Origin of the sequence: Clostridium zhoujianii, assembly GCF_051590805.1 — a bacterium.
In the GTDB taxonomy this organism is placed as follows: domain Bacteria; phylum Bacillota; class Clostridia; order Clostridiales; family Clostridiaceae; genus Clostridium.
On record NZ_JBPUTF010000001.1, the window covers coordinates 1,999,280 to 2,460,652 of the forward strand.

Consider the following 461,373-nt stretch of genomic DNA (forward strand, 5'->3'; position numbering starts at 1 on the left):
GTAGATGAACAAACTAAGAATAAAACAGAATTATTAGATGATTTAAGAAAGTAGTACATAAAACATATATTTTGGCCCATAATTTTAAGAGGCAGCCTTTTACTGGCCGCCTCTTTAGAAGTTTATTCTTGTGTGGTTTTTACTACTTCATCTTATACTGTTTTATATAGGATATATTTTATACTGCGCCTTCCTCATCATGAGATGCAGTCTCTTCTTTATTTACCTTTTCCATTTTAGAAATAGAAACTTCATAAGCTACTTTTTTAATTACTTCCGTATCAGATACCTTCTTTTGGTATTCTCTACTTTGTAATCTACCCCATACCCTTATATTATCCCCTACACTTAAAGTTTGGCAAAATCTAGAGTTTCTTCCCCATGCAATAGTTGGAATATAATCTGATTTATTGTAAGCTCTGTTAACAGCTAATAATACATCTGCGATCTCTCTTCCAAAAGGAGTTGTTCTATATACTGGCTCCTTACATATGAATCCATCTAAATATATTTCATTTGGATTCTTACTTCTTTCAATACATGGTTCAATGTTTCTTGCAAAAACAGTCAATATTAATTTATTTGACCCATCCATAAACTTATTATAAGACCTTAGTTGACCATCAACTATTATATCTTTACCAATAGCTAGATCTAACTCACTTAATAATCTTTCTGACACAGTAATATTTAAAAAATCAACTGAATCACTTAATCTCATAACCTCTAAATTGAAGCTATAAAATCCTTCACCATACATTTCATGACTAAACTCTAATTCCGATGCTACCTTACCTTCAAGGTATATCTTGTTATTTAACATTAAATTATCCATTGTAACCCCTCTCTCCCTTAGTAATAATTTAATTAAAATAAAGAAGTCCCCACAAGTACACATTTCCATTATAATACATTAAATGCTCCATTTTCAATATAAATTAGAATTATTTTCTATGTTGTACACCATTTGGGTCTATATACCCTTCTTCTTGGTAAATTAATTCACTAACTGTCACAAATTTATACCCTTCATCTGTCAGTTCCTTAAGTAACCTCTCTAAATTTTTTGGAGTATATTTTGCATTATTATGAAAAAGTAAAATTGATCCTGGTTTAATGTTCTTCTTTATTCTATTGTACTCTATTTCTTCTCCTTGCTGTTTCCAGTCCACAGAATCAACATCCCATTGAATAGGTACATATCCTTCACTCTTTACTGTTCTATATGATTGCTTATTATAATCTCCACTAGGAAACCTGAACAGCCTTGGCTTTTTGCCTGTGTACTTTTCAATAGTTTCATCAGTCTTTCTAAGCTCTTCTTTTATTCTTTCTTCTCCTATGCTGCTAAAACTAGGGTGTTTATAGCTATGGTTTCCTATTTCATTCCCCCTTTCATCAATAGCTTTTAGTTTTGTAACATTATCTTCACTATAGTTTACCCACCCCCCCATAATAAAGAATGTTCCCTTAACATTATATTTGTTCAGAGTATCTAATATGCTGTAGATGTAATCATTTTCCGCCCAATTTATATCAAAAGTTAAGGCTGATACCTTTTCCTCCTTATCAACTGAAAATATTGGTACTTCCACAACTTCACTCATAGTTAGAACACTATTGTTCTCTCTAAAAATAAATGATCCTCCCATAAGGCTTAATAGCAACCCTATAGATAAAAATTTTCTAATCCTGTTCCACCTCACATCCTTAGACTCCCATCATTACTATCTATAAATTTATATTCACTTATACTTTTTTTATGATATAATAATCATATACTTTCACCGGAGATGGAGGTTTAAGAATGTTTGAAAATACAGCAGAATTAGCTGAAAATAAACTTTTGGTATTGTATATTCTAAAGGCTTTAAAAAGGCCTATATCAAATACACAGCTAACAGAGATTGTTCTTGAAAATAATTTAATTAATTATTTCACACTTCAACAGTACATAAGTGAGCTTGAGATAGCAGAATTTATATATTACGAAGAAGTAGAGGAAAAAAGACTTTTAACAATGACAAAAAAAGGAGAAAATGTTCTTTCCTTCTTTAAGGATAGAATTTCTCCTTCTAAAATTTCTATTCTTGATAGCTACATAAAAGAAAAAATTGAGCTTATCAAAAAGGAACTAACTATTCAAAGTGATTACACTATTGGTGCAAATGATAGTTTTTTAGTAGATCTTAAAGCTCTTGAAGATGGATCACCTTTAATGGACTTGAAAATATCTGTTCCTACAAAGAAACAAGCAATATCCCTTTGTAGTAAATGGCAGGAAAATCCTTCAGATATTTATAATAAAATAGTTAGTTTATTGTTTAATGATAATCCTCAATAATGATCATGGCATTAGGCTCCTTGCCTACTGCTATGGTCTTTATTTTTTGTTCTTTCAAATTTAATCCTTTAATTTTTCCACTTAAATAATCACCAATAAAAATAGTATCTTTATATTTTACTACTCCCCTTGGCATTCCACCTAAAAACATTCTTTTTAATTCTTTCATAGATTTAATATCTACTATACTAATTGAACCCTCAGTAAAATTAGTAATGTATAATCTCCCCTCTTCTTCCCACATATCTACTGGTGTTAATCCTACCTTTATCCGACTTATTGTTTTATAGTTTTCTGTTGAAATAACATTAATATATCCTTCAACTTCATAACCTAAGTAGCTCTCACAGATGTACAGCATTTTATTATCTTTAGAAAGTAAAATCTTTGTTGGGTACTCTGGTGCCTTTATTTTCTCTATTACTTTATTACTTATAGAATCCACAATTGAAACAGAATGTCCTTCCATGTTACTAACATAGACTCTTTTTGCTTTCTCATCAATAGCTACGCTATGTGGAAATTCTTCTAAAGAAATTTCAAAAATTATTTTTTCATTAATCATATCCATTATTAGTAATGAATTTGACTCACCACAGGCAATATATCCTTTATCATCATAAATTTTAATGTCATTAGGATGTGCGCCTACGTACAAATTCTTAGTTTCTTTATAATTAGAAAGACTAACTACAGATATACTATTACTATAGTTATTAGTAGTAATAATGTTACCCTTGTAAAAATATATCCCATGAGGTCCAACAGGCTTTTCTCCTAAATCTAAAGGTAAATGTTTAACTGAGTAATCATCTAAGGAAACCTTACTTATAGTATCTCCAGCTGTGTTACATACAATTATTGACTTCATTATAACAACCCTCCTTTAGGAAAACCTTACTGTACTTATAGTGTATGTACAATATGAGTTAATGGGACAACTTTCGTCATAATCTTTTCCTTTATTTATATCCCTATTCAATATATAATGTATATGATAATCTGACATCTTTAGAGGAGGTATAATTATGAATAATTATAAAACAAAGGGGACATGCTCTACTGAAATTAACTTTGAAATAGAGAATGATGTAATAAAGAAAGTTGACTTTGTAAGAGGTTGCTCTGGAAATCTACAAGCTATCTCAAGCTTGGTTGCTGGTATGAAGGTTGATGACGCAATTGGTAAACTTGAAGGAATTGATTGCAAAAGTAAGGGAACATCATGCCCAGACCAACTTGCTAAGGCTCTAAAAGAATGGAAAGCTAATAACTAAAAGTGTACATAACTTTTAAACAGTATAAATAACTATAACTATTATGTAATTTTTAAAAGGACACTCATATATCTTTTCAGGTTTCCTAGTTCTTTCCCTATAAAACCTTCCAAGATATATGAGTATCCTTTTTTATTTAACAGATCTACTTATTAATTCTCTTATTTTTTTTCTCATATCTCCAATCATATATAATGAGCCACTTATTAATACTAAATCATCTTCCTCTGCTTCTAGTAAGACCCTCTCTAATGCTTCATCATAACTTTCCAAGGCTATACAATTATTATTGTAGATTTCTACTTCTTTCTTTAAATCTTCACATAATTCAGCTCTATCACTATGTGGTGTAAGGGCATATACCCTCTTTGCCATTGGCGTAATTACTTTTATCATATCCTTTACCTGTTTATCTGCTAGTATTCCTAATAATAAATAAATATTTTTATACTTAAAATACCTTTCTACATTTTCTTTTAACATCTTAATTCCTTGAATATTATGGGCTCCATCAATAACTATCATAGGATTCCTATCCATAATTTCAAGCCTTCCAATCCACTTAACTTTATATATTGAATCTGCAATTTCTTCGTTTTTTATTTCTAACCCTTCTATATCACATATTAACTCATAAGCTCTCAAAGCTACTAATAAATTTGTGATTTGATGTTCTCCCAATAATGGAAGTTTTATATTATATACTCCACTCTCTCTTTCTATTTCTACTAGTTGATATATCTTACCTTCATCAACTACTCCTAAGAACCTACCTTTTGATTTATCTATAACATCTAGTTTACTGCTCATTTCTTTAGCTTTTTTTTCTATAACCTTAAAAGCTTCTTCTTCCTGAGGATAAATAACAACTGGTATATTACTTTTTATTATACCTGCTTTTTCACTTGCTATTTCCCCCAAGGTATTCCCAAGAATGTTAGTATGGTCAAAACTAATAGATGTTATAACACTTAAAATTGGTCTTATAACATTTGTAGAATCTAGTCTCCCTCCAAGACCAACCTCTATTACCCCATAATCAACATTTTCTTCATAAAAATATAAAAACATCAAACAAGTAATAACTTCGAACTCAGTTGGATGACTATAACCTTCTGCTATAACTTTATCTACAGCATCTTTCAACTTATCCATTAATATTCCAAGTTTATCTTTAGGTATATTAAGTCCATTTATCTGAATTCTCTCCTCAAATTCTTCAAGAAAAGGTGATGTATACATTCCTACCTTAAAACCTTTTCCCCTAAGTAAAGATGTAATTATTGCAGTAGTAGAGCCTTTTCCATTTGTTCCAGCAACATGTATTAGCTTTATTTTTTCTTGTGGATTATCTAATATTTCTAATATCCTATACGTTCTTTCAAGTCCATAGTTAGATCCAAAATTCCCAACTTTATGTATATATTCCATTGCTTCTTCATATCTCATATAATCATCCTATCTTTCTGTAAAATCTATACTAATTATAAGACAAAGAAGAAATAGAAACAAGTAATAGTGGAATATGCAAAAGAGCTTTCATATAGATGAAAGCTCTTTTTACATACTAAGATTATATAGTCCCATATTTATTATTTTTGACTATCTTAACTTCTAAATACTACTTCTTCTCTAGAGAACATTACCTTAGCAGCAAGAACTGATAGTCCTACATATCCTATTTGCCAAGCTAATACTATTAATATATGTTGTGTATCAAATATTCCAACCATAAATTCCTTCATTAAACAAACTGAATTTGCTATTGGTAAGTGGAAAAATAATGCATTCATATTCTTAACATCTAAAAACATCGGTACGAATGATAATAACATTGTTGGCATTAAAATACCTGATAAATAGGTATTAGCTTCTTTAGTACTTCTTGCAAATATACTAATACACATTTGTATAGCGCAAATAGCAACTATTAAAAACATACATATTATCATGATCAATACAATTGCCTTACCTGTTAAGGATATAGTTAACTCTTGTCCACCTGATAAGTCCGCCACATATCCCTTAAATGCTATCCATAAGGAAATCATACTTGCTATTAAGGTTATGGTTCCTATTATACATAAACTCGTAATTTTACCCCATAATAATGAATTTCTATTTCCTGATGTAGATAAAAGTGGCTCAAAGGTATTTTTCTCCTTTTCACCTGCTCCCATTTCAGCAGCTAGCCCCATTGTTGGTGATAATAATAATAGTACAACCATACTTGGAAGCATCCCTAATACATATGTGCCAATAGAGTTAATCTCACCATCTTTACTAACTCCTGATTTTATATCTAGGTTAAATGGTGTAAGTATATCTTTATTTATTCCTTCTTTAGCTAACCTTCCTTCAACTATCTGCTTACTATATAAATCATAAATTTCTTTTACAATACTTGATGCCGCAGTAGATTTATTTGATTCATCATCAATTAATATCTCAATATTCTTAACTTCACCATTTAATAAAGCTGTATCAAAACCTTCTGGAATATTGACTATTAATTGAATATCTCCGCTCTTAAGTGCTTCCTTTGGATCATCTAACTCATCAATTTTAATAGCTTCTTGTCCTTTTAATAATCCTGCTATTGAGGATTCCTTGTCTCCTTCAATTACTACCCTAATTTCTTTTTTTGCATCATCTACTGAGCTTTTCATTGAAATTGACATTATCTTAAACATAACTGGATAAATAAGAATAGGTAATAATATTGTAAAAGCTAAGGTTTTCCTATCTCTAATTATATCCGTTAATTCTTTCTTAATTACAGTAAAAAAACTATTCAATATTTCCACCTCCAATTAATGAAACAAATACATCTTCTAAATCATCATTGTTATACTTCTTCTTAAGTTCCTGGATTGTACCTTCCTCTATTAGCTTACCCTTATGAATTATAACAACTCTATCACAAAGTTTTTCTACCTCTGTCATTGAATGACTTGAAAATAGTATAGTTTTATTATCGGTCTTACATTTTCTAATAAATTCATGTATTACTCTCGTTGCACCTACGTCAAGACCTGTACTTGGCTCGTCCAATAACATTACAGAAGGATTATGAACAATAGAACGAGAAATTGAAACCTTCTGCTTCATTCCTCTTGAAAACTTCCCGACTCTTTTATTTATATATTCAACCATTCCAAAATCAGCAGCTAATTCATCAATTCTTCTATTTGCTTCATCATCTGTCATACCAAATAAATTAGCAAAATACCTAATATTTTCTCTTCCTGTAAGCCTATCATAAAGACCTACATCTCCACCAAACAATATTCCTATTTCCCCTCTAACCTTATCTGGCTCTTTTGCTGCATCATAATCATTTACCTTAACTTCACCTTCTGATATCTTTAGCATAGTTGATATCATTCTTAGTGTTGTAGTTTTTCCTGCTCCATTTTCTCCAAGTAAACCAACAATTTCTCCTTGATTAACTTTAAATGAAATATTATCAACAACAGTTGTATCCTTAAATTTCTTTGTTAAGTTCTTTACTTCTAGCAAATCTACCCCTCCTAAATAAAACCATATCTGTTTTATTAAAATACAATTTAAATATTTACATAATAAAATTATCTTACTACATGAAATTTTCACTGTCAAATTAATCCAAAATCACTTTCATAAATAAAAGGACTAGCGTCTCAAAATACTAGCCCTTATTTTGCATATTAATTATTTAACTTCTGTATCCACTAAGTAAGCTGCTACTGCAGATCCAGTAACATTAGTCATAGTTCTCATCATATCTATTATAACATCTATACCAAGAACTATTGCTAACCCCTCAATAGGTAAACCTAATGTGGTTAGTATAAGTGTAGTGGACATAGTTGCTGCACCTGGAACTCCTGCTATGCCTACAGATCCTATTATTATTGTTATTATTAATAATATATAATGACTCATGGTTAGTTCAATTCCAAAAACATTTGCTACAAATACAGCAACCATAGCTGGATAAACTCCACCACAACCATTCATCCCTATAGTTGATCCTAAAGAAGCTACAAAACTTGCTATACTGCTTGATACGCCAGCATTTTCTTCTAATGTTTCAATAGTAACAGGTAGTGTACCAAAGCTACTTTGGGTTGTAAAAGCAACAACTTGAGCTGGATATATAGCTTTAAAGAATTTAAAAGGATTCTTCCTCTTTATAAATACTATTAATCCGCTATGAACTACAAGTATTTGGAATACTAAGGCTGCATATACAGCTATAATAAACTTTGCAAGCGGCATAAATGTACTTATACCATTTTTTGCTGCTACAGATGACATTAATGCAAATACCCCATAAGGTGTAAGCTTTAATATAAGCTTAGTAATTCTAATAAATATAGTGCTAAGAGAATTAATTAAATCCTTAAAAGGTTTAACCTTTTCCTTATTTCTTTTTTCTTCTATTATAATAGCGAAGGCTATAAATAATGAGAATATTATTACAGGTATTATCTTTCCATCAGCCATAGCTTTTATAGGGTTATATGGTAACATGTCATTAAAAACTTCTGCAAAACCTGGTACATCTTTTTGTACAAATTCTGCTGCACCCTCAAAGGATATTCCCTCTCCCACCTTGAAAATGTTCCCAAATACAATTCCTACAATACCTGCTATACCAGTTGTTCCAAGTAATATAGTTAATGCTTTAAGTCCCATTGTTTTTAGCTTATTTGTATCTTCTAACTTTGAAATACTACTTATTAATGATACCATTACTAGTGGTATTACTACCATCCTAACTAATGCTATATATGCTTTTCCAATTGGTTCAGCTATAAGTGCGCTTTCCTTAAAAATAAATCCAAAACTTATCCCGAGTCCTAATGCTACTAATGTTCTAACTGGAAAGCTAACCCTCTTCTTCTTTAAAAAATAAAGACCTCCTAAGGCTATTAATCCTACAATAATAGCTATCACTAATTCAATATTAACCTTCATTCTTATTCCTCCACCTTATCATCTGTACCTATATATTTCCCTAATTTCTCAGGAAATATTTAATTCCTAGTAATTTACTACGAATAGAAGTATAATAGATTTTATTATCCTTGTCAAATCAATATGTATATTGAAAATCTTTTCAAATTCCTTACTTCCACATAATAATTTTTTCATAAATAATAGACCTAGAAACTAATCTAAGCCTATTATTTATTCCTATATCTACTTAAGAGCCTTTATTCTACTTTCAACAGCTTCAAGCATTTCAACATACTTTTCTCTCTTAGCTTTCTCAGCATCAACTACTGCTGCTGGAGCTTTTGCTACGAAGCCTTGATTACCTAACTTCTTATCTATTCTTTCTATTTCACTATTAAGTTTTTTAACTTCTTTATTTAATCTTTCTAATTCTTTCTCCTTATCAACTAGATCAAGTAGGGGCATGAATAATTCTCCGCCCTTAACTACTAGGGATACAGCATTTTCAGGAACTTCTTTAGTGTCATTTATAAACTCAACTTCTGAAGCTGATGCTAGTTTTTCCATATATGCAGCACCTGCTTTAAATGCAGCCTTTGCCTCTTCTCCAATATAGCAAATAACCTTTGCTTTTCTTGAAGGTGGAACATTCATTTCAGCTCTTACATTTCTTAAGCCCTTAATTGCTTCAATTACATATGCCATATCATTTTCAGCTTCTTCATCTACTAAATTTTCTTTAAATTCAGGCCATGCTGACGTTGTAATTGTTTCTTCATCAGTTAAATGAGTGAAGATTTCTTCTGTTATAAATGGCATTACAGGATGTAATAATTTTAATCCAGTAACTAATACAGTATTTAAAACATTATAAACAATTCCCTTTGCCTTCTCATCTTCACCATAGAATACTGGCTTAACTAATTCTATATACCAATCGCAGAATTCTGTCCACATGAAATCATAAACCTTTTGAAGAGCAATACCTAACTCAAACTTATCCATGTTTTCTGTAACTTCTTTAACTAGAGTATTCATCTTTGAAAGAATCCACTTATCTGCTAACGAGTATTCTGTACAATCAACATACTTATTCATTACTTCCTTATCAAGGTTCATCATAACAAATCTTGATGCGTTCCAAATCTTATTAGCAAAGTTTCTTGCCGATTCAACTCTTTCTGGGAAATACCTTATATCATTTCCTGGAGCATTACCAGTTACAAGCATAAATCTTAAAGCATCAGCTCCATAGGTATCTATTACCTCTAATGGATCTACACCATTTCCTAGAGATTTACTCATTTTCTTACCTTCTGAATCTCTTATAATACCATGAATTAATACTGTATCAAAAGGAGTTTCATCCATATTATGAAGTCCTGAGAATATCATTCTAGCTACCCAGAAGAATATGATGTCATATCCAGTAACTAAAGTACTTGTTGGATAGAAGTATTCTAAATCATCTGTTTTATTTGGCCACCCTAAAGTTGAGAAAGGCCATAATGCAGATGAGAACCAAGTATCAAGAACATCATTTTCTTGTTGTAAATTCTCTGAAGAACACTTAGGACAATTACATGGTGTTTCTTCTGCAACTATTATTTCATTACATTCATTACAGTACCAAACTGGGATTCTATGTCCCCACCATAATTGTCTCGAAATACACCAATCTTGAATATTTTCCATCCAGTTGAAATATGTCTTTTCAAATCTTTCTGGAACAAACTTAGTCTTCTTATTCTTAACAACTTCTATAGCTGGTTTTGCTAATGATTCCATTTTAACATACCATTGATTTGAAATTATAGGTTCTACAGTAGTGTTACATCTATCATGTGTACCTACGTTGTGGGTATGAGGTTTAACTTTAACAAGTAATCCTTGTTCCTCTAAATCCTTAACCATAGCTTTTCTAGCTTCATATCTATCTAAACCTTGGTACTTACCGCCTAGTTCATTTATTATACCCTTATCATCCATTACTCTGATTTGCTTTAATCCATGTCTCATACCAACTTGGTAATCATTCGGATCATGAGCAGGTGTTATTTTAACTGCACCAGTTCCAAATTCTATGTCAACATAATCATCTGCTATTATTGGAATCTCTCTATCACATAATGGTAATATTAAATTCTTTCCTATTAAATGCTTAAATCTTTCATCATTTGGATTAACAGCAACTGCAGTATCTCCAAGTAATGTCTCTGGTCTAGTTGTTGCAATTTCTAAAGCTCCTGATCCATCAGCTAATGGATAGTTTATATGCCAGAAGAATCCATCTTGTTCTTCATATTCTATCTCCGCATCTGATAATGCCGTTTGACACTTAGGACACCAGTTAGTAATTCTATTACCTCTATATATTAACCCTTCATTATAAAGCTTAACAAACACATGCTTTACTGCCTTATCTAAGTTGTCATCCATTGTAAATGCTTCTCTAGTAAAATCAGCTGAAACACCCATTTTCTTTAATTGAACTCTTATTTTTTCTCTATACTCGTCAGTCCACTTCCAAACTTCATCTAAGAAAGCTTCTCTTCCCATTTCTTTTTTATCTAGACCCTTTTGAGCTAATTCATTTGCGACCTTAACCTCTGTTGCAATTGAAGCGTGGTCTTCTCCTGGTAACCATAGTGTACAGAAACCTTGCATTCTCTTAAATCTAATAAGCATATCTTGAAGTGTATTATCAAGTGCATGACCTAAATGAAGCTTACCAGTTATATTTGGTGGTGGCATAACTATTGAATAGGGCTTTTTACTCTTATCTACAACTGGAGTAAAATACTTATTCTCTTCCCATGTATGATAAATTCTATCCTCAAATTCTTTAGGATTATAGGTAGTTGATAGTTCTTTGTTTTCTAACATTCTATTTCCTCCTCTATGTTGATCATTAATTTTATACAATAAAAAAGAGCCTTCAGTCCAAAAAGGACGAAGACTCGCGGTACCACCTTTATTCCCACCTTAGCATATAACGCCTATGGGCTCTTAATTAAATAACGGTTTAGATAACCGTCTTTAGCTACTACTACTTCGCTAAAGAAGCTCAAAAGCTACCTTCAAAACCTTACATATAAGGGCTTACACCTATTCCCTCTCTCTAAAATACTTGGGGTCTTTACTCCTCTTTCTCACTGCCATTAAAATATTAATTTCTTTCATAATATATTATTATTCTTTTTTTGTCAATGTGCCTAATTGTTTTTTTATAAATGAACTATGAGCATACTTCTATCTATTTAACCTCAACTATTAATCCTTCTAATTTACCTAACTCCTCACTAGCTCCTATTGCAACAATTATATCATTAGGACTGATTAAATCATCTGCCGAAGGAGTTAGATTTATTTCATTTTCCTTCTTAATAGCCATTATGTTAATTCCATATTTACTTCTTAATTTTATATCTCTTAATGGTTTATTAGCCCACTCTTCTAAAACCTTTATCTCCATTATGCTATATTCTGGTGATAACTCTATATAGTCAAGAATGCTTGCCGATACTAAATTATGTGCTACCCTAACTCCCATATCCTTTTCAGGTAACACTACCCTATCTGCACCTATTTTAGTAAGTACCTTTGCATGTATCTCACTATTCCCCTTTGCTACTATGTACTTAACCCCAAACTCCTTTATTAATAAAGTTGCCATTATACTTGATTGAATATTAGCTCCAATAGTAACTACTCCTACATCAAAGTTTCTTAATCCCAATGTTCTTAAAGCATTTTCATCTGTAGCATCCATCTGAACTGCATGAGTTACACTATCTGCTATTTCTTGAACTAAATCCTCATCTTTATCTATAGCTAAAACATCATTTCCTAGGGAATATAATGTTTTTGCAACTGACGTCCCAAACCTACCTAGACCTATTACTACAAACTGTTTCTTTTTCATATATTTTCCTCCTACCCAATTAGTACCTTACCTTCAGGATATTTATAACAAGATTTTTTTCTTCTATTAGCTAGTGCAAGGACTACGGTAAGTGGTCCTACTCTGCCTAAGTACATTGTTATAATAACTATTATTTTACCTACTACACTTAATCTTTGAGTTACACCTGTAGTCAATCCAACTGTTCCAAATGCAGATGTAGATTCATATAAAAGAGAGATAAATGATTCATCTGGCTCTGTTATTGAAAGGACCATAGTTACAAACATAACTAATGACATTCCTATAAATAATACTGAAAAAGCTTTATATACAAGTTCCTTAGAAAATCTTCTTCCAAAAATCTCTGTGTCTTCTCTTCCCTTAATAACTGAAATAACAGTAAATATTATTATTCCAAGAGTTGTTGTCTTAAGTCCCCCTGCTGTTGATCCTGGTGATCCACCAATAAACATAAGTAGAATGGTTACAAACTTACCAGCCATAGTCATTCCATCTGTTGAAATACTATTTACCCCAGCTGTTCTAGGACTTGTTGATGCTACTATTGAATTTACTACCTTATCTTTAAGATTCATTGGTGCTAAAGTTTCCGGATTATTATATTCAAGTAATAATATAAATACTGCTCCTCCAACTATTAATATTGCTGTTATTAATAATACAACCTTCGAATGAAGAGATAATTTCTTTTTTCCCTTATAGTTGTATATTTCAAGTAATACGGTAAATCCTAATCCTCCAATAGCAATTAAAGCACTAACAGTTAGTAATATCACTGCATTATTATAATAACCCGTATAACTTGTAAAATTTCCAAATAGATCAAATCCTGCATTACAAAAACTAGATACAGAATGGAATATACTATAAAACAAACCTTTTTTAAATCCAAACTCAGGAATTAATTGAGTTGATAACAGTAATGCACCACCAATTTGTATTGCAAATGTAAATCCCATAACATACTTGACCATTTTTACAAGACCTTGAATACTAAATGTATTCATTGCCTCTTGCATAATCAATCTATTTTTTAATGTTATCTTTTTACCAAATAAAATAGCTATAAAAGTTGCAAAGGACATAAATCCTAAGCCCCCTATTTCTATAAGTAACATTATAATAACTTGCCCAAATAAACTCCAATGAGTACCTGTATCTAATGTGACTAATCCAGTAACGCAGGTAGCAGAGGTAGCTGTAAATAATGAATCTAGGAAATTAGTACTTTCCCCACTACTAGATGATATAGGTAAACTTAGTATAAATCCTCCAATAAAAATCAATATAACAAATCCTATTGCTAATATTTGAACTTCATTTAATTTAATCTTTCTTCTACTCCATTGCTTTTGCATACTTCCCCCTAAGGATATAATAAACCCCAACTTCATATTAAGTTGGAGCCCTATTATTTTTAAATTTTAGATTTTTTATATCTTAAAGACCTATTTATTACTCCCATTATATTAACATAACTTATAATGAATATGGTAATAAGCATTTGAACAATTTGTAAACTTTCTTTTAATTATACCATAGAAAAAAAAGCTGGCTTAACCAACTTTTTTTATTTATATATTCATAATTAATCTATAGGGGTTTTAATTAGTTTATTTCCATTCATAGATACAATTCCTTTTGAGTAACCTTGGACAAATTCCCCCTCATAATTAATTCTTTTATCTGAGATGAGCTCTACCACCTTATTATCTTTTTTGTAATTTACATATACTTTACCAGAATAATCTACTTGAATATCCTCCTTCTCTACTGGTTCTGAGAGCTTTAACTCATTCCATTTTCTCTCAGACTCCGATAAAACACAATATAATATTCTTTTAACCTTCCCTTCTACTATTTCTCCAAAATATACATTATCATTTATATCTGAGCCTAATATTGCTGCTTTTTTAGTATTGGGAATCAATATATTGCCCGAACTATCTAATATAGTTATTTTAGAGTCTAATTCCATAACTAATTTACTACTAGTTGCTGGTACTACCATATCCCCAATATTCTTATTGCTTCTCACCTTCTCTATCTGATTCATAATATTAGAATAATACAAATCTGACTTACCACTGCTTTTCTTTACTTTTATATAAAGACTATGAGTTATATTGGAAAATACTGCACTATCTATTTTATCCCATTTATTTTCTAACTTAATTCTTACATCCTTCATATCAAAATCAGATAATTCTCGTACCTCACCTTTTTTAGCACTAAATGATATAGGTTCAAAATAATATCCATTCTTCTCCTTTATTTTCTGTACTATAAGTATACTATCTTCATTACTAAGCCACTTATAAAATACTACTTCTCCCATGCTTTCAACTTCTTTCTCTATGTCCTCAGTACTATCTAATACCTTTATCTTATTATTATCTAAATAGGCAATATATCTCCCAGTTGATGATACCTTAATCCCATCTATACTTTCTCTTATACTGACTTCTAACTTTCCTTCCTTACTTCCTCGGTCTGTAACTTCTTTTACATTTAACTCTTTATCTGGCTTTAAATATATCTTTTCTATGTATAGAAATACTACCTGTTGCAATACTACTGCTATAGTAGTCCAAATCAATATTTTTTTATACTTCCTCATAAATAAATCCTCACTAATACTCATTTAATTTCTTAACTGTTCATTTATATCTATTACTCAACATAAAAGGCTGTAGCAACTGTTCTCTCTCCATCCCAAGCATTTGGAGAATTAATAACTTCTCCTTCATAATACAATGTTGATGAGTAGCCTCCATCCAGTGCTCTTGCATTAATTGCACCTCTCTCCATCATAATTTCTTGAACATCATATAAACTAGCTCCTGGCATTGATACCTTTCTACCATCTATAACCAAAAATATTATTGTACCATCTGCTTTTTGTCCCATTGCAGTTCTTGGATTAAGTCCATCTTCTAATGGATTACTTATTTTCCTAACTCCATCAATAATAATGTTAGGTCTTCGAAAGCACATAGCTTCTTGTATATTATACTTACTCTTAAGTTCCTTGAGACTATGATCACCTACAACTAATTTTCCATCTTTCGATATTCCCACAACATTCTCAATAGTATTTTCATCATAACCACCTTTAGGATATATGACCTCTCCACCAGCTACTACAAATCCACCTGGTTCTGCTCCAGTACCTGCATATAATGTTCCCTCAGCGGAATTGTCAACAAATGATCCTCCATTTATTGCTACGATAGCATTATTTTCTTCTGCCATCTCGCTTGTCCTCTGGCCCCTTTTACCTAAATATTTAGTCATTGCTACCTTAACAGCAAAGGGATTTTTTATTTCAATTATATGAGCATCATATCTAGGCTTATTTATAGTAAATTCCTTTATCTCATCGCTCCCCCTATACTTTACATTTATCATATCCAAATCCTGACTAATTTCCTCATCAACAACTTTTCCATCAATTCCTTGAAATCTATTTAAGACTTCCTCTGAAAATAAATCTGTTAATAAATATCTATGCCTTGTGCCAAGAAGTGTTGAAATAAAAACCTTTCTTGTGTTTTTGTATGGTCCATAAAAAAATAAAACTGGTGTTGTTATTAGTAAAAATACAAATATATATAATATTCCTTTAATAACTTCTAACTTTTTCTTCTTTTTACGATTCCCTTGTTTCATAAATCCCTCCATTTTAAATTTACAATATTTAACTATGTAATATATTATAACCACTTATTCCCAACTTAATAGTTACATAAGTATTACTTTTATTTTACAAATATATTTATCCATTTTGCACAATATAAAAAGAGCAATATCAAATAAAATTGATATTGCTCTTTCTTCTAAGTTAATCCTATTAGATTTTGAAATCTGTAGGGTCATAAACCTTAGCCTTAGGCTCTCCAAAGACAGCTTTAACACTTTCTTTTTGAGGATTATGATTTACTCCCTTTTTCTTGTGGTTGTTTTTACCCATTAGAATCACCTCAAATATAGGTTGTTCCAATTTCTTAGTTTTATACTTAAATACTATTCCAATGTTACTAATTCCTCATCAGTTACGCTAGCTTCCTTATGTGCAGGCATTTCTATTACATGCTCATCTCTCTTCTTAAATGCAACTGAAAGCATTAACTTTATCCTATTAAGCTGATTTACTTCAGATGAACCTGGATCATAGTCTACTGCAACTATATTTGATTCAGGATATTTTTCTTTAAGTGGTTTTAGCATTCCTTTTCCTGTCACATGATTTGGTAGACAAGCAAAAGGTTGCATACAAATAATATTACTTGCCCCACTTTCAATAAGTTCTATCATTTCAGCTGTTAGGAACCACCCTTCTCCTGTCTGATTTCCAAGAGAAAGTATCTCTGATGCTAAATCTCCAAGTTCCTTTATATGCTTAGGAGCATGGAATCTTTTTGATTTATCTAGGGCAGACTTCATAGTCTTTCTATAAGTCTCCATCCACACTATTACCCACATATAAATATTTCTACTCATCTTACTTCCTGCAAGATACTTGTACTTAAAGTCTTCATCATAGGCTGTGTAGAAGAAGAAGTCCATAAGGTCTGGCATTACAGCCTCTGCACCTTCTGATTCTATAATCTTAACTACATCATTATTAGCTGTTGGATGGAATTTAACAAGAATTTCTCCCACTAAGCCAACTTTAGGCTTAACAATGTCTAAAAGCTCTAAGGTGTCAAATTCTTCAACAATAGCTTTTATATTTCTATTAAATTCACTCTTACTGCCATTTCTAGCATTAATTTTAGCTCTCTCGTTCCATTTTTCATATAAAGCATCTGCTGAACCCTTTATCTTCTCATAAGGTCTCGTTGCATAAAGGACTCTCATAAATAGGTCTCCATATATTAATGCCATAAGAGCTTTCTTAATAAGGTTTAAGGTAATTTTAAATCCTGGCTGCTTTTCTAAACCAACTGCATTAAGTGATAATATTGGTACTTGTCCAAAACCTGCTTCCTTTAATGCCTTCTTTAAGAACCCCACATAATTTGTTGCTCTACATCCACCTCCAGTTTGAGTTATTATTACAGATGTATTATTTGCATCGTATTTCCCAGACTTTAAAGCATGTATTAGTTGTCCTACAACTATTATAGATGGATAACAAGCATCATTATTTACATACTTTAGGCCTTCTTCTACCGCCTCAGTATCTGTTGATGGTAAAACCTCAAAATTATATCCACAAGATCTAACAGCCTCTTCAATTATGTCAAAATGTATAGGTGACATTTGAGGTGCTAATATTGTATGTTTCTTTTTCATTTCCTTTGTAAAAACTGGATTTTTATATTCAATAACTTCCTCAACTGGCACATAACCATTTCTTTCTCTCTCTTCCATAGCAGCTTTTAATGATCTTATTCTTATTTTAGCTGCTCCTAGATTATTACCTTCATCAATTTTTAAACAAGTGTAGATTTTCCCCTTAGCTGCTAATATTTCTGCAACTTGATCTGTTGTTACAGCATCAAGTCCACAACCAAACGAATTAAGTTGTATTAATTCTAAGGATTCTTCTTTAGCTACAAATGCTGCTGCTCTATATAATCTTGAATGATACATCCATTGATCTACCACCCTAAGAGGACTATCTAAATTACCCAAATGTGATATACAATCCTCTGTTAAAACTGCCATATCAAAGGAATTTATTATATCTGGAATACCATGATTTATTTCTGGATCAATATGATAAGGTCTACCAGCTAATACTATTCCTTTCTTTCCTGTTCTCTTTAAATAATCTAAGGTTTCTTGTCCTTTATCTCTTAAGTCTTTATCAAAGTTTTCTCTCTCTTCAAAGGCTGCTGCTACTGCTTTTTTTGCTTCATCTTTAGATACATTAAAGTCTCTAAATTCTTCAACTATTCTTTTAACTAAAACCTCTTGATTTTCTAAAGATAAGAATGGTTCTAAAAACTTAATATTTCTCTCCTTGACAACATCCATATTATTCTTAATAACTTCTGGATATGAAGTTACCATTGGACAATTATAATGATTATTTGCATCCTTAAATTCAATTCTTTCATAAGAGATACATGGATAGAATATAGTATCTATTCCTCTATTAATTAATGAGGTTATATGTCCATGAACAATTTTGGCTGGATAACAAGCTGACTCTGAGGGAATTGTTTCTATTCCTAATTCATACAAAGCCTTACTTGAAACTGGTGAAAGCTCTACTCTAAACCCAAGGCTCGTAAGTAATGTAAACCAAAATGGATAGTTTTCATACATATTTAGTACCCTTGGAATTCCTATTGAGCCTCTCTTAGCTTCTTCCTTTTTTAACGGAATATACTTAAAGGTTCTCTTAAATTTATATTTATAAAGATTAGGTACTTCCGCATTAGTTTTCTCTATTCCAAGTCCTCTTTCACATCTATTTCCCGAAATAAATTCCTCATCTGTTGAGAACTTATTTATTGTTAATAGACAGTTATTCCCGCAACGTCCACACCTAGTAAAATCAGAAACCATTTCAAAGCTATCTATTTTCTCTTTACTTAATAAGTTTGAAGTACTTCCTTCTTCATATCTTTCCTTGGAAATAATAGCTGATCCAAAGGCTCCCATAAGTCCTGCAATATCAGGTCTTACAACTTCCCTTCCAGATATAAGTTCAAAACATCTAAGTACTGCTTCATTATAGAAGGTTCCTCCTTGAACAATAATCTTATCACCCATTTCCTTTTCATCTCTAATTTTTATAACCTTAAATAGAGCATTTTTTATTACTGAATAAGAAAGACCTGCTGAAATATCTGATACATCTGCACCCTCTTTTTGGGCTTGCTTTACTCTTGAATTCATAAATACAGTACATCTTGAACCAAGGTCTACTGGTGCCTTAGCCTTTAATGCTTCTTTGGCAAAATCCTTAACCTCCATATTTAAAGACTTACCAAAGCTTTCAATAAATGATCCGCATCCAGATGAACAAGCTTCATTTAAAAGAATAGAATCAATTACCCCATTCTTTATTCTTAAGCACTTCATATCTTGTCCACCAATATCTAAAATAAAGTCTACTCCTGGTAAGAAATAATCTGCTGCTTTATAGTGTGCTATAGTTTCTATTTCTCCAATATCAACATGTAGTGCTGCTTTAATTAATGCCTCTCCATATCCTGTTACTGTTGAATTAGCTATTTCTACTGATTCTGGTAGTTTTGAATATAGATCCTTAAGAATTTCTATAACTTTCTTTAATGGATTTCCTCCATTACTACCATAAAAATCATATATTATATCCCCATTTTCAGTAATCAATACAACCTTAGTAGTAGTTGATCCTGCATCTATTCCAAGGAATGCTTTCCCACTATAATCTGCTAAATCCTTTCTCTTTGCTTGTGCTTTATTATGTCTTTCTTTAAACTTACTATAGTCCTCATCTGTCTTAAATAAAGGCTCTAATCTGTCTACTCCTTCATCCTTAATTTCAATTATCTTTTCAACATTTCTTACCAATTTTTCTAACTCTAATACTTTACCATCTCTTCCAAGTAAAGCAGCTCCTAATGCAACGAATAACTGAGGATTTTTAGGAAATATCACTTGATCTTTTTTTAGATTAAGAGTTTGTATAAATCTCTCTCTTAACTCCGATAGAAAATATAATGGTCCCCCTAAAAATGCAACATTACCTTTAATAGGTTTACCACAAGCTAGTCCACTAATAGTTTGATTTACAACTGCTTGTAATATTGATGCTGCTATATCTTCTGCTTTTGCTCCTTCATTTATTAATGGTTGTACATCAGTTTTTGCAAAAACTCCACATCTTGATGCAATTGGATAAATAACTTTATGTTTCTTAGCTAAATTATTTAATCCTGCAGCATCTGTATTTAATAAAGTAGCCATTTGATCAATAAATGCTCCTGTCCCACCTGCACAAGTACCATTCATTCTTTGCTCGATACCACCTTTAAAGTAAGTAATCTTAGCATCTTCCCCTCCAAGCTCTATAGCTACATCTGTTTCTGGCACAATCTCCTCAACAGTTTTAGTGCATGCAATAACCTCTTGGACAAATTCTATATCAAGCCACTTGGAAACAGAAAGACCACCAGATCCTGTAACAGTTACAGTGACTCTAGCGTCCCCTATACTCTCGTAGCTTTCTTTTATTAACCCTATAATTGTACTTCTTATATCTGAAAAATGTCTTCTATACTCGCTATATACTATATTTTTACTAGAATCAACCATTACAACTTTCACTGTAGTTGATCCAACATCTAGCCCCATACTATATTTTTTCATCTTTCTTACACCTACCTAGCCAAAATTTTCCCCATATATATTATAACCCTTGTTTCCTAATTTTCAAGTTATAGACAATAAACTTAAGAAGGATTTAAAGTTTATTAAATCCTTCTTTTATTAAACTAATTCATAATATGTAAATATTTCTACTCCTATATTATATATTTATACTTATTTACTCATATTATTCTTTAATTGTCAATTATAGTTATTACTGGATAATAACTTGCAACCTCATTTTAAAATTGCCTCCTATATGACTTTTCTTTCATTATGTAATTTTAAGGAATAATTGTAAAATTAAATGTATATATTATAAAAGCCGTGTCAATAATCTTAAAGACCTTATATTATTAATTTAGGGAGGCTATAATGAATTTTTTTAATGAAGGAAATAAACTATATAATTCTCAGGATTATGAAAAAGCAATAGATTGTTATACAAAAGCTGTGGAAAATAGAGAAAATGAAGCTTGCTCATATTACAATTCTGGTGTTTGCTTTATTAAGTTAAAGGATTATAACAAAGCCATTTCTATGTTACACAAAGCTCTTGAATTACAAAAGGATAGTAAATATTATTTTAACCTTGGTTATTGTTACGCTATGAAGGAAGATACTAATAAAGCCCTTATTAATTTTAATATTGCATGGGCTCTTAATAATGATGATAGTGATTGTGAAAAAGCTATTAATCTCATAACATCAAAAATAGTAAAAAAATAAAGACTCCATTATTTGGGAGTCTTTATTTTTTCTGACTAATACTTACTTAAATCTATATATGGTTCTTAAAACTCTCCTGCCACACTTTTTTTCCTATGCTCATCCTCAAAATTGGCATTATCAAAATAGTCTCCAGCAATATAGAAGGTTGGATCTACATTAATCCACCTACCTTCATCTTCTAAATAAACTTCATTCCATGCATGACTTACATACTCATTTCCATTAAATGCATCCCCAACTACTATTCTAGTTTTAATTCCAATTTCCTTAGCCATAGCAGTATATAGACAAGCATAATCGAAACATATCCCTGTTCTCGTTTTAAATGCCGATATAGCTCCACTTTCATATCCAGTTTCACTATTCATTACCTTTTCAGCCTTATCATCATCATACTTTATATTACTTCCTACCCACTTATAAATACTTTCTGCCTTCTCCCTATCACTATTCCCTCTCTTAGTTATTTCAATAGCTTTATTTTTTATCTCTTCGTTGGACTTAACACCTTCATCTAAGGTTACCCCATTATAGTAGACTACTTTACTACTTGATACATTTTCTAGTAGTCCATTTGATATATTCTTAACCTTTTTGCTATCTACAATTTGTTCCATTTTATCATAAGGTTTTATTCCATCAAAAATATTTATTCTATTGTTACTTCCAGCTAAACTATTATAAAGTACTAACGGAATAGATACTAGTATTATAACTACTAATCCTCTAATAACGCCAAAAACAACTGAGAAAATCAGCAAGAAAGGTCTATTTCTATTAAGCTTATTTATAGCATTATTAAAAGAAAAACTATGTAAAAATCTAAATATAATATGGATAATATATTTTACCAATACAAAGATTAATACTAATCCCCCTATGTGTACCAACCCATTATCCTTAATGCTATTTTCAAATACCCTTCTTAGTATATTAGTAATCATTAGATCAATTTCTTCATAGTATCCAAGCATTATAAAGAATGTTATTATTGTTGAACATCCTGAAATAATCGGCTCTATTGCTTCCCCAAGATCCTCTGTGTACATAACCCGTCTAACAGACCCTATTACTGAAATAATTATTATAGCAAGACAAATTATCTGCTGAATATTTAAGTTCATAGGCACTTCTCCTTTAATCTACATCTTCCACATTTACTACTTTTTTAACTACATCCTTTGCTAAGGAATAATCATATCCTTTTCCTATAAGGAATCTACATAGCTTATTCCATAACTTATACTTATCATCTTCCCTTTTTGAAAGTTGAGAATACTTCTTTCTTGCTAATTCCATTGCAACCTGCATTTCATCTTCTTTATCTATATTTTCTAAAGCTGATGCTATTGCCTCTTCTTCTACTCCCTTTCTCATAAGGGCATATTTTATTTTTTGACTACCTTGGCTTCTCATCCTATCCTTAACATACATTTTAGTATAGCTTTCATCATTAATAAAATTATACTCTTTAAGGAATTCTAAGGTAGGCTTTATTGAATCCATATCATATCCCTTTTCTATAAGCTTGTCAGTTATCTCTTTTTCAGTCTTGTAGCTTCTTTCTATTATTCTAAGGGCTGTATTCTTACACTTTGATAGATTTTCTTCTTTAGCTACTTCCTTTAACTTGACTTCATCAATCTCCATGTTTGTTTTTAATCCCTTTTTATATACAAGCTCTGCATTTACTGCAAAGGCATATACTTCATCTATATATACATTAACTCTATCCTTATTCCTCTTTTGTACTTCAATCTTTGTTATTTTTCCCATTACTTTTTACTCCTTTGGAGATGTTAAAATATGAATAGTAGGATTCTTTAAAACTTCTTGTGCTACTTCATAGATTTTATCCTTATTTAGATTATTTAAACCTTCCATATCTTTAACAAATTCAAATATATCCTCACCTTCAAGTTCTTGATGAAGAACATAATTACAAAGTTCTGCCGAATCTTCGAGAGTTGATATCACTGCTGTCTTATGAACCTTCTTCATAATTGTTAAATCCTTATCCCCAAATACTACTTTTCTCTCTATAATATTTTGAAGAGTTTCGTCTATAGCACTAATTGTTTCATCTATATCATCTTCTGAAACTGCTGTGTAAATATATAGTGTCTTTATATTCTTTGTCATATCTAAATGAGTGTATATATCATAAGCTAAGCCCCTATTCTCCCTAACCTCCCTAAATAATAGGGAATTAGAACTTTCACCTAATCTATGATTTAAAATTCTAAGTGGTAATTCATCATCCTTATTTAAATCATAGAAAGTGTACATATATACTATTGTACTTTGCTCCATATCATTTTTATAATTTGTTACCTTTATAGGGCAATTCTTTTCTTGAACTAATACATTTCCTTCTACATCTTCTCCAGTCCAATTAGAAAATTCATTCTCTACAACCTTTAATGCCTTATCATGATCCATAGATGAAACTATTGTAACCAAGCTATTTTTAGGAGTATAGTACTTTCTATAAAAATTTATAATATCTTCTCTACTAAATCCCTTAACTTTATCTTCTAATCCTGTTACATCATATCTCAAAGGGCTACTTTTAAAAGCAACTTCGTTAACCTTTTTAAAGCTCAAATCCTCAACATCATCTTTACTTGTCCTAATTTCAGCTAGTATTACTCCTCTTTCTCGTTCTATTTCCTCTTCTGAGAATACTGAGGATGTAATCATATCTCCAAGTAAAATTGCTGCATTTTCTATTTCTTCACTTAGGCAATTTATTGTATAAACAGTAGCATTATAATCAGTATAAGCATTATACTCTCCACCAAGTGCTTCTAGCTCATCATTAAGTTCCTCATTATTTCTTTTCTTTGTTCCCTTAAAAAGCATATGTTCTATAAAATGGCTTATTCCTTTTTGCTCTAAACTTTCATTTATAGCACCAACCTTAATCCCTACATTTATAGCAGCAATTTGGGTGTCTTTTTTTATTGTTAATACCTCTAATCCATTATCTAAAAAATGTTTTTTTACATCAAAATTAAGCTTTAGCATTTAAATTCTCCTTTTTTATATATAGCAACTTTAAATATAATCTTTTTTATAGTTTATTACAAGCTGTATAGCTTCTAAATAGCTCCTTAAACCTTAATCTCTAATAATTTTAAAGGAAGACAGCTACCTTAATTGGAACTTACTATATAATTCTATTATTCTATTTTATATCCTTCTACTTTTATATATAATAGATATTATAATTATAACAAAAATAGGAGATGAGCATATGAAAAAAAATATTCTTATTGTAGAAGATGAAATTAGAATTAGATTTCTACTAAGAGATTATTTCTTAAAAGAGGATTTTAATATTCTTGAAGCCGAAAATGGCCAAGATGCTTTAGAGCTTTTTAAAAATAATAAAATAGATCTTATCATACTTGATATAATGATGCCTGTTATGGATGGACTTACAATGCTTGAAAAAATCAGGGAGGTTTCTACTGTTCCTGTTATTCTTCTTACTGCAAAGGGTCAAGAAGAAGATAAACTGCAAGGCTATGACTATGGAGCAGATGACTATATGACTAAACCCTTTAGCCCTAAGGTTCTAGTTGCTAAAGTTAAAGCTCTTCTTAAAAGAACTAGAAAAGAAGTTGATTCTAGCTCCCAAGATTACAATGGATTAATAATAAATAAATTATCTCGTGAAGTTAAGCTTAATGATGAAATATTATCTCTATCTCCAAAGGAGTATGAGCTCCTTGTATACTTAACTACTAATGAGGGTATTGCCCTAAGTAGAGATAATATTTTAGACAATGTTTGGGGACTTGATTATTACGGTGATATTAGAACTGTAGATACTAATGTTAAAAGGCTTAGAGAAAAACTAGGTGATAAGTCCAACTATATCGTAACTGTTAGAGGTAGTGGATATAAATTTGAGGTGAAATAATGAAACATAACCTATCAAAAAGATTATTTACAATAACTCTTAGCTTATTATTAGGCCTTATAGCTTCTACATTTATATTTCAGGTTTTTTTCTTTGAATCTTTCTATGAGAAAAAGAAAATGGCTAATCTTATTAAGGAGATTAATCGTTTTAGAAATATGTACTCTTACGAGCTTGAAGATAATATAGGAATTGGTACTGCTCTCCAAAGTTTCGAGACTTCTACCAATTCAAAAATAGGTATCTTTTCACCAGATGGAGTACTAAAAGTACTGCCAGACAAGAATGCTAAAGATTCTTATGATTCTCTTATTCTTCAAGAGTTTTTTAATCAGCTTATAAGCGAGAAAGAATTACTCTATAAGGTTATTACTACAGGTACTACACAAAGTACAATTTTCTATGATAAAGATAATGGTGATAAAAAAATAGGAGTTATATCTCCTATGTCTTTAAATAGTAAAAATGACTCAATAGTTCTTTCTTTCTCTTCAATACAACCAATTGAAGAGGCTTCTGATGTTATAAGTGAATTTTATGCCTACATCTTTATAGGTTTTATATTTATATCGATATTACTTTCTTCTATATATTCTAACCTTATATCTAAGCCTTTAATAAATATAGATAAGGTTGCAAAGAAAATGTCCAAAATGGACTTTACAGAAAAATGTTTAGTTGATAGAGAAGATGAAATAGGTAGTCTTGCTACTACTCTTAACTTCTTATCTTCCAATCTTGCTAATGCATTAACTGATCTTCAAGAAAAAAATAAAAAACTTGAAGAAGATATTGAAAAAGAAAGAAATCTTGAAGTTATGAGAAAGGACTTTATTGCTTCTGTAAGTCATGAATTAAAAACTCCTATAGGTATAATTGAGGGCTATGCTGAAGGAATAAAAGATGGAATTGTATCTGGTGATGATACCCTAAGATATCTTGAAACTATAATTGATGAATCTCAGAAAATGAGCGTTTTAGTTTCTAATATGCTTGAACTTTCTAAGCTAGAATCTGGTGTACTAAAACCAAAACCAGAAGTATTCAATATTAATAGACTAATAAAAAAAGTTGTTAATAAGCATTCAATAGATGCAAATGAAGAAAATCTAAACTTATATTTTAATGAATGTACTAATTACTCTTATGTAAATGCCGATGTATTCCAAATGGAACAAGTACTGACTAACCTTATTACTAATGCTATAAAATATACACCAGAAGGAAATGATATAATTGTATCCATATCTGAAGATAATAATCGTTATAAAATTTCAATTATTAACTTTGGTGTTCAGTTAGACTTAGGTGAGATAGATAAGCTATTTAATAAATTCTACCGAGTAGACAAGGCTAGAAAAAGAAGTACTAATAGTACTGGTTTAGGATTATCAATTGTTAAAAACATTCTTGACCTACATAATTTTGAATACTCTTTTAATAATATTGAAAATGGTGTTGAGTTTAGTTACTACTTACCTATAGAAATATTAAGTGATGATGAAAACTATATAGATTGATTTTAAGTATCCTATAAAATTAACTAAGACTCCCATATTCCTTTTAATCTCTACTATCTCAATGAATTGTAGAGCTTTAAGAAATATGAGAGTCTTTCTTTTTATATTTCCTTCTTAAGTATTATCTTATCCTTACACTGGATTCCATTTTCAAATATTTCTTCTTCATAATTATCTACAAAGAAATCTTTTATTATAGAGTCCATCCTATACCCTAACAGCTGATATAACTTTAGCTGAGCTATAGATGAATTTCCAGTTCCTATAATAATGCTTTTACCACCTAATTCTAAAATCTTTTTCTCTGCCTCATAAATAAGCTTAGATCCAATACCATTTCTTTGGTACTCCTCAGCTACTGCAACATTCTTTATCTCATAAGCTTTATCTTCAATTTTATTAAGTGCAACTACTCCAATTACACTATTATTATTTTTAGCAACAAATAGGTAAGACTCACTAATATACTTATTTATTGCTGTTTCTTCTGGATCTGCAAGTTTTAATAAATCTATTGGATATTTTTCCTTTATTTCTTCTATCTCAATACTACTTTTTATACTCATCTACTAAATATAGCCTCCATCTACTCGTAACACTTGGCCTGTCATATAACTTGATTCATTACTACATAAGAATACTGCTGTCTTTCCTATTTCTTCTGGTGTCCCAAATCTACCCATAGGTATTTCATCCTCAAGACCATTCCTATCCTCTTCTGTTAGAAATGAATTCATTTGAGTATCTATTACCCCTGGTGCAATAGCATTTACTCTAATACCTGATGGTGCCATTTCTTTTGCAAGAGCCTTTGTAAATAGATTTAATCCTCCCTTTGATGTGGAATATAATACTTCACAGGATGCTCCTACTTCGCCCCACATTGAAGATATATTAACTATTGATCCTCCACTTCCAATCATATGAGGAAGTGCATGTCTTGTTATATACATAGTACCCAAAAGATTAGTATTTAGAAGGTCCTCTATCTCTTCCTTTGTTGCATCTAAAAATAATCCAATTGTGCTTCTAGCTGCATTATTTACTAAAATATCCACCTTTCCAAAATACTCTATAGTTTTTTTAACTATCTCTTCTGCACCTTCAAATGTTGATACATCCATCTTTACTCCATAAGCTACACTTCCAATATCATTAAGTAAATCCAATGTTTCCTTTGCTCCATCATCATCCTTAGAATAATTTATAACTACATTTGCTCCTTCTTTTCCAAGCTCTAAGGCAATTGCCCTTCCAATTCCCCTTGAGCCACCTGTAACTATTGCAACTTTTCCTAATAACTTACTCATTTCATTCATCCTTTATCTCTATTTTAATGTTTCTATAAATAATCTTAATGCATTTTTATAATAAATCTTTTCTATCTCCCTCTCTGTAAATCCTGCTTTTTTTAGTTCTAAAGCTAACTTACCCATTTCTGAAGCATCCTTTATCTCAACCTCATTACCAATACCATCAAAGTCACTTCCTAAAGAAATGACATCAATTCCACCAACATTTTTTATATGTTTAATGTGTTGTACCATATCTTCTATAGCTGTAATAGGCTTATTTCCTATAAAGTCTGAACAGAAATTAATTCCCATTATTCCACCCTTATCTGCTAACTTTTTTATCATATCATCAGTTAGATTTCTTGGATGTTCTTGTATAGTTCTACTATTTGAATGGGTTACTATAAACGGTTTTTCACAATAATCCACTAAATCATAAAAACCCTTATCTGAAAGATGAGAGCCATCTGGTATTATACCAATTCTCTCCATTTCTTTAACCATATCTAATCCTAATTGTGTTAATCCATTTTCCTTATATAAATACTGATAATTTGGATAACCTAGAGTATTTTTATAATTCCACGTTAAAGTTATAAATCTAATCCCCTTATCATATACCTTCTTTATATTTTCAATATTTCCCTCTAACACTTCTCCCTCTTCAATTGAAAGAAATGCTCCTACCTTTCCTGCCTCCTCTACTATTCTTAAATTTTCTACACTTGTAACTAGCTCTATACTATTTTTATTTTTAAGTAATTCATTAATAAAAGTATTATACATAGCTTCAAACTCTAAGAATGGATTTTTAACTGACCCAACATCTATGAAAAAAGCGAAAACCTGTGCTAAGGCTTCCCCCTCTCTCAGTTTTTCTATATCAATCTTAAAATTGTTTTTATTAAGTTCACCTTTCTCATAAAGAATTCTTCCAGCTGTATCACAATGTAAGTCTATATATTTCATATCCTTCACCTCTATTACTATTATAACTAATCCTCAACATATTTTAAATATTCTTCAATTCTCTCTGGACCTCCAATAATATTCCTTTTAATATATAAGCTATTATCATCCCTAACTGCAATACTCCACTTTACCAAGGCTATAAGTCCACTATTTATTTCTATTGAGCTAATAGAATAAGGAAGAACACAACAACCATCATTAAAATAAAGCCCCTCCCCTGAACTTGGAAATCTACTTCTATGAGTATGACCACATATCAAAAGTTTTTTATTCTCCTTTGCCCATTCCTCAAGTTTAATATCTATAATTCCACCTTTTTTATAATTATTAGCTGGGCTTGTTGGTGATTTAAAGCCTGCAATCCCTTCCATAAAACGCCATACGTGTCTTACAAGAAATTTACTAATACTAGCAAATTCATAGTTCATAACATCAAGCTGATGTCCATGGGTTACCATTATCTCCTTTCCCATAGGTAGATACCTTAATACTAGTCCTTCCTTAAACTTAATATTATCAATTAAATAAATAAGGTCCTCCCCAAAGTTAACACCTATTTTTCTTAACTTTTTCTTCTGTTTCTCTAGGAATTCCCTACTACTCTTCTTGCCATCATGATTTCCATATATAAGATAAAGTCTCTTATCCTTATTAAACTTATTTAAACTTTTAAAAATGTCTTTATAACTATAAGCTATATCCCTATAACATTTATTTTTCCAAAGTTCATCTCCATCTCCTGCCTCAATCAAGGTATACTTCTCTTTAAAATAATAATTTAAAGCTGCCACATAGATACTTTTATTCCCAATTAGAGAATCAGCATAACTACCATCACCTCTATGTATATCACTTATAATAACTATTTTTGATCCCCTATCAAAGGGTATTCTATCACTTGTTTCATATAGATTTAATAGCGCCTTTTTCCCCATAAAACCCTCTCATATATTCCTACTTACTATAGCATTATATGAACTACTGTAAAAAGTACGCACTCTATATTAAAGAATAGTTTAATTATCTACAGCCTCAAACTTTCTATGCAGAAAAAGCATAGGTTCCATATATGATCCTATGCTTTCTATTATTTTCTTTTAAAGTAATCTTGATATTTTCACAATATCATATAAATCAATTATTCCATCTTTATTTATATCTATTTTACTATTATAATTTGTATCCTTCTCCACAGAATTATATAAATCAGAAACTGTTGATAAATCCAAAATACTAAATGCACCATCTCCATTAACATCTTCATCTGCAAGAAAAGAATATTTTAATTCTCTCCCCTCTAAACCAGCATAACTTAATTTACTGCTGTAATTATCATATTCTTCCTTTGTTAATGCCCCCTTTATTACTACATTCTCCAACCAAAATGCCATAATAGATGCTCTTTCAACTTTATCTATTGAATTTGGAATTACTATTTTTTTCAGACTATCCGATTCAATTGAATAGGATTTTATCTCTTTTACCCCTTCTGGTATTTCATACTCATCATAAATAATTCTAGTTGGTACATTAATCAGTTTTTTCCCATCCTCACTTAATAATGCTCCATTATTCTCACTAAAATAATTATTGTCTTTATCTACTATTATCTCCTTCATATTTCTACAGTTATAGAAAACTCTTTCACCTATCTCTTTAAGATTTTTAGGAATGTTTATAGAAGCTACTTCGCTATACATAAAGGCCTCATCTTCTATATATTCTATTGAATTTGGTAGTGTTATACCAGATATTTCAGTATCAAGGAAGGTTTTATTCCTAATAACTTTAACTCCCTCTGGTATATTAATATGTGTAATATCTGAAAAACTAAATGCTTCTCTACCTATTTCTGTTATAGTATTAGGTAAAATAATCTCTACACATCTACTGGTTGAAAATGCTTCATCCCCAATAAACTTCACCCCACTTGGTATAGTATACTGAGTATTTTTAGTATTATCTAAATATGAAATTAATTTAGTCTTATCCATATCAAACAGAACTTTATTCTCCAATACAAACTTCTTACTATTATTTATTATATTTACCAAACCATAGGTCCCCAGAAAAGGATTATTTCCTATACTATCAACCGTACTTGGAATATTTATATCCCTTAATGAACCACACCAATTAAATGTACCATTTCCTATAGTTTTTAACCCCTCTGCTAAGGATATATTCGTTATTTTAGTTCCCTTGAAAGCTCTATCTCCAATTTCAACCAAAGTCTTTGGTAACTTTATTTCATTAATTTTAAAGGAATCACTAAATGCTTCATTTCCTATTTTATTAATTCCATCAACCATATTTATCTTTTCAATATAACTTGAATAAAAGGCATTCGGGCCTATTTCTTTTACTTCTGGTGGTACATCATAGGATTTTTCTTTCTTACCCCCTGGATAATATATTAACTTCTCTAAATTATTGTTAAATAAAACCCCATTATAGGCATAAAAATAATTATTAGGGCCTCTTACTGTAAATTTTTCAATTAAGCTACTGTCTTTAAAAGCAGCCTCTCCTATCCTTTCAACATTTGGACTAACTTCAAAGCTTTGTATTTGTGTTTTCGTGAATGCTTCATAGCCTATTTCATTTATTGAATCAGGTAAATTTATCTCCTTAATATATGATCTTTTAAATGCTTTAGGCCCTATTATCAAAGTTCCATCTGGAATACTATATTTATCTCCTTTAGTCATTGGATATCTAATAAGTTCTGTTACTTCCTTATTGAATAATACCCCATCAATACTTGAATATACTGGATTATCCTTATCTACAAATATATCAGTAAAACCTGCTTCTGTTAAAGCTTCACCTTCTATACTTAATATACTCTTAGGTAAAGTTAAATTATCTCCAAAGCCACCCTCCTTAAATGCATCATCCTTAATATTTCTGACCTTTATACCCTCAATTTCTTCTGGAATCTTTATGTTCTCCACCTCAGCAGTTCCTGAATTCTTATAGCTATATTTATAATCAATAATTGAACTTGATAGCTTATCAAACACAAAGCCATCTTTAGTTATAACTATATTATTTTTGCTATTCTCCTCTGCTAAAGCCTTATAACCTGGCATAGATACAATTCCAATTGCTACTAATAATAAACAGCTTGTCCCCTTCATCACCCTTTTTAGATTATTTCTCACACCTCTCACCCCTTTTAATACAAATATACCATATTTTGTATTATTGAGGAATATAAAAGATAGTTCTTGCTATAAGAAACTTCTGACATTCTTTAAATTCATTTGACAAATGTTTAAATTATATTATTCTTTCCCCAATGTTCTAAAACCCCTTGGTACTTGGAACCCTTTTTTAAAACAAATGGCTTTATCCCTACATTAAAAACTATCTTATGAATAAACTTTTGAAAAGCATAGGTATGACCTGATTTTATATCTTGATAAAATTTTTCGGATTTTTCTTGGAAATCTCTTTCTATATTATCCCCAAATTTAATCCTACTTGAAAAAGGTAATTTATGTGTTATACTTCCACTAATATATGCTCCAGAATACAAAAAAATATTTTTGAGTATCTTGGCCGCTGTAGATGCACCATAGTTTTCTCCTGTAATAACACCCATTGCATATTTTCTATATAAGAGTTGTTCTATAATCAAATGTCCTCTATCTACAAAAACTTTTAACTGTCCTGATATATTGCTAGCATATGTTGGTGACCCAACAATTACCCCATCTGCCTCCGAAATAATTCGGGATAAACCTTCTGCATCATCATCAATAAAACATTTTCCATTTTTAAAGCAATTGCAACATCCTTTACAAAAGGATATTTCTAACTCTTGCAAATGAAAGTATTCAATTTCCACATCCTCTTTTTCTTCTAAGTAATTTTTAACAATTTCTAGAATTTCTCCTGTTGAACCATTTTCCCTTGGGCTACCATTAATCATTACAATTCGCATATTTTTATACTCCTCACATAAGTTTGTATTTGCATTATCAACATAATCGAATTATACTTAAAATAACATTTTTTGTATATTACGTACTTTTATGTAAGGTACTATCAAAAAGGAGAGTTACTATGAAAACTGAAGATTGTATATTAAATGAAATGGGTTATGAAAAATTTGAATCTTTTCTAAGAATGATAGATGGCAAGTGGAAGTTGCGAATTGTTTTTCTTTTAGCCTTGCATCAAGTCTTGCGTTATGGTGAATTAAAAAAGTTATTGCATCCCATTACTCATAAAATGTTAGCAGCACAATTAAAAGAGTTAGAACAGGATGCTTTAGTAATTAGAACTGAATATCCACAAATTCCACCTAAAGTAGAATACTCTCTTAGTGAAATGGGGCGTGACTTACGTCCAGTAGTGGAAAAAATCTGTGATTGGATTAATATATATAATATTTAGTCACATAAGTCCATTAATATAATAATGTGGTTTCATCAATCCATTTTAGCTCCTTATTATACTCCCTAATATCACTAACTAATTTAAACAATGATAAATCTTTCTCCTTGCTTTCTAACATAACATCAAAATCAATATTAACTTCTTTTGCTTTTTCTAAAAAATCCATAAATTCATTAACATTAATAAAGTCTGCATGTTTTCTATCCTTTTCACCTTCCCTTGGTGAAGAAAAATGTATCTTTGGTGGTAATTCTTCTTTATTCCATGTATTAAAGACTTCCTCCAAAAAATCCTCAATTTTTTCACTATCATTATTACAATTATGATGATGAACATCTAATACCATTGGAACATCTAATATTTTGCATAAACCTAATGTTTCTTTTGCAGTATAAGTCTTATCATCATTTTCTAATATTAATCTTAATTGAATTTCCTCAGGTAGCTTATGAAAATTATCAATAAACCTCTGTATTCCAGCCTCCTTACCACCAGTTGCTCCACCTATATGAATTACCATTTTTCCTATTTCATATCCTATGTCATGAAATAGCTCTTCTTGATGTTTTAAATTAATTATTGTGTTTTCAAAAACCCTAGGATTTATACTATTTATTACATTAAATTGATCTGGATGAGTATCTACCCTCATATTTGATTCTTTTATCATCTTCCCTATATACTCAAAATCTTTTTTAAATATTTCTCTATGCCCAAAATATTCAACCTCAGGATGGGTTGCTAAAGGAATAAGGGCTGATGTTATCCTATAAAAATGTATATTGTTCTCTATATTATATTTAATCAAGTCTTCCAATGCCTTTATATTAGATGCAGTTACGGTTTTCAACTTCTCTAATTTCTTTGCCTCTGTATTAATTTTACTATAATTTGTGTAGGTTATTGTACTTGAGCTTGTCACTTTTTTACCTAACTTATTAGAAATAGCAACATATCCAAATCTTATTATCATCATTATCTCCAATCTAATACCATTTACTAAATTTTTATAAATATTATAAGCAAATTTATATATATTTATACATCTATAGAAAATAAGAGTTATATCAAAACTACTTTTGATATAACTCTTTTAAAATAGTAGCCTCTATTCTATTCTTATTTGTCCCATCATTCCATCTTCTTCATGCTCTAATATATGACAATGATACATATAATCACCTATACTCTTAAATTTCATTATAAGCTTTACCTCTTCTCCTTTATTAAGAAATATAGTGTCCTTCCAACCCATCTCTCCAGGTAAAGGCTCTCTACCATTTCTTGATAACACTTGGAATTGCGTTCCGTGTATATGGAATGGATGTCCCATGGCATGCATCCTAGATCCTTGATTTACAACTTCCCAAATCTCTGTTTCTCCCTTTTTACCAAATTCATTTATTTTATTCATATCGAACTTTTCACCATTAATTGATACCATACCTCCCATTCCTCTAAGTTCAAATCTTCTTACCTTACTTCCATCTTCTTCAGACATTCTATCGACTGTTGCTAAGTTCATTGGTATTTCTGTTCCACTTTTAATTTTTTCCACAACATCAAAGGTCATTATATCCTTACCATTATTCTTTAATTCTATTTGTGTTCCAACCTCATACTTAGAAAAGTCAACTATTATCTCTGCTCTTTCTCCTGGTGATAAAAATATACTATCATGTTCAACAGGCCTTTCTAAGAAACCTCCATCTGATGCTATTTGGAAAAATTCATCTCCATTACTTAGTTTTAGATCAAAATTGCTCCCATTTGAACCATTAACTATCCTAAGCCTAACTTTCTCTGTTTTAACATCGAAGGCTGGATTTATTGAACCATTAATAATAATTGTATCACCTGCACCCTCATCCATATGACCTTGACTATATACAAAGTCTCCATTATCATCAAAACTTCTATCCTGAATAACTAAGGGTACATCATTGATTCCATAATCTTTTGGTATATTTAAACTTTTTGATACCTCATCCTCAATATAAAATAAACCTGCTAGTCCCTTATAAACTTGTGTAGCTGTACTTCCTTTAAAATGTGGATGATACCATAATGTTGATGCTGGCTGATTTATTGTAAAGCTTGGCTCCCATGTAGTGCCTGGTTGTATTCCTTGATGTGGACCTCCATCAGCCTTACCCTCTACCTCTAATCCATGCCAATGAACTGTAGTTGCTTCTTTTAATTTATTATTGACATGAATATTCACTTTTTCTCCTTTATTTACTCTTATTACAGGCCCAAGAAAACTCCCATTGTAACCCATAGTTCTTGTTTTTTTACTTTCTATAAAGGAGGTTTTTCCTTCTTGTGGCTCTAATGTAAAATCTGCAATATTGGGATCTGGATTTTTATCTTCCAAAAGGGCTGGTATTGGAAGCTTATTTTTTAATTTTTCCACATAATTATTTTTACTATTATTAACCTTGCTCTCTTCTTCTTTATAACTATTTATTGAATTTACCCATAAAAAATATGCTACTATCGTCACTGCTATGGTGGTTAATCCAATGGCACTTCCAAGTATTATCCCTTTATCCTTTGTGTTTTTCATCTTCTTACTCCTTTTAATCTTTATTTAAATACACTACTAATCATTATTACCCAATATATATTTTAAATATATTAGTGTCAATAGATATTAATGAAATCCTTATAAATTCAAACCAATATTACCACTTAATTTATTTAAATAAAAAATGTTGCAAAATGATAAATAATCATCTTACAACATCCTATCCTAAATTTAACTATAACTTTATTTCTTTTCTTCTTTTAATATACCACAAAAAATTTCTACAATATTAGGATCAAATTGAAACCCAGAACATCTTTGTAATTCCTCTATTGCTTCAGATTTTGTTTTAACAATATTGTAAACTCTATTACTTGTCATTGCATCATAAGAGTCTACTACAGATACAATTCGTGCAATTAATGGAATCTCCTCCCCTGATATTCCAAGGGGGTAACCTTTACCATCCCATCTTTCGTGATGTGTTAATATGCCTCTAGCAACATGGCTAATCTCAGGAATAGTCATAGCTAATCTATATCCTTTTTCTGAGTGGGTTTTCATTATTTCATATTCATCATCTGTTAATTTAGATGGTTTTAAAAGTATATTCTCTGGTATTGCAATTTTACCAATATCATGTAGTCTTGCAACTAAAATTAATTCATTAATAGTATCCTGCTTTAGATTTAGACATTCTGCAATTTTTATACAATAATCTAATATACGTTCAGTATGCTCTGCTGTCTCCACGTTTTTACATTGTAAGCTTTCTTGTAAAGTTGATAAAATTGAACTTCTAATGCTTTTGCCAGCCACTATTTTTTTCCTATAAAGTTTATCTTCTGCTTCCCTTAAGGCTATATCAATAGATGACTCATCATTCTTAATAAAAGAGCTTCCCATAGACATACTTAATGGCACTCTTTCATCAATACTATTAGTTAGAGCCAAGTCAATATTATTCATTAATTCTTCACAATTATCATCAGAGCATTTAGGAATTAAAATAATAAACTCATCTCCACCCCATCTAAAAATTAGTTCATTATTTTTACAAGCATTTTTTATTGTATTAGCTGTCCTTTTAATTAAATCGTCACCTGCAATATGTCCAAAAGTGTCATTAACAAGCTTTAATCCATTTATATCCCCCATAATTATTCCAATTGGAAAGTTCTTATTTTTAACTAACTGATCTATTTTTTCATCAAAAGAAGCTCTATTATATAAACCTGTTAAAACATCAGTATAACTTAAATACTTTAGTCTTCTTTCTTTTTCCTTTCTCGTAGTAATATCCCTAGCTACTCCAACTAGTCCCCAAACTTCATTATTCCTATTTAGAATAGGAGTTTTAATGGTTTCAAAAGTCTCAACTATACCTTCACTATTTTTCCACTCTTCCTCAATAAAAAGTGGCTTTTTATTCCTTAATACCATAGAATCATTTTTAATACATGTTTCAATAAAATCTCTATTTAAAGGAAGATCAAGATCACTTTTCCCAATAACTTCAGCTACTCCAAGTGAATTATAAAATTCTAGACATTGCTTATTTGCTCCTCTATATATCCCTGCCTTATCCTTATAAAATATAATTTCAGGCACATTATCAATAACTGTTTGTAATATATTTGTTGGATTTTCTATATCTAGATTATTTAAATAATCTTCATCTAAGAGCAGTCCTATCTCTATCTCTTCATTATTAATGGTTTCTTTAATAATCTTGTGATTATATTTTCTCCCATTATAAATAAATGTACTATTATTTTCTTTAGAAATTAATAGCTCCCTCTCCTTATCAATTACTATGATATTATTAGCTAAAATATTTAAATTTGATACTTCTGCTTTTAATTTAATAGAAAAATAGTCGTTAATATAGATAATTTTATTCCTAGTTCCTATCCATGCAGGAAATGGAACTATATTAATAAACTTACTTATTAAATCAATCATAACTATCACCCTTCTTTTAGCGTATATAATATTATTATACTAAATTTTGTTTCTATTTAAATAAGGGAAATTATTTCCAAAGAAAAGAACATGTAGGCACATACCCCACATGTTCTCACTCCAATTATCTCATTATTCCTTAATCAATATATCTAATGTATGAGCGCTTGCTCCTAACAAATCTGTTCTTTCACAAGTAGAAAAATGATAATCAATAAAAAGTTTAAAGGTTTCTTCATCCATATTATGCAAAATAGGACGCATATAGTTAGCAGGTCCATCTGCTGCTATTAATTTTATCCTTTGTAGCCCTGCTTCCTCATTTAACTTATTAATATCTTCAATTCTTACATAATCGTATAGATCTTCTGGTTCCGATATAACATGAAAATCCTCACTAACTTTACCATTATCAATAGATGCACGAATATTATTTTCCTTAAATCCATATGTTAATATGCTATATTCATTCATACAATATGCGACTAGGATAATCCCTCCAATTTTCGTTACTCTTTTTGCTTCTTTTAGAGCTTTTACTTTATCCTCATTTTTATATAAATGATACATTGGTCCAAATACCAAAGTCATGTCAAAAGTATTTTCTGCAAACCTTGATAAATCTAATGCTGTTCCTTGATATGCTTTTACTGTACTTCCCTTTGATTTCAAAACACCTAGATTATGTTTAACAAGTTCAATAGCAGTAACATCATAGCCTTCATTTGCTAATTCTACTGAGTATCTCCCCGTCCCTGCTCCAACATCTAATATTTTCGCATTCTCATTATTTTTTAGATACTCATGAATATACTTCATGGATGTAATATATTCAACTTGTCCATGCCTTCTCGTTAATCTTTTATCCTCACAAAATTTATTGTAGTATTTCTCTAATTCCATTGTCATCTTTTTATGTCCCTCACCTACTATTATATTTAAAAATATTATACTATATATTACAATTAAAGAAATTAATTTTCTTTCTAAATAACTTCCAAAATTTTTTTAATAATCTCCTCTATAGATCTATTAGTTGTATCTACCTTTATAGTATTCATTTTCTTGTATAACTCAAATCTTTCCAAACTTCTTTTTATATTCTCCTTATCCCTTAATCCTAGCTCCACATCCTTATTTATTCTCCTTATAAGCTCCTCTTCTGAAGAGATTAAAGTTATTTTATATACATCTACATCATTAATATTCAATCTACTTAATATATTCTGCATTATTTCATCTGTATGTATAACCCAATTAAAAATAATATACTTGGAACTAGAATTAGCTATAAAATTATTTAGTATATGCCCTATATTATCTAAAACCATTTCTTTATTTTCATCGTTAACATTAAAGGGATTCATCATCCAACAATTATCACCATCTAACCAAAAAGAATTTTCTAATTCTTTATATAATCTTTTACTTATAGTTGTCTTACCAACACCCATTACCCCATTAATAATTATCAATTTCTTATCCATATAATTCTCCTAAATAAACCCTTTTATTTTGCTACTCAAACAACTTCAATATGTCTTCATCAGTTAATCTCTTAAGTCCATTTCCATCCATGTCTTTCCCGTCCATTAAGCTACTAATAAGCTCTTTTTTCTCCTCTTGAAGTAATACTATCTTCTCTTCAATGGTATCTTTAGCTAGAAGCTTGATTACCTCAACCATATTTTTCTGACCAAATCTATGAGCTCTATCTGTAGCTTGATCTTCAATTGCTGGATTCCACCATGGATCAAAGTGAATTACAATACTTGCTGATGTTAAGTTTAGTCCTACTCCACCAGCCTTTAATGATATTAAAAATACCTTAATATCATCTGAATTATTAAATTTATTAACTAAGTTTATTCTTTCCTTAGCTGAAACACTTCCATCTAAATATAGATAATTTATCTTTTCTTTATCAAAATCCTTCCCTATTTTCTTTAAAACAGAGGTAAATTGTGAAAATAGTAAAATTTTCTTCCCTGATTCAATAGCATCTAAAACTAATTCATTAACAACCTTAAGCTTACCACTTCCCCCTGTATACTCTGGTATCAAAAGTGATGGATCTAGACATAATTCTCTTAACTTTGTTAAGTATGGAAATATTGTTACTCTATCCTTACTATTTTCTATTTTAAATTTAAGTTCCTTAACATAGGATTTATAAATTTGCTTTTGCTTAGCCGGCATTTCTACTAAGTATTTCTTTTCTATCTTACTTGGAAGCTTTTCTAAAACCTCAGTCTTCAATCGTCTTAATATAAATGGAGATACCATAGATTTTAACTCATCCACATTATCTCTTAGAACAAACTTTGCCCTAAACTTTTCCTTTGTAAATAAGAAACCTGGCATAACGAAATCAAATATTGACCATAATTCCATTAAGTTATTTTCCAATGGAGTACCTGTTAATGCAATATTACATCCAGACTTTATCTTCTTTACTGATAAGGTAGATTGTGCTTTAGGATTTTTTATATTTTGTGCCTCATCTATTATGCAATAATCAAAGGTTATATCTTTGTATTTCTCCTCATCATTTTTCAAGGTTCCATAGGTAGTTAGCAGTACATCATAATCCTTGTAACTATTTATTACTTTTTCCCTATCCCTCTTACTTCCATGTATTAATCCTACTTTTAAGCTATCTGAAAATTTGCTAAATTCATCTTTCCAATTGTATATAACAGCTGTTGGCGTAACAATTAAAATTTTACTTTTTCTCTTTGATAATATAAATGATATTATCTGAATAGTCTTACCTAGTCCCATATCATCAGCTAATATTCCACCAAAACCTAATTCTGTTATCTCATTTAACCAATTAAAACCTGTCACTTGATAATTTCTTAAGGTAGCATTTAAAGTTTTAGGAATTCTTCTTTTATTAAATTCCCTATTTAACAACTTTTCTACTATCCCTTGAAGTCCTTCTCCACCTCTTATAAATGATAGATTTCCACCTCTTAACTTAGCCTCTAGATAAAGACTTTTATTTTTATCTATATCTATCTCATAACCTAAGCCCCCCTCTTGACTTAGGTCATCTATAAGACCTAAAAATTGCACCATACCTGGATCCTCTAAATCTAAATAGGTGTTTTTATTTTTATAAAATCTTTCTCCATTTCTCATTGCATTAATAGCACTATTTATTTCTGCTATGCTAAAATCACTAATAGCATATTTAAGTTTATAATAATGCTGTAATTCTTCGACATTTGAAGTTATTGCTGTGGAATTCACTAGCTTAATCCCTTTAAAATCTATAGACAGTTCAACTTCACCCATCTTATTTAATGCTGCTAACCCATAGTTTAGTAGCTTATAAAGCCCTTCATCATCCCCTATAAATATAAACTCATTTTCTTTTTTTATGAACTTAAATCTTTCAAGCTCCATATCTATTAACTCTTCTTTTTTATAATCCCTCAGAAAACTCTTATCCCCTCTATTCTTAATTAAATCTATTATATATCCACAATAGTTTAATCTTACCTTACAACAAATAACTCCATTATCCTTATAAAAATAGAAATTAGGTCTCATAAGCTTTGATGCAAACTTCTTAGTACCCTCATCTAAAGTAATATTGTTTGTAATAGCTTTAAGACTTGTTAATAGGTCATTTAGAGTATCTTCACTCTTTGAATATCTTATTTCATTGTTTTTTAAAAGCTTTTTATATAGTGGTAAATATGAAATTAGCTGTTTTTTTCTTGGAATATATATATTTCTATCATAAAATAGCACGTCCCCCATATTATTTAATAACACAGGAAACTTCTTATGAGATTTTAGTATAAATTCTTCCTTATCAGCTTTAACTGTAAAAGCAACTGGAATATTTGATTTTTTAATATTTAATTGATAATTTATTCCTTCATGATTAAATATAACCTTCTTATTTTCATCTACAACTTTTAGAAATTCTCTTAATTCATTTTGATTTAAGTTTAAATATTTACCGCGGACTTTAGATTTGTTTAAAATTATATAGTCTATTACCTTCTTGTCCCACTCCATAAATTCGTCATTTATAGGATTGTAAGAAAATAATGAATTAAAAACTACTTCCTTATTCTGAGTAATTTTATCTATAAAATCCATAAGATTTATAATTAAATTAGTAACTCCACTACCAATTTTAAATTCACATTGATATGAAAGTATCCCACTATTTTTCCTTGATTTAATAATTAAGTCTAAGGCTAAATATCTTTTGCTTTTTACTTCCGATTTAGGCTTTTCTTCTTTTGGTGTAGCCTTTTTATTTTCAATCTTATTTTTTGCTATATTATAAAAAGCGTATGAAGTTGCAACTATATGCTTACAGACATAATTTCTTATATGCCTCCTATTTTCCTCAAAGGTCGCGCAAGTACATCTAGTATCAACTACATTACTGCTCTTTCTCTCTATCTTTATATGAGTATTATAGGTCTTACTTTTATTATTACTTAACACTCTTCCGTATATATGATGTATATCCTCAATATTTTTACTTTTTAAATCCTTAACTAAGGCTTTTCTAATTAACTCTTTTCCCTGCTCTCTTGTAAAGGAGGAGCTTATTTTTAATATATTTTCTTTTATAACTTTTAAATTCAAAGACTTCACCTCCACTCTCTTTGTATTTTATCATAAACTTAAAACATATAATTTATAAACTTTTATTTCCTTATAATATAGACTATAAAAAATAAATCGGATTATATACCTTATAATATAGTTTTTTATAACTTTTCCATTGACACTTAATACTATATAATGTATAATAATAATAATAATATATTAATGGAGATGATTTTATGGATAAAATACAATATGTCTGTTCAAAATGTAATCATACTGAATTTGAAAGTGATCAATTCCAAGCAACAGGTGGAAACTTTGCAAAAATCTTTGATATTCAAAATAAGAAGTTCATTACTATTAGTTGTAAAAAATGTGGCTATACTGAACTATACAAAGCACAAACTTCAGATGGAATGAACATTTTAGACTTCTTACTTGGCTAATATACATTATCTATTAAACTATAACTATTATTTAAACTAGAAAAGGACTCTCATATATATTTTTACTCTACTTTCTCTTTGAGACGTAGCTTTCTATTAAATATGAGAATCCTTATTCTTATTTTATTCACTCTCCTTACAAATATCTACCCATTTAAGTCCATTAGAATATTCATAAATCACATCTATTGTAAGCTTTATAGCTGAATTACTACTACCACAGGCTGGATAGACTGTATCATAGACCTTTAATGACTCATCTAAATATACTTTTACATTACTGTTAGATATTCCAAAGGGACAAACACCTCCAACTGCATGACCAGTATACTCCAATACTTCATCTGGGGTTAGCATTTTCGCTTTTAAACCAAATTCCTCTTTAAACTTCTTATTATCAATCCTTTTATCTCCTGCTACAACCACAAGGATACAACCTTCTTCTTTAGCCTTAAAAGACAATGTTTTAGCTATACAACCTGGTATAACCCCTAGTGCTTGAGCTGCCAAATCCACTGTAGCACTTGATTCTTCAAGAACAATTATATCTTTATCCTTATTAAACTCTTTAAAATATTCTCTTACTCTTTCAATTGACATATTATCACTCTTTTCTTATATTTCTATTTAATAACTTCCCCATCATATCTCCATGTTAAACCATAGTCATTATTGATGTTATAATATTTAATATTTTTCCCCTTTTCACATACTCTCCCCCTTTAGTATAAATAAAAATGGCAGACTCAAAAACTTGAGTCTGCCATTTTTTAGTCTAGTATAATGGATGCTTCTCACAAAGTGCTTCAACCTTAGCTCTTAATTCTGATAAGTCTCCATCTCTATTCTTTATTGCCTCATCAATGATTTCTGCAATAACCTTCATATCTTCTTCTTCAAATCCTCTTGTTGTAACAGATGGTGTACCAATTCTGATACCTGAAGTTACAAATGGACTTCTTGTTTCGTTAGGAACTGTATTCTTATTTACTGTGATTCCAATAGAATCAAGTAAGTTTTCAGCTTCCTTACCTGTTATATCCTTGTTATTTAGATCTAAAAGGATTAAGTGGTTATCTGTACCATCAGATACTAACTTAAATCCTCTCTTTACAAGTTCTTCTCCAAGAACCTTACAATTATTAACTACTGAAGTCATATATGTTGTAAAGCTTGGGTCTAATGCTTCTTTAAAGCAAACTGCCTTAGCTGCAATTATATGCATTAAAGGACCGCCTTGAATTCCTGGGAATATGTTCTTATCTAATTCCTTAGCATACTTTTCTCTACAAAGTATTAATCCACCTCTTGGACCTCTTAAAGTCTTATGAGTAGTTGATGTAACGAAATCTGCATATGGAACTGGTGATGGATGTACCCCTGCTGCAACAAGACCTGCAATATGAGCCATATCTACCATGAAGTATGCTCCAACTTCATCAGCAATTTCTCTAAACTTTTTAAAATCTATAACTCTAGAATATGCACTAGCACCAGCTACTATTAACTTTGGCTTACATTCCAATGCAATTCTTCTTACTTCATCATAATTAATTCTTTCAGTTTCCTTATCAACTCCATATGATACGAAATTAAATAACTTTCCTGAAAAATTAACTGGTGAACCATGAGTTAAATGACCACCATGGCTTAAATCCATACCTAAAACAGTATCTCCTGGATTTAATATTGTAAAGTAAACAGCCATATTAGCCTGTGAACCTGAGTGAGGTTGAACATTTGCATGTTCTGCACCAAATAACTCTTTTACTCTATCTCTTGCTATATCTTCAATTTCATCTACTACATAGCAGCCACCATAGTATCTTTTATTAGGATAACCTTCAGCATACTTATTTGTTAAGTATGAACCCATAGCTTCCATTACTGCTTGGCTTGCAAAGTTTTCTGATGCAATTAGCTCAATTCCTGTTTGTTGTCTTTTTAATTCTTTTTCCATCAAAGCGTAGACTTGTTCATCTGCCTTTGAAATATTTTCAAAATTCATATTATCACCCCAAATTATCTTTTTTATAAATTATACGGTTAATTCTTACAATTATCAACTGATTTTTGTACATTCTTTATTTTTTCATTGTTTAAATTTAAAATTTAGTTAATTTTATACCTAAAAATATATTAAATTATATTTATATTTATCCCTCCTAATTTATATACTATATTTCAATTCCATATGCTATAATACAATCGTAATTTCATATTTGGGAGTGATTTTTATGGATATGAACAAACTCCTTCATGTAGCTACCTTTGCAGGGAAAATAATGCTTGAAAGTGGCGGTGAAACTTATAGGGTTGAAGAAACAATTTGTAGGATTTGTTCCTCCTTTGGAATAAACCTTGCTGATAGCTTTGTTACTCCAACAGGAATAATGGTTTCAATTTGCCATGATAATCAAACCTTTTCTTTGATTAAAAGAGTTACTTCAAGAAGTGTTGATTTAAATAAAGTAGATAAAATAAATGATTTATCAAGAAAACTACAAACAGAACATATTGATATAGATGAATTTAATGAAATGCTTAATAAAGTTAATGAGGGTGAGCGTTATTCTTTTCCCATTACATTAACCTTTTCAGCTTTAGGAGCTGGAACCTTTTCCATGCTTTTTGGTGGAGACTTTAAAGATTTAATTGCTGCTACTATTATAGGATTAATTATAAAAATAATAGCTATTAAATTTCAAAAGTTATCAATCAATGAATTTTTTATAAATTGTATAGGTGGGGCTGTTGCAGCTGTATTAGCTCTAGTATTGTTTAATCTAGGTATTGCTAGCAACATAGATAAAACTATTATAGGGTCAATAATGCTTCTAGTACCTGGTTTAGCTATTACTAATGCTATTAGAGATACAATAGCTGGTGATTTTCTTGCAGGTCTCACAAAAGCTGCTGAAGCTTTTTTAATAGCTGTCTCTATTGCTGTAGGTACAGGTGCTGTGTTAAGCTTCTGGATTAATACCCTTGGAGGTGCAATGATATGATTCTAGAAACTTTTGTATCAGTTATTGCCTCCTTTGGATTTGGTATTATATTTAATATAAAAGGTAGCAAACTACTATTTGCATCTTTAGGTGGTGGCTTAAGTTGGTTTGTATATGCTTTATTCTTAAACCTTAACTACTCAACTACAGCTTCACTATTTATATCCTCAATTTGTTTTAGTATATACTCTGAAATATTTGCAAGGATATTAAAAACCCCAGTAACAACCTTAGTTATTTGTTGCCTAATCCCCTTAGTACCTGGTGCAGGAATGTACTATACTATGTATGAGGCCATTACAGGTAATGTTTCTGGTTCTTTAGAACTTGGGTTAAATACAATAGCTAGTGCCGGAACATTAGCTCTTGGGATAATTTTTGTATCAACTATAACTCGTCAGCTAAACAATTTAAAAGCTAAAAAAATTAATAAAATACATAATGAAAAGTAGTGCTACATAAAAGCACTACTTTTCAGTTTACCTATTAACTAACTAATTCATTGATATAATTTCCTATACACAAATAAAAGTGTCACCCCAAAAGAGTGACACCCAAAGTTAAATAATAGTGTTTCCAATGCACTATTTCTTAACTATAATTATATCTTTCCACACTTTAAAATTTTTATACCTACTTTTCAAATTTATATTTTAATTAATATATAGCTTCCATTACTAGATTCAGCTTCTAAAAGTATTAATCCTTTATCCTCACTTAATTCTCTTAGTCCTAAGGATATAGCATCCATATCTAAATATTTCATACTTTCAATAAATTTATTTCTATCACCTTTGTTTTTACAAATCATTTTACTTATGTAACTTGTAAATTTACTTCCATTAGCTAGCATAAACATTGGTATAGGTATTGTAAAATTTCTTTCTTTTGATCTTACTACAACCTTCATTTTGCCTCCTACTCTACTAATACTCTAATCATATCTCCCTTATCTGAATCAACATTAAATATTTCTCCTAAATGTTCCTTTTCAAATGCTGTTGTTATTTTCTCTGATAGAGCTTCAATATTAATTCCTTCTAATTCAGAATATTTTATTGGTAATTTTCCATTGGATTTTAGTATTGATCTAATTACCTTAACTGGTAAATTAACCTTAACTTTATATCCCGATACAGACTCTACAAAAGCTTTAACTATTCTCCTATCATAAATTTCCCCTCTTTGAATAACCTTATCCCCTTCATAAATAGCCTCCATCAAACCATTCCCTCCCTTTTCCACTGAGATAGTCCTACCCTATTATAATTATATTAATAACTTTTTTGATTATAATTAGAATTTAATTTCTTATGCTAAATTATTGCAACCTCTTATAGCTTCTAAACATACAATAAAATAAAGTGATTCTAAGGGGTAGCTTAATGAAATTTTTATTTAATATATCTAATAAACTTACTCGGGCAAGTGGTAACTATGCTGATGAGGCCCTTTCCTTTGTTAATTCAAAAAGCTTTTCTAGTAATACTCCCTATTTTATTTGGGTGGACCTTTCGAAATTTAAGGTTAATATTTTTAGTGGAAGTGAAAAAAACTGGTCCCTAATACACAGCTATGTTTGCACTATAGGTAAACCATCTACTCCAACACCTAAAGGCAATTTTACTATTGGTATAAAAGGTCTATATTTTGGAGTTGCTAAGGGATATAAATGTTGGTACTATACACAGTTTAAAGGTAACTACTTATTTCACTCAATTATTTATAATCTAGATGGATCTATTAGAGATGGTAGATTAGGTATGGCTCTCTCTGATGGCTGTGTAAGACTAGCAAAAATTAATGCCAAATGGATATTTGATAATATTCCTGAAGGGACAAAGGTTTTTATTAGTTAAAAAAATCGTCAAGAGGAGCTTGCCTGAGGAAAATCTTGCAGGCGCATATATTTCTTTTTTACTCTCCTTGAATAACCTTGATAACATAATTATTTACAAAAGGTATCCATATTTTAATAAGGATTATAAATTCCTAGAGAGTAAAAAATCCTATTCATATATGCTTAAATACTAGATCTCATTTTTGAGATAAATATTAAAACATATATGAATAGGATTTATCTATATCTTAAATAACATCCACTTATATGTTGATCTTTCATATTTTATTTCAAATATCCTCTCTACCCCTCCTATAATACTACTACAAGTGAATTTCTCCATTATATTTCCTGCAAGCTTCTCTGTATCTCTCTTCATTATCTTATCTATCTTTATAACTTGAAATCTCTCCTCATCATCCTTTATCCTAAATCTAACAGGATTAATTTCCCCTTTCTCACCAAACCAAGCTACCACTTCAATAGTCTTTGCTACAACCCTCACCTAAAAAACCTCCTATAAAATACTTCCCATAAAAGGATAATCAACCTCACCATTCCCCCCAGTTAATGGTTTTACCCCTGAATTTATAAAAGTAGATCTTACAATAGAGTAATCTCCAAATCTTTCTCTTATAGAGTCTATAGCCCTATCAAGACTTCTATTTTTTTCAGTATCATATTTTTCAAAAAGTGATGATTGATAGAAGTCGTTATCACTTAACTCAGATAACCTTATTCCCAACTGTCTTATAGTCTCTCCCTTCCAACAGTCATCAAAGGCCCTCTTTAGCTCATCAAATATTACTTTAGTACAATCTGTTGGTACTATAAGCTTTCTTTGATGAGAGTAACTTATAAACTCCTTATTTTTAATAGAAACTGAAACAACCCCACATAAGTTACCAGTACTTCTAAGTCTAGAACTTGTATTCTCAGCTAAAGACAATAATATTTTCATAGCATCCTCTCTGGTATCTACATCATAAGAGATAGTTGTAGCATTTCCTAACCCCTTAATCTCAAGATAATTTTTATCCCTAACCTCTGACTCATCTATTCCATTTGCATAATTATAAATAACCTTACCAAAACTCTTAAAAACAGTAAGTAGAATTGATAAATCATACTTTGCTAGATCTCCAATAGTATAAATATTTATCTTATGAAGTTTTGGTGCTGTAGCTCTTCCTACCATAAACAAATCTTCTACAGGAAGTGGCCACATCTTCTTTTTTATTTCCCCTGGGAAAAGTGTATGGATATTATCTGGCTTTTTAAAATCCGATGCCATCTTAGCTAAAAGCTTATTATTAGATATTCCTATATTAACTGTGAATCCTAGCTCTTTCTTAATTCTCTCCTTAATCTCTATTGCTTTCTCGTAATACTTATCTTTCATATGACTTACATCTAAAAAGCATTCATCTACTGAATATCTTTGAACCTTTGGAGAATATTCTTTAAGGATATTAACTAAGGCTTCACTACACTCCATAAACAACCTATAGTCTGGTGGGCATATAATTAAATCTGGACATTTCCCTAAGGACTGATATATTGGTTCTCCAGTATTTATTTTGAATTTCTTAGCAGGTATTGATTTTGCAAGAACTATACCATGCCTTTTAGTAATATCTCCTCCAACTATAGAGGGTACTTCTCTTAAATCTAGAGTCTCACCCTTTTGCAATTTCCTTACAGCTATCCAGGATAGATAGGCTGAATTAACATCAACATGAAATATTATCCTATCCATAACCTAGCATTCCTCCCTATAATTATTCTACAACTTATTATACAGAACATACGTTCCCTTGTAAAGCAAAAAAATAAAAGCAGCATAACTACTTTTACTTTTTTAAAATTTCACAATTAACTTCACCATAAAACTTATCAAATTCAATGTCTACATGCAGCTTTTTACTATTTCCTGATCTAAAAGGTAACCCTTCCAAAATAGTATCACTACTACTTCCAATAACATTATTATTCTCATCCTTAAAAGTAACTATAATACTTCCCTTTTCATTATTTATATCTAATTTGATTATGTAATTATTATCTTTCCCAACCTTTAAGCTCCTTATTATTTTTCCATTTAGATTACTAGCTTCTTTTATTTCAATTTTCTCTAATTTATATTTAATACTAGCAACTCCGCTAAAAGGATATTTACCACCTGTAAGTACACCATAATTCCCAATTGAATAAAATGTCTTTGTCATAATCCATAGTATAAATCCTACAGCTACTCCACCCATTGCAAATCCAATAATTGTTCCCATAGTTTCACCTCCACAAATTATATTACTTTCCCTATTTATTTTTTTATAAAAATATTGTATAATGTTTATTAATTAAGATTAGTTATTATTTATATCAGCAAAGGAGAACTTTAAAATGAAAAAATTATTTAATCTATCATTTTTTTATGTGATTTTAGGACTAGCACTTGGAGTATTTCATAGAGAATTCACTAAGCTAAACAACTTTACAGGAGAGACTACTCTTGGAACAGCACATACTCATACCTTAGTTTTAGGATTTATATTTTTATTAGTTGTGTTATTACTTGATAAAAGCTTTAATATTTCAACAAATAAAAGTTTTAATAAATGGTTAATTACTTATAATGTAGGCTTATTAGCATTAATATCTACAATAGTTGCTCGTGGAGTATTACAAGTCCTTTCAACAGATTTTGCTGGTCTAAGCCATATAGCTGGATTAGGACATGCTATTCTTGGAGTATCACTTGTATGGTTTATGATTATCTTGAAAAAAGAAGCATTTAAGTAAAGTTATATTAATCATACTGATATATTAGTAATACTACATCTAATATATCAGTATGATTTTTTATTTTATCTCAAATCCTTCATAAATTACATTATCAAAGTACTCCATACCTTTATCATACTCTTCCTTATTTTTTGCTGCCCATCCTAAAAGAATAATTCCCTTACCTTTTTCATCTGTTACAAATTCCTTTGGCATTCCATTTATTTCATAAGCTATAAATGCTGGCTTACTTTTAAAGTTTAGTAAAAGATTCTTAAGTACAAACTTCTTATACCAGGCAATGTCTTCATCTTTAAAGGTGCCAGAAAGCTGTCCTCTTACTACTTCTGGTGCATTCTCTCTAAACCAAGATAAAACAAAAGGATTAAATGATTGTATTGCATATTCCCCTTTGTAATTCTTAAGCTCCTTATAGAGAACCTCCTCTAATTTACCTACTTCCCCCTGATTTTTAACCTCTATAAGAATAGGAACTTCGCCCTTTACTAGCTCTAATACTTGGCCAAATAGAGGGATATTATCCTCTGAGTTTCCAAGCTTTAGTTCCTTCAGCTCATCATATGTGCAATCCCCTATATTCTTATCTAGTCCTGTAACTCTTTTTAAATTATCATCATGAAATACAACTATCTTTTCATCCTTAGTTAAATGAACGTCTAATTCTATTGCATTCTTTTTATCTACTGCATTCTTAAAGGCACTCATTGAATTCTCCACTTTATTTTCATCATGAAGACCTCTGTGTGCAATTTTATACTTTTTAAGCCAACTTATATCCTCATGAACCTGTTGACCTCTTCTTGCATAATTTACTCCTAAAAATCCCAATATAAAGATAAGTCCTAAAATAATCAAGGTTAGTATCAATTTAAACTTCATCCTCATCCTCCTATGGTATATATTGTAATTTCAGTATAACCTCTTCTTTAATGAGATACAAATAAAAAAGTCCTAGCCATTATAAATTCATACAGATTAAAAAAGCCTAATGGATTTGTTCCCACTAGACTCTTCTTCTAATTTCTCATAATAATATAAGCTACATAAGCAATATAAAGAAGTATAAGTAATATACCTTCCCCTCTTGTTAGCTTCTTTTCTTCCTTCTTATTAAAGAATATCAATAAACCTATAAATAATGTTATTCCTATAAAGAATAGAAAATCTACAGCTAATGGTCTCCCAACTGGAATTGGCATTATAGTAGCTGATGCTCCAAGTATTAATAATATATTGAATATATTTGATCCTAATACATTTCCTAGAGCTATTTCCTTCTCTCCCTTTAAGGCTGCAACAATTGATGTTACAAGTTCAGGTAATGATGTACCTATAGCTACAATTGTTAATCCTACAAGTTTTTCACTCATTCCTAGAGAATAAGCAATACTAGTAGCAGAATCAACTACAAGCTTTCCACCTATAACAATTCCAAGTACACCAACTATAATCAATATAGTTTTCTTTAAAATACTACCTTCCTCTTCTTGATACTCATCTTTAATACTTTCCTTTTTGCTTGCACTAACTAATATCACTACATAAGCAACACATAAAGCTAACAAAATAATTCCATCAACTCTTGATAATCCATTATTATCACTTGTCATAAGACCAAAGGTTAATAGAAATACTAAAACTGCTACGCCCGTATTTATTATAAAATCTCTTTTTATAGTTGATTTTTTAAATATAAGGGGCATTACAACAGTAGTTCCACCAAGTACTACTAGTGAATTGAATATGTTTGATCCAAGGACATTTCCAATAGTAATTCCATTGTTTCCTTCAATTGAAGATATTAAACTTACTGCAAGTTCCGGTGCACTAGTTCCAAGGGATACAATAGTAAGTCCAACTATAACAGCTGGTATTCCAATTTTCCTAGCAATGGCAGCCGCTCCATCTACAAATATATCTGCTCCCTTAATAAGTAGAACAAATCCTACAATTAGTATAATGTATTCCATCTTTAGTTCCTCTTCTTTCTTTTGTAAAAATTACGCAATGAAAATTATAATCTAAAACTTCTTATCCTACAACTAAATCCTTTTTCGCCGCATTAACTAAAGCAATAATAAGGATGTATGCAATAGCTTGTAAAACTACAAGTATTACTAGCATTGCATTAATAACTTCTGAATATACATTATAAATAAAAGGTTGTATACATTGGGCTAAAACAAATGTTCCAAATAAGAAATTCCATCTATATCTACAATTGTCCATTAAGTAGTTAAGGTCTCTACTCTTTGCCATATTATATATTCCTCTACATATATGATAAACAATATACATCCTTCCTATTCCTAAAAACAAGTCTATTCCAATAGCTAAAAAACTATACATAGTTAGTGATTCATTTGTAAATGGATATAAAACTCCTCTAATTCCATTTGCAAAAACAAGAAAAGACCAGAGCCTTGCTAATTTACTTGCTTTTTCAAAAGAAATATCTTCTTTAGCTAAACTACTACATCCTATATATATAAGGAAAAATCCTATAAAGTCTGGAAAAATATTTACCATAGATAAATTGAAATCAAAAACTAGAAAAATAATGCCCCAGAATATCTTTTTAAAGTCACTTCTCATTATTTATCCTCCTTAATTCAAGTAAATCCTCTACCTCTTTATAAGTTACCTTATAGTTTTTATATCCACTAAATCCACCTGGTCCAAACCCCTCTTGACCAAAGACTTCCACCTCTTGCTCACTATCTTCTGGATCTCTTGCAATCACACTTAATTTAGATTCATAACTTTCATAAAAAGGAATTTTCACTTTTGGTTTTATTGATATAGAAAACTTATCTTTTGATTTTAGCTTAACAGGAAAATTAACTTCTTCAATATTCTCTCCATTAATGAATATTTCAAAATATTTAAGTAGTCCTTCTTTATGAATACCATCGAGTCTTACTAACTCAATATCATCCTCAGCAGTATAAAGAGCCTCATAATAATCTTTTTTTGTTGTTACACTTTCAAATTCATATAAATTATATGGTCTTTCAGTATACCCTGGTCTATTCTCACTATATATTAAATTTCCTATTTCACATTCTCCCTCTTTACCATTTTTAGTTCTATACTTAATCTTAGTTATAGATTTACCTGTATTTTCTCTTAATTTATCTGATAAACCTTTTCCTTCTAATAATCCATCTTTATTTCTTAAATTATATAGTCTTATCTTGTAAATATTATATCTTGCAGATCCATCATCAAATCTAGTATCCTTATTTGAATCTTCTGAAGACATAAACATGAAAGGCATGGACATATCTTCTTCAATATATTCTGTATCATCTATATCTGGAAAGATAAAAGTCTCTATTTTATCTTTCTCATCTTGATCCATGAGGTATGTTAACTCAAAATCACTTCCCTCTTTGTATACATATGTAAATACCGGACCCTCTATTTTCTTTGAATAGTAAAAAATAATATTACCTATAAAAACTGAAGTTAGTATAACTACAATTATCCCTATTTTTCTCTTACTCATCTCCATAATACCCCTCCCTACCAACATTTTAACATATTATTCATAATTAATATTACTTAAAAAGAAAGAAACCTGCTACTTACAAGTTTCTCTCCTATCTCAAACTATTTATTTTATAAATGTATTCATAGTTTTTATTAATTCTTTAATAGCTTCTTGCTCATCAGCCTCACTTCCAATATCCAAACAATTGCAAGCATAATTCTCTAACATAAGTGCCCCTACTCTATTAATAGCAGATCTTATTGCTGATATCTGTACCAATATATCCTTACAACATACATCCTTTTCTACCATTCCTTGTATTCCTTTTACTTGACCTTCAATTCTCTTTAATCTATTTAATATATCCTTATTTCTTTTTTCTTTAGATTCATCCATTATTACTCCTCCTTATATACCCATAGGGGTATATATAGTTTACCCTAAAATATGAAAATATAAAAGGGAGTAGCTAATTATTCGCTACTCCCTACTATAATCTTAATGGCTAGGTTAAGTTTTTCTACAACTTTAGCTAGTGTATAGATAATTAGTTTTTTCTTTGGACTAAGCCACTTACCCTCTCTGCTGCTTCTATAATATTCTTTCTTTCACCAAAGCAACTTAATCTAAAATATCCTTCTCCATTATCTCCAAATCCTACTCCTGGTGTTCCAACTATATTTGCATTCTCCAACAAGTAATCAAAAAATTCCCAAGACGACATATTATTAGGACACTTAAGCCATATATATGGTGAGTTTACTCCACCTGTAAATTTAATATCTGATTTCTTTAAGGCATCCCCAACTATCTTAGCATTATCCATATAGTAATCTATTATCTCTTTAGTCTTTATTCTACCTTCCTTTGAAAATACTCCTGCTGCTGCCTTTTGTATAATATATGGTACTCCATTAAACTTAGTGGTTTGTCTCCTAAGCCATAATTTATTAAGTGAGACTCCCTCACATTCTAATTGCATAGGTATTACTGTATAGCCACATCTCATTCCAGTAAATCCAGCTGTTTTAGAAAATGAACAAAATTCTATAGCACATTCCTTTGCTCCATCAATTTCATATATACTATGAGGTATATTATCTTCTGTAATAAATGCCTCATATGCAGCATCAAATAGAATTATTGCCCCTGTTTCTTTAGCAAATTGAACCCACTTTTCAAGTTCTTCTCTATTATAAGCAGCTCCAGTAGGGTTATTAGGTGAGCATAAATATATAATATCCCCCTTAATATTAAAGTCTGGCATTGATAAAAATCCATTTTCATCTGTACAATTAGAATAAATGATTTTTCTACCATCCATAATATTTGTATCTACATATACTGGATACACTGGATCTTGTATAACTACTGTGTTCTCCTTTGAAAATATATCTAGTATATTTCCTAAATCACTTTTAGCTCCATCACTTATAAAGATTTCATGAGTATCTAACTCTACTCCAAACTCCTTATAATAGTTTCCAATTTCATTCTTTAAAAATTGATACCCTTGCTCTGGTCCATAACCTTTAAAGCTTTCTTTACTCCCCATATCAACTACACCTTGCTCTAATGACTCAAGAACAGGATTACTTAATGGAAGTACTACATCACCAATTCCTAGTGATATAACCTTTTTATCAGGATTTTTCTCCTTATATTCCTTCACCTTATGAGCTATAGTTGAAAATAAGTAACTATCCTTAAGTTCTAAATAGTTTGCGTTTATCTTTGCCATCTTAATCCCCCTTTGATGCTTTAATAAGTCCTAGGAAAAGCGGATGTGGTCTATTTGGCCTTGATAAAAACTCTGGGTGATATTGTACCCCAACAAAGAATTTATGTTCATTTATTTCAACAGCCTCCACTAATCTACCATCTGGAGATATTCCACTTAAAACTAACCCCTTATTAATATATTCATCCCTATATTTATTATTAAATTCAAACCTATGCCTATGTCTTTCTTCGATCAAATCCTCTTTATAAAGCTCATACAATATACTATGTTTATCTACCCTACAAGGATATAGTCCTAGGCGCATTGTTCCACCTTTATCTTCTAATCCTATTTGATCCATCATTATATCTATTACTGGATTATCCGAATCTTCATCAAATTCCCTTGAATTTGCATTTTTTAAACCTAATACATTACGTCCATATTCAATAACTGCTACTTGCATACCTAAGCATATTCCTAAGAATGGAAGATTATTTTCTCTTGCATATCTTACTGCTTCAATTTTACCTTCTACTCCTCTATTTCCAAAGCCTCCAGGTACTACAATCCCCTTACATTCTTTTAGTACTTCCTTTACATTTTCCTTTGTTATACCTTCACTATCTATCCATTGAACATCAATATTTACTCCATTTTCATATCCTGCATGCCTTAAACTCTCTGCAACTGATATGTATGCATCATGAAGCTTTACATACTTTCCTATAATACCTATTTTTATTTCTTTATCCACAGTTTTAATTTTTTCTACCATATTAGACCATTCACTAATATTACATTCAGTATTTTTAATTCCAAGTTCTCTACAAACAATCTCTGAGAAATTGCTTTCTTCTAGCATTAATGGTGCTTCATACAACATTGGTACTGTAGTGTTTTCAATAACGCAATCTTCTTTAACATTACAGAAAAGAGCTATTTTATTCTTTATTCCATCATCTAACTTAACATCACATCTACAAATTATTATATTAGGAGCTATTCCTAATCCCTGTAATTCCTTAACGCTATGCTGAGTTGGCTTTGACTTTAATTCCTCTGAACCCTTAATATATGGAACTAAGGTTACGTGAATGAATAAACAATTTTCTCTTCCAACTTCTAAGGATACTTGCCTTATTCCCTCTAAAAAAGGTAAAGACTCAATATCTCCAACAGTACCACCAATTTCTGTGATTATTACATCTGCATCTGTTATCTTAGCTACAGAATAAACCTGATTCTTTATTTCATTTGTTATATGTGGAATAACCTGAATTGTTTGTCCAAGATATTCTCCTCTTCTTTCTTTGTTTAAAACATTCCAATATACTTTTCCTGTTGTTATATTAGAAAACTTATTTAAGCTTTCATCTATAAATCTTTCATAATGACCAAGGTCTAAATCTGTTTCTGCACCATCATCTGTAACAAAAACTTCTCCATGTTGATATGGACTCATTGTTCCTGGGTCTATATTAATATAAGGGTCAAACTTTTGAGCCGCAACCTTTAATCCCCTACTTTTTAATAATCTTCCAAGAGATGCTGCTGTAATTCCCTTTCCTAAACCAGATACTACTCCTCCAGTTACAAATATATATTTTTTATTCACTTTAAAGCCTTCCTTCGTATACAAATTCTGCAGGACCTGTCATATAAACTACTCCACTAGATAAGTATTTTATTTTCAAATCTCCACCAAGTAACTTAACTGTTATTTCTTCATTTTCTTTGCAGAAATTATTTAATACTGAGGCTACAGTTGCAGCACATGCTCCTGTTCCACAAGCAAAGGTTTCTCCACTACCTCTTTCCCACACTCTCATCTTTATTGTTCTTTCATCTATTACTTCTATAAATTCAGTATTTATTCTTTCTGGAAACATACTATGATTTTCAAAGTCTTTTCCAATCTCTTCTATTTTTAAATCATCTATTTCCTTCATAAAAACTATACAATGAGGATTTCCCATAGAAACACAAGTAATATTATATTCTTCTTCTCCAACTTTAACCTTTTCATTCACTAGAATATTTTTATCTGTTAATGCTGGAATGGCCTTAGAATTTATTACTGCCTTCCCCATATTAACAGCTATTTCAGATACTTTATTATCTTCTACTGTTAATTTAAGCTCCTTTATTCCAGCTAAGGTTTCAAGAGTTATTTCCTTTTTATCAGTAATTCCTTTTTCATATACATACTTTCCTATACACCTTGTAGCATTTCCACACATCTTTCCCTCTGACCCATCAGCATTAAACATCCTCATTCTAAAATCAGCTACCTTAGATGGAAGGATTAATACTATTCCATCTCCCCCAACTCCAAAATGCCTATCACTTAATTTTATAGATAACTTTTCTGGATCTTCTATTTCTTTCTCAAGACAATTAAAATATATATAGTCATTACCTAGACCTTCCATCTTCGTAAATTCCATAGCTACACCTCATAATACTTAATTATTTTATCAGCTAACTCTCTTCTACTTACTCTCTCATCCATAGCACTTTTTTCAATATATTTGTGAGCTGTTTCTTCAGTCATATTATTGTGTTGTATAAGAAGACATTTAGCCTTATCTATCTTCTTTATATCTTCAACCTTCTTCAAAAGACTATTTTGTTCTTTCTTTAGTACACTGAATCTTTTTAATGATGTAAAAACAAATTTAACTCCTTGATTAAATATAGATTTTGTAAAAGGCTTAGATATAACAAATATCCCATGTTCCTCTACCTTTTCCCCGATCATATCTGCATTTTCTGCCTTTACAACAAGTATTACTCCACTACTACCACTTTGGGATATTTTAATTCCTAGTTCACTTCCAAATTCATCCTTTAGTGGAGTATCTATTATAATAATATTATATTCATCTAATATTAATCTTCTCCTGGCCGCTGCCCCATTGCCTTCAGTGTCAATATGAACATACCCCATACTTTTTAGATTTTCAGTGTATACCTTATTTCCTTTTTCTGAACTACATACTATAAGTATCTTATCCATATAACACCTCCTAAAATCTAAAATTTTAAAGCCTATTGAAGTAATTATTTATCTCCCACTCTGTTATATCATCCTCTGACTTACATTTATCATCATAGGAATTCCACTCACTTATCTTATCTTTTAGGAATTTATTGTATACAAATTCACCTAAAATATCTTTTACAAAGCTACTATTTCTTAGTACTTCTATTGATTCTAATAAATTCTTAGGTAACTTATCTAATTCTCCTTCTTGTTCTACTTCATAAAGGTTACCATCCACAGCTTTTCTAAGATTTTTACCTTCCTTAATTCCTTCCATTCCAGCATATATTAAAAGTGCAAAGGCTAAATAGGGATTACAGGTACAATCTGCACTTCTTAATTCCATTCTGTTATATTCCCCAGTTGATGCTGGTATTCTTATAAGTTGAGATCTATTTTTATGAGACCAAGTTACATATCTTGGTGCTTCAAAAGATCCAAACCTTTTATAAGAATTTACAGTTGGATTTAAAACTGCTGTAATTTCCTTTACTCTATCTAAAATTCCTGCAATAAAGCTTTCTGCTTCCTGAGAGTGCGTATCCCCTGTACGGAATAAATTCTTATCCTCTTTTGCTAATGATATATTTATATGAAGTCCTGAACCACTCTTATCCTTTAGAGGTTTTGGCATAAAGCTTGCATGTAAGCCATTTAAACTTGCTATAGTCTTAACTACAGTTTTAAAAGTTATAAAATTATCTGCTGAAGCTAATGGATTATCATACATAAAGTCTATTTCATTTTGTCCAGGCCCTGATTCATGATGGGAGCTTTCTGGCGTTAATCCCATCTCTTCTAAGGTCAAACAAATCTCTCTTCTAATATTTTCTCCCTTATCAAAGGGTGCAACATCAAAATATCCTGCTACATCATGTGGTATTAAGGTAGGTTCTGCTTCATCATCAGTCTTAAATAAATAGAATTCACACTCTGGTCCAATTTTAGATGTATACCCCATACTCCATAACTTATCTACTGCTGTTTTTAATATATTTCTTGAATCTCCTTCAAATATATTTCCATCTGGAGTTTTTATATAACAAAAGAATCTTGCAACTCTTCCAGCTTGAGGTCTCCATGGAAGAATAGTTAATGTTGATGGATCTGGAAATAAAAATAAATCTGAGTCTTCTATATTTAAAAATCCTCTAATAGAAGATGCATCAAAACCTATCCCATGAGTAAAGGCTTTTTCTAACTGAGAGGACATAATTGAAATATTTTTTAATTCCCCGAATATATCACAAAACTGTAGTCTAATAAATTTTATATCATTATCTTCTACAAAACTTAAAATTTCCAAAACTGTTTGATCCATTTGAATACCTCCCCGATCTACTTTTTTAATGTTCTTTTTATATCATTATTCACGGTATCTTCTATAATATCCAAGAATTTATATCTAACTTAATTATACCTCCTATTTTTCTTATATACTGATAATTTCATTTTTGAATAATAAAAAAAAGGCATACTAAATTCCTGCACAAATACAAAAATTTAGAACGCCTTTGTTCTTAATATTATTTTATAAGTAGCTTGTACTTTTGTCAATATCCGTCATTAAATTTATTTCTATTTATTTCAAATTCTTCAAAAAAAGTTATTGCATTTTCTTCTTGCTGAGCATATAATAATTTCAAACAGCAAAGGCGCTGTAGGATATTTTTCCTACAGGGCCTTTTTTTATTTTAAGGGGGCACATGTTATGAGTAAATTAGTAATTCCAAAAAACTATAAATCCAAATTAGATCTATTTGATACCCAAATAGCAATACAGCTAATCAAGAAAAGCTTTGAAAAGGGTCTTTCAGAATCAATTAATTTAAAGAGAGTATCTGCTCCACTTTTTGTAGATCCTACTACTGGGCTAAACGACGATTTAAATGGATATGAACGTCCAGTAAGCTTTGATGTATTGGAAACAAAAAAGGAAGCTCAAGTGGTTCATTCTTTAGCCAAATGGAAAAGGATGGCTTTATACAAGTATGGTTTTCCAGAATATACAGGACTTTATACAGATATGAATGCTATTCGTAGAGATGAAGAAATGGATAATTTACATTCAATCTATATAGATCAATGGGACTGGGAAAAGGTTATAAGTAAAAAAAGTCGTAATATTACCTATTTAAAAGAAACTGTAAAATTAATAGTTAGTTCAATATGTGATACTCTTGATGACCTAAAAGAGGAATATCCACAAATAACAACCACATTATCACCTATTGTTACTTTCGTTACAACTACTGAACTTATGAACTACTATCCTAATCTTTCACCAAAAGAAAGAGAAAGGGAATTTGTTAAGAAGCATAAAACTTGTTTCATTATGGAAATAGGTGATCTACTACCATGTGGTGAAAAACATGATGGACGTGCTCCTGACTATGATGATTGGAGTCTAAATGGAGATATAGTATTTTGGAATGATATTCTTAACTGTGCTTTTGAAGTGTCTTCTATGGGAATTAGAGTAGATAAAGATTCATTATCTTCTCAGCTTACTAAAAGTAATTGTGAGGATAGAGCTAAACTTCTATTCCACAAAATGATCTTAGATGAGACTCTTCCTTTAACTATGGGAGGGGGAATAGGACAATCTAGATTATCCATGTTACTTTTAGGTAAGGCCCATATAGGTGAAGTTCAGTCTTCTCTTTGGGATGATGAAACTCTAAAAAAATCTAAAGAAAACAATATAGAATTACTTTAATTTTAAGGGGGCATACAAAATGAATAATAACAACATACCAGAGCTTTTTGGTAGTATGGTATTTAATGATAATACCATGAAGGAAAGATTACCTAAATCAACCTATAAAGAATTAAAAAAAGCAATTGATAATAATACAACTTTAGATATAAATATTGCAAATATTGTAGCTAACTCAATGAAGGATTGGGCATTAGAAAAAGGAGTTACTCACTTCACTCATTGGTTCCAACCTATGACAGGCATAACTGCTGAAAAGCATGATGCTTTCATATCTCCTACTAATGATGGAAATATCATTATGGAGTTTTCAGGCAAGGAATTAATAAAGGGTGAGCCAGATGCATCAAGCTTTCCAAATGGTGGCATAAGAGCTACTTTTGAGGCTAGAGGATATACTGCTTGGGATCCAACTTCATACGCTTTTATAAAGGATAATACTTTATGTATTCCTACAATATTTATTTCATATAGTGGTGAAGTTTTAGATAAAAAAACGCCACTAATTCGTTCAATGGAAGCATTAAATGTACAAGCTATGAGAATTCTTAGATTATTTGGAAACACTGTTGCAAAGAAAGTTGTAACTACAGTTGGTCCAGAACAAGAATATTTCCTAGTTGATAAAGAATTTTATGATAAAAGATTAGATCTTATCCTTACTGGAAGAACTCTTCTTGGAGCAATGCCTCCAAAGGGACAAGAACTTGAAGATCACTACTTTGGGAATATTAAACCAAGAGTAGCTGCTTACATGGCAGAACTAGATGAGGAGCTTTGGAAGCTTGGTATTTTAGCAAAGACAAAGCATAATGAAGTGGCCCCTGGCCAACATGAATTGGCACCAATTTTTGAAACAACAAATATTTCAACTGACCATAACCAACTTACTATGGAACTTATGAAAAATATAGCTACAAAACATGGTTTAGTATGTTTATTACACGAGAAACCATTTGAAGGTATTAATGGTTCTGGAAAACACAATAACTGGTCATTATCTACAGATCTTGGTGAAAACTTATTAGAACCTGGAGATTCTCCTGAAAAAAATGCTCAATTTATAACATTCTTATGTGCAGTAATTAAAGCTGTTGATGACTATCAAGATTTATTGAGAGTATCTGTAGCTAATGCTGGTAATGATCATCGTCTTGGGGGACATGAGGCACCACCTGCAATAGTTTCTATATTCCTTGGTGAATACTTAACTGAAATACTTGAATCTATCGAATATAGTTCTGACTATACTGCTAAGGATACAGTTCAAATGACAGTCGGTATTGATATACTACCTACATTCCCTAAGGATAATACTGATAGAAATAGGACTTCCCCCTTCGCATTCACTGGAAATAAGTTTGAATTTAGAATGCTTGGCTCCACTTTTTCTGTATCTGGACCAAATATAATTTTAAATACAATAGTAGCAGAAACCTTATCTCAATTTGCTGATTACCTTGAAGATAAAGATGATTTCACTAGATCACTAAATGAACTTATAAAGACAACTCTCCATAATCATAAAAGAATTTTATTTAACGGAAATAATTACTCTGAAGAATGGGTAAAGGAAGCTGAAGATAGAGGGTTATTAAATCTTCCTACCACTGTTGATGCCATGCCTTACTTTATAAAAGATAAAAATTTAGAACTTTTCGAGAAGCATAGTATTTTTACTAAAACAGAAATGCTATCAAGATATGAAATACTTTTAGAGAATTATTCTAAAGTTATAAATATAGAAGCCTTAACTATGATGGATATGATAAGAAAGGATGTATTGCCAAGTGCTATATCCTTTATGAAGGATTTAACTGACTCTATTACAGGTAAAAAATCTGTTGGTCTAAGTAATATTTGTGATATGGAAAAGGGGACTTTAACTCAAATTTCTGTATATGCAAATAATTTATATGATCAAACTGAAAAGCTAAATAGTTTACTAAGAAGAGTGGATGAATTTGTTGATCCTTATTCAACTGCTAATTTCTATAAGACTCTTGTACTTCCTGCAATGGAAGAGGCTAGGTTCAATGCTGATTCTATCGAATCATTAGTTGGTAAAACTCATTGGCATCTTCCAACTTATGTAGATTTACTTTATAGAGTTTAATCTATAGAAAAAAAGCTAGAATCTATTTTTATAGTAGAGAGGTAAAATGAGAATCCCTTTTGGGATTCTCATTATAAACTTAACTTGTAATTAGACTCATCAGGTCTTCTGTACTAATTTTCGCAATATATCCACCATCAGTATATTCACCATCAACAACCTTACTTATAAGTTCTTTCTTTTCCTCTTGAAGTTCAACAACCTTCTCTTCAATAGTTCCTTTAGCAATAAGCTTAATTACTTCAACAACCTTTTTTTGACCTATTCTATGGGCTCTATCACTTGCTTGATCTTCTATTGCTGGATTCCACCAAGGATCAAAATGAATTACCACATTTGCACTTGTTAAATTTAAGCCACTTCCACCAGCCTTAAGAGAAATTAAAAATATCTTTTTATCTTCTCCCTCATTAAATTTATTAACTAAATTAATTCTTTCACTTGCCTTAGTTGAACCATCTAAATAATAATATCCTATTCCTGCTTTATCTAAATAATTTGCCATAATCTTTAATAGTGAGGTAAATTGAGAGAATAGTAATACCTTATCCCCTGATTCTATATATCCTTCTAAAATTTCTAGGGCAACATCTACCTTTCCACTACCTCCATTATAGTCTTCAACTACAATTGATGGCTCCAAGCATATTTGTCTTAACTTTGTTAATGCAGCTAATACTGCAATCCTACTATCTCTTGGATCCATATTTGCAAAATCATTCTTTGCCTCATCTGCAATAATCTTATAAACCTTCTTTTGATTTTGAACTAAATCTACATAGAACTTCTTTTCTATTTTATCAGGTAATTCCTTCATAACATCCTTTTTAAGTCTTCGTAATATGAAAGGTCTTATTAAAGATTTTAATAATTCTATATTACTTCCGGATATAAATTTATTTTGAAAGACCTTTCTACTATATAAATATCCTGGCATTACAAAATCAAATATAGACCATAATTCCATTAGTGAATTCTCTATAGGAGTTCCTGAAAGAGCAAACTTTACTCCTGCATTAACCTCTTTTACAGTCTCAGTGTTCTGAGCTAAAGGATTCTTAATATTTTGTCCTTCATCTATTATGCAATAATCAAATTTCATACCTTTGTATAACTCAATATCATTTCTTAATGTTCCATAGGTAGTAAGAATAACATCATAATTCCTGGACTTTTCTATTAGTTCTAGTCTTTCTTTTTTAGCTCCATGAATAATTGCTACCTTTAGTGATGGTGCAAACTTCTTAAACTCATTCTCCCAATTATATATAAGAGAAGTTGGAGTAACTATTAAAGTACTTTTATTTTCCTCTGAAAGTATAAAGGCTATTGTTTGCAAAGTTTTTCCTAGTCCCATTTCATCTGCTAATACTCCCCCAAAGCCTAGATAACTTAAAGTCTTAAGCCACTTAAAGCCAGTTATTTGATATTCCCTAAGGGTTCCCTTAAGTTCTTCTGGCAAGGTATAGTCTTGACTAGCTAGCTCATGCAACTTATTGGTAATATCTTTTAAAACTTCCTCTCCGCTATAAGGTAATAGTCTACTATTATCTAAAGCTTCCTGTAAATAAAAAGCTTTATTCTTAGGTACATTTAAATTTGTACCTAAATCATTATCCTCACCTGATATTCCTTCTATAAGAGTAAATAACTCCTTAAACTCATCTTGCTCTAAATCCAAGAAACTTTCATCTTTAAGCTTAAAGAACCTCTTATTCTCCTTTATTGCTAACAGAAGTTTATTTGTTTCCTCTTCTCCAACACCTTCTACATGGAAATTTACTTCAAGAAATCCTCTATCCTTCTCCTTTATTGCTGCTTTTATTGAAGGAGTCTTTCTTATATTGTAATTTTTAAAACTCTCTGAGTAATATAACTCCCCAAAGGACTGTAATATTTCTGCACCCCTTACTAAAAAGTAATACATATCATCATCATTCCCATTAAATATAAAACATTTACTACTTTTATAAAATTGGAATTTTTCTAATTCATTGATTAGCTCCTCTTCTTTTTCTATATCTCTTATAATATGCTTATGGCTGTTATTATACCTAAATAAATTAATTTCCTCTTGTCCATATATAATTTTTACATCACAAAATATAAGCCCATTCATTTTATCAAAATAAATATTAAAAATAGGCTTCTCTTTAACTATTTTCTTCTGTAGTGATTCTTCAACCTGAAACTTTTTACTAGCAACCTGAAGTTCTGGCATAACATAGTTAAATACTTTTGTGGAATCTTCCTTATTAAAAGATATCCTCTTACTTTCCTCTAAATATGAATAGATAGTATTAAGACTCTTCTGCTGCCTCTTTGAAATTACATATAAATCTCCTTCATATAAATAAACATCACCTACATCAGTAACCCTTACTGGTAACTTCTCAAAGGACTCTAAATAAACTCCATTGTCATCCTCCCCTAGTAAAAGACTAATAGGAACATCCCCCTCTATAACTTCACTTTTAAATTCATCATTATCTATCTTAAAGTTAATAGTTCTTCCAACAAGGCTTTTTAGTAAACTTGCAAAGGATGTATTTACTATTCTAATTACCTTCCCACTAACAAGTGTATTTCTTGCATATGATCCCTCATTAACTCTATATCCTATATTTATGTACTCCTTAATAAACTCCACTAACTTCTCATCTTCCTTAGAAAAATAACTATTTAAAGGAGTGTATACAAATTCTTTACCATATGCAATATCATCACCACTTTCTAAGGCATTTAAAAAGGCTTCTATATTCTTTAACACATACATCTTATGCTGACCTATTTTAAATTCAACATCTATATTATCAAATTTATAGCCTCTAGATCTGGTTATACTAATCTCTAAATTAACCTTTTCCTTAGGAGACTTCTCTTCTTCTAATTCTTGTAATAATAATGATCCTAACTTATCTAATCTAGATTTTTTATTTTCCCTTTCTTCCTTAACTCTCTCCTTAATAACCTGATTATTTCTAACTAAAGTAGCAATTAAATGCTTGCATAAATACTTTCTATTTCCTCGTAAATAGTGCTTTTCATAGTCCATACAACTACAATAGGTAACCCTAATTCCTTCATTACCTAGATCAACCACTACCTTAGTTGTATAAGTGCTATTACCATACTCAGAACTAATTTTCCCATCTATACTATAAGCTCCAAAAGCCTCGCCAGCCTTTACCTCTTCAACTAAACCATTTCTAACCAACCTTTCTCCTTTTTTTAAGGAAAAATCACTTGTACTTTTATTTAATATATTCTCTAATGTTCTAAGCAAACTAGCACCTTCCTATCCCGCTCTCCATTTAACCCTCTAATCTACATATTTAAGAGTCTTGACTAATCCATCATGAGCTATACTTGAATTTTCCATCATATCAATTGCATTGTTTATAAATGCCCCAGGATCTCCTAAGGCTGGACTAAAATGAGTTAATATAAGTTCTTTAGCATTACCTTCTTTAGCTAATTTTCCTGCCTCCCTAAAGGTCATATGCTTGTTTTTAATAGCTTTATCCATATCCTCATCACTTCCATAGGTTCCTTCACATATAAATAAATCACTATTTTTTATAAACTTTGGTATCTCCTCTATAGGCCTTGTATCAGTTATAAAGGAAAGTCTTATTCCTCTTCTTTCTTCACCTAAAACCATACTAGCTGTATATCTAATTCCTTCATAATCAACTTCATTTCCCTTTTGTAACTTATTCCATAATAACTTAGGTACCTTATTTTTCTCTGCACTCTCTACAGAAAACTTAGGACTCCTCCTAAAATAAAAACTATATCCTATACACTCTGCAGAATGATCTAACTCCAAAGTTGATAGTTCTACATTCCCTAAAATATTAATAACTTCTCCACTAGCTTCAATTATTTTTAGTGGATAAGGTAGATATGAATTTATTACATTTAGTCCATCAACTATCTTCTTAATCCCCTTGGGACCTATTATCGTAACCTCTTCCTCCCTACCACTATTACCCATAGTAGCTAATAATCCTGGAAGACCTATTGTATGATCTCCATGGTAGTGACTTATACATATAACATCAATGGATTTAAATCCCCATCCTATTTTTCTCATTGCAACCTGGGTACCTTCTCCACAGTCTATTAGAATCTTTCTTCCATTAAAATTAATTAAAGTAGCTGACATATGTCTATCTACCATAGGCATTCCTCCTAGAGTTCCTAAGAAACATAAATCTACCATAGATATCCTTCCTTTCAAAGAAGACCACTACTATAAAGCAGTGGTCTTTACATTAATTCTACTATTTAGCTATGTTCATGGTTAAGTATGTGTTTTTCACAATATCCCTTCTTACCACTACATTTGCTACAATATCTAAACTCCATATCTGGATCTTCAACATCAGTTATTCCACAAACAGCACATTTATGAGTGTACTCCTTCTTAACTGAATTTATCTTTCTTTTATAATCCTTCATTCTTATTACTGAACCTGTTCTCATTTTAGTTTCCCTATAATTACTCTTAGCAAAGAATAATAAATAGTTTACTATTGGTACTAGGGTTAAAATAACCCCACCTATACTACCATCAATTAAATTTTTAAGCGCAGATAATAATATTATTGCCCAGTTAAGATATCCTAAATATTTTATTTTTATTGGTAATATGAAAAATAGCAATAACTCAACATCTGGATATATCTTTGCATATGCTAAAAATAAGGATAAATTTATAACTGTACCCGTTGCTGGCATTCCTGTAAGGAATGAAACTATTATAGTTGTAATCATTCCAACTAAATAATATACATTAAACTTAAAACCACCCCATACATTTTCTAAGGCACTTCCTGCCATGTAGTAAAAATATAAGGTAAATACAGCAAACATTAATGACATACCTGGCATTGCAAATACGAAGGTGACTAGTCTCCATATCTCCCCTTCCATTACCCTACTTGGAATAAGTGCTAATTTATATATTAAACCTATTCCAAAAACAGTATCAACAAGGAAAACTGCTGCACTACCAGCAATTATTATTCCCATAAGATTATGAATATAATGTTTACCAAACTTTCTATCTAATTTGTTTAACCAATTCAATACTAAAACTCCCCTTCATCCTTTAGTTTGTTTAATAAGAATTTTACCACAAACAACCACACTTATACAAATATGCATGTACTACTTTTTTAGACATAAAAAAGGCTGACGTTTCCCCCGCGCCAACCTTCTTTTTAGTCTCTATTTGCCTCCCTACAGCAAAAATAGCATCCATCACTATTAAAATAGCAATTTCTTATAGATGATTCTACTGCTTCAATTTCATTGCCAAAATCCCCTAGAAATGTTCTATACATTTCATTAGGCATCTTAGAACAACCTTCTTCGTGCACTTCATGTTGGCCTTTTTCATCAACCTTATCGTTTACATAATAAAAACTCATTTCCAATTCTCCCTCTTCCCCAGATTAATTATACTTTTATACTTACCATTATTACATCATTCATTCAATATGTAAATAATTGTCATAAATATTTTTTATTTTTCATAAAGTTTTCATATTATAAGGTGAAATTTTTCTAATAAAAGGAGAATTTATCCTGTTATAATTATTTTTTTAAAACAAAAATAAGGACTCTAATATCTCTTTTCACTTATACTAGCATGGCTAATATATGCTTCATTGAAATATTAAAATCCTTCTTATTTTATGTAATTATTAATTTTATCTAATTACATCCATGCTTTAATTAGTGCACTCTCTATATACCTTGCAAGAACATTATAAACCAAAATAATCCCTCCGCAATAAAGTGTGTTTAATAAAATTGGTTTAAGTTCATCTTTTATCTTAAATCCTTTTATACTTCTATGAATAAAGAATAAGGCAACCACCCAAGGTACAATATCTTCTATTGATATTATTGGCATTATAAACATAATCCCTATTAAAATATTTAATACTACTTTTTTATTCATTAATACCAGCCTCATCTCTATAATAATTTCCTCGTATCATCTTGTCACTTATATCTATTAAACTTTCTACTTTCTTTTGTTCTTCTTCATCTAATCCATTATAAAGTAATTTTCTATTTGAAAGAATTACATAATCCTTATTAGTATTTAATAGATTTCTTCCTAATGTTAATGAAGTAGAATACTCCTCCTTTGGTGCTCCAAATAAATAAGCTAGTGTTGGTAAAGTATCAACTTGTCCACCATACATTGAAAAAGTCTTTCCTTCTATACTCTTATTATAAATAATCAATGGAACTTTTCTATTATTCTCTTCCATCCATGGCTCTAATCCCTTCATAGTAGCTACTTCATCATCATAGAATTTATGAACACCCTCATGGTCTCCATAAATTGCAACAACTGTATTATCTAAAGTTCCATTCTTTTCAAGGTCTTTTAAAAGTTCTCCTAAATATTTATCTGTATAGTGAATTGAATGGAAGTAACCACCGAGCTTTGTACCTTCTAGATAAGATGGTAACTTAAGTACCTTCTCTTCTTCTGGCATTTCAAAAGGAGTATGACTTGTTAATGTTATTGTGTATCCTAAGAAAGGTTCCTTAACCTCCTTTAGCTTGTCTCCAAATTGCTTTAGATAACTCTTATCTGATACACCAAGATTTATTCTATCAGTTGTATCATAAGCAGTTGAATCTAAGTTAGTCTTATAGCCTATTGACTTAAGATTAGTTAGCCAATTCCAGTACGAGCCCTTATCTGGATGAGATGCCAAGGTATTATAACCCATCCTCTCAAATATGTTAGGAAGAGAATGATCATAAGTATTATTTGGATACCTAAAGAATGTTGAACCTTCTCTTACTGGAAATACTGATGTATTAGTAATAAGTTCTGCATCAGAACTTGTACCACCATAAGTTTGCTCATAAAAATTATCAAAATACAAAGAGTTATTAAGCAATCTATTTAAATTAGGTGTTATTTCTTGTCCATCTACCTTTTGATTTACTATGAAGGTCTCTAATGATTCCCACTGAATTAACAATAAATTTTTATCCTTCATAGCTCCTGCATATTCATTATCAGGATTATTTTCTTTTAAACTTGATAATGTATCCTTCACATTTGCCAGTTCCTCTTCTTCGAATACATATGGCTTGGACTGTTTATAGAAATCAAATGCGTCAAATAAATGATAACCAATAGGGGTTAAATTTGACATTGTCTGATTAGGTGACCAGCAAATTCTAAAAACATATTGATTTTCAAAGGATATTCCCTTATTATCTATCTTTATTCTGGCGTATCCAAGGTAAGTTAGGCACAGAAGCAATAAAGCTAGTCCACCAACTACATTCCTCTTATAAGTTATATCACTCTTTCTAAACTTTATATTTCTAAAAGCAATTACTATTAAATCTATGATAAATAATATATCTACCATTCTGAACATAGAGATTATAGAACTACCTAAATTATCTAAATTACTAGCCATACCAAACATATGGTAATTTAAGAATACAGCATTACTTCTAAAGTACCACATATCCCCTATAACTATAATTGTAAAAATCAAATTTAGGGCCCAAAAAGCCCACTTCTGTGCCTTTCCATTAAAGAAGAATCCTAAGGATAAAAAAGCGGAGTTTATAGTTACCCAAACTAAAAACGGTGGCATTGAATAGAATATCTGCCTTAAGTTAACTCCATTTGCTTTATCATCTGAAATAAGCACTATAAATACTAAGGTCTTAATTAATAGTGTTATTAAGGTCCTTAAAAAGTCTTTATTCTTGACTCCTTCTATAAATTTCTTCTTTATTCTTAAGGGAAGTTTTTCTTTTATAACTACTTCTTCTCCATAATTCAACATAAATATATCCTCCTAACCTAAATTACTAATTAATAATAACATATCCTTTAATAATATTATATTATCTTTACCTTAAGATTTCTTTCCTTTAACTTTAAGTGCAATATTCCCTTTTTTAATGTAGAATAATATTAAATATTTTACTAAGGAGGTTTATATGAATTTTAATTCTATAAATGAAATAAATAATTTAATAAAAGAAAATCCTATGGTTCTTTTATGTTTCTATGGTGATAGTTGTGGTGTTTGCACAGTTGTAAGCGATGCTTTAGAAAAAGAAATGAAGAATTATCCTAATATTAAGTTCTGTAAAATCTTTGCTGAAGATAATATGGAGGTTTTTGCAAAGTATGATGTCTTTACCCTACCAGTTGTTTTATTCTATATTGATGGTAAAGAATATTTGAGAGAAGCTCGTAATATAAGTATTAGAGATCTACTTTTAGATATAGATAGACTTTATTCCCTTTATTAGTTAATTTTATTCTATATTATATTTAATAATAAGGTCTTTAAAGAAGGTTTACTCCTCCAGACCCAGTATTTACTACTATCAGGTCATTAATACTATCACTTATAGAGTTTGACTTCTAAACTCATATATCATATACTAACTTTAGAGCTCAGAAAGAGCACAAATAATAATATCGCGGGATGGAGCAGTTGGCAGCTCGTTGGGCTCATAACCCAAAGGTCGTAGGTTCAAGTCCTGCTCCCGCAACCATAAAACCCAAACTTAATATCGCGGGGTGGAGCAGTTGGCAGCTCGTTGGGCTCATAACCCAAAGGTCGTAGGTTCAAGTCCTGCCCCCGCAACCATAATTAAAAGTACTTCTAATTCTAGAAGTACTTTTTCTGTTTTTATTTTTACTTTAATGTTAAAATGAAACTATCACTATAAAAGGGGGTACATATATGAATAAAAAATATGTTATTGCGTACATACGTGACGGAGGCTTAGAGAGATTAACTAAGGAGGAGGCTTTAAAGCTAACTCATATAAACATAGCCTTTGGTAAAATTAATGATAAAGGTGAACTTTATACTAAGATTAAAAACTTTCACCTTCTAGATAAAATTAGAGGTTATAATCCAGATATTAAATTCCTAATCTCATTAGGAGGTTGGGGAAATGGTGGATTCTCTGAAGCTGCTTCTACTGAAGAAAATAGAAAGAATTTTGCTAAAGATGCAGTAGCATTTATGAAGGAACATAAACTAGATGGTCTTGATGTAGATTGGGAATACCCATGTTGTTCTATCTCAGGTATTACTTCTAGCCCTAATGATAAGGAAAACTTTACCTTACTTCTTAAAGCAATGAGAGAAGAACTTAATAAAGAAGGTGAAAAAGATAATAGATACTATATGTTAACTATAGCTGCTGGTGCTGACAAGTACTATTTAGAATTTACCAATATGGGAGAAGTTCAAAAATACTTAGATTATGTTATGCTAATGACTTATGATCTAAGGGGTGGATTCCAAGTTGTAACTGGTCATCATACTAATCTTTATTCTCCAGAAGGGGATATATTTACAATAAGCACTGATGAATCAGTTAAGATGTTTGAAGCAGCTGGTGTTCCATCAGAAAAAATACTTATTGGTGCTGCCTTCTATTCAAGACAATGGAATGATGTTCCTAATATAAATAATGGATACCTTCAAATGGCACCTGGTACTGGTGGATTTGGTGCTGATTTCACAGTATTAGATAGAGATTTTATAAACAAAAATGGATATGTTAGATATTGGGATGATGTAGCTAAAGCACCTTACTTATTTAATGGTTCTACTTTTATATCTTATGATGACGAAGAGTCAATAAAATGTAAAGGTGAATATGTGAAAGAAAATAATCTCAATGGAATCATGTTCTGGCTATATGATGCTGATGAAACAAGTAAATTGTTAAATGCAGTTCATGAAAGCTTAAATTAACCTAGCTTTTAAAGAAACATAGATGGATATTTGAAGATATATCCATCTATTTTTCTTTTTTATATAACAAAAAAATACTAGTGTAAATACACTAGTATTATAAAAATTAACTAAACAAACTTAGCCATCTTAATTATTCTCTCTCCAAAAAACTCCATATCAAAAGTCTTCTTATAATTTAACTTTTCATAGAACTTTGTTACCTTTTCATCTTTAGCAAGTAAGGATATACCACTACATTTTCTACGTTTTGCTTCCTTTTCTGCATGAGCCATAAGTAACTTTCCTACCCCAAGGCCCCTAGCCTCTTTAGATGTTGCAATGTTAGCTATATATAAATCTCCTGCCTTACACTCTCTAAAAATCATAAATGCTATTGAATCTCTAATATACCTAAGCTTTTCAGCTATTCCTTCAATATGTCTAATTACTCGTACACTTGTCTTAACACTTAAACTATCTAATCTTCCATAAGGTATAGTAATCATTGCTCCTAAGATGTTTCCATCCTTTTCTGCTACAGTTGCATACCTATAACTATATCTAGACTCTTCCATCTTGACTAATTCAGTAAGGTTATCTAAACATTCCTCTTTAGACTCGCCTCCCCAAACATCCTCTGGAAATACCTCTGTATAATATATTAGATTTGCTATTTTTTCTACATCTTCATATGCTGCATTTCTTATTTTTATCCTGTCCGTGTCCATTTATATTCCTCCTAATACAATAGCTAATATCTACTGTATACACTTATTATATGTCATATATGGATCCTTCACATTCATTCTTATGCTCTATAAAAAGTACTTTTAAGCTTTTTTACGGAAGAAAGTATTTTATAGAAATAAGCTTTTAATCTCATTTTTTTATACATAAGTACTTTTTAATCCTTTTCATAATACACCATTGAAATTTGATTCATTTTTGTTAATATTTTCTCATTTTCCTTGAATTATTACATTAATACTGATATATTTAGTACATAGATATTAATTGATAATATTTATTAATTAATATCCATTTTAATGTATTTAGTATAAAAATTGGATACGGAGGTATGATTTATGTTAAAAGAATGGGATAAATTTAACGCAGGTAAATGGACAAAAAATATTGATGTAAGGGACTTTATTCAAAAGAACTACACTCCTTATGAAGGTGATGATAGCTTCTTAGTAGGTGCTACTGAAGCTACTAATAAGCTTTGGGCTGAGGTTAGTGAATTATTCAAGAAAGAAAGAGATAATGGTGGTGTTCTTGATGTAGACACTAAAACTGTATCAGGAATAAATGAGTACAAGCCTGGATATATAGATGAAGCTCTAGAAAAAATCGTTGGGGTTCAAACAGATGCTCCTTTAAAGAGAGCTGTTATGCCTCAAGGTGGTATTAGAATGGCAGAAAATGCTGCTAAATCTTATGGCTACGAAGTAGATCCTAAAATATCTGAAATTTTTAGCAAGTATAGAAAGACTCATAACCAAGGAGTTTTTGATGCTTACACAACTGATATGAAGTTAGCTAGAAAGTATGGTATTGTTACAGGTCTTCCAGACGCATATGGTAGGGGAAGAATCATAGGTGACTACAGAAGAGTTGCTCTTTATGGTGTTGATAGATTAATAGAAGATAAAAATGAACAAAAGTTAAGTTTAGAAGTTAACTGTATCGATGAAGAAGTAATCAGATTAAGAGAAGAAATCGCAGATCAAATAGTTGCCTTAAAGGAATTAAAAGCCATGGCTGCTGCTTATGGACTTGATATTTCAAGACCTGCTAGTAATGCTAAGGAAGCTGTTCAATGGTTATACTTTGGATACCTTGGTTCAATAAAGCAACAAAACGGTGCTGCAATGTCACTTGGTAGAACCTCTACATTCTTAGATATTTATATAGAAAGAGATTTAAAAGAAGGATTAATTACAGAAGAAGAAGCACAAGAAATCGTAGACCACTTTGTAATGAAGCTAAGATTAGTTAAATTCCTAAGAACTCCAGAATACAACGACTTATTCTCAGGAGATCCTACTTGGGTTACTGAATCAATCGGTGGTATGGGCTTAGATGGTAGAGCTTTAGTTACTAAGAACTCATTCAGAATGCTTAATACTCTTTACACTTTAGGGCCTTCACCAGAACCAAACTTAACTGTATTATGGTCAACATTATTACCTCAAGGATTTAAGGACTTCTGTTCAAAGGTTTCAATTGATACAAGCTCTGTTCAATATGAAAATGATGATTTAATGAAACCTTATTGGGGAGATGACTATGCTATAGCTTGTTGTGTATCTGCAATGAGAGTTGGTAAGCAAATGCAATTCTTCGGAGCTAGAGTTAACTTAGCTAAGACACTTCTTTACACTATAAACGGTGGTAGAGATGAAAAGTCTGGGGTACAAGTTGCACCTAAAATGGAAGGTATAAATAGTGAATACCTAGACTATGATGAAGTAATGGAAAAGTTCGATGTTATGACAGATTGGTTAGCTAACCTTTATGTTAATACATTAAATGTTATCCACTATATGCATGATAAATATTCATACGAATCATTACAAATGGCTCTCCACGATAGAGATGTATTTAGAACAATGGCTTGCGGTATTGCTGGATTATCTGTATGTGCAGATTCACTTTCAGCTATTAAGTATGCTAAGGTTAAGCCAATAAGAAATGAAGAAGGAATAGCTATAGACTTCGAAGTTGAGGGAGATTATCCTAAGTATGGTAATGATGATGATAGAGTTGATGATATTGCTGTATTCCTAGTTGAAAATATGATGAAGAAAATCAGAAAGAACAAGACTTACAGAAATGCATACCACACTCAATCAGTATTAACTATTACATCAAATGTAGTATACGGTAAAAAGACTGGAACTACTCCTGATGGAAGAAAAGCTGGAGAACCATTTGCACCAGGTGCTAATCCAATGCATGGAAGAGACAACTCAGGTTCATTAGCATCACTTAACTCAGTTGCTAAGTTACCATATGAAGATTCTCAAGATGGTATATCAAATACTTTCTCAATCATTCCTGATGCTTTAGGAAAGAGTAAGGAAGAAAGAATATCTAACTTAAGTAACCTAATGGATGGATACTTCGGTAACGATGCTCATCATTTAAATGTTAATGTATTTAATAGAGAAACTTTATTAGATGCAATGGAACGTCCAGAAGAATATCCTCAATTAACTATAAGAGTTTCAGGATATGCTGTTAACTTCATTAAGTTAACTAGAGAACAACAATTAGATGTTATTAATAGAACATTCCACGCTAAAATGTAAGGATTGATTTTAATTTAATTTAAAGCATATACAAAGTTAGTTGTATGGCGTGATTAGGCGACAATTGCGATTTTTAGAATTATAATATTAATATAATTTAACAAAATTATTTTTGACGAATTTTTGACGGCAAAAGAAAAAGACTAGGATAGCATTATCCTAGTCTTTTTTATAAATAGTTACCTTTACCGATTTCCAATTATATTTTTTCATTACTATCTCAGCCAATACTATTTTGATTTGTTCTAAGTTAAAATCGTTCTCTTCTTCTGTGATATTTGGTTCGATTATTGTACAAGTTGCCACTATATGCTTCCATTCATATACCTAACATTAATGCATATTATAGATTTAACAAATTTAAAGTAACCTTACTAATATATTAACCTTAACTAGATAAATTATTATGCTATTCTCTACTAACTTTTTAAATACCATTTATATGTATCTGTTTCATATATTATATCCATATCTTTGCACATGTCTCTAAAAATACATCTACATTTAAATACTGTTTTTATTTTATATAATGCTCCCCTTGGTTTAATCTTAGTAACTCCGAGTAGCTTATCTATTTTAACTACTACAGGCTCATCACACTCATGCACTCTGAATCGAATAGGTCTAATGTTACCTTCTAAATTAAACTCTGCAATCATTTCTATTTCTTTTAATTTACTCATACTCTACGCTCCCTAAAATAAATCCTCTTCCTATTATAAGGGAACATTTGTTTGTATGTAAAGTGTTAATATATATTAACTTTCTGCATATACCTTAATATCTATGGACATTCATTAATTAAAACCTCTTTTGAAACTATAAAAGCTAGTAGTTTATTTTCTACTAGCTTTTACTCTGTATAATTTAAAATGTTTATCTTTATAAATGAAAAAGAAGTAGTAAGCTAGATTTCTCTAACCTACTACCTCTTTTTTAATATTTTTAATTATCTTTCAAGGTCTTTAGTCGCTATTTAAATTAATATCCCAGAACTTATAGATTAGTTTATCAAATATTATTAAACTAGATTCAGTATAAGATTTATGTATATCTTTGATCCCAAACATATACAACTTTAATTAACAAGTATTACTTTTTAATTGTATTTATCCTTATAGTAGTATGCAATAATTTTTATACATTTTTAATATTTAAAATTTCACCATTAATCAGTATATAAATCTGCAAATTCATCTAATGTAGATATACTGTTTTTTATAATCTGAATTTTTTGTTGACACAATGTAAGAAAGTTTGCTCCGTTTTTAATTAATTTAAAATCTTCATTAGAAAAGCTAATTATTATTATATTATCTCTCATAAAATATTCTCTACTTAATATATTCCATGTATTAGCTACTTTCTTTCTACTAAAAAAAATACCAAAACCTCTTTCATCTCTAGCTTTTCCTCTAGAAATGGTGCCGCTTAATTTATAAAAATATCCATTTCCCGGTGTTTTCGCCTCATTTTTACACTCTCCATAGATAAAAGAGCCAAACTCATCGTACACAGTAGATCTAATTCTAAAATCATTTCTTATAGAACAATCTATTTGATTAACATCACTTTTAACTTTAGTGCTACATTTAATACCTTTACAAGAGTTTAGTAATGTTTTTGCCAATACCTCTAAAGCGTTACCTTTTTCTGTTGAATTTATAAACTCATCATCTAACTTATCTATTAAATTAATTATTTCTTCCTTTTTCGCTTTAGAGGGGATGTAAAAAAATCATTAACATCTACCTTATCACTTTTGATTAATTCTTCTAAAGAATCTCTTTCATCTAATAAATCTATCTTTGAATCTTTTATTTGAAAAAGATTCTTTGCATATTCTTTTATCTCATTTTCAGATACAGTTGGGTATTTAATAAGTTTATAGCATCTATATACATCTTCCATAGTTAATTCTATTTCTTCTGAACATTTGATACAATAATTTATTTGTTCTAATTCAGACAATACATTTTCCTTATCTATTAAAAAAATTTCTCTTCCACATTCTGGACAAACTATTAGAAAATTTTCTTGTAATACGTCGTATTCTTCAAGTTTAATCAGTATAATCTCCGCAAGACTATAATCTATACTAAATTTATTAGATAGAGTAGTAGCTGTAATAAACTCTCTTTCTGATTTAGGCATAAATGCTAGCCATTTATCCAATTCATCTATCAACTCATTACAAATATTTAATTTTTTAATCTCTAATAATTCGTGAAAGAACATCTTGAATATCCTCCTCTAATAAATATGTTAAAGATTGTATTATACAATACCCTTTCTTAATTTCTCCAGTCATTAAAAATTCGTCGTTTGACATATACTTTTGTTTATCTCTTTTATACAAAAGAGTAATTCTATCACATTGTTTACGTCTTACTAGTATTTTTTTATTATCATAAAATACCGCTGTAGCTTGCAGCGGCCTTTTATTAAAACTAGATTGCTCTACTGACGTTAGATCTGTATCTGTTGCTGCAATTTTAACTGGATATCCATATCTATCTTCCTTAAAAATATCTTCATTTCCAATATTAGTAGCCAAGTACTTTTCTATAAAAATTTCTAAGTCTTCTTTTGCCTTTTTATAATTATCACCTAAAATTGGATTTATTTCATTTCTATTAAAAAAATTATTTATAAAACTATCAATATATTTATCTTCTCTAACTATTATATCGCTAATTTCTTTTGGCGTCTTCGTACACTCTTCAATAATTTCATAAAATTTTTGTCCCCACCTATCTTTAGCTTTGTCTTTGCTCTCTAATTGTATATCTAGAATACTAGCAATACTCTCAACTGCTCTCCTAATTAATTTAAATGTATTAGCTTTTTCTTCATTATTGTATTTTGTACCATTTTCCCCAATAGTATATTCATAAATATTACTTTTTGATTTAGCTCTTCCAATTATATATCCATTCTTAACATCTATATCTACAAATATCGGATAAATAATATATTGAAAATCTGAATTTTTAAGTTTTTTTTCAGCAAGTAATATTGAGCATGTGAAAGAAATTGTTTCTACAATATTATTATTTTCTTCCATTACACAACTAAGATATTGTAGCTTATTTATATGTTTAGAAGAAATTAAATAGGAATTACTCATTTCTTCAAATTTATCATCTATTAATTTTTCCCATTCTTCAAATGTTGTATTCACATATTCTTTAGGTATATAACATTTTCTAGCAAGTATATGTTTAACACCTTCCTTTAGAACAACTTCTAGCCATTCTAAGACCATTTCTTCATTCTCAGTATTTTTATTAGCAAACTCCTCTATATATTTTATAAGTTCAATCTTATCCTCACTTGTTGGTAGATTGTTTTCATTACAAAATTTTTGCAATACTGGCTTTGTTAAATAATCCTCACTTTTGTCTTTAAAGCAAAATGGAATTTTCATTATACTCCCCCTCTATTTGTCTTTATATTTTATTTAATAAATGCTATAATAGAGGTATATTATTAAATAAAATAGAACTTGTATAGAAAGCACTCGTGATTCGTGGTCATAGTGCTTTCTCTTATTTTATAGCTTGTACATTTATAGCGCAAGTTTTTCGACAAATAATGTCTACCATTATATTTTTATAAAAACATTTTAAATTAAATTATAAAAAAAGGCTAGTAAGTAAGATTTTAATCATACCTACTAGCCTTTTTTTTGTTCTCTTATTTCATGTAGTATAGCACATACTTATTATACTACATATAAATTAATTTATTCCATGTGTTTCTTCCGACTATTCCGTCTGCTCCAAGCCTATTATCTACCTGAAAAGAACACACCGCACTATAAGTTCCACTCCCAAAGATACCATCTATCCCATTAGTATTGTATCCTAAAGAATTTAACTTCTCCTGTAATAGCCTTGTAATATCCCCATTTGCCCCTTGCTTTATAAGAGGACAGCTATTAAGTGTATTTACCCCTGGATAACCATCTACTACTTGACTAGAAAAACCTTGTCTATTGCACTCCGCTTGTAATCTTCTGATCCAATTGTTCCCACTTGCTTTACTAGGTGCTGGTGTGGGTTTATTAATTACTGTATTGCCTGTTATTCCAGTAAATATTGCTTTAGCTATAGCTTCTGCATTATATAAAGCCATATCTCCAGCATTATCTATAAATCCACATTCCACTAGTATTGCTGGTGAATTAGTATTTTTTACTACATATATATTACCTTTCTTAACTCCTCTATCTACATATCCTAACTTACACATTTCCTTTTGTACTTTTAAAGCATAGTCTATACTAACTTGACTACAATTATTATATACGTGTGTCTCAACACCTCTAGCTTCTTTATTAAAAGCATTAAGATGTATAGATACAAATAGATTTACGTTATTGGCATTTGCTTTGTTGACTCTACTAGCTAAACTCTCATTTATACTACTAGCTTTATCAATCGTACAATCTAGAACCTCGTGGCCATCTTGTAACAATAAACCTATTAATAAGTTTCCTATTTCTCTAGTTTTAATTTCTTCTCTAAATCCACATCCTTGTGCTCCTGTATCTGATCCTGCTAATGTATGTCCCATATCTACTGCTATTTTCATTTTACATTCCTCCTTTAATTTAAACATAATAAAAGAGCAGCCATTAAGACTGCTCTTTTAAATATTCCTAATATCAATTTTAAGGCTCTGTTCGTTTTATAACCGGTGGTTCTTCCGGCACATAGTTACTTTCTTCCCTTTGCTTTTGTGCTTTCTCATTCATTGTATTATAGTTTATCTTCTTTTCAACTGCATTATCTCCAGCAGTAATTAACGCCTTAATCTCAGCTTCTTTTGAATCTAACTTCTTGTTTAATTCATCAATTTTCTCTTGCTGTTCTTTCTTTATCTCTTCAAACTTAACTGTATATTCAGCATTAAGCTCTTCTTTTAGTTCCTGCTTTATCTCTTCCTTTATTGTATTAATGTCTTTTTCATCAGCATTAACACTAGGCTTTAATATAAGTACTCCTGAAACTATAATCAATGCTAATGCACCAAGCACTATTGCAAATTTCTTTTTAGTGTTCATATTCCATACCCCCCATTTAATATTAACTATATTTTACAGCATTTGCTATATTATTACAACATAGTTTATTCTCTTAAATCCTTCTTTTCTCCTTCTTCTAATTGTGCTTTATCCTTGGTAAAATAAAATGCTATGACCATAGTTACTAATGGTACGAACTGCTCTCCAGTTATTGTTCCTCTAATAGCCATATAACTTAAAACCGCAGTTAATATAATTGACATTAAGAATCTTGCACTTGTTAATTTTCTTATTAATCTTTCTTTCATTTAAAACACTCCCATTTTTATTTTAATATTCCTTGTTGAACTGCATAAAAAAAGAACCCTAGCAAACTACTTGCCATAAGTCCTATCAACCAATTAATAGATTTTGTTTGTTTTTCTAATTTTTCACATAGATTTATCATTTGTACATCTGTAGCTGCTTTTCCGTTTTCTAATTTCTTAATCCGTTCTGAGTGATCATTTAATCTTTTATCGTGTGTTTCAAGCTTGTCTTTTACTAATTCTTCATTCATATTACACCTCTTTTGTAAAATAAAAAACGAGTACTATTCATTAGCACTCATTTCACTTGCTAGTTTAAAAGTATCTTTTGGCAATTCTTCTTTACCTTTCCTTAACACTCTATCGTCTTCTACCATCCTACTTTTTAAAGTCATTATCTCATCTTTTTTTAATATAACTATTTCTAAAGAAAACTTGATATCATTTTCAGCTTCTACTATAAAATAATTATCAAATACTTCTGATATCCAGATATCACCACGCCCGAATTTGGTTAATCCAACTATCTTATATTTTTCCATTACTTCTATAAATACTGGTGGTACATCAATTCTACAAGATTTGTTTTTGATTTCTGCTTCTATTGGAACTCTTATCTGCTTCCCTAAACCTTCTATGCTAGATGTTTCTTTATAATTAATGCTTCTTGATCTAGAAGTATATGATGAATATGATTGTGCTAAATTAGTATTGTATATAGATTTGTTATGCATATCTAACCAGCCGTACATGTTGAAACCATACGTGCTGTATTCCCCACCAGGATAATTAGGTGTAACAAAAGAGAAATATGGTTTTATTGTTTCTTCTGTATTTACTTCTCCTATAGCAAACCCTTTACCAACCCCTAATGCAGTACTTCCATCTGAAGCATTGTATATTTGGTCATAATTCCTTTGGCTAAAATATAATGAACTGCTTTGCATAATAATGGAACTCATTATTCTAAGTGGTTCATTTTCTATATAAGTGCCTTTGTAGTATGTTTTCCCGTTGATAGTATCACTTGTGAACCGCATGCGTAAATATGGAGTAAATTCAAATGGATCTGTTTCACTCTTAGCATTATAGTCAGTTCCAAAAGACATATACCAGCAAGGGTAGGCTCCAAACATACTTAACCCTCCATGAGATTCATTTCCAACATTTACCGTTGGTACTATAGATCCCAAATACTCACCACCTACATCGTATGCATTAAATCTACCATTTTTTAAACTCAAAGATTTTGTTGCATTAGAATAAGTTGTTATGTTACCTCTTAAGTCTAGATTCCCATCAGTATCTCCCTTTAAAACATCTTCACCTTTTTTATTTTGTATTTTTATAGCACCATTCTTAACAGTTAATCCATCCTTAGCCATGACAAAGCTAGTTGTATCTATCTTATTATTTCCACCACTATTTATTGCTTCTGTTATAGTAGTTGTAATTCCACTAGGGGTCAATTTTTGTTCTGTACTACTAACCCTATTCTCAATTCCACCTGTTAGACTATTCAGTAATGTTTGCTCTGAATTATAAAAGTTTACAAATGCTGTTCTTAGATTAGTTAAGTTTCTCTCTGTCGTTGCTGTCATATCTGTAAATATTCCACTAACCGCAGTAACCAAAGCGTTATATTTTGCTGTATAATCTGTTGTATTTGCTTTTAAAGTAGTTGCCAAACTTAAATTACTAGCATAGTTTTTTACTATGCTATCCCATTCTTTTTTAAGTTCCTTTTTTTCGAGAGGAGTAATTTTACTATCGGAGAACATATTATCTATATTGCTCTTAGAAGTATCAGCTATCTCTCTTACTTCTTCAATACCAGGCATCCAGTCAGTTATTTTATTTCCTTCAACTAGTTGCACATTATCCATAAAATAATAAGCGTCGCTATAAGAGTATTGCAAGACACTCATTATCTTTAACTGTGTACAACTAGATGGTGTAGTAAATTTAAGTACAACTCTCTTGAATATACTTCCATTTATAGGTGTTTCATTTATACTCATATCATCCGTTATGTTATTTTTCGTTATCCTATTAGCTTCATCTGTTACCTCTGTAGCTCCATTAATTATATAGCCCAATTCTTTTCCAGTAGCATCTCTAAAAGAATGTTCCTGTGTTACTTTCCCCCTAAAAACTGCTCTATAAAAGCTTAAAACATACTGTGTATTAGGTTTAACCGGCACTAGTTTTCCATACTCCAACACTCCCCCAACTTCTGTATTTACCACATTAGCTGCATTCAAAAAAGGAGTATGCTTTCCAAGAAGGTAGTACTTAGTAGTACTACTACTTAAATCAAATCCCGAATTAACACTCCCTATATTTCTCCATTCCCTAAAGTTCCACCCTGTTAAGTTTCCTGTTTCAAATCCCGAATTAACAAGAAGATTATTAACACCAATCTTCATTGTTTCCACGCTTTCTACTCTTTGGGTTATGCTCCCTACATTCTGTTCTAAAGAACTATAAGCATCTTTTAGCTTAATATCTTTTCCTTCCTTAGTTATTGTAGTATCTTTAACTAATGTTTTTATTCCTTCTATATTTGTAGTTATACTAGTTTGCAATGTTTGCATAGATCTATCAACATCTTCTGGGGCTTTTGAGTAAACAGGATTAATATTTATTCCTTTTTCTATTTTTATATCATATATGAATAACTCTGTTGGAGTAAATTCTTGGCAATAAATAAAAACTTTTAAAGATTTTATATTATCATTATTAGGTACTTTAAAAGTTTCTATAAGCTTTGAATATTCATTTGTAACACTTATATCCTTATTAGTGCTACTTATCATAGCTCCATTATTATCTAAATACCATATATAATATTTGAATGCTCCAGCTAGCTTACCTTTCTTACACATAAGCGATAATGTATAATTTTCGTTAGTCTTAACATCTCCAGTGGTTATTGTTTGATTTACTCCTCTATTTCCACTAGAATCATTTGCATAAAGTCTTAGTACATTTCTTTCCCCCTCTTTTATAACCTCAGACATTCCTCCATTTTTGTTCCAGCTTGTAAGAGAATTATTGAAATCTCCATTTAAAATTAAATTTCTGCTTTCTTTACTATCTACATTAGATTTAAGCGATTTAAAGGCTACATCTAATCTTTGTCCTTCTAAGTCTATATCAACCTTACTAGCCTTAATTAGCTGTGTATTAGTATCTTTATTAAGTCCAGTAATAAGAGAACTATAATTAATTTGCTTCTCTCCTATAGCATTAGAAGCTATCATTCTTTCCTTAATTAGATCATCTGCTAAAGCTTTTTCCTTTACTCCATAACCATCAATAAGAGTTGTAGTTCCATCTTCTGCTTTAACTATAAAATTAAAATTACCTTGGGTATCTTGACCCATCTGTATTCTAACTTTGTTATTCTTATCCTTAAATTGCTGTGTAGCTCCTACAATTTCTATTCCACCATTATCAGAAATGATTTTAAATTTATTAGTAGAAATATTTCCAGCTAGTAAATCCGCAACACTTATTTTAGATGCAATTAAATCTTTTATCACTGCATCTTCAAATACAACATTTTTTCCTGTAAGGTGTATTGTTTGTACATTGCCAGCACCGATATTTCCAGCAAGAAGATTATTTATATTAGCTGTTTCTACTTCTAAGCTTCCTATCTTTGCAGTCTCAGACTTTAAGTTAGTAATATCAGCATTATTTATATGTGCATAGTCTACAAAAGCTTTATTTACTAACGCTAAGTCTGTAACTACTCTATCTACTTTATTTCCCATACTTCCATTAGAACTAAATGTATTACTATTCTTTGTTTCACCTTTTGCACTTAATTCACTATCTAAACCACCATCATAAGAAAGCTTCCTGCTTAGAATAGGAAACTTTCTTGTAACACCATTTACATCTGTATAGGTAATAATATCTCCTACATCTAACGTTAGGTCCCCTTGCCACTTCATTGTATACCCTAAATAGTTAAATCCACTTAATCTATTATAAATATCTGTAAGGATAGTCTCAGTTACCCAAGGATTTTCAAATAACAATTCCATGCTATCTGTACCTAAAGTACCCTTAGATATAGTTTCTTGATCTTTGATTTGACAAGTTATTTTCCCTACCTTATATTTAACTTCATCCCTTTGCAAATCAAAAACACCTTTTCCTATATCTCTATTAACATCTGTAGGATATATTATAGTAAACTTCCCATCTCTAGTTATGACTGCATTACCACCACATACAGAAGCTACATAACCTAATACTTCTCTACAAGTAAAGCCTTCCAACTTCTTAACTGTGTAAGCTGGAAGACTTCCTGTAAATTGTACTCCTGTTTTAGTGACTAATTCATTAACTACCTGTGTAATTGTTGGTGTATCTCCTAGAGAACTAAAATAAGCAGTTTCAAACTTAGTCATATTATCATAGCAAGTAAACTTAGTTGTATAATCATCCTTTTTTATATCTTCTATATTAAATATACCCATAGGAATATATTCTATTGAATTGCCTATCTTAAGACCAATTTCTACTTTTACTTGGTTAATACTGAATATAGTATCAGCAGTGTTCCTTAATGTTAAATCTAAGCACATAGAAGGAGTGTTTCCTATGCTAAATACATCTTGTATCCCACCATTCAAGTCTATACTCTGTACCTGTTCATTAGTAAATATTCTATCTCCAATAGTAACTTTGCAATCAAATTTTCTAGAAGGTTTCTGTATCTCTGTTTTATAATTATTGCTTACATTATACATATTTACCCTCCTTTCTTATTGTTCTAACACTCGATTAAACTGAATTTAAGTCCTTGCCACAATGTACCAGAACTAGTTTCTATTCTTTTCATGGTTCTATCCCCTGCATACATAGTGCAAGTAATTGTCCCTTTTTGTGGATCTAAAAATTCAACTGTAACTTCTTCTGGTGCAACTGCATTTAATATCTGTGAGCATTCCGATTGTGTTAATATACCCCACTCTAACGGTAATTTTCTTTTAATAGCTATTCTGTCTCTATAAATTCTCCCATTAGCATTTCTGCTAGTCTTATTGCTATCCATGTCACTTATAGTAGGTTCATATGGTAAAGGAGCAGGTATTGCTACTCCATTTATTTTAAGCATTTTCCCAACTCCCTTAAATCTTAATTAAACATTGTCCATTATTCATTTTTGTTAACTTATTTATACTATCTATCAATACTCTAGCAAATTCCAAATCTCCTAACTGTAGTATGATTTCTATTGCCCTATCTTTATTATTATCAGATATACCCCCACCACCTAATCTTTCCATAAGCTTAGATGCAAGTAAATCTAATCCTTGTGTATTGTTCTCTAGTGGAACTACTGCTTCTTTACCAGCTTCACCAACCATGGCTAGCGTAGGATTATCAATGATACCACCTTTAGCTAAGTAAGGTATTTTAGGTATGTTTCCACCAAAGCTTTTTCCACCTATACCTGGTATCCAATCAGGAACATCAATTTTTATTTTATTAATTCCACCTATAGCTGTGTTTATAATTCCTATTACAGCATTCATAGGTACCCTAACTATTTCCGCTATTCCACCAACTATACCTTTTAAGATATTAACTAGTCCATTTATTGCTCTTTCCCAGTCTCCGCTAAAAACACCAGCTATAAAATCAACTATCCCTGTAAATATATTTTTGATATCTGTCCATATATTGTGAACTATAGTACTAAACGCATTTAACATTTCCCCTAATACCCCAAATTGATTAGTCCAATCAGTAACAAATATATTCTCTATAAACTCATCCACACCTTTGAAAACATCACAAATTCCATCCCATACTTCTATTGCCTTAGCCTTAACTACATCCCAATGCTTATATAACAATACCCCTATTGCAATAACAGCTCCTATTGCTGCTACTATTAGTATCAATGGCCAATTCAATGCCGTAAACGCTGCTGCTAGTGTGGTCGTTCCCCCTGCTGCAAAGTAAACAATTGCATTATATGCATTTAGCAAACCAAACCATATTCCAAAAGCAACATTAACAAGTCCCCATGCTAATGCAAAACTTCCTACAACTATAGCAATAACTTCAATAACTCCTTTATTTTCTTTCATCCATTCACTTATTTTCACTAAAGCATCAGCTAAGCTATTTAATATATCAACTATTAAACCACCACTCCAACTTGCTATTGGCTGTAAGAAACTATCCCATAACCACTTTCCTAAGTCTATAAATACCTCTAGCAATGGGTTAAGTACCTTTAGTACTCCCGATAGCACATTTAACCATGCAGGTAAATAATCTTCTATAGTCCATTTAGCTAATGGTTTAAGAATATTATCCATAAACCAACTTAGAGTTTTCCCTATATTCTCTACTATAGGACTTATAGCAGCTTTTAATTGTACAAATGAATTCTTTAAGGGGGTAAAATCTATACTAGCAATGAAACCTTTTACCCTATCCACTATAGCTTTCATGGATTTATCTACAGAACTTGTGTCTACCGGTGGTGCTACTAGTTGAGGTATCTTATCATTAATTACGCCACCAGCTATATTATCATTAGTTGCACCAAGGGTATTAATTTCATCTATTGCAGCCAACCCTTTTACATCTTTAGCAGCCTTCTTCGCACTATCACCATAAGCACCCATAGCTACCTTTGCATCTATAAGTTGTTGTGTTGCCTTATAGCTCTGCTGATACGTTTTTCCAAAAATAGCACTCATAAAGCTAGCTATATAGGTTGTAGCTTTTGCTAATGCAGCCATTAATATATTTAAAGCTGGAAGTACAGCTTGTAAAATAGGAGTAAATGCTACCATCATATTGGTTTTTATTTGATTAAAGCTATTAGCAAACTGTTGGTTAGTCATTAAGCCTTGTCCTATTGTTGTTGCTAATGCTGTTAATCCTTTTAGTACTATAGGAAAAACTATCCCCCATGTAAACATAGATCTAACAATAATCCCTATGTTACTACTATGCTGTCTCATTGAGTTGCTTGCTTTCTTAGTACTATTCCCTAAATTTTTAAGTCCATTACTAGCTTTATTAGATGCATTATTAATTCCATTTAAGGCACTCTTTAATTTATTTGTGCTGGTGCTTGTAGTATTTGCTCCACTGCCAGCTTTTGCAAATTTAGCATCTAATTCATTTAGTTTGAATCCTAACTTATCACTAGTTCCTATTAACTTATTAATGCTTGCTTCTGTTTTTAATATCTGCTCCTCCATCTTATTTTTCCTTGATGGACTTGCTGTAGCATATGCTTCCTTTAGTTCTGCAAGCTTAATCTTTTGCTGCTCTATTCTTGCATTAGTATTGTCTAATGATCTACCTACATTATCTATTTGTGCACTGATGATATCCATGTCAACTGGTGGCCCTCTCCCACTCATAGAAGTAGATACATCTGCTACTTTTGGAGCTGATATATTCGTAGGTTTTTGAAAGCTAAAAGTTGGTAGCTTAAAGTTCTTAAAACTATTAAATGCAGCCTGCATAGTATTTTTAATTTTACCCATGGAGTTCTTTAAACTGCTATTTATAGTATTACTAATATTCCCCACACTTTTTTTAGAAATATTACTTATATTTTTTAAAGCACTCTTCATACCACCATCTAAAGACTTTTTAAGACCATTTCCAATCATACTTGATACATTAGATACCTGTTTACTAATATCACTCTGAATCTCTAAGTCAAGGCTTATTTTACCTACACTATCACTCATATCATCCCTCCTTTTTTGTATAATAAAAACACCTAGTATAAAACTAAGTGCTTAACAATAAATTCTTATTTATTTTTTCCTATTTTAAATTTATACCCACAATTCATACATAACAATTCAACTTTTTTACTTGTTAAACCACCGAGTACTGCTCCAGTACCACCTATAAGCGCTCCACCTACCAATGCTCTTCCGACGCTTAACTTCTTATCTTTAGTTGTTAAACTAGTGCTATGGCATTTAGGGCAATACGGTATTCCTTGTTTTTTTAAATCTTCTAACTTTTCTTTTTCGCTTATAATTGGTTTCTTTTCTGTTCTTGATCCGTCATCATAGAAATATTTAGATTTTCTATTAGATATATTTTTCTCTACTAATAGCCTCCCTTCTTCTTCTGATACATTTGCTTGTCTACAAAAAGCTTGAAAATTAAACTCATCTATATCTTTTTGCCTTTTTTCATATATTTCTTTTTGCTTAATTTTATGTTTTTTAAATATTCCCATGAATATCCCTCCAACCATCTAATTAATTTAAGTATATACTATCCAAAGGCTTTCGCAAATATTTCCTGTACTTTCTTAAGTTCTACTTCCTTTTCTTCTTCTGACATATCTCTTATAGGATTGTTTCTATTTCTCCATTCATTCCTTATATTATGCTGTTCTTTAGTAAAGTTCTTTAGCATATCTTTATCTTCTTCACTTCTGATTCCAACTATCTGTCCTAATGGAGTTTTAGGCATAATTCCTGTAAGAAGTGTTTCAAATTCTCCCCAAGACATCTCTGGCTCATTACGTAATCTAATTCCATATTGCATTGCAAAAGATGCTTCTATTAAGTCCCAATCCTCAAATATGTCATACCATTTATTTTCTGGGCTTCCTAGCCTCTTTCTTAGCAGTTTCTTCTACTTCTTCTAAAGATGTTCCTCCGATAGCAGCCATGATAGCATTAACTACTGTAGCTAATGCTTCTATAGATAAATCTAAACTATCTATATACTCCTTAGCCTCTTTTCCTAATCCTGCTTCTATAGCAAAATCAATTTGCCCAAATTCATCTACTTTCTTATCTTCTCCTTTAGCCTTAATTGCTAAAGCTGTATTTTTAGAAGTATTAACAGTAAAAATGTGATCTTCATCTATCTTTATAGTTGGTCTTTCATTACCATTCTTAATTTTCTCCATTATGTCATATGTTTTTGCCATTTATATCAATCCTTTCATTAATAAAATGGTGCTACCAGATTATTCTGATAGCACTTTTAATTTATATTTTTATGATCCACTTGGTGCACTTGCTCCAGGTGTATAAGTTGGTTTTCCATCCCCTTGCATTTCAAATTCAAGTGGTGCAACATTGGTAGAATCTCCACCACCTACATTCTTAACATTAATTACACAATCAAATGTTAGTTTAGCACCATCTGGGAATTCTATTTCTCCCTTAGTGCTACAATCTAAGCCATCTTTCCAAGCTGTAGCTGCTACATAATCATTCCCTTTATCACCTACGTTTCTTTTTCCATTAAGACCTACACTAAACTTTTTACCAGTCATTAATGCTCTTGTCCAACCTGCTGTATTCATAGGTGTCCATTCTTCTACTGTTCCATCTATAGCTATAGAGAATGTTTCCATGTCAGCTATCTCTGCCATATCAGCTGGTGCTGTGCTAGCTTTTCCTTTAGTTCCAATTTTAAACTTTAAATTATATACTGGAAATACTCCATTAAAAGCCATATTACCTTACCTACCTTTCATAATAAATTATTGTTTCTATTACGTATTCAATAATACCCTCTTTATCAGTACCTACATATATAGGAGAGTCTGTTCTGAAATCAAATTTGATTATTTTCTTATCTCCTATAATTCCATCTTGACCAAAGAAAGCATTATATACTTCTTGTGCTTTTATCTCTGCTTCATCTGAATTCTTTCCCCAGTGGACTAAAATAGAAATAGCCTTAGTGGTGTAGCTTGTATTTACTAAACCTCCTAAAGCTATCCTTGGAGCTGGACCAGTAGTATTATAAATTGTAATACTCATCTCTTTTTCTCCTATCTTATTTAAGTACCATTGAGGGCTCTCTATTTTACTTTTTAAATATTCTCTTATCTCACTTAATACCATTAATGTATCAACCCCTTACTAAGCATTCTAAAGAACTTAGAGTAAGTTTCTTTTATAAACTCTTTCTTATCTCCAATTAAATAATCATCCATCCATTTGCCTTTAGCATTAGGGTTCTTATCTGTACGGAAGTTATATTCAGGGTGCCAATACATTTTACGAGCATATGGAGTATCATAGACTATTCTTGCTATAGCATTCTTAATCTCAGACCTATCTACAAAGCCACTATCTTCTAACATACTTGTATCTTTAGGAACAACTTGACTAGTCCTTATATCACTCAATACAGCATCTGCTGTCATTTCCAAAGCACTTACGTGGGACTTTATAAGCCTATCTATTTTTACATTATCTATTTTTACAGATACCTTAACTCCCATTACTGTAAACTAAGCTCCGTACTAAATATAGATCCATCTGGATTAAGTGGTCTTTCAATAGAATAAATCTTTTTCTCTATTTCATTAACTACTATATAACCCTCAAATGGACCGTTATAAATATACCCTTCTATGACAGCTTTACCACTAAGAGTAATTAATTGTCTCTCAGCATTAAGAACTTGCTTACTTTTATCTGTATAGATACATTTACCTTTAAATATTATTTCTTCTTTATAATCCCCATCTGTATTAGTTCCCTCAAACCATACCTCTATTTCAGTATTGGCTAAGAACTTAGGAAATGGTAATTTAAATCCCATATTACAACCTCCTACAAGTTAATCCAGTTTGCCTAAGATAATTTAATACTTCTTGTGTAGTAGTTATCCCATTAATCTTCTGTCCATTAAAGCTAACAGATGTACTACCAGCACTAAAGCCACTTAAAGGTATATCTATATATGATCCATACTGTTCTATAAATTCTGCATGAATACATACAGCCTTCTTAACTTTATCCTGTTGGAATCTAGTAAGGTTTTCAAAACCCTTTCCATTAATCCTGTTATAAGTGAGGGTATCAATTTGATCACTTGCTCTTTCTAATTTCTCTTTTATGTGCTCCTTTGGTAGGATAGTCCCACAAAAGGATTCATTATAATATGTGCTGTCTACATAAGACATTTAATCACATCCTTAAACTAAAAGAAGGATACTAATTAGCACCCTTCTTTAATTCCTTATTCTCTTTCTTTAAACTTTTATTTTCTTCTTCTAGCTTTTTATTATCTTCTTCTAATTTACTAACCTTTTCTTCTAAAGCCTTGTATTCTTCATATGAAACTGATTTTCCAGCTCCATATGATATTACAGATCCATCATCTTCTGTAATATCATACCCTTGTGCTTTATACATAGCCTTTTGAGTTTCATCTATTGTATATACTTTATTTCCTCTAGTTGCCTTCATATTATCCCCTCCTATACTTCTGCTTCTGCATTAATAGCAATACCACAAGCTTTATTCTTCATTAAGAATGTATCACCATATTCTCTAGCTTGATATACATATTTATCTGCTGTTCTTGAATCAGTACCAGGAGTAAATACTTTCATATATGCATATTTCTTTCTAGTAACTTGGCATGATGGATGAATCAGTATCATATTAATTTGCTTTGCATCACCTGCAGCAACACACCCATTAGTAAAGTCATACTTAGTTTTCATTCTTCCAGATGGAACTTTCTTTATTGTTACATCATCTAATGAATAAACCTTCCTATCTATTTTTCCGTTGTTGTTATTAACATCAACGTTTCTTGTTAATCCTTCTGCATTCTTGAGCATTTTATTTATTGTTGGTGTTACATATAAAATTCTACCTTCACTTGGAACACTATTATCGTCCATCTTTTCCATTTGAGTATCAAACCAATCTAATATATTAGCTGTAGTTAATACTGTATTATCAATAACAGCCCCATTAGATGCATATGTTTTAGCTTCTGCATATAACTTAGAATATCTATAAGAATCTCTTTCTGGAATAGCTTGTTCTGTTTCAAACTCATTTTGAATATTTGCTACCTCTAAAACTAGATTAGTTTCATCTATATCCATTGGATCTAAAGCAAATTCTATATCTCTATCATGTGCTAATTTTTTTGGTTCCCATTCATTTGATATAGTTCCGGTATTAAAGCCCATGCTTCCTCTATTATGGTCTTTGTATCCACTTACTGTAATGCTAGGTAATTTAATAGTTTGTGCATTAATAAACTTAACTTGTGGATTAGATTTCTCTAAATCATAAGATGTTAGCTCCCTTTTGTATTTTTGTTGTAATTCTCTTTCAAATTGTTCAGCATAACTATATACTGCCATTAAAAATCATCTCCATTTCTTATTTTTTATTTGTTTCCGAATGCTCTTGCTAGAGCATCATTTGCATTGCCTTTTGGTGGTTCTCCGCCAGCACCAATCTTAAATCCTTGATTTTGTTGCTGTTGTTCCCCCTTAAAACTTGGGTACTTTTCTAGTACCTTATCAATAGCCTGTTCCATAGTTAATTCCTCTGTAACCATAGCCTTTGCAAGTACTACTACATCATCTACCGAAGTTGAATTAACTCCCTTAGATAAGCAAGTAACCTTTGCTTCAAGTGCTGTAGCTTTTTCCTCTGCTGCTAATCTTGCTTTCTCAGCATTGGTTAAAGCTTCACTCTTCTTTTCTTCCTCTGTCTTTTGACTTTCCTTCCAATCGTTATATGCCTTTAATTCATCTTTAGATAGTTGGTTCTTCTTCTCCCTAGCTATCCTATCTTGAATTAACTTATCAACATCAGTTTGTGTGAAAGTCTTTTCTTCTGTCTGAGCAGTATCTTTGCCATCTGTATCAGTTTCCTTGGTGTCTACATTACTAGTATCTGTTCCACCATTTATCCCTGTATCAGCTTCCATTAATCTACTCATTCCTAATCTTTTTCTAAGATTAAAATTTGTTATCATAAATACCTCCATTTATAGCCTGTCGGCTGTTAATTCCATGCACCTTTTTAAGCCATAAACACGTTTTGGGCATAATAAAAAGCCTTAGTTTCCTAAGGCTTAATTATCAATTTTATATTCCCATTACTCCTTTGTAGCTTATTTATTCTTTCAATAACTTCTTCTGTTAAATGGTCATAATCAAGAGATGTGTTACTTTTCAGTTCTTCAAAGTGTTCTCTTGTCTTTACATATTCTTTATAAACTTTTTCTTCATTAGCTACACTCTCTTTAAGCAATTTATTTCTCTCATCTAGCTTACTACTAAGTTCTTTATTGGATTTAATTTTCTTAATATCCATAATGATATTCGCGATAAGTACCAATATTAAGATTGTATTTATTATTAATTGCATAATTTTATCCCCCTTATATTTTAAGAATATGATCTATAGATTTATCAACTTTATGTAGTATATCTTTAACCTTACTTAGATTTAATCCATCTAATGCATATACTATATTTGTTGCTATTTCTAGTTCTTCGCTATTTTGAAATAAGGGTAAACTTCTTTCATTACATCCAATAGGTGACCACTTCTCTCCTGGTACTATTGATAATTTAGCCTTTAGTACTTCTCTCTTTGATTTATCAGAGCATTTGCACCCATAATCTACGATTCCACCTTCAACCAATATCTTTTCTACATTAATCTTAGCAGTTGGCCATAATGTTTTCTTAATATAATCACTATTTCCTGTACAACAAAATTTAAATACATCTTTATCAATCCTAACTTCCCAATCATCAGCTAACATATCTGTTTGACTCGCTAACCAAGGTACTAAATTACCATCAGCAGTTTTCATATAGATATATGGTAAAGTCATTTTTGATGTACTGCTAGGTTCTTGTAACTTCAAATACATCCCTTTACCATTCCAACCTTTCCTAGATACCTTAGCTCCTTTTTTTAACACCTCTAAAGCAAAGCTAAAATTCTGATTAGTATAAACCATTTCCTCTTTAACATACTTCATCCTAAATTTCTCCTTCTTAATTTTTAGCATAATAAAAGCACCTACTCTTTATCTAAGTAAGTGCTTAAGGCATTATATCTGATATTCCTTTTGCTAAATTAGCTGCTTTTTTCATTATTGAATTTTCATTAAGATACTCTAGTCCTTTTAATGTTATTTCTGGTCTGATAACAGCCACTCTTGGATAAGGACAATCCATTGCATTCCATACATCAATTCCAGTTATATATCCTTCTTTAACTAAAATTGCTATTATCCTACACCAGCGTGCTTCTGAAAGTTCTAGACGTTCTTTTGATATACTTTTATTATCAAATTCTTCTACATCCATAGACTTTTCTAATATTTTTAATATCTTATATATCATTTTAAAATTATCCATATTAAACCTCCTACCATTTACTTAGTAAGTACCCTTATATAACCTCTATTAATTTTATTTCTTCTTCATTAAATCCAATAAGATTATCAGCCTTATCTAGTATAGAAATTTCTTCTAACTCTTCATCACTATCTATTGATGGAGTGTATGTTGCTACATAACCTTTAAATTCTTTATTGTCTATATCTAATATCCTTACTCTTTTATTAAAATACTCTCTTAATGACTTCAATTCTTATCAACTCCTTTTAATGTTGGTACTATATGAACACCATCTTTACTGTAGTGTATATAAAATCTATTAGTTTCTGTTAATTCTCCCGTTTGATTGTTTACATTTACACCAATATTTTTATTGCATTCAATTAGCTCTTTATTCTTGACCTCTCCATTACGCTGCAATTCAAATTTCCCTGTGCCTGCATATTTCTTAACCAATTCTTCAAGTTCTTCTAGTGATACAGTTAAATAGCTTCTACCCTCTATATAATTGTTATGGCCTAATATATGCTTTCCCTGTTTTCCGTTATGAATGTTTTTAGGCTGCTCATTCGATTTAACAAAATCTCTCTTTTCTTCTATCTTATCACTTTCGTATTTACTTCTCAATGCTTCTTCATGATTCTTAAGAGATTTACTGTTAACTCCTTGTACTTCCTCCCTATTATAATTTCTTCTAAGTTGATTATACTTTTCTAAGTGATCCTTTAGACTCTTGCTCCATTCCCTAACTCTTCTATGAGCCATCTGATGACTATCTAAATCAGTTGTACCTGCTTCTATTCTCTTCCACTTTCTTATTTGTCTTTCAATGAATCTCTGCTTTTGTTCAGCTTCATATAATTTTATAGCATCTTCTCCATCTTGCTTTTGTGGAAGGTTAGTTATACCAGGGAAGTATGTTGTTACTGTGTGCCTACAATTGGGGTGTAAGAATCCTTGTGAGATAGCTTCACTTAGTAAGGGATAATCACCATCTAACTTAGTACCATGACTAAATACATCATCTATTAATATCTTCCCTTGCCAAGGCTCACATTTAGGACAAGTATTAGCATGGGCACTTACAACAACTAAGTGTATTCCATATTCATCTCTTTTCTTACCTTCTCCAAGTAATGTTGCTCTATGACTTGCTGTTCTTAAAGCCATCTCTGCATAACTTGCTATATTGACCATTGCTCCATTCTTGTATTGTACTGAATTAATACCTTTATCTAAGAAATCCTTAGTTGCCATATCTATAGCCTGATTAAGTGTCTTAGCTCCATTCTGTAGGTACATATGAGATTTAAATATAGTTTGCCTGTATACATCATCCATCTTTCTAAGAACTGAATGTTGAGCCTTGGTTAAATCTTTATTAACTGTCTCTATTAAGGCTTCTAGCTTCATATCATTAACACCAAAGAAATTATTCTCCGGTGGTATTGCTCCTGGTCTCCCTAATTCTTTATGAATATATTCCCTTACTGTTTGTACCTCTGATATATCTTCAGGTATTTCTATAGATTGATGTTTCTTACTCTTCCATCCAAAGAACTGTTTAACCTTATCTATAAACCTTGTACCTCTTGACTCACCTTTACTATAGTTACCTTTTAACTCTCTATCTATTGCTTCTTGTATAGGCTCAGAATAGCCACTAACTATCTTCTTATTCCTTTTCCTATACTTCTCCATCTCTCTTAGCTTAGTTAATTGCCATTGCTCCCATTCAAAACCCTCTTTCATTTGTTCTGATTGGTGAAAATAAAAAGCCCTATGCATACTAGAAATTAAATCAAGCTCCATTTGCTCGAATATCTTTCTAATGTCATAAGACTTTGCTCTCTCTTTGGCTGCTTCATCCTTTATAGATTTCTTTGTTACCTTCTTAAGTATTTCACCTATCTTACTAGGATTATTCTTCTTCGCCATCTAGATCCGCATCCTCTGGATTATCTAAGTTATTATAATCTTCATCATCTATAGTCTTGGGTTCTTCTGTTTCTATCATTGCATTCTGTTCTTTAATTCTTTGAACTTCTTCTGCTTTCTCTTCTTCTGTCCATGTATCTCCGTACATTTCTTCTATACATTGTTCAACACTCATTACACCATAGCTCTTAGCTTTACCAACCGTTTCAACTACTGCTTCAAAACTTGGACTTGCATATTCACCAAATACTATAGTAACCTCATTATCCTCTATAGCTACTTTATTCCTTGTATTATTGGCCTTAAGTATAACGTCTACTAATAATGGTATTACATCATTCAAAGCTTCTATAATGCTATCTCTTGTGTATAACGTGGTCTTTTCCTTTTCTCTTTGTGCTTCTGCATTATCTAGTTTTTTATTGTCAATTCCTAATGTTGAGGGGGATATAATACCCTGCAAGCATAAATCTAACGCTGTTACATATGTTTGAATATAACTTTCTGTTGGTATTTCTGGCTGCTCAGTATCAATCTTAGGAACTGCTTTTTCACTCATATAAGAATCCGTTTGTATATATCTATTATCATAACAGCTAGGTTTTAATATTTCTCCTGTATCAGGATTACGAGGTATTAAACTTTCCGGTATATAAGTCTTTGCTCTTCCTGCTCTAAGTGCATCTACCCATTGTGACCACGTTTCATCAAAGCTATCTAAATTATCAGTTTTCCCATCAAGTATTGATTGCCCTCTGCCTTCCCATTTATCAGACTCGTATATCATATATGGTACAGCCATACAATAGTCTCCATCAAAAGTTACATCTTTTAATTCTTCTGTTTGAGGGATAGTACTTATGCTTACTTCCTTATCATCTTTAAATAGCTTATACTTCACATAGCCAAAACCATAAAACTCATGTAAAACATAGCTATGCTTATTATGAATGTATTCAGTATAGAATACTACCTCTCTTATTCTACCTCTATCATACACAATATCTATTTTTTCACCAGAATAAAACTCAACTATAGGAAATTTTGTAATAGAATCATCAAATGATATTTTAAATGCTCCATCACCTATAACTAATACATCCTTTGTAGCTTTCTTTAGTAGATTCTTCATCTTATTATCTTTACAGATTTCATCCCATACATTAATCTTTTCCTTATCTTCTCCAATGCTGATATTATTTAGATCATTGTGAACTATATTTACTAATGTATTAATTATTAGTTTAGGTAATCCTGTATGAATCTTTCTTATCTCCATTCCTTTAGTTGGAACACTCCCCCAGAATGAATAATTAGTATTCTGAATCTGTTTGTATAGCTGTTCTAATTCGTAACTATCCCCTCTATACCATATTCTATTTTTTGCTGCATTAACTTCATAGTTTAATCCCTCTTGTATGCTTATACTGCTATTTTGAGATTCTGTTATTTTCAAGAAATTTCTCATTGCACTTCTCACCTTCTCTGTTATCTTCATTTACTAACAACTCCTATTTTAGTTTTGTATGGTAACCACCCATATTGACACGAGTTAATCATATGATCGTTTTTGTCCTCTGGAGTATTATCTTTATCCTCTAACCAACTATAGCACTCCAATTCACCTATATAGTTAGTACAGTGCTTTAACACAAAGAATTGTTCATGTGCAAACCAACCTAATTGAAGGTTTATTCTATCTACTATTTGAGTTTCTTTCCATGCTGGATTAAAGTTATATATACTTCCATGCTCTCTTTTATATTTATTTAATTCAGTTATTGTTGCACTATCTGCACTATCTATAAATGTATTCTTAGCAAATCCCCACTCTTTCCTATTCCTTTCTAAGAAGTCTATGTAATTTTTAACTGTATCACTTGGAGCTATAGGGATATTTAAATTCTTATTGTTATAAGTCTTTTCATCTAGCAAATAACAATTACCCTTATTAGTTATTCCTAAGAATGACATTGCTATTGTATCCTCGCTATTAGTTGAATAAGAGGTATCTAATCCACTAGTGAAAGTTGTAAAATATTCTTCTTGGCTGCTATTTATTTTAATTAGCTTCTTTACTTCTTCTTTATTTTTTGTATGCTTATCTCTCTCAAAGTTAATAAATACTAGTCCGGTAGCTCTTCCTCTTAAGCCTTGTATTTTATTTTTATACATCTTAGTACCTTTTGCTACTGCAGATATTTTCTTTTGTATCAGTTCCTCTGTCATTGATGCATTATCATAAAAAGTAAAATACCAATGCACCCATCCTGTTACTGGCTCTTCATTAAGCTGTTCCAGTAATTCTCTAGGATAGTCATTAGTATATTTCTTTAATGGTCTACTCCTATTTAAAAATTCTTTATATACTAATAGATTAGGATCATCTGGATTTGATGTTGTCATCATATAATCGCATCTATGGGTAATTTCTCTTAAGAACTCCATATCAGCTATATTAACCTCATCTATATAAACACATCCTACTTGAGAACCTAATACCTTAGTCCATCTTTTCTTATTATCATATCCGCATATATAAATAATCTTAGGACCATTCTTTGTCTGTAACTCTATATGAGGTAACTTTATATTCCCTTTACCATTTCCATGATACTCTGCTATACCATCAAACTGTACTAAAAAACCTAACTCGGCATTAATTACATTCTTTTCTACAGTTCCTAAATCTGCTCCAGCTATTACATGAAACTTCTTGTTAGATCTTGATACCATTAAACCAAACTTAAATATTCCTACTGTTGTTTTTCCTGCTGCTGTTGTTCCCTCTAAATATTCTCTTTCTGTTAATGTTGTTAGAAAGTCCTTAAACTTAGGTGACAATTCTAAAGGCATACTATTTACCTTCCTCTGGTGGTTTCATTTGGTTTAATATGCTTTCTATATTATCTAATTTCTTTGTCTTTTCTATCTCTGCTGAATTATCAACTTTCTGTTCTATCTTATCTACAAACAATCTATATCTCTTACCTAATAGCTCTGCTGCTTTTGTTCTATCTTGTAGTGAAGCATCTAAGCCGAATTGGTCCTTCTCTTCTCCTCTCATAACCCTAGTAAGATACTGGAGGACTTCTTCACCTTTTGCTATTCTCTTTTCATCTAAGGCTTTTATCCTATCTTCTATATATGATTTAATACTAAGTTTTTCTAAGTTCTGACTTCCTTGTACATTAGGTTTTTTATATCCTGCTCTCCTTGCTGCTTCTGTTGCATTTCCTAGTTCTATATAATAATCTGCAAATGCTTGTTGCTTAGGTGTAAGTTTCTTATCCATCTGCTCCACCTACTTCTTTATATATATCTACTAATCTTAGTAATATCTCTACTTGATTAAATGTACTTAGTACTTCTACTTTAACATTAGAATACTTATTAGGATTTTTCTTATCCTCTGGATACCTTAAGTTATATTCTTCTATATCCATTAAGTGAAATAACTTATATATAGAGCATACTTTATTTGATTTTTTACTTAAAAATTGTTCTTTGTTTACTAGATATATATATTCATATTTATTTAAAGCTCTTATTAGTTTGTTTATTTTACTTTGTATATTCATTATTTCACCTTCTTTCATAAAATAAAAAGAACCCTATTTAGAGTTCTTCTTTGCTTTTTTATACGCAAAAAACTTTTTATTTCTTTTTGCTGACTTATTTTTTGCTGCTTCTTTTACTCCATTATTATATTTTCCCTTCATATTTGTAATATTGTATGTATCTACTTTTCTTATCTCTTTAATCTCACTCTTCTTTATATAGTTCTCATCTTCATTTTTAAATATTAAGAAATATTCTTCATATTCTAAATAACATTTACATAGTACTTTATGATTATTAACTATTAAAATATATGATTCATCTTGGTTAATAGCAATGTATATCTCTCTTAAACTATTTAATACTATAAAACTTGTTATAGAAATAATTGCTAAGAATCCGAATAAAGATATCATTCGCATATTATCATTCAGAATATTATTCTGGAATATATATATACCTTCTTTATTAACAACATCTATTCCTGTTGTAACTATATATCCTGAAAGTATTATCCACGTTATTGTTACAATAACAGATAGAATTATGCCTATCCAATTCCAAGTAATAGTTTTTTTATCTACTTTAATATAATCTTTATTTTCAAGTTTTTTTCTAAATTGGTCTTTTATTTCTACTAAATTAATTACTGCAATAGCCGCAGCCATAAAAGGTGCTATTATAATAACAGTAGCCACTATTACTCCAAATAAAAACCATCCTTCTCCTAAATCCGGAACTGAAAAGATTGTTCCCCATTTTTTTGCTACGAAAAAATCTATAATTGATATAATAAACAAAGTTAAATATATTCCAATAAAACAATATGAAAAAAGTTTTATTACGGTATTGAATATAAGCTGTTTACCTGGAACATTTTTATACTTATTCCTTATTGTATCAATAGCAAAATTATTCATTGTTTTAAAATGAATACTGAGTAATGCACCTACTCCAGATATAACCAACAATATATTTCTAACTTTTTCTAACATAAATTCACCTCAATATTTACATTTCTATAAATATTGGTAAATTCCTCTTTGTTTTATTTATATATTTAAAGCCAGTAGATACTAATATACTATATATTGTGAGAGGGGGCTCTCACCTTCCTTTTCTTTTATATTTTTATTGTTTCTACTGGCTCCTGCAGGCATTAAAAAAGAACCCTATTTCTAGAGTTCTTAATCTATTTTTACATTTTTATAACAGCTGTTATAAGTCCTAATACTGCTGTCGCTACTGCTACACCTTTTGTTCCTAACCATTCCATTGTAGGCCTTAGTTTAAACCATTTTTTATTTTTATTTTCTTCTAATTTACTTATGTCTTCAATTTCTTTTATTCTTTCTAAAGCTTCCTTTATTTCTTCTTCTGATAAAGAATCGTTTTCCTCAATACTTTTTCTTGCATCTTCAAACAATACTGATATTTCTATATTATTGCTATTATTATTACTATTGTTATTTCTGTTATCGATATTTATTGTATTTGTACTATTACCTATATTTTTAGATTCCCCTATTGAGTAATCTTTGTTATTCGCTTTAAATCCAGATGCCAAATAAGATTCCAATTTACATTTTAACATCCGTATATTTGATAAATATACAACCCTATTAATATACTCACCAGTCATTGGATTTTTCATATTTTTTGTTAATCCGCTTTCTATATTGTCAATATAGTTTCCAAATGCAGCTATAATACTAATCTGTTCCTCTGCTGCTTTATCTTGGTCGTTATTTGCTATTATATCTTCACATTCACTAATATATTTTCTAACTAGCGCTTTCATCTGATCTGCCATTATATCCCCCCTATACCTGTAATTTTAACCTTATATGTAAAATAAGTAAAGCACCTAACATTTCTGCTAGATGCTTTTCTAGTATAAGGGCCTATGAGAATAATTTATTGGAGGTCATTGCCTAATACTATTATATAACCTTTTTAATTGCTTGGTTTCCCAACCTTTTCCCACCTTTTTCCCACAATTTCATATTCTCTTCATACTCTGCTATATTCTCTACTATCTCTTCTCTTTTTCTGTATGCTGTAGTTTTTGACATATTAAGCTTTATAGATATATATAGTAGATTTCTTCTATCTCCATACTTTAATTCTATAAATCTTTTATCTTCCTCGTTAAGTTGTCCTATATTTTCACTTATATGCCTTATAAACTCTTCAAGCTCTCTTATCTTTGCTTTTATTTTTAATATCCTTTTATTAATTCTTAGATGTTCCCTTTCAAGCTTTTCTATCTCTTTACACATTTCTGTCTCTGCATAACTAGATCCACTTGGAGAAGATTGTACTCTCTCTTGTATTCCTATTCCATTTTGGTAATAATCTATTGTTACATTAGCATGCTTGATATCATACTCTATTCTTTCTCTATGATACTCTAAATTTGATATTTCATTATTAAGAGTATGTATCTTCTTTTTACTCTGATAATATCTATATAAAATTCCTTCTGTCTTTCTAAACAATTCTTTATCCATTCTACCCCTCCTTTAAGAGTGAATTACTTATGTAGTCCACCTTATGAATATTAAAATATTAAAATAGCCACATTATACTTGAAAGGTGGTTATTTAAATGAAAAAAAAAATAGCTATATTTTTAATTTCCTTATCACTATCATTTAGTAGTTTTACTCAATTTGCTTATGCTGCTAATACATTTAATGAAGGAGTTTACAAAGCTGCTGATTTCAATTTTTCACCTGAAAATAAATATACTATTCAAAATATCTCTGAAAATAACAGTGCTTACGTTCAAGTTTTTGATCAAAATCAAGTAATAAAACAGGCAATACAGTTATCTCCTAAATCTGAAAAATATAATTTACTTCCCTTATTGCAAGACTATAGAATTGTAATAGTGGGTAACGGTGATATATATTTTTCTTAAATGCTTATTACAAAACTAAGGTTATAGACTTAACTTTATATTAGTTAAGTCATATGCCTTAATATTATTAACCCTTAGTCAATTTATCAGTTATTATCTCTAAATCAAAGTTAATATCATCTGATATATTTTAACCATCCTCTTTATATCTCCCTTCTAATACCTTGTTTATCTCTTCTGCTCCTTCTGTATCATTTGCATATGCAAGGTTACCCGCTATTAACCCTGCATATGCTCTTACTCCTCTTATGTCTCCCTCTATTGCATCCTTAACTAATAACCCTAATAGTTCTGATTCAATTTTACTCATAAGACACTCCTCTAACTTGAAAAATTAACCTTCTTGCAATGCTTCTTATATGCACTATGAAATATATCTCTATGAAGTATTATGTAATACTCTTTCTGCTCCATGTAAATCTCCCATTCAGAACCTTCCACAAAGTCCTCACTTAGTTCTATATCATCTTCAATAAATACTACCCTTGGCTTATCCCAGAAGCTTACTTGCCCTTCCATATTAGAAAGGCATCTCCCCATCATCTACCGGAGTAATTTCACCATATCCACCAAAGGCATCATTATTACTTTGATTACTAGCTTGTCCCTTGTTATCTCCTACAAACTCAAAACTTTCCACATTAACATCTGTTGTATATCTCTTCTCTCCATCTTTATCATAGCTACCTGTTCTTATATTCCCTGTAAGAGCTATCTGTCTACCTTTAGTTAAATACTGTGCTATTGTTTCTGCTGTCTTTCCAAATGCTACACAATTTATAAAGTCTGTTTCATCTTTCTTAAATGGTCTTGTTACTGCTACTGTAAACCTAGTTACTCCTGTTCCTGAACCTGCTGCAAATCTTAGTTCTGGATCCTTTGTAAGTCTGCCGATTAAAATTACCTTATTCACTCTTAATTACCTCCCCTACTTCTCCTAAAGACATGACACAATGACCTTTTGTTAATCCATAACATGGTCCATATACAATGTATTTAATCTGTTTCTTTATCTCATTTCCTGTATACTTCTCATTCTCATACTCTTGAAGTACTACTATGTCTCCTATATGGTAGTCTCTATCATTCTTCCTTATTTCAAAGTTCTTAAGTCCTAACTTTACTGCTAGAAAATATTTAGACAATATCTTTAATTCATGAATTTTCAATCGCTTCATCCCCTTTTATATACAAGTCATGATAAGTAACACCAACTGCATAAGCCTGCCAAATATCTTTCTTAAATCCATAAAACCATCCTGGCTCTTTCTTTGTACCTTTTCCCTTATTAGGTGTATTAGGTGCAAATCTATCTACTAGAGCTTGTACTATATTGCTATCTTTTGCTTTCATACTGTTGCATAGGTTCATCTTTTCATCTTTCCTGTAGATGTATTTAACTGTATCATTATAGTAGTTATAATCTAATGCTTGTATAAACCTCCCTATCCATACACAAGTATCAAACACGCTCTTTCCTACCGCCATTCCATAACTTGCAATCATTTCTATAGCAACATGGTCTATCGACTCTACTTCATCTAATCTTTCATATCTATCCATTAATAAGTTATCCAATAATTCTTCATTAGTTATTTTTTCAGCAACCAAAGGTTTTAAATCTGATTGCCTTATTACAGTTACTCCGCTTTCTTCACTTCCTGGATCTATTGCTATTATCAATTAATCACCTTCTCTCTTTATATTCTCATTGTTCTCCACATAACCAACGCCAGGATTACCGAGAATTTCTCCCAATTCATTGATGAAATATATAAGATGTGTCCATTTAGGATAAAATGCTTTAGTTCTATCTCCTTGTGGTACTATAGGAGGAAATTTATATTTAACAAAAACATTAACTATATTAGCTTTACTTATAGATACCTTGTCAACTTCAAACTCTTTTTTAAACTCTTCTATTCTAGCTAATTGCTCCTTTGTATAACCTTCATTAGTCACCTTACCCTCAACTACTTTATCCATTTCAAATATGTTTATTTGTCCCTTTAAAATATTATCCTCCATCTACAGATACTCCTATCAAATGATTGTCGTTTGAGAATTAGAATTTATAACCATACTCAAACTTGCTCTTATTCCCTATTAAATTCTTAATTTCTTAGTATTATGATCTAATTAACCTCTTTGAAATATTCCTCTAAATGTTCTTTAGTTATTTCAATCCATTCAACATCATTAGATTCAAGCCTTATTTCTCCACCAATAAACCTATAATCCTTATCTTCTGGTGTAAACCATATTGATCCATTCTCTATTTCTATATATTCATCTTCAACTGTAAATCCATCTCCATCACAAACTTCTATTAGAAATCCCTTTATACATTTGTAAACCTTATCATTCTCTTTCAACTCTCTAAATTCATATCTATTTCTTCTTACAACTTCATTGTTATAAGTCAATTCATATTCTTTATCTAATTCTTTTATATTTTTTACCTCTCTAACTTCTTGTTGCATATAATCAAAAACTTTCATTTACATCATCCTCTCTATAAGCCACTATCAATCAATATTGTGATTGATTCACCGCTTTTCTTATATTCATCAAACTCTTTTACAAATTCATCAAAAGTCTTGTCTTCTTCACCTTGCTTTACCATGCATTTACAGAATAGATCTCTTGCATACTCTTCCGTTACAATGGTTGGTTTTAACCCTCCATCTCCGCACCCTATTGATGCAACTGTCCTTTGATACTCTTCTAAAGCTTTTTCTTCTGTGTCAGCCCCTATTAATGCATAATATTCATACTTACTAAAATCCCAATATTTCATTTTTACATCATCCTTTCTACATTATTTATTAGCATTGTGTACTAACAACTATAACTAATCTCCAAGTATTTATTATCTTTTATTGGATAATAGATTACTCCATAATAATCATCATCACAACATCCCGTCCATTGTTTTATATAGAAATTATCTTGTTCTTCATAAATATTCCCTTCTTCTACTTTTAAATAATTAGTGTCATCTTCTACTACTTTTTCACCTTCAACTATCTTAACAATACTCCAACTTATGCCTTTCATATCTTCTATAAGTGTTTCCATAAACTTTAATGTATTTTCCATAACTTAACTCCTTTCATTACCTCGCACTTTCTACATATCACGAATTCCCTAACTCAGTTCTTAACCAAGTTAATTTACTTCTTAAAACATCTATCTCCAGCCTTAAATTATCTATTGCACTTATACAGGTATAATAAGCACTTTCTGCAATATCTCTTTTAAGTCTTAACTCTGCTACTTCTTCATTTCCTTTTGCTAGATCCTGTATGATAGTTACCTTATTTCCTTCTGCCTTAAGTTTAAGTATTTCCTGTGCTTGCCTTACTCTATATTCCTTTTCTGTCTTAGCCTTTTCTAGTCCTAATGTCTTAAGCTGAACATTACCTCTACCAAGTGCCTGGATACATCTATTTAATTGTTCTAATATCTGTTGTGGATTCATACCATCCTACCTACTCTCTATATGTTCTATTATCAACTTACCGCCCATACAGGCTCTTATTACTTCTTCCCTAACATATTTATCCTTCTGTAAAATTAAACTCTTTAAAAGCCTATCTAGTGGTTTATCTGCTACCTTTAAAACTTCTTTTATTTCTTCTCTAGTTAAATACCGCTTGTCCCACAATATTTCTAGGTTGTTTTGGAACTGTAATTTTAATAATCTATCCAGCTTATGACCTTTACTTCCATGAACTCCTTGAGTTCCCCTGTGGTGCTCCTGCATAAGTAAATATGATTTAACTTACAATTCTCCAGAGGTTTAACTTGGCTTCTAAATACTATGTGGTGAAGTTCTGTAGCTCTTTGACCACATACTAAACACCAATGTATATCGCTCAATACTATTCCTCCCATCCTAATAACTTTTTCTCTAAATCTGCCATTTGATTTTCATCTGAATAAATAGATCTTGGTTCAAAATTATTAAATCCATTTGTCTTACTATTATTCTGTCTCTGTGGTTTCTCTAACTTAAACCCTTTAGTCTTCCAGTTCTTAAGAATACCTTTTACGTATTTTATATTCCTAACTCCTGCTGCATTAGCTTCTTTAAGTGCTTCTTGTACCCATACTTCTGTATATTCTTCTTCTAATAACTCTAAATCACTTAAAATCACTGTATTAATAGACCCAAATCCTAATTCTTCATACAACGACAATGACAGTTTTATATTATTATCTTTATCTCTTACTCTATCTCTATCTCTATCTCTATTCTCTGGTGGATGTTTGTCCGAATCTATTGGGACAATGTCGGGACAAATGTCCCCTTCTCCCAATAACCTGTGCCTTTCTTCCTTAATTCTATTTCTATACTCCCTTTTTCTATCAGCTTCTGAGCTACTTTTACCTATTAGGCTTTGGATATCGAGCATATAGATTGCCCCATTATCCAAAACCTCAATTAATCCTAATTCTCTAAATATACATAGAGCCTTATCTACTGTATCTGTATTATGATTTGTTATTGTTGCTATCATCTTAGGGCTATAAGGAATATTTTCTTTAAACATTAGCTTTCCATCAGTTTTTAAAGATTTAAGGTATAATTTCATTAAAATATCTGAATATAGATAACCATTATCCATAGCTTGAAGTATCTTCATATCTTCTGTCTCATAAAAATTTTCTTTTATTTTTAAGTAGTAATACTTCTTGTTATCACTCACTCAGTCACCCCCTAGAATGGTCCACAACTAGTAATAAGTTTTTCTCTATATGCTTCATTATTTTCTTCATATTGCTCTATAATGTTTTTAAGTTCTTCTATCTCTGCATCTTTTCTTAATAATTCATTTTCATAATAAGAACTATCATGTTTATATTTATAATCTAGAATAGTATCTAGTACTTGATCTAGCATTATTGGTTCTAGTAATATATTTGCTCTAGTAACATCATTAACAAACCTTAAGTTTACTTCTGTATCACAATGCTGGCATATGTCTACATCTAATCTTTCCTCAAATTTATTTGAATTAATGCTTATCATTACTTGCACCTACCTTTTTGTTAAGCCTTTCAGATACCTCATTGTATTGATCCAAAGTAAGTTGCTCTATCATATCAATCCCAAAATCATGTTTTATAACTTTCAATATGCTAGGTAATGAGATATTAGCTTTCTTACCTACCTCAATTAAATTAGAGACTTCTGTCGCTGTAACTTTCTTAGGCAATGCCCATTCTGGTAATGGTGGAGCTTTCCAATATATAGTCTTTCTTACTTCTTTATTTCCTTCCTTAACCTTTGCCTGCGCCTTCTTCCAATCTGTTAAATCTTTAGGCTTTTCATGTGAACATATAGCAAAGTTTTCTGTAAGGTTATATAAATATCTACCTATTCCAAATCCACTTGATGCACATCTCTTAAGAGACCCACTAATCCCACCTTTGAAAGGTTCAACATTACTCTCGCTTGCCCCATCTTCTTTATAAATCCATTCTTTCGTTGTTTCATCATAAACAGATATTCTACAAATAATATTTGTATCTCCATTGCATGTCCTATACTCTACTTTCCATCCATTCCAACCAAATACATGATCTAATCTATTTTGAATTGCCCTAGCTTGTACATAGCATAAAACCATAGCCCAAGGCTTATTATTACTTATGCCACATTGTTGAACCCTCCACTCTATTTCCTTCTCTCCAAAAGGCTTTCTTAATTCTTCTAAGATATCCATAAATCCCTCCTATTCAGCTTTAACTGTTATACTTTCAGTTTCTTCTATAGTTACGAATGGAAGTATTTCTTCTGTTGTCTTATCTATTCCATCCTTAAATACTTTCTTAAGTTCTGTCTTGTTTACTTCCTCCTTAACTCTAACTAGTTCTGGAGCATTGTCTTTAAGATATTTAACAAGTGAATCTTCATCTTCATAGGTCCACTTGCTTGACTTTCTAGCTGTAACTTTTCCATAAGGAGTAGATAATTTAAACTTCTTATCATTAGCCTTTTCATTCTTGTAATACTCTTCTAGTAAAAAACTAAAGTATTGCTTATCTCCTTCATACTGCTTTAACTCTGACTCTCTCCAAACTGTTATCCTTGCTATTTCTTCATCTGCTATAGCTTTTATGTCGGATTCTTTATTTTCTATTGCTCTAAGCTTTCTAAATGCCCAAGTTGCCCCCTCTAGATTTTCAATCTTAAAACCTTCTCTAACTTCTTGTAAGTCAGATATTAATAATGCATTCTCCATTTCTACATCCCCCTTAAATCTCTAATAATTCGTCCACTCTTTATGTCAAAAACTTCTCCATTGTCTATATCCTCTGTTGGTGATATAATATCCTCATACGATTTGCTATGGTTGTTTCCCTTACTTTGGTCGGTAGGGTTACAACCTATTTTTATAAGTTCTTCATCTAAAATTTCCTTAAATGGTCTATGGTCCACTTCTGACCTTTCTAAAATCTTTCTAGTTACATAACTAGCCTTTACTAATTCAATACCCATACATCCCTCCTAAACATTAATCACATATATTAGACTAAGCATACTTGCTATAGTTAATATGCTATTTATTAACTTGCTCTTAAGCTTCTTACTCTCTATAAGATTTATGAAACATATAGAGAAACTAACTAATGTAAATACAACTGCAATAGATCCTAAAATCAATCTCCCTGTTGAAGTCACCATTTCCTCAACTCCTTAAGGCACTTTTTACATATATTCTTCCCTTTGTAATTAACAATTTCTCTAGCTTCTCCACAGAATATACAGCTTGGACTATACTTCTTTAGTATTATATTTTCCCCTTCTGTATAAATTTCTAAAGCATCTTTTTCGCTAATATCTAATGTCCTTCTTAATTCTACTGGTATTACTATTCTCCCTAACTCGTCTACGCTTCTTACAATACCTGTTGCTTTCATTTATATTTCCTCCTTAATTTTTATATTTCCCCTAACATATGGTAAAATTATGTTGAAAGGGGGTGTTTTTTATGGATAGAACCACAGCTTGTCATAATATTGCTATGACATCTGCTAAAATATATATTGATTCAAATTTACAAGAGTATAAGGTATCTGGTTATTCTGCTTTAGTTGAAGATTTAACTTCTAAATATATAGAAGCTTATCAATTGGCAGAAAAACAATTCAAAGATTTACCATCACCTAAAATCAATGTTATTGATAGGTCAAAATTGGGACTTTAAAGTTTTACAATCATAGGTAGAATACTCTGCACATCAGACAAAATAGATTGTGCATGACTTATTGTTAGATATTCTTCTCCGGCAAGAGTTTCGATTATCTTAGCTATAAGTTGTGCATCTTCTTTTTTAGATTTAAAACCTATTAACCTGTTATCACATATATCTCGCACTTTCTCTTCATATTTATGCTTTGTTTTAGTTCTTTTAATGATATATTCAGCAATAACTTTGCCATTTAAAATTAATTTTATTAGTGAATCTTGAACTGGTACTTCTGGAGCAGTTCTTTCTAATAAATTAATTACATATTCAAAAAACTCTGTATCACTATCTTTAACTTCATATTCAAAACAAATTTCTGAACACTCTTTAAAATCTTTAGCTTTATTTAATACTTCTTCCCTGGTGGTCATTTATATCTTCTCCTTTTCATTTAGTAGCTGAAAACATCTATTACCTAGCGTTACTTGTTCCATAAGCATATCTTTTAACTTCTGATTTTCCTCTTTAAGCCTCTTAATTTCTCTTTCCATATTTCTTTTAAGTATAGGAGAAAACTTTTCTAAATCTACTCCATCAAGCTCTAAAATATAATTGGGATTAAATCTATTTTTAATAGGCACACCCTTACAAGGACTTATTACCCCTTGCCTTATATTTTCTCTTATTGTTTCTTCATGACACTTCCAATGTTTTGCTAAATCTTTAATTGTTAATAAATCATCCATTACGCTCCTCCTCAAATATCTCTACATACTTTTATTAAGAATCCGTTCTGTTTAAATTAAAAAAACGATTGTTACTTTCAGATTTTACATACTATCACTTCTATAATTGTTATGCTCTTTTCATTAGATATTCATTCTATCTTTATCGTTGATCTACATTTCACTTGTCCCTTATGCTACCCCATGTTTAATTGCTAATTTTGTAACTATATTTATATATCCATTTATTAATTTCTTATCTTCTGCTATAACATCCAACGGATTAATATTATTAATTTTAGATTTACTAGCCCCTTCCAAAGCCATGTTTTTCTTTTTATTTTGCAATCTTCTATTAACATCTACTGCATATGTTTCATTAAGTATCTTGTACGATTCTTCTCTAACATTTCTTATATACTCAAATCCACCAATCTTGTTTGCTATCTTGTTAATTAAAGTAGCTGTATCTTTTCTCCATTGGTTCGGATTAAGAGTAATTGCATCTCTGATTCCTTGAATCTCTTCTTTTGTTTCTTCTATTGACGCTTTAATTTTCTTTTGCTCTAGCTCATTATTTGCTATGGCCTTAAACATTTGATTGAACATTTGAAGTTCTGGAGATAATTGAGCTGTATTAAAAATATTTTCTTTAGCTACCTTTTCACACTTGATAAAATACCCTCTTGCCTCTTTACCCCTTTCATTGTTTTCTACCATAGAAAGCTCTTTAGCCATTTCAACTGTTATTGCATACTCATTTTTAGGCCTACCACCATTTTCACAAATTTGTGAAATACTAAAATCTTCATTTTCTACAAAACCATACTGCTCTATTCTTTGTTTAATCCAATCTGTGAATTGTCTTCTATTTTCAAGAAAATCATGTAGTTCCCTAGCATTTACTAATTGATGCCCGTTTTCATTTGTAGTAATTTTTATTAATTCCTTCACTTTAAACCCTCCTAGTTTTATATTTTATTAATGCTTGCTCATTAAATTAGTTTGATAATATATTCATACTTTCCATTGCCAATATTGACATCTTTCTTATATGCTCCGCTTGTTTTCTAACTTTCTCCTCCAACTCGTCCACTTTCCCTTCAAGCCTTCTTCTTTCGAGTGGAGATAGTAAATTTGGCTGAATGCCTTCAATTTTTGATATTTCTGAAATACTATATCTTGGAGAAGGTATACTAGGAACTCTTGTAATTATTCCATCAGTTTCATATTTAATTACTGTTTGGACACTTACCTCCCACCTTCTAGCCAATGTTTCTCTACTTATTAATGTTGGACTATCCATACTATTACTTCCTTTTACTATCAATAGTTTTTAATATTTCTATTAAAGTTTTCTTATATTCTTCCAACTCTAGGCCTCCTTTTGTCGCAAATTTGCGACATCACAATTAAAAATTAAAGCCAACTCCTCCATCTGCTCTTCCGTAGGTTCTTTGCCCTCATTTTCGATTCGCTGATAGTTACGCGTTGACATTCCTAGTTTGCTTGCTACCGCATATTGCATTAATCCAACTTCTAATCTTTTCGTTTTAATAAGGCTTTTCAAGTGTATCACCCCCTTGCCTTGATTTTATTATGTCGCATTTTTAAGACGTCGTCAATTCCTAATTTCACCAAATTTCGCCATATACACAATTTAACTTGTATTTACTTCTATTATCTGTTAATGTCTTTATTTTAATACATTTTTCATATTTTATTGAAATTGTTTATTTAAAATGTCTTGTATTCACGACATACAAATGATAGACTATACTTAGGAAGGAGTTTTTAACTATGGAATTTAGATTTAAATTAAAAGAATGTCGTGATAATTTGGGGTTAACACAAGAACAATTTGGTAAAAAAACAGGATTCTCAAGAACTACCATAAGCGAATTAGAAAATGGTACGAGAAAAGGAACTTTAAAAACAATTGAAAAGATTGCTAAGGCTACAAATACTACTGTAAGTGAGTGGTTAGAACCAGGTGATAATATTACTGTCAATCAATTTGAGGGTTTGACAATGGTAATAGATACCTTATTAGAGGTTGGACAAATTAAAGAAAGTGGAGAAATGAGCGAAGAAGCTAAAAACCTATTAATGAAAATGCTTGAAAGTGAAGTTAAATTATATATAAGTAACAAAAAGAACTAGGTCAATCCCCTAGTCTTTTTAATATCTCTTTCAAAGTTTTTATGTACTCACAATATACATCTTCCATCTCAACCCCTCCACCTTTTTTATTATAGCAAGATTTTCTACATAATGCAAACGTACGTTCGTATTATGTATCATAAAAGTAAAGGAGAATTAACGTGGAATATAATATTACCTACAGGCAAAAGGACAAAGGTTGGCAATTTATAATATCTTACAAGGTGAATAGCAAATGGAAACAGAAAGCTAAACAGGGTTTTAAAACTAAAAAGGAAGCAAAACCAATCGCAGAAAAAGAAGTATTAAAACTTAAGGAACTAATTAATAATGAAAGCTTAATAATTAATGATAAATACAATACGATCCTATTTTCGACCTTGTATGAGCTGTTTATAAACCATATGAAATTGTATCGAGAAAATAATACTATTGATAGTTATAAGTTTTCATATGCAAAATTTAAAGAACTTCACAATATGAAAGTTGCTGATATAAAGAAGATACACATTCAAAAATCAGTAGATGCTTTAATAGGAGAAGGGATAAAAGCTTCATCAATAGAAACATACACGAAGAAAATTAAGCAACTATTTGTATATTACAAAGATAATTATGATCCCTCCTACATCATACCCACTAACGAAATGATAATGCCAAGACCTTCAAAGACCACTAAAAATGCACTAACTTTAGAAGAAACTGATAAAATGCTGAAAGAATTGAAGGGCTCTAAGTTTTATATAGTAATTTTACTATGTGTAAAATGTGGTTTAAGAAGGGGCGAAGCATTAGGAGTAACTTGGAGTGATTTAGATGAGGTTAATATGACATTAACTATAAATAAACAATGGAAAAAGATATCAAGTGAGTTATGGGGTTTTGGAAGCACTAAGAATAAAAAGACCAGAATAGTACCAATATCAAGTTCTACATTGAAGGAGTTAAAAGAGTATAAGAGCAAAGCAGTTACCGATATTAATAATAGGATATTTACCCACACTGGATTATACGTATCTCAAGTTGTAAATAAAGAGTTGAAGAAATATGGAGTAACGTTACATGAATTAAGACATACATTTACTACAAACTTAATAGCAAATGGAGTTGACTTTAAAACTGCAGCTGAATTGATAGGAGATACTGTAGAAATGGTTTTAAAAACATATAGCCACGTAAATGATGATATGATGAAGAATGCACAAAGGGTTATATCTTCAATTTTTTAAATATAATTTTTGCCGTTTCTTTTGCCGAATTGTATTAAAGTTAGTAATATAGCCATCCAACACTACATTTCAACATTCCACGCTAAAATGTAGGGATTGATTTTAATTTAAAGCATATACAAAGTTATCTATATGACATGATTAATCGGCAATTACGATTTTTAGAATTATAATATTAATATAATTTAACAAAATTATTTTTGACGGCAAAAGAAAATACTAATGATAAAAAGCTAGTAGATAATTATCTACTAGCTTTTATTCTGTATAAATTTACATCTATTTTCAAATGTTATTTGTGATCCTTAACTTCAACTGTATAATTTTAATTTCATTGTTTCGTTATTAGTATTGTATTTTCAAGTGCTTCTCTTTCAAAATTATAAAAAGAAGCAAGCGAGAAATCTCACTTGCTCCTTTTAAATTACCTTCTTCTTTAAAATTGTCTTTCCTAAACTTAAGCTTTTATATTAATCAAATTTATCAATAGCTATGCCATCTGCATTTAGCGTATAACCATCTACTATTGTATTAATTTCAGCATGACCGTAAATTTTATTAAAATAATACCACTTACCATCTATCTTTTGCCACCCTGTCCACATGTTTCCGTAGGTCGGATCAGTGAAATACTTTTGCCCATTCACATATACCCATCCTAATTCACAATGTCCATAAGTTTCATTTAGATAGTACCACTGGTCATTTACTTTTTGCCATCCTTTAAGCATATAACCATCATTTGAATCAAGTAAATAACTATTATTGTTTACATATATCCATCCTTTTTCCATGTATCCATCATTTTCATTCATATAATACCATTTGTCTCCGAGCTGTAGCCATCCTTTTTCTGCATGTCCATAAGTTGTATTAAAATAATATTTATTCCCACCTACATCATTCCATCCTGTCCTCATATGTCCATATGTAGGATCTAAATAGTATCTATTACCATTGATTTCTATCCAACCTGTTAACATATGTCCATAAGTTTCATTTAAATAGTACCAGTAACCATTTACTTGTTGCCATCCAATTAACATATGTCCATCATTTGAGTCAAGATAGTAACTATGATTATTAACATATATCCACCCTTTTTGTTTTACTCCATTATTGTAATAATATGATTTCCCCTCTTCATATGTCCATCCATTTTTATTAGGATTTTCTATATCCCCTGGCTCTATTCTTCTTGCTTTCCATACATCTCCTAGATTTACAACTCTCACATACTCATGAGATTTAGGCGATTCAATTACCTGTCCATTTCCTATATATATTTGAACATGATCTGCATGTGGAAAAACTAGATCTCCTGGTTGCAGCTCACTTCTAGATATTGCAACCCCTGCATTAACTTGACTATACGTTCCGGCTCCAATGTTAATTCCTAATACCTTACTATAAACGTATGATGTTAATCCAGAACAATCAAATGCCCTATATCCCATATTGACATATTTTTCGGCTGTAGTATATCTTCCCTCTGCAGTTGCTGCTGGATACAACTTCTTAAGTTCATTTAATGAGTTAGTAGTTAAATATTCACCCTTTCCGCCCCAAACATATGGACTTCCAAGATATTTTTTTGCCTCATCCACAATAGCTTGTCCTTGTGTAGTTGTTACACCTTTAGCTTGTACACTTGGAATTAATGCTCCAATCATACAAAACAATAGTGCTGCTGAAAATATTTTTTTAAACTTTTTCATTTTGTCTCCCCCTTTTGTTCCTTCACTGAAAATGTTATCATAAAATTACCATCATTTCCTTTTTAAGTTCAAAAAGACATTTTTTACTCACAACTTGTCAATATATTGTCTTTTGGGTTAATTTTTATACACAAAATGACTTATTAATGTATGAAGTGATAAAAAGGTAGTAAATAGAACTTAATCTACTCACTACCCTTTTTCTACTAGTTAACTCTGTATACATGTGATAATCCATTTCTATTTTTCTTAATTTACTCATACTCTCTTCCCACATACTAAGCACCCATTTATATCATGCCCCCTAAAGTCTCCCTTCTTTTTAATTCTATAAGCAAATCTAATGTGCTAATCTCACCTTCTAATAAAACCAATACTGACACATCCAACATCTCTGCAATCATCTTTAACAATCCAAAAGATGGTACTCTCTTATTCCCCTCATAATACTGTATAGTTCTATCTGATAGTTCAATAAGTTCAGCTAGTTGTTTCTGTGTTAATCCTCTATCCTTCCTTAATTCTTTTATATTCTCTCCAATTGTCATTAATCCTCATCCCATCCTAATAGTTTTTCTAAATCTATAATTTCTTTTTCATCTGAATAAATAGATCTATCTTCAAAGTCACTAAATTCATTAGACTCTATTATACCAAAATTTTCTGAGATATGCAAACATACGTTCTCATTGTGTGATGTAACGAGAATTTGTATAGAATATTAAATTCCTCATTTTCTTCAACTTATATTACTAATTATTATTTTTATTTCATACAATAGTTTATTATTCAATCCTTTCTTAACATTTTGGTACATTATCTCTCTAAGATTAGTTAAGTGGTAATTTACCTGTATCTTTTATACATAAGTGATAAGGTATATCCCCACCTTATTTTGTAATATCTAGCTCAAGATGATATGATAGGGCCTATGGAGTTAAGGAGGATGTATAGATGAATATAGATTTTACAAGGCTTCAAGAAAAAGCATATAACATTACTAAGACTTATATGAATAAAATAAAAATGATTCCTAAAAAAGATTATGATATTTATCATGTAGAATATTGCGAGTTAGATTACAGCAATAGTAATATCGTTATAAAGCTGCAATTTGAAGAAGACCCTAAAATAGTTAAAGCCATGGAGGAAATAGGTTGGACTATCGAAAGAAGATATGTAAATGATAATGGATCACCATCAAAATTCTGTAACGGTGAATTTGATGATTCTTTTGGTGATTATGGGAATTATAAAATGATAAGAATGATTGTTAAATAATACTTAGAGGTACTAGCTAAAATTAAATTCTTAGCTAGTACCTCCTTTAATTTTACTATTAATTATAAAGTAACTATATTATATGGCTACTTCCCTTCTACTTTATCAAGATTCTTATTATAAATAAACATGTAAAGTGAAGCTGCAAATATAACTAAATATCCTATAAAGCTAAGATAATCTGGTAATGCTCCAAATATCACTAAGCTTATTATTGCTGAGAATATTATATTTGAATAGTCAAATATTGAAATCTCCTTTGCCGGTGCATAATTATAAGCTAATGTTATACCAAACTGACCTATACTTGCAAAGACTCCAGCTAATAATAAGTAGATAAGTTGCATAATTGTCATTGGTTTATATACAGCAATCATAAATGGGAATATTACTATAAGAGAGAATAATGAGAAGTAAAATACTATTGTATAATGCTTTTCTTTTCCACCTAACGCTCTAAGACAAGTATAAGCTGCTGCTGCTGTTATTGCACCTCCTACACCTGCTAATGCAGGTATAATCTCTAAATTAAAGGATGGCTTTATAATAAATAATGACCCTGCAAATGCAATTGCTAAGGCTATAGCCTGCTTTGATTTTATCTTTTCACTTAAAAATAAAGCTGAGAAGATAATTACAAAGAATGGACTTAATTTATTTAGCATATTAGCATCAGATAATACTAATCTATCTATAGAATAATAATTTAATACTATTCCTATTGTCCCAAATAATGACCTCATAATAAGGGTCTTTTGATTTTCCTTCTTTCCAAAATAGCTTTCATTATGTTTAACAATTAGTACAAAAGCCACTATTGCTGAAACTAAATTTCTAAAGAAGGTCTTTTGAAATGATGGTAAATCTCCAGATAGCTTAACAAAAGCTGACATCATTGCAAATCCAAAGGCTGATAATATTATAAAAATTATCCCTTTTGTCCTGTTACTTAAATTATTAAAATTCATTTCTTCCTCCTTCTATCTAATACCTTTAATATACCACTACTGATAAGGGTTTTCAACTATAACACCCCTTATATAACAGTATCATTTAACATCTATTTTTCATTCACTTAGTTAGGAAAGGAAATCTCATATAAGCTTCTATACATGAAAAAGCAGTAAGATATACTACTCTTACTGCTTTAAATATATTAATTTATTCCCACCAAAAATACCAAACCTTAGAATTTCCTAAGCTACTTTGAAGATTCTTAACACTTTCTACCCCTTGCCAAACTATATCTCCACAATATAAATACTGCTCCATAGCTATAACTTCCAGTTCCTTCTCATCAACTATAGGATCCTCAAGCTTAAATTGTATAGTATCACTACCAACGCATATTGGATAAGCTCCATATTTTTCAAACCAGTGCTTTGCTATAGCTACATGAACTATGTTATCAGGACAATCATTGTATCCTCCCATAGGTACATAAGCTAAAACTTCATAAGCTTTATCTGTTGGAATCTTCGCTAGGTAAATATTTTCACCTTTTTCTCCTAGATACACTGAGTTAGATTCTTCATAAATAGTATCTCCCTCTTTATCCTCAAGATTACCTTCTTCTTTATAAACCTTCTTTCTGTCTTCAAAAAAACTCTTAACATCAAATTTAGGATACTCATCTAAGCAAGCATTAACAAACCCCTGGAATGAACTATAGTCTTCTTCAGCAAATACTACATTTTCCTCCATTAATCCGTGCTCATCCTCAATAATTATTATAGGAGTATACCCTTTTGCTTTGCCGTCCTCGCGCATTACATTAAATAGTCCCATTACCTTATGCTCATGGTTTTCAACTTTTATGCATTCAAATGGATATAAAGATTCAAGTCCCATAATAATCGCTCCTTCATATTAAATTTTTGACTTTTTGAAGTCCCTTATATTATATCAATAATTTATAGGAAAAAGATTACTTTTTACAAAAATATTTTATTTTTACAATTTGTATTTTATATAACTTCAATTTTTTTCAAACCTCTAATTTACTAAATAGAATATCTTCTGCTTTCCTTTATATATAAGCTTTTTTATAATAATAGGTACTATATCCTCTTAAGTCATATCATCTAAATTAAAGTAAAGTATCTAGTTTATTATAGAGTAAAAAGACTGTGAAAAGTACTCTTCTCACAGTCTCAAAACAGAAAGTTCCCCAATCATTAATTATACAAACTACATATCTATATATTACCTTAAAAATATATTTTTGTAAATATAATCCCATTATAAAACTTTATTTGAAAAATTAACCATTTTATTGTAGAATAGAATTAATTAACATAGGGTAAGAAGGTGTAATATAAATATGAGTAATGAATATTGCGCTCTTATAACAAATTTATTTAAAGAGCCTAAATTTAAAAACCTAGAAAATTTTTTAATAAAAAACTCTACAGTTTCAAATGATAAATTTAATATTGGGTTATCTGATGGATTTGCTGATTATTTTAATAATAATACAATTACTCCAGACAACTGGAAATTGTTGTGTAAATGGAGTGCAATAGATTATGGACAAGCTCCAACAGATTCCAAAGAAGAATTTCTTCCCTTCTGTGCCATAAAAGGATTTGGAGAATTCTATACTTACGGATCTGTAAAAGAGCAACGTTATATATTAAGTGTCTTTCAAAGTGCAATGAATGACCGTCGTTGGAGAATAAGAGAAGCTGTAACTATGGCATTTCAAAGAATTGCTAGAAATAACTTCTTTTCTATAAAAAAAATTATTAACAAATTCTATCCAGACTCTAATCTTTTAGAAAAGCGTGCCTTCATTACATCACTTGCTGACCCAGTAATATTAAAGAAGGAATCAAATGTAATATTTTGTTTAGATCTAAGTGAAAAAATACTAAAAGAAATTATGATTTTAACCCCTAAAGAACTTAATAGTATAGAATTTAAAATTTTGTCAAAGTCATTAGAGTCTATACTTAGTATATTCGTAGCTTACTTACCTAATGAAGGTTTTGAAATGCTCAAAAAGTTTTCAATTGTATCTGGAGATGAAAAGGATATCTCTAGGATTCTTAAATCAAATTTAGGAAAAGTTATACTACACAAAAACTATGGTGATGAGGTAACTGAGGTGTTCCGTTTAATGAATCAATGATCTACTAGAATAAAAATGTAGAGTTAAGTTTAATATAAAACCTAACTCTACATTTTCTATTTTATGATCTTATCAAAGCCTTATCAAGAATAACAGATAATTTAGATACATAATAAACAAACTTATCCTTAAATTCCTCTATTGTAGTATTCTCATCAAAATTAATTTCTACAAATGCTATTCCATTAACACCATCGTATTCCTTTATATGATCATCTTCTAACATTGCGATATTTTTATAAACCTGTTCCTTAACCCTATTTCTCCTATCCTCAAAAGCAGCATAAGCTTCAGGAAGTGACCACTTTTCAAGACTAGTTCTTGATATATAAGGATTCGGCTCATAGTGAATAGTTAGCTTTAATCTCTCTCTTATTATATTAAAGCTACCTTCCATATGGATATCATAAGTATCTTTATTAATTCCATATATATCATTTTCCCATCTTGCCTCTTTACCCATCCATTCACCTTTTGTTATCTTTGTTATAAAACCTAATTCATCACTACCGCCTGTTTTTCCAAAGAACTCAAGTTTTAAATTATTAGGATAATCTATTGAAAGTATTAGTTCTCTAAACTTAATAAATACCTTTTCTTTTTCTTCATGCTTCAATAATACATTAAGAAACTTATCTTTTTCAGATATGTTTCCACTAGAATAATAATTTATCATCTTTGCACAGAAGTCTTTGTATATTTTATTTAATCCAGCATCTTCTACCTCAACCCATACATTTTCTACTAAATCATTATAGGTTTTTATTATGTAGTCTTCGCTTGAATGGCTTCCATCTTCAGTTAAGGATAAATATACAAATTTCCGCTCTAGCCTTCTACCATCTAAGTCTATCTTTTCTTCTGCTAATATTTCATTAATACATGCATCTTCCGAATATACAATAATTTGATTATGTCCAGTACTTGCTTTCAATTTACTTTCAATAACTGTTACTATTACATTCTCTTTACCTTCTGCTATTATAATGATATCTGGTACCCCTCTAGATGTCCCAATTTTTGTTCTAGCTTCAACCCTATATTGACTAGTATCTTTAATCTCTACAATGTGATGTAAAAATGAATTTCTAAAATTCAATGAATTATTTATTAACCTTACTATTAAATTGCTAATAATCTTCTCGTCATACGTTATTCCTAATAAATCCACTGTATTTATTGACATAGTCTCACATCCTCTAATATCTAAAATCAACTTTAATTTCACTAATCAAATATTATAGCCTATATAGTCTGATACTACCATAAAATACTACATTTTTAAACATTATAGTAAATGAAATACCCTATTTCTTGTAAATAGTGACCTTAGTCCTTACTCTTAAATTATTACTTAAACCTAGGATTATAAGTGATGATTTTCAAACAAAATAATTAAGGGTAATATTGCACCATTACCCTTAATTATTTTATCTACATTTAATATTTTTATCCCACTATCTTATATTTTTACTACTTAATATCTAACTTAATTATTTCATCTGTTAAAATAGTGTAGTTATTACTTGCATAATTGCAATCCATGTAATACTTTTTATTCTCATCTAACTTTGGTAATACATAGGTAACCTTCTTATCTAGAATTCCCAATACTTCCTTATCAGCCTCATATGCTGAATATACACCTTCCTTTGATATATCCTCTTCCACTGAAAAATTCCATAAAGAATTATATCCAACTACTCTTGCTGTTACTAATGTTCTATCCTCTTCATACTTAATATCTTCTATTTCTATTGATTCATTATCATTAAAGTTATATTTCTTACCCTTCTCTAATAAATATTGATTACTTTGCTTTACATCTTTTACTGATTGTAAACCCCTATCAACTATTGGAATAATATATGTCTCTCCACCTGTACTAGGTAAACTATGTTGACTAGAGTATATATCTCCCTTCACTCCCCCAAAAACAGCTCCAAGCTTTCCTTGTTTACTATTCCATAAATAGTACTGTAAACTATTATTTTTACCAGTTGTACTTTCCTTTGTATCAATGATTACTCTGGTTGGAAATTTTCTAACCTTTAAAAATTCAATAGAATTTCCATTTGCTATTACTGTCTTATTAATTTCATATTCTTCTATTGGTATTCCCTTATTCTTCAGCTCTAATTTTAGAGGCTCTCCTTTAACTGGAATCTCTTCTGATTCTCCATAACCTATCATTAATTTATTAACATCTAAAGTACCCTTTAATATTTCTGGCAACTTACTTCCATCTGTAGGGCTAATATTATATGTCATCATCCCAGCAAAGGTGTAATCATCTATAAGACTTCCTTCTTCTAGAAACCCCTCATAATTAATATCAAAATCAGGTTTTACTTTTAAATTAAGCCAATACTTTCTTAATAGATCTAGAGGTTTATCACTCTTGACTGTATAGAATATATTCATTTCAATATCATCATAATAAATATCCTCTATATTAATAGTATAATCACCGGCTTCAACTGTGTAACCTATTGCTTGTGCTTGCTCTTTATATCCTTCCTTACCAAATTGCTCATTAAAATACCCTATCACTCTACCTACTACTGGTATTTGATTAGCATAAACTGGGAAGCTAATTCCAAAGGTAAATACAGCTATTGTAGATACTGCCGCTATTGCTCCAATCCTTCTTAATATTCCTTTTCCTCTTTTTATATCTTTACAAGTATTATTAACCTTTTCTCTTAATTCTACTGGTGGTTCAACTTTAGATTCCTTAGACATCCTTCTTAATTGCTCATCAAATTTATCCATAATATAAATCCCCTCCTACTCACTATCATTAAGCATTGTATATAATCTTTCTTTTGCTCTAAATAATCTAGACTTAACAGTACCCTCTGCTATTCCAAGAATCTTAGCAATATCCTTATAACTCATATCATCAAAATAAAATAATATAGTTGTAACCCTAATCTCATTTGGTAACTTACTAATTGCATTAAATAAATCAATATTCTCAGTTTCATCAACTGTGTAAGCTTCCTCTTCTACATTAATATGTTTCTTATTGTTGATTTCATATATTTTATTACATTCATTTATTAGGATTCTAGTAAGCCAAGTTTTAAAATACTTCTCCTCTTTTAATGTACCTAACTTATTAAAGGCTATTAAAATAGTATTTTGAATTCCGTCCTCCACATCCTCCTCTCTTTTTAATATCCCCTTAGCCACTCTATACATAGATTTTAGATTTTCTTGCATTAAACTAGTAAAAGCCTCCTTATCTCCTTCTTTTGCTAATCTAATATTCGACTTTTCTACTATATTACTTTTCCCGAAAAACTTAACTAGCTCCATACTAAGCCTCCTTTTCTGACTATTAGATAGTGAATAGATATAAAAGGTTCCCTTAATTTCTATAAAAAAAGACTATGAAGAATTTCACCCTTCATAGTCTGATACACTAAGTAGAATATACAATCTACAACCTGTCTTTCAATTAGCACCATTTCAAAAGACCTTATTTAATTATTATTCCTAATAAAGCTGCTAGTTCCATAGCTTGACTTGGCGAAACAATGGCTCCCCTTAGTTCATTTCCTGTTAAAACTAATCCATTGATTTCACTGTCAGTAAAATCAATGTCCTTAAGCTTTGTATTCATAAAATCTGCCATTTCTAAAGAACATTCTTTAAATGCTATTTTATTAAATTTACACTCTGAAAAGTTCGAACTATCTAAACTACATTTTTCAAAATTTATTAGTTTTGTCTTTGCAAAGGCAAAGATAGAATATCTAATTAAAGATTCCTTAAAATACACATTCTGAATGTTACATCCTGAAAAATTACTGCCTACTAGTTTACAATTATTAAATTCAACTCTATGTATACTTCCTTCTGAAAAATCTATATTAGATAAATCACAATTTTCAAACTTAGCATCAATTATATCTACATTCCTAAATTTACATTCTGTAAATATTACATTTTTAAAATGACATCCATTTATTTCAACTCTTTCTTCATCAACATAATCAACTATCTCATCAGAAACCCTAGAATCTTTTATTTCTCTTTCAACTTCTAATAGATCTCTTAAATTTATATCTTCCTCTAATAAATTTACAAATCTAGGATTTTGTAATTTATTTAATTTAGCCATAAATCTCCCACCTCTTTCTTTTAATAAAGTATATTATACCAAATTATATATATTAAATATTAGTTATGGGGCAATAAATTATCCATAACATATAATAATATAAGTAGTTACTTAAGATAAAGTTTAATTATTTACAATGTAACTAAAAGGAGTGGTTATTAATGTCAGAATATGATGAACGTTATGCTGGCTATGCATATAGATGGAATAGCCTTTTATCTGAGTACAATGATGGTAATGAAAAACCAATTATAAGTCACAAACAAGAAATTAGAAAAAGTAACTATTATTCTATTGGACCAGATGGCAAAATAATTCTTAATAATCAAAAAAAATAATGTCTTATGTAAAAAATATAGATGTGGTAATTCCACCACATCTATATTTTACAACTCATATCCTCTTTAAATTCTTTTTTTATAGTTAAAAATTCCTCTAAATCATTTAAAAATTGGAATAGTAAGGCTCTATTCTCGAATTCTGCTCTAGTTTTTGGTAGCTCCATATTCTTATAATCCTCTTTTAATAAATCAAGCTGCTTTATTAATTCTACACAGTCATTATCTTCGCGTATATTTACAGCAACATTTTTTGTGAACTCTGACAAAGCTATAGCTTGCTCATATTTCATATAGAACCTTGAAAAATGCTTCTTCATTCTTTTAATAGTGTCTAGTTGAATCATTCTCATACCAATATATTTTATAGAATAGCATTCAATCTTAAATAAGCTATTCTCACTTATTTTATGTGCTATTTCTCTAGTCTCTTTTATTAGTTCTTCTACATTATCCATTATTTCTTTATCATAAATTGATATAGTATGATTCACAAGACTTACAGACATATCTGATAGTATAACTCTAAATTGGTCTTCTATTTTTTCTCTATTTCTTTCGAACTTATCCTCTAAAGAAGGTGCATATAAATTAAATATTAATGAAACACCTATGCCTATTATTGCTATTGCAAATTCATTATACACCCAATATATATCTATATTACTGCTAACAAGTAGGTGCGTTGATAATACTGATCCAACTACCATCCCTTCCTCTACTTTTAATTTAATAGTTATGGATATAAATACTAATAAAAACAAACCAAAAATTAATGGACTATTTCCTAATAGCTTATATAAAAAGAAAGAAAGTAAAATTGCAATTGTTGCTGCTATAAACCTTCTACCTCCAACTCGTAGGGCTTCCTTTTTTGTATTTAATATACTTAGAATTGCAATTATCCCTGCTGTTACGCCAAATTGCAACCCTAACTTATTAGCAATAATCACTGAAATAGTTGCTGACATAGCCATCTTTACGGTCTTAGACTGTAAATAGCTTCTCATTAGTTATCTCCTCCTTTCTTAAAGACTTCTAATATAGAAACCATTATTATATATATCTTTATCATATTTTATTTCTATACCATCAATCATCCTTTTATCATCCTTGTAATAAAGGAAGTTGATTCCATCTATATTAACTTCTTCATCATATTCCCCTTTAAAGCTTGGAAATATTTCATAGCCTGGTTTACCACAGCCTCTAAATACTTTAATTCTTATAGAGTTTTCACTGCTATTATTCACTAATTCTTCTAATGCCTTTTTAGTCTTTTCATCAAATTCTATCTTCATAAAATCACCCTTTTAACATTATTTTATCCTATTGCTACCACTGTTGACACTCCCACCTTCCATAAGTGGGAGCTAAGTACATCTATTGGCCTGGATTGGTTATTCTATTTTATACTGCTCTAACATACTCAAATCTGTATTTAGCTTCAACCTCTGGATATTTTTCTTTATCAACTTCACTAAAGAACATATCCATTGGTCTTACAAATGTTCTAAATTCACCATATAGTGCTCTATATACTACTAATTTTTCCCCTGTTTCTGTATGTTCTGCAATATCAAAAACCTGATATTCATTCCCCTTAAAATGTCTGTATACTCCTGGTTTAAATTCTCTCATCTTACGTTCCTCCATCATCATTCTAAATAAGTACCAATAGATTATACCTTATTTAGGCTCTCACATTCAAATTCCATATATAATAATAAAAATCGGCCCTCTACACCCTTTGTAAGGATATTGAAGACCAATCTTTATATTTAACTCTTAACTATGTTTATCCACTGCTATAACTTCTGACCTTTCCATCTTCTATAAGTTGGCCATAAGCACTGATAGCCCCTTGGATTCCTTCTGATAAGCTTTGCTTTATGCTACAACCCCAGAAATTATAATTCCAATAGCAATCATAAAGCCTGCAATAACTATAGCCATAGCAACATTCTTATTCTTAAGCTCTTCATTGAAATCAATTTTAGTTAATACTGCATCAAATGCCCAGTATCCAAAAATTAAAAGTGCAATCCCTATTAATCCAAAAACAATACTTATTCCAACATTAAATAGAACATCCATAATTCCACCCCCTAAATCTTATATTATTATTTTAATATACATGGATAAATATAACAACCTTACCACTATTTATTTACCCTATTTATAATGCTACCTTATATAAGTAGGCATAAAAATAGCGTTACTATTAGTGATAAAATCACCCATCCTTGTATATAAACCTGATGGTTTCTTATTAGTTATATAAACTCCCATAATAGGGAACTGATATCTGCGACTACAGCCCATTGTAGAATTAATGTTAATGTTTAATGGAGTAATATTTACTCTATCTTGAAAGACAATATCCTCTAACTCCTTACTAACACCTTCGTAGCTCATAATTACCCCTAACCCTTCTCTTGATAAGTAAGGCTTAACTACACAATCTGAAGAAAGTTTATTATCTGGCTCTAAGCAGGTATATGGAATATATTTTAATATAAATCTATCCTCTTCATCAGTAAAAAAACCTTTTCCAACAAGCTCATGAATAACCCCTAGAAATGCCTTTGATTGAGTTATCAATGTATGCCCTGGATTTATTAGGTATGTTCCTGAACTTAGTGGTTTAATTAACTGATTCATTTCTTTTTCATAATCTAACCAATCTAATGGATAGTGCCTATAAATAGCATCTATCTCTTCACCGTAAAGATAAATCTTATCTCCAGCTACCTTTAAGTCATATATATTACCAAAGACAACCTTGTATTCCTCCATACCTTTCAAAATATTAAAGAGAACTTCTGAAGTATAAATATCTTCATAATACCAAGAAGTAACTACTCCTATTACCTTTATCTCTTTCTCCTTTTTTAAGTCCTTCAATACAAATTTAAAAGCCTCTGCTATATCATTTATTAAACTTTCATTTGGATCTTCATAATTTATACCTAGCTCTTTTTTTATAATAGAATTGATTCCAACTGATTCTACTAAACCAGCTGGTGTTTCCGAATTAAATTCAAGTATCTTAAGTTCTCCATTGTTATCTAAAGCAAAATCAATTCTACCTAGAGCACAAAGGGCTGTTGTACAAGATTTTGAAACTAACTCATAAAGACTTTCAGGTATTCCTAATATCGGTCCAAAAAGTTCTATATTCCTTTGGATATATGGATAAGCCTTATCTAAAATATCAATGAATAATGAACTTGCAGTATTCATTTCCTCATATAAGCTTTTTTCTACAATAAATGAATCTAAAGAGATATATTCACTTACATTAGTATAAGTTCCTGTAAAAGAATAGCTAAATGCAGCTTCTTCCATTACTTTCTCCCAAATTTCTTTTCTATCCTCATTTGAATACTCCTCTATAGACACTAAGGAATCCCTCACCCCTAAAGGGCACATCCAAGTATAATTATCATCAGTTAAAAAAGTTTTGCTCCACCTAACTAAAAATCCTTCTACCTTGTCCTTTATAAGATATACTCCAAAATTACCATAAGCTAAATTAGGTATATTCATATTTTCCTTAGCTGGTCTAAAAGTATACTCCTGCCTAATTTCAATTAGATCCTGCAATATATGAAGCTTTTTATTTTCTTCTACAATCTCCAGTTGATTCTTCCAAGCATTTCTGTCGTATAGCTTTCCTATATAAACTTCCTGACTATACCTACCTAAAGAAGATTTTACTACATATTTATCTTTGTTTATTAGTGTTTCTTTATCAATACCCTTATAAATTTTCGTGTATGGAATACATGCCCTTATAACATCCTTATTTTCTTTAGATAAAAGCTTTGACTCCTCTTCTACTAACTTCCACAAATAAGCAAAGAACCCCTTTGCCTGAATGGCTATAATCCTTGGATCATTTATCAGTAATACTTTTCCATTATCAAAAGCATCTAATATTTCTTCAATATTATCAATTTCATAAAAAAATTCTGTAGGAAATAATCTTAATATTATAGGTAACTTAATTTCTGAAAAAGCATATACTTCTCCATCTATAACAGATAAATTATTAGGGCCAACTTGTACTATATTAATCTTAGTATCCTTCAATAAATTTTTAAAGTAATAACTATGATGTAATTCTTCATAGTGACAAGGATCCATTAACATTCCAACATTAATTTTATCCTCTTCCCCACAGAAATCATTAACTATCTTATGTAATTCTTTAATAAACTTATCAATGAAATTAGTATTTAAATTCCCCTGGAAGGGACTCTTTCCTGCTAGTTCCATCTCTTTTTGCCCACAGGGCTTATCATAGTTAAGCTCTGCAAAATAAATGTTATTACTATCATCTATAAAGGTATCATATCTTGTCCAAAACATTGGTGATATTGGAATCTTAAGATTAAATATCTTATCTTTATATGGAAAATCCTCAAAATAATTAAGGACATCCTTATGCCTTCCTTTAATCTCACTTAATATTTCCAAGGAAATTTTATTTATCTCTTCACTATAAAATACCATCCTCTCTTGGATATCTCTATTAAAATAAAAAGGTATCTGACAGTGTACATTCTCTTCACCTACAGAACTTACCATATAGTTGTTAAACAATACCTCTTCTGTATGATCTATCTGATTTTTCATTTTCATATCACACCCTTAAGTAACTTTAACTTGAAGAGCCCCCTCCCTTTGATGATGAATATCCTGATTTGCCACTTGAAGGCTTTGTTACACTACTTTTTTTGCTACTAGATGAAGAATCACTCTTTATAGTACTATCTCCATTTGAAGAATCTGATTTACTTGAAGAATTACCTCCAAAGAACCACCAACCTCCAGATGAATGACTACTTCCACTTGAGTATGATTCATTCTCCTCTTCCTCTTCTTCTGGTTTTGGTTCACCACAGCCTAGTAATCCAAAAGGTCCACTCACTAGAAATGCTGTAGCTACTGCAATTGATAATGCTTTCTTTTTATTTTCCTTTATTATCTTTTTTATATCAGCCATTTTTACCCCACCTTTATTACTTCAACCTTCATATCTTTTTTCATATATTCTATATACTCTAATAAATCTTCCTTAACATTCCCCTCTGTAATAAGTACTAATTTATCATATCCTAACTTTTTCAACATCTCTTGATAAGGAAGCTCCTCTTCTCCTATACCAAATTGATTGTTTAATTTATTTTTCATCCTATCAAGATTAATTCCTTCTTGAAATCTATCATAAGGAATAAGCATAATGTACTTATCACTTTCTATATTTTTAAGTTTTAAAGAGTTTACTATAAGCTTATTAATATTATTCTTTGTACCTACTATTCCATAGGGATGAAATAATAAATTTATATTTAAAATAGGCTTAATACCCTCTTCATTGTTTAATATAAGTGCTAAATCTAATATTTTATTTAATGGCAGGTCAACTATTAAAAAGCTTTTATTATTTTCATGTTCTAATATTATACTAATAATATTAGAACATGATTCTTCCATATCCTCTTCATCTATAATGAAATCATCGTAGGTCTGCAAGGAAACAAATGGTGAGCTTCTAAAAAAGCATTGAAACTCTCCTAATCCTTTATGCCACCTTCTATAAATATTCCTTAAATCAACTTCACTTAAATTCATAACATCCCTACCTTTCATATGTAACAGAATAAATTCCATCTAAAGATATACAATGTTTGAAACCATCTTCATTCATAAAAGTTAAATGGCTATCCCCGCATTCATCCTCGCATATTTCGCCCTTAAATACTATTTCAGGCTTTGACTTTTCCCAAGATTCAAAAGTAGAATAAATATTAATTTCTTTAGCGTAAGGTAAAAATCCATAGGATAACTTATAAATAAAAGCAAAGTTATTTTTCAAAGAAAATATCTGTCTATATTCTTTATCATCTATTACCGTATCAACTGCTAAAACTCCATTATATGAAGAATTAACAGACCCCTGAAGAACCTCTGATGGCTTATCCTTATACCAATCATTAAAAGTTCTATAAATAAAAATCTCCATTACTATCCCCCTGTAAAGTATACATTATTAATAATTATACAACATTTCTATAATTTAACATATTTATTTTTATCTTTTTAGCCTTAATTCATCATTAATCCCTTTAAAGTTTTAATATCTTTCCTGTCAATTTCATTTTTCTGAAATTTAATTATTGTTCCATCCCTAAAAACTGTTTCAATACTAGCACCATTCTCTCTTATATCTATTAATCCTTCTAGATTTACTTTTTTATCCATAAAGAAACCGCCTAAAGTTAAATATTTATTTGTTATTTCAACTTTTAGCAAGTACATATGTAAGTATCTCCAAGCTAAAAATAAATAGATAAATATTTCGATATAATTTAATCTACTATTCCCCCTAGTATAGCTTGATGTAAATAAAATATAGCTCTTTAGTATTCCTAGAATAATAAATATCATTGATAATACTAAGTTTAAAAATGATCCTCTGTACCTTTTCCTCATTACAATCACCCCTAAACTTATAATAAAGTATATTTTACCATTTATCAAGTTATATTTTATTATTTTTTGAGTTTTTTGTTTTTACTTACAACTAATTTTCTTAATCCTATCAATATTTATACTAGTCATAACCCTATTATTTAACCAATGATTATCACAACCACAATAATCTAATACTACGCATTGAGGTTTAAATCCTAACCTTAGAGCCTTCCAACCTCCAGATACAAGATTTAGTACACAAGCTATACCAACTATACCTATTTTGCTATTCTCTTCACTTAAATAGCTGAATAACATAGTTTCATGAGGGATAATATAAACTTGAAAACCTTCTTTCTTCCCCATTTCAGTTAATTTATTAACATTACAATTCTTTGTGCAATTCTTGCATATATAACCAATGGCACTCTTCTCACTTAAACATTCTTTTTCTACTTGCCTCATACAAGAAGGTGTAAATACCTTTTTAATTGTAGTTTCTAAAAATTCTTCCCTATACACCTTATTCATTATCTCCGCTGCAACCATATTAAAAAAGTATTGTATTTCATTCTTTCCACAATAAATTATATCCTCTTTGTTTAGGTGTTTTTCTTTATAACATTCTAAGTACTTTCCAACATTGCTTGTATACTCTCCAAGTATATATTTTCCTTCATTATAAAGATAATCTGCCTCTTCTAATCCATGAGAAAATAGGTCATTTACGTACTCATTATCTCTAGCATCCAGGAAGCTAATCCAATTTCTAATTCTTAAAACCTCTTCTTTGAAATCTCCAGTAGATTCCATCCATATTACTACTAATTTAAAATCATCTAAATCTATATTTTTCTTAATAATCTTCCTTTTCATTAGAATACTCGTAAATAGCCTTCCTCTTATTGAATCAATATTCTTCTTACATCTATCCTTTTCCCTTAAGAAATTTAAAGTTTTAAAAATCTTCTTAGAAATAAGCATAAAGCCTCTACCATAACTTAAATATTCCTTTAGCATTACACCTATTAAAAATATCTCTATTCCATACTCTTCTTCTGATCTTAACTCCTCTACTTTATTTACTTTTATAAATTTCATAAAGTCATCTATATATATTTTCTCTTTAATTAATAGGTTTTCAATAACCTTTCCACTTAGATTTTCTATTTCCTTATAATATCTAGATGAACTCTTCTCTCCATTAGTCAAATCATATGTAATATGATTCATATCCTTTCAATTCCCCCTTGTAATTTATTACCACCTAATTTTACAACATATTTCCATATAATTTAACTTAAATTTTTCCTTTTAAATTTGTACAAGTACTAATGAATAAAGCTTTGAATTTTGTCGCATAACAATATTGTTAAAAAACTGTTACAAAGGAGAAAATGCAATGATTAAGAAATTTGTTAGTCTAGTAGCTTTATCAGTAGTGCTAGTAAGTGAAACTGCAACTATAGCACCTAAAGCTATGGTAAATGTAAATTCTTATTGCCCTAGCTGTATTGCAGAAAATACAGATCCTGAAACTAATGAGGATGCTGAAAGACACAAGGATAAAGATAAGGATAAATGTAAAGAAAAATGCGGTCATCATAAGCATGATATACAAATGTTATCTCAAGAACAGATCTTAAAGCTTCTTTCTGAGTCTGAAAAGAAAGAACTTAAGGAAATTTGCGACTGTGTTAATAGTGGTAAAGAACTATCAAAGTCACAAATGAAAACACTACATTCTTTAAAAGAAAAGGTAGGTAAATGTATACTTGGAGATAAGGACTTTAAAGAATTTAAAAAGCTTATGAAAAAGAGTAAGGATGATTCTTTAAATGAAGATGAAAAATGTAAGCTTCAAGAGTATCTAAAGAAAATTAAAGAATCAAAATAATCAAAAGCGTTAACTACTTATTAGTTAACGCTTTCTTAATTACTATTTATTATAATAATCCTAAATTTCAGTTTATATAACTGATAATATTTATTAATTTATAATTATTATCAATAATTGCTGACATTTCTTAAAATATCCTTTATAATTATATGTATAATAATCAATAACGAAGGAGGATATAAATAATGGGATGTGGATGCTTATCAAAGGCAAATAACGGAGATGATGGAAAAGCTATCGTTGATCTAGTAAGAAGCAAAGGAAAAGAAAAATTCCCTTTGAGATACTTATATAAAATAGATTGTTCTTGTGGTCATACTTTCACAATGAAAACTCTAGTAGATAAATGTTCTAATTGTGGAATGACTTATGGAGTTACTCCATGTGGTGATGAGGATAAAGAAAATGTTACAGCCGCTGGAATAAACTATTAGAATATAGAAAAAAGTGCTAACCTAAAACTGGTTAGCACTTTTTTAATGACAAAGGTTATTCAATTAATCACTATTCTCACTTTCCCTTTACTTAATCACCAACACCAAAATCTGTATTATTATATAAGACTTCGATATGGTCATTCTCACTTAAAAAGCCCTTATACTCTTTAACAAACCATTCAACTAAATCATTATCCCTTTTAATACTTGTACTATTATCTACAAAAACATTAATAGTTCCATGGTTAAAATTCTTTAATAATATATCTATATCCTTAGCTATACTTTCTCTTGTTTGACCCTTAATTCCGACCATTATGCAAGGTGAATCAAAGTATTCCTTTAATTCATCTATAGTTTTAAATTTTGCATTTTTATTTAACAGGTCATTTCTAAAATTATAGTCAAAGGTTTCAACTCCAATTTTAAAAGTAATTGGAATTTCAAAAAAGTCTCTCATCTCTTGAATCCTATTTTTATAACACCAATGACTTTCTAAAAATAGTTCTTCAATTCCCTTTTCATTTATTACTTTTTTTATTTCCTTTAAAGTCTCCTTAGGAATTTCAAAACAACTACCTGAGTTAATAACTTCAAGAACCTTAAATTCTCCAGTTATATTAGTAAGAACTTCCCTATTTACTTTATTTATCTCTTCCTCATTATTAGAATTATCTAATATATAATCGCAAAAAGAACACTTTCCCCATACACATGGAAAAGCCTTTAAAAGTACTATTTCCCTTTTAATTTTATCTGTGATTTTACTGTACCTATTCATACTCTTACCCTCTTAGCCTTTCTATAATAACTTTTGGTAGCTTACCTATAACTGAATTTACAATAGCTACTGAAATAAGTCTGTCTGCATAATCCATAAGAAATTGTATAATGAATATACTAACTACCTTACTTATACCAATAGCTGATAACATTTGTACTATATATGAAGAAGCTGATGAAGTTACACCATCAAATACAAAGGCTGCTATAATAGCTCCTGCTAATGCTGAAAATACTGAAAGTAAGATTACTGAAACAAATATTTTCTTTCCTTTTAGTATGTCCTTTTTATAAAGAATACCTGCAATAGCTCCAACAATAATCTGTACTGGTGCAAAATAAAGTGAGTAAATGTCATAAGTCACGCCACTGATTATACTTGATACTAAGCCTGTAGTAACTGCATATGTAGGTCCTAAAAAAGCAGCTACCATAATAGTACCAATAGAGTCTAAAAGTATGGGAATCCTTAAAATTAGTGCTATAAAGGCACCTAAAATATTTAGTGCAACGCAGATCCCCATTAAGGTTAGTTTTTGTGTTAGATTTTTTTTCATTTTCTCTCCTCCAAATCTATTTGATATGGAGAACTATACAGCTTTTTTGTAAGATAAAAAAAGCTGTATCTAAGGATACAACTTTTATATACTGCCACTATATAAACCCTTAGTTTTTTATACTGGGAGTTCTCGAACCAGTCCTCTATCAATAGAGATTCAGGAATTTATATTTTTATAAAGCTAATTTCATTAGCAATTTTATATTAACTTATGATGGTTAATTTGTAAATATGAAGTTTACTTACCCATATTCATTATTTTATTGCTTGCCCAATTTAATATGATATAATAAGGTCAGATTAATTTAAATTTATACGGAGGATTTATAATGTCAGTTAAAATGTTACACACTTGTATAAGAGTAATGGACTTAGAAAAGTCTTTAGATTTTTATGGAAAAGCATTAGGTCTTGTTGAAACAAGAAGAAAGGACTTTCCAGAGCATAAATTCACATTAGTTTATTTATCAGATAAAGAAGGTGGTTATGAAGTTGAACTTACTTATAACTATAATCCTGAAAAGCCTTATGAATTAGGAAATGGCTTTAGTCATATTGCTATAGGAACTGAAAATCTTGAAGAAATGAGAGATAAGCATATAGCTTTAGGTTATAATGTAACTCCTCTTAAAGGTCTTCCAGGGGAAGCTCCTCATTACTACTTTGTTACTGATCCAGATGGATACCAAGTTGAGGTTATTAGAACTTTAGCTTAATATCTAAAATTAAAAACTTTAAAAAATAAAATCAACTGATTTTTATCAGTTGATTTTACTTTTTATGAGTTTTATATATTTATACAAAAATATTAGGAATAATACCAATGATCCTATTGCCACAGCTACTGATCTAATTATCTCTTTCTTTTCAACTAAAATCTTTAACTTTTTAGATTCTTCCGTATCCCTTTGTACTTCTACCTTATAAAAATTCCCTTCACTATATCTTCCCTCCAATTTTAATAGCTCTTTCTTATAAACCTGGCTATCTACTGTCCATCTTGCTATTACATCACTATACTCCTTATTATTATCTAAATAAATATTCTCTAAATCTAATATTTCTACATTTACATTAATATAATCATCTCTTGTCTGAGTTATATAAATTTTAAATAAATATAAGGAATGCCATGAAAATACTAATGTGAACATTATAGAAGAAAATAAAGAAAATAGAAGAACTCTTTTTGTTTTTCTAAAGTTATTTTCTTTCTTCTCAAAAACATCAATATATAATGCATTTCTAATCTCTTCTCCTCTTTCTCTTAATATGAATCTCTTATAGAGCTTTTTACGAAATATAGTTATAAAAATTATAATTCCTAATACAGTAATAAAACTTAGAGAAAATATCATCTCATTCAATGAGCCTTTACTTACTTTACTCGGATTATCCTTTAGTATATCAATGGCTAACTTATCCCCAATAAGTACTGTTCCGTCTTTTTTAAACTTATCTTCATAAATAACTCCATCAACTTCCCAGCTAAGAATAAAGGTACTATAATACTCCCTGTTATCATCAAATTCATGGATATAATTCAGAGAATCAATCACTGTACCTTCAACACTTATAGTCCTATCTCTATTTGCTAAATAGTTCTTAACTTCCCCAAGGGAAATTGATAATGTAAGAAAAAATAAAATAGTTAATGCAATTATATTTCTCTTTTCATTAATCTTATGAATAATCTCTACCCTTTTTCCATCCACTTTTTTGCCCCCTTATATAAAAAGTAAATATCAAAAAATCTTATCTGACATCCTTGCCCATTTAAATTTTACCATAATTACCCTAATTAAATTCTATTTAAAACAAAAATCTATAATAGTAAAAAGAGCAACTGATTTCTTCTCAGTTGCTCTTCCTAAATATCTACCAAATTAATTTTAATTCTTATTAATTATGCTCACTAATAAAATTAGCTAATGCCCCTATAAGGTTAGCATCTTTCCTGTGGGTACAGGTTCCTAGCTTAGGTTCTATTGTTTCTATATCTATCTTTTCTCTTAACTCTTTAATTTTTTCATCTATATTATGAATAAAATCTTCCCTATTGCTTATTGCTCCACCAAGTAAAATTATTTCAGGATCATAAATATGTTGAAGATTAAATATTCCCTTAGCAAGATTCTTATAGAAAATATCTATTACTTCTTTACAATATTCATCTCCATTTTCAGCAGCCTTAAATACTTTTTCTCCATCCCAAGAGTCATCCTTATAATGTTCTCTTACCTTTCTTACAAAGGACATTGTTGATGATGTTTCACTCCAATTTTTAGGTTCACCATCTATCTCTTCAACTATAATGTAGCCAAACTCTCCACCATATAAATGCTTTCCATGATGAATTTTCCCATCCTTTACTATAGCTCCACCTATACCTGTTCCGCACACTACAAAGAGCATATCCTCTACGTCCTTTGCTGCTCCTGAAAAGACTTCTGCCAAAGCAGCACAATTTGCATCATTTTCAATACTTACAGGTAAGTTAAATCTATTTTTAAATACCTCTTTCCAGTTAGGTCCATGTATACATGGTAATGCACTACCGCCACCTACAATTCCTGTTTTTACATTAACTGCACCAGGTGAACTTATTGCTATTCCTTCAATTACATATTCTTTTTTTACTTCATCAATCCAACAAAAAATATTATTTGAAAGTTCCTCAAAAGTATCTGCTACCTCTACACTTCCCCTTGAAAATAAATTTCCATCCTTATCTGCCACAGCAACCTTTATTGATGTACCACCAATATCTATACATGCATACATATAATAACCTCCCTATTCTTTATTGAATACCTTTTCTGTAGAAACCCATTTTTCTAATACATCTCTGTATTTTCTCACATAATAATAATGTATTAAGTCTATTTGAATTAATATAGGAATCTGAGCCGATATTAACCCTGTTGACTCCTCTCCTGAAAGATTTGCAGTTAATAAAGTAACCTCTGAATTCTCTACAACCTTGGAGTTTGGATTTCCTGTTATTGATATAACTTTAACTTCCTTTTCCTTTAATATCTCAGAATATTTTTCTAATTTCTTGTTCCCTCTTAATGTGAAAATAAATGCTAAATCGCCTTTTTGTAATACTGCACATGCCATCTCTATAGCATCTTTATCATAAATTACCTCTACGATTTTTCCCATTCTTGAAAATCTAAATTTAAAATCCTGGGCTGCTGTAGCACTCAATCCTAATGCAAATATATGCATAAACCTGTTTTCATGAATATATTCACATATCTTTTCAATTTTTTCTATTTCAAAGGAATTATCTATATAGCTAAATATTTTAAAATAATCACTTTGAAGATCAATAGATATATTATTTATATCTACCTTATCATTCTCCTTTAAATGTTCAGCATATATATAAATTAATTCCTTATAATTATTTAAACCTATCTTTTTACAAAACCTTGTTATAGAAGCTGGTGAAACGCATAGTTCCTGTGATAATTCCTTTATTGGTATAGCTGGCTTATTAGATAAGAAGTAATCTGCAATCTGTTCTTCTACATATGTAAAGCTCATTTTCGCATGAGTTATTCTTAATATTATCTCTTTTTTCATAACTACCTCCAGAATTATTCTTTTACTTAAACTTTAATACCTTTCACCACTTCTTCTAATTATATATTTATTTTAATTGTTCTTACTTCACCTTTTTTAAAGGCTTCTAGTTTTATTGGTCCATTAATTATTTTCTCTTCTGAAATAGACTTATTATTCATATTTACCAATTGATAGCTCTTTCCATTATTTATTTCTATATAACCTGGATTACTATTTTCATCATTATAGTTTAATAATCTAATTGAATATGAATTTTTATCAATAGGTATTATTGATGTTGCTACTATCTTGTTTAGTCCATCTAAATTAATAATATTTTTAACTGGATTAACACTATCCCTTAGTGGATGCATTACAAAGTATTTAAGAGTATTTGTAAATCTATTAATCTCTTGAACTTGATAGTTTGGAATACTTATGGCATATTTCTTCCATAGAGCATTAATATAAGATTCTTCTATTTTATCGTCTAATTTAATAGCAAACTTAAACTTTAATTTTCCCTTTAGCTGACTATCTGGAGTTTCCACATACTTAAATTCGTTTCCTGAAGCAATTCCTGGTCTCCTAATTAAATCTGGTTTACCTAAAAATCCAACTGATCTAAATAGGGTAATTGCTATCTTAGAATTATCTAATATCTCATATTCTTTTATACCCTTTGTTAATATTACTGCTGATGAATTTTTATCTTCAATAGCTACAAAATGAAGCATTGGATAAATTGGTGATGGTTCTTCCTTCCATCCAAGTTCTCTCCAATCATCTAAATGCTTAGGAGTATTATCTCTTTTAATTACACCGAAAGCAGTATCAGCTAGACTTTTATGGCTATTAACATCTGTATTTAATATTAGCCTCATTCTATGATCTTCAGCATTATTATCTATTTCTAAGTGGCACTCTATAACTTCTTTATCTGATAATGAAATTTTAAGTTCATATGGTATTACAGTATTCTTATATTCCTTAGCTCTATCTTCTAAGTTACTAGGAATCATAATATTTCCTGTTACCTTTAATTCTTTATAAAGTTCTCCACGAATAGCTTCTACCTTTGCACCTTCAAAAGTAAAGCTATATCTAAAGTCCTCTTCCTTTATAGGTGGCGAATAATCATAAGTATCACCATCATCTCCACTATCTTCTATATGTAAGCAATCCTTTAATTCTTTATTTCTAGTCTTATCAAATATATTTATCTTACCATCTATAAACTTAACTTTATAAAAGTTATCTTCAATTTCACAATTATTACTTTTCTCATATGTTCTTTCTATATTATCAGTTTCAACTACCCTAAATACACTAATACTTAAAGGAGGTAGTTCACATTTAATAATAACCTTTGAAACATAGTAATATAAATCTTCGTTATATTCTTCTTCACTTCTCTTTATACTACCTGCATATTCCCTAGCTACATCCAATACTTGATATTCTACTTTATTTCCTTCAATATCTCTAATTTCAAAATTCTTATTCTTTGTTGTAATAAGAACCTTAGTATTCTCTTTTCTACTTGTACCTAATGTGTTGAATAAAATTAAATCATTTTCCTCTTTATTTTCCAAGGATTCACTAATTTTTCTTATTATATAGTCATGAGCAGAATAAGATAATTGATCTGCCTCAATAAGTCTTGATGTTATGCTTCTATTAGTTTTATCACTATTACAGCCACAAGCACTATCATGGGCATGATTCATAAGAAGCTTCTTCCATATTTCCTCTAACATTTCAACCTTAGGATCTATGCCTAAATTTTGAGCTATTACCATAAGTGGCTCTAATTGATGTATCAATCTTCTTTCAACTTTATCATTTAAGTATTTATGATCATATCTTGAAGAATAAATTGATCTATGTATTTTTGAATTAGAAGGGTTAACGAATTCTCCTTCAACCTCCTGTAAATCTTTCACCTTTTCTAACTGGTCGAAAAATTTGTCACAGCTACTTTCTACATATTCAAAATCCTTTGTTGTTCTATCTTGATAAAACTTAATTCTTTCCTTTAAGTTATAATCAACATATCTTTGGTCTCCACCAACTGGAAGTAAAATATCATCACATACTGATCCATCTAATATTGTATTTTCAACAGTTTCAACATCATCAGTATAAATTAAATTTCCTCCATAGAAATAGCCATTCTTAATATTGTAAACTAAAAGAGAGCTTCCATCCTCACTCTTCCAATTAAATTCTCTATTCGGACAAACATCCTTAGCTACACCTCTCCAGAATATACTTCTTTTTATATCGAAGCCATTCATAATCTTCGGTAAATCCTTTGTCTGTCCAAAGGAATCTGGAAGATATCCTATCTTCATACAATCTCCAAGGTTTGAAGCACTTTTTATTCCATAAAATAAATTTCTTACAATTGATTCACCATCTATGATTAATTCATCAGTTTGAGTGTACCAAGGTCCTATGATTAACTTTCCATCTTCAACTAATTTTTTTACTCTATTGTAGTTACTTGGAACAAATTTAAGATAATCTTCTAATATACTCATTTGCCCATCTAATAAATAATTCTCTAATACTCCATTTTCTAGTGCATCTATTACTTCATCCATATGATATATAAGCTGTATAATGGATTCATTTGAAGTAAAGTACCATTCATAATCCCAATGAGTGTGGGAATACACATGTATCTTCTTCATAAAACTTCTCCTTAATGTCAAAATTGATTAAAACTCCACTGGAGAGTTTACCCCATCCAGTGGACTATATATTAGAAATTTATTTTTGAAACTAAGTCATATAGTTTGTTACTATCTGTTTCTGTAATTACTGTATTTCTAAAATCATCATCTATTAATTTTGTAGCAATTTCACTTAAAATTCTTAAATGGTTGTCTGCTCCATCCTTTGGAATTGTTAAAGCAAAGGCAGTAGTGATTTTTTTACCATCAAGTGATTGCCATTCAATAGGATTCTTAAACTTTATTAGAAATACTCCTGGTCTAATTACTGTATCATTCTTACTATGAGGTATAGCTATACCATCATTAAATCCTGTAGTTACTTCATCTTCTCTTTCATGTAAGCCTTTATAATATTCATTTTCATCTTCTACAAAACCATGTTTTTTAGCTATAGATGCTATAAACTTAAAAGCTTCATCCTTAGTCTTTGAATTTTCATCTATATAGATGTGATCTGCTGCAAAGACAGGAATATCTTCATTTTCACTTTCAGTCTTTAATTCTAAAGAAGGTTCTATCTCTTCTACTTCAATAAATTCTTCTTCCTCTACCACTGGTTTTCTCCAGAATCCAATAATTAAAGCTGTAACTACTATACCTGCTGAAACACATAGTATCCAAGTAATAAATGGTATTGGTTGCTCAATATATCCAATAAATGCTCCAAGTGGTGAACCTATACCACCATAGAACTTACAACCAGTAAGACCAACTAAGCCACCTGCTAGTGCAGAACCTGCAACTGATGCTACTATCATTTGAACTGGATTAGATGCTGCAAATGGAATTGCACCTTCTGTTACACCTACCATACCCATACCAAAAGTAGAACTTGCTGATATTCTTTCATCCTTAGTAAATTTATTTTTAAATAACATAGATGCTAACCAAATACCAAGGGGTGCAACTGAAATAGCTGCTTGTGATGCTGTTTGTGGTACGAAGTTTGCATTTTCTATACCAAACTTAGCAACTGTGTCTGTAAATACTGCTGTACCAAATATAAGTGCTGTTTTATTAACTGGGCCACCAAAATCAAAACCAATCATTCCACCAATAACTGCTCCTATAATAAAAGGTGCTCCAGTGTAAGTATTACTTAAATATGTTAATCCATTATAAAGAGTATCCATTAAACCTGCGATTGGTCCACCAATCATATATGTAACTATTACCATTATTACTAATGTTGCTATTACTGGAATTATCATAATTGCAAGTAATGGCTGTACTATCTTTGGCCATTTTATTTTCTTTAAGCCTTTAACTAAATAACCAACTATAAATGCAACTAGGATTGCTGCTAAGAATCCACCACCAGTTTCTGTTCCTAAGAATTCTGGATCATTTGCCATATATGCACCTATCATAGCTGGTGCTATTGCTGGCTTATCTGCTATTGAATTAGCAACAAAACCTGCAAATAAAGGAATCATTAGCTTAAATCCAATTTGTCCTACTGCAAATAGTTTTGACATAAAGAATCCAATTTGAGTTGTTGTATCAAATCCCCAATTTACTACACGACCTAATTCATCCTTTTGGAATGCAAATATATTAGCAATTGCTAATAGTAAACCTGCTGCAATTACCATAGGTACCATATAAGAAATACCGCTCATAATATGAGTTACAAATTTATTCTCAGTCTTACCTAGGGTAACCTTTCCAACTTTAGTTCCCTTTGCTCCAAAAACTGTTGCTTCTTCATAAGCTCTTTCAATAAGATTTACTGGATCTTTAATTGCATCTATTGATTTTTTAACAAAAACTCTCTTACCTGCAAATCTCATTAAATCTACGTTTATATCTGCTGCTATTATTACTAAGTCAGCTTCTTCGATATCCTTTTCTGTTAATACATTCTCTGCTCCTATTGAGCCTTGAGTTTCAACCTTTACACTATAACCTTTTTTCTTCCCAGCCTTTGCTAAGCTTTCTGCTGCCATATAAGTATGGGCAATTCCTGCCGCGCATGCTGTAACTGCTACAATTTTTTTATTCATAAATTAATTACACCTCCTGAATACATTTACATTATGTCATCAAGAAGTAATATTGTAAACACTTTCACTTATTTTAGTGTTAACTATCAAAAATACAGTTTTCTTTGAAAATACTTTCACTAAAATTAAAAATTTTTGTAAAAAGAAAAGTGCTAACTATTAGGTTAGCACTTTCTTATCTATACTTTTATAGTTGTTTCCATAAAGTAGGAACTGTACCTGGTAACCATCCTTCATGTGAAGTATGCGCAAATGTACACTCATAAGTTTTACCTTCATAAGTTACCTTATCTCCCAACTTATAAGCTACACCTGATTTCCATGCTTGTTCTGATGGTATTGGTGGGGTTGTCCCCTCTTTAACTTCTACTATACAATTTGCAGAAGTTGCAGTTTTACCAGTAGCATCCTTAACTACTACTGAATAAGTGTAAGTTCCATATGTCTTATCAGTAAAATCTTTTTTAATAATTTGAGAATTTGACATTCCTGCTACTAATGAATCTTTAGCTATAGATTTACCATTTTCAAATAACTCATATGATGTTGCAGTATTATAACTTGGAACATCAATATTTAATGAATAATTCTTATCTGAAACTCCTAAAGATCTAACTGATGCTGCTTTTAATGTTAAAGCTTCAGGTTTTATTGCAGGTAATGCATCAAAATATGGTCTGTAAGCTTTAACAAATTCTTTATTATTAACAATATCCCAGTTGATTGACCAAGTCATTATTCCTCTTAAATTTGGATACTTTTCCCCTACCATTTTATACTTTCCGCCATATGACTCACCTTTAATTAAATAATTTAAAGCCTTAGTCATTTCTGCTGGAGCAATATATCCTGAATTAGGAGTTAATGTTCCCTTTTGTGATGCTGGTACTCCAATTACTACTTGCTCTTGCTTTAATGGAGCAAAGAAACTATTTTTTAAAGCTCTTGTATTAAATCCTTGTAATAGCATGTCTACCATAGCTACTTGGAAATCAGCTGTACCTTGATTGTATGTAGCACCATCAAGTGCCATGTTACCACCACAGTTATAATGTTGAACTTGTAAGAAATCTAACTCATCTCTTACAGCATCAATAAGTGGAAGGTAAGCTCCCCAATTTCCTGCATATCCAGTATTTCCCCCTTGAACATATGATAGTTCTGGAGCCATACTCACTATAAACTCTTCACCATATTTTTTATCTAACTCTTTAATAACCTTTATAAAGTTTACAATTTGAGGTGTAGTCGGATTCTTAAGATCTGTATCTCCTGCTGCAAGAATCATTCCACTTCCACCTTCAAGGTCAATATCTATTCCATTAAATCCAAACTTGTCTATTAAGCCTGTAACAGACTTCATAAATTTTTGTCTAGCTTCTTCAGTTGGAATTTGAATAGTTCCCTCTGCTCCACCTAGAGATAATACAACTTTTTTACCCTTACTTTGCAAATAAGCTACATCAGAAATAAATTCTTTTTCATCATATATTGGATGGAACTCAACCACTGCTCTATCTGTATATGATTCTCCAAAGGACACATTAATTACATCCCAAGCTGGATCAACATCTCTTAATTTAACCACAACAGACCCATTATCAAAATTATGCCAATATCCTACAAGTAATCTTCCATTACCTGCTATAGTACTACTTGCATTTACATTCAATGTTGGTATTAATGCCATTACCATAATTGTCGCAATAAAGACTGATAACATTTTCTTAATATTATTCCTCATAGCACTCTCTCCTCTTATTTACCCTAATTGATTTACCCATCCTTTGTTTATCATAATTTTAATAATATTGTATTGAGTAATTTTACGGCCTTTATTGTTAACATTTACACCCCCTCGCAAACTTTCCTCAATTTAAACCATTTCATATATATTTTTACATTATTTTTGTTATTTGTAAATAGATTTTTAAAAAATTCTGAATATTATGTTATTTTATTGTATTATTTAGATTAAATATAATAAAAAAGGTATTATGCAGATGAAAATCCACATAATACCTAATATTCTATATTAATTCATATTAAAATCTTCTTCTCTATACCCTAAACATACTACTAAAAATAAAACCTCTGCAAATTCAAATATCTTTTTCATATGAAATCAACTCCTTTTGTTATCTTATGAGTTAATTATATATTGATATCAATATTGCACATATTTATGTCGATTACTTTTAGCTTTCAATTTTGTAACTTAAATTTTTATCTATAAAATTTAATAATACTATTCTTATTTCCTCAATAGAGACAATAGTCTTAGGATTGGTATAGTTAATTCTATTAATATTAGAATTAATATAATCATTCTCTTTTAGAAATAAATAACTAGCTCTAAAATTTAAATCAAAGATAAATGCTAAATATGAAACCCACATATCCATAAAAGTTTTTCTATTAATATGTAAAATAGGCTCATGTTTTCTCACATTCTCTATTATATTTTCAGAAATCCCCTCTGCGCCAAGAACTTCTTCACTTATATCAAATAGAGTTTCAAATTTTTCAAATTTCTTAACTCTAAAATTATCTAACTTATCTGCATCTCTAATTAGCTTAATATGAAGCTCTTCTTTCTCATTATTTCCTTCAGGTATCTTAAACCTTGAATGATATTCAATAGCTTTTCTTATAATTTCATCATACTTAGAAGTTTCAATAAACTTACCTATTAATCCATCCTCAAAAAGTACCTTTACACCAAAAGAAGCATGGTCAAACTTATTATCATCAAAACTATTAAATTTCTTAAGTTGTTCAAACCTTCCTATATCATGAAGTAAGGCTATTAGCATTGCTAAATCAGTATCTTCCCTGCTTAACCCTTCATTTTTACAGATAAATTCTGCTGCTGCAACAACACCATATGTATGTACTAATTTTAATTTTATTTTATCATCAGAAGTGTCGTACTGAGAAATGTACTCCTTAAATGCAATTTTTCCTTTATTTAAATCAATCATATTTCCTCCAAAGTCTATGCTAATACGTTTATTATAATTTCTCACATAATAAAATGAAAGAGCTTATGTTAATTTTATAAATATAACATATTTATCGAAATATATTATTAAAAACAAGGTCAATTAATGGAAATAAGGCTACAGCAATTGTGTAGCCTTATTTTTATTATATTTCTTTCCACAAAGTAGGAACTGTTCCTGGTAACCATCCTTCATGAGAAGTATGTGCAAATATACACTCATAAGTTTTACCTTTATAAGTTACCTTATCTCCTAGTTTATACGATACACCTGACTTCCATTCATTATCTGATGGTATTGGTGGATCTACATCTCCTGATCCAATCTTTGCAGATACTCTTACTATATCAAATATGTCAATTATGCCATCACTATTAAGGTCATATTTAGCCCCATAACTAGCCTCACTTGAAGTAATATTATATTTTTCTGCTAATAATGCTACATCTAAAGAATCTACTTTCCCATCATTATTTATATCTTCTTTATTTTTATTTCCTGTCTCCTCTATAACTTCTACTACACAATTTGTTGAATTTGCAGTTTGCCCTGTAGCATCCTTAACTACTACTGAGTAAGTATAAGTTCCATATGGCTTATTGGTAAAATCCTTTTTGATAATCTGAGAAGTTGTCATTCCTACTACTAATGAATCTTTAGCTATAGATTTACCATTTTCAAATAGCTCATATGATGTTGCAGTATTATAACTTGGAACATCAATATTTAATGAATAATTCTTATCTGAAACTCCTAAAGATCTAACTGATGCTGCTTTTAATGTTAAAGCTTCAGGTTTTATTGCAGGTAATGCATCAAAATATGGTCTGTAAGCTTTAACAAATTCTTTATTATTAACAATATCCCAGTTTATTGACCAAGTCATTATACCTCTTAAATTAGGGTACTTTGCTCCTATCATTTTATATTGTCCGCCATAGCTTTGACCTTTAATTAAATAATTTAAAGCCTTTGTCATTTCAGCTGGTGGAATATATCCTGAATTAGGATTTAAAGTTCCCTTTTGTGATGCCGGTACCCCAATTACTACTTGCTCTTGCTTTAATGGAGCAAAGAAGCTATTTTTTAAAGCTCTTGTTTGAAATCCTTGTAGTAACATTTCTACCATAGCAACTTGGAAATCAGCTGTTCCTTGATTGTAGGTAAGTCCATCAAGGGCCATATTACCACCACAGTTATAATGTTGAACTTGTAAATAATCTAATTCATCTCTTACTGCATTAATAAGTGGAAGATATGCTCCCCAATTCCCTGCATATCCAGTGTTTCCACCTTGTACATATGATAATTCTGGAGCCATGCTTACTATGAAATCAGAACCATATTTTTTGTCTAACTCTTTAATAACCTTTGTAAAATTCACAATCTGAGGTGTAGTAGGATTATTAAGGTCTGTATCCCCCGCTGCAAGAATCATGCCGCTTCCACCTTCAAGGTCAATATCTATTCCATTGAAGCCAAACTTATCTATTAAACCTGTAACAGACTTCATAAATTTTTGTCTACCTTCTTCTGTTGGAATTTGAATAGTTCCTTCTGCTCCCCCTAAAGATAGTACAACTTTTTTACCTTTACTTTGTAAATATGCTACATCAGCTATGAATTCCTTTTCATCATACATTGGATGAAATTCCACTACTGATCTATCTGAATATGATTCACCAAAAGATACATTAATTACATCCCAAGCCGGATCAACATCTTTTAGTTTAACTACAACAGATCCATTATTAAAATTATGCCAATATCCTACAAGTAATCTTCCATTACCTGCTATAGTATCTGCTGCTTTTGTATTTACAGTTGGAATTACTGATATTACCATCATCCCTAGAATAAACATTGATAAGAATTTTTTAATCTTCTTTCCCATACTAATCCCTTCCTTTACATAATTCTATTAAATTACTTATCTCTTGTTTATCATATTTTTTTATATTTGTTTTCTAATTATATTTAGTATTAGTCAACTAATGTCTTAAGTTAGGTTTACATTCCCCCTTCATAAAATTCTTTATTTTTAATATATCATATATATTTTTACATTTATTATATATTATGTAAATATTTTTCTGATTAATATATAAATATTCTGCTAATATATATCATTTTGCTACTTTTAATTCTATAAATAAGTTTAATAGTTGATTGAATACTAAAAGACACTATGTATACTTCTTTCTACATAGTGCCTCTTGAATATAAACTTAATTTTTCATTGATTTTATTTTTATTCTCTCCAGAAAAAAAGGCATTGTGTAAATGATCTTTTACACAATGCCCTATCTTCTATATTAATTTTCTAAAAAAAACTCTTTAATTTAAGTTCCACAAAATGTTCTATATGGGGTATTTGAAGGCTCTGGTAATTTAGAATAATAATCTTGCCCTCTAGTATAAGAATATGGTTTTGAAAGAGCAGTTAAAAGTCTATCCATAACAGTCAAATCATCATTCTTAACAGCAGCTTCTAATGCTTCTTCTACACGATGATTTCTTGGAATTATTGAAGGATTATTCTTCTTCATAAGTTCCTTTGATTCTTCCTTAGACTCAGGCTGTCTTGATAATCTTTCCTGCCATAAAGTGTGCCACTTAGTAAACTCATCTGTACTAAAAATTTTACTACCTTCTCTAATATCAAGGGTTAATTGAGAAAATGTATTTGTATAGTCTGCCTTATATTCATACATCAAATTTAAAAGTTCTTCAATTAAAGCTTCATCTTCTGCTTCTTCATTAAATAAACCTAGTTTTAATCTCATTCCAGAAAGCCATTTGCTATTGTATAGCTTTATAAAATTAGAAACTTCATTTTGTGCTAGCTCTATAGCTTTATCTTGATCAAAATCTATAAGTGGAATTAATGTTTCTGCAAATCTTGCAATATTCCATGCTGCAAGATTAGGTTGATTTTCATAGGAATATCGTCCTTGTATATCAATAGAGCTAAATACAGTTTTAGGATCATATATATCCATAAATGCACATGGACCATAATCAATAGTTTCTCCACTAATGGTCATATTATCAGTATTCATAACGCCATGAATAAAACCTACTAATTGCCATTTTGCTATAAGTTCTGCTTGCCTTTTTATTACTTCTTGTAATAAAGCCAAATATTTATTTTCTTCCTTTGCTATATAAGGATAATGTCTATTTATAGTATAATCAGCTAATTCTTTAACTTCATGAACATTACCAAACCTTGCTGCAAATTGGAATGTTCCAACACGTATATGACTTGAAGCCACACGAGTTAAAACTGCACCAGGTAAATAGGTTTCACGTGCTATTTCTTCCCCAGTTTCAACTACAGCTAAACTACGAGTTGTAGGGATTCCAAGTCCATTCATTGCCTCACTTATAATGTATTCCCTCAGCATTGGACCTAGTGAAGCTTTACCATCTCCACCTCTTGAATATTTAGTTCTACCTGATCCCTTAAGCTGAATATCAACTCTTTCTCCATCTTTAGTTAAATGTTCTCCTATTAATATAGCTCTTCCATCACCTAACATATTAAAATGCCCAAATTGATGGCCTGCATAGGCTTGAGCAATTGGCATAGAACCTTCCGGAACCTTATTACCAGATAGTATATTTACTCCATCTTCACTTTTAAAAAATTCAGCATTTAATCCTAAATCATTTATTAACGAATAATTTAGTGCTACTAATTTAGGTGCTGGTACTTTACTTGGATTTTGTATACTGAAAAATATATCTGAAAGCTTTGAATAACTATTATCAAAGTTAAATCCTGTTTTTATTCTTTCTTTTTTATCTGTCATTTTATCTCCTCTCCTTATTCAAATTTCTTATATTCATTCTTTAAAAAATCATTTACTTATAACTTTTCAAATAACCTTTTATTTTTATCTTTTACTTTTAAGAACTTATTATACTAATAATATCTATTCTATATACCTATCTGTGATTTTGAAAATCCCTTAGTAAATATTAAATAATAATTATTATCGATATCTAATTATATCATACTTATCGTATTTTTTATCTGAGTTTATATAAAATAAAAACCCTTACTTATATTAAAATACAAGTAAGAGTTTTTATTATTTTAAGTTACTATGCCTCTATTCTACCTTTCATATAGATCAATGGTGCTCCCCATCTTACTAATCCATTATCAATTTTACCTTTTATAAGCTTATTCTCTGTAGGCATTCCATTATGATTTTCATCCATAAGATACATAACTGTATCTAAATTCTTGTTGTCAGCTTCATCTGTTTCTAAAATATATCCTCCTACTTTGTCTATTACTATTTTCCCCTCTACTTAATTATCTTATTGTACTTTAAATGAATAACTCTGCCGTTCATATTAACTATGCTCTATCCGTTCTTTATACCTACCCATGTATACATATATCCTATTTCAACACTTCATATGCAACATCAAAGTTAGCTATATTCTTCCACACATCACAGTTCCCTATAATAACTACTCTATATTTCCCTCTAGTTACTGCCACATTTAAAATATTTGGTTTAGATCCTGCCCAATTTGCCGCTGATACTCCAGTCATATTGTCACAACCTAATATTAAAATAACCTCATTAGCCTCTTTTCCTTGGAATGTATGTACTGTTCCACAAGATTTACTAATCCACCCTCTAATTAAATCTTTATTTAATTCAGGAAATTCTTCTTTAAGTTTTTCTTCCAATAATTCTTTTACACCTGAAATAACAGATGTGAAAGGAGAAATAATATACAAATCCGGAAAACCATTATTATCATTAAAGGCTTTTAATACTAGTTCTACTACTTTATCCCCTTCCTCTTTTATAAAGTGATTTTTATTCCCCACTTCCTTTCCCTTTATATCAATCCAGCTTGTAGTTAATGATAACTTTATTGAATCTAGCTTTTTTTCATTAGTTTGTTTAAACATTCTATTTTCATAAGCAATTCTATTAGAAATAGAGAACATAGGATCAATACACCTACGATGGACGATTAATGGACAACCTACCCATAAGCCATTTCTATATCCTCCATAAGGATTCAATTTATCAGCTAACTCCTGTACTGATAGCTCTTGTCTGAAATAAAAACCATTTATCCCCAGCTTCTTTATGAATTGTTTAGATAGCTCCCTCGAAGCGGTCACTACTGGTTCAACTTGTAATGGATCACCGACAATTATTGCTTTTTTTGTACGCCATAACGCCCCTAATGCTGATTGAGGAGTTGCTTGTCCTGATTCATCTATTATCAATGTTCCTATGGATTCTTTTTTTACATTTTTTAAGAATGATTGTACTGATGCAAAGGTTGTTGATATAACAGGTACTACTAAAAATAGAGTATTAAACACATCACTAAATGCTTCATCCATATCATCCTTTAAAAATTTATTTGACCACATGTTTACTAAACAGTTTAAGTTATTTTTTATAGCCTTAGAATTTAATATAAATGACTTATGTAACATTAATGCACTATAAAAGAGTTCTTCCCTTAATTTATCATATTCCTTATTTGTCCAAGGAGATTGTGTTTGAGATTCTTCATTATTTACTATATCTTTATAAAATTTTGCATCTGCATATGCTTTTCCAAATTGCTCTTCATATTTTTCTAACTTTTCACAACTATCATTATATTTTTCTTGTAAATCTTTACTTGACTCCATACACTTATTATACTCATTATTTATTTCTGCTCTTTCCTTATTTAATTTTTCAAAGTAACAATTCTCATCTACTAACTTTATATTAATGTCAGTATATTCACTTTTAAGCTCGTTTAATCTCAACATGGTTTTATCTTTCGTAAATAAAAACGGTAATATTCTTTTAATAAAGCTAATATTTTCATTCAATATTGCAATGTTCTTTTTAATAGATTCCTTATGTGTTTCAATTCTCATGATAGCTTCCGAAACATTTGCTACTAGAGTATCATGATTAGTTAACTTTAATCTTAACTCATCTATTCTTTCTTTGCTTTCTCCATACTCTTTCTTTATAACATAATTATCCTTAACGTCATTTAGTGCAATTTTTATTTTTTCTCTATACTTAGTAACTTTATTTAGTCTATCTTTAAAATTATCTCTAGCGTCTTCCCAATCAAGTTTTTTACTATTATCTTTATAATAATTCTGGAGATTAGCCTTTTTACCAAACCATAAGTTATTTTTAAACTCATCTATATTGGACTTTTTCCCTAATCGTGCAGAAATAAGTCCCCAACATTCTTCCCCAATAAGTTCAGTTGCTATATCAGAAAAGTATATTTCTTTATTACTTTCTATATTAAACAATCCAGTATTAGTTTCCTTTACATCTTCAGCTTTGGGTAAATCTTTCGAAATATTTTCTACAGCTGCATTATTATTAGATGCCACTAATATACCATAATCACAAAGATTTTCATCAACTTTATAATACTTCTTAAGAAATTCATTAGGAGGAAATTTAAAATTAGCCTCATTAAATGCATCATCTGGATTAGCATAGTTAGATAGTAAATTTGCCCTATCAACAATATACGAAGCTATAACTTCCTTTAATAAAGTTGTCTTTCCAGTACCTGGTGGTCCATTTACCGAAAAAATTTCTTCTCCGCTCTTTTTATTAGCTATCGCCATATTAATAGCAATTTGCTGCATAAGACTTGGACTATAAGGGGATGGCCATTTTCCTAACGGATACTTATCTGGACTTAGCCACTTCTGCATTTCTTCCACATCTGTATCGATTTCTATTCTCTTCGTATTTGTATCATTTAATCCATTAATATATCTTACTAATTTATCATTTGAGCTTATGCTATTTTTTATTAGCCTTATATCCTTTGTAAAGAAGCTGCTCATCATTTCATTAGAAGACTCATCCTCTCCTTCTCTCTTTTTTCCCCTAGGATTAATTATCCCTACATTGAAATTAGGATTTTCCACCTTTAATTCTAATCTTTTGGTAACCTCTGATAGAATGGAGTATAAACTTTCTCTATCTAAAGATTCTTTATTCTCCTTTAATACTTCATTAACTTCCTCATTAAACTTATTAGTCCCTTCTTCTGTAAGATTAACATCTAGAGTTTTTTCTCTTAATATTTTAGCAACTGCCCATACAAAAGTAGCAATAATAAATGTTCCTTCAACATAACTACCTTTTGAATCCACTTTGAATCCGCATATGCAAGATCTAGTATTTTCCCTTTCCATTAAAGTATCATCTAACTTAAGCTTTTCAAACATCTCTTTTAATAGTTTATCCGATTGTAATTCCCCTAAATAAACATCATATGCATCATAGTTTTTCTTTTTATTTTCCCATGGTAACAATGCCTTAGTATCTTTATTAATATTTATTGCATCATTATTTCTCTTTATTTGAGATGGTGCAAAAAATTCTATAGAATACCAATATTCTAATATGTTTTTTATATTTCTCATCAATTAACTCCTAGTAATTTTTATTAGTTTTATCTATATTTGTTTATATACACTTCGTTCCCTATTACCAACCTAGTTTTCTCTTGGTTAAAAGTTCATTTTCCTTGTATAATTATTAGTCTTTTACTTATCCTTTAACTTGTCAAACTCTCCGAAAATTAAACTACCAGCATTATCTCCATTTATTTCAAGTAGGCTTAAAACCCTAAAAATAACTCTCTCTAATCCCCAATAAGTGTCTTTATACCCTTCTTTAGGCGTGGATACAATATAATCATCTTCAATTTTTACAAAACTATGTCTTTCATCCCTCTCATCCGTTGGAAAGTAAAACCCCCAATGTTCTGTTGGAGAGATTCCATTATTCCAACTAGTAATATCTTCATATTCAAATTTAGATAAATAGCAATTTGGTTCTTCCTCAAAATTAAATTCCATAGTATATACAGGTCCATCACACCATCCATCCTCATCTTCTTGAAAATTCTCTTTTGCTTGATAAACCTTTATTAAACTCCTATATAACCATCCTGTAGGATTATTATCACTTCTCCTTCTTAAGAATTTACTACTGATAGGTATATATCCATAGTTATCAGCTACATTATCACAATAATTCATTAATTTTTCTATATTCTCGTAAGTTTTTACTACTACAGTAAATGCATTTTTTATATTCTCACTTGAATTCATAATATTTCCCACCTTCTACTACTAAATTACTATTATCAAAATTCATTATAAGTTCTCTATTTTCAAATTTATAATATACTTTGTCGTCGATTCTTAAGTTATCTACTTTAAAATTGAAATTCCCTATTTTACTATTAAACTTAAAATATAAGTTTTCATCTACCTCTTTATGTATTACGAAATCTTTAAATCTACAAAATCCTTTTCTTTTTAATAAATTTAAGATATCTAAAAGAATTACCTTTTCATATTGAGATAAAGCCTTACTTTCTTTTATATCATTTATCTTATTCATCATAGTTTGCCAACTTAAATAAGATAATTTAACATTCTTATCAATAATATTTCTATTCATAGTATCTATATATATTTGTTTTGCAGCAAGTTCTTGTGCAATAAATATAAGCATCGCCTTTGTTCCATTTCTTCTACTTATTCTCCCAAGTATTCTAGACTCTCTAGCAAGCTGATGATTGCTATCTTGTGTATTACATTTGCCATCATCAGAAGAAATACCGCTTAAATATTTAACCTCTATACCTATCGTAATTTCGGGTAAATATATAATACAGTCCAATTCCCCCTCTTCATCATATGGCCAAAATTCAACACATTCTGCCCAATAATCCATATTAATACTTCTTATATCCTCTGGAACATTACATTCTAGTAATAACTCTTTCATTACCTTATTAAACGAAATATATCGTAACGTTCCAAAAACATCTCCAGTTAGTTTGTCCTCTCGCCTATCATCTAAATTAGAACCAGTTCTACTTATTTTCCCACAAATTTCTGATATCATTATTTACCTACTTTCACCTTATAAATAATTAACCTACATAGTAACAAAATTAATCAACTCTCCTGTAAATAACAGTAAACTATGTGCACTATTTATTCAAGTTTAATAATATGTTTTTAATTAATGTATATAGAAAAACCTCAACTAATTAGATTAGTTGAGGTTTTCTAATGGGTAAAATATTAATATTTTAATTCACCTTTAGATATTTTAATGGCTATTTCCCTAAATCTATCATAAGAATAATCAAAAAAACTATAATTAGCATCACAGAAGAGGTAACCTTTGCCCTTACTACTTTCTCTATATCTCTTACATCCACCTCTACAAAGGGCTCTATACTTACATACTTCACATTTTTTATCCTTATTCGGAGAATTAATTATAAAGTTTTTAGCTAATTCTTTTTCATGGATTTCATCAAAGGATTCATTAATTATATTACCTATACTATATTTTTCATAAGTATAAAAATCACAAGGATAAACCTTCCCATCACTTTCAATTATATGCTGGCAAGAGCATACTCCCCTCATATCACAAGCTTCGTAATCATATCCTAAAAATAATCCAAGTATATTATCAAAATATCTTATGCTAACCATATTTCCTTTTGATATATCGTCATACCACATATCAAATAGTTTCTTTATATAGGCTTCATAATCTTTTGAAGTTAAATGAAAATTTAGGTTGTTATTATTCCAATCATCTAAAGCTTCAATAAATGGTATAAACTGAATATAATTAAAGTTATTCTTCCTTAAAAATTCATAACAGTTTTCTATTTTCTTACTTAGTGCCTGAGTAACTACAACAAGAATATTAAAATCAACCTTGTACTTTTTTAATAGTTCTATTCCCTTCATAACATCTTTAAAACTTCCATTATTAACATGATTTATCCTATTTAAATTATGTAATTCCTCACTTCCATCTAAAGATACACCAAGGAAAAATTTATTATCATAAAATAACTCTGCAAAGTCATGGTTAATCAGTGTTCCATTAGTTTGAAGCATAAAATTAAATTTAGTACTCTTTTCTTTCGTATATTCTATAAGCTTCTTATAAAATTCCAAACCAATGAGCATTGGTTCTCCCCCTTGGAAGCCCATACTACAAACTCCTCCATCACAGTATTCCTCAATTCTGTCTACTATGATTTCTAGACTTTCCTCACTCATAAATCCATAATCCATAACCTCTCTTTCCTCTGCTATTGAATTATAGAAGCAATACTTACATTTAAAATTGCATTTACTAGATGAGGGCTTTATCATAACTGTTAAATTTTTCTTCATTAGTAAACAACCTCTTTTCATACATAAAATAATATTTCTAATATAAATTAAAACTAAATAAACTTTATAATATTAAATATATTTATAAAGGTAAGCATACAAAGTACTAACATAAAGAAGTTCTCTGTTTTGCAATCATCCATTTTCTTCCCAACCTTACTTCCAACTATTCCTCCAAGTACTCCTCCACTACACATCAGCACTAAAAATATTAGATCAAACTCGGGAATATTCCCTGTTAATAATGTAGTTACTAAGCTTGTGACTTGAGAAAAGAAAATTATAAACAATGAATTTATAGTAGACTCCTTTGCACTCATAGATAGAAAATAGTATAGTAATGCAATATTTAATGGTCCTCCACCTATTCCTAAAAAGGAGGATATAACCCCTAAACTAATCCCCATTAAAATACAAATGCTTTTATTATTTATCTTTAAAGTGTTGATGTTACTTTTATTTTTAAAATAAAGGATTATTACAATGTTTATAATTAACAATATTATAGATTGTATCAATCCAACTATGTTCTCACTAGATAAATTATTTCTTATAATATCAAATAATACTTTTCCTATTACTCCACCAAAAGCAGATCCAATAGCCAGATAAAATGTAACACCATAATTAATATTTGTTCCACTTTTATTTTTTTTATTTCTTATCAATGAAGTTATAGTCATGGTTAAAACAGTGCATCCAGATAAAAAGCTTATTGTAGACACATTCATAATCCCAATGGAATCTAAAATGGGTTTTATTATAACCCCTCCACCTATTCCACTAATAGCTCCAACCAAAGATGCTAATAAGCTAATAAGAAATAGTGTTATACTCATTAAAGAATAAACTATCACAACTTATCTCCTCCTTAGTTTTTAAAATAAATAAAGGAGTATAATAAATTCACACTCCCTTAATTAATTTTATTTACCTAAACTTACATAATCATTTTTATCTTTAGAACTTGCTTCCCTGCACTCCTTCTTATTAACTTTCCACTCTTTCTTTATTGGAATTTCTCCTTGTAAAATAATATCTCCAGTATCCTTAAGGTGCTTTTCTAACTTTTCTGCTAGAGTATTCTTAACTTCAGAAAGTTCCTCATTATCAATAAGATTATTTCTTTCACCAATATCATAATACAAGTCAAATAATGCTTCTTTATATTTAACCTGCTTATCTAAATCATTCTTTACTAAATAGTCTTTTGAAAGTGACTCATCTATATTAGATTGATTTATTTTTAAATACTCTTCATCATAGTATCTTATATACTTATATCTCTTTGTCCTTATACAACGAATAGGTTCATAAGAAGTATGGAAGCTTACTTCTGCAAATACTTCATCTCTTGTTGGCGCCATTGGATCTTCAAAGGACTTAACAAATGATTTTCCTTCTAGATATTCTGGTTTATCTAACTTTAATAGATCACATAATGTTGGGAATACATCAATATGTGATACTAAATTATCTACAACCTGTCCTTTAGCTTTAGAATTTGGAACCCTCATTATTAAACTTACAGCTATTCCATTATCAAATAGAGTACATTTACTAAATGGGTTTGCTAATCCATGGTCAGTTGTAAACAAAATTATTGTATCTTCATATAATCCATTATCCTTTAAGCTTTGTATTACTTTTTCAAAGCATATATCAGCACTTTTTGCACTAGTCATATAACGAGCCTGATCTCTTCTAGTTTCAGGATTATTAGGTAAAGGATATGGTGGATTAACCATATTTTCATTAATTTCTTCATCAATAACATCAGGATATCTTCTATGGGTTGCATACATTCCATATGAAAGGAAGAATGGCTCTTTCTTATCATAATTATCTAACCACTTAGTTATCTTATCTGCATTTTCGCCATCCCAAATTGTTAAATCCTCTTGTCTGTAATTACTGTTATCACAAGTTAGATTCTCCTTATATCCAATCATTTCAGCTCCTGCTTCATGATCTAAATACCAACCTGCCTCATGTTGAATTCCAGATAGTACTGTATTATATCCATGATTATTTAAATAGTTAACTAAATGCTTACTATAATCAATAGAGAAACCACGTTGTGCAAGACCTAACATACCACTTTGATGTGGATAGGTGCTTGTAAGCAAGGCTGCTCTTGATGGAGAGCATGTAGGTGATACACAATAACTTTGAGTAAATAAAGTGGCATCCTCTGCAAACTTTTTTATATTTGGTGTAGGCACATCATAACCATAAGGGGATAATATCCTACCTGAATCATGTGTATGTATGTATAAAATGTTCATTTTTTTACTCCTTATATTACTACTTATTTGCTTCTACTTTTAGATTTAAGTATTTATCATATAATGTAGTTCCTCCCTTAGTGAAAAGGAACATAAAGATACAAAAAATACTTAGTCCATTAATTAACATTTGAATACTTCCAAAGAAGTTATTAACACTTAAGTTCAAGAAATCTATTAAGTATAAATGATTGGGATTTAATATTCCTCCTAATAAGAATATTACTAGTCCTTGTCTTATGAATATTTTAAAATGAGAAATGGAATTATTATCTTTGCTTATAAGGTCTAAATGCATAATTCTTTTACCTATAGTTCTTCCTTTATTAAATAGTGGGATAACTATTATTGCTACTATAGATACAGAAATAGCTATAATATCATACATTAATCTAAACTCCTTCGGTAACTCATTTAAAATTATGTAGTTTATACCAAGCTCAGTGTTGATTGCATAAAATGATATTACACTTGTAGATAAAATAATTGTTAAATAATCTATTATATAGGCAATTATTCTTGGAAACTTATTTTTCTTTACATTTAATACCTTACTCATCTTAAAAACTCCTCTACTTTACTTCTACAATTTCTTTTTCACCACATTGAACAATTTGATCTTCTTTTAAAATTTTAAAGCTAGCCTCTTCTTGAGCTAACACAATAACATCACAAGAAAGTACCTTATCCTTTATTCCTTCAAAGTCAACTTCCATTAATAAATCACCTTTTTTAACTTTTTGACCTACTTCACAAAAGGACTTGAATCCTTCTCCATTAAGATTTACTGTATCTAATCCAATGTGAATCAAGATGTCTGGACCATCCTCATTATTAATAAATATTGCATGAAGTGTTTTAAATACTAAGGTTACCTCCCCATCTATTGGAGATACTATCTTAGTATCCATTGGTTCTACAGCAAAGCCATCTCCTAAATCCCTATTTAAGATTGACTCATCTTTTACATTATCTAAATTTTTTAGTTTACCTTTCACAGGTGAAACAAACTTAAGCTTATTCTTTTTTAATATTGAAAACATACTTTTGCCCCTTTTCATATAGCTATAAGGCAAGGAAAAGTTAGCTAAAAATATATTCTCTTACTAGCTATGCTTGTCCATGCCCTTCATTTTTATAAATATACTAATTATTTAATGTTTCAAGATATTCGTCTATTTCTACACGTACTATATTAACTGATGGGCCATAAATAACTTGAAGGTTTTTTCCTCTAACTAAAGTATTATGAGCACCTGTTGCTTTTAATCCATCTAAGTTTACATCAGCAATTTTCTTTATATTAACTCTAAGCCTAGTTGCACAGTTATCTATATCTTCTATATTCTTAACTCCACCTAAAGCTTCAATAATAGCCTTAGCTTGTCCACTAGTATATCCAGATTTTAATGATGTTTCTGATTCCTCATTATCATCTTCACGACCTGGAGTTTTAGCATCTAGTTTGGATATTAAGAATCTATATATGAAGTAAGTAGCTATTGCAAATGGAATTCCTAAAATTATTACCCATATAAATCCTGTCTTTGAATTACCTTGGAATACCCCAAATAATAAGAATTCTATTAATCCTGCTGAGAATGTTGAACCTATTGTTACTCCTGTTACTGCAGTAGCTACAAAAGCTAATCCAAATATTACGGCTTCAGCTATAAATAGTATTGGACTTGCAAATAGTAGTGCAAATGAAATTGGTTCTGTAACACCTGTTATGAAACAAGTTAATGCTAAAGATAATAAGAATCCAAGAGTTTTCTTACGTCTCTTCTTATCTGGAATTTCATGATACATTGCTAAACATATAGCTGGCATTGTAAATAACATATGTATATAACGTCCACTGTTATAAAGGGCAATATTACCAAAGAATTTTGTTGTGTTAGGATCTGCTAATTGAGCTAAGAATATATTTTGCCATCCTTCTATTACTACTCCACCAACTTCTGCAACACCACCTGCTGCTGTAGTCCAGAATGGTAAATAGAATACATGATGTAATCCAAGAACATATAAAGTTCTTAACATTAATCCATAAATAAATGATCCAAATACACCTAATTGGGAAGCTACCTGACCAAATGATGCAATTGCATTACCAATAGCTGGCCATATAAAGAACATGATAACACCAAATACTCCACCAACTACTGTTGTAATTATAGGAACACTTCTAGATCCACCAAAGAATGATAAAACTTCTGGTAATCTTAACTTATAAAATTTATTATGTACCCATGATGTATATAAACCTGCTAATACACCACCAAAAACACCCATTTGTAATGTCATAATACCAAATTGAGCACCCTGTCCAAGAGATTTAGGATCTATCCCTGGTCCAGGTAATTGATTAGTAACCTTCAATAAAGCATTAATCGTAGTAATCAATACAAAGTAACCAACAACAGCTGCTAATCCTGCTGTTCCCTTGTCGGCCTTAGCTAGTCCTACTGCTATACCTACTGCAAATATAAGGGGTAGTGCATCAAATACACTTTTTCCAATAGCATTTAAGATTTGTAAAAATCCTTGTAATGCTGTGTTGGCAAGTATTGGATATGCTTCAAGGACCGAAGGATTAGTTAAGGCAGCAGCTATCCCTAAAAATAACCCTGTAACTGGTAAAATTGCAATGGGTAGTAATATAGCCTTACCTAACTTTTGTACTACCCCAAAGGACTTGTTGGCCAAATTGTTATCTTTTAAACTCATAATGAACCTCCTAAGTTTTTTATAAAAATTAACCCCTTAGTTAATTAATACCTTATCTATTTACCCATATAGGTGATGACCATGCTACTGAGCCATCTGTGCAATAAACCTTTGTCAAGTAATATGAATCATTATCAAAATCTAACGTAACCTCTTTATCAATTTTATAAGCTATTTCAGGCTTAGCCTTCATAAATCTAACTTTATATGCATTATGATAGAATGGATCACTTCTGTAGTACTCATCAAATCCAAATCTTTCTTTTGCTAATGCTATAGCTTCATCTAAGAAGACTATAAGGCTTGTATTATCTAATAATTCTCTTACGCTTTTTGTATACTCTTTTCCATCTACTTCTAAAATAATATTTGAATCAATATCAGCTTCTATTTCGAAAACAAAGCCCTCTGTTGTTACTGGTGCTGGTCCCATCCATTTACCTGATTGAGTAGTTTTTCTTGTTGTAAGTCCAAATTCACATGAATTATCACTTACTTCATTAATCCATTGTCCTCTTGATGCCCAACATTTTTCTATTGAACATATTTTTCCTGTTGTATTTAACTTTCCAGTCCACTCTTTCTTTTGTATATCAGGATAAATCTTTAAATCAGGTCCCCATCCAAATTCAACCTTAAACTTGAATTTCACAACATTCTCTAATTCTTCATTCATCCAATTTTCGCTATGATTATATGTATAATAAGGCTTTCCATTTTTATAAATTACAACTCTATCAATAGCTTCTTGTGTTTCTACTTGTATATGATGCTTTAATTTATCATCATTAGTTTTGAATTCACTTCCCATAACGTTTTCATTAATTTCATAAAGAAAATTAACTCTTCCACTTGTCATTCCATAAACTCTTCTGTTTAATAAGGCATCCCATATACTTTCTGGAGTATTCTCTTCTGCTAAAACTCCAGCAAATCCATGTCCATACTGAGCTGCAACAACATGATTATCTCCCGAAGCAATTATCCCTACCTTTTTTCCTTTTTTTAATCCATCAAATACAGAAGTTCCTCCAGTTCTTGGTCCCATATGTATATGACGACTCATGTGAATATCTGTATCTCCACTTTCTGAGCTTCCATGGGATGAATATATTTCAGCAAATGGTGAAAACTCCTCTATATGTGTATCCCAATTCTTACCTCTGTGGGATAAACTATAAGCTAAATGATGAGGGATTGCAATTGCATCCTTTTCTTTTAATTCCTCATATAAGTCACTATATCTAAGTGGATTAACTAATGGTCCTTCATTCTTAAAGAATACATTGTGATCCCCATCTAATCCCGCACCTTGCCATTCATAACCATTAAATATTGGGAAATCCTTATTTTCTTTATTCTTTGTGTTTACAAATTCATTAATCTTTTCCCAATCCTTTTGTACCTTATCCATAGTATGAATATCTTCTAATAGGACTCCTGTTTCATCTTTTCTTAAATAGTATGGATAATATGCTATAGGCCAAAAATCTAGCATTTCTTTTGCTTGTTCATACCATTCCTCTAATTGATTCATTTGCTCATGGTGAATATTAGTATGTAAATCTGTAATCAAATATTTATATTTCATAAAATCCTCCTTATGTCTTATCTTGTGTTTTTATTGTAAACAATTACTTTTCAAATGTCAATACATTTGAATTAAATATATTTACATTATTTATTTTCCCAATAAAATAAACTTCTTTTTTCTTTATACCCATTTATGGCATCACAGAATTTTTGTGTAGTTATATGAGGCCTAGTTATTGCATTTCCAACCACTACACTATAAGCTCCATGATATAAAGATATTATTGCTTCTTCTGGTGTACTAACCTTACTTTCCATAATAACTTTTCCTATTTTCTTTTCATTACAAAGCTCAACTAATTTACAAAGTAATTCAAAATCCGGTTTTGGGGTACTCTTATAATTCTTATCAAACCTACATAATGTTGGTGCTATCATATCTGCCCCAGCTTCTAAGGCTATATTTGCATCTTCTACATTTCGTATATCTGCTAAAATAGGGACTTCAGGGAATTCTTCTTTTATTTCCTTAATTATTTCATAAGCATATTTCCCTTCACTTACTAACCTATTAGTACCATCTACAGCTATAATATCTGCTCCTGCTTCAATACATTCTCTTACATATTTCATGCCAGGAGTTATAAAGACTTCATAGTTTTCATTAAATACCTTCCATAAACCTATTATGGGAATTGTACTTACTTCTTTTATTTTTTTAATATCCTTTGGAGTATCTAATCTTAGTCCTGCTGCACCTCCCCAAATAGCTGCTTTTGCCATTTGAAGTGCGTAATCCTCCAAATATTGTGGATCTGTTTCTTTTGCCTGACAAGACACAATTAACCCACCTTTTATTTTTTCTATTATCTCTTTTCTACTCTCCATATAAATTCTCCTTTACCTTTTATTTTTAAATGTAAATACATTTGTAATTATATGATAACACATTGAGTTGTTAATTGTATTGAATTATTTTATTTATTAAGGTATACTAATTTATATAAATACTTGTTGAGGTGTTTTAATGAATACTAAAAAAAGAAAAATTGCTCAATATAAACAAATTGAAAAGGATATCTTAGATAAGATTCAAACTGGATACTTTAAACAAAATGATATGATTCCAACAGAACTTGAACTTTCAAATACATATAATGTATCAAGAGTTACTGTTAGAAGGGCTACTGATAACCTAGTTGCTCAAGGATTATTATATAGAACTGCCGGTGTAGGAACCTTTGTTAATCATAATCCAGCTACCCAAAAAATAGCTACCCTAAAAAGCTTTACTGAAGAAATGGAGGCCCTAGGACTTAAAGCTTCTACAAAAGTAACAAGCTTTTCTATAATTGAAGCTGATTCAAAAATTGCCCGTATGATTGGAGTTGAACCAGGGGATATGATTTACTACATTGAAAGAACTAGATATGGTAATGATGATATTTTTGTTTTTGAGAAAACTTTTATGTCAGTTAAGGATAATCCTGATATATCTATTAAGGTACTAGAGGGATCAAAGTATCACTATATTGAACATGTGAGAAATAAAAAAATAAAGTATAGTTATCATCAAACATACCCTGTATTACCACCAAAGAATATTGCAGAGATGTTTGATCTTGATGAGAATACTCCAATAATAAAGATTGGAAATACAACCTATTTAGAAGATGGTAGTATTTTAGATTATACTGAATTATATATGAATTCACCTAAATATCAATTAAATTATATAAGAGCTAGATAAAATATAGCCTATAGAAGATTGTTTATTTCAATCATCTATAGGCTATATTTTTATTATAATATTAAATACAGACTCTTCAGAAATTGACATAGAATATATAATTTCACTCTAAAGCTAATTTCTTTATTAATATCCTCACCAATCTAACTGATTCTTTCAGCTACATAATAAGCTTCCCCATTAACCATACCCATAGTTCCACTCACACCGTACACTCTTTTTATTAAATCTTCATTAACTACTTCATCAGATTTTCCTTCACCAATTATAGCTCCATTTTTCATTACAACTATATTATCACTATATTTAATAGCTTGATTAATATCATGTAAAACCATAATGATTGTAGTTTTATTCTCTCTATTTAACCTTTGAACTAATTCTAATATTTCTATTTGATGATATATATCCAAGTATGTTGTAGGTTCATCAAGAAAAAGTATCTTTGGCTTTTGAACTAATGCCATAGCAATGAAAACTCTCTGCCTTTCACCACCAGACATACTCATAACAAGGTTATCTTTCATTCCCTCAAGTCCTGTTTCTTTTAAAGCCCAGTTAATTATTTCATCATCATCATTATTAATTTGCTCAAATCTTTTTTTGAAGGGTAATCTTCCATAACTAACTAAGTCTCTTACTGTAATATCACTTGGTACAGAATTTTGCTGATGAACTGTTGCCACAATCTTTGCAATATCTTTATACTTAAGCTTTGTTATATCATTTCCTTCAATGAAAATTTTTCCGCCCTTTACTTTGTTTAATCCACAGGCTAATGAAAGCAAAGTTGATTTACCACTTCCATTAGGCCCAAGTATTGTTGTTATTTCTCCCTTTGGAAAATTAACAGATAAATCTTTGATAAATTCTTTATTGGTATATGAAAACTTTATTCCATTAACTTTAAACATTATTTTATATCACTCCTTCTCAGAATATATAGGAAGAAAGGAGCTCCAATTACAGCCATTATAATTCCTACTGGAACTTCATAAGGTTTCATAATAACCCTTCCTAATGTATCTGCTAACAGTAAAAGATTAGCCCCAACAAGAGCACTAAAAGGTATTAGATATTTATGGTCAGAACCTATTATCATTCTACATATATGTGGAACAATAAGCCCAACAAAGGATATTATCCCTCCAACTGATGTTGATATACTTGATAAAAATACAGCTACTCCCGTAATTATTATCATTTGTATATCTCCATTTATCCCTAGGCCCTTGGCATTTTTATTTCCAAGCATAAGAATATTACAGTTTCTACTTAGAAGTAATGCAAGTACTATTCCTATAATTGAATAAATCAAAATTATATTAACATCACTCCACTTAACAGCAGCTAAACTTCCTTGAAGCCATCTCTGTATATTTGATGCACCCATTCCAAGAGTTGTAGTCATCATTGAAATAAATCCTCCAAATAATGCATTAATAGCTGCCCCTACAAGAACTATCCTAATTGGTGATAACTCTTTTTTATATGAAAAAATATATACTATTGCACATGATAATACTCCACCTAAGAATCCAACTATAGGTCTCATAGCACCAATACTCGGCATAAATATCATGACTCCTACTGTCACTAGAGAAGCTCCTGATGAAATACCTGTTACATATGGATCAGCTAATGGATTTCTAATTACAGCCTGTAGAAGTACCCCTGCTATTGAAAGGTTAGCTCCAATAAGTACTGCAATAAATACTCTAGGCATTCTTAAATCTCTAACGATCTCATAATTATTGCTAACATTAGTTCCAGATAGACCTTCAAAAAGCTCCCTTACACTAATATCTATACTCCCCTGTCTAAGGGAAGCATATAAAATTATAGAAAGAGTTATAAATGATAGCATTATAAATATTTTCTTTTTCTTGTTACTTAATCTCTTCATTACATCCTCTGCTTATCCAAATATTATTTTACTAATCTCATCTAATGAATCCATAACCTTTAAATTTGCACTCATACCAAACTTTGAACTATCAAGGTACACTACCTTTCCTTCTTTAACTGCGCCAATACTCTTCCACGCAGCATCTGTCTTAAGAGTTTCGGCAAACTCTTTTTGTGTTTGTTCTGGAAGTGCATGAGTCATAACTAGAATCATATCTGGATTCATTTTAGCTAAAGCTTCATTACTGTATGATACAAAAGGTCCTGTAGTATCTGAAATAATGTTCTTAGCTCCAACTATTTCAACTAAATTACCAACATAGCTTTCACCTGTAGCTAGCATACTTACTCCACCTGGGGCTGCAAAAGCTATCATTACATCCTTTTCGCCTTTTTCACTAGCAACTTCTTTTAAGCTTTTTTCTTTTTCATCTAATTCAGCTAATATTTTTTCACCATTTTCAACCTTATTAAATCTTTCAGCTAAGGTTTTGATTGTTTCCTTAAGCCCATCTACACTATCTAAATTTACAAATATACTTGGAATATTATTAGACTTAAATAAATCTTCATAATCAGCACCTAAGGTATCAGTTGATATCACTACATCTGGATTAAGTGATTTTATTATTTCCATATCCGGACTCATTGGATTACCTACTTTAGTGGCCTCCTTTGTAGCTTCAGGTAATTCATAAGATGATTCAGGCACACCAGAAACCTTCACTCCAAGTTTATCTAATATTTCAACAACTGCTACTGAAGTTCCAATAACTATCTCTTTCTGCTCTTCTACAACTGCTGCTTCATCCTCACTCTTTGATGCCCCTGTATCTCCATCTGTTTTTGATCCACAAGATACTAATGATAAGCCTACTATTCCAACTGCCATTAATAATCCTAACTTCTTTAACTTCATTTCTATTCCTCCACTAAATTACCTTTTACTATTAATCTATCTTTTCCACCACTAGTACAAGTTACTATGGTAACTTCTTTTTTTCCTACAAAACTATTTAAAACTGTTGTATCCTCTGGTTCTACAACAAAACTTTCACTAACCTTATATTTAAACTCACCATTTAAAGCCTTTATTACTATTTCATCTCCAACCTTAATATTATGCATATTGTTAAATACATTGTTATAAATAGTACTACTGTGACCTGCAATAGCGAAGTTCCCTTCATCCCCTGGCATTGAAGTCCCCTGAAAATGACCTATATTATGTTTTATTTCATTATCATCAGTTCCTTCAACTATAATTCCTTCAATATTTAAAGATGGAATAGTGATTTTACCTATCTCATCTCCTACATTTATTTCCTTATAAACATCTTCTTTATTTTCTATTTCACTTAACTTATTTATAAAATTATCTTCTGACTTTTTAACTTCATTTTTATTTATTAACTTGCTTCCTATTGCTACTGAAATAAGAAGAATTCCTACAACTATAAGAATACTAGAAATATATTTTTTCATAATTCTTACTCCTTAATTAAATGGGGAAAAGGGACTTAACGCCCCTTTTATTTATAAATTATTTGTTCTTTCTCTTTAATACTCCTGCTGCCCCTAACATTACTGTACCCATTCCTAAAAGAAGATTACTACCTAAAACTCCACCTGTTTGTGGTAACTTTTCCACTGTAAATTCTTTTACAAATGTCTTAGTATCCTTTAATAAGGTTACATCAAAATCTACATTTCTTCCCATTGGTGCAACATATGTGCTTACACTTATAGTTGCATCTAATGATGGGATTTGGAATCTATACTTTGTAGTCTTATCGTCAACTTTAGTTGCCCTAGCTGAAACTTCTTTACCATCTATAGTAAATTTATGATTACTCATATAATCCATTCCTGTGAAAGTTAAAGTTAAGTAATACTTACCTTCTATTTCTTCTAATGAAGATGACTCATTTAAGTATTGTCTTGCCATAGCTTGTCCAGTTGGATTAGAATGAGTAACTTTATTTTTTATTGTATAAAGCTTTCCTTCAACTACTACAACCTCTGGCTCTGTATTTACCTCAGATATTGTCCCATTAGTAGTTCCACCAGATGTATTTCCTGATCCTCCATTACTTCCATTTGAACCATTACCTGAATCTGATCCACCAGTTGAAGGACCTGTTACTTCATCATCACTTGAATCAACCTTAGTTAAGGTATCTTGTAAAAGTATTGTTTCAAAATTCGTATATCTATTCATCATAGTTACAAATACACCGACTTCTATTTTGCTATCTAATGATGGTATTTCTAAAGAAACCTTAGCTGTTTCTTTAGAAATATTTACAACACCTTCATTTCCATCTACATTTACCTTTACATCACCAATAAACTTAAATTGGTTCTCATCAAAGTTTAAAGTTAAAGTATACTTACCATCTTTAACATTTATATTACTTACATCCTTTAAAGTCTTTCTTGCTGAGGCATTTCCTGTTTCTGCATTTCCACTTCCTATATACTTGACATCATTCTTTATTGTATAATCTCCATTTTGAACTTTTTCTTCAGTTTCATACTCTTTAATAAGAGTTAAAGTCTCCAGGTTATTACTTAGATTAAAACTAACATCCCTTCCCATTACAACTACTTTCATACTCATTAAAACTTTTGCGTCAATTGAAGGTATTGTATAGTTTATTGATTTAGTAGCATTATCAACAGTACCCTTTAACTCAGTTCCATTTAAACTAACATTAAAATTCCCCATCATAGGGAAAAGAGTCTCGTTGAAGTATACTGTCATTGATATAACACCATCTTTTACAATCAGCTTAGATGTTTCTTTAACTGAATTTCTAGCCATTTCTTGTCCAGTAGTATTAGATGGATCTAAATAACTCGTAATATTTTTTACTTCATATTCCCCATCTTTTAAGCTTTGAGCTCTAAACTCTACAGTGCTACCTTCATTTGATAACACAGTAGCATGAACTATGTTCCCCCCTACATTCATGGTTGCTGCAAGTACTAAAGCTACTGCTAAGAACTTTTTAATTTTATTTTTTAACATTACCCCGCCTCCTATATCTATCTATTGACAAAAATTACTTTTCGTTCAATAATTAATGAGAATGAATTTCAACTGCATTAATCTTAACATATATTTTATAACTGATTTTTAATTATATTTTCTGTTTTTTTATGTATATTTTGTTTTGTATAGGAGAAGTAATATGTTTTTATTTGAAGATATAGCTAAGGACTTTTTTAACTGTACTTCTATTCCAATAATAGTCCTTAATAAAAGGTTTGAACTTATATTTAATTACGGTCACATAAAAGAAAGCTTAAGTCTATTTAATAAAGAAAACATTATACAGAAGGTGAAAAATTCAAAAGAAAATGATAAAATTTTTAATATAAAATGTGAGGATAATATAGTTTTTTCTATAGCTACTTTATTCACTCGTTGCCAAATTCCACTTATTTTTATACTTGGTCCTTTAACCCTAGGTATAGATTTAAATAAAAAAGAGATTCCTTATTTAAGAAATGAATGTTGTATAGACTATCTTAGAGATTTTTTAATTTTAATAGCTAAGGATAAATTTATGAGTATTAACTGCGAATACACTTATTCACCTTTTGTTTTAAGTGCTATAAAGCACATTCATACTCACTATGATGAAGAGATTGATATGGATAGCTTATGCTCTAAATTTAATATCAACAAAAGTTATTTTTGTACTATATTCAAAAAAGAAACTGGACTTACTTTTATTAATTTTTTAAATAATTTTAGAGTTGAACAGTCGAAAGAAATGCTAAATAATACAAACTACTCACTTTTAGATATTGCACTAGCTACTGGCTTTAAAAATCAAAGTTACTATAGTACAACCTTCAAAAAGATTACAGGAGAATCTCCCATTGAATATAGAAAAAGAGGGACATAAATGCCCCTCTTTTAGCTTTACTTTATAATTAATACTTCCATCTATAATGAACTAAATCATAATCACTAAACCAGCTTAACTTCCCCTTTTTTATACTTGGCCTAGAATTATGAACTACAAAAGGCACCCCATCACTATCTCTTTCTTCAACAACCATCCCAACATGTTCATAGGGTTTTAAAAATAAAATAATATCACCTGGCTGCCACTGCCTTAAATTTTCTATATTATCTGGTATTATCTCACTAGTTAAGGTTTCACAATATTTATTAAAAAACACCATTTGATTAGGAACCCTTCTAAAGTCAATATGAGGATCTGCCTGTCCATCTATTCTCCAGTAGTCTTTTTTATTATTCCTAATGTCCCTATCCATTAAGTCTTTTAAATTTATATCTACAGAAGAAAATGCCCTCCATATAACATCTGTGCAAACTCCTTCATCTTCTGGTGGATATCCTCCTGTATAATAAGCATCAACATATTTTGTATTTGATTTTAATTGTTCTTCTAGGTTATTAGAAATATCTATTGGATCTGGAATGCCATTATTATTTTTATCAGCTCTAGAATAATCCTCAGGAACCTTTATCTTTTCATCATCTTCATTGTTTACAATTGGTTCAACTTCCTTTATAACCTCTGGCCTGACTTTATTAATAGTTACTAGGATTCCAATAACTATTATTACAAGAATAAATAAAATAGGTATGATTTTTTTCTTCATATTCTTAGTACCCCCTCACCCCTTGCTAATAATAAAAAACTATCTAACTTATCCCTACTACCTTGCTATCTCCATAGTTTTCTATTAAATTAATCTTATCTATGCTTTAGTTGTTTTTTTAAGTTTTCTAACTTCTTTTGGCTCCTTAGATAAAATACTTGTTTCAACAACCTTGTCATTCTCCATCTTATTAATTATATACATAGTTCTTGGCATATATCTAAACTTTTTCTTTTTTACTTTTAATACCTCTATTTCATACCTTATATTAGAATCACTTCTAACATATGATTTTGAACTCTTATAGGAATCATTTATATCCTTGCTTAAGAATGATTCTACTATTAATTTGGCCTCTCCCTCATTTACTCCATTTTCATTCACTGATTTCATATTAAATATAAAATCTAAAACTTTTCTTTTGCTTTTATTTGAAATTGTAATAAAACTATTATCATCCCTATTATCTAATCCAAAGCTCATAGCATCTTTTCCTTCTGAATATTCCGTAAACATATTCAATTTAGAACCTATAACTGGTACATCTATCATATAGTTTTCATATATATTTTTCCCTCTAAAATATCCATTTTCAGCTGCTTCCTTTATAATAGTATTACTATATAAACCTGAATCAAATTCTTCATTTCTTATCCCATTAGCAAATGCCTTTGTACTTTCAGTATTTATTTCATTATTAAGTTTATCATTTCCAACTTTAAAAGCTGTTTTATAGGCCTTATCATATTCACTTTTAAAATTACCACTGTAGTCAAATTCTTCTCTTACAATGTTATTATATCCATCACTATTCCCAAGTGCCTGTCCACTTTTTTCTGCTTCTTTAATTTCTGACTCTCTCTTTGAAACCCCATTTTTATAACCTTCAGCATATCCCTCTTTATAATCAGCTATATAATTGGATTTATATTCTCCTGATTTATTACTTGATCTGAAATATCCATCATTATAACCTGTATCTAATCCACTTGCTCTAACCTTAGCTTTTTTTTCACTTTCACTCTCTACTGGCACCTTTGGAGATGTAGTTGTAGATTTTGTAGATCCCTGACTTGTACTACTATTATTACTACTACTGCTACTACTATTACCATTGTATGGGCATACACCATTAGTATGAAGATGGGCTGGTTGCCCATGATGATAATGGTAACTACCTAAACCTGACGCATTTTTATTATCCTTATGTCCCCCCTGAGTATCTGTTCTTCCACCATGTGCTGCTACTGATAGTGGGTTGGCCAAAATATTAATTAATAATATCGTTGCTATAAATTTCGTTTTTTTCATTCTATTTCTCCCCTTCTTCACGAGTATACAATTTCCCACTATATTTTACACTAAAGGGGTAATATTTCCAATACTTTCTATACTATTTTATATAGTTATGATAAATATCTACATCATACCCAATTATCAGTATTGAATGTTTTATTATTTATTATAAACCTCTAAATAAATTTCCCTGTATTTTTCTCTCAAAACCATTCCCCCTTAGAACAATTTACTACCTCTTTGTAAAATATTTCTATAACAAAAAAGCTAATTTCTAATATTATAGAAACTAACTCTTCTTATATGTCATCTGCCTCACCTATATTAGTATAAATAATATCCGTCCTATTTTCCAAGTATTCATCTTTTACTATATTCTCTTCCATTTTATAATTATTGTTTTTCCTTTTGTTTATAAATCTTATAGCAAAGAATAAACCCATAGCTAGAACTATTACTCCATATATAGTAACCACTATAACTGATTCTGTCATAACATATAGCATCAGACCTATAAATATAAGTATAAATTCTGCAAAGCCACATACAATTGCTATGGCTCCTAATATAACTTGATCTAACCCTATTAATAGAAAACCAGTAAAAATTAAAATAGCCATAGAAGATATTATAATTTCAGATAGAGACGTTCCAGTATTTATTGCTATAGTATATATAAATAAAATTATAACTAAACTAGAAATTAACTTCTTAAATTTTAATATAATCCTACCTATTTTTTCCATAATTCACCTCCTAAATCTAAAAACTTATCATTTCAGATTTATTATTTAAGCTTCAAAATTATTTTTCTTTTTGCATTATTTCTTACTATTTTTGTAATTATATTAAAAATATAACATATTATCTGATATTACTCAATAAATCTGGTTTAGTGTAAAAATGTGTAAGGCCATCAGCAAATAGCTTAGTGCTATCTTAAAGAATCACTTTAAGTAAGAAAAAAGCTAATTCCTAATATTATAGAAACTAGCTTTCCTTATATATTATTTTTATTATAGTTTATTAAGTAATGGTATATCTGCTGGTGCTATCTTATACTTCTTTGCTTCCTCTACAGTCACCCATAAATAACTATCATGATCTGATAATTCTATCTCACCTTCAATAATTTCTGCTAAAAAACCTTTTAACCTAATAACAACATCATTCTCATATTCATATATACTTTCTCCAACATACTCAAGAACTTCTATTTTTATATTCATTTCTTCCATTAACTCACGCCTTAAACTCTCCTCTGGCTTTTCTCCCTTTTCTACTTTTCCACCAGGGAACTCCCAATATCCAGCTAAGGATTTACCTTGTCTTTTTCTTGCTATTAATATTTTATCTTCATTCTTAAGTATTGCAGCTACTACTTCTATCATTTGTCTCTCCTTATCTAGTAAACATGTTAAATCTATAATATTATACTCTTATTTGCTTTACTAATCATCCATGAAGGCATATCTTCCTCTAGCTCTAGTATAAAGCTTATTGGCTTACTACCAGTATGGCTTCTATATTCACATAAGCCTAAATAAGTAAATGGAGTTGTTATACCATTACTTTTTTGATTTTCTCTTACAAATAAGGCTATCTTACTATTATTCTTTTTATGATTTATATACCTTGTACCAGTAGGACTTTCAACTGACGTTGTGCTTTGACTTTGCCAGTGAAATAGCTTTTCATTAATTGCATAATCCTCATATAATGTAGATGGCGAAAAATGTTTTTCACTTTTATTTAAAGTCACAAAGAATACATCTAACTTCTTATCAGGAAAATACTTTGTTCCTTCTCTAAATGCTGGCTTATTTACTTCATTAAAATAATTTAATCCAGCCATTATTTGATCTCTTGAATAGCTACAATGTAAATCTAAAGGACATACAAAATTCAAATCTACATTCTTATCTATAAAGCTTAAATTATTATAATTATATTTTAATATTTCACAGACTTCTTTCATCATTATTTCATTTTGTAGAAGTTTAGTAATACCTACTTCTATAGATTCAAGGCCTTCTTTAACTGGAGTATTATTATAGAAAGTATAATACATCATATTTAACATTAGCTTTTCTTCTTCATTTAAGCTCTTTATATTAATATCCTTATTTATAACCTTAATAATAAATTCAATTAACCTTCTAGAATTAATATTAAATAAGTTTTTAAGCTTTTTAGTAATTTCAACCTCATATTCCTCATTAAAATCATCATTAATTCCAGCTAAAACTAACATTCTTGATAAACTTCTATCTGCTGATTTACCATAGAAATCAATTAAGGTCAAATTATGATAACCTAAAAAGCTTTCTAATGTAAGCTCCATAGAAGTCTCTTCATTAAAGGTTCTAAGCTTATTAAGTAAATTTGCTTTATTATTAACTGCTGATTTAACATTTTTCAAAATATACTCTTTAGCTTGTTTTTCTAATTGAATATAACAGCCTTTAGGTAAGGTTATAAAACCATTTTCAATATATTCCTTTATTGAATGATTACTTCTACCTATAAGAGTTCTAAACTTTTCTTCAAAGTTATAATTTTTATGTGCTTGGCCAACATAATCTAAAACAGTTAGACATTCCTTGCCTTCACTTAGTCTTAAGCCTCTTCCTAGTTGCTGTAAAAATACAGTTAAACTTTCTGTTGGTCTCAAGAATAAAATTGTGTTTATTTCAGGAATATCAACACCTTCATTATACAGATCAACTACAAATATAAACTTAATTTCTCCACTGACTAACTTATCTTTTGCTTTATTTCTTTCTTCTTTTTTACTTTCATCTGTTAATGCCATTGAAGGAATACCTATATTATTAAAACTATTTTCCATAAACTTGGCGTGCTCTTTACTCACACAGAAACCTAGTCCAATTACATTATCAATGTCAGTAACGTATTTATTTAAACTAGTTACAATTTGATTTACCCTTAGATCATTTCCTGTATATAAATTGTCTAGTTCTCTTAGATCATAGCCCTTTCTCTTCCACTTAAGCTTAGATAAATCAACATTATCAGTTATTGCAAAATATTGAAATGGAGATAATAACTTTCTATCAATAGCTTCTGGCAACCTAATTTCAGCACTTATTCTATCTTCAAAGTATTTAAATATGTCTCCTCCATCCCCTCTTTCAGGAGTAGCAGTTAACCCTAATAAAACTTTAGGTTTATAATAGCTTAATAGTCTTTGATAAGATGGTGCAGAAGCATGATGAAATTCATCAACTATTATAAAATCATAATAATCTTCAGAAGTTATATCATAAAGGCTTCTACTATTTAAACTTTGAATGGAGACAAATAGATACTCCAAGCTGTCAGGAGTTCTTCCCCCTACCATTAAGTCCCCAAAGTTATTATTTTTAAGTATTGCTCTAAAGGTATCCCTAGCTTGCTTTAATATTTCCTCTCTATGAACTACAAACAATAACCTGTTAGCTTTACCCTTATTCTCATTACAGTAATTTTTATAATCAAAAGCAGATATAACAGTTTTACCAACTCCTGTAGCTGCAATAACTAAATTCCTGTTCTTATTAAATAACTTTCTTTCAACTTGAAGTTTCTCTAGTATTTCCTTTTGATATGAATAAGGTCTTATATCAAAGGTGAAATTAAAGCCTTCCTCTTCTACTTTCCTTTCACTTCTTAAAGATCTATTTAATCTAATCTTATCTTCATCACTACCTGTATAAGAAATAAACTCAGCATCATTCCAATAGCTTTCAAAGGTTGCTTCAAATTTTCTAACTATATCAAAGGAATCTTTCTCTGTAACTTTAATATTCCACTCTAATCCAGAGGTTAAAGCTGCATTTGATAGATTTGATGATCCAATATATGCAGTAGTAAAGCCTGTGTCCCTTTTAAACATATAAGCTTTAGCATGAAGCCTAGTTCTCTCTGTGTCATAGGATATTTTTATTTCTGTATTAGGTAACTTACTTAATTCATTAATTGCTTTAAAATCAGTAGCCCCCATATATGAGGTTGTAATTATCCTAAGTTTTTTACCAGAACTCGTAGCTTCCTCTAGGCTCTCCATAAGACATCTAATACCACTCCATTTAACAAAGGAAACAAGTAAATCAATACTATCACAAGATACTATTTCTTTATTTAGTTCACTTAGCATATTGGGCTCTAAACTAGCTCCTGTAAATAGTGAACTTTGAGAAAGAGGTGTAACTGGTCTTACTGCTTTCTCTTTGCTTAGTGCTCTTTTATTGTTTATTTTGGAGTAGAGAGCTGTTAACATTTCTCCACTTTCATCTATTTTATATTTTTTAATATCTTCTTCATTAGATACTTCACCTAAGATATTGATTATCTTATTACAAGCTTCTATTTGCTTTAGAATCTTTTGGCTGTCTTCTTTCTCTTTTTCTCTTATGTAATTTAGGGAACGTCTTATTACTGATTCTATGTATTGGGATAGGATCACTTTTGCTTCTTCTTTGTCTATGTTTTCTTTATCTATAATGAAATCTTTTTCATTTAAGGTATTTAATTGGTCTAGTATTTCATTGTTTATTACTTGTTCGTATAGCCCTTGTTTCATTATATCTCCTCATTTTTCTATGCCTTATGATTTTTACTTAAATCATAGTTTATAACTATTTATTTTATATTTTCATCATGCATGCTCATATAGCTTATTATTTCTACTTTAAAAATTTACAATTTTATTTAATATGTCTTTGTTAGTATTCTATTCTCTACTATCTATATATTTCCTTTAAATATAAAAATAACTCAAGTAAATTATAAATATAATCACTTGAGTTAATTTTATATTAATTGTGGTTTTAGGAGTAATCTTTATAACACTTAATATTCTTATTTTCTACTATTATCTATATTTAATTATTATCCGATGGTGCATGTATACGTGTTCTTTAAAATCCACAACTTAATATTTTTATTTTCCTAATAAACTCTTAAATAGCATTATTTTTAATAAACTAAAAAGTCCACGACATTTCTGTCGTGGACTTCTTGGTTGAAGAGAATTACTAGCTTCAAAATCAACCATAAATTTTATTAGCTTTATGACTTACATAAGTATAACTCTTTTATTCTTAAAATTTATTTCAAACTTCTCATCAACTCACTAAATTCCGATGACTTATAAATTTTCTTCGGTGAACTACTAAATCTTATCGAATAATCTAATGCTTTCACTAATATAGGATTTTTAGCTTGATTTTTTAATAGTTCACATAACTTAAAGAACCTTTGTTTAGCTTTTGCCTCTATTGTATCGGATAACATTTCTGTATCATCAAATAACTCTACAAATATTCTTATCTCTTTATCCTTAAATTTTGTTATAAAATCTTTATAATACCCTTCTGCTCGTTCATCAACACCATTTCTATATCCAAGACCATTTCCTATATAACATAAAGAAATTATCCTTACCCATTCACTTATAACACTACTAGGTATATTTCCATCTTGAGGGATTAAGTTCTCTAACATTTTAGCCCATGGATATTCATTATAAAAATTATTAGTGCCAAAATGAGCACTCTTTAAACTATTTAAAGTTTCTCTTATTTCATATGCAATACTATCTTCATCTTTGTAGTTAACCCCATTTACCAAATTTAAAAATTCATCTGCCCTTTCTTTTCTTGAGACAATTGCATTTTTTCTAAAGTAACCATATTTCTCACCTATTTCATATTTTTTTTCCTCACTACTAGCATTCCATACATAATCTACTACTTTTTCAATATTATCATTAACTATATTTATTACCTTTTCATCTGTATACATTCCAAACAAAGACCATAACAAATCATCTATCATTTGTTGTGGCAATTCCATTAATGCTTGTCCTATAATTTCTACATCATCCGTCGGAATATCATTAGTTCTTAAATTATATAAAAACTGCTTTACTTTTATTGAATGTTGATTAGGCTCTGCTTTTATTGCATATTTAATACAATTATCTAGCCAACTTAATAAATCATATGCTCCTAAATTATTTTCATTGGGGTGTGCAGAACTAGAATGATTTCTCATGTAATTTATAAACTTAAACACTTCAAATACATGCTCTGTTATTAGCTCCATTCTATTACATATAGTTATTAAATCGTATTCATTTATACAACTTAAATCATCAGCGCTTTTTAACCCTTTATATCTATTATTTATATTTTCTGCTATTTTAAAGGCATACTCTACATCAAATTCAATAACCATTCTTCTCAAAGATTTTACAGTTTCATTCCATAAGTAAGTAACCGCACCATCGAATAATCCCGCCATTATAGATGCTGTAAATCTTGTTAAGTACATTGACTTTTTTCTATCGTCCACAGATAATATCTCTAATGCTTCTTGTAAAGAATTAATTATTTTTCTTCTTTCCGATATAGGATATAATACACCTTCAACAGGTAAATCTAGCTGTTCCAAGTAATTAGTAAATGGTTCATTAAAATCGCTTAACGAAAGTAATACAGTTTTTTCATCAACTTGTATTATAGATTTTTCTTTAACCACTGTTGATCTCTTCTCATTATCTCTTAATTTGTTACCCATATATTTTCCTCCTCATAAACCCACTATTTTATAACTCTTTCCTTCACTCTTTTTAAGTTTATTTTTTTATCATCATCAAAGCATTCCTCTAGATACTCAATTAACCCTTTAAAATCTTGGAAAGTAATAATCTTTCCTCCTGTAGTTAATACACTCTTTAATTCTTTGTAGAAATCATTCCTTTTCTTTTGTATAGATTCATAATTAGTTCTATACCAGTTATGAAACTCTAATATTCCTCTAAAGTCAATAAATACAGGCTTAGTAGTATTTCCTGAATCAACATTCTCTTCAAAATATTTACTTACATTCTCAATCTGGTTCTCCTTAAACTTATTTGAAATGAATAGGTGTGAACTTAACTCTTTATTATTATTACAATATCTCTGTATTTCATTAGTTCTATTAAATTTATTAACATATTCTATAGCTTTTCTTTGTTCACTTCTACCTAAATCATATCCCTCATCCTTACTGGTTAATTTACAGTCAAATGTAAATGCTACCCTATTTTCATCCTCCTTAGCCCCTCTATTCTCAATGTATTGAAACGTTAAAACTCCTTCTGGTAGTGGTTTTCCAATATCACTTGCACCCCATTTTTCCGAATTAAAAATTATATCTTTAAGTAATGCATAAATATCATCCTCAAAATCAGTTGCAGAGTACCCCTTACCTATTTGGCTAGGGATATTACTAATATTATCCAAATCCTCATTCGCAAGCATTGCTGCATTAACAATTTGGTAGTGTAACATTTTTTCCAACCTCCTAAAAGTATCCTTTAATATATCACTTTGTATATCTACATCATCTTTATTTGCATATAGCTTTGCAAATTGTATCATTTCTATTGAGTTTGGAGTCATTAGCTTTGCTTGTTCATTATCAATTCCGTAATATATTATTATAGTTGGTATTAATTTCTTTTCTATAGATTTAATAAACTTCTTACTTAGAATCTTACTTGTTATAATAACATTATATTCTTTTTCACTATATAAAAATCTAAAACAAGCATACTCTTTGAACTTATCTGACTTCTCTATGTTATTATTTTCAGAATTTAATGCTCTCCCTAAATACTCTTTAATATATTTATCAACAACCTTATTGTCAACTTCTAATTTATTGTATTCTTGAATAATAATTTCATCTGCAAGGCATTCACTACACTTTTCAACAATACCACTAATATACTCTTCAACATGACCACAAGACTCATTCTGACATACTATATTCTTAATATTTTTAGTCTTAATTATTTTATCTGTCACTAGCTTATCTAATATTTTACTTTCATCGCCTTTAACTTCATCAATGCTTGTACATCTCAATATTGAATCAAGTTGTTCTACAATACCCTTTTCTAGCTTATTTTTTACTCTTGCATTTAAAGGTACATGAAATTTCTCCTTAAACTTCTTCTCTATATTTACTTTCTCATAATCCTTTAATCCTTTATCATCAAGCTTAAAGATAGTATTTCCATCTTTTAAAGTAATAGTTCTTATGGTCCTAAATCTTGAATTAACATTTACAGTCATACTTTTTACTGAATCCATACTATCAATATCAACTATTTTCATATTGAAAGCATGAACTATGGATGGCCAAACATCCCTTTTATGACCATCAAAAGTTAATTCTGGTGACTTATCAAGTAAACTATTACTAAAAGCCATTCTAGTTACATAAAAGTTTGTAGTGACATCCTTACTATTACTCTCTAGCCTTGTAAAGGTGCTTTTAAAATTATCTACATCATAATTTTCAAAAATATCTGTTTCTGTCTCATTAAATGTGCTTTTAAAATACTGTTCAAAATATTTTTTTATTTGAATTCTTTCACTATAGTTTCTAAATTTAATGTGTAAGTATCCATTTTTTACATCTATTTCAAATAGTATCTTATCGATATTTTTTACTCTTTTAGCTTCATCAAAGTCTGTCATTTGTGTATCATTTTTCAATTTATATACTAAAAATATTTGCTTCTCTCTATATTTACAAACCATTCTCAGCTTATAGTTCGTTCCTATTTGAGGTGTTTCCTCCATAAACTCACAAAACTTTTCTAATTCATCCTTTTTCAAAAATTCATCTATTCGTTTTTTGTTTAATTTTGAGTTAGCAATGTACTCTATACCAGTTCCTTTACTTATCCACTCATTCAATGCATAAATCTCAAATAATCGTACCTTCTTATCCATGAATAATTGTAATAGCTTAACTATTGTACTTGCTTCTTGTTTATATTCATCATTTTTTATAAAAATTGAATCATATAATTCATCAATAGCTTTTTTCTTTCTCTTTAAGAAATTATCAAGATATAGTATATTTTTCAGCTCATCATTTTTAGATATCTTTTCTATAAAATTATCATCATAATCTATATCTAAAATATCTGATAAAATCTCATAATCGGTTTCACATAATGACTCTATTTTCTTTCTAATATTTTCATTAAATTCTATACTCTCATTAATTTTAGAAAAATTAACCCCTAACTCTTCCCAATATTTTTTCCATTCTTCGTCTTGTAAATCTTTATCAAATATATTATTAAAAATCATTATGAACCCCCTCCATTTTTATCTAATTATACACTATTTAGGAAATCATTTCATTATTAATCCAACTTTTACATAAAACCATTACCGTATATTTAATATAACTCATATCTCCTAATTTTACGTAAGTGTCAAAATTTTAGTATCTTTAATTTTCATATTTTCAGGTATCTTATTCAATCAAGGCATAAGATTATCTAAGCTTTCGCTATCGGCTACATCTATCTTTGATACATTATCAAACAAATAAACCAAATATCTTTCTATAACTAACTTATTAGCCTTGGCAGTTTCAACAACACTATAAATATTAGCACTATAAGTTGCACCTTTAGCCGTATTAGCAAAAAGGAAGTTCTTTCTACCTATCACAAATAGCTTGATTACTAGTTCTGCACTTTGTAGTGGACGGAGAGGTTGGCTATTGCAGATACTCCTAAAGGAGCAGAATCTAGTGTCATGCCTATAGCATAGTTGAAAATCAAAAGCTAATAATCTAAATGTATTCCAATATATAAATCATTTGTTTAAATCACTACCAAATATAAACTTTACTGAACACCCACAACTGCTGGAGCAGCATCTTCCTAAGTCAGAAAGTTTACCAGATTGTTGCTATGACAAGAATAATAAACAAAAAAATTAGGAGCCCACTTAATATATAGTGAACTCCTTTAACTATGTAGTAGTTTATTCATTTTTAAATACACTATTTTCTTAAGTGATTACTATAAACAAAGTTATAAGTGCATATTACTTCCATTAGTATAAACTCTATTTTTCATTTTCTTCTTTTAATCTTTTAACAAATTCAACATCAAGTCCTATTTTCTTGCTATAGTTTCTTCATCAGCTATATCCAGAAAGGTTATTGTTTCTTCAATTATAACTTCAAGTTTTTCACTCTTAGTTGTTAAATTTATTAGTCTATATCCATATCTATTTGTTTACTGTCCATTTTTCTTCCATATAACTCTTCATAACCTAATGACCTTAGATTGTAATCTGAATGGAATCTATTTATTATTATCTTCTCATAATGCCTAGATGCTTTCTTACCCATATAATATCTTGTAGGAAATATATTAGCGAGCTGTGTCTTTATTTCAAATCCTGCAGCCCATAGCTGTACATTGTTTTCTTTTAGTAAATTTAATATAGGCAACCATATAATTTCCGATGTAGTACCAGAAAATGGATTGTCTAATATAACTACTTTCTTACTTTCATCTGTAGAATTTGTATAAAGCTTTCTTAAGTAAGTTATTATGCATATAAGCATAGTTATATACATACCATTTGTTTCACCTTTAGAACCATATGCCCTATCTAGGCTTAACCAATCGTTAACTTCCATATTATCTGCATCTTCAAGTTTATATAGCTCCACTGATTTGTTTTTTATTCTATCTATAATTTGCTTAAACAAATTATCAGTAGTTAATCCTTTAGATATTTTGATTTTTCTTACTGCATCATCAGTTTCTTCCGAACAAGAGCCTATAATTCCCTCAATGTAGTTTTTCATTTTTTCTCTCGCTAACTCATCTGGAAGCTTATTTAGATTAATTCTAAGCATTTCTTGCCTTCTACCATTAAGTTCTATAACAGAAAGTTCTGTAAGCTTTTTAATATCTCTAAGAACATTTTCACTCTTTTGAATACATAAAGTTATGAATTTTTCTTCCTGTAATTCTAAAGATTTTATATTTTCAACTATCTTTTCTTGTTCAAATTTCAACATAGAAATCCAACTATTATCGTCTTCTCCTGCTAATTTACTTACCATGTCTTTTAAAGACGATGATATAGTCGGAAGTTCTTCAAGTTCTGATAAAATTTCTGAGTACCCCTGAATGCTAGTGGTCATATTTTTACCAAGAGCTACCTCCCTCTTGAATTCACTAACTTTATACTTCACACTATTTTCAACAATCTTAAGTTCTGTAGATACATCTTGATAATTTCTTATAGATGTAAGCTTTTCTCCATTTAATTCTATGTCAATATCCTTATCTAGCAATATAAACTTGTTTTTAGTATCATTACTATACCTTATTTTATCATCAAGTAGCTTCAATTCTTTCTCAAGTTTAGCCTTGATACTTATAGCCTCCTTTCTTATATTTTTCATATCCTTAAGCTTATTTACATAAGAAAGACCTTGTAGCATTTCATCCATATTCTCTCTTATATCACTATAATTAACAGAGTTTCTCTCTAGTAAAAATTCTATTTTAGAAGTTAATCTACCTTCAAGTCTATCTTTACTTGATTTTATGTTCATAAGTTCTGAATTTAGATCACTTAACTGCTTATCTAATGATTTCACGTAATCACTTAGCTTTTCAAGAAGCTCCTCAGAATTCTTTACGAAATCAATGGTTATATGAGCGAATTCCTCAATAGTGAAGTTTTCACGTAATATTATAGATTTATATCTCCCTATTCTTTCTTCACATCTTAGTATTTCCTCATTTAAATTCTTTAAATCACTGCTTGAACCTTGAAGCTTATCTAACACAGCTGTAAGTCTACTCTTTTTATCTAAAAACTCATCTTCAGTTATCCTGGTACTAGAAGTTATTTCCCCAACAAAAGCTATATCATCTATATACCTCTGTAAGTCATGTACTTGTATCGTAAAGGATTCTTTCAAATCTTCGAATTCGGATTTTCTTGCCTTAAGTTCTTTTATATAATTCAGCTCAGCTTTTAAGGATTTATCTATCTTGGAACATACCTTATTATTTTCGGTAAGCTCCAATTCTAGCTTATCGATTCTACCTTTACAATCTAAATACAATTCTAAGGATCTAAGTTCTTTTTCCTTTTCAGATATATTATCATTTGCAGATTTAATTCTTTCATTTATAGATATTAAATCTGACTTAAGAGATATTTGAAGCTTATTAAACACTTCTATATTATCTTCATTTTCATCTAAAAGTTCTTCTATCTTTCTTACTGTAAGAGCTAAATTTTCAAGAGTAGATTTATTAATATATCTATCGATAAATTCTCTTACAGGCTTTATATCATTATTTAGAGATAATATAATATTTTCAACCTCTTTTACTTTAACTTCCAAGCTTTTTAACTCTTCTTCTTTTTCTAACTTTAATCTAGCTATTTTTACCTCATTTGTATAGAAGTCTATATCCTTTGATGTAAATGTAACTCCTTTTGGATATATAATAACTTCTTGTAAGGTCTTTTTACTTATAACAGGAACTGCACTTCCGTAATAGTTATCTAATAAGTCTTTATCTTCAATAAACTTCTTATAATCATTATCCTCCAATAGAACTGCATAAGGAATCAAGCTATTCATTTTTATAAAATATTCTTTTTCTTTTATATCTAATGATGATATAAAATCTAATCCTAATAATACATTTGAGAATCTCCCCTTTAAAATGCTATATATATTCATTGTATCTTTGCTTAAGGTTATCTTATGATTTTTCAAAGTACTAATAATACTTTTACATTTTGATATATCATCAGTTAAGGTAATTCTACTTTCCTCACTCTTTGCAAGCTTATCAGATAAATTAGAATTAAGGTCTTCTACAGAACTACAATCATATATTTCAAATAGAAATTCACATTTTCCATATAAATTTGCTGCCGCCTCTAGCTTTTCGCTCTCTATACTGCACTCCATATCAAGCTTAACTTTTTCTAAATTTAATGAATTTATATTTGTTTCAGTTTCTTTTATCTGCTTCTCTAGTGATAACAGATCTTTTCTAAATTCATCAACTATAACTATATTCTCCTCTATTTCATCCTCTAATCTTCTCTTAGTAAAAATATCTTTATCTAGATTTTGGATTATCTTAAACTCTTTTGAAGTGATTTTATCAGCAAGTTTATCTTTCTCCTTGGATATTCTTTCGTTATCGCTAATTAAACTAATCATTTTACTTTTCTTATCTATTGCCGAATCAGAATACTTATCTATTTCATTATTGCAATCAACTATATTAGCTAAATTTTCATTCATTTCAACTTCAACTAACTCTTTCTTAGCTAATAAATAAGACTTAACTTCAACACCTAAAGAATTTCTTTCTGAAACAAGTTCATTATTATTAAGTTCTAAAATTTCAATACTAGATTTACATCTACTAATATTAGATTCTTCCTGCAATATAGAGTGATATGTATTTTCATGGGATTTAAAAACATAGTTATGCTCTTCCTTCCCTAAGGTATTCTCAAGAGAGGCCATTCCTTCTTTTTTTTCATCTTCTTCTATTAACTTTTCTTCATAATCCTTTTCTATTTTTCTAATTTCTAAGGCTTGAATATTTATATCTAAAGTTTCTATATCTTTATTAACATTATTAAAATCCATTTCAGCAGTACTCTTTTTATCTGTAATATTTATCATCTCTTCTTCTAAATAGATTATACTCTTCTTAATCTCTGTATATATTTTTTCTCTTTCAGTATATTTATTTGATAAATCCTGCAACTTAATAGCTAACTTTTGTATTAACTCTATAATCTTTTCATATTCTTGTGACTTTGACTTACTTTTCATAAGTTCATCCATCTTCTCTCTTATATTTAAAAGGGAAGATGCTAGTTTTTCACTATCTTGATATTCGTATCCTAGCCTTGTAGAGTAGCATTCTTCAATTTTAGGAATAAGAAAATCCAATATGAATTTTTCAGCATTAGGATATTGTCTTAAATAAGTTGCAACATATTTTTCATCAGCATTCACACCTTTTATAAGCTCCCATTCAGCTTCAGTAATATTGTATTGAGATAATCTTTTTCTATAAGATTTAGATACTGTAAATACCTCTGTATAATAGTCTGCGGACTTAATGATATTAAGATATTTTTTTAATTCAGACAATGACATAAATTTACTACTTCCATCGTCATTAACCTCTTTCAAAGGCAAATTAAAGATATCATTTTCATTACGATTATTATATAAGCATATATACGAAAATCTTTCAAAGTCAGCATAAGTCTTCTCATCATCATCATTATTGTTTTTTGTAGGTTTTGATGCACAGAATCCTGCTAGTAAATATTTGTATTCCATACCATCGTCTAATTCCCATTCAGTAACACAGTGAATTACTGTATTCTTATTTTTAGGCTCAAAAACGGCTTTAAAATCCCAGTCATTTTGCCATCTGCTGTTTGGTATTATGGTCTGCCCTATACATTGAATTAAAAAAGACTTACCGCCTCCATTAACCATATCTATAACCAAAGCATCTCCATGAGAGTTTAATTGTAAATCTTCATAATACTTCTTTCCACTACTAAATCTTGCATTACAAACCCTTGTACTTAATAAACCTGGCATTAGCGTAACCCCTCCCTCTCAATTTCTTTATCCAATAAGTCCATAAGAACTGTATTAGTATTTGAATCATCAAAAAATCTCTCTATCATATATTCAAATCTTCCAGTTATATAATATCTTCCTGTTGGAGAATCTCTTAATACTAAATCCTGTTTTATTAGAAAGCTCATAGTTCTATTAATAAGACCTATTTGTGTTCTTCCTCTATTATCATCATAATTAACATTTTCATTGTCTTTTCTTAAAGATTCTGGTAGACTCTCCCATGTAGCATATAATTTCTTAAATGAAGACTCATACTCTCCACTTCCAATACAACTATCCGATAATGGTTTAAGTTTCTCGTTAACTTTATCCAACAAGCTTTTAGTGGTTACGTATTCAACTTGTGTTTTGTAATTACTTTGAATGTAGAAAGTAGATATTAGAGTGAAAATTATAAAATAAGTTAAATATAGCTCACTATTGTTTTTAAGAAGCAGCTCACCTCTTAGTTCTTCATTCTTATATCCAAATATATCATTATTCGGCTTTGGTGCAATAAACACTCCATTCTTTTCATTTACATATAGGTCTAATCCCATTTCCTCTAACATTTCCTCTAGATATACTCTTACAAAAGAATTCGTTACTACAGCTCTATATAATTCATGATTTGTATTATCGTCTATCTTAATCTTTCTTATAACTTTTGAAAAAATCTCAAGTGCAGTTTTGTTATTTGAATCCATATACATCCCCCCTAATCATATTTTCTCTTTACCGTAACGTTTGTCATATTGAATCCGGGCGCTATTTCTATATAAGAGTTTTCTATATCCGTAATTTCTATGCCATAATCTTTGTGATATCTTTTCTTTGACTCTAGTATGACTCTTTTTAATAAATTTGCATTACTTTCCTCATCATCTTCGTTCTTAATTTTTGATTTAGCTTTATCATTTTTTATATAGCTTGTTTCGTTAGCTCGTATCATATCAATAATAAAGCCGATAAAATCGGGATTCTTAAAGATATCTTCTATATCCTTGTCAGATGCATTCTCTATAATTTCCTTCATATCAGCTTCTTCATTTTTTTCAAGTATCATGTATAGATATTCTATTACATACTTATAATTAAAAGAAACTCTTTCTCTAATTTCTCTATTAAATCTGTCAGTATCAATATTAATAGTATCATCTTCTTCCCTATCCACAGTGTCTTCTCTTTCACCCTTGTTTATGTCACACAATAACATGTCATTTATTTTTCCAAGAGAAAATATCTTATCTATATTTAAAGGCATAAATGGTGCTACGAAGTGACCTAGATTTTCAGCACTTCCAACTTTATTTAATTTATCAATATAAGTAGAAAAATCGAAAGATGGTCTAAATAGTTTTATTCGTTTCTGTTTTAATATTTCGTCTGCTTTTCTAGTTAAGATTACAACTTTACCTAAAAGCTGCTGATGAAGTTCAACCGTCTTATTAAGTTCTTTATCCATTTCATCTAAGCACTTAAAAGCATTTTTCTCTTTATCACCTATCTCAGATTTCTTTACCTTAGTAGCAAATTCTTCCCTAAGAAGTCTTACTTGCTCCATTGTTTCAGAAAATAATTCTTCTTCTTCCTTCTGTCTTTTATCAGCTAGATTTCTATATGCTAGAAAACCATCATAACCCCTATTTCCACCATATATAAGATTCATTTCGATTTCATATACTTTAGATATCTGTTTTATAACTTCTGCATTTACTTGAGTTAAAGATAAAAGAGCACTATCATATTCACTATCAGTTATAAGCTTCTTTAATAAAAGTAAACTGATAGTTATCTTACTTTCTTCTGTAAACTCTTTAGTTGCAAGTATTAAGTCTATTGCTAGTGGCGTTATTTCATAATTCTGCTTTCCACTTTCCTCTTCTCCACTTCTAGTTATATACTTTACATTTTTAATTCCAGTCTTATCTTTGTTTTTATCATACATTGGGAAAGATAACTCATATCCTGCTCCATTCTCCCCTTGTATCTTATCTAGTACATTGTTTGTGAATGTATTTAACTCTTCCGCTGTAGGAGTAATTTCATAAAGGTTTACTAAGAGCATTTCTAAAAAATCTTTAATGTTCACGAATTGAATTTTCTGGTTTTTCAATTTATTTTCATAGAACATAAAAGATAAAAGACTTAAGCAAACTTCACCCATATTAATATCTTCATACCCTTTTAACATGGTATATCTATAACTAAATAGATGAAAAAATGGATAGTACTTACGTAATGATTCTACTCTATCTGGACACTCTGCTAGTGTATTATTAAGCGTCTTTAAATAATTATTATTCAACCTTGTCCCCCCTTAATCTTTTGTAATTCAAACTTTCCTGTGGAATATATAGTCTGTTCTTTAATATATCTTCAAGTTCTATTTTTTCTTCTTTACCAAAATAGCTTAAGAAGTCTGCCATATCATCTTTAGCTGGAATAGTCTGATTAGGCGAAATAGATTCTTTAACCCCTTTATCCTTACCAGATTTCAAAAGACCTCTATATAATTTTACATTAGGCTTTATTGTAAATTTATCAAATTTATTTTTTAAAAGTGAGTATATACATATACCTTCTAAATCTATATCTCCATAATAAAGAATATTATCTTTTGTAGTTACACCGTATTGAATAATACCAGCAAAGTTCTTAACTATGCTATAACCTTCTCCAAAAACTAGCATATCAATAGATGTATCATTCTCTCTCAAAAATCTATTTAAAGTCCAGTACGTTTCCAAATTTTCTATAACAATAATATTTCTTATTTCCTTTTGATAAAACCCCTTAAAGATAGTATTTAAAAGAGGATTGTACTTTGTTCTGCATCCAAGACTTTCTTCATTTAAGCCTATCTTACCCATTACTTCTGAAGCTCTTCCCTGTTCCCCAGTAGTCATAGCCTTTTCATAACCAAATAGCTCATAACTTATTTCATTCATACTTAAATCTTTATATTCAGTCTTATTTCTCATATAGTTATTAAGGACAACCAGAATACCATAGTCTTCCCTAAACTCCGATGCTCTTTTTTTATAGTATGTAATATTCAGTTTATTAAGAGCTATTAATTTTATTTTTTCCTCATCAGTTAAATTATCAGTTTCTTTTACTAGCCTATACTTCTTATAAAGACGTGGCTGCATAGAATTTTGTTCATTACCAACCTTTTTTAAAACATTGGTTCGTTCCATATCGGTTATAAGCATATAAAATTCTTCATAATATTTGTTTTTAATATCGTTTATTTCTATATCTAAAATTTCAGATGATAAACTAAATAATTCATCTAATTTCCATATAGACTTTCTTTTAAAACTCATCATTTTAGACCGAATTTCACCATTTTCTATTTTCATCACAATTCTCTCACTCCTCTGTGCTCACTATATCACAAGCTCTACATAAAATCACAAACAATAATTGCTTTAAAATATAACGATAATTAATTCAGATATATTCCTTGGAATACCAGTAAGATATCCTCTATTAATCACTCTCTTTGTTAATAATTGCAAACATCTTTTATATTCATCTAGTTTCTTATCATGCTCTTGTTCAAGAATAGCCCTTGATACTGAATATGTTAATACTAAATTCTCAGTCTCATCTCATAATCTTCATTAATATTGTATATAAATTACCCTATAATCCAAAATAAGTCTGGTAGTTTTTTTCACCAGACTTTTTTACTTCCATATAGATTCATCAATATTCAAATCTACTTCTTTGTATCTTTTACTAATATCATCTAATTCTGTTATAACTTTTTCTCTTAATAATTTAGGCCCAATAACCTTTGCACTATTTCCAAGACCAAGTATCCATCTTACTAAACCTTTACTGTAAAAAACATTAAACTCTGCAATGTGCTTGCCTAATTCTAACTTTAAAATCTTAACTCTATCACCAAGCTCATCAATCAAAAAGTTAATCATCCACTTTTCAATCAATAAACGCACCTTAATTTCTTTATCTCCTGTATACATTTTAAAACACTTAGAACAATACTCTATAGGATTAAAATTATCATACTCTTCAATGTAGTCTTTATAATTAATTTCCTCTTCTAAGACCTCAATACTAACCATTCTATCAACTCTATAATAAGCAATTGTATTCTTGCCTTCTATAATAAGCATCAAATAGTAATTCTCATTTTTAATATGTAGATGTAGCGGTATTGCCTTATATAATCTTTTGTATCCATCTTTCATCTTAGCTATTAATTCTCTCTTCTCATTTAACTCTACATAGTTAAACTGAATCTTACTGTTCGTATTAATAGCTTTCGTAATCTTATCTATATTATAAAAAATCTCTTCATTTCTTGTTTTACTTCTATTCTCCACCAAGGCAGATTTATAAATATTCTCCCTAGTTTTCCTATCTATAAAATTACAAAGTTTTTTTTCTAATTCCATAGTTTTTTTATGAGTAATGCACTTATTTGCAGATAAACAATCAACTATAAACTTAAGTTCATACTCCTCAAGAATAGGTGTATTTATATAGTATTTATTCTTATGACCTGGAATTTTTATAATATCGTGATCTGCCTCCATAGCTTTATTAATATAAGATGTAATTGTGTGTCTATCTTTTGTTACTCCTAGCCTTTCTTTTAAAAAAATATTAATTTCTGCTATAGTTAATACATTATCTTCATTTGTATGCTCTCTTAATATATCAATCACAGCATTGCAAACTGCATTATTTGAAACATTATTCTTCATAACTTCCTCTCACATACTCCTCATTTTCCTAAGATATTCTTTCACTATATTAGTAATTTTGTAACAATAATTCTATGAGCAACTTTATTCACTAACAAACCCTTATCAATAATATAGTAACTTAATTATCTTGCTAACTCTTTTATTACTCCCTTCCATTGATAAATATATGAATTAAATGATACCATCCTATAAAATTATTGATAACCACCTAATTTCATATCCAGTATGTCTATATCACTTTCTTTCCTATATTTATATTGATTATAGACATATGAGACATAATCCCTCTAAACCATTGGTTTTAGGCATCTACACTGATGTCTATATGATGTCCATACACTTTATTGAGACATACTAGATATAATTTAAAAATATTATTGAAATTATTTATATTCTATAGAGACATACTTTTTATCTGTCAAGACATCACTTCAGCATAGTCCGGACATACAAATTGTTCTACTAAAATCATCTACCATCCATAATATTTTAAAGGCCCTTACTTTACCCCTTTTAAAACAATCCCTTCCTTAAATCCCCCACGTTCCTCCATCTTCTCATGCCTCTTCCTAAGAAGCTCCTCCTCACTAAACCCAAGCTCAGCAGCCAATCCAAACAATACCTCCATAACATCAGCCAGCTCCTCCAGATTCTTATCTTCTAAAAACTCATCCACTTCTTCCATAAGCTTCTTCTCCAAAAGCTCATACTTACCCTTTCCATTAACTACTTCAATCTCACATTCCTTACCATCAGCCATAATGATTTCAGGTATTCTATCTCTAACTAATTTACTATATAACTTCAAAATAATTAATCTCCCTTTTAATTCCTATAAGATTACCGCACTTGATATTTTTGATTTCATCAAAATATCATTAATTCTTGTAATGATTCTAATTAATTCAAACCCATTTTCTATTCTTTCTTTAGGATAGCTTAATATTGTTTTCTCTAAATATAACTCAAGGTCTCCAAGATCAATATCTTCGCTATTTCTTATACAATATTTATATATAAATATTATGTCTCTACTTATAAATCCTATATCTACCTTACTTAAATTATTTTCATAAATATCTTGTTTAAGCTTATTTATTGAATTATAAGATGATTTTAATTTCTTTTTTAGTTTTCTATTCTTATTTTGAACAAAATACTCATTAATAGTGTCAATAATAATTAATGTTAAACATGCTTCTTTTATTGCTGGTATAATTAAATTTATTAATGTATTATATTCTTCAAAACTTAAGCTAGTATTAAGGTTAAATATTATTTCCCTCACTATTCCCCCTGAAAATAAATCTATATTAGTAAAAAAGTATACAATAAACGCTATCGAATATATTAATTTCCTATAACCGAATATGCATAAATATATTCCTAAAACTAATGTTATCGTTAAATAGAACGAAGCTGTAGATATATCATCATCAATCTTAGCCATTTTACTACAATATTTAATCAAATCTTCAACTGTTAAATTATAATCATTCAAATAATCTATATACTCACTATTATCATTAATTAATTTAATACTTACATTCCCATTTTCAGCAACTGCTTTATAAATATCTTGCTTCCTAGATATCTCCGAATTAGTTATATCTATTATTTGATTTAGTGTATCAGTAACAATGCCACTTCTATCATCAGCCTCCTTCGAAAAATAGACTTCCCTATCATATTGACGTTCTGATGCAACCTTATAGTAAATAGTATCATCTATCTTATTTATTAATTTATAACTATACATATATAGTATAAATGATAATATAAACGCTAATATCATTAATAAAAATGCACAAGCAACTTTACTTTCTTTTACTATATTTTTTCTCTTCCACTTAAGATACTTTATTTCAATCTTATCACGACCATAATCTCTCTCATCGAAAATATTGACCTTCTCTTTTTTTCTATACATTTTTTCTAAACCTATCCTTATAATACTTCTCTGTCCTATACTCAACAGCATCCCTCATATGCTCCACAAAACTCTCATCCCTAATAACATCCTTCATATCCTCATAAATCCCAATCAAATACCCATCACCACTCCTAAAGAAATCCCCATGAGTCTTAATCAAAAACTTAATAGGATTATCCTTAGCAAGCTTCACATACTTACTCTTACCCCAACTCTCAAAATCACTAGTTCCCTTATGCCTCAACATATCCACCTTATTAGACCCCTTATGATAAAACTTATAAAAACTTTGATAAACATCCTCTTCATCAATCTTCATCTTTACATTTCCATCATTATAGAAAGCTAATAAAATAGGCATCTTATAAGTCTTACTCATACTAGTTGTCTCAATCATATTAATAAATTCCCTGCCCCTAGAGTTATAAACCTTCTCTTCATTATCAAATAACTCTCCATTCTCATAAAGAAACTCCAAGTAATTATTAAGTGGATTAAACTTAGCATTCTTCCTAAGCTCTATATAAATCTCATCATCCATATAAGTAAAGAACTCCACCCTACTAGGTCTATGTCCCAACCTATCCTTAACATCAAAATACTCAGCCTTAACCCTATCCTTAATCTTCATCTCAGCCTGAGCTAACTTCTTAAATATATCAACAATTCTAAAGTCAAAGTCCACTATACAATCATCAGGATACTCATAATCCCCAGGCTTTTTCCTCTTTGAATCTACTGTAGAATAATTCCTTCCACTAAGTAAAAATGGTAAAAGATCAGCCTTCTTATAATTACCTATAAAGTCTAATACATTCAAGTAACTCTTACCCACATGCTTTCTAAGTCCTCTACCTAACTGTTGTAAAAAAACTGTAGGGGATTGGGTCGGTCTTAAGAACATTACCATATCAATAGCAGGTACATCTAAACCTTCATTAAACATATCCACTGAGAATATTACCCTTATGTCACCCTTAGTTAATTTCTTTAAAGCTTCATTTCTCTCCTCAGAGTACTCACCCATTTCTCCACTATAAACAGCTACAGCCTCCACACCATTCTCTGTGAAATACTTAGCCATATATTCAGCATGTCCCCTTGAAGAACAGAAGCCCATTGCTCTCTTAGAATTATACTTTTCATAATGTCTTAAGATTAATTCCCCTCTTCTATTAAGCTTTAAAGCTTCCTCAAGCTTCTTATCATCATACTTACCATTCTTAATATCAATATTAGAATAATCCACCGTATCATCATAAATACCATAATATCTAAATGGTACTAACCAACCCTTATTAATAGCATCCTTTAGCCTTACTTCATAAACCATATTGTAATCACAAATAGCAAATACATCCTTAGAATCTAATCTCTCTGGTGTTGCTGTAAGTCCTAGTAAAAACTTAGGCTCAAAGTAATCTATAATCTTCCTATAATTATTAGAAACTGCATGATGGAATTCATCCACAACTATATAATCAAAATAATCCTTTGGAAAATACTCATCCTTCAAGTAATCAGACTTTCCTAAAGTTTGTACCAATGCAAAGATTAAATCCTTATCTGTATCCTTAGTGTTGCCATAAAAGAATCCTACTTCTTCATTCTTTCTAACATTCTTAAAGCTCTGTGCAGCCTGTTTAATTATCTCTTCCCTATGAGCCACAAATAAAACTCTCTTATACTTTAAAGAATCAAAAGCTGCTAAATAAGTTTTACCTATACCAGTTGCAGCTACCACAAGTGCTTTATCTAACCCTTCTTCTCTAGCTTGTTCTAAGTTATAAAGAGCTTCAATCTGTGCTCCTCTTGGTTCAAATATATCCTTAAACTTATTCTCTTCCTCTTTTTCTTCTATATCCTTATAAGCATTAGGTCTAGTCCAATTCCTAGAATAATCTTTTAAAACTTCATCAGTAATCTCGAGAGAATGATTATAAAATAAATCTTCAAAGGTATTATAAAAAGTATGATAGTCCTCTTTGTTTTGAGATTCTAAAAACCTATAATTCCATTCAATTGAATTGGTTAATGCTCCATAGGAAATATTAGATGATCCAATATATATCTCACTATCAACTAATCCATGAAAAATATAAGCCTTTGGATGAAAGGATTTCTTAGGCACATTATAAAATCTCAAATCAATCTTATTTTTAAGCTCCCTCTTTAATAAATAAAGAGCCTGTGGTTGAGTGATCTTTAAATAGTTCCCTGTAAGAATTCTAATTTCTACACCTCTATCAAGAGCTGCCTTTAAATCTTTTAAGATAAGCTTTACACCTGACTCCATTAAAAATGAAACTATTATGTCAATCTTCTGAGCATTTTTAAAGCTTTCTTTTAATCTATAATATAAATAATTTTTATCTCCACCAGTAATCGCATTTGATAAACTATTTCCTTCAAGCGCAATTTCTTTCTCAACAATATTATTTTTCATTTCAATTTCCTTAACTACTTCATCCAACCCTATTCCCCCTTAAAACTTCTACTAACTTATAATAAAAGTTCTCTAACCCGCATTATTCAAGGATATTCTTATATTCTTAAGAATATATATTAAAAAATTATAAGACTCTAATAAACCTTAGAATTTTAAAGACATTCTCTCTTATATTTTACCACAATTATCTAAAATTCTTTTTTATCATTCCCTCTATTTTCTAAATCTCTCCCTACTTCATTCCCCTAACATACCTTATATGTTCCTTACGTCTATCTTTATCCACAATATTTTCTCTATTTAATATACTAATTACCTGTGATATCTCACTTTCACTTAGTATCCTATCCCCCTGAAAATCTCTAATATACTTCTTAAGACTATTCATATAAATTACAGGACTATCACAATTAATCTTCTTTAAAGTACATCCCCCACCAAATGCAACTATTGAATATATAGGTAAGTTTCCTATTCCTATAATCTTTTGTCTTATTGCACTTATATGCCCCTTATTTTGCCAAACAGGATTATAAAACTTATTTTTATTCTTATAAATTACTTGTGTCCAATACTTCTGATTATCACTTCCATATATCCACCCATCATAATTCTTAGTTTCTATAACAAAAATCCCCTTTGGACATACCACTACATGATCTACTTGAGTGGTTCCTTTCTCTGTTTCTAAAAGTAAATCTTTAAGTGTTATGTACTCATTAGATAACTTATCTAATGTACTGTTCACTCTACTTTCACCAATATATCCTTTAATTTTAGGCTCATATATTCTGATAATAATAACAAATGCCAACAATACTCCCATCCAGAAATAGTATTTATCCATTTTTCTCCGCCTCTCCCTTAATATATAAAGCTCTTAAATCTCCTATAAATGCCCCCATTGCAGGTGTAACCCATTTGTTTTTATGATATAAAATTTGTGTCATCATATTAATTTCTAAATCAACTAAATCCAATTCAACTAAGTTACCTTTAGATAATTCCTCTTCTGCAGTCATAACAGGTAATAAAGTAATACCCAAATTATTCATAACAAAACTCTTAATAGTTTCTATACTTCCTATCTCTAAAGCTAAATGTGGCTTCAAACCTTCTTTATGAAAGATTGATTCAAGAACTCCTCTATAGCTACAGCCTTTTTCAGTAAGAATAAATGATTCACCTGAAAGATCTCTCAGTTTAATTTTAGATTTATTTCTTAGTTTATTTAATGGAGATGCTAAAATCCCCATACTTTCTTTAGTGCACATAGATGAAATTAAGTCTGAATCCTCTATCAATTCCCCTAAGGTAAAAATCAAATCAACTTCATTACTCTTTAACATATTATGTAGATCCCTACAAGTTCCTATTTTTATTATTACTTCTACCTCCGGATACTTAATATGAAAATTTTTAAGTAGTTCTGGAAGCTTAATAGTACAAAGGGATTCAACAACACCAATTTTCAATATTCCCTTTGGAGTATCATTATCTGCTACTGCTTCCTTTCCTTCATTTGCAAGGCTTATTATCTTTTCCGCATATTCAAGAAAAATCCTGCCTTTTGAAGTTAACTCCATCTTACGTCCAATCTTTTCAAATAACTTTATTCCAAGTTCTTTTTCTAAAAGTTGAATTTGTGTTGTAATTGTTGATTGAGCATATCCTAGTTCCTCTGCTGCCCTTATGAAACTTTTCATTTGTGTGATTTTAGAGAATGTTATTAGCTGTCTTAGCTCCATTTTATTACTCCTTATCTTCACTTCAATATTATTGAATTAATAGTACAAATAATTCAATTTCACTAATGTATAATGTTATGCTATTATAAAACCATCAAAATTTCAAGTTATTACCAACAGATTAACTAATATTAAGGTAGGGGGAATGAAAATGTCTTATGATGCAACTTGGGCTAAGGATCAAAAACTAAATGAAGTAGAAATCATAAAGCTTGAAAAAGATGGCTTAGATGTGATTAAAACTATAATTGAAAAATACTCAAAGGAAGGTTATGCTTCTATAACTCCTGAGGATATGAATAGATTTAAATGGGCTGGAGTTTATGAACAAAGGCCAAGAAATGGGTACTTTATGATGAGGGTACGTATAAACTCTGGAATAATGACTTTAGAGCAAGGAAAGGTTTTAGCAGGTATTGCTAAGGATTATGGTCATGGAATTGCAAATGTTTCTACAAGGGGAGCTATACAATTCCATTGGATTCAAATAGAAGACTTAGCAAATATTTTTGAAAGACTAGAATCCTGTGGCTTAAGTTCCTTTGAAGCTTGTGGAGACTGTCCTAGAACAATAGTTGGAAATCCACTTGCTGGTATTGATAGAGATGAGCTTATGGATACAACTGAACTTGTAGAGCAGGTTAACAATTTCTTTTTATTGAACAAAGATTTTTCTAATTTGCCAAGGAAGTTTAAAATATCAATATCCTCTAGCATAAATAATGTAGCTCATGCCCAGATTAATGACCTTGCCTTCACTCCAGCTATAAAAGAAATTGATGGAAAAGAGGTCATTGGCTTTCATGTGTGGGTTGGCGGTGGTCTTTCAGCTATTCCTTATTTAGCACAAAAACTTGATATCTTTGTAAAACCAGAAGATGTCCTTAAAGTTGCTAAAGGCGTATGTACTATATTTAGAGATTATGGTTATAGGGAAAAGCGCTCTCATGCCCGTTTAAAATTCTTAGTAGCAGATTGGGGTGTAGACAAATTTAAATCTAAATTATTAGAATTCACTGGAGATATACCAAGTTCTGGTGAAGATAAATTGTCTACCTGGAATCCTTCTTACTACTTTGGAGTACATTCTCAAAAGGAAGATGATAAAAGTTATATTGGAATTAGTCTCCCTCTAGGGGAAATCACTTGGGAGCAGCTACAAGAACTTGCATATATTTCAGAAAAACATGGAGATAGTAAAATTAGAACTACCTTATCACAAAATCTAATTATCACAGGTATAAGTAATGGAGATCTTCCCTCTTTATTGAAAAAAGAGATCTTTAAAGAACTATCTCCAAATCCAAAAAACTTTGCTGGATATACTGTTTCTTGTACTGGTAAAGAATTTTGCAATTTAGCTATTGTTGAAACAAAAGAAACTGCTAGGAAGATTATTGAATATCTTGATTCCAAAATCAATTTAGATAATCCTGTTCGTATCCACTTTACAGGTTGTCCTAACTCTTGTGGACAAAAGCATATAGCTGATATTAGTCTTCAAGGAGCATTAATAAAGACTGATAATGGCTCTGTTGAAGCCTTTACTCTATGGCTTGGAGGTACATTAAATAATAATGGGCATTTTGCTGAGAATTTAAACTTGCGTATAAAATCTACAGAGGCTCACATAGTACTTGAAAATATAATAAATTTCTTTAAAGATAATAAGATAGAAAATGAAACTTTCAATGAATTTAATCGTAGAGTTGGAATTGATAAAATTAAGGAGCATATTATATAATTACTTATTATTAAGTAAAATAACCCACGAAAATACAATTAGATTTTCGTGGGTTTCATTATGTAGTGTTATATATTAACTAAATAATATGCTATCCATACTTGTTTTCCCCTTTATAACCTCAGTGAAAGTTTCTCCTACAAGTTTTGCATCCTCAAATTCTAGCCATCCTGATGAGCTAGTTAATATAGGATATTCACCATCTATTGGTTCTTGCCTCATATCAAAAATATAATGGTTTCCGCAACCATCCATGGCAAATGAAACTCCTCCTGGCATATATTCTGGAAACTCATAACTTATATTCATTTCTCTTAATCCAAACTTCCCATCATCTTGACAAGTAAAAAATTGAAAGTCTCTATCCTCATTACCAAATATAACTCCATTATTATTTTTTAAAAATTCTAAATATGATTTTGGAAATTCTCTTTGTGGAAAGCTCCAAGTTTCTGGATTTATCCACTCATTTAACCCTTCTTTTTCTTCTTGGCTAATATCTCTATTCCAAGTCTTTATAAATATTTCTATCATTTCAGTAGTTGCTACCTCACCCCTATATGAGTAGTCAAAACTTTCATAACTCATTTTATTACATCTCCTTTTAAAACTCCCTCAAGTATTTTGGCTTAAGAAAAATGAAATAATCATTCCCATTTCAGTTTTTATAAGAATCATCTATGCTTAATCTCTCTAACCATATTTTAACATAAAAGAACTCTAAGTAATATTAATTGAAATACCACTTAGAGTTAATTATCTATAACACTTACCAAAGCAAAATATTAACATGCTTAATCTAACTTATTAGAAACCCTTGCTATATCGTAAATATCCACAATTCCGTCACTATTAATATCATAGACTTCATCCCATTCCTTAGAAGCCTTAACTGTATTATATTTTTCTGCTATTAATGACATATCCTTTATTGTTATCCTTCCATCATGATCTACATCTTCTCTTTCATAAATCACATCAATACTAGCACCTTCAACTTCATACTCTTTATACTTTTCATGTATTACAAACTTAAATTCATATTCCCCCTCTTCAGTTGGCACAAAATTCACCACAGAGCTTGTACTCTTCTCTACTATTGGTTTGTATTCTGTTTCTCCGACTTTCCTTACATAAAATGAAAATAATGAATCTTTTTCATTTATTCTATCAAATAAACCTAAAATACCGATTTCTTCATTTACATTACCTACTTTTTTATCAAAGTCTAAATTCATATTCTCCATAGGTCTACACTCTACTTTTATAGGATAACTTTCCTTAAACATATCTGCATTTTCTATTTCCTTGTTCTTTATTTCCACATCAAGTCTATACTCACCAGGTTCTGTTACCCTTAATAAACCTAAATGGAAATTAGAATACTCACTAATAAAGTTCTCTGTACGAATAACTTCACCTTTACTGTTATACAAAATCATTGTACATTCTTTATCGGTTCCTTTACTGTAATCACTTTCTTCAATTACAAAGTCTCCATTAAAAACTTCATTAATAAATATTTTATCACCGCTAAAGTAACTATTAATCTTTCCTGAATACATCTTCATATGATTAGTATAGCTTGGGATATCCTTTGCATAAAAACTATCCTCAATTGTATATATCTTTTCCTTATATACAAACTCAGCTCTTACCTTGTATTCTCCACTATCTTTAGGAATATATTTATCCTTTACTAACCCATAATCCTCCGAATTAGGTCCTTTAATATAAATGTATTGGCTATACTCTTCATTTCCACCTACTAATGTTGCATTTATCTCAAGCTCCTTACCCTTATAAATATAATTCTTACCATTCTTATAACTTACCTCTAAGTCATTGAAGTCAGAATCCTTGTTAACATCAGAAGGATCTTCTTCTTTTTCTTTAACATTAATAGTTCTATATACTGTTCTACTTTGAATATCTTTATTAATCTTTCCACTTACTACATATTTACCAGCCTTATTAGGTATAAAATCAACTGTATTACTATCAATATTTTCTACTATAGGATACTTTACTCCTGTTTCTGCTTCCATATAGTAAAAGGAATATTTAGCATCTTTTATTCCTGAAACTTGAGGAATAAAATTTATATTAATAGCCTTCCCTACAACTCCTTCTTCATTTGCTATAAGCTGATGTCTTACTCCTATATTATCAATTCCAATGTTAACTTCCTTAAGGTCTTCAACTTTATTTTCAGCTTTATTTATAAGTTCAACCTTAAAAGCTCCATAAGAATCTTCAATTTCAAGTATGCCAAGTCCCAGATCAACTAAAAAACTTACTTCACTTCTACTAGTACTCACAGCCTCATATAAAATGGGGATTTCTGTATTATTAAAATAACACTTTATATTATAATTGCTATTATACGTATTTTCATATGTTGTATCACATTCACTTGGAAAATTTAAAGTTATAGGAAACTTATCATTTAGTTTTATCACATCTCCATCCTTAACTCCTATGGACTTAATTTCACCTTTCTTCTCCTCTGTTATTTCAAAGGCTTTTTCTGTTACAAAAGATTCATCACCATATTTTAATACAACCCTTATAACATATTTCCCTTTATCCTTAGGTGACCATACTATTTCATGTTTTCCTGAGTCTTCTAGTAGTGCCTTATAATCTCCCCCTAATTCTTTGACATAATAAGAGTAATAGCCTTCTAAGTATTCTCCATCCTTGCCACAGGTTATTGTGATATTCTCCCCTGGTTCTTGAGGGCTTCTTAGTGAGAAATTTATATATAGCTTATTTTCTTTTACTTCCCTAGCCTCTACCTCACTGGAAATTGAAAATATATTTAATATCATAGCAATTATCATTAGCCAAGAAACTCTAACCACTTTATTATTTCTTATTTTCATTTTTCTTCCACCTCCATAAAAGCCTATGTACTATTTCAGCATTCCACCAAATTCCAATATCTGTATAACCCACTATATCCTCTAATTTTCATTTTGTCAAATAATTCCATAAATATTTTTTTAATTTATTTTTTAAATCGAATAAAACCATGTAGCTATATTTATATATAACTTCATAGTTTTTATTTATCATATTAGTCTCTCTCTCTTTCTATATCTTCTTCTTCTTCTATATCTTCTTCTGTACCATTACATCCCCATTACACGTCCATTACATATGATTACAACAATAATTACACTCTATTACATGCCATTAAATAAAGAATATAGCAGCATTAGATGTTGTTTATAGGAGTATTATTAATATCGCCGTAAGCCTTGTAATTACTACCTTTCTCAACTACATTACATATGCATTACACAATCATTACATGCATTACAACAAAAGTTTTGTAACAAAATTTAAGGAGTGCTTTAAAACAATTGGAAGAACTCCTTATCTATTCTGTAATCCATAATTTCCTACAATAAACTTACAACTATTTTCCCTATAGACAGGCTTAAAACAATACCAACCAACATTAATACTATTCCTATCACTCCAATGAAAATCATCTTTCTCCCATCTATTTTTATTTGTTTTTTTAAATTCATACCCCCTAAAATATATAATATTAATAATACTATCCCTGTGATGGTTCCAGGAGTAATCTCTTTCATTACAATAGAAGATAGGATATGAAAAATACCATTTATACCTATTGCTGTACTAATTAAAATAACTAAATAATTCAGCACTATATTATTTTTTCTGTAATTTAATAAAAATACTACTAATACAATAATGCTTAAAATTATAATAGCTACTAAAAACTGTCTAGGTTCATGAGAAAATTTGTCTGATAGCTCATTATCTACTTTACCTATTCCAATAAACTCTTCTATATTGTGAATAATAAATATTATTGGAATTAACAATAAAAACCTCTTATACCTCTTAGTCATCCCTTCCATAAACTGACCTCCTTATTTTGTTGCCATATATTGTATATTATACTATAAATATATAATATTTACTTCCTTAATTCACTATACTGTATATTTATCCCATTCTCTAGCTTCCTATCCACAGTATATAGACCTAATTTAAAAATCCATTCTAAAGGCTTCATCAGTATATAAACCAAATCTGCTGACCAACTACTAAGTATTAAAAAAAGTTGTATAACTAATCTAACTATAGAGATAATAATTATAAGGATCTCATGTAAGAAATCTATTCCACTAAAACCTTTACTAAATATATCCTTATCATCTATCTTGCTTTTATTTTCTTTAGTAACATTTTTGAAATAAACTATATTATTCATCCTTCCCTCTTTTCTATAGCTTAATCTAAGCTCCATTCCTTACTAATTCTTATACTATTTCTTACTTTTTTTTAAGTTAGTAGATTAATTTATTAAGTAATACTATATATGTAAATTAAAATAATATTAATAAAGATATTTGTAACATATAAAAGACTCTAAGTACTATATTAAAAATCCTACTTAGAGCCCTAAACACAACTTCTTTATCTTCAATTTTGACTATTTCCCCAAAAATTTACATGTAATCTTTTCTCTTTTTCTTTCCAACCACAATTCCACCACCTAATAAACTAATACCCATTAAAGCAACTGGAACTGCACTATTCTTAGTATCTCCTGTTTTCACTTTATTTTTACTGCTAGTAACTTTCACTGAATTATTTTTAGTTCCAGCAGTGTTTAAGCTATTTCCCTTATTCACTAAAGTATTTACTGTATTTGTAGTTCCACCATCAACTATTTTATCAGCTGGTGAAATAGTAAATTCATAACTTAATGCGGTTTCATTCCCTCCCTTATCTATAGCTACATATACTAATTTATAATTTCCTGATGTCATAGGAGTAAATATTGTTTTTTCTACATCTGCTAAATTTCCTTCTGTTTCAAGTACTACTTCATTATTGGAATCTAAAACTGTTGCCTTCATTTTTACTACTGTACTATTATCAGCTGATTGTGCTGATGGTATCTCATATCCTTCCCCAATATTACCTTTCAAACTTGGAGCAGCACTTACTTTAATTTCAGGCTTAGTCTTATCTAAAGATGTTAACTCTCTATTTGCAAGTAATTTAATCTTCTTTGCACTTAGTGGCTCACTATAGATACGTGCTGTAGCCATTGCCCCTACAAAAGGACTTTGAACACTATCATTTGCCCCTGTATCTGCACCAATTACATAATATCTTGATGCTGGATTTGGAGTGGTTATTAAACCTGATCCTGGGATGCTAGCAATCTTTTCTCCATTTAAATATAAGTTTAGCTTTGACCCATCATAGGTAATTGCTGTATGATTCCATTCCCCATATTTTAATACACCATTTGCTCTTGCAATCTTATAGCTTCCAAGATGCGCCCATATTGATAAATCTGCCTTATTGCTATCCTCACTATTTGGATATATCTCAAAGGATATTCCTGCTGATTCAGTATTTCCTAGGAAATTAATTGAGGATGTATTGAATTTATCTACTTTAAAAACTGTCTCCATAGTTAAACCATCATTTGTCTTTGCATATTGCTCAGTTGTCCAATCTGTAAGAAAGGCTTCACTATTTTTTCCTGTGAAGGTAGCTACATTCTTATTAAGGATGTTATCTTCAGTTATATTACTACCATTACTTCCTCTAAAGGTATGCTTTTGAATTGAATTATCTTTAATTTTTCCTCCTTCAAAATCTACATCAAGTAAATCTGCTTTTGGAAGTTCTTCTCTCATATCATCAAAGGTCACTTCACTATCTTCTTTACCTATAGTTTTGAAGGTATTAGAAATATACTTACTACTTACTTTGTTGTAAGCATTAATAGGGTAAAGTCTTACTTCATATTCTGTTCCTGGATTTAAATTATCTGCAACTTGGCTAATAGTTGATGGCATAGGTTGTAAATAATATTCTGACCAAGTCTTAAAGGATCTATCAACCTTACCTGTTTTTTTATTAATAAAATCATAACGATAAGAATGGACAATATCACCAACTGTATTTTCTACTACCTTTGCTTGATCAAAGGTGATTTTAGCTGAATCTTCAGTGATATTACTTACTGATACCTTAGCACTAGCATCAAATACTGGAGGTTCTGTCTTTGCTGCACGCTCATTAGTATATGGTAGCTTTTTAGTTATATCAAAGGTCCAAGTTTGAGGTATCCAGCTTCCTGATAGGAAATCATAATTTTTAATTGTTACCTCACTTCCCTTTGCTTCTATAAGCATACCTTGGGCTATTTGATTTCCATCAGGAGGTATTGAACCGTAAATCATTCCTGTTTCCATTTCCATATAAGATAAGGTTGCAGTATTTACTGCAGTATATCCACCATCTTGCCAAATACTAGTTGGCATATTGTTAGGAGTATGAATATGACCTGAGAACGTTACAGCTTGTGGGTATTTCTTAAATACTTCCTCTAAGCCAGATCCATACCATTCATTAGACACGTAAAAGGTATTTTTAATTGGATGATGAAAAAATATAAATATTGGTTTTGTTGGATCTTCTGCCACTGCAGCATCTAATTGTTTTTTTAACCATGGAACAGCATAAGTATAATTACCTCCACCTTGTGTAAAGCCTTTTCCTGTTGATTCATTTAAAATTCCACTCCCAGGACTTAAGGTAATAAAATGATATCCATTTATAACTTTATTATCATTAGGTTTATTTCCTGTTGCTCCTAAAAATCCTGTTGCTGTGTTTCCTTCATGATTTCCCATTGATGCAACTAATGGAACTCTAAGATTCCAATCTTTAATCTTTTTCCATTCATCATATTCCTTTTGACTTCCTCCGTCAGTTAGATCACCTACCACTGCTACTGTATTAACATTTTTATTGCTATAAAATTGAAATGCATTCTTTAATCTTTCATTTTCTGTTGTTTTTGAAGGGCCTACATGGGTATCTGAAACAACACCAAAGCTTACAGCTTCTTGTTTTGTTTCTCCTACCTCTGCAGTACTTTTTATAGTGTCTGCCTTTACTATCATAGTGCTTGATGTTGTTATGATGCTTGTAGCTGTCAGAAGAAGTGCCATTACCTTTTTCATTGATTTCATTTTTACTCTCATACTTAATTCTCCTTTTATTCAAATTTTATACAAGTAGTCTACCTAGATTATTGTAATTTATCTTTGTAAAGTTTATATTCCTCTTGTGTAAAATGAAAATTAAATATTATTAACATCAAAAAAAGGAGGGTTAGTTATAGTTTTTAAGTTACTATAACTAACTCTCCTTTATAAAGTTCCCATTAATTAGCCATCATAATCTACTAATGCCTTTTTCAGCTTTCTAATTCCTCCTCGTGGATTCTCCACATCACCTTTATATCTAGGAATTAAGTGAACATGAAGATGCATTACCGTTTGCCCACCATCATAACCTACATTTATTCCAACATTATATCCTGTTGGTTTGTATTTCTCATCTACTATTTTTTTAACTTCATGAATTAAGGAATATATCTTTCCCACTTCTTCCTCAGTAGCATCAAAGAAACTTTGAAAATGTCTTTTTGGTATTATGAGAGCATGACCTTCATTTACAGGAAAATGATCAAATATTGCAAAGGCTAAATCATTTTCTGCTATATATTCTTCCTTATCGTAAGTACAAAATAAACAATCTTTCATTTACACTCCTCCATATACAACTATACTTATATGTTATCATATGAAGTTCCTTATTAGTATATCAAATTATTCTTTTCTTAATGTATAGCTGTTTCCCTCACCCTCTGGTGCCTCATTAAAGGCTGTAGATTGACCTGACTTTAATGTATTTACAGCTGTTTCACTTGTATCACCATTATATTTAGATATTAAAAAGAATGATGAAATACCTATAACTAGATATATTAATCCAACTATTACAAATATCTTTCAATCCTTGCTTTTAAATGAAAATTTATTTTAAATATTCGCTAAATATAGCTTTTATTCGGTATTTAAGGAATATCAAAACTTAAATTATTATATTTCTAGACTAAATTGTTAAAATTAAAATAGTCTTACTAATTATCTATAGAGATCAATAAGATATATATAGAATAAGATAGCATTTAAAACCTTTAATTGTTTACACTTCTGAATTATTGTAATTTTTTGGAAGTTGTTCTTTTGTAAAATTTAACCAGCTATGATATTGTATTAATATAGTCAAAGAAGGAGATGTAGAAATGAACAAAACAATATTCACACTTTTATTAACAGCAACAATCTTAGCACCATCTACAGCAATAGTCGCATCACCTGCAACCCTAGAGGATAATTCAAAAGTTTCAACTATTGATAACTCTGTTAAAATTGAAGAAACTATTAAGATATCCTCTACTTGGGTTGATTCTACAACAGGTAAAACTAACATTAAGGTTAATTTTGCCACTGAGGAATATAACTCTGTATTAGTTATCTACGATAACGGTAAAGAGCTTTACAAATCAACAATAATGCAACCTACAAAAGAATTGGATGTTCCTGTTACTCTACCTAGTTATGACAGTCACCAAATAACTGCATACTTAGAAATTGCATCACCTACCTCCACTCCTTATGGAAAAAGTAACACTATAACTTTAGGTTACTTTAATCCTAATACAGATGAAAAAATTGCTTTAAGTTATGTTGAGTTAAATGCAATTGATACAAGTTTTAATGTTATTCTACCAAATGTTAATCAAAATGTTTTTGTTAATGTTTATGATAATGGTCTTTTAATTTATAAAACTAAATTGATTAGATTAACTGATAAAATTCAATTTACAGTACCAATTGAAGGTTCAGGAAGACATGATATTAAGGCTTATGTTGGACTTTACTCTTTTGGAACATATGGTTACACACCATATTTAACTAGCAATGCTGTAACAATATTTAAATAAGTTATTGTATACAATAACTTTAATATATATTTTACCTTTAAACCCTCTTATAAATATAAATAGAGCAGGCACCACTTATATAGTGGTGCCTGCTCTATATTCTTAACTTAATTGAAAACAATTTTTTCAGTATACTTGTCAATCTAATAAGCCTTAACAATTATTTAAATACATTTTTATAGTCACTAATAAACTTCTCAATTCCACTATCTGTTAATGGATGTTTGATCATTTGTAAAATAACCGAATAGGGTACAGTTGCAATATGTGATCCAACTAATGATACCTCCAAAACATGCATTGGATTTCTAATGCTTGCAGAAATAACTTCAGTATCTATTCCATGAATTCCAAATATCTCAACTATCCTTTCTACAAGATCTATTCCTGGAGTTCCAATGTCATCAAGTCTTCCAATGAATGGACTAACATAGTTTGCTCCAGCTCTTGCTGCTAATAAAGCTTGTAGTGGTGAAAATATTAAAGTAACATTTGTCTTAATCCCATCTTCCGCTAGAAGCTTAGTTGCCTTTAATCCCTCTTCACAGATTGGTATCTTTATAACTATATTACTATTTATCTTTGCTAATTCCTTACCCTCTTTATACATCTCCTCACCCTTTAAGCTCATTACTTCAGCGCTTATAGGACCATCTACTATTGAGGAAATTTCATTTATTACCTCTTTAAGATCTCTTCCTTCCTTTGCAATTAAAGATGGATTAGTTGTTACACCACAGATTACCCCTAAGTCATTTGCTTTTCTTATCTCATCTATGTTTGCTGTATCTATAAATAATTTCATTCTTCCTTCTCAACTCCTTACATTTATGGAATATTTACCTACACTATAGTATAGCCTCCTCCTAGATGTCAACCTTTTTTTTTCCATTTTTATTGCAATATAAAAGATAAGACTAGCACCTCTAGTACCAGTCTTATCTCCTACTCATAATATTATTTTATTTTAAAATTATCTAATTCTTCTCTCATTTTATCTGTTAATCCTACTAAAGAAACTGAAGCCTCAGTAACCTCTGTACTTAAGATAGTAACTTCCCCTGTAGCAGATGAAATTTCTTCTGATGATGCCGTTACTTCTTCTGATATAGCTAGTAATTCATCTACTCCTTGTAAAATTTCCCTCTTCTCATCATTAACTACATTAGCCTTTTCTGTAACCTCAGTTATCATAGGCTGAATTTCGTATATTGATTTAGATATATTATCAAAGGATGAAATTGTTTTACTAATTGCTAAGCTTTGACCATTAATATATTCATTCATTATTTTAGACTCTGAAATTAATATATTCACTTCCTCTAAAATAACTGAAATAGCATCATTAATTTCCTTAGTGGAATTGCTACTTTCAGATGCTAACTTTCTTATTTCCTCAGCAACAACACTAAATCCTTTTCCAGCTTCACCTGCTCTTGCAGATTCAATTGCAGCATTTAATGATAGTAAATTTGTCTTTTCCGAAATCTCTTGAATTAGTGCTGTTATATTTGTTATTCCTTCGAATTTCTCACCCATTTTATATATCATATCAATAAACATATCAAACTTTGACATAAGTTCTTCTATTGAATCAGTTACTTTTACCATATCATCATTACTTTCTTTGGCACTTTCATCAATTTTATTAGCCACTTTAGTAATTGAATTTATACAGTTGTACATATTATCTAATAGAGTATTAAATGAATCTAACCTAATAGTTATATTTGATAGATTCTGAGTTTGAGAGGAATTCCCCTCTGCCACATCTTTAATTGAATTTGCTATGTTCTCATTATTAGTATTTAAGGTATCAGAAATAGCATTTAATCCCTTAGAAGATAAATCCACATTATTTGCTATGTCTTTAAGATTTCTAACCATATTGGAAATGCCTATATTAACTTCCTCTATATCTTCTGCTATTTCACCAAACTCATCATTTCTTTTCTTTAAATCTTCATCAACTTCATTACTAAAATTACCTGATGCAATCTCCTTTATAGAATTTTTCACTCTATCAGCTGTTTTTGCAATTTTCTTTAAAAAAATAGATACCAATATAACTGCTACTATTGCCACTATTATTCCCATTATAATTAATAATGTACTAGCTAACTTTATCCCTTCTAAAATTGTACCTTCTTCTACTACTATTCCAATAACCCAGTAGTCCGAAAGTATCCCAGTATGTACGATTAGATTCTCTTTACCATCAAGTTTATATCTTGTAACACCTTGAATATTGTTTATCATATCTTCAGTTGCTTTGCCTAGAGATTCATACTTTTTATCCTCTTTTACAAAATCCGATATTAAAGTTAAGTTTTTAACCATTTCATTATCTGGTGATGCTAGAACCTGGCCTGTTGCTCTATCTAATATAAGAGCGAATCCATTATTACCTATCTCTAGTGAATTAGCTATGTTACTATACTCTAATCCATCTTTTGTACCTATTATTACTCCAATAATCTCTCCATCTATTGTTAAAGGTGCACAATAAGCAACCTCTAATAAACCATCAATAGAAGATATGTATAATTCTGAAGCTGCACGAGTCCCACTTATTGCCATTTCAAAATGTGAAGTTTCTTTTATATTGGTAGTTTTACCATTTGTATCTGTATAATTCCCCTCTTTATCTGCAAATGCTAGTGTCTTAAATGAAGTTCCCTGTAATTTCTCTTTTAATAGCTCAATTATTTCATTAACATCATTACTACCTATAAGTTCTATATATTTTGCTACATCCTCAGAAAATCTTGCATTTTCCCTAATTTCTTTTTCTACTAATAATGCTGTATCCTTTGACACCTGCATTAATAAATTCTCTGATAAATCAATTATCTCCTTTTTCGCCATAAAATAAGAAAAAGTAGTTAATAATATCCCCATCACTATAATTACAGGTATCACCAACGAAAAAATTTTAAATCCTATACTTCTCCTATTCATAATCTTTTTCACTATTTTCCCCACCTTCCTCTTGCTGTGTTTTTTAATTAAATATAATTATATTTAATTATCTATAATATAATATCGTTCATTATATGTAAAACATTACATACATTTTTTAAATTTTCTTAAAAATAATTAAATTAGAATTAATTATTTAAACTTTTATTTAATAAAAAAAGCTAGCATTCACCACTAGCTTTTTTACTTATTTAAAATCTATTAATATTTTTTATAACTGTAATAAATATTTATTTTTCTATCCTAAAACTTATATATATTAACTTCTATCAGAACCTTAAAGTATTAAATAAATTAAAAAAAGAAATGAAATTATATATATAGGAAATGATAGTTCTTCATATTTCCCAGAGAATATCTTACAAATTGGATAAGCTATAAACCCTATGGCAATTCCATTTACTATACTAAATGTAAGTGGTATTAGTATTATTACTAAAAATGATGGGAACAACTCTGAAAAGTCATCAAAATTAAGATCCTTTAAATTTTGTATCATTAAGCACCCAATAATGATTAAAACTGGAGCAATTGCTTCATTAGGTATTAACTTTATAAAAGGAATCATAAATAATGATAGTAAGAACATTATTCCTGTAAATAATGCAGTAAGTCCTGTTCTACCTCCTTGTGTAATTCCTGATGAACCTTCTATAGTTGATACTGATGGACTAGTCCCTAAAAATCCACATGCTATTGCTGACAATGCCACTGAAATTAAGGATTTTTTATTTTTTTCTGGACTTTTAAGCATACTATCTACCTGTCCATGTAATATTCCTATATTCTCAAATAGTAATATCAATGTTAGTGAAAAGGTAGCAATCCAAAAATTCATGTATCTTATTCCACTGAAATCAGCCTTAAAGAATATATTCCTGTAACTTTCAAAGTCGGGAATACTAAAATAGCTATAAGGAAGATCTATAATATTAAATACTACACAAATTATGGTTCCTAGCACTATGCCTAATAAAAATCCTCCAGGTATATTCTTTAGAAACATAAAAAGAGTTATTATTAGTATTAGTAAAAAAGCTAATATTCCTAAATCTGATAAATCTCCAATCCCTACAAAAGTGCTTGGATCTTGAATAACCAATCCACTTTTTTGTAGTCCTAAAAATGCTATAAATAATCCAAGACCAACTGTTATAGAATGTTTTAGGCTTACTGGTATGGCTTTATTTATTATTTCTGCCATAGGTGTTACTGCTATTACAGTAAATAACACCCCCGCAACAACTACAGCCCCTAAAGCCTCATAAAATGATAGTCCTAATGAATTGACCAAAGTGTAAGTAAATAGTGCATTTATCCCCATGCCTGGCATTATAATTAATGGTGTATTACTCAAAAAAGCTGCAAGTAAACATCCTACAAAGGATGCTAAAACAGTAGCTATTATAAGCGGCTCTACTGCAATTCCGCTATCTCCAAGAATACTGGCATTAACTATGATTATATAAACAGCTGCAAAAAATGATGTTAAAGCTGCTATAAATTCTGTCTTTACCGATACTCCATGCTCTTTTAACTTAAATATTTTCTCCATTTATCATCCCTCTTCTATTCCTCCCTATAGTTTACTTCTTGAAGCTTAAAATGTACTCACTTTCATTCTATAATCTATAAGGATTTATCTTTAGTTAATAATATCCTCTGGCACTTTTTATTTCTTACTTTTAACTATCTATTACATATTGTCCCTACACCATAAAGATTTATTCAATATTATATGGTACTTGCCTTTTTTTTAATTGTCCATACCTATTTTATGGTATTTGCATCATATAATATGTATTTTTATCCCTAGATGATTGTTTGCACTAAATGTTGGTAAAAGTAACTCTATATTGTGATAAATTATAAGTTTGAGTCTTTCTCCTCACTATCTATATTGCCTTAATATTACTCAAATCTCTTCCACATATGTATGAATTTTTCCTTGCTAGCTTATATAGTAATGAAAATAAATCATGCTTCTTTTCAACACAAAAAATAGTTATCCAATACATGTAATGTTGCAGATATTTTGTTGCAACTCCATGAAAACTTAGCATAGCTGAATATAGTTCACCAACATATTCCTTTAAAAACTTATCCATAGTATAATCCTCTTTAGTTTTTTCTTTATTATGTTTAATTTCTATAGCCTTTAAGAACCTATCTCCATATGTTCTTAAATATGAGTTTTCATCTATCCTTGAATAAATATTCTCTTCGAAACTTCTTTTATTCCATACATCCTTACTAATTGCTTTAGCCAATACTTGTTCTTTATTGTCCGATGCTACTATAACCCATATAAACTTTTTCTCTTTAAATTGAGCTCCTTTGTCCCCTTTAAAATTTTCTTTTACTAGTAATTTCCCCATTTCTACTGACTCAGCTAATTTAATTGGATCTAACAATGAAGCCAAGGCATATAAAACTTTATGTCTCCAATAAAAAGCAGTAGTTAGATCTATTTTTAACTTTGCTGCTGAATTTCTCAAAGTATCTATTTTTAACATATTTTCAATGAACTTAGCCCACATATAAGGACTTTTCTTTGAATAATACCATGGAGTATTCGTCCTTTTAGAAAATGTTTTATAGCAATCTTTGCACTTATATCTTTGCCCATTCTTGTAATTCCCATATTTAATAATTGATTTACTCTTGCAATGTGGGCAAGTATTAATCTTCTTGCTAATATATAATTCCTTTCCAAGTAAATTCCCTAAAAATTTATTTAAATTATCATAATTTGTATCATTAATTACCATTTTTATCACCTCAGCATAATTCTTGACACATTTCATGACTTATATAACCTTACCAACATTTAGTGCAAACATTCACTCATAATATAATCTCACATTAACCCTCATATAATTTCCAATATCCCACCTATCTCCAACCTTTAAGTCATAAAAATAAGAACCCACCACAAATATGGCAAGTCCTCACACCTATTAGTTTTTATAGCTTTTCATTATTATAGATTTTAATAATTTTACTATTTTAGCCTTCTGCACTATTAGGTGCCCAAAGAAATTTATTTATCATTTCTGCACTTGGAATCTCAAACTCATTTCCTATAGTAATATAGTTAATACATACCCCTTGAATAAAACCCCAAAAAACCTTAGATAAATATAAAGGATCTCCTTGAATTATATCGCCGCACTCCTGTCCCTCTTCAATGATTTTAGATACGCAAAAAACTGGCATATTATTATACTTCTCAACCCTTTTAGAAAAAGTACTACTGATTTGTAACTGTCCCATAAATACAAATTCTTCTGCCAATCCATGATTCCTACTAATTCCACTCATAATTACGCTAGTTAAAATCTCCATTTTCCTCCTAGGTGACAATGGTGTATTGATAACACTTATAAGTGCTTCATTACTAAGATTTGAGGCCCTTTTTACCGCATCATCAATAATCTCTTCTTCACAAGAGTAATACTTTTTTATAGTCCCTACACTAACTCCTATTTCATCTGCTAATTCATCTATTCCTATATGTCTTGCTCCACTTCGTATAATCCAAAGCAAATATTTATCTAATATATGCATTTTAATATTATCTCCCAAAATTCTCATCTCATCCAACAGTAGTTTCACATTCCCACACCCCTATTTTTTACTCTTATCTACTATTTTACCATATAATTCATAAATTTAAATAAATATACATAATTTTATTTATTTTTTAAGCCTTTTAGCATAATAGGTAAAAAAAGAGCTAAAGTTATACTACTTTAGCTCTTCATATTCTATTCTCTATACTCTTTAAGGACTTCTTGAAGGGATATACTATCAATTTTTCTTTTAGCACTTATACTTCCTATATAAAATATTATAAGAATTACAATAAGTCCTACCCCTCCTTGCCATAATGCAAACTCTAAAGGTAATACCATATTAAAACTTTTACTTAAATATCCTACAAACCAATCAATAGTCCATACTGTTAATGGAATACTAATTATATATGAAACTATTGAATACCCTAAATAGCTATTTAAAATCATAGAATTGACTTCCTTTTTACTATATCCCATTACTTTCAAGAGAGAGATATTATAATAATTATCTTCAACTGTAAGTGAAGTTAGTACATATAATATTAAAGCTGATATAAATATAGCTGATCCTAAGATACCTCCAATAGATATATATATGAACCTCTGCATTGATTTTGTTTGATCTAATATATCAGATTTATTAATTACTACAGCATAGTCATCCTTATTAATCTCATTTCCAGAGTATATTCCTGTAAATAAATCTTTGCTCATATTATCAGTTACTATTTCACTTAATTCTTCCCTATTCATATAAATAGTAGCTTCTCCATATTCATCTGACATTCCCTTTACTTCTAAATCATAATCCTTATTATTTATATTTACTGTTATACTGTCTCCAACTTTTGTATCATAAAACATATTAAAGGATTTTGTAATAATAACACCATCTTCAAGTTCTTTTGTAATGTCTTTCTCTTTCTTGTTGTATAGCTTATATAGCTTATTATTTATCTCTAATCCTTGAATAGTAATATTATTATCCTCATATTTACCATTTGGTACAGTAAGAATCTTTTCTTCCCCATCCTTTAGCTGGCTACTTGCCTTGGTTACATCTACTACTGCCTCATACTTATAATCTACCTTATTATATTTATCAGTAGACATCTTACTAAAGAAACCTGGCATCATAAGTCCCATTATTATAAGCATTGACGCAGATACTATTCCTAATAAAAATACAAAAAACTTTCCAGAATTTCTTAATAAAAATGAATACTTAAACTTTGTTGTAGTCTTTGCTTTGCTAAGAATTTTATCTGCCCATTTAGTTAATCTATTTACCTTACCTTCATCCCCTACTTTTAGTAAATCTAACGGTTTCTTCTTTAGCATCTTACTTATTATAAAGTAAGAGCAGCCTATAAAGAATGTTAATGGTAACAATACAGCAACCAATATTATTGAATATGATATGCTCATTGGTTCCTTAGGCAATAAATAGAATACTAAATATAACTCTTTTAATGGTTCTCCTGCAAATAGTCCTGATATACAACCTATAACAAGCATTGGTAAGGCTATTAATGTAATTAATATTATATATGGCCTTCCTATTTCTTTACTTGAATATCCTATTGCTTTTAATACTCCAATCTGAGCCTTTTCCCCTTGAAGTATTTTATATACTATTAAAACTACCATTAATAATGCTATTCCAGCTATCATTAAACTCATTCCTGCTGTCATAGCCTTACCTGATCTAACATCTTCAAGGATAGCACCACTTCTCATATTTCCTGTAGTTGGTGATACAGAAGTTATAAAATTAAGTTCTTCTTTATCTACCAAAGTTTTTGATATATTTTCAGTAAAGGCTTTTTTATCAAATGAACCTTCATAAATGCCACCAAATCTAAATTCTTCTTTTCCTTTTAAGCTGTCAAATTCCTCATCTGAAAGTAAAGCAACATTTAATGAAGAACTATCAAGGATAAAATCAGTTCCAAACATAGGTAATGTATAATCAGGAAATAATACTAAACCAACTATCCTATACTCAATATTATTTATTGGAATATTATCTCCTAATTCTAAATTACGTCCTTCTGCAAAGGCTCTAGGTACTGCAATCTCCCTATTATTACTTGGTTTTCTTCCCTCTTCAATCTTAGATAGATTAATCTTCTCATTATCCTTTAAAACTCGTAGCTTACAGGAATCTCCCTTATAATTGAAGCTTATATCCTTACTTTCTCTAAGTTCTAATGAATATGATGAATACTCCTTCTCAAAGGCTTCTTTTCTATTTTCTACTATCTTATTATAGATTGTAGTATCTATAGCTTTAATATCTCCTAAAGTTAGCATAGGATTAATGCTTGGATTATCCTTTGCTAGAGTCATATACTCTTCCTTAGTTAAACTATTCAGCATATCTACAGAAAAATCTTCTTGAACATATTCACTAAAATAACTTTCGATGGTTTTTTCTAGTGAATTAGTTGCATTAAACATTGCTGCATATATAAAGGAACTTAAAAATATAATTATCCCTACTGCTGAAAGCTGAAACTTTTTCTTCTTAAATAGCTTACAGGCATTTTTAAATAACATCCTTCTACCCCCAAATTATATCTGATGCTTTTTGCTTTTCTTTATTTTCAACTATGTCCTTAATTTTTCCTGAATTCATTTTAACAACTCTATCTGCCATTAATCCTATTCCTTGATTATGAGTAATAACTACTATAGTTGTCGTAAACTCCTCATTCATTTTTTGAAGTAAATTTAGTACATCCCTTGCTGTATCTTCATCTAAGGCACCTGTTGGTTCGTCACAAAATAAAATCTCTGGATTCTTTACTATACTTCTTGCTATGGATACTCTTTGTTGCTGACCACCAGATAATTGAGATGGATACTTGTCCTTATGCTCAGTTAATCCAACCTTCTCTATTATTTCATCTATATTAATTGGATTGCTACTTATATTAGCCCCCATATCTATATTTTCTCTAACTGTTAGATTTTGAAGTAAATTATATTGTTGAAATATAAATCCTAAATATTTTCTTCTAAATAAAGTTAATTCTTCACTTTTATAATTACTAATTAATTCATCATTAAAATATATTTCTCCACTGGTAGGGGTATCAAGACCACTTATAACATTTAACATGGTACTTTTACCACTTCCACTTGGCCCTAATATAACCATAAACTCTCCCTTTTTAATTTCTAAGGAAACATTTTTTAATGCATAAGTTTCTACATCCCCACTTTTATATATTTTACTAACACTATTCAATCTAATTGACATTAATAATTCCCTCCTTACTTATATACGCTATCTTTTATTATTGACATGTAGCTATTTAGCTCATCAGCTATCTTATCATAATTCTTTAATATAAGATTTACATCCCCACCATACTGCCTTTCAAGAACTTCTGTATAACCATAGCTTATCAATGTTAATGTAGTAAAAATCTTCTTTATATCTACACCTTCTTTAAATTTACTATAATCAATCCCCTTTGTAGTAAGCTCTAATCCTAATTGTTCATAATAACTATATCTCTCCTTAAGTTCCTCCTCGAACTCATCAGCATGGGTAGTGCAACATTGTATAATTACAGCAGTCTCCATCGGATACTTATTAGCTATATCCAATTTTATTTTTTGTCCCTCTAAAATTCTTTCAAACAAGTCACTAGATAAATTATCCATAGCTCCCACCATGGCTACCTCTACAACATCTAATGATCTTTTAACTATATAAATGTATAAGTTTCTTTTATTCCCAAAATACTTAAATAAAGCCCCTTTTGATATACCACTTTCTTTTACTATATTATTTGTAGATGCATTCTTATATCCTTCTTTTGTAAACTCGTCTATAGCAGCCTTAAATATTCGCTCTTCTTTATCCTTTGGTATATTTATATTCAAAACATATCACCCTCCCCTTATGACCACTTGGTCATACATAGTATATCAACTCGTGACCATCTAGTCAACCATTTATTTCTAAATATGTTCTTAAATCGGAAATAGTTATAATATTAAATCTTTTTATAAAATGTCGACTTAATATTATAACTATGTTACAATAATAAGTGAAATATACAATTTAAGACACAAGAACTAAATTATTTATATTTTTACATAGAAAAAAGCTACTAGTTGTTATAACTTGTAGCTCTTTTTCTTATAAAAATTAATATTCTTTTATTCTATAAACTTTTTTATGCTTTCTTTCATGATTTCTTTTAAAGCATCTAATTCATATCCCGCTAAAACTCTTTTCTTATCTTTTCTGTAAGCCCCAACACTAATTGTTACCTTCTCATCTTTACATTTCATTAAAAATCCTACTTCATTTTCAATAATAAAATTATTATCCCTTACTTCTATAGGAGTTGGGTCAAAAATGTATGTACCTTCTTTACTTAAAATTCTAAAGAATTTATTTTTCTCTCTTAAATATCTTTCAAAATCCATAGTTACTAATATATTTTCCTCATTAACTCTTGCAAATGGAATATATAAATAATTTTTCCCTTTAATAAACCTTACAATATGATCTTTTAGCTTGTACCCTTTTTCTGCTGAATCTACAACATTTCCCTGCTCATCTACAAGTATTAATATATCTTCTATATCACCTTGCCAGCTAAAATAACTATTCTCCCAGTTTAGTATCTGTAGTAGTAAATTGCTAAAATCTATTTGTCTATACTCTATTTGAAATATACTATTCTTACCCATAGAGGTTTCAAACTCTATCCTTCTATACTTTTCTCCATCTGATATATTACTTGTTTTACCTAGACTATTAATAAAATCTAGTAGCTTGTCTCCAAAACTCGTAGTAAGTATTAATTTAAATGTTACCTTATCATAACTAATTACCTTTCCACCCAATTCCTCTACCTTATCAAAATATTCTTTTGCACAACTTAAATCCTTAATAAAATACTTGTTTTCTTTATATCGCTTTCTAATAAAATGCTTATTTGTATACTCTTCCATCTTTTCTTCATTAATTCTCATAGTATCTAAATATTTTATAGAAACTATTAAAGGAATAGCTACAGAATATTTTTCTTCTAAAACCTCTTCTACTTTTTTAATATATCTATTTTCTTCTTTAATTACTTCAGCAAATCTCCCATTTAGTTGATTTATCTCTTCTTCAATACTTAGTTCTTCTTCAGAAATTGTTTTTTCTCCGCACTTCCATATTCCAAGAAGTTTATTATTATTAAAAACATAACCTATACCATATGTTATTAACATGTCATCCCTTATTCCCATAAGTTCCTCCTTAGATAAAACCTATATGCCTTCTCTTGAATCTTTTAATGAAATTATAATTCTTTTTAGCCTATACTTATACAGGTAATTTATTGAATTATTCCAAATATTCTTTACTTTTCTAATAACTTACTGTAAACTTGTTTAAGAGTCTTTTAAAAGGGGGATGGCCAATGGATTGGTCTAGCATTTCTATAGGGATAATATTACTTATATTAACTTTTATGTTATCAATCATATCAATCTTTTACTTTAATAAACGAAGCACTAATTCCTTTACTAAAAAAGCAGATTTAAGAGCAACTATATATTGTCAGCAATACTTTATCTCAAGAATATCGCTTTTGCTTATTATCTCTTTATTTATTCTAGATTTAATTATTGCAAGAAGTAGTCTCTTATTTATCTATCCTTTAGTATTTGTATGTTTTATTATTTTTTCACGTATATATTCTAATATATTCTTCTATAGTGATTTTATTTTGATCCAGAATAGAAGGACTTACTATGATGATATAAATTTAATTGAATTCAAGTTACACGAAAAAGAAGAGATATTTATTCTTAATATACATCTTGATAAGGAAGACTGTATTTATAAAATCAATGCTTCTCAAAAAGATAATATAATAGATTATCTTTCTATAAAAATTCCAAATAGAATATTACTTAGATTAACTAATTAAAAATAAGGGCTCTATACTTCTTAATAGATAACCCTTATTTTTATTCTTTACTATTGAATCTCACCATATCTACAACAATAAGTAATCCAGATAATAAAAATCTATAATTTTCATGGTAAATATTTAAATAGTACTTATCCTTCCTATTATAATATCCTTAGTTTTAATGGTATAGTTCTTAATTCTCCTCTACTTTCATCATAAATAATATACTTATGACTCTAGTTTCTAAATTTTCCTTTTATCTTTTGCTATATATTACCATTTCGTGATATTATATATTATATTGCCTAATTTAAATATAAGGAGATTTTAAGAATGAATTCAATGTTAATTAAAATATTACTCTACTTATTGTTTATAATATCTGCTCTTGCATTTATTATTTTTCCATACAAAAGACATATTTTTAATAATAAAAAGAATTTACTTTATAAGGGCTTTTCTTATAATTTATCAATATATTTTTTTGCTATAATAACTATTCTTTATCCTATAATAAGCATATTTGAATATATAAATACTAATGACTTTTTAAGTATAGTCCCAAATTTTATGTCAGCATATATAGTACTATCCTTAGGTATGCTTCAAGTTAATATTTATTACTTTAATGACCATATCTATATTAGTAATGAGGTTATAAAATACAAAGATATCTATTCTATAGATTTTAAAGAAGATAAAAATAAGAAAAAATACTCTATGAGTATTAAAGTTAAAGCTGGAACCTTTACTCATAAAATTAAAGCATCAGATAAAGATGCTATTACTAATATATTATGTTCCATTCTTCCAGATAAAGTATCTTTTTCTAAATAAATAATAGAGATTTCTAATAACAACATACTATATAAATTTACTTATCTTTTTGCTAAAGATTATATAAATATGATGATATAATATAAAAACCATCTAGGATTAATTGAATGGAGCTTGGCATTTTGATGAAATACTGCCTGAAATCAAACTAGTCCAAGCGGAATCAATTCGTCCTAGATGGTTTTAGTTTACATCACATTTATATTTATTCTGTTACTTTCTTTTTTAATATTGCAAGTAATATCATTCCAACTAATGATCCAACTAATAATGATATAAAGTATCCACCTGGATTGCTTATAACAGGTAATACGAATATACCACCATGTGGGGCACGTAATTGACAACCAAAGAACATTGATAATCCACCAGCTATAGCTGAACCTACAACACAGGAAGGTAATACTCTCAATGGATCTGCTGCCGCAAATGGAATTGCTCCTTCTGTTATAAAGGATAATCCCATTATGTAGTTAGTTAATCCTGATTGTCTTTCTCTAGCCGTAAATCTATTCTTAAAGAATGTTGAGCATAATGCTATTGAAAGTGGTGGAACCATGCCACCTATCATAACAGCTGCCATAATATCAAAGTTTCCACTAGCTAATGATGCAGTACCAAATACATAAGCTGCCTTATTAACTGGACCACCCATATCTACTGCCATCATTCCACCTAAAACTATACCTAAAATAACTTTACTACTTGCTCCCATGCTATTTAATAAGTTAGTTAAACCATTATTTGCTGCTGAAACTGGAGGGTTAACTACAAATACTATTATTGCACCAATTAGTAATATACCAAAGAAGGGATAAAGTAATACTGGCTTTAAGCCTTCTAAGCTTTGTGGTAATTTATCAAATACTTTCTTTAATCCTAATACTAAGTAACCTGCTATAAAACCAGCAAGTAAGGCACCTAAAAATCCTGAACCACCTTCATTTGCAAGCATACCACCTACAAATCCTACTGCAAGTGCTGGTCTATCACCTATTGACATTGCAATGTATCCAGCAAGGATAGGTAACATAAATCCAAAGGCAGTACCACCAACAGTCTTTAAGAAGGCTGCAAATGGTGTATTCATACCAAAGTTTGAAGGATCTATACTATAGTCATCAAATAAAAATGCTAAAGCTATTAAAATCCCTCCACCTATTACGAAAGGTAACATATGGGATACACCATTCATAAGATGTTTATATATTTGACGTCCTAATCCCTCTTGCTCTACCTCTTCATTTGATGAAGAATCTGAAGAACTAGCATGATATATTGGAGCATTTCCACTAACTGCTTCATTTATTAACTCTTCAGCCTTATGTATTCCATTAGCAACCTTTGTTTGAATAACTCTCTTTCCATCAAATCTATCCATTTGAACTTTTTTATCTGCTGCTACTATTATACAATCTGCATTTTCTATTTCTTCTTTAGTTAAAACATTCTTAGCTCCTGCTGAACCATTTGTCTCAACTTTTATTGTAATTCCCATATCTTTCGCCTTATTTTCTAAGCTTTCAGCTGCCATAAAAGTATGAGCAATTCCTGTTGGGCAAGCTGTTACAGCTAAAACTCTATATCCTTTATTATCTTCAACCTTTTCTTCTACTCTTTCAAATTTTTCTCTTTCCTTATCATCTATAAGCTTTAAGTATTCTTCCTTACTTGTAGCATTTATAAGCTCTTCTCTAAAGCTTTCATCCATTAATATAGTTGATAATCTAGCTAAAACTTCAAGATGAAGATTACTTGCCTCCTCTGGAGCTGCTATCATAAAGAATAGCTTTGCTGGTGCTCCATCTAAGGAGTCATAATCTACTCCATCTTTGACTACCATTGAGCTTAATCCAGCTTTCTTAACTCCGCTAGACTTTGCATGAGGAATAGCAATACCCTCACCTATACCTGTTGTACTTAGCTCTTCTCTAGCTAAAACACCTTTCTTATACTCTTCCTTATTTTCTAAATTTCCTGTGTTACTCATTAAATCCACAAGTTTATCTATAGCTTCAGTTTTTGATGCTATTTTTACATCTAACTCTATTCCCTCTTTTTTTAGTAAATCGGTAATTCGCATATTAAACCCTCCTTTATAATTACAATTCTTTTAGTAATTTAAAAACTTCATCTTTTGTTGCTAAGCCTTCAGAAAATGCACTAGCACTACCAGTTGCTACTCCCATTTTAAAGGCTTCCTTTAAATCCTTATTATTTAAATATCCTGCTATAAAACCAGCTACCATTGAGTCTCCAGCTCCTACAGAGTTTTTAACCTTTCCCTTTGGCACTCCACTTTTAACTGCTTCTCCAGATTCAGTTATAAGAATTGCTCCATCTCCAGCCATTGAAATCAATACATTTCTTGCTCCTTGCTCCTGTAGCTTTCTAGCATAATATATTATTTCTTCATCACTCTTAAGGTCTACATTAAAGATTTCTCCTAGCTCATGATTATTAGGTTTTATTAAAAATGGCTTATACTTTAATACATTTACTAATAAATCCTTTGTCGCATCTACCACTATTTTTATATCTTTATCTTCTAATCTAGCCATAATTTTTTCATAAATATCCTCTGGTAAAGAACTTGGAATACTACCTGCTAAAACTAATATATCTCCTGTAGATAAGGCATCAAGCTTTGAATATAGAGCATTTAAAGATTCCTTATCTATACTTGGGCCTCCACCATTTATTTCGCTTTCCTCATCAGATTTTAGCTTTACATTTATTCTTGATAATCCATCTTGTAGTTTTATAAAGTCAGTATTACATCCAAATTCTTTTGATCTTCTTTCTATTTCTTCTCCAGTAAAGCCTGCAATAAAGCCTAATGCATTACTATCTAGTCCAAGATTCTTAAGGACTATTGAAACATTTATCCCTTTCCCTCCTGGATACATATCTTCCTGATTAGTTCTATTAACTCTACCTAATGTGAATGAATCAACCTTTATTACATAATCCAAAGAAGGATTAAAAGTTACTGTATATATCACCTTGCATCGACCTCCCTTATCTCTGTATAAGTACTATATTTATCTTCATCTAATAATGTAGTAATTATCACTGCCTTATTAATATCTCCAAAAGTTACTGAAGATATCTTATTAAATTTAGAAGAATCAGCTAAAACATATCCAATTTTACTTCTATTTAATGCTTCTTCTTTAACTAAAGCTTCTTTTACATCTGGTGTACTATATCCTGATTTAAGACTTACTCCATTTGTTCCAAAGAAACCTTTTGTAAAGTTATATTTTCTAAGACTATTTATTGCCTCTACTCCAATAATTGCCTCAGTTGATAACTTAAGCTCTCCTCCCAGAATATAAGCTTTACATTCCTTTTGAATAAGCTTCTTCCCATGGGCTATTCCATTAGTTACAAAAGTAGCTTTTTTTTCGGTAATATAATCAATCATTAATTCAGTTGTTGTTCCTGCATCAATATAAACAAAGTCATTTTCTTCAATTAAACTAGCTGCATATCTTGCAATTCTTTCTTTATCCTCTACATTAAGATCATGTTTTACAGCTACATTCTCTTCTTCTGTAGTATAGTTATTATCAATAGCTGTAGCTCCACCATGTACCTTGTTAATTTTCCCCATATTGCTTAAGGCATTTAAATCTCTTCTTATAGTAGATTCTGAAGTATTTAATAGCTGTACTAATTCTCCAACAGTAACAGCTTGCTTTTCTTTAATTTCATCTAAAATAATCTTAAATCTTTCTTCCGTTAACATTTACATCACTTCCTTGCTTTTATTCTACTATCAATTTCAATCAAAATCAATCATTTTCAATCAAAATATTTCACTTTCCTTCACACACTTCAATTTCAAAATAATCATTGTAACTACTTCTATTTTTTCTATAAACCTTAGTAGATTTCACCTGTAAATCATGAAATTTACTTAATCCATTCCTTATTGTTACCCATATTTCCTCTTTCTATATATTACATGATTTCATCTCCAACTCTTGACTTTTACATCAAAAAATTAGATACTAGAAAGGTGATTATTTAAAAGAATTTTTAGGGTGCTACATATATAGCACCTTTCTATATGCAAAAATTTCACTAATATTTATTTAAATACCGCAAAGGAGATTTTTAATGCAAGATAATAAATACTATTATGACGAACAAATAAAGAACTACTTTTATGAAAAACATATACAAAGCTTTAATAAATCAAAGGAAGACCTAAAAGATACTAGCCTTAGCACGCTTTTAGCTTTACTAACTAAACAAGGCTTAACTGATATTGCTAAAAGATTAGATATAAAGGGTTATTCAAAACTTGGAAAAGATCCTCTTATAGCTTTAGTTGCAGAAAATATTAATAATGACCTTACTTCTCTCCTTGAGGATTTATCATATAAAGAATTGGTTTTATTAAAAGATCTTTCAAAAGAAGAATATAATAAATATACATTTAATATTGAAGAATTAACTGCAATTGGTGGTCTTTCTTCCCTTGGACTATTATATAAAATATCTATTAAAGATAGATTATATTTAGTTGTTCCTGAAAATATAAAGGAAGCTGTTCTTAAACTATCTAAAGGAAGAAAATATATATCTGACCTTAAGGAACGTTCAAAGGGACTTAATTATATAGATGGATTAATGACTCACTACGGAATGCTTCTAGGTGGAGATTTATATCAACTAATTATATCTCCTGATAAAAAGGAGTTTAAGAAGGAAGATTTAGATTTTTATATAAACTATATTTTTAGAAGCTATGAAGCTTTTACTGAAGTTAACTCACTTGTTCATCCTTATCTATTCTCACCAGAGGATATATTTGAGGAATTAAGAGTACGTCAAACAATTCCTTATGATTATGATAATAGTGAATATTACATTGCTTTAGGTGAAGACTTCAAATCCTCTTGGGGTAAAGAAGTTGCTGAGTTAAAAAAGGTTCTTTTAAGAAATAAATTAAAAAAAGATAATGCTGATTTACTAATTACTGAGCTTATCTTCTATATCAAAAATGATTTAGGTACTCAATCAATAATAGATTTATTAAATGAAAGAGGCTTAAACTTCGAAGATGAAAAAGAGGCTAAGGAATTAATCGATGCTCTTGCTAATGTCTATAATAATACAGCCATGTGGACTTTAAAAGGATTAACTCCTAAGGAATTATCTGAAAGAAGAACAACTGTTGTAAAGAAAGACAAGGAACCAGGCAGAAATGATCAATGCCCATGTGGTAGCGGTAAAAAGTATAAAAAGTGCTGTGGTAAGTAATAGCTTTAAATAGTAAAATTAAAGCCATAGAATAATTGGAGTCTATACTTCAATTATTCTATGGCTTTTTTTCTTTAATCATTCTTTTTCTCTCTTAAATAACTCAATTTATTTATATTACTTACCTTTATAGATAAAAATAATGACCCTCATAATTTTATTAACCTACATCAAAGTAGTTCTTAAAACTATGAAAGTCATTATTTTATTAACTTCTATCTAATTCTTTTAATTATACTCCTAATGGAATACCAAAGGTAAAGAATCCGATTAGTAATATTGTCCATGTTATTAAGAATGCAATTGAGTATGGGAACATTAACTTAATCATATCTCCTAATGTATATTCAGGCTTGTACTTCTTCATGAATACAAGAATTATACCTGCATATGACATTAATGGTGATATTGTATTAGTTGATGAATCTGCAATTCTATATGCTGCAGAAACCATATCAGGTGTTAAAGTATTATTTACTTGATATAACATTGAGATAAATATTGGTCCAAGTAACATCCACTTTGAAGTTAATCCACCAACAAATAAGTTAATTATTGCTGTTACTATTATAAATCCTATTAATAATAGTATTGGATAATCTGAAATTCCCATAGCTTGTAACCCTGAGGCACCTAAATAAGTTATATAAGTACCTATATTTGAGTAACTTAATAATGCTAAGAAGTTGTATGAGAAGAACGTTAATACTAAAATATAACCCATTCCACTCATTTGCTTTGACATAGCATTAACTACGTCCATAGCACAATTGAATTTTTTTGTCTTCATACCATAGAATAATCCTGGTACAAAGAATGCAAATGTTATAATAAGTATTATGTTATCCATTAATGGATTAACACTTGCACCCTTATCATTTACATAAGGTGCTAATGGTCCAAATCCTAATATAGCTATTATTGCTAAAGCAATAACTAATCCTAGTCCTGACCATTTTAATGCTTTGTTCTCATCTTCTTTAACTGTAAAGTCCCCTAAGTCCATACCTTCTGGTACAACATAGCTTTCTTTTTCTAACTTTGGTTTTACAAACTTAGCTGTTACAAGGTAACCTACAATTGCAAGTAAAAACGTTGATGCAACAATAAATATATAATGCATTGTTGCAGGATTTATTGCTTTTCCTGCTGCTGTTACAAATGGAACACCTTGTCCCTCTGCAAATATCTTTGCATTGTTACCAACAATAACATCAATTGGCGTACCTGGTATTAAGTTAGCACTGAATCCAGCTGATACTCCAGCAAAAGCTGCTGCCATACCTATTAATGGATTCTTTTTTAATCCTAAATATAATAAACCTGCTAATGGTACAAGTATTATATATCCTGCATCAGTAGCAATACTACTCATAATACCTAAAAATACTAAAACTACCGGTAAAAACTTATCTGAAACCTTTAATCCTATTTTCTTAATTAAAGTTGTTAATAGTCCTGATTCTTCTGCAAGGCCTACACCCAGCATTACTATTAATATTGTTCCTAAAACTCCACCGCCATATGCTAACCAGTTATTTAATAATGCATTGTTAAATATCCATCTGAAGTTTTCCGCTGCAAACATATTCTTTATTTCATATGAAATAGTTCCCCCATCTGCTCCTAATGTTTCAAACTTCATTCCACCCATAAATATAGTTGCAATCATTGTAATTGCAAATAAAAATATAAATATGATTACTGGATCTGGTATTTTCTTTCCTACTCTTTCGATGAAGGACATTTTCTTTTCGTCCTTTTTACCCATCAAAAATCCCCCTTTTCATTTGTTTTATAGCTATACTATTTTTTTGTTTAATCAATTATAACATTTTTAAAGAAATATTCAACTTATTAACACTTTTTTTACTTTTGATTAAAAAATATAATGAAATTGAGATGATTTTGTAAATTTTTTATCTCTTCTTTGGTACTTTCTTTGAAATTTAATAAAGGAAGATGAATATCTCTCTTATTCATCTTCCTTTATTTAACTCAATTCTATTGTTTTCTCATGATTTTATTGAATTCTTCTTTTGGTACTGGTTTACTTATTAGGTACCCTTGAATCTTATCGCAATTCAATCCCTTTAATAAATTAAGCTGTTCTTCAATCTCTACTCCTTCTGCTACAACATCTAAGTCCAAAGTATGTGCTAACTGTATTAAGGTTGTTATTATCGCTAATGTTTTTGGATCATACTCAATTTTTAGAAGTAAACTTCTATCTATTTTTATAGTATCAATAGGTAGAATTTTAATATAACTAAAGGAGGAATATCCTACTCCAAAGTCATCTAAAGCTACTTTTATCCCTAACTTCTTAATCTCTTCAAGGAGTTTTACTACTCCCGCTTCATCATCTATAATTTCATCCTCTGTAATTTCTAACTTTAATCCAGATGGATCTAAATCATTAATACTAAGTATTCCCTTTAATATATCTATAAAATTAGGTTGCCTTAAAAATCTATATGATGCATTAACTGATACCTGGAAGTCTTTATGTCCCATCTCCCTTTTTTTCTTACAAAAAGCACAAGCTTCTTCTAAAACAAAATTGTCAATATCTGTTATATCACCTGTCTTTTTTGCAATAGCTATAAATTTATATGGTGGTATTATCTCTCCCTTTTTCATCCATCTAATTAAAGCTTCTGCACCAACTATCTCATTTGTAAATAGATTGTAGATCGGTTGATAGTAAACATTAAATTCCCCATTCTCTATAGCCTCTTTAAGCTCTGTTTCTATTATTATATCCTCTAGCATAGTTGTTGAGAATATTTCAAGTTTATTCCCACCCATAACCTTACTCTTATACATAGCTATATCTGCATATTTTAATAATGTTTCTATATCATCTGTATGATTTGGGAATGTGCTAACTCCTATACTTGCTTTCAATTCATAACTGTAATTCTTAAATCTGAATGTAGTATTTAAAGAATTTAAGATTGTTTTTCCAATTTCATTTACTTCTTTCACATTATAAGTACCTCTTATAACTACTAGGAATTCATCTCCTCCAAGTCTACCTACTGTAATATTTTTATTATCAATAGAAATTAGTACTTGAGCTGCTGTACATAATACTTCATCTCCAGTATTATGTCCCAATGTATCATTTAATGTTTTAAAGTTATCTAAATCAATAAAGTATATAGTAAACTCTTCTCCATCTTCTTTTAGTTGAGCCATGTAATTATAAAGACTATATCTATTTTGAAGATTTGTTAGAACATCATAATTTGCAAGATATCTCATTTCTTCAGCAAATTTCTTATTTTCGCTTATATCAGTTAATACCATTGCAAAATATCCTTCTTCTATTGTATAAAGGGATAAATAAGCCCATATATTATCTCCAACTTTTACTGAATTCCTAACTAGGGTCTGACCTTCATCACCTATTTTTTCCAGCATGCTCTTTATATCTTTTTCTTTTATAAAATCATTAATGAAGACTTCGCTCATAGTTTTTGAAATAATATCTTCTTTCTTCCTACCTATCATCTTTGCTAATGAGGCATTTACTTCTATTATAGTAGCATTTACAGACCTACCTTCCTCATCATTAATAACCTTGAAATAGGCATAACCATTTTCTAAGCAATCAATTAATTTACTGTATTTTTTCTCTTTTGATAATACAAGAGTATTTGATTCCTCTAATGATTTAAACATATTATTTATATCTTTCGACAATACAGTTATTTCATCATTACCAGACTCTTCTTCTATTCTGTCTCTTAGATTCTTGCTATCATTTATTTTATTTATTCCTATATTTATTCTATTTAATCTCTTTACCACAAGCTTTTCAATCAAAATTAACAATATAATATTTAATAGAATATTTATACATATTAATATAATAGAGAATACTAGTGTATTTCTATCTGTACTACTTTTAACAACCATAGGTTCAGTAGTCTTAATAAAGAAATCTTTTTCCCCTAACAATTTAGGAATTTTATAATAACTTGAAATAACTTTCCCTTGTTTTACTAAGGTAAATGAAACCTTATCATTAAACCTTTCTTCCCTTACTTCTCCACTCTTATCTACTTCCTCTTCTATTGCCAAATCCTTATTTACATTTTTACCAATCTCTTTTATTTTGTTATTGTCTAGTTTATTTATTAAAATAAAATATCCTAAGGTATTGTTACCTTCTATATTTCCAATAGGATTTACAGCTACTATATAGGGTGATACTTCTCCAGTAATGAAGCCATTAAAGCTTTCTTTACCTTTCTTAATCTCTTCTTTTATCTCATATAAAAGTTTATCATAATCCTGGTTATTCTCTTCATCTATATTAGATGCTTTATACACTTTTACTTCCTTTAAATCCTTATTAAGTATTGTTTTGAAACTTATACCATCCCGTTGAAATTTCTCTTCAATTCCTAATTTTTTTAATCCACTATCTACATTTAACTCTTCATTATATTTATTTGCTATTTGAATTAAATTACTATATTCAGTTCCCTTACCTCTTACTTTAGCTATTTCTCCATTAACACTACTTACTCCACTGTAAGAAATGTTGGTTATTCTTTTTATTTCTCCATCATAAAGGTATTTTGTCATAAATTGTGCCGCAGAAATATATAATACTACTGTTACAATGGAAGTAATTGTAAACATAATAGCTATCTTTTTAGATAGTTTCACTAATATCACCCTTTACATCTATTATTTCGTCGTTTTTCCCCATATGTATATTATCATGGTTTTATTATACAATACTGACAAATAAATAGGAATAAAAAAAATCCTAGGCATATCACTACCTAGGATTTCTTCATCTACTCTTCTGAATTTAAATTTACAAATTTATTTACTATTATATATTTACTATCTCCAACATTAATATATTTAATTTCAACCATATCCCCCACAGTACTTAAAGCAACATCTCTAGAAGTTTCAGTAGACACTGAGAATATTTTTTCTTGACCCTTTAACTTAATATCATAGATACTTGTTCCATCCTTTACTACTAATCCTATTCTTTCAATTTCCCCTTGTATCATTTCTTCTTTATTTGATCCCTCAAGAGATATATTTGTGTTAGTTAATCCCTCTAAGTAATTGTTAAGGGTTCCTTGAAGAGTATCACCTACCCCTACAGTATTATAATTCTTAACATTAACCATAGCATATTGCTTAACTAAACCATTTGAATCCTTTAATGTTGTAAAATAAGTTGGTTCTCCTTGAATATTAATCAAGTAAGGAAATGTTCCCTTATATCCAAATTGCTGAACCTTACCTTCTGCAGACCTTACACTTGCCTCTTCTGTAGCTCCTGCAGTTTTATACATTGTGGTTTCACCAGTTCTTGTATTGGTTAATGTAAACCCAACTAAGCCCTCATCATTACCAACTGAAGTTATTCCAGTATAGTAATAACATTCATCCTTATTAAATATTAGATTCATACCATCAGTTGCTTTTAATTTATCCTTATCATTAAAGTTAAATACTCCATGAACTAATTCTCCCCACTTATTAATGTAATTATTAATAAATGATTTTGGTTGAATCCTATCTATCCATTTAGGTAGGTTATTAATATCGTAAGTCTCTGATTCACCAGTTTGTGCATCTATAACTAATGCACCGATTGCTTTAGATTCTGTAATACCTATAGCATTATCATATCTTGTAACTACCCAATAAGGTCTTCCTTCATCATCTAACTCAAAGGTGAAATCAGTATGTCCAGCTTTCATATCTCTTAAATATGCTGCTCTGTATAAATCACTTAATAGGTATGATGACTCTAAATATTTAATTTTTAAAGGAGAGCCATTAAGTTCTGTTACAAGTTGTACATCATTTTGATTTGTGGCACTTACTTTAATATATCCACTAGTTCCCTTTCTATTAGTCAACCATTTAATTACTGATGAATGCTCTAAAGGTGCTACATAGTAAAGTTCACCATTAATACTTTGTAAATGTAATTTACCTATAGTTACTTGGCTACCTAATGAAGGTATCTCTCCAAGCTTCTTATCTGCAAGCTTATCTGCTAATTCATAATCAATAGTTGGTAATTGATTTAGATCTATATGCTCTATCTCATCTGAAAACTCTATTCCACCAACATTTCCAATCAAAGCCCTATGGCTTTTATAGCTAATTATTGGACTACATAAAAATAGTACTACTGCATATAATATTCCTACTACTATACCTATAGCCGCTATATTTTTCTTTAGATGTGTTAAGCCATATAAAAGAGAAACAACTACGAATGGTCCAACTATATAAAACGCACTTAATGTAGCATCAAATATAAGCTTAGCACCAAAAAATAATACTACTCCCAATACTAAGTAAGTCAATAGTAGCCATTTTAAGAATCCTGAAAAAGATCCCCCACTACTCCTTTGACCATTTCTGAATTTACCTTTAAATCCTGAAAATATATCCCTAATCTTATCCTCATCAAAGTTTCCAAAATTACCGTGATTCATATTTTCCTCCACCACTTTATTTTTTACTATTTAAAATTGTTTTTATTATAACATAAAATGATTATAAATACTATATATTTTATAATTTTTCTGCTTTTTCATATATAATGTCTTTTTCCTTCCTTGAAATTACTCTATCTATTATATAAGCAATTAATATTATCCCAATAATCTCTACAACCATTCTTGTTATAGCAAACTTAAGACCTAATGAAGATACTTCTATAAGAATCATAGGTACCTTCGTGCAAGCCCAAGCCCCTATAAAAATCATTACATTTCTTATTGATGAACCTTTTCTAAGTAACATAGCTCCTATTGGAAAGGCTGCATATAATGGACCTGCTGCAAAGGATCCTAGTAAAAAAGCTAAAAATATCCCCTTAATTCCTGAGTCTTCACCCATCAATTTAATAAGTCTATCTTTTGGAACCCATACATCCATAAGTCCAAGTAAAATAAATACTAGTGGAACTAACTTTATAAACTCCCATAGATTTTCTATAGTACCTGTTATAGCAACCTTACCTATTTCTTTATTTATTAAAAATAGTATTATAAGAACAGATAAACATGCAATAGAATTTTTATATCTTTTTAATAAATCTTTTATAATCATATAAACACCCACCCCATTACTATTCCTACAATAAATGAAATAACTAATCCAAAAACATTTCTAAGTATAGCTGTCTTTCTTCCCCAGTACTTCTCTTCTAAGGGAATTGTCAAAAATCCAACCATCATTAATGATGATATAAATGCTGCTACTTGAGATACTCCAGCCCCTCGTAATAGTAATGTTGCTCCTAATGGAAAGGCTATGAATCCTCCCATCATTGTAATTGATCCTATTCCTATAGAAAGTAGAACACCTACCATCCCTGACCCTGGGCCTATTAAGCTCGCTATTAACTTTTCATCAACAATGCTTAATGTTATACCAATTACAGCCATTACAGCTAGTATGGTTGGAAGTATATTTTCAAAGGATGTCCATCCTTTTTTTAAAGCTCTAATAGTTTTCTCCTTATCTTTCAAAAAAGAAATAATGGTAAAAACTATTGCTGCAAAATATAAGATTATTTGTACCATAATTTCACTCCTAATAATTCTATAAGATTATCTTATGCTAAATCTTCTTAATTCTATAGAATATTTTAACTTATATTACTGTAAAATCTTTATATGTTATAATATTCTTTATATGTTCGACATAAGGGGGTTATCACATGCTAGAAAGAATTAAAAATGAAAAATCACAAAAAAACTTTAGTGGAGAAGATATAGCAATTGGGGCAAAAATGGCTATACCTATTTGTATTGGTTACATACCTCTTGGGATAGCTTGTGGAATATTATCTCAAAAAGCTGGTCTTTCTCCTTTGGAAATAGGGGCACTTTCCTTATTTGTCTTTGCAGGAAGTGGACAATTTATTACAGCATCAATGCTAATTGCACATGCTTCTATGTTCTCAATAATATTTACAACATTTATTATTAATTTAAGACATATGTTAATGAGTTCAGCTCTATCACCCTTCTTTAGCAATTCAAGTAAAAGATTTCTGATGTTTTTTTCTCATGAAATTACAGATGAAACCTTTGCTATTAATTTAGTTAAATTTAAGGAAGATTCATGGAATCCAAATAAAGCACTTATTCTGAATGTAGTTTCTCATTTAACTTGGATAATAAGTAATATTGTTGGTGGAGTAACAGGCTCCTTATTTAATTTTAATGATATGATAATAAACTTTATACTAACCTCAATGTTTATTGCTCTACTATGCCTTCAAATCAAAGGCTTTATCTACATTTTATCTGCAGTAATATCTGCAATAATTGCTGTTAGTCTATCTTTAGTTATGGATAGTACTTTTTATATCATTATCGCAACTCTTTTAGCTGCAACTATTTGTTATTTTCTAGAAAAATTCTTAAAGGAAAGGACGGAAGATAAGGATGGAGATTAATGAACTTAATGTATATTTATTAATATTAGGAATTGCAATTTTTACATATATTCCAAGAAGCTTTCCTATAATATATCTTTCAAAAAAAGAGCTTCCAACTTGGCTTAAAGAATGGATGAAGTTTATACCAGCTGCTATTTTTGCTGCTCTAATCTGCCCTGATATCTTTACCAATGCTGGAAAGCTAGATATTAGTTTTACTAATATTAAACTAATATCATCTATTGTAGTTCTTATTGTTGCCTTTAAAAAGAAATCTCTTGGGCTTTCTATTGCAGTTGGTGCTTCTACAATTTTCCTTCTCAATATATTAATAGGATAATTTTAACTACTTCTATTTTTTATTAATATTTCTAATTAACAAAAAACTAGTGTTGCTTATATGCTCCCTCTAAACTTTACAGGGAAGCTCATAGCCCACTAGTTTTTATATTTATTTAAACTCTTATTTTTATTAAATATTACTCTACTTTAGTTTTCAAAATCTTCAATTCTAATTATATTATCTACACTCTTAACAGCAGTTAATTTTCTTATTTCATCTAAAGCATTTTGAACTTTTGATTCTTTTGTATAGTGAGTTACTAATACTAAAGCAACCTTTTCTTCATTTTTAACTCCGCCCTTTTGGATAACTGAACGTAAGCTTACTTGATGTTTACCTAGTATAGCTGTTATATCACCAAGTACTCCTGGTTGATCAATTACAGTTGTTCTAACATAGTACTTACTATGAACCTCATCAATAGTCTTTATGTCTTTATTCCATAAGTTATTCTTAACTACAGGAACTGTATTTTCTAAATCTATGTTACTTCTTAATATAGTTACAATATCACCTACTACAGCACTTCCTGTAGGTAATTCCCCTGCTCCTCTTCCATAAAACATTAAGTCCCCTACAGCATTACCTGTTACAAATACTGCATTAAAGGAATCATAAACATTAGCTAATGGATGAGTTTCTGGAATCATTGTTGGATGAACTCTTAGTTCTAGACTACCATTTGTGTCTTTAACAATTGCAAGTAACTTTATAACCATTCCAAAAGTTTTTGCATATTCCATATCCACAGCTGTTACCTTAGTGATACCTTCTCTATAAACCTTATCCACATCAATCTTAGTTCCAAAGGCTAAAGATGATAGAATTGCTAATTTATATTGAGCATCAAATCCTTCAATATCTGAAGTTGGATCTGCTTCTGCATATCCTTTTTCTTGGGCTTCTTTCAACACATCATCAAAGTTACTACCTTCAAGCTCCATCTTGCTTAAGATAAAGTTTGTTGTTCCATTTACTATTCCATATAATTGTTCAATTTTATTAGCTGTTAAACTTTCGTTTATTCCTTGAATTATTGGAATACCCCCAGCAACACTAGCTTCATAATTAAACATTACACCTTCGGCATCAGCTTTTTCAAAGATTTCATCTCCGCCTGTTGCTAGAAGCATCTTATTAGCTGTAACTATATGTTTCTTCTTGCTCATACTTTCAAGCATATACTCTCTGGCAGGTTCTATTCCTCCCATTACCTCTACAACTATCTTTATAGAATCATCATTTAGAATTTCATTAAAGTCAGTAGTAATTAGTTCATCTGGGACGTCTATTCCCCTTGGCTTTTTAGGATCTCTTACAAGGATTTTAGCTACTTCAACTTTGTAACCTGAACGCTTCATGATCTCTTCTTGATTGGCATTTAGTATTCTCCAAACACCACGTCCAACATTACCTAGTCCTAATAAAGCTATCTTTACTTTCTTCATCTACACTTCCCCCTTTTCATTTTACGTTTTGTTCCCCAACAAAATATATACATTACTATTATATTACTAAATTTGTTAAAATTCTATACTTTACGTATTATTTGGAGGAAAGATAACCCCATATAGTAAAAATGCACCTAGGAAATAAAACATCCCTATAAAGCCTGCAGGTGTCAAAACTAAAAATAAAGCTATTATAATTACTAGTGGATGTACTCCTAAAAAACTTGATACTAAAATTTGCTCTAGATATTGTCTTATAACAACAGCTCCTATATAACCTACAATCAATATCACTCCTGATTTAATATCCCCCGTAACAAAACTTGATATAGCCATAATTCCATATACTAGCCCTGCCCCAAATAAAGGTAATGCATCTAATACTGCGGTAATTATCGCAATAACCATTGCATACTTTAATCCAGCAATCTTAAATATTACAGCACTATAAATAAATATAGCTATCATTATTAAGGAATATGCTTTTATGTATCCACCAAAAATCTCATTTTTCTTTTTTCTAATTCGTCTAATTACTTCTAATCCTTTTTCGGAAAAACAATGCTTTATCTTAACTTCTATCTTATCTATATCTTTAGTAAAGAAGAAGGTTGCTATAATAGTTATAAGGACCATTATAAAAGCGGTAGGTATTGATACTAGTATATTTAATAAATTTTGAACAAAGGTAGCTGTTAGAGAAGTAACAACTGAAACTACTTTAGTAGCCACTTCATTTACTTTAACCATAACATCTGGATTCATATTTTCCATGCTTTCCAGGAAGTTATTAACCCTTATACTTGTGTCGTTTATAATGATATTTAAAGTATCCTGATTAGTAATATAATCGTAGAAATTCTTTAATTGTTCTACTATTTTATATCCTGCTGCAAATAATATAAGTGAGGTAATTGCTACAATAGATACCGTTAATAACATAGATACTAGGCCCTCAGATATTTTAAACTTTTTAAACCTCTTGTTAATTGCTAATATTCTATTTTTAAGGGGCCTAAGACTCATAGCTATAGCTAATGCAATAACAAATGGAATTGCATATTTAAGACCAACAACTAAAAGCATAAAACCTATAGTGTAAATAAGTAAAAACTTAATTATTCTTTTAGTATTCTCTATTAACGTGGGTGATAGATACTGCGTAATACTATTCATAAATCTCCCCATACCCTTTCACTCTCCTTACCTATCTATTTAGTTATTAAGCATTATAAATCAGATTGGATATTTTTTCAATATTCCTACTTGTCATCGGTATTTCGATTTTTTTCCCCTGATTCTGATTCACTTTTCATCTAAAGATTCCCCTTTTATCCTGTTCTAGATAAATGTTGTTATTATAATTACCTAACTAATTAGTGGAGAATGTGGACTTGCCTTAATATCAATAGCTCTTTTAAATATTGATAAAATCATGATAGTCTTGATTGAATTTAAGATCTCCATATATTCATCATTGAAAAATCTTATAAACCAACATAGATAGTACTTTAAATACTTTGTAGCCACTCCATAAAATTTCTTAAACCATAGAAATATTTCTAAATTCACACCACTAAATAACCCCTTTTCTTCTAATATAATGTCACTTTTTATATTATGTTTTCTTGCAATCTTATCTAAATACCTATCCCCATAGGCATATATGTAGGATTTTTCATCAATCTTATTGTATATATGTCCTTTAAAGCTTCTTTCATCCCAAATTCCTATTGAAACAGGTTTAGATAGCATATTCCTATTTTCATCTATTGCATTAATAACCCAAACCTTATCTCTAGTTGTTTTTTCAATCTTTCTACATCCTTTAAAATTCTCCTTAAAGAACACCTTCCCCATTTCTATGTACATCTTTAATTCCTTTGGATCCTTTAGCTTCATTGTCGCAACAAGTATTTTATGCCTCCAATTAAATGATGTATTCATATGTATATTTAACATTTTTGCACAAGCTCGAATGCTTAAACCGCTTAACATTAACCCCAAATACTTATTCCATAATCTCATACTTTTTTTACTATAGTAGAAGGGTGTTTCACTACTAAGAGAAAAAGTTCTAGTACATAGTTCATTTCTACATTTAAATCTTTGTACTCCATTATAAAATCCATATTTAATAAATTTTACACTTTTACAATGTGGACACTTATCAATATTTCTTTTCTGTAAAACAACTAAATCAAGCATAAGATTCACCTCATCTTAATACTTGACAACAAACATATGTTTTAAACCTTATACTTTACCAACATTTATCTAGAACAGCATAAAAGTACAATTTAAAGATATAAATTCCCCCTATAATTACCTAATAGTAAAAACTTAGGACAAGTACTTTAAAATAGTCATTTTTAAAATTATGAAAAATACAATTAATAAAGTAAATAAGTAATTTTTAGGAGTTTTATATGTTTGATAGTCAATCTTTAATCCCATTAGTTCTTTCACTTTTAGCCGGTTTATCCACTGTAATAGGAGCTTTTATTGTATTCTTTTCTAAGTCAAGTAATAAACGTCTTATTACTTTCGCCCTGGCTTTTTCTGCTGGAGTAATGATAACTATATCCTTTACTGATCTTTATCCATCTGCTCAGGAGACATTAATAAAATATGAGGGCAAGCTTAATGGCGTATTACTTGCATTATTATTTATGATTGTTGGAGTATTTATAGCCTTCTTAATCGATCACTTCATTCCTGAGGGAAATAAAAATAATACTTCAAAAGGTAAAGGAAATGGAAACCTTTATAGAGTAGGTTTTGTTTCTATGATTGCGATGATGCTACATAACTTCCCAGAAGGTGTGGCTACCTTTGTTTCAGGTTATCAAAGTACAAGCCTTGGAATTTACATTGCTATGGCAATTGCTCTTCATAATATACCTGAAGGAATCTCAATTGCTATGCCAATATACTACTCTACAGGTAGTAAAGGAAAAGCTTTTAAATACACATTTATATCAGGTATGGCTGAACCAATAGGTGCATTACTTGCATTATTATTTTTAAAACCATTTATTAATGAAATAATTCTAAGTGTAATCTTTGCATTAGTTGCTGGTATTATGCTCTATATTGCCTTCCAAGAACTTATACCTGAATCAAGAATCTATGGTTATAATAGACTTTACATTTTTTCTGTTATATTAGGTATTTGCATAATACCTATAAGCCATATTTTTATTGGTTGAGAATAATTAAAATCATCAAGGGGAAACTAATCTGGTATCAAAGATAAAGGAGGTTCTATAAATGACACAAAAAGAATTATTATATTTAGAAGACCTTTTAGGTGCTGAGGAACAAGCTAATAAGGTTTGTACTTCTTTTGCTCAAAAAGCTCAAGATCAACAATTTAAAGACCACTTTAATGCCTTAGCAGCTTATCACAAACAGAATATTACTAAACTATATGGATTATTAAAGTAGGAGGTAAATATTAATGAATGAATTAACAGATAAGGAACTAATAACAGAAGTACTGACAGCTGAAAAATCATTAGCTACCCTTTACCATTCTGCTACACAGGAATCATCAACAGAACCACTTCATTGTGATTTAAAGAACTTAATGAATGATACTTTATGTAAGCAAAATGAAACATTTAAATTAATGGAGCAAAAAGGACTTTATCAATTAGAGCAAGTTCAACAACCTGCTATTGACAAGGTAAAAAATAAATTTGCGCAAGCAGCAGGTCAATAGATTTTTAATCTTTTATAGTATTGAATGATTCTAGTCGAATTTTTTATCCTTTTAACTGTCAAAACCATTAAAGGCTAAGGAGTTCTCTTGCTCCTTAGCCCCTCCTTTATATTCTTATAAGAATTTCATTTATCTCTTCACTTACTTTTATCCTCTCATCATAAATCCACTGAACATCAAATTCTAAATTAAATCCCTTACAGAAAGAATAATACATATTTATCTTTTGGTAATAAATCTCTAACTCATCTAATGTTCCACCAATAATTGTTGGTCTTGTTATAGTCTTTGATTTTGTTATAAATAATTCATCTACATAAAATAAGAACTGTTCCATTAGCTCATCAGAAGAAACATCAAATGGTACCTTAAGCAAATTCCATTGTACCTCTTCCTTTAATTTATATTGCTTAATTCTATCAAGAACAATAATATAATCCCCTATATCCATCTTCCTATAGTAATCTAGCTTTTCTTTTCTAGTGCTCCATAAAGCTAGCTTTTCTATTAATGGTAAGGTCTTAATTTTTAATATAGCCTCTGATGGACCTATTACAGCTTGATTAATTACCCTATCATCTTCATTAAGCTTCTCTTTTATAAATTCGCTATTTCCTCCTATTGAGGCAATATACCCTGTTTCATAAATGCCTTTTCTACCAGCTCTTCCACCAATCTGTTTAACTTCCTGAGATGTTAAAAATCTTATCTCCTCGCCATCAAACTTCTTAATTGATAAGAAAATAATTCTTCTAATTGGTAGATTTACACCCATTCCTATTGCATCTGTAGTAATTAAAATCTTATTTTCTTTATTTATAAACTGTTCATACTGCTTTCTTCTAACCTCTGGCGGTAAATCTCCATAAATTATACTTGCCTTAATTCCTTGGCTAGAATACTCTTGTGCTAACTCTAGAACTCTCTTTTTAGAAAATAATACTATAGCATCTCCCTCTTCAATTTCATTATGAGAAAATGCCTTATCTTGAACTACTAAAGGTATTCTTCTCTTATACTCAATAATTTCATATGGGTCACCACAATCATCTAAAATCTTTTCAATTATTTTCTTAGCATTTAAAGCTCCACAAACATGTACTTCCCTAGCCCTTACACCAAGTACTGCTCTACTCCAAGCAGCTCCTCTTTGTGAATCATCTATCATTTGGATCTCATCTATTACTGCTACATCATATTGATTACTTAAATTTAGCTTTTCTATAGTACATGAGGTATGAGTTGCATCTGGACTTGTTATTTCTTCTTCTCCAGTTCTAAGGTCGCATATTATCCCCTCATTATTAAGTCTTTCATAATTTTCAAGAGCCAATATTCTTAAAGGAGAAAGGTACACCCCTTTATCACATTCCTTAAGTCTTTGAATTGCATTGTATGTCTTTCCTGTGTTCGTATCTCCTAAATGAATTACAAACTTTCTCTTATATGCCCTAGCTTCTCTATATTCATTTTTAGGATTGTCAGGGAAATTCTTTTCAAATTCCTGAGATATAAATTGTGGTATATGCTGTTTAGTAAGAACTGTCATTATTCCTGAGTTAAGAAGACTCTTATAGTTCCCTCTAACAACTTGATAATAGTCAAAATCACTATTATTTTTCTTATTATAATTATCAAGTATTCCCTTAGCTATGTATTCTAAAAGCTCTTCATACCTATCCATTAAATCTTGGTACTCCTTAAAGCCTTCCTTTTCCATCTCAAGAAGAAGTAGAATTTTCTTTCTTACAGTAGATTCATGCTCTATTAAAGCACCACCTTTAGAATTATGAGCTATCTCTTCTATTTGATTTATTTGACTCTTCAACTTCTTAAATTCTCTTTGAGCTGCATTTTTCTTCATACTGTCCCTCCTAAACTCTCTTCATTATTAGTATAATCCTAATATTTCCTTATATTCATTATACAATATTCTTATTTTTCAGTATACAAATGAACTAGTTACCTTCCTCTAATTCTAATACCTCATTTCACCAACATTTATCTAGAACAGCCCCAAAGCTTAATTTATCTCAAAGAAAAATTTAATATAAATTAATAACCATATCCAACACCCTATCATAGATTAATCTTAGAAAACTTTTATGCCAGGAGGTGACTCTTTGTCTACCTTTAGAATTATATCCTTTGACGGTGGTGGAGTTAGAGGTGCTTTATCCACTAGAATTTTAAAAAGACTTTGTGATAAAAACCCCAGCTTATTAAAAGAGACAAACCTCTTTGCTGGTACCTCAACTGGCGGATTAATTTCTTTAACCTTAGCCTATGGACTTAATGGAAAGGATGTAGATAATTTTTATTCCTATGGTAATATAAAAAAAGTTTTTACCCCTAAAAGATTTAATCTGATCCACCCAAGGTTTAAAAACAAAGAATTAAAGGACTTTATTACCTCTATAATTCCAATTGAAACTAGAGTTAGTGATTTGAAAAAGTTTATATTCATTCCTGCTTTTAATCTTCAAGGTGTTACTAAAGATCACTGGCAAGGTGTATTTTTTAATAATATAAAGGATAATCCAACTTACACTGAGAAAATTGTTGATGTTGCAATAGCAAGTTCTGCTGCACCTACATACTTTCCTTCTCATAATAATTATATTGATGGAGGTGTTATTACAAATTCACCTGCCATAGCTTCTGTAATTACTACAATGCATAATTTACCTGGTAAATACAAGCTAGATGACTTTAGGGTTATCTCAATAGGCACAGGTATTACCCCTAAAAGAATAAAATCTAGAACTAATAACTGGGGTATACTTCAATGGGCTTTAAGACCATTTTCCTCTGTAAAACTACCTCTAATATCTGTTTTGTTGAATGATACTGTTCCATTAGAAGATCTCTATTGTAGAGAGTTACTTGGAGATAACTATTTTAGAATTAATCCAATTCTTCTTGAAGATATAGATATTGATAATTATAAGAAAGTTCCATTATTAAAAGAAACTGCTGATAAATATAGTTTAGAAAAGGCTAATTCATTTATAAGAGAGCGATTTCTTAGATAGGGGGATTTCCGATGTTTGGTTATATTACACCAATGCTTAGTGAACTTAAAATGAAAGATTACGAAAGATTTAGAAGCTACTATTGCGGCTTATGTTTCTCAATTAAAAATAAATTTGGCAACATACCAAGGGTTGGATTAAACTATGACACCACCTTTTTTGCTGTTTTAATGGATGGCTTAAGTCGTGAAAGTTCCGAAATAACTTTTAAACCTTGTATTAAACATCCATTTGAAAAAAGAGAATATATAAATGGAAATAAGGCTATGGAATATGCAACAGATTTAAATTTATCCCTAGTTTACTATAAGCTTCTTGATGATAAGCGTGACGATAAAAACATAAAGAGTATAGCTCTAACTAAGGTAATTCAACCATACCATAAAAAAATAACCTTTAAAAATCTAGATAATATAATTAAAGATAATCTAGATAAACTACACTCACTAGAATCAAGTTGTAACTTTTCCTCTTTAGATGAGGTAGCTCATCCTTTTAGCTATATAATTGGTAAAGTTCTAGAAGAATGTCCCTTTGAACTAAATGAAGATACCAAAGAAATCAGGCATAAGTTATATGACTTTGGATATTTCTTTGGTAAATGGATATATATTCTGGATGCCCTGGATGATTTAAAGGATGATATGAAAAATGGCAAGTTTAATCCTATTGCGAAAGTATACAATAATAAGACACTGTCCTACGATAATTTAATAACTAAAGTTAAAGCTAATATTGATTTTACTTTAATGACATTAGCTTCTAACTGTAGTGAACTTCTAAAAGAACTACCAATCAAAAAGAATAATGAAATAATCGATAACGTTATTAATTTAGGTTTAATAGAAAAATATATGAATATTTCTTCAAAACTCTAATATATTTATAATAGAGCAATATAAATGCGAGGAGTATATAATTTATGGATCCTTATAAGGTTTTAGGTGTATTTCCCCATTCATCTCCAAATGATATTAAATCAGCTTACACCCATGTTGTAGAAACCTATAGCTCAGATGACCTTCAAGACGATTCCACTAAGACATTTTATAATGAAAAGCTTAATGAGGCTAATGAAGCTTATAGAATCATCACACATAACATGACATGTGAAGAGGTACGAGATCTTATTGAATGTGATGACTTTATAGCTGCTGAGGCTAAACTTAATCTTGTATCAGATTTGTCATCTGCAGAATGGAATTACTTGAAAGGAGTACTATTACTTAAGAAAGGTTGGATTGATTCTGGTGTTACCCACATAAAACAAGCTGCAACTTTAAATCCTTACAATAATGAGTATGTTGCTACTATGAATCAACTTAGCCAAAAGGTTAGCGCCTATAAAACAAATTATAATAATACCACTCCTAAGCAAGGTGGAGGTCTACTTGGCGGGCTTTGCAATAACAATAATAGTGGTGGCGGAAATGGTGGAGGTGGTAAAGGCGGCCTTTGCTAATATCAAAAGGAAGCTAGTATATATGCTAGCTTCCTTTTATTTATTATATATCTTACTAATCCTCTTATGCTGTTCTAGATAAATGTTGGTAAAATAAATAGACAATATTCCTAATCCTCTATGCTGTTTTCCTTCTCTTCCCTTTGTTCTTCATTCTCTTCGTATTCTCTAATTTCATCTACTTTAGAACCAACTTTTTCCTGAATTTTGCTAGCACCTTTATTTATATTTTTAATTTCCTTTGAAATACTAGCCTCTATATTAATCTCACTCTTTTTTATCTGTGCCATTCTTTTGCTATTAAATGTATTAGGATTATCAGTAGGACCAATATACATTGATTCTATCTTCTCTCTATTTTTAATGTCCTTTAGATTATGTATATTTTTCATAGAGTGACTTGCTTCAATTAGTTCATTTAAACTAGCTGAGATAATAACTCCATCTCTTACTTCATCACCATTTTGCTTATATTTATCTTCTTCAGACTTTTTCTTTTCAATTTCTTCTTTAACCTTCTCAGCCTCTTCTTCCTTTTGCTGAATACGAAGTTGTTGCATCTGAGCTTCAACTTGTTGAATATTTTCATTAATTTCTTTCATCTTATATTTCTTTTCTTCCGGATCCATTTCCCTATCTTTTAAAGCTTGTTTTTGCTCTAAAAAATTTTCTTTAAGCTTTTCTAAGCTCTCCATTGCTTTATTCTGAACTTTATTAGAAAGTTTCAGACTTGTCCCCTCTTTTCCATCTTTCTCTCTATTAATACTATAGATACTACTAGCTTTATTAATATTCTGAGAAAAATTAATACCCATTGCATTTATTCTCATAGCTATCCCCCTACTTTTCTAAAATTGATTCTATTATTTTATCCTCATCAAAATTGATATTCTTCTTTATCTTTGGGTTGTTTACAAACTTATCAGTAACAAGTTTACTTATAATTTTGTTTTCATCTATTAAATTACTTAGACTTGGGGAAACAATTACTCCACCATCTACTTCTGATTCTAATTTTTCTTCCTCTTGTTCTTTCTTTTTATGCTTCTTTTTACTTTCATCCCTAAGCCTATATTTAAAAGTGTCTTCTCTCTTTCTATCTCTACCTTCTTTTCTAATTTGAGATATAGAATTAGGCCTTTTTATACTTTTATTCTCAAGATCCATTAATCTTTCACTTTCAAGATATATTCTATCTAGCATAATAGTTGCCTCCTCCCATTTATATACTTTATTATCGTCTATTTAATAAATAACTTCATATCTATTGAGTATTCTCCTGAAATATATATTTTTCTACTATATTATATTCTCTATTTCTTATAATCTAATTCTGTTCTAGATAAATGTTGGTGACTATATTATCAACTTTACCAACATTTATCTAGAACAGCATTAAATAGTATATAAATATAAAAGGCAAGAGTCTAATTAACTCTCGCCTTTAAAACTATACCTCGTCATCTGTAACCCTACCATCCATAGACCCAACAGGAATCTCTTCTCCTAAAAACTCTGGATCTGGCTTTAGTACATTAGCATAAATAAAATCCTTTAATTGAGCTACTTTCTCTCTATTTCTATAACTATCTATATACAAGTAATTTCTTATATCTGATGGTAGTCCATAGGCCTCAATTCCCATCTTTTCTGCTAAATACAAAGCTCTTGGTAGATGATATTCATTGGTAACGATTATCGCCTTCTCTACCTTAAATATTTCCTTGGCTCTATATATACTGTCATAAGTAGAAAAACCTGCGTGATCTAAAAAAATATCCTTATTATCTATTTCCATGTTATCTTTCATAAATTTTTTCATAGCCTTTACTTCATTGTACCCATCTCTGCCATGATCTCCTGATAATAAAAGCTTCCCACTTACCCCTGAGTTATATACTTCTATTGATGTTTTCAATCTATCTACTAAAATATCTGAGGGAGAACCATCCTCTTTAACTCCTGCTCCTAAAACAATAATGGCATCTACATCCTTAGGTAATTTATCTACTGAAACTATATTCTTTTCACCCTTTTTCTGCACAGATCTCATCATACCTAAGGCTCCAACTAAGGATACAACAATAATTAAAAAAAGTATCATAATCATTTTTGTCAGAACCCTTATAAATTTTTTACCTACCATATATTTTACCCCCATGATATCCCTTTTGTTAACATTATACCCCGAAATTTTTTGTTAATAATTACATTCTCATTAAGAATACTAGTAATAAGCTTAAGATAATGTAATTCCCCCTAAAGGTAGCTATTCCTTTAAGGGGATTTTCTCAAATCTACATACTAATTATTTTAACAACATTTATCTAGAACAGCCATTTAGTAAAATATATTCTCCTACAGCCCTTAGTAGTCTCTCAATATCACCTATCCCTATATCCCCAATATTCCCAATTCTAAAAGTATCCTCATCAGATAGTTTTCCAGGATATATTACAAACCCTTTGATCTTTAAAAATTTATAGAAATCACCGAATTCAAAATCCCTATTTTCAGGATAACAAAATGTAGTTATTATTGGTGAATGATACTCTTCATTAAGGTATGTTCTAAAGCCCAATTCCTTCATTCCAGCAACTAATGTCTTTTGCATTGTATTATATCTTTCATATCTCTTTCCTACTCCGCCTTCCTCTTCTAACTCCTTCAGAGCCTCATAAAATCCATGAGTTACATGAGTTGGTGATGTAAACCTCCACTTACCATTACCTTTTTCCATGGCATCCCACTGCTCAAACAAATCAAGAGATAATGATCTTGCCTGTCCTTTTACTTTCTCTAAAACTTCCTTCTTAGCTATTACAAATCCAAACCCCGGTACCCCTTGTATACATTTATTAGCAGATGATATTAAGTAGTCTATTCCAATACCTTCAACATCAATTTCAATACCTCCAAAGGAGCTCATAGCATCAACGATTAAAGTCTTTCCATACTTCTTGGATACCTTAGCCAATTCTTCAAGTGGATTTAATATTCCTGTAGTTGTTTCACAATGAACAAGGGCAATATGAGTTATTTCCGCATCCCCCTTAAGAATTTCTTCTAAATTATCTACACTATATCTTTCTTTTTCAGGAGTTATAACAATTTTATGATTTATCTTTAATACATTGGCAATATCCTTCATTCTCTTACCATAAGCACCATTCGCCAATATTAATAGCTTATCCTTATCCCCAATAGTTGTTCCTATAACAGATTCAACTGAAAAACTTCCGCTACCCTGCATTAATACTGCTGTATAATTATCTGAACATCCAGCCACCTCTAACAATCGCCTTCTTATATCTTGAACCATTGTGTTATATTCAGTATCCCAAGTGCACCAGTCTTTAAGTAATGCAGCCCTCACCCTTTTACTAGTTGATAGTGGCCCCGGTGTAAGTAGTATATAATCATTATTTGGTATTAACTCTATCATAATAAACCTTCTCCTTTAAATTAAGCTAGTTTCTCATTTATCTCTTCAATAACAGGTATTAATCCACTCATATCATCAATTACATAGTCAGCCCCTGCTGCATAAAGTTTTTTTCTAACCAACTCCATTCTTGTATATAATTCATCCATATCTATTTCTTCTACTTCTTCATAAGTCAATCCAAGCTCTGAACTTCCAAGTACAATCCCAACAGTCCAAGTACCTGCATTTACTCCTTCCTTCATATCTACAACTGTATCTCCAACCTTTACTATAGTCTTTTGGGGATAAATATTTAACTTCCTTGCATTTTCATAGATCATATATGGATAAGGTCTACCATAACCTAATTCATCAGAAGCTATACAAACTTCTGGAAAATACCCCTTATTTTTAGCTATAGGAATAATAACACTCATCATTTTTTTAGTATATCCAGTGGTACTACCTATCTTTATACCCATTCTTTTAAGCTCATCAACAGTTTCTTTAACATAAGGATTTAACTTAACATAGTCCTTTAGAGTTTCAAATAAAATTGGCTCAAACTTACTATATAGTTCCTTTACATCCCCTTCATTTGGATATCTTTTAAATATTTCATTAAATCTCTCTTTTACTGAATCCATAGTTAATAAAGCTCTTGTATGATCAATCTTTAACATACCCATTGGTTCCCTAGCCTCTTCAAAGGTTAAGTCTATTCCTATGGTTTTAAAAGTACTCATAAATGCTTCCACTGGCGAAAAACACCCATAGTCTATAGTTGTTCCTGCCCAATCAAAAATTACCCCTTGTATTTTCATTACATCTTCCTCCTAAAATTTATTACTTAAAAACCTGTACCTTTTATCTATTAATTAGCTTCTTGCCATTCAATTTTCCATGATTTTAATTTTTCTTTCCATTCTAGGGGCATGCTTTTATTTGAGATAATCCTATCTATTTTTATTAATTCTTCTATCTTATAAAAATTTCTAATACCTACTTTACTATAATCAGTCAATAATATTATTTCTGTAGCTTGCTTAATATACTTTCTTGAAACCTCTGATTTAAGAGAATCATATGCTGTAATACCATGTTCTAAGGATACCCCTTCACAGGATATAAATGCTTTGTCTACTAAATACTTATCAACCATATCAATACATTCAGAACCTACAGTTCTTTTATTATCACACTGAACTTCTCCTCCTAGAAAAACTAACTTAGCTTCTATTTTCTTATTGTTAATTAAACTCATAATCCCAATAGCTACTGGAAATGATGAAGTTATAATTACTAAATCTTTTTTACCCTCTAAATAATTAACAAGTTGTAGTGTTGTAGTACCTTCATCAATTATTATTTTCTCTCCATCAGATATTAGCTCTGAAGCTGCTTTAGCTATTTTTCTTTTTTCTCTTTCCATCTTTGATATTCTAGTGCCTATTGGTTCTTCACTTGTATAAGAATTTAACTTTACTGCCCCACCATGAATCCTTCTAATTTTTGATTCATTCTCCAAGTTTTCTAGATATCTTCTTATTGTTTCAGTTGATAGCTTAAGTTTTATACTTAGCTCCCTTGTACTTACTTTTCCTTCTGAATATATAATTTCTAAAATTTTATTTTTCTTCTGATCAACATATAATCCCATAACTCACCTCCAGCTTATATTTAAATTCTAAGATTTATTTGTTAAAGTAGGATTAAGCTAGGGTTAAGTAGATGTTTAACTTTGTGTGTTTTTTATGGACTTTTTGTCTATCTACACAAAAACTTTTAGAATAATTAATTTTCTATATATCTATTCAAATATAATTTATTGTTAAAACTTCTTTTATAAAGTCTCTTTAGATTACAATTTAGATAAGTTCCACTGATTTTTTACATAAGAAAAGAGATAAAGCATCTTTTGAAGCTTTATCTCTTAGCATTATTATAATAAACACTATGGTATTCCTTAATCTAATAAACTTATTCTACTGTAGTTGATGATTTTATTATTTATTATCTTTCTTCATTACTTAATACTTTACCAATTACTTAATTATCTATTCTTTGATACTCAATTATTATTTCTTATTAATCAATTCTTTATTCTTATTAGTCATTACTTATCTCTTCTTCAATTCTTAGCTTTCAGCTTATGGCGTTAGTGTAATTCTTGTTATCTTAACTATTGAAAATATTGGTAGTATTATCTACACTACTATTACCAAGGTAATTGAATGTAAAAAAATATCGACACTATTGTAGTATCGACATTTCAGTTGCAACGATATTTTCTTTTTATTTTAGGTTGAAAAGGGGGCATAGGTGGTAAAGATTTTAGAAGGTATTTTTATCTTCCACTCTGCCCCCTTTACCCCCTATTCACTGCATTATTAATATTATGAATCTAAATTAATAGTTGCCCTTAATTGCTTTAATATGATTTTTAAAGTTAACTATTTTTGCATTTAATCTAATCATAATTTTGAATTGAGGTTATTTAAATTCATTTCTAATTATGCTTAGCTTCCCATTTTTTATTCTCCATTCTTCATCATTAGCATCTTCTTCATCACTACATATAAAAAAGCCTTCACAATCATCATCTATACTAGAAATCAATTCTATTTGTTCTCTTATATATTTCTCGAATCCATATTTCACATCTGCACCGTAAAATACATAAGCTGTCCAACTAATTTTCTCTTTTGGAAATTGCCATGCTGTTTGATATCTTTTCAACCTATCAATATCATTCTTATCCATTATTAGTTCATTTTTAACTTCGTACTCTTTTATCATACTCCTTATTTTTTCTATATTTTCAAAATCACATTCTAACCAACCTCGTATAGATATATATCTACTCACTTTAATATCCCAACCCTTCTATTACTTTAATACCCTTAGATTCAATATATTTTCTAACTTCAGGATGTACACCATACTTAAACCAATATTCAGCTTCCATTCCCATCTCATTAGCTATTCTAGCAGTTTCTTTTATCTGTTTTTTAGTTTTACCCTTTAAAAAAGTATTAGGATTATCTACTGCAGAATACGATCTCTTAGCTTGTATAATTTTATTATCAGTAACAACATCAAACTCTCTTCCTTGTATAACTTTACTCTCTCCTCCAACTTTATTTCTTATTAAATCTTCATAATGTTCACCTAATGCTTGTGTTGTATTTCCAGAATTCTTATATGACCTAGCCTTATCTGATAGCTTTAAACCACTAGGGTCAGCCACCCCCTTAGTTGGCTTAGCACACATATTGTGTACTAGTATTTCCCCATCTCCAACATAATAAGTCTACCTCTAAGTTATATACCTTTATTGGTGACTCTAAAGTTTCTATCTCTTTTGATAATACTTCCTTTATTTCACCTTCAGCAGTTCTTACTCTATCTCCTGCTACAATATATTCTGCATCGATAAAGCCTTTTCCTTTTACATAGATTGGATGTGTTTTTGTTGTTTTTATTTCTTCTCCATCTATTGTTAACTTAACTAATGTATCTGTTTCACTTACAATTACTTGTTTTATCTCTTTTATATTCGATTCTTCATCTACATTATCTTCATCTACTGAATATACCTTGTCTCCTACTTTAAGTTCACCTATTGGCTTTTGTCCTTCTTCTGTCTTTACTAAAGTATCTGGGGTAAAGCAACTTGGATTATTACTTACAAAAGCTTTGGTCTTACATACTATCCCTTCACTTTGCTTGCTTTTTGCTATTCTCTCAGTCAAGCCACTCTTAATGTTATCTACTTTACTTCCACCAACAGCCTTTATCCGATGGCTACCATTGCTAACGCTCCCACTATAGTGTGAGCTAAGCACTGCTACTTCCTTGGACGGTTCCCCATTGAGTTTTTTTCTTCTAATATCTACCTTATCTTTTCAAACTTAAGAAAGTTCTCCACAGATTTAACTTTATTATAATTTCCTATAAAGTAAAAGAGGCTATCGCTAACTGATTTTAATCCGTTAATGCGACAGCCCTTAACTACTTATTTAACTCTATGATACATCTTTACTTTTATCTAAAAATCTATTACGCCACTGTACCCATTCATCATCATCCCAATACATTATTGGTTTATCTATTTCCCCAATAATTGGTGAAATTAATTCATTTAACATTACATATTTCTCAAACAATTCATTCTCTGATTTAATTAGCTTATCTTTTGATAAAGAAAATATTACATAGTCTTCTCCGAATTCATAATATATATCTGCCTCTTCGCATTTGTTAAATATATTTTCAAATCCAATTTTTTCGTATAGTTCCTTAGACAATACCTGTATATAGTTAGGTCCATCTATTTTATCCTTTAAACTCTTTAATAAAGAAGGATTAAATAATATAGAATATTGATCATTAAAAATGCTAGTTTCTTTTAGCGCTTTGATTGCATATGATGAACTTCTTTTCAAATAATTATCATTTTGACCAATTACAAAGTTACAACATGAATAATGATAAGTCATATCATAAAATGCATTCTTAACAAATGATAATACCTCTGAATAACTTATATAGGGACTTAATTCGAAGTATATCCAATTAGGAGTCTTAGATTTAAAATCCTCTTTAATTGTTCTAAGCATCATCTCAACCCTGATAGTATGCATTCTTTCTTTTGTTGAATCTACTGCTATTAGATGTTGTGATTCATTAAAGTCCATATTACCTATTTCTTTTTCTAAAAATTCCACTCCATTTTCAGGTATATTTTTAAATTCATCCAAAGAATTATGACTATAGTATATATAATCTTTATTTGATAAATTTTTAAAATCTTTTAATAATCTTTTAATTTTCACTTTTATCTTCTCAGGATCCTGATAAAAGTAAAATATAATTCCTAATCTCGTCTCATATAATGGATTGCTAGATATACTACTTAACTCCATCTTTTTATCCTCCTATTTATTGTATTTAAATGCTTTTGGGCTGATCCCTGTCCAATCTGTAATATCTTGGAACTGGTTCGACCATCTAAATCCATTAGGCTTCAAGTCCCATAACTCGTAATCTTTACTTCCAGATTTCCATTGAAAATCTGGTCTACGAATATTTCCTTTGCCACCGTTTGTACCCGGCTTTAATATATTCTTATCAATATCTAGTCCGTCTATATTTGCACTTTTAATTCTTTTAAAAACTCTATTATGGAAATATGTTCCATATAATTCTTCTTTTCCTGATTGTAACATAGCTTGTCCTATTTGATCATTTTTCATTAATTTCTCTACCTGTCTTCTTGTTGACTTTATTGTAGCAATAGTATCCTCTTTTGACAATACTCTCTTCTCTACTATCCCTACTTCTTTAAACCTTGATGCCTCTCTTGCTTTCTTACTTTCTTGAATATTATTTAATATTCTTCTAGCATCATCACAATCATTATGCACTAGAACTTCATTACTACCTACATAATAAGTTCTATTATCCTCTACTTCTAAATTATAAACCTTTATTGGTGACTCTAGAGTTTCTATTTCTTTTGATGTTACTTCTTCTATTTCACCTTCAGCTGTTCTTACTCTATCTCCTGCTACAATATATTCTGCATCGATAAAGCCTTTTCCTTCTACATAGATTGGATGTGTCTTGGTTGTCTTTATCTCTTCTCCATTGATTTGTAATTTTACTAGTGTATCTGTTTCGCTTATCTTTACTTCTTTTATATCTTTAAGACTTGAATCTTCATCAACACTATCTTCATCAACAGAGTATACTTTATCTCCTTCTTTAAGCTCTCCTATAGGTTTTAATCCTTCATCTGTCTTAACTAAGGTATCTGGCGTAAAGCAGCTAGATTTTATTCCTACCATCTTTTTGGTATTACACCAGCCAATCTCTGTCTTAGCTTTTCCAACCTGAACCTTATTACCTATATTGGTCTTAATATTATCTACTTTACTTCCACCAACAGCCTTTATCTTATCCATCTTGCTCTTAATGGTACTTGATATCTTACTCTTTATCGAAGATACCTTAGTCTTAACTTGTGACATTATTGCTCTTGATTTTTCTGCTGCTTTTCTAGCTGATGATGCTATTACTCTTCCATCTTTTATCAGATCATCACCATGTTTCATAGTTTGCTTTGCAGTTTCTTGGAGTAATTCCTTTCCTCCCTTTGCTGCCACTGATAAATCTCTAATATTTTCTGCTTGTTTTGCTACACTAGTAACTCCATCAGCTGCTTTCAATCCATCATGAATGTTATCTATTGCGTTTACTCCATCATGAATATTGTCTATTGCATTTACCCCATCGTGTATCCTATCTGCAGCCTTTACTCCATCATGAATATCATCTGCATACTTAAAGCCCTTTGCAACATAACTTCCTGGAACCCCTGGCACTAAAGATACTACATCCCACGCTAGCATTCCAAAATTCAATAAAGATGGCTCTTTAACAAAGTCACGTATACTCATTCCTAAACTAACTACATCTAAAAATGTTTCAAACCAATGTCCAGTTGGATCATAATTTATTATAGGATTGTTTCCTGAATATGCATAAAGATTTAATGTATTTGGATCTTGGATATCCCCAATTACTGTATCTTGTTGCATAAATCTCTTTGTATCAGGATTATACATTCTTGCATTTAGGTAGTATAAATTACTATCCTCTTCGTAATAATATCCTGCATATCTTATAGGATTATTTACCTTTACTGTACCCTGGCCATTTATGCCTACCTCTTTACCAAAGGCATCATACTTATAGCTTGTCTTAGTTTGTCCATTTAATCTTAAGTCTGTTACATCATTATGGGTATTATAGAAGTAGTAATATTTTTGCTCATTTTGAAGGTCATTTCTATATAGTGCCTTATCCCCATAATAAGTTGTTCCATTTAACTTATCATTCAATACTTCTTCAACTGCATTATCTCCATCATATATTAATGAAGTAATATCATTGCCTAAAGTCTTTGATACCTTTTTGTCTAAGCCGTTATATCCATACTTAACTAAGTTACCATCTACATTAGCTGAAATTAATCTATTTATGTAGATTTCTATTTATCTATTTCAATTATTATTTTTATTTAAGTTCTTGTTCCCCATCTATCTCCCGTTGCTCTTTCCAAGTTCCATTATTTATTTGTTTTATCTTTTCAATTCTTTTTATTTTTGAGTGGAATTGATTTTTCCCTTACATATTTATTGTTATTAATTCCCCCTCTATTTTAAGTGGAATTATTGACTCTAGGATTTCCTTGCCTTTCAGCTTACGATCATTTTTAACACTAGTTATCCTAGCTCTTAAATTATGTCAATACATAAAAAAAGATTAATGCTCCAATTATTGAAACATTAACCTTTTTAACCTCTTTTACTGCATTATTAAAATTATGCAGTATATATAAACATTATTTTTATTGATTTAACTATATTTACTCTAATTCTATTTTTATGCAGTCTATTCAGTCATTGTTCTCTATTAAGTTCTATTAACTGTTAATTTGATTGACTCCACTTCCATGCTATTTTTGCATATTCTACTTATTTAAAGACTATTACACTTTTCAAGAAAAAACACTTCCGAATTAAATCAGAAGTGCTTAATATTTTTAATTTTCAATTTTAGTATATAACCTTTATATTTATATGCCTTGTAAATATGTCCTTATATCTATTATATTGCCTTTATCATCATCAACTAACAAGTTTGTACAGTTTAACAACGCTTCTAGAAGTATCTTTAATGCATCTATTGTTGAATATTCTATAGATATAAATTTAGGTTTTTCTATCTTAATAGTATTTAATTCTTCTTCTTCATAATCTAATCCTATATCATTACTATAGTCTAAATATAGTCTACCACTCTTTAACTCAATTCCTAAGGAGTTTTCAAATATCTCACTACAATTTATACAACCATCAAGTTCTAACTTTTGAATTTTAGACAATTCTAAAGAATCATCACCTATAAGAATTATTGATTTCATTGTTAACACCTCTATTTTAAATTCTTTAAATACTCTATTAATTCTAATTCAGATCTAAACACCTCAAAACCTTTTGCATTTGCCCCTTTTACAATACTTCCTTTGAGGTCTGGTCCATATCCTATTACAGTTTTATTTGTAGTCTTAGCAGTACGTTCTAATTGAGAAACCATACCCTTTCCACCACCTTCTTTAACTTGTAATATTGCATTATCTAATTCTATATCAAAGTCAGTTTTAATCTTTCCATCAGCACCTTTAATAACTTTATTTACATCTACTACTCTTCCTGGTAAATTAGCCTCAATATTAGTTGCTAACTCTCCTACTAATGGATCATCTGATGTAAATACTTTACGATTACCTACCCCCTTAGTTGGCTTAGCACACATATTGTGTACTAGTATTTCCCCATCTCCAACATAATAGGTTCTATTATCCTCTACCTCTAAGTTATATACCTTTATTGGTGACTCTAAAGTTTCTATCTCTTTTGATAATACTTCCTTTATTTCACCTTCAGCAGTTCTTACTCTATCTCCTACTACAATATATTCTGCATCGATAAAGCCTTTTCCTTCTACATAGATTGGATGTGTCTTGCTTGTCTTTATCTCTTCTCCATTGATTTGTAATTTTACTAGTGTATCTGTTTCACTTATCTTTACTTCTTTTATATCTTTAATATTTGCATCTTCATCAATACTATCTTCGTCAACAGACTACTTTATCTCCTTCTTTAATCTCTACTATAGGTTTTAATCCTTCATCTGTCTTAACTAAGGTATCTGGCGTAAAGCAGCTAGATTTTGTTCCTACCATCTTTTTAGTATTACACCATCCAATCTCTGCCTTAGCTTTTCCAAGTTGCTATATATTGAATTATACAGCCTATTACTTCCTCTGCTTTCAGATAAAAAAGAAGATTAATGTTCCAATTACTGAAACATTAATCTTCTTGACTTCTTACACTACATTATTAATATTAATCTATTTATTTTTGATTAAAATTTATTAAAATTATTCTATTATTTAAGAAATTAAATTTTATTCAGTTAAAAATATAACTATTTTGTAACAAATCATACTCTTAAGTAACTATTGCGAGATTATATTTCTTACTGGTAATTTATCTAGCTTTAATTCAATGATTTGTTGATTAACTATTTCTCTTAACTTCTTTGTATCTTGTGTAGATTCCTTAAGACTTTTAAACCAAACATCTACTCCCCCACTTCGTTCTAATATATCTACCTTAAAAAGAGAAATTTCTCTTTCAACATATTTTTCTACTTTACTTATTATTGATTCTTCTCCATTCCATCCAGCTATATATAACATATACTTAAATACCTCTAATTTAGGGCCATCAGGTAACCTATCACAATATTTTGTTAAGTTATCTATTATTAATTTTATGTCAATATCTCCCTCTAACGGAATTAGTGCCTTTTTATTCAATGACATTGCAATATCTTTATATTTACCTTCTGGACTTATTGTAGATATATATTTATTATTATCTGTTATTTCTATTCCTAATGAAACAATTGGAAACCTTTCAGCTAAATTATGCACATGCAAAGTTGGAATATACCTATCTTTATCTGATTTAATATGCAATAATACACCTACTGCTAAAGGTCCTAAAATATTCATTAACCACATTGGTTTATAAATCTCCATAGATGGATATAATTCTTTCCAATCTGTTGTAATCTTCTTCCTCATTGTTGTTGTAATCTTCATTCCCATTATGGGTTTACCTCCTTAACATATTGTAAATAACTAGGCCCATTATTAAATATTTTATTTGTTTGTCTTTTTGATAATCCCTTTCCTGGCCTTATGGTAAATTTGTAATCATACGCTGTGTTATTAATTGTATCTAGAACATCTATTCTTGCACTCCCTTTAGTTCCATACGTTGCTGCATTCCCTCCTAGCCATGTTGTTTCTGTTCTTAAGCCTCTATCTCCGAACATACTTTGATATCTATCTATTAATTTTTGTGAATATGCATGTTTTTTAGTTCCTGCAACTCTACCCGTTCCTCCTATTTTATTCTCGGCTCTCCTTGCTACCTCTTGAATAAGTTCCTCATTTGTCATCTGAGATATAGGAGCTTTAGTAGATCCCTTTAAAGCCTTCCTTTCATCAATACTCTTTAATAATTTAGTAGCATCGTCACAATCATTATGCACTAGAACTTCATTACTACCTACATAATAAGTTCTATTATCCTCTACTTCTAAATTATAAACCTTTATTGGTGACTCTAGAGTTTCTATTTCTTTTGATGTTACTTCTTCTATTTCACCTTCAGCTGTTCTTACTCTATCTCCTGCTACAATATATTCTGCATCGATAAAGCCTTTTCCTTCTACATAGATTGGATGTGTCTTGGTTGTCTTTATCTCTTCTCCATTGATTTGTAATTTTACTAGTGTATCTGTTTCGCTTATCTTTACTTCTTTTATATCTTTAAGACTTGAATCTTCATCAACACTATCTTCATCAACAGAGTATACTTTATCTCCTTCTTTAAGCTCTCCTATAGGTTTTAATCCTTCATCTGTCTTAACTAAGGTATCTGGCGTAAAGCAGCTAGATTTTATTCCTACCATCTTTTTGGTATTACACCAGCCAATCTCTGTCTTAGCTTTTCCAACCTGAACCTTATTACCTATATTGGTCTTAATATTATCTACTTTACTTCCACCAACAGCCTTTATCTTATCCATCTTGCTCTTAATGGTACTTGATATCTTACTCTTTATCGAAGATACCTTAGTCTTAACTTGTGACATTATTGCTCTTGATTTTTCTGCTGCTTTTCTAGCTGATGATGCTATTACTCTTCCATCTTTTATCAGATCATCACCATGTTTCATAGTTTGCTTTGCAGTTTCTTGGAGTAATTCCTTTCCTCCCTTTGCTGCCACTGATAAATCTCTAATATTTTCTGCTTGTTTTGCTACACTAGTAACTCCATCAGCTGCTTTCAATCCATCATGAATGTTATCTATTGCGTTTACTCCATCATGAATATTGTCTATTGCATTTACCCCATCGTGTATCCTATCTGCAGCCTTTACTCCATCATGAATATCATCTGCATACTTAAAGCCCTTTGCAACATAACTTCCTGGAACCCCTGGCACTAAAGATACTACATCCCACGCTAGCATTCCAAAATTCAATAAAGATGGCTCTTTAACAAAGTCACGTATACTCATTCCTAAACTAACTACATCTAAAAATGTTTCAAACCAATGTCCAGTTGGATCATAATTTATTATAGGATTGTTTCCTGAATATGCATAAAGATTTAATGTATTTGGATCTTGGATATCCCCAATTACTGTATCTTGTTGCATAAATCTCTTTGTATCAGGATTATACATTCTTGCATTTAGGTAGTATAAATTACTATCCTCTTCGTAATAATATCCTGCATATCTTATAGGATTATTTACCTTTACTGTACCCTGGCCATTTATGCCTACCTCTTTACCAAAGGCATCATACTTATAGCTTGTCTTAGTTTGTCCATTTAATCTTAAGTCTGTTACATCATTATGGGTATTATAGAAGTAGTAATATTTTTGCTCATTTTGAAGGTCATTTCTATATAGTGCCTTATCCCCATAATAAGTTGTTCCATTTAACTTATCATTCAATACTTCTTCAACTGCATTATCTCCATCATATATTAATGAAGTAATATCATTGCCTAAAGTCTTTGATACTTTTTTGTCTAAACCGTTATATCCATACTTAACTAAATTACCATCTACATTAGCTGAAATTAATCTATTTAATCTGTCATATCCATAAGTTTTAGTCTCATTACCATTGGTAGAAGTGCATAAGTTACCATTTGCATCATAAATAAACTTAGTTTCTAAGCCTGTATTATCTGCAAGATTACTATTTTTTTGCTTTGTTAACCTATGATTAGTATATTCGTAATCTGTTTGATATACTGGGGTATACCCTGTATTTTCTAATCTGCTTTCTACAGACTTCACCATATCGTTTATAATATTATATTCAAAAGTAGTTTTCTTTCTTTTAACCTCATTATCCTTATGGGTTTCTTCTACTAAAGAATAAAGTCTATTTAATCCATCATATCCATATCTCTCAACTTCCTTAACATCCTCCTTAGTCTTTGTTAAAGTCGTTGGTCTATCCGTATCATCATAAGTATATTGGTAAGTTTCTAAAATATTTTTTGAACCATCTTTATTTGTTATTGTATTAATATTAAAATCATTGTAATAAGAATATTCTATTGTACTCTTATCACCATATTCTAGTGTTGATATTCTATTATTATCACTATAACTGTAATTTCCAATAATCTTAGCTTTTGAATCATTAATATCTCCATCAATAACATATTTTAATCTGCCATTCTTATCATATGCCTTTGATATTATTGTATTATTTGATGTTACTGTTTTCTCTGCAACAACTGCGTCTTTATAAATATCTTTATGATCCACTAAAATATCATATTCTTTAGATATAGAATTATTATCTTTACTATCTTTATCTGTTGTTTTTTCTGATGTTATTCTTCCAATACCATCATACTCCCTAACTACTTCTTTTACACCATTATTTAAAGTATTAGTAACTTCCTCTACATTTCCTAAATTATCGTTAGTATAACTTATCTCATCAACTAACTTTTTATCTCTATCTTTTACTGTTCTTTTTCTTAAGCTACCAGTCTTATCATATTCATAAGATGTAATACTTCCCATTTTATCTATAGACTCTTTCAATGTTCCATTACTAAAATAAGAGTAAATTTCCTTTGATTCATCATCATAAATCTTTGTAGTTACTTTATTTAATCCATTATAATCATATTTTGTAATCTTCTCAGCTGTATATTCTTCATAGTTGCTATTAGCTCCCTCAGCTTGCTTAATTAAATTTCCTCTATTATCATATTCGTATCTAGTTCTTCTAAGCAATCCAAGACTTCCAAGCCCATTACCACGGCCACCGTGCTCTGCAACACTTGTTAAATTTCCACGTTCATCATAATCATATACTGAATTTCTTCTTTCACCTAATGATATCTGTCTAATTTTAGAATCTCCCAATGTATATGAATATGTCTTTCTATCCCCCACTCCATCTGTTTCTGATATAATCCTATTATTTTTATCATACTCAAAAATAGTAGTGTTGCTTTTTCCTTCTTTAACAATTACAGGTTCTGTACCAGTTTGGTATCCATATTCTTTTAACAATTCTCCTGAAGCATTCTTTTCTTTTATTAATTTGCCGAAATTATCATATTCATTAACTTTCTTACTTACACTTTCATTTTGATTTTGATTTACTATTAATTGTTCCTCACTTAAAACATTTCCGTAAGGATCATAATTATACTTCTTTACATGCTTTATCCCTTCTTTTGAGGATGTGCTTACATCAGTAGGTCTATTCTTCTCATCATAATTAGCTTCTGTTATATTATTTTCTCCATCAATCATGACTTTTATATTTCCGTTACTATCCATATCCTTAACTTTATTTACAGTAACAGAGCCATCTTCATTACCTACTCTTTTTTCTGTATTTCTACCATACGCATCATATACATATTCTTCAAACTTTCCTTCAGTATTCTTCCATTTTGTAAGATTAGCCATAGGATCATAAATATTTGTCTTAGTCTCAGTTTTTCCCTTTTCCACTTCATAAGTTTCATTTTTTACCTTATCAAAGTTATTATAAGTTAATTTCGTCTTATAACCATCACCATCTTCTGTTTCAATAAGTCTAGATAATCCATCATACTTATTTATTTGCATTGTTGTCCTTTTTCCAGACTTTGATATAATAACCGTTGTTACATTTCCAAATAAATCATAGTTATATGACATACTAGATTTATCACCTTTATATAAACTCCTCAAGTTTCCTAATCCATCATATACATACTTTTCATCACACTTAATTCCATTAAAAGTTTCTATAGATGAACTTTTTTGATTTTCCGGCGATATAAAGCTTTCTACTTGATTATCTCCATAATATCTTATTTCCTTACCTGGTACAGATTTTATCTTGGCTTTTAAATCATCTATACTTGATAAGTAATTATCTGCTGTAGTAACCTCTGGTAAATTATTTCCCTCAACTTCTTTAATAACATTACCATTACCATCATACTCATATGCTTTTGTTACTACCGTTTTATTTTTGTATTCGGTAGTCTTAGCATTAACATCTGCGCTATTAGTTTCACCAATTTGAACTTCTACTAGTATTCTACCTACATTATCTCTTTTGTATTCTGTTCTTGGTAAAGTATTTAAGGCCTTCCCTGAAATATAGTTTCCAGCTGCTACCTCTCTAATCAATCTATCAGCATTATCATATTCATATGCTGTTACATCCTCTTGATTATTAGCTTTTACATACCTTACTTTAGAAAGTCTTCCCCTCATATCATATTCATTTATAATCTTATTTTTATTACCATCAGTTGAAGTGACAACATCATTGTACATATTATAAGTCTTTGATGATGATATTGATTCACTAGGCTTTGAGTTATCTATAGTAGTTGTTTCTGTTTGCCTACCTTGATAATCATAGCCATATTTCACTGACATTCCTTTATATGAGTCATCTGAATGGGAGATTACATCGGTAACTTGTCCTCTTTTATCAAATAAATAAGAAGTTGTGAGCTTTATTTCTTTACTATTAGAACCATCCTCTAATATGTCTGATTCTAATACCCTTTCAGTTTTCTCTCTAACTTTTCCATTTAACGTATTAACATACTCTATTGTTTTAACTTTTCCTGCTTCATAAGTTAATTCTTCTTTTACTTTATTTCCGTTATAATTAAATATTTCTTTCTTCCCACTATTTTTATCCTGTGTAAAGACTCCCTTCTCCTCAGATCCATACTGAGTAGTTACTTCTTCTTCCTTAGTACTAGTGTTATACTTTCTTATATACTTCTCTACATATAGTGAGGAAGATATATCATCTGCTCCAATTGAATCATATTTGCCTTTCTTTTTCTCAACTACATTATCCAAATCATCATAGCTATAATAGGTTGTTTGATAATTCTTCTTTTCTGCGCCATTACTGTCTTTATAATTTGATACATTCTTATAAATAGATTGAACTTTATTTTGTCCATTATATTTATACAATGTTTCATAATTTCTTGAATCTACTTCTCTAGTAATATTTCCTTGTAAGTCATATTCCTTTTTATTAACTGCTCCCTCTGGATTTACTACCTCAATTTCTTTATCCATATAATTATAGGTAGTCTTTGTTACTAAACTCTTACTGCCATCTATATACTTATTATTTGTCTTAGTATATCCACCATCACCTGTATATTGATAACTTATCTTTTCAAGTAGTACATTCTTTCCATTCTCTTCTATATATGATTCTAATATTCTACCTTGGTCGTCTCCTATATAAGTGTACTTAGCACCATTTGCTTTTATTTCTTCACCTATATTTCCATATACATCATACTTAAATTCACTTTTGTAGTTTTCTTTATCACTTACTTTTCTTACTTCAGATTTAACCTTGTTATTCTTATAATAAGTGTTTGCTACATTAGAATCTCCAGTGTAACTATCATCACTATAAATCTTATTTGTATCATCAATTGCTACCTTATCCTTTGATGAATCATAAAGATCTCCATATACTTCTTTAACTTTGTTACCTTCATTATCGAATTCAGATCTTTCAACTACATCTGGAATTGCTCTTTTCTCTTCTACTGATTTAAATGGATCTATTTCTACTACTTTCTTTATTAAATTGCTATTTATATCGTAATATGATTTAATCTTATTTCCATTCTGCTGAGTTTCTTCAGCTATTAGGTCTAAATCATTATACTTATAAGATGTCTTTGCTCCATATTGATCAATTTCTGTTGCCAAATTTCCTCTATCATCATAAGTGTATTCAATTGTTCCCTTTGCATCTGTTTCCGCCTTTAATACACCTTTTGCTTTTACTTTATCTTCATAGGTATAATTCTTTAATATATAATTAGCTAAATTTTGTCCATTAGTATAATCAGCTGTATCAAAGGTTTTTGGTGTTATTTCTCTTATAACATTCCCCTTTGAATCATAGTCATAGAATGTCCTTAAAGCATTAGTATTATCTAAATAATCTTTTTCAACAATCTTATTATCTTTCTCATCATATCCATATGCCTTAATCACCTTTGAATTAACTAATTCCTTTACTACATTTCCTCTATCATCTCTTTCAAAACTTCTGCTTATACCACTTCTATCTTTTTGCGTTCTAACTTCTCCATACTTATTCTTACCTTCATCTAATTGATAAGTAGTTATAACAGTAGTTCCATCTGAGTAACTAGTAAATGTTTCTTGATTATTTATGTCATAACGTTCTATAATTTTAAAACCTTTTGAATCAGTTATAACAGTTTGTCTATTTCCTGTATCATATTCATAGGATAATTTATTGTCATTAATATCTATATGATAGTTAACCTTCTTATCCTTATTGTAATTAATCTGTTCTAAGGTTTCGCTATCTGTTCTTATTGCTGTAAGTTGATTATTACTATCATAGTCATAATAAAAATTCTTTCCATATGAATTAGTGAATTTCTTTAGCAAAGAACTTCCATTCTCACTTACAACTTGATAATTTGTTCTTTTTATTTCTTTTCCATTAATTTTTTCTACTACTGACTCTATCCCCTTCGGTCCTTCTTTAGAATAATTAAATTCAAGTTCTGAACCACGCATATCAATAATCTTCTTTATAGTTTTATCATCATTAAATTCTGTATTTAATGTATTACCATTCCTATCTACTATTTGGTTTAATAAGCCCTTATCATTAAAATAGTATTTAAGCTTTTCCTTAGTTATTAATACATATCCATCTCCATTTTTAGATAATTTATTTCTACTATCTAAAGCTTCAAATGTTACATTCTTATCCTTATCTTCTTTAACCTTGAATGTTACTATAGAACCATTAGGTAAAGTTACTTGCTTTATCTTTGTCTTACCTTCTTCTACAGTTAATTCTTCTACAGATCCTTGAAATGAGAATCTCCATCCTCTACCTAGTACCCCTGGTTCTCTATCATCTAAGGAGTTGTATGATCTACTTAAGTTATAATCAAAATATTTAAATACACTATTAAAATCTTCAACCTTTTTACCAAAGCTTCCTGTTGCCGGATCATTTCCTTCATTACCAAAACTTCTATATAATCCATAATTAGGTATCTGATCTGTTAAATCAATTAATTCATCTGCTGTTTCTATATCTATTGGTTCATCATAGATAAGATTATCTATAGTTACAATTCCATCTTGGTAACTATCCTTATCCTTACCAACATAGCAGGATCTTACTATAGCATCACTAACATTATCTAATCTCTTTGGATAGATGAAGTTACCACTAGAATCAAGTTCATCTGGATTCATTTTTTCAAAGTAAATACTATATCCATCAACTAATTTAAATCCTTCATTTATTATATTTACACCAAAGCCGCCATTATTTTTCTTAATAAGGTTTGATTGCACTATTGTTAAAGCAGAATCACCTCTAAATCCTTCTTTTGCTGCTATTGCAACTATAGGATAGTATGTCTCCCTACTATCAAGTCCTGATGTAATTATGTCACCATTTGTATTTTTCACTGCTACATTAAAATTACTAACATAAGTTCTTGATATTAATGTATAGGCAGATGATGAACAATTTAGTATACCAACTGAATTATTAGAATTATAGGCTCCCCTAGAGTCACCGTTAGAACCAGTAATTTTAGCTAGTCCAGATAATTGTAGTACACCTTCGTTATTAACTGCTATACCATTACTATTCATTTTTATAGTAGAATTATCTATTTTTAATAACCCTTCACCGTAATTACCTACACCTATTGGAGTTAATTTATTGCCATCATCATCTGGTGAAAAATCAGCATTTAAATTAAATGTATTCGTTCCGAAGAAATTACTTACTGTTCCTATATAAAATTCATCTATTGTTGTTCTTATACCCTCTACAGCATTAAATACTGTATTATCTGTATAACTCAACTTACCATTTGTATTAACAATAGCTGTTTTGTAATTTCTTACTGTATTACTAGTAATGCTACAAATAGCATATGAATAATTTTTAATATCTATTTTAATACCTTCACTAGTTTTATAGGCCTCTTGATTATTAATTCCACTTTCTGATGAAATCTTTATAGCTCCATTCACTTTTTCATCTAAATTAGATAATTTGCTTAAATCTAGCCCCTCTAGTGCTTTATTCGTATAGTTTCCTGAGTACAACTTATTGTTTTGAACCTTATATTCTGTAATTAATGGATTATTATACACCTCTGCAAAGGTAATTCCTTTATAATCTGAAGTTATTATATTTCCATCAATTAATACTGAGACTTCTGGTTTATTATCTTCCTTTGGATTTACATATGCTCCCTTTATAACTAGCCCTTCTAAGGATGTAATAATTTTATTATTCTTAGCTATAACCCTTTGAAGACTTTTTTCAGAGTCTTGTACATTATTACTTACACCTATAGCCTGAGCTGCTTGAGATACTATAGTATTATTCTCAAGGCTTACTGCAACATCCTTTACTACTATTGTTTGTTCAGACATTGCGCCAGTTAGCTTATCTACAATATTACAGTTCTCAATTGATCTATTAACTTTTCTTGAATCATTGTAATCAATCTTCCAAATACTTATCATTGGACCGTACCAAGAAGGCTTATTTGGATCCTCTGGTTTTTCATTAATATTTCTTATTAGATTAACTTTCTCTTCTGATCCCTTATCCCCAATCTTTAAGTTACCTGTAACTGCTAATGGCTCTTTACTTTCAAAATAAACAGTCACACCTGGATCAATTGTTAAGTTATATAATCTAAAAGAACCAATAATTTTATATCCCTTATTATTTTTTTTAAGAGTAACTGTTTTATTCTCTAAATCAGTTGTATAGCTATCTGGTTCTCTGAATCTTTCAACCATTTCTCCAGTATCTAAGTCAACTATTCCATTTTGTGTATCAACCCAAGCTGCTCTTGCTACTAAATTGGATGTTATTATATTATAATATCCACCATAATTGCTGGACCAATTAGATTTTTCTCCATTAACTTCTGATCTTACTCTAAAATTAATATACTTATTTAACTTGTTTTCATCCTTTAGGGTAAACTCTGTCTTATCTTTATTTATAGACTTTATATCTTTACCATCTACTTCAATTTCGTAATTTGCCCCTTCTACCTTATCCCATGTTATTTTTAATCCTTCATTTGTATTTTCTACCCCATTTATATACGGTACCCTTACTTTTTTATACTTTGGATTATCTCGTACAGTTTCTTCTAGTATTTTTTCCTCTTTCGTAAGACTTTCCTTTTCTTCTTGCTTTACTTCACTTGTAACACTATTTTCAATTGCTAATGCTGGAAATGCACTTTGAAATGTAGTGACTATAAATGACATTAATAGAATTATTGCAAAGCTTTTTATTTTTTTCACATTATCTCCTCCTTCTTTTTGCTCTTCAATTTTATATTTTAACATAATTTTGTAATAATATGTTAAATTTGTATCAAATAGTAAATTAACTCCACAAAATTTCCAAACCTATAATCTCATTTAATATTTTAGTTATTTAATCCATTTTGTTATGATATTTATTGGTTATTTTATTTCTTATCTTTATTTATAAATAATTTATTGATCCTATTTTTACGCAAAAAAAAAGAAGCCTTTCGGCTTCTCTCTAAAAATCCATTGATTTAGTTTTCCTTTTCTTCTTCCTTCTTAGGTAAGATTCCAATTCCTAGTTCCTCTAATTGCTTAGCATCAGCTATGTTTGGTGCCTCACTTAAGTAGCAGTAAGCATTTTGATTCTTAGGGAATGCAATAACATCCTTAATATTATCAGTTCCAGATAAGAACATTACTAATCTATCTAATCCAAAGGCTAATCCGCCATGTGGTGGTGGTCCAAACTTAAAGGCTTCAAGTAAGAATCCAAATCTTTCCCAAGCAGCTTCTTGAGTGAATCCTAAGGCTTTGAACATTCTTTCTTGTAAATCCATGTTATGAATTCTGATTGAACCTCCACCTAGTTCTTCCCCATTTAATACTAGGTCATATGCCTTAGATCTTACAGCTCCTGGATTACTTTCTATCATATCTAAATCTTCATCCATTGGTGCTGTGAATGGGTGGTGGCAAGCTGTGTATCTATCTTCTTCTTCATTGTACTCAAATAATGGGAATTCTGTAATCCAGCAGAAGTTAAATTCATTCTTATCCTTAATTAAATCATACTTCTTAGCAAGCTCTAATCTTAAAGCTCCAAGACTTTGGAATACTACTGAGTTCTTATCAGCAACTATTAAGATTATATCTCCTTGTTCTGCTCCCATCTTCTTTATGATAGCATCCATTTCTTCTTCATTAACAAACTTAGAAATTGGTGATTTAATTCCATCTTCTTTAAGCTGGATATATGCTAATCCCTTAGCTTTGTAAGTCTTAACGAACTCACCTAATCTATCAACATCTTTTCTTCCCATAGCTGCTCCACCCTTTAGGCAAAGTGCTCTAACTGAACCACCTATTTCGATAGCTCCTTGGAATACCTTAAAGTCTATATCTTTAACAACTTCAGTTAAATCAGTTATTTCCATACCAAATCTTAAGTCAGGTTTATCTGAACCGTACTTTTCCATAGCATCTTTGAAAGTCATTCTTGCTATTGGAAGCTTTATTTCATGTCCTAGTACTTCCTTAAATACATGAGCTACTAATCTTTCATTTAATTCCATGATTTCTTCTTGCTCAACAAAACTCATTTCTAAATCGATTTGAGTGAATTCAGGTTGTCTATTAGCTCTTAAATCTTCATCTCTGAAACATTTAACTATTTGATAGTATCTATCAAAACCTGACACCATTAATAATTGCTTAAATATTTGTGGTGATTGAGGTAATGCATAGAACATACCTGGATAATTTCTTGATGGAACTAAGTAGTCTCTAGCACCTTCTGGAGTAGACTTAGTTAACATTGGTGTTTCAATATCTAAGAAATTATTGTTATCTAAGAAATCTCTAACTGCCTTGGTAGCTCTATTTCTTATGAAGAATATATTTTGCATATCTGGTCTTCTTAAATCAAGGTATCTGTGCTTTAATCTTATTTGTTCACCAGCATCTAATCCTTCTTTAATATATATTGGTGGAGTTTCTGATTCTGAAAGAATCTTTATGCTTTCACATGTTAACTCAACCATACCTGTTGGCATATCAGTATTTGGAGATTCCCTTCTTACTACTTCACCAGTTACTGCTATACAATATTCAGGCTTAACAGATTTTGCTTTTTCAAATACCTCAGTATTTGTATCTTCATTCACCATTATTTGCATGAATCCAGTTCTATCTCTTAAAACGATAAATCCTAATCCACCCTTTTGTCTATTTGTTTGAACCCATCCCATAAGGGTAACTATCTTACCTATATGTTCTTCTCTAGGTTCGCCACAATACATAGTTCTCTTTAATCCATTTAAAGCTTCACCCATTCTAAAGTCATTCCTTTCTTATTTAACCGCTTTCGCAATTTCTTCTATATTATCAAGTGATACCTCAAAGATCTCACCATCATTCATTCTCTTAAGTCTCACACTCTTATTAGCTAATTCATCATCACCTAATATAGTAGTAAACTTGGCACCTAGCTTATTAGCATACTTCATTTCTGCCTTTACGCTTCTTCCCATATGATTTATTTCAACCTTAACACCTTGTTGTCTTAAATCATTTGCAAGTTTGAAGCTAGCCATGTACGCCTCTTCTCCTCTTGCTCCTATATAAATATCACAAGTATCATCATTAGGTATTTCTACCCCTTCTTTATCAAGGGTCATTATCATTCTTTCAATACCCATACCAAAACCTACAGCTGGCATTTCTGGCCCACCAAGTTCTGAAATCATATTGTCATATCTTCCTCCACCAATTGCTGTGAAGTCATCATTTAAGATTTCAAATATTGTTTTAGTATAATAGTCTAATCCTCTAACTATACTAGGGTCAACTGCAAATGGAATTCCTAATAATTTTAAGTATTCCTTAACTTTATCAAAGTGAGTATCACACTCTTCACACATATAATCTAATATTATAGGTGCACTCTTAGTTATTTCTTTACACTTTCTTTCTTTACAATCAAGAATTCTCATTGGATTCTTTTCAAATCTGTCCTTACATGTAGGACATAAATTATCATAGTTTTCCTTTAAGAAAGCCTTTAAAGCATCATTATAATTAGGTCTACAAATTGGGCAACCTAGGTTGTTAATATTTAGTCTTAATCCCTTTAATCCAAGGTTCTTTAAAACTTCCATAGCAAAGGCAATAACCTCTGCATCCATTGAAGGTTCCTTTGATCCAAATACCTCTACCCCACATTGATGGAATTGTCTAAGTCTTCCCTTTTGAACATTTTCATATCTGAAACATGGAATTACATAAAAAAGCTTAGTTGGTTGTGCTTCATTAAATAATCTATTTTCGATAAATGCTCTAACTACTGGAGCTGTTCCTTCTGGCTTAAGTGTAATACTTCTATCACCTTTATCCTTAAAAGTGTACATTTCCTTTTGAACTATATCAGTTGTATCCCCTACTCCTCTTAAGAAAAGATCTGTATGTTCAAAAATAGGAGTTCTTATCTCTCTCATTCCAAAATTCTTTGCTGTATTTTTAAATGTATTCTCAACGTAGTGCCATTTATATGCGTCTTGAGGTAGCATATCCTTGGTACCCTTAGGTGCCTGCATTTCCATTGTAACCCTCCTTATTTATATAGGGTGTCCAGTAACTTCTTTTTACCTTCTACCATTTCTTCAATTCTATTTGTATATTCTTTAACATCTTTAACATTACCAAAACGCTCTATTCTATTTTCATCTAAGAATACAACCTTAGTAACTGCATCTGCTCCTAGAGCAATTATAGTCTGCTTATCCTCTATCATTTGGATGTTGTAGATGCATTCTTTTCCCTTTTTAGCATAACCCAAATTCTCCATATTTCCAACCATATTTTTTTGTCTATACATATAATATGGTGTTAAATTTAAGGTTTTTGCTAACTTTTTACTCTCTTCATACATTTTCATAACTTCATCCTGACTTTTAAGACCTAAGCCTTTCTTTAAAATGAAGTTTTCATACATAATTGATCCTCTTTTTAAGGATAATCCATGAACTGTTAAACTATCAGGTGAAAGTTTCATAAGTTCTTTAGCTGTATGCTGAGCTTCTTTTAACCCTTCTCCTGGAAGTCCAATTATCATATCCATATTAATATCTTCAAAGCCCAATTCCTTAGCCATATTGAATTTATCAATTACATCTTGGGATGTATGCCCTCTACCTATTAACTTTAAGGTATCATCATTCATAGTCTGAGGATTTATACTAATTCTTGTAACATCATAATTCTTCATAGTTTGAAGTTTCTTTAATGTTATAGAATCTGGTCTACCACACTCTACGGTAAACTCCTTTAAACCTCTTTTATTTACAAAGGAATTATATATCGTATTCATTAGATTTTCAAATTCCTCATCATTTACTGCAGTAGGTGTACCACCACCAAAGTATACCGTTTCTATAGTAAGTCCCTTTTCATCTACATACTTTCTTATTTCTTCTATTTCATAAATTAATGCATCTAAATAAGGATTAACTAGTTTTTTATTACCTCCTATAGGGTTAGCGGCAAAGGAACAATATAAACATCTCGTAGGACAAAATGCCATTCCTACGTATATTGCAATATTCTTAGAATCTTTATTTACAAATCTATCTTCAAATTTTGCAACATCTATACAAAGCTCTGATTTCTCAGCAGAAGTTAAATGCTTTTCTTTAAATATCTCTTTGATTTCATCTTCTGTCTTACCTTCCCTTAGATGTTTTAATGCTATTTTAGATGGTCTTATTCCTACTAAAGTCCCCCAGGGATAATAATCTCCAGTAAGTTCTTCTAAAGCTTTGAATATTACCTTTTTAATAGTTTCCTTAAAGTATTCTTCTTCTTTATAGAAACCTTCACTTTTGTAATCTTTATAAGAAAAACTTATTTTTTCATCATTAATTTGAACATGATAATCTCCCTCTAGCTCTGAAAAGTTAATTTGCTCTAGAGGGAAATATATATTAAACATCTGATACACATCATATCGATATTTAAAGTCATTTAATTTAATGTTTATATCCATTTTTTCTCCTAAATTAAGCTATTATAATCATTTAAGTACATATTATTTCTCTTCTCATATCCAATAGTTGACATTGGCCCATGACCTGGATAAACTTCTATGTTATCTCCTAAAGGTAATAGCTTTGTTTTTATACTATTAATGATTTCACCGAAGTCTCCTCCAATAAAATCAGTTCTTCCAATAGATCCTTGGAATAAAGTATCTCCTGAAAATAACTTATCATCTATTAATAAACAAACTCCACCCTTAGTATGTCCTGGTGTGTGAATAACTTTAATTTCATGGTTACCTAAAGTTAATCTGTCACCATCATTTAAGTATCCATCTGCCTTTCTAATAGAGCCATATACGGAACTATCCTTTTCCATATATTCTTCATCAATCTTATTAATATAAAAAGGTACATTAAGCTTATCAGCTAAATATTCAACTCCCCCTACATGATCAAAGTGACCATGAGTAAGTAATATATACTTAACCTTAGCTCCAAGCTCCTCAATTGTTCTTTCTATCTCCGGATTAACTCCGCCTGGATCTACAACTATAGCCTCTTTTGTCTTTTCATCCATAGCAATGTAGCACTGCTCTTCGTATAATCCTGCAATTATTGTTTTAACTAACATAAAAACCTCCCAATTAAGAATTAAAATTCTTTTTTACTATCTAACAATATAGTAACTGGCCCATCATTTTGTATATCAACATGCATATGGGCTCCAAACTCTCCTACTTCCACTTTTAGACCAGACTCTTTAAGTATTTCAACAAACTCTTCGTATAGCTCTTTTGCTTTATCTCCACCCATTGCATTCATAAAGTTAGGTCTTCTACCTTTTCTACAATCACCATATAAGGTAAATTGTGAAATTGCTAAAATCTCTCCCTTTACATCAAGAAGTGAGAGATTCATCTTATCATTTTCATCTTCAAAAACTCTTAAATTTAGTACTTTATCTTTTATATATTTCAAATCCTCAACAGTATCTTCCTTTGAAATGCCAAGAAGAAGGTTAAACCCTCTTCCTATACTTCCAATAACCTTATTATCTACTGTCACACTAGATGAGCTTACTCTTTGAACTACTGCTCTCATCTTTTCACACCCTTTAGTTATTCATTCTATATACGTCCATAACACCTTTAAGTCTTCTTATTTTTCTCATAAGTTCCTTAAGTTGTTCAACTGAATCTATCTTGACTTTTATTGTCATCATGGCTTCTGATCCCTTTGGAGAGGTTGCATTTAATGCACTTAGATGTAATCCTGAATCAGTTATTACCATCATAATATCTGCTAGTATTCCCATCCTATCCTCAGTTTTCACTCTAATTTCAGCCACATATGAAGCACCCTTTGCCATACCCCAGCTAACTTCTACAACTTTATTAGCATCATATGCAATTAAGGATTTTAAATTGCTACAGTCTGTTCTATGAACTGATACTCCTCTTCCTTTTGTAATATATCCTTGAATATCATCACCAGGTACTGGATTGCAACATCTTGCAAATCTAACCATTAGGTTGCTTTCACCTTTTACTGTAATACCATAACTATTTTCTTTTTTAGAATTTCTTTCAGTTTTAGCAATTTGCTCTTCTATGCTTTTATTTATAGCCTCTGCTGAATTTTTATCTTTATCTGCTATATTCTCATCTTTTAATCTTGAAACAAGGCTTGAAGCTATTATTGATCCAACACCTATATTAGCATAAAGATCCTCCATGCTATGAATATTATATCTTTTTTGCATTTTTTCATAACTATCACCCTTGGCTATATCAGCGAAAACTACAGCTTGTTTTTTTAGCTCTTTATCTAATAGTTCTTTACCCTTACTTATATTTTCCTCTTTTTTAGTTTTCTTAAACCATGCTCTAATCTTACTTTTTGCTTGATTACTCTTTGCAATATTAAGCCAATCCATATTAGGACCCTTAGCTGATTGTGAAGTTATAATCTCAATAATTTCACCAGTTTTAAGTTTGTGATCTAGAGGAACTATTTTACCGTTAATCTTAGCACCTATACACTTATTTCCTACATCAGTATGTATTCTATAGGCAAAATCAATAGGTGTACAGCCACTAGCTAGGTTAATAACTACACCCTTTGGTGTAAATACAAATATTTCATCTGAAAAAAGGTCAATTTTAAAACCTTCCATAAATTCTTCTGCATCTGAAGTTTCCTTTTGCCATTCAAGCATATCTCTAAGCCAAACTAACTTCTTATCAAATTCATGTTCCTTATCCTCTGCTGAATCTCCCTCTTTATACTTCCAATGGGCAGCTATACCATATTCAGCTGTCTTATGCATATCAAAGGTTCTTATTTGAATTTCAAAGGTTTTTCCCTGTGGCCCTATAACAGTTGTATGTAAAGATTGATACATATTAGGCTTAGGCATAGCAATATAATCCTTGAATCTTCCTGGTATAGGTTTATAAATAGTATGGACAATACCTAATACTCCATAACAGTCCTTAACAGAGTTAACAAGAATTCTAATAGCAGTTAAATCAAATATTTGTTCAATACTCTTATTCTTATTAACCATCTTTCTATAAATACTATAAAAATGCTTAGGTCTTCCTTCTATATCTGAATCTATCCCCGATTCCTCAAGATTTTCTAGTAATTCATGAATAACCTTTGCAATATAACTTTCTCTTTCAACTCTTTTTTCTGCTATTTGATGAACAAGATCATAATATTCTTCTTCATGTAAATATCTAAAAGAAAGGTCCTCAAGTTCCCACTTTATTTTTGACATACCTAGTCTATGAGCAAGTGGCGCATAAATATCTAAAGTTTCCTTTGCCTTAAGCTTTTGCTTTTCTTTTGTCATAAACTTTAGTGTTCTCATGTTATGTAATCTATCTGCTAATTTAATTATGATAACCCTTATGTCCTTTGCCATAGCAAGAAGCATTTTTCTAACATTATCAGCTTGTTGCTCTTCTTTTGTTTTATATTCAATCTTTCCAAGTTTAGTTACTCCATTAACTAGATTTGCAACTTCTTCATTAAATTCTGTTGCCATCTCCTGGAAAGTACAATCAGTATCTTCTAAAACATCATGAAGTAACCCTGCTGCGATAGTATTAGTATCCATTCCAAGTTCTGAAAGTATTTCAGCTACTTCAATTGGATGTGTTATGTATGGCTCACCAGATTCTCTCCTCTGTGCATTATGAGCATCATCTGCAAAATGATATGCTTTTCTAATCATCTCTATATCAACATTTATACAATTGTCATTTATCTTTTTTAGCAAGGTTTCAATCATAAGGATTACTCTCCCTCAAATACATATTTTATAAGGCATACCAAATAAAATAATGGCATAAATATGCCAGTACACCTAAAGTCAAAGGCTGGTCAATAACCAGCCATTATTTATAGAATATTATATATTATTATCATACCTTTTTCAACAATAAAACCAAAGAGAGGCTTGGTTAAATGGGATATTCGTGGGATTACCATTGAAATTTAATTAATAACTAAAAAGAGCATGCATAGAAACAGATTACTCTCTTTAGTACATACTCTTTAAAATCATAATTCAATTAATTAAAATTCATAATCAACAAGAGATAATACTTCATATCCCTTTAACTTATCTCTTCCATTAAGTCCTGTTAATTCAATAGCGAAGTCTAAAGCAACAACTTCTCCTCCTGCCATTTCTACAAGCTTAGCTACAGCTTCTATTGTTCCACCAGTTGCTAATAAATCATCAACAATTGCAACTCTTTGGCCCTTCTTTATAGCATCTTTGTGTATTTCTAAAGTATCTGTACCATACTCTAATCCATAGTTTACTGCAACAGTTTCACATGGAAGTTTTCCTTTTTTTCTTACTGGTACAAAACCCACTCCTAGTGCATAAGCCACTGGAACTCCAAATATAAATCCTCTTGCTTCTGGTCCTAATATTACATCTACATTTTTATCTCTAAGATGTTCTGCCATTCTATCAATTGAGCATTTTAAAGCTTCTCCATCACCTATTAATGTTGTGATATCCTTAAAACTTATACCTTCCTTTGGAAAATCCTCTACCACTCTGATTTTATCTTTTAAATCCATACTGATTCCTCCAAAATAAATATTTATATAATACAATGATTAAGCCTACTCTATTGGCTTATTCAAGTTATGTAAGTATTTAGCTATTTGCTCTGCTCTATCCTTATCATTAGTTGTTAATAACTCAAGTACTATACGTGCATTATTCACCACACCTACTGTACTTACTGTTGGAGTAATAAGTTCTACAATATTGGCTATACTATCATCATCCAACTCTATTACATTATTAAAATTCATTATTGCCCTTAAACCATTATTATTAGTATTAACTAAAAACTTTCTACCTTCTTTAAGAATAACTCCATTTTCACCTTTCAATGAAATTTTTGCCTGTTGTCCACCTATTAATATAAGATCAAGATATTTATTTATACTCTTCATATTATAATAAATTGCAATAGCTTGCATCAATTTAAAGGTCAACGCACTTAAAGACAGATTTTTATACCTGTACTGGCACCCCTTTTGATTTGGATTTATATAGACATAATCTCTTTCTCTAACGGTCTTTTTATTCTCAAGTACAATTAGATCTATTTCCAAATTATTGCAAAGCTTTACTTCTTCATCTGATTTCAAATCCACCCCTAAAGTTATAAGTAGATCAGCACCAAGGAAGTCTATATCTTCCTTTATATCATCACAATCAACCGATTTATTATTTTCTCCCCCATCATGTATAAGATACTCAACATCTGCATTCAAATACCTTAATATTAGACTCAATGATGCAATAGCACATATTCCATCCACTGAGGAGGTTCCATAAACAACGATTTTTTTACGATTGTTTACTGCGTATACTAGCTTTTCAATAGCTTTATTCATATGTCTAAGTAAAAAGGGATTATATCCAGTTATATAATTTGGACAATATATACTCTCCCAAAATTTACGCATGACTTCTCCTCCATAAAATAAGAAAACAACTATATTATAGATGATATTTACTATAATAGCAAACAGTTTTTGAAAGTATTTAAATGGGCACTACTTCTTGTGTTTCCCTTAAGAAAATGTCCATATATAGTAGTATAGTTATTTTTAAAATTTATTATTACAACTACTCATTAATATCATTTAGTTTAAGGAAGGAAATTTTACATCTTTTCCTAGAGATAAAATAAAAAGAGCAGGTATCTCGACCTGCCCATATAAAACACTATCTACTTTAGTTTTCTTTTTTCCCTTTTCTTAAGAATAATCCAAACTGGTGATGCTATAAATATAGACGAATACGCACCACATGCTATACCTATTATTAATGGGAATGCAAATTCCCTTACTGCAGGTACAAATATATTAACTGCAATAATAGTACTTAAAGTAGTTATTGTAGTTATTATAGACCTTGACATAGTTTGAGTTATACTTGCGTTAGCAACTTCAACTAAATCAGCTCTTCTTGATTTCTTATAGTTCTCTCTAATTCTATCAAATATAACTATAGTATCATTCATAGAATAACCAATTATAGTTAGAATCGCTGCAATAAATGGAGTATTAATTTGAATTCCAAATATAGCATAAACACATAATGTAATTACTATATCATGTACCAATGCAATAAGTGCTGCAATACCAAAGTTAATTTCAAATCTTATAGCAATGTATATTAACATAGCAAAGAATGATATTACTAATGCGATTATTGAATTCCTTTTAAGTTCATCTCCAACAGATGCACCTATTTCATTTTGATCTACTAAAATTTCTCCATCTAAACTAAACTCAGTTTTTAATTCTTCAATAATTTCCTTAACTTTAAGACTATCAAGGTCTCCTGATTTAATCTCAAATTGATTAGCATCATCACCAATAGTATTAGTCACGAAATTATTCGTATACTTACTTACTATTTCATCAGCTTTTGATTTATCGTAGTCATTTCCTAGTTCAAGGGTAACCTGAGTTCCCCCTTTAAAATCTATACCTAAGTTAAATCCTTTAGTAACTGCAAAGCCTAGGCCTATTAGAATTACAACAAGAGATAATGCAAACCAAACCTTTGTTTTCTCTATAATCTTTAGCATTGCTATACCTCCTTCTTCTTAACTCTAAAATGAGATAGTTTACTTAGTATTCCCATTTTTACAGCATGTCTCATAAAGAATTTTGTAACTGTTAATGCTGTAAATAAGCTAACTATAATTCCTATCAACAATGTTACGGCAAAACCTTTTACCGCACCTGATCCAAAGAAGTAAAGTACCAATGCTGCAATAATAGTAGTAACGTTTGAGTCAACTATTGATGACATTGCATTTTCAAAACCTTTATCAACAGCACTTTTTATAGAAATTCCTTTAGATAATTCCTCTCTTGTTCTTTCAAAAATAAGAACATTAGCATCTACGGCCATACCTATAGTCAGAAGTAAACCTGCTATACCTGGTAGTGTCATTGTTGCTCCTACTTCTCCAAATATAAATAGAACTAGACAAATATACAGACTTAATACCAAACTAGAAATTATTCCTGGAATTCTGAAGTAAGCAATCATTAATACAAATATTAATCCAATTCCTAAAATTCCTGCCTTTATAGCATTTGGAAGCGCTTCTGCTCCAAGTTGTGCACCTACAGTTTGCACAGATACTGCTTTAACTGTAACAGGTAATGCACCTGCATTTATTAATCCTGAAAGCTTCTTAGCTTCTTCAAGTGATCCACTTCCACTTATAACAGCTTTTCCATCTGTTATAACACTTTGGACATTTGGATTTGATAATTGTTCATCATCCATGTTAATTGATATTGCTTGACCTACGTACTTCTGAGTAGCATCTGCAAACTTTTGTTTTCCTTCATCAGTCATTTCTAATGAAACTTCTGGTTTTCCTGTCTCTGCATTAGAAACTACTGCTGACTTTTGGATATCTTTCCCTGTTAATAAGACCTCACCCTCTGGAGATTTAAATGTTAACTCACCAGTTTTCCCTAAGTTTTCAACAATTTCTCCTGAGTTATATTGACCTGGGATATCGATTCTTATCTTTCTATCCCCTTCTGTAGTTACAACGGTTTCTGCAACTCCAATCTTATTAACTCTTAGAGATAAAGATTCCTTTGTTTTTTCTAAATCTTCCTTTGTAACCTCTTCATCTTGGATTTCCATAACTACAGAAACTCCACCTTGTAGGTCTAATCCCTTTGTTATCGTATCCTCAAAAGGCTTAAATTGCCAACCAGCAACCTCTAATCCATTAATTCCAATGTATGCAAATACAATAATGGCTAAGGTGCTAAGTATAAATAATACTGAACTCTTTCCTTTTGTCTTCATTTTTATCCTCCTCAGTACTAGGTTCAAATTTCACAATGCAGATTTATTATAGCACACAGACTTTGCAGAATAAAGATGTTTTAGAGATTAACACCTAATATTCCAGCTATTGTTCCTATAGTTATAGATGCTCCTAACTTGTACATTTCAGCCATATCAAAGCTAATGTTGCCGGTAGCTATCGCTCCTAAAATATGGATACATACAAAAAACATTAATCCCACTAAAAATCCAGTTAACCATCCTTTTCTTCCGTTGCATTTTGCGGCAAAAACTGACCCAATTACCAAAGATAATGCAGTTATTACCACATAAACTATACTGTATACTTTTTCAGTTAAATCAAATTTCGTCATTATTAATGATAAGATTAATAGCAGAATAAGAGCTAATAACACTGCACCCATCAAGCCTTTAAAAACTGATTTTAAAATTTTTCCTTCCTCCATATAAAACACCCCCTAATACTTCATCATATGAGGTATTAAGGGGTACTATTCTAATCTTCTTTATAAACTTTACTTGCTATAGCATTTTTTGAGAATCTTATTCTAGTTCTATCTGGACCTGATTCTAAAACCATATAATCTCCATCAAGAGACACTATCTTTCCAACTACTCCGCCTCTTGTCATAACTTCATCATTTAATTGAAGGGTATCTAACATTTCTCCATATTGCTTCTTTCTCTTCTTTTCAGGTAATATTAGTATAAAGTAGAATACTACAAATACTAATAACATAGGCGCTAATTGTAAAAATATATTCATTCTAATTGTCCTTCCTTCCATTTATAAAGTATATATGAATTCAAATTCACATATCCATGTAAAGTAGTTTACAATTCTTTAAACCACTTGTCAATACTAAGCTTTACTATTCCATTCCCTTAACTTTTGTTCTTTAAACTCCTTATAATATCCACCATCTATAGCAGCTCTTATATCTTCCATAAGCTTATTATAGAAGTATAGATTATGAAGAACACATAACCTCATTGCTAACATTTCCTTAGCTTTAAATAAATGTCTTATGTAAGCTCTAGTATAGCTCTTACATGCTGGGCATTCGCAGCCCTCATCTATAGGCTTTGCATCTAACTCAAATTTAGCATTTAATAAATTAATCTTTCCATCCTTTGTAAATACATGACCATGTCTACCATTTCTAGCAGGAAGTACACAGTCAAAGAAATCTACTCCCCTATCAACTGCTTCTAATATATTACTTGGAGTACCAACACCCATTAAGTATATTGGCTTATCTTGTGGAAGATGTGGCACAACAGCATCAATAATTCTATACATTTCTTCATGAGTTTCTCCAACTGCTAATCCACCAATTGCATATCCGTCTAAATCCATTTTAGTAATTGTCTTAGCGTGCTCTATTCTTATATCTTCATAGCATCCACCTTGGTTAATACCAAAAAGCATTTGCTCCTTATTTATAGTTTGAGGTAAAGCATTTAGCCTATCCATTTCAACCTTACATCTTTCAAGCCATCTTGTAGTTCTTGCTACTGACTTTTCAACATACTCTCTAGTTGATGGATTTGGAATACACTCATCAAAGGCCATAGCTATAGTTGAAGCTAGATTACTTTGAATTTGCATTGATTCTTCAGGTCCCATAAATATCTTCTTTCCATCTATATGTGAGCTAAAGTAAACTCCCTCTTCCTTTATTTTTCTCATTCCCGATAAAGAGAATACTTGGAATCCGCCTGAATCAGTTAGTATTGGTCTATCCCAATTCATAAACTCATGTAATCCACCCATTTTATATACAACTTCATCAGAAGGCCTTAAATGTAAGTGATATGTATTTGATAATTCAACTTGGCAACCAATTTCCTTTAAATCCATTGATGAAACAGCACCTTTAATAACTGCAAGGGTCCCAACATTCATAAATACTGGTGTTTCAATAGTTCCATGAGGAGTTTCAAATCTTCCTCTTCTAGCATTTCCATCTTTCTTTAATAAAGTATATCTTTTAGTCAATGATTTCACTCCTTAATTACTTAATAAACATTGCATCTCCAAAGGAGAAGAATCTATATTTTTCTTTTACAGCCTCTTCATAAGCATGAAGGACATGATCTCTTCCTGCTAATGTAGATACTAACATTATTAGTGTTGATTCAGGTAAGTGGAAATTCGTTATTAAGTTATCTACAATTTTAAACTTGTATCCTGGATATATGAATATATTTGTCCACCCACTTTGAGCTTTGACCATCCCACTATCATCACCGATAGTTTCAAGAGTTCTTGTAGATGTGGTACCTACTGATATAATTTTATTTCCCCTTTTCTTTGTTTCATTAATAATATTAGCATTTTCTTCATCTAATACATAAAATTCAGAATGCATGTCGTGGCTTTCTATATCTTCAACCTTAACAGGTCTAAATGTTCCAAGACCTACGTGAAGAGTTACATATGCAATATTAATACCTTTATCTTTTATCTTTTGTAATAATTCTTCTGTAAAGTGTAATCCAGCTGTAGGTGCAGCAGCTGACCCCTCTTCTTTAGAATAAACTGTTTGATATCTTTCCTTATCTTCAAGCCTCTCATGGATATAAGGTGGAAGTGGCATTTCTCCCAATGAATCTAATACCTCTTCAAATATCCCCTCATAATGGAATTCAACAATTCTATTACCATTTTCAAGAACCTGAACTACTTCTGCAATTAACTTTCCTTCTCCAAAAGTAAACCTTCTGCCTTCTCTCGCACTCTTACCAGGTTTAGCTAAACACTCCCATTTATCTCCCTCTATTCTTTTTAATAAAAGGAATTCTATTTTTCCACCTGTATGTTCCTTTTCACCTATTAATCTAGCTGGTAAAACTCTAGTATTGTTCAATACTAAAGTATCCCCTTTTTCTAGGTAATTTATAATATCATAGAATCTTTTATGATCTATTTCACCTGTCTTCTTATCTAAAACCATTAATCTTGATGAATCTCTTTTTTCTAAAGGATGTTGTGCTATTAACTCCTCTGGAAGATGAAAATCAAAATCTGTTACCTTCATACTATTTCACTTCTCCTAACTTTTGTCATATTCAAGTAACTAATTAACTATTATTTACTTTCATATATCTAAAAAAAACTTCTCTGCCCATCTTTATCAGATTTTTTGCCCATTGGCTTTCCTAAATGATTATATGCCTTTTCTGTAGCTACTCTACCTCTAGGTGTTCTAACTATAAATCCTCTTTGAAGTAGATATGGCTCGTAAACATCCTCAAGAGTTCCAAGCTCCTCTCCTATAAAATAGGATAAAGTCTCAATCCCTACAGGGCCTCCACCAAAGTTATCTATAATAGCTTCTAAAATTTTATTATCAACTCTATCAAAGCCTTCATTATCAACCTCTAATAATCCTAAAGCAGCTCTTGCTTCCTTTAAACTAATTAGATTATCAGAATAAACTTCAGCATAATCTCTAACTCTTTTCAAAAGTCTATTTGCTATTCTAGGTGTTCCTCTTGATCTTCTAGCTATTTCTATTGCACCTTCTTCTGTTATATTACAACCAAGAACTAATGCACTTCTTATTACTATTTCAGTAAGTTGTTCTACAGTATAAAACTCCATAGCACATAGTACACCAAATCTATCTCTTAATGGTGATGTTAACATTCCTATTCTAGTAGTTGCCCCTATTAATGTAAAGGCCGGAAGGTCTAATCTTATAGATTTCGCTGCTGCTCCCTTACCAATTACTATATCTAAGGCGTAATCTTCCATAGCTGGATATAATATTTCCTCTACACTTCTGTTCAGTCTATGAATTTCATCTATAAACAAAACATCATTGTCTTTTAAAGCTGTTAATATTGCTGCTAAATCTCCTGCTCTCTCAATTGCTGGCCCTGATGTTATCTTTAAATCTCCGCCCATTTCCTGGGCAATAATATTAGCTAGTGTAGTTTTTCCCAAACCAGGTGGCCCATATAAAAGAACATGATCTAAAGCTTCTCCTCTTTTTTGAGCTGCTTTAATAAAGACATCCATTCTCTCTTTTACTTTATCTTGCCCTATATATTCATTAATTTTTTGAGGTCTTAAACTTAATTCTCCACCTGAATCCTCATTTAATTCCTGTGGAGTAATAATTCTTTCCATAAATTATCCCCCTAACCCATTAGGACCTTTAAACAACTCTTAATAATATTCTCAACTGTTTCTTCTTTATCAACTTTCTTTAATGCGAGCTCTGCTTCTTTCTCACTATATCCTAAGGCTAATAAAGCTCCTAATGCTTCACTTAAAGTAGCTGCATAATTTGCTTCATTATCATCACCTATAAATATTCCATCTTCATTCTTATCAATAGTCATATCTTCTTTCTTAAGTTTATCCTTAAGTTCTAATATAATTCTACCTGCTGTTTTCTTACCTATACCAGGTGCTCTGCAAATATGTTTTTCATCACCCATTATAATTGCATACTTAAGGTTGTTTACCCTACTTATTGATAATAATGAAAGGGCTGCTTTTGCACCAACACCGTTTATCCCAAGTAATAGCTTAAACATATCTAATTCTTCCTTTGAACCAAATCCATAAAGACCTATGAAATCTTGTCTTACTATTTGCTCCAAATAAAGCATTACCTCTTCACCTGATTTTGGCATTATAGACATTGTTGCCCCAGAAGTAAATATTTTATATCCCAGACCATTATTCTCTACTATTATATAGTCCTTATTTATCCCTATATATTTTCCTCTTATATACTCGTACATTTTATTATCCTCCAGCATCAAAAGTGAAAGTATGTTCTCATTAATTCTTATTATACTTTATCATTTAAGCTTAAATCTTTCAAGGGAAATGCTTACTAATAACCACTCTTTTGATTTTGCAAAATAAAAAGGAGAGCTTTCGCTCCCCCATGAGGTATATAATTGGTTTCTTATATCTATATAAAATTTTAGGATATTAACTCATATATTCCATCTTCTGCATCTTCTTTATTGTCAAACTTTCTCTCTAAGTTATTAATAAGCTCTCTATCTGTAGATGGTAAATCTTCGAATTTCTTGCTTTCTTTAAATACATCAGTTATAGGATTCTCTATTGTTAAATTTCCATTAGTGTCACTCTTATATATAGCTAAATACCCATCATAATCTTTAATATAGTATTTATCTGGCTCAACACTACTTTCTACTTCTCTTGTGTATGATAATTCCTTATCTCCCTTTCCATCAAGTTCATATCCTTTTTTTTGCAAAGCTGTACTTAAAACTTCTTCTGTAACTTCTCCATCTAATCCCAACTCTTTTTTTAGCTCACCTAAAGTTGTTTCTTTTTCCTTTGAATTCTTTTTAAATAATGAAATCTTTGTTTTATCCTCAAGGCTCAATTTCTTATTATCATTTCCAGCGGATAAGCTTTGACTAGTTTCATCACTTTCTTTTGATTTCTTATCTAAATATATATCCGTTGCTAGGAAACTTACTACAAATATACCTAATAATACAATACAACTTATAATAATTAATTTGCTAACTTTTCTCATCTTCATCACTCCCTAATAGCCATTATTTCCATTTATTCCATAAAGTATACACAAAACTGTTAATTTAAAATTGACAAAGACTTACTCCTGCCTTAAACTTTATACATGGTGTATATACACATGTAAACTTTATAAGGAGTTGTTTTGTTTTGGATATAGTTAAGGAAATAAAAAGATTAAAAAGAGAAAAAAATGCATTAATATTAGCTCATCTTTACCAAAGCCCTGAAATACAAGAAATCGCCGATATTGTTGGAGATTCCTATTTTCTTAGTAAAAAGGCCATGGAGTCTCCTTCAAATCTTATAATATTTTGTGGTGTAAGATTCATGGCTGAAAGTGCTAAGATCTTATCCCCTAATAAAAAAGTTCTTTTGCCTGCAATTGAATCAAGATGCCCTATGGCTGATATGGCATTAGTAGACAGGCTCCAAGATTTAATTAAAAAACACCCCAATGCTAAGGTTATAAGCTATATAAACACAAATTTAGATATAAAAGCTATGTCTGATGTTTGTGTTACATCATCCTCTGCATTAAAAATAATGAATAATATAAAAGAAGAAGAAATATTATTCTTGCCTGATAGAAATTTAGGAGAATATATTAGCGAACACTTCCCTAATAAAAACTTTATATTATATCAAGGCTTTTGTCCTGTTCATGAACGAGTTGAACAAGAGGATATTACAACTCTAATGTCAGAATATCCTGGATATGAAGTACTAGTTCATCCTGAATGTAATAAAGGAGTTCGTTCTATTGCTGATTTTATTGGTAGTACATCTGAAATTATTACCTACTCTGCAACTTCTAATTCAGATGGATTTATTGTAGTAACAGAAGAAGGTGTAATCCATCAAATGAAAAAGAAAAGTCCAAATAAGAAATTTATCCCTCTTAAAGATTCAATGATCTGTCCAAATATGAAGATGACACACTTGGAGGATCTTTATAACTGCCTATTAAATGAATCAAATGAAATTAAAATTGAAGAAGAACAAAGACTAAAAGCATTGACAGCTTTGGAAAATATGCATTTGTTAGGAGATTGATAATATGATTAGAACCTGTGACGTATTAATAGCTGGTACTGGTGTCTCAGGGGTTTATTCTGCTTTAAACCTAAATAAAAATTTAAAGGTTATATTAATTTGTAAAGAAGGCTTGAAGGACTGTAATTCCTACCTGGCCCAAGGGGGTATCTCTACTGCTTTGAATAAAGAAGATTATACTTCTTATATAGAAGATACTCTTATTGCTGGCAACTATAAAAATAACGTAGATGCTGTTGAAACTTTGGTTAAAGAATCAAGACCAAATATTCAACGACTAATAAAATATAAAGTTCCATTTGATAGAAATAATGATGGATCTATGTCCTACACTAGAGAAGGTGGACATAGTACCTTTAGAATAGCCCATATTAAAGATGAAACAGGAAAATATATAATGGATTCCCTTTACAAAGAGCTTCATAGAAGAAAGAATATAGAAGTTTTTGAAGGATGTAAAATTATAGATATAATTCAGAAGGATAATAGATGCCTTGGTGGTATATGCGATTATAATAATTCAGAACTACAAATACATGCAAAGTGTACTATTCTTGCAACTGGTGGTCTTGGTGGGTTATTTACTTCAACCACTAACTTCCCATCATTAACTGGAGATGGAATATCAATTGCCCTAAAAAACAATGTAGAAATCAAAGATATAAACTACCTACAACTACATCCTACTGTTCTTTTTGAAAAGGACTCAACAGGAAAAAGATTATTGCTATCAGAATCATTGAGAGGTGAAGGCGGAAAAATCCGAAATTTAAAAGGAGAAGAATTCATTGATCCTTTAAAGCCTAGAGATATAGTATCTAAAGCTATTTTAAAGGAAATAGAAGGCACCCCTACTACCCCTTATGTTTATCTTGATCTTACTCACTTAGATAAGAACTTCTTACAAGGTAGATTTCCATTCCTTTACAGTGAATGTTTAAAAAGAGGATATTCTATGGAAAAGGATTTGCTTCCTATCTCCCCTGCTCATCACTATGCTATGGGGGGAATTAAGGTTGATTTATTTGGTCAAACAAGCCTTAATCAACTTTATGCCTTGGGAGAAACAGCTTGTACTGGGGTCCATGGAAATAATAGATTAGCTAGTAATTCCTTACTTGAAGCCGTGGTATTTTCCTATAGATGTGCTCAAAAAATAAATAGCGAATTATACTGTTCCAATAACTCTAACTACCCTACTAGGGAAGAGTTGATTAATTTTTTAAAAGAAAGGGTTGATGAAAATTATGTTAAATTATTTAATTGTTGATAAACTTATTAATAATGCTTTACAAGAGGATATGCCTTTTGGAGATATTACAACAATAAGCACAGTATCTGAGGATAGTAGATGTACTGCCTCCCTTTATGCTAAGGAAGATGGTATTATTTGTGGACTACCTGTATTTGAAGAAGTATTTAAAATATTAGGTGATGTTTCCTTTGAATCTACAGTTAAAGACGGTGATAGAGTTTCTAAAGGTGAAAAAATAGGTGAGCTTTTGGGCAATTCTAGAAATATATTAATGGGTGAAAGAATAGGGTTAAATCTACTACAAAGAATGAGTGGTATAGCAACTTCTACAAATATTTATGCTAAAGCTATTGAAGGTACAAACTGCAAGGTAGTAGATACAAGAAAGACTACTCCTCTTTACAGGCATTTAGATAAATATTCAGTACTTTGTGGTGGAGGTTCAAATCACAGGTTTTCCCTTTCAGATTCTATTTTAATTAAAGACAATCACATAGATGCTGCTGGTGGAATTAAAAAAGCTGTATTACTTGCAAAGAAAAGCTCATCCTTCACTACTAAAATTGAAGTTGAAGCAGAAAGTAAAGAAGATGTACTAGAGGCTTTAGAAGCAAAAGTTGATATTATTATGTTAGATAATATGAGTCCTGCTATGACTAAAGAAATGGTTGCTCTTATAGATGGTAAAGCAATTACTGAGTCTTCTGGAAACATAAACTTGGAAAGTATAAGATCCTATGCTGAAACTGGCGTAAATTACATTTCTGTTGGAGCCCTTACACATTCCTTTAAGGTTCTTGATATATCTTTAAAAAATCTAGTTATGATTTAAATACTATAAATGTACATTAAGGCATATTCTTATATTCTTATATTCTTAAGAATACTAGAATATAAGAATATGCTTATAACATGTTGGTTACATGGCACTTACTTAAAATCAAAATAATTTTACTGCTTTTATTAAAATTCATAAGTTTACTCCAAGATTTATTTCTTAAACATCTCGCTATAACCACATCTCTTACAAAGTTCCTCCACTCTCTTCCTACCAGAGAAACCATCATAAATTCTTTTTGCTCTTTCCCCATTAATAATTTCATCTAGGGATTTCTCATAAAGATTCCCTAATGGTATTTGACCTTCTCCATCTAAACAACAAGGAACAACTGTACCATCTACTAAAATCCCGAAATGATCCCTTAAACCATGGCAAAAACCTTCTTCCCCAAGGGATTCTATCTCCATAGTTGGCCATTGGAATTTCTCGGCTCCATTTAGATATAGTTTAGTTTTAAGCTTTATCTTTTTTTCCATATCTAAGGTTTCTTTTAAATCACCTTCAAAATGAAACTTATCTTTAATCAAAGCTACAATCTTCTTATTTAATTCATTTTCTCCCTTTAATGAATAGCTATCTAGATTCCACAATCTCATAGAACAAATTATCTCCGTATTTTTATTAGTATCGTCTATAAATGATAATACATTACTAAAATACTCATCAAAAGTTATACCATTATCATTTGCTTCAAAGCTATGTAAGGAGATATTAATCTGCCTTAATGCCTTTGCCTTAATCAAAATCTCTTTATTTTTCATAATTAGAGTTCCGTTTGTAGTTAGATTAACTTTAAAACCATATTCATAAGCTAAGTCTAGGAACTTTTCTAAATTAGGATTAAGTAAAGGCTCCCCCATTAAATGAAGATATATGTATTCTGTATAGGGTTTAATTTCCTTTAATACATGTTCAAACTTATCTGGTGTTAGGAACATTTTTTCTCTCTTTGTTAATGGACAAAAACTACAACTAAGGTTACAAACATTTGTCACTTCTATATATACTTTTTTAAACTTCTTCATAAATATTACCTACTTCTTTTTTTATATGTCCTATTATATATATGTTCCAATTAAATTTCTACAATATTTTCGACATTTATTAATATTTTACTTGAATCTCCTTTGGATTTGTGTTATTCTAATTGAGCAGTTGGTACATATAGTGCTAATTACTGGGAGCTTGGGTTGTCTTTCGCCGGATACCAAGCTCCCTACTATTTTATCTAAAAATATCTAAATAACATTTCTATAAGCATATCAATAATGTATTATTCCAAAGGCTTTTTGAGAAACTATATTCTATAGTCTATCAAGGAGGTTTTTTTATGTTGGAGGAACTACTAAATAAATACTTACCAATACTAATAAATATTCTAGAATTAATGGGCGTAATTATAGTAATTATAGGCGCTCTAAAAGCTTTCTATAGCTATATAAAAAGTGTAATTACTAATACTAAGGTCCCTATCAAATATACCTTTGCCAATAACCTAGCTATGGGCTTAGAATTTAAACTTGCAGGAGAAATTTTAAAAACTGTACTAATAAAGAGTATAGATGAGCTTTGGGTTATTGCAGCTGTTAGCCTTCTTAGAGGATTTTTAGCTGTGTTAATTTATTGGGAAATGAAAAACGAGAAAAAAGAATAATACTAAGATAAAAGGACATCCTCTTTTTAATAATTTAGAGGTTGTCCTTTATTATTTCTAATTATCTTTACACATGGATATGTACTTACTCATACTTTCTGTTATTTTTCTATCATGGATTCTGTTTACAACATCCATATTCATAGTTTCAGATGCATTCTTAAAGCATGGTATATGCTCTATATCAGATTGGAATATAAGCTTAAATATAAACATATGCATATCTTTTATTTCATCATTATTAAGATCCCTACATTCTTGAATAATTGATGTTACTACTTCACGGATATACTTTGATATTTTCTCATCATTTTCTAAAATCTCTTCCTCTGTATATTGTGTTTTTCTATCTTCCCTAAATTCCTCACATTTTACCATCTTCTCATGAAAATGAAAGGTTCCCATAAACTTAGCTTTAATAGCATCTAATGCTTTTTCCTCTCCCATTGCCACTATCATATTTTGTAGAGAAGGAATATTCTCTATGTAGGGATAGAATACATCTTTAACATGATTTTCATGTAATCTAACTATATCCTCATGACTTAAGTTTTCTGTATATTTATGAGCTTCTTCAAAAAGCTTTTTCATTTTCTTTTCTATACTTTTCTTTAACTCCCCAATATATTCTTCTCTTTTGATATCACACATATAAAAATCCCCGCCTTTTACGATTATATTTACAATAATATACCATCAATGAAATTTCTTCAAACTTTCTTTATTGTCTCATCAATATTTACCCTTTATAAGAAAGTATTTTCTAAAAAAATACTTCCTTACCAATATTAAAATTAGTAAGGAAGTTGTAAACTTTATAAAAACTTCTATTCATCCCATCCTTCAGGGAATTCTGCATTATGATAAACTTCTTGAACATCATCGTCATCTTCAAGTAAATCTAACATCTTTTGGAACTTCTTAGCATCATCTTCATTAATTGCAGTATATGTATCTGGTATCATCTTAACAGCTGCTTCTAAGAATTCAATTCCATTAGCTTCTAAAGCCTCTCTAACTGTTCCAAAGTCCTCTGGTGTAGTCGTAACTACAAATACTTCTTCTTCCTCTGCTGAGAAATCTTCTGCACCAGCATCAAGAGCCATCATCATCATTTCATCTTCATCTTTATCTTCTTTTTCTATAACGATTTCTCCCTTTTCTTGGAACATAAATCCTACACAACCTGAAGCTCCCATGTTTCCGCCACCCTTTGTGAATGCGCTTCTAACATTTCCTGCTGATCTATTTTTATTATCAGTAAGAGTTTCAACAATTACAGCTACTCCACTAGGTCCATAACCTTCATATACTATTGTTTCATAGTTAACTGAATTTAAATCTCCTTCTGCCTTCTTAATTGCTCTTGCTATGTTGTCATTTGGCATATTGGCAGCCTTCGCTTTTGCAATAACATCTCTTAACTTAGAGTTAATATCTGGATTAGCTCCACCATTCTTTATAGCTATTGCTAGCTCTTTACCGATTTTAGTGAATATTTTTCCTCTTCTAGCATCTGCTTTACCTTTTTTAGCTTGAATGTTATGCCATTTTGAGTGTCCTGACATGCTTATTCCTCCTATCTTACTTACCTTAAATCTATAAAATTATATCATATTAATTAATGAAATAAAAGACGCCATTACTTGCTAGATATCTGTATACTTTTAAAGTATTATATGACTAAATAATCTATTTTCTTCTTTAAAGTAAATTCCTTCCTCACTCTTCTTTATATCAGCTTTTCCATTAGTGGAATTAACTATTTCATTTTCTATCTGCTCTACATTAGCTACCTCTGATAAGATATGAATAATTACTTTATCACTATACTCAGTATCTTCAATATGCCACTGATTTTGAGAGCATATATATTGTATCTTTCCTAACAAGTCATAATCTATATTAATAGATATCTTAACTCCATCAACCTTCTCTACTACACCTGCAGCTTTTATAGCTATAGATGCTCCCTTTGTATAGGCTCTTGTTAGTCCACCAGCTCCAAGTAGAATGCCTCCAAAGTATCTTGTAACTACAACTGCACAATCTGTTATTCCAGATTTCTTCATAACTTCTAATATTGGAATTCCTGCTGTACCTTGTGGCTCTCCATCATCAGAATACCTTTGAATACCCATATTCTGACCAATTACATAAGCCCAACAATTATGTCTTGCTTGTTTATGCTTGCTCTTTATCTCATTTACAAATTCTTTAGCTTCCTCTTCTGTTTCTACTCTTTTTGCATACCCAATAAATTCAGACTTCTTCTCCTCGAATGAATCTTCACCAAAATTTCTAATAGTTATATAAGACATTACTCTAATTCCCCCCTAATAATTTTTAGGCCTTTTGCAATTTTTTCTTCATTTGTTTGAGAAAAACCTATTCTAAAGGTTTTGTCTCCTTCCCTCATATCTCTAAAGAATAGAACACCAGGAGTTATGTATACACCTTTTTTTCTAAGCCTTAAAAATAAATGTCTTGATGTTATCAAATTATCTTTTAAAGTTAAGTAAAATGTTAATCCTCCACCTGGTTTATGATAGGATATCTTATCCCCTAATTCTTCATCTATTAAATCTGACATTAACTTATATCTTTTCTTATACTCTTTATTTAAAAACAAAATATTTTCTTTCCATTGGCCCTCTGAAATGTACATTTCCAGTGCCCTTTGCATAAGGCTTGATGTTGCTATATCTGTATTAAACTTAGAATTTCTCATGTTTTCTTTAAAAATTTCTGGTGCAACAATATAGCCAATTCTTATTCCTGGTAAAAATATTTTTGAAAAACTCTTAATATAAACTACTCTATCATGCTTATCTAACCACTTAAAAGGAATATAATCCACATTTTCATCATAAATAAGCTCTGAAAGGTAGTCATCCTCTATAATATAAAAATCATATTTTTCAGCAAGTTGTACTAGCTTTTTTTTCTTTTCTAAACTATAACTAATACCTGTTGGATTCTGAAAATAACTCATGGTATAAAAACAGCTTATCTTATTTTTCTTTAATATTTCTTCAAAGCGCTCTAAGTCAACTCCATCTTCTTCCATATCCACTTCAAATATATTAGCACGTCTCCATTTAAATACTGATAATGCTCCGCCATAAGTTGGCTTTTCAACTATTACATTATCATTTATATTTAAGATAGCTTTAGAAGCAATATCTATGCCCTGTTGAGCTCCTGATACAATTAATATGTCTTCACTTTCTAGTAAATCTTCCCAAAAAACTCTATTTATTGTCTTTCTTAATCTATCATACCCTAAAGCATTTTGGGATATTAACGCTTCCGCTCCATCCCTATCTAGTACTTTATTTATAATTCCTTTAAATTCATCAATAGGAAATATAACTTCTCCAGTAGTTTCTCCAGTAAAATCTATAGCATCCTTTACACTCTCTGTTGTTAATTTTTTAAATGTATTAGAATATTCCTTCTTAAAGGTTGAAACCATCTCTCGTCTCTTTGCATATGTACCACTTCCAACCTTTTGAAATGCAAAGCCATCACTCTTAAGCTTCTTATAAGTACTAACTATAGTAACTTTATTAACCCCTAAGAAATCAGAATACTCTCTTATAGTAGGTAGTTTTTCACCGTCTTCTACCTGTCTACTATCTATTAACTTTTTAATATGATTTGCTATTTGAATGTATTTCGGTACTTCCTCTATAAATTTTATCCTGTAAAACTCTTTCATCAGTATAATACCTACCTTTAATTATTCATAATCTTTGCTGAATAAACATTTTCATCAAGAATCTTACTCCCTGTTGAATCTTTAAATACTCTTTTATCCTTTAGAATTATATCTCTCTTTGTAAGTTCCTTTAAAATATATTCTATTCTTATATTAAACTCTTTAAATCTACTATTATTCATTACTTCATAAGAACTAACAAAACCTCCCTGTTCATAAAGACAATCCAAAACCAACTTTGATGCTCTAGTCAAATTTAACTCTAGAAAATTATCTATATAATCTATTGCTGCTTTAATTTCCTCTTTATTGACTTTCTCTGAAAATAACTTCTCTACCACCTTGTTAAAGTCATTATTCAAATTAGTTGCCATTGCTAATGAATCTTTAGTCACTGCATATCCATTTAAATTTATGTATAACTTAGAAAAACTGTCTAAAGTTCTTATTAATACCTCATATGATGTATTTACTCCACCAGTTTGTAAGTATTTCTTACATATTCCAAGATCTTTTAACAATTTTCCTAAATAAACAAGATTCCATCTCTCAACATGAATATCCATACTATACCTTGACTTATTATAGGCTTCAATTATATCTTCATCTAATGAATATACTAGTTTTGAAGTGCTAAGTAAATTCCTTACAAAACCTCTCTTACCTTCATTTTCGTATAGCTCTAAGAATGTTTTCTTATTTAATATCTTTGTATGTACCGGTACTCCTAAGACCTCAGAGTATACATCCCTGATTTCTTCAAATTCATTATCATATACTACGAATAAATCTATATCAGACTCATCCCACACATCCCCGGATATAATACTACCAAAAGTAAATATAGCTACAACCTTTTTATTTTTCCTCAATGTATTAACTATTGATTTAAATGCATTTTGTAACTCTATAACTCTATTTGCCATAGATTCACTCCTTCCACCTATCTTTTATTACCTTTTATTATAGCTTAAAATCATTTTATTACAAAGTAATGATAGTACTAGCTTTGTAAAATTCCCAAAAATAAGTATATATCAATAAAAAAGGACCTTCACTCTTATTAGATTACTGCATTTACTAATGCAAATATCTCTAAAAAGACATATGAAAGTCCTTAATATAATTTCCTATACTCTTAGTAAATATGGGTAGTTTATGTTAAAAGATTTACAACATATTCCTTACTTTTATTATATACTTCTTCATCTACTTCTACCATCATATAGGTTCCTTCATCTTTATACTCTTCTTCAAACACTCTTCCATTTCTATGTAAGAATGATACTATATCCCCCTTGTGGTAAGGTATTATGAACTCAGCTTTTATAAGGTTGTATGGTAGTTTTTCTTCTATTAAATATAGTAGTTCATCTAAGTTTGTTCCTTCCTTAGCTGATACTTCTATTATTTCTTTATAATCAACCTGTTCTCTTAATTCCTCTAGTTGTTCCTCTGTTGCCATATCTACTTTATTAAGTACTAAAATTGTTTCCTTGCCAATAGCTCCAAGTTCTGATAGTACTTCTTCAACTGCCCTTACCTGTTCTAATGCATAAGGTGATGCAGCATCTACTACATGACAAAGTAAATCTGCAAAAATAACTTCTTCCAATGTAGATTTAAAAGCTTCAACTAAATCATGAGGTAGCTTTCTTACAAATCCTACTGTATCAGTTAGTGTAATAAGCCCTTTATTTCTAAGGGTTATAGCTCGAGTTGTTATGTCTAAAGTTGCAAATAACATATCAGCTTCGAATACTTTTTCCTTCCCCTTATTTTCTTGGACTGCAGCCATATCACAAAGGGTATTCCTTAAAGTAGATTTTCCTGCATTTGTATATCCTACTAAAGACACCTTAGGTATACTTTCCTTATTTCTTTTTTCTCTTTGTGTTTCTCTAGTTTTCTTAATTTTCTTTAGTTGATCATTTAAATCATAAATTGTTTCATCTATATGTCTTCTATCTGTTTCAAGTTTCTTTTCCCCAGGACCCTTAGTACCTATTCCACCACCTGTTCTTGATAGTACTGTACCTAATCCTTGAAGTCTACTCTTCCTATATTTAAGTTGAGCTAGTTCTACTTGAATTTTAGCTTCTTTACTCTTAGCTCTTCTTGCAAATATCTCTAATATAAGTGTTGTTCTATCAATTACCTTGGCACCTAAAGCATTTTCTAAATTTCTTACCTGTGACCCTGATAGTTCATCATCAAATATTATTACATTTGCTCTTTCAGTTTGTCTAAGTGATGCAATTTCTAATACCTTTCCTCTTCCTATAAAGAATGCTGGATCAATTTTTCCTCTGCTTTGGTATACTAAATCCAAAACTGGGATATTACAAGCTTCTGCAAGTTCTCTTAATTCATCTAAACTTTCTCTTGTATCAGATCCTACTAATATTGCCTTTTCCTCATCATCTTCAATAACTTCATTTTCTCTAATTAAACTTTCAATATATCTTACCTTACTTATAATATTAGTTGAAAGTAATTCTTCTACTGAAAGATTTGTCTTTTCTTCATACATTAAAGTTTCATTAAATACTGTTAATGTACCAATAGAACAGTCAATGATTTTCCCCTCAAGTATACCTACTGCAACTATTGCATCTAGCTTTAATTTTAATAAAGCTGATAAATCCATAGCTGATAGATTACAATAACCATTTGGATGAGTATGTATTACTCTAACTCCTGATAGTCTTTGTTCTCTAATATCTAATAAAGGTAACTCTACAGAAGTTGAATCTCCCACAGCAACAGATGTAACATTTCCTTTTCTATCTATAGCAACACTTATTTCTCTTTCAGCTGCTGTAGATACCTTAACAATTATATCTAATATTTCTCTACTACAAACTTCATCCTTTACTGTCTTTATTTTATATATCCCTTCTAGTTCCTCTACAAGAGACTTTTTTATACCGCTTACATTTCCATTTATCATAATATCACCTCTCGTTATACCTATCTTGACAACTTTCATATAATTTTATACTATTAGTCTAGCATTGTAAATATATGAAGAGCGGAGGACAACCATGGAGGATAAGAAACGTAATATTCTTTTATCAAAAGAAACAATCGATGAAAGAATTCAAGAACTTGGTAAAGAAATAACAAAAGACTACGAAGGAAAGAATTTATACGTACTTTCATTATTAAGAGGTAGCTTTATTTTTACTGCTGATTTAGTAAGAGCACTTGATACAAAAGTAAAAGTAGGCTTTATGACTACTTCCAGCTATGGTCATAGTGAAACAAGTTCAGGTGAGGTTAGAATAGTTAACGATATTCCTGATAACATAGAAGGTTATGATGTTTTAATCGTAGATGACATCGTTGATACTGGATATACAATGGAATTCATCATAGAACATGTTAAAAAATTAGGCGCTGCATCAGTAAAGAATTGTGTTCTTTTGGATAAACCTTCAAGAAGAAAGGTTAATGTCACTCCTGATTATAAGTGCTTCGAAATAGACGACGTATTCGTTGTAGGTTTCGGTTTAGACTATGGTAACTACTATAGAAACGTACCATACGTATTTAACTGGGAAGAAAATTAATTAGATAAATAATATATATTAAATAAAATCTACGGTTTCAATAGTAACCGTAGATTTTATTTTACTTATTATTTTGACCAAAATCTATTGCCGTACTTGGTGTCTGTCCAACAATGATGTTTTCAGCTATAGGAATTTGGCATGTTACATCAAGCTCCTGACTATGAAAAGGAACCATCGTCCTTACCTTTGTTTCAACGTTAAGATATATTTTATGCCTTGTCTGATTAATTCCTGCACTTTCAAATTTTGATTCGTAACTTACATTCATATTTCCAATTGGTTCAATTTTAACAGTGATACTTGGTCCTAGATTATATAATATACTATTTTCAGTAATCCAACCTAAAGGTACCTTTACACCAATCTGCCCCATTTCTTGAAGTTTTTCATTACATTGTACTGATAGTTGAGAAGTTAAATAATTAAGCTTAACTGTATTAACCTGCATAAGGTTGATATTATTATTACTATCCTTATCTATGGTTACCATCTCATCATAACTAAACTCTTCATTAAAAAGTGCGATACTTGTTTCGCTAATTATCTCTACTGTTTTTGCCTTAACCATAGTTTCTGATATCTGTAATGCTGTGGGGAAAACCCTCTTTTCAAAAAAGTATATAAATAGATTAAAAACTATAATTATGGAAATAATAACCAGTATGTAAGGTCTTATCCGGATTTTTCGACGTTTAGTATAATACTTCATATATCACCTTTGTATTGAGTTATTGATTTACTCATATTATAATTATGCTATAATGTTTTATAATATTATTTATTTTATATTTATTCAGGAGGAACAAATGGCAACAAATAAAAATTCAAATACAAATAAAAAGACAGCCAAATCTCCATCCAAGAAAAGCAGCCCTTCTAAGGCTCCAAAAAAGAGTTCAAAGAAAGGAAGCAGCAAGGGAAAAAAGATTTTTAAAAGAGTAATATTTTCTATGCTTTTTTTATTCTTAGCGGTATTCGTAGTTGGACTAGGATATGTCTTTGCAGTAATAAAAAGTGCTCCACCTTTGGATATTGATGCAATTATGAATTTAAGCCAACCTACATCCCTTTATGATGATAGTGGTGTGTTTATGGACAACTTGCATTCTGAAGTGGATAGAAATGTAATAGAGTTTAATGAAATGCCACAAACTTTAAAAGATGCTTATGTGGCAATTGAAGACCAAAGATTCTATTCTCATAAAGGAATTGATATACGAAGAATAGCTGGCTCAATTGTTACAGACGTAGTTAAAATTTTAAATGGTAAAAGTGGAATGCATGGTGGTTCTACTTTAACTCAACAATTACTTAAAAACACTATTCTATCCAATGAAGATTTTATTATTGAAAGAAAAATCAAAGAAATTTGGCTTGCATTAAACCTTGAAAAGGAACTATCAAAGGATCAAATTCTTCACCAATATTTAAATACTATTCCTCTTGGGGGAACAGCCTATGGTGTTGATGCAGCATCTAACCTTTACTTTGGTAAGTCTGCCTCTGAGCTTAACTTAATAGAATCTGCCTATATTGCTGGTATGACTCAAGCACCAACTTATTATAGCGGCTACAATGAGGCTAGTAAAAATGACCCAAGCCGTTATATTAATAGAACAAAAACTGTTTTAAGTAAAATGAAAGAACTTAACTATATTAATGATGATGAGTATACACAAGCAATAGCCGATTTAGATGCTGGTAAGCTTGTATTTAATGCGAGGAAAATGTCCTATACTTTGGACTATGAATGGTATATAAATCCTACAGTATCACAAGTTAAGAAGGATTTAAAAGAGAAATATAAATATACTGATGAAGAAGTTTCTAAACTTTTAGCTAATGGTGGTCTTAAAATTTATACTAACATGAATAAAGAACTTCAGGACTTTACTCAAGAAACCTTAGATAACTTTAGTTCTACAAATGTTGGTTACCAGGAAACTTATATAGATGGAAGTAAAACCCCTGCTTTCCAAGCATCTGCTACAGTAGTTGACTATAAAACTGGAAAAGTCCTTGCTATGGTAGGTGGTAGAGGTGAACATGGGGGGCAGGCACTTAATAGAGCTTATACTGACCTTAGGTCTATTGGTTCCACTACTAAGCCACTAACAGCTTATGGTCCAGCTATTAACGAAAAAATCATGACTGCTGGCTCAACAATTGATGATAGTTTTAGATCTTTTGATGGTTATGAACCTAATAATGTTGATTTTCGTCAGGATGGTAATATTCCCCTTAGAGAATCCTTAAGACAATCTAAAAATATTGGTACAACATCAGTTGTTCATACCATAGGTGCTAAAACAGCCCTATCTTATGGTGAAAAGTTTGGACTTAAATATGGTGCAGAGTCTAAGACTCTTCCCACTTTAGCTTTAGGACAATTCCAAAATGCTACTACAGATAGAGATGGTGGTAATACATTTATTGTTTCATCTGCCTTTGGAGTTTTTGGTAATAACGGTATCTATACTGAACCTAAACTATACTCTACTGTGAAGGATTCTAGTGGAAAAGTAATACTAGATGCAGAAGTTAAACAGAAAGAAATATTCTCACCACAAGCTGCATATATAATGTATGACATGCTAAAAGGATCAAGAGGATATACTGGTCCTGCTGCACAATGGGGCTCAATACCAGTAGCTGGTAAAACAGGTACTACAAGTGAAAATAAAGATTATTGGTTTGCTGGACTAACCCCTTACCTTTCAGGTTCAGTATGGTTAGGTTATGATAAACCTAAAACCATGGATGGAGGTTCAAGCCTGGCTGCTAGTGTATGGGGTAAAATAATGCAAAAAGCCCATGAAGGTAAAGAAGTAACTGATATCCAAATGCCAAGTGGCATAGTAAAGGCTCCTGTATGTATAGACTCTGGAAAGACTCCTACTGATCTTTGTAACGCTGATCCTAGAGGAAATAGAGTTTATGAGGAAATGTTTATTGAAGGTACTCAGCCAACAGGACTTTGTGAAGCTCATGTATTAGCTAAGGTTAATTCATCAAACAATAAATTAGCTACCGCAAATACCCCTTCTAATTTAATTACAGAAAAAGTATTTGTTAAAAAGGATAATCCAAATCCAAGTACTGATGACTATCAATATATTCTTCCAACTGAAGTTGATGATACAGTAGCTGTACCAACTAACCCTTCTGATAAAGAAGATAAGGATAAGGATAAAGATAATAATGAGAAAGATGAAGATGATGATAAAAAACCTGATAATGGAGATAATAATTCAGGAAATGAAAACAACGGCGGAAGTAATAATGGAGAAAAACCAATTAAGCCAAATAGGTCTGTATTTTCATTAACTGCTCCTAATGGCTACATTATCAATCCTATGATTCGTATAACTAGGCTTATAAATATATAATTTCTCAAATAAGGTGGCATATGCCACCTTATTTTTATAAAATGATATTTTCCAAATACCACTCTTGCATTTTAAGAATCAAATAATATTTTTTCTTGCATAAATACACTTTAACAGCTTATTTTTTTAATATTTTTAGCTATTAATTAAATATATCTCCCCCATTTTGAATCAAGCTTATTAATTTCTTGCATTTTTTAAAAAAATATTGTAAAATTAAAAAAGTAAATTGTCGAAACAATCAATAACAATACTAGAATGGGGGACTTAATATGGATTTATTCAACAATATTATTTTATCTTTTAATGATTTTTTATGGACTTATATCTTAATAGCCATGCTGTTAACTTTAGCTGTATACTTCACCTGGAAAACAAAATTTGTACAATTTAGATATTTAAAAGAAATGTTTAGATTACTTGGGGATGGAGCATCATCAAAGAAAGTTAAAGGATCTGTTTCTTCATTCCAAGCTTTCTGCATTAGTACCGCTTCAAGGGTCGGTACTGGTAACCTTGCTGGTGTAGCAATTGCTATTAGCGTAGGTGGCCCTGGTGCAGTATTTTGGATGTGGCTAATAGCTCTTATAGGTTCTGCATCAAGCTTCATTGAATCTACACTTGCTCAAATATATAAGACTAAAGATAAAAGCGGCTCCTTTAGAGGTGGTCCAGCCTACTATATGGAAAAAGCTTTAAATAAAAGATGGTTAGGCGTTATATTCTCAATATTAATTACAATTACCTTCGGTTTAATATTCAACTCAGTTCAATCTAACACGATTGCATTAGCGTTTAATGAATCCTTTGGATTTGACAAGATGACTGTAGGAATAGTTCTAACAATCGTAACTGTATTTATTATTTTTGGTGGTGTTCAAAGAGTAGCAAAAGTTTCAGAAATTCTTGTACCAATAATGGCAACTGCCTATATATGTGTTGCACTTTTCGTTATCATAATTAATATTGATAAAATTCCTGAATTAATTAGTTTAATATTTAAAAATGCCTTTGGTATTGAGCAAGCTTTTGGTGGTGGTATTGGTGCCGCTCTTATGAACGGTATTAAGAGAGGTCTATTCTCTAATGAGGCTGGTATGGGTAGTGCTCCTAATGCTGCTGCTACAGCCACAGTATCTCACCCAGTAAAGCAAGGCCTTATACAAACTTTAGGGGTATTTACTGATACAATAATTATTTGTAGCTGTACTGCTTTTATAATACTTCTTTCAGGAGTTAACCTTGATAGTGGACTAGAAGGAATTCAACTTACTCAACTTGCCTTAAGCTCACAAGTTGGTTCTTGGGGAAGTCACTTTATTGCAATATGCATACTATTATTTGCATTCAGCTCAGTAGTTGGTAACTACTACTATGGTGAATCTAATATAGAATTCTTAACAACAAAAAAATCCTATTTAAATATATATAGAATATTAGTTGCTTTAATGGTGTTCTTTGGATCAATTGCTAACCTACAGGTAGTTTGGAACCTTGCAGATGTTTTTATGGGATTAATGGCAGTAATTAATCTAATAGCTATTGCTCTTCTTGGTAAAATAGCTTTCAAAGCTCTAGAGGATTACAGATTACAAAAGAAAGCCGGAATCAAAGACCCTGTATTCAAAGCTAGTTCTATACCTGAGTTAAAGAATGTAGAAGAATGGCAATAATGATATATTTTAATCAAAACAGAAGCTAGAGATGTAATTTCATCCCTAGCTTTTATTTTATCTTCAATAAACTTTATTATAGATATCCTCAAAAATCTTACTATGATCCAATAGCACTACTAATTTTATCTTTTACTGTATTTACTACATTTCCATTCTCTGTGGATATAAAGTATTTAACCTTAGTCTCCTTATTATCTGCATCTATTCCCTTCAAAGTAACGATATAACATAATTCTGTTCTCACCTTATCTCTATCCCCGGCAAATGCTTTATAGGTATTCTCTACTATTTCCGCATCCTTGTTCAATTTTGAAAAAGCTTTTATTGCTATATCTTCTGCTTCATCTTGACTTTTATTAATTTTAACCCTTTCCGGTTCACCTTGTGATGTAGAGTTGGAATATCCATCCATTTTACCACTATTCTTATTAATGCTTACCATAATCTGATCAGTATAATATGGATATCCATCTGCATATTTTGTAAATACTAAGGAGTAATATGGTGACTTTTCAGTAGATTCATCTTTAATAATCTCCTTGAATCCGTACTTACCTTTATATATATGTGATAAATATTCTTCTGCCAGATCTCGCGCTTTATTTTCACTAATATTTACTGATCCTACTTTAGATACATTATTACTAAATCCAATAACATTAAATTCACTATCTATGTCTATACCGAAATCACGAGTAGTTACACTATAAGTTTCCTTCAAACTAGAAGAGTCACTCTTACTAAGACTCTTGTATGATATTTGGTCCTTATTCTCACTTTTATCCACTATATCATAAGAATAAACTATCCCAATAAATCTTTTAGCTGCCTTCACCTCTTTAGTTCCGCCACCTACATAAAGATATATAGAGAAGAAAATCCCCATTGCTAGTACAACTATAATAGCAAAAAATATAATGCTCTTTTTCTTGTAATTCATAAACTACCTCCATGAACATATATTGTGTTTATATACTTCTTTAGATTTATATATATATTGTACAATACTCTTTAAGTTTAATAAAGTTTTATAAAATCTTCCATTATAATCTATTTGTTTAATCCAATCTTCTTAGATACCTTCTCAGCAAGCGTTCTTCCACCAACCTTATCTATAAGGGATAAAAGCATCTCTAATTCTCCCATTGTATTAGCATTTAACATTATCTTTCCATTATCCATAAAATTCTTAAGTATAAGCCTATTTTCCTTTACATATTGCATATCTTCCTCATCCACTTGCCTTTTAGGGATAAATATACCTTCCAAAGCCCTACATCTTATTAAGAATTTTATAGCTTTCCCACCTGCACATATATAATCACAGTTATTAAAGTGTGTCATAATATACTTAATTTTCTCTTTATCTCTTACCTGTTCTTCAACCATAACTCCACTTGGCATAATGATAATATCTGGCTTATCTTCATTTAAATTTATATTATTTGTAGATATAGTTAAGCCATTACTAGCAACTATACTCTCCTCAAAGGCCACTCCATAAATATCAAATACCTTGTCATCTGCAATTTCATTAGCTATATTTAATATATCATGAGCCATTGCATAATCAGCCATATTCATCTGATTATAAATTAATATAGCAACCTTTTTACTTACACCCTTGTTATTATTCAAAAAATCCTTCTTGGTAATCTTAATAGTAATTTCATCCTTATGTTGTCTAATTTCTTCAAAGCCTAACTTCCTAGCTACTCTTTTTCCAGAATCAGTAGATATATTGTCCATTATCACTTCTCCACCAAATTCAAGAAAATAGTATTCTAGAAGTAATCTTATGGCTTCTTCCGCATATCCTTTATTTCTATATCTATGATGTATTTTTATATTAAATCTAGCAATTCTAGTTGCAGAATCATACCCATGAAAACTAACTTCTCCTACTGCTTTGTCCCTTGTATTATAAACTAAGCAATAAAAATTCTTTCCATCTGTAGGATAAACCATTTTTTTATAAAACATATCCCACTTACTTTCTGGAAAATTAAATACACCCCCAATTTCTTTCATGGTCTCTTCATCTGCCCATAATTTAGACACGAAATCCAATTCCTTTAATTCAGGCTGTTTTATATAAACATTTTTACCATTCCTTCTATACGTTCCTTTTGAATCTTTCATAATCCATCACCCATTTTTATATCTTTATTTCTTTAAATATCTCACATTTACAAGGTATTATCAATAGCTTAGGGTTTACCCTAAATATTTTATACCATTTCTACATATTTAAACTTTCTTTATTTTTTCTTAGTATTACTAAACTTTCAATCGTTTTTTACTAAACCCTCTATTTTCCCAACCCCACTGTATCTCTTGTCCACACTATCTTTGTACTAGAAAACTTTTTTATTTATTTTTCAAATAAATATTGATTTTTTCTTATAAAATTTATATAATAATTTTGTTTGTTTAGTAATTTTAAACTATAGGTTTAGTAAAAGTTATTTTTAAATAATATAGATGGTAGGTGTAAATTGTGCAAATAGGTGATAAAATTCGTAGATTACGAGTAGAAAAACAACTAACTCAAGAAGAACTTGCTAATAGATGTGAGCTATCAAAGGGATTTATATCCCAAGTTGAAAATGATTTAACTTCTCCATCCATAGCAACTTTAATGGATATGCTAGAGATTTTAGGTACAAACCTCACAGAATTTTTTAGTGAAAACACTGAAGAAAGGGTAACCTTTACTTATGAGGATATGTTTGAAACAGAAAATGAGGATTTAAAATATAAGCTTATGTGGCTAATACCTAATGCACAAAAGAATGAAATGGAACCAATTATGATTACTTTAGAACCAGACGGAAGATATATTGAAGAGGAACCTCATGAAGGTGAAGAATTTGGATTTGTACTTTCCGGCACTATATTTCTGCATTTAGGAGATAGAAAATATAAAGTAAAGAAAGGTGAAAGTTTCTATTATCAACCAAGAGAAAATCATTATATTTCAAATGCAGGAAAGAACCCTGCAAAAGTTATTTGGATAAGTACTCCACCATCATTTTAGGATAATGTAAGAAAGAGGTGTTTATATTGGATGAAAATATAATTGAATTAAAAGGAATAAGTAAACAATATGGAGACAATGCAGTATTAGATAATTTATCTTTAAACATTAAAAAGAATGAGTTTGTAACCTTACTTGGACCATCAGGTTGTGGTAAGACTACTACTCTTAAAATAATCGCTGGCTTTGAAACAGCTGACTCAGGGATGGTAATGTTTAAAAATAAAGATATCTCTTCTATACCTCCATATAAGAGGCAATTAAACACCGTATTTCAAAAATACGCTTTATTCCCTCATATGAATGTATATGATAATATCGCTTTTGGTTTAAAAATCAAAAAACTTTCTAAAAGTGAAATTGATAAAAATGTAAAAGAAATGCTTAGAATGGTTTCTTTATCTGGTTATGAAAAAAGAAATATAGATTCTCTAAGTGGTGGTCAACAACAAAGAGTTGCTATTGCAAGAGCTCTTGTAAATAAACCTGAAGTATTACTTCTTGATGAACCACTAGGAGCATTAGACCTTAAGCTTAGAAAGGAAATGCAACTTGAGCTTAAAAAAATCCAACAAGATTTAGGTATTACCTTTATTTTTGTAACTCATGATCAAGAAGAAGCCTTAACAATGTCAGATACTATTGTAGTTATGAATAAAGGTTTAATACAACAAAAAGGTACTCCAGAGGACATTTATAACGAACCAGCTAATGCCTTTGTTGCTGATTTTATTGGTGAAAGTAATATCCTTGAAGGTATTATGGTTGAAGACTTTAAGGTTATTTTCTGCGATACTGAATTTGAATGTGTTGATAAGGGATTTAGCCCTAATGAACCAATTGATATTGTTATACGACCAGAGGATATAAAAATAGTAAAAGCTGAAGAAGGAATGCTTAAGGGGACAGTAACTTCTGTTATCTTCAAGGGTGTTCATTATGAAATGGTTGTTGAAGGTAATAACAGAGAGTGGATTATACATAATACAAAATTTGCTGATATAGATTCCGAAATAGGATTAAATATATATCCTGAGGATATTCATATTATGAAAAAGGTGAAGGATTATGAATAAAAAAAGCAGATCTTATGCTGCTTATCCATATATACTTTGGAGCTCATTATTTATTATAGTTCCTCTATTAATTGTGTTATTTTTTAGCTTTACAATAAAAACTGGTGATGGATATAGCTTTTCGCTTGAAAACTATACAAGATTATTAAATCCACAGTATGGTAAGATATTCTACAGATCTATTAAACTTGCTTTACTATCAACTTTAGCTTGTTTAATCCTGGGTTACCCTGTGGCTTATATAATATCAAAGATATCTCCATCAAGGAGAAATCTTTTAATAATGTTATTTATAGTACCAATGTGGATGAATTTCTTACTTAGAACTTATGCATGGTTACCTATCTTAGGAAAGAACGGTTTAATTAATAACTTACTAGGTAACTTCGGCATAGGACCAATAGGATTTCTATATAATGACGGTGCAGTACTATTAGGTATGATTTATAACTTCTTACCTTTCATGGTACTCCCAATATACACTATATTAACTAAAATGGATCAAAACTTAATTGATGCCGCTAGTGATCTTGGTGCAGATAGAAAACAGATATTTACTAGAGTAGTATTTCCACTTAGTATTCCAGGAGTAATATCTGGTATAACTATGGTGTTTATGCCCGCAGTATCTACTTTTGTTATCTCAAGTTTACTTGGTGGTGGTCAATATATGCTTTTAGGTAACTTAATAGAACAACAATTTACTACTATGGGTAATTGGAACTTTGGTTCCGCTATATCCATACTAATGATGGTTGTAATATTAATATCTATGGCTTGTATGAATAAATTCGATGGTGATGATAAAGAAGGGAGTGCAGGACTTTGGTAAGTAAATTTGAAAAGTTTATTAAAAAATTCTATTTATTTTTAATTTTTGCCTTCCTATATACTCCAATATTAACTTTAATCATCTTCTCATTTAATGATTCAAAGTCAATGGCAAAATGGAATGGATTCACTTTTAAATGGTATGGTGAATTGTTTAATAATGATAGAATAATGAATGCTCTATATTACACAATACTAATAGCCGTTCTTGCTTCAGTTATTGCTACTATTATAGGTACAATTACTGCTATTGGAATTCATAATATGAAAAAAGGTCCAGGTAAAGGTCTTTTACTTAATGTAAACTACTTACCTGTGTTGAACCCTGATATAGTTACTGGTATAGCCTTAATGTCTTTGTTTATATTCTTTAATCTTGACTTTGGTTTTACCACAATGCTCTTAGCTCATATTACCTTTAATATACCTTATGTAATTCTTTCAGTATTACCTAAACTAAAACAGCTACCAGCAAATACTACAGAAGCTGCTCTAGACCTTGGGGCAACACCTTTGTATGCTATGAGAAAAATAATAATCCCTCAAATAAAGCCAGGGATTGTAGCTGGATTCTTAATGGCTTTTACAATGTCAATAGATGACTTTGTTATCTCCTTCTTCACTACAGGTCCTGGAGTTACAAATTTATCTATAGAAATATATTCAATGGCTAGAAGAGGTATTAAACCTGAAATTAATGCTTTATCTACCCTAATGTTTATTACTGTATTAACCTTACTATTTATAGTAAACAGAAAAGAATCAACTAGAGGTGATGATATTGAAAAAGCTTAAGAGAATTGTTGCTTTAATATCAGCTGCTCTACTATCAACAACTGTATTAACAGGTTGTGTAGGAAAGCAAAGGGATGATAGCAAGGTAATTAACGTATTTAATAACGGTGACTACATAGATGAAGATTTGATTAAAAAATTTGAAGATGAAACTGGATATAAAGTTGAATACTCTACCTACGATACTAATGAAATTATGTATTCTAAGTTAAAATCAGGTAGTAATAAATATGACTTGGTATTCCCTTCTGATTATATGATAGAGAAAATGATTAAAGAGGATATGGCTGAGAAGATTAACTTTGATAATATTCCAAACTATAAGTATATTGATGATGAATTTAAGAGCTTGGCTTACGACCCTAACAATGAATACTCTGTTCCTTATATGTGGGGAACAATAGGTATAATATATAATCCTGAAGTAGTTACTGAGGCTGTGGATAGTTGGGATATTCTTTGGAATCCTAAGTATGATGATGAAATAATAATGTTTAATTCTGTAAGAGACACCATGTCTATAGCTCTAAAGAAACTTGGTTATTCAATGAACTCTACTAATGCTAAGGAAATTGAAGAGGCCGCTGATATATTAATTCAACAAAAGCCTATAGTTAAGGCCTGGTTTGTAGATCAAGTGAAAGATGCTATGATAAACGATGAAGCTGCTCTTGCAACTGTTTGGTCAGGAGATGCTAATTATATAATAAGTGAAAATCCTAAGCTTAAATATGTGGTTCCTGAAGAGGGCTCAAATAAATGGTTTGATGCAATGGTAATACCTAAAGGATCTAAGAATAAAGAAGGTGCCGAAGCCTTTATTAACTTCTTAACGGACCCTGAAAATTCATTACAAAATGTTGATTATATTCAATACTATACACCTAACTTAAAAACCTTTGAGATGTTAGATGAAGAAGTACAAGAATCCTATCCATCAGATGATATATTAGATAAGTGCGAAGTATTTACTGACTTAGATAGAGATACTTTAAGAATTTATGATGACCAGTGGATAAAAGTTGGAAGTTCATAAAAAATTAAATCCTACTGATATTTGAAGACCATATTTCAAATATCAGTAGGATTTTTTTAACTTTAGCTCACTAAACATTCAGAAGCACTTTCTAACTCCGGAAACCATATTGATATTTCTCTTTCAGCGCTTTCTTGTGAATCAGATGCATGCACACAATTTTCAGATTTATCCTTTGCAAATTCTCTTCTTATTGTTCCTTCTGCAGCCTCTGCTGGATTAGTAGACCCATTTATCTTTCTTACTACTTCTACAGCATTATTTCCTTCAAGAATAAGAGCACATAATGGGCTACGAGTTATAAAACTTATTAAATCATTATAAAAAACTTTACCCTGATGTTCCTCATAATGTTTATCAGCTATTTCATTGCTAACCCTCTCCATCTTTAGTGCTACTACTTTAAGTCCCACTCTTTCATAGTGACTTATTATCTTTCCTATTAGATTTTTTTCTACTGCATCTGGCTTAATTAAAACCAAACTTTTTTCCATGACCATCATCTCCTTCCTTTTTTTTCAATACCCAATATGAATTATATCATTATTATCAGAATATTTGAAATCTTTTTTGAATTTAGTTAATTTATTTTTTATGTTATACTTTATATATATATTTGTTAATCATTGGAGGGCATATAATGATAAGATATTTCGTAATTGTAGATGGACAGGTTCAAGGAGTGGGCTTTAGATTTTTTGCTCAAAGCTGCGCTATTAAGCATTCTTTAACTGGCTTTGTTAGAAATATGGATAATGGTATGGTGGAATTAGAAATTCAAGGTGCTGAAGAAAATGTAAATAAATTTTTATCAACTATTAGAAGGGGTAATACCTTTATAAAAGTCGATGATTTCTCTATAAAAAAAATAGATATTATATTAGGTGAAAAGAAATTTAAAGTTACTTATTAATGCAAGTAATAATTTGGGATTTTTATTCATTTCCTCCATTATAAGTGTTATACTATAATTAAACAATGCATTGAAAGGAGCAAGATTAATGAAAGAAGTAATAATTTTAACAAAATTTGCTGAAAGCATGATTAAAGAAGGCCAATATAAAAAAGCTAAATCAGCTCTTGTTAAAGCTGTTAAGTTAGATTCTCTTTCAGTGCCTACTTTTGCTTTATTAGGAGATGCTTACTATCTTCTAGAATCTCATAGTAAAGCTATACAATGCTATCTTGCTGCTATTCACCTTCAAATAAATAAGTTTACTCAAATGCAATCGGCAACCTTATCAACTATTTTAGATTGCAAATATAAAAAATTAGATCCAGAAATACAAGGGATTCTACCTTGTAAAGAAGGTATGCTTATATATGAGGATTCGATTATTCCAAGTCATATAGCTCACGCTTATATTGACTTAAAAAAAGATGAACCTTTAGATCCTATAGTTAAAGAGTGCTCAAAAATATATAAAAAACATTTAATTACTGGTAAACCAATAAAGGATTTAATGAATACAAGCAATATATGCTATGAAGACTACCTTTCTTTCGATAATAGTCATTATGTCTTCCTTGGTCGAGAACTTATTTTAGACAATATAGATTGGAAGAATATACACTCTAACACAGTTCTTAAATTGTATTTCAATAATAAATGATAATTAATTCATAAAAATAAGACGCTAACCTTTTTTATAAGGATTAGCGTCTCTTCATTTAATTTCTATTTTTCTAATTCACAATCTATAAGCATTAAATTGTTTTCTTTTATGACATCAATAAGTAAGTCTGCATAGATCTTGTCCCCACCTTCATTCTTCGCCGTACTATACCCTGCATCTTCAAGTGCCTGTGCCTGTTCTATATAATTCTTTCCTTGGAATAATCCATTATTTCTATACCTACTATTTTCATTAAGAAACTTCCCCAAATCCTCTACAGATTCCTCTACACTATTATAAACTCGAAAATTGTCCTTTATCACATCACTATGATTTTCTTTTGTTGTTAAATTAGCTACTTTCCCCTTCCAACTCTTGTCCGCTTTTATCCCATAATAATTATTATATTCAGATGCAAGGGATGACCTCCCCCAATCAGATTCCAGTATTGCTTGGCTTATAGTAACTGATGGTAGCACACCATACTTTTTATATACAGCAAGACTCCCTTTCCTTAATGACTCTATAAAACTCTCCTTTAGCTCATTAACTCCCTCTACTTTTCTTCTAATACTTACTTCTTTTAATTTCTCTAGATTTTTATATGCCAACTTCTCTTCCTTACTTGTTAGGTTTATTTCTTTTATAACAGTATCAAAGTCCTTAACTACATACTTATTAGATATGTTTACTTTCATATAAAAACTCTCTGCAATATTCCTTAGAGATTTTTCATTCCTATTTTCAAAGTTATTTCCCTTCTTTGCTCCATCAATTGCAGCAACCTCTTGCCAATTCAACTGTTGCTTTGGTTTACTTATTGAATCTACAGTATCTATATAATATCTAATGCTAGATGTAGATATAAACTCTTTATTTATATTTGAAAAGTATTCAAATCCAATAAATAAAAATGAACATATTGTTATTACAAATATAATCCTCATTATAACCATAATTCTAGAAGGTTTTCTTATCTTTTTCTTTCTATATGGTTTTCTATTTCTCTTCTTCATACTTCACCTACTATTTAATATTAATCCTTGTCTATAATATATTAACATATAGATCTTATATTTATCTTATACATTTATTAATATTAAATGAAAAAAAGATACAAGTCTCCTTGTATCTTTTTCCTGTTTATGATGAAAGTAGAGCTTTTTCCTCTTTAAGCTTTCCAAAAAACTCTTCTGTTTCACTAATTATTACCTTTCTTAAACCTATAAGACCTATTAAGTTAGGTAAAGCCATTAATCCATTAACTATATCTGCTATTATGAATATTAAATCAAGTGGTAAGAATGGTCCTACAGCTACTAGCCCAATAAATATCAACCTATATGGTATTATCGCTTTTATCCCCAATAAATACTCCATACATCTTTCTCCATAATAGTTCCATCCTAATATTGTAGTAAAGGCAAAGAATATTAGACCTATATTTACTATATATTTACCTACAACTGCAAAAGGTAGTCCAGTCTCAAAGGCTGCTGTAGTTAATGCTGCTCCTTCAAGTCCACTATTAAATGTCCCTGTAATTACAATAGCTATACCTGTCATAGTACAAATTATTATAGTATCAAAGAATGTACCAGTCATTGAAATTAGCCCCTGTCTTACAGGAGATTTTGTCTTAGCTGCTGCAGCCGCTATTGGTGCACTTCCAAGACCTGCTTCATTAGAAAATACTCCCCTACCAATCCCTCTTTGCATAGCTATTTGCACTGTAATACCTAAAGCACCCCCTAAAGCTGCTTGTGGATTAAATGCACTTCTAATAATTAATGATACAGCTGCTGGTATTGCTTCATAATTACATATTAGAAGAACTACAGCTCCTAAGATATATAATGCTGCCATTATTGGTACTACCTTTTCTGATACCTTAGAAATTCTTTGTATACCACCTAATGTTACTAGTGCAACTAGAGCAGTAACAACAACTGCTGTTACTACTAGTGGTACATTAAATGATATTTCTGCTGCATCTGCAATAGATTTAACCTGTCCAAATGTACCTATCCCAAAGAAGGCAACTCCAACACCTAGTACAGCAAAAATTTTTGCTAACCACTTTAACCCAAGACCATTTTGTATGTAATACATTGGTCCTCCAGCCATTTGCCCATTTTCATCTACTTCTCTATATTTTATAGCAAGTACCCCTTCAGCATATTTTGTTGCCATCCCAAAGAAAGCTGCTATCCACATCCAAAATAAAGCACCAGGTCCCCCTGTTTTTACTGCTGTTGCAACACCTACTATGTTACCTGTCCCAATTGTTGCTGATAAGGCTGTACATAATGCACCAAAACTTGATACATCACCCTCTGCACTATCATCATTTTCTTCTTCATCTTTACCAAAAACATATTTTAGTGCTAATGGTAGTTTTAATATTTGTAGTAATTTTAATCTTATTGTTAAGTATACACCAGTACCAACTAATAAAATCAGTAGTGGCGGTCCCCAAATAAAATCACTAATCCTTTGTAAAATTTCTTGTAAGTCCATAAAAAAAGTCCCCCTTAAAATGTTAATTTTCCGGAGGAGATTACGAATTGCATCTAAATTTTATAATTTTTTATATAGTAAAAAAAGATACAATCATATCCCCTGTCCTTTTACCTGAGAGTTTCAATCTAAGTAATAATACTTAAACCTTGCTCCTTCGGTGCTCTTCTAGAGTCTCTCCAGAGGCTCGTCCAGTAGCGGTCCTAATACCTGAAAGATTTCCCTCTTCGGTGGATATATTAAATATCTCTCTCCCACTACCTTCATCCGAACGTTATTAATTTATGTTATTATTATATACGTACTTCTTTAATAATGCAACATTTTCGTGAAATTTGTTTACAATATATGAACTAATGACCTCCAGTAGTAAACATCACCATTCAAATTTAATAGAATTATCATAGTTTTCCACTTATATTTATGATTTTATTTACAGTGTAAAACTATAAATAAATGCCTATAACAATTGAAAATGAAAAAATGATTGATGAAACTCCTAAGTACTTTCATCAATCATCTTTTTCTGGTAATTCTTTTAGAATTCCACTCTTAATTTTAAATTACAAATTAAAAACTACCTATATAATCTATTAATAGCACTAAATACAGCTTTTATAGATGCTAATGTTATATTACTATCTACTCCCACTCCAAAGGTTTCTTCTCCATTATCTGTTCTCTTCATATTTACATAGGCTGCTGCTTTAGCTTCCGATCCCTTACCTAATGAATGTTCGGCATAATCTAAGATCGTTGTTTCAACTAATGCAGATTTTATAAGAGCATTCTTCAAAGAGTTAATTGGTCCATTACCTACTGCAACAATATTCTTTTCTTCACCCTTATATAAGAACTTAACAGAAATTTTGGTGTTATTATGAGGATGATTGTCTTCTGGTGCTTCAGTAACAATACATTTTATAAGTTCAAATGGATATTTCCTATCAAGGTATTCCTCAGTAAATTTATCCATAATAAGCTGTGGTGCAACCTCTCCTGTCTTTTCAGATATCTTTTGGATAACATCTGCAAATTCTTTATGCATAGCCTTAGGCATCTTATACCCATAATATTTATCCATTACAAAGGCTATTCCACCCTTTCCTGATTGGCTATTAATTCTAACTAAAGCTTCATACTCTTTACCTAAGTCACTTGGATCAATTGGTAAATATGGAACTTCCCAATATTGTCCTTCTCTTTCTCTGTACTTAGCCATTCCCTTGTTAATTGCATCTTGATGTGATCCGGAGAATGCTGTAAATACTAATTCACCTGCATATGGATGTCTTACATGAACTGGAATCTTACAGCATCTTTCATATACATCTGTTATCTTTTGTATATCTTCAAGATCTAATTCTGGATTAACCCCTTGAGAAAACATATTATAAGCTATATTTAATATATCTACATTTCCTGTTCTTTCACCATTACCAAATAAAGTTCCCTCTACTCTATCAGCCCCTGCAAGTAAAGCTAGCTCTGCAGTAGCCACTCCTGTTCCCCTATCATTGTGAGGATGTATACTTAATATAATACTTTCTCTATTCTTAAAATTCTTACTCAACCACTCAATTTGATCCGCAAATACATTAGGTGTATCTACTTCAACTGTAGTTGGTATATTTATAATAACCTTTTTCTCCTTAGAAGCTCCCCAAGTTTCACATACTGCCTCACATATTTCAAGAGCATAGTCTAATTCAGTTCCTGTAAAGCTTTCTGGAGAATATTCAAGTATAATATCTCCTGAAAAATCTTTAACATATTCCTTTACTAGCTTTGTACCTTCTATAGCAATGTTTTTTATTTCATCCTTACTCATATTAAATACAACATCTCTTTGAAGAATCGAAGTTGAGTTATAAATATGAACAACTGCTTTCTTTACTCCCTGTAATGCTTCAAAGGATCTCTTAATAAGATGTGGTCTAGCTTGAGTAAGTACTTGTACCACTACATCCTCAGGTATTAAATCTTTTTCAACTAAAATTCTTAAGAAATCATACTCAATTTGTGATGCTGATGGAAAACCTACCTCTATTTCTTTAAAACCAAGCTCAACTAATAGATTAAACATCTCAATTTTTTCTTCCACAGTCATTGGATTGACCAATGCTTGATTTCCATCTCTTAAATCAACTGAACACCACATTGGTGCCTTTGTGATTGAATTATTTGGCCAAGTTCTTTCCTTTAAATTTATTGTTTCAAATCTTTTATACTTTTTATAATTTAACATTTAATAGCCCCCTTAGATAATTAATTTTATAGTTTTAATGCTCTTTTTAATGAATTCACAGCCATTCTATAACCCCGTAGAGCTTAACTATAAATAATATCTTATTTTCTACTGACTTAACCCCATTTTCCTTCACCTCTTCATATTTACTGATTATAATAAAAAACCGCGTAAATCACTCACATTTTGGAGCGATTTACGCGGTACCATCCAATAAAAATTGTACTTAATTAAAATAACGGCTATTTACCGATAAGACCTTTTAAGTCCTATTGCTCATGAGCAAGTTCAAAAGCGATTATTTGCGGGCTTTCACCATTCCCCTACTCTCTAATAAACCTCATACTTCTTACTACTCTCAATCTCAGCTTTTCCTTATATTAACTTATAAATAATATTACTATATTAGGAACTTACTGTCAACATTCTTTGTTATATTATGATAAATTAATAATATTTATCAGCTTTCTTTATAAAACTACCCAATTATTCTTTTCTTTATTTTTTCAAACTCTTCTTCTGTTACTATCCCTGAATCAAGTAAAGACTTAAGTTTTAATAATTCATCAACTATTGATGTACTTGCAACTGGAATATCAACAATAGGGTTTTTATTATAACTTACTTTATCTTCAGAAATCTTCCATGTAGCTTTATTTTTCTTTAAGAATTCTTCCTTAGCTATTATTACATCTCTTTCATTGATAATATTAATCTCCTCTTGTAATAGTTTATCACCACAAATTCTTATACTATGAACTCTTACTAAATTATCTAAATATTGTTTTATCATTAATCCATTCTTAAGAGTAAGATCCTTTTCTCTATGCATTTCTCCTATAGAATTGATTAACTCCTCTTTTCCATCTGGCGTTAATGAATATCCCTTTGATTTTAATATATTTAATGCAATATTCACCTTTTCTGCTTCATTATAATTCTCAAAATCTACCCATGTAGGGAATCTATAATTTAACCCTTGATTAGATAATACTAGCTTTTTCATACCTTCCTTTTCACCAGATAAAACAATTATAGTTTTATTTCTATTATTATCTATAAACTTTATTAACTCTGTAATAATCTCATTACAATTTTCTTCCTCTAAGAATAAATCACTCTTATCTATCAATAAAACCTTGCCTAAGAACTTATTAAATATATCCTCCAGCTTTAACCCCTTATTCATCATAGACATTATTTCAAGCTTATCTAGTTCTAAAATATTCTTAGCCTTTACTATTCCCATACTATAAAGCATCTCTGAATATATATTTAAGACTGTCTTTTTACCAGTTCCAATTTCCCCAGTAAAAACAATATTCATATATCTATTTAAATCTCCAAAGGAACCTAGCCTCTTTCTCTTTTCCTTAACTTTCATTAGCTTATATTGATTTCTTAAAAATTCCTTTGATTTCTCATTTCCCACTACTGCTTTTAATTTACTTTCTAAATCAAATTCATTATCATATTCAGCTACATTTATCTTTTCAATATCTTTTGCAGTTATTAGATTCATTTCATATACACTAATATCTTCTTCGGATATTCTTATACTTTGGTTTCTAATTAGATTCTCAACATAGTTTCTAACCATTCTACCATTACCAGACTGTGCATCTGAATTTTCATAGATATCTACAAAACTCTTCTTTAATGCAACATATGCATTTTTAGATAATTTGAATCCCTTTTGCTCAACTAATCTTATTGACATTTCTAATAGTTCATTAGGATTATAATCTTCAAAATTAGTCCATAATGGGAATCTTGATCTTAAACCTATATTAACATCAAAGAAATCCTCCATTTCTTTCTCATAACCAGCTAATATTACTATTACATCACTTGAATAATCTTCAATTAGTTTAAGTAAAGTTTCTATTGCTTCCCTACCTAAAGAGTCATTTGCAAGGGTATAAGCCTCATCTATAAATAATATTCCTCCAATAGCTTCCTTAAACTTCTCTTCCGTTTTCTTTGAAGTTTCACCAGGTACTTCAGATACAAAGCTAGATCTATCAGTTTCAACTAATTGCCCAATTTTAAGTAAGCCCATACTATTTAACATTTCTGCTACTAATCTAGCAATACTTGTTTTACCTGTGCCTGGATTACCTGCAAATACCATATTCAGATTTTGCTCTATCTTAGTAGTTACCCCTACTGATTTCCTCTTTTCTTGAGCTACTATTAATTTATATTGGCTTCTAATAAGCTTCTTTACATCCTCAAGTCCTATAATTTCACTTAACTTTTCCTCTAAATCAAATTTAGCATTAACCTTAAAGTTAAAGTTATCCCTCTGTAATAAATCTATTTCCCTCTTGCTATTTGTTAAATACTTTTTAGATGCATCCATAATAGCATTCTCTACTATATTCCTTACAAATCTAGCATTACCTAAATCATTTTTACCTGTAAGCTGGTTTCTTGTGAACAGATCTATAAGTCCTGATTTAACATTACTATCTATTCTATAACCCTTTGATTTTGCTATATTTACAGCAATTTCATACATTTCTATAGGATTATAATCTAAGAAGTGAATTGTATTAGGAAATCTTGACTTAAGACCTTGGTTAAAGCTTAAGAATTTTTCCATATCCTTTTCATATCCAGCTAATATTACTATTAAATCATCTCTATTATCTTCTATCCCTTTAAGGAGTGCATCAACTATTTCCTTACCTATCTTATCATCTTCACTTTCACATAAGGAATAAGCTTCATCTATAAATAAAACACCACCAATAGCTGAGTTTATTATATCTATAGTTCTTTTTGCTGTATCGCTACTATTCTCTGTAACGAAGTCTGCCTTACTAACCTCTACAAATACCCCCCTTGATAATATTCCTAAGGCATTTAAATACTCAAAAGTAACTCTTGCTGCATTTGTTTTTCCTGTACCTGCATTACCTGCAAAAATCATATTCATAGATATTTGTGATGTTTTAAGACCTAGTCTTTCTCTTATTTTTTGAACCTTATAGTTATTTTGAACATTTACTATAAAGTCCTTTAAATCCTTCATACCTATAATTGAATCTAATTTATACCTTGCTTCTTCAAGAGTTGGTACAGAGTAATCATTAAGTTTAAAAATCTCATTATTTGCCTTACAATATATTTCATTATCATTTATATATAACTGAATATGGCTTCCTTCTCCTATAGCTTCCGTCCTAATTAGGTTCACCATTGGTTTATATAGCTTATAAGATACATACTCAGAAACACCAAATCCCTTTTCTTCCTTAAAATTATCTTGTAAATATGTACTTAACCCAATTTCATTATTTGATTCATTCTCATCATCTTCTTCAACTAATACATTTACCTTTAAGGATTCTTCCACTCTATTTATATCTTTTAATACCTCTGTCTTAAATACTACTCTTCTTTCTTCCTTTGTAAGACTTTTTGTATATATTGTTTTATCCTTATTAGGGAATAAATCCTCAATATTTTCTCTGCTTTCACTGTTATATACGAAGATAAAGAACTTATTGTGACATATTAATTTATTAATCTTATCTTGATCCGTATCATCAGCCTCAATTAAGAACTTATTTTTCACAACATAATCATTATTTAAAAGCACACAGGTATTGGGATGTATACTTGATAGTAGATTTAAAATTTCCTCACTTGCTTTTTCTGTATTTTTGAATATAACTACCTCTGAACTACTATTTAATTTTTCATATAAATCAGTTAAAAAAGAATTATATCCTAAATTAAAGTTGTATGTAGATAAATCAATTTCATCCACTTCTCCTCTTTCTACCAACTTCTCTTCATTAAGCTTAGAAAAAAGAGATCTAATACTTGCTTTTTTAAAGGTATCCCTACTACCAGCCAGTAGCAATATTCCTTTCTCCCCCTTAGATAATTTCCCCTCAAAATAATCACATAACTTATGTGCAAACTCTTCTTGACCTATTAACTCCATCTTTAATTTCTTTTCAATGCTAGTAAAGATTTCTTTATTTCTTTCAGTATTCATAGTACTTTATCCTCTCCTTGGCTTTGCATCATTTCTTATTAATTCACTCTAATTAATAATTATTATTCTTTCTATTATAATTTAGAATATCCTCCATATCAATATTTTAATTTTATCCTTCCCTATTTTTATAGTATAATAATCTCAAACAAATGATATCTAATTAAGAAGGTGTATGAAATGATTAAGTTAATTGCAACTGATATGGATGGAACTTTACTAGACGAAAAGGGTAAACTACCTAAAAACTTTTTTAACACTTTAGAAAAGCTTAATGAAAAGGGAGTTAAATTTGTAGTAGCTAGTGGCAGACCATATCCTACCCTTTTCGAGAACTTCAAACCTATTTCTGAAGATCTTTATTATATCTGTGATAATGGAGCATTCATTGTAGAAAATGGCACTGTATCAGATATAAGCATTATAAATAAAGATACTGTACATTCTATTATTAAATATTGCGCTGATATCCCTAATATCCAAATAATATTATGTGGTATGGAAGGTGCATACCATCTTCCTTGTTCTTCAGATTTTACTGATGAAATTGATAAATATTACATAAAGAAGCATATTGTAAATAACTTACTATATGTCTCAGATGATATTTTCAAAATAACTATATGTGATTTATCTAACCCTTCAACTAATTCATATAAGCACTTAGAACCTATATATGGGGATGACCTTATGGTTGTAGTTTCAGGTGAAGTCTGGGTAGACATAATGAATAAAGATGTAAATAAGGGTGCTGCCCTTGAGAAAATACAAAAGGACCAAAATATTTCTAAGGAAGAAACAATGGTATTCGGTGATTTTTATAATGATGTCGAAATGTTAAAAAAAGCTCATTATAGTTTTGTTATGGAGAATGCTAATGAAGATATGAAGCAATATGGTAACTTTATTGCTAAGAGCAATAAAGAATACGGTGTTATTAAAGCTATTGAAGAATATGTTTTAAATGACTAGTTCCAAGGATATAATTAGGGCTATCCATCCTATGCTAACCCATAGATTTTATATAGCCTAAAGCAAAGACTCTCATATGCCTTTTCAGGTCTACTAGCTCTGCTAGAAGTAGCCTTTCAAGAAATATGAGAGTCTTTGTTCTTATATTATATTATTTTTAAGTATATAGTATTTAATTTAGCATACATCAGGTATCCCCATATTTCATACTTGGATCTTACAGTAACTTAGCATCTAGGACTTTTATCATCTTATCACTACTATTTTTCTCAAGATTATATCCTAAACTTTCATAATACTTAACTAACTTTGGATTATTAGCTCTTAAAGATATCTTTGTAAATCCTCTTAGCTTTGCTTCTTTGTATATTCCATCCAAAAAGATTTTAGCTAGTCCTTTTCCTCTAAACTCATTTTTTATTGCTATATTTGAAATATAAAATTCATTCTTCTTACATTCACTATCTAAAACATACCTAATTGTTAAAAACAGGAATTTAACCTTGTTCCTTAATCCATTTTGCATAGTTATTAAAACTTTATCTGCTTTAAATGTAGATTTTTTAAGTTTATCTCCTTCTAATGCAAGAGTAATTCCTGCAAAAATCTTATCTACATCCATCACCCATATATTTTGATAGCTAAATCTATTATTTTCCCGCTCTATCATTGAAACAAGACGAGTCATTAGTTCTTCTTTACTTCCCGCTCCCCATTCCAACTCAGGATTATTTTCCGTAGAATAAATTAGTTTTCCTATTTCAAAAGCATCTTTTACTGTTGCTCTTCTTATATTCAGGTCACACAAACTTCCAACCCTTTCTTTATTTGAATTAAATTTTACTTATCCAATCTATTTCTTTCCTCTCCTCTATAAAATGCATGGATATTCTCTATTAAATCTGCAAATAGTCTATCTCTTGCTTCTATACTTGCCCAAGCAATATGTGGTGTAAGAACTAACCTATCCTTGTTCTTAACTGTTAATAATGGGTTATCTACTTTCATTGGCTCTACAGTAAATACATCAAGAGCAGCTCCACCTATTAACTCTTCATCTATGGCTCTAGCTAGGTCTTCATCAATAACTATAGGACCTCTTCCCATATTTACTAGAACAGCATTTTTCTTCATCTTAGTAAAGTTTTCATAATTAAATAAGCCTTGAGTTTTTTCATTTAATGGAGCATGAACAGATATAATGTCACATTCTCTAAGTAATTCTTCAAGCTCTACTCTTTTATAATCAGAATTATTATTCTTACCTGAAGTTGAATAATAAACTACTTCTGCTCCAAAGGCATCAGCTATTTTAGCAACCTTTCTACCTATGGCACCAAGGCCTACTATTCCCCACTTTTTCCCCTCAATATCATTATAAGGCTTATCAAGATTAGTAAATAATCCTGATGCTGCATAGGCTCCAGTTTTAACAAAGTTATCATAATAAGAAATCTTATCATATAAATGTAAAAGGGTTGCAAATGTATGTTGAGCTACAGTTGGCGTTGAATATCCAGCTACATTAGTTACAGCAATTCCTCTCTCTTTAGCATACTCTATATCTATATTATTAAATCCTGTTGCCATTTCACATATTAGTTCAATTTTATCAGCATTCTTTAAATTATCTTTATTTAAAACCACTTTATTAGTTAAAACTATAGTAGCTTCCTTTATTCTCTCCTCTACATCCTTTGTTTCTGTCTTGTCATAATAAGTTACCTCTCCAAATTCTTTTAACTTATCATAATCAACATTTCCTAATGTTATTCCATCTAAAATTACTATCTTCTTCAATTTTTAACACCCTTTCATTATGAACTTTCTACCTCAATATTATCATAGAATCTTCCATAAAACAAAAACTGTCCTCCTTATATAACTTTACATAAATTTAAGTATATAATAATATATTATTAGTTTCAGTTTGAAAGGAGTACTATAATGTTTATTATTTGTTTTAATATGCCCTTAAACCAAGTTGATGAAAAAATTGAAATACTTCAAGTTAATGATATCTTTAATGCCTTCTATGAAAGTCCATTAGAAATAACAACAGATGAAAATGGATATGGATTTATTGAAAAAGAGGATGAAATTATAACTTTAAAGGTTGCTTTCGATGGTGAAAAAGAAGAGCTTGAATCTTTTAAAGAAAAAGTCTCCTCTTTAATTAATGAGGAACCTTGTGATGTCTATGAAGAGAATTATGACTATAATGATTTCTCTATCCCTGCTATACATATTGATGAAAACTGGGTTCTTGCATCACCTGATGAAGAAGTTGAGGATAAAAATAAAATTAACTTTATCTCCCAAGGTGCCTTTGGAACAGGTCTACACGAAACAACCCAAGATTTATTAAAAATAATTTTAGAAAAGGATTATTCAGGATTAAGAGTTTTAGATATAGGAACTGGTTCAGGAATCCTTTCTCTAGCTACAGCTATAAAAGGTGCTTCAGAAGTTGTTGCTTTAGATATAAGAGATGTTAAAGAAGAAGTAGAACTTAATGCCTCTTTAAATAATATTAATACAATAACTGCAGTTGTTGGTGATGCTTTATCTGGTGAAGTAGAGATTGAGGGAAGCTTTGATTGGATATACATAAATATTGGTGGTGAGGAAACTCATATGTTTATGAACTTTATAAAAAAACACTTAAGAAAAAATGGTAAATTATTAGTTTCTGGTTTAGTTGAATGGAGTTTTGATAAAATACAAGAAATGATTCAAAATCATGGCTATAAAATGATTGAAAAGTACCAAACTAATGAATGGGTAACTGCAATATTTATTTAAAATTAAAAGGCTATCAATAATTTTTAAAATTATCAATAGCCTTTTTTAATTTATACAACTTTTCTTATCTTTATTTTCCTACCCTATTCTTCTTCTTTTTCTTATTATTTACTCTCTTACCTGATGCTAATCTTTCTCTTCTCTCTTCTATTTCCTTCTTCTTTGCTTGGGATACCTTTTCTGCAGCCCTATCCTCTTTTTTTACTAAACTAATTGAAAATACATACCATATAACAAAGAATATAACCGCTATCATTCCTGCAATAATAATGCTATCATTAGTTGCTTGTCCTCCTATTTTGTTATAAATAAAGAAGGTCATAAACATCATAGCTGCAACTATCAAGCTAAATTTTACAGCATTGGCCTTACTTGCTCTTACATCATTAATATATTTTTCTAACCACTTCATCCTTTTCTCCACCTTTTCTTTCTGTAAACATATACAAAATTATATTTAATTATATCATATTATATCACAGATAATCTAACACTTTATATAGAAAATGACCATGACTAATCATGGCCATTTAAAGTTATACACTAAATCCTTCTACTAAATTATTTAAATCAATAGCTTGCTCAGCTAACTTCTCAGCACTTTCTGCTACTTCTTCTGAGGATTTGTGTAGTTCATCCGATGAAGCAGAAATTTCTTGAACAGCTGCTGTAACTTCCTGGGATATAAAGGAAACTGTTTCTATTTCATCAACTATAATTTCCTTGTTATTGGAAATCATCTCGAAACTTTGAACTATTTCCCCAATTTTAACTGGTATTTTTTTTACCTCAGCTGATATTTCAGCAAAGGACTTAATTGTATTATTTATAGTTCCTCTTTGCTCATCCAATTCATCTTTCATGCTATCAGACTCAGTTATTACCTCATTTAAACTAGATAATAATAGCTGTATTATATTATATATATTTTGTGAAGAATCCTTACTTCTTTCAGCTAACCCTCTAATTTCTTCTGCTACTACAGCAAAGCCTCTTCCTGATTCACCTGCCCTAGCTGCTTCAATTGCTGCATTTAAGGCTAGTAAATTAGTTTGCTCTGATATATTATTTATTAAATCAGTTATCTCATTTACCTCTTTAATATGAACTGAGATATCTGATATTTTTCCATAAAATCCTTTGAAATTATAATTAAATTGAGATACAGATGATATTAACTCTTCCATATCATTATTACTATTTTCTGAATTTCTCTCTATTTCAGTAGTCATTCCATGAATACTATTAATATTCTTCTTTACAGCATTTATAGAATTACTAAGCTCATTTAATTTATTTAATACTTCTTCTATACTACCTGACTGCTTAACGGCTCCATCTGCAACTTCACTAATAGCTTCAGATATATTAGCTGTTAATGCTGCTAATTCCTCTGATATTGTTACTAAAGTTCCTGAACTACTTTCAACTATCCCAGCAGAGTTCTTTGTTTTTCCAATAACAAGGCCTATCTCCTTTTGTGTTTCCTTTAATGACCTACACATATCCCCTACTTCATCAGAAAGGGACTCATATTTTTCATCAATAGGAATAGAGAAATCTCCCTCTCCAACCTTAGCCATATGATCTGCTATATATGTTAGCCCCCCTGAAACTTTTTTACTAAAAACTATAACTACTGCTATAACTGCTACTGCTATAACTAAACTTATAATAACCATTATCCATCTTAATCTATATATGCCCACTAACATTTCACTATTCTCTACAACTATCCCTATATATAGACTTCCTATTTCAACAGGTGCATATGCTAAGAAATAATTCTTATCATCTAGTTTATATTTCCCCTGTCCCGGAACTCTTTGTTTCATCTCTTGAATCATACTAGCTATCTCATTATACCTACTATCACTCTTTGCCATTTCAATATAGTTAGTTCTATTAATCGCTATTTCTTTTTCTTTATGTGATACGATATCTCCATTACCATTGATTAAAAATCCATATCCAGTTCTTAAGAAGTTTAATCTACTAGTTATATTATCTAGTACCCCTGAATTCTTTATCCCTAATAATACTGCATAAACTTTTCCTTCGTCATTTTTTAAAGGAACTGAAAAAACCATTACAGAGTCTCCATATTTTGAACTATTGAAAGGAGTAGATACATATTCATATCCCCCTACTGCTGATGCAAAATAATCTTCATTACCAACATTTCCAGTTTCTCCGTAAATATATCTTGCTTCTCCTTTCATATCTGCAATCCCTAATGAAATAAATTCATTAGATCCTGCAAAGCTACTTAAAAACTCTAATTTTTCATCTACAGTAATATCTTCATCTTTCATTAATTCTGTATCACCAAATGCCTTAAGAACTTTTGTTTCCCCTTTTAAAGCCTGGGATATTTCTCCTGCTGTAGCTATAGAAAGCTTGGACATCATATCTTCATCACTCTTATTAATTATTTTTGATGCTCCTAAATAAGCTGCTCCCCCTAATGCAATACATCCTATAATGTAAACTGGTACAAATGTAAGCAATAATTTTTCCTTTAGTTTTCTTTTTTTCATCTTTAATCCCTTCATCTTAATTTAATATTTCCCTAGTGTGCTATTGCACCACATGACATTTTACCATAATATTCTTGTATTAGGAATCTTTATTTTATAATAGACATTATCATACTTAATATGAAAATATTAACTTACATGTATTTTTACACCCTCATTAAATCCTTAATAATAAGACTTGCTAGGCTTGATTATCCCTCATTTCTTTAAAATATTGTTCTTTTAATAAGATTTACTCAGGGTTTAACTAATTGATATCACCTTTTTCTTAGGTTACCATAGCTATATAGGTAATTTTTAGAAGGAAGTGAGCATATGGAAGATAAATATAGAATTACTCCAGAGGAGGCTTTAAAAACTTGTAAAAAAGAATCCAAAGGTATTCTAAAAGTTTTCCTGGGCTATGCCCCAGGTGTTGGCAAAACTTATACTATGCTAAATGAAGCTAACAGAAGATTTAATCGTGGTGAGGATGTAGTTATTGGCTATCTTGAAAGCCATGATAGAAAGGATACAATTTCTCAAGTGAAAAGTTTACCTTCTATACCCTTAAAAAAAATCCATTATAATTCTATGAATTTAAGTGAAATGGATGTAGATGCTATTATTGCAAAACATCCAAAATTAGTTCTTGTGGATGAGCTTGCCCATAATAATGCACCTGGATCTAGAAATAAAAAAAGATATGAAGACGTCTTGGAAATTTTAGATGCTGGAATTAATGTTTACTCAACTGTTAACCTTCAACATATAGAAAGTCTTAATGATATGGTTAGACAAATCACCGGTATAGTAGTTAATGAGACTATTCCAGATAAAATAATATCAGATGCTGAAGTAGTTGTAGTGGATATCACTCCAGATGCCTTAAGAAATAGACTTCAAAGAGGTAATATCTATAAAAATCACTTAATAGAAAGAGCTCTTAAAAACTTTTTTAGAAAAGGTAACCTAGCAGCTTTAAGAGAACTTACATTAAGACAGATAGCTGATGAAGTGGATGAAGATCTTGAAGAATATATGCATAATCACAAAATTCAAGATAATTGGCATACATCTGAAAGAATTATGGTGTCTATATCTTCAAATCCAAAATCTAAAAGATTAATACGGGTGGGAGCCCGACTTGCAAAGAAAATGAAGTGTCCCTTTTATGTTGTTTATGTAGATTGTACCCATAATTTATCTCCAAAAGAAACTCCTACCCTAGTTAAAGGTCTTGAAGATAGCTTAACTTTGGCAGAAAAATTAGATGCAACAATAGTTAACTTAAAGGGTAGGTCCGTTTCTAATGAGTTAATAAAATTTGCACATGAAAAACATATTACTAAACTTATAATAGGACACTCAAAACGAACAACTATTCAAAGACTTTTTAGAGGTTCAACCATAAATAAATTACTGGAACATGCTAAAAACATTCAGGTTATTGTAGTTCCCTATGACCCGAGCTAATTAGATTTCTTTATAATAAAAATGTGTATAAAAATAAGTACTAGCTTATTTTTATACACATTTCTCTTCAATATCATAAGTTATTATTTACTTGATTGCTTCTTCGATTGCTATATTTAGCTCTAAAACATTAACACGTTCTTCCCCATATAATCCTAACCATCTTCCATCTGTCTTCTTTTCTACAAGTTCCTTTAAATCCTCCTCAGCTAATCCAGTTTCCTTTGCTATTCTTGGTATTTGTATTTCTGCTCCTCTTGGTGTTATATGAGGGTCAAGACCTGAGCCTGATTGTGATATAAGTTCATTTGAAACATCTTCTTTAGATAAAGTAGGATTCCTCTCTAAGAATTCCTTAACATCTGCTTCAACCCTCTCCTTCAAATCAGGACTAGATGGAGAAGTATTTGCAGATCCTGAAGTAGCATCCATCTCCTTACCATCTTCTGAAATGTTGTATCCAACATTTGATAACCTACCAACAAAATGTTTATCATCATTGAATGTCTGTCCTATTAACTTAGAACCAACAACCTCTCCATTATACTCTACCAAGCTTCCATTTGCTTGTTTAGTAAATAAAACTTGTCCAATCCCTGTTACTACTAATGGATATGCTAATCCGCATATTATTGTTAATACTATAGTTAATCTTATTGCTTTTTTTAAATCACTCATTTATATCCCCCCTACATTCCTATCATTGATAGTAATGGAGTAATAATAATATCAATTATCTTAATTCCAAGGAAAGGTACTATTACGCCACCAACACCATAAATGCTTAAATTCCTCTTTAATATTTTTTCTGGATTCATAGGTGTATATTTTACACCCTTTAAAGCTATTGGAATTAATAATGGGATTATTAATGCATTAAATATTAATGCTGATATTATAGCTGATTTAGGGCTACTTAGTCCCATTACATTCAATACATGCATTTGTGGTATTGCTAACATGAACATAGCAGGTATTATTGCAAAATATTTAGCTACATCATTAGCAATTGAAAAAGTTGTTAGTGCTCCCCTTGTAATAAGAAGCTGTTTCCCAATTCCAACCACATCTAATATTTTAGTTGGATCTGAATCTAGGTCTACCATATTAGCTGCTTCCTTAGCTGATGTAGTACCTGAGTTCATTGCAAGTCCAACATTTGCTTGAGCAAGGGCTGGAGCATCATTCGTACCATCACCAGTCATAGCCACTATCTTACCATCTGCTTGTTCTTTTTTAATTTCTTCAATTTTATCCTCTGGTTTACATTCAGCTATATAGCTATCTACCCCTGCTTCTTTAGCTATTGTTGCGGCTGTTAATGGATTATCTCCAGTGCACATCACAGTTTTAATTCCCATTTCCCTAAGTTGTGCAAACCTCTCTACTAAACCTGGCTTTACAGTATCTTTTAAATAAATTACTCCATAAATCTTACTTTCTTTGGCTACTACTAGAGGTGTCCCACCAAGTTTAGATATTTTATCAACCTTATCCTTTAAATCTAAGGGAATAACACCACCATTTTCTTTTACAAACTCTACAATTGATGAATAGGCTCCTTTTCTAACTCTTGTTCCATCTACTAAATCCATTCCACTACTCTTTGTCTGAGCTGTAAATTCTATAAATTTAGCGCCAATATATTCTGATTCACTAACTGTAAAACCAAGCTTTTCTCCAAGCTCTATTGTTGATTTCCCTTCTGGAGTTGTATCCTTAATTGAAGTAATAAGTGAATATTTAATTATGTCCTCTTTTAGAACTCCATCTACAGGAATAAAATCAGATGCAAGCCTATTACCAAAGGTAATTGTACCTGTCTTATCTAAGATCATTACATCTACATCTCCACAAGCTTCTACTGCCTTGCCACTCATTGCTATAACATTAAATCTAGTTACTCTATCCATCCCAGCTATACCTATTGATGATAGTAATCCTCCAATAGTTGTTGGTATCAGGCATACTAGTAATGCTACTAAAGTTGATACCTCTAATTTAACACCAACAAAATTAGCTATTGGATATAAAGAAACTATTACTACTAAAAATATTACTGTAAGGGCAACTAAAAGAGTTGTAAGTGCAATTTCATTTGGTGTTTTTTTTCTTGAAGCTCCCTCAACAAGAGCTATCATTCTATCTAAGAATGATTCACCTGGGTCAGATGTAATTTGAACTTTAATCCAATCTGATATAACAGTTGTCCCTCCTGTTACTGATGCAAAATCTCCGCCTGCTTCTTTTATAACTGCTGCTGATTCACCAGTAATTGCACTTTCGTCTACAGATGCTAATCCTTCAATAATCTCACCATCATTTGGAATAATATCACCAGCTTCAACTAAAACAACATCCCCTTTCTTAAGTTCTGCTGCACTAACTAAGATATACTTTCCACCCTCTTTTAAAAGCTTAGCTTTAGTATCTTTCTTAGTTGACTTTAAAGTATCTGCTTGTGCTTTACCTCGCCCTTCTGCTATTGCTTCAGCAAAATTTGCAAATAATATAGTAAGGAATATTATAACTGTTACTATTCCATTATATAATCTTCCCTCTTCCCCTACTATTTGAGGGAATACTGTTAATACTGCCGTTACTATCATTCCTAAATATGCCACAAACATAACATAGTTCCTAATCATCTCTCTAGGATCTAGCTTTTTAAATGAATCTTTAATTGCGGACCTAATCATGGCTTTTGTAATAAAGCTTTTCTTTTTATTTTCCATTTCTCTTCCCTCCAATTAACCTATAGTCAAGAACTCAGCACCTGGCCCTAATACTAAGGCTGGCAAAAATGTTAATGCCCCAATTACTAATATAATAGCTATTAAAACTCCTACAAATAAAGGCTTATCGGTTCTAAAGGATACTGCTGATTCTGGAACTGGAGTTTTATCCTTTAAAGATCCTGCTAAACATAATAATAAAAACATAGATACATATCTACCCAAGAACATTACTATACCTGCTGCCACATTCCACCATGTTGTTGTATCTGCTAGCCCTTCAAATCCTGACCCATTATTTGCCGCTGATGTGCAAAACTGATAAAGGATTTGTGATAGTCCATGATACCCATCAAGGGATGCCTGTCCTGTAGCTGCGGCTAATCCTGTTGGTAGCAGTATTAATATTGGATGGATTAAAATTATAGCTGCAATTATCTTCATTTCTTTTCCTTCTATTTTTCTTCTTAAGAACTCTGGCGTTCTACCAACCATAAGCCCACATATAAATACTGCTAGCATTGCATAAACAACTAAGTTCATGAATCCTACACCCTTACCACCAAAAACTAAGTTAAGCATCATATTCCACATAGGAACAGCTCCTCCTATTGGAGTTAATGAATCATGCATGTTATTTACTGAGCCTGTAGTAAAGGCAGTTGTTACAACTGAAAATAGAATTGAATCGAATACTCCATTTCGCACTTCCTTACCTTCCATATTACCTAGGGTATTAGTTATACCTACTTCATTCATCACTGTGCTTCCACCCATTTCTGCATTGAATATAACTGGTATTACCATTAAGAATAGTACTAATGCCGCAGAGAATAATGCAACTCCATTTTTCTTATTCTTAGCTGCTTTTCCAAAGACATAAAAATATGCACCTGGGGTAAACATCATTAATAAAATTTCTAACATATTTGTAATTGGTGTTGGATTTTCAAATGGATGTGCTGAGTTAGCTCCAAAAAATCCTCCACCATTAGTTCCTAAATGCTTTATACTCTCTAAAGATGCAACTGGTCCATAAGCCAAGGTTTGTGTTTCTCCCTCAAGAGTCTGTACCACTTTATGCGCTTCAAAAGCTTGAGGTACCCCTTGCCAAATCATAATTAATGCAGCAATTATTGAAACTGGTATCAATAATCTTGTTATAATTCTTACTAAGTCTCTATAAAAATTTCCTAATGGATTACCTGTTATTCCTTTTATAAATGCCCCACAAGCAGCGAACCCTGTTGCTGCTGAAGTAAACATCATAAATGTTATCATAATCATTTGTGTTAGATTAGTTAAATTTAATTCCCCTGTATAGTCTTGTAAATTTGTATTAGTCATAAAACTAATTGTTGTATTTAAAGCTGTGTGCCAGTTCATATCTAACAATGGATTAGATGATCCAATAACATATTGTTGAGTCATCAAAATTATAAATCCTACAACTAACATAATAATATTTGTAACTAATAATGCTTTAAAATACTCCTTCCAGTTCATGTCCTTTACTTTTATACCAGATAACTTGTATATAATATTATCTACTTTATCCATTACAGGATCAACAAATGACCTTGTCCCAAATAATACATTATACATATATTTCCCCATATAAATTGATACCAGAATGAATACTCCAATTAAAACAGCTAGAGCTATCCACTTCATAATACATCACCCCTTAAATTTGAATCCTGTACTGAATTATACTCTGAATCCATACTTAAACAATGTGATTTTAACTCAAAATTCAGCATTTTCCATAGCATTAGTTAATTTCGACAATACTTATATAGGGTTTTCATTTGTTTTCATTTAATATCTTTATTTTCCTATACTAATTGTTTTTTAAATGTTTACATCCTATCAATTAATATCATATCTATATTATCTTTAGTTAATAACTCGTAAAAATTATCATTTATCTGATTTAAATCTAAAATTCTCTTATTTTCTCAAAGATACTCCTATCTCCAATAATGTCTTTTTAAATATTTTTATCTAAAAGATAATTTAGCTTATTTAAGTATCACATTTTATTTGCATGTACATAAGATATATTAAGCGGCTCCAATGATAAAAAAATTGAGAAACAAAATTCATAAAAAAGAGGGGTAATAAAAATGAGTAATAATAATTACTATTCAGAAGTAGCAGAGGCTTATCGCAACAGCAGAAATAATAACTTTAACTCTTGTCCAGATAGCGAAAGTTATTCTAATAATTGTAGCTGTAATAATAACAATAATAATAATAATAATAATAATAATAATAATAATAATGACAGATGTTGTGGAAGAAGATTTAATAATCGTACAAGTGATGAAAAAGTTCAAAGAGCTATGGGTGCTTTTTCACGACAATTAACTAATACTGCAGAAGCAATTAACTGTTTAAATAGTTTATTTAATAATTTAGAAGACGATATATATGAAGATCGTTGTTGCTTAAGTAATAGAATAAAAAATATTTTAAGATCTATTCAAAGTGATATATGTGATCTAGATGACGATGTTAGATCTATTAGAGATGATCTTGAGTGTTTAAACCAAGCTTTATAAAGGGTATTTTAAAATAATAATTTTATTAATACCTTTCCTTCCACTAATTCTTATTTAAGAATTAGTGGAACTTCTAGGGATTTACCAAAATTATCATTTAAAATTCAAACAAAAAGACTCCTCTATAGAGATTCTTAATTTTCTACTTTTAAAATAAAATATACATAATAAGAACATTTAATTTTTATCAATATTTAAAATTACAATTATTAAATATCATCTTTTATAACTTAACATAAATTATAAAGACTCTGCCTTAATCTTTTATAAAATAAAAAATAACAAGGTTTAGATATAAGGGATTTTTATATCCTCTTATATCTAAACCTTGTTATATTATGGATCGAGACAAGCCATAAGCGGGGTTCTGTTCTAAGCAATCATCTATCTAGACCTATTGTTACCAATAGGTTCAAGCGACGCACCCAGAGGCGGAACGGGCAATTCCTATTGTGCCTCTCTATTCGGTCTTGCTCCAAGTGGGGTTTACATAGCCGTGAAGTCGCCATCACGCTGGTGAGCTCTTACCTCGCCTTTCCACCCTTACCTACAAATGCAGGCGGTATATCTCTGTTGCACTATCCTTCAAGTCACCTTGACTGGACGTTATCCAGCACCCTGCCCTGTGGAGCCCCGACTTTCCTCTCCTAGCTCAAAGGCTAGCAGCGATTGCATGTCTTACTCGCAAGGATTATGATAACACATCCATCATTTTATTACAAGGGCTACTTTTATAACTTAAGGTACAAATATAAACAACAATACTAATAATATTATTACAACTAAACCGTATAAGCCCACTCCACAAAGTAATAATGTTGCTAGTAGACCACCTAAAATGCATAGTTTCCCTGGACTAATAAAGCAAAATACAGGCCACTTTTTCCATTTTCCAAAACCTCTGCCATAACCTCTTTCAAAATTATCCTTTATATCCTCAAATGATTTTTTAAAATCCTTACTAATAGCTACTCCTCCTTATAAATTACTAAATATTATATTGACTATATGGAAAAAAGTATTACTATTTAGAATTATTATTAAAACTCTCTAATATTACTATATATAATTGTCTTAATAAAAATACTAGATTAATCATAAATATATTAAAATAATTAAAAGATAGATAGTAAAACTATCTACCTTTTAATATATCAATTCTCTATAAAAACTCGTAAGGATCTACACTGACTTTTGAATGTATAAACTCAATGTCTGGAAACTTATCTTCTATTCTCTTCATAACCTCTAAGAAAACAATCCACTCCGTAGGGAAATGTCCTGGATCTAATATTGTAATCCCCATTTCTTTATAATCTGATGCAAAGTGATAAGAAGTGTCTCCTGTAATTATACAATCAGCCCCCATTCTTACAGCTTTGCTAAAGAAATCTTGACCACTACCATTTATGATAGCTATTTTACTCACTTTTTCAGCAGCAATTACAGCCCTAAGATTATTTATTCCTAGCTTTTCTTTAATCAAATTAATAATACTCTCTACAGATACATATTCATCAAGTTTTACAATTCTCCCAAGGCCAGCCTTCTCATAACCTATCACCTTTGATGGTTCAATAATTCTACTATTGCTAAATCCAAGAAGTTTTACTATTTCCTGGTTAATTCCATCTTTAGCAGAATCTAAATTTGTATGACTAGAATAAAGAGATATATCATTCTTTATAAGCTCTATTATTTTCCACCCTTGCAGGTCTTCTCTTACAATCTTACTAGGTTTTCTAAAAATCAATGGATGATGAGTTATAATCATATCAACTCCATTATTTTTTCCTTCTTCAATTACATCTTTAGTACAATCTAAGGCTAATAAAACTTTCTTTACATCTTTACCTCTTTCTCCTACCATAAGACCTACATTATCGAAATCTTCTTTCAAAAATGGTGGTGCTAGTACTTCCATTTCTTTAATTATATCTTTTACTTTAATAGACACCTATTTCACCTCTTCCTTAAATCCCTCTATTTCCTTAATCTTCATCTCTAATTCTTCTTTTCTCTTCTTTGCAGATTCTGTATCATCCTTTATAAATCCTAATATCTTATTATATTTTTCCTCTTTAATACTTAAATAATCAAACATAAGTGGATGCTTTTCTTTCAATAACACTGGTGATATTTCATAAAAAATAGGTTCCATTATATTAGGTTTATCAATTCCCTTTTTAACCTTAAATAATTCATAGTATATGCCTTCATCATAGCATAAATCCTCAGCTATAATCTCATATCCACTTGTATATAAATACTCTCTAAGAACTTCTGGATTCTGAGCTGGTTGAAGTATTAAAAACTTATAAAATGGTACCTTGCTCTTATCTGACTCTAATATATCCCTTATAAGATTGCCGCCCATACCAGCTATTACTACAGATTCAACCTCACCTTTATTTACAGTTTCTAGGCCTCCACCTAATCTTACCTCAACTTCATCTGATACACCTTCTAAAGATACATTTAATTTTGCTTTCTTTACAGGTTCCCTATTGATATCAGATGCTATAGCCCTTGAACATAGTCCATTTTTTACAGCGTATATTGGAATATATCCATGATCTGTTCCAACATCAATTATACTTTCACATTTATCTATGTGTTTTGCTATAAAGCCTAATCTTTTACTTAACTCCATAACTATCCTCTTTTCCTTAATTAGTAAAAAACATCTGTCCTAAAACAGATGTTTTTTCTAAGTATATTATTAATCTAAATAATCTTTAAGCTTTTTACTTCTTGATGGATGTCTTAGTTTTCTTAAAGCTTTAGCTTCAATCTGTCTAATTCTTTCTCTTGTAACATTAAACTCTTTACCAACTTCTTCAAGAGTTCTAGCCCTACCATCATCAAGACCAAATCTAAGTCTTAGTACCTTTTCCTCTCTTGGAGTTAATGTATCTAAGACATTAATTAATTGTTCTTTAAGCATAGTAAATGCTGCTGCTTCAGCTGGTGCTGGTGCCTCATCATCTGGAATGAAATCTCCTAAGTGGCTATCTTCCTCTTCACCTATTGGGGTTTCAAGTGATACTGGTTCTTGAGCTATCTTTTGAATTTCTCTAACCTTCTCAACTGGTAAATCCATAACCTTAGATATTTCTTCTGGGAATGGATCCCTTCCTAACTCTTGAAGTAGTTGTCTTTGTACTCTTATAAGCTTATTTATTGTTTCAACCATATGAACTGGTATTCTTATAGTTCTAGCTTGGTCTGCAATAGCTCTTGTTATCGCCTGTCTTATCCACCAAGTAGCATAAGTTGAGAACTTAAATCCTTTTCTATAATCAAACTTTTCAACTGCCTTTATAAGACCTAAATTACCTTCTTGTATTAAATCTAAGAAGAGCATACCCCTACCTACATATCTCTTTGCAATACTTACAACAAGTCTAAGGTTAGCCTCAGCTAATTTCTTCTTAGCATATTGATCCCCTTCCTCTATTCTAAGAGCAAGATTTATTTCTTCTTCTGAAGAAAGTAGTGGAACTTTACCTATTTCCTTTAAGTACATTCTAACTGGATCATCAATAGCTATACCTTCTGGTACTGAAAGATCAACTTCTTCCTCTAACTCTTCAGCTACGCCATTTACCTCACCTGATACCTCAATTCCCATTGATTCAAGAACCTCATAAATCTTTTCAATTTGGTCTGGTCCTAAATCTATATTTTCTATTTCATCCATTATTTCTTTATATGTTAAAGAACCGTTTTTCTTACCCTTCTCTATTAAATTTTTAACAACGGTCATCTTACTATTCTTGTCTTTTTTATCCTTATTAGTTTTTGTTGCCTTAGCCTTAGTTTCTTCTGCCATATTTTTATTACCTCCTTGCGCCATGACCATTAACCCCTCTCCCTCTTAAGCTCTGCTCTTACCTTATTGAGCTCTATAGCAAGTTTTATGGATTCCTCAATCATACCCTTCTGTTCCAATTCCCTTTGCTCCTTTTTTAAGCTCTCTAGCTTTTCATTAAGCTTAAATGATTTTATCTTTTTTATGTAATCTCCTATAAGCCTTTGACCATCACTTGCTTCCAATACATTAATCTCTTTAATCTTCACCCATTCCTTAGAAGATTCAACATCATCACAACCACTTTCTACATAAGAAGAAAGATTTGTCGATTCTTCCTCTTTACCCTTACATAATAAAGAAAATATCTTTTTGTGCGCTTCTAAATTAAAATCTTCTTGTGAAATAGATTTGATTATTTCTTCATAATACTCATCCTTAAGCATTAATTTAATTAAGGATTTTTCTGCTTTTAAATAAGCTGGCTCTACATATAATTTTGTTCCAATTTCTTCCTTTTTATTCATAAAAGGCTCTTCTTTTATATTTTTAGCCATAGAAAGCAAATCATAAAGTGACTGTTCCCTTAATCCTGTATCTTCAGATATCTTCTTTATATAGACATCCTTCTCTACTGGATTTAGATCAGCTAGAATATCAGTTACTCTCTCTCCATACTTAATTAATGATTGTTCATTCTTAAAATCAATTCCTTCTTCTGCTCTCTTTAATCTATAACTAATTAAAGGTGCAGCTGATTTAATTAACTTTAGGAAGGCTTCTTTACCATTTGATCTGACAAATTCATCTGGATCCTTACCTTGTGGTATAGATAATACCCTAACATCAAATCCTGCATCTCTTAGGATCTCAAGACCTCTAAGAGTAGCTGTTTGACCAGCTACATCGGCGTCATATGATATAATAACCTTATCGGCATATCTCTTTAGTAGCCTTGCCTGATTTACTGTTAATGCTGTTCCAAGGGACGCAACAACATTTGTTATTCCATATTGATGAAGTGAAATGCAATCCATATACCCTTCAACAATTATAAAATACCTATCCTCCATTTTGTTTTTAATAGCAAAATTTAATCCATAAAGATTTGTTCCTTTTTGGAATACCAAGGTCTCTGGTGAATTCAAATACTTAGGTTTAGAGTCATCTAATACTCTACCTCCAAAGCCTATAACTCTCCCCTTGATATCAAAAACAGGAAACATCACCCTATTTCTAAATCTATCATATATAGTACCTTTTTTTTCATTCTTTGACACCAATCCTGCTTCAAGGATTATTTCGTCATTAAAGCCTCTTTTTTTTAAATGATAGATTATATTGCTCCAACCATCCTTAGCATACCCTAAGCCAAATTTTCTTATGGTTGTTTCTTTTATTCCTCTATTCTCGAAGTATTCTCTAGCCTGCTTATTTCCCATCAAATTACCAAAGAAGAATCTTCCTGCTTCAACATTTGCCTTATACAGTAATTCCTTCTTTTTTGTTGTTTGGCTAGGTTCTTCATAGCCTAGATTAAGAGGAATATTAGCCTTTTCAGCTAAAGTTTTTACAGCTTCTATGAAGTTCATATTTTTTTGCTTCATAACGAAGGTAATAACATTCCCAGCTTCTCCACAAGAAAAACATTTATAAATCTGCTTATCTTGAGAAATTGAAAATGATGGTGATTTGTCATTATGAAATGGACAAAGCCCCATATAATTCCTACCAGACCTTTTTAGTCTTACTGTTTCTGATATTACATCTACGATGTCATTCTCTTGTTTTACTCTTTCTATGATTTCTTCTGAAATACGCAAGGAGTTACTCTCCCTCCTTACAAAAAAATTTTTTTCAACAATTTATATATTATTCGACATCTTGTTATCTTTTCCTTCTATTTTTAGAAAATATTTATCAAAACTTCTTTTAACTCACTTATCTTGCCTTAAACTCTGGTAATTTATTCTTTTATTTAATATATTACCAATTTAGGCACAAAAATTTGATTAAATTGATTTAGACAATAATCATCACTCATACCAGCTATATAATCAGCTACTCCTCTTTCCTTACCTTCTTTTTCAGCAATATCTTTATATAATTCTGGCATGCATTCTATATGTTCCATATAGTAATCTATAAGTTGCCTCAAAATGAACTTTGCCTTTTTTCTTTCTTCTTTAAGCTCATCACAAAGATAAACATTCTTAAACATGAATGATCTAAGTTCTCTCATTGCATCTTCAATTTCATTACTTAATCCAATTTGATTTATTCCATTCTCTAAATTCATTCTAGAAGTATTTATTAAGTCTACAACCAAAGTTTCTATCCTTTGTGAATGTGTTTTCCCTAAAACTTTCAATATCTCTTTTGGTAAGAGTTCCTCTGATAATAAACCTGCCCTAACTGAGTCATCTATATCATGATTAATATATGCAATTTTATCGCTATATTGAACTACTCTACCTTCTAATGTTCTAGCTCCTTTATCCACTTTTCTATTTCTAAGCCCACTGTGATGAAGAATTCCATCAAGAACTTCTTCTGTGAGATTTAATCCTTGGCCATTCTTTTCAAGTTTAGTAACTACTCTAACACTTTGTTCATTATGCCTAAATCCATCTACCAGAAATTCATTTAATACCTCTTCACCATTATGTGCAAAAGCTACATGACCAAGATCATGCCCTAATGATATTGCTTCAATAAGAGTTTCATTTAGCCCAATTCCAATCCCTATAGTTCTGGCTATTTGTGACACTTCCAGTGTATGTGTTAATCTTGTTCTATAGTGATCTCCGAAGGTCTTTATATAAACTTGAGTCTTATGTTTTAAACGTCTAAAGGATTTTGAGTGAATTATTCTATCCCTATCTACCATAAAGCAAGTTCTAACTTTATCTTTTTCTTCCTCTACTCTTCGTCCTAAGGATTTCTCAGACATAGTTGCTCCTCTATCTAATGTCAATCTTTCAAAACTCTCAATTCTTTCCCTTACGTTCATATAATATCACCTCCTATCTATATTTCTATACATATCTCTTAAATCCTTTATTTATAACCTGTAAATATTATTTGCATATTACCAAATAATATATTCCTTATTTTTTGATATTCAATAAAATTATCTTATTATATTTATAGAATAGTAATAATATCATAGTAGTGAGTAATTTTATAAGGAGATTTTTATGAGTAATATGATACCTAATTTAAAAGAAACAATTTTTTCTATTGATAATATAAAACAAAAGGTTTTGCCGTCCTACAACTTAAAATTAGCTGAAGTGGCAATGGTTAAATTTAAAGATACAGAAAAGCAAAGAGCTGTTTATAAAGTTGATTTTAACAATCAAAGTTACTGTTTGAAAAAAGTTTACTTTTCTAAATCTGATTTACTATATGTTTATTCTGCATTAGAATGGCTTCATAGGCATGATTTAAATGTCCCAAAGCTACTTCCATCTATAAATAAGGGCAGATTTGTTACCTATAATAATATGTTATTCATACTTACCCCTTGGATTGAAGGCATAAAATGCGATTTCGATGATATTAATCATGTAATCTCTTCCTCTTTAGAATTAGCAAAAATGCATAAATGTTCAGATTCCTTTGTCCCAATACCAATGAGTTCAATAAGAGAAGGTTACGATGACTTATACATATCTACACTAAACCATTTTGAACAACTATTAACCACTTCAAATTTAGCCTTTCAGCATAAGGATAAGTTCTCTAAGGAATTCCTCTCAAATTTCGATAAAAATCTGGAGCTAGCGAAAATCTCCCTTCAAATCTCTTCAGAAATTGATAGGTATGAACTTTCTACTTCCTTATGCCATGGTGATTATGTAAATAAGAATATTATTTTCTCTCCTGATAATAAAGTTTGGTTAATCGATTTTGATAAATGTAAAAATGATTACTGTTCCCATGATATTTCCTATTTTCTAAGAAGATTATTAAAAAGGGATAATACTGCATGGAATATAGAGATTGCTACTTCAGTTATCAAGGCTTATAACTCAATTAAGCCTTTAACAACTTCAGATTTGAAATATATTATTTCCTATATCTGCTTCCCACAAAAATTTTGGAAAATATCAAGGGATTATTATAAGAATATAAAGAAATGTAATAAAAATTCATTTTTAACCTTATTAACAAAGTCAAATATAAGAGTGGATTACCAACTTGAATTTGCGAATAATATTGTTTATAACATGAATTCTATCAATTGGAACCCCAACTTAATTAAATAATAAAAATGGACCTGCATAAAGCAGGTCCGTTTATTTTTTACTATCTCTTATTATTAACTTGTGCTTGAGCTGCAGCTAACCTTGCTAGTGGAACTCTAAATGGTGAACATGAAACATAATCAAGTCCAACATTGTGACAGAATTCAACTGATGATGGATCTCCACCATGTTCTCCACAGATTCCAAGCTTAATATTTGGTCTTGTAGCTTTACCTTTTTCCGCAGCTAACTTAACCAAAGCTCCTACTCCTGTTTGATCCAATTTAGCAAATGGATCTTGTTCATATATCTTACTATCATAATATGCACCTAAGAAGTTTGCTGCATCATCCCTTGAGAAACCGAAAGTCATTTGAGTTAAATCATTTGTACCAAATGAGAAGAACTCAGCTTCCTTTGCAATTTCATCTGCAGTAAGTGCTGCTCTTGGAATTTCAATCATTGTTCCAACATGATATTCAATGTTAATTCCCTTTTCTTCCATTACTGTTTCTGCAGTCTTAACCACTATATCCTTAACATATTTTAACTCTTTGATTTCGCCAACTAATGGAATCATTATTTCTGGAACCACATCATAACCATTATTATTCTTAACAGTTATAGCAGCCTCAATAACAGCTCTTGTTTGCATTTCAGCAATTTCAGGATATGAAACAGCTAATCTACATCCTCTATGTCCCATCATTGGATTAACTTCATGTAAGCCATCAACTGTTGCCTTTAACTCTTCGAAGCTTAATCCCATTTGTGAAGCTAATTCTTTAATTTCCTCATCACTATGTGGTAAGAATTCATGTAGTGGTGGATCTAAGAATCTTATAGTTGCTGGCATTCCTTCAAGAGCTTCATATATTTCAATAAAGTCTTGTCTTTGCATTGGAAGAATCTTATCTAACGCTCTTCTTCTTTCCTCTTCATTTTTAGCAACTATCATTTCTCTAACAGCCATTATTCTATCTTCTGCAAAGAACATATGCTCAGTTCTACATAAACCAATACCCTCTGCACCAAATTCAATTGCTTGCTTAGTATCTCTTGGTGTGTCTGAATTAGCTCTAACCTTTAATTTTCTTATCTCATCAGCCCATGCCATGAATGTTGCAAAATGTCCTGTTATTTCTGGTGCTACTGTTTTAACAGCTTGTGCATATATATTTCCTGTTGAACCATCTATTGAAATATAATCATCTTGTCCGTAAGTCTTTCCAGCTATAGTTACTGTTTTATTTGCTTCATTAACTTTTAACTCACCACAACCTGCAACACAGCAAGTTCCCATTCCTCTTGCAACAACTGCAGCATGGGAAGTCATTCCCCCTCTTACTGTCAATATACCTGTTGCAGCAATCATACCTTCAATATCTTCTGGTGATGTTTCAAGTCTTACTAGAACAACATTTTCACCCTTCTCTGCTCTTTCTTTTGCTTCATTAGCTGTAAATGCTATTTTACCACATGCAGCTCCTGGAGATGCTGGAAGCCCTTTTGCAACGATTGTTGCTTCTTTTAATTCATCAGTATGGAATGCTGGATGAAGTAAAGAATCTAACTGTTTAGGATCAACCTTCAATATTGCTTCTTCCTTAGATAAAGTACCATCTTCAACTAAATCTACAGCTATCTTTAACGCTGCTTGAGCAGTTCTCTTACCATTTCTTGTTTGTAAGAAATATAAGGTTCCTTCTTCAATAGTTATTTCCATATCTTGCATATCTCTATAGTGAGTTTCTAGTTTATTAATTATATCAGTTAGTTCTTTGTATATCACTGGATTTTGATCTTCAAGTTCTGAGATTGGCTTTGGAGTTCTTATTCCTGCAACAACATCTTCACCTTGTGCATTCATTAAATACTCTCCATATATTTTGTTTTCACCTGTAGCAGGATTTCTTGAGAATATAACTCCTGTTCCTGATGTATCACCTTTATTACCAAATACCATTTGTTGTACGTTAACTGCAGTTCCCCACTCCCCTGGAATATCATTTAACCTTCTGTAAACAATAGCTCTTGGGTTATGCCATGATCTAAATACAGCAGTTATTGACTCAATTAATTGGAACTTTGGATCTTGTGGGAAATCTTCACCTTTTTCTTTCTTGTATAATTCTTTGAACTGTACTACTAATTCTTTTAAATCATCAGCAGTAAGGTCTGTATCAAATTCTATTCCCTTTTTTTCTTTCATTTCATCAATTTTATTTTCAAAGTTTCTCTTTTCTATATCCATTACAACATCTGAGAACATTTGAATAAATCTTCTGTATGAATCATAAGCAAATCTTGGATTATTAGTCTTCTTTGCTACAACTTCTACAGCCTTATCATTTAAACCTAAATTTAAAATTGTATCCATCATACCTGGCATTGATGCCCTAGCACCTGATCTAACTGATACTAGTAGTGGATCCTCTTCGCTACCAAATTCCTTACCACTTGATTTCTCTAGTTCTTTGATACTTGCTTCGATTTGTTCCAATATTTCAGGAGATATAACTTTTCCATCCTCATAATACTTGTTACAAGCTTCTGTTGTAACTGTAAATCCATTTGGAACTGGAATTCCTAGTGTAGTCATTTCTGCTAAATTTGCTCCCTTACCCCCTAGTAAGTTCTTCATTGATGCATTCCCTTCACTAAAAAGGTAAACGTACTTTTTCTCCATCTCAATACTCCTCCGTTCAATACAATTTAGATATATATACTAACAGAACTTTCTATCGCTCCGATAGTTGCATAATTAATATTATTCGCTCTTACCCATTTTCACGAATAACCTGGTAATATTGGTCTTGGACACCTTACCTATTATCTTGTATTGCTCTCTATCCCCTTCTGATTCAATCTTCTCTACTATTGGTATGCTATCAATCTCATGTTCTATGATTTTTTTTGCCATATCATACGCACTGTCTGCAGGACTTCCGCAAATTATATTAGGCATTCTTGTCATAATTACACCTACAGGCACCTTATGTATATCTGTGCCTCCAATTGCTATTTTTAAAAAGTCTTTTCTTGAAACTGCGCCAACTAAACATCCATTATTTTCAACAAATACTGTGCCAACATCATTTAGAAATAGGTATACGATTGCATCATATACCATAGTACTTTCGTTGATAATAGATGGTTTCGACATTATATCCGATACTTTGATGTTACTTATGTAATCTAGTAGAAGATTACTCTTAGGCTTGTCAGAATATACATACCCTACCTTTGGCCTTGCATCTAATACTCCTATCATAGTAAGTATTGCAAGATCCGCTCTAAGTGCTGCTCTTGTAACACCAAGTTTTTCAGCTAATGCCTCACTTGTAACAGGCTGTCCTTGTTTAACTAGCTTTATTATTTCCTCTTGCCTATCTGACAACTTCATTACAATCCCTCTTTCTCAAGATATAAGGAATATTCAGACTATTCAGATTGTAGAGACTTTTCCAACTACAGTATAATTATACCACGTAATTGTAGTTTGACTATACTTAATTTTCAGAAAAATCACTCAAATTAGTCTAATATTCCTTATTTATCTTTAATATTTATCATTTTTAACGCTTTTACTTCCTTTTTCTACCTATTACTTTTGTCTTCATCCTCAAAATTAACAGTATAGCTGTATACAGTTTCATCCCCTGTATATACCTTTTGTTTATCTTCACTTCCCTTTTTCACTTCTTCTTTTACTTCTTTAAATTTATTTTTTATTTGCCCTGCAAATATTGATGCTTTTCCTTTAACATCCTCAGCTGCTTCTGATACATATTTATTTACAACTTGAACTGTTCCATCAACCATAGTAATTTCTATAGTTAATTTTGTAGCCACTGCTGCTATAACACCAAAGGCTAATATTGGTGGAATAATAATAGCTATTACAGTTGCTGCTATCCCTGCATTAACCGGTACATCTACTAATTCTGTATCATCTTTTCTGACCTTAATTCTAGATACATTTCCTTTTTTAATAATTTCCTTTAGCCAATTCTTAAATTCTTCTACAGTTTCACTCATATTTTCTGAAGTTTCTTCTTCAACATTATTATTAATAGTTGAATTCTTTTCTAAATAGATTATTGCTTCTAAAACATCTCCATTAGTAATTTCTAGTGCAGCTTTTGCTTCCCCATAAGTAACCCCTGTTCTTTCTTTTACTTGATCAACCTTCTCTAATGAAATTTCTTGCATCCTTAATCACTCCTTTAAATAATTTAGCATTTCTAAACTTTTAGGTTTCTTTGAATAGTTAGAGGAAATTATAAAAGTCGTTACCTTTTCTATTTCCTTCTTTATATCTTCAGAAAGATTCAATCTATAAATTTTATCTGAAGAAGTATTAGACAGGTACTTTAATGCATTATAGGCTCCTTTTGATAGATATAATCCATGTTCCTTACTACACTCATCACAAACACCACCATAATAAGATAAGCTAATATAATTAGATAGTGATATTTTTTTCTTGCATAAAGTGCAACTATCTAAAACTAAACCATATCCGGTAGCTTTTAATAACTTTAACTCGAAGGAACGTATAAGTAGTCCATAATCTATTGCATCAGTACTTAATAAATATAAAGTTGTAATAAATTCTTTAAATAACCACCTATTAGTTTCGCCTTCTAATACAGCTATATCTATAAGTTCACAAATATACGAAGAATATGTAAGTTTATCTAAGTTATCCAATAATCCTTGAAAAGAGTTTATTATCTTTCCTTCTTGTAAATTAAACATATTCTTCCCTTTAAAGACCATATACTCGCCGTAGCATAGTGGAAGAGTTATTGATAAGAATTTGCTCTTACTCTTCTTTGCCCCCTTTGCTATTGTAGTTATTTTTCCTAAGTTTTCTGTATATAGCCATACTAATTTATCATTTTCTTTAAAATCTAGGGTCTTGATTACTACCCCATTACACTTAAATAGTGACAGAAATACCATCCCCCATAATTATTTTTTTCTCTTATACCCTAATTCTTTTAATAAATTTTGGTTATCTCTCCATTCTTTTCTTACCTTAACCCAAATCTTGATATTAACCTTAGTACGTAAGAATCTTTCAAGTTCATATCTAGCAGTCTCACCAATCTTCTTTAGACTCTGACCATTTTTTCCTATGATAATCCCTTTGTGAGAATCCTTTTCACATATTAAGTCAACTTCAATATGATATGTTCCATTTTCACTTTGCTTCATTTGGATAACATCTACAGCTATCCCATGGGGTACTTCATCTCTTAGAGTTCTTAATGCTTTCTCTCTAACAATTTCTGATACCACAAACTTCTCTTGAACATCTGTTATCATATCTTCTGGATAATACTGTGGCCCCTCTGGTAAGTTTTCTACCATTAGTTTAAGTAATGTATCAACGTTCTTACCTTTAAGGGCTGAAATAGGTATTATCTCCTTAAAGCTAAATTCTTGTGAAAATAAAGCTAATGATCCTGCTACCCTGTCTTGAGTATTTTCATCAACCTTATTTAATACTAAGAATACTGGTGCTTTAGAATTTTTTAATGATTCAAGTATGAATTTATCCCCTCTCCCAATCTCATCATCTGGATTAGTAAGGAATAATACTAAATCTACTTCCTTCATTGACTCTTTAGCTGAATTAACCATATACTCACCTAACTTATGCTTTGGTTTATGTATACCCGGTGTATCTACAAATACTATCTGATAATTATCTGTAGTTAAAATTGTCTGTATATTATTTCTTGTTGTTTGTGGTTTATTAGATACAATAGATAACTTTTCCCCCATTATATAGTTCATTAATGTTGATTTCCCTACATTAGGTCTTCCTACTATTGTTACAAATCCTGATTTAAACATTCTGCCTCCTTAATTGCCCAAGTCCTTTTTCGTAAAAGTTCCCGGCATTATCTCATCTAGAGTTTTTTCTAATACTTCTTTTTCATTTTTTACAATATATATCTTTATATCCCCATTTGCAGCAAATTCAGAGATAACCTGTCTGCATATTCCACATGGGTAAGTAAAGTTATTTATATCACCAATTAAAGCTACTGCTTTAAGGCTCTTATTCCCTTGTGATACCCCGTTAAATATTGCTGTTCTTTCGGCACAATTTGTAGCTCCATAAGATGCATTTTCAATATTACATCCTGTATATATTTTCCCATCTTCAAAAAGAGCTGCTGCTCCAACCTTAAAGTTGGAATAGGGACAGTACGCCTTTTCTCTAGCTTCTATTGCCTTTAGTATTAATTCTCTATTATCCATTATTCATCCTCCAGCATAATTGAAATAATAATTATCCCATGAATTAGTTCTTCTAAGCTTTAGATGGAGTAGTATATTCCTATTAAGGAAACTCCAGCAGAAGCTAATAATTACTTTATATAGTATACTCTACTTCTATTATGTGTATTTTATATTATAACATTATAAAAGAAAATTACAAAGTGAGTTAACTCTCTTTATTCATATCTTAAATATAGTAAATATAAGCAAGGTCAAAAGAAGTCCAAATAACGCTCCAACCACCACTTCTGATAGTGAATGAACTTCTGAATCAACTCTACTCTGTGCTGTAATAAAAGCCATCAAATAGCTCAACATTATGCAGGTTGGCTCCTCTGTAATTAAAGCAATAGCTGTAGCAATTGAAAAAGCTAGTGCACTATGACCACTTGGCATTCCACCCTTTAGAGGGGTTCCCTCACCAAATATTGCCTTAGCTATAATTGTAGCTATACAAACAATAACTAAAACTATAAAAATAGTATATGGTTCCGAATTTTTTACTTTATGAACAACTACATATGATATATTTGATAACTTATCCCAAAATATTACGTAGCCTACAACTATGGCATTAATCGCAGTTATAAGAACCGCTCCAGCTGCAGCATTTTTTGCCACTTTAGCTAAAGGATGATAGTAATTTGTTGTCATGTCTATAGCTGCTTCAATTGCTGTATTTATAATTTCAGCTGCCACCACCATAGTTATAGTTATGGCTAAGATTAGAAATTCCACCTTTGAAACATCAAAAGAAAAACATGCTATTAGTACCACAAGGGATGCTAATAAATGTATTTTCATATTCCTCTGAGTTCTTACCGTATCTATGACACCATTTATAGCATGATTAAAACTATCTACTAGTTTCTTTAACCTCATACATAATCACCCTCTTAATCAATAATATTACCTTGTTATATTTAATTTATTTAAAATTTCTTCTTCCCTAGATCTCATAATTTTCTTTTCTTCATCTTCTATATGGTCATAACCTAATAGATGTAAAACTGAATGAACTACCAAATATGATGACTCTCTTTCAAAGGAATGGTTGAATTCTTTGCTTTGTTCTAAAGATTTCTCTAAAGATAATACAATATCACCTAAAACTAACTCATCTCCATCCATATAAGTTTCGTCAAACTTATAATCTTTATATACCTCTTTAAAAACTTTTCCTTCTGGAAATTCTAACATTGGAAAGGATAATACATCCGTTTCCTTATCTATTCCTCTATTTTCATTATTTATCTCCTTTATTTCTTCGTTATCTACAAATAATAATGAAATCTCACAAGGAACCTCTACCTCTTCTTCTTTCAATGCAAATAGTATAGTATTTTTTAGTTCTTCAACTAATTTATCATTAACTTCTATTTTTCCCTGTCTATTATCTACGTAAATCATTTTAATCTCCTATCTAAAATAAGGGACGAGTTTAAAATACTCATCCCCCTTTATTATTTTAAACTTCTTGTTTTTTCTGTTGGATATTCAATCCTTTGATGATATATTCCATTTAATGCTTTTAAGAAACACTTTCTTATCTTACCTAAATCTTTTAAAGTCAAGTCACAATTATCTAACTGACCACTATTAAGCTTATCCTTAATTATATTATTAACCATTTCTTCAATTTTACCCTTTGTTGGTTCGTTAATAGATCTAACAGCAGCTTCTGTAGAGTCAGCAAGCATTAAAATTGCAGATTCTTTACTACTTGGAATTGGGCCTGGATATCTAAAATCTTCTTCCTTGACCTCATCAGGATTCTCAGCATTATTTTTTACAGTATAATAAAAATATTTAACCAATGTTGTTCCATGATGTTCTGCTATAATGTCTTGAATTACTCTTGGTAACTTATATTCTCGTGCTAACTCCAAACCATCCTTAACATGAGAAATAATGATTAATGTGCTTAAGTTTGCTGTTATCTTATCATGAGGATTCTCCTTACTTAGCTGGTTTTCCTTAAAGAAATATGGCCTAGTAGTTTTACCTATATCATGATAATAAGCACCAACTCTTGTTACTACTGGATTAGCTCCAACCTCTTCTGCAGCCATCTCCGCAAGATTAGCTACAAGCATACTATGGTGATAAGTCCCTGGTGCTTCCATTAATAGCTTCTTTAATAATGGACTATTAGGATTACTTAGTTCTAATAAACTTAGGGTTGTTACCACATCAAAAGTTGCTTCCAAGAATGGTAATATTCCTATTGCTAGTATACCTGCAAGTACAACACCCACTACAGTAAATGTACTATTTATCAATATCTCCTTTAAATTACTGGATAAAATTATACCAGTTGAAAAACTTAATACTGCAGTTAATACAGAAATATATATTGTTGCATATAGAATATCATTTCTTTGTTGCATTTTTCTAAGAACAGTAGCCCCTAACAAATTACTTAAAATCGCTAATAAAATAATCTGAGGATCAAATCCTACCATGGCCCCAATTAAAATTACATTTACAGAACTCACAAATAATGAAATCTTATAGTTAATCAATAATGTTATTAATAAAGGAGCACAAGTCATTGGTATTAAAAATGGCGATGCTAAACTAACAGTTCTTGCTAATACTAATGACATAACATTAAGTAAATTTATTAGAACAAGCTTTTTAAAATCAGAATATATATTTTTATAATTTTTATAAACATACATATTTTGTATTACTAATATTAACCCTAGAAAGACAGCCAATATCAAATATAACAATAAAAATCCTTTTCCTGAATTTTCATTTAATAGACCTAAGTCTTTTAATATCTGAATTTGCCTCTCAGTTACAGGTTCACCCTCCTTAACAATAGTTTGATTCTTTTTTATAACTACCTTAGGAGTGTTTTTTTGAACTTCTTTAATCTTTTCCTCAGTTTTTTCTTTATCTTTAAAGAAGTTTGGTTTTATTTGATTACTCACCAAAGCTTTTAGCATACTTGAGGTTGAAGAATCTAAATTTAATTCATCAATTTTATCAGATGCAATCTTTTTAGCTTCTAATAATTGCTCTTGATTTCCATCCTCTATATTCTTTTCATAAGCAGCCTGAATACCTTCAGTAACACCTAACTCAATTTCTGAAATCTTCTCTTTTGGTATTTGTATTAAAATCTTACTTTCTGCTTCTCCAACCTTGATTCCTTCAAGCTTCTTTATTGAGTCAATCTTTTCAGCCTCTTCCATAGTTGTTATATTTAAAGATTTTAATTTATCAAATAAATTTTTAATATTCGCTTCTGCCTGATTTTTAACATCTACCCTTAAGGTATATTGCTCATCCACCTTAGCCAAGGCTTCATTAAGTTTCTCCTCAGATGCTTTCTCATCAACAGTTTCCCTAGAAGCCTTAATATCTACCCTAGCAATATCTCCTTCTTTTAAATCATATTTTTTAGGAGCTACTGCTGTAATAAGCAGAAAATACGTAACTACAAATGTAATAGTAAATAAAAGTATCCTTTTAGATTTATCTTTGAAAATATTTATATCATTACTTCTTAAATTCATGTCTCTCACCTTCTCATCTACACCCATACTATTGGGATACTGTACTCGCAATATCTTGTTCTACAACAAAATTTACTTTTACTCTTATCTTCCCTTCTTCAACTTCCTCTATACTAACTTTCTTATCAGTTATTTTTGCTTCATTGCTCAGAGTTTTAGATAAAGATGCCTCCAGTTGCTCTTTAGCTTTATTGATGGCTTCATCTTTATCAACACTAACCTCCTTCTCTGACCTCTCAAAGTAAGTCACTGTATTGATAAAACTTTTATTATCTTCTATTTTATCATAATAATCAAAATTATTTATAGCTTTTTTCAAGTAAATTTTCTTCCCAAAGAAGCTTAGATAAATATCATTGTCTCTCTCCCCTGTCTTTTCCAATCTTTTTCCACTAACCTGCACTTCCATTTCTTTTTCATAAAATACATTTGCTATTACTGTTCCTTTAGCTTGAACTTCATATTCTAGCCCCTCTTTCCCCTGGATACCTGCTATTAACAGATCCCCAGCCTTCACCATGTCCCCAACAGAAACCTTTGCCGTTCCTGATGTAATATATATCCGCTTAATTTCCCCACTATCTTTCGCTACACATTCTCCTGAAGTTTCTTTATCAGCTGTAACAGGTGGATTAACCTTCTCCTCTATAATAACCTTTAAAGTAGACCCTTCTACCCTTGCTCTTAACCAAAGTATATCACTATTTATATCCTCCAACTTTTTCTCTAAAGTATATACATCTAAATCTGATTTCTTTATCCCAGGCTTTACCCCCAGGGAAGTTAACTGTTTTCTGATCTGGTATGGAGCCACATTAGCTCCAGTTTTTATATCTATAGACCATACATAAGTTGATAATAAATAGATTCCAAATAAAAACACTAAAATACCTAAGGCTAAGGTAAATTGCTTCTTTATTCTCATCAAGATAAAAACTAACCCCTGCCTTCCTATAACCTTTATCTTCCCTTTACATCTTTTGGCTGCTTCTTCTACTTCTTTATACTCATCATAATTTATATCCAACCTAATAGTTGTTATATCAACTCTTGTTACTTTTGTTATCTTCACACCTTTATTCCATAGAAGGTTTAAAAATTTTTCTGGTACTGGAGCACTTACTTCTATAGTAACTGTCCCTACTCTTAATTTATTCAATATCATAATAAATTCCCCTCATATATTATCCTTTTAAAAACTCCACTTATAGTTATTGTGGAACCTCCTATGTATAATATTTCGAAACCAGCACCTTCTATTTTTATTGCTCCTACTCTTGAATTTACCTTTATCTCATCTTTATCAAAGGCTATTATACCCTTATGATTTTCTATAGTAATTTCTCTATCACCAGTTACTATAATCCTAGGTATATCTAATACTACATCTACCGGAAGATTCAATTTATCCGCAATAACTTCTCTTCCTTTATTTAACTTTTCTTCCACTTCTAATCTCCCCATTTTATTTCTATCATTGTACTTTATGATTAAAAGTAAAAAAAAATAACAAAAAGAACTCAAATGAGTCCTTTTCGTTATTTATTAGTTAAATACTCTTTTACAATTTGACTTACAAGTTTGCCATCTGCTTTACCCAATGTCTTAGGTCTAACTAATGCCATAACTTTTCCCATCTCTTTAATGCTACTTGCGCCCGCTTCAATAGCTGATTGCTTTACTATTTCTTTTATTTCCTCTGTATTTAACTGTTGAGGAAGGTAACTTAGCAAGATTTCTATCTCAGCTTTATTCTGATCAACTAAATCCTGTCTATTTCCCTTTTCAAATTCAAGCATTGCTTCTCTTCTTTGCTTGACTTCCTTTGCTAATATTTCTATAGCTTGAGTATCTTCAATCTTAATATTATCAGTTTTTTCAACTAATAATATAGAAGCTTTAGCTGTACTAAGAACATTAGCCCTAAATTTATCTTTAGCTTTTAATGCAGCTTTCCAATCTTCTTGAAGTCTTTCTTTTATTGTTGGCATAATCTAATACCTTCTTTCGAAAAGAAATTATTCTACTTAAACTTTCTCTTTCTTGCAGCTTCTGATTTCTTCTTTTTCTTTACGCTTGGCTTTTCATAATGTTCTCTTTTTCTAACTTCTGAAATAACCCCTGATACAGCACATTTCTTCTTAAATCTTCTTAATGCACTTTCAAGTGTTTCGTTTTCTCCAACTTTGATTTCTGACATTTAATTATCCCTCCCTCCGCTAGCTAAAATTATAATTCAACTCAGCTACGGGCTTAATAACACACCGTATATTATACAATATTAGTAATACCGCTGTCAATGAATCTTATTATTTTGTATTTTTATCCTGGTGGCCATTGAAGATTCCTACCACCTAACACATGAAAATGTATATGCTCTACTGTTTGACCTCCGTCTTTTCCTGTGTTATTCACAATCCTATATCCATCTTCTGATATTCCTAATTCCTTAACTAACTTGTTAATAACTAAGAAAATATGTCCAATAATGCTCTCATTATCCTCATTTAATCCATTTACGCTCTCAATATGTTCTTTAGGTATTACTAAAAAATGTACTGGTGCTTCTGGACTTATATCATAAAATCCTAAAACTTTATCATCTTCATATATCTTTTTACTAGGAATATCTCCATTAATTATTTTACAAAAAATACAATCATTCATAAATTCACCCCCTTTAAAAGTTATACCATATTAATTAGTTAACGTATGTGCCTACAGCATAATCACCACAAGCTTTTTCAATCTTGCATTTAATGATTTGTCCCTTCATATCAATTGTAGCCTTATTAACTTCAACTTTTACATAGTTTCTAGTATATCCTTCGAATACACCTTCTTTGCCTTTTACTTCTTGTTCTATTAGAACATCCATTACTCTACCTACAAGCCCTTCAGTGAATACTGCTTCATTTTTATCATTTAGATCAATAAGTGCCTTACTTCTCTCATCTTTAACTTTTCCATCTATTTGATTAGGCATTGTTGCTGCTTTAGTACCTTCTCTTGGACTATATTTAAATACGTGTGTCTTAGTTAATTTATTCCTCTTTAAGAATTCATATGACTCCTTAAACTCTTCCTCTGTCTCTCCAGGGAATCCTACAATAACATCTGTAGTTAAAGATACATCCTCAATATTCTCTCTTAAAATATTAACTATATTTTCATACTCTTCAGCAGTATATCTTCTATTCATCCTCTTTAATGTGGCATTGCATCCACTTTGCAATGATAAATGGAATTGTGGGCAAAGTTTTTTCATACCTTTAATCTTCTCAATAACCTCTGGAGTAAAAAACGCTGGCTCAATAGAACCAATTCTAACCCTTTCAATTCCATCTAATTCTTCTATTTTTTCTAATAAATCTACCAAAGTAATACTACCTTCTAAGTCTAAACCATATGATGCAGTATGAATTCCTGATAATATTATTTCCTTAAAACCATGTTCTGATAGATTATTAATCTCATCAATTACTTGCTTAGGATCCTTTGAGCAAACTGACCCTCTAGAATATGGTATTATGCAGTATGTACAAAATCTATTACAACCATCTTGTATTTTTAAGAAAGCTCTAGTTTTATCTTGATATTCCTCTATATTAAGTGCTTCAAACTTCTTATTCTTTAGTACACTCTCCACATATATTTGAGCTGCTTTTTCATCTCTTGCTTTATTTACGTAGTAAACAACATCACCCTTATTTCTTGTTCCAAGTACAACATCAACACCTTCAATAGCTGATACTTCCTTTGGAGCAATTTGTGAATAGCATCCTACTACAGCTATTATAGCATCTGGATTTAATCTTCTTGCTCTTCCAATTATTTGTCTAGATTTCTTATCTCCCATATTAGTGACTGTACATGTATTGATAACATAAACATCTGCAACTTCTGAAAACTCTGTAACTTCATATCCTTCTCTTATGAACTTTTCAGCCATAGCCTCTGATTCATAATGATTTACTCTACATCCTAATGTTGAAAATGCAACCTTCATTAAATATTTCCTCCCAAATCTCCTAACTCATATTGAACTAGGGTTGTAGCTGTAAATCCTGCTGTTTCAGTTCTTAATATTCTACTTCCCAAAGTTATTATATAAGCTTTCTCCTTCTTTAACTTTTCAATTTCCTTCTCTTCGAATCCACCTTCTGGCCCTACCATAATTCCTATTCTCTTAATATCTTTTAAGATTCCTTTTTCCATTATCTCACTAATTACTCTCTTAACACCAAAATTTTCGGCATTTTCATAAGGAACTAGAAATAAATCCATACTGTTTATTTCCAATAAAGCTTCATTAAAAGTTATAGGTTCTGTTACCTCTGGTACTATGCTTCTTTTACTTTGTTTGGCGGCCTCAAGTGCTATTCTATTTAGTCTATCTAACTTCTTAAAGTCACCTTTTAACTTTACATCAACCCTATCAGTTATAATAGGTATAAATTTAGTTATACCTAATTCTGTACCTTTTTGAACTATTAAGTCCATTTTTTGTGCCTTAGGTAGGCCTTGATATAAATAAATTTCAACTTTACTCTCATTATTTATATCTAACTTCTTCAATATTCTAACTATAACTTCAGTCTTAGATATACTTGAAAGCTCTCCAAGGTACTCATCACCTTTACAGTTATTTAGAATAACCTCTTCCCCTTCAGATAATCTTAAAACCTTATAGATATGCTTAACATCCTCACCTAGGATTTTTCCCTCTACCTCATTTATATTTTCTGGTGGGGTGAAAAATTTATGCATGCTCCTCTCTCCTTAACTACTTAAGTTTTGCAATAATGCAGTTCCATTCCCCGTCTTTATTAATAGATTCAATTTTGAATCCACACTCTTCTAATTTACTAGTTACCATATCCACTCTTTCATGAATTATTCCCGATGTTATAAAGTATCCACCTGGATTAATAGCTTTGCTAACATCTTCTGTTAAAATACAAATTATTTCAGCTATAATATTAGCTACTACGATATCTGCCTTACCATCTACTACATCTAATAAGTTTCCATGTAGTATTTCAATATTATCAACATTGTTGAATGTAAGATTTTCCTTTGCAGATTCAACTGCAACTGGATCTAAGTCAACCCCTACCGCAAGTTTTGATCCTAGCTTAGCTGCAACGATAGCAAGAATACCTGATCCACATCCAACATCAAATACTGTACTATCTTTCTTAACATACTTTTCTAAAGCTTGAACGCACATTCTTGTAGTTTCATGCTCCCCTGTTCCAAAGGCCATTCCTGGGTCTAATTCAACTACTAGCTCATCATCCTTAGCTACATAGTCTTCCCATATTGGTTTTACAACTATTCTTTTACCAATCTTTGAAGGCTTATAATATTGCTTCCAATTATTAGCCCAATCTTCCTCATACATTTTCTCTGCCTCTACTCTTCCTTCTCCCACATCTATTCCTAATTCTTTTATCTCATCTACCTTTTCTTTTACATAGGCCAATATTTCTTCGATATTATCATCTTCAGCAAAATATCCTTTAACGACAGCAAATTTTCCTTTGTGTTCTAAAACGTTTATATCTGCAAAATCCCAAGTTAACGGACCTTGTTCTCTCCCTAATATATCTTCTGGGTCTTCTATCGCTACACCCTTACAATCTAGTCCATAGAATATACCTGAGATTGGTTCTAATGCCTCACTCTTAGTAATAACTCTAACTTCAATCCATGTTCCGTCCAAAAAAATCAATCCTTTCATATCTACTTTGACTAATATAATATTCTACACTTTCAAGTTGAACAGTGTCAAGTTTATGAGATATGTAATAAAATTCATTGCCTATCTTCTTTTAAATTTAAATTCTTTTGAAAATAAAATAAGGATTATTATATTCTTCCTATACTCCACTATTAGAGGTGGTAAATAATTAGAAGATATATAATAATCCTTGTTTAATATTTAAATCTTATTCATAATACATCTATACAATATACTTATCTATTAATTTATCTAAGTCATTTATATTATTTTTCATATATTCCTCAAAAGTAACCCCTGACTTATCAACTTCTTCAGAAAGCTTATATAAAAATTCTGGGATAGTTTCTGTTAGCATCTCACCTTTAGCTATTCCTAAGGATGTTGAACCTACAGAACATGCACCTCCTAATTGAAGTTGAAATACTTCTTGTACAGCATCATTAACTCTCTTTTTCTTACCTGTAAATCCTATGGAAGCAATCTCATGAACTCCACAAGAATTAGCACAACCTGATATAAATACTTTTGGTAACACATCAGATTTATAACCTTTTTCTTTAAAGTACTTAATTATACTAGATAGTAATCCTTGACTATTAGCTATACCCACTTGACAAGTTGGTACTCCTATACATGATACACTATGCTCTATCTCAGTTCTACCACCCATCTTATCTGTTAAATCTAAAATTATTTTAGCTTCTTCACCATTTAAATTTCTAAAGTATACACCTTCAGTCATAGCTAATCTTATATCTACATCAGCAAATCTTTCTAATGTATCTAATATTTCTTTTAGATTACTTAACTTTAATTGTCCACCTACTGGATGTAAGTATACTGAGTATAGTCCTTCTTGTTTTTGTTCATATAAACGCTTATGTTTTATATCTAATTTTATACCTTTCTTATTTATCTCATTTGAATGAAGATGTAATTCTAACTCACCCTTTTCTTTTTCTATAGCAACATACTTCTTAAATTCCTTTATAAACTCTTCATCGCCCATCCTATCAGCTATATATCTTATTCTAGCCTTATTTCTATTTTCATAATCTCCTTCATTTATAAATAAATTAGTCATACCTTCAACATAATATAACACATCCTTTGGCTCAGCTAATTCATCTAACTCGATAGCCTTCTTAGGATTATTACCAAGTCCACCACCTATGTAGACCTTAAACATATCTTTGTCACCATCTTTGCAAGCTATAAAACCTAAGTCTTGTACAGTGCAATGAGCTGTATCTTCTTTCGTGTTGGAGAAGGATACCTTAAACTTTCTTGGTAATTTATAGGTATATATCTTTTTTAAGAAATGATTTCCTACTGCTAATGCATAAGGTGTTACATCAAAAGGCTCATCTTTATCAACACCAGCTAATGGTGATAATGCAACATTCCTTGGAAAATTCCCACCAGAACCTCTAGTAAATAAATTTAAATCTAACCCTTCTTTCATAAGATCACATATAGAATCAATATCCATGCCATGTAATTGAATTGCTTGACGAGTAGTTAAATGTATTCCCTCTAAATTGTTTTTCTTAGCAAAATCATATACAAGTCTTAACTCATCCACATGAGTTACTCCTGAAGGAATTCTAATTCTTACCATAAACTCCTTCCCGCCACGATGAGCATACACTCCCATTCCACCAGAAGCATGCTTAAATTGAGGAACTGTCAATTCTCCATTTAAAAACTTATGTCCTATTTGCCTAAACTCTTCAATCTCATCTAATAATATTTTTTTAAAGTTATCCACTATATCACCTCTACTAATATTCACACTAAAACTCTCTAAATTTACTATTTATATAATTTAATTTTATAGTTATAGCCTTTCCAAGTCCAATATAAAATATTTATGCTATATATAGGTAAAATATTATATATGATTTTATACTAATTAAAATAAAGGGTGTTTAAAATAAACCTCTGTTTACTTTAAACACCCTATTTTTTTACTTATCTTTATTAAAGAATCCAAATCCTTTTTTATGCTTTTCTTCTCCAACAGTAGTCTCACCACAGGCTTCCATAAATGCTTCTAAAGCTTCCTTCTGCTTATCGTTAAGATTCTTAGGAATATCAACTATAACCTTAACGTATTGATCTCCTCTACCACTAGAATTTACTCTTGGTACACCCTTACCTTTTAATCTAAATAATGTACCTGATTGTGTACCTGCTGGGACTGTGTATTTAACATCTCCATCTACAGTAGCCACTTTAATTTCCGTTCCTAATGCAGCTTTACCCATTGATATATGAGCATCTACATAGATATCATTACCCTTTCTAGTAAACTTACTAGATGGTGCAACTCTAATTTTAATGTATAAATCACCTGGTGTACCACCATTCTCACCATGGCCACCTTGCCCTCTTAGAGGCATTACATTTCCAGTATCAACACCAGCTGGCACATTAACTGTAATCTTTCTACTCTTTCTTACATTACCTTTACCATGACATGTATGACAAGGTTTCTCTATAACCTTACCTTTACCGCCACATTTATCACAAGTTGTAGTGCTTACAAAACTTCCAAGAGGAGTTTGTCTTTGAACCCTAACCTGGCCTGATCCACCACAAGTAGTACAAGTATTAGCACTTGTTCCTGCTTCTGCTCCAGATCCATGACACTCTTCACAATTTTCACTTCTACTAATTGATATTTCTTTTTCAACACCAAATACAGCTTCTTCAAAATTTAAATTAAGACTATATTCTATGTCAGCTCCTCTTTTAGGACCATTTCTTCGTCCACCGCCACCGCCGCCAAAGAATGTATCAAATATGTCTCCAAAACCGCCCATATCTGAGAAATCAAAGCCACCAAATCCACCTGCACCAAATCCACCAGCTCCAGGTTCAGCTGTTCCAAACTGATCATACTGAGCTTTTTTAGTAGGATCTGAAAGCACTTGATAAGCTTCATTTAATTCTTTAAACTTGTTTTCAGCTTCCTTATCCCCTTGATTTTTGTCAGGATGGTATTTTATAGCTAGCTTTCTAAAGGCTCTCTTTATTTCATCATCACTTGCACCTTTTTCAAGTCCCAAGATCTCGTAATAGTCTCTACTTGCCATCTATTATTTCCACCACCTAATATTATTAACTTTAGAAAAGGGAAGACGACTTTTGCCTTCCCTCTCCTATTATATAAGACTTCTTCTATTTATGACAACTATTTATCTTCATCAACCTTAAAATCTGCATCTACAACATTGTCATCTTGTGGAGCTTCTCCTGCACCTGGGTTTGCTCCCATGTTACTTGGATCAAATCCTTCTGCTCCACCATTAGCGTTAGCATCAGCATAAATCTTTGATGAAATTGCATAGAATTCTTGTGTTAATTCATCTATAGCCTTCTTAATAGCTTCTATATCTTCACCATCTTTAATCTTCTTAACCTCTTCTAATTTAGCTTCTACTTTAGCCTTGTCTTCTGCTGAAACCTTATCTCCTAGTTCATTTAATGTCTTTTCAGTTTGATATACTACTTGATCAGCATTATTATGAACTTCTATGCTTTCTTTTCTCTTCTTATCTTCTTCAGCAAACTTTTCTGCTTCCTTAACAGCTTTTTCTACTTCTTCATCACTTAAGTTTGTTGATGCAGTGATTGTAACATTTGCTTCCTTTCCTGTTCCCTTATCTACTGCTGATACCTTAACAATACCATTAGCATCTATATCGAAAGTAACTTCGATTTGAGGAATTCCTCTTGGAGCTGGAGCAATACCTGATAGAGTAAATCTACCTAAAGTCTTATTGTCAGCAGCCATTTGTCTTTCACCTTGAACTATATTAATTTCAACTGAAGTTTGACCATCTGCAGCTGTTGAGAATACTTGACTCTTCTTAGCTGGGATAGTTGTATTTCTTTCTATTAAAGGAGTAGCAACCCCACCTAAAGTTTCAATTCCTAAAGTTAATGGAGTAACATCTAATAATAATACATCCTTAACTTCTCCTGTTAATACACCTGCTTGAACAGCTGCTCCAATAGCAACACATTCATCTGGATTAACACCCTTTGAAGGCTCTTTACCTGTGAAGTTCTTAACAGCATCTACAACTGCTGGTATTCTTGTTGAACCTCCAACTAAGATTACCTTATCTATTTGATTTAATGAAAGTCCTGCATCAGCTAATGCTTTCTTCATTGGCTCTACTGATCTTTCAACTAAATCATGAGTTAATTCATTAAACTTAGCTCTAGTTAAATTTAAATCGATGTGCTTTGGACCTGTTGCATCAGCAGTTATGAATGGTAAGTTTATATTTGTTTGAGTTGATGATGATAACTCTATTTTAGCTTTTTCAGCAGCTTCCTTTAATCTTTGAAGAGCCATCTTATCATTTCTTAAATCTATACCATTTTCAGCCTTAAATGTATCTGCAATGTAATCCATAACCTTTTCGTCAAAGTCGTCTCCACCAAGTTTAGTATCACCATTAGTTGCTAATACTTCAAATACTCCATCTCCAAGTTCAAGAATAGATACATCGAAAGTACCACCACCTAGATCGTAAACTAAAATCTTTTCACTATGATCAGTCTTATCTAAACCATAAGCTAATGATGCAGCTGTTGGTTCGTTTATAATTCTTAATACTTCTAACCCTGCTATCTTACCAGCATCCTTAGTTGCTTGTCTTTCAGCATCATTAAAGTATGCAGGAACTGTTATAACTGCTTGTGTTACAGGTTCTCCTAAGTATGCTTCTGCATCTGCCTTAATCTTTTGAAGAACCATTGCTGATATTTCTTGTGGTGAGTATTCCTTACCATCTATATTAGTCTTATGGTTAGTTCCCATATGTCTCTTTATTGATATTATTGTTTTATCTGGATTTGTTATTGATTGTCTTTTTGCTACTTGCCCTACTAATCTTTCACCATTAGCTTGGAAAGATACTACTGATGGAGTAGTTCTAGCGCCTTCTGAGTTTGCTATAACAACTGGTTCTCCACCTTCCATAACAGCTACGCATGAGTTTGTTGTACCTAAGTCAATTCCTATAATTTTTCCCATAATTTATTCCTCCTCAAACATATATAAATCTTGTATTTTTTCATATATTTATATTAATTTTAAAATTAGTTAGCTACTTTCACTACAGAATATCTGATGACTTTATCGCCTCTCTTATATCCCTTCATAAATACTTCTACAACACTATTCTTTTCAAAACTTTCATCTTCTATATGCATTACTGCTTGATGTAAGTTTGGATCAAATTCTGCTGAAGCATCAATTTCTTCAACACCTAACTTATCAAATGATCCTTGTAACCCCTTGATAGTCATTTCTATACCCTTTTTTAAGTCTTCTACATTACCATCTGCTGCAATTGCTCTTTCTAAATTATCAACAACAGGTAGAATTTCTTTAATTACATCTGTGCATGCATCAGTATAAATACCTTCTTTTTCTTTAGTTGTTCTTTTTCTATAGTTTTCATATTCAGCAGTGATTCTAAGAAGTCGATCCTTCAATGCTTCAATTTCATTATTTAGCTTCTTTACTTCATCTTTACTTTTTCTAAGCATATTTATTTCATCCTCTACTTCTTCTTCATCTGCAACTTCATTGCCCTCTTCTTGAGTCACATCTCCATCAATGACATCTTCGATGATTACCTCATCATTATTTACATCATTAACCTCTTCAATAGGAGTTTCTACTTCTTCTAAAATGTCCTTCTTCCCTTCTTCCATTTGCAAAACTACACCTCATCTCTTTATTTTTTGTTATTCTAAACCTTGACCTTTCAAGGTGTCATTTAGCTCTTTCATAACCTGAGCCATAATAGCTATAACCCTGGAATAATTAATTCTTCTAGGTCCTATTAGTCCAATAGTTCCAATAGATCTATTGCCTAATGAGTATTCTGCAGATATTACACTACAGTTTTTGGCTTCAGGTATATAATTTTCATCACCAATTTTTATAGTTAAATCTCCATGGGGTTCTATTAATTCAACTACACAATCCTTATTATAGAGAAGATTTAATATTTCCTTAGCATTTTCAATATCATTATACTCAGGATAATTAAATATATTTGTAGTACCCTCCATAAATATTTCAGACGTATCCTCATCCTTTAGAGTTTCGTAGAGCACAGGCACTATGGCTGTAAATAAATCATCATACCCCTTAAGATCACTTTTAAGATTATTGATAACCTCTAAATTAATCTCTTCTATTGTAAGATTTCTAAGTCTTTTATTAATAACCTTATTAATCTTTTGAATTTCGTCATTAGATGGCATTTTATCTAATTTAATTCGATGATTTTTTATCAGTCCATTATCAGTAATTACTATAGATATAAGATTATGTTCATCTACACTAACTAGCTGTACTGATTTTATAAAACTCTTCTTAACAGAAGGTGTTTGAACTATACATGTTAAGTTAGTTAGTTCTGAAAGCAATGCACTAGCTTGCTTTACAATTTTATCAACCTCCAACATAGCACAGTCTATAATATATTTCTTTATTTGTAGCTCTTCCTCTATTGATACTTTAGACTTTTCCATTAAATTATCTACATATAGTCTATAGCCCTTGCTAGAAGGTACTCTTCCTGCTGAAGTATGAGGTTGCTCTAAATATCCCATGTCTTCTAAATCAGACATTTCATTTCTTATAGTTGCAGAACCTACACCTAAATCATATTTTTTTGCTATTGTTCTTGAGCCTACTGGTTCCCCAGTGTTTATATAATCATTTATAATAGCTTCAAGTATTTTTATCTTTCTATCATCAATAGCCATAACCTCACCTCATTCTTGTTAGCACTCACTAACATCGAGTGCTAATGACTATATTCTAATAGTAGTATTTCTTCTTTTCTTTGTCAATTCTTATTAAATTTATTTTTCCTCTATTTACAGCAACTTAGTGAGATTAAATAATATTATCTCTAGTTTTCTTCACTTTCCTATGGCTTATATTATCATATCACTCATCACAACATTTGATAGTTCTATTCCTTCAGCAGACAAATATATTCTTCCACTCTTTCTTATTAATAATCCCTTCTTAATATTTCCTTCAATGACATTCTCATATACTGAATCAATATTTATTCCAAATCGCCTTTTAAATTCAGCTTCACTTATTCCCTCTGTCATTCTTAAACCCATAAACATAAATTCTTCCATATTATCTTTCTCTGAATTATCCACTTCTTCTTCTATTACACTTTCATTTCTATTACTTCTTTCAATGTATTCCCTTAAATCATCTATATTTTTTATTCTCTTATTATTTACATATGAACTAGATGATGCACCTACTCCAATATACTCCTCACACTTCCAATAAACTTCATTATGTACACACTCTCGATTATTCTTTGCATAATTAGAAATTTCGTATTGATGATAGCCATTTGCTAATAGTAACTCCCTTCCTTTATGATACATTTCTCTCTCTTCCTCTTCTGAAGGTAAAGATAGTAAATTTTTATTATACATGCTGTAAAATGGCGTTCCTTCTTCAATAATTAGACTATATGCTGAAATATGTTCTGGCTCTAACTCAATAACTTCTTGTAAGCTACTCACCCAATCTTCAACAGATTGATTAGGAAGTCCAAACATCATATCAACATTTATATTATTGAAGCCTACCTCTCTCGCTAGTTCATAGTTTCTTTTAAACTCTTCATATGAATGTATTCTACCAATTGACTTTAATAAACTTGGTTTTGTAGTCTGCAAACCAAAACTTAGTCTATTAATCCCGCCAATTTTCATAATCTCAAACTTTTCTTTACTTACTGTTCCTGGATTACATTCAATTGACTTTTCTGCTCCTTCTTTAAAATCAATCTTTTGAATAGTATCCATTAATTTTTTCAAAGTATTCTCTGTTAAATATGATGGTGTTCCTCCACCTATAAACATACTCTTTATCTTATAATCTCTACACTTATCTATTATTTCTTTATTTAATGCATCTACATATTCTTCCATAAGATCATCTTTTCGTGCATATGATGGAAAATCGCAATAAAAACACTTTTGCTTACAAAATGGAATATGTATATATAATGATATTTCTTTCATTTTTTTCTCCTTAAATTAAAAATAGGAAGCATTAATTGCCCCCTATTTCTTTATTATAATAAAGCCTCTGCTTCATCCTTTAATAATTGTATTTTATTATCTGCCTCTACTACTGAGAAGTCATATATTTCTTTGAAATTAAAGAAATAGTTTGCAAATGCAATCTTTTTATCTCTTCTAATATCAAGATTAACAGCAATCTTATCTAAAAAATCTATTTCTTTCTCTCCATATTCCCCATCAACTAAAGCTAGACCAACTAATTCGAAATAAATTATTGACTTTTTTCTATTTGTTAAAGACTTTAATTCATTAATTATCTCATCATACTTTAATGAACCAACATTTTCTTCCCCTATATTCAGCTCTTCTAAGTATTCTTTGATTAATTCTTTTTCTTCTTTAGCGAAAACCTCATCAATATTTGCAAATTGATTTACTAAGTTTATAAATGCAACTGCTTCCTTCTCATTTAATTCATTTAAAAACATCTTGTCTCCTCCTTTTATAACATAGTTATATTATTCAGATATAACACATTAATTATAACCTATTCCCTTAATATTTTATAGGATAAATTTCCTCTATAATAAAAGAACCACTGCTTTTATACAGTGGTTCTTTTATTAATCTACCTTAAGAACTGCCATGAATGCTTCTTGTGGTACCTCTACTGATCCTACTTGTCTCATTCTCTTCTTACCTTCTTTTTGTTTTTCAAGAAGTTTCTTCTTTCTTGAAATATCTCCACCATAACACTTAGCAAGTACGTCTTTTCTCATAGCTTTAACTGTTTCTCTAGCTATTACCTTTGATCCTACTGCTGCTTGTATTGGTACTTCGAACATTTGTCTCGGAATTATTTCTTTAAGCTTTTCTGCTATTCCTCTTCCCTTATGATAAGCCCTTTCACTTGGAACTATCATTGATAAAGCATCAACAACATCTCCATTTAGTAATATATCAAGCTTAACAAGTTCAGTTCTAGTATATCCTTTATATTCATAGTCTAATGATGCATAGCCTCTTGTTCTTGATTTTAATGTATCAAAGAAATCATAAACTATTTCATTCAATGGCATATCATAATTAATAACTGCTCTAGTTTCCTCCATATATTGCATATCAATATATGTTCCTCTTCTTTCTTGGCAAAGCTCCATTACCGCTCCCACATATTCTGTTGGAGTTATAATTGATGCCTTAACTACAGGTTCTTCCATATAGGCTATTTCTGTAGGTTCTGGAAGATTAGTTGGATTAGTAATATCTATGACCTCTCCATCTGTTTTCGCAACCTTGTATATAACTGAAGGTGCTGTAGTTATAATGTCTAAATTAAATTCTCTTTCGATTCTTTCTTGGATAATTTCCATATGTAGTAATCCAAGGAATCCACATCTAAATCCGAAGCCTAATGCTATAGATGTTTCAGGCTCAAAGTTTAATGCTGCATCATTTATTTGTAGCTTTTCTAAAGCTTCTTTAAGTTCATCATACTTTGCTCCATCAACCGGATAAATACCTGAGTATACCATTGGTATAGCTGGTTTGTATCCTGGGAAGGCCTCTTTAGTTGGTCTCGCTGCTTCTGTTATAGTATCACCAACTCTAGCATCTCTAACGTTCTTTATTGAACCAGTTATATATCCAACATCTCCGGCACTTAATTGGTCTATAGGTAATAATTTCGGAGTAAATACCCCTACCTCAACTACTTCATATACTTTATTTGTTGCCATTAACTTTATCTTTGTTCCTGGCTTAACAACCCCATCTTTAATTCTTACATAGGATACTACTCCCTTATAGCTATCGTAATAAGAATCGAATATTAGAGCTTTTAATGGTGCTTCTTCATCTCCATCTGGCGATGGTAATCTTTCTATTATCTCTTCAAGTACTTGATCTATATTTAATCCAGTTTTTGCAGATATCATTGGTGCGCTTTCCGCTTCTATTCCTATAACATCTTCGATTTCTCTTTTTACCTCTTCTGCTCTAGCAGATGGTAAATCCACTTTATTTATGACAGGTGCAATCTCTAAGTCATTGTCTAATGCTAAGTAACAGTTAGCTAATGTTTGTGCTTGAATACCTTGAGTAGCATCTACTACTAGTAATGCACCCTCACAAGCTGCTAAGCTTCTTGAAACTTCATAAGTGAAATCTACGTGTCCTGGAGTATCTATTAGATTTAGGATATACTCTTCCCCATTAGCTCTCTTGTATACAAGTCTAGCTGCCTGAGATTTGATTGTTATCCCTCTTTCTTTTTCAAGCTCCATATTATCAAGAACTTGTGAGTCCATCTCTCTTTGCGTTAAAGTCCCAGTTGCTTCTAATAATCTATCTGCTAATGTTGACTTACCATGGTCTATATGTGCTACGATTGAAAAATTTCTTATATGCTCTCTTCTATTACTATTCATATATTAAAACTGTCTTTATAATGACAGTCATTTCACCCCCATTTTAAGAAATCAGCTAAATTATATCACAAAGTACTCACCTACTGTCAACAAAAAAGTAACTGAGCCATTTCTCGGCAATTCTTTTCATATATAAATAACCTTTATAAAGTCTTTTTCTACCTATTATTGATTTCCGTAGTAATGTCATCAATACCTTCTTTTATACCCACAAAAAAATTACCCACCTTGGAAAATACAAATTTTACCCCACTTACTAATTCAGATTCATCTTTAATTCTAAAATCTTTATCTCCAACTCTAACAAGAGTTTCTGTTGATTTATCAACATATATTTTTACTGGAGAATTATCTCTTATAAACCTTGAGAAATCCTCTCCAAATTCTTCATTAACCATTTCATAATTGTCCTTTGTATTACCTAAAGGGGATAATGCCCTTGTATTTATTATGTTTATTTTAATCATTCCTATACCTACAGTAAAAAAAATGATCATCACAGATATTATTTTTAATACTTTCATTTTCTTCAAAAAAACACCCCCAAGAATTTGACTATCTTAAAGGATGCTCATTTTTTTATAATTTATACATAGTCCTAGATATTTTCACTTCTACTATAAACACTATGGATCTACTATCCCATTTCAATCCCTATTACAAATCCTAATTTAAGAACTTATTTATATCTTCCATTGTCATATTAGGTTGTATTGCTATATTTATACCATTTGCGATTATTTTAGCTAGTGAATCAATCATTAAATCAATCTCCTTTGGAGTTACAACTAAGTCACCTACATATGGATTAAGAACTTCTTTTATTAATGCACTTTTTTCTGCCTTATCAACCTTCTTTAGCATATTATAAAATTCTTTTCCCTCTTCTGATTGTCTTATTAAATCATCTAATACTAAATCAATAGTATCATTTGCAATGGTTGCAGCATCAACAACAGTTGGAACTCCTATTGCCACAACTTTAACTCCAAGGCTCTCTTCATTAATTTTCATTCTATTATTTCCAACACCAGCACCTGGTGATATTCCTGTATCACTTATTTGAATAGTCCTATTAACTCTCTCTATTTTTCTTGATGCTAATGCATCAATACAAATTACTAAATCTGGTTTTATTTTATCAACTAATGATTTTATTATCTCCCCAGTTTCAATCCCAGTAATCCCTAAGACTCCAGGTGCAATTGCTGCTACCGGTGCAACACTATCATCAATAGCATCAGGCATTACAGCTTTTAAATGTCTTGTTACCATTATTTTTTCTGCAACCTTTGGGCCTAATGCATCAGGCGTTACTTTTCTATTACCTAACCCAACAACTAGCGCTGTCATATCTTCTGTCATTCCTACAAGGTTCTTCAAGGTCTTTCCTAAAGTTTTAGAAACATCATCCATCAAACCACCATCATAGGCTGTAAACTCTGGAATTTCTAAAGTTATATAGTTTCCAACAGGTTTCCCTACTTTATTTGCCCCCTCCTCATTTGTTATTCTAACTGTTGTGACTAATGTCCCTTCATCCTCAAATTCTTCAACTACTACCCCTTGTGCTTCCTCCTTATTCTCCTCCTTATACATATCTCTAGCTTCAATTGCTAAGTCTGTTCTAACGTTAATCATATTTCCACCTCACATCAATAATACTCTCATTTTTATTTTTCCGTTTTACATAAATTTAATACTTGAATCTCTTAACTTTCAATGCTATAATATGGTGTGTTGAATACGACTCGTACGCAGATTTCCCCAAAAACTGCAGAGACCCTATAAAATTTAGAGGGGGTGAATTAGGAATGGCAAACATTAAATCAGCAAAGAAGAGAATCAAAGTTACTGAAACTAAAACTGCTCAAAACAGAATGGTTAAGTCAGCTTTAAAGACTGCTATAAAGAAGTTTGAAACTGCTGTAACAGCAAACAGCGCTGAAGAAGCTAACACTTTATTCGTTAAGGCTGCTAGAGCTTTAGACATGGCTGCTCAAAAAGGAGTAGTTCACAAGAATATGGCTGCTAGAAAGAAGTCAAGATTAGCTGCAAAGTTAAAAGCTATGGCTTAGTTGTATAAACCGACCTCTGTAGGTCGGTTATTTACTTTTCAGGGCATATTTTATATTTTAGTAAATATAAAAATAAGATGTAGCTATAGCTACATCTTTTATTGTTTTTTAATCATCAATGTATTTAATAATAATAATTCAAGTTCCATAGTCTTATCTATCCCTGTAGATTTAAGCCTACCTTCTGTTTCAATACATAGCTTCATTAACCCTTCAAGTTGTCTTAATGAAAATTTTGAACTTAGATTCATAAGTTTTTCACAAACAAAGGCTGGAACTCTCAATTCTGACACAAAATCATCTACCTTTTTTCCTTGTTGCATCCCAACTTTTATTCCATATAATTTCTTAAATTGATTTTCTATAGATGTGATTATAAGCATATGTTGATCTGCTCTAAATAATAATTCATTCATTATATCTATAGCTTTCTCTATTTTTCTTTGAGATATTAAATCTATTAAATCAAATATATCCTCCTCACTTTTAGCAGGAATAAGTTTATCTATATCTTCTCTTTTTATTTCTCTACCATTTGTATACGATATAAGCTTTTCTATTTCTCTTTTTATAATATCAAAATTATTTTGTACTCTCTCACAGAAATATCTTAGTTCAACCTTACCTATATTCTGTCCCTTTTCCTTAAATATATCTTCTACCTTTTTAATAAATCTATCTCTCTTTAATTTATCGAAATGAACAATAGTAGTTATTTTATCTAATGACATAAGTTTTTTATTTTTCTTTGGAGTTTCTCTCTTATCTCCAAACAAGTAATACATTATTAAAAGTGTATATGGTGGAACATCTTTTAAATATTCCTTCACTTCATTAAAAAGCTTTACTCCAGAACTATCAGCCTTGTCTTTTAAAAAGTTAGCTCTATATACTAGAACCACCTTTTTTTCTCCCATAAAAGGCATAGTCTCACAAGCATTCATAATATCATCCATAGTTGTATTCAACCCATCTAACTTTATATAATTTAAATCCCCAAGGCCATCATCTATATATGGCTTGGATAACAACTTTATCCCATCCTTTATAAGCTCTTCATCTGATCCACAAAGGATATATGAATTTTTTATAGACTTATTCTTTACATCCTTCTCAAATATATCATAAGTAATCAAGTTAATCCGCCTTTCATCCCTAAAAGTATTCAATATAAAAGAACTCTATTATTTCTAATAAAAAAGCCTTTTTTCTTTCCTTCAACAAAATTAATTATATCATATTTATCCTCTATCTTACCCTTCTTATTAAGCCTTAATAAATATTCTTTATCATTTAAACGAAGGATAAAATCCTTATCCAATGCCTCTATTTTTATCTCATCTTTTATAGATATATTTTTTCCTTCCCTATATCCTTCACTTGCTAATGTTGTCTTCTTAAGTCGCTCCATATCAATATTTCTTTTATTACTTACAATCTTTCTATCTCCTTTATAAGATATTAAGATTCCGCCTTCCCGTAAATAATCAACTCTAACTATAGGGCTATAAATATATATACTAACAATTATTATCGATATAATGGGCAATATAATAAATTTCTTATGTCCTTTCATAATAAAATAAATACTAATGATAGCACTTACATAAATTATCACCATATTCTCATTTACTATAAAGGAACTAGATGATATTTTATACATATAATCCATAACTCTATCCAAAAAATATATTATTTTTATCATTATATAACTAATAAAATCAAATAAGTTAGGTATTAAGAAAGCTATTAACAATAAATTTCCTAATAACACTAAAATATTCAGTATAGGAATTAACAATACATTCCCTATAATAAACGTAAGGGAAAATTCGCCAAATGCCACCATCATAACAGGTAAGGTTAACACCTGTGCACCTAGAGATATTCCTATAGTCTCTCTAATATATTTAGGTAACTTGTAAAGCTTATAATTTATTGAATTTGATAATAGAATAATTCCTAATGTGGCTAAAAAAGAGAGTATACACCCAATTTGAAACATAGCATAAGGTTTAATTAATATTATTATTGCTCCACTTAAAGCTAACCCCCCCAAAGGATTATACTTTTTCCGTGCCCCAAAAGCTAAGGTTATACAATATATCATTATTAAGGCTCTTATTGATGAAAATGGCGCACCGGTAAGTAACACATATAGGGTGGTTACTCCCAATGATAAACCTTTATTAAATAATTTATTTAATATTGAAAATATAAGAGCTACATGTAATCCTGATACACTTATAGCATGGATTATACCAAAACTCTGCATATCCTCTTTATCTTCAGTATCTAAGTAATCTGAATATCCAAAGGATAATGAGGTCACAAGCCCAGCCTTCCTCATCCCAATATTTTCTTTTAGCTTTATGAAAATTTTTTTTCTTATATCATATAATATACTAATAATATCAGAACTTAACTTTTTTCCATTTATTATGTTTATAGTTCCTAGTATTCCCTTCTCTTTATCAACTTTTGCTATAAGCTCTCCATATATAAATGCCCTTTCTCCTAAACCTATATTTAAGCTATCTCCTTCAATATAAAATCTCTTACCATTGAATTCTCCTATTCTATAGTAACCTTTATCCTCTGTAACCCTTAACTTACCACTAAAATTCTCTGTAGATTCCACTTTATAATAACTATGATTTATAAATATACCTAAAATAAAAAACATAGATATTAAGAAAGTAAAAGAACTATTAGTATAAATTAATATACCTATAAAAAAGAGGCTAGCAGAGGATACTGCTAACCACCAATAATCATTGTATAGCCCATAACATATTGAGCTAAGTATCAAGGATAAGGATATATAAATAATTGGCATTTTAACCTGTTCTATATCTTTAATACTCATGGATGATTCACCTCACCCCTTTATCCTTGCCACCTTTTCATTATTAATTCAATAATTATATAACTTACTAATATTCCAATTAATTTTACCACCTGGAATGTACTAAATAGTAGTGAATTTATTGACACCAAGATTCCAGCAGAAATAATCCAAATGAATATTGTTGTTAAAAATAATAGTGCTTCTATTGAAAGACCTTTAAATTTTATCTTAGAAGATAGTAATGTATATTCAATAAAAATCCCACCTAAAGTTAATAATATAACTTCAGCATATCTGCCATCAACACCATATATAGCTCCTAAAGTTAAAAGTGACCATAAAATTGTTCTAACTATATATTTTTTTCTTTTAAACTCTTCTCCATCAACTCTAAGAAGGACTAAAGAAATAGGAGGTGCTAATAGAATATTTATTATTGCTAAGGGAATCATTTCAATTTCACCTGAACTATTTATTAGTGGAAATATATTTATTATGACTATTTCAGATATAGCTAATGCTATTAAGGTAGATATAGATTTGGTAGCTCTTTCTTGAAATTTTTTAGATATATCAAATATACTTATGAATCCTCTTAAATAATTCTCCTTTATAAAAATATCAGATACCTTCTTAACTATTTCAGGGGCTTTTCCCTTACCAATTCCTACTTTAGATAGGCTTAATGAGGCTAAGTCACCTAAGGTTTCTCCCGAAGCTGCAACTGAGTAATTATCTTTAGTGAATAGCCCAACTATTCTTCCCTTAATCTCAGGGTTTACTCTTGAGAATACTCTTACTTTAGATAGTGTGTCTATTAATTCCTCTCTATTCATTGAATCTAATTCCACCCCAGATATAACACCTGCACTGTTTGAGATTAATCCAGCTTTTTTTCCTATAGTTGTAGCTGTAATCTTATTATCCTCAGTGAATAAAATCGGTAATATTCCTCTACTCTTTATATCAGTGATTTGCTCTTTAATATTCTCATTAAGTGGATTTTCTAATCCAACTATTCCTACAAACACTAGATTACTCTCTATATTCTCAGATACAGATGGATTGTAACTAAAACTTCTATATGCCGCAGCTTGAGTAGCTAACCCCTCTAGTGAAAAATTAAAATCTATGTCCTTTATCCTCTGAATATCTTCCTCGCTAATTTCCTTTTCTAATCCATCTATCATAATGTGAGTACATCGTTCCAATATAGTATCAACATTTCCTTTTACATTTGCCCTACATCCTTTTTTTGATTTATTTAATGTAGTCAAAATTCTCTTATCCGAATCCATTGGAATTTCAAATACCCTCTTAAACTTAGAATCTAGAACGGATTTATAGGCTAACTTTTTAGCTGCAAAACTTAGATAAGCAATCTCTGATAAATCTCCGCTACCACTATCATCTTTAACATTATAAACAGCATTATTAGATAGTAATAATATATCTATTAACCTTTTAATATTTATGTCCTTATTATAGTTAACATTCTTATCTTCATATAGAACATTATTTGAGTATATCTTTCTTACTACCATCTTCTCTTTAGTAATTGATCCTATCTTATCTAAAAACAAAATTTCAATGTCATTAATTAAATCAACTGTAGAAATATTTATTAATTCTATTCCTTCTTTCAATAGATCCTTCTTCATGAATTTAACATATAACAGTACTACAGCCCCAATAGGAAAAACTTGAATAGAAAATAAGGATAATTCTAGATTTTCTAACCCTTGGCTATAGTTATTAAATATAAAGAAAAATCCTATTGCTACAATAGATAGTGTTATCATAATTCTTCCTAGTGGCTTTTCTAACTTTGAATCTAGTGTATGCTTACTATTGTTCGCATAAACTAACATTGCCAATAGTCTTCCTAACTGAGTTGAATTACCTGTTTCTATTACAATGCCTGCCCCTGCACCTTCCTTAATAACTGAACCCTTAAATAATATATTTTTCATCTCAGTAATTGCTGATATATTTCCATCAATCTTACTTTCAAACTTATCCTTTAAGAAACTCTCTCCAGTAATATTTTTTTCATCAACTTTTATATCCTTGGCCTCTATTATTCTTATATCTGCTGCAATAAGTGATCCTTTACTAAATAGAACTATATCTCCCTTTACTAACTCTTCTGCCTTTATTATTTTTTCTTTTCCATCCCTAATAACTGTTATAGTTGCATAATTTATATTCTGTAAAAAGCCTACTTCTTTTTGTCTTTTATAAACATGTACTAATTTAATAGAAGCATTTACTAATATCATTGCTAGAGTTATAATTCCCATAATATATTCTTGTCTATAAAATAAAAATGATATTACAGCAATGCTTACAAATAAATATAAGCTTAAAAATAACTTTATATATGTACTAACTTTACTATTTCCTTTTGGTAAGTAAATTTTATTATCTCCATAGGCTTTCCTTCTTTGATCGCACTCGGATTCACTTAGTCCTTTATATATGTCGCTTGCAAGAATCTCTACTATAGTCTTCCAAGAATTATTGCAGTACTTCTCCAAAGATCCTTCCTCCATTCCTATTATTATATGAAAATTCTCTATCTTACTTATTTTATCTACCTATTATTATAATCTATTTTTTGATTACCTCAACATTATTTTCCTTAAAAGTGACTATAACAGACAATTTCAGGACTATAAAAAAGAAAAAAAACAACAAGTATTAGCTTTACTTGTTGTTTTTTGTTTTATTTTTATTAATTTTTTGTTTTAGGATTAAATATAATTGCCATTATATATCCAAAAAATATTGATGCTGTTATACCTGCTGCTGTTCCCTTTATTCCCCCTGTAAAAGCGCCCAACAGTCCTACCTCCTCCACTTCTTTTATAGCTGCCTTGGCTAAACTATTACCAAATCCCGGAAGAGGTATTGTTGCTCCTGCTCCCCCAAACTCAACTAACTTATCATATATTCCAAAAGCTCCAAGTATTACTCCAGATGTAAGAAATATAACCAATATTCTTCCAGGAGTAAGCTTTGTAGTATCCATTAAAATTTGTCCTACTACACAAATTAATCCACCTACTATAAACGCTTTAACAAATTCCAAAATATCATCTCCTACTACTTCATTTCTATAGAAACTGCATGGGCAATTCCAGGAATACTTTCCCCTTGCAAAGAAGATGTTGTACTCATTAAAGCCCCTGTAGAAATTAAGAGTACACTCTTAATTTCTTTTCTCATTAACTTTTTATATAAGTATCCTGATGCAACAACTGCTGAACATCCACAACCGCTTCCTCCAGAATCAGTCCCTTGAGATTCATTATTAAATATTATATCTCCACAATCAATATGATTATCTCTCATATCATATCCATATTCTAACAAAAGCTTATCTGTAATTTTCTTCCCCACCTTGCCTAAATCTCCAGTGGCAATAATATCATAATCTTTTGGTGTTCTACCAGTATCTTTGAAATGTTTATATATAGTATCTACGGCTGCTGGAGCCATTGCTGCTCCCATATTATTTGGATCCATAACACCATAATCCTTTACTAATCCAGTAGTAACATATGTAATCTCCGGAAAATCTCCTTCCTTTCCTAACACCATTGCTCCTGACCCAGTTACTGTCCATTGGGCTGTTTGACTTCTTTGAGATCCGTACTCTAGTGGAAATCTAAACTGTCTTTCTGCTGCACTAAAGTGTGATGAAGTTGCTGCTACAACATAATCTGCAAATCCCCCATCCATTATTAAGGATGCTAGACTTAAAGATTCGGACATTGTTGAACAAGCTCCATATAATCCAAAGAAGGGAATTTCGAATTGCCTCGCTGCAAAACTTGATGATATTATTTGATTTAATAAATCTCCTGCAAAAAGATAGTTTATATCACTTTGCTGAATGCCAGCTCTATTTATGGCTTCTTTAATAGCATTGAACATCATATCACTTTCAGCTTTTTCATAGCTTCCCTTTCCACAGGTATCATCATCTAAAATTTCATCAAAATATTGCTTTAATGGTCCCTCCCCTTCCTTTGGTCCTACTACGGAGAAGGTTGATATTATTTTAGGAGGATTTAATAATTGTATAGTTTGACTACCTCTTCTTTTCGAACAACTACTAGCCATATCATTCACCTCCACTATAATGAATTAATTATAAAATATATTACTCCAACAATAACTGATGAGCCTATTCCATATACAAGCACTGGACCAGCGATGGTAAACATCTTTGCTGCAACTCCAAAAACAAAGCCCTCTTTTTTAAATTCAATTGCTGGTGCTACAACTGCATTTGCAAATCCTGTAATTGGAACAACAGTACCTGCACCTGCATAACTTGCAATTCTGTCATATATACCAACTCCAGTTAATAATGCACCTAGAAATACCATTATTATTGAAGTTATTGCAGCTACATCATCCTTTGGAAAATCAAAACTTTTTAGTATATTCATTATAACTTGACCTAAATCGCAAATAATCCCACCTACTAAAAAAGCCCTAATACAATTTCTGACTATCTTTGGCTTAGGTTCTGCTTCTTTTGTTAAGACCTGAAATCTTTGCATTATGGTTTTTTCTTTTACCATAGATACTCACTCTCCTTCAAGAATTGCTACACTTAGTATTTGTAAAAAAATTATTATAAGTCAGAGATTTTTTGGTAATATATCTAATCTAATTCTATTTCTATGAATTTTTAACAAAAAAGAAGATCGAATGTATAAACATTCGATCTTAAGACCCCATCTTATATCCACAGCTAAAGGCCTTTTATTAATCCTGTAATTTCTCTCTCATAATTAAGAGTACTTTCTTCTCAATTCTAGAAACTTGTACTTGGCTAATTCCAAGCAACTTTGCAACTTGAACCTGAGTTTTATCCTTAAAATATCTGAGCATTATTATTTGTCTTCCCTTGTCATCTAAAGTCTTTAAAGCTTCCTTTAGCGCAATCTTATCTACCATCTCAGTGTCTTCTACGCCTTTTTCACTTAATTTATCAATAAGTAAAACTGGTGCTCCGTCATCTTGATGAATAGTATCATGTAAATATTGCAAGCTTGAAGATGACTCTATTGCAAAAACTATATCTTCTTTTTCTATACCCGAATATTCGGATAACTCTTCAATTGTTGGATCACGGTCTAACTGCTTTGTTAGTTCCTCTTTGTCGAAATGAATCTTTCTCGCTAGAGTTTTAACATTTCTACTTACCTTAATCATCCCATCATCTCTAAGAAATCTTTTAACCTCTCCAACTATCATCGGAACAGCATACGTAGAAAACTTAACATTATAGGATGCATCAAAATTCTTAATAGCCTTAACTAATCCTATACATCCTATCTGGAATATATCCTCATAATCATATCCTCTATTTAAAAACTTTTTGCTTAAGGAAGATACAAGAGGAAGGTTCATTTCAATTAATCGGTTCATGGCAACTTCATTGCCACTTTTTGCTAAAGGAAGTAATTGTGAGTTATCATCATAATTATATTCCTCTCTTTTAAAATTCCCTTTCTCCATACACTTTCACCTAACTTATTGAATCAAATTTCTTCTTTAATACCACCCTTGTACCACTTCCATCTCCACTTTCAACCTGAAGACTATCCATAAATGTCTCCATTACTGTAAATCCCATGCCAGATCTCTCCAAATCTGGTCTTGATGTATATAAAGGCTCCCTAGCCTGCTCAACATCATTAATTCCCTTTCCATGATCCACTATTGTAATAGTTATCTCATTACCTAATAAAACTGCTTCTATCTCAACTATTCCATCCTTTTTATTCTCATAACCATGAATAATAGAATTTGTTACAGCTTCTGAAACAGCAGTCTTTACATCAGTTATCTCTTCTATCGTTGGATCTAATTGAGACACGAATGCTGCTATTGCAACTCTTGCAAAGCCCTCATTTTGGGACTTACTTTCAAATTCAATCTTAATCTTGTTATCATACATGAAAAACCCCTCCATCAAATGCACTTTAATGCGTCTGCCACATCCTTATAGCTATCTATAATCTTAAATAAACCTGATAACTCAAACACTCTATTTACGCCTCTATTCACATCAGCTACACAAAGTGCACCACCCTTTGATGATATTTTTTTATATCTACCAACTACAACCCCTATTCCAGAGCTATCCATAAAGGTTACCCCACCAAAGTTTAAAATAAGTTTCTTAATATTATCTCTATCTATTCTATCATCAATCTTAACTCTAACTTCTTCAGCGCTATGATGATCCAGTTCACCTATAAGATTTGCCACGAGCTTATCTTCATTTTTTTCAAACTTTAGATACATACTTATGTTACTCTAAAGATGCCCTTTAGAGTAATTCACCTCCCTTTAAGCCCTTTTTCCATATTTTATCATATATCATTATGTTACGTCAATGAGTAAATGTAAAAAATTACCTTTTATTTTAAAATACTCTTATCCCTTATCAGATGTCCTTAAATAATATCAAAATTTCATATATTATTACTAATATGAAAGAGATACACATAAAATAGTAAAATCCGCTACCCCAAGGCAACGGATTTCATCATCTTTATATTAATTACTTTTAACTTTATATTTTTCTAATTCTTCATTTATAGTCTTAAATAACCCTTCTATACTTGTACTATCATCTAACATCATAGTTTCTATAGCATCATCTAGGCTATCCATAGTATAAATATGGAATTCCCCTTTAACAATTGCTTCCTCAACTTCTGGCTTTAATACTAAGTCATTTTTATTTAATGAGGGTATTAAAACTCCTTTGTTTAAACTTTTATCCATAAGCTTACAAACCTTGTAAAACCCTTCTATTTTTTCATTTACCCCACCTATTGGTTGTACTTCACCAAATTGATTTATAGATCCTGTAATTGCAATATTCTGCCTTATTGGAATTTTACTTAAGGATGACAATATACATAATAACTCTGCAACAGATGCGCTATCTCCATCTATAGCTCCATACGTCTGTTCAAAGCTTAAGTGAAAGTCCACAGGTAACTTTTCATATGGTGTTATTAAACTGCTTAATAATCCACTAAGGATATTAATAGATTTTTCATGTATACTTCCAGATAAATTACTTTCCTTCTGTATATCAACTATTCTACCTTCTCCTCTGCAGGCTACACATGTTACTCTCATAGGTTTACCAAAACTATAGTACCCTGAGCTTAGAACAGCTAATCCATTAATAGAACCAACCTTCTTCCCCTCTAATGTTAATAAAATCATTTTTTCCTTATACATTTCTAGTATCTCATCTTCAACTAATTCTTCCTCATAAGCAACTTTTACTATGTCTTCAGGACCAATTTCTCCCCTATTTTGCAATCCTATTTCCTTGTCAGATAATATTAACAATCTATCTATACTGCTATCTTCAATACAGATTTTATTCCTACTACTAGCTACTCTCGATAGATATTTAATTATTTCCTTTATTGCATCATCATTAATATCTTTTAAATGACTTTTTTTTGCTCGTTCTTTTATATGCTCTTTTAATGACTTTCCATCAATTGGTGCTCTTTTAACAAAGCTCGACATTTCAGCCCTTAGAGGAAATAATTTTCTAAAATCCTCATCCCCTTCATAAAGAATGTCATAGCTCTCATAATCCCCCAATAATATTACCTTAAGCTTTATTGGAATAGCCTTTGGCTTTAAACCATTAATAGAAAGTATATCTAAATAATTTCTAGATGTGTCTATATTAATATTTCCAGCCATTAAGCTCTTCTTTAAATAGTAGTAGCTTGCATTATTTACTATTAGTTGGCTCAGCCTTATAATAAGACACCCTTCATTAGCTAATAATAATGATCCTGGCGTTATAAATGATAATTCAGTTGAATATGATCCATTATGATTTTCATATTCAATATTTCCTATTAAGTTTGTTACACTTGGATCTTCTTCAAATATAACTCTAGGCTTATCATACTTAGTATTATCAACTAAGACTGTAATATCGTATTTATCAAAAATTTCATTAATTTCAGATTCATCATCCTCTATATTCATGCTGTAACAATTAACTAATTCTTTCTCAATCAATGTGAATAGTTTTTCCAAATATTCATATGCATCGTCTTCTGCTATGAAATCTAATAAGCAATCCTCCTTCTCCTCTTCCATCTCATTCTCTAAGAATTCTGAGTAAATGTTTTTTAATCTTTTAATCGAAGTAAGTTCTATATCTTTAAGTTTCTCCAAAACTACTTCTGCTTTCTTTTTTAAACTAGAGGCCTTAACCACAATAGAATCTTTATTATCCTCTGAAAGATCATCATATTCCTTTTCAGTCATTGCTTCTCCTTCTTTTAAAGGAATAAAAGCAAATCCACCAGTTGTTGCTTTAACATCAAATCCTTCAACTTTTGCCATATCCATCAGTTCACCTATATAGCTGGTTCTCTTGCTATGAATTTCATCTATGATGCTATCCTTTTCAGAATCTGATGAACTGTTATAAAACTCCATTGCTACATCATAATAAGAGGTTTTAATATTATTTACTGCATCCTTTAGTTCCTTTCCCTTTCCATTAGTTAAAAAAATAGCCTCTGGTCTTCTTGATTCACTCATAGTAACATAACATATATCACTAGGTGCTTCGGCATCCTTATATAAATCTTCAATAAAATTAGAAATGTCTTTTAGCTTATCTTTTGAAAAAGTATCTATTAAATATAAGTTATAACCTTCTTTTTCTATACTAATGGCTCTTCTTATCTTTTTATAAGCATAAGAAATTTCGGGAATATCCTTGAGTTTTATCTTTCCATCGCCCTCGTTTAAATCAACATTAAATAATATTTCACTTGGAGTTAACTCTCTCTTCATTATTCTCGCCCACTTTAGAAACTGTATCTTCTACAGTCTTGCTCAAGTAGTTCCCTCCTTTTTATTTAGTAATCTACTATATTAATATTCTACAGGGCATGATTTAGGTATCAATTTTATAAAATAATTTATAAATAAACAACTGATCAAAAGATAGCTCCCATCTAACATGATAATATACTTAAATGATGTACTAAACTATAGATGTAATGCAATCCAGAACAAGGACTCTCATATCAACTAAGAAAATGAACTATGGTCATGTAACATAAAAAAATATCTTGGATTAATTGAATACTACTTTATTTTATCCATTAGTTCTTCTACATCCTTGTCCCCTCTTCCTGAAAGGTTAACAACAACATAATCTTCTTTATCTAAAGACTTAGCATATTCTAGTACATATGCTATTGCGTGAGAGCTTTCTATTGCAGGAATTATTCCCTCAAGTCTTGATAGGACTTTAAAAGCATTTAATGCCTCATCATCAGTACATGGTACATATTTAGCCCTACCAGCTTTACATAGATAAGCATGTTCTGGTCCTATACCTGGATAATCAAGACCTGCTGATATTGAATAAACTTCCTTTGCATCTCCATTTTCATCAATAATACATCTTGTCTTCATTCCATGAACTATTGCTACATCCCCTTTAGTCATTGTAGCTGCATGCATGTCTGTATCTAATCCTTTACCTGCTGCTTCAACTCCTATTAGCTCAACTTCCTTTTCATTTATAAATTCAGAGAAGGCTCCTATTGCATTACTTCCACCGCCAACACAAGCTATTACTGCCTTTGGTAATTTTCCTTCAGCTTCTAACCCTTGTCTTTTAGCTTCTATGCTTATTATTTTCTGAAATTCCTTAACTATAGCTGGATACGGATGTGGTCCTACTGCTGATCCTAAAACATAAAATGTATTTTCTACATCCTTAACCCATTCTTCTAATGCAAGATCTACTGCCTCCTTCAAAGTTCTTGTTCCCCTTGTTGCTGCTACTACTTTAGCCCCTAAAAGCTCCATTCTAAATACATTTAGTGACTGCCTTCTCATATCTTCTTCGCCCATATATACTATGCATTCCATTCCCATTAAAGCCGCTACTGTTGCTGTTGCAACTCCATGTTGTCCTGCTCCTGTTTCTGCTATAACCTTTTTCTTTCCCATTCTCTTTGCAAGAAGCATCTGACCTAAAACATTATTGATTTTATGAGCTCCAGTATGATTTAAGTCCTCTCTCTTTAAATAAATTTTACAACCTCCAACATAATCAGTTAATCTTTCTGCAAAATATAATGGATTTTCTCTTCCAACATACTGCTTTAGGTAATAATCATATTCTTTTTTAAAATCTTCATCATCCTTATATTTTAAGAATGCTTCCTCTAGTTCATTTAAAGCAAGTAATACTCCTTCTGGTACATATTGTCCACCATATTCTCCATAAAACTTTTCCATAACAAATTCCTCCCCAATTTAAGTATAAAAAAAGAGCCTATCGTCTTGGGACGATAAGCTCGTGGTGCCACCCATATTTAGAAATAGTTTATATTATAATCTATTTCCCTATTTCAAATACAGAAGATAAATTCTTCGATATTCTACCAAATTAACGCTTGGAAACGGCTAAACTACTCTCAAAGATTTCATGTCGCATCTACTAGAGCCCATTCCTTAAACTTTCTGCTCCGTACCTTTCACCAAACGACGGCTCGCTTTGCCAGTAAATAATTAAGTACTATCTCTAGTCACAGATTTTACTATATTTTCTATTATTATATTTATATTTTAGTTATTTTGTCAATACTTTTCCTAAAAAAGTGTCAATTGTTCAACTTTACTCTCTTTAAATGAAGAAACACTTACTCCAATTAACCTTATTTCATCATACAATTCTTCTGCTTCCAATAACTCTTTACAGACATTATAAATATCTTCTGAATCACATATATAATTATTTAAGGTTTTACTTCTAGTATGGCTCTCAAATTCCTTAGTCTTATATTTTAAAGTTATTGTCTTTCCTAACATCTTTTTATTTACTAATATAGCACTAATCTGCTTTGAAAAAACACTTATATGTTCAAGTAACTCTTCCTTATCCATAGTATTAGTCTTAAGTGTGGTTTCTTTCCCTACAGATTTACGCTCTCTAAATACCTTTACTTCCCTATTATCTATACCTCGAATTCTATCATATATTTCAATTCCCAGTTTCCCCATATACTCTAAGAAAAATGACTTAGGTAGCTGATAAAGATCTTCAACTGTAAAAATACCCATATTATTAAGTCTCTGAACAGATTTCTTACCTAATCCAAAAATTTTAGATATAGATAATGGTAATAGTATATCTGGAACCATATCTTTATTAATTACCATAATACCATTTGGCTTATTCCACTCCGATGCAAGTTTTGCTAAAAATTTATTATAGGATATACCAATAGAAAGGGTAAGTCCAAGTTCCTTCTTTACCCTTTCCTTAATGTATAAAGCAGCTTTATATCCATCATCAAATTTACTTTCTGATAAATCTAGAAAGGCCTCATCAATTGAAAGTGGTTCAATAAGTGGAGTTACCTCCTTAAATACTTCAAATATTTCATCAGATACCTCTTTGTATCTCCAGTACCTACCTGGAATAAAAATCCCCATAGGACACTTATTTCTTGCTATAAATCCTGGCATCGCTGAATGAACACCATATTTTCTTGCTTCATAAGAGCAAGTAGATACTACTCCTCTTTCACCAACTCCACCTACAATTACCGGCTTTCCTTTAAGAGTTGGATTATCTCTCTGCTCAACTGATGCAAAAAAGGCATCCATATCTACATGTAATATAATTCTATCCATAACACCTTCAGTATCTAAGCTAATATTTCTGAGAATACTCCTTGATTTTTACTAACTAAAAATGAATATACTCCTATAGCTAACAGCTCATTAAGATACCTTTCCTCTTTAATATTTTTTGAAAATTCAACAAGAGCTATTGCAATAAATGTTCTAAAGCTTTTATCCATATAGAATTCATATAAAGCTTCCTCTTCACAAAGATAATCTATTACAGCTTTAACCTCATCAACATAATTACTTGGAGTATCATATCCTGCTATAGCTCCTAATAAAGGTAAAAATTGATGACTTATTTTCATATCTCTTTCTTCAAATTCTATCAGTAATTCATGTATTGTATACAATGCTGAAGGATTTTTATTTAATAGCAATGCCATTGTTAGTCCCTGTACACTATTCCTTGAAAACATATCAAGCTCTGCAACAGACTCAAAGATCACGTCCATCCAATCAGTAATATCACAGTCATCTACATTATTTAGTGCTAATAATGTACATTCAAGGTAATCCTCATCATTGGTAACGTTGTCATATCTATCCTTCATAATATCATAGATTTCTTTCATCCTATATATATGAGAAAACCTATTTTTTTCATCTCCATATTTAACTAAGGAATAGGCGCTTAAAACTAAATATTGACTTTCCCTAAAGCCTGCCTCTATTAGCTGATCGTAGGTGTCTATAATTTCTTCTATAAATCTATTTATATTTTTTTCTTTACCTAATAAAAAAGATAAAATATATAGTATGTCTCCTCTAAAATATGACATTCGTGAAGTCTTATCTTTTATTAGTGTTCTAATTTCTTTGACTTTTTTAGTTGGTATTTCTTTACCTATATTTGAATATACAAGTGATGAAAAATGATTAATATATTCCCCATCATATCTAAGATTTTCTTTTACTTGTCTATAATTATCAATTGTTAAATCACACATATCTGTAATTATACTATCCATTTCAATTCCTCTTTTCAAATAAGTGATTTTCTTTTCCACTCTTATTATACTATATAACTCTTAAGAAATTCTGAAAAAAAATTAATTTCCTCTTACAATATTATTCTATGTCTCAATTATGTCATTGATATGTCAAGACTCATTAGCTTTAATTTATATTTATAGTACAAGTGTATTATTTTTGAGCTTTGTCACATACTATTACTGAATCTTTAGTATAGGAGTGATTATTATGGATAGCAAAAATAGAAAAGAATACTCAAAAGAAAATTACTTAAGAAATGGAAATAAATCTCATGGTCAATATGCTAAAAATAGCTTTAATACAACTATTCAAGAGCCAGCATTAAATGAAAGTGGAATTGAAGCAAAAAAAAGAGGCTTCTAAAAAATTATGAGCAGGAAAGAACTTTCTTACCTGCTCTCTCTATGTAATTTAGCCTCTGTATTGATTCATATAATTATTAAAAGTTAAAGAATACTGTGTTTCTCTTTTCAGTTCCTTCTCCTCAGTAAATCCTGCTTTTTTGAAAACCCTCTCTGATCTATGATTTTCTTTATTAATTTTTGCAATTACTTCTTCTACCCTGTAATTTAAAAAAGCTTCATTAAGACCTCTTTTAATTGCTAAAGTACCTATACCTCTTCCCCATTTCTCTTTATCTCCAATTGCAATAACCATCTCTGCATTTTTTCCTTTTGGAATAATTTTTAAATATCCAATTGATTTTTTCTTATGTTCAATCATATAAAAATAACCATTACTATTAAAGTAATGAGTCATTACTGGTGCATTAGTTGTTTGTGCTAGTGAACTTAAACTACTAGCTATAGAATCCTTCTCATTTAAATATTTTAAGACCTCTTCGTCACTAAGCCATCTAGCCATTTCTAGTACATCTTCTCTATAAACCTCTTGTTCGAGATTTATATCATTATATAACATTACTATCCCTCCAAATTAATTCATAAGTATCCTTATCGATTCTACAATTAAAAAAGATAATAGTAAAATGTTGTAATTTGTGTAAATATCTATTACGAGGATTTACTTTCTTTTTACTCATTTTACATAAGTTTTCTTCCATTTTACTGGTAGCTGTTATTTAATTGAATTAATTTGAAGTTAAAGTAATTTAATTGAATTTAAAGCAAATTAATTACATTTTATGGTTTAATGTTTTTCATATAAATTCTTCCATTAATCATTAATTTTTGAGATAATCCACTGCCTAAACTCTTTTAAACTTCCATTCACTCTTGAATTAACTTTAAACAATTCAAGCTCATCATTTCTTAGTAATGCATTATTCTCTACCCTTCTATCATCAAAATCAAAGTAATCAATTAAATCATACTTTGTTAGCACCAATGCATCAGCTCTCGTAAATAATAATGGATACTTTTCCACTTTATCATCCCCCTCTGGGATACTTAATAATGCTACTTTTAAATTTTCTCCAATATCAAAATCCGCTGGACATACAAGGTTTCCTATATTTTCTATTATTATTAAATCTAAATCCTCTAATTTAAACTTCGGTAATATTTTTTTAATTGACATAGCTTCTATATGACATGCACCATCTGTATTCAACTGGACTACTGGTACTCCTCTTTTAGCTATCTTTTCTGCATCTATTTTCCCTGCTATATCTCCCTCAATTACTCCAACCCTTACGCCATTCTCCTTTAATTCATTTATAAGGTTTAGTATAAATGTGGTCTTTCCTGCTCCAGGGGATCCCATTATATTTATCATAAATACCTTTTTATTATTTAAATAATCTTGTAACTCACTATGACAATTCTCATTCCCTTCCATTATTTGCTTTACTACTTTTATGTCCATTTTTACTCTACCTCCAAACTATCTATATAGAAATCCTTGCCATTGATAGCACTTATCCTATAAGAATTACATTTAGGACAATTATATTGTCCTCTTTATACATTACCTTTGTCTTCGCATTCTTTACATTCTGCTTTTATATATACCACTATATTTTTCTTCTCTTCATTTATATACCCATTTATCATTAGAATCCTTATCTTTTCATCCATCATGATTTTTACAACATCTAGGAGCTCTTCTTTATTTATTTCTACTCCATATTACTTTTCCTAATACGCTCTTTTACTCAAGATAAATTATCCTCTCTTATACCTATTCCTGATATGTCAATAAATATTCCATCTTCATAACCAGCTTCTACAACTTTTGTATCTCTTGTTACTACTTCAACCCCTGTACTCTTAGCTCTTATGCCTATAAAGAAAATGAAAACTCTCCATTAATTTTTTCATTACAGTCTCTACTTTTTTGTACGGATAATCTATGTAAATCCTCAATATCTTCTTTAATACTCTCTTTAATGAGAATACAAGTCGAAGACATAGTTTTTTTAAATCCAATTACCATAAATCTAAGAGGCGCTTATTAATTTTTTAATCTATTACTTAATTCACTGTTTAAAATAATTGTTATATACTTCTAGGATAGTAAAATTCACTAGAAATACCCTCCTTAAAGCTATTTCTAATCTATATAAATGGTATTTTACAAAAGATGAATGTATGTTATAATATATTCTGATAATGGTTTCATTATTTTCGGAATTATATAATATTTTTTACATAAAAAGGAGAATGACTATGGGTTTCAAAGATAAATTCGATCAATATTTTAGAGATTCTTATTTTCAAAAATATGGAGATAGAATAACAAGTGCATCAGGTACAGTAGTTTCAGTAAAGTTCCAAGAAAAGAATTTTATTTTATTCCATAAGTTAGTTGTAGATCTTGTTGTTAAACCTGAAGTAGGTAAAACAATAATCAAAGCTAGATATAATAAGTTAAAGTGGTTTAAAAAGCCTGATTTTATCGGAGTAAGTATGGGCCATAAAGTTATGATCATGGGATTAAAGGGTATTAAAGGTAAGAAGGATTCTGATGTTATTACGATCCAAAACATCCTTAACTTAACTACTAAAAAAGATCTTGTTCCTATAGATCATTCACAAATTAAGAAATCTAGACAACAAGTTGGAAGAATGAGATACTAAAAAAGCGAACCATTTGGTTCGCTTTTCTTTTATTTAGTCTTAATAAATAAGTATATACTATTAATCAATGCAATTATTCCTGAAAAGAATAAAACTATAAACCATTGATTCAACATAAGTGGTACCGTATGGAATACTCCTTGGAAGAATGGTATATATAATATAGATAAAAGCATTAATATTGAAACTGATACCGCTCCAACCAAATAGATATTTGTAAATAACTTTATTTCAAATATAGAATGCCTCTCTGATCTACACTCAAATACATGAAATAATTGAGATAATACTAATGTTGCTAAAGACATTGTTCTGCATTCAGTAAGATCCATACCATAATATCTTCCTACCATGAAGGAAAGTAAGGTGCATACTCCTATTAAGCATCCACGAACTACAATCTTTTCTACTAATCCTCTAGCAAATATTCCTTCTTTCTTTTCCCTAGGCTGTTGTCTCATTATATCTCTGTCTGCAGGATCTACTCCTAAAGCAATTGCTGGTAACCCATCAGTTGCTAAATTAACAAATAATATTTGTATAGGTGTTAACGGATTTGGTAAAGTAAATAGAGATGCTAAAAACATAGTTAAAACCTCTCCTAAATTGCAGGATAATAAATACCTTATAAATTTTCTAATATTATCATAAATTACTCTACCTTCCTCTACTGCTGCTACAATAGTTGCAAAGTTATCATCCATCAATATCATGGAAGATGCCTCTTTAGTTACATCTGTTCCTGATATCCCCATAGATATCCCAATATCTGCTTCTTTAATTGCTGGGGCATCATTTACACCATCTCCAGTCATAGCAACAATATTATCTCTTCTCTTAAAAGCCTTAACAATTCTTAATTTATGGTCAGGTGATACTCTTGCAAATACTCTAACCTTTTCAACTTTTTTATTAAGTTCATCATCACTTATATTCTCAATCTCTTCACCTGTTAACACTTGCTCATCACTATTACATATGTTTAAAGATTTTGCTATTGCAAGGGCTGTATTTTTATGGTCTCCAGTTATCATTACAGGTCTTATCCCTGCAAGCTTACATTTCAACACTGCATCTCTAGCTTCTAGTCTTGGAGGATCTATACTACCTGCAACCCCTATAAATATTAATCCATTCTCAAGTTTTTCGTTATTAACTAATCCCTCTTCTTTATATGCCGCAGCAATACACCTCAATGCTCTTGATGACATTGCTTCTATAAATGCTGCTACTTGCTTTTTCTTTTGAAATGTAAGAGGTTTTACTTTATTATTTTCTAATATATATGAACATTTTTCTATAACTCTTTCAGGTGCTCCTTTAACATAGCAGCTTTCCCTTCCATTCTCTCTAACTATTACAGACATCATCTTTCTTGTTGAATCAAAAGGAATATCAAATACTCTATTTGTTTTTTCTACAAAAGCCTTTAGTACTGGTATATCATTAAAAAACATTTTTATAAGTGCTGTTTCTGTGGGATCTCCATGGAGAGCTTTGTCTATATCTTTAACATTAAAATCATAATTACAATCATTACAATATACAAGGGATTTCATTAACATAGAATAGTCAGTTAACTTTTCCTTATCTAACTCATATACTCTACCATTTAGATATACTTCCTTTACAGTCATCTTATTCTGCGTTAATGTTCCTGTCTTATCTGAACAAATTACTGAAGTACAACCTAAGGTTTCAACTGCTGGTAACTTCCTTACTAAAGCATTTCTCTTAAGCATTCTAGAAACACCTAGTGCTAATGAAACAGTTACTATCGCTGCTAACCCTTCTGGTATTGCGGCAACTGCAAGGCTTACTCCAAGTAAAAACATTTCAGTTATATCATTTCCCCTTATAATGCCAAGTACAGTAACAGCTGCACATATTATCAAACATAATACAACTAGTATTTTACCTAATGACTCCAACTTCTCTTTTAATGGAGACTTTTCTTCTTTAATGTTATCTAGTAAATTAGCTATTTTACCCATTTCTGTATTCATTCCAATACCAGAAATTTTGAATAGGCCTCTTCCCTTTAACATTGTAGTTCCCATAAATCCACTTGACCTATCTTTATCTGCATCCTTGCTTACACCAACTGATTCCCCAGTAAGTAATGATTCATCTATCATTATTCCTGATGCCTCGATAAATGAACCATCTGCTGGTATCCTATCCCCAGCTTCTAGAACTACAACATCCCCTATAGTTAAATAAAGAGAGTTTATAACCTTTAAACTTCCATCTCTAAATACCTTACAAGTTGGAGCTGCTAAGTTCTTTAATGCTTCTAAAGATTTTTCTGTTTTAAATTCTTGTATGAATCCTAAAATAGCATTTACTATAACAATTATGACAATAGTTATTGCATCTGCAGTATCTCCCATGACTCCTGAAATTACAGTAGCACCCATCAAAACCCAAACCATAAAATCATTAAATTGTGCTAAAAAAATCATAATTGGTGAAGCCTTCTTTTTATGTTGTAGTTCATTCAATCCAAAGTTGTTCATTCTTTTTTCTGCTTCTCTAGTTGTTAACCCTGGAATTAATGTTTTTTCCTGTATCACCTTTTTTCCTCCTTATACAGAACTCTATAATATATATATTTTCCTATACGAAAGTTAGAACATAATAAAAACTTTGACTTCATTTCTTTTATACATAATATTAAAAATTCTCCTTATTCAAATATATTCAAACTTACCTAAAAATTTATTTATATCACTTCATATTTTCTTATTTTCCTACTTTTCTTTACATTTTTCTCTTTTAGTCTTAAAATGTAAAGTGTAAAGATATATTTTAAAGGAGGAACTGTTTTGAGAAACGTAATATACGTAACTGGACATAAAAACCCAGATTCTGATTCAATATGTGCTGCTTATGCATATGCTGAACTTAAGAATAAAATCGGAGAAATCCCAGCAATTCCAGTAAGACTTGGTAATGTGAGTAGAGAAACTCAATTCATCCTAGATTATTTTGGTGCTGAAGCTCCTGAATTCCTAGAAACTGTAAAGTTAAAGGTTGAGGATTTAGAAATAGATGATATTAAACCTGTTACACCTGAGATTTCATTAAAGAGAGCTTGGAATGTAATGAGAGATAAAAACATAAAATCTCTTCCAGTAGCTGATGCTAATGGACATTTAATTGGAGTACTATCTATTGCAAACTTAACTTCATCTTATATGGATATTGATGCTAATGCAATTTTAGATAAGAGTAATACAACTATTAATAATATTATAGATACCCTATCTGCAGATGAACTGTACATTAATAAGGAAAATCAAAGATTCCCTGGAAAGATTGCTGTTTCAGCAATGCAACCTGAGAGTATGAAGGGCTTAATTAATGAGGGTGATGTTGCCATAGTTGGTGATAGACCTGAAATTCAAGATGAGTTAATTAATATTAAAGTTTCATTAATCATAGTAACTGGTTCACATAAGTTATCAGATGAACTTTTAGAAAAAGCTAAGAAAGCTGGGGTTAATGTAATTAGTACCCCTCATGATTCTTTCACAGCTTCAAGACTATTACTTCAAAGTATCCCTGTTGGTTATGTAATGGCTAAAGATAATCTTGTGTCATTTTCAACAGATGATTTAGTTGAAGATATTAAGGATATTATGGTTCAAACTAGATTTAGAAGCTATCCTGTTACTGATTCAGATGGAAAGGTAGTTGGAACTATTTCTAGATACCATTTAATTTCAAATCATAAAAAGAAAGTAATTCAAGTTGACCATAATGAAAGAGGTCAATCAGTAGATGGCTTAGATGAAGCTGAAATATTAGAAATTATAGATCACCACAGAGTGGCTGATATACAAACAAATAATCCTATATACTTTAGAAATGAGCCTCTTGGAAGTACTTCTACTATAGTTGCAAAATGCTTCTTTGAAAATGATGTTACTCCATCTAAGAAGGCTGCTGGTTTACTAATGGGTGCTTTAATTTCTGATACTTTATTATTCAGAAGCCCAACTTGTACAGAACAAGATAAGATGATAGGTAAAAAGCTAGCAAAAATAGCTGGAATTGAAGATATGGCGGCTTTTGCTAAGGAGATGTTTAAAGCAGGTACTTCATTACAAGGTAAGACTGTTGAACAAATATTCAACCAAGACTTCAAACCATTTACTATTGGTGACACTAAAATAGGTGTTGCTCAAGTTAATACAATGGATATTGAAGGATTCATGCCATTAAAAGAAGAGATGCTTTCATACATGAATAACAAGGCAGATAACGGCGGATTTAATATGGTAATGCTTCTTCTTACTGATATACTAAATGAAGGTTCTCAAATTTTAGTTGCTGGTAAAGCTTCTGAAATAGTTGAAAAGACTTTCTCAGTTACTCTTGAAAATGATACTGCATTTTTACCAGGAGTATTATCAAGAAAGAAGCAAGTTATCCCACCACTTACAGCTACAATTACATCAATGTAAATATTAAGAGAGTGATCCTTCACTCTCTTTTATTTTGCCCTTTATACCAAGGAAAAACTAACTATAGATGTTATGTAAACTAGAACAAAGACTCTCATATTTATTTTCAGGTCTACTAGACTTCGATAGGTAGTCTTCCAAGATATTTTTAGTTGCATTACATCTATCGTTTATAGTACATGCTTTAAAGATATAGCGAAAAGAAGATAGAAACTTAAAGTTTCTATCTTCTCATATTATTAATCATTCCCCACATTTCATCTGCAGTTTTTACCCCTCTAGAGCTTAATTCAAAGGCTCTTTGAGTTACTATCATATCCGTAAACTCAGTTGCTATATCCACATTTGAGCCTTCTAAAAAGCCTTGATATATATCTGCGTTTGTAGTTCTCATCACATCGGCACCTTCAGTTGGCAGAAATAAATTATCTCCTGCTGAGATAAATGCATTATCTCCTATTGCGCTATACAGAGGAATCTCTGCAACCTTAAGGAAGGTTCCATTTTCTTTTAAATATACACTACCTGAAGTATCAACAAGTAAATTATCCTTTCTAAATTGACAATCTGCCTCTGATCTACCATTAACGTACTCTAAACTTAATTTATTTCCTCTACCATCAACAATTCTTCCCATTCTATCTATTTGGAAGCCACCATCTCTTGTATAAACATAAGATCCATCAGGTTGTGTTAATCTAAAGTAGCCACTACCATCTATAGAAAAATCAGTTGGAAGACCTGTATCAGTTAAAAAGCCTTGAGTATTATCTCTAAACCATGCACTTGTTTTAACTCCAGTTCCCATTACTGCATTTCTATCATTAACAGGATAACCTTGTCTATCAAGGGATTCTGTTAATAAATCCTTAAAGCCTACCTCTACCTTCTTATATCCCATAGTATTGGAATTTGCTATGTTATTACCTATTGTATCTAATTTCTCTTGATTTGCATTCATTCCTGCCTTACTTGTCCATAAAGTTCTTAACATCCTGCATACCTCCTAATACTATTTAACTGCTCCAACTTCATTAGCAGCCTTACTTAAACTCTCATCTATCATACTTACAAACTTTTGATTTGTTTCAAAACTTCTCATTACTGATAACATATCAACCATTGAGTTAACTATATTTACATTAGAGCTTTCTAAGAATCCTTGATTAACAGTAACTCTTGCATTATATATTGGGTTCTCTCCTGCATAATAATTATCACCTAGCTTTTTTAGACTTGAATAATCCTCAAAGTCTGCTAGTGCTAATTTATGTGTTGGATTTCCACCTACCACAAGGTTATTCGAAGCATCTAAAATAAAATCTTCTCCACCAACAAATATTGGCTCCATTGCTCCAGTTCTATTATTAACTCCTAAAACTAAATCACCTGAAGTATTTATAAGATTTCCATCATTATTTACCTTAAAGCTACCATCTCTTGTATAGTATCTCTCATTTCCTCTTTGAACCACAAAGAATCCTCTTCCATTTACAGCAAAGTCACCCATTTTACCTGTCTCTTTTAACCCACCTTGAGTAAACATAGTATCTACAGAATCTATTGCCGCTCCTAAACTAAGACTTCCTAATTCCTGCTTCATGCTTTGGCCACCAGATAATCTATCTTTGTTTTGTATAAGAACTTCTTTAAAGCTCCTTATAGATAAATTTTCTGACTTATACCCAGTTGTATTGGCATTAGACATATTGTTTGTAATAGTATTCTGCTTATTCTCTAAAGTTATCATTCCAGAAACTGCTGTATATAAGCTTCTAATCATTACTTCTCATCCCTTTCGAAAAAAACTTTGCACTCATCTTTAGTATGCATTCCTAAGCCTCTTGCTTTTTCCTCAATTTTATCATCTGACATAGTTCCTCTATATTCATAACCAAACATAAAAACAACACCTAAAATCAGACCTATACCTATTCCTAAAAGTATTCTCTTATCGCTTAAAAAATCTACTATATCTTTTATTATTTGAACAAACCTTTTACTAATAGTACTTCCCCCTTACCTAAGGATAACTTTTCACAAATCTCATCCTCACTAAGTCCAAGCTCTAAAAGCTCTCTAATTCTTTCAGTCTTTCCCTTTTTACTTATATTATCAATAATTCCTTCCTCAGAACCTAAAAGAAATTCTCTTTCATCATCTTTATCTTCTTCTAAAGAATTAACCACTAATTTTTCTTCTTTAGAATGGGACATGGTATTTCTTATATCTAATATTTCAGTCTGAAGTTCAGTTAAACTCTCTGCAATATCTTTTCTAATCTGACCAATTTGAATTTCGACATCAGATATGTCTTCTTCTTTATATTTTAACACATTACCAAAGGAACTTTCATCCTTTTTTATAGCTTTAATGTTTAAAAATATCAAAATTACTCCTAATATGACTAATAATATCGGCATAATTATCCCTCTTCTATAAATATTTCATATGTTTCATTTTTTCTCTTAAATTTCTTATAGCTCTACTATGTAATTGACATACCCTTGATTCTGATACTGATAATACAGCACCTATTTCTTTAAGGGTTAATCCTTCGTAATAATATAAGTTAAGTACAGTTCTATCCTTTTCATTTAAAGATTCAATAGCTTGACCTAATATGTTAATTTGTTCTTTTTCCTCATAGCTCTCCTCTGGGCTTGGACTATTTTTGTCTTCTATCAATCCCATAACTGTCATATCTTCATCATCTGAAAATATAATGTCTTCCAAAGAAACTACGGAAATATAATTTATATAATTTTCTATTTCGCCAACCTCATTAATTGACATATTCATATAATTAGCTATTTCAAACTTTTCTGGTTCCCTTAGTAGTTCTTTCTGTAGTGATTCAACAGCTTCATTATATCTATTTAACTTATCCATAGCTCCTTTTGATATTGGTCTACATCTTCTGATTTCATCTATAATAGATCCTTTTATTCTTATAGATGCATAAGAAGAAAATTTCATTCCTTTACTGCTATCATACTTTGAAATAGCATCCATTAATCCGATCATTCCATAACTTACAAGATCTTCATATTCCATGTACTTATTTTTTCCTAAGCTTACACGTGATGCAATATACTTTACAAGTGGTATAAATTTTTCTACTATTTGTTCCTTTCCTTCCAAAACATCTAAGGTGGTCATCAACTCTCCTCCTCTATAAACGTTCCCTTTGCTTTCTCATTTGAATAAATACCTTTTCAATAATCTTATCTCTTTTTCTTTCGTCCATCTCAATAAATCTTAATCCACAAATAATTTCTCTTTCAGTATTAATCTCAACTCTTACTACCTTCCCTGTTACATGAACTTTTTCTTCATTTATAAATAAATTAACTACTATCTTATCCCCCATCTGTACCTTATCTCTTACTTTGATCCTAAGACCACCACCACTTAAATCTAGTAGCATCCCCTTTTCCCAAGTTCCTTCTCCATCTTCTTCACCTTTTTTATAAAAGACATATTCAAACAGATTAACTCTTACAAAGTCTCTTCTTTGCACCTTACTTACGTTATATGGTAGAGATAATTTGTAAAATGGTATTTTATTATCTACTACCCTTTTAATCACTTTTGAATTAAAGGTAAAATAATTTCCACCCTCAACATAATAATCAATACTTAATTCTTCACCTTCGTTTAAAGTTAGATATACTCCGTTAATTACAGGAATACTCATTAAAAAATAATCTTCTCCCAGATCTTGTATAATACTTTTATACGATTTTTTATCTTGATTAACACTAATATTACCGTTAATCACCAAATTAAATTTTGACATTTATTGTGTTCCCCCTAAGAAAATAAACTGAAAAGTTTTCTAAATAATCCTTGGGCACCTAAATTATTTGTAGATTGCTCTCCAATTAATAATTTTGTTATATCTTGTATTGACTTTGCAGCGTCTGAATGTGGGTAAGATAGTACAAATGGTACTTGTTCCCTAACCCCTTGTACTAATTTTCTATCATCTAATATACACCCTAGATAACTTACTTTCACTGAAAGGAATCTATCTATAGCTCTTTTAAACTTATTAAAAGTTTCTTGCCCTTCATCTTTAGTAAATGCCCTGTTTACAACAACCCTAGCTTTATCCTTTATTTTAAAATGATTTACTGCTTTGATTAAACTGTAAGCATCTGTTAATGAAGTTGGCTCAGGAGTTGTAATCACAATTACCTCTTCTGAACAAGAAATAAAAGCTAAAACACTTCTATTTATTCCTGCTCCAGTATCCATTAAAATATAATCAAACCCATCTAAACTTTGTAGTTTTTCTAAAAATATTCTTCTTTCTTCATCTTGTAAGTCTTCTACTTGATTTAAGCCTGAACCACCTGGCAAGAGCTTAATTCCACATGGTCCTTCTACTAATATTTCATTGATATTTTTGCCTTTTATTAAATCAAAAATATTGTACCTTGGATATACTCCCATAAGTACATCATCATTTCCCATTCCTATATCTGCATCAAATATTAGAACCTTTTTCCCCTGCTTTTGGAGTGCTATTCCTACATTTACAACAAAATTACTTTTACCTACACCACCCTTACCTGAGGTAACTGTAATTATTTTTGCTTTTCTAGCCTCTCCAACCTTATCTTCATTATTAACCAATCTTCGTAAACTTTCAGCTTGGTCTAACATAATGTTTCCTCCCCGAATATGAATCTAAGAACCTCTTCTTTTGTTGGAACTTTAATATCATCTGGAACATTTTGTCCTGTTGTTATATACTTCAAAGGTTTATCAGCTCTTCTTTGAATATTATATAAAGCTCCATAAGTTGTTGTCTCATCAAGCTTTGTAATAATTACTTGATTATAATCTAGTTCCTTATATCCCTCTAAAATAGTCTTAATATCCTTATTTTTAGTTGTAGCACTAATTACTACATTCACACAATCTGGCTTTGCTTTTTCAACAAATGCTCTTAATTCAGATATTTGCATGGTATTTTTACTACTTCTCCCTGTAGTATCAATAAGAACAATATCACAATCTTTCATGGCATTTACTGCCTCTTCCATTTCCTTTATTGTAATTACAACCTTAAATGGTATATTCATAATTTCAGCATAGGTTTTTAACTGTTCTACTGCACCTATTCTATATGTATCTACTGTTATTAATCCAACTTTCTTCTTTTCGATTAATGAAAGTCTTCCTGCTAACTTTGCTATAGTTGTTGTCTTTCCTACACCTGTTGGGCCTACCAATACTACGTTACCACTTAACTCATCTAAAGAAATTTGTATTTCTTCACCTATAATTCTCTTAAGATTTTCCTCTATATTTTCTTCTCCAACCTTCACCTTAAGATCTTCATAGAATTCCATATCTATATCTATATCTTTAATCATTTCTAATAATTCATCTACTTCATCTACTTCTTCTTTAGTAGTATTCTTTATAACCTTATTAAGTAATTCTTTCATTTCTTTAACTTCTTCTTCTAGAGGATTAACTTCTGCCGCAATATGTACTTTCTCTTCTGATACTTCTACCTTTTGCTTTGATTTAATTTCATTTTCCATAATCCTCTTTAAGTCCTTTAGGGAATCGTTAAAGTCTTCATCACTTTTCTTATTGTTAACTTCTTTAGAAGAATTCTCTGCTGCTGCTGTAACTTCTATTTGCTTATCAGAAAAAAATCCTTTTATTCCAGGTTTCCTTATTTTTCTTTGACTAATAATTACTGCATCCTTACCAAGCTCATGTCTTATTCTAGTAAGAGCTTCGTTCATGTTACTTACTATGTATTTCTTAATAACCATTTACAGTGTTACAACTCCTTCGGTTCTAATTTCCACATCATTAGGTATCTCATTTAATGATATTATCATAACATGTGGGAATGCCATTTCTACCAACTTCCTAAATACTGGTCTTATATTTGGAGAAACTAATATAATTGGCTGATTGTTATAGAAGTAAACTGATTCAATAATTTCTCTTATATTATTAAATATCCTAGTTGTTGTATCTGGGTCAATTGCAGGGAAGGAACCTTGCATTGATTTTTGAATATTATTAGCTACAATTTCCTCTAGTTGAGGACTTAAAGTAACTACAGATATTGCCCTCTCCTCATTAACAACTTGATTGCATATTGTTCTAGCTAATGCAAACCTTACATACTCTGTTAATATTTCCAAATCTTTAGTATTCCTTGAATTATCGGCTAAGGATTCCATAATAGTTACCATGTCTTTTATAGGAACCTTTTCCTTTAAAAGATTTTGTAATACCTTTTGTAATTCTCCTATAGTTAATAAGTCAGGTATTAGTTCTTCTACCACTGCACTATATTTTTCTCTTGCATTATCAACTATTAACTTAACTTCTTGTCTTCCTAACAATTCATAAGAATGAGCTTTAATAGTTTCTGTTAAGTGAGTTACCATAACAGTTGTTGGGTCAACTACTGTTAGCCCTTTTATTTCTGCCTCTTCTCTCTGATCCTTATTAATCCATACTGCTGGCAAGTTAAATGTTGGCTCTATAGTCCTTATTCCTGGAATTTCAGAGTTTTCTCCAGTTGGATCCATACATAAAAGCATGCTAGCCATTAATTCAGAAGATGCTATTACTGTACCCCTTATTTTAATAACATACTCATTTGTTTTTAACTGCAGATTATCTCTTATCCTAATAGGTTGTACTACTATCCCCATTTCAATAGCACATTGCCTCCTTACAGAAGCTATTCTTTGAAGTAAATCTCCTCCTGTAGCTTCATCAGCCAATGGTATTAACCCATATCCTATTTCAACTTCCATAGGTTCAACGGAAATAAGATTCATAACATTTTCCGGCTCTTTTCTCTCCATCTCCATAATCTCATCATCTTCTATTGCCATTTCAAGCTCTTGCTTCTTATCTTCTTCTTTATATAAAAGATATGCCAGTGCTCCTGTAGCAGCTGAAGCTGATAAAAATGCAAACTTAGGCATATTAGGTACCAATCCTAAGAATAACATTACTGCACTTGCAATTGCTGCTGCCACTGGGAAAGCAGTTAACTGCTTAGCAAAGGTATTACCAAAATTATCTCTACTTCCTGAACGTGTTACAAGAATACCTGATGCAGTAGAAATTAGAAGCGCTGGAATTTGTCCAACAAGCCCATCTCCTACAGTTAGCATTGTATACTTTGCAGCGGCATCGCTAGCAGTCATATCCTTCATCATAACTCCAATTATAATACCACCAACGATATTAATTATTGTTATAATAATACCAGCTACAGCATCTCCCTTGACGAACTTAGATGCACCATCCATTGCCCCGTAGAAATCTGCCTCTGATTGAAGATCCATTCTTCTTTGCTTTGCTATTGCTTCATCTATTAATCCTGAATTTAAATCAGCATCAATACTCATTTGTTTACCTGGCATAGCATCAAGTGTAAATCTTGCTGATACTTCTGATACTCTACCAGCACCCGCAGTAATTACCATAAATTGTATTATAACTATAATTAAGAATATAATAATACCAACTGCATAATTTCCTCTTACAACGAACTCACCAAAAGCTTCTATAATCTTACCTGCATCAGCTTCCGTAAGTATAAGTCTTGTAGATGATATATTTAGACCTAACCTAAATAATGTTGTTACAAGTAGCAATGTAGGAAACACTGATAATTGCAATACATTTGTAGTAAACATAGTAATCATGATAATTACTATAGATAATGTTATATTTAATGCTAATAAAACATCAAGTACACCTTTAGGTAAAGGAATTATAATCATTAATACAATTCCAATTACACCAAAGGCTACAAGAACATCGAGATTATTTTTAAAATCCAGCTTTTTATTATTTATTGGTGACAAATTAACCCCATCCTTTATTTCAACTACATATTATTGCTTCTTCTTAAGCTTATATACCATGGCTAGAATTTCAGCCACAGCCTGGTACATGTCCTGTGGCACTTCTTGATCTATTTCTACCTGTTCAAAAAGCATCCTTGCTAAAGGTTTATTTTCCATTATTGGAACCTCATTTTCTTTTGCTATTTCTTTAATCTTAAGAGCTACTAAATCTGCACCTTTAGCCACTACTTTAGGTGCATCCATCTTTCCATCTTCATATTTTATAGCTATTGATAAGTGCGTAGGGTTCGTAATAACTACTGTTGCATCAGCCACAGACTGCATCATTCTCCTTGTTGCCATTTCTCTTTGCCTTTGCTTTATTTTCCCCTTAATTTGAGGGTCCCCTTCCATTTGTTTATATTCTTCTTTTATTTCTTGCTTTGTCATTCTAAGATCTTTTTGATGGAATCTAAATTGAATAAAATAATCTATTGCTGCAAGTATAATAAGAACTATAGATATCTGAGTAAATATTCCAACCACCAAATCTTGTACATCGCCTCCTAATGAGGGTAGGTATGAATTTGTCATTTGCATTATTAAATCATAATTATCAGATACATATTGATATCCTATAAAGCCAACAATAGACACAACTATTAAATTCTTAACCAGATCAACTAAACTTTTCTTAGAAAACATATTTTTAAATCCTGATATAGGATTTAACTTACCAAATGAAGGTTTTAAAGGTTCTCCTGTTAGCATAAAACCGGTTTGCATTATACTACCAATTATTCCAGCTATCATAATTGGTATTACTATTGGTAATATAGCTATTGCAGTTTTTCCCATTACCATTAATGTAATTCCCTTTAAACTCATTTCATTAACCTCTTGTAGTATTCCTGAATTCATAAAATAAATCATTACATCTTTAAATGTAGATACTACAATTGTACTAAGAAGCATAATAACTAATGTACAAGCTACCATTGTAATTGCTAGTCCAACATCCTTACTACGTGCAACTTGCCCTTTCTTTTTTGCTTCACTCTTTTTCTTCGGTGTTGCTTCCTCAGTCTTTTCATCCTTTGCGAAAATCAACACCAGAGGCATTGCCGGCATAGATTTGAATATTTCCTGGAAAATATTCGGTATTAAATCAAATCCATAAACTATAGTTTTTATTAATATAGGTAGTAAAGCTACAAAAGTCATTAGACCTACTATCATCTTTACTGGCATACCTAAAATCATTACATTAAGTGCTGGAACTGTTCTAGATACAAGCCCCATACATAAATCTGTTATTATTATTATCAATACCAAAGGTATTGCAATTTTCACACCTATTATAAAATATGTAACAAAAGCATCTAATATAGTTGGAAAGGTTTGTTCAAATACTACTGTATGACCTAAAGGAACTATATTAAAACTTTGAATCAATAATTTTATTAACACATGATGACCATCGATAACAAAAAATATTACCATGGAAATAAAATATGTTATATTCGCTAATATAGTAACATTGGTTTTACTTGTAGGATCCATCATATTCATCATGGAAAGACCTATTTGCATGTCCATAAAACCACCAGCCATCTTAGCTACTTCAAAAACCAAGTCTGTTATGTATCCAAGTATTAATCCACTTAATACTTCATTAACTAAATAAATTGCTAACATATAATTGTTAGATATATCTAAAATGGAGTTATAATCAATTCCTGATATTATAGCAAAGGATAATATTAATCCTAGAACTCCCTTTAATATTGGTGGGGTTCCTGATGGAAAAAAGACCTTTGCCACTAAAAAGAATGCTGTTAATCTTATAAATATAAATGTTAAGGCTAGGAAGTAGGCTGTATCAATCACTACTCTACCTCCTAAGTCGAAACTTTAATAATTAATTCAAATATTCTACTTGTAAAACCCATTATAGTATGAAGCATCCAACTTCCAAGCAATATTCCTATTAATGCAACCCCTATAAGCTTCGGTACAAAGGTTAAGGTTTGCTCTTGGATTTGTGTTGTTGCTTGCAAAATACTTATAATAAGCCCAATTATTATTGCGGCTGCTAATATAGGTGCTGCCACTTTTAATGCTGTTACTATTCCATCCTTTACTACTCCAACTACTAAACTTTCACTCATACCATCTCACCTCACGAGAAACTCATAATTAATGACTGAACTAACAAGTACCAACCATCAACCATTACAAATAGTAGTAACTTAAATGGTAGTGATACCATTACCGGTGGCAACATAAACATCCCCATGGACATAAGTACACTACCTACTACCATATCTATTAACAAGAATGGTAAGTATAATAAGAATCCTATTTGAAAAGCTGTTTTAAGTTCACTAATAGCAAAAGCTGGTACAACAACTGAGAAAGGAATATTTTCTTCTGATAATTCCTCATCTTGTAAATCTGAAGCTTCAACAAAAAGTTCTAAATCCTTTTGTCTTGTTTGCTTTAGCATAAACTGTTTAAGTGGTTTCCCACCCTCTTGAATAGCTTGTTCTTGAGTTATTTGATTTTCTAAATATGGTTTAATTCCATTCTCATTCATTTCATTATAAACTGGGGTCATAATGAAGAATGTTAAGAATATAGCTAGTCCAACTAAAATTTGATTTGGAATAGACTGCTGTACTCCCATAGCACTTTTTAAAAATGAGAATACTATTATAATCCTAGTAAATGATGTTACCATTATCATTATAGATGGTAATAATGTTAATACAGTAAAGAACAACATCAGCTTTATATTCGATACATAATCCTGTGGTGTTCCTTCCCCTTCACCGCCTATTGATATATTAACATTAGGTAAATCAACATTATTTGGTGCTGCATTTGCAACTATACCTGATAAGCCTACAAAAGCTATGGCAAATAAAATTATAAATAACATCTTCTTCTTTTTATTCATGCTTCTCTTCCTTTAACTTTATTTTTTCTATAAACTTATCAAATATTCGAGTCATATTTTCTACTGACTCTCTCTTATCTTTTTCTATCTTTTCAACTTCTTCTTCAGATAGTTCCTCCAGTTTTTCTGTATGCCCAGCTGCAGTTGATAAGACCATGCCCTTCTTTCCAACTCTAACAACAACAATATAATTATCCTTAGCTATCTGAACCCTATCTATTACCCTAATATACTTTTTATCAATATTATTGTTAATACCTTTATTTGTGTATTTTAATGTAATTATCATAGCTCCTAGTACTATAGCTAATGCTGCAATTAATTTTAGAAACATAAATGTAAATTCCATATTCATCTTCCTTATTGAGTTAATAATTCATCAAAATAAACATCTACTATTTTTCCTTGATCTAAGATCTTATTTATCTCTAATACTAATTCTTTCTTTAGCTTCTCTTCATTTCCTGCTTCAAAATCTTTTGCTACTTTTGACTTTAAGTAAAATATAGTTTTATCCTTTATTTCAACGGCTTTTTCTTCTATTTCTTTAGCAGCCTTTTTATCTTTTTTATCATAAGAAACATTTACTTTTGCTTTTAGATATCTCTTTGCATCACTGTCACTTAAGTTAATCATTATTTCTTCCCCTACTGGAACCTTAATTTCACTAATAACCTTTTGACTGTTATCTCGACTTTGCATAAAGAAATATACTCCACCAAAGGTTCCTGCTCCTAGTACTATAAAAGCAATTAAAATTAGAAATATGGTTTTAAATTTCCCTGAAGATTTTTCAACATCTTTATTTTCTTTCTTATCTTTCTTAGCCATTATGATCACTCCTTATTATTTGCAACAATTAATATGTTAACTCTTCTATTTTGCGCCCTGTTCTCTGCTGATGTATTATGGACCAATGGCCTAGTTTCTCCATATCCAGTAGCACTAAATCTATTAGCATTTTGTCCTTTTCCTTCTGTAAAGTATCTCAGAACCTTTGTAGCTCTAGTTGCTGATAACTCCCAGTTAGAATCAAATTTACTTGTTTTTATTGGAACATTGTCTGTATGCCCCTCAATTATTATAGAGTTTGGTAATGTTGAAATCAATACGTTAATCTTATCCAGTATAGCCATAGATTCGGCTTTCAAATCAGCCTGTCCAGTTTCAAATAATATATTATCCCTTAATTGTAGTATTATTCCTCTTTCATCTTCCGTAATAGATACAGTTGATGATAAATCATTTCTATTTACAAAGTCTTTTACCTCTTCATAGGTTTGAGTCTGACCACCAGTTGCTTCAATTAAGTCCTCATAAGATGACTCTCCACCTACTAATGGAACCTTCCCATTATATAAGTCATATTGTAATATTGAGTCAGCGCTACTTCCAGACATAATTTCATTAAAAGCATTAGATACCTGCTTTACCTTTTGAGCATCTACACTAGACAATGAATATAAAAGAACAAAGAAGGTCATAAGCAAAGTAATTGTATCAGCATAGGTATCTAACCAACTGGTAGTAAATTCATCACTATCCTTTTTCTTTCTCCTAGCCATTGCTATGCAACCCCTTCACTATTCTCTTGATTATTCTTTAAATAATCTAATCTATCATTTGGATCTAAATATGTAATAAGTTTTTCTTCTACAATTCTTGGATTAACACCTGATTGAATAGCTAATATTCCTTCTAACATCATTTCTCTAACTCCAACTTCCTTTGCACTCTTCTTACTTAAGTTTGCTGCAATTGGATTACAGAAAATATTTGCTAAGAATGATCCGTATAATGTTGTTATAAGTGCCTTACCCATACCTGATGCTATTGTAGTTGCATCAGTTAAATTAGCTAGCATCTGAATTAATCCAATAAGAGTTCCAAGCATACCAAAACCTGGTGCATATGCTCCCCATGTTCTAAATATCCCTGCTCCTGAAGCATGTCTTTCTTCCATAGCACTTATTTCAAGTTCAAGTATCTCTTTAATTGTTTCTGGCTCAATTCCATCTACAACCATTTGTAATCCCTTTTTTAAGAATTCATCCTCAAGTCGTGATATCTCATCCTCTAATGATAGTAATCCTTCTCTTCTAGCCTTCTTTGAAAGTTCTGAAAATTGTGATATAACTTCTCTCCCTGACGACTTCTCCTCTTTAAAAGCTTGTATGAAAACTATTCCAATCTTTTTCATCTCATCAGCAGAAACTGTTATTAGAACTGCTGCTAATGATCCGCCTATTGTAATTAATACTGAAGCAAAGTCCCAGAATAGCATAATGCTACTTCCCATTGTCATAGCCCAAAACATTAGGGCTATACCTCCTACTAAGCCTATCCCAGTTAAAGCATCTGATTTTTTCATGTTATTGCCTCCTACAACTTATAAGTAAAAATTCTATTTTTATACCTTATAACTGCCTCTTTTATCTCATCTATACTCTCTAATACTATATATTTTTTACCATTAGTTAGAGTTATAAGTGTTTCAGGTACTTCCTCTACCTTCTCTATGTGCTCTGCATTCAAAATAAATTCTTTATTATTCATGCCTGTAACATCTATCATAAATACCCTCCTTATTAATTAAGGTACCTCGGTGCTTAGATAAGTTTATACAAGTATTATGCACTACTTGTAATACCTTACTTAAGCACCTTCGTACCTAAACTAAATTTTATCTCTTAAGATTAATTATATCTTGTAATATTTCATCACCAGTTGTAATCATCTTACCACTTGCTTGGAATGCTCTACTTGATACAATCATATCTGTGAATTGTTCAGCTAGGTCAACATTTGACATTTCAAGCATCCCTTGAAGATTATCTCCGTATCCCTTACTATTATCTTCACCTAGTGTTCCAACACCACTCTTTATTATTGGATCCCCTGAGTTAACTGATCCACTATATAAGTTACCACCCATTTTAGTTAATCCTTCTGGATTCTTAAAACTTGCCATTGCAATTTGACCTAATGCTGCAACTCTTCCATCTTCTAGAACTCCATTAATAACACCTGTACTATCGATTGTATATGTCTTAACTCTTAGTTCTGTATCTGTTCCTGGTATTCTAACCTTATCTGGAATTTTTAATGTTTTAAGTGTTCCATCATATGATTTAAGATCCTTAGTACCATCAACAAAGTTTATAGTACCATCACCGTCAATACTTTGAACTGGTGTACCACCTAGTATTTCATCTGAATCAAAGTTGTCTAAAACCATTGAGTTTCCACTAACCCTAATTCCTTGTTTTATACCTTTAGCATCTAGTGCTTTACTTAAAGCATTCGATATTGCAGTTGAACTTGTTGCTCCTGGTGTTGTGAAATCTCCATCAATTGTAATTACCTTATTCTTCTCATCAACCGTAGCTTCAGTTCTCGTACCTGCTGTTACCTTACCTATTTGAATTTTATATCCATTTAATGCTCCACCTGAAAGAGGCTCAAAGACCATTCCGCCTACTCCTATTACTTCTGGTGCTTTATCATCATCTCCACCCTCAACTGTGCTTGATGTTAAACCTGTATAAACTTTATTTTGCCCTGAAACCTTTATCTGTTTATCACCAGTTAAATTAAGTGCAGCATTAATTTTTTCTTGTAACTCTGATTTTGTAACACCACCTGGTGTTACAAAATCACCTGATATGTTAATTCTTTTTGGATTAGTCGGATCAACTTCAACCTTTAAATCCTTTGAACCATCCGTTCCAGTTACATCAATAATTGCAAATTCATAATCATCAAAAGGTGAATCAGCCTGTGGAACTGGGAATGATATTGTAAATCCACCTAAGTCTACATTTTTAGGTGCCTTAGCATCCTTACCTTCTTTAAATTGGACAGCATTAGTTCTTTTAGCATCATCATAAGTACCACTTACTTCAAGTTTAGCATCCTTAATACCAGCATTAGTTAAAGCATTTTTTATTTTAGTATTTATTTCTGTCTCAGTTAAGTTAGCTGTTGCACCGTGTATTTTTATCTTTTTATCTGTACTATCAACAGTTACCTTTAAATCTCCAGTATCATCACCAAATTCAATCTTATACCCATTAAGTGCAGCAGTATTACCAACAGTTATATTAAATCCACCAAAATCACCATTCATATTAGTTATTTCATTATTATCCTTATCAAACATCTTTGGTGCTGTAGCTATGACACCTTGATCTGTTTGACCATAAATTTGAGATAAATTCATTGGTGACCCAGTTACGTTTGTTACTGTTTGTTCTATTTTAGCATCTCCAAGTGCTGCATTTATAGCCTCTTTTAAACCTGCTCCTGTAATTGCTCCTTTTGTAATAAAGTCTCCATCAATTATAATTTTCTTAGCATCTGTATTAACTGTTGCTTCAAGTACTTCTGATGATACCTTTCTTATTTCAAAAGTATATCCATTTAATTCACTACCCTCGCTTAACTTAAGATTAAATCCTGCAAAGGTTACTGCTCCTGGCGCTGTAGCACTAGATCCCCCCTTAATACCTTCTGATCCAAGATTAGCTATATTTATTGGATTACCTGATACAAATACAGATTGAGATATTCCATTTGCAGATAATCCCTTATTAACTGCTGATTCAACTTGAGAAGCAGTTAATCCACCTGGTGTCGAAAAATCACCATTTAATATTATTAGTTTTGAAGCCTTATCTACATCAGCCGATGTCGGTGTTTGAGGTCCTATTGCCCCTAAAACAACCTTATATCCATTTAATTGTGACCCTGGTCCAAATCTAAAATCAAAACCTGCTGATGTAACAGTTGATGGATTTTGAGCTGATGGTCCCATTGAGCTATCATCATTAGTTAATGAATACCCCATTACTCTATAACCATCTCCAGTTAGTAAGTTACCTTCATTATCTAAAATAAATGATCCATCTCTTGAATACATTAATTCTGATCCTGAATTTGCTAATGATTGATCTGTAATGGTATGAGTACCTGGTCTATGATTAACTTCTAGTTGTCCATCTCCATATACAGCAGGTCCTTTACTTACCATGAAGAATCCTTCACCATCAATTGCCACATCAAGTGATCTTCCAGTTGGTTGCATCATCCCCTGTGTCATAACTGAGTCAATACTTGCAAGTTGAACACCTAGTCCAACTTGGCTAGCATTTACACCACCTTGGTTTTGTGATGGTGCCATAGCACTTGAAACATTTTGACTTAACATATCTGAAAATCTTGCTCTTGACGATTTGAATCCTGTTGTTCCTACATTTGAAATATTATTACCTATAACATCTAATTTTGTTTGATTTACTTTCATTCCGCTTATACCGGAGTACATTGATCTTAACATATAATTTGACCTCCAACCTCATAATAAATTTAACTTACTTCTGTCATTCTGTAAGTTTAGGCTTCCTAAAATCGGTCCAGCCTATAAAAGTACAACGCTATCTACGTTAGTAAATACATTATCTGTTGATCTATTTTTATCAACAGCTGTAATTACTGTTTTATTTTCAATACTTGCAATTATTGCTACATCTTTATATAGCATAACTGAATTTTTTGACCCCTTATCTTCAGCCAGCTTAAATCCCTTCTCTATATTTTTCATATCACTTTCAGAAAAATTTACTTCTTTTAATCTTTCAGCAGCATGTTTCGATAGAGTAAAACCTTTCTTTTCTTCAATAGTTTTATTCAGGATATCTTTAAAGTTACTTTCCTTACTGGCTTTATCTTTAGGTGTATTTACATTTTGAAAGGCTCCTATGTCCCCTACAGGAAAAGCTCTTCCATTGACTATTCTATAGCCCATTTATATCACCTTATTTCTAGCATTATTTCCCTTCTGTTGAATCCTCATCCTCTGGTTTATCTTCAGGCTTATCTGGTGTTAATTCACCTGCGAAGTCTCCAACTTTTACGATTTTGTCGTAAGTATATTCTTTTATTTCTCCTGATTCTAATTCAACTCTAACTTTAATATCACCCTTATCTTTATAAACACCTTTTACAATCCCCTTAAGTGCATTACCTTCTTCATCTTTTTCACTTAACTCAACGTTTTTATTTATAAATGAAGATGCTACTAAGAATGACATATTACCATTCATATTATTTAAAGGTGGTATTGAATAATCTGGTACTTGAATTACTGTTAATATGTCACTTATATCAAAATCCATATACACATTCTTACCATCTTTATTTACTTCAACTGATATAGTACCTCCATTACTTGTTGTTGTTACACCTTGTACAACTCCTGTGTATGGCTTTCCTTGTTCATCAGTAACCTTCACTGTTACACCCTTACCAATAAGATTTTGATTCGTATACTTAGTCATAGTATCATTTAAATTTGTCATTTGCTCCATTGACGCAAATTGTGCCATTTGTGATACATATTGAGTAGAATCTACATCCCCAGATGGATCTTGGTTAGCTAATTCTGCAGCAAGTATTGTAAGAAATGCATTTTTATCTAATTCACTACCTGCCTTAACTATTTTGGTTCCTCTATCAGTTTTAGTAACTCCTGAATAACCAATATTATTTAATTCATTAGGCATAATTTACCTCCTATGCTAACATGTTAATATTACTTAAATCCTCTACTTCTGCATCTTCGGATAATTCCTCAGAAGTTCCAACTCTACTGTTGTTGTTGTTGTTATTATTTTTATTTGAATCATCCCTACCTTCATTAAAGAAGTTATTTGCAAATTCTTCGTCCTTAAAGAAAGTAGTGTCTTCATTATAAAGACCTATATTAACTTCTTGTATTTTTATATTTTGTTCCCCTAGATATTTTTTAATATCATTTAGGTTTTGAGACAAAATACTATATGTATCCTTTGAAGAAGCCTTAATACTTGCTTTCATAATACCATCTTCTTGAACAATCTTAATTGCTATTTCTCCTAAGTCTTTAGGATTCATCCTTACAGTTAATTCTTTAACACTATTGTTAACCATATACTTAACACTTTTAACAACATCTTGTACCATAGTTGCCTTATTTACTACTTGCGGTTCAACTGGTGCATCAACCCTTGATGTAGTCATTCTATCAGCAAATAGTGAAAACTTACTAACCTTAGTATCGCTTTCCTCTCCTAATATAGAATTTAAGACTTTCTCTTCCTTTGCAACAGTTTTATCTAATTCCTCATTAGGCTTATAGCTACTTTGATCTTGATTTTTCTCTGAAGTATTTCCCTTTGAATTACTTTCAACCTTAGTTGCATTTTTATCAACTTTTGCACTCTCATTTAATAAGACATCATTCTTAGTGTTATCATCTAGATTTCCTTCTTTAGATTTATGCCCAATTAAAGTTTTTACTTCTCCTTCAATGTCCTTAACTAATTGTTGAACAAAGTCACTTTCTCCACTTTTGACTATTGATGGATTTTCCTCTATTCTTACTCCTAGTTCTTTAAGTAGACTATTTACTGTGCTTAGGCTATCAGAATCAAGTGCATCTATTGTATTTTCATCTTTTAATGCAGTTAGAAGATTGTTTAAAATACTACTAATATCATCACCGGAAGCATTAACTAAATTAGAAATACTATTTTCACTATTTAAGTTTCCAATACCTATTTCTTCTTTACTAGCTGACATTAATGCATTTGCTATACTATTCTTCAAGTCAATACTTACCACCAAATCATTTTTATCACCAGGATTATTTAATAAATTTGCTATTGTAGATAGATAACTTAATATATCATCTGTTGACATATTTTCAATTATTTTTTCTAGTTCTACATTTAAATCCTTTACCTCTAATTCATTTGAAGAGTTATCCTTTATGGCACCACTATTCTTCTCATCCTTAGCTGTAATTTTATTATCATTACAAGATGAAGGACTGTTTTCCTCTAATTTTGAGACATTACTTTTTTCTGACTTTAAAATTTCTTCAAAGTTTTTACTTTCCTTTTTAATCTTGTTAGAAGTGTCAGGTGTTAAAGCTACTGTTTGATTTACTAATAAGTTATTTGTATTAAAATCTGTATTCATATTCATATTCATTTACTCACCCCCTTTCACTCCCCTTATGTATCCATATAGGGCAAACTCATCATTATTTATTTGTTCTATTCTATCCTGCTCTTTTATGTAACTGTTATATTGATTTTCTTTTAATTTTGCTACTGTTTTCCTATCTATCTGCTTTTGCTTTAAGTCTCTTCTCTTAAATTCCAAATCTCGTTCTCTAAGTACTAATTCTTTTTCCTTAGTACTAATCCCATTTTCTAATGCAAATAAATAGTTTCTCTTAACCTTTTGATATATAATATCTTCACCAGGCTTAATACCTTTATACTTATTGTAATTATCCTTAAGGTTATTAAGTTCATTTTCCGTTCTTTGCTTCTGTCTTTGGCTTTCCGTAAAATTTCTCTTACTTTCTTCTTCCTTATCCTCTCTTATCTCTAAGAGCTTTTGTAACCCAAACTTATATCCCTTCGGCATTTATGTCACCTCACTAATAATTAAAACATGGAGGTTAGAGTATTAATACTATCATTAAAGCTAGCTTTCTCTGATATTCCCTGCTTTAAGAATCTATCAATAGGTTCATGATAATCTATGGCTAAATCTATCTTCTTATTACTTCCTCTAACATAAGCCCCTATATTTATTAAATCTTCCGAATCCTTATATGTTGCTAATAAGTCTCTTGCATTAGAAGCAGCGCTCTTATGTTCTGTCCCAGCAATAGAAGACATAAGTCTACTTACACTATTTAAAACATCAATTGCTGGATAATGATTCTTATGTGCTAAATGTCTCGATAAAACTATATGTCCATCTAGTATACCTCTTACTGCATCTGCTATGGGTTCATTAAAATCATCTCCATCAACAAGTACTGTATAAAATGCAGTAATTGATCCTTTATCTGATGTACCTGATCTTTCCATAAGTTGAGGTAATTTAGCATAAACTGAAGGGGTATAGCCTTTAGTTGCTGGTGGCTCTCCTATTGCTAGTCCAATTTCTCTTTGAGCCATTGCAAATCTAGTTACAGAGTCCATCATTAATATTACCTTTTTACCTTTATCTCTAAAATATTCAGCAATTGCAGTTCCAGTTAATGCTCCTTTAAGCCTTATAAGAGCTGGTTGATCTGAGGTAGCACATACTACTACAGACTTCTTCATTCCTTCTGGTCCCAAATCCTTCTCTATAAATTCAAGAACCTCTCTTCCTCTTTCCCCTATAAGTGCAATAACATTAACATCAGCCTCTGCCTCTCTTGCAATCATACCCAAAGTAGTACTTTTACCAACACCACTTCCTGCAAATATACCAATTCTTTGCCCTTCTCCAACTGTTATAAAACCATCGATAGCCCTAACTCCTGTTGGCATTACATCTTTAATCCTCTTACGAGATAATGGATCAGGTGGTTGATTTTCTAAGGGATAATTTTCACCATTTAGTAATTCCTTATCATTAAATGGATTTCCTAAACCATCTAAAATTTTTCCTAATAACTCATCAGAGCACTTAACTCCTAATGGAATATTCTGTGGGACAACCCTACAACCTGATGCTATACCAGACAATTCACCTAGTGGCATAAGGATTACTACTTTATCTTTAAAACCAACCACTTCGCATTTTACTGCTTTTCCTTGTTGATTATATATGATACAAAGTTCTCCAACAAAAGCTGTTATCCCCTCTACCTCTATAGTTAATCCTATAACCTTTTTTACTACTCCTTCTGAGTAGATTGTTTGTGTTTCTCTTACCTTATCAATTAATTTATCAAAATCTATATTCAAGATTATCACTCACATTCTTATCCTAAGATTGCTTCTTTTACTTTTTCAAGACCTACATCTATTCCAACTTTGATCATTCCACTACTTTTTTCAATAATTGCATTTCCAGCAGCTATATTTTCACTTGATAGTATGAAAATTTCTCCACTTATGTTGTAACTAGTTTTCCACATATTAATTTGTTTCTTTAGTTCATTCTCATGGATAGGATTGCATTTTATAATTACATTTTCTTCACCTTTAGATAATTTTAATGCCTCATCTACTAATTCATTTATCCCTGATTCTTTATTTATTTCCCTAGCCAATATTTTTTCTGCAATTGATATTGATAGCTTTATAATCTCTTGCTTCTTACTCTCTAGGTACTCTTCATAATTCTTCTCTGCACCTTTTAGTATTTTTTCTGCCTTCATCAGAATATTATTATACTGATTTTCTGCTTGAGGAATATATTTATCTAGAGCTTCCTTCTTACCATCAGAATATCCATTCTCTACACCTTGCTCATAACCTTTTTCATAAGCTTCCTTCTCCATTGCTTCAGCTTTTGTAATAGCCTCAACCATGAAGCTATCTCTTTTAGCCTGGGCTTCTGCTAATATATTTCTACCTATATTCTCATAGTTTTTTATATAATTTTGAGCTTCTTCAAGAGTTATTCCAGACTCCTCAACAACTTCATCAATACTTTCATAGCTTTCCACTTTGTTATACTCAGTAGAGATTTTTTTCAAATCTCCACTAAGTGCTCTATCCTTCTTTATAAGGTTATATGATGATTGCATCTTCTCCACCTCTTGAAATGATTATTTCTCCAGCATCATCTAATCTTCTAATTATAGAAACAATTTTTTGTTGTGCCTTTTCTACATCCATTAATCTTACTGGTCCTAAGAATTCCATATCTTCCTTTAATGAAGCAGCAGCTCTCTTTGATTGATTTCTATAAATTGCCTCTGCAACTTCTTCGGAACATCCCTTAAGAGCAAGAGCAAGTTCTTTAACTTCAACTTCTCTAAGAATTCTTTGTATAGATACATCATCAAGAGTAAGAATATCCTCAAATACAAACATAGAACTCTTAACTTTATCAGCAAGCTCAGCATCTTCTCTTTCCAAGCTTTCAGTAATATTCTTTTCAGTTGTTCTATCAACCTGATTCAGAATATCAACTAATGTTTCTACGCCACCTAATGTAGTCATTTCTGTTCTTACTACTGAAGATAATTTACTTTCAAGTACCTTTTCTATCTCTTTTATAACCATAGGAGATGTATTATTCATTGTTGCTATTCTAAATGCAACTTCACTTTGAGTCTCTTCTGGCAATTCTGCCATTACTTGAGCAGCTTTATCTGGCTGCAAGTAGCAAAGTATTAATGCTATTGTTTGCGGATGCTCATAAGTAATTACATTTAGTAATTGATGTGCATCAGCTTTTCTAGCAATAGAAAACGGCCTATATTGTTGAGTTGCTTCAGAAACCTTTTCTAATATTTCAGATGCCCTTTGATTACCTAGCGCTTTAGCTAAAAGTTGTCTAGCGTAGTCCATTCCACCTTCAATAATATAATCTCTTGCCTGATTTATTGTTAAAAATTCCTCTAATATGCTCTCTCTTTGTTCTGAGTTAACTGATGTAATATTTGCTATTTCATAAGTTATCTTTTGTATTTCAGCTTCCGGTAATTTCTTTAATATTCCTGATGAAGCTTCTGGTCCAAGAGTTATGAATAGTATTGCTGCTTTTTGTACTCCAGTTAATTTGCTATTATCTCTCGCCAAAATTATCACCTCTCATTTTCACTTAGCCATGATTTTATAATATCCACTACCTGGTCTGGTTTTTCTTTAGCATACTTCTTAATCTCATTTTCCATATGAGCCTTTTCATTCTTAACTTCGAAATCTATTGGATTAAAGTTTATAGGTTCTTTATTAACTATTGGGTCATCTATCACAACATCTAATAATCTTTCCTCTTTATCAGCTTTTTTCCTTCTGATAAACACAATTAGAACTATTATTCCTGCTAATACTCCCAATGCTAATGCTCCCCAAATTATAAGTTTATTTCTTTTTTCAGCTGCTAATTGCTTATTAAACTCATCAATTTGTGCTTGTGTCTCTTCTTTAACAGCAGGATCAAAGTCCATACCTACTAGTGAAACTTCATCTCCTCTTTCACTATTAAGACCTATCGCTGCTCCTATTGCCTTTTCAAACTCCGCTTGAGTTGCTCCATCTAACCTTCCATCTATAAAGACTGAAGCAGTCATTCTTTTAACTTCCCCTGGAGCACTTATTGTAATAGTCTCAGTCTTACCACTTTCATAGTTTGTAGTCTGCTGATCCTTACCTGAGTTAACACCTTCTGTATTTTCTTCAATGGTGTTACTCATATTATTATCAATTGGGCTTTGACTTGTGGTGCCCCCATTACTATTGTTATACTCTTTAATTGTCTCTTGACTCACTATAACCTTATTAGGATCTATAACTGTTTGAGTCTGCTTTTTAGAATCAAAATCTAAATCAACATTAACAGTTGCATTAACCTTATTCTTACCTATAACTGGCTCTAATAGGTCTACTATTTGTTTTTGCAACTTAGATTCATAGCTTGTTTCCATATCGTGATGGTTCTGTATTGATTCTGAGCTTACCCCCGTCTCATCATCTTTATTATTTAAGTTTTTAGTTAATAAGTTCATTTTGTCATCAATTACTTCTATATTCTCTTTAGGTAAGTTCTCTGTACTACCTGCAATTAATGCGACAATTGACTCAACTTGTTTCTCTTCAACTTTACTACCAGCTTTAATTTTAAGAATTACAGCTGCCTTTCCCGGTTCTTTATCTTTAACGAATACTGAATCCTTTGCTGGTGTTATATGTACTCTTGCACTCTCAACTGGCCCAAGACTTTTTATAGATTTTTCAAGTTCACCTTGAAGCATCCTAAGTTTTTTTATCTTAAATTCCTCATCTGTCATACCAAATGAGCTTCCATTATCCATTAATTCATAACCTTTACTACCGTTAGAAAGTTCAGGTGCCAATTCCATTCTAAGCTTATCTACCTCATTTTTATTTACTAAAATAGAATCACCACTAATTTTCATATCAACTTTACTTTCTTCTAATTTGCTAGTAACTATTTGAGCATCACTTGGATCTAGGTTTGAAAATAGTATTTCATATTTACTTGATGATGAATAAAATATCAAACTTATAATTGCAACCAAAATAGTAACTAATGCTACTATTATTGCTATCCGTATACCTTTACCAAAAGATTTAAATTTTGCCCAAAGCTTCTTAAACATCTCTGAAAGCTTCTTCATCTATAGCACTCCTTACTATTATAACTGCATTCTGCTTATTTCTTGATATGCTTCAACTAACTTATTTCTAACTTGCACCGCATATTGTAATGATATCTTTGCCTCTTCTCCTGCAAGCATTACTTCACTTATATCAACATCCTCGCCTCTTACAAACGCTTGTCCTTTTTCTTCTGCCACTAATTGTTGCTCATTTATCTTATCTAAAGAGTTTTTAAGAGTTTCAGCAAAAAGCCCTTTACTTTCCGATGAACTCTCTACCTTTTCTGTGTTTAACCCTATTTTAAATATCTCTTCATTTGGAACAAAACTTGTTACTCTCATAATCTCAACTCCTATCTACCAATTTCTAATGCTTTCATAAACATACTTTTATTTGCATTTAATGTATCTACATTTGCTTCATAAGCTCTTGTGGAAGCAATCATATCTGCCATTTCATTTAGTACATTAACATTAGGATAAGTTACATAACCTTCTTCATCTGCATCTGGATGTGAAGGCTCATATGCTTTCCTTAATGGAGATTTATCATCTTCTAAAGCTACTGCTTTTACTCCATTTGGATTCATCTTTGCATCTAGTGCTTCTTTAAATACTGCAACTTTTCTTACATAAGGCTTTCCATCTTCCCCTCTTGTAGTCGTAGAATTTACCATATTGGATGTTATTGTATCCATTCTTAATCTTTCTGCTGCTAAACCACTTGCACTTATTCTCATTGAAGAAAAAGTATTCATTTAGTTTCTACCTCCCACCACTTATGACATATTTTATGTTGCTAAGCTTTCCATTAGCTTGTTGTATTAGAGCATTGTATTTTAATGTATTGGCTGCTTGATTAACCTTTTCCACATCTAAATCGACATTATTCCCGTCTGCTCTCATACTAGTACTTTCATCTCTTTCCACACTAATATTTCCATTTTTTTCATTATTGATAAGATGATTATTATTTGTTTTCTTCATAGATAAACCTGATCCATTAGTACCATTTAGGTTTTCTTCAAAAACAACATTAAATCTCTTATATCCCTTTGTATTTATGTTTGCTATGTTATTTGATATAGCCTTCCCTCTAATTGTAGATGCTTTAATACCTTCTTTAATTAAATTGTATGCACCCGATTCTTGACCTATTGCTCCTATAGTCATATCGCACCTCCAAAACTATTTTCTTCTTCCGTAAAAAACCACAAAACCTAAATATTTGACATTTTTGTATTATTTTTACTTCAAAACCCCAGTGTTCTATTAATTTATACATCTATTTAATTATATTATAGTTTATGATTCCCTATTTTTCTAGGTTATTTTTAGTTTTTTTACACTTCTCATTAAAGTAGGGCCAAAGGTCCTGTATTTATTTCTTCTATTGTAAAAAAATAGTACATATATAGTTGATTTTTCATACAAACTATATATGTACTATTTTTATTTTTAAGCTTTAAAAGTTCTAATTATTTAACTCTCTCTAATACTCTCAATGCCTCTTGTGGAATTTGATTACTTTGTGCAATTAAAGCTAAAGAAGTGTCATTAAGTATTTGAGTTCTTGCAAGCTCTGCCATTTCAATAGCTATATCTGTATCTCTTAAACTACTCTCAGCTTTTTCTACCACCATAGTGTTTTGCTCCAAATTATTAGAGGACGTTTCAAACCTGCTTTGTATAGCACCATACCTACCTCTTATGTTTGATACTTCTGTTATTGATTTATCTATAGTATAGATAGCATCGGCAGCTTTATTCACAACATCTACATCAGTTAATCTATTTCCTTTGTCATCCTTTAATACCTGAGATGAAATATTATAAGTTGGGATTCTCATTTGCTCTCCAACCATTGCACCTATAACAGTCTCTTTATATGATGGATAGTCATTGTTAAATACCTTTTCATCACCAATAAGTTTTACTCCATTAAACTCAGTATTATTCGCTAAATCATCTATGCCTCTTTTCATTTGATCTATCTCATTTTGAATTGTAAGTTTATCAGCATCAGATTTTGTTCCATCTGCCGCGCTTACAGCAAGTTCTTTCATTCTAGCTAGAATATTATTAGCTTCTTGTAAAGCACTATCAGTTGCTTGTACCATTGATGCTCCATCTTGAAGGTTTCTTTGAGCTGCCTGTAAACTCTTAAGTTGAATCCTCATATTTTCACTTTGACCAATTTTACTTGGATTATCTTTCGCTGAGTTAATTTTTGTTCCTGAGCTTATTCTATCTATAGATGTACTATTTTGTATTAGATTCTTTTTATATGTGTTATATATCCCTAAAGAATTCATATTGTGGTTTAGTCTCATTTTTTATCACTCCAGAATATGTTATTTACTTAATTATCGAATTATTTTTTATAATCTTTACCCACTACTTTATAAATATTCTTATAAAAAATATGCTAAATGATACAAGCTTTAAGCAGCTATATCTAAATTACCTTTATCATGTAAAACAAGAAAGGAGTGAATACTCACCCCCTTATACTCTTAAATCAATAGTTCTCCCCAAATTAGGATCAATGGCCACCTCTCCAATCATCTTTGTCATTTGATTCATCATATCTTGATTTGAATTCATTCCAATCTTCATTACCGAAAGACTTACTGCTTGTTTAAGTACTTGTTGATTCATATTAATTGATAATTCACCTATATTCATATACTAATCCCCCTTAATCTTTCTAGTAATATAATTTACTTGTATTTCAATTATAATAAACTTATATTTGTTATATTTATCTTTTAACACTTACTACTATTAATACATTTTAAAATTTCCTGATAAAATAGTCACACATACCTCCTACGCACATTCAAATTCACTAATGTAGAGCATCTATTAAATTGTGAAATATTCTTTAAACTTCTCAACTATATATTCTATACATTCATCTGTTATACCAGGCCATACTCCAATCCAAAAAGTATTGTTCATAACAATATCTGTGTTCACTAGGTCTCCCACAACCCTATATCTATAATTATTCTCAGTAAATACAGGTTGTTTTATTATGTTTCCTGCAAATAGTAACCTTGTCCCAATTTTATTACTTTCCAAAAATTTAACTAAATCGCTTCTATTAAATTTCTCACTTTCTTTTACTGTAATTGTAAATCCAAACCAACTTGGTTGGCTATTTTTTGTGGCTTTAGGTAAAATTATATACTCTTCTAATAGCTTTAATCCATTATATAACTTTTTGAAATTTTCTTGTCTTTTTTCTATAAACATGGGTAATTTCTTTAATTGAGATACCCCAATTGCAGCTTGCATATCTGAAACTTTAAGATTATATCCTAAATGTGAATATACATATTTATGATCATAACCTATTGGTAAATCTCCATGTTTTTGAGTGAATCTATTATTACATAAGTTATCCTTCCCGGGAGGACATACACAATCTCTTCCCCAATCTCTTATTGATTTTATTATCTTAAATAATCTAGCATCATTCGTTACTACAGCTCCCCCCTCACCCATAGTTATATGATGAGCTGGATAGAAGCTATATGTTGAAATATGTCCAAAATTTCCAGTATACTCTCCATTATATCTAGCACCTAAAGCATCACAGTTATCTTCTATTACCCATAAATCATATTTCTTTGCTATCTTCATAATAACATCCAAATTAAAAGGATTTCCCAATGTATGAGCCATAAATATTGCTTTTGTCTTATCAGATATAGCTTTTTCAATCATATCTTCATCAAAATCGTATGTTGCTAAATCTATATCAATAAATACTGGTACTAAGCCATTTTGAATTATTGGTGATATGGTTGTTGGGAAACCTGCTGCAACTGTTATCACTTCATCTCCTGGTCTTAATCTCTTATCTCCTAATTTATGCGAAGTTAATGCTGTCATAGCAACTAAATTTGCTGATGAACCAGAATTAACTAGTGCACAATATTTTGAACCTAAAAACTTAGGAAATTCTTTTTCAAATTCTTCCCCATATCTACCTGATGTAAGCCACATATCTAATGATGCATCAATAATGTTAGATAGATCATCTGCATCTACTATTTTACCTGAGGGCGGTATATAATTAACCCCAGGAACAAGAACTTTTTTATTATTTATTTCATTAAAGTATACTTTAGATAATTCTAGTATTTGATTTCTTTTGTTATCCACTATTCCACGCTCCATAATATTTTCTTCTTATTAGCTTCTTGAACGTATTCTCTTATTTGATTTATAGTAAATTGTTTCATATCCGCAAATTTGTTATCATAATATTTTTTATACCAATCTATTGTATTTTTCACTGCTGCTTCTACATTGTAAACTGGTTGCCACTTTAGTTCTGCCATTGCTTTACTTATATCAAGCTTAAGTAAATTAGCTTCATGTGGCTGTAGAGATTTATCAAAATCATATCTACCTTTACCCCAACTACTTATAGCTAAATTTAGTATTGCTTCAACGCTTAATATATCATTATAATTAGGTCCAAAGTTCCATCCAGAACTAAATTTTTCTTTATCATGGAGTAGTGATGCTCCAAGCCATAAATACCCTGAGAGTGGCTCAAGTACATGCTGCCATGGCCTTGTTGCCATTGGATTTCTGATAAATAAAGTCTCATCCTTAGAAACAGCTCGTACAAAATCCGGAATCAGTCTATCTTCAGCCCAATCTCCTCCTCCAATAACATTACCAGCTCTAGTTGATGCTATTCCTACTCCCAGTTCATTAAAGAAGCTGTTTCTATATGACGAAGTTAAAATCTCTGCACACCCTTTACTTGAGCTATAGGGATCGTATCCCCCCATTGGATCTATCTCTCTGTATCCATATGACCACTCTTTATTTTCATAACATTTATCTGTTGTTATAGATACTATCGCTTTTACTGAACTACATTTTCTAGCGGCTTCATAAACATTTAAAGTACCTATAACATTTGTTTCATATGTGTTCTTTGGATCCCTATATGATAATCTAACTAAAGGTTGTGCTGCTAAATGAAAAATTATATCTGGTTTAAATTCTACAATTGTTTTTTCTAGTTTTTCGCTATCTCTAATATCTCCTATAACACTGGTAATATTATTTTCCATATTACATAACTTGAACATACTTGGCTCCGTATTAGGTTCTAAAGAATACCCTAACAATTCCGCTCCTAACTCTTTTAGCCATAAACTTAACCAAGTACCTTTGAATCCTGTGTGTCCTGTTATAAATACTTTCTTATTTCTATATATACTCTCAAATACTTTTTCCATTCAACTTCCTCCATCTACTATCAATAAAAATACTTAGATGTTTTTTTCACAATACTTGATAGTATTTTTTATTCCTTCTTCAAATGATATTTTCGGTATAAATCCTGTATCCTTTGTTAACTCACTTATATCAGCACATAGATACATAACTTGATTTTCAGAATATGGTATTTCTCCAAACCCAACTTGGCAATCACTACCTATACATACTCTAAGAACATCTATATACTCTTTAATAGTCCTATGAGTACCACTGCCTAATGAGTAAGTTTTTTGATTTTTCCCTTTAATAGCCATTAAATATAACGCTCTTGCAGCATCGTCACAGTATAAATAATCCCACTGTTGCTCACCTTTTGTAAAAATAGGTTTTTCTCCAATAAGTAACTTATTTATCGCTGTCATAATCATAGTATAATTATTATCATTAGGTCCATATACACTTAATATTCTAGCCCATATATGTTTTATATTAAGTTGCTTAGCATAAATAGCGCTAAGTTTTCCTGCTGAATACTTAGCAATCCCATATCCATTCTCAGGATTAGTAGGTGTGTCACTAGATAAATCTCCATTTACTATTCCATACTCTGCCTGTGAGCCTGCACCTATGAAAACATTACATCCTAAATAACTAGCTAACTGAACAGCATCTAATGTATAAGTAATATTTAAATTTTGTAAATATGTATCATTTCTTTCCTCACCAAATGTACCTGCCCAAGCAAAATGAAAAAAAGCATCATATTTTCCATTAATATTTTGTTTTAATTCTTTTAAATTGTTAATATCACATTCTAAAATATTAACTAACTTATTCTGCGGAATATTTTTTATTTTAGTTGAATTTGGCCTACAAATAGCTAGTACTTCAATATCTTTTTTTATAAGATAATTTATTAATGCTACTGCAATCATACCAGTTGCACCAGTTATCACAACTTTTTTCATAGTAGCTCCCTTACTCTTCTATAATTTTTTGTACATATTTAAAGCTTATTCTTAATTCTTCATCTGAAATATTATTAAACAAACCAATTTCAAAGTTATTATATAAAAGAACAGCTGTTAAAGACTCATTTGTTTGTTTTTTATCTTTTCTAATAGCATCAACAATTAAGTTTACATCAAACCATTCACTTTCGATTTTTACAACTAAAATTTCTTTACATATTTTCTCTATTCTAGCTACTATATTCTCATCAAGAATTCCTCTTTGAGCTGATATTCTATTAGCTATAAGCATTCCTAATACTACCGCAAGTCCATGTGGAATCTTATATTGACTCACAGTCTCAAATGCATGACCAAATGTATGTGCAAAATTTAGATATATTCTATTTCCTTTATCAAACTCATCATCTTCAATAAATGGTTTTTTAAACTCTAGTGATTTCTTCACAAATTTATTTAATGTTTTTGAATCTCTCAAAATAAGTTTTTCGATATTACTTTCAATATCTACTATACTATCTTCTCCTCCCATAACATTGAATTTAACAACTTCACCTAGACCACTATTAAAATCAATATTTGTTAATGTATCAAAAAACTTTGTACAGATATATAGCTCATCTGGAGGATAAAATGTTCCTAGAAGATTTTTATAGTTTTTATAATTTAAAGATGTTTTAGATCCAATACAACTATCGCAAGCAGATAAAAGGGTAGTTGGCACAAATATCCACCCTATTCCTCTATATAGTATACTAGAAACAAACCCTGTCACATCTTGTACTATTCCACCACCTATAGCAATTAATAAAGCATTTCTTTTTGCGCTCATTTGTGTGAACTTTTCACAAATTTTTAGTACAGTTTCTATATTCTTCTTTTCTTCTACTGCATCCAGTAGGTAGACATTCTCTTTATCTATATCACTAAATAAATCTTCTTTATATAAATTATATACATTCTTATCAATAACAAATAATTTATTCTGCTTTTCCTTTAATTGATCAATAAAATTAAAATCTTCTTCAATGTTTACTTTATAATTCTTAAGATACGATTCTATATTCATCTTACTGTGAACCCTCCATCAATCGCAATTTTCTGACCTGTAATATATGTATTTTCATCAGATCCTAGATAATATATAAAACTTGCAATTTCTTCTGGCTTAGCCATCCTTTTTAATGGTACCTGCTCTGAGATGTATTCAATCTCCTCTTTTGTATTGTTTTGCATTGTTAACTCTGTAATTGTAAATCCAGGACATACAGTATTAATCAATACGTTATATTTTCCACCTTCAAGTGCTACCGTATTAGTAATTCCATGAATACCATTCTTAGTTGCTGAATATATACCCCGTCCTTCTTTTGATACAATTGCCCATATAGATCCAACATTCACTATTCTTCCATAATTATTTGCCTTCATTTTCGGTATAAAAGCTTTAATAAGTTTTATAGGTGATATTAGATTAACCATCATTGTCTCATCAAGTGTATCAACCTCAGTATCTTCTATCTTATTTACAATATTTATTCCCGCATTATTTATTATTATAGAAAAATATACATCCTTATTTTTTTCTATATACTCATCTACTGATTTACTATTAGCTAAATCCAATTCCATTCTTGTTGGTGTATATACTTCATATCCTGCTGCTTTAAACTTATCAGCTATAGCCTTTCCTATACCTCTAGCCCCTCCAGTTATTAAGGCTTTTTTTATCATACTTCCACTCCAATCATCATAATATAATAGAATAATATCATTATAGTACTCTTTTAACTAATTTCTATAGCTCCGTAAATCTTTTTTCAAGCATCTCTAATCTACTAATATCCTCATTAGCCATTACACTATAATAATCACGTTTATTATTTAAGTATAATATTTCAAATTCCATTGAAAGTCTTATTGCTTCATTGTATCTATCCCCCACCGCCCTTTTAGGAAAAATTATTTTTCTAGTTTCGAACCTATCAATATCATTATCTATTTTTTTAAGAAAAGGAATTGCTTCAGGAGATATGCCTCCTCCAATTGCCATTATCATCTTCCTCTTCTTAGTAGCTTCAGCTACTGTCTTCACATATTCATAAATAACATCACTATTAATATCAGCCCTAGTTAACCCTAACGATGCTGACAGATCAACTCTTCCAACACATACAACATCCAAGAATCCCTCACCTACATCTAGAATGTCATTTAAGTTTTCAAGAGCTGTCTTTGTTTCTATATTAATAATTACTACTTTATTATTTTTTTCTCCATAAACTTTTTTAAATGATTGTACAAATTTTTTCATTGCAAAAGGTGTCTCTATCATCGGCGCCATTATACCTTTTGCTCCAATAACTCTTGTATAGTCAATATCTCTTACAGCCTCGCATCCACCTATTTTAATATATGAATCTAGATCTGCCCTGTATATTATTTCATTTAATCTTACTATTTCATCAGTTCTAGTACCTTCTGCTTCAAATTCTGATTTAACCCCTAATATGTTAAACTTCTCTTTTAACTCTCTTAAAATTTCTAACATTCTTAATTCATTATTATTCATGACTTACTCCTTTGTTATCTTAGAATATTCTTCTCATATTCTTCTCTTTCTAAAAATGGATACATGTCATCAATTGATGGTGATACTATATCTCCATTTGGTAATACTTTTGATGATAATTTTGGCTCAAAGTTTTGGCCACTATCTAAAACCACTTCACAAATAACTGGACCATCTGACATTATAACTTTATCAACTATATCCTTCAATTCTTCATGTTTATGTATTTTGAAATACTTAATACCATAAGCGAGGGCTATTCTCTCAGCTTCTGGTATACTAAGTCCTGTTTCTCCATTTATACCAACTAAATTACCTTTAAATAAATTTGTCTGTGTTTGCCTAATTGAATGATACCCATCATTATTTAACCAAAATATTTTCATATTACTCTTATGATGTACTATCGTTTGTAACTCCTGAATGTTCATTTGAATACTACCATCTCCATCAAGACATATAACTCTTTTCCCATTCAAAGCAACACTTGCACCAAATGCCGCTGGCAATCCATATCCCATACTTGCACATCCCGAATTAGTAAATAACCTTTGCCCTTTTTGCAAATAAGCTGCTTGAAAAGAACAAACACAAGCACTTCCATTTCCAGTAACAATAACCTCATTCTCCTCTAAACACTCAAATAATTCTCTCATAAATACATAAGGATTTACCGGAACTGATGTTTTATAGAAGTCTTTCAGAACTACTGGATACTCTATATTTATATTTTTACTCCATCTTAGCCACTCTTTATGTTTATCAATATCTAAATTTATTTTTTTATGTAATAATCCATTAATTATATCTTTAACATTTGCATGAATAGGCATATCTATTTTTAAAGTTGGTTTCATCAACTCCGCTTCATCAATATCAACTACTATCTTGTATGCTTTCTTCGCAAACTCCTCCCAATTATAACTAATCTGCCTTATATTTAATCTGCATCCTAATGATATTAATAAATCACTATTCTGCACTACAAAATTTCCGCCCCTAGTGCCAATAGTGCCAGGTCTACCACAATATAATCTATGGTCATCCCACAAATTATCGTGAGCATTCCATGCCGTTACTACTGGGATATTTAATTTTTCTACTAACTCTATAAACTCTTTATGACACCCTGATAATCTTATTCCAGACCCAGCTAATATTACTGGCCTCTTTGAATTCTTTATTTTTTCTAAAATATCATCAAATATTTTATCATCTTTAATTATTGAATTTTCAACAATATCCTCTTTCCAATCATATCCCTTCAAATTCTCAGTATCAATAATAGCTGCTTGAATGTCTAAAGGAATATCTAGCCACACAGGTCCTGGCCTCCCATTAAGAGCTAGGTATAATGCCTTTTCAAGATGATATCTTATTTCCTCTGCACTAGTAATCATCTTTGCATATTTAGTCATTGTTTTTACACAACTTACTATATCAAATTCTTGATCTCCTAATTGTCGTAATGGTAGCTCTGTTGAACTAACAGTAGTCGCCATCTTTACTTGCCCTGAAACTACAAACATTGGAATAGAATCAAGCCACCCGCCTAAAACCCCAGTAATAGCATTTGTACCACCCGGACCAGACGTTACACAGACTCCTGCTAATTTATTTGTAAGCCTTGTATAAGCTTCTGCAGCTATAGCAGAAGCTTGTTCATGATGATTATATATACATTTTATTTTATCGTGGTGTCCAAATGCATCGTTTAAATGCATCGCTCCACCACCAGTTATAGTAAATATATGTTCTATACCATTTTCACTAAAAAACTTTGCTATATATTCCGCAACCTTGATTTTCATACTCTCACCTGCTCAATCATAATATTTCATCACATTTTATAAACCTTATTTGTATTTATAAAAAATGTATATTCTAAGGCCATATATACTATATATTAATATAATGTTATTACATTGCACTTTATATTAAAGTTATCAATATATTCTTTTATTTCCTCTTGAAACACATATGTACTAATTAAGATTGTATCAATTTCTCCTTTTGTAATATCTTCTGGATTAAATTTTTCTATATTTCTATCCATCATTCTATATACTTGTTTTTTTGTATCTGAATCATAAAACTTCACTATATTTTTTTCACTTAAACTTGTTTCTCCTAATAATTTAGATGTGTGGTTACCAGTGCCCCATACCGCTAATTTAGCATTATCATCAATCTTATCAATAAGAGCTTTAATTTGCTTAAATTCATTTTCACTAGTTTTTATATATTCTACTAATATATTAAAGCTATTCTTAACTAGCTTTAATTTGGGTTCATAGACTTCACTTTTAATCCATAAAGATGAAATAGCTGGCCATCCAGCAGGAAGTCTAAAATTATTTCCAAATACTAAATTCATATCGATCAACCTATATCCATTTTTTTGCATTAAATTAACTAGACTCTCCATTGTGAAATAATTTACATGCTCTTCACAAAATGTTCCAAAAGGCTCATCTAAAGTTTTACAATCTAAACTTGGAACCTCAATAAATATAAACTTATTATTTATTTTTCTAATTTCCCTTATAAAATCTGATGGATTAACAATATGTTCTAATACATGAGATAAAAAAATTAAATCATACTTTTTTTGTATATTCATTTCCAGATACTCTTCAAACATTCCACAAAACATTTCAACATCATAATTATCTTTAGCCAACTTCACATTTATTTTTGATGGTTCTATACCGAATACATCTTTATTATAATCCCTATATAGGCTTAAATTATATCCAGAGGCTGCTCCGATTTCTAAAACTGAATTGAAATCACTAATATTATTCTTAATAAATTTATACTGCCTTTCACATCTTCCTGTATATGTTTTATCTTCATCTAAGCAATAGTCAGAAGAATCATACTCATACTTTGATATTTCTTTATACCTTCTTTCAAATTGCTCATTAGAAAACGGATTGGCAGTAAATATAAAACCACATTTTTCACATATATCTATATTTTGAAGATATTCTTTTGACATTCCTATAACTTCTTTAAACTGTATATTGTATACATTTTTTGTTCTTTGATTGCATATACAACATCTTTCTATTCTACTCATTCACTTTAACCTCTATTTTAATATTTATAAATTATTTGAGTCTTAAACTCCATTAATAATTTACCACTTTTTCCATGAAGTTTTGCCACTCTTCCAAATTTTTTCCAATACCTCTTTATCTCTTTGAGTATCCATACACTGCCAGAAACCATTGTGTTTAAATGCACTAAGCATATTTTCTCTTGCTAAATTCTCTAATGGTTCTTTTTCTAGAAATGTTTCATCACCTTCAATATAATCAAATATTCTTGGTTCTAAAACCATATAACCTCCATTAATCCATCCACCATCTTCTTTAGATTTTTCCGCAAAAGAGGTGATTGTTGAATTATCTTCACCTATATTCAAGACTCCAAACCGACCTCCTGGCTGTATAGCTGTTATTGTCGCTACCTTGTTCTTTTTTTTATGGAATTCTAATAAATCATTTATATTAACATCGCACAATCCATCTCCATATGTAAGCATAAATGTTTCATTACCTATATAATTTTGAACTCTTTTTAATCGTCCACCAGTCATTGTATCTAATCCTGTATCAACTAACGTTACCTTCCAAGGTTCCGCTATATTAGAATGGATAGTCATCTTATTATTTTCCGTAAAATCAAAAGTAATATCTGACCTATGTAAGTAATAGTTTGCAAAATATTCCTTTATCATATACCCTTTATATCCACAACAAATTATAAATTCATTGAATCCATAGTGTGAATAATATTTCATTATATGCCATAATATAGGGTTACCCCCAATTTCAATCATAGGCTTAGGTCTTAAATGAGATTCCTCTGATATTCTTGTACCATATCCACCCGCAAGTATTACAACCTTCATCTTTTACACATCTCTCTCTATCTAAAATTAAAATAGCTTTTTCTATAACGATCTATTTTCAATCTACTGTATTTTGCACCTAAATTGTCCTCTACAATTCTGATCAATTTGAATATACTGGTATTATTCATACTTATTTTGAATCTTTACCCTTACTTTTAGTTATTTCATTTTTACCTTTATCTAATAGCCCACACCCTCTCTAATAATTAATATACATTCATTATTAAAAGATAAGATCTCTATGAACTCTCGCCTGATTTTCTTATTTCCTGTATTACCTCACATAATTCTTTAAAATATATTTCATCCTTATAATACTCAGTAAAATATTCATCAAATCCACTAATATCAATATCTAATTTATTTTCAACTATATATTTGTACCATGGTAATATAGTACTTTGTAATATTTTCTGTTTATCTTCTCGTATATTTTCTTCATCCAATCCGTATTCTTTAATATAGTTTATAATATCTAGATAGCTCTTTATGAAGACTCTTCCAAAATTATACCCATATGGATTATTACCTTCGTACGTAAAAATCGGACTATTTATTATAATAAATTCAGGATTCTGCAATAATATCATATATTGTAAGTATATTTGATTGAATCCACTATCCATAAATTTAAATGGCTCTTGAACTTTTTTATATTCTTCCCTTTTCATTATTATTGATGAAATAAACCCAGCATTAATTGAAGTATTCTTTAAAAATTCATTTATTCCACTAAAAGCCTCGGCCTTATTATCATTACTAAGTACATTTAAAAAGAATATAGATTGTTTTAAATTTGTATTTATAATATTCATTATCTGATATATAGTATTATCTTTAAAATAATCGTCATCTCCATGCACCATAATATACTTACCTTTTGATTTTTCTATGACTAAAGCAATATTTTTATCTCCACCAATATTTTCTTCATTTTTATGATATGTTAAATTATTATATAACTTTTCATATCTTTTAATTATCTTTTCAGTACCATCCTGAGAATTATTGTTTGAAATAAACACTTCAAACAAGCTATCATTTCCTATTTGTGTATATATCGATTCTAAGCACTTCTCTAACTCTTTCTCCCTGTTAAAGGTAGGTATACATATAGATATTAAAGGTTGTTCTTTTCTGTTTTGTATTATTTTTTTTATTTCATTTTCATTTTTAACAGGAATCCAACCTTGTGTAACAGTATCATACATTTTTAATATTCTTGCTGGATTTCCTCCAACTACGGAGTAATCTGGAACATCTTTTGTCACATAGCTATTAGCTCCTACTACACATCCCTTACCTATATGCACATTTCCAACTATAGCTGAATTTACTCCTATCCACGAATTTTCCCCTATAATAACTTCATTTGTCGTAGATGTTATTCCTTGATTCATAATTGGTATTCCTATATTTTCATAAATATGATCGCAATCTGATATATAAACATTAGGTCCAATTAGTACATTTCGTTCAATAATACATTTTTTCGAAACAGAAATTGAAAATCTACTTCCAATAGTACACCCATCATTTATTATTATTCTTTTTTCTTTATTGGGATTTGGAACACAAACATTAAACCAAGATCCATCTTTTATAGTTACATTACTTCCTATAGATACCGCCTCAACATCAGTTATATTATATCTTTCCCCTAAATATGATCCTTGTTTCAAGCTATAGAACTTTACACTTCCATCATCATTAATTACTGTTTCCTCACCAGTAGATTCTGTATTTTCTTGATTGTAAATATAATCTTTTCTTATAATTTGAGAATTACTACAAATATTACTTTTTAAACTATTAATACATGCCTCCATATCATCTTTCGAACTAATAATCACATCAAATATTACATCCTTGAAATTAGCATTTCCTAAGGATTTAACCTCTACTAATGTTTCTATATCTTTTATAATATTTAAAATTTCTTCACTATTTTCAATACCATAAATATTTGCATTAGGAATTACATTTTTTATCTTCATTAACGTTGCACCTAATCCGCAGCCTATCTCTAAAATATTAATATTTTCTTTAGTTCTTAATCTATCCGTATCTATCTTATTTAAAAGGTCATATATTAAATTAGTTGCATATTCATTTTTAAATCCCCACTTCTCCTCAAACTTTTTGGAATTTTCTAATATTAATTTTCTATATTTGTTCATATCTTTACCGAAGCTAACACTACCGAAATGATGAATATAACTATCCTTGCAAAGTAATAATTTATATCCTTCCCTTAAAATTCTCAAACTTAAATCATCATCTTCAAAATTACCCGGTGTGAACCTTTCATCTAGCAGTCCAACTTTATCTAAAGCATTTCTTTTTATCAACATTGCAAATCCTACTAGCTTAATTCTTTCTTCATAAAAGTCTTCATTAACTATATTATTAATCAGTGAAAAATTCATATATCCATCAAAATCATCATATATTTCTTCTATTTCTTGATAATATGATACTTTATTGCTTACTGATCCTGTAGCCCCCACACTCTCCTCTGAATATAATCCCATCCTTAAATTAAAGATAGAATTAGGCATTATTACAGTATCATTATTTAAAAGGAATATATCATTCCCCTTTTCCGCAAATTCTATTCCTTGATTACAGCCTGTTGGAAATCCTTTATTTTCATTATTCAATATGTACTTGATCCCACTTTGATCTCTTAGCCACTCAACAGTTCCATCAGTTGAATTATTATCTACAACAATAATTTCATAATCCTCATTACAACTATAACGTTTAATACTATCTATACATATTTTTGTATAATCCAAATTGTTATATGTTAATATAACAATAGAGTAATTATTTACATCTATATTGTATTGAAGCTTAAGATTACTTATTGCACTAAAAATAACTTTTTTATTTTCATCGCTTGATGAATATCTTAATGCCTGTTCATAACATAAATATGCTCTATTGTATTCATTTTTTAATTCATAAATATTACCCATAGTGTAATATAAATCACTATTGAAAATATTTAATCTAAGTCCTTCTTTAACACATACCATTGCTTTATCATAGTTTTGATCATAAATATTTACGATTGCCTCCATACTTGCTATTTCGTCTTCATACCCAAATGTTTTTTTATATTGCAAAATAAGATCATAAGCGTCCTTTATTAGTCCCGTATTTATACTCTCCTTTATATATTCCTTTATTTTCTCTTTATTCATATAAATATCTCCCTTACTATTAGTTCAAAATATTATAATATAATCTCTACTTATTCTTTATATATTAAAGGTTATTGAGTTTTTCTATAAAAACAATCCCTCTAATTTCATGTTATTATTAAATAGCTAATTAAAAATATATACTGCATTCATCATTATTATATATTCAATTTCAACTTATTTTCTTATAATTAAATGTTTTTTCAACAACTTATACTTAAATAATTTACCCCTTAATTATCGGATACTTTCCGCTCCTCTTAACTATTAAGTGTAATTATTCATCCTCCTATTCTTTCATGGTTTACATGATATTGTAACAAAAAAAAAATGCTAGACTTAATCTAGCATTTATAAATACATATTTAAATTTAATACTTCTCTCTTTATATTCTCATGAATCTTTCTACCACAGGTTCCATCAATATTAGTTACGCTGCTTTTCAATCTCTTAATTCTTTCTTCTTTTTTAGGATCTTGACCATTTAATACCATATCTTTAAAATCACATATGCTTATTCCATCATTCAGAAAATAATTTCCTAAATAATCCATACAATATAACCTTTCTTTATCAGTTAATTCATTCCTCATCAATGCTAAAATTGGCTTTCCAGTGATTGCATACTCAAACATAACTGAACTATTCCCGCTTATCAAGGCATCTGATATCATTATAGAATTATACACTTGATTATTTGTATCCAGGATAATATTATCATACTTTGATATCTTATCTTTAAGTTCATTATATCCTTTTACAAAATCTGTTCTCATAGTCTTCAATGTAATGTCTGTAAGAGGATGTGGTCTCCAAATAACACAAGAAGAGCTATCATCTATAAAATTACTTAATATTTCATCTAAATCTTTTACCCAATTTTCCTCTGATAATATATCATCTATAGTTGTTATTAAAAGAAAAACTTTTTTGTCTTTTATTATATTCTTTAAATCTTCAGGAATTTCGCATTTTTTTTCACAAGTTTGAAGTATAGAATCAAATTTTGGCGATCCTAAATTTAATATTTTTTCAGGATCATGTCCATTATTAATAAAAGCTTGCGCATCTACACTTGATTGAGCAATAATTTTTGTTGCATTTATTGTTCCAGGAAGTACACTGAAAATTCTATGTTCCTTCTCATCCTTATAGCTTCCCGATATGTAATAGGGTGCATATACCAGCATATCAGTATACTTCGAAAGATTAGATGAGAAAAATCTATAATCTACCATTGTTAAAATATTATATTGATCATATGGGTTATGTATATATATAATATCTGGTTCTATCCTTTCAAAATCATAATCCTTATAGGATGTAATATTTATATCTTTTGAAAATTCATCACCTTCATAGTATAATTCAGAAATATTACCTTTAGCATCTTTCTCATAATAGGGTATTGGGACCACACGACATGAACACTCTGGATCATCTTTCGCTTCTCTCCATATGCTCTCTAAGGAATCCCACATTGATACTTTATATGGCATAAATACAACTTCTATTTGTGTATCAACTTCATTTATAATACTATTTTTCAACTTATTTATACTAATCTTTACCGAATCAACTGCATCTCTTAACAAATTATTATCCTTGGCCATATTAATAGCAGCATAACTTTTCTTAATTATTTCTTCTATTATTATCGATAATTTACTTTCCCCTTCAATAATATTGGATAAATACATTAGTGCCTCAATGCACTCCTTAAACATTGCCTTTGCTTTTTCTCCACCATTACTCTCAGCATAATTAATACCTTCTTCAATAGTAGTTATTAGTTCTAAAATTTTACGCTTTATATTTAATCTCATAGTTTTTTAATCCCTCTTTATTAATATTTCACAATTACTTTATCTAATTATGTATATAGATCCCTATATACGTTTCAATCTTTCTCTTCTTTCAATAGCATTTTCATAATCTCCGCACAAATCATAATATAATAATGCCTCTTTAAAATTTCCTAAACATTCATTTATTACAGCTATATTATAATTTGCCAGATAACTATTTACTCCATCCATTTTATTTCTTTTCAATAACTTTGCATTTTCAAATTCTCTTATTGCCTCAAAAAAATAACCATTATTCATATAAATTAGTCCAATCAAGAAAATAAAATCTGCTGATTCCTTAAAGTATTCATATACTTTTAGTATTTCACTACTTTCCCTATATTTTGCCTGATTTATCAATGTATATCCATAACTTTCAATTAAGTCTTCTACATATTCAAGATTATTATTCAAATCGAATTTTAATGCTTCTTTAAAGTTAATTTCTGCTTCCATATAATTACCTTCTGTATAGAAACTTTTCCCTAATTGATATAGTAAATATGGATCATATCTCTTCTCTAATTCCCCTCTAAGCATTTCTATATTTCTTTTAGTTTTATTTTTCCTATCAATTTCCTTATCGGAATATCCATAATGATTTATTTTTATAGGCAATTCAAAGGTTTTATAAGGTTTTTTATTTCTACTTACAACTTGCTCATGAATATTTCCTTCATATTCAAATAACTCTTTATTAAAAAGTCTATTTATATATCCAGTATAAGCCTGTTTTTTACCATTTCTAACATATTCATTTCTTATTAATATCCGTCCGACTTTGTCTGCATTTTCTAATATTGTTTTCTCTAAAACCTTCTTATCTAAATCTATAACAACCTCATCTGCATCTATTATCAAAACTATACTATTAGTTGCTTTACTAATAGAAAAATTCCTTGCATTACTAAAATTATTATCCCAACTATAGTCAAAAATATTTTTTGTATATTCTAATGCAACTTTCTTTGTATCATCTGTTGAACCAGTATCTACTATAATTATTTCATAATTATGTTTAGATAATTCATCAAGACTTCTCCTTAAAATTTCTCCTTCATTTTTAACAATCATACATATTGATATCATATCGTACCTCAAATTACTTTACTTGTTAATTATACTGTAAATATTATCCCTTAACTCATCATCTTCGCACAGATTATAGGCTTCTTTGAAATATTTATTTGCTAACTCTTTTTTATTTACTTCATTTAATAAAGATGCTAAATTGTATTTAACATTAAAGTTATCCTCTAAAGTATCTGCAAGTGCAACTAACTTTATAGCATCATAGTAATCTCCATTAATATATTTAACTACACCTAAGGAATTTAATATAGTAACATCAAATTTAAATATATCTTTTAATTGTAATAAGATTTCTTCCGCTTCACCTACTCTATTTTCTGATACCAACCCTTCTACTACCACAAGTAAATTTTCTTTTTCCCTAATCATTTCTTCGCTTATTGGATTTTTACTTATTTCATTTAAATAGTACTCTACTACCCTTTTATACTCTGGAACTTCTTTCAATAGTTTTTTCAAATTGTTTATATACCCTATTTTATCCTCATTATAAATATCTAAACTTTTATTTATTATAAACCAAAAGTATTCATATTTAGATAAAATCCTACCTACATACTCACTTTGTAATATTTCACTGTTATATGTTCTATTAATGTAATAGTTTTTATTTATATAAATTCTATTTACTAAATCTTCATACTTTTCATTATTTATAGAATTATTAACTACTAAAACTTCTTCAATACAATTAACTAAGGTTAAAACTTCTAAATCATCACATAATATATTATTTTTACTATAATCATATAACTTCTTCAAACAATTATAATCACCAACAATATGATTAATATATAATCTTATATCTTGCTCTCTTAATGAAAGTATATTCTTTTCTAAGTTATCATCTGTAATTATTGACGTCTTCAGCAAATCAACTTTCCATAAATAAAACTCATTATAATTTATTTCATCAACATCTGTATCTAAATTAAAATATACAATTTCTATATACTTTCTCAACCTTTTGTCTATTAATAATAAATATTCAACTTTTTCATTAAAGTCTTCTTCAGATTCCTCGCTATATAATTTTTCAATAATATTAACTAAGCTCTGTATATCTTTATCTTCTATAGACTTATCTTTTAGAAATTCTTTTATTTCATTAAAATAATCTAGCTTTAATAAAGAATATATATATATTTCTTTTACTTCATTTCTATAAGAATCTTCATTTAATTCTGTGAAACAATTTATCACCTTATCATAATCTTCCATTTTATAGTTGTTTAATACTCTTTCCCTTATCATTTCATTCTTTCTAGAAAATGAAAAACATGCAACACTTATATCTTCAACTATATACCCATTCTCGATTTTATTATGTAAGTTAAAATACTCTTTAAAATACAATTCGGCCTCTTTATACCTATCAAGCAATCTGTAGGCTCTGGCTAATAAATAATAAAAATCTAAATGGCACTTACTAAGTTTAATAGCTTCTTCACATACTTCAATGGATTTTTCAAAATAATTCTGAGCAAGCAGCTCTCTGGCATAAAAATGATAAACATATAAATATCTTTTTATATTCTCTTCTTTTTGTACTAATTTAAAAGCTCTATATATTGACTTTAAAGCTTGTAAATTCTCATTTGCCATGGAATATGTTTGTGCTAGCTGAAATAATGTATATATTTCATCTTTTCCTTCTACTAAGTCCTTCTTTAAAAGTTCTAAATTTCTTTCATATTTATATTTCATTACTTCAAAATCTTCTCTTGAATATCCATAATGAATAAATGTAATGTTAGTAGGGCTAACAGGATTAATAATGTTAGGTTGCTCATGAATTATTCCTGTATAGTATGTATCTTTAGTATTCTTAAACAATCTAACCAAACTACCTATTAAATAATTGTCTTCTTTATCTGATATAATATTTTTAAACTTTACTGCTGCACATTGATATTTAATGTTTTCCTTTGAATTTAAAAATCTAATTAACTCAATAGGATTTTCTAAAACTTCATCAGCATCTAATACTAATATCCATTTCCCCTTGCAATACTTAATACTAATATTTCTCATTTCTGAAAAATCCCCTGTCCATTTATGCTCATATACCTTATTAGTATATTCTCTTGCTATTTCTATTGTTTTATCATTACTTCCAGTATCAACTATTACAATCTCATAGTCTATCTTTCCATCTAACGCTTTAATAGCACTTAATGATTTATGTAAATTTTTCTCTTCATTTTTAACAATCATAGAAATACTTAATAACATGATTTTCTCTCCTCTAATTCATAATATTAAATTATCGGTATTTACTCCTTTTTCTTTAATCAAGTTTGCACTCTAAAATCATTTATCTTTATAGAAGAAAAAAGGAGTGAGATATAACTCTCACTCCTTTTTAATGTTCCTAAAATTATTAAGATTATCTTAATAATTGAAGAACTCCTTGAGGTTGTTGATTAGCTTGTGCAAGCATTGCTTGAGCAGCTTGGTTAAGAATGTTATTCTTAGAGAATGTCATCATTTCCTTAGCCATATCAACGTCTCTAACTCTTGATTCTGCAGCTGTTAAGTTTTCAGATGCATTATTAACATTTGCAATTGTATGTTCTAATCTATTTTGGATAGCTCCTAGTTTAGATCTTTCAGAAGATACTGCTTCTAATGCAACATTGATTGTAGAAATTGCAGCTGTTGCTCCTGCTTGTGTTGACATTGCAGCGCTCATTGCACTAACAGTTAATGCTCCTGCTGACATAGCTCCAAAGCTAACACTGATTGTTTGTCCACAATTTGCTCCTACTTGTAATGTAACAGTTGTAGATCCTGAGCTAAACATAGCTTGAGTATTGAACTCAGTTTGTGTAGCTATTCTTGTTATTTCTTCTTGTAATGCTTCTACTTCGTTAGCAATAGCAGTTCTATCTGCTGTAACATTAGTATCATTTGATGCTTGAACTGCTAATTCTCTCATTCTTTGAAGAATGTTATGAGTTTCATTTAAAGCACCTTCTGCTGTTTGTATCATTGAGATACCATCTTGAGAGTTTCTTGAAGCTTGATCTAATCCTCTGATTTGTCCTCTCATCTTTTCTGAGATTGATAATCCAGCAGCGTCATCTCCAGCTCTGTTTATTCTTAAACCTGAGCTTAATTTCTCCATTGACTTACCTGCAGATGTGTTGTTAATCCCCATGTTTCTGTGTGCGTTTAACGCATTCATATTGTGATTGATAATCATAATAAATTCCTCCTTGAATTTTAATTATTTGCCATCCTTGGCATTATTATTTATAAAATACTCCTAAGAGTTTTTTATCGCTTAAGCTTTATAATTATATATTCGGATTATTTACTAATAACTTTATACTTTTTTTTAAATATTTTTGTAAATAACCTGTCTAATTAATATATCGTACTCTAAAAATAAACCTTTATATCTTTGTGTTTAAAATATTTATATTTCTAAAATTATTTCTATAACTATTATTAGCTTCTCTTTTCTTCTTTAAGCTAATCAATTCTTCTTTAACTTTAGTTTTTTCATTATTTATTACAGCATAAGCTTCTTTCTCTATCTCTAATAAATTTATCTCATTATAGATGGTTCTTAACTCTTCTTGACTAAAAGACATATCCTTAATTTTATTTATTAACACTTCTCTTTTTTCAATAAATTCTTCCCCGCTATCTTCTTTTTTTATTGCGGCAATCAATTCTTCTGTTGCTTTTTTATATTCTAATAATATACTTTTTAATTCCATATCTTATGATAACCCTAATTGTGATGCAAGATAACTTTGTTGAGAGTTTAATTTATTCATCATAGTCTCTAGTGTAGCATATTTAGAGTATAGAGCTTGCTCTCTCCTTGAAAAATCTGTCTCCATATCTTTCATCTTTCTTTCATATTTTTCTATACTTTTAGTTAACTCATTTGTTGTAGCTGAAGCTGTACCTTCTATTCCTGCTTTCTTTATTAACCTTGATGATACTGTAACTGTTTCATCATATAAAATACTCTTTAACCTTTGCGCTATACCCATTTTATTATATTTTTCTTGTTCAGTTAAGTTTTTGCTATCTGTTGGGTTAGCAACAAATAAATTCATTACCTCTTCAGAATTTGTTTCTAGTGCTGCTATCAGTTTAGATTCATCTATAGTAAAGGTTCCATTCTTAGCACCTTGATAATCTGACACTGGCTTTATTCCAATTTTCTCAAGATTGCTTCCAACCCCGTCAACTAAACCTCTCATAGCTTGTTTCATCTTATTTGCAATTCTAGTTATATCTGAATCTCTACTTAATTGTCCCTTTTCTACTCTTTCGTTCCAAAGCTTAATTTCCGTTTCTGACATTTCCTTCTTTTGTTCATCTGTTAAAGGCATGTAACTTCTATTTCTTTTTTCATTAGTAATAGTATTTAATTTTTCCATCAATGTATTATAATCATTAATGAAGTTAACTAACTTATCTTTTACTTCATTTACATCACTTTTACCTGTAATTTTTACACCTTCAGTTGGAATAGTACCATTAATCTTAAATGTTACTCCATCTAAAGTTACAGTGTTCGATACTCCTGTATGAGTATACACTCCACCTTTATCATCTCTTATTTTAATCTCAGCATTTTCTCCTTGAGTAATACTTGCTGAACCATCAATAGTTATGACATCTATACCACTATTTGAGCCAGTGGCGTTGGATGTAAATATAATATTCCCACTACTATCTCTTCCAGCAGTAATACCCATGTTCTGCTCTTTTAATACTTCATTTAAATAATCTACCTCATCACCATTTGCCTTTGATAGATCAATTACATTTCCATTTATTGAAACTTTCTTTCCTGAAATGTCACTTGCTTTAATAGTGTTAACGCTATTAGTTGCATCAGTTCCATCAGTAAATACATCTCCGACGCTGCTTCCTATTTCAATATTAGGTCTTTCAACCTTACTACCTACCTCTGTAGTTGTAAATGTTATCTGTCCATTTTCTAACTTTGCAGTCAATTTATAATCACTTATTTTTTTATTTAATATCGCAATTCTATCTTCATCTACTAGGGTATCATTTTGAATATCTAAATCTATTATTTTATCACCAATCTTTATTGAGCCCTCTTTTACTAGGTTATCAAGAGTAAAACCACTTGAAGTTACAGACACTCCTGTTGCATCTTTACCATCTACTTTAAAGTCGTTTTTGGCCTCTGTTGTACCTCCAATAGTAAATGTACTATTGCTACCTAGTACCGTTGATTCAAAAATGAAGCCTTTTTTATTATTAGAAGCGCCTTCACTGTCAGCTGCAAAGTCAGTATATCTAACACTTACATTCATTTTAGCATTTTTCAACTCAGTATTAAGATTTGCAGCTCTTTCTTTCTCAGATTCTCCTTTTAAAGTGAATTCCTTACCATTAATAGTTATTTTATCATCCTTGTCTAATCCTGTAGTTACTACTGCTTTAGTTGCTGTTGCAGCTTTACCTTCAACAGTATATCTCCCTGGATTTACGCCACTCCCTGCTGTTACCGTTACAGCACTTTCGTTTGATGATTGGAACTTGGTAGTTGTCCAATTTTTGCTTAGTAATAAGCTGTCACTCTTAGTAACATCAAAATATTTATTATACAGTTCCCTACTATCCTTAATAACATCTCTATAAAGTTTTTGTTTTATTTCTAAAATTTCTTTATTTTGCTGTTGTTGCTGAATTCTTACTCTATAAGGTTTCATTGATTCCTTAATAATACTATCCATATCTAAACCAGTAGCTAACCCTGTAATTCTCATAAAACCACCTCTTTACTTTATTTTCCTTCTATCTTAGCTTTATCATATACTTCATTCCATAAGTCTCTTACTTCTTCTATTAATGGCATAACTTCATTCAAAATTTTAACATCTTTCTTAAGATTAGCCTCAACTAATTTATCATTAATAAATTGATAAACTTTAAATAGTTGAACAGCCCAATCCCCAGCTCCCTTATCAAGACTACTCATTAATTCTATAAATATATCTTGTGTTCTCACTAAATTTTCATGAGAAGCCTTTATATTATTTTCTAGAAGAGCCCTTTCAGATCTTTTAGCAAACTTTACTGCTCCATCTACTAACATTAAAAGCAATTGCTCCTTAGAAGCGTAATTTACACTATTATTTTTATATACGTTGTAACCATTAGGATACATGACGTCCCTCCTATTTAATCTTGTCTATTATTGTCCCAACAAATGCTTGCCCTGATAACTCTTTTTCATTTTCTGCATCTATGGTTATCCTTTTATTGTTATCCATTACTCCATCAATTGTAATGTGTGTCTTTTTTGAAGTTTTATTTTCTTCATTATCCTTGTCACATTCAACAAAAGGATTCTTTGTATTATTTTCTATAGGTTTATCTTTCTTAGCATGAACCTTGTCGTCCTTGACCTCTTCAGCTAACTTTCTTCTTATATCAGTGTCAATTTTATTTAATCTAAATTCCATATACTATGCCTTCTTATCAAGTACTACACCAACAGCTTCACATAAATTAGCTATCATATCTAATATTTTCTTTGGTGGAACCTCTAAGATAATTTCTTTAGTATCGTTATCTATTATCTTTATCATTACATCACCAAATTTATCATGAACTTTATATTCTGCGTATGTATTTTCACCTTTTAAAAAATCATTTAGTTTATCTACAGCTCTTTGTATATCTTTATCCTTGGACTTACCATCATTTTCTACGGTCTTCTTTTCACTATTAACACTTTCAATAACCAATGAATCACTTTGTGTAACATTAAGGTTAGTCTGTCCTCCTTGACCCATAACCCTCATATCCATTCATTTCACCCCTATTTTTTTAAATTTTTAAGTAATTTTAAGTCAATCTTTGAAGCTTCTATATTTTCAGTTTCTACTTCCTTGTATAACTCTTTTCTTAATATAGTAAGCTCCCTAGGTGCATTTATTGCAATCTTTACACTCCCATCCTCTACTTTTGATATTGATATCTCTATATCATCACCAATCAAAATAGATTCCCCTTGTTTTCTTGTAATAACTAGCATATTATCACCCCTTAATTATAGGATGCTTTATTTTGTAACTTTCATTCTCTACTATTATCTGTTCGCCTAATCCCTTATTAATATTAATAATTATAGGTGCTCTTAAATTTGTAGTTATCTTATTTATATCTGAATTTAAAGTTACCGTTGTATACAGCATTACATCTTCAGGAGATGTAATCTCAAGTTTTTTTATTAACTCATCACTTAATTTTATTTCGTAATCTTCCTCTACTTCAAATGGTGAAATTATTATTAGTCCCAACTCTAGATCTTCCTTACATTGAAGCATCTTGCATATACTAGATTCCTCTAATTCTTTTAGTTCATATTCTTTATACCCATTAAATCCTGGTATACCTTTTTTAAATAGAATATCCACTTAAATTCCTCCTATCTTATATAATCCATCAATGAAGGTGGAAGAATTTTTGCACTAACTTGTAATGAAGCAATATATGTTGTTTGTGCCATACTAAATTCTATAGTTTTCTCCGTAAAATCTATATCCTCTGTCTTTGATAATATGTCAGTCATATTAAAGTTCTCATCTTCATTCTTAAGTTGAGCTGATTCCATTCTATTTTGTTTAGCTCCAACTTCCGATCTTATAGTTAATAAATTATTAACTACATCATCAATTGCACTTAAGTTTTCGTTAATAACCTTATTTGTATCTAAACCATTATCTGATGTAAGATTATTAACTATGTCATTCATGAGATTAATAACATTAATCTCATTACCATCTTTGTTTTTAAAGGTTAAAATCTCTTTGGCACTTACATTATAATCCATAAGTACCCCTTGAGAAATTTCTGTACTTAACTTACTTCCTATCATATCTAATTGGCTTAGTACATAAGGATCATCACTATTAGTAGGTAGCTCATTACCTTCTTTATCAACGAATATTATCTCATTATTTCCTGTATTTGAGTTTGCTTTAGTATCTAATGGTTTAGATGATGCTTTAGTACCACCAAAAATATATTTACCATCAAAATTTGTATTAAGTATTTGTGTAATTTCTGAAACTCTTTCGTTCATTTCATCTGCTATAGCTTTTCTTTCATCACTTCCATAGGCAGCATTCCCTGCTGATACCATAAGTTCTCTAATTCTTTGCATAGTATTAGTTGCTTGATACAACGCTTGATCTGTTGCATCTAAATAATTAATAGTATCCTTAATATTTTCATTATATTGCTTATTTGTATTTATATCTGTATGTAACTGCATACTTCTAGCAACCTTAAATGGATTATCTGATGGCCTTCTAATTTCTTTACCTGAAGATAACTGTCCATTAAGCTTTTGCATATTTCCTAGATTGCTTCTCATATCTCTTAAATAATTATTTGATAACATTCTATTTGTAACTCTCATTATTTCACTTCCTCTTTATTTAATTATCTCTTTAATCCATTAACTACAACTTCTAGTAATTCATCTACAGTCGATATAATCTTAGCATTTGCATTATAGGCGTGTTGGAACTGTATTAAGTTTGCCATCTCTTCATCAAGGGATACCCCAGATATGGAATCTCTACTATTTTCAAGTTCACCTAGCATATTCTCTTGATTATTTACAACTCTTGCTGCTTCTTGTGCCTGAATACCAAGTCTATCTATAGTATCTTTATAATATGAGTCCATCTTCATTCCATCGTTATTATTTGATATTGTCATACCGTTGTTGGTAAATGTACTTCCACCTTTTGATGAATTAAATAAATCTTCTCTAGAATTTATTGTTACACCAAAATCTTGAACTCTTAGTAATGTATCTCTTAATTGTGCTATTGCTAATGCTCTTGCTCCATCTGCTTCTCCATCTTCTGTATTTTGTGATGAATATGCATAGTCATTATCATGAGTTTTCGTCTTAATCTTCATAACATCTTCTATTAATTCCTTATTAATAGTGATATTTTTTGCAGTAATCTCACTTTCAGCTAGTAAGGTTTGATCTAAATTCGATACCTCTCCATTTCTATTATAGTTAACTATATCTTTATTAACGAAGAATGGTAGATAGTCTCTATCTGGATTTCCCCCTCCATTTATAGGATTTGATAACCCACTATGTATAGCATTCACTGAAAATGCAATTGATTTAGCAAGCTTGTTTAGTTCATCTTTATAATTCTGAATATCAGCCTGTATGGAAATATTTCCAGACACCTCTCCAGTTTGTGGCTTAAATAACATTAACTCTGATGAACCTATTACTGCTCCATCTTTAATAGGGAATCCATCGGCTTTTGTAGCTTGTCCCTCCGAATTAGCCCATAATATTCTACTTGAATTTAACTCTTTAACCTGTTCGTCGCTTAAGTCAGTAACTCTTAAAGTCTGTTTGTTTTCACCATTATCCATACTCCCCAACTTATAATATGTAATCACATGTACATTAGGTTGATTTGGATCTTTCTCAATGGAACTTATATATGAAAATCTAGCAACATCTGAATTTTGACTTGCATTAACTAGATTTGGTACTTTCATACCACCAACATCTGAAGGTTTCACATTAATCCCTTCAAAGGCTTCTTTATCTATTGTTATATTAAACTTATAGCTTAGCTCATCTAAAAGAGTATCTCTTTTATCCATTAAATCATTTGGGCTTTGTCCAGATGTCTTTACACTAATTATCTCTTTATTTAGTTGATCTATTTGGTTTAACTTACTATTAATATCGGTAACATTTGTTTTAAGCAATTGCTGTGCATTCTGCTCTAATTGTTCTAATTTTGTATATGCATGATTTATAGCATCTGTCATAGCTAAAGTTTGTTGTGCTACAACAGTTCTTGCATTTGAATTATGTGGTTGCTTAGATAATTCTTGAAATGAATCAAAGAATTTTCCCATTAAGGTTGATATACCAGTATCTGATGGCTCGTTAAATATATTTTCTACTTCATATAAAAATTTATTTCTAACATCATATTTCCCTAATGTACTAGTTTCTCCTCTAACTTGATAATCCAAAAATTCATCTCTTACTCTTTCTATAGCCTGAACTTGTGCACCTGTCCCCAATTGTCCTGGTTGAACACTCGATCCCATTGTATTGCCGCCATATGGTCTTGTTGTTTCTATCTTAGCTCTTTGTCTTGAATAACCTGGTGTATTAGAATTTGATATATTATGCGATGTAACATCAATTGTTTTTTGTGATACACTTAACCCTCTTTTTGCTATGTTAAATGTGGAAAATAATCCTGACATTCTACATTCCTCCTATCTTGAAAGGTTCCCATAAGAGTTATAAGTTTTAATTTCTCTTCTAGGATTTATTATATTTAATATCTGTGCGTTAAAACTCATTTGTTGCCTTATAAGCAATTCATTCGTTTCTTTTTGCATAGTTACTACTTCTATTAACTTTTTTATATCTCTATATGCATTATCTAGATTTTCGTCTTTATAGTTCCTTACAACCTCTTTCATACTATTAGTTCCCACTAGTTTTCTTCTACGAACTTCTTCTTCAGCAATTTCTTTATTACAAAGTTTTATTTTTTCTACCATACCATCAAGTTCAAACACATTCTTCTCCATAATATGTTTATATTGTTCTTCTAATAGTGATAATAGCTTACTTAATGCTAATTCTTCACTTCTTATGATATCTATTAATTCATGTACCATTAAAGTTTACTCTCCCTTATGCTATCTAATATACTTTTAGCAGTTAATCTAGCATCAACATTATATGTTCCATTTTCCACCTTATTTTTTAATTCCATAATTCTAGCAGTGTTATTCCCAGTTATCTCATCAAGTGAATAGTTAGTTAGGCTTTTTCCAAGTTCAGATATTTCAATTCTATCTTTCGCCTTTGTACTATCTCCCTTATCAACTACTCTATTTTGATTTTTATTATATATATTTATTATATTGCAAGAATTTATTCCCTTAACATTCATTCTTTCCCCTCCAAACAACTTCCTATATTCTATTATCGAATACATAAAAAAAGAATTTAGACTATATATGTAAATTCTTTTTCTTTTAGTTACAAATCATTCTTTTTTATATAAAAAGAGAAGTTAATCACAAAATCTATGGATTAGCTTCTCTTCTATTTCAAATACTTTATTTAAGTGACTTAATTCTCTCAGCATTACTTACTATACTTGTGATTCTAACACCAAAGTTTTCATCTACAACTACAACTTCTCCAAATGCTATCTTCTTACCATTTACTAATATCTCTACTGGTTCTTCTGCTAATTTATCTAACTCAATTAAAGAACCTGTTCCAAGATTTAATATATCTTTTATACTCTTTTTTGTTCTACCAAGAACAACTGATATATCTAATGGTACATCTAGTATTAAGTCTATGTTTTTATGTGAAGTACCTGTAGCTACTGGTTTTAATGGCTCAAAGCTTGCTTGATGCACTTCAACCTGTGGTTCAGGCTTCTCTATGATTTGCTTCTCAACAATTTGTGAAGCTGATTCATAATCTTGTTCTATTGGTTGTTCATATGTAACTGCTACTTCTTGAATTGGTTCATTTATTGGTGGTTGAGCTGAATCATCATCTTCTTGCCCCATCATTATAGAAACAATTTTCTTAGCTGTTTTCACAGGTAATATTTGCATTATGTTGCTATCAACTAAATCTCCGATAGTCATTCTGAAATTTACTCTTACTATCTCTTCATTCTCAGATATATTATCCGAAAGTAGATCTGACTTTTCATTCCATATCTTTGAAATTGGAGGTGAGATATTAACCTCCCTAGAAAACATAGTTGCCATGGATGTAGCGGCTGATCCTATCATTTGGTTCATAGCTTCCTGAACGGCACTTATTTCCAATTCTGATAAAGAATTACTCTCTACCTTACCATCTCCACCCATCATCAAGTTTGCAATAACTGCAGCATCTTCAGTCTTTATTATTAAGATATTTCTACCAACAATACCACTTGTATACTCAACATCTAAAACTATCGTTGGTGTTTCAAAAGTTTCTTTTATTTCACCTAATGTCGTGATACTTACTACTGGAGTTGTTATATTAACCTTTTGGTTAATAATTTGATAAAGTGCTGTTGAAGCAGAGCCCATTGAAATATTACCTATTTCCCCTAGTAGATCTTTCTCTATATCACTTAGTATACTTTGACTTGTATTATTTGTTACGGTTGTTGTTTGTTCATCACCACCACCTAGTAGTGAATCTATTTCTTCCTGGGATAGAAAACCGTTACTCATACTCTTTCACATCCTTATCTATTATATCTAACACAGCAACGCCCATATTTTTCCCTACTGTTCCTGGTTTAGCATAGTAACATTCTTGATCTTCTACATAAACCTTTATAGGGGTTGTGCACTTGCTATCTAGTTTAATTACATCTCCGGCTGTTAATTTCAAGAACTCATCTACACTAAGATGTGTATTTCCTAATTCAACAGCTACATCTACTTCTACTGGTATTAATCCTGCTTCAAGCTTATGCCTTGATTCCTCCATTAACTCTTGATTTTCATTTTGGAACCAATACTGCACAACTAGTTTATCTAAGACTTTTTCTATACTTAGATATGGTATACATAAATTAATAAATGTATTGCTCTTTCCCATTTCAACAGAAAATGTTATAAGCGCTACAGGTTCATTAGGCGCCAATGTCTGGTTAATGGCTGGATTTGTTTCCAGTCCTTCCACCTCTGGCTCCACATGAATTATATCCTCCCAAGCAAGCTTAAGATTTGATATCATTCCAGAAGTCACTTGCAACATAATATTCTTATCAATGTCTGAAAATTCCTTACTAACACTCATTCTGTCTCCAGTTCCACCCAAAAGAACATCTATAACTTGAAATGAGAACTGTGGATTGGTTTCAAGTGATATTGTTCCTGTTAATGGGGGCATCTTAAATAATGTCATAATTGTTGGATTCTGAACTGAGTGTATAAATTCCTCATAAGTTACCTGCTCTACAGTTTCTATTTTAACTTTAACGTTTTTTCTAACCTGGGCTGTAAGATAATTTGACATAATTCTAGCAAAGTTATCATGAATTAATTCAAGAGTTCTTATATGATCCTTTGAGAACTTTTGTGGACTTCTAAAGTCATAAACTTTCACTTTATGCTTCTCTTCATCTTTTTGCAACTGATCAGGTTCCAATTCTCCTGTAGATAAGGCAGATAACAAGGCATCAATTTCGCTTTGGGATAAAACGTCTGCCATACTTCTCCCTCGTTTCTTTTTTAATTTAGAAGTTTATCAATATCTATAATTGTTAATAATTTATTATCGTAATTAAGTATTCCTTTAATATATGGACTTGCATCTTCCCCATCCATGCTTTGAATTAACTTTTCGTCTATGTCTAATACTTCTTCTACTTCATCTACTGATATTCCAATTTCTTCATCTTCGACAGTTAAAATAATTATATTTTGCTGCTCTTCAGCTGAATTTACATTTAAAAGCAAGTTTATGTCTACCAGAGATTTTATACTTCCTCTCAAGTTAATTAATCCTTTTATATAACTTGGTGCTTTAGGAACTAAAGTAATTCCCATCATATCACTTATACTTTGAACTCTCTCAGTTTCAACTGCAAAATGCTCATCACCAAGCTTAAATACAACAATTTGCATTAAGCACCCCTCCTACAAGATTGGTATTACCCAATAACTTTCTTTATTGCTTCTAGCACCCTATCAGCTTGAAAAGGCTTAACTATAAAGTCTCTTGCTCCAGCCTTGATAGCATCCATAACCATTGATTGTTGACCCATTGCAGAACACATAATTATCTTTGCATTTGGGTCAAATGCCTTAATTGCCTTTACTGCTTCAATACCATCCATATCAGGCATAGTTATATCCATTGTTACTACATCTGGTTTTTCTTTCTTATATAGATCAACTGCCATTAATCCATTGCTAGCTTCTCCAACTACCTCAAATCCATTTTTCTCTAAGATATCCTTTATCATCATTCTCATAAAAGCTGCATCATCAACTATTAATACTTTAGCCATTATTCATACCTCCAATTTAATTTACGCCTATAGACTTTAATATTTTTTCAATTGATCCCGGAACCGGTATATAGTAAAAATGAGCTCCAACATTATTGCTTAATTCATTTAAAAAAACAGTTTCTATGTCTAGAATATACTCATCATATTGTCCAGATTCCACAAAAGTTGTTGCTAATATTGCACTAATCATATCATAAGCAACTGCAGGTACTGATGGTACAACATGCAACCCTGTAAACTCTGCTATTGCATTCATATATGAGCCTGATAATATATTGCCAATCTCACATAAAGCAGAATTTCCAAGCTCTGAAATTTCATCTTCTCTAACGCCTGTCAACATTGCAACTATTTCTTTAGCAATTTGACTCTTAAAAACAATTAATATGTTCCCTGGTATATCACCAAGTACTCTTACAATTGTCCCAGCTACTTCTTCTTCTCCAACACTATTAAATAATTCATCGAATTTTATTATGTTAATAGCCGGTACTGTCATATCAATCTTTTTACCGAGCATTATTGAAAGTGCTGTTGCTGCATTACCAGCTCCTATATTAGATACTTCTTTTAGTGCATCTAATTGTATAGGAGTAAACTGTTTCTGCTCCATCTTATACCTCCCACTTTTTTATATTTATAGTAAAGCTCCCACATCAAGTATTAATGTAACTAATCCATTACCTAATATAGTTGCTCCTATATACTCATTTAGACCCTTTAATGTCTTACCTAATGGTTTTATAACTATTTCTTGCTGTCCTGATAAAGAATCTACAAGTAAACCAATGGTTTTATCTCCTACGTTCACTATTATAACAAATTTTTTGCTACTTTCATCTGCATCTATATCAAGTCTTTCATTTAATCGTATTAGTGGAATAACATCTCCCCTATAGATTATAACTTCTTTCCCATTAGTTCTCTTTATATTTTCTTCTTTATAATCAATTACTCTATCTATAAAGCCTAAAGATATTGCTAGGGTTTCTTCACCAACTTTAACAAGTAAAGCCTGTATTATTTGTAAAGTTAACGGTAATTGAATTATAAATGTTGATCCTTTTCCTTCTTCACTTATAAGATCAACAGTTCCTCCTAGTGCAGAAATTTTTGTTTTTACAACATCCATTCCTACTCCTCTACCAGATATATCTGTTACAACTTCATTTGTACTAAATCCTTGAGCAAAAATCAAGTTTTTAATATCATTTTCACTTAAACCTTCTGTATTTATACCAACCTTTTCCGCTTTTGCCTTAACCTTCTCAACATTTACACCTGCACCATCATCTATTACCTTAATTAATGCTTTTGTTCCTTCTTGATATGCTACAAGTTTTATTGTTCCAACTGGATCTTTTCCAGCTGCTATTCTATCTTCCTTTGATTCTACACCATGATCTGCTGCATTTCTAAGAAGATGTATTAGAGGCTCTCCTATTTCATCAATAACTGTTCTATCAAGTTCTGTATCTGCACCCTCTATAACAAAATTAATTTCCTTATTCAATTCTACTGATACATCTCTTATCATCCTTGGGAATCTGTTAAATACAGTGTCCAGTGGAAGCATTCTAATCTTCATAACTAAATCTTGTAGATCAGTAGTAGTTCTTCCAACTTGCTCTAAAGTTTCTATCAAATCAGCTGACTTATAGTTGGAAACAATCTGCTCTAATCTTGTTCTATATATTACAAGCTCTGATACCATATTCATTAGCTTATCTATTCTTTCAAGATCTACCCTTACAGATTGATGGGCCTTCTTATTTCCTTCTTTTTTCTGTACAGCTTTTTTAACAACCTTCTCTTCTTTTTCTTTTTGTATTTCTTTCGGCTTGACTTCCTTCTTTTCCCCTATTTCCAGCACTTCTTTTTCAAACTCAACAGTAGAAACCTCTACCTTTCTAACTTCTGATATGCCTTCAACTAATTTCCTTATCTCTTCTTCTGAGCTATTAGTTATTACTAAAAAAGAAAGTTCGTAATCAAAATCTTCATTTTCAATATCCTCTGTTGCTGGTACAGATTTAACTATTTCTCCAACTTCCTCTAAATCTTTTACTATCAAAAATGCCCTTGCAGACTTTAATAAAGTGTCTTCACTTAAGGTTATTTTTATTTTTATAGCATTAAATCCCTTTTCTTGTGCTTGCTTAATTACTGAAATATCATATTCATTTAATTCCATTCCATGTATTTCTTCTGAAGCATTACTATCTTCCTCTATAACAGTAATAGCTGATTCTACTGCTTTAGATTCTGATATATCATGAAGATCTTTCATTATCCCTTCTATATCTACGTTATCCTCTATACCCTCTTCAACATTACTAACCATTTTTTCAAGAGTATCCAAGCAATCAAAAAGTACAGTTACTACCTGTTGAGTTACTTTAAGTTCACCTTCTCTAAACTTAGATAAGACATCCTCCATCTTATGGGTTAATTCTGCTATATTGGTAAACCCCATTGTAGCAGCCATACCTTTAATTGTGTGTGCAACTCTAAAAATTTGATTTAATTTATCCACATCATCTGGATCTTGTTCTAGATCTAATAATGTTTCATTCAATGTCTGTAAATTTTCCATTGATTCTTCTAAGAACATATTCATGTATTGAGAAGTATCCATTATAATTCCTCCTTACAGCTTTCTATAAATAAAAGTAGATGCTTTTTCAAAACCATATTCCTTATAGTTGTAAATACTTTCTGTTGCCCCTACAAATAAAAGTCCACCTTTTCTTAATGAATCGCTAAACTTTCTATAAATTTGATTCTTAGCATCATTATTAAAGTAAATAACAACATTTCTACATAATATTATATCAAAGCCACTTTCATAGCTATCTAGTATCAAATCATGCCTTCTAAATGTAACTAAAGACTTAATACTATTTTCTATAACATATTTATCGTCTACTTTAGTGAAATATTTATTTAAATCTGCATTTTTTATATTTTTTATTTCTGATTGTATATATTCTCCCTTTTTTGCTTTAGATAAAATAGTATTATCTATATCTGTAGCTATAATATTATATCTACCTAACGGATTCAACCTTTTCAGAATAATTCCCATTGTATAAGGCTCACAACCAATAGAACAAGCAGCGCTCCATATTTTTAAAGAATTCGAGTTTGGCATTAATTCCTTTTTAATTAACTCTTCCAGTTCATCAAACAAATCTGGATTTCTAAAAAACTCAGTAACATTTATAGTTATAAAATCAAGAAACTTTTGCCTCTGTTCTGGGTCACTTTTTATCACCTTAGCATAATCATCTAATGAAGCTATACCAACTCTCCCCATTAAACTATTAATTCTTCTATTTAACTGATCGGGTTTATAGGCTGTAAGATTAATTCCAAGCTCTTTATGCACCCATTTGTGAAAATCATTAAACTCCATATTATACCTATCTCCCCTTAGCTAAACTCGTAATCTTCCCACCAATCTCTTCTAGTGGCAAAACCATATCAACTTTACCTGTCTCATATGCCGCTTTAGGCATTCCATAAATAATACATGTTGATTCAGATTGTGAAATTGTAATTCCACCTGAATCCTTTACATCCTCTGTGCCGTTAGCACCATCTCTACCCATTCCTGTAAGAATTACAGAAATTAATTTGCCACCATAAACCTTAACTGCAGATTTAAATAACTTATCTACTGCTGGTCTTACCCCCCAAATTGTAGGATCTTGATCTAACTTAATTCTCTTATTTTCTCCAATAGTCATATGAAAGCCACCTGGCGCAATATATATAGTATTTCTCACTATATTCATACCTTCTTCAGCCTCTACAACCTTTAATTTGCAAATATTATCAAGTCTTTCTGCAAAAGCTTTTGTAAATCCCTTAGGCATATGTTGTACTACTAGCACTGGAACGCCTATATCACCATCAAGTTTAGTTAATACCTTTTGTAATGCTTTAGGACCTCCAGTTGATGCTCCAACAAGAATAGCTTCTACTCCAAAGTTAGGTCTCATTACTCTTTTGTTCCCCGCTACTATTCTCTTTGTTTCCCTTGTACCTGGCTCGTCTAAAATGGCATGCATTTTATTCAATAAGGTATCTTCAATTTTTTTTATATCCAAAGAGATACTTCCTGATGGTTTTTCTATGAAATCTACTGCTCCTTGCTCTAAACATTCAATAGTTTGTCTGGAACCTTCTCCAGTTAAGCTACTAAGCATAATTACAGGAAATCTTTTTTTCAATCTTTTTAATTCTTTTAATGTTGATAACCCATCCAGTACAGGCATCTCTAAATCTAAAGTTACTATATCTGGTTTTAAGTTATCAATCTTTTCCAAAAGTTCTTTTCCATTTCTTAACTTTGCTACTATTTCAAATTTTTCATCAGAGCTAATCATATCTGATATCAGTTTTCTCATAAAGGCTGAATCATCTACAACTATCACCCTAGATTTTCCCATTAAATACACCTCTCTATAACGTTAATATATCTTGTCCAACCACTCTAATAGTAACTGTACCATCCATTGAATCAACAATCATAGTTCTTCCTTTGTTTCCACCAGTTTCTTCAGCAATTATTGGTATACTTTCACATTTTAATGTTTCTTTAACAGCTATAGTATTTCTCTTACCAATGTCACTAACCATACTTTTATCCGAAAAATTAAACATGGATGCTCCACCTGCAATTTTCGCTACTAGATTTCTTTTTTTACATCCATGGGCTTCCATATTTTTAACTAATATTGGCACTGCCAAATCAGCAAATTTTAAGGGCTGTGGAATGTTCTTAAATTGTTTACTATCTGGTAGCATTATATGTGCTAAACCAGCTATCTTTAGTGTTTTATCATACAAAGAAATTCCTATACATGAACCAAGGCCTATAGTCATTATTTTTCCTGGTGATAACACTAAGTTTAAATCTGCAATACCAACTTTTATTTCGGTCATCTTAATTGTTACCCCCTAAAATATTAACGCTTCCTCATCTTGTGATAGTATATTTTTCATATTTAAAAGAATTACTATCCTATTTTCTAATTTTATTAGACCTTTAACATAATTGTTTGAGATAGTTGTAGTTATTAATGGAGCTTCTTCAAACAAGTCATTTCTAACATCAGTAACCTCATAAACATTATCTACAGTTATTCCAAATTTTTTCTCATTTTTCTTTATAACAATAATCTTTGTAGATTCCTTTTTCTCTTCTGAAATAAAATTAAACTTTCTTGCAAGGTTTATTATTGGCAATATCCTACTTTCGTAATTAATTATCCCTTCAACAAAATCAGGAACATCAGGCATTCCAGTAGCTTCTGTATAACCTAATATTCTTTCAACATCACTTATTTCAGTAGCATAATGCTCTCCATTCAAGCTAAATATAAGTATCTTCATCTCTTTGCTTTCCATTTTGAATCCTCCTACAGTAAAATTTTTTCTACAACAATTTCACCTTTTTCATCTAAATACCCTTTAACATCCTTAGATGCAAATTCTAAATTATACTGTCTCTCACCAAAATAAAATAAGCTATTTGGGTAAGCTATATCAGCTGTTATGATGCCATCTTTAGGTACCTTTAATATTGTTGTGACTCCTGCTATACTACCGATAACTTTCGCTTTTATATTTCCACCTGCTATCAAAGTTCCACCCCTTGATACAGCTCCACTTTCAAGAAATTCTATATCTCCCTTAGCAGTTAGCTCAGATATATATTGTCCTTTACCAGTAATGAATATGTTACCAGTAGATTGAACTTGTGAATCTTGACAATATTTCATTTTAACATCTACAGGAATAAACCTTTCTTTATTAATTTCCTCAATCTCTTTTTCTATATACTTTATTAAATCGTACAATTCATTGGAAAACTTTATATTTAGTGGCATATTGCCTATTATTTTTTCTTTAATAAACCTAATTAACTCTTGATTTTCTTTTTCAATACTTAAAATAACTAGTGCTTTCCTCGGTATTCCCTTAAACTTAGTTTCTATAAGTAATTTTATTACTTCTCCCTCTGACCTATTACCTAGAAAATTACCATCTTTTATTTGCTCTACAGATTTAAGTAACTCTTCTATATCCTTCTTAAAACTCTCCAAGGTTTCTAAATAATATTGCTTGTCTAAATCCTTTGCACCGACAATCAATATAGAATTAATTACACTTCCACTTATTCTTACTTCCCCTTGCGCAATTATCCTACCACTTTCAACATTTCCTTTAACCTCGACACTATTCCCTGCCTCTACCAACATACCTGTTCTTATATTTCCATCTATTTGGACATCTCCTACAAACCTAATGTTTCCACTCTTTATATCAACATCCGAAGATGTTTGTAAAACCTTATTAACATAAAAAACTCCTCCCTTCATAGTTGGACGTCCTTCTATGTTTGATAAAACTTTATTTCCTACAATTCTACAACCATCTCCTGCTTTTAATTTCACTGTTTTTTTGCACCTTTTACTAACTACTTTCCCAAATATATCTATACCTTCTTTACCTTCTCTACCTAACTTTAATTCTGCCAGAAGATCTTCTGGAAATACATTTGCAATAGAATAAAGATTTCTATAATCTATTCTCTCACTAGAATCTTCCGAAACAGTCCTCCTTGAGCCTTCGAAGTAAACCTCTATCCTATCATCCTCATCATCAATAGGTGCTACCCCCCTAGCTACGACTACCTCATCTATAATGTCCTTTTTTAATATATCCTCTATCTCTTCTTTAAGTATACCATATACTATCCCTTGCTTATTTAAGGCTTCAATAATATCATCCTTATTATAAGGCAATGGTAAAGCTCCATCTATTGTAGATTTTATTATCTTTAATTTATTACCAAGAATTTTACACGTAATTTCTGGTAGCTTCTCCGGAGTATACTCTACAGATACCATTGCTGATAATTTATCATCACCTAATTTAACAGTTAATTCTCTTTTAGCAATTTCACCATTACATTCATATCTTATAATATCTAAAGATGTGACCTTAGTGAGACTCTTTACTTCCTTTTCATTAACTATAATCTTGATATCCTCATCAAATTCAAGATCTAATTCTCTATCCTCAGGCATTTCAATTCTTATCCTATCAGCCTCAATAAATACATTTTCAATTGGCTTTTCTACCTCTTTAATGACTTCATTTTTAACAAGGATTTCGTAATATTTCTTAAAAAATCCTCTCTCTTCCTTTATGATATCATAATCGATTTCAGTTCTCGGAATTGAAAGGTTTTCCTCTGCTTTAGCCAAACATTCTTCTAAAGTACTACCAGAATATTCTTTCTTCATAATATCTCATCTCCCATAAAATCCCCTTTTTCTTAGTATATCATATACCTTATAATTATGTAATATATGAGCATAATATAATTATTTTTACAAAATTATCTCTATTCTTCTATACTTTTTGCAATTTTTTCATTAAATAGTCTCATCAATTCTCTTAATAAGGTATTTTTTACATTAAATTTTAATTCCCCCACACTTTTTATAGGAAGTATATTGGGTGATGTTCCAGAGATAAATAAAGCATCAAACATTTCTAATTCTGTATACTTAACATTCTCTTCTATTACTTCAATCCCATTCTCTTTTGCAACGCAAATTATCTCATTTCTTGTAACTCCTGGTAATACTGCTTCAATTTTTGAGGTATATATACTATTATTTTTAATCATAAATATATTCGATCTACTACCTTCAGTTATATAATTATTTCTATCTACTAAAATACCCTCATATGAATCTGTTTCCTTTAATCTATTATTTACCCCTTCTCTAAAGCTATTATTAATAACCTTAGCATTTGGATTTTCTCGTTCTCCAAAGTATAGAACAGTTTTGACTCCTTCTCTATACATATCTTCTGTTGGATATTTATGTTTAATTAAAAATATCCTTAGGGTCTTTGTCTGCATATTGTACGTTATTTTTATATTTCCTATTTTTATTTTATTTTCACTCACTAACTCTTCAATATAATTCCTAATCTGATTTCTATCAAACTCAAACTTAAATTTGCTAATCTTAAATGAATTTATCATTCTATCGTAATGTTCATCATAAAATAATGGCCTTCCATTAATGATACGCATTACTTCATATACCATCTTCCCCTCCCTTTCTTCTACCCAATTATCTATGCTTCTAATTTCACCATTTTCAATATAAAATTCTCTAATACATTCACTCACTATTTAATTCCCCCTATTTCCATCTTAATATCTCTATATCGTGTTTTTTCTTATAATTAATTAAAAAAGGCTTCCCTACTAAATCTAATAATGGTTTATCTGATAATGAATCGGAAAACATATAGGAATTCTCAAAATCCACTTCAATATTTTCTTCTGCTAATACCTCTTTCAACCTTCTAACCTTTTCTTCACCTTTACAATTATGTCCATTCATTTTTCTATTAAATTTCCCATCAGCAAAGTGGAATTTAGTACCTATTATTCTATCCACCTCTTCTATGGCATATAACTGTTGAAGATAAAATTCTGGTGATGCTGATATTAAATAAATATCATAACCTTCCTTTTTTAATTTTTTCATCATCATTATTGAATCTTCATATAATATTTTACTCAATCTATTTTTATAAAATCGCTTAACTAATTCCTCTATATCCTTCTCTTCCGATCCATCTAAGAATTTTAAGAAACATTCTTTTACCCTCTTCTCATCAAAAGCCCCTATTACATACATTAATCCGCTATATATTGCTCTCGGTAAATACTTTAGATTTTTTTTATCTTCTTTTATACTATACTTAAATAACTCCATAAGAGTTTCTTTTTTAGTAATAGTATAATCAACATCAAATAAGGCTAACTTTCTCATCTTATTCCTCCAATTATTATTCTATATTCTAATTATATTATTTATCTACAAATAAAAAAATCCTCAAGACGAGCTTACCGAGTCGTCGATTTTTTTTGCGCATCTCCATTT

The 461,373-nt window shown here is 30.4% G+C and carries 436 protein-coding genes, 2 tRNA genes, 1 other RNA gene, 2 pseudogenes, 3 riboswitches and 2 other annotated features (1 of these 446 running past the window's edge); of the genes and pseudogenes, 67 read left to right on the top strand and 374 right to left on the bottom strand.

What is annotated here, in order from left to right; all coding sequences use genetic code 11:
- On the top strand, positions 1-54 hold the 3' end of the coding sequence (gene dapD / locus ACSYT2_RS09410; RefSeq protein WP_430855021.1) for a 2,3,4,5-tetrahydropyridine-2,6-dicarboxylate N-acetyltransferase. The gene continues 657 nt to the left of window position 1, outside the view; only the last 54 of its 711 coding nucleotides appear in the window; the start codon falls outside the window, past its left edge; the stop codon is at positions 52-54.
- A gap of 124 nt (positions 55-178) precedes the next feature.
- On the opposite strand, the gene ACSYT2_RS09415 is transcribed toward dapD, so the two are convergent.
- The gene (locus ACSYT2_RS09415; protein WP_430855022.1) at positions 179-835 is read right to left on the bottom strand and encodes a single-stranded DNA-binding protein; all 657 of its coding nucleotides are present in this window, start codon (positions 833-835) and stop codon (positions 179-181) included.
- Between the two features lie 109 nt (positions 836-944).
- Positions 945-1,706 carry a polysaccharide deacetylase family protein gene (locus ACSYT2_RS09420; RefSeq protein ID WP_438384583.1) on the bottom strand — a complete coding sequence of 254 codons (762 nt, stop codon included), beginning with the start codon at positions 1,704-1,706 and terminating at the stop codon, positions 945-947.
- Positions 1,707-1,807: 101 nt separating this feature from the next.
- On the opposite strand from ACSYT2_RS09420, the gene ACSYT2_RS09425 reads away from it, so the two are divergent.
- A complete protein-coding gene (locus tag ACSYT2_RS09425) occupies positions 1,808-2,344 on the top strand; it encodes a DUF4364 family protein (protein WP_430855024.1) in 537 nt (178 codons plus the stop codon).
- On the opposite strand, the gene ACSYT2_RS09430 is transcribed toward ACSYT2_RS09425, so the two are convergent.
- Complete coding sequence (locus ACSYT2_RS09430; RefSeq protein WP_438384584.1) at positions 2,325-3,215, bottom strand: YncE family protein; 891 nt, start codon at positions 3,213-3,215, stop codon at positions 2,325-2,327. The two genes, ACSYT2_RS09425 and ACSYT2_RS09430, sit on opposite strands and share 20 nt — an antisense overlap.
- A 157-nt stretch (positions 3,216-3,372) precedes the next feature.
- Between ACSYT2_RS09430 and ACSYT2_RS09435 the strand changes: the two genes are divergently transcribed.
- Positions 3,373-3,621 (top strand): TIGR03905 family TSCPD domain-containing protein, encoded by a 249-nt coding sequence (locus ACSYT2_RS09435; RefSeq protein WP_430855026.1) that lies wholly within the window; start codon positions 3,373-3,375, stop codon positions 3,619-3,621.
- 132 nt (positions 3,622-3,753) lie between these two features.
- On the opposite strand, the gene ACSYT2_RS09440 is transcribed toward ACSYT2_RS09435, so the two are convergent.
- From ACSYT2_RS09440 to ACSYT2_RS09490, 11 genes are all read right to left on the bottom strand, one after another.
- Complete coding sequence (locus tag ACSYT2_RS09440; protein ID WP_438384585.1) at positions 3,754-5,070, bottom strand: bifunctional folylpolyglutamate synthase/dihydrofolate synthase; 1,317 nt, start codon at positions 5,068-5,070, stop codon at positions 3,754-3,756.
- Positions 5,071-5,228: 158 nt separating this feature from the next.
- On the bottom strand, positions 5,229-6,428 hold the full coding sequence (locus ACSYT2_RS09445; RefSeq protein WP_438384586.1) for an ABC transporter permease: 1,200 nt from the start codon (positions 6,426-6,428) through the stop codon (positions 5,229-5,231).
- Positions 6,412-7,143 (bottom strand): ABC transporter ATP-binding protein, encoded by a 732-nt coding sequence (locus tag ACSYT2_RS09450; RefSeq protein WP_430855029.1) that lies wholly within the window; start codon positions 7,141-7,143, stop codon positions 6,412-6,414. The genes ACSYT2_RS09445 and ACSYT2_RS09450 overlap by 17 nt, the downstream gene beginning before the upstream one ends.
- Before the next feature lie 171 nt (positions 7,144-7,314).
- Positions 7,315-8,586: a dicarboxylate/amino acid:cation symporter gene (locus ACSYT2_RS09455; protein WP_438384587.1), complete on the bottom strand. Its 1,272-nt coding sequence runs from the start codon at positions 8,584-8,586 to the stop codon at positions 7,315-7,317.
- A gap of 225 nt (positions 8,587-8,811) precedes the next feature.
- On the bottom strand, positions 8,812-11,454 hold the full coding sequence (locus ACSYT2_RS09460) for a valine--tRNA ligase (RefSeq protein WP_430855031.1): 2,643 nt from the start codon (positions 11,452-11,454) through the stop codon (positions 8,812-8,814).
- A 59-nt stretch (positions 11,455-11,513) separates the two neighbouring features.
- Positions 11,514-11,733: a binding site (T-box leader), on the bottom strand.
- A 91-nt stretch (positions 11,734-11,824) separates the two neighbouring features.
- Complete coding sequence (locus ACSYT2_RS09465; RefSeq protein ID WP_430855032.1) at positions 11,825-12,493, bottom strand: potassium channel family protein; 669 nt, start codon at positions 12,491-12,493, stop codon at positions 11,825-11,827.
- A gap of 11 nt (positions 12,494-12,504) precedes the next feature.
- Positions 12,505-13,854, bottom strand: coding sequence for a TrkH family potassium uptake protein (locus ACSYT2_RS09470; protein ID WP_430855033.1), 1,350 nt, complete (start codon positions 13,852-13,854; stop codon positions 12,505-12,507).
- A 230-nt stretch (positions 13,855-14,084) separates the two neighbouring features.
- The gene (locus ACSYT2_RS09475) at positions 14,085-15,116 is read right to left on the bottom strand and encodes a hypothetical protein (protein WP_438384588.1); all 1,032 of its coding nucleotides are present in this window, start codon (positions 15,114-15,116) and stop codon (positions 14,085-14,087) included.
- A 53-nt stretch (positions 15,117-15,169) separates the two neighbouring features.
- Complete coding sequence (locus ACSYT2_RS09480; RefSeq protein WP_438384589.1) at positions 15,170-16,168, bottom strand: phosphodiester glycosidase family protein; 999 nt, start codon at positions 16,166-16,168, stop codon at positions 15,170-15,172.
- A gap of 181 nt (positions 16,169-16,349) precedes the next feature.
- On the bottom strand, positions 16,350-16,469 hold the full coding sequence (locus tag ACSYT2_RS09485) for a CPC_1213 family protein (RefSeq protein WP_430855036.1): 120 nt from the start codon (positions 16,467-16,469) through the stop codon (positions 16,350-16,352).
- Between the two features lie 53 nt (positions 16,470-16,522).
- The gene (locus tag ACSYT2_RS09490) at positions 16,523-20,812 is read right to left on the bottom strand and encodes an acyl-CoA dehydratase activase-related protein (RefSeq protein WP_438384590.1); all 4,290 of its coding nucleotides are present in this window, start codon (positions 20,810-20,812) and stop codon (positions 16,523-16,525) included.
- Positions 20,813-21,187: 375 nt separating this feature from the next.
- On the opposite strand from ACSYT2_RS09490, the gene ACSYT2_RS09495 reads away from it, so the two are divergent.
- Positions 21,188-21,541 (top strand): tetratricopeptide repeat protein, encoded by a 354-nt coding sequence (locus tag ACSYT2_RS09495; RefSeq protein WP_430855038.1) that lies wholly within the window; start codon positions 21,188-21,190, stop codon positions 21,539-21,541.
- A gap of 65 nt (positions 21,542-21,606) precedes the next feature.
- Here ACSYT2_RS09495 and ACSYT2_RS09500 read toward each other — a convergent pair whose 3' ends face one another.
- The 3 genes from ACSYT2_RS09500 to ACSYT2_RS09510 are packed head-to-tail and all read right to left on the bottom strand — an operon-like array spanning position 21,607 to position 24,574.
- Complete coding sequence (locus ACSYT2_RS09500; RefSeq protein ID WP_430855039.1) at positions 21,607-22,668, bottom strand: transglutaminase domain-containing protein; 1,062 nt, start codon at positions 22,666-22,668, stop codon at positions 21,607-21,609.
- A 13-nt stretch (positions 22,669-22,681) separates the two neighbouring features.
- Positions 22,682-23,320 carry a recombination regulator RecX gene (gene recX / locus ACSYT2_RS09505; protein WP_430855040.1) on the bottom strand — a complete coding sequence of 213 codons (639 nt, stop codon included), beginning with the start codon at positions 23,318-23,320 and terminating at the stop codon, positions 22,682-22,684.
- 6 nt (positions 23,321-23,326) lie between these two features.
- Entirely contained in the window at positions 23,327-24,574 is a 1,248-nt protein-coding gene (locus tag ACSYT2_RS09510; protein ID WP_438384591.1) for a M16 family metallopeptidase, read from the bottom strand.
- Between the two features lie 229 nt (positions 24,575-24,803).
- On the opposite strand from ACSYT2_RS09510, the gene ACSYT2_RS09515 reads away from it, so the two are divergent.
- The gene (locus ACSYT2_RS09515; protein WP_430855042.1) at positions 24,804-25,475 is read left to right on the top strand and encodes a response regulator transcription factor; all 672 of its coding nucleotides are present in this window, start codon (positions 24,804-24,806) and stop codon (positions 25,473-25,475) included.
- Positions 25,475-26,995 (top strand): sensor histidine kinase, encoded by a 1,521-nt coding sequence (locus tag ACSYT2_RS09520; protein ID WP_438384592.1) that lies wholly within the window; start codon positions 25,475-25,477, stop codon positions 26,993-26,995. Before ACSYT2_RS09515 ends, ACSYT2_RS09520 begins: the two co-directional genes overlap by 1 nt.
- 101 nt (positions 26,996-27,096) lie before the next feature.
- Here ACSYT2_RS09520 and ACSYT2_RS09525 read toward each other — a convergent pair whose 3' ends face one another.
- The 6 genes from ACSYT2_RS09525 to ACSYT2_RS09550 form a co-directional block, all read right to left on the bottom strand.
- Positions 27,097-27,561 (bottom strand): GNAT family N-acetyltransferase, encoded by a 465-nt coding sequence (locus ACSYT2_RS09525; RefSeq protein ID WP_430855044.1) that lies wholly within the window; start codon positions 27,559-27,561, stop codon positions 27,097-27,099.
- 3 nt (positions 27,562-27,564) lie between these two features.
- Positions 27,565-28,305 (bottom strand): elongation factor P 5-aminopentanone reductase, encoded by a 741-nt coding sequence (ymfI, locus tag ACSYT2_RS09530; protein ID WP_438384593.1) that lies wholly within the window; start codon positions 28,303-28,305, stop codon positions 27,565-27,567.
- Positions 28,306-28,323: 18 nt separating this feature from the next.
- Positions 28,324-29,259: a dipeptidase gene (locus ACSYT2_RS09535; protein ID WP_438384594.1), complete on the bottom strand. Its 936-nt coding sequence runs from the start codon at positions 29,257-29,259 to the stop codon at positions 28,324-28,326.
- Positions 29,260-29,285: 26 nt separating this feature from the next.
- Positions 29,286-30,197 (bottom strand): metallophosphoesterase, encoded by a 912-nt coding sequence (locus tag ACSYT2_RS09540; protein WP_430855047.1) that lies wholly within the window; start codon positions 30,195-30,197, stop codon positions 29,286-29,288.
- Positions 30,198-30,359: 162 nt separating this feature from the next.
- Positions 30,360-32,429 carry a leucine-rich repeat protein gene (locus ACSYT2_RS09545; protein ID WP_438384595.1) on the bottom strand — a complete coding sequence of 690 codons (2,070 nt, stop codon included), beginning with the start codon at positions 32,427-32,429 and terminating at the stop codon, positions 30,360-30,362.
- A gap of 113 nt (positions 32,430-32,542) precedes the next feature.
- Positions 32,543-33,214 carry a flavodoxin family protein gene (locus tag ACSYT2_RS09550; RefSeq protein ID WP_438384596.1) on the bottom strand — a complete coding sequence of 224 codons (672 nt, stop codon included), beginning with the start codon at positions 33,212-33,214 and terminating at the stop codon, positions 32,543-32,545.
- A 122-nt stretch (positions 33,215-33,336) separates the two neighbouring features.
- Between ACSYT2_RS09550 and ACSYT2_RS09555 the strand changes: the two genes are divergently transcribed.
- Positions 33,337-33,669, top strand: a complete 333-nt coding sequence (locus ACSYT2_RS09555) for a winged helix-turn-helix transcriptional regulator (RefSeq protein ID WP_430855050.1) — start codon at positions 33,337-33,339, stop codon at positions 33,667-33,669.
- A gap of 13 nt (positions 33,670-33,682) precedes the next feature.
- Here the strand turns inward: ACSYT2_RS09555 and uvsE are convergent, their stop codons facing one another.
- The 6 genes from uvsE to ACSYT2_RS09585 all read right to left on the bottom strand — a co-directional run bounded on the left by uvsE (position 33,683) and on the right by ACSYT2_RS09585 (position 42,790).
- On the bottom strand, positions 33,683-34,645 hold the full coding sequence (uvsE, locus tag ACSYT2_RS09560; protein ID WP_438384597.1) for a UV DNA damage repair endonuclease UvsE: 963 nt from the start codon (positions 34,643-34,645) through the stop codon (positions 33,683-33,685).
- Between the two features lie 135 nt (positions 34,646-34,780).
- Positions 34,781-36,241: a multicopper oxidase family protein gene (locus ACSYT2_RS09565; RefSeq protein ID WP_438384598.1), complete on the bottom strand. Its 1,461-nt coding sequence runs from the start codon at positions 36,239-36,241 to the stop codon at positions 34,781-34,783.
- Between the two features lie 204 nt (positions 36,242-36,445).
- On the bottom strand, positions 36,446-38,167 hold the full coding sequence (locus tag ACSYT2_RS09570; protein ID WP_438384599.1) for a sensor domain-containing diguanylate cyclase/phosphohydrolase: 1,722 nt from the start codon (positions 38,165-38,167) through the stop codon (positions 36,446-36,448).
- Between the two features lie 132 nt (positions 38,168-38,299).
- Positions 38,300-39,076 carry a class I SAM-dependent methyltransferase gene (locus ACSYT2_RS09575; protein WP_430855054.1) on the bottom strand — a complete coding sequence of 259 codons (777 nt, stop codon included), beginning with the start codon at positions 39,074-39,076 and terminating at the stop codon, positions 38,300-38,302.
- Between the two features lie 77 nt (positions 39,077-39,153).
- On the bottom strand, positions 39,154-39,654 hold the full coding sequence (locus ACSYT2_RS09580) for an AAA family ATPase (RefSeq protein ID WP_438384600.1): 501 nt from the start codon (positions 39,652-39,654) through the stop codon (positions 39,154-39,156).
- Positions 39,655-39,685: 31 nt separating this feature from the next.
- On the bottom strand, positions 39,686-42,790 hold the full coding sequence (locus tag ACSYT2_RS09585) for an SNF2-related protein (RefSeq protein ID WP_438384601.1): 3,105 nt from the start codon (positions 42,788-42,790) through the stop codon (positions 39,686-39,688).
- Positions 42,791-42,990: 200 nt separating this feature from the next.
- On the opposite strand from ACSYT2_RS09585, the gene ACSYT2_RS09590 reads away from it, so the two are divergent.
- Positions 42,991-43,200 carry a zinc ribbon domain-containing protein gene (locus ACSYT2_RS09590; protein ID WP_430855057.1) on the top strand — a complete coding sequence of 70 codons (210 nt, stop codon included), beginning with the start codon at positions 42,991-42,993 and terminating at the stop codon, positions 43,198-43,200.
- Between the two features lie 123 nt (positions 43,201-43,323).
- Here the strand turns inward: ACSYT2_RS09590 and ACSYT2_RS09595 are convergent, their stop codons facing one another.
- Both ACSYT2_RS09595 and glyA read right to left on the bottom strand, forming a co-directional pair.
- The gene (locus ACSYT2_RS09595; RefSeq protein ID WP_438384602.1) at positions 43,324-43,800 is read right to left on the bottom strand and encodes a YbaK/EbsC family protein; all 477 of its coding nucleotides are present in this window, start codon (positions 43,798-43,800) and stop codon (positions 43,324-43,326) included.
- A 175-nt stretch (positions 43,801-43,975) separates the two neighbouring features.
- Positions 43,976-45,208 (bottom strand): serine hydroxymethyltransferase, encoded by a 1,233-nt coding sequence (gene glyA, locus ACSYT2_RS09600; protein WP_430855059.1) that lies wholly within the window; start codon positions 45,206-45,208, stop codon positions 43,976-43,978.
- A 229-nt stretch (positions 45,209-45,437) separates the two neighbouring features.
- Between glyA and ACSYT2_RS09605 the strand changes: the two genes are divergently transcribed.
- Positions 45,438-46,208, top strand: coding sequence for a threonine/serine exporter family protein (locus tag ACSYT2_RS09605; RefSeq protein WP_430855060.1), 771 nt, complete (start codon positions 45,438-45,440; stop codon positions 46,206-46,208).
- Positions 46,205-46,660 (top strand): threonine/serine exporter family protein, encoded by a 456-nt coding sequence (locus tag ACSYT2_RS09610; protein WP_430855061.1) that lies wholly within the window; start codon positions 46,205-46,207, stop codon positions 46,658-46,660. Before ACSYT2_RS09605 ends, ACSYT2_RS09610 begins: the two co-directional genes overlap by 4 nt.
- A 194-nt stretch (positions 46,661-46,854) precedes the next feature.
- Here ACSYT2_RS09610 and ACSYT2_RS09615 read toward each other — a convergent pair whose 3' ends face one another.
- Complete coding sequence (locus ACSYT2_RS09615) at positions 46,855-47,118, bottom strand: hypothetical protein (protein ID WP_430855062.1); 264 nt, start codon at positions 47,116-47,118, stop codon at positions 46,855-46,857.
- An 8-nt stretch (positions 47,119-47,126) separates the two neighbouring features.
- Positions 47,127-47,429, bottom strand: a complete 303-nt coding sequence (locus tag ACSYT2_RS09620) for a hypothetical protein (protein WP_497527384.1) — start codon at positions 47,427-47,429, stop codon at positions 47,127-47,129.
- Positions 47,430-47,593: 164 nt separating this feature from the next.
- On the opposite strand from ACSYT2_RS09620, the gene ACSYT2_RS09625 reads away from it, so the two are divergent.
- Positions 47,594-48,067, top strand: coding sequence for a L,D-transpeptidase (locus tag ACSYT2_RS09625; protein WP_430855064.1), 474 nt, complete (start codon positions 47,594-47,596; stop codon positions 48,065-48,067).
- A gap of 222 nt (positions 48,068-48,289) precedes the next feature.
- Here the strand turns inward: ACSYT2_RS09625 and ACSYT2_RS09630 are convergent, their stop codons facing one another.
- From ACSYT2_RS09630 to ACSYT2_RS09640, 3 genes are all read right to left on the bottom strand, one after another.
- On the bottom strand, positions 48,290-48,553 hold the full coding sequence (locus tag ACSYT2_RS09630) for a hypothetical protein (RefSeq protein WP_438384604.1): 264 nt from the start codon (positions 48,551-48,553) through the stop codon (positions 48,290-48,292).
- Between the two features lie 12 nt (positions 48,554-48,565).
- Positions 48,566-49,807, bottom strand: a complete 1,242-nt coding sequence (locus tag ACSYT2_RS09635) for a DNA polymerase Y family protein (RefSeq protein ID WP_430855066.1) — start codon at positions 49,805-49,807, stop codon at positions 48,566-48,568.
- 94 nt (positions 49,808-49,901) lie between these two features.
- Complete coding sequence (locus tag ACSYT2_RS09640; protein ID WP_438384605.1) at positions 49,902-50,336, bottom strand: hypothetical protein; 435 nt, start codon at positions 50,334-50,336, stop codon at positions 49,902-49,904.
- 115 nt (positions 50,337-50,451) lie between these two features.
- On the opposite strand from ACSYT2_RS09640, the gene ACSYT2_RS09645 reads away from it, so the two are divergent.
- Positions 50,452-50,850 (top strand): DUF2871 domain-containing protein, encoded by a 399-nt coding sequence (locus tag ACSYT2_RS09645; protein ID WP_430855068.1) that lies wholly within the window; start codon positions 50,452-50,454, stop codon positions 50,848-50,850.
- A gap of 60 nt (positions 50,851-50,910) precedes the next feature.
- Here the strand turns inward: ACSYT2_RS09645 and ACSYT2_RS09650 are convergent, their stop codons facing one another.
- The 10 genes from ACSYT2_RS09650 to glnA form a co-directional block, all read right to left on the bottom strand.
- Positions 50,911-51,732, bottom strand: coding sequence for a glycerophosphodiester phosphodiesterase (locus ACSYT2_RS09650; RefSeq protein WP_438384606.1), 822 nt, complete (start codon positions 51,730-51,732; stop codon positions 50,911-50,913).
- A gap of 137 nt (positions 51,733-51,869) precedes the next feature.
- Complete coding sequence (locus ACSYT2_RS09655; protein WP_438384607.1) at positions 51,870-52,823, bottom strand: calcium/sodium antiporter; 954 nt, start codon at positions 52,821-52,823, stop codon at positions 51,870-51,872.
- Positions 52,824-52,884: 61 nt separating this feature from the next.
- Positions 52,885-53,448 carry a hypothetical protein gene (locus ACSYT2_RS09660; RefSeq protein ID WP_438384608.1) on the bottom strand — a complete coding sequence of 188 codons (564 nt, stop codon included), beginning with the start codon at positions 53,446-53,448 and terminating at the stop codon, positions 52,885-52,887.
- Positions 53,438-54,370, bottom strand: a complete 933-nt coding sequence (locus ACSYT2_RS09665) for a hypothetical protein (protein ID WP_438384609.1) — start codon at positions 54,368-54,370, stop codon at positions 53,438-53,440. The genes ACSYT2_RS09660 and ACSYT2_RS09665 overlap by 11 nt, the downstream gene beginning before the upstream one ends.
- Before the next feature lie 102 nt (positions 54,371-54,472).
- Positions 54,473-54,745 (bottom strand): metal-sensitive transcriptional regulator, encoded by a 273-nt coding sequence (locus ACSYT2_RS09670; protein WP_430855073.1) that lies wholly within the window; start codon positions 54,743-54,745, stop codon positions 54,473-54,475.
- A 151-nt stretch (positions 54,746-54,896) separates the two neighbouring features.
- Positions 54,897-56,090, bottom strand: coding sequence for an LL-diaminopimelate aminotransferase (locus tag ACSYT2_RS09675; protein ID WP_438384610.1), 1,194 nt, complete (start codon positions 56,088-56,090; stop codon positions 54,897-54,899).
- A 1-nt stretch (position 56,091) separates the two neighbouring features.
- Complete coding sequence (gene pyrG, locus ACSYT2_RS09680; protein WP_430855075.1) at positions 56,092-57,690, bottom strand: CTP synthase; 1,599 nt, start codon at positions 57,688-57,690, stop codon at positions 56,092-56,094.
- A 1-nt stretch (position 57,691) separates the two neighbouring features.
- A complete protein-coding gene (dapF, locus tag ACSYT2_RS09685) occupies positions 57,692-58,522 on the bottom strand; it encodes a diaminopimelate epimerase (RefSeq protein WP_438384611.1) in 831 nt (276 codons plus the stop codon).
- A 2-nt stretch (positions 58,523-58,524) separates the two neighbouring features.
- Positions 58,525-59,094, bottom strand: a complete 570-nt coding sequence (locus ACSYT2_RS09690; RefSeq protein ID WP_430855077.1) for an ANTAR domain-containing response regulator — start codon at positions 59,092-59,094, stop codon at positions 58,525-58,527.
- 25 nt (positions 59,095-59,119) lie between these two features.
- Complete coding sequence (glnA, locus tag ACSYT2_RS09695) at positions 59,120-60,442, bottom strand: type I glutamate--ammonia ligase (protein WP_430855078.1); 1,323 nt, start codon at positions 60,440-60,442, stop codon at positions 59,120-59,122.
- Between the two features lie 390 nt (positions 60,443-60,832).
- Between glnA and asnA the strand changes: the two genes are divergently transcribed.
- Both asnA and ACSYT2_RS09705 read left to right on the top strand, forming a co-directional pair.
- Entirely contained in the window at positions 60,833-61,840 is a 1,008-nt protein-coding gene (asnA, locus tag ACSYT2_RS09700) for an aspartate--ammonia ligase (protein ID WP_430855079.1), read from the top strand.
- A gap of 19 nt (positions 61,841-61,859) precedes the next feature.
- Complete coding sequence (locus ACSYT2_RS09705; RefSeq protein ID WP_438384612.1) at positions 61,860-63,956, top strand: glutamine synthetase III family protein; 2,097 nt, start codon at positions 61,860-61,862, stop codon at positions 63,954-63,956.
- Between the two features lie 79 nt (positions 63,957-64,035).
- Here ACSYT2_RS09705 and ACSYT2_RS09710 read toward each other — a convergent pair whose 3' ends face one another.
- From ACSYT2_RS09710 to ACSYT2_RS09735, 6 genes are all read right to left on the bottom strand, one after another.
- The gene (locus ACSYT2_RS09710) at positions 64,036-67,242 is read right to left on the bottom strand and encodes a DEAD/DEAH box helicase (protein ID WP_438384613.1); all 3,207 of its coding nucleotides are present in this window, start codon (positions 67,240-67,242) and stop codon (positions 64,036-64,038) included.
- A 36-nt stretch (positions 67,243-67,278) separates the two neighbouring features.
- The gene (locus ACSYT2_RS09715; RefSeq protein WP_438384614.1) at positions 67,279-68,184 is read right to left on the bottom strand and encodes a ribonuclease Z; all 906 of its coding nucleotides are present in this window, start codon (positions 68,182-68,184) and stop codon (positions 67,279-67,281) included.
- 65 nt (positions 68,185-68,249) lie between these two features.
- On the bottom strand, positions 68,250-69,053 hold the full coding sequence (locus ACSYT2_RS09720) for a rhomboid family intramembrane serine protease (RefSeq protein WP_430855083.1): 804 nt from the start codon (positions 69,051-69,053) through the stop codon (positions 68,250-68,252).
- A gap of 134 nt (positions 69,054-69,187) precedes the next feature.
- The gene (locus ACSYT2_RS09725) at positions 69,188-69,397 is read right to left on the bottom strand and encodes a hypothetical protein (RefSeq protein WP_430855084.1); all 210 of its coding nucleotides are present in this window, start codon (positions 69,395-69,397) and stop codon (positions 69,188-69,190) included.
- Positions 69,398-69,687: 290 nt separating this feature from the next.
- The gene (locus tag ACSYT2_RS09730; RefSeq protein WP_430855085.1) at positions 69,688-69,933 is read right to left on the bottom strand and encodes a hypothetical protein; all 246 of its coding nucleotides are present in this window, start codon (positions 69,931-69,933) and stop codon (positions 69,688-69,690) included.
- Positions 69,926-71,809, bottom strand: coding sequence for an LTA synthase family protein (locus ACSYT2_RS09735; protein ID WP_430855086.1), 1,884 nt, complete (start codon positions 71,807-71,809; stop codon positions 69,926-69,928). The genes ACSYT2_RS09730 and ACSYT2_RS09735 overlap by 8 nt, the downstream gene beginning before the upstream one ends.
- 157 nt (positions 71,810-71,966) lie before the next feature.
- Between ACSYT2_RS09735 and ACSYT2_RS09740 the strand changes: the two genes are divergently transcribed.
- The 4 genes from ACSYT2_RS09740 (at position 71,967) to ACSYT2_RS09755 (ending at position 73,753) form a co-directional block, all read left to right on the top strand.
- The gene (locus ACSYT2_RS09740) at positions 71,967-72,284 is read left to right on the top strand and encodes a thioredoxin family protein (RefSeq protein ID WP_430855087.1); all 318 of its coding nucleotides are present in this window, start codon (positions 71,967-71,969) and stop codon (positions 72,282-72,284) included.
- A 173-nt stretch (positions 72,285-72,457) separates the two neighbouring features.
- Positions 72,458-72,533: transfer RNA gene (locus tag ACSYT2_RS09745), tRNA-Met, on the top strand.
- 19 nt (positions 72,534-72,552) lie between these two features.
- Positions 72,553-72,628: transfer RNA gene (locus ACSYT2_RS09750), tRNA-Met, on the top strand.
- Positions 72,629-72,724: 96 nt separating this feature from the next.
- Positions 72,725-73,753 (top strand): glycoside hydrolase family 18 protein, encoded by a 1,029-nt coding sequence (locus ACSYT2_RS09755; RefSeq protein ID WP_438384615.1) that lies wholly within the window; start codon positions 72,725-72,727, stop codon positions 73,751-73,753.
- A gap of 110 nt (positions 73,754-73,863) precedes the next feature.
- On the opposite strand, the gene ACSYT2_RS09760 is transcribed toward ACSYT2_RS09755, so the two are convergent.
- Positions 73,864-74,463: a GNAT family N-acetyltransferase gene (locus ACSYT2_RS09760; protein ID WP_430855089.1), complete on the bottom strand. Its 600-nt coding sequence runs from the start codon at positions 74,461-74,463 to the stop codon at positions 73,864-73,866.
- A 357-nt stretch (positions 74,464-74,820) separates the two neighbouring features.
- On the opposite strand from ACSYT2_RS09760, the gene pflB reads away from it, so the two are divergent.
- Positions 74,821-77,052, top strand: coding sequence for a formate C-acetyltransferase (gene pflB, locus ACSYT2_RS09765; protein WP_430855090.1), 2,232 nt, complete (start codon positions 74,821-74,823; stop codon positions 77,050-77,052).
- Between the two features lie 419 nt (positions 77,053-77,471).
- On the opposite strand, the gene ACSYT2_RS09770 is transcribed toward pflB, so the two are convergent.
- The 34 genes from ACSYT2_RS09770 to ACSYT2_RS09935 all read right to left on the bottom strand — a co-directional run bounded on the left by ACSYT2_RS09770 (position 77,472) and on the right by ACSYT2_RS09935 (position 104,574).
- A complete protein-coding gene (locus ACSYT2_RS09770) occupies positions 77,472-77,735 on the bottom strand; it encodes a hypothetical protein (protein WP_438384616.1) in 264 nt (87 codons plus the stop codon).
- 485 nt (positions 77,736-78,220) lie between these two features.
- Positions 78,221-78,682 carry a hypothetical protein gene (locus tag ACSYT2_RS09775; protein ID WP_438384617.1) on the bottom strand — a complete coding sequence of 154 codons (462 nt, stop codon included), beginning with the start codon at positions 78,680-78,682 and terminating at the stop codon, positions 78,221-78,223.
- Positions 78,683-78,750: 68 nt separating this feature from the next.
- A complete protein-coding gene (locus tag ACSYT2_RS09780) occupies positions 78,751-79,290 on the bottom strand; it encodes a hypothetical protein (RefSeq protein WP_438384618.1) in 540 nt (179 codons plus the stop codon).
- Positions 79,262-80,482, bottom strand: coding sequence for a hypothetical protein (locus ACSYT2_RS09785; RefSeq protein ID WP_438384619.1), 1,221 nt, complete (start codon positions 80,480-80,482; stop codon positions 79,262-79,264). Before ACSYT2_RS09785 ends, ACSYT2_RS09780 begins: the two co-directional genes overlap by 29 nt.
- Positions 80,483-80,784: 302 nt before the next feature.
- On the bottom strand, positions 80,785-81,651 hold the full coding sequence (locus ACSYT2_RS09790; protein WP_438384620.1) for an N-acetylmuramoyl-L-alanine amidase: 867 nt from the start codon (positions 81,649-81,651) through the stop codon (positions 80,785-80,787).
- A gap of 79 nt (positions 81,652-81,730) precedes the next feature.
- Positions 81,731-82,123, bottom strand: coding sequence for a hypothetical protein (locus ACSYT2_RS09795; protein WP_438384621.1), 393 nt, complete (start codon positions 82,121-82,123; stop codon positions 81,731-81,733).
- Between the two features lie 65 nt (positions 82,124-82,188).
- Positions 82,189-82,392, bottom strand: coding sequence for a hypothetical protein (locus ACSYT2_RS09800; RefSeq protein ID WP_438384622.1), 204 nt, complete (start codon positions 82,390-82,392; stop codon positions 82,189-82,191).
- Between the two features lie 17 nt (positions 82,393-82,409).
- Positions 82,410-82,643, bottom strand: a complete 234-nt coding sequence (locus ACSYT2_RS09805; RefSeq protein ID WP_438384623.1) for a hemolysin XhlA family protein — start codon at positions 82,641-82,643, stop codon at positions 82,410-82,412.
- A 33-nt stretch (positions 82,644-82,676) separates the two neighbouring features.
- Positions 82,677-87,161, bottom strand: a complete 4,485-nt coding sequence (locus tag ACSYT2_RS09810) for a carbohydrate binding domain-containing protein (RefSeq protein ID WP_438384624.1) — start codon at positions 87,159-87,161, stop codon at positions 82,677-82,679.
- Positions 87,162-87,184: 23 nt separating this feature from the next.
- Positions 87,185-87,529 carry a DUF6711 family protein gene (locus ACSYT2_RS09815; RefSeq protein WP_438384625.1) on the bottom strand — a complete coding sequence of 115 codons (345 nt, stop codon included), beginning with the start codon at positions 87,527-87,529 and terminating at the stop codon, positions 87,185-87,187.
- A gap of 13 nt (positions 87,530-87,542) precedes the next feature.
- On the bottom strand, positions 87,543-90,143 hold the full coding sequence (locus tag ACSYT2_RS09820; protein WP_438384626.1) for a phage tail tape measure protein: 2,601 nt from the start codon (positions 90,141-90,143) through the stop codon (positions 87,543-87,545).
- A 65-nt stretch (positions 90,144-90,208) separates the two neighbouring features.
- On the bottom strand, positions 90,209-90,649 hold the full coding sequence (locus ACSYT2_RS09825; RefSeq protein WP_438384627.1) for a hypothetical protein: 441 nt from the start codon (positions 90,647-90,649) through the stop codon (positions 90,209-90,211).
- Positions 90,650-90,687: 38 nt separating this feature from the next.
- Complete coding sequence (locus ACSYT2_RS09830) at positions 90,688-90,963, bottom strand: Gp15 family bacteriophage protein (protein WP_497527324.1); 276 nt, start codon at positions 90,961-90,963, stop codon at positions 90,688-90,690.
- Between the two features lie 49 nt (positions 90,964-91,012).
- Positions 91,013-91,354 carry a hypothetical protein gene (locus ACSYT2_RS09835; RefSeq protein WP_438384628.1) on the bottom strand — a complete coding sequence of 114 codons (342 nt, stop codon included), beginning with the start codon at positions 91,352-91,354 and terminating at the stop codon, positions 91,013-91,015.
- Positions 91,355-91,423: 69 nt separating this feature from the next.
- On the bottom strand, positions 91,424-91,888 hold the full coding sequence (locus ACSYT2_RS09840) for a phage tail tube protein (protein ID WP_438384629.1): 465 nt from the start codon (positions 91,886-91,888) through the stop codon (positions 91,424-91,426).
- Positions 91,889-91,898: 10 nt separating this feature from the next.
- Positions 91,899-92,282: a phage tail terminator protein gene (locus ACSYT2_RS09845; protein ID WP_438384630.1), complete on the bottom strand. Its 384-nt coding sequence runs from the start codon at positions 92,280-92,282 to the stop codon at positions 91,899-91,901.
- Positions 92,282-92,665 (bottom strand): hypothetical protein, encoded by a 384-nt coding sequence (locus ACSYT2_RS09850; RefSeq protein ID WP_438384631.1) that lies wholly within the window; start codon positions 92,663-92,665, stop codon positions 92,282-92,284. The genes ACSYT2_RS09845 and ACSYT2_RS09850 overlap by 1 nt, the downstream gene beginning before the upstream one ends.
- On the bottom strand, positions 92,665-92,988 hold the full coding sequence (locus ACSYT2_RS09855) for a hypothetical protein (RefSeq protein WP_438384632.1): 324 nt from the start codon (positions 92,986-92,988) through the stop codon (positions 92,665-92,667). Before ACSYT2_RS09855 ends, ACSYT2_RS09850 begins: the two co-directional genes overlap by 1 nt.
- 1 nt (position 92,989) lies before the next feature.
- The gene (locus ACSYT2_RS09860; RefSeq protein WP_438384633.1) at positions 92,990-93,352 is read right to left on the bottom strand and encodes a head-tail connector protein; all 363 of its coding nucleotides are present in this window, start codon (positions 93,350-93,352) and stop codon (positions 92,990-92,992) included.
- A 31-nt stretch (positions 93,353-93,383) separates the two neighbouring features.
- Positions 93,384-93,638, bottom strand: a complete 255-nt coding sequence (locus tag ACSYT2_RS09865; RefSeq protein WP_438384634.1) for a hypothetical protein — start codon at positions 93,636-93,638, stop codon at positions 93,384-93,386.
- A gap of 11 nt (positions 93,639-93,649) precedes the next feature.
- Positions 93,650-94,555 carry a capsid protein gene (locus ACSYT2_RS09870; protein ID WP_438384635.1) on the bottom strand — a complete coding sequence of 302 codons (906 nt, stop codon included), beginning with the start codon at positions 94,553-94,555 and terminating at the stop codon, positions 93,650-93,652.
- Between the two features lie 26 nt (positions 94,556-94,581).
- Positions 94,582-95,178 (bottom strand): hypothetical protein, encoded by a 597-nt coding sequence (locus ACSYT2_RS09875; RefSeq protein ID WP_438384636.1) that lies wholly within the window; start codon positions 95,176-95,178, stop codon positions 94,582-94,584.
- 92 nt (positions 95,179-95,270) lie between these two features.
- Positions 95,271-95,573 (bottom strand): hypothetical protein, encoded by a 303-nt coding sequence (locus ACSYT2_RS09880; protein ID WP_438384637.1) that lies wholly within the window; start codon positions 95,571-95,573, stop codon positions 95,271-95,273.
- A 13-nt stretch (positions 95,574-95,586) separates the two neighbouring features.
- Complete coding sequence (locus ACSYT2_RS09885; protein ID WP_438384638.1) at positions 95,587-96,198, bottom strand: DUF2829 domain-containing protein; 612 nt, start codon at positions 96,196-96,198, stop codon at positions 95,587-95,589.
- Between the two features lie 64 nt (positions 96,199-96,262).
- Positions 96,263-96,580, bottom strand: coding sequence for a YjcQ family protein (locus ACSYT2_RS09890; protein ID WP_438384639.1), 318 nt, complete (start codon positions 96,578-96,580; stop codon positions 96,263-96,265).
- A gap of 34 nt (positions 96,581-96,614) precedes the next feature.
- The gene (locus tag ACSYT2_RS09895) at positions 96,615-96,812 is read right to left on the bottom strand and encodes a hypothetical protein (RefSeq protein ID WP_438384640.1); all 198 of its coding nucleotides are present in this window, start codon (positions 96,810-96,812) and stop codon (positions 96,615-96,617) included.
- The gene (locus tag ACSYT2_RS09900) at positions 96,809-98,500 is read right to left on the bottom strand and encodes a phage minor capsid protein (RefSeq protein WP_438384641.1); all 1,692 of its coding nucleotides are present in this window, start codon (positions 98,498-98,500) and stop codon (positions 96,809-96,811) included. Before ACSYT2_RS09900 ends, ACSYT2_RS09895 begins: the two co-directional genes overlap by 4 nt.
- The gene (locus tag ACSYT2_RS09905) at positions 98,484-99,998 is read right to left on the bottom strand and encodes a capsid protein (RefSeq protein ID WP_438384642.1); all 1,515 of its coding nucleotides are present in this window, start codon (positions 99,996-99,998) and stop codon (positions 98,484-98,486) included. The genes ACSYT2_RS09900 and ACSYT2_RS09905 overlap by 17 nt, the downstream gene beginning before the upstream one ends.
- A complete protein-coding gene (locus ACSYT2_RS09910; protein ID WP_438384643.1) occupies positions 99,995-101,356 on the bottom strand; it encodes a terminase large subunit domain-containing protein in 1,362 nt (453 codons plus the stop codon). Before ACSYT2_RS09910 ends, ACSYT2_RS09905 begins: the two co-directional genes overlap by 4 nt.
- A gap of 1 nt (position 101,357) precedes the next feature.
- Positions 101,358-101,795, bottom strand: coding sequence for a terminase small subunit (locus ACSYT2_RS09915; RefSeq protein WP_438384644.1), 438 nt, complete (start codon positions 101,793-101,795; stop codon positions 101,358-101,360).
- Positions 101,788-102,099 (bottom strand): hypothetical protein, encoded by a 312-nt coding sequence (locus ACSYT2_RS09920; protein ID WP_438384645.1) that lies wholly within the window; start codon positions 102,097-102,099, stop codon positions 101,788-101,790. Before ACSYT2_RS09920 ends, ACSYT2_RS09915 begins: the two co-directional genes overlap by 8 nt.
- Positions 102,100-102,114: 15 nt before the next feature.
- Entirely contained in the window at positions 102,115-103,056 is a 942-nt protein-coding gene (locus tag ACSYT2_RS09925) for a hypothetical protein (protein ID WP_438384646.1), read from the bottom strand.
- 203 nt (positions 103,057-103,259) lie between these two features.
- A complete protein-coding gene (locus ACSYT2_RS09930) occupies positions 103,260-103,874 on the bottom strand; it encodes a hypothetical protein (RefSeq protein ID WP_438384647.1) in 615 nt (204 codons plus the stop codon).
- A gap of 130 nt (positions 103,875-104,004) precedes the next feature.
- Positions 104,005-104,574, bottom strand: coding sequence for a transcriptional regulator (locus ACSYT2_RS09935; protein ID WP_438384648.1), 570 nt, complete (start codon positions 104,572-104,574; stop codon positions 104,005-104,007).
- Between the two features lie 97 nt (positions 104,575-104,671).
- Between ACSYT2_RS09935 and ACSYT2_RS09940 the strand changes: the two genes are divergently transcribed.
- On the top strand, positions 104,672-104,986 hold the full coding sequence (locus ACSYT2_RS09940) for a hypothetical protein (protein ID WP_438384649.1): 315 nt from the start codon (positions 104,672-104,674) through the stop codon (positions 104,984-104,986).
- A 130-nt stretch (positions 104,987-105,116) separates the two neighbouring features.
- Here the strand turns inward: ACSYT2_RS09940 and ACSYT2_RS09945 are convergent, their stop codons facing one another.
- From ACSYT2_RS09945 to ACSYT2_RS10030, 18 genes are all read right to left on the bottom strand, one after another.
- Entirely contained in the window at positions 105,117-105,296 is a 180-nt protein-coding gene (locus tag ACSYT2_RS09945; RefSeq protein ID WP_438384650.1) for a hypothetical protein, read from the bottom strand.
- Between the two features lie 11 nt (positions 105,297-105,307).
- Complete coding sequence (locus ACSYT2_RS09950; protein WP_438384651.1) at positions 105,308-105,505, bottom strand: hypothetical protein; 198 nt, start codon at positions 105,503-105,505, stop codon at positions 105,308-105,310.
- Position 105,506: 1 nt separating this feature from the next.
- Positions 105,507-105,899 (bottom strand): single-stranded DNA-binding protein, encoded by a 393-nt coding sequence (locus ACSYT2_RS09955; protein WP_438384652.1) that lies wholly within the window; start codon positions 105,897-105,899, stop codon positions 105,507-105,509.
- Positions 105,892-106,164 (bottom strand): DUF3850 domain-containing protein, encoded by a 273-nt coding sequence (locus ACSYT2_RS09960; protein ID WP_438384653.1) that lies wholly within the window; start codon positions 106,162-106,164, stop codon positions 105,892-105,894. Before ACSYT2_RS09960 ends, ACSYT2_RS09955 begins: the two co-directional genes overlap by 8 nt.
- Positions 106,142-106,669 (bottom strand): hypothetical protein, encoded by a 528-nt coding sequence (locus tag ACSYT2_RS09965; RefSeq protein ID WP_438384654.1) that lies wholly within the window; start codon positions 106,667-106,669, stop codon positions 106,142-106,144. The genes ACSYT2_RS09960 and ACSYT2_RS09965 overlap by 23 nt, the downstream gene beginning before the upstream one ends.
- Positions 106,670-107,014 carry a hypothetical protein gene (locus tag ACSYT2_RS09970; RefSeq protein WP_438384655.1) on the bottom strand — a complete coding sequence of 115 codons (345 nt, stop codon included), beginning with the start codon at positions 107,012-107,014 and terminating at the stop codon, positions 106,670-106,672.
- A 107-nt stretch (positions 107,015-107,121) separates the two neighbouring features.
- On the bottom strand, positions 107,122-107,487 hold the full coding sequence (locus ACSYT2_RS09975) for a ubiquitin family protein (RefSeq protein ID WP_438384656.1): 366 nt from the start codon (positions 107,485-107,487) through the stop codon (positions 107,122-107,124).
- Positions 107,488-107,501: 14 nt separating this feature from the next.
- Positions 107,502-107,786, bottom strand: a complete 285-nt coding sequence (locus tag ACSYT2_RS09980) for a YosH family protein (protein ID WP_438384657.1) — start codon at positions 107,784-107,786, stop codon at positions 107,502-107,504.
- Between the two features lie 41 nt (positions 107,787-107,827).
- Entirely contained in the window at positions 107,828-108,088 is a 261-nt protein-coding gene (locus ACSYT2_RS09985) for a hypothetical protein (protein ID WP_438384658.1), read from the bottom strand.
- 37 nt (positions 108,089-108,125) lie between these two features.
- Positions 108,126-108,470, bottom strand: coding sequence for a hypothetical protein (locus ACSYT2_RS09990; protein ID WP_438384659.1), 345 nt, complete (start codon positions 108,468-108,470; stop codon positions 108,126-108,128).
- Between the two features lie 6 nt (positions 108,471-108,476).
- Complete coding sequence (locus ACSYT2_RS09995) at positions 108,477-108,755, bottom strand: hypothetical protein (RefSeq protein WP_438384660.1); 279 nt, start codon at positions 108,753-108,755, stop codon at positions 108,477-108,479.
- 118 nt (positions 108,756-108,873) lie between these two features.
- The gene (locus ACSYT2_RS10000) at positions 108,874-109,701 is read right to left on the bottom strand and encodes a phage replisome organizer N-terminal domain-containing protein (protein WP_438384661.1); all 828 of its coding nucleotides are present in this window, start codon (positions 109,699-109,701) and stop codon (positions 108,874-108,876) included.
- Positions 109,702-109,712: 11 nt separating this feature from the next.
- Positions 109,713-110,024, bottom strand: coding sequence for a hypothetical protein (locus tag ACSYT2_RS10005; protein WP_438384662.1), 312 nt, complete (start codon positions 110,022-110,024; stop codon positions 109,713-109,715).
- Complete coding sequence (locus ACSYT2_RS10010) at positions 110,011-110,721, bottom strand: Rad52/Rad22 family DNA repair protein (RefSeq protein WP_438384663.1); 711 nt, start codon at positions 110,719-110,721, stop codon at positions 110,011-110,013. Before ACSYT2_RS10010 ends, ACSYT2_RS10005 begins: the two co-directional genes overlap by 14 nt.
- 9 nt (positions 110,722-110,730) lie before the next feature.
- Positions 110,731-111,240 carry a host-nuclease inhibitor Gam family protein gene (locus ACSYT2_RS10015; RefSeq protein WP_438384664.1) on the bottom strand — a complete coding sequence of 170 codons (510 nt, stop codon included), beginning with the start codon at positions 111,238-111,240 and terminating at the stop codon, positions 110,731-110,733.
- A 2-nt stretch (positions 111,241-111,242) separates the two neighbouring features.
- Complete coding sequence (locus tag ACSYT2_RS10020; RefSeq protein WP_438384665.1) at positions 111,243-111,497, bottom strand: hypothetical protein; 255 nt, start codon at positions 111,495-111,497, stop codon at positions 111,243-111,245.
- 9 nt (positions 111,498-111,506) lie between these two features.
- Positions 111,507-111,683, bottom strand: a complete 177-nt coding sequence (locus ACSYT2_RS10025; RefSeq protein ID WP_438384666.1) for a hypothetical protein — start codon at positions 111,681-111,683, stop codon at positions 111,507-111,509.
- The gene (locus tag ACSYT2_RS10030; RefSeq protein WP_438384667.1) at positions 111,677-111,919 is read right to left on the bottom strand and encodes an AbrB/MazE/SpoVT family DNA-binding domain-containing protein; all 243 of its coding nucleotides are present in this window, start codon (positions 111,917-111,919) and stop codon (positions 111,677-111,679) included. The genes ACSYT2_RS10025 and ACSYT2_RS10030 overlap by 7 nt, the downstream gene beginning before the upstream one ends.
- Positions 111,920-111,990: 71 nt before the next feature.
- Between ACSYT2_RS10030 and ACSYT2_RS10035 the strand changes: the two genes are divergently transcribed.
- The gene (locus ACSYT2_RS10035; RefSeq protein ID WP_438384668.1) at positions 111,991-112,206 is read left to right on the top strand and encodes a hypothetical protein; all 216 of its coding nucleotides are present in this window, start codon (positions 111,991-111,993) and stop codon (positions 112,204-112,206) included.
- Here ACSYT2_RS10035 and ACSYT2_RS10040 read toward each other — a convergent pair.
- The 5 genes from ACSYT2_RS10040 to ACSYT2_RS10060 all read right to left on the bottom strand — a co-directional run bounded on the left by ACSYT2_RS10040 (position 112,203) and on the right by ACSYT2_RS10060 (position 114,483).
- Positions 112,203-112,619: a hypothetical protein gene (locus ACSYT2_RS10040; RefSeq protein WP_438384669.1), complete on the bottom strand. Its 417-nt coding sequence runs from the start codon at positions 112,617-112,619 to the stop codon at positions 112,203-112,205. The genes ACSYT2_RS10035 and ACSYT2_RS10040 overlap by 4 nt on opposite strands.
- Entirely contained in the window at positions 112,620-112,934 is a 315-nt protein-coding gene (locus ACSYT2_RS10045) for a helix-turn-helix domain-containing protein (protein ID WP_438384670.1), read from the bottom strand. It lies immediately after the preceding gene.
- Between the two features lie 171 nt (positions 112,935-113,105).
- A complete protein-coding gene (locus ACSYT2_RS10050) occupies positions 113,106-113,867 on the bottom strand; it encodes an antA/AntB antirepressor family protein (protein ID WP_438384671.1) in 762 nt (253 codons plus the stop codon).
- Positions 113,868-113,913: 46 nt separating this feature from the next.
- Positions 113,914-114,219, bottom strand: coding sequence for a transcription factor (locus tag ACSYT2_RS10055; protein WP_438384672.1), 306 nt, complete (start codon positions 114,217-114,219; stop codon positions 113,914-113,916).
- A gap of 69 nt (positions 114,220-114,288) precedes the next feature.
- Positions 114,289-114,483, bottom strand: coding sequence for a helix-turn-helix domain-containing protein (locus ACSYT2_RS10060; RefSeq protein WP_438384673.1), 195 nt, complete (start codon positions 114,481-114,483; stop codon positions 114,289-114,291).
- Positions 114,484-114,713: 230 nt separating this feature from the next.
- Here ACSYT2_RS10060 and ACSYT2_RS10065 point away from each other — a divergent pair, with 230 nt between their 5' ends.
- Complete coding sequence (locus tag ACSYT2_RS10065; RefSeq protein WP_438384674.1) at positions 114,714-115,076, top strand: helix-turn-helix domain-containing protein; 363 nt, start codon at positions 114,714-114,716, stop codon at positions 115,074-115,076.
- Between the two features lie 161 nt (positions 115,077-115,237).
- A complete protein-coding gene (locus ACSYT2_RS10070) occupies positions 115,238-116,305 on the top strand; it encodes a site-specific integrase (protein ID WP_438384675.1) in 1,068 nt (355 codons plus the stop codon).
- Between the two features lie 470 nt (positions 116,306-116,775).
- On the opposite strand, the gene ACSYT2_RS10075 is transcribed toward ACSYT2_RS10070, so the two are convergent.
- The 3 genes from ACSYT2_RS10075 to ACSYT2_RS10085 form a co-directional block, all read right to left on the bottom strand.
- Positions 116,776-118,023, bottom strand: a complete 1,248-nt coding sequence (locus tag ACSYT2_RS10075) for a C40 family peptidase (RefSeq protein WP_438384676.1) — start codon at positions 118,021-118,023, stop codon at positions 116,776-116,778.
- 290 nt (positions 118,024-118,313) lie between these two features.
- Positions 118,314-118,571 (bottom strand): helix-turn-helix domain-containing protein, encoded by a 258-nt coding sequence (locus tag ACSYT2_RS10080; RefSeq protein WP_438384677.1) that lies wholly within the window; start codon positions 118,569-118,571, stop codon positions 118,314-118,316.
- Positions 118,571-118,699: a hypothetical protein gene (locus tag ACSYT2_RS10085; protein ID WP_438384678.1), complete on the bottom strand. Its 129-nt coding sequence runs from the start codon at positions 118,697-118,699 to the stop codon at positions 118,571-118,573. Before ACSYT2_RS10085 ends, ACSYT2_RS10080 begins: the two co-directional genes overlap by 1 nt.
- 278 nt (positions 118,700-118,977) lie before the next feature.
- On the opposite strand from ACSYT2_RS10085, the gene ACSYT2_RS10090 reads away from it, so the two are divergent.
- The gene (locus tag ACSYT2_RS10090) at positions 118,978-119,304 is read left to right on the top strand and encodes a hypothetical protein (protein ID WP_438384679.1); all 327 of its coding nucleotides are present in this window, start codon (positions 118,978-118,980) and stop codon (positions 119,302-119,304) included.
- A gap of 86 nt (positions 119,305-119,390) precedes the next feature.
- Here ACSYT2_RS10090 and ACSYT2_RS10095 read toward each other — a convergent pair whose 3' ends face one another.
- Entirely contained in the window at positions 119,391-120,272 is an 882-nt protein-coding gene (locus tag ACSYT2_RS10095) for a DMT family transporter (RefSeq protein WP_430855095.1), read from the bottom strand.
- A 193-nt stretch (positions 120,273-120,465) separates the two neighbouring features.
- Entirely contained in the window at positions 120,466-121,155 is a 690-nt protein-coding gene (locus ACSYT2_RS10100) for a DUF4253 domain-containing protein (protein WP_430855096.1), read from the bottom strand.
- Positions 121,156-121,627: 472 nt separating this feature from the next.
- On the opposite strand from ACSYT2_RS10100, the gene ACSYT2_RS10105 reads away from it, so the two are divergent.
- Positions 121,628-122,437 carry a hypothetical protein gene (locus ACSYT2_RS10105; RefSeq protein ID WP_438384680.1) on the top strand — a complete coding sequence of 270 codons (810 nt, stop codon included), beginning with the start codon at positions 121,628-121,630 and terminating at the stop codon, positions 122,435-122,437.
- 61 nt (positions 122,438-122,498) lie between these two features.
- Here ACSYT2_RS10105 and ACSYT2_RS10110 read toward each other — a convergent pair whose 3' ends face one another.
- The 4 genes from ACSYT2_RS10110 to ACSYT2_RS10125 form a co-directional block, all read right to left on the bottom strand.
- Positions 122,499-123,623, bottom strand: a complete 1,125-nt coding sequence (locus tag ACSYT2_RS10110) for a hypothetical protein (protein ID WP_438384681.1) — start codon at positions 123,621-123,623, stop codon at positions 122,499-122,501.
- A gap of 287 nt (positions 123,624-123,910) precedes the next feature.
- Positions 123,911-125,212 carry a DUF4179 domain-containing protein gene (locus tag ACSYT2_RS10115; RefSeq protein ID WP_438384682.1) on the bottom strand — a complete coding sequence of 434 codons (1,302 nt, stop codon included), beginning with the start codon at positions 125,210-125,212 and terminating at the stop codon, positions 123,911-123,913.
- Between the two features lie 15 nt (positions 125,213-125,227).
- On the bottom strand, positions 125,228-125,761 hold the full coding sequence (locus ACSYT2_RS10120) for an RNA polymerase sigma factor (protein WP_438384683.1): 534 nt from the start codon (positions 125,759-125,761) through the stop codon (positions 125,228-125,230).
- 163 nt (positions 125,762-125,924) lie between these two features.
- Positions 125,925-126,569, bottom strand: coding sequence for a pentapeptide repeat-containing protein (locus ACSYT2_RS10125; protein WP_438384684.1), 645 nt, complete (start codon positions 126,567-126,569; stop codon positions 125,925-125,927).
- 161 nt (positions 126,570-126,730) lie between these two features.
- Here ACSYT2_RS10125 and ACSYT2_RS10130 point away from each other — a divergent pair, with 161 nt between their 5' ends.
- The gene (locus ACSYT2_RS10130) at positions 126,731-126,907 is read left to right on the top strand and encodes a hypothetical protein (RefSeq protein WP_430855102.1); all 177 of its coding nucleotides are present in this window, start codon (positions 126,731-126,733) and stop codon (positions 126,905-126,907) included.
- Between the two features lie 41 nt (positions 126,908-126,948).
- Here ACSYT2_RS10130 and ACSYT2_RS10135 read toward each other — a convergent pair whose 3' ends face one another.
- From ACSYT2_RS10135 to ACSYT2_RS10180, 10 genes are all read right to left on the bottom strand, one after another.
- Complete coding sequence (locus ACSYT2_RS10135; RefSeq protein ID WP_430855103.1) at positions 126,949-127,917, bottom strand: aromatic acid exporter family protein; 969 nt, start codon at positions 127,915-127,917, stop codon at positions 126,949-126,951.
- A gap of 18 nt (positions 127,918-127,935) precedes the next feature.
- The gene (locus ACSYT2_RS10140) at positions 127,936-128,208 is read right to left on the bottom strand and encodes an iron-sulfur cluster biosynthesis family protein (RefSeq protein WP_430855104.1); all 273 of its coding nucleotides are present in this window, start codon (positions 128,206-128,208) and stop codon (positions 127,936-127,938) included.
- A 109-nt stretch (positions 128,209-128,317) separates the two neighbouring features.
- The gene (locus ACSYT2_RS10145) at positions 128,318-128,548 is read right to left on the bottom strand and encodes a DUF1653 domain-containing protein (protein WP_430855105.1); all 231 of its coding nucleotides are present in this window, start codon (positions 128,546-128,548) and stop codon (positions 128,318-128,320) included.
- Between the two features lie 249 nt (positions 128,549-128,797).
- Entirely contained in the window at positions 128,798-129,004 is a 207-nt protein-coding gene (locus tag ACSYT2_RS10150; protein ID WP_430855106.1) for a DUF350 domain-containing protein, read from the bottom strand.
- A 90-nt stretch (positions 129,005-129,094) separates the two neighbouring features.
- On the bottom strand, positions 129,095-131,551 hold the full coding sequence (locus tag ACSYT2_RS10155) for a glutathionylspermidine synthase family protein (protein ID WP_438385013.1): 2,457 nt from the start codon (positions 131,549-131,551) through the stop codon (positions 129,095-129,097).
- 25 nt (positions 131,552-131,576) lie between these two features.
- Positions 131,577-131,921: a hypothetical protein gene (locus ACSYT2_RS10160; RefSeq protein ID WP_430855107.1), complete on the bottom strand. Its 345-nt coding sequence runs from the start codon at positions 131,919-131,921 to the stop codon at positions 131,577-131,579.
- Between the two features lie 2 nt (positions 131,922-131,923).
- Complete coding sequence (locus ACSYT2_RS10165) at positions 131,924-132,589, bottom strand: normocyte-binding protein (RefSeq protein ID WP_438384685.1); 666 nt, start codon at positions 132,587-132,589, stop codon at positions 131,924-131,926.
- Positions 132,558-132,941, bottom strand: a complete 384-nt coding sequence (locus ACSYT2_RS10170) for a hypothetical protein (RefSeq protein ID WP_438384686.1) — start codon at positions 132,939-132,941, stop codon at positions 132,558-132,560. The genes ACSYT2_RS10165 and ACSYT2_RS10170 overlap by 32 nt, the downstream gene beginning before the upstream one ends.
- 83 nt (positions 132,942-133,024) lie before the next feature.
- Positions 133,025-133,411 carry a hypothetical protein gene (locus ACSYT2_RS10175; protein ID WP_430855110.1) on the bottom strand — a complete coding sequence of 129 codons (387 nt, stop codon included), beginning with the start codon at positions 133,409-133,411 and terminating at the stop codon, positions 133,025-133,027.
- Positions 133,412-133,492: 81 nt separating this feature from the next.
- Entirely contained in the window at positions 133,493-134,626 is a 1,134-nt protein-coding gene (locus ACSYT2_RS10180) for a DUF116 domain-containing protein (protein WP_438384687.1), read from the bottom strand.
- 169 nt (positions 134,627-134,795) lie between these two features.
- On the opposite strand from ACSYT2_RS10180, the gene ACSYT2_RS10185 reads away from it, so the two are divergent.
- Positions 134,796-135,290: a hypothetical protein gene (locus ACSYT2_RS10185; RefSeq protein ID WP_438384688.1), complete on the top strand. Its 495-nt coding sequence runs from the start codon at positions 134,796-134,798 to the stop codon at positions 135,288-135,290.
- 188 nt (positions 135,291-135,478) lie between these two features.
- The gene (locus ACSYT2_RS10190) at positions 135,479-135,727 is read left to right on the top strand and encodes a hypothetical protein (RefSeq protein ID WP_430855113.1); all 249 of its coding nucleotides are present in this window, start codon (positions 135,479-135,481) and stop codon (positions 135,725-135,727) included.
- 91 nt (positions 135,728-135,818) lie between these two features.
- Here the strand turns inward: ACSYT2_RS10190 and ACSYT2_RS10195 are convergent, their stop codons facing one another.
- Both ACSYT2_RS10195 and ACSYT2_RS10200 read right to left on the bottom strand, forming a co-directional pair.
- The gene (locus ACSYT2_RS10195; protein WP_438384689.1) at positions 135,819-136,511 is read right to left on the bottom strand and encodes a radical SAM protein; all 693 of its coding nucleotides are present in this window, start codon (positions 136,509-136,511) and stop codon (positions 135,819-135,821) included.
- Positions 136,512-136,515: 4 nt separating this feature from the next.
- Positions 136,516-137,070: an ECF transporter S component gene (locus ACSYT2_RS10200; protein WP_438384690.1), complete on the bottom strand. Its 555-nt coding sequence runs from the start codon at positions 137,068-137,070 to the stop codon at positions 136,516-136,518.
- 103 nt (positions 137,071-137,173) lie between these two features.
- Positions 137,174-137,217: riboswitch (PreQ1 riboswitch) on the bottom strand.
- Between the two features lie 184 nt (positions 137,218-137,401).
- Between ACSYT2_RS10200 and gloA the strand changes: the two genes are divergently transcribed.
- On the top strand, positions 137,402-137,788 hold the full coding sequence (gloA, locus tag ACSYT2_RS10205; RefSeq protein WP_430855116.1) for a lactoylglutathione lyase: 387 nt from the start codon (positions 137,402-137,404) through the stop codon (positions 137,786-137,788).
- Positions 137,789-137,833: 45 nt separating this feature from the next.
- Here the strand turns inward: gloA and ACSYT2_RS10210 are convergent, their stop codons facing one another.
- From ACSYT2_RS10210 to ACSYT2_RS10305, 20 genes are all read right to left on the bottom strand, one after another.
- Complete coding sequence (locus ACSYT2_RS10210) at positions 137,834-138,787, bottom strand: hypothetical protein (RefSeq protein WP_438384691.1); 954 nt, start codon at positions 138,785-138,787, stop codon at positions 137,834-137,836.
- Between the two features lie 187 nt (positions 138,788-138,974).
- The gene (locus tag ACSYT2_RS10215) at positions 138,975-139,856 is read right to left on the bottom strand and encodes an ROK family protein (protein WP_438384692.1); all 882 of its coding nucleotides are present in this window, start codon (positions 139,854-139,856) and stop codon (positions 138,975-138,977) included.
- A gap of 12 nt (positions 139,857-139,868) precedes the next feature.
- On the bottom strand, positions 139,869-140,666 hold the full coding sequence (locus tag ACSYT2_RS10220) for a MurR/RpiR family transcriptional regulator (RefSeq protein WP_430855119.1): 798 nt from the start codon (positions 140,664-140,666) through the stop codon (positions 139,869-139,871).
- Positions 140,667-140,725: 59 nt separating this feature from the next.
- Positions 140,726-143,347, bottom strand: coding sequence for a glycoside hydrolase family 38 N-terminal domain-containing protein (locus ACSYT2_RS10225; protein WP_438384693.1), 2,622 nt, complete (start codon positions 143,345-143,347; stop codon positions 140,726-140,728).
- Positions 143,348-143,418: 71 nt separating this feature from the next.
- On the bottom strand, positions 143,419-145,398 hold the full coding sequence (locus ACSYT2_RS10230) for a fructose-specific PTS transporter subunit EIIC (protein WP_438384694.1): 1,980 nt from the start codon (positions 145,396-145,398) through the stop codon (positions 143,419-143,421).
- Positions 145,399-145,585: 187 nt separating this feature from the next.
- Complete coding sequence (locus ACSYT2_RS10235) at positions 145,586-147,142, bottom strand: carbohydrate-binding protein (RefSeq protein WP_438384695.1); 1,557 nt, start codon at positions 147,140-147,142, stop codon at positions 145,586-145,588.
- A gap of 454 nt (positions 147,143-147,596) precedes the next feature.
- Positions 147,597-148,382, bottom strand: a complete 786-nt coding sequence (locus ACSYT2_RS10240; protein WP_438384696.1) for an HD domain-containing protein — start codon at positions 148,380-148,382, stop codon at positions 147,597-147,599.
- Positions 148,383-148,548: 166 nt separating this feature from the next.
- Positions 148,549-150,297 (bottom strand): carbohydrate-binding protein, encoded by a 1,749-nt coding sequence (locus ACSYT2_RS10245; RefSeq protein WP_438384697.1) that lies wholly within the window; start codon positions 150,295-150,297, stop codon positions 148,549-148,551.
- Between the two features lie 448 nt (positions 150,298-150,745).
- Positions 150,746-152,221 carry a protein adenylyltransferase SelO gene (locus tag ACSYT2_RS10250; RefSeq protein ID WP_438384698.1) on the bottom strand — a complete coding sequence of 492 codons (1,476 nt, stop codon included), beginning with the start codon at positions 152,219-152,221 and terminating at the stop codon, positions 150,746-150,748.
- A 602-nt stretch (positions 152,222-152,823) separates the two neighbouring features.
- Complete coding sequence (locus ACSYT2_RS10255; protein ID WP_438384699.1) at positions 152,824-155,862, bottom strand: DEAD/DEAH box helicase; 3,039 nt, start codon at positions 155,860-155,862, stop codon at positions 152,824-152,826.
- Between the two features lie 123 nt (positions 155,863-155,985).
- Positions 155,986-156,555, bottom strand: coding sequence for a hypothetical protein (locus ACSYT2_RS10260; protein ID WP_438384700.1), 570 nt, complete (start codon positions 156,553-156,555; stop codon positions 155,986-155,988).
- A complete protein-coding gene (locus tag ACSYT2_RS10265; RefSeq protein WP_438384701.1) occupies positions 156,542-157,360 on the bottom strand; it encodes a hypothetical protein in 819 nt (272 codons plus the stop codon). Before ACSYT2_RS10265 ends, ACSYT2_RS10260 begins: the two co-directional genes overlap by 14 nt.
- 182 nt (positions 157,361-157,542) lie before the next feature.
- On the bottom strand, positions 157,543-158,664 hold the full coding sequence (locus ACSYT2_RS10270; protein WP_438384702.1) for a radical SAM protein: 1,122 nt from the start codon (positions 158,662-158,664) through the stop codon (positions 157,543-157,545).
- Positions 158,665-158,717: 53 nt separating this feature from the next.
- On the bottom strand, positions 158,718-159,521 hold the full coding sequence (locus tag ACSYT2_RS10275; RefSeq protein WP_430855132.1) for a sulfite exporter TauE/SafE family protein: 804 nt from the start codon (positions 159,519-159,521) through the stop codon (positions 158,718-158,720).
- Positions 159,522-159,590: 69 nt separating this feature from the next.
- Positions 159,591-160,952: a sulfatase family protein gene (locus ACSYT2_RS10280; RefSeq protein ID WP_438384703.1), complete on the bottom strand. Its 1,362-nt coding sequence runs from the start codon at positions 160,950-160,952 to the stop codon at positions 159,591-159,593.
- Between the two features lie 19 nt (positions 160,953-160,971).
- Positions 160,972-161,511: an RDD family protein gene (locus ACSYT2_RS10285; protein WP_438384704.1), complete on the bottom strand. Its 540-nt coding sequence runs from the start codon at positions 161,509-161,511 to the stop codon at positions 160,972-160,974.
- A gap of 13 nt (positions 161,512-161,524) precedes the next feature.
- Complete coding sequence (locus ACSYT2_RS10290; protein ID WP_438384705.1) at positions 161,525-161,995, bottom strand: PTS sugar transporter subunit IIA; 471 nt, start codon at positions 161,993-161,995, stop codon at positions 161,525-161,527.
- A 103-nt stretch (positions 161,996-162,098) separates the two neighbouring features.
- A complete protein-coding gene (locus ACSYT2_RS10295) occupies positions 162,099-163,685 on the bottom strand; it encodes a PTS transporter subunit EIIC (RefSeq protein ID WP_438384706.1) in 1,587 nt (528 codons plus the stop codon).
- A 52-nt stretch (positions 163,686-163,737) separates the two neighbouring features.
- A complete protein-coding gene (locus tag ACSYT2_RS10300) occupies positions 163,738-165,276 on the bottom strand; it encodes a DUF3604 domain-containing protein (protein ID WP_438384707.1) in 1,539 nt (512 codons plus the stop codon).
- 86 nt (positions 165,277-165,362) lie between these two features.
- Entirely contained in the window at positions 165,363-166,106 is a 744-nt protein-coding gene (locus tag ACSYT2_RS10305; RefSeq protein ID WP_438384708.1) for an N-acetylmannosamine-6-phosphate 2-epimerase, read from the bottom strand.
- A 139-nt stretch (positions 166,107-166,245) separates the two neighbouring features.
- Between ACSYT2_RS10305 and ACSYT2_RS10310 the strand changes: the two genes are divergently transcribed.
- Complete coding sequence (locus ACSYT2_RS10310; protein ID WP_438384709.1) at positions 166,246-166,968, top strand: GntR family transcriptional regulator; 723 nt, start codon at positions 166,246-166,248, stop codon at positions 166,966-166,968.
- A gap of 143 nt (positions 166,969-167,111) precedes the next feature.
- On the opposite strand, the gene ACSYT2_RS10315 is transcribed toward ACSYT2_RS10310, so the two are convergent.
- From ACSYT2_RS10315 to ACSYT2_RS10335, 5 genes are read right to left on the bottom strand one after another with little or no spacing between them, the layout of a single operon-like run.
- Positions 167,112-167,882, bottom strand: coding sequence for an ABC transporter ATP-binding protein (locus tag ACSYT2_RS10315; protein ID WP_438384710.1), 771 nt, complete (start codon positions 167,880-167,882; stop codon positions 167,112-167,114).
- Complete coding sequence (locus ACSYT2_RS10320) at positions 167,882-168,874, bottom strand: FecCD family ABC transporter permease (RefSeq protein WP_438384711.1); 993 nt, start codon at positions 168,872-168,874, stop codon at positions 167,882-167,884. Before ACSYT2_RS10320 ends, ACSYT2_RS10315 begins: the two co-directional genes overlap by 1 nt.
- 12 nt (positions 168,875-168,886) lie before the next feature.
- Positions 168,887-169,795: a heme ABC transporter substrate-binding protein IsdE gene (gene isdE / locus ACSYT2_RS10325; protein ID WP_438384712.1), complete on the bottom strand. Its 909-nt coding sequence runs from the start codon at positions 169,793-169,795 to the stop codon at positions 168,887-168,889.
- 2 nt (positions 169,796-169,797) lie between these two features.
- Positions 169,798-170,361: a class D sortase gene (locus ACSYT2_RS10330; protein ID WP_430855143.1), complete on the bottom strand. Its 564-nt coding sequence runs from the start codon at positions 170,359-170,361 to the stop codon at positions 169,798-169,800.
- 58 nt (positions 170,362-170,419) lie between these two features.
- Positions 170,420-171,910 (bottom strand): NEAT domain-containing protein, encoded by a 1,491-nt coding sequence (locus tag ACSYT2_RS10335; RefSeq protein ID WP_438384713.1) that lies wholly within the window; start codon positions 171,908-171,910, stop codon positions 170,420-170,422.
- 163 nt (positions 171,911-172,073) lie between these two features.
- Here ACSYT2_RS10335 and ACSYT2_RS10340 point away from each other — a divergent pair, with 163 nt between their 5' ends.
- Positions 172,074-172,796 carry a helix-turn-helix domain-containing protein gene (locus ACSYT2_RS10340; RefSeq protein WP_438384714.1) on the top strand — a complete coding sequence of 241 codons (723 nt, stop codon included), beginning with the start codon at positions 172,074-172,076 and terminating at the stop codon, positions 172,794-172,796.
- A 28-nt stretch (positions 172,797-172,824) separates the two neighbouring features.
- Here the strand turns inward: ACSYT2_RS10340 and ACSYT2_RS10345 are convergent, their stop codons facing one another.
- From ACSYT2_RS10345 to ACSYT2_RS10430, 18 genes are all read right to left on the bottom strand, one after another.
- The gene (locus ACSYT2_RS10345; RefSeq protein WP_438384715.1) at positions 172,825-173,523 is read right to left on the bottom strand and encodes a DUF1287 domain-containing protein; all 699 of its coding nucleotides are present in this window, start codon (positions 173,521-173,523) and stop codon (positions 172,825-172,827) included.
- Between the two features lie 99 nt (positions 173,524-173,622).
- Positions 173,623-174,834: a hypothetical protein gene (locus ACSYT2_RS10350; RefSeq protein WP_438384716.1), complete on the bottom strand. Its 1,212-nt coding sequence runs from the start codon at positions 174,832-174,834 to the stop codon at positions 173,623-173,625.
- Between the two features lie 284 nt (positions 174,835-175,118).
- Positions 175,119-175,565, bottom strand: a complete 447-nt coding sequence (locus ACSYT2_RS10355; RefSeq protein WP_438384717.1) for a hypothetical protein — start codon at positions 175,563-175,565, stop codon at positions 175,119-175,121.
- A 270-nt stretch (positions 175,566-175,835) separates the two neighbouring features.
- Positions 175,836-176,210, bottom strand: a complete 375-nt coding sequence (locus tag ACSYT2_RS10360) for a (deoxy)nucleoside triphosphate pyrophosphohydrolase (RefSeq protein WP_430855149.1) — start codon at positions 176,208-176,210, stop codon at positions 175,836-175,838.
- A 32-nt stretch (positions 176,211-176,242) separates the two neighbouring features.
- Positions 176,243-179,404, bottom strand: a complete 3,162-nt coding sequence (locus tag ACSYT2_RS10365) for a DEAD/DEAH box helicase (protein WP_438384718.1) — start codon at positions 179,402-179,404, stop codon at positions 176,243-176,245.
- A gap of 527 nt (positions 179,405-179,931) precedes the next feature.
- Positions 179,932-181,404: a hypothetical protein gene (locus tag ACSYT2_RS10370; protein ID WP_438384719.1), complete on the bottom strand. Its 1,473-nt coding sequence runs from the start codon at positions 181,402-181,404 to the stop codon at positions 179,932-179,934.
- Positions 181,405-181,427: 23 nt separating this feature from the next.
- The gene (locus ACSYT2_RS10375) at positions 181,428-183,983 is read right to left on the bottom strand and encodes a hypothetical protein (protein WP_438384720.1); all 2,556 of its coding nucleotides are present in this window, start codon (positions 183,981-183,983) and stop codon (positions 181,428-181,430) included.
- A 177-nt stretch (positions 183,984-184,160) separates the two neighbouring features.
- A complete protein-coding gene (locus ACSYT2_RS10380) occupies positions 184,161-184,352 on the bottom strand; it encodes a hypothetical protein (RefSeq protein WP_438384721.1) in 192 nt (63 codons plus the stop codon).
- Between the two features lie 550 nt (positions 184,353-184,902).
- Positions 184,903-189,324, bottom strand: a complete 4,422-nt coding sequence (locus tag ACSYT2_RS10385; protein ID WP_438384722.1) for a coiled-coil domain-containing protein — start codon at positions 189,322-189,324, stop codon at positions 184,903-184,905.
- Positions 189,324-190,055, bottom strand: coding sequence for a DUF6063 family protein (locus ACSYT2_RS10390; protein WP_438384723.1), 732 nt, complete (start codon positions 190,053-190,055; stop codon positions 189,324-189,326). Before ACSYT2_RS10390 ends, ACSYT2_RS10385 begins: the two co-directional genes overlap by 1 nt.
- A gap of 11 nt (positions 190,056-190,066) precedes the next feature.
- The gene (locus ACSYT2_RS10395) at positions 190,067-191,656 is read right to left on the bottom strand and encodes a hypothetical protein (RefSeq protein ID WP_438384724.1); all 1,590 of its coding nucleotides are present in this window, start codon (positions 191,654-191,656) and stop codon (positions 190,067-190,069) included.
- Complete coding sequence (locus ACSYT2_RS10400) at positions 191,649-192,716, bottom strand: Wadjet anti-phage system protein JetD domain-containing protein (RefSeq protein WP_438385014.1); 1,068 nt, start codon at positions 192,714-192,716, stop codon at positions 191,649-191,651. The genes ACSYT2_RS10395 and ACSYT2_RS10400 overlap by 8 nt, the downstream gene beginning before the upstream one ends.
- A 330-nt stretch (positions 192,717-193,046) precedes the next feature.
- Complete coding sequence (locus ACSYT2_RS10405) at positions 193,047-194,093, bottom strand: helix-turn-helix transcriptional regulator (RefSeq protein ID WP_438384725.1); 1,047 nt, start codon at positions 194,091-194,093, stop codon at positions 193,047-193,049.
- Positions 194,094-194,595: 502 nt separating this feature from the next.
- Positions 194,596-194,904: a phosphoribosyl-ATP pyrophosphohydrolase gene (locus ACSYT2_RS10410; protein WP_438384726.1), complete on the bottom strand. Its 309-nt coding sequence runs from the start codon at positions 194,902-194,904 to the stop codon at positions 194,596-194,598.
- Positions 194,905-194,928: 24 nt separating this feature from the next.
- A complete protein-coding gene (locus ACSYT2_RS10415; protein WP_438384727.1) occupies positions 194,929-196,026 on the bottom strand; it encodes a hypothetical protein in 1,098 nt (365 codons plus the stop codon).
- Positions 196,019-198,475, bottom strand: coding sequence for a DEAD/DEAH box helicase family protein (locus ACSYT2_RS10420; RefSeq protein WP_438385015.1), 2,457 nt, complete (start codon positions 198,473-198,475; stop codon positions 196,019-196,021). Before ACSYT2_RS10420 ends, ACSYT2_RS10415 begins: the two co-directional genes overlap by 8 nt.
- A gap of 235 nt (positions 198,476-198,710) precedes the next feature.
- A complete protein-coding gene (locus tag ACSYT2_RS10425; RefSeq protein WP_438384728.1) occupies positions 198,711-199,325 on the bottom strand; it encodes a nuclease-related domain-containing protein in 615 nt (204 codons plus the stop codon).
- Positions 199,318-200,226, bottom strand: coding sequence for a LysR family transcriptional regulator (locus tag ACSYT2_RS10430; RefSeq protein WP_438384729.1), 909 nt, complete (start codon positions 200,224-200,226; stop codon positions 199,318-199,320). The genes ACSYT2_RS10425 and ACSYT2_RS10430 overlap by 8 nt, the downstream gene beginning before the upstream one ends.
- A 151-nt stretch (positions 200,227-200,377) precedes the next feature.
- On the opposite strand from ACSYT2_RS10430, the gene ACSYT2_RS10435 reads away from it, so the two are divergent.
- A complete protein-coding gene (locus ACSYT2_RS10435; RefSeq protein ID WP_438384730.1) occupies positions 200,378-201,970 on the top strand; it encodes a nitrite/sulfite reductase in 1,593 nt (530 codons plus the stop codon).
- A 75-nt stretch (positions 201,971-202,045) separates the two neighbouring features.
- Here the strand turns inward: ACSYT2_RS10435 and ACSYT2_RS10440 are convergent, their stop codons facing one another.
- The 6 genes from ACSYT2_RS10440 to ACSYT2_RS10465 form a co-directional block, all read right to left on the bottom strand.
- The gene (locus ACSYT2_RS10440; RefSeq protein WP_438384731.1) at positions 202,046-202,558 is read right to left on the bottom strand and encodes an SMI1/KNR4 family protein; all 513 of its coding nucleotides are present in this window, start codon (positions 202,556-202,558) and stop codon (positions 202,046-202,048) included.
- 206 nt (positions 202,559-202,764) lie between these two features.
- Positions 202,765-204,858, bottom strand: coding sequence for a dockerin type I domain-containing protein (locus tag ACSYT2_RS10445; RefSeq protein ID WP_438384732.1), 2,094 nt, complete (start codon positions 204,856-204,858; stop codon positions 202,765-202,767).
- 522 nt (positions 204,859-205,380) lie between these two features.
- Positions 205,381-205,872, bottom strand: coding sequence for an HXXEE domain-containing protein (locus tag ACSYT2_RS10450; RefSeq protein WP_430855159.1), 492 nt, complete (start codon positions 205,870-205,872; stop codon positions 205,381-205,383).
- Between the two features lie 59 nt (positions 205,873-205,931).
- Positions 205,932-206,228, bottom strand: coding sequence for a DUF6688 family protein (locus ACSYT2_RS10455; protein WP_438384733.1), 297 nt, complete (start codon positions 206,226-206,228; stop codon positions 205,932-205,934).
- A 238-nt stretch (positions 206,229-206,466) separates the two neighbouring features.
- The gene (locus tag ACSYT2_RS10460) at positions 206,467-209,031 is read right to left on the bottom strand and encodes a LamG-like jellyroll fold domain-containing protein (RefSeq protein WP_438384734.1); all 2,565 of its coding nucleotides are present in this window, start codon (positions 209,029-209,031) and stop codon (positions 206,467-206,469) included.
- 186 nt (positions 209,032-209,217) lie between these two features.
- Complete coding sequence (locus ACSYT2_RS10465; protein ID WP_430855162.1) at positions 209,218-209,595, bottom strand: HIT family protein; 378 nt, start codon at positions 209,593-209,595, stop codon at positions 209,218-209,220.
- 545 nt (positions 209,596-210,140) lie between these two features.
- On the opposite strand from ACSYT2_RS10465, the gene ACSYT2_RS10470 reads away from it, so the two are divergent.
- Positions 210,141-210,842 (top strand): hypothetical protein, encoded by a 702-nt coding sequence (locus tag ACSYT2_RS10470; protein WP_438384735.1) that lies wholly within the window; start codon positions 210,141-210,143, stop codon positions 210,840-210,842.
- Positions 210,843-211,002: 160 nt separating this feature from the next.
- On the opposite strand, the gene fsa is transcribed toward ACSYT2_RS10470, so the two are convergent.
- The 9 genes from fsa to ACSYT2_RS10515 all read right to left on the bottom strand — a co-directional run bounded on the left by fsa (position 211,003) and on the right by ACSYT2_RS10515 (position 222,673).
- Complete coding sequence (gene fsa, locus ACSYT2_RS10475) at positions 211,003-211,647, bottom strand: fructose-6-phosphate aldolase (protein WP_430855164.1); 645 nt, start codon at positions 211,645-211,647, stop codon at positions 211,003-211,005.
- A gap of 152 nt (positions 211,648-211,799) precedes the next feature.
- The gene (locus tag ACSYT2_RS10480) at positions 211,800-213,815 is read right to left on the bottom strand and encodes a methyl-accepting chemotaxis protein (RefSeq protein ID WP_438384736.1); all 2,016 of its coding nucleotides are present in this window, start codon (positions 213,813-213,815) and stop codon (positions 211,800-211,802) included.
- A 286-nt stretch (positions 213,816-214,101) separates the two neighbouring features.
- Complete coding sequence (locus ACSYT2_RS10485) at positions 214,102-215,379, bottom strand: NCS2 family permease (protein ID WP_438384737.1); 1,278 nt, start codon at positions 215,377-215,379, stop codon at positions 214,102-214,104.
- Between the two features lie 340 nt (positions 215,380-215,719).
- Positions 215,720-216,595: a transposase-like zinc-binding domain-containing protein gene (locus ACSYT2_RS10490; RefSeq protein ID WP_438384738.1), complete on the bottom strand. Its 876-nt coding sequence runs from the start codon at positions 216,593-216,595 to the stop codon at positions 215,720-215,722.
- A gap of 238 nt (positions 216,596-216,833) precedes the next feature.
- A complete protein-coding gene (locus ACSYT2_RS10495; protein WP_438384739.1) occupies positions 216,834-217,442 on the bottom strand; it encodes a TetR/AcrR family transcriptional regulator in 609 nt (202 codons plus the stop codon).
- Between the two features lie 152 nt (positions 217,443-217,594).
- A complete protein-coding gene (locus ACSYT2_RS10500) occupies positions 217,595-219,967 on the bottom strand; it encodes an ABC transporter permease (RefSeq protein ID WP_430855169.1) in 2,373 nt (790 codons plus the stop codon).
- Positions 219,968-219,971: 4 nt separating this feature from the next.
- Complete coding sequence (locus tag ACSYT2_RS10505) at positions 219,972-220,673, bottom strand: ABC transporter ATP-binding protein (protein ID WP_438384740.1); 702 nt, start codon at positions 220,671-220,673, stop codon at positions 219,972-219,974.
- A 14-nt stretch (positions 220,674-220,687) separates the two neighbouring features.
- Positions 220,688-221,305, bottom strand: coding sequence for a TetR/AcrR family transcriptional regulator (locus ACSYT2_RS10510; protein ID WP_438384741.1), 618 nt, complete (start codon positions 221,303-221,305; stop codon positions 220,688-220,690).
- A 279-nt stretch (positions 221,306-221,584) separates the two neighbouring features.
- Positions 221,585-222,673, bottom strand: a complete 1,089-nt coding sequence (locus tag ACSYT2_RS10515; protein ID WP_438384742.1) for a hypothetical protein — start codon at positions 222,671-222,673, stop codon at positions 221,585-221,587.
- 173 nt (positions 222,674-222,846) lie between these two features.
- Here ACSYT2_RS10515 and ACSYT2_RS10520 point away from each other — a divergent pair, with 173 nt between their 5' ends.
- Complete coding sequence (locus tag ACSYT2_RS10520) at positions 222,847-223,359, top strand: hypothetical protein (protein WP_430855173.1); 513 nt, start codon at positions 222,847-222,849, stop codon at positions 223,357-223,359.
- 318 nt (positions 223,360-223,677) lie between these two features.
- Positions 223,678-224,181 carry a hypothetical protein gene (locus ACSYT2_RS10525; RefSeq protein ID WP_438384743.1) on the top strand — a complete coding sequence of 168 codons (504 nt, stop codon included), beginning with the start codon at positions 223,678-223,680 and terminating at the stop codon, positions 224,179-224,181.
- 205 nt (positions 224,182-224,386) lie between these two features.
- Here the strand turns inward: ACSYT2_RS10525 and ACSYT2_RS10530 are convergent, their stop codons facing one another.
- Genes ACSYT2_RS10530 through ACSYT2_RS10540 form a run of 3 tightly spaced genes read right to left on the bottom strand, consistent with a single transcriptional unit; the run spans position 224,387 to position 227,935 of the window.
- Positions 224,387-226,264, bottom strand: a complete 1,878-nt coding sequence (locus ACSYT2_RS10530) for a PTS fructose transporter subunit IIABC (RefSeq protein WP_430855175.1) — start codon at positions 226,262-226,264, stop codon at positions 224,387-224,389.
- Positions 226,265-226,283: 19 nt separating this feature from the next.
- Complete coding sequence (gene pfkB / locus ACSYT2_RS10535) at positions 226,284-227,186, bottom strand: 1-phosphofructokinase (RefSeq protein WP_438384744.1); 903 nt, start codon at positions 227,184-227,186, stop codon at positions 226,284-226,286.
- Positions 227,183-227,935: a DeoR/GlpR family DNA-binding transcription regulator gene (locus ACSYT2_RS10540; RefSeq protein ID WP_430855177.1), complete on the bottom strand. Its 753-nt coding sequence runs from the start codon at positions 227,933-227,935 to the stop codon at positions 227,183-227,185. The genes pfkB and ACSYT2_RS10540 overlap by 4 nt, the downstream gene beginning before the upstream one ends.
- Before the next feature lie 374 nt (positions 227,936-228,309).
- On the opposite strand from ACSYT2_RS10540, the gene ACSYT2_RS10545 reads away from it, so the two are divergent.
- A complete protein-coding gene (locus ACSYT2_RS10545) occupies positions 228,310-229,458 on the top strand; it encodes an SEC-C metal-binding domain-containing protein (RefSeq protein ID WP_438384745.1) in 1,149 nt (382 codons plus the stop codon).
- A 232-nt stretch (positions 229,459-229,690) separates the two neighbouring features.
- On the opposite strand, the gene ACSYT2_RS10550 is transcribed toward ACSYT2_RS10545, so the two are convergent.
- The 5 genes from ACSYT2_RS10550 to ACSYT2_RS10570 form a co-directional block, all read right to left on the bottom strand.
- Positions 229,691-231,229, bottom strand: a complete 1,539-nt coding sequence (locus ACSYT2_RS10550; protein ID WP_438384746.1) for an AbgT family transporter — start codon at positions 231,227-231,229, stop codon at positions 229,691-229,693.
- A 233-nt stretch (positions 231,230-231,462) separates the two neighbouring features.
- A complete protein-coding gene (locus ACSYT2_RS10555; RefSeq protein WP_438384747.1) occupies positions 231,463-234,144 on the bottom strand; it encodes a bifunctional diguanylate cyclase/phosphodiesterase in 2,682 nt (893 codons plus the stop codon).
- Positions 234,145-234,278: 134 nt separating this feature from the next.
- The gene (locus tag ACSYT2_RS10560) at positions 234,279-235,958 is read right to left on the bottom strand and encodes a Yip1 family protein (RefSeq protein WP_438384748.1); all 1,680 of its coding nucleotides are present in this window, start codon (positions 235,956-235,958) and stop codon (positions 234,279-234,281) included.
- A gap of 79 nt (positions 235,959-236,037) precedes the next feature.
- Entirely contained in the window at positions 236,038-236,577 is a 540-nt protein-coding gene (locus ACSYT2_RS10565) for a permease (protein ID WP_438384749.1), read from the bottom strand.
- Complete coding sequence (locus tag ACSYT2_RS10570) at positions 236,574-237,053, bottom strand: permease (RefSeq protein ID WP_438384750.1); 480 nt, start codon at positions 237,051-237,053, stop codon at positions 236,574-236,576. Before ACSYT2_RS10570 ends, ACSYT2_RS10565 begins: the two co-directional genes overlap by 4 nt.
- 137 nt (positions 237,054-237,190) lie before the next feature.
- On the opposite strand from ACSYT2_RS10570, the gene ACSYT2_RS10575 reads away from it, so the two are divergent.
- Positions 237,191-237,934, top strand: coding sequence for an AzlC family ABC transporter permease (locus ACSYT2_RS10575; RefSeq protein WP_430855184.1), 744 nt, complete (start codon positions 237,191-237,193; stop codon positions 237,932-237,934).
- A complete protein-coding gene (locus tag ACSYT2_RS10580) occupies positions 237,924-238,256 on the top strand; it encodes an AzlD domain-containing protein (protein ID WP_430855185.1) in 333 nt (110 codons plus the stop codon). Before ACSYT2_RS10575 ends, ACSYT2_RS10580 begins: the two co-directional genes overlap by 11 nt.
- 149 nt (positions 238,257-238,405) lie before the next feature.
- On the opposite strand, the gene ACSYT2_RS10585 is transcribed toward ACSYT2_RS10580, so the two are convergent.
- The 3 genes from ACSYT2_RS10585 to ACSYT2_RS10595 form a co-directional block, all read right to left on the bottom strand.
- On the bottom strand, positions 238,406-239,707 hold the full coding sequence (locus tag ACSYT2_RS10585) for a homoserine dehydrogenase (protein ID WP_430855186.1): 1,302 nt from the start codon (positions 239,705-239,707) through the stop codon (positions 238,406-238,408).
- Between the two features lie 90 nt (positions 239,708-239,797).
- Positions 239,798-240,898 carry an AI-2E family transporter gene (locus tag ACSYT2_RS10590; RefSeq protein WP_430855187.1) on the bottom strand — a complete coding sequence of 367 codons (1,101 nt, stop codon included), beginning with the start codon at positions 240,896-240,898 and terminating at the stop codon, positions 239,798-239,800.
- A 180-nt stretch (positions 240,899-241,078) separates the two neighbouring features.
- The gene (locus tag ACSYT2_RS10595) at positions 241,079-241,918 is read right to left on the bottom strand and encodes an IS1/IS1595 family N-terminal zinc-binding domain-containing protein (protein WP_438384751.1); all 840 of its coding nucleotides are present in this window, start codon (positions 241,916-241,918) and stop codon (positions 241,079-241,081) included.
- Positions 241,919-242,139: 221 nt separating this feature from the next.
- Between ACSYT2_RS10595 and zupT the strand changes: the two genes are divergently transcribed.
- From zupT to ACSYT2_RS10610, 3 genes are all read left to right on the top strand, one after another.
- On the top strand, positions 242,140-242,922 hold the full coding sequence (gene zupT / locus ACSYT2_RS10600) for a zinc transporter ZupT (RefSeq protein WP_430855189.1): 783 nt from the start codon (positions 242,140-242,142) through the stop codon (positions 242,920-242,922).
- Positions 242,923-242,983: 61 nt separating this feature from the next.
- Positions 242,984-243,160, top strand: coding sequence for a hypothetical protein (locus tag ACSYT2_RS10605; RefSeq protein WP_430855190.1), 177 nt, complete (start codon positions 242,984-242,986; stop codon positions 243,158-243,160).
- A 13-nt stretch (positions 243,161-243,173) separates the two neighbouring features.
- Complete coding sequence (locus ACSYT2_RS10610) at positions 243,174-243,437, top strand: spore coat protein (protein WP_430855191.1); 264 nt, start codon at positions 243,174-243,176, stop codon at positions 243,435-243,437.
- Positions 243,438-243,543: 106 nt separating this feature from the next.
- Here the strand turns inward: ACSYT2_RS10610 and ACSYT2_RS10615 are convergent, their stop codons facing one another.
- Complete coding sequence (locus ACSYT2_RS10615; protein ID WP_430855192.1) at positions 243,544-245,301, bottom strand: helicase-related protein; 1,758 nt, start codon at positions 245,299-245,301, stop codon at positions 243,544-243,546.
- Between the two features lie 259 nt (positions 245,302-245,560).
- On the opposite strand from ACSYT2_RS10615, the gene ACSYT2_RS10620 reads away from it, so the two are divergent.
- From ACSYT2_RS10620 to ACSYT2_RS10630, 3 genes are read left to right on the top strand one after another with little or no spacing between them, the layout of a single operon-like run.
- Complete coding sequence (locus tag ACSYT2_RS10620) at positions 245,561-246,472, top strand: patatin-like phospholipase family protein (protein ID WP_430855193.1); 912 nt, start codon at positions 245,561-245,563, stop codon at positions 246,470-246,472.
- Between the two features lie 11 nt (positions 246,473-246,483).
- Positions 246,484-247,350 carry a DUF5685 family protein gene (locus ACSYT2_RS10625; protein ID WP_438384752.1) on the top strand — a complete coding sequence of 289 codons (867 nt, stop codon included), beginning with the start codon at positions 246,484-246,486 and terminating at the stop codon, positions 247,348-247,350.
- A gap of 44 nt (positions 247,351-247,394) precedes the next feature.
- Positions 247,395-247,934, top strand: coding sequence for a J domain-containing protein (locus tag ACSYT2_RS10630; protein ID WP_430855195.1), 540 nt, complete (start codon positions 247,395-247,397; stop codon positions 247,932-247,934).
- 110 nt (positions 247,935-248,044) lie between these two features.
- Here the strand turns inward: ACSYT2_RS10630 and ACSYT2_RS10635 are convergent, their stop codons facing one another.
- The 33 genes and pseudogenes from ACSYT2_RS10635 to ACSYT2_RS10795 form a co-directional block, all read right to left on the bottom strand.
- Positions 248,045-248,764, bottom strand: a complete 720-nt coding sequence (locus tag ACSYT2_RS10635; RefSeq protein ID WP_430855196.1) for a FlxA-like family protein — start codon at positions 248,762-248,764, stop codon at positions 248,045-248,047.
- Between the two features lie 10 nt (positions 248,765-248,774).
- The gene (locus ACSYT2_RS10640) at positions 248,775-249,137 is read right to left on the bottom strand and encodes a hypothetical protein (RefSeq protein WP_430855197.1); all 363 of its coding nucleotides are present in this window, start codon (positions 249,135-249,137) and stop codon (positions 248,775-248,777) included.
- A gap of 247 nt (positions 249,138-249,384) precedes the next feature.
- Positions 249,385-250,080, bottom strand: a complete 696-nt coding sequence (locus ACSYT2_RS10645; RefSeq protein ID WP_430855198.1) for a SanA/YdcF family protein — start codon at positions 250,078-250,080, stop codon at positions 249,385-249,387.
- Positions 250,081-250,257: 177 nt separating this feature from the next.
- Positions 250,258-251,379 (bottom strand): 2-aminoethylphosphonate--pyruvate transaminase, encoded by a 1,122-nt coding sequence (phnW, locus tag ACSYT2_RS10650; protein WP_430855199.1) that lies wholly within the window; start codon positions 251,377-251,379, stop codon positions 250,258-250,260.
- Between the two features lie 20 nt (positions 251,380-251,399).
- Entirely contained in the window at positions 251,400-252,185 is a 786-nt protein-coding gene (gene phnX, locus ACSYT2_RS10655) for a phosphonoacetaldehyde hydrolase (protein WP_430855200.1), read from the bottom strand.
- A 50-nt stretch (positions 252,186-252,235) separates the two neighbouring features.
- A complete protein-coding gene (locus ACSYT2_RS10660) occupies positions 252,236-253,021 on the bottom strand; it encodes a DeoR/GlpR family DNA-binding transcription regulator (RefSeq protein WP_430855201.1) in 786 nt (261 codons plus the stop codon).
- Positions 253,022-253,854: 833 nt separating this feature from the next.
- On the bottom strand, positions 253,855-254,229 hold the full coding sequence (locus ACSYT2_RS10665; protein WP_430855202.1) for a hypothetical protein: 375 nt from the start codon (positions 254,227-254,229) through the stop codon (positions 253,855-253,857).
- A 1-nt stretch (position 254,230) separates the two neighbouring features.
- Positions 254,231-254,635, bottom strand: a complete 405-nt coding sequence (locus ACSYT2_RS10670) for a restriction endonuclease fold toxin (RefSeq protein WP_430855203.1) — start codon at positions 254,633-254,635, stop codon at positions 254,231-254,233.
- Positions 254,625-255,209, bottom strand: a complete 585-nt coding sequence (locus tag ACSYT2_RS10675; protein WP_430855204.1) for a polymorphic toxin-type HINT domain-containing protein — start codon at positions 255,207-255,209, stop codon at positions 254,625-254,627. Before ACSYT2_RS10675 ends, ACSYT2_RS10670 begins: the two co-directional genes overlap by 11 nt.
- A 180-nt stretch (positions 255,210-255,389) precedes the next feature.
- Entirely contained in the window at positions 255,390-256,289 is a 900-nt protein-coding gene (locus tag ACSYT2_RS10680) for a hypothetical protein (RefSeq protein ID WP_430855205.1), read from the bottom strand.
- 12 nt (positions 256,290-256,301) lie between these two features.
- A complete protein-coding gene (locus tag ACSYT2_RS10685) occupies positions 256,302-258,269 on the bottom strand; it encodes a polymorphic toxin-type HINT domain-containing protein (RefSeq protein ID WP_438384753.1) in 1,968 nt (655 codons plus the stop codon).
- 737 nt (positions 258,270-259,006) lie between these two features.
- Positions 259,007-259,354: a hypothetical protein gene (locus ACSYT2_RS10690; protein WP_438384754.1), complete on the bottom strand. Its 348-nt coding sequence runs from the start codon at positions 259,352-259,354 to the stop codon at positions 259,007-259,009.
- Positions 259,355-259,365: 11 nt separating this feature from the next.
- A complete protein-coding gene (locus ACSYT2_RS10695; protein WP_438384755.1) occupies positions 259,366-259,746 on the bottom strand; it encodes a hypothetical protein in 381 nt (126 codons plus the stop codon).
- A gap of 6 nt (positions 259,747-259,752) precedes the next feature.
- A pseudogene (locus tag ACSYT2_RS10700) lies at positions 259,753-260,058 on the bottom strand (polymorphic toxin-type HINT domain-containing protein); the annotation flags it as partial.
- A gap of 394 nt (positions 260,059-260,452) precedes the next feature.
- Positions 260,453-261,109 (bottom strand): hypothetical protein, encoded by a 657-nt coding sequence (locus ACSYT2_RS10705; protein WP_438384756.1) that lies wholly within the window; start codon positions 261,107-261,109, stop codon positions 260,453-260,455.
- Positions 261,109-270,966: a polymorphic toxin-type HINT domain-containing protein gene (locus ACSYT2_RS10710; protein WP_438384757.1), complete on the bottom strand. Its 9,858-nt coding sequence runs from the start codon at positions 270,964-270,966 to the stop codon at positions 261,109-261,111. The genes ACSYT2_RS10705 and ACSYT2_RS10710 overlap by 1 nt, the downstream gene beginning before the upstream one ends.
- A 263-nt stretch (positions 270,967-271,229) precedes the next feature.
- Entirely contained in the window at positions 271,230-273,029 is a 1,800-nt protein-coding gene (gene aspS, locus ACSYT2_RS10715; protein ID WP_430855207.1) for an aspartate--tRNA ligase, read from the bottom strand.
- Between the two features lie 18 nt (positions 273,030-273,047).
- Complete coding sequence (gene hisS, locus ACSYT2_RS10720; RefSeq protein ID WP_430855208.1) at positions 273,048-274,295, bottom strand: histidine--tRNA ligase; 1,248 nt, start codon at positions 274,293-274,295, stop codon at positions 273,048-273,050.
- Positions 274,296-274,306: 11 nt separating this feature from the next.
- On the bottom strand, positions 274,307-275,737 hold the full coding sequence (locus ACSYT2_RS10725) for a coproporphyrinogen III oxidase (RefSeq protein WP_430855209.1): 1,431 nt from the start codon (positions 275,735-275,737) through the stop codon (positions 274,307-274,309).
- A gap of 8 nt (positions 275,738-275,745) precedes the next feature.
- Positions 275,746-276,363, bottom strand: a complete 618-nt coding sequence (locus ACSYT2_RS10730; protein WP_430855210.1) for an MBL fold metallo-hydrolase — start codon at positions 276,361-276,363, stop codon at positions 275,746-275,748.
- 20 nt (positions 276,364-276,383) lie between these two features.
- A complete protein-coding gene (gene dtd, locus ACSYT2_RS10735; protein ID WP_430855211.1) occupies positions 276,384-276,833 on the bottom strand; it encodes a D-aminoacyl-tRNA deacylase in 450 nt (149 codons plus the stop codon).
- 13 nt (positions 276,834-276,846) lie between these two features.
- Positions 276,847-279,033, bottom strand: coding sequence for a RelA/SpoT family protein (locus ACSYT2_RS10740; RefSeq protein WP_430855212.1), 2,187 nt, complete (start codon positions 279,031-279,033; stop codon positions 276,847-276,849).
- A gap of 287 nt (positions 279,034-279,320) precedes the next feature.
- The gene (locus ACSYT2_RS10745; RefSeq protein ID WP_430855213.1) at positions 279,321-279,839 is read right to left on the bottom strand and encodes an adenine phosphoribosyltransferase; all 519 of its coding nucleotides are present in this window, start codon (positions 279,837-279,839) and stop codon (positions 279,321-279,323) included.
- A gap of 45 nt (positions 279,840-279,884) precedes the next feature.
- The gene (locus tag ACSYT2_RS10750; protein ID WP_430855214.1) at positions 279,885-280,742 is read right to left on the bottom strand and encodes a DHH family phosphoesterase; all 858 of its coding nucleotides are present in this window, start codon (positions 280,740-280,742) and stop codon (positions 279,885-279,887) included.
- Positions 280,743-281,008: 266 nt separating this feature from the next.
- Entirely contained in the window at positions 281,009-281,875 is an 867-nt protein-coding gene (secF, locus tag ACSYT2_RS10755; protein WP_430855215.1) for a protein translocase subunit SecF, read from the bottom strand.
- A 2-nt stretch (positions 281,876-281,877) separates the two neighbouring features.
- Positions 281,878-283,128 (bottom strand): protein translocase subunit SecD, encoded by a 1,251-nt coding sequence (secD, locus tag ACSYT2_RS10760; RefSeq protein WP_438384758.1) that lies wholly within the window; start codon positions 283,126-283,128, stop codon positions 281,878-281,880.
- Positions 283,129-283,208: 80 nt separating this feature from the next.
- Positions 283,209-283,577: a TIGR04086 family membrane protein gene (locus ACSYT2_RS10765; protein WP_430855217.1), complete on the bottom strand. Its 369-nt coding sequence runs from the start codon at positions 283,575-283,577 to the stop codon at positions 283,209-283,211.
- A 50-nt stretch (positions 283,578-283,627) separates the two neighbouring features.
- Entirely contained in the window at positions 283,628-283,918 is a 291-nt protein-coding gene (gene yajC / locus ACSYT2_RS10770) for a preprotein translocase subunit YajC (RefSeq protein ID WP_438384759.1), read from the bottom strand.
- Positions 283,919-283,993: 75 nt separating this feature from the next.
- Positions 283,994-285,133: a tRNA guanosine(34) transglycosylase Tgt gene (gene tgt / locus ACSYT2_RS10775; RefSeq protein WP_438384760.1), complete on the bottom strand. Its 1,140-nt coding sequence runs from the start codon at positions 285,131-285,133 to the stop codon at positions 283,994-283,996.
- Positions 285,134-285,149: 16 nt separating this feature from the next.
- Positions 285,150-286,175, bottom strand: coding sequence for a tRNA preQ1(34) S-adenosylmethionine ribosyltransferase-isomerase QueA (queA, locus tag ACSYT2_RS10780; protein ID WP_430855220.1), 1,026 nt, complete (start codon positions 286,173-286,175; stop codon positions 285,150-285,152).
- Positions 286,176-286,243: 68 nt separating this feature from the next.
- Positions 286,244-287,272 carry a Holliday junction branch migration DNA helicase RuvB gene (gene ruvB, locus ACSYT2_RS10785; RefSeq protein WP_438384761.1) on the bottom strand — a complete coding sequence of 343 codons (1,029 nt, stop codon included), beginning with the start codon at positions 287,270-287,272 and terminating at the stop codon, positions 286,244-286,246.
- A gap of 11 nt (positions 287,273-287,283) precedes the next feature.
- Positions 287,284-287,895 carry a Holliday junction branch migration protein RuvA gene (ruvA, locus tag ACSYT2_RS10790; protein ID WP_430855222.1) on the bottom strand — a complete coding sequence of 204 codons (612 nt, stop codon included), beginning with the start codon at positions 287,893-287,895 and terminating at the stop codon, positions 287,284-287,286.
- 188 nt (positions 287,896-288,083) lie between these two features.
- Positions 288,084-288,674, bottom strand: a complete 591-nt coding sequence (locus ACSYT2_RS10795; protein WP_430855223.1) for a hypothetical protein — start codon at positions 288,672-288,674, stop codon at positions 288,084-288,086.
- 149 nt (positions 288,675-288,823) lie between these two features.
- On the opposite strand from ACSYT2_RS10795, the gene nadA reads away from it, so the two are divergent.
- From nadA to nadC, 3 genes are read left to right on the top strand one after another with little or no spacing between them, the layout of a single operon-like run.
- A complete protein-coding gene (gene nadA, locus ACSYT2_RS10800; RefSeq protein ID WP_430855224.1) occupies positions 288,824-289,729 on the top strand; it encodes a quinolinate synthase NadA in 906 nt (301 codons plus the stop codon).
- A gap of 4 nt (positions 289,730-289,733) precedes the next feature.
- Positions 289,734-290,999 (top strand): L-aspartate oxidase, encoded by a 1,266-nt coding sequence (locus tag ACSYT2_RS10805; RefSeq protein WP_430855225.1) that lies wholly within the window; start codon positions 289,734-289,736, stop codon positions 290,997-290,999.
- Positions 290,977-291,816, top strand: a complete 840-nt coding sequence (gene nadC / locus ACSYT2_RS10810) for a carboxylating nicotinate-nucleotide diphosphorylase (RefSeq protein WP_438385016.1) — start codon at positions 290,977-290,979, stop codon at positions 291,814-291,816. The genes ACSYT2_RS10805 and nadC overlap by 23 nt, the downstream gene beginning before the upstream one ends.
- 158 nt (positions 291,817-291,974) lie before the next feature.
- On the opposite strand, the gene ACSYT2_RS10815 is transcribed toward nadC, so the two are convergent.
- The gene (locus ACSYT2_RS10815; protein ID WP_430855227.1) at positions 291,975-292,850 is read right to left on the bottom strand and encodes a radical SAM/SPASM domain-containing protein; all 876 of its coding nucleotides are present in this window, start codon (positions 292,848-292,850) and stop codon (positions 291,975-291,977) included.
- Between the two features lie 305 nt (positions 292,851-293,155).
- Between ACSYT2_RS10815 and ACSYT2_RS10820 the strand changes: the two genes are divergently transcribed.
- A complete protein-coding gene (locus ACSYT2_RS10820; protein ID WP_430855228.1) occupies positions 293,156-293,479 on the top strand; it encodes a DUF1622 domain-containing protein in 324 nt (107 codons plus the stop codon).
- Between the two features lie 57 nt (positions 293,480-293,536).
- Here ACSYT2_RS10820 and ACSYT2_RS10825 read toward each other — a convergent pair whose 3' ends face one another.
- The 6 genes from ACSYT2_RS10825 to hflX form a co-directional block, all read right to left on the bottom strand.
- Positions 293,537-294,130 carry a hypothetical protein gene (locus ACSYT2_RS10825; protein ID WP_430855229.1) on the bottom strand — a complete coding sequence of 198 codons (594 nt, stop codon included), beginning with the start codon at positions 294,128-294,130 and terminating at the stop codon, positions 293,537-293,539.
- Between the two features lie 176 nt (positions 294,131-294,306).
- Positions 294,307-295,047, bottom strand: a complete 741-nt coding sequence (locus tag ACSYT2_RS10830; RefSeq protein WP_430855230.1) for a YebC/PmpR family DNA-binding transcriptional regulator — start codon at positions 295,045-295,047, stop codon at positions 294,307-294,309.
- A gap of 99 nt (positions 295,048-295,146) precedes the next feature.
- Positions 295,147-295,800 (bottom strand): YigZ family protein, encoded by a 654-nt coding sequence (locus tag ACSYT2_RS10835; protein ID WP_430855231.1) that lies wholly within the window; start codon positions 295,798-295,800, stop codon positions 295,147-295,149.
- Entirely contained in the window at positions 295,800-297,203 is a 1,404-nt protein-coding gene (locus tag ACSYT2_RS10840) for an aminotransferase-like domain-containing protein (RefSeq protein ID WP_430855232.1), read from the bottom strand. The genes ACSYT2_RS10835 and ACSYT2_RS10840 overlap by 1 nt, the downstream gene beginning before the upstream one ends.
- A 17-nt stretch (positions 297,204-297,220) precedes the next feature.
- Positions 297,221-298,129, bottom strand: coding sequence for a nucleotidyltransferase domain-containing protein (locus ACSYT2_RS10845; protein ID WP_430855233.1), 909 nt, complete (start codon positions 298,127-298,129; stop codon positions 297,221-297,223).
- Between the two features lie 230 nt (positions 298,130-298,359).
- Positions 298,360-300,156 carry a GTPase HflX gene (gene hflX, locus ACSYT2_RS10850; protein WP_438384762.1) on the bottom strand — a complete coding sequence of 599 codons (1,797 nt, stop codon included), beginning with the start codon at positions 300,154-300,156 and terminating at the stop codon, positions 298,360-298,362.
- A 94-nt stretch (positions 300,157-300,250) separates the two neighbouring features.
- Here hflX and hpt point away from each other — a divergent pair, with 94 nt between their 5' ends.
- On the top strand, positions 300,251-300,778 hold the full coding sequence (hpt, locus tag ACSYT2_RS10855; RefSeq protein ID WP_430855235.1) for a hypoxanthine phosphoribosyltransferase: 528 nt from the start codon (positions 300,251-300,253) through the stop codon (positions 300,776-300,778).
- A gap of 61 nt (positions 300,779-300,839) precedes the next feature.
- Here hpt and yunB read toward each other — a convergent pair whose 3' ends face one another.
- Positions 300,840-301,490 (bottom strand): sporulation protein YunB, encoded by a 651-nt coding sequence (yunB, locus tag ACSYT2_RS10860; protein ID WP_430855236.1) that lies wholly within the window; start codon positions 301,488-301,490, stop codon positions 300,840-300,842.
- A 97-nt stretch (positions 301,491-301,587) separates the two neighbouring features.
- On the opposite strand from yunB, the gene ACSYT2_RS10865 reads away from it, so the two are divergent.
- Both ACSYT2_RS10865 and ACSYT2_RS10870 read left to right on the top strand, forming a co-directional pair.
- Complete coding sequence (locus tag ACSYT2_RS10865; protein ID WP_438384763.1) at positions 301,588-304,170, top strand: transglycosylase domain-containing protein; 2,583 nt, start codon at positions 301,588-301,590, stop codon at positions 304,168-304,170.
- 272 nt (positions 304,171-304,442) lie between these two features.
- Positions 304,443-305,843, top strand: coding sequence for an alanine/glycine:cation symporter family protein (locus tag ACSYT2_RS10870; protein WP_438384764.1), 1,401 nt, complete (start codon positions 304,443-304,445; stop codon positions 305,841-305,843).
- A gap of 100 nt (positions 305,844-305,943) precedes the next feature.
- Here the strand turns inward: ACSYT2_RS10870 and ACSYT2_RS10875 are convergent, their stop codons facing one another.
- Both ACSYT2_RS10875 and ACSYT2_RS10880 read right to left on the bottom strand, forming a co-directional pair.
- Positions 305,944-306,786: a YcdB/YcdC domain-containing protein gene (locus ACSYT2_RS10875; RefSeq protein WP_438384765.1), complete on the bottom strand. Its 843-nt coding sequence runs from the start codon at positions 306,784-306,786 to the stop codon at positions 305,944-305,946.
- A gap of 110 nt (positions 306,787-306,896) precedes the next feature.
- Positions 306,897-307,988 (bottom strand): GNAT family N-acetyltransferase, encoded by a 1,092-nt coding sequence (locus ACSYT2_RS10880; protein WP_438384766.1) that lies wholly within the window; start codon positions 307,986-307,988, stop codon positions 306,897-306,899.
- A 358-nt stretch (positions 307,989-308,346) separates the two neighbouring features.
- On the opposite strand from ACSYT2_RS10880, the gene ACSYT2_RS10885 reads away from it, so the two are divergent.
- Genes ACSYT2_RS10885 through ACSYT2_RS10905 form a run of 5 tightly spaced genes read left to right on the top strand, consistent with a single transcriptional unit; the run spans position 308,347 to position 312,624 of the window.
- Positions 308,347-308,886, top strand: coding sequence for a helix-turn-helix domain-containing protein (locus ACSYT2_RS10885; RefSeq protein ID WP_438384767.1), 540 nt, complete (start codon positions 308,347-308,349; stop codon positions 308,884-308,886).
- A 26-nt stretch (positions 308,887-308,912) separates the two neighbouring features.
- Complete coding sequence (gene potA / locus ACSYT2_RS10890) at positions 308,913-309,962, top strand: spermidine/putrescine ABC transporter ATP-binding protein (protein ID WP_430855242.1); 1,050 nt, start codon at positions 308,913-308,915, stop codon at positions 309,960-309,962.
- On the top strand, positions 309,955-310,794 hold the full coding sequence (locus ACSYT2_RS10895; protein WP_430855243.1) for an ABC transporter permease: 840 nt from the start codon (positions 309,955-309,957) through the stop codon (positions 310,792-310,794). The genes potA and ACSYT2_RS10895 overlap by 8 nt, the downstream gene beginning before the upstream one ends.
- Positions 310,788-311,588, top strand: a complete 801-nt coding sequence (locus ACSYT2_RS10900; RefSeq protein WP_438384768.1) for an ABC transporter permease — start codon at positions 310,788-310,790, stop codon at positions 311,586-311,588. Before ACSYT2_RS10895 ends, ACSYT2_RS10900 begins: the two co-directional genes overlap by 7 nt.
- On the top strand, positions 311,575-312,624 hold the full coding sequence (locus ACSYT2_RS10905; RefSeq protein WP_497527342.1) for an ABC transporter substrate-binding protein: 1,050 nt from the start codon (positions 311,575-311,577) through the stop codon (positions 312,622-312,624). The genes ACSYT2_RS10900 and ACSYT2_RS10905 overlap by 14 nt, the downstream gene beginning before the upstream one ends.
- A gap of 62 nt (positions 312,625-312,686) precedes the next feature.
- Here ACSYT2_RS10905 and ndk read toward each other — a convergent pair whose 3' ends face one another.
- A complete protein-coding gene (gene ndk, locus ACSYT2_RS10910; protein WP_430855760.1) occupies positions 312,687-313,124 on the bottom strand; it encodes a nucleoside-diphosphate kinase in 438 nt (145 codons plus the stop codon).
- 140 nt (positions 313,125-313,264) lie between these two features.
- On the opposite strand from ndk, the gene ACSYT2_RS10915 reads away from it, so the two are divergent.
- Together ACSYT2_RS10915 and ACSYT2_RS10920 are read left to right on the top strand one after the other, a co-directional pair.
- A complete protein-coding gene (locus ACSYT2_RS10915) occupies positions 313,265-313,537 on the top strand; it encodes an acylphosphatase (protein ID WP_430855246.1) in 273 nt (90 codons plus the stop codon).
- 88 nt (positions 313,538-313,625) lie between these two features.
- On the top strand, positions 313,626-314,237 hold the full coding sequence (locus tag ACSYT2_RS10920) for a tetratricopeptide repeat protein (protein ID WP_430855247.1): 612 nt from the start codon (positions 313,626-313,628) through the stop codon (positions 314,235-314,237).
- A 65-nt stretch (positions 314,238-314,302) separates the two neighbouring features.
- On the opposite strand, the gene ACSYT2_RS10925 is transcribed toward ACSYT2_RS10920, so the two are convergent.
- The 4 genes from ACSYT2_RS10925 to ACSYT2_RS10940 form a co-directional block, all read right to left on the bottom strand.
- On the bottom strand, positions 314,303-315,256 hold the full coding sequence (locus ACSYT2_RS10925) for a glycoside hydrolase family 73 protein (protein ID WP_438384769.1): 954 nt from the start codon (positions 315,254-315,256) through the stop codon (positions 314,303-314,305).
- A 127-nt stretch (positions 315,257-315,383) separates the two neighbouring features.
- Entirely contained in the window at positions 315,384-316,760 is a 1,377-nt protein-coding gene (locus ACSYT2_RS10930; protein ID WP_430855249.1) for an alanine/glycine:cation symporter family protein, read from the bottom strand.
- A 99-nt stretch (positions 316,761-316,859) separates the two neighbouring features.
- Positions 316,860-316,946: riboswitch (glycine riboswitch) on the bottom strand.
- A 2-nt stretch (positions 316,947-316,948) separates the two neighbouring features.
- A riboswitch (glycine riboswitch) is annotated at positions 316,949-317,027 on the bottom strand.
- A gap of 310 nt (positions 317,028-317,337) precedes the next feature.
- Complete coding sequence (leuA, locus tag ACSYT2_RS10935) at positions 317,338-319,008, bottom strand: 2-isopropylmalate synthase (RefSeq protein WP_438384770.1); 1,671 nt, start codon at positions 319,006-319,008, stop codon at positions 317,338-317,340.
- A 478-nt stretch (positions 319,009-319,486) separates the two neighbouring features.
- The gene (locus tag ACSYT2_RS10940; RefSeq protein ID WP_438384771.1) at positions 319,487-323,023 is read right to left on the bottom strand and encodes an AAA family ATPase; all 3,537 of its coding nucleotides are present in this window, start codon (positions 323,021-323,023) and stop codon (positions 319,487-319,489) included.
- A 180-nt stretch (positions 323,024-323,203) separates the two neighbouring features.
- On the opposite strand from ACSYT2_RS10940, the gene ACSYT2_RS10945 reads away from it, so the two are divergent.
- Positions 323,204-323,995: an HAD family hydrolase gene (locus ACSYT2_RS10945; protein WP_438384772.1), complete on the top strand. Its 792-nt coding sequence runs from the start codon at positions 323,204-323,206 to the stop codon at positions 323,993-323,995.
- Positions 323,996-324,212: 217 nt separating this feature from the next.
- On the opposite strand, the gene ACSYT2_RS10950 is transcribed toward ACSYT2_RS10945, so the two are convergent.
- Both ACSYT2_RS10950 and ACSYT2_RS10955 read right to left on the bottom strand, forming a co-directional pair.
- Positions 324,213-324,803, bottom strand: coding sequence for a GNAT family N-acetyltransferase (locus ACSYT2_RS10950; RefSeq protein WP_438384773.1), 591 nt, complete (start codon positions 324,801-324,803; stop codon positions 324,213-324,215).
- A 32-nt stretch (positions 324,804-324,835) separates the two neighbouring features.
- A complete protein-coding gene (locus tag ACSYT2_RS10955; protein ID WP_430855254.1) occupies positions 324,836-325,795 on the bottom strand; it encodes a D-2-hydroxyacid dehydrogenase in 960 nt (319 codons plus the stop codon).
- 147 nt (positions 325,796-325,942) lie between these two features.
- Here ACSYT2_RS10955 and ACSYT2_RS10960 point away from each other — a divergent pair, with 147 nt between their 5' ends.
- A complete protein-coding gene (locus tag ACSYT2_RS10960; RefSeq protein ID WP_430855255.1) occupies positions 325,943-326,800 on the top strand; it encodes a 50S ribosomal protein L11 methyltransferase in 858 nt (285 codons plus the stop codon).
- Positions 326,801-326,870: 70 nt separating this feature from the next.
- On the opposite strand, the gene ACSYT2_RS10965 is transcribed toward ACSYT2_RS10960, so the two are convergent.
- Complete coding sequence (locus ACSYT2_RS10965) at positions 326,871-327,212, bottom strand: hypothetical protein (RefSeq protein ID WP_430855256.1); 342 nt, start codon at positions 327,210-327,212, stop codon at positions 326,871-326,873.
- 124 nt (positions 327,213-327,336) lie between these two features.
- On the bottom strand, positions 327,337-329,340 hold the full coding sequence (locus ACSYT2_RS10970) for a methyl-accepting chemotaxis protein (RefSeq protein ID WP_438384774.1): 2,004 nt from the start codon (positions 329,338-329,340) through the stop codon (positions 327,337-327,339).
- A gap of 315 nt (positions 329,341-329,655) precedes the next feature.
- Here ACSYT2_RS10970 and ACSYT2_RS10975 point away from each other — a divergent pair, with 315 nt between their 5' ends.
- Positions 329,656-330,795 carry a universal stress protein gene (locus ACSYT2_RS10975; RefSeq protein ID WP_430855258.1) on the top strand — a complete coding sequence of 380 codons (1,140 nt, stop codon included), beginning with the start codon at positions 329,656-329,658 and terminating at the stop codon, positions 330,793-330,795.
- A gap of 87 nt (positions 330,796-330,882) precedes the next feature.
- Here the strand turns inward: ACSYT2_RS10975 and kdpC are convergent, their stop codons facing one another.
- From kdpC to kdpA, 3 genes are read right to left on the bottom strand one after another with little or no spacing between them, the layout of a single operon-like run.
- Complete coding sequence (kdpC, locus tag ACSYT2_RS10980) at positions 330,883-331,473, bottom strand: potassium-transporting ATPase subunit KdpC (RefSeq protein ID WP_438384775.1); 591 nt, start codon at positions 331,471-331,473, stop codon at positions 330,883-330,885.
- Between the two features lie 11 nt (positions 331,474-331,484).
- Complete coding sequence (gene kdpB, locus ACSYT2_RS10985; RefSeq protein ID WP_438384776.1) at positions 331,485-333,530, bottom strand: potassium-transporting ATPase subunit KdpB; 2,046 nt, start codon at positions 333,528-333,530, stop codon at positions 331,485-331,487.
- A 15-nt stretch (positions 333,531-333,545) separates the two neighbouring features.
- On the bottom strand, positions 333,546-335,204 hold the full coding sequence (gene kdpA / locus ACSYT2_RS10990) for a potassium-transporting ATPase subunit KdpA (RefSeq protein WP_438384777.1): 1,659 nt from the start codon (positions 335,202-335,204) through the stop codon (positions 333,546-333,548).
- A gap of 455 nt (positions 335,205-335,659) precedes the next feature.
- Here kdpA and ACSYT2_RS10995 point away from each other — a divergent pair, with 455 nt between their 5' ends.
- The gene (locus tag ACSYT2_RS10995; protein WP_438384778.1) at positions 335,660-336,097 is read left to right on the top strand and encodes a hypothetical protein; all 438 of its coding nucleotides are present in this window, start codon (positions 335,660-335,662) and stop codon (positions 336,095-336,097) included.
- Positions 336,098-336,437: 340 nt separating this feature from the next.
- On the opposite strand, the gene rnpB is transcribed toward ACSYT2_RS10995, so the two are convergent.
- The 6 genes from rnpB to ACSYT2_RS11025 form a co-directional block, all read right to left on the bottom strand.
- An RNA gene (gene rnpB, locus ACSYT2_RS11000) (RNase P RNA component class A) lies at positions 336,438-336,782 on the bottom strand.
- A gap of 477 nt (positions 336,783-337,259) precedes the next feature.
- Positions 337,260-338,054 (bottom strand): Nif3-like dinuclear metal center hexameric protein, encoded by a 795-nt coding sequence (locus tag ACSYT2_RS11005; RefSeq protein ID WP_430855263.1) that lies wholly within the window; start codon positions 338,052-338,054, stop codon positions 337,260-337,262.
- Positions 338,055-338,750, bottom strand: a complete 696-nt coding sequence (locus ACSYT2_RS11010; protein ID WP_430855264.1) for a tRNA (adenine(22)-N(1))-methyltransferase — start codon at positions 338,748-338,750, stop codon at positions 338,055-338,057. It lies immediately after the preceding gene.
- A 69-nt stretch (positions 338,751-338,819) separates the two neighbouring features.
- Positions 338,820-339,956 carry an RNA polymerase sigma factor RpoD gene (rpoD, locus tag ACSYT2_RS11015; protein ID WP_430855761.1) on the bottom strand — a complete coding sequence of 379 codons (1,137 nt, stop codon included), beginning with the start codon at positions 339,954-339,956 and terminating at the stop codon, positions 338,820-338,822.
- A gap of 5 nt (positions 339,957-339,961) precedes the next feature.
- Complete coding sequence (gene dnaG, locus ACSYT2_RS11020; protein ID WP_438384779.1) at positions 339,962-341,734, bottom strand: DNA primase; 1,773 nt, start codon at positions 341,732-341,734, stop codon at positions 339,962-339,964.
- Between the two features lie 155 nt (positions 341,735-341,889).
- A complete protein-coding gene (locus tag ACSYT2_RS11025) occupies positions 341,890-342,924 on the bottom strand; it encodes a deoxyguanosinetriphosphate triphosphohydrolase (RefSeq protein WP_438384780.1) in 1,035 nt (344 codons plus the stop codon).
- 187 nt (positions 342,925-343,111) lie between these two features.
- Between ACSYT2_RS11025 and ACSYT2_RS11030 the strand changes: the two genes are divergently transcribed.
- On the top strand, positions 343,112-344,185 hold the full coding sequence (locus ACSYT2_RS11030) for a CotS family spore coat protein (protein WP_430855267.1): 1,074 nt from the start codon (positions 343,112-343,114) through the stop codon (positions 344,183-344,185).
- Between the two features lie 40 nt (positions 344,186-344,225).
- Here ACSYT2_RS11030 and ppdK read toward each other — a convergent pair whose 3' ends face one another.
- From ppdK to gpr, 27 genes are all read right to left on the bottom strand, one after another.
- The gene (gene ppdK / locus ACSYT2_RS11035) at positions 344,226-346,853 is read right to left on the bottom strand and encodes a pyruvate, phosphate dikinase (RefSeq protein WP_430855268.1); all 2,628 of its coding nucleotides are present in this window, start codon (positions 346,851-346,853) and stop codon (positions 344,226-344,228) included.
- A gap of 81 nt (positions 346,854-346,934) precedes the next feature.
- Positions 346,935-347,570 carry a transcriptional regulator CcpN gene (ccpN, locus tag ACSYT2_RS11040; protein ID WP_430855269.1) on the bottom strand — a complete coding sequence of 212 codons (636 nt, stop codon included), beginning with the start codon at positions 347,568-347,570 and terminating at the stop codon, positions 346,935-346,937.
- 194 nt (positions 347,571-347,764) lie between these two features.
- The gene (locus ACSYT2_RS11045) at positions 347,765-348,379 is read right to left on the bottom strand and encodes a DUF4342 domain-containing protein (RefSeq protein WP_430855270.1); all 615 of its coding nucleotides are present in this window, start codon (positions 348,377-348,379) and stop codon (positions 347,765-347,767) included.
- A 6-nt stretch (positions 348,380-348,385) separates the two neighbouring features.
- Positions 348,386-349,135, bottom strand: a complete 750-nt coding sequence (gene recO, locus ACSYT2_RS11050; RefSeq protein WP_430855271.1) for a DNA repair protein RecO — start codon at positions 349,133-349,135, stop codon at positions 348,386-348,388.
- Positions 349,136-349,144: 9 nt separating this feature from the next.
- Positions 349,145-350,035 (bottom strand): GTPase Era, encoded by an 891-nt coding sequence (era, locus tag ACSYT2_RS11055; protein WP_430855272.1) that lies wholly within the window; start codon positions 350,033-350,035, stop codon positions 349,145-349,147.
- Between the two features lie 9 nt (positions 350,036-350,044).
- Positions 350,045-350,446: a cytidine deaminase gene (locus ACSYT2_RS11060; RefSeq protein ID WP_438384781.1), complete on the bottom strand. Its 402-nt coding sequence runs from the start codon at positions 350,444-350,446 to the stop codon at positions 350,045-350,047.
- Between the two features lie 201 nt (positions 350,447-350,647).
- Complete coding sequence (locus tag ACSYT2_RS11065; RefSeq protein WP_430855274.1) at positions 350,648-351,349, bottom strand: diacylglycerol kinase; 702 nt, start codon at positions 351,347-351,349, stop codon at positions 350,648-350,650.
- Positions 351,350-351,376: 27 nt separating this feature from the next.
- Positions 351,377-351,877 (bottom strand): rRNA maturation RNase YbeY, encoded by a 501-nt coding sequence (gene ybeY, locus ACSYT2_RS11070; RefSeq protein WP_430855275.1) that lies wholly within the window; start codon positions 351,875-351,877, stop codon positions 351,377-351,379.
- 53 nt (positions 351,878-351,930) lie between these two features.
- Positions 351,931-353,997: an HD family phosphohydrolase gene (locus ACSYT2_RS11075; protein ID WP_430855276.1), complete on the bottom strand. Its 2,067-nt coding sequence runs from the start codon at positions 353,995-353,997 to the stop codon at positions 351,931-351,933.
- 28 nt (positions 353,998-354,025) lie between these two features.
- Positions 354,026-355,162, bottom strand: a complete 1,137-nt coding sequence (gene yqfD / locus ACSYT2_RS11080; RefSeq protein WP_438384782.1) for a sporulation protein YqfD — start codon at positions 355,160-355,162, stop codon at positions 354,026-354,028.
- On the bottom strand, positions 355,159-355,446 hold the full coding sequence (gene yqfC / locus ACSYT2_RS11085; protein WP_430855278.1) for a sporulation protein YqfC: 288 nt from the start codon (positions 355,444-355,446) through the stop codon (positions 355,159-355,161). The genes yqfD and yqfC overlap by 4 nt, the downstream gene beginning before the upstream one ends.
- 89 nt (positions 355,447-355,535) lie before the next feature.
- The gene (locus ACSYT2_RS11090; RefSeq protein WP_430855279.1) at positions 355,536-355,988 is read right to left on the bottom strand and encodes a GatB/YqeY domain-containing protein; all 453 of its coding nucleotides are present in this window, start codon (positions 355,986-355,988) and stop codon (positions 355,536-355,538) included.
- A gap of 32 nt (positions 355,989-356,020) precedes the next feature.
- Positions 356,021-356,197: a 30S ribosomal protein S21 gene (gene rpsU, locus ACSYT2_RS11095; protein WP_430855280.1), complete on the bottom strand. Its 177-nt coding sequence runs from the start codon at positions 356,195-356,197 to the stop codon at positions 356,021-356,023.
- Positions 356,198-356,319: 122 nt separating this feature from the next.
- Positions 356,320-356,664, bottom strand: a complete 345-nt coding sequence (locus ACSYT2_RS11100; protein ID WP_438384783.1) for a histidine triad nucleotide-binding protein — start codon at positions 356,662-356,664, stop codon at positions 356,320-356,322.
- 34 nt (positions 356,665-356,698) lie between these two features.
- A complete protein-coding gene (gene mtaB, locus ACSYT2_RS11105) occupies positions 356,699-358,006 on the bottom strand; it encodes a tRNA (N(6)-L-threonylcarbamoyladenosine(37)-C(2))-methylthiotransferase MtaB (protein WP_438384784.1) in 1,308 nt (435 codons plus the stop codon).
- Positions 358,006-358,767 carry an RsmE family RNA methyltransferase gene (locus ACSYT2_RS11110; RefSeq protein ID WP_438384785.1) on the bottom strand — a complete coding sequence of 254 codons (762 nt, stop codon included), beginning with the start codon at positions 358,765-358,767 and terminating at the stop codon, positions 358,006-358,008. Before ACSYT2_RS11110 ends, mtaB begins: the two co-directional genes overlap by 1 nt.
- A 16-nt stretch (positions 358,768-358,783) precedes the next feature.
- A complete protein-coding gene (gene prmA / locus ACSYT2_RS11115) occupies positions 358,784-359,725 on the bottom strand; it encodes a 50S ribosomal protein L11 methyltransferase (RefSeq protein ID WP_430855762.1) in 942 nt (313 codons plus the stop codon).
- A gap of 241 nt (positions 359,726-359,966) precedes the next feature.
- Positions 359,967-361,517 (bottom strand): nitrite/sulfite reductase, encoded by a 1,551-nt coding sequence (locus ACSYT2_RS11120; protein WP_438385017.1) that lies wholly within the window; start codon positions 361,515-361,517, stop codon positions 359,967-359,969.
- A 199-nt stretch (positions 361,518-361,716) separates the two neighbouring features.
- The gene (gene dnaJ, locus ACSYT2_RS11125) at positions 361,717-362,847 is read right to left on the bottom strand and encodes a molecular chaperone DnaJ (protein ID WP_430855284.1); all 1,131 of its coding nucleotides are present in this window, start codon (positions 362,845-362,847) and stop codon (positions 361,717-361,719) included.
- Between the two features lie 98 nt (positions 362,848-362,945).
- Positions 362,946-364,802 (bottom strand): molecular chaperone DnaK, encoded by a 1,857-nt coding sequence (gene dnaK / locus ACSYT2_RS11130; protein ID WP_430855285.1) that lies wholly within the window; start codon positions 364,800-364,802, stop codon positions 362,946-362,948.
- 65 nt (positions 364,803-364,867) lie between these two features.
- A complete protein-coding gene (gene grpE / locus ACSYT2_RS11135; protein ID WP_430855286.1) occupies positions 364,868-365,488 on the bottom strand; it encodes a nucleotide exchange factor GrpE in 621 nt (206 codons plus the stop codon).
- Between the two features lie 33 nt (positions 365,489-365,521).
- The gene (gene hrcA / locus ACSYT2_RS11140) at positions 365,522-366,553 is read right to left on the bottom strand and encodes a heat-inducible transcriptional repressor HrcA (RefSeq protein WP_430855287.1); all 1,032 of its coding nucleotides are present in this window, start codon (positions 366,551-366,553) and stop codon (positions 365,522-365,524) included.
- Positions 366,554-366,727: 174 nt separating this feature from the next.
- On the bottom strand, positions 366,728-367,852 hold the full coding sequence (gene hemW / locus ACSYT2_RS11145) for a radical SAM family heme chaperone HemW (protein WP_430855288.1): 1,125 nt from the start codon (positions 367,850-367,852) through the stop codon (positions 366,728-366,730).
- A gap of 53 nt (positions 367,853-367,905) precedes the next feature.
- Entirely contained in the window at positions 367,906-368,343 is a 438-nt protein-coding gene (locus ACSYT2_RS11150) for a hypothetical protein (RefSeq protein WP_438384786.1), read from the bottom strand.
- A gap of 135 nt (positions 368,344-368,478) precedes the next feature.
- Positions 368,479-370,284, bottom strand: coding sequence for a translation elongation factor 4 (gene lepA, locus ACSYT2_RS11155; protein ID WP_430855290.1), 1,806 nt, complete (start codon positions 370,282-370,284; stop codon positions 368,479-368,481).
- 158 nt (positions 370,285-370,442) lie between these two features.
- Positions 370,443-370,808 (bottom strand): sporulation-related protein NgaS, encoded by a 366-nt coding sequence (locus tag ACSYT2_RS11160; RefSeq protein WP_430855764.1) that lies wholly within the window; start codon positions 370,806-370,808, stop codon positions 370,443-370,445.
- A gap of 142 nt (positions 370,809-370,950) precedes the next feature.
- The gene (gene gpr, locus ACSYT2_RS11165) at positions 370,951-371,925 is read right to left on the bottom strand and encodes a GPR endopeptidase (protein WP_430855291.1); all 975 of its coding nucleotides are present in this window, start codon (positions 371,923-371,925) and stop codon (positions 370,951-370,953) included.
- A gap of 173 nt (positions 371,926-372,098) precedes the next feature.
- Between gpr and rpsT the strand changes: the two genes are divergently transcribed.
- Positions 372,099-372,362 carry a 30S ribosomal protein S20 gene (gene rpsT, locus ACSYT2_RS11170; protein ID WP_430855292.1) on the top strand — a complete coding sequence of 88 codons (264 nt, stop codon included), beginning with the start codon at positions 372,099-372,101 and terminating at the stop codon, positions 372,360-372,362.
- 98 nt (positions 372,363-372,460) lie between these two features.
- Here the strand turns inward: rpsT and holA are convergent, their stop codons facing one another.
- The 13 genes from holA to ACSYT2_RS11235 form a co-directional block, all read right to left on the bottom strand.
- Positions 372,461-373,498, bottom strand: a complete 1,038-nt coding sequence (holA, locus tag ACSYT2_RS11175) for a DNA polymerase III subunit delta (RefSeq protein WP_438384787.1) — start codon at positions 373,496-373,498, stop codon at positions 372,461-372,463.
- 29 nt (positions 373,499-373,527) lie between these two features.
- Positions 373,528-375,231 carry a ComEC/Rec2 family competence protein gene (locus tag ACSYT2_RS11180; protein ID WP_438384788.1) on the bottom strand — a complete coding sequence of 568 codons (1,704 nt, stop codon included), beginning with the start codon at positions 375,229-375,231 and terminating at the stop codon, positions 373,528-373,530.
- Between the two features lie 20 nt (positions 375,232-375,251).
- Complete coding sequence (locus ACSYT2_RS11185) at positions 375,252-377,753, bottom strand: P-type ATPase actuator domain-containing protein (protein ID WP_438384789.1); 2,502 nt, start codon at positions 377,751-377,753, stop codon at positions 375,252-375,254.
- A gap of 197 nt (positions 377,754-377,950) precedes the next feature.
- On the bottom strand, positions 377,951-378,307 hold the full coding sequence (spoVAE, locus tag ACSYT2_RS11190; RefSeq protein WP_430855296.1) for a stage V sporulation protein AE: 357 nt from the start codon (positions 378,305-378,307) through the stop codon (positions 377,951-377,953).
- Positions 378,308-378,321: 14 nt separating this feature from the next.
- Complete coding sequence (gene spoVAD / locus ACSYT2_RS11195; protein WP_430855297.1) at positions 378,322-379,344, bottom strand: stage V sporulation protein AD; 1,023 nt, start codon at positions 379,342-379,344, stop codon at positions 378,322-378,324.
- 14 nt (positions 379,345-379,358) lie between these two features.
- A complete protein-coding gene (gene spoVAC / locus ACSYT2_RS11200) occupies positions 379,359-379,811 on the bottom strand; it encodes a stage V sporulation protein AC (protein ID WP_430855298.1) in 453 nt (150 codons plus the stop codon).
- Between the two features lie 187 nt (positions 379,812-379,998).
- The gene (gene sigF / locus ACSYT2_RS11205) at positions 379,999-380,754 is read right to left on the bottom strand and encodes an RNA polymerase sporulation sigma factor SigF (RefSeq protein WP_430855299.1); all 756 of its coding nucleotides are present in this window, start codon (positions 380,752-380,754) and stop codon (positions 379,999-380,001) included.
- A gap of 10 nt (positions 380,755-380,764) precedes the next feature.
- A complete protein-coding gene (gene spoIIAB, locus ACSYT2_RS11210; protein ID WP_430855300.1) occupies positions 380,765-381,196 on the bottom strand; it encodes an anti-sigma F factor in 432 nt (143 codons plus the stop codon).
- A 14-nt stretch (positions 381,197-381,210) separates the two neighbouring features.
- Positions 381,211-381,546, bottom strand: coding sequence for an anti-sigma F factor antagonist (gene spoIIAA / locus ACSYT2_RS11215; RefSeq protein WP_430855301.1), 336 nt, complete (start codon positions 381,544-381,546; stop codon positions 381,211-381,213).
- Positions 381,547-381,801: 255 nt separating this feature from the next.
- A complete protein-coding gene (locus tag ACSYT2_RS11220) occupies positions 381,802-384,099 on the bottom strand; it encodes an AAA family ATPase (RefSeq protein ID WP_438384790.1) in 2,298 nt (765 codons plus the stop codon).
- Between the two features lie 297 nt (positions 384,100-384,396).
- Entirely contained in the window at positions 384,397-385,563 is a 1,167-nt protein-coding gene (gene trpB / locus ACSYT2_RS11225) for a tryptophan synthase subunit beta (protein ID WP_430855303.1), read from the bottom strand.
- 43 nt (positions 385,564-385,606) lie between these two features.
- Positions 385,607-385,866 (bottom strand) — a binding site (T-box leader).
- 51 nt (positions 385,867-385,917) lie between these two features.
- A complete protein-coding gene (locus ACSYT2_RS11230) occupies positions 385,918-386,964 on the bottom strand; it encodes a DNA polymerase IV (RefSeq protein ID WP_430855304.1) in 1,047 nt (348 codons plus the stop codon).
- Positions 386,965-386,978: 14 nt separating this feature from the next.
- Entirely contained in the window at positions 386,979-387,929 is a 951-nt protein-coding gene (locus ACSYT2_RS11235; protein ID WP_430855305.1) for a DUF4003 family protein, read from the bottom strand.
- 232 nt (positions 387,930-388,161) lie between these two features.
- On the opposite strand from ACSYT2_RS11235, the gene ACSYT2_RS11240 reads away from it, so the two are divergent.
- Positions 388,162-388,317, top strand: coding sequence for a hypothetical protein (locus tag ACSYT2_RS11240; RefSeq protein WP_430855306.1), 156 nt, complete (start codon positions 388,162-388,164; stop codon positions 388,315-388,317).
- A 48-nt stretch (positions 388,318-388,365) separates the two neighbouring features.
- Here the strand turns inward: ACSYT2_RS11240 and ACSYT2_RS11245 are convergent, their stop codons facing one another.
- Together ACSYT2_RS11245 and hypB are read right to left on the bottom strand one after the other, a co-directional pair.
- On the bottom strand, positions 388,366-388,875 hold the full coding sequence (locus ACSYT2_RS11245; protein ID WP_430855307.1) for a GNAT family N-acetyltransferase: 510 nt from the start codon (positions 388,873-388,875) through the stop codon (positions 388,366-388,368).
- 255 nt (positions 388,876-389,130) lie between these two features.
- The gene (hypB, locus tag ACSYT2_RS11250; protein WP_430855308.1) at positions 389,131-389,781 is read right to left on the bottom strand and encodes a hydrogenase nickel incorporation protein HypB; all 651 of its coding nucleotides are present in this window, start codon (positions 389,779-389,781) and stop codon (positions 389,131-389,133) included.
- Between the two features lie 803 nt (positions 389,782-390,584).
- On the opposite strand from hypB, the gene ACSYT2_RS11255 reads away from it, so the two are divergent.
- A complete protein-coding gene (locus tag ACSYT2_RS11255) occupies positions 390,585-390,995 on the top strand; it encodes a hypothetical protein (RefSeq protein WP_430855309.1) in 411 nt (136 codons plus the stop codon).
- 29 nt (positions 390,996-391,024) lie between these two features.
- Here ACSYT2_RS11255 and ACSYT2_RS11260 read toward each other — a convergent pair whose 3' ends face one another.
- On the bottom strand, positions 391,025-393,571 hold the full coding sequence (locus ACSYT2_RS11260; protein WP_430855310.1) for a calcium-translocating P-type ATPase, PMCA-type: 2,547 nt from the start codon (positions 393,569-393,571) through the stop codon (positions 391,025-391,027).
- Positions 393,572-393,823: 252 nt separating this feature from the next.
- Here ACSYT2_RS11260 and ACSYT2_RS11265 point away from each other — a divergent pair, with 252 nt between their 5' ends.
- Complete coding sequence (locus tag ACSYT2_RS11265; RefSeq protein ID WP_430855311.1) at positions 393,824-395,467, top strand: putative manganese-dependent inorganic diphosphatase; 1,644 nt, start codon at positions 393,824-393,826, stop codon at positions 395,465-395,467.
- Between the two features lie 223 nt (positions 395,468-395,690).
- Here ACSYT2_RS11265 and ACSYT2_RS11270 read toward each other — a convergent pair whose 3' ends face one another.
- The 69 genes and pseudogenes from ACSYT2_RS11270 to ACSYT2_RS11610 form a co-directional block, all read right to left on the bottom strand.
- Positions 395,691-396,461, bottom strand: coding sequence for a flagellar hook-basal body complex protein (locus ACSYT2_RS11270; RefSeq protein WP_430855312.1), 771 nt, complete (start codon positions 396,459-396,461; stop codon positions 395,691-395,693).
- A gap of 18 nt (positions 396,462-396,479) precedes the next feature.
- Entirely contained in the window at positions 396,480-397,250 is a 771-nt protein-coding gene (locus ACSYT2_RS11275) for a flagellar hook-basal body complex protein (protein WP_430855313.1), read from the bottom strand.
- Between the two features lie 199 nt (positions 397,251-397,449).
- Entirely contained in the window at positions 397,450-397,890 is a 441-nt protein-coding gene (locus ACSYT2_RS11280; RefSeq protein WP_430855314.1) for a DUF6115 domain-containing protein, read from the bottom strand.
- Between the two features lie 13 nt (positions 397,891-397,903).
- Positions 397,904-398,629, bottom strand: a complete 726-nt coding sequence (locus tag ACSYT2_RS11285; protein WP_430855315.1) for a FliA/WhiG family RNA polymerase sigma factor — start codon at positions 398,627-398,629, stop codon at positions 397,904-397,906.
- 13 nt (positions 398,630-398,642) lie between these two features.
- Positions 398,643-399,269: a flagellar brake protein gene (locus ACSYT2_RS11290; RefSeq protein WP_438384791.1), complete on the bottom strand. Its 627-nt coding sequence runs from the start codon at positions 399,267-399,269 to the stop codon at positions 398,643-398,645.
- Between the two features lie 14 nt (positions 399,270-399,283).
- The gene (locus ACSYT2_RS11295) at positions 399,284-400,141 is read right to left on the bottom strand and encodes a MinD/ParA family protein (protein ID WP_430855317.1); all 858 of its coding nucleotides are present in this window, start codon (positions 400,139-400,141) and stop codon (positions 399,284-399,286) included.
- Entirely contained in the window at positions 400,135-401,271 is a 1,137-nt protein-coding gene (flhF, locus tag ACSYT2_RS11300; protein WP_438384792.1) for a flagellar biosynthesis GTPase FlhF, read from the bottom strand. Before flhF ends, ACSYT2_RS11295 begins: the two co-directional genes overlap by 7 nt.
- Entirely contained in the window at positions 401,272-403,341 is a 2,070-nt protein-coding gene (flhA, locus tag ACSYT2_RS11305) for a flagellar biosynthesis protein FlhA (RefSeq protein WP_430855319.1), read from the bottom strand.
- Between the two features lie 30 nt (positions 403,342-403,371).
- Positions 403,372-405,213, bottom strand: coding sequence for a fused FliR family export protein/FlhB family type III secretion system protein (locus ACSYT2_RS11310; protein WP_430855320.1), 1,842 nt, complete (start codon positions 405,211-405,213; stop codon positions 403,372-403,374).
- A gap of 11 nt (positions 405,214-405,224) precedes the next feature.
- Positions 405,225-405,494, bottom strand: a complete 270-nt coding sequence (fliQ, locus tag ACSYT2_RS11315; RefSeq protein WP_430855321.1) for a flagellar biosynthesis protein FliQ — start codon at positions 405,492-405,494, stop codon at positions 405,225-405,227.
- A gap of 11 nt (positions 405,495-405,505) precedes the next feature.
- Complete coding sequence (gene fliP, locus ACSYT2_RS11320) at positions 405,506-406,285, bottom strand: flagellar type III secretion system pore protein FliP (RefSeq protein WP_430855322.1); 780 nt, start codon at positions 406,283-406,285, stop codon at positions 405,506-405,508.
- The gene (locus tag ACSYT2_RS11325; RefSeq protein WP_430855323.1) at positions 406,278-406,634 is read right to left on the bottom strand and encodes a flagellar biosynthetic protein FliO; all 357 of its coding nucleotides are present in this window, start codon (positions 406,632-406,634) and stop codon (positions 406,278-406,280) included. Before ACSYT2_RS11325 ends, fliP begins: the two co-directional genes overlap by 8 nt.
- Before the next feature lie 11 nt (positions 406,635-406,645).
- The gene (locus ACSYT2_RS11330; protein ID WP_430855324.1) at positions 406,646-407,116 is read right to left on the bottom strand and encodes a flagellar basal body-associated FliL family protein; all 471 of its coding nucleotides are present in this window, start codon (positions 407,114-407,116) and stop codon (positions 406,646-406,648) included.
- A 5-nt stretch (positions 407,117-407,121) separates the two neighbouring features.
- Entirely contained in the window at positions 407,122-407,850 is a 729-nt protein-coding gene (locus ACSYT2_RS11335; protein ID WP_430855325.1) for an OmpA family protein, read from the bottom strand.
- 2 nt (positions 407,851-407,852) lie between these two features.
- On the bottom strand, positions 407,853-408,656 hold the full coding sequence (locus ACSYT2_RS11340) for a motility protein A (RefSeq protein ID WP_430855326.1): 804 nt from the start codon (positions 408,654-408,656) through the stop codon (positions 407,853-407,855).
- 11 nt (positions 408,657-408,667) lie between these two features.
- Positions 408,668-408,859 carry a flagellar FlbD family protein gene (locus ACSYT2_RS11345; RefSeq protein ID WP_430855327.1) on the bottom strand — a complete coding sequence of 64 codons (192 nt, stop codon included), beginning with the start codon at positions 408,857-408,859 and terminating at the stop codon, positions 408,668-408,670.
- Positions 408,860-408,968: 109 nt separating this feature from the next.
- A complete protein-coding gene (locus ACSYT2_RS11350) occupies positions 408,969-411,134 on the bottom strand; it encodes a flagellar hook-basal body complex protein (protein WP_438385018.1) in 2,166 nt (721 codons plus the stop codon).
- A pseudogene (locus tag ACSYT2_RS11355) lies at positions 411,114-411,623 on the bottom strand (flagellar hook-basal body complex protein); the annotation flags it as partial. The gene ACSYT2_RS11350 and the pseudogene ACSYT2_RS11355, both read right to left, overlap by 21 nt.
- 81 nt (positions 411,624-411,704) lie before the next feature.
- Entirely contained in the window at positions 411,705-412,091 is a 387-nt protein-coding gene (locus ACSYT2_RS11360; protein ID WP_430855329.1) for a TIGR02530 family flagellar biosynthesis protein, read from the bottom strand.
- Positions 412,092-412,113: 22 nt separating this feature from the next.
- Positions 412,114-412,848 carry a flagellar hook capping FlgD N-terminal domain-containing protein gene (locus tag ACSYT2_RS11365; RefSeq protein ID WP_438384793.1) on the bottom strand — a complete coding sequence of 245 codons (735 nt, stop codon included), beginning with the start codon at positions 412,846-412,848 and terminating at the stop codon, positions 412,114-412,116.
- 10 nt (positions 412,849-412,858) lie between these two features.
- Positions 412,859-414,319, bottom strand: coding sequence for a flagellar hook-length control protein FliK (locus ACSYT2_RS11370; RefSeq protein WP_438384794.1), 1,461 nt, complete (start codon positions 414,317-414,319; stop codon positions 412,859-412,861).
- Positions 414,320-414,763 (bottom strand): flagellar export protein FliJ, encoded by a 444-nt coding sequence (gene fliJ, locus ACSYT2_RS11375; protein ID WP_430855332.1) that lies wholly within the window; start codon positions 414,761-414,763, stop codon positions 414,320-414,322.
- 20 nt (positions 414,764-414,783) lie between these two features.
- Positions 414,784-416,094, bottom strand: a complete 1,311-nt coding sequence (gene fliI, locus ACSYT2_RS11380) for a flagellar protein export ATPase FliI (RefSeq protein WP_438384795.1) — start codon at positions 416,092-416,094, stop codon at positions 414,784-414,786.
- Positions 416,095-416,102: 8 nt separating this feature from the next.
- On the bottom strand, positions 416,103-416,873 hold the full coding sequence (locus tag ACSYT2_RS11385) for a FliH/SctL family protein (RefSeq protein WP_430855334.1): 771 nt from the start codon (positions 416,871-416,873) through the stop codon (positions 416,103-416,105).
- Positions 416,857-417,873, bottom strand: a complete 1,017-nt coding sequence (fliG, locus tag ACSYT2_RS11390) for a flagellar motor switch protein FliG (protein WP_430855335.1) — start codon at positions 417,871-417,873, stop codon at positions 416,857-416,859. Before fliG ends, ACSYT2_RS11385 begins: the two co-directional genes overlap by 17 nt.
- Positions 417,874-417,878: 5 nt before the next feature.
- Positions 417,879-419,435 carry a flagellar basal-body MS-ring/collar protein FliF gene (gene fliF / locus ACSYT2_RS11395; RefSeq protein ID WP_438384796.1) on the bottom strand — a complete coding sequence of 519 codons (1,557 nt, stop codon included), beginning with the start codon at positions 419,433-419,435 and terminating at the stop codon, positions 417,879-417,881.
- A gap of 18 nt (positions 419,436-419,453) precedes the next feature.
- On the bottom strand, positions 419,454-419,759 hold the full coding sequence (gene fliE / locus ACSYT2_RS11400) for a flagellar hook-basal body complex protein FliE (protein WP_438384797.1): 306 nt from the start codon (positions 419,757-419,759) through the stop codon (positions 419,454-419,456).
- An 11-nt stretch (positions 419,760-419,770) separates the two neighbouring features.
- A complete protein-coding gene (gene flgC, locus ACSYT2_RS11405) occupies positions 419,771-420,175 on the bottom strand; it encodes a flagellar basal body rod protein FlgC (RefSeq protein WP_430855338.1) in 405 nt (134 codons plus the stop codon).
- A 7-nt stretch (positions 420,176-420,182) separates the two neighbouring features.
- The gene (gene flgB / locus ACSYT2_RS11410) at positions 420,183-420,590 is read right to left on the bottom strand and encodes a flagellar basal body rod protein FlgB (protein ID WP_430855339.1); all 408 of its coding nucleotides are present in this window, start codon (positions 420,588-420,590) and stop codon (positions 420,183-420,185) included.
- Positions 420,591-420,895: 305 nt separating this feature from the next.
- Positions 420,896-421,750, bottom strand: a complete 855-nt coding sequence (locus ACSYT2_RS11415) for a flagellin (protein WP_430855340.1) — start codon at positions 421,748-421,750, stop codon at positions 420,896-420,898.
- Positions 421,751-421,925: 175 nt separating this feature from the next.
- Entirely contained in the window at positions 421,926-422,105 is a 180-nt protein-coding gene (locus ACSYT2_RS11420; protein WP_438384798.1) for a YjfB family protein, read from the bottom strand.
- A 180-nt stretch (positions 422,106-422,285) separates the two neighbouring features.
- Positions 422,286-423,608 (bottom strand): lipopolysaccharide biosynthesis protein RfbH, encoded by a 1,323-nt coding sequence (gene rfbH / locus ACSYT2_RS11425; protein WP_438384799.1) that lies wholly within the window; start codon positions 423,606-423,608, stop codon positions 422,286-422,288.
- Complete coding sequence (gene rfbG / locus ACSYT2_RS11430) at positions 423,593-424,690, bottom strand: CDP-glucose 4,6-dehydratase (protein WP_438384800.1); 1,098 nt, start codon at positions 424,688-424,690, stop codon at positions 423,593-423,595. The genes rfbH and rfbG overlap by 16 nt, the downstream gene beginning before the upstream one ends.
- 33 nt (positions 424,691-424,723) lie before the next feature.
- Positions 424,724-425,641 (bottom strand): NAD-dependent epimerase/dehydratase family protein, encoded by a 918-nt coding sequence (locus tag ACSYT2_RS11435; RefSeq protein WP_438384801.1) that lies wholly within the window; start codon positions 425,639-425,641, stop codon positions 424,724-424,726.
- A gap of 10 nt (positions 425,642-425,651) precedes the next feature.
- On the bottom strand, positions 425,652-426,713 hold the full coding sequence (locus ACSYT2_RS11440; protein WP_438384802.1) for an AroB-related putative sugar phosphate phospholyase (cyclizing): 1,062 nt from the start codon (positions 426,711-426,713) through the stop codon (positions 425,652-425,654).
- Positions 426,710-427,378, bottom strand: a complete 669-nt coding sequence (locus ACSYT2_RS11445; RefSeq protein ID WP_438384803.1) for an SDR family NAD(P)-dependent oxidoreductase — start codon at positions 427,376-427,378, stop codon at positions 426,710-426,712. Before ACSYT2_RS11445 ends, ACSYT2_RS11440 begins: the two co-directional genes overlap by 4 nt.
- Positions 427,379-427,442: 64 nt before the next feature.
- A complete protein-coding gene (locus ACSYT2_RS11450; RefSeq protein WP_438384804.1) occupies positions 427,443-428,216 on the bottom strand; it encodes an aldolase/citrate lyase family protein in 774 nt (257 codons plus the stop codon).
- Between the two features lie 14 nt (positions 428,217-428,230).
- Entirely contained in the window at positions 428,231-430,027 is a 1,797-nt protein-coding gene (locus ACSYT2_RS11455; protein ID WP_438384806.1) for a thiamine pyrophosphate-binding protein, read from the bottom strand.
- Between the two features lie 95 nt (positions 430,028-430,122).
- Positions 430,123-431,301 carry a class I SAM-dependent methyltransferase gene (locus ACSYT2_RS11460; RefSeq protein ID WP_438384807.1) on the bottom strand — a complete coding sequence of 393 codons (1,179 nt, stop codon included), beginning with the start codon at positions 431,299-431,301 and terminating at the stop codon, positions 430,123-430,125.
- A gap of 60 nt (positions 431,302-431,361) precedes the next feature.
- Complete coding sequence (rfbF, locus tag ACSYT2_RS11465) at positions 431,362-432,138, bottom strand: glucose-1-phosphate cytidylyltransferase (RefSeq protein WP_438384808.1); 777 nt, start codon at positions 432,136-432,138, stop codon at positions 431,362-431,364.
- Between the two features lie 242 nt (positions 432,139-432,380).
- The gene (locus ACSYT2_RS11470) at positions 432,381-435,353 is read right to left on the bottom strand and encodes a glycosyltransferase (protein ID WP_438384809.1); all 2,973 of its coding nucleotides are present in this window, start codon (positions 435,351-435,353) and stop codon (positions 432,381-432,383) included.
- A 351-nt stretch (positions 435,354-435,704) separates the two neighbouring features.
- A complete protein-coding gene (locus tag ACSYT2_RS11475) occupies positions 435,705-437,180 on the bottom strand; it encodes a CDP-glycerol glycerophosphotransferase family protein (protein WP_438384810.1) in 1,476 nt (491 codons plus the stop codon).
- Between the two features lie 63 nt (positions 437,181-437,243).
- The gene (locus tag ACSYT2_RS11480; protein ID WP_430855343.1) at positions 437,244-438,293 is read right to left on the bottom strand and encodes a glycosyltransferase; all 1,050 of its coding nucleotides are present in this window, start codon (positions 438,291-438,293) and stop codon (positions 437,244-437,246) included.
- 18 nt (positions 438,294-438,311) lie between these two features.
- Positions 438,312-440,531 (bottom strand): glycosyltransferase, encoded by a 2,220-nt coding sequence (locus tag ACSYT2_RS11485; protein ID WP_438384811.1) that lies wholly within the window; start codon positions 440,529-440,531, stop codon positions 438,312-438,314.
- A 154-nt stretch (positions 440,532-440,685) separates the two neighbouring features.
- Entirely contained in the window at positions 440,686-441,504 is an 819-nt protein-coding gene (locus ACSYT2_RS11490; protein WP_438384812.1) for a flagellin N-terminal helical domain-containing protein, read from the bottom strand.
- A gap of 193 nt (positions 441,505-441,697) precedes the next feature.
- Positions 441,698-442,027 carry a hypothetical protein gene (locus ACSYT2_RS11495; RefSeq protein WP_438384813.1) on the bottom strand — a complete coding sequence of 110 codons (330 nt, stop codon included), beginning with the start codon at positions 442,025-442,027 and terminating at the stop codon, positions 441,698-441,700.
- 3 nt (positions 442,028-442,030) lie between these two features.
- Positions 442,031-444,070 (bottom strand): flagellar filament capping protein FliD, encoded by a 2,040-nt coding sequence (fliD, locus tag ACSYT2_RS11500; RefSeq protein ID WP_438384814.1) that lies wholly within the window; start codon positions 444,068-444,070, stop codon positions 442,031-442,033.
- Positions 444,071-444,087: 17 nt separating this feature from the next.
- Entirely contained in the window at positions 444,088-444,471 is a 384-nt protein-coding gene (fliS, locus tag ACSYT2_RS11505) for a flagellar export chaperone FliS (protein WP_430855348.1), read from the bottom strand.
- 10 nt (positions 444,472-444,481) lie between these two features.
- A complete protein-coding gene (locus ACSYT2_RS11510) occupies positions 444,482-444,769 on the bottom strand; it encodes a hypothetical protein (RefSeq protein ID WP_430855349.1) in 288 nt (95 codons plus the stop codon).
- 3 nt (positions 444,770-444,772) lie between these two features.
- Positions 444,773-445,117, bottom strand: a complete 345-nt coding sequence (locus ACSYT2_RS11515) for a flagellar protein FlaG (RefSeq protein WP_430855350.1) — start codon at positions 445,115-445,117, stop codon at positions 444,773-444,775.
- An 11-nt stretch (positions 445,118-445,128) separates the two neighbouring features.
- Positions 445,129-445,344 (bottom strand): carbon storage regulator CsrA, encoded by a 216-nt coding sequence (csrA, locus tag ACSYT2_RS11520; protein ID WP_430855351.1) that lies wholly within the window; start codon positions 445,342-445,344, stop codon positions 445,129-445,131.
- 4 nt (positions 445,345-445,348) lie between these two features.
- On the bottom strand, positions 445,349-445,726 hold the full coding sequence (fliW, locus tag ACSYT2_RS11525; RefSeq protein WP_438384815.1) for a flagellar assembly protein FliW: 378 nt from the start codon (positions 445,724-445,726) through the stop codon (positions 445,349-445,351).
- An 11-nt stretch (positions 445,727-445,737) separates the two neighbouring features.
- Entirely contained in the window at positions 445,738-446,733 is a 996-nt protein-coding gene (flgL, locus tag ACSYT2_RS11530) for a flagellar hook-associated protein FlgL (RefSeq protein ID WP_430855353.1), read from the bottom strand.
- Between the two features lie 23 nt (positions 446,734-446,756).
- Positions 446,757-448,586, bottom strand: coding sequence for a flagellar hook-associated protein FlgK (flgK, locus tag ACSYT2_RS11535; protein ID WP_438384816.1), 1,830 nt, complete (start codon positions 448,584-448,586; stop codon positions 446,757-446,759).
- 12 nt (positions 448,587-448,598) lie between these two features.
- Positions 448,599-449,009, bottom strand: coding sequence for a flagellar export chaperone FlgN (gene flgN / locus ACSYT2_RS11540; RefSeq protein ID WP_430855355.1), 411 nt, complete (start codon positions 449,007-449,009; stop codon positions 448,599-448,601).
- Positions 449,009-449,287 (bottom strand): flagellar biosynthesis anti-sigma factor FlgM, encoded by a 279-nt coding sequence (locus ACSYT2_RS11545; RefSeq protein ID WP_430855356.1) that lies wholly within the window; start codon positions 449,285-449,287, stop codon positions 449,009-449,011. The genes flgN and ACSYT2_RS11545 overlap by 1 nt, the downstream gene beginning before the upstream one ends.
- A gap of 169 nt (positions 449,288-449,456) precedes the next feature.
- A complete protein-coding gene (gene fliY / locus ACSYT2_RS11550; RefSeq protein WP_430855357.1) occupies positions 449,457-450,590 on the bottom strand; it encodes a flagellar motor switch phosphatase FliY in 1,134 nt (377 codons plus the stop codon).
- Positions 450,583-451,578 (bottom strand): flagellar motor switch protein FliM, encoded by a 996-nt coding sequence (gene fliM, locus ACSYT2_RS11555; RefSeq protein WP_430855358.1) that lies wholly within the window; start codon positions 451,576-451,578, stop codon positions 450,583-450,585. The genes fliY and fliM overlap by 8 nt, the downstream gene beginning before the upstream one ends.
- Positions 451,579-451,598: 20 nt before the next feature.
- Positions 451,599-451,994, bottom strand: a complete 396-nt coding sequence (locus tag ACSYT2_RS11560) for a chemotaxis protein CheW (protein WP_430855359.1) — start codon at positions 451,992-451,994, stop codon at positions 451,599-451,601.
- Positions 451,995-452,020: 26 nt separating this feature from the next.
- The gene (locus tag ACSYT2_RS11565; RefSeq protein WP_430855360.1) at positions 452,021-452,380 is read right to left on the bottom strand and encodes a response regulator; all 360 of its coding nucleotides are present in this window, start codon (positions 452,378-452,380) and stop codon (positions 452,021-452,023) included.
- 16 nt (positions 452,381-452,396) lie between these two features.
- A complete protein-coding gene (locus ACSYT2_RS11570; protein ID WP_430855361.1) occupies positions 452,397-452,996 on the bottom strand; it encodes a chemotaxis protein CheC in 600 nt (199 codons plus the stop codon).
- A 24-nt stretch (positions 452,997-453,020) separates the two neighbouring features.
- The gene (locus tag ACSYT2_RS11575; protein WP_430855362.1) at positions 453,021-455,021 is read right to left on the bottom strand and encodes a chemotaxis protein CheW; all 2,001 of its coding nucleotides are present in this window, start codon (positions 455,019-455,021) and stop codon (positions 453,021-453,023) included.
- A 12-nt stretch (positions 455,022-455,033) separates the two neighbouring features.
- Positions 455,034-455,801 carry a CheR family methyltransferase gene (locus ACSYT2_RS11580; protein WP_438384817.1) on the bottom strand — a complete coding sequence of 256 codons (768 nt, stop codon included), beginning with the start codon at positions 455,799-455,801 and terminating at the stop codon, positions 455,034-455,036.
- 7 nt (positions 455,802-455,808) lie between these two features.
- Entirely contained in the window at positions 455,809-456,840 is a 1,032-nt protein-coding gene (locus ACSYT2_RS11585) for a protein-glutamate methylesterase/protein-glutamine glutaminase (RefSeq protein WP_438384818.1), read from the bottom strand.
- A gap of 13 nt (positions 456,841-456,853) precedes the next feature.
- Positions 456,854-457,342 (bottom strand): chemotaxis protein CheD, encoded by a 489-nt coding sequence (locus ACSYT2_RS11590; RefSeq protein WP_430855765.1) that lies wholly within the window; start codon positions 457,340-457,342, stop codon positions 456,854-456,856.
- 9 nt (positions 457,343-457,351) lie between these two features.
- Complete coding sequence (locus ACSYT2_RS11595) at positions 457,352-457,801, bottom strand: chemotaxis protein CheW (RefSeq protein ID WP_430855365.1); 450 nt, start codon at positions 457,799-457,801, stop codon at positions 457,352-457,354.
- Between the two features lie 11 nt (positions 457,802-457,812).
- Positions 457,813-459,705 (bottom strand): flagellar assembly protein A, encoded by a 1,893-nt coding sequence (locus ACSYT2_RS11600; RefSeq protein WP_430855366.1) that lies wholly within the window; start codon positions 459,703-459,705, stop codon positions 457,813-457,815.
- Positions 459,706-459,806: 101 nt separating this feature from the next.
- The gene (locus ACSYT2_RS11605) at positions 459,807-460,610 is read right to left on the bottom strand and encodes an aminotransferase class IV (protein ID WP_430855367.1); all 804 of its coding nucleotides are present in this window, start codon (positions 460,608-460,610) and stop codon (positions 459,807-459,809) included.
- A gap of 13 nt (positions 460,611-460,623) precedes the next feature.
- Positions 460,624-461,262, bottom strand: coding sequence for an HAD family hydrolase (locus ACSYT2_RS11610; protein ID WP_430855368.1), 639 nt, complete (start codon positions 461,260-461,262; stop codon positions 460,624-460,626).
- Positions 461,263-461,373: the final 111 nt, after the last annotated feature.

Bases quoted from the DNA above. Each gene is read 5' to 3' on its own strand.
- ACSYT2_RS09670 (WP_430855073.1), bottom strand. From the start codon at position 54,745: ATGGATGAATCTAAAGAAAAAAGAAATAAGGATATATTAAATAGATTA.
- ACSYT2_RS09715 (WP_438384614.1), bottom strand. From the start codon at position 68,184: ATGGTAGATTTATGTTTCTTAGGAACTCTAGGAGGAATGCCTATGGTA.
- ACSYT2_RS10915 (WP_430855246.1), top strand. From the start codon at position 313,265: ATGATAAGATATTTCGTAATTGTAGATGGACAGGTTCAAGGAGTGGGC.
- ACSYT2_RS09625 (WP_430855064.1), top strand. From the start codon at position 47,594: ATGAAATTTTTATTTAATATATCTAATAAACTTACTCGGGCAAGTGGT.
- ACSYT2_RS10025 (WP_438384666.1), bottom strand. From the start codon at position 111,683: ATGGTGACTTCAACAGGGAGATTGATTTTAGGATCTATTGCAGTTGTA.
- ACSYT2_RS11600 (WP_430855366.1), bottom strand. From the start codon at position 459,705: ATGAAGAAAGAATATTCTGGTAGTACTTTAGAAGAATGTTTGGCTAAA.
- ACSYT2_RS11570 (WP_430855361.1), bottom strand. From the start codon at position 452,996: ATGGAGCAGAAACAGTTTACTCCTATACAATTAGATGCACTAAAAGAA.
- ACSYT2_RS10975 (WP_430855258.1), top strand. From the start codon at position 329,656: ATGGAAGATAAATATAGAATTACTCCAGAGGAGGCTTTAAAAACTTGT.
- ACSYT2_RS10630 (WP_430855195.1), top strand. From the start codon at position 247,395: ATGGATCCTTATAAGGTTTTAGGTGTATTTCCCCATTCATCTCCAAAT.
- hrcA (WP_430855287.1), bottom strand. From the start codon at position 366,553: ATGGCTATTGATGATAGAAAGATAAAAATACTTGAAGCTATTATAAAT.
- ACSYT2_RS10250 (WP_438384698.1), bottom strand. From the start codon at position 152,221: ATGACAGATAAAAAAGAAAGAATAAAAACAGGATTTAACTTTGATAAT.
- ACSYT2_RS09570 (WP_438384599.1), bottom strand. From the start codon at position 38,167: ATGATTGATTTAATAAGTAAGTTTATTAATATAGTTCCATTTCCTGCA.
- ACSYT2_RS09550 (WP_438384596.1), bottom strand. From the start codon at position 33,214: ATGCGAATTGTAATGATTAATGGTAGCCCAAGGGAAAATGGTTCAACA.
- ACSYT2_RS10595 (WP_438384751.1), bottom strand. From the start codon at position 241,918: ATGCTTGATTTAGTTGTTTTACAGAAAAGAAATATTGATAAGTGTCCA.
- ACSYT2_RS10820 (WP_430855228.1), top strand. From the start codon at position 293,156: ATGTTGGAGGAACTACTAAATAAATACTTACCAATACTAATAAATATT.
- ACSYT2_RS10945 (WP_438384772.1), top strand. From the start codon at position 323,204: ATGATTAAGTTAATTGCAACTGATATGGATGGAACTTTACTAGACGAA.
- ACSYT2_RS09755 (WP_438384615.1), top strand. From the start codon at position 72,725: ATGAATAAAAAATATGTTATTGCGTACATACGTGACGGAGGCTTAGAG.
- secF (WP_430855215.1), bottom strand. From the start codon at position 281,875: ATGCTAAAGATTATAGAGAAAACAAAGGTTTGGTTTGCATTATCTCTT.
- ACSYT2_RS10020 (WP_438384665.1), bottom strand. From the start codon at position 111,497: ATGGGTATTGAATTAGTAAAGGCTAGTTATGTAACTAGAAAGATTTTA.
- ACSYT2_RS10825 (WP_430855229.1), bottom strand. From the start codon at position 294,130: ATGTGTGATATCAAAAGAGAAGAATATATTGGGGAGTTAAAGAAAAGT.
- ACSYT2_RS10580 (WP_430855185.1), top strand. From the start codon at position 237,924: ATGGAGATTAATGAACTTAATGTATATTTATTAATATTAGGAATTGCA.
- ACSYT2_RS11030 (WP_430855267.1), top strand. From the start codon at position 343,112: ATGAGTAATATGATACCTAATTTAAAAGAAACAATTTTTTCTATTGAT.
- fliD (WP_438384814.1), bottom strand. From the start codon at position 444,070: ATGAGAATTACAGGGTTAGCTACTGGTTTAGATATGGATAGTATTATT.
- ACSYT2_RS10645 (WP_430855198.1), bottom strand. From the start codon at position 250,080: ATGGTAGGTAAAAAATTTATAAGGGTTCTGACAAAAATGATTATGATA.
- ACSYT2_RS09905 (WP_438384642.1), bottom strand. From the start codon at position 99,998: ATGAAGATAACAGAGAAGGTGAGAAGTGCAATGAGAAATTTCTTGAAA.
- ACSYT2_RS10815 (WP_430855227.1), bottom strand. From the start codon at position 292,850: ATGAAGAAGTTTAAAAAAGTATATATAGAAGTGACAAATGTTTGTAAC.
- ACSYT2_RS11365 (WP_438384793.1), bottom strand. From the start codon at position 412,848: ATGCCTAATGAATTAAATAATATTGGTTATTCAGGAGTTACTAAAACT.
- ACSYT2_RS11285 (WP_430855315.1), bottom strand. From the start codon at position 398,629: ATGACCACCTTAGATGTTTTGGAAGGAAAGGAACAAATAGTAGAAAAA.
- ACSYT2_RS09825 (WP_438384627.1), bottom strand. From the start codon at position 90,649: ATGGGAATATTTAAAAAACATAAAATTAAGCAAAAAGAAATATATGAA.
- ACSYT2_RS10300 (WP_438384707.1), bottom strand. From the start codon at position 165,276: ATGAAATATAAATATTTGATTACAGATTTACATACTAATATTCACCAT.
- ACSYT2_RS09810 (WP_438384624.1), bottom strand. From the start codon at position 87,161: ATGTATAATGTAAGCAATAATTATAAAACAGAGATACAGAAACCTTCT.
- ACSYT2_RS09850 (WP_438384631.1), bottom strand. From the start codon at position 92,665: ATGGGAGTTAAGGTATCTGTAAAAATAGATAATGTAAAAATAGATAGG.
- sigF (WP_430855299.1), bottom strand. From the start codon at position 380,754: ATGGAGAAAGGGAATTTTAAAAGAGAGGAATATAATTATGATGATAAC.
- ACSYT2_RS10265 (WP_438384701.1), bottom strand. From the start codon at position 157,360: ATGATATCAGAAATTTGTGGGAAAATAAGTAGAACTGGTTCTAATTTA.
- ACSYT2_RS11240 (WP_430855306.1), top strand. From the start codon at position 388,162: ATGGATAGCAAAAATAGAAAAGAATACTCAAAAGAAAATTACTTAAGA.
- ACSYT2_RS09415 (WP_430855022.1), bottom strand. From the start codon at position 835: ATGGATAATTTAATGTTAAATAACAAGATATACCTTGAAGGTAAGGTA.
- ACSYT2_RS10145 (WP_430855105.1), bottom strand. From the start codon at position 128,548: ATGAGAGAATTTAAACCAGGAGTATACAGACATTTTAAGGGGAATGAA.
- ACSYT2_RS11585 (WP_438384818.1), bottom strand. From the start codon at position 456,840: ATGGGAAAATCTAGGGTGATAGTTGTAGATGATTCAGCCTTTATGAGA.
- ACSYT2_RS10870 (WP_438384764.1), top strand. From the start codon at position 304,443: ATGGATTTATTCAACAATATTATTTTATCTTTTAATGATTTTTTATGG.
- ACSYT2_RS09645 (WP_430855068.1), top strand. From the start codon at position 50,452: ATGAAAAAATTATTTAATCTATCATTTTTTTATGTGATTTTAGGACTA.
- ACSYT2_RS11560 (WP_430855359.1), bottom strand. From the start codon at position 451,994: ATGCAAATTGTTGTATTTAAGCTTGGTGATGAGCATTTTGCAGTTGAA.
- ACSYT2_RS10385 (WP_438384722.1), bottom strand. From the start codon at position 189,324: ATGCCAGGTTTATTAAGTACAAGGGTTTGTAATGCAAGATTTAGTAGT.
- asnA (WP_430855079.1), top strand. From the start codon at position 60,833: ATGAGTAAATTAGTAATTCCAAAAAACTATAAATCCAAATTAGATCTA.
- ACSYT2_RS09835 (WP_438384628.1), bottom strand. From the start codon at position 91,354: ATGGCAAAAACATATGACATAATGGAGAAAATTAAGAATGGTAATGAA.
- ACSYT2_RS10525 (WP_438384743.1), top strand. From the start codon at position 223,678: ATGAATTCAATGTTAATTAAAATATTACTCTACTTATTGTTTATAATA.
- ACSYT2_RS10995 (WP_438384778.1), top strand. From the start codon at position 335,660: ATGAGTAATAATAATTACTATTCAGAAGTAGCAGAGGCTTATCGCAAC.
- ACSYT2_RS10315 (WP_438384710.1), bottom strand. From the start codon at position 167,882: ATGTTTAAAGTTAATGGAATAAAGTTTTCATATACCAATAAAGAATTT.
- ACSYT2_RS11335 (WP_430855325.1), bottom strand. From the start codon at position 407,850: ATGGCTAGGAGAAAGAAAAAGGATAGTGATGAATTTACTACCAGTTGG.
- ACSYT2_RS09595 (WP_438384602.1), bottom strand. From the start codon at position 43,800: ATGTCAATTGAAAGAGTAAGAGAATATTTTAAAGAGTTTAATAAGGAT.
- ACSYT2_RS10970 (WP_438384774.1), bottom strand. From the start codon at position 329,340: ATGAAAAAAAGAAAACTAAAGGAAAAATTATTGCTTACATTTGTACCA.
- ACSYT2_RS09575 (WP_430855054.1), bottom strand. From the start codon at position 39,076: ATGACAATGGAATTAGAGAAATACTACAATAAATTTTGTGAGGATAAA.
- ACSYT2_RS10865 (WP_438384763.1), top strand. From the start codon at position 301,588: ATGGCAACAAATAAAAATTCAAATACAAATAAAAAGACAGCCAAATCT.
- ACSYT2_RS09925 (WP_438384646.1), bottom strand. From the start codon at position 103,056: ATGTTAGAAAAAGTTAGAAATATATTGTTGGTTATATCTGGAGTAGGT.
- gpr (WP_430855291.1), bottom strand. From the start codon at position 371,925: ATGATTAACGTTAGAACAGACTTAGCAATTGAAGCTAGAGATATGTAT.
- ACSYT2_RS10450 (WP_430855159.1), bottom strand. From the start codon at position 205,872: ATGGAAGGGATGACTAAGAGGTATAAGAGGTTTTTATTGTTAATTCCA.
- ACSYT2_RS10305 (WP_438384708.1), bottom strand. From the start codon at position 166,106: ATGGAGAGTAGAAAAGAGATAATAGAAAAAATAAAAGGTGGGTTAATT.
- ACSYT2_RS10725 (WP_430855209.1), bottom strand. From the start codon at position 275,737: ATGGATATAAACATTAAATTAAATGACTTTAAATATCGATATGATGTG.
- yajC (WP_438384759.1), bottom strand. From the start codon at position 283,918: ATGGAAGGAAGGACAATTAGAATGAATATATTTTTACAATTAGCGCCT.
- ACSYT2_RS10215 (WP_438384692.1), bottom strand. From the start codon at position 139,856: ATGTATGCATGTATAGATATTGGTGGTACATCAATAAAGGTTGCTGTG.
- ACSYT2_RS10705 (WP_438384756.1), bottom strand. From the start codon at position 261,109: ATGGGAATGAAGATTACAACAACAATGAGGAAGAAGATTACAACAGAT.
- ACSYT2_RS10200 (WP_438384690.1), bottom strand. From the start codon at position 137,070: ATGAAAAAAAATCTAACACAAAAACTAACCTTAATGGGGATCTGCGTT.
- ACSYT2_RS10690 (WP_438384754.1), bottom strand. From the start codon at position 259,354: ATGAAATCAATAATTCTTATAGGTGATGATTCTTTAGAATTGTCTAAA.
- ACSYT2_RS09845 (WP_438384630.1), bottom strand. From the start codon at position 92,282: ATGGTATTAAGTGAGATAAGAGAATATTTAAAAAGTAAAATAGAGAGC.
- rpsU (WP_430855280.1), bottom strand. From the start codon at position 356,197: ATGTCAGAAATCAAAGTTGGAGAAAACGAAACACTTGAAAGTGCATTA.
- fliP (WP_430855322.1), bottom strand. From the start codon at position 406,285: ATGAATAAAAAGAAGAAGATGTTATTTATAATTTTATTTGCCATAGCT.
- ACSYT2_RS10280 (WP_438384703.1), bottom strand. From the start codon at position 160,952: ATGAACATTTTATACATACATACACATGATTCAGGTAGGATATTATCC.
- ACSYT2_RS10225 (WP_438384693.1), bottom strand. From the start codon at position 143,347: ATGAAGAAGATACATGTGTATTCCCACACTCATTGGGATTATGAATGG.
- ACSYT2_RS09860 (WP_438384633.1), bottom strand. From the start codon at position 93,352: ATGTCTTATGTAGACAGCACATATTATAATGAATCCTTTTGTGGGACT.
- ACSYT2_RS09610 (WP_430855061.1), top strand. From the start codon at position 46,205: ATGATTCTAGAAACTTTTGTATCAGTTATTGCCTCCTTTGGATTTGGT.
- ACSYT2_RS10255 (WP_438384699.1), bottom strand. From the start codon at position 155,862: ATGAGAAATATAAAAAACATATTAGAATATTGGTATTCTATAGAATTT.
- ACSYT2_RS10415 (WP_438384727.1), bottom strand. From the start codon at position 196,026: ATGTATAGAAAAAAAGAGAAGGTCAATATTTTCGATGAGAGAGATTAT.
- ACSYT2_RS11575 (WP_430855362.1), bottom strand. From the start codon at position 455,021: ATGGATACTTCTCAATACATGAATATGTTCTTAGAAGAATCAATGGAA.
- flgC (WP_430855338.1), bottom strand. From the start codon at position 420,175: ATGAATACTTTTTCTTCAATGAGAATAAGTGCAAGTGGTTTAGCAGCA.
- ACSYT2_RS09485 (WP_430855036.1), bottom strand. From the start codon at position 16,469: ATGGGTAAAAACAACCACAAGAAAAAGGGAGTAAATCATAATCCTCAA.
- ACSYT2_RS10640 (WP_430855197.1), bottom strand. From the start codon at position 249,137: ATGCTAGATAGAATATATCTTGAAAGTGAAAGATTAATGGATCTTGAG.
- ACSYT2_RS09795 (WP_438384621.1), bottom strand. From the start codon at position 82,123: ATGAACACTAAAAAGAAATTTGCAATAGTGCTTGGTGCATTAGCATTG.
- ACSYT2_RS09840 (WP_438384629.1), bottom strand. From the start codon at position 91,888: ATGGCTTTTAATGGAGTATTTCCAGTATATAATTTAAAGTTTAAAATT.
- phnW (WP_430855199.1), bottom strand. From the start codon at position 251,379: ATGATAGAGTTAATACCAAATAATGATTATATACTACTTACACCGGGG.
- ACSYT2_RS11150 (WP_438384786.1), bottom strand. From the start codon at position 368,343: ATGTTTTTAAATGAATTAAATGAGAAGGAAGCAGTTGCATTTATAAAC.
- ACSYT2_RS09470 (WP_430855033.1), bottom strand. From the start codon at position 13,854: ATGCAAAAGCAATGGAGTAGAAGAAAGATTAAATTAAATGAAGTTCAA.
- ACSYT2_RS11435 (WP_438384801.1), bottom strand. From the start codon at position 425,641: ATGAAAAAAGTTGTGATAACTGGTGCAACTGGTATGATTGCAGTAGCA.
- ACSYT2_RS10115 (WP_438384682.1), bottom strand. From the start codon at position 125,212: ATGGATAAATTTGATGAGCAATTAAGAAGGATGTCTAAGGAATCTAAA.
- ACSYT2_RS10960 (WP_430855255.1), top strand. From the start codon at position 325,943: ATGTTTATTATTTGTTTTAATATGCCCTTAAACCAAGTTGATGAAAAA.
- ACSYT2_RS10110 (WP_438384681.1), bottom strand. From the start codon at position 123,623: ATGTCAATAAATACAGTGGATTTATTAGGAATAACGTATGACGAGAAG.
- ACSYT2_RS09590 (WP_430855057.1), top strand. From the start codon at position 42,991: ATGGATAAAATACAATATGTCTGTTCAAAATGTAATCATACTGAATTT.
- ACSYT2_RS11235 (WP_430855305.1), bottom strand. From the start codon at position 387,929: ATGGATAGTATAATTACAGATATGTGTGATTTAACAATTGATAATTAT.
- lepA (WP_430855290.1), bottom strand. From the start codon at position 370,284: ATGAATAGTAATAGAAGAGAGCATATAAGAAATTTTTCAATCGTAGCA.
- ACSYT2_RS11090 (WP_430855279.1), bottom strand. From the start codon at position 355,988: ATGCCAACAATAAAAGAAAGACTTCAAGAAGATTGGAAAGCTGCATTA.
- ACSYT2_RS10550 (WP_438384746.1), bottom strand. From the start codon at position 231,229: ATGGGTAAAAAGGACGAAAAGAAAATGTCCTTCATCGAAAGAGTAGGA.
- ACSYT2_RS11065 (WP_430855274.1), bottom strand. From the start codon at position 351,349: ATGAGGTTAAAGAAACTAGTAGATAGTTTTAATCATGCTATAAATGGT.
- ACSYT2_RS10130 (WP_430855102.1), top strand. From the start codon at position 126,731: ATGTCAGAATATGATGAACGTTATGCTGGCTATGCATATAGATGGAAT.
- ACSYT2_RS10065 (WP_438384674.1), top strand. From the start codon at position 114,714: ATGGAATTTAGATTTAAATTAAAAGAATGTCGTGATAATTTGGGGTTA.
- ACSYT2_RS09490 (WP_438384590.1), bottom strand. From the start codon at position 20,812: ATGAAAAAATATAGTATGGGGCTAGATGTTGGATCAACTACAGTGAAA.
- ACSYT2_RS09805 (WP_438384623.1), bottom strand. From the start codon at position 82,643: ATGAATGAAGAATTAGTAAAAGACAAGCTTGAAACACACGATAAAAGA.
- ACSYT2_RS09980 (WP_438384657.1), bottom strand. From the start codon at position 107,786: ATGAAATATTGGGATTTTAGTAAGTATGAATATTATGCATTAATAGGG.
- ACSYT2_RS10965 (WP_430855256.1), bottom strand. From the start codon at position 327,212: ATGAAGTGGTTAGAAAAATATATTAATGATGTAAGAGCAAGTAAGGCC.
- ACSYT2_RS10190 (WP_430855113.1), top strand. From the start codon at position 135,479: ATGGGATGTGGATGCTTATCAAAGGCAAATAACGGAGATGATGGAAAA.
- hpt (WP_430855235.1), top strand. From the start codon at position 300,251: ATGGAGGATAAGAAACGTAATATTCTTTTATCAAAAGAAACAATCGAT.
- ACSYT2_RS10390 (WP_438384723.1), bottom strand. From the start codon at position 190,055: ATGGATTCAAATAACAAAACTGCACTTGAGATTTTTTCAAAAGTTATA.
- ACSYT2_RS11415 (WP_430855340.1), bottom strand. From the start codon at position 421,750: ATGAGACTAAACCACAATATGAATTCTTTAGGGATATATAACACATAT.
- ACSYT2_RS10150 (WP_430855106.1), bottom strand. From the start codon at position 129,004: ATGGATGTTCTATTTAATGTTGGAATAAGTATTGTTTTTGGATTAATA.
- ACSYT2_RS09615 (WP_430855062.1), bottom strand. From the start codon at position 47,118: ATGAAGGTTGTAGTAAGATCAAAAGAAAGAAATTTTACAATACCTATA.
- ACSYT2_RS10230 (WP_438384694.1), bottom strand. From the start codon at position 145,398: ATGAATAAAAAAATTGTAGCAGTTACAGCATGCGCGGCAGGAATTGCC.
- ACSYT2_RS10765 (WP_430855217.1), bottom strand. From the start codon at position 283,577: ATGGAGGAAGGAAAAATTTTAAAATCAGTTTTTAAAGGCTTGATGGGT.
- ACSYT2_RS10440 (WP_438384731.1), bottom strand. From the start codon at position 202,558: ATGAGTTATGAAAGTTTTGACTACTCATATAGGGGTGAGGTAGCAACT.
- flgL (WP_430855353.1), bottom strand. From the start codon at position 446,733: ATGAGAGTTACAAATAGAATGTTATCAAATAATTATTTAAGAGATATG.
- ACSYT2_RS10375 (WP_438384720.1), bottom strand. From the start codon at position 183,983: ATGATTTTTAATAATATATTTGATAAAGATTTACAAGACGAAGAATGG.
- ACSYT2_RS10500 (WP_430855169.1), bottom strand. From the start codon at position 219,967: ATGTTATTTAAAAATGCCTGTAAGCTATTTAAGAAGAAAAAGTTTCAG.
- recO (WP_430855271.1), bottom strand. From the start codon at position 349,135: ATGGTATTTCTGTCACTATTTAAGTGTAATGGGGTAGTAATCAAGACC.
- ACSYT2_RS10940 (WP_438384771.1), bottom strand. From the start codon at position 323,023: ATGAATACTGAAAGAAATAAAGAAATCTTTACTAGCATTGAAAAGAAA.
- fliJ (WP_430855332.1), bottom strand. From the start codon at position 414,763: ATGCCGAAGGGATATAAGTTTGGGTTACAAAAGCTCTTAGAGATAAGA.
- ACSYT2_RS10895 (WP_430855243.1), top strand. From the start codon at position 309,955: ATGAATAAAAAAAGCAGATCTTATGCTGCTTATCCATATATACTTTGG.
- ACSYT2_RS09725 (WP_430855084.1), bottom strand. From the start codon at position 69,397: ATGAGTTTTTATTATGTAAACGATAAGGTTGATGAAAAAGGCCAACAT.
- ACSYT2_RS11450 (WP_438384804.1), bottom strand. From the start codon at position 428,216: ATGAATAATAATGAATTAAGAATGTTAGAAATTTTAAGAGAGTTAAAA.
- rpoD (WP_430855761.1), bottom strand. From the start codon at position 339,956: ATGGCGCAAGGAGGTAATAAAAATATGGCAGAAGAAACTAAGGCTAAG.
- dnaJ (WP_430855284.1), bottom strand. From the start codon at position 362,847: ATGGCAAGTAGAGACTATTACGAGATCTTGGGACTTGAAAAAGGTGCA.
- ACSYT2_RS10680 (WP_430855205.1), bottom strand. From the start codon at position 256,289: ATGGAGTTAAGTAGTATATCTAGCAATCCATTATATGAGACGAGATTA.
- ACSYT2_RS10335 (WP_438384713.1), bottom strand. From the start codon at position 171,910: ATGTTAAAAAATAAAATTAAAAAGTTCTTAGCAGTAGCTTTAGTACTT.
- ACSYT2_RS11290 (WP_438384791.1), bottom strand. From the start codon at position 399,269: ATGTCAAAATTTAATTTGGTGATTAACGGTAATATTAGTGTTAATCAA.
- ACSYT2_RS09435 (WP_430855026.1), top strand. From the start codon at position 3,373: ATGAATAATTATAAAACAAAGGGGACATGCTCTACTGAAATTAACTTT.
- ACSYT2_RS10235 (WP_438384695.1), bottom strand. From the start codon at position 147,142: ATGAGGAATAATATTAAGAAAATGTTATCAGTCTTTATTGCGACAATT.
- ACSYT2_RS10920 (WP_430855247.1), top strand. From the start codon at position 313,626: ATGAAAGAAGTAATAATTTTAACAAAATTTGCTGAAAGCATGATTAAA.
- ACSYT2_RS09635 (WP_430855066.1), bottom strand. From the start codon at position 49,807: ATGGATAGGATAATATTTCATGTTGATGTTAATTCAGCCTATCTATCC.
- ACSYT2_RS11460 (WP_438384807.1), bottom strand. From the start codon at position 431,301: ATGAGTAGAATAGAAAGATGTTGTATATGCAATCAAAGAACAAAAAAT.
- fliY (WP_430855357.1), bottom strand. From the start codon at position 450,590: ATGAGTAACGGTTTTCTATCCCAGGAAGAAATAGATTCACTACTAGGT.
- ACSYT2_RS09920 (WP_438384645.1), bottom strand. From the start codon at position 102,099: ATGAAAGAAGGTGAAATAATGAATATACAAAGTAAAATAAACAAACTA.
- ACSYT2_RS10540 (WP_430855177.1), bottom strand. From the start codon at position 227,935: ATGTTAACGGAAGAAAGATTTAAGATTATTTTAGATGAAATTAAAGAA.
- ACSYT2_RS09995 (WP_438384660.1), bottom strand. From the start codon at position 108,755: ATGCAGGAGCACCACAGGGGAACTCAAGGAGTTCATGGAAGTAAAGGT.
- ACSYT2_RS09790 (WP_438384620.1), bottom strand. From the start codon at position 81,651: ATGAAAATAGCAGTAGATATGGGACATACATTAGCAGGATCAGATACA.
- ACSYT2_RS10660 (WP_430855201.1), bottom strand. From the start codon at position 253,021: ATGGGATTATATGTTGATCAGAAGAAAAATAAAATTTTAGAAATTATA.
- ACSYT2_RS09690 (WP_430855077.1), bottom strand. From the start codon at position 59,094: ATGGATAAGATACTTATAGTATGTAGTTCAGAAAAAGGAAATAAGGTA.
- ccpN (WP_430855269.1), bottom strand. From the start codon at position 347,570: ATGAAGTTGTCAGATAGGCAAGAGGAAATAATAAAGCTAGTTAAACAA.
- ACSYT2_RS11470 (WP_438384809.1), bottom strand. From the start codon at position 435,353: ATGAATAAAGAGAAAATAAAGGAATATATAAAGGAGAGTATAAATACG.
- ACSYT2_RS10670 (WP_430855203.1), bottom strand. From the start codon at position 254,635: ATGTGTGCTAAGCCAACTAAGGGGGTGGCTGACCCTAGTGGTTTAAAG.
- rfbH (WP_438384799.1), bottom strand. From the start codon at position 423,608: ATGGAGCGTGGAATAGTGGATAACAAAAGAAATCAAATACTAGAATTA.
- hisS (WP_430855208.1), bottom strand. From the start codon at position 274,295: ATGGAAATGCAGGCACCTAAGGGTACCAAGGATATGCTACCTCAAGAC.
- ACSYT2_RS11440 (WP_438384802.1), bottom strand. From the start codon at position 426,713: ATGAATATAGAATCGTATCTTAAGAATTATAAAGTAAACATTGAAGAA.
- ACSYT2_RS10270 (WP_438384702.1), bottom strand. From the start codon at position 158,664: ATGAAGAAAAATTTAACAGTTATGATAAAGCCCTCATCTAGTAAATGC.
- ACSYT2_RS09430 (WP_438384584.1), bottom strand. From the start codon at position 3,215: ATGAAGTCAATAATTGTATGTAACACAGCTGGAGATACTATAAGTAAG.
- rfbG (WP_438384800.1), bottom strand. From the start codon at position 424,690: ATGGAAAAAGTATTTGAGAGTATATATAGAAATAAGAAAGTATTTATA.
- ACSYT2_RS11595 (WP_430855365.1), bottom strand. From the start codon at position 457,801: ATGGAAAGCAAAGAGATGAAGATACTTATATTTAGCTTGAATGGAGAG.
- yunB (WP_430855236.1), bottom strand. From the start codon at position 301,490: ATGAAGTATTATACTAAACGTCGAAAAATCCGGATAAGACCTTACATA.
- ACSYT2_RS09880 (WP_438384637.1), bottom strand. From the start codon at position 95,573: ATGCAATTAATAATAAATACAATCTTAATATTGGTACTTATCGCGAAT.
- ACSYT2_RS11545 (WP_430855356.1), bottom strand. From the start codon at position 449,287: ATGAATGTTAAGGGAATAAATTCTTGCAATATAATAAATATATATAAT.
- ACSYT2_RS10840 (WP_430855232.1), bottom strand. From the start codon at position 297,203: ATGAAAGAGTTTTACAGGATAAAATTTATAGAGGAAGTACCGAAATAC.
- ACSYT2_RS09870 (WP_438384635.1), bottom strand. From the start codon at position 94,555: ATGGCAGTATATAGTTATGCTGAACAATTTGAAAGAGAATTACAACAA.
- ppdK (WP_430855268.1), bottom strand. From the start codon at position 346,853: ATGGAGAAAAAGTACGTTTACCTTTTTAGTGAAGGGAATGCATCAATG.
- ACSYT2_RS09780 (WP_438384618.1), bottom strand. From the start codon at position 79,290: ATGTTCTTTCACGAATTATTAGAGATTAAAAAATTAAATATTTGTAAT.
- ACSYT2_RS10345 (WP_438384715.1), bottom strand. From the start codon at position 173,523: ATGAAGAAAAAAATCATACCTATTTTATTTATTCTTGTAATAATAGTT.
- ACSYT2_RS10125 (WP_438384684.1), bottom strand. From the start codon at position 126,569: ATGGCTAAATTAAATAAATTACAAAATCCTAGATTTGTAAATTTATTA.
- ACSYT2_RS11075 (WP_430855276.1), bottom strand. From the start codon at position 353,997: ATGAATTTAAGAAGTAATGATATAAATATTTTCAAAGATAAATCTAAA.
- flgB (WP_430855339.1), bottom strand. From the start codon at position 420,590: ATGACTATAGGAGCAATAGGTCAAGAATCGGGTGCATACAATTTAATT.
- ACSYT2_RS10455 (WP_438384733.1), bottom strand. From the start codon at position 206,228: ATGAATAATATAGTTTATTTCAAAAATGTTACTAAAGAAAATAAAAGC.
- ACSYT2_RS11270 (WP_430855312.1), bottom strand. From the start codon at position 396,461: ATGTTAAGAACTTTATGGACAAGTAAGGCAGGAATGAATGCAAATCAA.
- ACSYT2_RS10590 (WP_430855187.1), bottom strand. From the start codon at position 240,898: ATGGGGAGATTTATGAATAGTATTACGCAGTATCTATCACCCACGTTA.
- ACSYT2_RS10505 (WP_438384740.1), bottom strand. From the start codon at position 220,673: ATGTCAATTAGATTGAATAGTGTTAGTAAAATATATAAAAGTGGGGAT.
- ACSYT2_RS10140 (WP_430855104.1), bottom strand. From the start codon at position 128,208: ATGAAGATAGAATTTGATGAAAAGACTAAAAAGGCATTAGAAGAATTA.
- ACSYT2_RS10795 (WP_430855223.1), bottom strand. From the start codon at position 288,674: ATGAGAAAAGTTAGCAAATTAATTATTATAAGTTGTATTGTATTATTA.
- ACSYT2_RS11495 (WP_438384813.1), bottom strand. From the start codon at position 442,027: ATGGAATTAAAAAGTATATTATTAGAATATAAAAAAGCAACAGAAGAA.
- ACSYT2_RS10585 (WP_430855186.1), bottom strand. From the start codon at position 239,707: ATGAAGAAAGTAAAGATAGCTTTATTAGGACTAGGTAATGTTGGACGT.
- ACSYT2_RS10135 (WP_430855103.1), bottom strand. From the start codon at position 127,917: ATGAGAAGCTATTTACAGTCTAAGACCGTAAAGATGGCTATGTCAGCA.
- ACSYT2_RS09800 (WP_438384622.1), bottom strand. From the start codon at position 82,392: ATGAAAGAAAGATTAATAAGAAAATTAACAAGTGCAAGATTCTTAATG.
- ACSYT2_RS10530 (WP_430855175.1), bottom strand. From the start codon at position 226,264: ATGCGAATTACCGATTTACTAAAAAAAGAGGGAATAGAGTTAGATGTA.
- ACSYT2_RS10370 (WP_438384719.1), bottom strand. From the start codon at position 181,404: ATGGGTAACAAATTAAGAGATAATGAGAAGAGATCAACAGTGGTTAAA.
- ACSYT2_RS10030 (WP_438384667.1), bottom strand. From the start codon at position 111,919: ATGAAAGCAACAGGTATTGTAAGAAGCGTAGACGAGTTAGGGAGAATA.
- ACSYT2_RS09620 (WP_497527384.1), bottom strand. From the start codon at position 47,429: ATGGAGGCTATTTATGAAGGGGATAAGGTTATTCAAAGAGGGGAAATT.
- ACSYT2_RS09900 (WP_438384641.1), bottom strand. From the start codon at position 98,500: ATGGCGAAGAAGAATAATCCTAGTAAGATAGGTGAAATACTTAAGAAG.
- ACSYT2_RS10080 (WP_438384677.1), bottom strand. From the start codon at position 118,571: ATGACAATTGGAGAGAATATAAAAGAATTAAGGAAGGATAGAGGATTA.
- ACSYT2_RS09675 (WP_438384610.1), bottom strand. From the start codon at position 56,090: ATGGCAAAGATAAACGCAAACTATTTAGAACTTAAGGATAGTTACTTA.
- ACSYT2_RS10430 (WP_438384729.1), bottom strand. From the start codon at position 200,226: ATGGAGCTAAGACAGCTAATAACATTCTCTAAAATCACACAAATGAAA.
- ACSYT2_RS10310 (WP_438384709.1), top strand. From the start codon at position 166,246: ATGAATACTAAAAAAAGAAAAATTGCTCAATATAAACAAATTGAAAAG.
- ruvB (WP_438384761.1), bottom strand. From the start codon at position 287,272: ATGGAAAGAATTATTACTCCACAGGAATTAAATGAGGATTCAGGTGGA.
- ACSYT2_RS10425 (WP_438384728.1), bottom strand. From the start codon at position 199,325: ATGGATAAATACTATTTCTGGATGGGAGTATTGTTGGCATTTGTTATT.
- ACSYT2_RS10740 (WP_430855212.1), bottom strand. From the start codon at position 279,033: ATGATTGAAACCTTGCTAAAAAAGATAAATGACAATTGTATAAATGTT.
- ACSYT2_RS09515 (WP_430855042.1), top strand. From the start codon at position 24,804: ATGAAAAAAAATATTCTTATTGTAGAAGATGAAATTAGAATTAGATTT.
- ACSYT2_RS10330 (WP_430855143.1), bottom strand. From the start codon at position 170,361: ATGAAAAAATATATTTCTAGTATTCTTATAGTTGTAGGAATTCTTCTT.
- ACSYT2_RS11230 (WP_430855304.1), bottom strand. From the start codon at position 386,964: ATGGATAGAATTATATTACATGTAGATATGGATGCCTTTTTTGCATCA.
- ACSYT2_RS11490 (WP_438384812.1), bottom strand. From the start codon at position 441,504: ATGATTATCAATCACAATATGAATGCGTTAAACGCACACAGAAACATG.
- rfbF (WP_438384808.1), bottom strand. From the start codon at position 432,138: ATGAAGGTTGTAATACTTGCGGGTGGATATGGTACAAGAATATCAGAG.
- ACSYT2_RS09660 (WP_438384608.1), bottom strand. From the start codon at position 53,448: ATGAGAAGTGACTTTAAAAAGATATTCTGGGGCATTATTTTTCTAGTT.
- ACSYT2_RS10295 (WP_438384706.1), bottom strand. From the start codon at position 163,685: ATGAGTTTAAAAGATAACAATTTGGCCAACAAGTCCTTTGGGGTAGTA.
- ACSYT2_RS10075 (WP_438384676.1), bottom strand. From the start codon at position 118,023: ATGAAAAAGTTTAAAAAAATATTTTCAGCAGCACTATTGTTTTGTATG.
- ACSYT2_RS09735 (WP_430855086.1), bottom strand. From the start codon at position 71,809: ATGTTGAATTATGGAGAAGAAGTAGTTATAAAAGAAAAACTTCCCTTA.
- fliM (WP_430855358.1), bottom strand. From the start codon at position 451,578: ATGGCAGACGTTTTATCCCAAAGCGAAATTGATGCCTTGTTATCTGCC.
- ACSYT2_RS09945 (WP_438384650.1), bottom strand. From the start codon at position 105,296: ATGAGTAAAATTGAATCAGAACTATTAGGGTTATTAGTTAAGGATGCA.
- csrA (WP_430855351.1), bottom strand. From the start codon at position 445,344: ATGCTAGTTATTACAAGAAAACAAGGGGAATCTATTTTGATTGGTGAT.
- ACSYT2_RS10465 (WP_430855162.1), bottom strand. From the start codon at position 209,595: ATGAAAGATTGTTTATTTTGTACTTACGATAAGGAAGAATATATAGCA.
- fsa (WP_430855164.1), bottom strand. From the start codon at position 211,647: ATGAAATTATTTATAGATACAGCAAACATAGATGAGATAAGAAAAGCA.
- ACSYT2_RS10120 (WP_438384683.1), bottom strand. From the start codon at position 125,761: ATGGAGCTAGTTAAGTTTTTCGGGAAAAGTAATATAGTAGAAAAGTCG.
- queA (WP_430855220.1), bottom strand. From the start codon at position 286,175: ATGAAGGTAACAGATTTTGATTTTCATCTTCCAGAGGAGTTAATAGCA.
- flgN (WP_430855355.1), bottom strand. From the start codon at position 449,009: ATGGTACATGAATTAATAGATATCATAAGAAGTGAAGAATTAGCATTA.
- spoIIAB (WP_430855300.1), bottom strand. From the start codon at position 381,196: ATGTATGATAACAAGATTAAGATTGAATTTGAAAGTAAGTCCCAAAAT.
- ACSYT2_RS11510 (WP_430855349.1), bottom strand. From the start codon at position 444,769: ATGGAATTTAGATTAAATAAAATTGACACTGATATAAGAAGAAAGTTA.
- fliE (WP_438384797.1), bottom strand. From the start codon at position 419,759: ATGAGAGTAACAAGTTTTGTTCCAAATGAAGAGATATTTAAAATAGGG.
- ACSYT2_RS11515 (WP_430855350.1), bottom strand. From the start codon at position 445,117: ATGGATATGAGGGTTATGGGTCAAGGAGGACAGACTAACCTTAATGTT.
- ACSYT2_RS10745 (WP_430855213.1), bottom strand. From the start codon at position 279,839: ATGGATTTAAAAGATAAAATCAGAGTGGTAGAGGATTTTCCAAAGGAA.
- ACSYT2_RS09760 (WP_430855089.1), bottom strand. From the start codon at position 74,463: ATGGACACGGACAGGATAAAAATAAGAAATGCAGCATATGAAGATGTA.
- ACSYT2_RS11255 (WP_430855309.1), top strand. From the start codon at position 390,585: ATGGGTTTCAAAGATAAATTCGATCAATATTTTAGAGATTCTTATTTT.
- aspS (WP_430855207.1), bottom strand. From the start codon at position 273,029: ATGGGTGAAGCTTTAAATGGATTAAAGAGAACTATGTATTGTGGCGAA.
- ACSYT2_RS10635 (WP_430855196.1), bottom strand. From the start codon at position 248,764: ATGAGAATAAATGCAATGGGTATTAATTTTTCTCAGAATATTAATAAA.
- ACSYT2_RS10830 (WP_430855230.1), bottom strand. From the start codon at position 295,047: ATGTCAGGACACTCAAAATGGCATAACATTCAAGCTAAAAAAGGTAAA.
- ACSYT2_RS11280 (WP_430855314.1), bottom strand. From the start codon at position 397,890: ATGCCGATATTATTAGTCATATTAGGAGTAATTTTGATATTTTTAAAC.
- ACSYT2_RS10040 (WP_438384669.1), bottom strand. From the start codon at position 112,619: ATGACCACCAGGGAAGAAGTATTAAATAAAGCTAAAGATTTTAAAGAG.
- ACSYT2_RS11345 (WP_430855327.1), bottom strand. From the start codon at position 408,859: ATGATAGATGTTACAGGCATGAATAATAAAGAATTTATTTTGAATGCA.
- ACSYT2_RS11275 (WP_430855313.1), bottom strand. From the start codon at position 397,250: ATGATTAGAAGCTTATATACAGCAGTTTCTGGAATGATAACTTTAGAG.
- ACSYT2_RS10730 (WP_430855210.1), bottom strand. From the start codon at position 276,363: ATGTTAGTTAAAACAATAATTGCAGGATTATACGAAGAGCAGTGCTAC.
- ACSYT2_RS11480 (WP_430855343.1), bottom strand. From the start codon at position 438,293: ATGATATCAATATGTATGATTGTTAAAAATGAAGGAGAAATTTTAAGG.
- ACSYT2_RS09705 (WP_438384612.1), top strand. From the start codon at position 61,860: ATGAATAATAACAACATACCAGAGCTTTTTGGTAGTATGGTATTTAAT.
- ACSYT2_RS10695 (WP_438384755.1), bottom strand. From the start codon at position 259,746: ATGTGTGCTAAGCCAACTAAGGGGGTAGGTAATCGTAAAGTATTTACA.
- ACSYT2_RS09890 (WP_438384639.1), bottom strand. From the start codon at position 96,580: ATGGATAATTTTAAAATGATATATAAGATATTAAAAATATTAGAAAAG.
- ACSYT2_RS09865 (WP_438384634.1), bottom strand. From the start codon at position 93,638: ATGAAGGCAACTAGAGGAAATAAAGTATATACAATAGATGAAACTCAA.
- ACSYT2_RS09975 (WP_438384656.1), bottom strand. From the start codon at position 107,487: ATGAAAGTTTTTGATTATATGCAACAAGAAGTTAGAGAGGTAAAAAAT.
- hemW (WP_430855288.1), bottom strand. From the start codon at position 367,852: ATGAAAGAAATATCATTATATATACATATTCCATTTTGTAAGCAAAAG.
- ACSYT2_RS10605 (WP_430855190.1), top strand. From the start codon at position 242,984: ATGACACAAAAAGAATTATTATATTTAGAAGACCTTTTAGGTGCTGAG.
- ACSYT2_RS10100 (WP_430855096.1), bottom strand. From the start codon at position 121,155: ATGGGACTTGAATCTTTATATCCATTTGAATGCATAAAAGTTGAAAAC.
- ACSYT2_RS10010 (WP_438384663.1), bottom strand. From the start codon at position 110,721: ATGGATATCTTAGAAGAATTAAGAAAGCCTTTTGGAGAGAAGGAAATA.
- ACSYT2_RS09500 (WP_430855039.1), bottom strand. From the start codon at position 22,668: ATGAACTTAAATATTCAGCAGATAATTTGTCTTGCTATAATAATTATT.
- ACSYT2_RS10835 (WP_430855231.1), bottom strand. From the start codon at position 295,800: ATGTCTTATATAACTATTAGAAATTTTGGTGAAGATTCATTCGAGGAG.
- era (WP_430855272.1), bottom strand. From the start codon at position 350,035: ATGTTTAAATCAGGATTTGTAACAATAGTAGGAAGACCTAATGTAGGG.
- nadC (WP_438385016.1), top strand. From the start codon at position 290,977: ATGTTAAATTATTTAATTGTTGATAAACTTATTAATAATGCTTTACAA.
- ACSYT2_RS09855 (WP_438384632.1), bottom strand. From the start codon at position 92,988: ATGGGATTTAAATTACCATTTCCTAAGTTCTTAGCCAATACTGAAATA.
- ACSYT2_RS10175 (WP_430855110.1), bottom strand. From the start codon at position 133,411: ATGAGGAAAAGGTACAGAGGATCATTTTTAAACTTAGTATTATCAATG.
- ACSYT2_RS10435 (WP_438384730.1), top strand. From the start codon at position 200,378: ATGTCTTATGATGCAACTTGGGCTAAGGATCAAAAACTAAATGAAGTA.
- ACSYT2_RS09950 (WP_438384651.1), bottom strand. From the start codon at position 105,505: ATGGAAGGGCAAGTAAGCTTCTGGGATAAGCCAAGGGTAGTATTTATT.
- ACSYT2_RS10925 (WP_438384769.1), bottom strand. From the start codon at position 315,256: ATGAAGAAGAGAAATAGAAAACCATATAGAAAGAAAAAGATAAGAAAA.
- ACSYT2_RS10095 (WP_430855095.1), bottom strand. From the start codon at position 120,272: ATGAATTTTAATAATTTAAGTAACAGGACAAAAGGGATAATTTTTATA.
- grpE (WP_430855286.1), bottom strand. From the start codon at position 365,488: ATGGAAGAAGGGAAGAAGGACATTTTAGAAGAAGTAGAAACTCCTATT.
- ACSYT2_RS09875 (WP_438384636.1), bottom strand. From the start codon at position 95,178: ATGATAACAAATTTTAATCTTAGAAAAAGATTAGGAATGAGTAGATTA.
- secD (WP_438384758.1), bottom strand. From the start codon at position 283,128: ATGAAGACAAAAGGAAAGAGTTCAGTATTATTTATACTTAGCACCTTA.
- ymfI (WP_438384593.1), bottom strand. From the start codon at position 28,305: ATGAGTAAGTTATTAGGAAAAGTTGCAATAGTTACAGGTGGCTCAAGG.
- ACSYT2_RS09460 (WP_430855031.1), bottom strand. From the start codon at position 11,454: ATGTTAGAAAACAAAGAACTATCAACTACCTATAATCCTAAAGAATTT.
- ACSYT2_RS10485 (WP_438384737.1), bottom strand. From the start codon at position 215,379: ATGGAGAAAATATTTAAGTTAAAAGAGCATGGAGTATCGGTAAAGACA.
- mtaB (WP_438384784.1), bottom strand. From the start codon at position 358,006: ATGAAGGTTGCATTTTCAACATTAGGATGTAGAGTAAATCATTATGAA.
- ACSYT2_RS09605 (WP_430855060.1), top strand. From the start codon at position 45,438: ATGGATATGAACAAACTCCTTCATGTAGCTACCTTTGCAGGGAAAATA.
- ACSYT2_RS11340 (WP_430855326.1), bottom strand. From the start codon at position 408,656: ATGAAAAAATCAGATGCTTTAACTGGGATAGGCTTAGTAGGAGGTATA.
- ACSYT2_RS09985 (WP_438384658.1), bottom strand. From the start codon at position 108,088: ATGGAAAATACATTAAAGTTTATGGAAACACTTATAGAAGATATGAAA.
- ACSYT2_RS11350 (WP_438385018.1), bottom strand. From the start codon at position 411,134: ATGGGGTATTCATTAACTAATGATGATAGCTCAATGGGACCATCAGCT.
- ACSYT2_RS10340 (WP_438384714.1), top strand. From the start codon at position 172,074: ATGTTTTTATTTGAAGATATAGCTAAGGACTTTTTTAACTGTACTTCT.
- ACSYT2_RS09540 (WP_430855047.1), bottom strand. From the start codon at position 30,197: ATGGGGAAAAAGGCGCTATTAAATCTATATGAAACAAGTGATAGAATA.
- ACSYT2_RS09480 (WP_438384589.1), bottom strand. From the start codon at position 16,168: ATGAAACAAGGGAATCGTAAAAAGAAGAAAAAGTTAGAAGTTATTAAA.
- glyA (WP_430855059.1), bottom strand. From the start codon at position 45,208: ATGAATTTTGAAAATATTTCAAAGGCAGATGAACAAGTCTACGCTTTG.
- hypB (WP_430855308.1), bottom strand. From the start codon at position 389,781: ATGGACATAAAAGTAGTAAAGCAAATAATGGAAGGGAATGAGAATTGT.
- ACSYT2_RS09815 (WP_438384625.1), bottom strand. From the start codon at position 87,529: ATGCTTAAAATAAATGGAGTAGCAATACCTGCTCCTTTACCATATGAA.
- spoIIAA (WP_430855301.1), bottom strand. From the start codon at position 381,546: ATGTATCTAAAGTTTGAAAAAAATGAAGATAAGCTCGTGGCAAATCTT.
- yqfD (WP_438384782.1), bottom strand. From the start codon at position 355,162: ATGATATTGAATAAATTAAGAGTAGGGACAGTTACTATAGAAGTAAGT.
- spoVAC (WP_430855298.1), bottom strand. From the start codon at position 379,811: ATGGTAAAAGAAAAAACCATAATGCAAAGATTTCAGGTCTTAACAAAA.
- zupT (WP_430855189.1), top strand. From the start codon at position 242,140: ATGTTTGATAGTCAATCTTTAATCCCATTAGTTCTTTCACTTTTAGCC.
- ACSYT2_RS11010 (WP_430855264.1), bottom strand. From the start codon at position 338,750: ATGGAGTTAAGTAAAAGATTAGGCTTTATAGCAAAACACATAGATAAA.
- ACSYT2_RS09510 (WP_438384591.1), bottom strand. From the start codon at position 24,574: ATGCTAAAGCTTAATTTTGATGTAAAAAAACATTTTTTAGATAATGGA.
- flgK (WP_438384816.1), bottom strand. From the start codon at position 448,586: ATGTCAGGATTATTTTCCACATTTAACATAGCAAAAAGAGGGTTAAGT.
- ACSYT2_RS09885 (WP_438384638.1), bottom strand. From the start codon at position 96,198: ATGAAGTATGTTAAAGAGGAAATGGTTTATACTAATCAGAATTTTAGC.
- ACSYT2_RS10005 (WP_438384662.1), bottom strand. From the start codon at position 110,024: ATGATAAGCATTAATTCAAATAAATTTGAGGAAAGATTAGATGTAGAC.
- ACSYT2_RS11485 (WP_438384811.1), bottom strand. From the start codon at position 440,531: ATGTTATTAAGTATTTCTATGATTGTTAAAAATGAAGAGAAAAATTTA.
- ACSYT2_RS11295 (WP_430855317.1), bottom strand. From the start codon at position 400,141: ATGTTAGACCAAGCTGAAAGTTTACGAAGATTGGTTAATAATGAAGAT.
- ACSYT2_RS11160 (WP_430855764.1), bottom strand. From the start codon at position 370,808: ATGAAAGTATTAAAAATAATATCTGTGATGATCATTTTTTTTACTGTA.
- ACSYT2_RS09535 (WP_438384594.1), bottom strand. From the start codon at position 29,259: ATGAAATATATAGACTTACATTGTGATACAGCTGGAAGAATTCTTTAT.
- dtd (WP_430855211.1), bottom strand. From the start codon at position 276,833: ATGAGAGCAGTAGTTCAAAGAGTAAGCTCATCTAGTGTGACAGTAGAT.
- isdE (WP_438384712.1), bottom strand. From the start codon at position 169,795: ATGAAGTTAAAGAAGTTAGGATTATTAATGGCAGTTGGAATAGTAGGC.
- ACSYT2_RS09440 (WP_438384585.1), bottom strand. From the start codon at position 5,070: ATGAGATATGAAGAAGCAATGGAATATATACATAAAGTTGGGAATTTT.
- ACSYT2_RS10880 (WP_438384766.1), bottom strand. From the start codon at position 307,988: ATGAAAGATTCAAAAGGAACGTATAGAAGGAATGGTAAAAATGTTTAT.
- ACSYT2_RS11330 (WP_430855324.1), bottom strand. From the start codon at position 407,116: ATGGCTAAGAAAGATAAGAAAGAAAATAAAGATGTTGAAAAATCTTCA.
- ACSYT2_RS11565 (WP_430855360.1), bottom strand. From the start codon at position 452,380: ATGGCTAAAGTATTAATAGTTGATGATGCAGCTTTTATGAGAATGATG.
- ACSYT2_RS09960 (WP_438384653.1), bottom strand. From the start codon at position 106,164: ATGAAGCGATTGAAAATTCATGAATTAAAGATATTGTCTAAATATTTT.
- ACSYT2_RS10470 (WP_438384735.1), top strand. From the start codon at position 210,141: ATGAACAAAACAATATTCACACTTTTATTAACAGCAACAATCTTAGCA.
- ACSYT2_RS09970 (WP_438384655.1), bottom strand. From the start codon at position 107,014: ATGGAGGATAATATTTTAAAGGGACAAATAAACATATTTGAAATGGAT.
- ACSYT2_RS10240 (WP_438384696.1), bottom strand. From the start codon at position 148,382: ATGATTGATTTAAATAAAGGAAAAATTGCATTTAAGGAGTACATTTCT.
- ACSYT2_RS10460 (WP_438384734.1), bottom strand. From the start codon at position 209,031: ATGAGAGTAAAAATGAAATCAATGAAAAAGGTAATGGCACTTCTTCTG.
- ACSYT2_RS10365 (WP_438384718.1), bottom strand. From the start codon at position 179,404: ATGAAACAAGGGCTATACGAACAAGTAATAAACAATGAAATACTAGAC.
- ACSYT2_RS10180 (WP_438384687.1), bottom strand. From the start codon at position 134,626: ATGAATCATATTACATATGATTTGACTAATGGAGAGAAGAGTTCATCT.
- ACSYT2_RS10155 (WP_438385013.1), bottom strand. From the start codon at position 131,551: ATGAAAAATCAGATAGATCATACAGAAGAGGTATTGTTTAACAACTAT.
- fliQ (WP_430855321.1), bottom strand. From the start codon at position 405,494: ATGAGTGAAAGTTTAGTAGTTGGAGTAGTAAAGGATGGAATAGTAACA.
- ACSYT2_RS11100 (WP_438384783.1), bottom strand. From the start codon at position 356,664: ATGAATGATTGTATTTTTTGTAAAATAATTAATGGAGATATTCCTAGT.
- kdpA (WP_438384777.1), bottom strand. From the start codon at position 335,204: ATGAAGTGGATAGCTCTAGCTGTTTTAATTGGAGTATTCATTCTGGTA.
- pflB (WP_430855090.1), top strand. From the start codon at position 74,821: ATGTTAAAAGAATGGGATAAATTTAACGCAGGTAAATGGACAAAAAAT.
- ACSYT2_RS11325 (WP_430855323.1), bottom strand. From the start codon at position 406,634: ATGGAATTTACATTTATGTTTCTAAAATTAATTGCAGCATTAGCTATA.
- ACSYT2_RS09580 (WP_438384600.1), bottom strand. From the start codon at position 39,654: ATGGATAAGAAATTGATAATTATTAATGGGGTAATGGGTGTTGGTAAG.
- ACSYT2_RS09455 (WP_438384587.1), bottom strand. From the start codon at position 8,586: ATGAAGGTTAATATTGAATTAGTGATAGCTATTATTGTAGGATTAATA.
- ACSYT2_RS09910 (WP_438384643.1), bottom strand. From the start codon at position 101,356: ATGCCTTTAGAATTGTCACCTAAGTTTAAGGACTTTCTAACAACATTA.
- ACSYT2_RS10260 (WP_438384700.1), bottom strand. From the start codon at position 156,555: ATGAATTCAAGTGAGAATATAAAAAATGCATTTACTGTAGTAGTAAAA.
- kdpB (WP_438384776.1), bottom strand. From the start codon at position 333,530: ATGGAAAATAAAAAGAAAAGCTTTATTACAAAAGCCATGATTAGGTCC.
- ACSYT2_RS10245 (WP_438384697.1), bottom strand. From the start codon at position 150,297: ATGGGAAAGAAGATTAAAAAATTCTTATCAATGTTTATTCTAGGGATG.
- ACSYT2_RS10105 (WP_438384680.1), top strand. From the start codon at position 121,628: ATGAGTAATGAATATTGCGCTCTTATAACAAATTTATTTAAAGAGCCT.
- ACSYT2_RS10350 (WP_438384716.1), bottom strand. From the start codon at position 174,834: ATGAAAAAAACGAAATTTATAGCAACGATATTATTAATTAATATTTTG.
- ACSYT2_RS11245 (WP_430855307.1), bottom strand. From the start codon at position 388,875: ATGTTATATAATGATATAAATCTCGAACAAGAGGTTTATAGAGAAGAT.
- kdpC (WP_438384775.1), bottom strand. From the start codon at position 331,473: ATGAGTGATTTAAAAAAAGCAATAAGATTAACTATAGTATTAACAATA.
- ACSYT2_RS10015 (WP_438384664.1), bottom strand. From the start codon at position 111,240: ATGGAGAATGCATTATTAATATCTGACTTACAAGAAGTTAGAGAAGGT.
- ACSYT2_RS09785 (WP_438384619.1), bottom strand. From the start codon at position 80,482: ATGAAAATTCCATTTTGCTTTAAAGACAAAAGTGAGGATTATTTAACA.
- ACSYT2_RS11580 (WP_438384817.1), bottom strand. From the start codon at position 455,801: ATGGAGTTTAATGATTTTCACAAATGGGTGCATAAAGAGCTTGGAATT.
- ACSYT2_RS11220 (WP_438384790.1), bottom strand. From the start codon at position 384,099: ATGAAGAGAGAGTTAACTCCAAGTGAAATATTATTTAATGTTGATTTA.
- ACSYT2_RS10185 (WP_438384688.1), top strand. From the start codon at position 134,796: ATGATTAAGAAATTTGTTAGTCTAGTAGCTTTATCAGTAGTGCTAGTA.
- ACSYT2_RS10625 (WP_438384752.1), top strand. From the start codon at position 246,484: ATGTTTGGTTATATTACACCAATGCTTAGTGAACTTAAAATGAAAGAT.
- ACSYT2_RS11110 (WP_438384785.1), bottom strand. From the start codon at position 358,767: ATGCATAAATTTTTCACCCCACCAGAAAATATAAATGAGGTAGAGGGA.
- ACSYT2_RS09495 (WP_430855038.1), top strand. From the start codon at position 21,188: ATGAATTTTTTTAATGAAGGAAATAAACTATATAATTCTCAGGATTAT.
- ACSYT2_RS10610 (WP_430855191.1), top strand. From the start codon at position 243,174: ATGAATGAATTAACAGATAAGGAACTAATAACAGAAGTACTGACAGCT.
- ruvA (WP_430855222.1), bottom strand. From the start codon at position 287,895: ATGTACGAGTATATAAGAGGAAAATATATAGGGATAAATAAGGACTAT.
- ACSYT2_RS10165 (WP_438384685.1), bottom strand. From the start codon at position 132,589: ATGGAATTTATTCTGTTACATATGAAAGGTAGGGATGTTATGAATTTA.
- ACSYT2_RS10055 (WP_438384672.1), bottom strand. From the start codon at position 114,219: ATGGATAGTCCAACATTAATAAGTAGAGAAACATTGGCTAGAAGGTGG.
- flhF (WP_438384792.1), bottom strand. From the start codon at position 401,271: ATGGTTATTAAGAAATACATAGTAAGTAACATGAACGAAGCTCTTACT.
- ACSYT2_RS09820 (WP_438384626.1), bottom strand. From the start codon at position 90,143: ATGAGTGATAGTGTAGGTAAAATAAGCCTTGACTTAGAGATTCAGAGT.
- ACSYT2_RS09475 (WP_438384588.1), bottom strand. From the start codon at position 15,116: ATGAGGAAGTATAAAAAAATATTGATTTGGACTACTATAGCAGTAGTA.
- ACSYT2_RS10170 (WP_438384686.1), bottom strand. From the start codon at position 132,941: ATGGAGATTTTTATTTATAGAACTTTTAATGATTGGTATAAGGATAAG.
- ACSYT2_RS10845 (WP_430855233.1), bottom strand. From the start codon at position 298,129: ATGGCAAATAGAGTTATAGAGTTACAAAATGCATTTAAATCAATAGTT.
- ACSYT2_RS09990 (WP_438384659.1), bottom strand. From the start codon at position 108,470: ATGAATCCACAACAGATATTAGAACAATTAAATAGATGTATCCAGGCA.
- ACSYT2_RS10615 (WP_430855192.1), bottom strand. From the start codon at position 245,301: ATGAAGAAAAATGCAGCTCAAAGAGAATTTAAGAAGTTGAAGAGTCAA.
- ACSYT2_RS10355 (WP_438384717.1), bottom strand. From the start codon at position 175,565: ATGGAAAAAATAGGTAGGATTATATTAAAATTTAAGAAGTTAATTTCT.
- ACSYT2_RS09730 (WP_430855085.1), bottom strand. From the start codon at position 69,933: ATGAATAAAAAAGTAGTATTAAATATTTTAATAGGGATTATGTTTATA.
- ACSYT2_RS10545 (WP_438384745.1), top strand. From the start codon at position 228,310: ATGCAAGATAATAAATACTATTATGACGAACAAATAAAGAACTACTTT.
- glnA (WP_430855078.1), bottom strand. From the start codon at position 60,442: ATGGATCAAACAGTTTTGGAAATTTTAAGTTTTGTAGAAGATAATGAT.
- ACSYT2_RS09650 (WP_438384606.1), bottom strand. From the start codon at position 51,732: ATGAAGTTTAAATTGATACTAACCTTGATTATTTTAGGACTTATCTTT.
- ACSYT2_RS11370 (WP_438384794.1), bottom strand. From the start codon at position 414,319: ATGAATATGAATATGAATACAGATTTTAATACAAATAACTTATTAGTA.
- ACSYT2_RS11455 (WP_438384806.1), bottom strand. From the start codon at position 430,027: ATGAAAATCAAGGTTGCGGAATATATAGCAAAGTTTTTTAGTGAAAAT.
- ACSYT2_RS09940 (WP_438384649.1), top strand. From the start codon at position 104,672: ATGAAAAAAAAAATAGCTATATTTTTAATTTCCTTATCACTATCATTT.
- ACSYT2_RS10520 (WP_430855173.1), top strand. From the start codon at position 222,847: ATGGATTGGTCTAGCATTTCTATAGGGATAATATTACTTATATTAACT.
- ACSYT2_RS09935 (WP_438384648.1), bottom strand. From the start codon at position 104,574: ATGGATAAAGAATTGTTTAGAAAGACAGAAGGAATTTTATATAGATAT.
- ACSYT2_RS10805 (WP_430855225.1), top strand. From the start codon at position 289,734: ATGATTAGAACCTGTGACGTATTAATAGCTGGTACTGGTGTCTCAGGG.
- ACSYT2_RS10045 (WP_438384670.1), bottom strand. From the start codon at position 112,934: ATGGATGATTTATTAACAATTAAAGATTTAGCAAAACATTGGAAGTGT.
- ACSYT2_RS10405 (WP_438384725.1), bottom strand. From the start codon at position 194,093: ATGAAGAATAATGTTTCAAATAATGCAGTTTGCAATGCTGTGATTGAT.
- ybeY (WP_430855275.1), bottom strand. From the start codon at position 351,877: ATGATTTACGTAGATAATAGACAGGGAAAAATAGAAGTTAATGATAAA.
- ACSYT2_RS09425 (WP_430855024.1), top strand. From the start codon at position 1,808: ATGTTTGAAAATACAGCAGAATTAGCTGAAAATAAACTTTTGGTATTG.
- ACSYT2_RS10875 (WP_438384765.1), bottom strand. From the start codon at position 306,786: ATGAATTACAAGAAAAAGAGCATTATATTTTTTGCTATTATAGTTGTA.
- ACSYT2_RS09665 (WP_438384609.1), bottom strand. From the start codon at position 54,370: ATGGAGATGAGTAAGAGAAAAATAGGGATAATTGTAGTTATACTAACT.
- ACSYT2_RS10560 (WP_438384748.1), bottom strand. From the start codon at position 235,958: ATGAATCACGGTAATTTTGGAAACTTTGATGAGGATAAGATTAGGGAT.
- ACSYT2_RS10445 (WP_438384732.1), bottom strand. From the start codon at position 204,858: ATGAAAATAAGAAATAATAAAGTGGTTAGAGTTTCTTGGCTAATGATA.
- ACSYT2_RS10320 (WP_438384711.1), bottom strand. From the start codon at position 168,874: ATGAAGAGATTAAGTAACAAGAAAAAGAAAATATTTATAATGCTATCA.
- ACSYT2_RS10490 (WP_438384738.1), bottom strand. From the start codon at position 216,595: ATGGTAATTAATGATACAAATTATGATAATTTAAATAAATTTTTAGGG.
- leuA (WP_438384770.1), bottom strand. From the start codon at position 319,008: ATGTTAAATTATAAAAAGTATAAAAGATTTGAAACAATAAATTTAAAG.
- ACSYT2_RS09465 (WP_430855032.1), bottom strand. From the start codon at position 12,493: ATGAAAAAGAAACAGTTTGTAGTAATAGGTCTAGGTAGGTTTGGGACG.
- spoVAD (WP_430855297.1), bottom strand. From the start codon at position 379,344: ATGGCTAGTAGTTGTTCGAAAAGAAGAGGTAGTCAAACTATACAATTA.
- ACSYT2_RS10220 (WP_430855119.1), bottom strand. From the start codon at position 140,666: ATGAAAAAAGAGATAATATTAAGAATAACTCATGCGAAAATGAGCTTT.
- fliS (WP_430855348.1), bottom strand. From the start codon at position 444,471: ATGTATCCTAATGGTTACAACGTATATAAAAATAATAGTGTAAATTAC.
- ACSYT2_RS09930 (WP_438384647.1), bottom strand. From the start codon at position 103,874: ATGGCAGATCAGATGAAAGCGCTAGTTAGAAAATATATTAGTGAATGT.
- ACSYT2_RS11445 (WP_438384803.1), bottom strand. From the start codon at position 427,378: ATGATAAAAAAAGCCTTAATAACTGGAGGGGCTAGAGGTATAGGAAAG.
- ACSYT2_RS11610 (WP_430855368.1), bottom strand. From the start codon at position 461,262: ATGAGAAAGTTAGCCTTATTTGATGTTGATTATACTATTACTAAAAAA.
- ACSYT2_RS10750 (WP_430855214.1), bottom strand. From the start codon at position 280,742: ATGCGTAAATTTTGGGAGAGTATATATTGTCCAAATTATATAACTGGA.
- ACSYT2_RS10570 (WP_438384750.1), bottom strand. From the start codon at position 237,053: ATGGTACAAATAATCTTATATTTTGCAGCAATAGTTTTTACCATTATT.
- ndk (WP_430855760.1), bottom strand. From the start codon at position 313,124: ATGGTCATGGAAAAAAGTTTGGTTTTAATTAAGCCAGATGCAGTAGAA.
- ACSYT2_RS11025 (WP_438384780.1), bottom strand. From the start codon at position 342,924: ATGAACGTAAGGGAAAGAATTGAGAGTTTTGAAAGATTGACATTAGAT.
- ACSYT2_RS09525 (WP_430855044.1), bottom strand. From the start codon at position 27,561: ATGAGTATAAAAAGTAGTATTGAGATAGAAGAAATAAAGGAAAAATAT.
- ACSYT2_RS09655 (WP_438384607.1), bottom strand. From the start codon at position 52,823: ATGGAATACATTATACTAATTGTAGGATTTGTTCTACTTATTAAGGGA.
- ACSYT2_RS10515 (WP_438384742.1), bottom strand. From the start codon at position 222,673: ATGGGAATAAGGGATGACATGTTAATAACATATGGTATAGGTTATGTT.
- ACSYT2_RS10195 (WP_438384689.1), bottom strand. From the start codon at position 136,511: ATGAATAGGTACAGTAAAATCACAGATAAAATTAAAAGGGAAATAGTA.
- ACSYT2_RS10360 (WP_430855149.1), bottom strand. From the start codon at position 176,210: ATGATAGAAGTAGTAGCTGCAATACTTAAGAATGAAGATAAAATATTA.
- ACSYT2_RS10420 (WP_438385015.1), bottom strand. From the start codon at position 198,475: ATGAAAAATAATATTGTTGAGAAAGAAATTGCGCTTGAAGGAAATAGT.
- fliF (WP_438384796.1), bottom strand. From the start codon at position 419,435: ATGAAGAAGCTTTCAGAGATGTTTAAGAAGCTTTGGGCAAAATTTAAA.
- hflX (WP_438384762.1), bottom strand. From the start codon at position 300,156: ATGATAAATGGAAATGTAAGCGGTATAAAAAAGTCTCTTGTAGAGGAA.
- ACSYT2_RS10035 (WP_438384668.1), top strand. From the start codon at position 111,991: ATGGATAGAACCACAGCTTGTCATAATATTGCTATGACATCTGCTAAA.
- uvsE (WP_438384597.1), bottom strand. From the start codon at position 34,645: ATGATAATAAGATTTGGATATGTTGCTATTTCTAATAAGTTAGGTAAA.
- ACSYT2_RS11060 (WP_438384781.1), bottom strand. From the start codon at position 350,446: ATGGATAATAGAGAATTAATACTAAAGGCAATAGAAGCTAGAGAAAAG.
- ACSYT2_RS10290 (WP_438384705.1), bottom strand. From the start codon at position 161,995: ATGTTTTCAATATTAAAAAAGAATAAGCTTAAGTTTGTTTCACCTGTG.
- ACSYT2_RS11045 (WP_430855270.1), bottom strand. From the start codon at position 348,379: ATGCAAGAAATTTCATTAGAGAAGGTTGATCAAGTAAAAGAAAGAACA.
- ACSYT2_RS10930 (WP_430855249.1), bottom strand. From the start codon at position 316,760: ATGGACTTACAAGAAATTTTACAAAGGATTAGTGATTTTATTTGGGGA.
- recX (WP_430855040.1), bottom strand. From the start codon at position 23,320: ATGGGAAAAATAACAAAGATTGAAGTACAAAAGAGGAATAAGGATAGA.
- ACSYT2_RS11180 (WP_438384788.1), bottom strand. From the start codon at position 375,231: ATGAGTATTAAAGATATAGAACAGGTTAAAATGCCAATTATTTATATA.
- ACSYT2_RS10160 (WP_430855107.1), bottom strand. From the start codon at position 131,921: ATGGCTGATATAAAAAAGATAATAAAGGAAAATAAAAAGAAAGCATTA.
- ACSYT2_RS09520 (WP_438384592.1), top strand. From the start codon at position 25,475: ATGAAACATAACCTATCAAAAAGATTATTTACAATAACTCTTAGCTTA.
- ACSYT2_RS11475 (WP_438384810.1), bottom strand. From the start codon at position 437,180: ATGAGATTAAATATAAAGCGTAAAATTTTAGAACTAATAACTACTATT.
- phnX (WP_430855200.1), bottom strand. From the start codon at position 252,185: ATGAAAATACAAGGGGTAATTTTTGATTGGGCAGGAACAACTATAGAC.
- ACSYT2_RS09640 (WP_438384605.1), bottom strand. From the start codon at position 50,336: ATGGGAACAATTATTGGATTTGCAATGGGTGGAGTAGCTGTAGGATTT.
- ACSYT2_RS11385 (WP_430855334.1), bottom strand. From the start codon at position 416,873: ATGCAATCATCATATAACCTTATAAAGAAGGATAGAGCACTTAGTGGA.
- ACSYT2_RS10090 (WP_438384679.1), top strand. From the start codon at position 118,978: ATGAATATAGATTTTACAAGGCTTCAAGAAAAAGCATATAACATTACT.
- trpB (WP_430855303.1), bottom strand. From the start codon at position 385,563: ATGGAAAAGTTTTATGGAGAATATGGTGGACAATATGTACCAGAAGGA.
- ACSYT2_RS10400 (WP_438385014.1), bottom strand. From the start codon at position 192,716: ATGAAAATAGAAAATGGTGAAATTCGGTCTAAAATGATGAGTTTTAAA.
- ACSYT2_RS09555 (WP_430855050.1), top strand. From the start codon at position 33,337: ATGAAAACTGAAGATTGTATATTAAATGAAATGGGTTATGAAAAATTT.
- gloA (WP_430855116.1), top strand. From the start codon at position 137,402: ATGTCAGTTAAAATGTTACACACTTGTATAAGAGTAATGGACTTAGAA.
- ACSYT2_RS09740 (WP_430855087.1), top strand. From the start codon at position 71,967: ATGAATTTTAATTCTATAAATGAAATAAATAATTTAATAAAAGAAAAT.
- ACSYT2_RS09830 (WP_497527324.1), bottom strand. From the start codon at position 90,963: ATGCAATATGGAATTAGATTACGTAATGAGCCAGAGATGTCTTGGGGA.
- dapF (WP_438384611.1), bottom strand. From the start codon at position 58,522: ATGGAATTTACGAAGATGGAAGGTCTAGGTAATGACTATATATATTTT.
- dnaK (WP_430855285.1), bottom strand. From the start codon at position 364,802: ATGGGAAAAATTATAGGAATTGACTTAGGTACAACAAACTCATGCGTA.
- ACSYT2_RS09565 (WP_438384598.1), bottom strand. From the start codon at position 36,241: ATGAAAAACACAAAGGATAAAGGGATAATACTTGGAAGTGCCATTGGA.
- rpsT (WP_430855292.1), top strand. From the start codon at position 372,099: ATGGCAAACATTAAATCAGCAAAGAAGAGAATCAAAGTTACTGAAACT.
- ACSYT2_RS10575 (WP_430855184.1), top strand. From the start codon at position 237,191: ATGCTAGAAAGAATTAAAAATGAAAAATCACAAAAAAACTTTAGTGGA.
- ACSYT2_RS10285 (WP_438384704.1), bottom strand. From the start codon at position 161,511: ATGAGTAAGGTATTAAATGTAAAGAAAAATAAGTTTCCAAGAATAATT.
- ACSYT2_RS11420 (WP_438384798.1), bottom strand. From the start codon at position 422,105: ATGAATATAGGTGAATTATCAATTAATATGAATCAACAAGTACTTAAA.
- ACSYT2_RS10565 (WP_438384749.1), bottom strand. From the start codon at position 236,577: ATGATTATAAAAGATTTATTAAAAAGATATAAAAATTCTATTGCATGT.
- ACSYT2_RS09915 (WP_438384644.1), bottom strand. From the start codon at position 101,795: ATGGATAAGAAACTTACACCTAAGCAACAAGCATTTGCAGATTATTAT.
- ACSYT2_RS11360 (WP_430855329.1), bottom strand. From the start codon at position 412,091: ATGGGCTATAGAATAGTCAATGGAAGAGCTTTTCCTGTAGGGGACATA.
- ACSYT2_RS09770 (WP_438384616.1), bottom strand. From the start codon at position 77,735: ATGAGTAAATTAAAAGAAATAGAAATGATTGCAGAGTTTAATTTAGAA.